Origin of the sequence: Archangium lansingense (genome assembly GCF_026626635.1) — a bacterium.
Taxonomy (GTDB): Bacteria; Myxococcota; Myxococcia; order Myxococcales; family Myxococcaceae; genus Archangium; species Archangium lansingense.
Genome location: NZ_JAPNKA010000001.1, coordinates 5,456,519 through 5,917,891, shown reverse-complemented (window position 1 = coordinate 5,917,891; position 461,373 = coordinate 5,456,519). Strand labels below are relative to the sequence as shown.

At 68.0% G+C, this 461,373-nt stretch carries 356 protein-coding genes, 3 tRNA genes, 5 pseudogenes and 1 riboswitch (2 of these 365 only partly in view); of the genes and pseudogenes, 179 read left to right on the top strand and 185 right to left on the bottom strand.

Going from position 1 to position 461,373, the window contains the following annotated elements; genetic code table 11:
• Together OV287_RS24250 and hppD (OV287_RS24245) are read left to right on the top strand one after the other, a co-directional pair.
• Positions 1–35,289 carry the 3' portion of a non-ribosomal peptide synthase/polyketide synthase gene (locus OV287_RS24250; protein ID WP_267536408.1) on the top strand. The gene continues 2,022 nt to the left of window position 1, outside the view, so only the last 35,289 of its 37,311 coding nucleotides appear in the window; the start codon falls outside the window, past its left edge; its stop codon occupies positions 35,287–35,289.
• A gap of 140 nt (positions 35,290–35,429) precedes the next feature.
• Positions 35,430–36,536 (top strand): 4-hydroxyphenylpyruvate dioxygenase, encoded by a 1,107-nt coding sequence (gene hppD, locus OV287_RS24245; protein ID WP_267536407.1) that lies wholly within the window; start codon positions 35,430–35,432, stop codon positions 36,534–36,536.
• A gap of 12 nt (positions 36,537–36,548) precedes the next feature.
• Here hppD (OV287_RS24245) and nadD read toward each other — a convergent pair whose 3' ends face one another.
• Genes nadD through OV287_RS24220 form a run of 5 tightly spaced genes read right to left on the bottom strand, consistent with a single transcriptional unit; the run spans position 36,549 to position 41,012 of the window.
• Positions 36,549–37,109 carry a nicotinate (nicotinamide) nucleotide adenylyltransferase gene (gene nadD / locus OV287_RS24240; protein WP_267536406.1) on the bottom strand — a complete coding sequence of 187 codons (561 nt, stop codon included), beginning with the start codon at positions 37,107–37,109 and terminating at the stop codon, positions 36,549–36,551.
• On the bottom strand, positions 37,106–37,765 hold the full coding sequence (locus tag OV287_RS24235) for a hypothetical protein (RefSeq protein WP_267536405.1): 660 nt from the start codon (positions 37,763–37,765) through the stop codon (positions 37,106–37,108). The genes nadD and OV287_RS24235 overlap by 4 nt, the downstream gene beginning before the upstream one ends.
• 20 nt (positions 37,766–37,785) lie before the next feature.
• On the bottom strand, positions 37,786–38,979 hold the full coding sequence (locus tag OV287_RS24230) for an exo-beta-N-acetylmuramidase NamZ family protein (protein ID WP_267536404.1): 1,194 nt from the start codon (positions 38,977–38,979) through the stop codon (positions 37,786–37,788).
• A gap of 17 nt (positions 38,980–38,996) precedes the next feature.
• A complete protein-coding gene (locus OV287_RS24225; RefSeq protein ID WP_267536403.1) occupies positions 38,997–40,253 on the bottom strand; it encodes an adenylate/guanylate cyclase domain-containing protein in 1,257 nt (418 codons plus the stop codon).
• A gap of 60 nt (positions 40,254–40,313) precedes the next feature.
• A complete protein-coding gene (locus OV287_RS24220; protein ID WP_267536402.1) occupies positions 40,314–41,012 on the bottom strand; it encodes a tetratricopeptide repeat protein in 699 nt (232 codons plus the stop codon).
• An 80-nt stretch (positions 41,013–41,092) separates the two neighbouring features.
• Between OV287_RS24220 and OV287_RS24215 the strand changes: the two genes are divergently transcribed.
• A complete protein-coding gene (locus tag OV287_RS24215; RefSeq protein ID WP_267542408.1) occupies positions 41,093–43,495 on the top strand; it encodes an endonuclease MutS2 in 2,403 nt (800 codons plus the stop codon).
• A 300-nt stretch (positions 43,496–43,795) separates the two neighbouring features.
• Here the strand turns inward: OV287_RS24215 and OV287_RS24210 are convergent, their stop codons facing one another.
• From OV287_RS24210 to OV287_RS24200, 3 genes are all read right to left on the bottom strand, one after another.
• Positions 43,796–49,087, bottom strand: a complete 5,292-nt coding sequence (locus tag OV287_RS24210; RefSeq protein ID WP_267536401.1) for a trifunctional serine/threonine-protein kinase/ATP-binding protein/sensor histidine kinase — start codon at positions 49,085–49,087, stop codon at positions 43,796–43,798.
• Between the two features lie 190 nt (positions 49,088–49,277).
• Positions 49,278–52,775, bottom strand: a complete 3,498-nt coding sequence (rnr, locus tag OV287_RS24205; RefSeq protein WP_267536400.1) for a ribonuclease R — start codon at positions 52,773–52,775, stop codon at positions 49,278–49,280.
• Positions 52,776–52,893: 118 nt separating this feature from the next.
• The gene (locus tag OV287_RS24200; RefSeq protein WP_267536399.1) at positions 52,894–54,333 is read right to left on the bottom strand and encodes a protease inhibitor I42 family protein; all 1,440 of its coding nucleotides are present in this window, start codon (positions 54,331–54,333) and stop codon (positions 52,894–52,896) included.
• A gap of 237 nt (positions 54,334–54,570) precedes the next feature.
• Here OV287_RS24200 and OV287_RS24195 point away from each other — a divergent pair, with 237 nt between their 5' ends.
• From OV287_RS24195 to OV287_RS24185, 3 genes are all read left to right on the top strand, one after another.
• Positions 54,571–55,797: a molybdopterin molybdotransferase MoeA gene (locus tag OV287_RS24195; protein WP_267536398.1), complete on the top strand. Its 1,227-nt coding sequence runs from the start codon at positions 54,571–54,573 to the stop codon at positions 55,795–55,797.
• Between the two features lie 67 nt (positions 55,798–55,864).
• Positions 55,865–56,542 carry a GTP cyclohydrolase II gene (ribA, locus tag OV287_RS24190; protein ID WP_267536397.1) on the top strand — a complete coding sequence of 226 codons (678 nt, stop codon included), beginning with the start codon at positions 55,865–55,867 and terminating at the stop codon, positions 56,540–56,542.
• Positions 56,535–57,410, top strand: coding sequence for an MBL fold metallo-hydrolase (locus OV287_RS24185; RefSeq protein WP_308809720.1), 876 nt, complete (start codon positions 56,535–56,537; stop codon positions 57,408–57,410). The genes ribA and OV287_RS24185 overlap by 8 nt, the downstream gene beginning before the upstream one ends.
• An 86-nt stretch (positions 57,411–57,496) precedes the next feature.
• Here OV287_RS24185 and lipB read toward each other — a convergent pair whose 3' ends face one another.
• The 4 genes from lipB to lipA form a co-directional block, all read right to left on the bottom strand.
• On the bottom strand, positions 57,497–58,582 hold the full coding sequence (lipB, locus tag OV287_RS24180; protein WP_267536396.1) for a lipoyl(octanoyl) transferase LipB: 1,086 nt from the start codon (positions 58,580–58,582) through the stop codon (positions 57,497–57,499).
• Positions 58,579–59,985 (bottom strand): ClpX C4-type zinc finger protein, encoded by a 1,407-nt coding sequence (locus OV287_RS24175; RefSeq protein WP_267536395.1) that lies wholly within the window; start codon positions 59,983–59,985, stop codon positions 58,579–58,581. Before OV287_RS24175 ends, lipB begins: the two co-directional genes overlap by 4 nt.
• Positions 59,986–60,072: 87 nt before the next feature.
• On the bottom strand, positions 60,073–61,341 hold the full coding sequence (locus OV287_RS24170) for a dihydrolipoamide acetyltransferase family protein (RefSeq protein WP_267536394.1): 1,269 nt from the start codon (positions 61,339–61,341) through the stop codon (positions 60,073–60,075).
• A gap of 40 nt (positions 61,342–61,381) precedes the next feature.
• The gene (lipA, locus tag OV287_RS24165) at positions 61,382–62,317 is read right to left on the bottom strand and encodes a lipoyl synthase (protein WP_267536393.1); all 936 of its coding nucleotides are present in this window, start codon (positions 62,315–62,317) and stop codon (positions 61,382–61,384) included.
• A 242-nt stretch (positions 62,318–62,559) separates the two neighbouring features.
• On the opposite strand from lipA, the gene OV287_RS24160 reads away from it, so the two are divergent.
• Positions 62,560–63,348 carry a DUF72 domain-containing protein gene (locus OV287_RS24160; protein WP_267536392.1) on the top strand — a complete coding sequence of 263 codons (789 nt, stop codon included), beginning with the start codon at positions 62,560–62,562 and terminating at the stop codon, positions 63,346–63,348.
• Positions 63,349–63,431: 83 nt separating this feature from the next.
• On the opposite strand, the gene lpdA is transcribed toward OV287_RS24160, so the two are convergent.
• On the bottom strand, positions 63,432–64,829 hold the full coding sequence (gene lpdA / locus OV287_RS24155; RefSeq protein ID WP_267536391.1) for a dihydrolipoyl dehydrogenase: 1,398 nt from the start codon (positions 64,827–64,829) through the stop codon (positions 63,432–63,434).
• A gap of 76 nt (positions 64,830–64,905) precedes the next feature.
• Here lpdA and OV287_RS24150 point away from each other — a divergent pair, with 76 nt between their 5' ends.
• The 4 genes from OV287_RS24150 (at position 64,906) to OV287_RS24135 (ending at position 69,586) form a co-directional block, all read left to right on the top strand.
• Positions 64,906–66,012: a hypothetical protein gene (locus OV287_RS24150; protein WP_267536390.1), complete on the top strand. Its 1,107-nt coding sequence runs from the start codon at positions 64,906–64,908 to the stop codon at positions 66,010–66,012.
• 25 nt (positions 66,013–66,037) lie between these two features.
• Positions 66,038–66,847 (top strand): hypothetical protein, encoded by an 810-nt coding sequence (locus OV287_RS24145; RefSeq protein WP_267536389.1) that lies wholly within the window; start codon positions 66,038–66,040, stop codon positions 66,845–66,847.
• 64 nt (positions 66,848–66,911) lie between these two features.
• Positions 66,912–67,640 (top strand): WD40/YVTN/BNR-like repeat-containing protein, encoded by a 729-nt coding sequence (locus tag OV287_RS24140; RefSeq protein WP_267536388.1) that lies wholly within the window; start codon positions 66,912–66,914, stop codon positions 67,638–67,640.
• A 53-nt stretch (positions 67,641–67,693) separates the two neighbouring features.
• Complete coding sequence (locus OV287_RS24135; RefSeq protein WP_267536387.1) at positions 67,694–69,586, top strand: ribonuclease R family protein; 1,893 nt, start codon at positions 67,694–67,696, stop codon at positions 69,584–69,586.
• Between the two features lie 195 nt (positions 69,587–69,781).
• Here OV287_RS24135 and OV287_RS24130 read toward each other — a convergent pair whose 3' ends face one another.
• From OV287_RS24130 to OV287_RS24115, 3 genes are all read right to left on the bottom strand, one after another.
• Entirely contained in the window at positions 69,782–71,359 is a 1,578-nt protein-coding gene (locus OV287_RS24130; protein ID WP_267536386.1) for a peptidoglycan DD-metalloendopeptidase family protein, read from the bottom strand.
• A gap of 43 nt (positions 71,360–71,402) precedes the next feature.
• A complete protein-coding gene (locus tag OV287_RS56220; protein WP_308809716.1) occupies positions 71,403–73,025 on the bottom strand; it encodes a hypothetical protein in 1,623 nt (540 codons plus the stop codon).
• Between the two features lie 213 nt (positions 73,026–73,238).
• Positions 73,239–75,380: an N-acetylmuramoyl-L-alanine amidase gene (locus OV287_RS24115; RefSeq protein WP_267536385.1), complete on the bottom strand. Its 2,142-nt coding sequence runs from the start codon at positions 75,378–75,380 to the stop codon at positions 73,239–73,241.
• 197 nt (positions 75,381–75,577) lie between these two features.
• Here OV287_RS24115 and OV287_RS24110 point away from each other — a divergent pair, with 197 nt between their 5' ends.
• Positions 75,578–78,658: a serine/threonine-protein kinase gene (locus OV287_RS24110; RefSeq protein WP_267536384.1), complete on the top strand. Its 3,081-nt coding sequence runs from the start codon at positions 75,578–75,580 to the stop codon at positions 78,656–78,658.
• Positions 78,655–79,539 (top strand): sigma factor-like helix-turn-helix DNA-binding protein, encoded by an 885-nt coding sequence (locus OV287_RS24105; RefSeq protein ID WP_267536383.1) that lies wholly within the window; start codon positions 78,655–78,657, stop codon positions 79,537–79,539. The genes OV287_RS24110 and OV287_RS24105 overlap by 4 nt, the downstream gene beginning before the upstream one ends.
• Here OV287_RS24105 and hisIE read toward each other — a convergent pair.
• From hisIE to hisG, 9 genes are all read right to left on the bottom strand, one after another.
• Positions 79,517–80,164 carry a bifunctional phosphoribosyl-AMP cyclohydrolase/phosphoribosyl-ATP diphosphatase HisIE gene (hisIE, locus tag OV287_RS24100; protein ID WP_267542405.1) on the bottom strand — a complete coding sequence of 216 codons (648 nt, stop codon included), beginning with the start codon at positions 80,162–80,164 and terminating at the stop codon, positions 79,517–79,519. The two genes, OV287_RS24105 and hisIE, sit on opposite strands and share 23 nt — an antisense overlap.
• Positions 80,164–80,937 carry a histidinol-phosphatase gene (gene hisN / locus OV287_RS24095; RefSeq protein ID WP_267536382.1) on the bottom strand — a complete coding sequence of 258 codons (774 nt, stop codon included), beginning with the start codon at positions 80,935–80,937 and terminating at the stop codon, positions 80,164–80,166. Before hisN ends, hisIE begins: the two co-directional genes overlap by 1 nt.
• Positions 80,938–81,696, bottom strand: a complete 759-nt coding sequence (gene hisF, locus OV287_RS24090) for an imidazole glycerol phosphate synthase subunit HisF (RefSeq protein WP_267536381.1) — start codon at positions 81,694–81,696, stop codon at positions 80,938–80,940.
• 1 nt (position 81,697) lies between these two features.
• On the bottom strand, positions 81,698–82,234 hold the full coding sequence (locus tag OV287_RS24085) for an imidazoleglycerol-phosphate dehydratase (RefSeq protein WP_267536380.1): 537 nt from the start codon (positions 82,232–82,234) through the stop codon (positions 81,698–81,700).
• Positions 82,231–82,944 carry a 1-(5-phosphoribosyl)-5-[(5-phosphoribosylamino)methylideneamino]imidazole-4-carboxamide isomerase gene (locus OV287_RS24080; RefSeq protein WP_267536379.1) on the bottom strand — a complete coding sequence of 238 codons (714 nt, stop codon included), beginning with the start codon at positions 82,942–82,944 and terminating at the stop codon, positions 82,231–82,233. The genes OV287_RS24085 and OV287_RS24080 overlap by 4 nt, the downstream gene beginning before the upstream one ends.
• Positions 82,941–83,534 carry an imidazole glycerol phosphate synthase subunit HisH gene (hisH, locus tag OV287_RS24075; protein WP_267536378.1) on the bottom strand — a complete coding sequence of 198 codons (594 nt, stop codon included), beginning with the start codon at positions 83,532–83,534 and terminating at the stop codon, positions 82,941–82,943. The genes OV287_RS24080 and hisH overlap by 4 nt, the downstream gene beginning before the upstream one ends.
• Positions 83,531–84,568 carry a pyridoxal phosphate-dependent aminotransferase gene (locus tag OV287_RS24070; protein ID WP_267536377.1) on the bottom strand — a complete coding sequence of 346 codons (1,038 nt, stop codon included), beginning with the start codon at positions 84,566–84,568 and terminating at the stop codon, positions 83,531–83,533. The genes hisH and OV287_RS24070 overlap by 4 nt, the downstream gene beginning before the upstream one ends.
• Positions 84,565–85,797 carry a histidinol dehydrogenase gene (hisD, locus tag OV287_RS24065; RefSeq protein ID WP_373371920.1) on the bottom strand — a complete coding sequence of 411 codons (1,233 nt, stop codon included), beginning with the start codon at positions 85,795–85,797 and terminating at the stop codon, positions 84,565–84,567. Before hisD ends, OV287_RS24070 begins: the two co-directional genes overlap by 4 nt.
• Positions 85,798–85,862: 65 nt before the next feature.
• Positions 85,863–86,717 (bottom strand): ATP phosphoribosyltransferase, encoded by an 855-nt coding sequence (hisG, locus tag OV287_RS24060; protein WP_267536375.1) that lies wholly within the window; start codon positions 86,715–86,717, stop codon positions 85,863–85,865.
• Between the two features lie 301 nt (positions 86,718–87,018).
• Here hisG and thiO point away from each other — a divergent pair, with 301 nt between their 5' ends.
• From thiO to moaA, 3 genes are all read left to right on the top strand, one after another.
• Positions 87,019–88,128 carry a glycine oxidase ThiO gene (gene thiO / locus OV287_RS24055; RefSeq protein WP_267536374.1) on the top strand — a complete coding sequence of 370 codons (1,110 nt, stop codon included), beginning with the start codon at positions 87,019–87,021 and terminating at the stop codon, positions 88,126–88,128.
• Between the two features lie 111 nt (positions 88,129–88,239).
• On the top strand, positions 88,240–89,571 hold the full coding sequence (locus OV287_RS24050) for an HD domain-containing phosphohydrolase (RefSeq protein ID WP_267536373.1): 1,332 nt from the start codon (positions 88,240–88,242) through the stop codon (positions 89,569–89,571).
• 58 nt (positions 89,572–89,629) lie between these two features.
• Positions 89,630–90,628 (top strand): GTP 3',8-cyclase MoaA, encoded by a 999-nt coding sequence (gene moaA / locus OV287_RS24045; RefSeq protein ID WP_267536372.1) that lies wholly within the window; start codon positions 89,630–89,632, stop codon positions 90,626–90,628.
• A 26-nt stretch (positions 90,629–90,654) separates the two neighbouring features.
• Here the strand turns inward: moaA and OV287_RS24040 are convergent, their stop codons facing one another.
• Both OV287_RS24040 and thiC read right to left on the bottom strand, forming a co-directional pair.
• The gene (locus OV287_RS24040; protein ID WP_267536371.1) at positions 90,655–91,047 is read right to left on the bottom strand and encodes a DUF4870 domain-containing protein; all 393 of its coding nucleotides are present in this window, start codon (positions 91,045–91,047) and stop codon (positions 90,655–90,657) included.
• Between the two features lie 114 nt (positions 91,048–91,161).
• On the bottom strand, positions 91,162–93,045 hold the full coding sequence (thiC, locus tag OV287_RS24035; RefSeq protein ID WP_308809713.1) for a phosphomethylpyrimidine synthase ThiC: 1,884 nt from the start codon (positions 93,043–93,045) through the stop codon (positions 91,162–91,164).
• 35 nt (positions 93,046–93,080) lie between these two features.
• A riboswitch (TPP riboswitch) is annotated at positions 93,081–93,189 on the bottom strand.
• A 233-nt stretch (positions 93,190–93,422) separates the two neighbouring features.
• Between thiC and OV287_RS24030 the strand changes: the two genes are divergently transcribed.
• The 4 genes from OV287_RS24030 to OV287_RS24015 all read left to right on the top strand — a co-directional run bounded on the left by OV287_RS24030 (position 93,423) and on the right by OV287_RS24015 (position 97,374).
• Positions 93,423–93,872, top strand: coding sequence for a CBS domain-containing protein (locus tag OV287_RS24030; protein WP_308809712.1), 450 nt, complete (start codon positions 93,423–93,425; stop codon positions 93,870–93,872).
• A 41-nt stretch (positions 93,873–93,913) separates the two neighbouring features.
• A complete protein-coding gene (locus OV287_RS24025) occupies positions 93,914–95,221 on the top strand; it encodes a universal stress protein (protein WP_267536370.1) in 1,308 nt (435 codons plus the stop codon).
• A gap of 125 nt (positions 95,222–95,346) precedes the next feature.
• Positions 95,347–95,868, top strand: a complete 522-nt coding sequence (locus OV287_RS24020; RefSeq protein ID WP_267536369.1) for an OsmC family protein — start codon at positions 95,347–95,349, stop codon at positions 95,866–95,868.
• An 84-nt stretch (positions 95,869–95,952) separates the two neighbouring features.
• Positions 95,953–97,374 (top strand): sigma-54-dependent transcriptional regulator, encoded by a 1,422-nt coding sequence (locus OV287_RS24015; protein ID WP_267536368.1) that lies wholly within the window; start codon positions 95,953–95,955, stop codon positions 97,372–97,374.
• A 3-nt stretch (positions 97,375–97,377) separates the two neighbouring features.
• On the opposite strand, the gene OV287_RS24010 is transcribed toward OV287_RS24015, so the two are convergent.
• The 3 genes from OV287_RS24010 to OV287_RS24000 are packed head-to-tail and all read right to left on the bottom strand — an operon-like array spanning position 97,378 to position 100,360.
• Positions 97,378–98,478, bottom strand: a complete 1,101-nt coding sequence (locus OV287_RS24010) for a sensor histidine kinase (RefSeq protein WP_267536367.1) — start codon at positions 98,476–98,478, stop codon at positions 97,378–97,380.
• The gene (locus OV287_RS24005) at positions 98,475–99,197 is read right to left on the bottom strand and encodes a response regulator (RefSeq protein WP_267536366.1); all 723 of its coding nucleotides are present in this window, start codon (positions 99,195–99,197) and stop codon (positions 98,475–98,477) included. The genes OV287_RS24010 and OV287_RS24005 overlap by 4 nt, the downstream gene beginning before the upstream one ends.
• Positions 99,198–99,205: 8 nt before the next feature.
• A complete protein-coding gene (locus tag OV287_RS24000) occupies positions 99,206–100,360 on the bottom strand; it encodes a protoglobin domain-containing protein (RefSeq protein WP_267536365.1) in 1,155 nt (384 codons plus the stop codon).
• A gap of 274 nt (positions 100,361–100,634) precedes the next feature.
• Between OV287_RS24000 and OV287_RS23995 the strand changes: the two genes are divergently transcribed.
• The 6 genes from OV287_RS23995 to OV287_RS23970 all read left to right on the top strand — a co-directional run bounded on the left by OV287_RS23995 (position 100,635) and on the right by OV287_RS23970 (position 106,949).
• Complete coding sequence (locus tag OV287_RS23995; RefSeq protein WP_267536364.1) at positions 100,635–101,090, top strand: MarR family winged helix-turn-helix transcriptional regulator; 456 nt, start codon at positions 100,635–100,637, stop codon at positions 101,088–101,090.
• Between the two features lie 151 nt (positions 101,091–101,241).
• Positions 101,242–102,315 (top strand): 4-hydroxyphenylpyruvate dioxygenase, encoded by a 1,074-nt coding sequence (gene hppD / locus OV287_RS23990; RefSeq protein ID WP_267536363.1) that lies wholly within the window; start codon positions 101,242–101,244, stop codon positions 102,313–102,315.
• Between the two features lie 32 nt (positions 102,316–102,347).
• Positions 102,348–103,661, top strand: a complete 1,314-nt coding sequence (hmgA, locus tag OV287_RS23985; RefSeq protein WP_267536362.1) for a homogentisate 1,2-dioxygenase — start codon at positions 102,348–102,350, stop codon at positions 103,659–103,661.
• Entirely contained in the window at positions 103,658–104,671 is a 1,014-nt protein-coding gene (locus OV287_RS23980) for a fumarylacetoacetate hydrolase family protein (RefSeq protein ID WP_267536361.1), read from the top strand. The genes hmgA and OV287_RS23980 overlap by 4 nt, the downstream gene beginning before the upstream one ends.
• Positions 104,668–105,033, top strand: coding sequence for a Rieske (2Fe-2S) protein (locus OV287_RS23975; RefSeq protein WP_267536360.1), 366 nt, complete (start codon positions 104,668–104,670; stop codon positions 105,031–105,033). Before OV287_RS23980 ends, OV287_RS23975 begins: the two co-directional genes overlap by 4 nt.
• An 80-nt stretch (positions 105,034–105,113) precedes the next feature.
• Complete coding sequence (locus OV287_RS23970; RefSeq protein ID WP_267536359.1) at positions 105,114–106,949, top strand: CocE/NonD family hydrolase; 1,836 nt, start codon at positions 105,114–105,116, stop codon at positions 106,947–106,949.
• 25 nt (positions 106,950–106,974) lie between these two features.
• On the opposite strand, the gene OV287_RS23965 is transcribed toward OV287_RS23970, so the two are convergent.
• The 4 genes from OV287_RS23965 to OV287_RS23950 all read right to left on the bottom strand — a co-directional run bounded on the left by OV287_RS23965 (position 106,975) and on the right by OV287_RS23950 (position 112,784).
• Positions 106,975–108,222 carry an imm11 family protein gene (locus OV287_RS23965; protein ID WP_267536358.1) on the bottom strand — a complete coding sequence of 416 codons (1,248 nt, stop codon included), beginning with the start codon at positions 108,220–108,222 and terminating at the stop codon, positions 106,975–106,977.
• 129 nt (positions 108,223–108,351) lie between these two features.
• Entirely contained in the window at positions 108,352–109,932 is a 1,581-nt protein-coding gene (locus tag OV287_RS23960; RefSeq protein WP_267536357.1) for a DUF1501 domain-containing protein, read from the bottom strand.
• 12 nt (positions 109,933–109,944) lie between these two features.
• Entirely contained in the window at positions 109,945–110,949 is a 1,005-nt protein-coding gene (locus tag OV287_RS23955; protein ID WP_267536356.1) for a hypothetical protein, read from the bottom strand.
• Positions 110,949–112,784 carry a DUF1549 domain-containing protein gene (locus tag OV287_RS23950; RefSeq protein ID WP_267536355.1) on the bottom strand — a complete coding sequence of 612 codons (1,836 nt, stop codon included), beginning with the start codon at positions 112,782–112,784 and terminating at the stop codon, positions 110,949–110,951. Before OV287_RS23950 ends, OV287_RS23955 begins: the two co-directional genes overlap by 1 nt.
• Before the next feature lie 90 nt (positions 112,785–112,874).
• Here OV287_RS23950 and OV287_RS23945 point away from each other — a divergent pair, with 90 nt between their 5' ends.
• The 6 genes from OV287_RS23945 (at position 112,875) to OV287_RS23920 (ending at position 117,819) form a co-directional block, all read left to right on the top strand.
• Entirely contained in the window at positions 112,875–113,543 is a 669-nt protein-coding gene (locus OV287_RS23945) for a TetR/AcrR family transcriptional regulator (RefSeq protein ID WP_267536354.1), read from the top strand.
• Entirely contained in the window at positions 113,540–114,301 is a 762-nt protein-coding gene (locus OV287_RS23940) for an SDR family NAD(P)-dependent oxidoreductase (protein ID WP_267536353.1), read from the top strand. The genes OV287_RS23945 and OV287_RS23940 overlap by 4 nt, the downstream gene beginning before the upstream one ends.
• 133 nt (positions 114,302–114,434) lie before the next feature.
• Positions 114,435–115,322, top strand: a complete 888-nt coding sequence (locus OV287_RS23935) for a pirin family protein (RefSeq protein ID WP_267536352.1) — start codon at positions 114,435–114,437, stop codon at positions 115,320–115,322.
• A gap of 99 nt (positions 115,323–115,421) precedes the next feature.
• The gene (locus tag OV287_RS23930; RefSeq protein ID WP_267536351.1) at positions 115,422–115,823 is read left to right on the top strand and encodes a DoxX family protein; all 402 of its coding nucleotides are present in this window, start codon (positions 115,422–115,424) and stop codon (positions 115,821–115,823) included.
• A 214-nt stretch (positions 115,824–116,037) separates the two neighbouring features.
• Complete coding sequence (locus tag OV287_RS23925) at positions 116,038–117,363, top strand: amidohydrolase family protein (protein ID WP_267536350.1); 1,326 nt, start codon at positions 116,038–116,040, stop codon at positions 117,361–117,363.
• Positions 117,364–117,459: 96 nt separating this feature from the next.
• Positions 117,460–117,819, top strand: coding sequence for a hypothetical protein (locus OV287_RS23920; protein WP_267536349.1), 360 nt, complete (start codon positions 117,460–117,462; stop codon positions 117,817–117,819).
• Positions 117,820–117,843: 24 nt separating this feature from the next.
• Here the strand turns inward: OV287_RS23920 and OV287_RS23915 are convergent, their stop codons facing one another.
• From OV287_RS23915 to OV287_RS23905, 3 genes are all read right to left on the bottom strand, one after another.
• The gene (locus OV287_RS23915) at positions 117,844–118,596 is read right to left on the bottom strand and encodes an endonuclease/exonuclease/phosphatase family protein (protein WP_267536348.1); all 753 of its coding nucleotides are present in this window, start codon (positions 118,594–118,596) and stop codon (positions 117,844–117,846) included.
• A 107-nt stretch (positions 118,597–118,703) separates the two neighbouring features.
• Positions 118,704–119,339, bottom strand: coding sequence for a PAQR family membrane homeostasis protein TrhA (trhA, locus tag OV287_RS23910; RefSeq protein ID WP_267536347.1), 636 nt, complete (start codon positions 119,337–119,339; stop codon positions 118,704–118,706).
• A gap of 17 nt (positions 119,340–119,356) precedes the next feature.
• A complete protein-coding gene (locus OV287_RS23905) occupies positions 119,357–120,172 on the bottom strand; it encodes a fatty acid desaturase (protein WP_267536346.1) in 816 nt (271 codons plus the stop codon).
• A gap of 83 nt (positions 120,173–120,255) precedes the next feature.
• Between OV287_RS23905 and OV287_RS23900 the strand changes: the two genes are divergently transcribed.
• The 7 genes from OV287_RS23900 (at position 120,256) to OV287_RS23870 (ending at position 127,337) form a co-directional block, all read left to right on the top strand.
• Entirely contained in the window at positions 120,256–120,894 is a 639-nt protein-coding gene (locus tag OV287_RS23900; RefSeq protein WP_267536345.1) for a TetR/AcrR family transcriptional regulator, read from the top strand.
• 233 nt (positions 120,895–121,127) lie between these two features.
• Positions 121,128–121,496: a DUF6184 family natural product biosynthesis lipoprotein gene (locus tag OV287_RS23895; protein WP_267536344.1), complete on the top strand. Its 369-nt coding sequence runs from the start codon at positions 121,128–121,130 to the stop codon at positions 121,494–121,496.
• A 24-nt stretch (positions 121,497–121,520) separates the two neighbouring features.
• Entirely contained in the window at positions 121,521–122,528 is a 1,008-nt protein-coding gene (locus OV287_RS23890) for a serine/threonine-protein kinase (protein ID WP_267536343.1), read from the top strand.
• 66 nt (positions 122,529–122,594) lie between these two features.
• Positions 122,595–123,935, top strand: a complete 1,341-nt coding sequence (locus OV287_RS23885) for a sigma 54-interacting transcriptional regulator (protein ID WP_267536342.1) — start codon at positions 122,595–122,597, stop codon at positions 123,933–123,935.
• A gap of 43 nt (positions 123,936–123,978) precedes the next feature.
• Complete coding sequence (locus OV287_RS23880) at positions 123,979–125,364, top strand: serine/threonine-protein kinase (RefSeq protein WP_267536341.1); 1,386 nt, start codon at positions 123,979–123,981, stop codon at positions 125,362–125,364.
• Positions 125,365–125,371: 7 nt separating this feature from the next.
• Positions 125,372–126,244 carry a PEGA domain-containing protein gene (locus OV287_RS23875; RefSeq protein ID WP_267536340.1) on the top strand — a complete coding sequence of 291 codons (873 nt, stop codon included), beginning with the start codon at positions 125,372–125,374 and terminating at the stop codon, positions 126,242–126,244.
• Position 126,245: 1 nt separating this feature from the next.
• Positions 126,246–127,337, top strand: coding sequence for a hypothetical protein (locus OV287_RS23870; protein WP_267536339.1), 1,092 nt, complete (start codon positions 126,246–126,248; stop codon positions 127,335–127,337).
• Positions 127,338–127,340: 3 nt separating this feature from the next.
• On the opposite strand, the gene OV287_RS23865 is transcribed toward OV287_RS23870, so the two are convergent.
• The gene (locus OV287_RS23865) at positions 127,341–128,327 is read right to left on the bottom strand and encodes a hypothetical protein (protein WP_267536338.1); all 987 of its coding nucleotides are present in this window, start codon (positions 128,325–128,327) and stop codon (positions 127,341–127,343) included.
• A 267-nt stretch (positions 128,328–128,594) separates the two neighbouring features.
• Between OV287_RS23865 and OV287_RS23860 the strand changes: the two genes are divergently transcribed.
• Together OV287_RS23860 and OV287_RS23855 are read left to right on the top strand one after the other, a co-directional pair.
• Positions 128,595–129,512, top strand: coding sequence for an alpha/beta hydrolase (locus tag OV287_RS23860; RefSeq protein WP_267536337.1), 918 nt, complete (start codon positions 128,595–128,597; stop codon positions 129,510–129,512).
• Positions 129,509–130,045, top strand: coding sequence for a hypothetical protein (locus OV287_RS23855; RefSeq protein ID WP_267536336.1), 537 nt, complete (start codon positions 129,509–129,511; stop codon positions 130,043–130,045). The genes OV287_RS23860 and OV287_RS23855 overlap by 4 nt, the downstream gene beginning before the upstream one ends.
• A gap of 86 nt (positions 130,046–130,131) precedes the next feature.
• On the opposite strand, the gene OV287_RS23850 is transcribed toward OV287_RS23855, so the two are convergent.
• From OV287_RS23850 to OV287_RS23840, 3 genes are all read right to left on the bottom strand, one after another.
• Positions 130,132–130,698 (bottom strand): imm11 family protein, encoded by a 567-nt coding sequence (locus OV287_RS23850; protein WP_267536335.1) that lies wholly within the window; start codon positions 130,696–130,698, stop codon positions 130,132–130,134.
• 9 nt (positions 130,699–130,707) lie between these two features.
• Positions 130,708–132,117 carry an AHH domain-containing protein gene (locus tag OV287_RS23845; protein WP_267536334.1) on the bottom strand — a complete coding sequence of 470 codons (1,410 nt, stop codon included), beginning with the start codon at positions 132,115–132,117 and terminating at the stop codon, positions 130,708–130,710.
• A 98-nt stretch (positions 132,118–132,215) separates the two neighbouring features.
• Positions 132,216–132,291 (bottom strand) — tRNA-Thr (locus OV287_RS23840).
• Positions 132,292–132,604: 313 nt separating this feature from the next.
• Here OV287_RS23840 and OV287_RS23835 point away from each other — a divergent pair.
• Positions 132,605–134,155 carry a Glu/Leu/Phe/Val family dehydrogenase gene (locus OV287_RS23835; protein WP_267536333.1) on the top strand — a complete coding sequence of 517 codons (1,551 nt, stop codon included), beginning with the start codon at positions 132,605–132,607 and terminating at the stop codon, positions 134,153–134,155.
• A gap of 79 nt (positions 134,156–134,234) precedes the next feature.
• Here the strand turns inward: OV287_RS23835 and OV287_RS23830 are convergent, their stop codons facing one another.
• Positions 134,235–134,600: a PilZ domain-containing protein gene (locus OV287_RS23830; protein ID WP_267536332.1), complete on the bottom strand. Its 366-nt coding sequence runs from the start codon at positions 134,598–134,600 to the stop codon at positions 134,235–134,237.
• A gap of 195 nt (positions 134,601–134,795) precedes the next feature.
• Between OV287_RS23830 and OV287_RS23825 the strand changes: the two genes are divergently transcribed.
• On the top strand, positions 134,796–135,458 hold the full coding sequence (locus tag OV287_RS23825) for a DUF6066 family protein (RefSeq protein ID WP_267536331.1): 663 nt from the start codon (positions 134,796–134,798) through the stop codon (positions 135,456–135,458).
• A 12-nt stretch (positions 135,459–135,470) separates the two neighbouring features.
• Here OV287_RS23825 and OV287_RS23820 read toward each other — a convergent pair whose 3' ends face one another.
• From OV287_RS23820 to OV287_RS23790, 7 genes are all read right to left on the bottom strand, one after another.
• On the bottom strand, positions 135,471–136,919 hold the full coding sequence (locus OV287_RS23820) for a trypsin-like peptidase domain-containing protein (RefSeq protein WP_267542402.1): 1,449 nt from the start codon (positions 136,917–136,919) through the stop codon (positions 135,471–135,473).
• A gap of 139 nt (positions 136,920–137,058) precedes the next feature.
• Positions 137,059–137,682, bottom strand: a complete 624-nt coding sequence (locus OV287_RS23815) for a nucleotide exchange factor GrpE (RefSeq protein WP_267536330.1) — start codon at positions 137,680–137,682, stop codon at positions 137,059–137,061.
• 50 nt (positions 137,683–137,732) lie between these two features.
• On the bottom strand, positions 137,733–137,978 hold the full coding sequence (locus OV287_RS23810) for an RNA polymerase sigma factor region1.1 domain-containing protein (RefSeq protein WP_267536329.1): 246 nt from the start codon (positions 137,976–137,978) through the stop codon (positions 137,733–137,735).
• 112 nt (positions 137,979–138,090) lie between these two features.
• Positions 138,091–140,193, bottom strand: coding sequence for an ATP-dependent zinc metalloprotease FtsH (ftsH, locus tag OV287_RS23805; protein ID WP_267536328.1), 2,103 nt, complete (start codon positions 140,191–140,193; stop codon positions 138,091–138,093).
• 207 nt (positions 140,194–140,400) lie between these two features.
• The gene (locus tag OV287_RS23800; RefSeq protein ID WP_267536327.1) at positions 140,401–141,345 is read right to left on the bottom strand and encodes an SdiA-regulated/phytase-like domain-containing protein; all 945 of its coding nucleotides are present in this window, start codon (positions 141,343–141,345) and stop codon (positions 140,401–140,403) included.
• Between the two features lies 1 nt (position 141,346).
• On the bottom strand, positions 141,347–141,754 hold the full coding sequence (locus tag OV287_RS23795; protein WP_267536326.1) for a (deoxy)nucleoside triphosphate pyrophosphohydrolase: 408 nt from the start codon (positions 141,752–141,754) through the stop codon (positions 141,347–141,349).
• Between the two features lie 67 nt (positions 141,755–141,821).
• Positions 141,822–142,970 carry a serine/threonine-protein kinase gene (locus tag OV287_RS23790; RefSeq protein WP_267536325.1) on the bottom strand — a complete coding sequence of 383 codons (1,149 nt, stop codon included), beginning with the start codon at positions 142,968–142,970 and terminating at the stop codon, positions 141,822–141,824.
• Positions 142,971–143,208: 238 nt separating this feature from the next.
• On the opposite strand from OV287_RS23790, the gene OV287_RS23785 reads away from it, so the two are divergent.
• From OV287_RS23785 to OV287_RS23775, 3 genes are all read left to right on the top strand, one after another.
• A complete protein-coding gene (locus tag OV287_RS23785) occupies positions 143,209–143,622 on the top strand; it encodes a helix-turn-helix transcriptional regulator (RefSeq protein ID WP_267536324.1) in 414 nt (137 codons plus the stop codon).
• A gap of 117 nt (positions 143,623–143,739) precedes the next feature.
• On the top strand, positions 143,740–144,225 hold the full coding sequence (locus OV287_RS23780) for a cytochrome c-type biogenesis protein (protein WP_267536323.1): 486 nt from the start codon (positions 143,740–143,742) through the stop codon (positions 144,223–144,225).
• On the top strand, positions 144,222–145,163 hold the full coding sequence (locus OV287_RS23775) for a tetratricopeptide repeat protein (RefSeq protein WP_267536322.1): 942 nt from the start codon (positions 144,222–144,224) through the stop codon (positions 145,161–145,163). Before OV287_RS23780 ends, OV287_RS23775 begins: the two co-directional genes overlap by 4 nt.
• A 23-nt stretch (positions 145,164–145,186) precedes the next feature.
• Here the strand turns inward: OV287_RS23775 and OV287_RS23770 are convergent, their stop codons facing one another.
• The gene (locus OV287_RS23770; RefSeq protein WP_267536321.1) at positions 145,187–146,344 is read right to left on the bottom strand and encodes an MBL fold metallo-hydrolase; all 1,158 of its coding nucleotides are present in this window, start codon (positions 146,342–146,344) and stop codon (positions 145,187–145,189) included.
• 46 nt (positions 146,345–146,390) lie between these two features.
• Between OV287_RS23770 and OV287_RS23765 the strand changes: the two genes are divergently transcribed.
• Entirely contained in the window at positions 146,391–146,930 is a 540-nt protein-coding gene (locus OV287_RS23765) for a TetR/AcrR family transcriptional regulator (RefSeq protein WP_267536320.1), read from the top strand.
• A gap of 21 nt (positions 146,931–146,951) precedes the next feature.
• Here the strand turns inward: OV287_RS23765 and OV287_RS23760 are convergent, their stop codons facing one another.
• The 3 genes from OV287_RS23760 to OV287_RS23750 form a co-directional block, all read right to left on the bottom strand.
• A complete protein-coding gene (locus tag OV287_RS23760; RefSeq protein WP_267536319.1) occupies positions 146,952–148,163 on the bottom strand; it encodes a GNAT family N-acetyltransferase in 1,212 nt (403 codons plus the stop codon).
• Between the two features lie 109 nt (positions 148,164–148,272).
• A complete protein-coding gene (locus tag OV287_RS23755) occupies positions 148,273–149,448 on the bottom strand; it encodes a DegT/DnrJ/EryC1/StrS family aminotransferase (RefSeq protein WP_267536318.1) in 1,176 nt (391 codons plus the stop codon).
• Positions 149,436–150,554, bottom strand: a complete 1,119-nt coding sequence (locus OV287_RS23750) for a GNAT family N-acetyltransferase (RefSeq protein WP_267536317.1) — start codon at positions 150,552–150,554, stop codon at positions 149,436–149,438. Before OV287_RS23750 ends, OV287_RS23755 begins: the two co-directional genes overlap by 13 nt.
• 226 nt (positions 150,555–150,780) lie before the next feature.
• Between OV287_RS23750 and OV287_RS23745 the strand changes: the two genes are divergently transcribed.
• Together OV287_RS23745 and OV287_RS23740 are read left to right on the top strand one after the other, a co-directional pair.
• Positions 150,781–152,196 carry an FAD-dependent oxidoreductase gene (locus OV287_RS23745; RefSeq protein WP_267536316.1) on the top strand — a complete coding sequence of 472 codons (1,416 nt, stop codon included), beginning with the start codon at positions 150,781–150,783 and terminating at the stop codon, positions 152,194–152,196.
• An 81-nt stretch (positions 152,197–152,277) separates the two neighbouring features.
• The gene (locus tag OV287_RS23740; RefSeq protein ID WP_267536315.1) at positions 152,278–153,693 is read left to right on the top strand and encodes an FAD-dependent oxidoreductase; all 1,416 of its coding nucleotides are present in this window, start codon (positions 152,278–152,280) and stop codon (positions 153,691–153,693) included.
• 18 nt (positions 153,694–153,711) lie between these two features.
• On the opposite strand, the gene OV287_RS23735 is transcribed toward OV287_RS23740, so the two are convergent.
• The 6 genes from OV287_RS23735 to OV287_RS23710 form a co-directional block, all read right to left on the bottom strand.
• The gene (locus OV287_RS23735) at positions 153,712–154,794 is read right to left on the bottom strand and encodes a gluconeogenesis factor YvcK family protein (protein ID WP_373371842.1); all 1,083 of its coding nucleotides are present in this window, start codon (positions 154,792–154,794) and stop codon (positions 153,712–153,714) included.
• Between the two features lie 90 nt (positions 154,795–154,884).
• Complete coding sequence (locus tag OV287_RS23730) at positions 154,885–156,267, bottom strand: sugar transferase (protein ID WP_267536314.1); 1,383 nt, start codon at positions 156,265–156,267, stop codon at positions 154,885–154,887.
• Positions 156,268–156,365: 98 nt separating this feature from the next.
• Positions 156,366–157,103, bottom strand: a complete 738-nt coding sequence (locus OV287_RS23725; protein ID WP_267536313.1) for a CpsD/CapB family tyrosine-protein kinase — start codon at positions 157,101–157,103, stop codon at positions 156,366–156,368.
• Positions 157,104–157,143: 40 nt separating this feature from the next.
• The gene (locus OV287_RS23720; RefSeq protein WP_267536312.1) at positions 157,144–158,565 is read right to left on the bottom strand and encodes a GumC family protein; all 1,422 of its coding nucleotides are present in this window, start codon (positions 158,563–158,565) and stop codon (positions 157,144–157,146) included.
• Between the two features lie 27 nt (positions 158,566–158,592).
• The gene (locus OV287_RS23715) at positions 158,593–159,741 is read right to left on the bottom strand and encodes a porin family protein (protein ID WP_267536311.1); all 1,149 of its coding nucleotides are present in this window, start codon (positions 159,739–159,741) and stop codon (positions 158,593–158,595) included.
• Between the two features lie 57 nt (positions 159,742–159,798).
• A complete protein-coding gene (locus OV287_RS23710; RefSeq protein WP_267536310.1) occupies positions 159,799–160,428 on the bottom strand; it encodes a polysaccharide biosynthesis/export family protein in 630 nt (209 codons plus the stop codon).
• Between the two features lie 359 nt (positions 160,429–160,787).
• On the opposite strand from OV287_RS23710, the gene OV287_RS23705 reads away from it, so the two are divergent.
• Complete coding sequence (locus OV287_RS23705; protein WP_267536309.1) at positions 160,788–160,991, top strand: hypothetical protein; 204 nt, start codon at positions 160,788–160,790, stop codon at positions 160,989–160,991.
• A gap of 157 nt (positions 160,992–161,148) precedes the next feature.
• Here the strand turns inward: OV287_RS23705 and OV287_RS23700 are convergent, their stop codons facing one another.
• Positions 161,149–161,367: a hypothetical protein gene (locus tag OV287_RS23700; protein ID WP_267536308.1), complete on the bottom strand. Its 219-nt coding sequence runs from the start codon at positions 161,365–161,367 to the stop codon at positions 161,149–161,151.
• Between the two features lie 244 nt (positions 161,368–161,611).
• Here OV287_RS23700 and OV287_RS23695 point away from each other — a divergent pair, with 244 nt between their 5' ends.
• The 3 genes from OV287_RS23695 to pip all read left to right on the top strand — a co-directional run bounded on the left by OV287_RS23695 (position 161,612) and on the right by pip (position 171,118).
• Complete coding sequence (locus OV287_RS23695) at positions 161,612–163,372, top strand: CARDB domain-containing protein (protein WP_267536307.1); 1,761 nt, start codon at positions 161,612–161,614, stop codon at positions 163,370–163,372.
• A complete protein-coding gene (locus OV287_RS23690; RefSeq protein WP_267536306.1) occupies positions 163,309–170,043 on the top strand; it encodes a CARDB domain-containing protein in 6,735 nt (2,244 codons plus the stop codon). The genes OV287_RS23695 and OV287_RS23690 overlap by 64 nt, the downstream gene beginning before the upstream one ends.
• A gap of 115 nt (positions 170,044–170,158) precedes the next feature.
• Positions 170,159–171,118 (top strand): prolyl aminopeptidase, encoded by a 960-nt coding sequence (gene pip / locus OV287_RS23685; RefSeq protein ID WP_267536305.1) that lies wholly within the window; start codon positions 170,159–170,161, stop codon positions 171,116–171,118.
• A gap of 149 nt (positions 171,119–171,267) precedes the next feature.
• Here the strand turns inward: pip and OV287_RS23680 are convergent, their stop codons facing one another.
• Together OV287_RS23680 and OV287_RS23675 are read right to left on the bottom strand one after the other, a co-directional pair.
• A complete protein-coding gene (locus tag OV287_RS23680; protein WP_267536304.1) occupies positions 171,268–171,708 on the bottom strand; it encodes a DUF6918 family protein in 441 nt (146 codons plus the stop codon).
• Positions 171,709–171,888: 180 nt separating this feature from the next.
• Positions 171,889–173,082, bottom strand: a complete 1,194-nt coding sequence (locus OV287_RS23675; RefSeq protein WP_267536303.1) for an MFS transporter — start codon at positions 173,080–173,082, stop codon at positions 171,889–171,891.
• Between the two features lie 139 nt (positions 173,083–173,221).
• On the opposite strand from OV287_RS23675, the gene gcvA reads away from it, so the two are divergent.
• The gene (gene gcvA / locus OV287_RS23670; protein ID WP_267536302.1) at positions 173,222–174,112 is read left to right on the top strand and encodes a transcriptional regulator GcvA; all 891 of its coding nucleotides are present in this window, start codon (positions 173,222–173,224) and stop codon (positions 174,110–174,112) included.
• A 101-nt stretch (positions 174,113–174,213) separates the two neighbouring features.
• Here gcvA and OV287_RS23665 read toward each other — a convergent pair whose 3' ends face one another.
• Together OV287_RS23665 and OV287_RS23660 are read right to left on the bottom strand one after the other, a co-directional pair.
• Positions 174,214–178,338: an MG2 domain-containing protein gene (locus tag OV287_RS23665; RefSeq protein ID WP_267536301.1), complete on the bottom strand. Its 4,125-nt coding sequence runs from the start codon at positions 178,336–178,338 to the stop codon at positions 174,214–174,216.
• A gap of 81 nt (positions 178,339–178,419) precedes the next feature.
• A complete protein-coding gene (locus tag OV287_RS23660) occupies positions 178,420–179,928 on the bottom strand; it encodes a PAS domain-containing sensor histidine kinase (RefSeq protein ID WP_267536300.1) in 1,509 nt (502 codons plus the stop codon).
• A gap of 363 nt (positions 179,929–180,291) precedes the next feature.
• Between OV287_RS23660 and OV287_RS23655 the strand changes: the two genes are divergently transcribed.
• Together OV287_RS23655 and OV287_RS23650 are read left to right on the top strand one after the other, a co-directional pair.
• A complete protein-coding gene (locus tag OV287_RS23655; protein ID WP_267536299.1) occupies positions 180,292–181,176 on the top strand; it encodes an RNA polymerase factor sigma-32 in 885 nt (294 codons plus the stop codon).
• Between the two features lie 106 nt (positions 181,177–181,282).
• Positions 181,283–181,990 (top strand): ATP-binding protein, encoded by a 708-nt coding sequence (locus OV287_RS23650; protein WP_267536298.1) that lies wholly within the window; start codon positions 181,283–181,285, stop codon positions 181,988–181,990.
• Between the two features lie 13 nt (positions 181,991–182,003).
• Here the strand turns inward: OV287_RS23650 and OV287_RS23645 are convergent, their stop codons facing one another.
• Positions 182,004–183,371: a hypothetical protein gene (locus OV287_RS23645; RefSeq protein WP_267536297.1), complete on the bottom strand. Its 1,368-nt coding sequence runs from the start codon at positions 183,369–183,371 to the stop codon at positions 182,004–182,006.
• A gap of 20 nt (positions 183,372–183,391) precedes the next feature.
• Complete coding sequence (locus OV287_RS23640; protein WP_267536296.1) at positions 183,392–184,264, bottom strand: J domain-containing protein; 873 nt, start codon at positions 184,262–184,264, stop codon at positions 183,392–183,394.
• Positions 184,265–184,775: 511 nt separating this feature from the next.
• Here OV287_RS23640 and OV287_RS23635 point away from each other — a divergent pair.
• Positions 184,776–187,133, top strand: coding sequence for an ATP-binding protein (locus tag OV287_RS23635; RefSeq protein WP_267536295.1), 2,358 nt, complete (start codon positions 184,776–184,778; stop codon positions 187,131–187,133).
• An 8-nt stretch (positions 187,134–187,141) separates the two neighbouring features.
• Here the strand turns inward: OV287_RS23635 and OV287_RS23630 are convergent, their stop codons facing one another.
• Entirely contained in the window at positions 187,142–188,176 is a 1,035-nt protein-coding gene (locus tag OV287_RS23630) for an aldo/keto reductase (RefSeq protein ID WP_267536294.1), read from the bottom strand.
• 132 nt (positions 188,177–188,308) lie between these two features.
• On the opposite strand from OV287_RS23630, the gene OV287_RS23625 reads away from it, so the two are divergent.
• Both OV287_RS23625 and OV287_RS23620 read left to right on the top strand, forming a co-directional pair.
• A complete protein-coding gene (locus tag OV287_RS23625) occupies positions 188,309–188,977 on the top strand; it encodes a spermidine synthase (protein WP_267536293.1) in 669 nt (222 codons plus the stop codon).
• A 144-nt stretch (positions 188,978–189,121) separates the two neighbouring features.
• Positions 189,122–189,325: a cold-shock protein gene (locus OV287_RS23620; RefSeq protein ID WP_267536292.1), complete on the top strand. Its 204-nt coding sequence runs from the start codon at positions 189,122–189,124 to the stop codon at positions 189,323–189,325.
• Between the two features lie 102 nt (positions 189,326–189,427).
• Here the strand turns inward: OV287_RS23620 and OV287_RS23615 are convergent, their stop codons facing one another.
• A complete protein-coding gene (locus OV287_RS23615; RefSeq protein ID WP_267536291.1) occupies positions 189,428–190,903 on the bottom strand; it encodes an amidase in 1,476 nt (491 codons plus the stop codon).
• A 22-nt stretch (positions 190,904–190,925) separates the two neighbouring features.
• On the opposite strand from OV287_RS23615, the gene OV287_RS23610 reads away from it, so the two are divergent.
• A complete protein-coding gene (locus OV287_RS23610) occupies positions 190,926–191,360 on the top strand; it encodes an EVE domain-containing protein (RefSeq protein WP_267542400.1) in 435 nt (144 codons plus the stop codon).
• Between the two features lie 159 nt (positions 191,361–191,519).
• Here OV287_RS23610 and OV287_RS23605 read toward each other — a convergent pair whose 3' ends face one another.
• From OV287_RS23605 to OV287_RS23585, 5 genes are all read right to left on the bottom strand, one after another.
• The gene (locus OV287_RS23605) at positions 191,520–192,128 is read right to left on the bottom strand and encodes a hypothetical protein (RefSeq protein WP_267536290.1); all 609 of its coding nucleotides are present in this window, start codon (positions 192,126–192,128) and stop codon (positions 191,520–191,522) included.
• A 39-nt stretch (positions 192,129–192,167) separates the two neighbouring features.
• Positions 192,168–193,631 (bottom strand): amino acid permease, encoded by a 1,464-nt coding sequence (locus tag OV287_RS23600; protein WP_267536289.1) that lies wholly within the window; start codon positions 193,629–193,631, stop codon positions 192,168–192,170.
• 86 nt (positions 193,632–193,717) lie between these two features.
• The gene (locus OV287_RS23595) at positions 193,718–194,317 is read right to left on the bottom strand and encodes a periplasmic heavy metal sensor (protein WP_267536288.1); all 600 of its coding nucleotides are present in this window, start codon (positions 194,315–194,317) and stop codon (positions 193,718–193,720) included.
• A gap of 37 nt (positions 194,318–194,354) precedes the next feature.
• On the bottom strand, positions 194,355–194,933 hold the full coding sequence (locus OV287_RS23590; protein WP_267536287.1) for a hypothetical protein: 579 nt from the start codon (positions 194,931–194,933) through the stop codon (positions 194,355–194,357).
• Positions 194,930–195,463 carry an RNA polymerase sigma factor gene (locus OV287_RS23585; protein ID WP_267536286.1) on the bottom strand — a complete coding sequence of 178 codons (534 nt, stop codon included), beginning with the start codon at positions 195,461–195,463 and terminating at the stop codon, positions 194,930–194,932. The genes OV287_RS23590 and OV287_RS23585 overlap by 4 nt, the downstream gene beginning before the upstream one ends.
• 130 nt (positions 195,464–195,593) lie before the next feature.
• Between OV287_RS23585 and OV287_RS23580 the strand changes: the two genes are divergently transcribed.
• On the top strand, positions 195,594–196,037 hold the full coding sequence (locus OV287_RS23580; RefSeq protein ID WP_267536285.1) for a GNAT family N-acetyltransferase: 444 nt from the start codon (positions 195,594–195,596) through the stop codon (positions 196,035–196,037).
• A gap of 1 nt (position 196,038) precedes the next feature.
• On the opposite strand, the gene OV287_RS23575 is transcribed toward OV287_RS23580, so the two are convergent.
• The 4 genes from OV287_RS23575 to OV287_RS23560 form a co-directional block, all read right to left on the bottom strand.
• Positions 196,039–196,626, bottom strand: a complete 588-nt coding sequence (locus tag OV287_RS23575) for a tetratricopeptide repeat protein (RefSeq protein ID WP_267536284.1) — start codon at positions 196,624–196,626, stop codon at positions 196,039–196,041.
• Between the two features lie 212 nt (positions 196,627–196,838).
• On the bottom strand, positions 196,839–197,651 hold the full coding sequence (locus OV287_RS23570) for an ActD protein (protein ID WP_267536283.1): 813 nt from the start codon (positions 197,649–197,651) through the stop codon (positions 196,839–196,841).
• Between the two features lies 1 nt (position 197,652).
• Positions 197,653–198,132: an RNA polymerase sigma factor gene (locus OV287_RS23565; protein ID WP_267536282.1), complete on the bottom strand. Its 480-nt coding sequence runs from the start codon at positions 198,130–198,132 to the stop codon at positions 197,653–197,655.
• A 126-nt stretch (positions 198,133–198,258) separates the two neighbouring features.
• Positions 198,259–199,053 (bottom strand): SDR family oxidoreductase, encoded by a 795-nt coding sequence (locus OV287_RS23560; protein ID WP_267536281.1) that lies wholly within the window; start codon positions 199,051–199,053, stop codon positions 198,259–198,261.
• A 180-nt stretch (positions 199,054–199,233) separates the two neighbouring features.
• Between OV287_RS23560 and OV287_RS23555 the strand changes: the two genes are divergently transcribed.
• Positions 199,234–200,577, top strand: a complete 1,344-nt coding sequence (locus OV287_RS23555) for a sensor histidine kinase (protein ID WP_308809699.1) — start codon at positions 199,234–199,236, stop codon at positions 200,575–200,577.
• 93 nt (positions 200,578–200,670) lie between these two features.
• On the opposite strand, the gene OV287_RS23550 is transcribed toward OV287_RS23555, so the two are convergent.
• Positions 200,671–201,129, bottom strand: coding sequence for an Imm26 family immunity protein (locus OV287_RS23550; protein WP_267536280.1), 459 nt, complete (start codon positions 201,127–201,129; stop codon positions 200,671–200,673).
• 536 nt (positions 201,130–201,665) lie between these two features.
• Here OV287_RS23550 and OV287_RS23545 point away from each other — a divergent pair.
• Both OV287_RS23545 and OV287_RS23540 read left to right on the top strand, forming a co-directional pair.
• On the top strand, positions 201,666–203,414 hold the full coding sequence (locus OV287_RS23545) for a DEAD/DEAH box helicase (RefSeq protein ID WP_267536279.1): 1,749 nt from the start codon (positions 201,666–201,668) through the stop codon (positions 203,412–203,414).
• 56 nt (positions 203,415–203,470) lie between these two features.
• Positions 203,471–205,441: a putative metal-binding motif-containing protein gene (locus OV287_RS23540; protein WP_267536278.1), complete on the top strand. Its 1,971-nt coding sequence runs from the start codon at positions 203,471–203,473 to the stop codon at positions 205,439–205,441.
• A 4-nt stretch (positions 205,442–205,445) separates the two neighbouring features.
• Here the strand turns inward: OV287_RS23540 and OV287_RS23535 are convergent, their stop codons facing one another.
• From OV287_RS23535 to OV287_RS23525, 3 genes are all read right to left on the bottom strand, one after another.
• Entirely contained in the window at positions 205,446–207,095 is a 1,650-nt protein-coding gene (locus tag OV287_RS23535; RefSeq protein WP_267536277.1) for a sigma-54-dependent transcriptional regulator, read from the bottom strand.
• Between the two features lie 71 nt (positions 207,096–207,166).
• Positions 207,167–208,102 (bottom strand): GGDEF domain-containing protein, encoded by a 936-nt coding sequence (locus OV287_RS23530; RefSeq protein WP_267536276.1) that lies wholly within the window; start codon positions 208,100–208,102, stop codon positions 207,167–207,169.
• 129 nt (positions 208,103–208,231) lie between these two features.
• The gene (locus tag OV287_RS23525) at positions 208,232–208,510 is read right to left on the bottom strand and encodes a glutaredoxin family protein (protein WP_267536275.1); all 279 of its coding nucleotides are present in this window, start codon (positions 208,508–208,510) and stop codon (positions 208,232–208,234) included.
• 21 nt (positions 208,511–208,531) lie between these two features.
• Here OV287_RS23525 and OV287_RS23520 point away from each other — a divergent pair, with 21 nt between their 5' ends.
• Complete coding sequence (locus OV287_RS23520; protein WP_267536274.1) at positions 208,532–209,704, top strand: DUF4388 domain-containing protein; 1,173 nt, start codon at positions 208,532–208,534, stop codon at positions 209,702–209,704.
• Here OV287_RS23520 and OV287_RS23515 read toward each other — a convergent pair.
• From OV287_RS23515 to OV287_RS23495, 5 genes are all read right to left on the bottom strand, one after another.
• Positions 209,691–210,059 carry an ATP-grasp domain-containing protein gene (locus OV287_RS23515; protein WP_267536273.1) on the bottom strand — a complete coding sequence of 123 codons (369 nt, stop codon included), beginning with the start codon at positions 210,057–210,059 and terminating at the stop codon, positions 209,691–209,693. The two genes, OV287_RS23520 and OV287_RS23515, sit on opposite strands and share 14 nt — an antisense overlap.
• Before the next feature lie 73 nt (positions 210,060–210,132).
• Positions 210,133–211,812, bottom strand: coding sequence for an RluA family pseudouridine synthase (locus OV287_RS23510; protein ID WP_267536272.1), 1,680 nt, complete (start codon positions 211,810–211,812; stop codon positions 210,133–210,135).
• A gap of 91 nt (positions 211,813–211,903) precedes the next feature.
• Positions 211,904–213,271: a thioredoxin family protein gene (locus OV287_RS23505; protein WP_267536271.1), complete on the bottom strand. Its 1,368-nt coding sequence runs from the start codon at positions 213,269–213,271 to the stop codon at positions 211,904–211,906.
• A gap of 57 nt (positions 213,272–213,328) precedes the next feature.
• The gene (locus OV287_RS23500) at positions 213,329–213,991 is read right to left on the bottom strand and encodes a hypothetical protein (protein ID WP_267536270.1); all 663 of its coding nucleotides are present in this window, start codon (positions 213,989–213,991) and stop codon (positions 213,329–213,331) included.
• A 144-nt stretch (positions 213,992–214,135) separates the two neighbouring features.
• Positions 214,136–215,578 carry a penicillin-binding transpeptidase domain-containing protein gene (locus OV287_RS23495; protein ID WP_267536269.1) on the bottom strand — a complete coding sequence of 481 codons (1,443 nt, stop codon included), beginning with the start codon at positions 215,576–215,578 and terminating at the stop codon, positions 214,136–214,138.
• A gap of 165 nt (positions 215,579–215,743) precedes the next feature.
• Between OV287_RS23495 and OV287_RS23490 the strand changes: the two genes are divergently transcribed.
• Together OV287_RS23490 and OV287_RS23485 are read left to right on the top strand one after the other, a co-directional pair.
• On the top strand, positions 215,744–216,508 hold the full coding sequence (locus OV287_RS23490) for an ABC transporter permease (protein WP_267536268.1): 765 nt from the start codon (positions 215,744–215,746) through the stop codon (positions 216,506–216,508).
• A complete protein-coding gene (locus tag OV287_RS23485) occupies positions 216,505–217,419 on the top strand; it encodes an ABC transporter ATP-binding protein (RefSeq protein ID WP_267536267.1) in 915 nt (304 codons plus the stop codon). The genes OV287_RS23490 and OV287_RS23485 overlap by 4 nt, the downstream gene beginning before the upstream one ends.
• Positions 217,420–217,521: 102 nt before the next feature.
• Here the strand turns inward: OV287_RS23485 and OV287_RS23480 are convergent, their stop codons facing one another.
• Positions 217,522–217,761, bottom strand: a complete 240-nt coding sequence (locus OV287_RS23480) for a sulfurtransferase TusA family protein (protein ID WP_267536266.1) — start codon at positions 217,759–217,761, stop codon at positions 217,522–217,524.
• 220 nt (positions 217,762–217,981) lie between these two features.
• Here OV287_RS23480 and OV287_RS23475 point away from each other — a divergent pair, with 220 nt between their 5' ends.
• Positions 217,982–219,952 carry a DsbA family protein gene (locus OV287_RS23475; RefSeq protein ID WP_267536265.1) on the top strand — a complete coding sequence of 657 codons (1,971 nt, stop codon included), beginning with the start codon at positions 217,982–217,984 and terminating at the stop codon, positions 219,950–219,952.
• Between the two features lie 137 nt (positions 219,953–220,089).
• Here the strand turns inward: OV287_RS23475 and OV287_RS23470 are convergent, their stop codons facing one another.
• Together OV287_RS23470 and OV287_RS23465 are read right to left on the bottom strand one after the other, a co-directional pair.
• Positions 220,090–220,476, bottom strand: coding sequence for a RidA family protein (locus OV287_RS23470; RefSeq protein WP_267536264.1), 387 nt, complete (start codon positions 220,474–220,476; stop codon positions 220,090–220,092).
• A gap of 196 nt (positions 220,477–220,672) precedes the next feature.
• Positions 220,673–222,883 (bottom strand): RelA/SpoT family protein, encoded by a 2,211-nt coding sequence (locus OV287_RS23465; protein ID WP_267536263.1) that lies wholly within the window; start codon positions 222,881–222,883, stop codon positions 220,673–220,675.
• Positions 222,884–223,003: 120 nt separating this feature from the next.
• Here OV287_RS23465 and OV287_RS56215 point away from each other — a divergent pair, with 120 nt between their 5' ends.
• Positions 223,004–224,095: an FHA domain-containing protein gene (locus OV287_RS56215; RefSeq protein WP_308809695.1), complete on the top strand. Its 1,092-nt coding sequence runs from the start codon at positions 223,004–223,006 to the stop codon at positions 224,093–224,095.
• A gap of 16 nt (positions 224,096–224,111) precedes the next feature.
• Here OV287_RS56215 and OV287_RS23450 read toward each other — a convergent pair whose 3' ends face one another.
• Complete coding sequence (locus tag OV287_RS23450) at positions 224,112–225,974, bottom strand: serine/threonine-protein kinase (protein ID WP_373371841.1); 1,863 nt, start codon at positions 225,972–225,974, stop codon at positions 224,112–224,114.
• 137 nt (positions 225,975–226,111) lie between these two features.
• Between OV287_RS23450 and OV287_RS23445 the strand changes: the two genes are divergently transcribed.
• Positions 226,112–226,870, top strand: coding sequence for a double zinc ribbon and FHA domain-containing protein (locus OV287_RS23445; RefSeq protein ID WP_267536261.1), 759 nt, complete (start codon positions 226,112–226,114; stop codon positions 226,868–226,870).
• A 64-nt stretch (positions 226,871–226,934) separates the two neighbouring features.
• Here OV287_RS23445 and OV287_RS23440 read toward each other — a convergent pair whose 3' ends face one another.
• Positions 226,935–227,297, bottom strand: a complete 363-nt coding sequence (locus OV287_RS23440; protein WP_043398472.1) for a TraR/DksA family transcriptional regulator — start codon at positions 227,295–227,297, stop codon at positions 226,935–226,937.
• 133 nt (positions 227,298–227,430) lie between these two features.
• On the opposite strand from OV287_RS23440, the gene OV287_RS23435 reads away from it, so the two are divergent.
• Positions 227,431–228,312: a DNA integrity scanning protein DisA nucleotide-binding domain protein gene (locus OV287_RS23435; protein ID WP_267536260.1), complete on the top strand. Its 882-nt coding sequence runs from the start codon at positions 227,431–227,433 to the stop codon at positions 228,310–228,312.
• Positions 228,313–228,447: 135 nt separating this feature from the next.
• Here OV287_RS23435 and OV287_RS23430 read toward each other — a convergent pair whose 3' ends face one another.
• Together OV287_RS23430 and OV287_RS23425 are read right to left on the bottom strand one after the other, a co-directional pair.
• Positions 228,448–228,879: an acyl-CoA thioesterase gene (locus OV287_RS23430; protein ID WP_267536259.1), complete on the bottom strand. Its 432-nt coding sequence runs from the start codon at positions 228,877–228,879 to the stop codon at positions 228,448–228,450.
• A gap of 20 nt (positions 228,880–228,899) precedes the next feature.
• On the bottom strand, positions 228,900–230,207 hold the full coding sequence (locus tag OV287_RS23425; RefSeq protein ID WP_267536258.1) for a hydroxyacid-oxoacid transhydrogenase: 1,308 nt from the start codon (positions 230,205–230,207) through the stop codon (positions 228,900–228,902).
• Between the two features lie 108 nt (positions 230,208–230,315).
• Here OV287_RS23425 and OV287_RS23420 point away from each other — a divergent pair, with 108 nt between their 5' ends.
• Positions 230,316–232,505, top strand: a complete 2,190-nt coding sequence (locus OV287_RS23420) for a fused MFS/spermidine synthase (RefSeq protein WP_267536257.1) — start codon at positions 230,316–230,318, stop codon at positions 232,503–232,505.
• A 5-nt stretch (positions 232,506–232,510) separates the two neighbouring features.
• Here the strand turns inward: OV287_RS23420 and OV287_RS23415 are convergent, their stop codons facing one another.
• From OV287_RS23415 to dnaK, 5 genes are all read right to left on the bottom strand, one after another.
• Entirely contained in the window at positions 232,511–233,080 is a 570-nt protein-coding gene (locus OV287_RS23415; protein ID WP_267536256.1) for a hypothetical protein, read from the bottom strand.
• A gap of 13 nt (positions 233,081–233,093) precedes the next feature.
• Complete coding sequence (locus OV287_RS23410; protein ID WP_267536255.1) at positions 233,094–235,397, bottom strand: vWA domain-containing protein; 2,304 nt, start codon at positions 235,395–235,397, stop codon at positions 233,094–233,096.
• A gap of 14 nt (positions 235,398–235,411) precedes the next feature.
• A complete protein-coding gene (locus OV287_RS23405) occupies positions 235,412–237,937 on the bottom strand; it encodes an AAA family ATPase (protein ID WP_373371919.1) in 2,526 nt (841 codons plus the stop codon).
• Between the two features lie 57 nt (positions 237,938–237,994).
• Positions 237,995–238,402, bottom strand: a complete 408-nt coding sequence (locus OV287_RS23400) for a thiol-disulfide oxidoreductase DCC family protein (protein WP_267536253.1) — start codon at positions 238,400–238,402, stop codon at positions 237,995–237,997.
• 137 nt (positions 238,403–238,539) lie between these two features.
• Positions 238,540–240,450, bottom strand: coding sequence for a molecular chaperone DnaK (gene dnaK, locus OV287_RS23395; RefSeq protein WP_267536252.1), 1,911 nt, complete (start codon positions 240,448–240,450; stop codon positions 238,540–238,542).
• 328 nt (positions 240,451–240,778) lie between these two features.
• On the opposite strand from dnaK, the gene OV287_RS23390 reads away from it, so the two are divergent.
• Positions 240,779–241,873 carry a diacylglycerol/lipid kinase family protein gene (locus OV287_RS23390; RefSeq protein ID WP_267536251.1) on the top strand — a complete coding sequence of 365 codons (1,095 nt, stop codon included), beginning with the start codon at positions 240,779–240,781 and terminating at the stop codon, positions 241,871–241,873.
• A 70-nt stretch (positions 241,874–241,943) separates the two neighbouring features.
• Here OV287_RS23390 and OV287_RS23385 read toward each other — a convergent pair whose 3' ends face one another.
• The 4 genes from OV287_RS23385 to greB all read right to left on the bottom strand — a co-directional run bounded on the left by OV287_RS23385 (position 241,944) and on the right by greB (position 245,291).
• On the bottom strand, positions 241,944–242,705 hold the full coding sequence (locus OV287_RS23385) for an SAM-dependent methyltransferase (protein WP_267536250.1): 762 nt from the start codon (positions 242,703–242,705) through the stop codon (positions 241,944–241,946).
• A 69-nt stretch (positions 242,706–242,774) separates the two neighbouring features.
• On the bottom strand, positions 242,775–243,098 hold the full coding sequence (locus tag OV287_RS23380; RefSeq protein ID WP_267536249.1) for an HP0495 family protein: 324 nt from the start codon (positions 243,096–243,098) through the stop codon (positions 242,775–242,777).
• A gap of 27 nt (positions 243,099–243,125) precedes the next feature.
• Positions 243,126–244,448: a PhoH family protein gene (locus OV287_RS23375; protein ID WP_267536248.1), complete on the bottom strand. Its 1,323-nt coding sequence runs from the start codon at positions 244,446–244,448 to the stop codon at positions 243,126–243,128.
• A gap of 270 nt (positions 244,449–244,718) precedes the next feature.
• The gene (greB, locus tag OV287_RS23370) at positions 244,719–245,291 is read right to left on the bottom strand and encodes a transcription elongation factor GreB (RefSeq protein WP_267536247.1); all 573 of its coding nucleotides are present in this window, start codon (positions 245,289–245,291) and stop codon (positions 244,719–244,721) included.
• Between the two features lie 181 nt (positions 245,292–245,472).
• Between greB and OV287_RS23365 the strand changes: the two genes are divergently transcribed.
• The 3 genes from OV287_RS23365 (at position 245,473) to OV287_RS23355 (ending at position 247,077) form a co-directional block, all read left to right on the top strand.
• Positions 245,473–245,545 (top strand) — tRNA-Lys (locus tag OV287_RS23365).
• Positions 245,546–245,550: 5 nt separating this feature from the next.
• Positions 245,551–245,623 (top strand) — tRNA-Glu (locus OV287_RS23360).
• A gap of 488 nt (positions 245,624–246,111) precedes the next feature.
• On the top strand, positions 246,112–247,077 hold the full coding sequence (locus OV287_RS23355; protein WP_267536246.1) for a hypothetical protein: 966 nt from the start codon (positions 246,112–246,114) through the stop codon (positions 247,075–247,077).
• A gap of 95 nt (positions 247,078–247,172) precedes the next feature.
• Here the strand turns inward: OV287_RS23355 and OV287_RS23350 are convergent, their stop codons facing one another.
• The 11 genes and pseudogenes from OV287_RS23350 to OV287_RS23305 all read right to left on the bottom strand — a co-directional run bounded on the left by OV287_RS23350 (position 247,173) and on the right by OV287_RS23305 (position 256,104).
• Complete coding sequence (locus OV287_RS23350) at positions 247,173–247,664, bottom strand: hypothetical protein (protein ID WP_267536245.1); 492 nt, start codon at positions 247,662–247,664, stop codon at positions 247,173–247,175.
• Positions 247,651–247,794, bottom strand: a complete 144-nt coding sequence (locus tag OV287_RS23345) for a hypothetical protein (RefSeq protein WP_267536244.1) — start codon at positions 247,792–247,794, stop codon at positions 247,651–247,653. The genes OV287_RS23350 and OV287_RS23345 overlap by 14 nt, the downstream gene beginning before the upstream one ends.
• Positions 247,795–247,936: 142 nt before the next feature.
• Positions 247,937–249,862, bottom strand: coding sequence for a prohead protease/major capsid protein fusion protein (locus OV287_RS23340; RefSeq protein WP_267536243.1), 1,926 nt, complete (start codon positions 249,860–249,862; stop codon positions 247,937–247,939).
• A 55-nt stretch (positions 249,863–249,917) separates the two neighbouring features.
• Positions 249,918–250,244, bottom strand: coding sequence for a hypothetical protein (locus tag OV287_RS23335; RefSeq protein WP_267536242.1), 327 nt, complete (start codon positions 250,242–250,244; stop codon positions 249,918–249,920).
• Between the two features lie 32 nt (positions 250,245–250,276).
• Positions 250,277–250,780 (bottom strand): hypothetical protein, encoded by a 504-nt coding sequence (locus OV287_RS23330; protein ID WP_267536241.1) that lies wholly within the window; start codon positions 250,778–250,780, stop codon positions 250,277–250,279.
• Positions 250,781–251,310: 530 nt separating this feature from the next.
• On the bottom strand, positions 251,311–252,972 hold the full coding sequence (locus tag OV287_RS23325; RefSeq protein WP_267536240.1) for a virulence-associated E family protein: 1,662 nt from the start codon (positions 252,970–252,972) through the stop codon (positions 251,311–251,313).
• Positions 252,973–253,089: 117 nt separating this feature from the next.
• Positions 253,090–253,614: pseudogene (locus OV287_RS56490) on the bottom strand (bifunctional DNA primase/polymerase); the annotation flags it as partial.
• The gene (locus OV287_RS23320; protein WP_267536239.1) at positions 253,611–253,922 is read right to left on the bottom strand and encodes a helix-turn-helix domain-containing protein; all 312 of its coding nucleotides are present in this window, start codon (positions 253,920–253,922) and stop codon (positions 253,611–253,613) included. The pseudogene OV287_RS56490 and the gene OV287_RS23320, both read right to left, overlap by 4 nt.
• Positions 253,919–254,170 carry a hypothetical protein gene (locus tag OV287_RS23315; protein WP_267536238.1) on the bottom strand — a complete coding sequence of 84 codons (252 nt, stop codon included), beginning with the start codon at positions 254,168–254,170 and terminating at the stop codon, positions 253,919–253,921. The genes OV287_RS23320 and OV287_RS23315 overlap by 4 nt, the downstream gene beginning before the upstream one ends.
• Before the next feature lie 60 nt (positions 254,171–254,230).
• A complete protein-coding gene (locus tag OV287_RS23310; RefSeq protein ID WP_267536237.1) occupies positions 254,231–254,827 on the bottom strand; it encodes a hypothetical protein in 597 nt (198 codons plus the stop codon).
• Between the two features lie 47 nt (positions 254,828–254,874).
• Positions 254,875–256,104, bottom strand: coding sequence for a site-specific integrase (locus OV287_RS23305; protein WP_267536236.1), 1,230 nt, complete (start codon positions 256,102–256,104; stop codon positions 254,875–254,877).
• Positions 256,105–256,727: 623 nt separating this feature from the next.
• Between OV287_RS23305 and OV287_RS23300 the strand changes: the two genes are divergently transcribed.
• The 22 genes from OV287_RS23300 (at position 256,728) to OV287_RS23195 (ending at position 276,767) form a co-directional block, all read left to right on the top strand.
• Positions 256,728–257,465, top strand: a complete 738-nt coding sequence (locus OV287_RS23300; protein ID WP_267536235.1) for a beta-ketoacyl synthase chain length factor — start codon at positions 256,728–256,730, stop codon at positions 257,463–257,465.
• Positions 257,458–258,237 (top strand): lysophospholipid acyltransferase family protein, encoded by a 780-nt coding sequence (locus OV287_RS23295; protein ID WP_267536234.1) that lies wholly within the window; start codon positions 257,458–257,460, stop codon positions 258,235–258,237. Before OV287_RS23300 ends, OV287_RS23295 begins: the two co-directional genes overlap by 8 nt.
• A complete protein-coding gene (locus OV287_RS23290) occupies positions 258,224–258,484 on the top strand; it encodes a phosphopantetheine-binding protein (protein ID WP_043398510.1) in 261 nt (86 codons plus the stop codon). Before OV287_RS23295 ends, OV287_RS23290 begins: the two co-directional genes overlap by 14 nt.
• Positions 258,485–258,512: 28 nt before the next feature.
• On the top strand, positions 258,513–258,770 hold the full coding sequence (locus OV287_RS23285) for an acyl carrier protein (protein ID WP_267536233.1): 258 nt from the start codon (positions 258,513–258,515) through the stop codon (positions 258,768–258,770).
• On the top strand, positions 258,767–259,318 hold the full coding sequence (locus tag OV287_RS23280; RefSeq protein ID WP_267536232.1) for a COG4648 family protein: 552 nt from the start codon (positions 258,767–258,769) through the stop codon (positions 259,316–259,318). Before OV287_RS23285 ends, OV287_RS23280 begins: the two co-directional genes overlap by 4 nt.
• The gene (locus tag OV287_RS23275) at positions 259,311–261,005 is read left to right on the top strand and encodes an ApeI family dehydratase (RefSeq protein ID WP_267536231.1); all 1,695 of its coding nucleotides are present in this window, start codon (positions 259,311–259,313) and stop codon (positions 261,003–261,005) included. Before OV287_RS23280 ends, OV287_RS23275 begins: the two co-directional genes overlap by 8 nt.
• The gene (locus tag OV287_RS23270; RefSeq protein WP_267536230.1) at positions 261,002–261,739 is read left to right on the top strand and encodes a glycosyltransferase family 2 protein; all 738 of its coding nucleotides are present in this window, start codon (positions 261,002–261,004) and stop codon (positions 261,737–261,739) included. The genes OV287_RS23275 and OV287_RS23270 overlap by 4 nt, the downstream gene beginning before the upstream one ends.
• Positions 261,736–262,686 (top strand): lysophospholipid acyltransferase family protein, encoded by a 951-nt coding sequence (locus OV287_RS23265; protein ID WP_267536229.1) that lies wholly within the window; start codon positions 261,736–261,738, stop codon positions 262,684–262,686. Before OV287_RS23270 ends, OV287_RS23265 begins: the two co-directional genes overlap by 4 nt.
• Positions 262,655–264,217: an HAL/PAL/TAL family ammonia-lyase gene (locus OV287_RS23260; protein WP_267536228.1), complete on the top strand. Its 1,563-nt coding sequence runs from the start codon at positions 262,655–262,657 to the stop codon at positions 264,215–264,217. The genes OV287_RS23265 and OV287_RS23260 overlap by 32 nt, the downstream gene beginning before the upstream one ends.
• The gene (locus OV287_RS23255) at positions 264,207–264,626 is read left to right on the top strand and encodes an acyl-CoA thioesterase (RefSeq protein WP_267536227.1); all 420 of its coding nucleotides are present in this window, start codon (positions 264,207–264,209) and stop codon (positions 264,624–264,626) included. Before OV287_RS23260 ends, OV287_RS23255 begins: the two co-directional genes overlap by 11 nt.
• Entirely contained in the window at positions 264,623–265,231 is a 609-nt protein-coding gene (locus OV287_RS23250) for a LolA family protein (protein WP_267536226.1), read from the top strand. Before OV287_RS23255 ends, OV287_RS23250 begins: the two co-directional genes overlap by 4 nt.
• Positions 265,221–267,515, top strand: coding sequence for an MMPL family transporter (locus OV287_RS23245; RefSeq protein WP_267536225.1), 2,295 nt, complete (start codon positions 265,221–265,223; stop codon positions 267,513–267,515). The genes OV287_RS23250 and OV287_RS23245 overlap by 11 nt, the downstream gene beginning before the upstream one ends.
• On the top strand, positions 267,512–268,741 hold the full coding sequence (locus OV287_RS23240) for an NAD(P)/FAD-dependent oxidoreductase (protein ID WP_267536224.1): 1,230 nt from the start codon (positions 267,512–267,514) through the stop codon (positions 268,739–268,741). Before OV287_RS23245 ends, OV287_RS23240 begins: the two co-directional genes overlap by 4 nt.
• On the top strand, positions 268,729–269,295 hold the full coding sequence (locus tag OV287_RS23235) for a DUF3261 domain-containing protein (protein WP_267536223.1): 567 nt from the start codon (positions 268,729–268,731) through the stop codon (positions 269,293–269,295). The genes OV287_RS23240 and OV287_RS23235 overlap by 13 nt, the downstream gene beginning before the upstream one ends.
• A 4-nt stretch (positions 269,296–269,299) precedes the next feature.
• A complete protein-coding gene (locus tag OV287_RS23230) occupies positions 269,300–270,481 on the top strand; it encodes a beta-ketoacyl-ACP synthase (protein ID WP_267536222.1) in 1,182 nt (393 codons plus the stop codon).
• The gene (locus OV287_RS23225) at positions 270,481–270,951 is read left to right on the top strand and encodes a hotdog family protein (RefSeq protein WP_267536221.1); all 471 of its coding nucleotides are present in this window, start codon (positions 270,481–270,483) and stop codon (positions 270,949–270,951) included. The genes OV287_RS23230 and OV287_RS23225 overlap by 1 nt, the downstream gene beginning before the upstream one ends.
• Complete coding sequence (fabG, locus tag OV287_RS23220; protein ID WP_267536220.1) at positions 270,951–271,682, top strand: 3-oxoacyl-ACP reductase FabG; 732 nt, start codon at positions 270,951–270,953, stop codon at positions 271,680–271,682. Before OV287_RS23225 ends, fabG begins: the two co-directional genes overlap by 1 nt.
• On the top strand, positions 271,679–272,917 hold the full coding sequence (locus tag OV287_RS23215; protein WP_267536219.1) for a beta-ketoacyl-ACP synthase: 1,239 nt from the start codon (positions 271,679–271,681) through the stop codon (positions 272,915–272,917). Before fabG ends, OV287_RS23215 begins: the two co-directional genes overlap by 4 nt.
• Before the next feature lie 12 nt (positions 272,918–272,929).
• Positions 272,930–273,367 carry an excinuclease ATPase subunit gene (locus tag OV287_RS23210; RefSeq protein ID WP_267536218.1) on the top strand — a complete coding sequence of 146 codons (438 nt, stop codon included), beginning with the start codon at positions 272,930–272,932 and terminating at the stop codon, positions 273,365–273,367.
• A 109-nt stretch (positions 273,368–273,476) separates the two neighbouring features.
• On the top strand, positions 273,477–274,166 hold the full coding sequence (locus OV287_RS23205; protein WP_267536217.1) for a hypothetical protein: 690 nt from the start codon (positions 273,477–273,479) through the stop codon (positions 274,164–274,166).
• A gap of 32 nt (positions 274,167–274,198) precedes the next feature.
• A complete protein-coding gene (locus tag OV287_RS23200) occupies positions 274,199–275,257 on the top strand; it encodes a hypothetical protein (RefSeq protein WP_267536216.1) in 1,059 nt (352 codons plus the stop codon).
• 274 nt (positions 275,258–275,531) lie between these two features.
• Positions 275,532–276,767, top strand: a complete 1,236-nt coding sequence (locus OV287_RS23195) for a hypothetical protein (protein WP_267536215.1) — start codon at positions 275,532–275,534, stop codon at positions 276,765–276,767.
• 33 nt (positions 276,768–276,800) lie between these two features.
• Here the strand turns inward: OV287_RS23195 and lspA are convergent, their stop codons facing one another.
• The 4 genes from lspA to OV287_RS23175 all read right to left on the bottom strand — a co-directional run bounded on the left by lspA (position 276,801) and on the right by OV287_RS23175 (position 282,095).
• The gene (lspA, locus tag OV287_RS23190; RefSeq protein ID WP_267536214.1) at positions 276,801–277,319 is read right to left on the bottom strand and encodes a signal peptidase II; all 519 of its coding nucleotides are present in this window, start codon (positions 277,317–277,319) and stop codon (positions 276,801–276,803) included.
• 105 nt (positions 277,320–277,424) lie between these two features.
• Complete coding sequence (locus tag OV287_RS23185) at positions 277,425–279,350, bottom strand: hypothetical protein (protein ID WP_267536213.1); 1,926 nt, start codon at positions 279,348–279,350, stop codon at positions 277,425–277,427.
• A gap of 160 nt (positions 279,351–279,510) precedes the next feature.
• Positions 279,511–280,236: a WD40 repeat domain-containing protein gene (locus OV287_RS23180; RefSeq protein WP_267536212.1), complete on the bottom strand. Its 726-nt coding sequence runs from the start codon at positions 280,234–280,236 to the stop codon at positions 279,511–279,513.
• Positions 280,237–280,397: 161 nt separating this feature from the next.
• Positions 280,398–282,095 (bottom strand): serine/threonine-protein kinase, encoded by a 1,698-nt coding sequence (locus OV287_RS23175; protein ID WP_267536211.1) that lies wholly within the window; start codon positions 282,093–282,095, stop codon positions 280,398–280,400.
• 233 nt (positions 282,096–282,328) lie between these two features.
• Between OV287_RS23175 and OV287_RS23170 the strand changes: the two genes are divergently transcribed.
• From OV287_RS23170 to OV287_RS23145, 6 genes are all read left to right on the top strand, one after another.
• The gene (locus OV287_RS23170) at positions 282,329–282,688 is read left to right on the top strand and encodes a hypothetical protein (RefSeq protein ID WP_267536210.1); all 360 of its coding nucleotides are present in this window, start codon (positions 282,329–282,331) and stop codon (positions 282,686–282,688) included.
• Positions 282,685–283,530, top strand: a complete 846-nt coding sequence (locus OV287_RS23165) for a hypothetical protein (protein ID WP_267536209.1) — start codon at positions 282,685–282,687, stop codon at positions 283,528–283,530. The genes OV287_RS23170 and OV287_RS23165 overlap by 4 nt, the downstream gene beginning before the upstream one ends.
• 328 nt (positions 283,531–283,858) lie before the next feature.
• Entirely contained in the window at positions 283,859–285,034 is a 1,176-nt protein-coding gene (locus OV287_RS23160) for a hypothetical protein (protein WP_267536208.1), read from the top strand.
• A 140-nt stretch (positions 285,035–285,174) separates the two neighbouring features.
• A complete protein-coding gene (locus OV287_RS23155; protein ID WP_267536207.1) occupies positions 285,175–285,996 on the top strand; it encodes a peptidoglycan-binding protein in 822 nt (273 codons plus the stop codon).
• A gap of 99 nt (positions 285,997–286,095) precedes the next feature.
• The gene (locus OV287_RS23150) at positions 286,096–286,572 is read left to right on the top strand and encodes a flavin reductase family protein (RefSeq protein ID WP_267536206.1); all 477 of its coding nucleotides are present in this window, start codon (positions 286,096–286,098) and stop codon (positions 286,570–286,572) included.
• 42 nt (positions 286,573–286,614) lie between these two features.
• Positions 286,615–287,199: a superoxide dismutase gene (locus tag OV287_RS23145; protein ID WP_267536205.1), complete on the top strand. Its 585-nt coding sequence runs from the start codon at positions 286,615–286,617 to the stop codon at positions 287,197–287,199.
• On the opposite strand, the gene OV287_RS23140 is transcribed toward OV287_RS23145, so the two are convergent.
• The 3 genes from OV287_RS23140 to OV287_RS23130 all read right to left on the bottom strand — a co-directional run bounded on the left by OV287_RS23140 (position 287,186) and on the right by OV287_RS23130 (position 291,591).
• Complete coding sequence (locus OV287_RS23140) at positions 287,186–287,797, bottom strand: hypothetical protein (RefSeq protein ID WP_267536204.1); 612 nt, start codon at positions 287,795–287,797, stop codon at positions 287,186–287,188. The genes OV287_RS23145 and OV287_RS23140 overlap by 14 nt on opposite strands.
• A 68-nt stretch (positions 287,798–287,865) precedes the next feature.
• Complete coding sequence (locus tag OV287_RS23135) at positions 287,866–288,441, bottom strand: DUF1801 domain-containing protein (protein ID WP_267536203.1); 576 nt, start codon at positions 288,439–288,441, stop codon at positions 287,866–287,868.
• A gap of 99 nt (positions 288,442–288,540) precedes the next feature.
• Entirely contained in the window at positions 288,541–291,591 is a 3,051-nt protein-coding gene (locus tag OV287_RS23130) for an NAD(P)-binding protein (RefSeq protein ID WP_267536202.1), read from the bottom strand.
• Between the two features lie 254 nt (positions 291,592–291,845).
• Between OV287_RS23130 and OV287_RS23125 the strand changes: the two genes are divergently transcribed.
• Entirely contained in the window at positions 291,846–292,565 is a 720-nt protein-coding gene (locus OV287_RS23125) for an alpha/beta fold hydrolase (RefSeq protein ID WP_267536201.1), read from the top strand.
• A gap of 6 nt (positions 292,566–292,571) precedes the next feature.
• Positions 292,572–292,775: pseudogene (locus tag OV287_RS56485) on the top strand (DUF6881 domain-containing protein); the annotation flags it as partial.
• Here the strand turns inward: OV287_RS56485 and OV287_RS23120 are convergent.
• Positions 292,709–294,136 (bottom strand): DUF418 domain-containing protein, encoded by a 1,428-nt coding sequence (locus OV287_RS23120; RefSeq protein WP_267536200.1) that lies wholly within the window; start codon positions 294,134–294,136, stop codon positions 292,709–292,711. The pseudogene OV287_RS56485 and the gene OV287_RS23120 sit on opposite strands and share 67 nt — an antisense overlap.
• A gap of 138 nt (positions 294,137–294,274) precedes the next feature.
• On the opposite strand from OV287_RS23120, the gene OV287_RS23115 reads away from it, so the two are divergent.
• On the top strand, positions 294,275–295,927 hold the full coding sequence (locus OV287_RS23115) for a carboxylesterase/lipase family protein (protein ID WP_267536199.1): 1,653 nt from the start codon (positions 294,275–294,277) through the stop codon (positions 295,925–295,927).
• A 12-nt stretch (positions 295,928–295,939) separates the two neighbouring features.
• Here the strand turns inward: OV287_RS23115 and OV287_RS23110 are convergent, their stop codons facing one another.
• The gene (locus OV287_RS23110; protein WP_267536198.1) at positions 295,940–297,604 is read right to left on the bottom strand and encodes an ArnT family glycosyltransferase; all 1,665 of its coding nucleotides are present in this window, start codon (positions 297,602–297,604) and stop codon (positions 295,940–295,942) included.
• A gap of 267 nt (positions 297,605–297,871) precedes the next feature.
• Entirely contained in the window at positions 297,872–298,690 is an 819-nt protein-coding gene (locus OV287_RS23105; protein ID WP_267536197.1) for an SDR family NAD(P)-dependent oxidoreductase, read from the bottom strand.
• 181 nt (positions 298,691–298,871) lie between these two features.
• Between OV287_RS23105 and OV287_RS23100 the strand changes: the two genes are divergently transcribed.
• Positions 298,872–301,817, top strand: coding sequence for a sensor histidine kinase (locus OV287_RS23100; RefSeq protein ID WP_267536196.1), 2,946 nt, complete (start codon positions 298,872–298,874; stop codon positions 301,815–301,817).
• Here the strand turns inward: OV287_RS23100 and OV287_RS23095 are convergent.
• The 5 genes from OV287_RS23095 to OV287_RS23075 all read right to left on the bottom strand — a co-directional run bounded on the left by OV287_RS23095 (position 301,765) and on the right by OV287_RS23075 (position 308,269).
• Positions 301,765–303,009: a GNAT family N-acetyltransferase gene (locus tag OV287_RS23095; protein ID WP_267536195.1), complete on the bottom strand. Its 1,245-nt coding sequence runs from the start codon at positions 303,007–303,009 to the stop codon at positions 301,765–301,767. The genes OV287_RS23100 and OV287_RS23095 overlap by 53 nt on opposite strands.
• The gene (locus OV287_RS23090; RefSeq protein ID WP_267536194.1) at positions 303,006–304,142 is read right to left on the bottom strand and encodes an aminotransferase class V-fold PLP-dependent enzyme; all 1,137 of its coding nucleotides are present in this window, start codon (positions 304,140–304,142) and stop codon (positions 303,006–303,008) included. Before OV287_RS23090 ends, OV287_RS23095 begins: the two co-directional genes overlap by 4 nt.
• Positions 304,130–305,275 (bottom strand): GNAT family N-acetyltransferase, encoded by a 1,146-nt coding sequence (locus OV287_RS23085; protein ID WP_267536193.1) that lies wholly within the window; start codon positions 305,273–305,275, stop codon positions 304,130–304,132. Before OV287_RS23085 ends, OV287_RS23090 begins: the two co-directional genes overlap by 13 nt.
• Before the next feature lie 20 nt (positions 305,276–305,295).
• A complete protein-coding gene (locus OV287_RS23080) occupies positions 305,296–306,144 on the bottom strand; it encodes a polysaccharide deacetylase family protein (protein WP_267536192.1) in 849 nt (282 codons plus the stop codon).
• A gap of 517 nt (positions 306,145–306,661) precedes the next feature.
• A complete protein-coding gene (locus OV287_RS23075; RefSeq protein WP_267536191.1) occupies positions 306,662–308,269 on the bottom strand; it encodes a phytoene desaturase family protein in 1,608 nt (535 codons plus the stop codon).
• A gap of 322 nt (positions 308,270–308,591) precedes the next feature.
• On the opposite strand from OV287_RS23075, the gene OV287_RS23070 reads away from it, so the two are divergent.
• The 4 genes from OV287_RS23070 (at position 308,592) to OV287_RS23055 (ending at position 315,749) form a co-directional block, all read left to right on the top strand.
• Entirely contained in the window at positions 308,592–310,004 is a 1,413-nt protein-coding gene (locus OV287_RS23070) for a hypothetical protein (RefSeq protein ID WP_267536190.1), read from the top strand.
• Between the two features lie 224 nt (positions 310,005–310,228).
• The gene (locus OV287_RS23065; RefSeq protein ID WP_267536189.1) at positions 310,229–313,690 is read left to right on the top strand and encodes a PAS domain S-box protein; all 3,462 of its coding nucleotides are present in this window, start codon (positions 310,229–310,231) and stop codon (positions 313,688–313,690) included.
• A 54-nt stretch (positions 313,691–313,744) separates the two neighbouring features.
• Positions 313,745–315,328 carry an outer membrane protein assembly factor BamB family protein gene (locus OV287_RS23060; RefSeq protein WP_267536188.1) on the top strand — a complete coding sequence of 528 codons (1,584 nt, stop codon included), beginning with the start codon at positions 313,745–313,747 and terminating at the stop codon, positions 315,326–315,328.
• A 46-nt stretch (positions 315,329–315,374) separates the two neighbouring features.
• Positions 315,375–315,749 (top strand): YccF domain-containing protein, encoded by a 375-nt coding sequence (locus OV287_RS23055; protein WP_267536187.1) that lies wholly within the window; start codon positions 315,375–315,377, stop codon positions 315,747–315,749.
• A 9-nt stretch (positions 315,750–315,758) separates the two neighbouring features.
• On the opposite strand, the gene OV287_RS23050 is transcribed toward OV287_RS23055, so the two are convergent.
• Positions 315,759–316,355 (bottom strand): hypothetical protein, encoded by a 597-nt coding sequence (locus OV287_RS23050; RefSeq protein ID WP_267536186.1) that lies wholly within the window; start codon positions 316,353–316,355, stop codon positions 315,759–315,761.
• A 69-nt stretch (positions 316,356–316,424) separates the two neighbouring features.
• Positions 316,425–317,468: an alpha/beta hydrolase gene (locus tag OV287_RS23045; protein ID WP_267536185.1), complete on the bottom strand. Its 1,044-nt coding sequence runs from the start codon at positions 317,466–317,468 to the stop codon at positions 316,425–316,427.
• 375 nt (positions 317,469–317,843) lie between these two features.
• Between OV287_RS23045 and OV287_RS23040 the strand changes: the two genes are divergently transcribed.
• From OV287_RS23040 to OV287_RS23030, 3 genes are all read left to right on the top strand, one after another.
• Positions 317,844–318,947 carry a M35 family metalloendopeptidase gene (locus OV287_RS23040; protein ID WP_267536184.1) on the top strand — a complete coding sequence of 368 codons (1,104 nt, stop codon included), beginning with the start codon at positions 317,844–317,846 and terminating at the stop codon, positions 318,945–318,947.
• A 96-nt stretch (positions 318,948–319,043) separates the two neighbouring features.
• A complete protein-coding gene (locus OV287_RS23035; protein WP_267536183.1) occupies positions 319,044–319,511 on the top strand; it encodes a MaoC family dehydratase in 468 nt (155 codons plus the stop codon).
• Between the two features lie 158 nt (positions 319,512–319,669).
• Positions 319,670–320,626: a 2-deoxy-5-keto-D-gluconate 6-phosphate aldolase domain-containing protein gene (locus tag OV287_RS23030; protein ID WP_267536182.1), complete on the top strand. Its 957-nt coding sequence runs from the start codon at positions 319,670–319,672 to the stop codon at positions 320,624–320,626.
• Here OV287_RS23030 and OV287_RS23025 read toward each other — a convergent pair.
• The 5 genes from OV287_RS23025 to OV287_RS23005 all read right to left on the bottom strand — a co-directional run bounded on the left by OV287_RS23025 (position 320,623) and on the right by OV287_RS23005 (position 326,077).
• The gene (locus tag OV287_RS23025) at positions 320,623–321,447 is read right to left on the bottom strand and encodes a GNAT family N-acetyltransferase (protein ID WP_267536181.1); all 825 of its coding nucleotides are present in this window, start codon (positions 321,445–321,447) and stop codon (positions 320,623–320,625) included. The two genes, OV287_RS23030 and OV287_RS23025, sit on opposite strands and share 4 nt — an antisense overlap.
• 139 nt (positions 321,448–321,586) lie before the next feature.
• Positions 321,587–321,748 (bottom strand): hypothetical protein, encoded by a 162-nt coding sequence (locus OV287_RS23020; protein WP_267536180.1) that lies wholly within the window; start codon positions 321,746–321,748, stop codon positions 321,587–321,589.
• Between the two features lie 319 nt (positions 321,749–322,067).
• On the bottom strand, positions 322,068–323,186 hold the full coding sequence (locus tag OV287_RS23015; protein ID WP_267536179.1) for a polysaccharide deacetylase family protein: 1,119 nt from the start codon (positions 323,184–323,186) through the stop codon (positions 322,068–322,070).
• A 360-nt stretch (positions 323,187–323,546) separates the two neighbouring features.
• Positions 323,547–323,849, bottom strand: coding sequence for a DMT family transporter (locus OV287_RS23010; RefSeq protein WP_267536178.1), 303 nt, complete (start codon positions 323,847–323,849; stop codon positions 323,547–323,549).
• 83 nt (positions 323,850–323,932) lie between these two features.
• Positions 323,933–326,077: a PAS domain-containing protein gene (locus OV287_RS23005; RefSeq protein WP_267536177.1), complete on the bottom strand. Its 2,145-nt coding sequence runs from the start codon at positions 326,075–326,077 to the stop codon at positions 323,933–323,935.
• Positions 326,078–326,352: 275 nt separating this feature from the next.
• Between OV287_RS23005 and OV287_RS23000 the strand changes: the two genes are divergently transcribed.
• The 5 genes from OV287_RS23000 to OV287_RS22985 all read left to right on the top strand — a co-directional run bounded on the left by OV287_RS23000 (position 326,353) and on the right by OV287_RS22985 (position 332,708).
• A complete protein-coding gene (locus OV287_RS23000) occupies positions 326,353–326,646 on the top strand; it encodes a hypothetical protein (RefSeq protein ID WP_267536176.1) in 294 nt (97 codons plus the stop codon).
• Positions 326,528–326,977, top strand: a complete 450-nt coding sequence (locus tag OV287_RS56480; RefSeq protein WP_373371840.1) for an ADP-ribosylglycohydrolase family protein — start codon at positions 326,528–326,530, stop codon at positions 326,975–326,977. The genes OV287_RS23000 and OV287_RS56480 overlap by 119 nt, the downstream gene beginning before the upstream one ends.
• Positions 326,978–327,101: 124 nt before the next feature.
• On the top strand, positions 327,102–331,526 hold the full coding sequence (locus OV287_RS22995; RefSeq protein WP_267536175.1) for a trifunctional serine/threonine-protein kinase/ATP-binding protein/sensor histidine kinase: 4,425 nt from the start codon (positions 327,102–327,104) through the stop codon (positions 331,524–331,526).
• Between the two features lie 195 nt (positions 331,527–331,721).
• Positions 331,722–332,144, top strand: coding sequence for a hypothetical protein (locus OV287_RS22990; protein WP_267536174.1), 423 nt, complete (start codon positions 331,722–331,724; stop codon positions 332,142–332,144).
• A gap of 108 nt (positions 332,145–332,252) precedes the next feature.
• Positions 332,253–332,708, top strand: a complete 456-nt coding sequence (locus OV287_RS22985; RefSeq protein ID WP_267536173.1) for a hypothetical protein — start codon at positions 332,253–332,255, stop codon at positions 332,706–332,708.
• 241 nt (positions 332,709–332,949) lie between these two features.
• Here the strand turns inward: OV287_RS22985 and OV287_RS22980 are convergent, their stop codons facing one another.
• Positions 332,950–333,813, bottom strand: a complete 864-nt coding sequence (locus tag OV287_RS22980) for a LysR family transcriptional regulator (protein ID WP_267536172.1) — start codon at positions 333,811–333,813, stop codon at positions 332,950–332,952.
• A 110-nt stretch (positions 333,814–333,923) separates the two neighbouring features.
• Here OV287_RS22980 and OV287_RS22975 point away from each other — a divergent pair, with 110 nt between their 5' ends.
• The 4 genes from OV287_RS22975 to OV287_RS22960 all read left to right on the top strand — a co-directional run bounded on the left by OV287_RS22975 (position 333,924) and on the right by OV287_RS22960 (position 337,569).
• A complete protein-coding gene (locus tag OV287_RS22975) occupies positions 333,924–334,571 on the top strand; it encodes an RNA 2'-phosphotransferase (RefSeq protein ID WP_267536171.1) in 648 nt (215 codons plus the stop codon).
• Between the two features lie 229 nt (positions 334,572–334,800).
• Entirely contained in the window at positions 334,801–335,475 is a 675-nt protein-coding gene (locus tag OV287_RS22970; protein WP_267536170.1) for an FKBP-type peptidyl-prolyl cis-trans isomerase N-terminal domain-containing protein, read from the top strand.
• Between the two features lie 17 nt (positions 335,476–335,492).
• A complete protein-coding gene (locus tag OV287_RS22965; protein WP_267536169.1) occupies positions 335,493–337,157 on the top strand; it encodes an esterase/lipase family protein in 1,665 nt (554 codons plus the stop codon).
• 241 nt (positions 337,158–337,398) lie between these two features.
• Positions 337,399–337,569, top strand: a complete 171-nt coding sequence (locus OV287_RS22960; protein ID WP_267536168.1) for a hypothetical protein — start codon at positions 337,399–337,401, stop codon at positions 337,567–337,569.
• Positions 337,570–337,642: 73 nt separating this feature from the next.
• On the opposite strand, the gene OV287_RS22955 is transcribed toward OV287_RS22960, so the two are convergent.
• The 4 genes from OV287_RS22955 to OV287_RS22940 form a co-directional block, all read right to left on the bottom strand.
• On the bottom strand, positions 337,643–338,509 hold the full coding sequence (locus tag OV287_RS22955; protein WP_267536167.1) for a GNAT family N-acetyltransferase: 867 nt from the start codon (positions 338,507–338,509) through the stop codon (positions 337,643–337,645).
• 126 nt (positions 338,510–338,635) lie between these two features.
• Positions 338,636–340,297: a serine/threonine protein kinase gene (locus tag OV287_RS22950; protein WP_267536166.1), complete on the bottom strand. Its 1,662-nt coding sequence runs from the start codon at positions 340,295–340,297 to the stop codon at positions 338,636–338,638.
• A gap of 209 nt (positions 340,298–340,506) precedes the next feature.
• Positions 340,507–341,676: an exonuclease/endonuclease/phosphatase family protein gene (locus OV287_RS22945; protein ID WP_267536165.1), complete on the bottom strand. Its 1,170-nt coding sequence runs from the start codon at positions 341,674–341,676 to the stop codon at positions 340,507–340,509.
• Complete coding sequence (locus tag OV287_RS22940) at positions 341,673–342,533, bottom strand: lipase secretion chaperone (protein WP_267536164.1); 861 nt, start codon at positions 342,531–342,533, stop codon at positions 341,673–341,675. Before OV287_RS22940 ends, OV287_RS22945 begins: the two co-directional genes overlap by 4 nt.
• Positions 342,534–343,094: 561 nt before the next feature.
• On the opposite strand from OV287_RS22940, the gene OV287_RS22935 reads away from it, so the two are divergent.
• The 3 genes from OV287_RS22935 (at position 343,095) to OV287_RS22925 (ending at position 346,151) form a co-directional block, all read left to right on the top strand.
• The gene (locus OV287_RS22935; protein ID WP_267536163.1) at positions 343,095–344,537 is read left to right on the top strand and encodes a hypothetical protein; all 1,443 of its coding nucleotides are present in this window, start codon (positions 343,095–343,097) and stop codon (positions 344,535–344,537) included.
• Between the two features lie 693 nt (positions 344,538–345,230).
• The gene (locus OV287_RS22930; RefSeq protein ID WP_267536162.1) at positions 345,231–345,707 is read left to right on the top strand and encodes a hypothetical protein; all 477 of its coding nucleotides are present in this window, start codon (positions 345,231–345,233) and stop codon (positions 345,705–345,707) included.
• A 48-nt stretch (positions 345,708–345,755) separates the two neighbouring features.
• The gene (locus OV287_RS22925) at positions 345,756–346,151 is read left to right on the top strand and encodes a hypothetical protein (protein WP_267536161.1); all 396 of its coding nucleotides are present in this window, start codon (positions 345,756–345,758) and stop codon (positions 346,149–346,151) included.
• Positions 346,152–346,162: 11 nt separating this feature from the next.
• Here the strand turns inward: OV287_RS22925 and OV287_RS22920 are convergent, their stop codons facing one another.
• A complete protein-coding gene (locus tag OV287_RS22920) occupies positions 346,163–346,312 on the bottom strand; it encodes a hypothetical protein (RefSeq protein ID WP_267536160.1) in 150 nt (49 codons plus the stop codon).
• Between the two features lie 172 nt (positions 346,313–346,484).
• Here OV287_RS22920 and OV287_RS22915 point away from each other — a divergent pair, with 172 nt between their 5' ends.
• The 5 genes from OV287_RS22915 (at position 346,485) to istB (ending at position 351,107) form a co-directional block, all read left to right on the top strand.
• Positions 346,485–346,616, top strand: a complete 132-nt coding sequence (locus OV287_RS22915; RefSeq protein ID WP_267536159.1) for a hypothetical protein — start codon at positions 346,485–346,487, stop codon at positions 346,614–346,616.
• 121 nt (positions 346,617–346,737) lie between these two features.
• Positions 346,738–347,685: a hypothetical protein gene (locus tag OV287_RS22910; protein WP_267536158.1), complete on the top strand. Its 948-nt coding sequence runs from the start codon at positions 346,738–346,740 to the stop codon at positions 347,683–347,685.
• 820 nt (positions 347,686–348,505) lie between these two features.
• Complete coding sequence (locus OV287_RS22905) at positions 348,506–348,835, top strand: hypothetical protein (RefSeq protein WP_267535216.1); 330 nt, start codon at positions 348,506–348,508, stop codon at positions 348,833–348,835.
• A gap of 9 nt (positions 348,836–348,844) precedes the next feature.
• Positions 348,845–350,359 (top strand): IS21 family transposase, encoded by a 1,515-nt coding sequence (gene istA, locus OV287_RS22900; protein WP_267535575.1) that lies wholly within the window; start codon positions 348,845–348,847, stop codon positions 350,357–350,359.
• Positions 350,340–351,107: an IS21-like element helper ATPase IstB gene (gene istB / locus OV287_RS22895; RefSeq protein WP_267533277.1), complete on the top strand. Its 768-nt coding sequence runs from the start codon at positions 350,340–350,342 to the stop codon at positions 351,105–351,107. The genes istA and istB overlap by 20 nt, the downstream gene beginning before the upstream one ends.
• Positions 351,108–351,650: 543 nt before the next feature.
• Here istB and OV287_RS22890 read toward each other — a convergent pair.
• Both OV287_RS22890 and OV287_RS22885 read right to left on the bottom strand, forming a co-directional pair.
• Entirely contained in the window at positions 351,651–352,448 is a 798-nt protein-coding gene (locus OV287_RS22890; RefSeq protein WP_267534913.1) for an IS5 family transposase, read from the bottom strand.
• A gap of 166 nt (positions 352,449–352,614) precedes the next feature.
• Entirely contained in the window at positions 352,615–353,907 is a 1,293-nt protein-coding gene (locus OV287_RS22885; protein WP_267536157.1) for a putative sensor domain DACNV-containing protein, read from the bottom strand.
• Between the two features lie 688 nt (positions 353,908–354,595).
• On the opposite strand from OV287_RS22885, the gene OV287_RS22880 reads away from it, so the two are divergent.
• The 3 genes from OV287_RS22880 to OV287_RS22870 are packed head-to-tail and all read left to right on the top strand — an operon-like array spanning position 354,596 to position 356,390.
• A complete protein-coding gene (locus OV287_RS22880; RefSeq protein WP_267536156.1) occupies positions 354,596–355,630 on the top strand; it encodes a hypothetical protein in 1,035 nt (344 codons plus the stop codon).
• Between the two features lie 3 nt (positions 355,631–355,633).
• A complete protein-coding gene (locus tag OV287_RS22875; protein ID WP_267536155.1) occupies positions 355,634–356,266 on the top strand; it encodes an ankyrin repeat domain-containing protein in 633 nt (210 codons plus the stop codon).
• Positions 356,160–356,390 (top strand): DUF5953 family protein, encoded by a 231-nt coding sequence (locus OV287_RS22870; protein WP_308809835.1) that lies wholly within the window; start codon positions 356,160–356,162, stop codon positions 356,388–356,390. The genes OV287_RS22875 and OV287_RS22870 overlap by 107 nt, the downstream gene beginning before the upstream one ends.
• Before the next feature lie 28 nt (positions 356,391–356,418).
• On the opposite strand, the gene OV287_RS22865 is transcribed toward OV287_RS22870, so the two are convergent.
• Positions 356,419–357,372, bottom strand: a complete 954-nt coding sequence (locus tag OV287_RS22865; protein ID WP_267536154.1) for a DUF2381 family protein — start codon at positions 357,370–357,372, stop codon at positions 356,419–356,421.
• 32 nt (positions 357,373–357,404) lie between these two features.
• The gene (locus OV287_RS22860) at positions 357,405–359,450 is read right to left on the bottom strand and encodes a serine/threonine protein kinase (RefSeq protein WP_267536153.1); all 2,046 of its coding nucleotides are present in this window, start codon (positions 359,448–359,450) and stop codon (positions 357,405–357,407) included.
• A gap of 74 nt (positions 359,451–359,524) precedes the next feature.
• On the opposite strand from OV287_RS22860, the gene OV287_RS22855 reads away from it, so the two are divergent.
• Entirely contained in the window at positions 359,525–360,715 is a 1,191-nt protein-coding gene (locus tag OV287_RS22855) for an ISAzo13 family transposase (protein WP_267542308.1), read from the top strand.
• Here OV287_RS22855 and OV287_RS22850 read toward each other — a convergent pair.
• On the bottom strand, positions 360,606–361,139 hold the full coding sequence (locus OV287_RS22850) for an IS5 family transposase (RefSeq protein ID WP_267536152.1): 534 nt from the start codon (positions 361,137–361,139) through the stop codon (positions 360,606–360,608). The two genes, OV287_RS22855 and OV287_RS22850, sit on opposite strands and share 110 nt — an antisense overlap.
• Positions 361,140–362,071: 932 nt before the next feature.
• On the opposite strand from OV287_RS22850, the gene OV287_RS22845 reads away from it, so the two are divergent.
• Positions 362,072–362,296: a helix-turn-helix domain-containing protein gene (locus OV287_RS22845; protein ID WP_267536151.1), complete on the top strand. Its 225-nt coding sequence runs from the start codon at positions 362,072–362,074 to the stop codon at positions 362,294–362,296.
• Positions 362,293–362,544, top strand: a pseudogene (locus OV287_RS22840) (tyrosine-type recombinase/integrase); the annotation flags it as partial. The gene OV287_RS22845 and the pseudogene OV287_RS22840, both read left to right, overlap by 4 nt.
• 25 nt (positions 362,545–362,569) lie before the next feature.
• On the opposite strand, the gene OV287_RS22835 reads toward OV287_RS22840, so the two are convergent.
• Positions 362,570–363,760 (bottom strand): ISAzo13 family transposase, encoded by a 1,191-nt coding sequence (locus OV287_RS22835; RefSeq protein WP_267542308.1) that lies wholly within the window; start codon positions 363,758–363,760, stop codon positions 362,570–362,572.
• A 159-nt stretch (positions 363,761–363,919) separates the two neighbouring features.
• Between OV287_RS22835 and OV287_RS22830 the strand changes: the two are divergent.
• Positions 363,920–364,891 (top strand): annotated as a pseudogene (locus tag OV287_RS22830) (tyrosine-type recombinase/integrase); the annotation flags it as partial.
• Positions 364,892–364,947: 56 nt separating this feature from the next.
• Here OV287_RS22830 and OV287_RS22825 read toward each other — a convergent pair.
• The 4 genes from OV287_RS22825 to OV287_RS22810 all read right to left on the bottom strand — a co-directional run bounded on the left by OV287_RS22825 (position 364,948) and on the right by OV287_RS22810 (position 368,656).
• Positions 364,948–366,213, bottom strand: a complete 1,266-nt coding sequence (locus OV287_RS22825) for a right-handed parallel beta-helix repeat-containing protein (protein WP_267536150.1) — start codon at positions 366,211–366,213, stop codon at positions 364,948–364,950.
• Positions 366,214–366,492: 279 nt separating this feature from the next.
• Entirely contained in the window at positions 366,493–367,599 is a 1,107-nt protein-coding gene (locus OV287_RS22820) for a TPM domain-containing protein (RefSeq protein WP_267536149.1), read from the bottom strand.
• A complete protein-coding gene (locus OV287_RS22815; RefSeq protein ID WP_267536148.1) occupies positions 367,596–368,222 on the bottom strand; it encodes a LemA family protein in 627 nt (208 codons plus the stop codon). The genes OV287_RS22820 and OV287_RS22815 overlap by 4 nt, the downstream gene beginning before the upstream one ends.
• The gene (locus OV287_RS22810) at positions 368,219–368,656 is read right to left on the bottom strand and encodes a TPM domain-containing protein (RefSeq protein WP_267536147.1); all 438 of its coding nucleotides are present in this window, start codon (positions 368,654–368,656) and stop codon (positions 368,219–368,221) included. Before OV287_RS22810 ends, OV287_RS22815 begins: the two co-directional genes overlap by 4 nt.
• A 112-nt stretch (positions 368,657–368,768) precedes the next feature.
• On the opposite strand from OV287_RS22810, the gene OV287_RS22805 reads away from it, so the two are divergent.
• Both OV287_RS22805 and OV287_RS22800 read left to right on the top strand, forming a co-directional pair.
• On the top strand, positions 368,769–370,127 hold the full coding sequence (locus tag OV287_RS22805; protein ID WP_267536146.1) for a TAXI family TRAP transporter solute-binding subunit: 1,359 nt from the start codon (positions 368,769–368,771) through the stop codon (positions 370,125–370,127).
• A 67-nt stretch (positions 370,128–370,194) separates the two neighbouring features.
• Entirely contained in the window at positions 370,195–370,917 is a 723-nt protein-coding gene (locus OV287_RS22800; protein ID WP_267542396.1) for a lysophospholipid acyltransferase family protein, read from the top strand.
• A gap of 110 nt (positions 370,918–371,027) precedes the next feature.
• On the opposite strand, the gene OV287_RS22795 is transcribed toward OV287_RS22800, so the two are convergent.
• The 3 genes from OV287_RS22795 to OV287_RS22785 are packed head-to-tail and all read right to left on the bottom strand — an operon-like array spanning position 371,028 to position 374,204.
• Positions 371,028–372,152, bottom strand: a complete 1,125-nt coding sequence (locus OV287_RS22795) for an NHL repeat-containing protein (protein ID WP_267536145.1) — start codon at positions 372,150–372,152, stop codon at positions 371,028–371,030.
• Positions 372,153–372,209: 57 nt separating this feature from the next.
• A complete protein-coding gene (locus OV287_RS22790; RefSeq protein WP_308809679.1) occupies positions 372,210–373,319 on the bottom strand; it encodes a bifunctional UDP-sugar hydrolase/5'-nucleotidase in 1,110 nt (369 codons plus the stop codon).
• A gap of 54 nt (positions 373,320–373,373) precedes the next feature.
• On the bottom strand, positions 373,374–374,204 hold the full coding sequence (locus tag OV287_RS22785; protein ID WP_267536144.1) for an SH3 domain-containing protein: 831 nt from the start codon (positions 374,202–374,204) through the stop codon (positions 373,374–373,376).
• 344 nt (positions 374,205–374,548) lie between these two features.
• On the opposite strand from OV287_RS22785, the gene OV287_RS22780 reads away from it, so the two are divergent.
• Positions 374,549–375,520: a DUF808 domain-containing protein gene (locus tag OV287_RS22780; RefSeq protein ID WP_267536143.1), complete on the top strand. Its 972-nt coding sequence runs from the start codon at positions 374,549–374,551 to the stop codon at positions 375,518–375,520.
• Between the two features lie 23 nt (positions 375,521–375,543).
• On the opposite strand, the gene OV287_RS22775 is transcribed toward OV287_RS22780, so the two are convergent.
• From OV287_RS22775 to OV287_RS22765, 3 genes are all read right to left on the bottom strand, one after another.
• Positions 375,544–376,689 (bottom strand): mannosyltransferase family protein, encoded by a 1,146-nt coding sequence (locus tag OV287_RS22775; protein ID WP_267536142.1) that lies wholly within the window; start codon positions 376,687–376,689, stop codon positions 375,544–375,546.
• 157 nt (positions 376,690–376,846) lie between these two features.
• Positions 376,847–377,794, bottom strand: a complete 948-nt coding sequence (locus OV287_RS22770; RefSeq protein ID WP_267536141.1) for a beta propeller repeat protein — start codon at positions 377,792–377,794, stop codon at positions 376,847–376,849.
• A 14-nt stretch (positions 377,795–377,808) separates the two neighbouring features.
• A complete protein-coding gene (locus OV287_RS22765) occupies positions 377,809–378,474 on the bottom strand; it encodes a hypothetical protein (RefSeq protein WP_267536140.1) in 666 nt (221 codons plus the stop codon).
• Positions 378,475–378,806: 332 nt separating this feature from the next.
• Between OV287_RS22765 and OV287_RS22760 the strand changes: the two genes are divergently transcribed.
• The 4 genes from OV287_RS22760 to OV287_RS22745 all read left to right on the top strand — a co-directional run bounded on the left by OV287_RS22760 (position 378,807) and on the right by OV287_RS22745 (position 386,350).
• On the top strand, positions 378,807–380,894 hold the full coding sequence (locus OV287_RS22760; RefSeq protein ID WP_267536139.1) for a mucoidy inhibitor MuiA family protein: 2,088 nt from the start codon (positions 378,807–378,809) through the stop codon (positions 380,892–380,894).
• A 10-nt stretch (positions 380,895–380,904) separates the two neighbouring features.
• Positions 380,905–382,470: a mucoidy inhibitor MuiA family protein gene (locus OV287_RS22755; protein WP_267536138.1), complete on the top strand. Its 1,566-nt coding sequence runs from the start codon at positions 380,905–380,907 to the stop codon at positions 382,468–382,470.
• A 67-nt stretch (positions 382,471–382,537) separates the two neighbouring features.
• The gene (locus OV287_RS22750) at positions 382,538–385,222 is read left to right on the top strand and encodes a PQQ-dependent sugar dehydrogenase (protein ID WP_267536137.1); all 2,685 of its coding nucleotides are present in this window, start codon (positions 382,538–382,540) and stop codon (positions 385,220–385,222) included.
• Positions 385,223–385,507: 285 nt separating this feature from the next.
• On the top strand, positions 385,508–386,350 hold the full coding sequence (locus tag OV287_RS22745) for a phytanoyl-CoA dioxygenase family protein (RefSeq protein ID WP_267536136.1): 843 nt from the start codon (positions 385,508–385,510) through the stop codon (positions 386,348–386,350).
• Between the two features lie 51 nt (positions 386,351–386,401).
• Here OV287_RS22745 and OV287_RS22740 read toward each other — a convergent pair whose 3' ends face one another.
• Positions 386,402–386,950 carry a DUF2378 family protein gene (locus OV287_RS22740; RefSeq protein WP_267536135.1) on the bottom strand — a complete coding sequence of 183 codons (549 nt, stop codon included), beginning with the start codon at positions 386,948–386,950 and terminating at the stop codon, positions 386,402–386,404.
• A gap of 339 nt (positions 386,951–387,289) precedes the next feature.
• Between OV287_RS22740 and OV287_RS22735 the strand changes: the two genes are divergently transcribed.
• Positions 387,290–387,895 (top strand): YybH family protein, encoded by a 606-nt coding sequence (locus OV287_RS22735; RefSeq protein ID WP_267536134.1) that lies wholly within the window; start codon positions 387,290–387,292, stop codon positions 387,893–387,895.
• Here the strand turns inward: OV287_RS22735 and OV287_RS22730 are convergent.
• The 3 genes from OV287_RS22730 to OV287_RS22720 all read right to left on the bottom strand — a co-directional run bounded on the left by OV287_RS22730 (position 387,874) and on the right by OV287_RS22720 (position 390,056).
• Entirely contained in the window at positions 387,874–388,143 is a 270-nt protein-coding gene (locus OV287_RS22730) for a hypothetical protein (protein WP_267536133.1), read from the bottom strand. The two genes, OV287_RS22735 and OV287_RS22730, sit on opposite strands and share 22 nt — an antisense overlap.
• Before the next feature lie 327 nt (positions 388,144–388,470).
• Positions 388,471–389,358 carry a TRAP transporter substrate-binding protein DctP gene (dctP, locus tag OV287_RS22725; protein ID WP_267536132.1) on the bottom strand — a complete coding sequence of 296 codons (888 nt, stop codon included), beginning with the start codon at positions 389,356–389,358 and terminating at the stop codon, positions 388,471–388,473.
• 386 nt (positions 389,359–389,744) lie between these two features.
• The gene (locus OV287_RS22720; RefSeq protein WP_267536131.1) at positions 389,745–390,056 is read right to left on the bottom strand and encodes a hypothetical protein; all 312 of its coding nucleotides are present in this window, start codon (positions 390,054–390,056) and stop codon (positions 389,745–389,747) included.
• 369 nt (positions 390,057–390,425) lie between these two features.
• Here OV287_RS22720 and OV287_RS22715 point away from each other — a divergent pair, with 369 nt between their 5' ends.
• The 3 genes from OV287_RS22715 (at position 390,426) to OV287_RS22705 (ending at position 392,660) form a co-directional block, all read left to right on the top strand.
• Positions 390,426–391,937: an ABC transporter substrate-binding protein gene (locus tag OV287_RS22715; RefSeq protein ID WP_267536130.1), complete on the top strand. Its 1,512-nt coding sequence runs from the start codon at positions 390,426–390,428 to the stop codon at positions 391,935–391,937.
• Positions 391,938–392,042: 105 nt separating this feature from the next.
• Positions 392,043–392,273 (top strand): hypothetical protein, encoded by a 231-nt coding sequence (locus tag OV287_RS22710; RefSeq protein WP_267536129.1) that lies wholly within the window; start codon positions 392,043–392,045, stop codon positions 392,271–392,273.
• Between the two features lie 213 nt (positions 392,274–392,486).
• Positions 392,487–392,660, top strand: a complete 174-nt coding sequence (locus tag OV287_RS22705) for a hypothetical protein (protein ID WP_267536128.1) — start codon at positions 392,487–392,489, stop codon at positions 392,658–392,660.
• A 12-nt stretch (positions 392,661–392,672) separates the two neighbouring features.
• On the opposite strand, the gene OV287_RS22700 is transcribed toward OV287_RS22705, so the two are convergent.
• A complete protein-coding gene (locus tag OV287_RS22700; protein WP_267536127.1) occupies positions 392,673–394,091 on the bottom strand; it encodes a serine hydrolase domain-containing protein in 1,419 nt (472 codons plus the stop codon).
• Positions 394,092–394,362: 271 nt separating this feature from the next.
• Between OV287_RS22700 and OV287_RS22695 the strand changes: the two genes are divergently transcribed.
• Entirely contained in the window at positions 394,363–399,663 is a 5,301-nt protein-coding gene (locus OV287_RS22695) for a trifunctional serine/threonine-protein kinase/ATP-binding protein/sensor histidine kinase (RefSeq protein ID WP_267536126.1), read from the top strand.
• An 896-nt stretch (positions 399,664–400,559) separates the two neighbouring features.
• Here the strand turns inward: OV287_RS22695 and OV287_RS22690 are convergent.
• Together OV287_RS22690 and OV287_RS22685 are read right to left on the bottom strand one after the other, a co-directional pair.
• The gene (locus OV287_RS22690) at positions 400,560–402,095 is read right to left on the bottom strand and encodes a P-loop ATPase, Sll1717 family (protein WP_267536125.1); all 1,536 of its coding nucleotides are present in this window, start codon (positions 402,093–402,095) and stop codon (positions 400,560–400,562) included.
• Between the two features lie 257 nt (positions 402,096–402,352).
• Positions 402,353–402,622 carry a hypothetical protein gene (locus OV287_RS22685; RefSeq protein ID WP_267536124.1) on the bottom strand — a complete coding sequence of 90 codons (270 nt, stop codon included), beginning with the start codon at positions 402,620–402,622 and terminating at the stop codon, positions 402,353–402,355.
• A gap of 214 nt (positions 402,623–402,836) precedes the next feature.
• On the opposite strand from OV287_RS22685, the gene OV287_RS22680 reads away from it, so the two are divergent.
• Entirely contained in the window at positions 402,837–404,345 is a 1,509-nt protein-coding gene (locus OV287_RS22680) for an FAD-dependent monooxygenase (RefSeq protein ID WP_267536123.1), read from the top strand.
• On the top strand, positions 404,263–404,946 hold the full coding sequence (locus OV287_RS22675) for a lipase maturation factor family protein (protein ID WP_267536122.1): 684 nt from the start codon (positions 404,263–404,265) through the stop codon (positions 404,944–404,946). Before OV287_RS22680 ends, OV287_RS22675 begins: the two co-directional genes overlap by 83 nt.
• On the opposite strand, the gene OV287_RS22670 is transcribed toward OV287_RS22675, so the two are convergent.
• The 5 genes from OV287_RS22670 to OV287_RS22655 form a co-directional block, all read right to left on the bottom strand.
• Positions 404,880–409,250, bottom strand: a complete 4,371-nt coding sequence (locus OV287_RS22670; protein WP_267536121.1) for an RCC1 domain-containing protein — start codon at positions 409,248–409,250, stop codon at positions 404,880–404,882. The genes OV287_RS22675 and OV287_RS22670 overlap by 67 nt on opposite strands.
• 68 nt (positions 409,251–409,318) lie before the next feature.
• Entirely contained in the window at positions 409,319–409,612 is a 294-nt protein-coding gene (locus OV287_RS56475; RefSeq protein ID WP_373371839.1) for a hypothetical protein, read from the bottom strand.
• A 9-nt stretch (positions 409,613–409,621) separates the two neighbouring features.
• A complete protein-coding gene (locus OV287_RS22665) occupies positions 409,622–410,197 on the bottom strand; it encodes a transposase (RefSeq protein WP_267542271.1) in 576 nt (191 codons plus the stop codon).
• Positions 410,100–410,537 carry a helix-turn-helix domain-containing protein gene (locus tag OV287_RS22660; RefSeq protein ID WP_267532196.1) on the bottom strand — a complete coding sequence of 146 codons (438 nt, stop codon included), beginning with the start codon at positions 410,535–410,537 and terminating at the stop codon, positions 410,100–410,102. The genes OV287_RS22665 and OV287_RS22660 overlap by 98 nt, the downstream gene beginning before the upstream one ends.
• A gap of 135 nt (positions 410,538–410,672) precedes the next feature.
• Positions 410,673–411,068: a GFA family protein gene (locus OV287_RS22655; protein WP_267536120.1), complete on the bottom strand. Its 396-nt coding sequence runs from the start codon at positions 411,066–411,068 to the stop codon at positions 410,673–410,675.
• A 239-nt stretch (positions 411,069–411,307) separates the two neighbouring features.
• On the opposite strand from OV287_RS22655, the gene OV287_RS22650 reads away from it, so the two are divergent.
• The 3 genes from OV287_RS22650 to OV287_RS22640 all read left to right on the top strand — a co-directional run bounded on the left by OV287_RS22650 (position 411,308) and on the right by OV287_RS22640 (position 414,019).
• Entirely contained in the window at positions 411,308–411,892 is a 585-nt protein-coding gene (locus OV287_RS22650; RefSeq protein ID WP_267536119.1) for a hypothetical protein, read from the top strand.
• A gap of 207 nt (positions 411,893–412,099) precedes the next feature.
• Positions 412,100–412,774: a helix-turn-helix domain-containing protein gene (locus tag OV287_RS22645; RefSeq protein ID WP_267536118.1), complete on the top strand. Its 675-nt coding sequence runs from the start codon at positions 412,100–412,102 to the stop codon at positions 412,772–412,774.
• Between the two features lie 51 nt (positions 412,775–412,825).
• On the top strand, positions 412,826–414,019 hold the full coding sequence (locus tag OV287_RS22640) for a hypothetical protein (RefSeq protein ID WP_267536117.1): 1,194 nt from the start codon (positions 412,826–412,828) through the stop codon (positions 414,017–414,019).
• Positions 414,020–414,116: 97 nt separating this feature from the next.
• On the opposite strand, the gene OV287_RS22635 is transcribed toward OV287_RS22640, so the two are convergent.
• Entirely contained in the window at positions 414,117–415,031 is a 915-nt protein-coding gene (locus OV287_RS22635; RefSeq protein ID WP_267536116.1) for an NmrA family NAD(P)-binding protein, read from the bottom strand.
• Positions 415,032–415,137: 106 nt separating this feature from the next.
• Here OV287_RS22635 and OV287_RS22630 point away from each other — a divergent pair, with 106 nt between their 5' ends.
• On the top strand, positions 415,138–415,689 hold the full coding sequence (locus tag OV287_RS22630) for a TetR/AcrR family transcriptional regulator (RefSeq protein WP_267536115.1): 552 nt from the start codon (positions 415,138–415,140) through the stop codon (positions 415,687–415,689).
• A gap of 528 nt (positions 415,690–416,217) precedes the next feature.
• Positions 416,218–416,421 carry a hypothetical protein gene (locus OV287_RS22625; RefSeq protein ID WP_267536114.1) on the top strand — a complete coding sequence of 68 codons (204 nt, stop codon included), beginning with the start codon at positions 416,218–416,220 and terminating at the stop codon, positions 416,419–416,421.
• 53 nt (positions 416,422–416,474) lie between these two features.
• Here the strand turns inward: OV287_RS22625 and cysI are convergent, their stop codons facing one another.
• From cysI to OV287_RS22585, 8 genes are read right to left on the bottom strand one after another with little or no spacing between them, the layout of a single operon-like run.
• The gene (gene cysI / locus OV287_RS22620) at positions 416,475–418,181 is read right to left on the bottom strand and encodes an assimilatory sulfite reductase (NADPH) hemoprotein subunit (RefSeq protein ID WP_267536113.1); all 1,707 of its coding nucleotides are present in this window, start codon (positions 418,179–418,181) and stop codon (positions 416,475–416,477) included.
• A 12-nt stretch (positions 418,182–418,193) separates the two neighbouring features.
• Positions 418,194–420,011: an assimilatory sulfite reductase (NADPH) flavoprotein subunit gene (locus tag OV287_RS22615; protein ID WP_267542394.1), complete on the bottom strand. Its 1,818-nt coding sequence runs from the start codon at positions 420,009–420,011 to the stop codon at positions 418,194–418,196.
• A gap of 8 nt (positions 420,012–420,019) precedes the next feature.
• Positions 420,020–421,678, bottom strand: coding sequence for a GTP-binding protein (locus tag OV287_RS22610; RefSeq protein WP_267536112.1), 1,659 nt, complete (start codon positions 421,676–421,678; stop codon positions 420,020–420,022).
• On the bottom strand, positions 421,679–422,596 hold the full coding sequence (gene cysD, locus OV287_RS22605; RefSeq protein ID WP_267536111.1) for a sulfate adenylyltransferase subunit CysD: 918 nt from the start codon (positions 422,594–422,596) through the stop codon (positions 421,679–421,681).
• On the bottom strand, positions 422,589–423,389 hold the full coding sequence (cobA, locus tag OV287_RS22600) for a uroporphyrinogen-III C-methyltransferase (protein ID WP_267536110.1): 801 nt from the start codon (positions 423,387–423,389) through the stop codon (positions 422,589–422,591). The genes cysD and cobA overlap by 8 nt, the downstream gene beginning before the upstream one ends.
• Positions 423,386–424,027 (bottom strand): precorrin-2 dehydrogenase/sirohydrochlorin ferrochelatase family protein, encoded by a 642-nt coding sequence (locus OV287_RS22595; RefSeq protein WP_267536109.1) that lies wholly within the window; start codon positions 424,025–424,027, stop codon positions 423,386–423,388. The genes cobA and OV287_RS22595 overlap by 4 nt, the downstream gene beginning before the upstream one ends.
• A complete protein-coding gene (locus OV287_RS22590; protein ID WP_267536108.1) occupies positions 424,024–424,146 on the bottom strand; it encodes a hypothetical protein in 123 nt (40 codons plus the stop codon). Before OV287_RS22590 ends, OV287_RS22595 begins: the two co-directional genes overlap by 4 nt.
• Positions 424,147–424,167: 21 nt before the next feature.
• Positions 424,168–424,905, bottom strand: coding sequence for a phosphoadenylyl-sulfate reductase (locus OV287_RS22585; RefSeq protein WP_267536107.1), 738 nt, complete (start codon positions 424,903–424,905; stop codon positions 424,168–424,170).
• Between the two features lie 280 nt (positions 424,906–425,185).
• Between OV287_RS22585 and OV287_RS22580 the strand changes: the two genes are divergently transcribed.
• Both OV287_RS22580 and OV287_RS22575 read left to right on the top strand, forming a co-directional pair.
• Complete coding sequence (locus OV287_RS22580) at positions 425,186–425,593, top strand: VOC family protein (protein WP_267536106.1); 408 nt, start codon at positions 425,186–425,188, stop codon at positions 425,591–425,593.
• A 15-nt stretch (positions 425,594–425,608) separates the two neighbouring features.
• The gene (locus tag OV287_RS22575; protein WP_267536105.1) at positions 425,609–426,415 is read left to right on the top strand and encodes an MOSC domain-containing protein; all 807 of its coding nucleotides are present in this window, start codon (positions 425,609–425,611) and stop codon (positions 426,413–426,415) included.
• On the opposite strand, the gene OV287_RS22570 is transcribed toward OV287_RS22575, so the two are convergent.
• Entirely contained in the window at positions 426,357–430,481 is a 4,125-nt protein-coding gene (locus tag OV287_RS22570) for a protein kinase domain-containing protein (RefSeq protein ID WP_267536104.1), read from the bottom strand. The two genes, OV287_RS22575 and OV287_RS22570, sit on opposite strands and share 59 nt — an antisense overlap.
• 205 nt (positions 430,482–430,686) lie before the next feature.
• Entirely contained in the window at positions 430,687–434,808 is a 4,122-nt protein-coding gene (locus OV287_RS22565) for a protein kinase domain-containing protein (protein WP_267536103.1), read from the bottom strand.
• A 334-nt stretch (positions 434,809–435,142) separates the two neighbouring features.
• On the opposite strand from OV287_RS22565, the gene OV287_RS22560 reads away from it, so the two are divergent.
• Positions 435,143–436,636 carry a hypothetical protein gene (locus tag OV287_RS22560; RefSeq protein WP_267536102.1) on the top strand — a complete coding sequence of 498 codons (1,494 nt, stop codon included), beginning with the start codon at positions 435,143–435,145 and terminating at the stop codon, positions 436,634–436,636.
• Positions 436,636–437,814, top strand: a complete 1,179-nt coding sequence (locus OV287_RS22555; RefSeq protein ID WP_267536101.1) for an ARPP-2 domain-containing protein — start codon at positions 436,636–436,638, stop codon at positions 437,812–437,814. The genes OV287_RS22560 and OV287_RS22555 overlap by 1 nt, the downstream gene beginning before the upstream one ends.
• A gap of 76 nt (positions 437,815–437,890) precedes the next feature.
• On the opposite strand, the gene OV287_RS22550 is transcribed toward OV287_RS22555, so the two are convergent.
• Entirely contained in the window at positions 437,891–438,553 is a 663-nt protein-coding gene (locus tag OV287_RS22550; RefSeq protein WP_267536100.1) for a hypothetical protein, read from the bottom strand.
• 154 nt (positions 438,554–438,707) lie between these two features.
• Here OV287_RS22550 and OV287_RS22545 point away from each other — a divergent pair, with 154 nt between their 5' ends.
• Positions 438,708–440,174, top strand: coding sequence for a PQQ-dependent sugar dehydrogenase (locus tag OV287_RS22545; protein ID WP_267536099.1), 1,467 nt, complete (start codon positions 438,708–438,710; stop codon positions 440,172–440,174).
• A gap of 149 nt (positions 440,175–440,323) precedes the next feature.
• A complete protein-coding gene (tal, locus tag OV287_RS22540) occupies positions 440,324–441,415 on the top strand; it encodes a transaldolase (protein WP_267536098.1) in 1,092 nt (363 codons plus the stop codon).
• A gap of 106 nt (positions 441,416–441,521) precedes the next feature.
• Here the strand turns inward: tal and OV287_RS22535 are convergent, their stop codons facing one another.
• Complete coding sequence (locus OV287_RS22535) at positions 441,522–443,450, bottom strand: lipoxygenase family protein (protein ID WP_267536097.1); 1,929 nt, start codon at positions 443,448–443,450, stop codon at positions 441,522–441,524.
• 440 nt (positions 443,451–443,890) lie between these two features.
• Here OV287_RS22535 and OV287_RS22530 point away from each other — a divergent pair, with 440 nt between their 5' ends.
• The 3 genes from OV287_RS22530 to OV287_RS22520 all read left to right on the top strand — a co-directional run bounded on the left by OV287_RS22530 (position 443,891) and on the right by OV287_RS22520 (position 446,097).
• On the top strand, positions 443,891–444,883 hold the full coding sequence (locus tag OV287_RS22530) for a DNA/RNA non-specific endonuclease (RefSeq protein WP_267536096.1): 993 nt from the start codon (positions 443,891–443,893) through the stop codon (positions 444,881–444,883).
• Positions 444,884–444,886: 3 nt separating this feature from the next.
• Positions 444,887–445,522 (top strand): hypothetical protein, encoded by a 636-nt coding sequence (locus OV287_RS22525; RefSeq protein ID WP_267536095.1) that lies wholly within the window; start codon positions 444,887–444,889, stop codon positions 445,520–445,522.
• Positions 445,523–445,608: 86 nt separating this feature from the next.
• Positions 445,609–446,097 (top strand): 2OG-Fe(II) oxygenase, encoded by a 489-nt coding sequence (locus OV287_RS22520; protein ID WP_267536094.1) that lies wholly within the window; start codon positions 445,609–445,611, stop codon positions 446,095–446,097.
• Between the two features lie 35 nt (positions 446,098–446,132).
• On the opposite strand, the gene OV287_RS22515 is transcribed toward OV287_RS22520, so the two are convergent.
• Entirely contained in the window at positions 446,133–446,876 is a 744-nt protein-coding gene (locus OV287_RS22515; RefSeq protein ID WP_267536093.1) for an SDR family NAD(P)-dependent oxidoreductase, read from the bottom strand.
• Between the two features lie 174 nt (positions 446,877–447,050).
• Positions 447,051–447,824, bottom strand: a complete 774-nt coding sequence (locus tag OV287_RS22510; RefSeq protein ID WP_267536092.1) for an endonuclease III domain-containing protein — start codon at positions 447,822–447,824, stop codon at positions 447,051–447,053.
• 490 nt (positions 447,825–448,314) lie between these two features.
• On the opposite strand from OV287_RS22510, the gene sitA5 reads away from it, so the two are divergent.
• The 9 genes and pseudogenes from sitA5 to OV287_RS22465 all read left to right on the top strand — a co-directional run bounded on the left by sitA5 (position 448,315) and on the right by OV287_RS22465 (position 458,240).
• Entirely contained in the window at positions 448,315–449,769 is a 1,455-nt protein-coding gene (sitA5, locus tag OV287_RS22505; RefSeq protein WP_267536091.1) for a SitA5 family polymorphic toxin, read from the top strand.
• The gene (locus OV287_RS22500) at positions 449,763–450,119 is read left to right on the top strand and encodes a DUF2019 domain-containing protein (RefSeq protein WP_267536090.1); all 357 of its coding nucleotides are present in this window, start codon (positions 449,763–449,765) and stop codon (positions 450,117–450,119) included. The genes sitA5 and OV287_RS22500 overlap by 7 nt, the downstream gene beginning before the upstream one ends.
• A gap of 122 nt (positions 450,120–450,241) precedes the next feature.
• Positions 450,242–452,094, top strand: a pseudogene (locus tag OV287_RS22495) (sensor histidine kinase).
• A complete protein-coding gene (locus OV287_RS22490) occupies positions 452,069–452,794 on the top strand; it encodes a response regulator transcription factor (RefSeq protein ID WP_267536089.1) in 726 nt (241 codons plus the stop codon). Before OV287_RS22495 ends, OV287_RS22490 begins: the two are co-directional and overlap by 26 nt.
• A gap of 78 nt (positions 452,795–452,872) precedes the next feature.
• Positions 452,873–453,628: an energy transducer TonB gene (locus OV287_RS22485; RefSeq protein WP_267536088.1), complete on the top strand. Its 756-nt coding sequence runs from the start codon at positions 452,873–452,875 to the stop codon at positions 453,626–453,628.
• A 131-nt stretch (positions 453,629–453,759) separates the two neighbouring features.
• Positions 453,760–454,527 carry a hypothetical protein gene (locus OV287_RS22480; RefSeq protein WP_267536087.1) on the top strand — a complete coding sequence of 256 codons (768 nt, stop codon included), beginning with the start codon at positions 453,760–453,762 and terminating at the stop codon, positions 454,525–454,527.
• A complete protein-coding gene (locus tag OV287_RS22475) occupies positions 454,509–455,189 on the top strand; it encodes a carboxypeptidase regulatory-like domain-containing protein (protein ID WP_267536086.1) in 681 nt (226 codons plus the stop codon). The genes OV287_RS22480 and OV287_RS22475 overlap by 19 nt, the downstream gene beginning before the upstream one ends.
• Positions 455,190–455,235: 46 nt before the next feature.
• Positions 455,236–457,431 carry an adenylate/guanylate cyclase domain-containing protein gene (locus tag OV287_RS22470; RefSeq protein ID WP_267536085.1) on the top strand — a complete coding sequence of 732 codons (2,196 nt, stop codon included), beginning with the start codon at positions 455,236–455,238 and terminating at the stop codon, positions 457,429–457,431.
• 116 nt (positions 457,432–457,547) lie between these two features.
• Positions 457,548–458,240, top strand: coding sequence for a MotA/TolQ/ExbB proton channel family protein (locus tag OV287_RS22465; protein WP_267536084.1), 693 nt, complete (start codon positions 457,548–457,550; stop codon positions 458,238–458,240).
• 28 nt (positions 458,241–458,268) lie between these two features.
• Here the strand turns inward: OV287_RS22465 and OV287_RS22460 are convergent, their stop codons facing one another.
• Entirely contained in the window at positions 458,269–458,748 is a 480-nt protein-coding gene (locus OV287_RS22460) for an Ig-like domain-containing protein (RefSeq protein WP_267536083.1), read from the bottom strand.
• A 392-nt stretch (positions 458,749–459,140) separates the two neighbouring features.
• On the opposite strand from OV287_RS22460, the gene modA reads away from it, so the two are divergent.
• The 3 genes in view from modA to OV287_RS22445 are tightly spaced (at most 4 nt apart) and all read left to right on the top strand, a layout consistent with a single transcriptional unit that may run on beyond the window.
• Positions 459,141–459,980, top strand: a complete 840-nt coding sequence (gene modA / locus OV287_RS22455; RefSeq protein WP_267536082.1) for a molybdate ABC transporter substrate-binding protein — start codon at positions 459,141–459,143, stop codon at positions 459,978–459,980.
• Between the two features lie 4 nt (positions 459,981–459,984).
• Positions 459,985–460,662, top strand: coding sequence for a molybdate ABC transporter permease subunit (gene modB / locus OV287_RS22450; RefSeq protein WP_267536081.1), 678 nt, complete (start codon positions 459,985–459,987; stop codon positions 460,660–460,662).
• A protein-coding gene (locus tag OV287_RS22445) for an ABC transporter ATP-binding protein (protein WP_267536080.1) crosses the window boundary here: on the top strand, positions 460,644–461,373 show its 5' portion. It continues 359 nt past the right edge of the window; 730 of the gene's 1,089 nt are visible here — the first part of the coding sequence; it begins with the start codon at positions 460,644–460,646; its stop codon lies off the right edge, out of view. Before modB ends, OV287_RS22445 begins: the two co-directional genes overlap by 19 nt.

Below are 461,373 nucleotides of genomic sequence, written 5' to 3'. Positions count from 1 at the left end.
CTCTGGTGCACCCAGGCCTATGCCATTGCCCAGGGTAACGGCTCTCCCGTCCACTCCTCGCTCTCCTTCGACCTCACTGTCACCAGCCTCGTGGCCCCGCTCGTGGTGGGCCGCACCGTTCTCCTCATCCCCGAGTCCCAGGGCGTCGAGGGCCTCGGTCAGGCCCTGCTGAGCGGCGACAACTTCAGCCTCGTCAAGCTCACCCCCAGCCACCTGCGCCTGCTCGAGCAGCAGATTCCCGCTGACAAGGCCGCTGGCCGCACCCGCTCCTTCGTCATCGGCGGCGAGGCCCTCACCGCCGACATGCTCGCCTTCTGGCGCAAGCATGCGCCGCTCACCCAGTTGGTGAACGAGTACGGCCCCACCGAGACGGTGGTGGGCTGCTGCGTGCATACCGTCTCCGCCCAGGACACGTCCGTGGGCGCCGTCTCCATTGGCCGCCCCATCGCCAATTCCCGCCTCTACATCCTCGATGCACATCTGCGGCCCGTGCCCACGGGCGTCGCGGGCGAGCTCTACATTGGTGGTGCCCAGGTGGGCCGCGGCTACCTCGCCCGCCCCGAGCTCACCGCCGAGCGCTTCATCCCGGATCCCTTCTCGCCCCAGCCCGGCGCCCGGCTCTACCGCACCGGCGACAGCGCGCGCTGGCTGGCCGATGGCACCATCGACTACCTGGGCCGGCTCGACTTCCAGGTGAAGGTGCGCGGCTACCGCATCGAACTGGGGGAGATCGAAGCCGCGCTGGCCCAGCACCCGGCGGTGCACCAGGTGGTGGTGGTGGCGCGCGAGGACCGCACCGGTGACAAGCGACTGGTGGCCTACGCGGTGCCTTCCTCCGGCCAGCAGCCGCCCTCCGCCTCCGAGCTGCGCGCATTCCTCGAGCAGCGGCTGCCCGGGTACATGGTGCCCTCCGCCTTCGTCCTCCTGGAGGCGCTGCCCCTCACCTCCAACGGCAAGGTGGACCGCAAGGCCCTGCCCGTTCCCGATGCGGCGCTCGCATCCGAGGCCGAGTACCTCGCTCCTCGCACCGAGACGGAGCAGCGGCTCGCCGCCCTGTGGAGCGAAGTGCTGCGCGTGGACCGCGTAGGCCTCCACGACAATTTCTTCCTGCTCGGCGGCCACTCGCTGCTGGCCACCCAGGTGGCCTCCCGCCTCCGCTCCACGTTCAGCGTGGAGTTGCCCCTGCGCACCCTCTTCGAGACGCCCACGCTCGAAGCGCTCGCCCGGGCCATCGACGCCTCCACCGGCGCCACACCCGGGCCCGTCCTGCCACCCCTGCGGCCCGTGTCGCGCCAGCAGTCCCTGCCCCTGTCCTTCGCCCAGCAGCGGCTGTGGTTCCTCGAGCAGCTCGTCCCCGACAGCGCGCTGTACAACATGCCCGCCCTGCTGCGGCTAGAGGGCGCGCTGGACACGGACGCTCTGGAGCGCGCGCTCACCGAGCTCGTCCGCCGTCACGAGGTGCTGCGCACCGCCTTCCCCGCCGAGTCCGGAGAGCCCCTCCAGGTCATCGCGCCGCCCGCCCCCGTGGCCCTCCAGCACGCCGACGTGAGCGCCCTGCCCGCCCCCGAGCGCGAGGCCCAGTGCCGCCGCGTCGCCATGGAGGAGGTCCGCCGGCCCTTCTCCCTCGCCCGGGGTCCGCTGCTGCGCGCCCTGCTCGTCAGGCTGGCCAGCACCGAGCACGCGCTCCTGCTCAACATGCACCACATCGTCTCCGACGGCTGGTCCATGAGCGTGCTGGCGCGTGAGGTGGCCACCCTCTACCAGTCCTTCAGCGAGGGAAAGCCGTCCCCCCTGCCCGAGCTGCCCGTCCAGTACGCCGACTACGCGGCCTGGCAGCGCAACTGGCTCCAGGGCGAGGCAATCGAGACGCAGCTCGCCTACTGGCGGCAGCAGCTCGCCCATGCGCCCCAGTTGCTGGAGCTGCCCACCGACAGGCCCCGTCCCGCCACGCAGTCCTATCGTGGCGCCACCTTCTCGCGGCTCCTGCCCCGCTCGCTCTCCCAGGCGCTCGAGGCGCTCTGCCAGCGTGAGGGGGTCACCTCCTTCATGGCCCTGCTGGCCAGCTTCCAGGCCCTGCTCGCGCGCTACTCCGGCCAGACGGACATCGTCATCGGCACCGACATCGCCGGCCGCACGCACGCCGACACCGAGAGCCTCATCGGCTTCTTCGTCAACCAGCTCGTCATGCGTGGGGACCTCTCTGGAGATCCCACCTTCCGCGAGCTGCTGGGCCGTGCACGCCAGGTGGCGCTCGGCGCCTACGCCCACCAGGACGTTCCCTTCGAGGAGCTGGTGCGCGTACTCAATCCCGAGCGCAGCCTCGCCCACGCCCCCATCTTCCAGGTGAAGCTCGTTCTGCAGAACGCGCCCGCCACCGAGCTGCGGCTGCCGGGGCTCACCTTCCGGGCCGAGCAGAACACCACGGGCGCCGCGAAGTTCGACCTCACACTCGCCGTCACCGAGACCCCCTCGGGCCTGCTGTGCATGTGCGACTACAGCAGCGATCTCTTCGACGCGGGCACCATGGCCCGCCTGCTGGAGCACCTCCAGGTGCTGCTGGAAGGGGCCACCGCCAACCCCGAGCTGCGCCTGTCCACCCTGCCCCTGCTCACCGAGGCCGAGCGGCGCCAGCTCCTCGTGGACTGGAACGACACCTCCGCCCGGTTCGAGGACACCTGCGCCCACCACCTCTTCGAGGCCCAGGCGCGGCGCACCCCGGACGCCATCGCCGTCCAGTCCGGTGAGCAGTCCCTCACCTACCGTGAGCTGGATGAGCGCGCCAACCAGCTCGCCTGGCACCTGCGCACTCTTGGAGTCGGCCCCGAGGTGCTCGTTGGCCTGTGCGCCGAGCGCTCCCCGGAGCTGGTGATCGGCATCCTCGGCATCCTCAAGGCCGGCGGCGCCTGGCTCCCGTTGGATCCGTCGTACCCCACCGATCGCCTCGCCTTCATGCTGGGCGACGCACGTCTTCCCGTCCTCCTCGCCCAGGAGCACCTGGCCGATGAGCTGCCCGTGCAGAGCGAGCTGCTCGTCCTGATCGACGCGGAGTGGGACCTCATCGCCACCCAGCCCGTGCATGCCCCCGACGTGCGCGTGCTGCCCGACAACCTCGCCTACGTCATCTACACCTCGGGCAGCACCGGCCGCCCCAAGGGCACCCTGCTGCGCCACCACGGCCTGTGCAACACCGCGCGCAAGACGATCGAGGACATGCGGCTGGCGCCCGGCGGCCGCGTGCTCCAGTTCGCCTCCATCGGCTTCGACGCCTCCGTCTGGGAGATTCTTCCCACCCTCATGGCGGGAGCCCAGCTCCACCTCGGCTCCCGCGAGGAGCTGATGCCCGGCGCGCCCCTGCATCAGCTCCTCCAGCAGCGCGCCATCACCGCCGCCACGCTCACCCCCTCGGTGCTCGCCCAGCTCGAGCCCCAGGGACTGCAAGCCCTCGAGACGATTACCTCCGCCGGTGAGGCCTGCACCTCCGAGCTCGTGGCGCGCTGGCAACCGGGCCGGCGCTTCATCAACGCCTACGGCCCCACCGAGACCACCATCTGCGCCACCCTCGAGACCGAGGTGGACGCGCGACGGATCTCCATCGGCCGCCCCTTCCACAACGTGCGGGCGTACGTGCTGGACGCCCACCTGCGACCGCTGCCCGTGGGTGTCCCGGGAGAGCTGTTCATCGGTGGCGCCGGCCTGGCCCGTGGCTACCTCGGCCGCCCGGAGCTCACCGCCGAGCGCTTCATCCCGGATCCCTTCTCCTCCGAGCCCGGAGAGCGCCTCTACCGCACCGGTGACAAGGTGCGCTGGCTGTCCGAGGGAACCCTCGAGTACCTGGGCCGCATCGACTTCCAGGTGAAGCTGCGCGGCTTCCGCATCGAGCTGGGTGAGGTGGAATCCGCCCTGCTGGCGCATACCTCCGTACGCGAGGCCCTCGCCCTGGTGCGCGAGGACGAGCCCGGGGACAAGCGCCTGGTGGCCTATGTCGTGGCCCACCCAGGTGAGACCGTCGATGCCGGTGCGCTGCGCTCCTTCCTCCAGCAGCGCCTGCCCGAGTTCATGCTGCCCTCGGCCTTCATGGTGCTCGAGGCGCTCCCCCTCACCTCCAGCGGCAAGGTGGACCGCAAGGCCCTGCCCATTCCCGATGGGGCGCTCACGGCCAGCGCCGAGTACGTCGCTCCGGGCACCGAGACGGAGCAGCGGCTCGCCGCCCTCTGGAGCGAGGTGCTGCGCGTGGAGCGCGTGGGCCTCCATGACAACTTCTTCGAGCTGGGCGGCCACTCCCTGCTGGCCACGCAGATTGCCTCGCGCATCCGCGCCGTCTTCGGCGTGGAGCTGCCCCTGCCCACCCTCTTCGAGGCGACCACGCTCGAGGCGCTCGCCCGGGCCATCGACGCCACCGCCCGCACCACGCCCGGGCCCGTCCTGCCGCCCCTGCGGCCCGTGTCGCGCGAGCAGCCCCTGCCGCTCTCCTTCGCCCAGCAGCGGCTGTGGTTCCTCGAACAGCTCGAGCCGGGGACGCCGCGCTACAACATGCCGGGGGCCGTGCGCCTGGAAGGGCCGCTCGACGTCCCCTTGCTGGAGCGCGTCTTCACGGAGACGCTCCAGCGCCACGAGTCCCTGCGCACCACGTTCCGCGTCGAGGCGGACACCCCTGTGCAGATCATCGCCCCCACGGCAGCGCTGCGCATGGCGGTGGTGGACCTGACGTCCCAGCCCTCCGAGCGGCGTCTGTCCGAGACCCGCCGGTTGATCAACGAGGAGGCCCAGCGCCCCTTCCAGTTGGAGCACGGTCCGCTGCTGCGAGCCACCCTGCTGAAGCTGGACGAGCAGGAGCACGTGCTGGTGCTCAACATGCACCACATCGTCTCCGACGGCTGGTCCATGGGTGTGCTCGTGCGCGAGGTGGGACAGCTCTACTCGGCCTTCGCCCGGGGTGAGCCCTCGCCGCTGCCCGCGCTGCCCGTGCAGTACGCCGACTACGCGGCGTGGTCCCGCGATTGGCTGCAAGGCGAGGAGCTGGAGCGACAGAGCGCCTGGTGGAAGCAGCAGCTCGCTGGCGCCCCCACCCTGCTGGAGCTGCCCACCGACAGGCGCCGCCCGCCCGTGCAGAGCTTCCGCGGCACCTGGCTCCCCGTCCGCATTCCCCGCGAGCTCTCCGATTCCCTCGCCCAACTGGCCCAGCGTGAGGGCGTCACTCCCTTCATGCTGGTGCTCGCCGTCTTCCAGGTGCTGCTGCACCGCCACTCCGGGCAGCAGGACATCGTCGTCGGCTCTCCCATCGCCGGCCGCCGCCTGGCCGAGCTCGAGGGACTCATCGGCTTCTTCGTCAACACGCTCGTGCTGCGCACCCGGATGGAGGGCAATCCCACCTTCCGTGAGCTGTTGCGGCGCGTGCGCGAGACGACCCTCGGCGCCTACGCCCACCAGGATCTACCCTTCGAAAAGCTGGTGGAAGAGCTCCAGCCCGAGCGCAACCTCAGCCACAACCCGCTCTTCCAGGTGTCCTTCTCGCTGGACAAGCTGCCGCTGAGCGACCTCGACAGCCCGGGGCTGAAGATGAGCCCCCTCGAGTCCGACACCGGCGTGTCCAAGTTCGACCTGGCGCTCACCCTCTCGGATACCTCCGAGGGACTGGTGGGCGGCCTCGCCTACAGCACGGACCTCTTCGACGCCTCCACCATTGCCCGCATGACCGAGCACCTGCGGATGCTGTTGGAGGGAGTGGTGGCCTCGCCCGAGGCGCGCCTCTCCGACCTGCCCCTGCTCTCAGAGGCCGAACGCCAGCAGGTCCTGGTGCAGTGGAACGACACCGCTGCCGACTTCCCCTCCCACTCCTGTGTCCACCACCTCTTCGAGCAGCAGGTCGCCCTGCGCCCCGACTCCATCGCCGTCGAGTTCGGTGACGCTCGCCTCTCCTACCGTCAGCTCGACGAGCGCTCCAACCAACTGGCCCACCTGCTGCGCTCCCACGGCGTTGGCCCTGACGTCCTCGTCGCCCTGTGCCTGGAGCGCTCCCTGGAGCTCATCGTCTCCCTGCTCGCCATTCTCAAGGCCGGTGGCGCCTACCTCCCCCTGGACGCCTCCTACCCCGCCCAGCGTCTGGCCTTCATGCTCGAGGACGCTCCTCCCCGCCTCCTGCTCACCTCTCGCGCTCTGCGTGCCCAACTCCCCGTCTCCGAGGGCCTCTCCTCCCTCTTCGTCGAGGAGCTGAGCCTCGAGGGCCTGCCCACCTCCACTCCTGCCTCCGGCGTCACCTCTCAAAACCTCGTCTACGTCGACTTCACCTCGGGCACCACCGGCCGTCCCAAGGGCGTCGCCATCGAGCACCGCTCCGTCCAGCGCCTCTTCCACGGCATCCACTACGCACACCTCGGCCCCGAGGAGACCTTCCTCCTCATCGCCCCCGTCTCCTTCGACGCCTCCACCCTCGAGCTGTGGGGCCCTCTCCTCTTTGGCGGCCGTCTCGTCGTCTTCCCTCCTCAGTCCCCCAGTGACTTGGAGCTGCTCAGCCAGACTCTCCTCAAGCACCAGGTGACGACTCTCCACCTCACCGCCGGCCTCTTCTCCCAGGTGGTTGAGCACAAGCCCGAGTGCCTGCGCGGCCTGCACCAACTGCTCACCGGTGGCGACGTCGTCTCCGCTCCTCACGTGCGCCGCGTCCTGGAGTCTCTCGGCATTCCCGTCACCGCCTGCTACGGCCCCACCGAGAGCACCCTCTTCACCTCCTGCTTCCGCATGTCCCGACCCGAGCAGGTGGGTAGCGCCGTCCCCATTGGTACCCCCATCGCCAACACCCAGGTGTACCTGCTGGACTCCTCCTTCCAGCCCGTTCCCGCTGGTGTCCCTGGCGAGCTCTTCATCGGCGGCGACGGCCTGGCCCGCGGCTACCTCTCTCGCCCGGACCTCACCGCTGAGCGCTTCCTCCCCAACCCCTTCGGCTCTCCCGGCACCCGCCTCTACCGCACCGGCGACCTCTCCCGCTGGCGCAACGACGGCGTCCTGGAGTTCCTCGGCCGCATCGACAACCAGGTGAAGGTGCGTGGCTTCCGCATCGAGCTGGCCGAGGTGGAGGCCGCCGTCCTGGCCCACTCCTCCGTGCGCGAGGCCATTGCCCTCGTCCGCGAGGACGTCCCCGGCGACAAGCGTCTGGTGGCCTACTTCGTCTCCCACCCAGAGCAGCCCCTCGACGCGGGCACGCTGCGCTCCTTCCTGCAGCAGCGCCTGCCCGACTTCATGGTGCCCTCCTCCTTCGTCTCTCTGGAGGCCCTGCCCCTCAACGCCAACGGCAAGGTCGACCGCAAGGCCCTCCCCGTACCCGATGGGACGCTCGCCTCCAGCACCGAGTACATCGCTCCTCGCAACGAGACGGAGCAGCGGCTCGCCGCCCTCTGGAGTGAGGTGCTGCGCGTGGAGCGCGTGGGCCTCCACGACAACTTCTTCGAGCTCGGCGGCCACTCACTGCTGGCGACCCAGCTCGTCTCCCGCACCCGCGCCGCGTTTGGCGTGGAGCTGCCCCTGCGCACCCTCTTCGAGGCCCCCACGCTCGAAGCGCTCGCCCGCGCCCTGGAGTCCTCCCTCCGCGCTACCCCGGCGCTCGTCCTGCCGCCCCTGCGAACCGTGTCGCGCGAGCAGACCCTGCCGCTCTCCTTCGCCCAGCAACGGCTGTGGTTCCTCGAGCTGCTCGAACCGGGCACCGCGCGCTACAACATGCCCGCGGCCGTGCGGCTGCAAGGGGCACTCGACGTCTCCCTGCTGGAGCGCGTCTTCACGGAGCTGGTCCGGCGCCACGAGCCCCTGCGCACCACGTTCCGCCTCGAGGCGGACTCGGCCGTGCAGCTCATCGCCCCCACTGCGGCGGTGCGCCTGGCGGTCATGGACCTGACCACCCTGCCGTCCGAGCAGCGCCAGGCCGAGACCCAGCGCCTGACCGATGAAGAAGCCCAGCGCCCCTTCCAGTTGGAGCACGGTCCGCTGCTGCGGGCCACGCTGCTGAAGCTCGACGAGCAGGAGCACGTGCTGGTGCTCAACATGCACCACATCGTCTCCGACGGCTGGTCCATGGGCGTGCTCGTGCGAGAGCTGGCGGCGATCTATCAGGCCCTCGCGGCGAACCAGCCCGTGCCGCTGCCCGAGCTGCCCGTGCAGTATGTCGATTACGCCGCCTGGCAGCGCCAATGGCTGCAAGGAGAGGAGCTCGAGAGGCAGCTCTCCTTCTGGCGGCAACAGCTCGCCGGTGCCGCACCCGCCCTGGAGCTGCCCACCGACAGGCCGCGCCCGCCCGAGCAGACCTTCCGCGGGGCCACGCTCGAGATGCCGCTCTCGCGGAAGCTGACCGCGGACCTCAAGAGCCTCTGCCAGCGCGAGGGGGTCACCCCCTTCATGCTGCTGCTGTCCGCCTTCCAGGTGGTGCTGCAGCGCCACTCGGGGCAGGAGGACTTCTGCATCGGCTCGCCGATCGCCGGCCGTGATCAGACGAAACTCGAAGGCCTCATCGGCGTCTTCGTCAACACCCTGGTGCTGCGCACACGCATGGAGGGCAACCCCTCCTTCCGCGAGCTGCTGCGGCGCGTGCGCGAGACGACCCTGGGCGCCTACGCCCACCAGCACCTGCCCTTCGAGAAGCTGGTGGACGAGCTCAAGCCCGCGCGCAGCCTGGGTCGCTCTCCGATCTTCCAGGTGCTGTTCGCTTTCCAGAACGTCCCCGTGACCGAGCTCGACGTGAAGGGACTCTCGCTGCGGCCACTGGCCATGAGCACGAACGTGTCCAAATTCGAGCTCGAGCTGGCCTTCAGCGAGACCCAGAGCGGCTTCCTGGGCAACTTCGTCTACAACACCGACCTCTTCGACGCTTCGACCATCAAGCGCCTGGGCGAGCACCTGCGGGTGCTGCTGGAGGGAGTGGTGGCCTCACCCGAGGCGCGCCTCTCCGAGCTGCCCCTGCTCTCAGAGGCCGAGCGCCAGCAGGTCCTGGTGCAGTGGAACGACACCGCAGCCGACTTCCCCTCCCACTCCTGCGTCCACCACCTCTTCGAGCAGCAGGTGGCCCTGCGCCCCGACTCCATCGCCGTCGAGTTCGGTGATGAGCGCCTCTCCTACCGTCAACTCGACGAGCGCTCCAACCAACTGGCCCACCTGCTGCGCTCCCACGGCGTTGGCCCTGACGTCCTCGTCGCCCTGTGCCTGGAGCGCTCCCTGGAGCTCATCGTCTCCCTGCTCGCCATCCTCAAGGCCGGTGGCGCCTACCTCCCTCTGGACGCCTCCTACCCCGCCCAGCGTCTGGCCTTCATGCTCGAGGACGCTCCTCCCCGCCTCCTGCTCACCTCTCGCGCTCTGCGTGCCCAACTCCCCGTCTCCGAGGGCCTCTCCTCCCTCTTCGTCGAGGAACTCAGTCTGGAGGGCCTGCCCACCACCTCTCCGGTTTCAGGCGTCACCTCTCAAAACCTCGTCTACGTCGACTTCACCTCGGGCACCACCGGCCGCCCCAAGGGCGTCGCCATTGAGCACCGCTCCGTCCAGCGCCTCTTCCACGGCATCCACTACGCACACCTCGGCCCCGAGGAGACCTTCCTCCTCATCGCCCCCGTCTCCTTCGACGCCTCCACCCTCGAGCTGTGGGGCCCTCTCCTCTTTGGCGGCCGTCTCGTCGTCTTCCCTCCTCAGTCCCCCAGTGACTTGGAGCTGCTCAGCCAGACTCTCCTCAAGCACCAGGTGACGACTCTCCACCTCACCGCCGGCCTCTTCTCCCAGGTGGTTGAGCACAAGCCCGAGTGCCTGCGCGGCCTGCACCAACTGCTCACCGGTGGCGACGTCGTCTCCGCTCCCCACGTGCGCCGTGTCCTGGAGTCTCTCGGCATTCCCGTCACCGCCTGCTACGGCCCCACCGAGAGCACCCTCTTCACCTCCTGCTTCCGCATGTCCCGGCCCGAGCAGGTGGGTAGCGCCGTCCCCATTGGTACCCCCATCGCCAACACCCAGGTGTACCTGCTGGACTCCTCCTTCCAGCCCGTCCCCTCAGGTGTCCCGGGCGAGCTCTTCATCGGCGGCGACGGCCTGGCCCGCGGCTACCTCTCTCGCCCGGACCTCACCGCTGAGCGCTTCCTCCCCAACCCCTTCGGCTCTCCCGGCACCCGCCTCTACCGCACCGGCGACCTCTCCCGCTGGCGCAACGACGGCGTCCTGGAGTTCCTCGGCCGCATCGACAACCAGGTGAAGGTGCGCGGCTTCCGCATCGAGCTGGCCGAGGTGGAGGCCGCTGTCCTGGCCCACTCCTCCGTGCGCGAGGCCATTGCCCTCGTCCGCGAGGACGTCCCCGGTGACAAGCGTCTGGTGGCCTACTTCGTCTCCCACCCGGAGCAGCCTCTCGACGCGGGCTCGCTGCGCTCCTTCCTCCAGCAGCGCCTGCCCGACTTCATGCTGCCCTCGGCCTTCGTCTCCCTGGAGGCCCTGCCCCTCAACGCCAACGGCAAGGTCGACCGCAAGTCCCTCCCCGTACCCGATGGCGCTACCGCCTCCGCCACCGAGTACGTCGCTCCTCGCAACGAGACGGAGCAGCTCCTGTGCGACATCTGGGCGCAGGTGCTCGGAGCGCGGCAGGTGGGCATCCACGACAACTTCTTCGAGCTGGGGGGTGACTCCATCATCAGCATCCAGCTCGTCGCGCGTGCACGCCGGGCCGGGCTCGTCCTCTCCACCCGGGACCTCTTCCAGCACCAGACGGTCGCACAGCTCGCCTTGGTGGTGAAGCCCGCCTCCGAGCCACTGGGCGAGCAGGGCCCCGTCATCGGCCCGGTGCCGCTCACCCCCGTCCAGCACCACCTGCTGCGGCACGATCCGGAGCACGCCCACTACTTCAACCAGTCCGTGCTCCTGGCCTCGCGCCAGCCCCTGGAGCCCTCCGTCCTGGAGAAGGCCCTCCAGTACCTGCTCTCCCACCACGATGCCCTCCGCTCGCGCTTCCGCCAGCACGAGGGCTCCTGGGTTCAGGAGAATGCCAGCCCCGAGGAGATGGCCTTCCACCTGCTCCAGGTGGACCTCTCCTCCACTCCCGCCTCCGAGCAGTCCAGGGCCCTCGAGGCCGAGGCCTCGCGACTCCAAGCCAGCTTCGTCCTCTCCCAGCCGCCCCTGGTGCGTGCCGCCCTCTTCCACCTCGGTGACGGCCAGCAGCGCCTGCTGCTCGTCCTCCACCACCTCGTCGTGGATACCGTCTCCTGGCGCCTGCTGCTGGAGGACCTCGAGTCCGCCTACCAGCAGTTGCAGCACGGACCCCAGGCGTCCCTGCCGGCGAAGACCACCTCCTTCCAGGCGTGGGCCCGCCGCCTGCAGGCCCACGCCCAGTCGCTGGAGCTCGCCGCCGAGGTGGCCCTCTGGTTGGACGAGGCCCGCCAGCACGTGGTGGCACTGCCCACCGACGCCTCCGGTCCCAACACCTACGCCTCGACGCGCTCCGTCTCCATCTCGCTCGACGCCGAGGAGACGAAGCTGCTGCTCCAGGAAGTACCTTCCGCCTGGCGCGCCCGCATCCAAGAGGTGCTGCTGACAGCCCTGGCGCAGACCCTCTCCGAGTGGACGGGCCAGTCCCGGGTGCTGGTCGACCTGGAAGGCCATGGCCGCGAGGAGCTCTTCGACGACGTGGACCTCTCGCGCACCGTCGGCTGGTTCACCGCGGTGACGCCCACGCTGCTGCCGCTGCCTTCCGGTGGCTCGGCCGGTGAGAGCCTGCGCGCCGTGCGCGACTCGCTGCGCCGCCTGCCCCACAATGGCCTCGGCTTCGGCCTGCTCGAGTCGTTCGGCCCACCCGAAGTGGCCCGGCGGCTCCAGGCCCTTCCCCCGGCCCAGGTCGCCTTCAACTACCTCGGCCAGCTCGACACCGCGGCGTCCGCCAGCCGCCTCTTCTCGCTGTCCTCCGAGCCCGCGGGCCAGGCCCTCTCGCCCTCGGGTACGCGCCAGCATCTGCTGGAGCTCAACGGCTCCGTCTTCCAGGGCCGCCTCCAGCTCGCCTTCGGCTACAGCACCCACCTCCACCACGCGGCCACCATCGAGTCGCTGGCCCAGCGCTTCCTCCACCATCTGCGCGCGCTCATCTCCCTGCGCACTTCCGAGGACGCCCGCCGCTTCTCTCCGGGGGACTTCCCGCTCGCGGCCCTCACCCAGCAGCAACTGGACACCGTGCTGCGGCAGGCCGGGCCGGACGCCGAGGACCTCTACCCGCTCTCCCCCACCCAGCAGGGCATGCTCTTCCACGCCCTGCTCGCCCCCGAGTCCTCCACCTACTTCGAGCAGCTCTCCTGGTCGGTCTCCTCCTCGATCGATCTGCCGGCCTTCCTGCGCGCCTGGAAGCTCTGCCTCCAGCGCCACACCATCCTGCGCTCCTCCTTCCACTGGGAGGGCCTCGAGACACCGCTCCAGGCGGTCCACTCCCAGGTGGAGCTGCCCTTCGAGCTGCGCGACTGGACCTACCTGCCCGCCTCCGAGCAGGAGGCCCGCTTCGAGCAACTGCTGCGCGCGGACAAGCAGCGCGGCATCGACCTGCGCCGCGCGCCGCTGGTGCGGCTGACGGCCATCCGGATGGCCAATGAGCGCCTGCGCTTCCTCTGGAGCCACCATCACCTGCTCCTGGATGGCTGGAGCCTCGGCCTGCTCATCGTCGAGGTCTTCTCCCTCTACGAAGCCCTGCGCGCGGGGCGCACGCTCCAGCTCGCCCCCCAGGTGCCCTACCGCGACTACATCGCCTGGCTGTCGCGCCGCGACGCCTCCGCCGATGAGGCCTGGTGGCGCTCCTACCTGGAAGGGTTCTCCGCGCCCACGTCCCTGCCCGCGGACACCCACGCCGCGCCCGGCCAGGGCCAGCCCCCCACACTCGAGCTGGACCTGAGCGCCGAAGCCACCGCCGCCCTGCAGGCCTTCGCCCGCCAGCACCAGCTCACCGTGAACACGCTCACGCTCGCGGCCTGGGCGTTCGTGCTCTCGCGCTACTCGGGCGAGCAGGACGTCGTCTTCGGCAGCACCGTGGCCGGCCGGCCTCCCGAGATGCCCGGCTCCGACACCCTGGTGGGCATCTTCATCAACACCCTGCCCACCCGCGTGCGCTTGTCTTCGGGCAGCTCGGCGTTGCTGCCCTGGCTCCAGGCGCTCCAGACCCAGCAGTCCGAGCAGCGCCAGTACGAGCACTCCCCGCTCGTCCAGGTCCAGTCCTTCAGCCAGATTCCCCGCGGCGTCCCGCTCTTCGACTCCCTGCTCGTCTTCGAAAACTATCCTCTCGACACCACGATGGCGGGCTCGGCCTCCTCGCTCCAGGTGAGAGACCTCCAGGGCTTCGAGCACACCAACTACCCGCTCACCCTCTCTGTCATCCCCGGCAACGCGCTGCGCCTGCGGGCCGTCTACCACACGCCCCGCTTCGAGCACGCGTCCATGCAGCGGCTGCTCGAGCATTGGCGCAATGCCCTACACGCCCTGCCCACCGCCTCGCGCGTGGGTGACATCGCTCTGCTCTCCGAGGCCGAGCGGCAGCAGGTGCTGGTGGAGTGGAACCAGGAGCGGACGGACTACCCGAGGGAGAAGTGTGTCCACACGCTCTTCGAGGAGCAGGTGGAGCACACGCCGGACGCGGTGGCCGTGGACTTCGACGGCGTGCGCCTCACCTACCGCGAGCTCAACCGCCGGGCCAACCAGCTCGCCCACCGGCTGCTGAAGCTGGGCGTGGAGCCGGGCGCCAGGGTTGGTCTGTGCGTGGAGCGCTCGGCTCACATGGTGGTGGGCATGGTGGCCACCCTCAAGGCCGGCGGTGCCTACGTTTCCCTGGATCCGTCCTACCCCAAGGAGCGTCTGGCCTTCATGGTGGAGGACTCCTCTCTGACTGTCCTGCTCACCCAGGAGTCACTCGCGGGCAGTCTGCCGGAGAGTGCCGCTCGGGTGGTGTGCCTGGATGCCGCGGGTGAGGGCCTCGACGCCGAGCCGGAGAGCAACCCGAGCAGCGGCGCTCAGGCCACCCATCCCATCTACGTCATCTACACCTCGGGCTCGACGGGCCGCCCCAAGGGCGTGTGCGTACCGCACCGGGGCGTGGTGCGCCTGGTGCGCAACACCAACTTCATCCACCTGACGGCCGAGGACCGGGTTGCGCAGGCGTCCAATGCCTCGTTCGACGCGGCGACGTTCGAGGTGTGGGGCGCGTTGCTCAACGGGGCAACGCTGGTGGGGATGTCGCGGGACGTGGTGCTCTCGCCCCAGAGCTACACCGCCTTCCTCAGGGATCAGGCCATCAGCGTGCTGTTCGTGACGACAGCCCTCTTCAACCAACTGGTGGCGGAGTCGGCGGACACCTTCCGCACGCTGCGGCAGGTGCACTTCGGTGGCGACGCGGCGGATGCGAGGGCAGTACGTGCGGCGCTGGCCGGTAGACCGCCGCAGAAGCTGGTGAACGCCTACGGCCCGACGGAGAGCACCACGTTCGCCACCTGGCACCTGGTGCAGGAGGTGGCAGAGGCAGCGGTGACGGTGCCCATCGGGCGGCCGCTGGCCAACACGGAGCTGTACGTGCTGGACGTGTGGATGCAGCCGGTGCCGGTGGGCGCGGCGGGCGAGCTGTACATCGGTGGCGACGGACTGGCGCTGGGCTACCTGGGCCGGCCAGAGCTGACGGCGGAGAAGTTCGTGCCCCATCCGTTCAGCACGGAGGAAGGCGCACGCCTGTACCGTACGGGCGACGTGGTGCGCTACCGGGCAAACGGGAGCGTGGAGTTCATCGGGCGGGCCGACTCTCAGGTAAAGGTGCGCGGCTTCCGCATCGAGCTGGGCGAAGTGGAGTCCGTGCTGGGTGGACACCCGGCTGTCCGTGAGTGCGTGGTGGTGGTGCGTGATGACGGCGCTGGCGGCAAGCGCCTGGTGGCGTACGTGGTGCCTGCCTCCCCCAGTGTCCCCACTTCCGAGGAGTTGCGGACCTGGCTGAAGCAGCAGATGCCCGAGTACATGGTGCCCTCCGCCTTCATGGTGCTGGAGAAGCTGCCGCTCACGCCCAACGGCAAGGTGGACCGGAAGGCCCTGCCCGCCCCAGAGGCCACTGTCTCCGAGGCCGGGTACGTCGCCCCGCGCACGCCCACCGAGGAGCAGCTCGCCACCATCTGGGCCGAGATCCTCTCCGTGCCTCGCGTCGGCGCCGAGGACGACTTCTTCGAGCTGGGTGGCCACTCCCTGCTGGCCACTCGCGTTCTCTCCCGCCTGCGCTCGGCCTTCCAGGTGGAGCTGCCCGTGCGCGCGCTCTTCGATGCGTCCACCCTCTCCGCGCTCGCCGCGAAGCTGGACGAGGCCCGCGCCAGCCAGAACCAGAGTGCGCTCCAGGTTCCCGTGCTGCGGCCTACTCCGCGCACCGGCGACCTTCCGCTGGCCTTCGCCCAGCAGCGCCTGTGGTTCCTCGATCAGCTCGAGCCCGGCAGCCCCGTCTACAACATCCCCGCGGCCCTGCGTCTCTCCGGCCAGCTCGACACCGGGGCGCTGCAGCGCGCCTTCCAGGAGCTCGTGCACCGTCACGAATCCCTGCGCACCACCTTCGCCTCGCGCGACGGCCAGCCCACTCAACTCATCGCGTCCTCCGTCTCCGTCACGCTCGAGGTGATGGATCTCCAGGATGTGCCCGCCGCCGAGAGGGAGAGCCGCGCCCAGCACCTCGCCCATCAAGAGGCGCAGCGCCCCTTCGACCTGGCCAACGGTCCGCTCCTGCGTGCCAGCCTGCTGCGCCTGGCCTCCGATGAGCACGTGCTGATGCTCGTGATGCACCACATCGTCTCGGACGGCTGGTCCATGGGCGTGCTCGTGCGCGAGATGGCCTCGCTCTACCTGGCCTTCGCCTCCGGCCAAGAGCCCAACCTGCCGCCGCTGCCCATCCAGTACGCCGACTACTCCGTCTGGCAGCGTTCCTGGCTCCAGGGCCAGGTGCTCGACTCTCAGCTCGGCTACTGGAAGCAGCAGCTCTCCGGGGCGTCGTCCGTCCTCGAGCTGCCCACCGACAAGCCGCGCCCTCCCGTGCAGACGTTCCGGGGTGACAGCGTGTCCGTGACCCTGCCCAAGGCACTCTCCGACTCCATCAAGGCGCTCTCCTCGCGGCTGGGCATCACCCCCTTCATGACGCTGCTGGCCGGCTTCCAGGTGCTGCTGCACCGCTACTCCGGACAGAGCGACCTCTCGGTGGGCTCGCCCATCGCTGGCCGCCGCGGCACCGAGCTCGAGGGCCTCATCGGCTTCTTCATCAACACGCTCGTCCTGCGCTCGCAACTGTCCGCGGACACCTCCTTCCACGAGCTGCTGCTCCAGGTGCGCGACACCACGCTCGGCGCCTACGAGCACCAGGACATTCCCTTCGAGAAGCTCGTCGAGGAGCTCTCGCCCCAGCGTGATCTCAGCCGCTCGCCCTTCTTCCAGGTGATGTTCGTCCTGCAGAACGCGCCGGTCGAGGCGCTGAACCTGCCGGGACTCACCCTGCGCCCGCTGGCTCAATCGATCAGTACGGCCAAGTTCGACTGGACGCTTTCACTCGCCGATTCGCCTGCGGGCTTCACCGGAATCCTCGAGTACAACACCGACCTCTTCGAGCGGGACACGGCAGCTCGCGCCGTGGAGCACCTGCGCCTCCTGCTCGATGCGGCCGTGGCCCACCCGGAGCAGAAGCTCTCCGCGCTGCCTCTGCTCTCCGAGGCCGAGCGGCAGCAGGTGTTGGTGGAGTGGAACGACACGCGCGTGGACTACCCGCGCGAGGCCAGCATCCACTCGCTCTTCGAGGCCCAGGCCGCCCGCACTCCGGACGCCGTCGCCGTGCAGTTCGAGGACTCGCACCTCACCTACCGCCAGCTCGACGCGCGCGCCAACCAGCTCGCCCACCACCTGCGCGACCTGGGCCTCACGCCCGGTACGCCCGTGGCCCTGTGCGTGGAGCGCTCGCTGGACATGGTGGTCTCCACCCTGGCCATCCTCAAGGCCGGCTGCGCCTACGTCCCGCTGGACCCCTCCTACCCCCGCGAGCGCCTGGAATTCATGATCCAGGACGTGCGCGCGCCCCTGCTCCTCACCCAGCGCCACCTTGCCGAGCGCCTGCCCTCGGGCCACGCGCGCCTCGTGCTGCTCGACTCCGACGCGCACCTCGTCTCCCAGCAGAGCGAGGCCTCCCCGGGCGTCACCGTGTCTTCCGACGCGCTCGCCTACGTCATGTACACCTCGGGCTCCACCGGCCTGCCCAAGGGCGTGTGCATCCCCCACAGGAGCGTGGTGCGCCTCGTCATGGGCTCGCGCTTCGCCGACTTCGGGCCCGGCGAGGTGATGTTGCAGCTGGCCCCCATCTCCTTCGACGCCGCCACCTTCGAGCTGTGGGGCAGCCTGCTGCACGGCGGCAAGCTCGTCGTCTTCTCTCCCCACACGCCTTCCTTCGAGGAGCTGGGCGCCGCCCTTCTCACCCACGGCATCACCACCCTGTGGCTCACCGCCGCGCTCTTCGACCAGATGGCCTCCACGCAACTGGGAGCCCTCTCGCGCGTGCGTCAGGTGCTCGCCGGTGGTGACGTGCTTTCCCCCGAGCGAGTGAAGGCCCGCCTCACCCAGGGTGGCCTGCTCATCAACGGCTACGGCCCGACGGAGAGCACTACCTTCGCCACCACCCACGCGCTCACCGCGGTGGAGCAGGTGGGCCACAGCGTCTCCATCGGCCGCCCCATCTCCAACACCCAGGTGTACGTGCTGGATGAGCGGCAGCAACCGGTCCCCCCGGGAATCCCCGGCGAGCTGTACATCGGCGGCGATGGCCTGGGCTGGGGCTACCTCAACCGCCCCGAGCTCACCGCCGAGAAGTTCGTCCCCAACCCCTTGGCCCTCGTGCCGGGTGAGCGCCTCTACCGCACGGGCGACAAGGTGCGCTGGCTGGCCAACGGCACCCTCGAGTTCCTCGGCCGCCTGGACTCCCAGGTGAAGCTGCGCGGCTTCCGCATCGAGCTGGGTGAGATCGAGTCCGTGCTCGACAAGCACCCGGGCGTTCGCCAGAGCGTCGTGGTGGCCCGCGAGGACAGGCCCGGCGACAAGCGCCTGGTGGCCTACGTCGTCGCCTCCACCGAGCAGGTCCCCGCCACCTCCGAGCTGCGCTCCTTCCTCAAGGAGCGGCTGCCCGAGTACATGGTGCCCTCGGCCTTCGTCGCGCTGGAGCAGATGCCCATCACCGCCAACGGCAAGGTGGACAGGAAGGCCCTGCCCGTTCCGGAGGCCACGGTCTCCGAGGCAGCGTACGTCGCCCCGCGCACACCCACCGAGGAGCAGCTCGCCGCCATCTGGGCCGAGGTCCTCTCCGTACCTCGCGTCGGCGCCGAGGATCACTTCTTCGAGCTGGGTGGTCACTCGCTGCTCGCCACCCAGGTGGTTTCCCGTCTGCGCTCGGCCTTCCAGGTGGAGCTGTCCTTGCGCGCGCTCTTCGAGGCCCCCACCCTCGCCGCGCTCGCCGCGAAACTGGACGAGGTCCGTGCTAGCCAGGGCCAGAGTGCGCTCCAGACGCCCGCGCTGCGGCCCGCTCTGAGCACCGGCGACATTCCGCTGTCCTTCGCCCAGCAGCGTCTGTGGTTCCTCGATCAGCTCGAGCCCGGTAGCTCCGTCTACAACATCCCCTACGCGCTCAGGCTCTCCGGCCAGCTCGACACCGGGGCTCTGCAGCGAGCCTTCCAGGAGCTCGTGCACCGCCACGAGTCCCTGCGCACCACCTTCGCCTCGCGCGACGGCCAGCCCATCCAACTCATCGCGCCCTCGCTTCCGATTCCGCTCGACGTCCTGGACCTGAGCAACGAGCCCGCCACCGAGCGGGAGAGCCGCGCCCAGCACCTCGCCCAGCAAGAGGCGCAGCGCCCGTTCGACCTGGCCAACGGTCCGCTCCTGCGCGCCAGCTTGCTGCGCCTGGCCTCCGACGAGCACGTGCTGATGCTGGTGATGCACCACATCGTCTCGGACGGCTGGTCCATGGGCGTGCTCGTGCGCGAGATGGCCTCGCTCTACCTGGCCTTCGCCTCTGGCCAGCAGCCCAACCTGCCGCCTCTGCCCATCCAGTACGCCGACTACTCCGTCTGGCAGCGCTCGTGGCTCCAGGGCGAGGTGCTCGACTCGCAGCTCGGCTACTGGAAGCAGCAGCTCTCCGGGGCGTCCTCTGCCCTCGAGCTGCCCACCGACAAGCCGCGTCCCCCCGTGCAGATGTTCCGGGGTGGCAACGTGCCCGTGACCCTGCCCAAGGCGCTCTCCGACTCCATCAAGGCGCTCTCCTCGCGGCTGGGCATCACCCCCTTCATGACGCTGCTGGCCGGCTTCCAGGTGCTGCTGCACCGCTACTCCGGACAGGGTGACATCTCCGTCGGCTCGCCCATCGCTGGCCGCCGCGGCACCGAGCTCGAGGGCCTCATCGGCTTCTTCGTCAACACGCTCGTCCTGCGCTCGCAATTGTCCGCGGACACCTCCTTCCACGAGCTGCTGCTCCAGGTGCGCGACACAACACTCGGCGCCTATGAGCACCAGGACATCCCCTTCGAGAAGCTCGTCGAAGAGATCTCACCCCAGCGCACCCGGGGCCGCTCTCCGCTCTTCCAGGTGATGTTCGCCCTGCAGAACGCCCCCATGGGCGCGCTCCGCCTGCCTGACCTGACCCTGCGCCCGGTGGAGCTCGAGGGCCGCACCTCCAAGTTCGACTGGACACTCTCGCTCGTCGATTCGCCCGAGGGCTTCACCGGAATCCTCGAGTACAACACCGACCTCTTCGAACGGGACACGGCGGCTCGCGCCATGGAGCATCTGCGCCTCCTACTCGATGCGGCCGTGGCCCAACCGGAGCAGAAGCTCTCCGCGCTGCCCCTGATCTCCGCGACCGAGCGCCACCAGCTCCTGGTGGAGTGGAACCAGACGCGGACGGACTACCCGAGGGAGAAGTGTGTCCACACGCTCTTCGAGGAGCAGGTGGAGCGCAGGCCGGACGCGGTGGCGGTGGACTTCGACGGCGTGCGCCTCACCTACCGCGAGCTCAATCGGCGGGCCAACCAGCTCGCACACCGGCTGATCAAGCTGGGCGTGGAGCCGGGCGCCAGGGTCGGTCTGTGCGTGGAGCGCTCGGCCGACATGGTCGTGGGCATGGTTGCCACCATCAAGGCCGGTGGCGCCTACGTCCCGCTGGACCCCTCCTACCCCAAGGAGCGTCTGTCCTTCATGGTGGAGGACTCCTCGCTTACGGTGCTGCTCACCCAGCAGTCGCTCTCGGACAGTCTGCCGCAGAGTGGCGCCCGGGTGTTGTGCCTGGATGCCGCGGGTGAGGGCCTCGACGCCGAGCCGGAGAGCAACCCGAGCAGCGGCGCTCAGGCCACTCATCCCATCTACGTCATCTACACCTCGGGCTCGACGGGTCGCCCCAAGGGCGTGTTGGTACTGCACCGGGGCGTGGTGCGACTGGTGCGCAACACCAACTACATCCACCTGACGGCAGAGGACCGGGTTGCGCAGACGTCGAATGCCTCGTTCGACGCGGCGACATTCGAGGTGTGGGGCGCGTTGCTCAACGGGGCAACGCTGGTGGGCATGTCGAGGGACGTGGTGCTCTCGCCCCAGAGGTGTGCCGCGTTCCTGCTGGAGCAGGCCATCAGCGTGCTGTTCGTGACGACAGCCCTCTTCAACCAACTGGTGGCGGAGTCGGCGGACACCTTCCGCACGCTGCGGCAGGTGCACTTCGGCGGCGAGGCGGCGGATGTGAGGGCGGTACGTGCGGCACTGGCCGGTAGACCGCCGCAGAAGCTGGTGAACGCCTACGGCCCGACGGAGAGCACCACGTACGCCACCTGGCACCTGGTGCAGGAGGTGGCGGAGGGCGCGGTGACGGTGCCCATCGGGCGGCCGCTGGCCAATACGGAGCTGTACGTGCTGGACGGTCGGATGCAGCCGGTGCCGGTGGGCGTGGCGGGCGAGCTGTACATCGGTGGCGACGGACTGGCACTGGGCTACCTGGGCCGGCCGGAGCTGACGGCGGAGAAGTTCGTTCCCCATCCGTTCAGCACCGAGGAAGGCGCACGCCTGTACCGCACGGGCGACGTGGTGCGCTACCGGGCGGACGGCAGCGTGGAGTTCATCGGGCGGGCGGACTCGCAGGTGAAGGTGCGCGGCTTCCGCATCGAGCTGGGCGAGGTGGAGTCCGTGCTGGCAGGACACCCGGATGTCCGTGAGTGCGTGGTGGTGGTGCGCGACGACGGCGCTGGCGGCAAGCGCCTGGTGGCGTACGTAGTGCCTGTTTCCCCCACTACCCCCACTACCCCCACTTCCCCTCTCCCCTCGGGAGAGGGACGGGGTGAGGGTGCCGAGCATCCCGGGTTGAAGCCCGAGGAGCTGCGGACCTGGCTGAAGCAGCGGATGCCCGAGTACATGGTGCCCTCCGCCTTCATGGTGCTGGAGAAGCTGCCGCTCACGCCCAACGGCAAGGTGGACAGGAAGGCCCTGCCCGCTCCGGAGGCCCCAGTCTCCCAGGCCGCATACGTCGCCCCGCGCACGCCCACCGAGGAGCAGCTCGCCGCCATCTGGGCCGAGGTCCTCTCCGTTCCTCGCGTCGGCGCCGAGGACGACTTCTTCGAGCTGGGTGGCCACTCGCTGCTTGCCACCCAGGTGGTTTCCCGCCTGCGCTCGGCCTTCCAGGTGGAGCTGCCCGTACGCGCTCTCTTCGAGGCCTCTACCCTCTCCGCGCTCGCCACGAAGCTGGACGAGGTCCGTGCCAACCAGGGCCAGAGTGCGCTCCAGGCGCCCACGCTGCGGCCCGCTCCGCGCACCGGTGACATCCCGCTGTCCTTCGCCCAGCAGCGCCTGTGGTTCCTCGACCAGCTCGAGCCCGGTAGCTCCGCCTACAACATCCCCTATGCGCTCAGGCTCTCCGGCCAGCTCGACACCGAGGCCCTGCGCCGCGCCTTCCAGGAGCTCGTGCACCGCCACGAGTCCCTGCGCACCACCTTCACCTCGCGCGACGGCCAGCCCGTCCAGCGGATCGTCCCGGAGCTCTCCCTTCCGATCGAAGTCCTGGACCTGAGCAACCTGCCCGCCTCGGAGCAGGAGGGCCAGACCCGGCAGCTGGCCGGTCAGGAGGCGCTGCGGCCCTTCGACCTGGCCAATGGTCCGCTCCTGCGCGCCAGCCTGCTGCGCCTGGCCTCCGACGAGCACGTGCTGATGCTCGTAATGCACCACATCGTCTCGGACGGCTGGTCCATGGGTGTGCTCGTGCGCGAGATGGCCTCGCTCTACCCGGCCTTCGCCTCCGGCCAGCATCCCAACCTGCCGCCTCTGCCCATCCAGTACGCCGACTACGCCGTCTGGCAGCGCTCCTGGCTCCAGGGCCAGGTGCTCGACTCTCAGCTCGGCTACTGGAAGCAGCAGCTCTCCGGAGCGTCGTCCGCCCTCGAGCTACCCACCGACAAGCCGCGTCCCCCCGTGCAGACGTTCCGGGGTGACAGCATGTCCGTGACGCTGCCCAAGGCGCTCTCCGAGTCCATCAAGTCCCTGTCCCTGCGCCTGGGCACCACCCCGTTCATGACGCTGCTGGCCGGCTTCCAGGTGCTGCTGCACCGCTACTCCGGACAGAGCGACCTCTCGGTGGGCTCGCCCATCGCCGGCCGCCGCGGCACCGAGGTCGAGGGTCTCATCGGCTTCTTCGTCAACACGCTCGTCCTGCGCTCGCGCATCTCGCCGGAAGCCACCTTCCACGACGTACTCCGCCAGGTGCGCGACACCACGCTCGGCGCCTACGAGCACCAGGACATCCCCTTCGAGAAGCTCGTCGAGGAGCTCTCGCCCCAGCGCACCCTGGGCCGCGCTCCGCTCTTCCAGGTGATGTTCGTCCTGCAGAACGCCCCCATGGGTGCGCTCCGTCTGCCTGACCTGACCCTGCGCCCGGTGGAGCTCGAGATCGCCACCTCCAAGTTCGACCTCACGCTCACGATGATCGAGGGCCCCGGTGGCCTCGGCGGCGCCGTCCTCTACAACACCGATCTGTTCGAGGCCGGCACGGTGGCTCGGATGATGCGCCACTACCAGACCGTCCTGGAGGCACTCACCACTCGTCCCGACACCGCCATCCTCGACCTGCCCCTCCTCACCGCCGAGGAGCGCCAGCAGGTGCTGGTGGAGTGGAACGACACGCGCGCGGACTACCCTCGCGAGGCCACGCTCCACTCGCTCGTGCAGGCCCAGGCGCACCGCATTCCCGACGCGCCCGCGCTCGTGTCCGAGTCCGGCACCCTCACCTACCGCCAGCTCACTGAGGCCGCCACGCGCCTCGCCCTGCACCTGCGCTCGCTCGGTGCGGGCCCGGACACCCGCGTCGCCATCTCCTTCGAGCGCTCCCCCGAGCTGCTCGTCTCCATCCTCGGGACGCTCGAGGCCGGCGCCGCCTGGGTGCCGCTCGATCCCGAGTACCCCGCCGAGCGTCTGGCCTTCATGCTCGAGGACAGCGGAGCCCAACTGCTCCTCACCCGCTCCGCCCTGCTCGAGGCGCTGCCCGCCACCCATCAGGCCCGGGCCGTCTGCCTGGACTCGTTGGAGACGCTGGAGTCGCTGCCCGCACCCGCTCCGGGCACCTCGCTGCCCCAGACCTCTGCCGACAGCCCCGCCTACGTCATCTACACCTCCGGCAGCACCGGCCGGCCCAAGGGTGTCCAGGTGGCCCACCGCGCCGCCGTCAACCACCTGTCCTGGCGCCAGCGGGAGTTCCCCATGGGAGCCCAGGACGCTTTCCTCCAGAAGGCTTCCTTCAGCTTCGACATCTCCGTCTGGGAGATGTTCGCCCCGCTGCTGGCCGGCGCACGCCTGGTGCTCGCGCGTCCCGGTGGCCAGAGGGATCCCGAGTACCTGGTGCAGGCCGTGGTGCGGCACGCCATCACCCACCTGCACTTCGGCCCCGCGCCCCTGACGGCCTTCCTGCAGACGCCCGGCGTCGAGCAGTGCCAGTCGCTGCGCTTCGTCTTCTGCGGCGGCGAGCCCCTCACCGCCGAGCTCCACTCGCGCTTCGTCTCCACGCTGAGGGCGCGGCTCGTCCACCAGTACGGGCCCACCGAGACGTGCATCGACAGCACCGCCTGGGTGAGCCCGGCCCACCCGGTGTCCACGCTCCCCATTGGCCGCCCCGTCGCGAACACCCAGGTGTACGTGCTGGACGAGCGGCGGCAGCCGCTGCCCCCGGGCCTTCCCGGCGAGCTGCACATCGGCGGCGACGGCCTGGCCCTGGGCTACCTCCACCGCCCGGAGCTCTCCGCCGAGAAGTTCATCCCGGATGCATTCAGTGGTGTCCCCGGCGCGCGTCTGTACCGCACGGGCGACAAGGTGCGCTGGCTCGCCGACGGCACGCTCGAGTTCCTCGGCCGCATCGACTTCCAGGTGAAGGTGCGTGGCTTCCGCATCGAGCTGGGAGAGGTGGAGTCCGTCCTGGCCCGACACCCCGCGGTGGGCCAGTGCCTCGTCCTCGCCCGCGAGGACAAGCCCGGCGACAAGCGCCTGGTGGCCTATGTCGTCGCCTCCGCCGAGCAGGCCCCCGCCACCTCCGAGCTGCGCTCCTTCCTCCAGGAGAGGCTGCCCGAGTACATGGTGCCCTCCGCCTTCATGGTGCTGGAGAAGCTGCCACTCACGCCCAACGGCAAGGTGGACAGGAGGGCGCTGCCTGCCCCGGAGGCCACGGTCTCCGAGGTCGGGTACGTCGCCCCGCGCACCGCCACCGAGGAGCAGCTCGCCGCCATCTGGGCCGAGGTCCTCTCCGTGCCTCGCGTCGGCGCCGAGGATCACTTCTTCGAGCTGGGCGGCCACTCACTGATGGCCACCCAGGTCGTCGCCCGCCTGCGCTCGGCCTTCCAGGTGGAGCTGCCCGTGCGCGCGCTCTTCGAGGCGCCCACCCTCTCCGCGCTCGCCCGCCGGCTCGATGAGGCCCAAGGCCAGGGCAGGACTGCGCGTCCGGTGCCCGCGCTGCGGCCCGGGTCCCGCCCGAAGAGCATCCCGCTGTCCTTCGCCCAGCAGCGGCTGTGGTTCCTGGATCAGCTCGAGCCCGGCAGCCCCGTCTACAACATGCCCGTGGCCGTCCGCTTCCAGGGCGCCCTGGACGTGTTGGCGCTGGAGCGGGCCTTCTCGGCGCTCATCGAGCGTCACGAGGTCCTGCGCACCACCTTCCAGCTCGAGGGCGAGGAGCCCATCCAGGTCATCTCCCCGACCGTGGCCGTGCCGCTGACCGTGGTGGACCTGGGCGCCCTGCCCGAGGACCAGCGCGAGCCCGAGCTGCGCCGTCTCGCGGGCGAAGAGGCCGTGCGCGCCTTCGACCTGGTGCGCGGCCCCCTGTTCCGCATCACGCTGCTGCGTCTGAACGCAGGGGATCACGTACTGCTGATGACGATGCACCACATCGTCTCCGACGGCTGGTCCACCGGCGTGCTCATCCGTGAGCTGGCCGCGCTCTACCAGGGCCTGACCTCGGGGCGGCCCGCCACCCTGCCCGCCCTGCCGGTGCAGTACGCCGACTACGCGACGTGGCAGCGCGGCTGGTTGCGGGACGAGGCGCTGGAGGCCCAGCTCGCATACTGGCGCCAGCAGCTCTCCGAGGCCCCCCGCGCCCTGGAGCTGTCCACCGACAAGCCGCGGCCCGCGGTCCTGGCGCATCGCGGTGCCCTGGAGAGCACGCGGATGCCCCGCGAGCTGGGCCTGGCCGTCACGGAGCTCGCCCGGAGCGAGGGCGCCACGCCCTTCATGGTGCTGCTGGCGGCGTGGCAGCTGCTGCTGGCGCGCTACTCGGGCCAGGACGACATCTCCATCGGCTCACCCATCGCTGGCCGTACCCAGGCGGAAACGGAGAGCCTCATCGGCTTCTTCGTCAACACCCTGGTGCTGCGCACCCGGCTCGACGGCAACCCCACCTTCCGCCAGTTGCTGGCCCACGTGCGGGAGACCGCCCTGGGTGCCTACGCCCACCAGGACGTGCCCTTCGAGAAGCTCGTCGAGGAGCTCCAGCCCGAGCGCGACCTGAGCCGCACGCCGCTCTTCCAGGTGATGTTCACCCTGCAGAACACGCCCCGGCAGGAGCTGTCCCTGCCCGGCCTCACCCTGCGCTCGCTCGACGCCACCCACCAGATCGCCAAGTTCGAGCTCTCGCTCACCTTCTCCGAGGCCCCGGACGGACTCGCCGCCCACCTCGAATACGACACCGACCTCTTCTCCAAGGCCACCGCCTCGCGCATCCTCGAGCACCTGCGCGTGCTGCTGGAGGGCATCATCGCCGGTCCGGACCAGCGTCTGTCCGAGCTGTCCCTGCTCTCCGGCGCCGAACGCCACCAGGTGCTGGAGGCCTGGAACGACACCGCCGTGCCTTCCGAGCAGGGCGTCTTCGTCCACCAGCGCTTCGAGGCCCAGGCACACCGCACGCCTGACGCCCCCGCGCTCGTCTTCGACTCCGGCCAGCTCACCTACGCCGAGCTCGACGCGCGCTCCACGCAGCTTGCCCACTACCTGCGCTCGTTGTGCGTCGGCCCCGAGGTGCGCGTCGCCGTGTGCATGGAGCGCTCGCCCGAGATGCTGGTGGCCCTGCTCGCCATCCTCAAGGCGGGTGCCACGTACGTCCCGCTCGATCCTTCCTACCCCTCGGAGCGCCTGGCCTTCATGCTCCAGGACTGCGGCGCCTCGTTGCTCCTCACCCAGGACGCCCTCGCCTCGCTGCTGCCCACCGGGCCCATCCTCGTGTGCCTCGACACCTGGTGGCAGGAGCCCATCGAGCCGCTGCCCGCCCCGCCCCTGGTCTCTGGCGTCCACGCCGACTCCCCGGCCTACGCCATCTACACCTCGGGCAGCACCGGCCAGCCCAAGGGCACGCTCATCACCCACCGCGCCCTGGCCAACCACATGGCCTGGCTGCTCTCCACGTTCGGCCTCACCTCCGAGCACCGGGTGCTGCTCAAGACGCCCCTCTCCTTCGACGCCTCCGTCTGGGAGTGCTGGGCTCCGCTGATGATGGGCGCGCCCCTGGTGCTCGCCCCGCCCGAGGCCCACCGCGATCCGGCCGCACTCGTCGAGTGCGTGCTGCGCCAGCGCGTCTCCGTGCTCCAGGTAGTGCCCTCGATGCTGCGCTTCCTGCTGGACGAGCCCGCCCTCTCGCGGGCCACGCACCTGCGCTGGCTGTTCTGCGGAGGTGAGGCGCTCGCCTCGGAGCTGGCGCCCCGGCTCGCGGAGGCATTGCCCGAGGTGCGGCTGGTCAACCTCTACGGCCCCACCGAGGTCACTATCGACGCCACCTTCGCCCAAGCCACGGCCGAGGCGTCCGGCCCCTCCATTCCCATTGGCCGCCCCGTGGCCAACACCCAGGTGTACGTGCTGGACGCGGCGCTGCAGCCGGTGCCTCCGGGAGTCCCAGGCGAGCTCTTCATCGCCAGTGCCCAGCTCGCGCGTGGCTACCTCGGCCGTCCGCACCTCACCGCCGAGCGCTTCCTGCCCAACCCCTTCAGCGCCACGCCGGGTGAGCGCATGTACCGCACCGGTGACCGGGTGCGCTGGCTGGCCAACGGCTCGCTGGAGTACCTGGGCCGCATCGACTTCCAGGTGAAGCTGCGCGGCCAGCGCATCGAGCTGGGGGAGATCGAGTCCGCCCTCAGCCGTCTGCCCGGTGTCCGTCAGGCGCTGGTCCTGGTGCGTGAGGACGTGCCGGGCAACCAGCGGCTGGTGGCCTACCTCACCGCGACGGAAGGCCACACGCTGGAGTCCGAGGCCCTGCGCTCCGGCCTCCAGAGGCTGCTGCCCGAGTACATGGTGCCCTCCGTCTTCATGGTGCTGGAGGCGCTGCCGCTCACGCCCAACGGCAAGGTGGACCGGAAGGCCCTGCCCGCCCCGGAGCACACCCTCTCCGAGGCCGGGTACATCGCCCCGCGCACCGCCACCGAGGAGCAGCTCGCCGCCATCTGGTCCGAGGTCCTCTCCGTGCCCCGCGTGGGCGCCGAGGACGACTTCTTCGAGCTGGGTGGCCACTCCCTGCTGGCCACCCGCGTCCTCTCCCGGCTGCGCTCGGCCTTCCAGGTGGAGCTGCCCGTGCGAGCCCTCTTCGAGGCGCCCACCCTCTCCGCGCTCGCCAGGAGGATCGACGAGGCCCGCGCCAGCCAGGGCCGGAGTGCGCTCCAGGTGCCCGCGCTGCTGCCTGCTCCGCGCACCGGTGACATCCCGCTGGCCTTCGCCCAGCAGCGGCTGTGGTTCCTCGACCAGCTCGAGCCCGGCAGCTCCGTCTACAACATCCCCTCGGCCTTGCGGCTCTCCGGCCAGCTCGACACCGAGGCCCTGCGCCGCGCCTTCGAGGCGCTCGTGCTCCGTCACGAGTCCCTGCGCACCACCTTCGCCTCTCGCGACGGCCAGCCCATCCAGCGGATTGCCCCGGAGCTCTCCATCTCGCTGGACGTGCAGGACCTGAGCGACGTGCCTGCTTCCGAGCGGGAGGCGCGGGCCCGTGACCTGGTCCAGAAGGAGACGTCGCGCCCCTTCGATCTCGCCAACGGTCCGCTCATTCGTACCGCCCTGCTGCGACTGGACGCCCACGACCACGTGCTGCTCGTCACCGTGCACCACATCGTGTCGGACGGTTGGTCCACGGGTGTGCTCGTGCGCGAGGTGGCCTCGCTCTACCGGGCCTTCGCTTCCGGCCAGCAGCCCAACCTACCGCCGCTGCCCATCCAGTACGCCGACTTCGCCCTCTGGCAGCGCTCGTGGCTGCAGGGCGAGGTGCTCGACACGCAGCTGGGTTACTGGAAGCGGCAACTGGGTGATGCGCCGACCCATCTGGAGCTGCCCACCGACAAGCCGCGTCCTCCCATGCAGACGTTCCGGGGTGACAGCGTGCCCGTGGCGCTGCCCAAGGCGCTCTCCGCGTCCATCAAGTCGCTCTCCACTCGCCTGGGCGTCACCCCCTTCATGACGCTGCTGGCCGGCTTCCAGGTGTTGCTCTCGCGCTACTCGCGTCAGGACGACATCTCCGTCGGCTCGCCCATCGCCGGCCGCCGCAGCACCGAGCTCGAGGGCCTCATCGGCTTCTTCATCAATACGCTCGTGCTGCGCTCGCGCTTCTCACCGGAGGCCTCCTTCCGCGAGCTGCTCCTCCAGGTGCGTGACACCACGCTCGGCGCCTACGAGCATCAGGACATTCCCTTCGAGAAGCTCGTCGAGCAGCTCAAGCCTCAGCGCGATCTCAGCCGCTCGCCCCTCTTCCAGGTGATGTTCATCCTGCAGAACACGCCCTCCGAGGCGCTGAACCTGCCGGGCCTCACCCTGAGCCCGGTGCAGCAGTCGAGCACCACGGCCAAGTTCGACTGGACGCTCGCGCTCACCGACACGCCCAACGGTTTCGCGGGAGGCCTCGAGTACAACACCGACCTCTTCGAGCGCGACACCGTGGTCCGCGCCGTGGAGCACCTGCGCATCCTGCTCGAGGCGGCCATCTCCAACCCGGAGACCCGCCTCTCCACGCTGCCCCTGCTCTCCGAGGCCGAGCAGCACAAGCTCCTGGTGGAGTGGAACGACCTCCCCCTCGACTACCCGCGCGAGGCCACCCTCCACGAGCTCTTCGAGGCCCAGGCCGCCAGGACTCCCGACGCCGAGGCCCTCATCGACGGCACGCGCTCGCTCACCTACGCCGAGCTCAATGCCCGCGCCAACCAGCTCGCTCACTCCCTGCGCGCTCTCGGAGTCACCGCCGAGACGCCCGTGGGCATCTGCTCCAAGCGCTCCGCTGATCTCGTCGTCGGTCTGCTCGGCATCCTCAAGGCTGGCGGCCTCTACGTCCCGCTCGACCCTGCCTACCCCCGCGAGCGTCTGGGCTTCATCATCGAGGACGCTCAGCTGCGCTTCCTCGTCGCACAGTCCTCCGTCATCGACAGCCTGCCTGAGCACTCCGCCCACGTGATGCTGCTCGACAAGGACTCCGAGTCCCTCTCTCGCTCCAGCACCAGCAACCCCGTCCGTGCGGCCTCCAGCTCCAACCTCGCCTACCTCATCTACACCTCCGGTAGCACCGGCCGCCCCAAGGGCGTCTCCATCGAGCACCGCAACGCCGTCTCCTTCCTCTCCTGGGCTCGCACTGTCTTCTCTCCGGAGCTCCTCTCCGGAATGCTTGCCTCCACCTCCATTGCCTTCGACTTGTCCGTCTTCGAGCTCTTCCTCCCCCTGAGCCTCGGCGGCACCGTCATCCTCGCTGGCAATGCTTTGGAGCTGCCCTCCCTGCCCGCTGCTCAGCGTGTCTCCCTCGTCAACACCGTCCCCTCCGCCATGGCGGAGCTGCTGCGCTCCGGCGGCCTCCCCTCCTCCGTCCGCGTGGTGAACCTCGCCGGTGAGCCCCTGGCCACCTCTCTCGTCCAGCAGCTCTACCGCCAGCCCGGCCTCTCCCTCGTCTACGACCTCTACGGGCCCTCCGAAACCACCACCTACTCCACCTTCACCCTGCGTCACTCCGACAAGCCCGCCACCATCGGCAGGCCCATCTCCGGCACCCAGGTCTACCTGCTCGACGAGCGGCTCCAGCCCGTGCCCACGGGCGTGCCCGGCGAGGTCTTCATCTCGGGCGCCGGTGTCTCCCGCGGCTACCTCGGCCGCCCGGAGCTCACCGCTGAGAAGTTCCTCCCCGACCCGTTCAGCACCACTCCGGGCGCTCGCATGTACCGCACCGGTGACCTCGCGAAGTACCGCGCCGACGGCAACCTCGAGTACCTCGGCCGCACCGACTTCCAGGTGAAGGTGCGCGGCTTCCGCATCGAGCTGGGTGAAATCGAAACCGTCCTCGACAAGCACTCGGGTGTCCGTCAGGTCGTCGTGGTGGCCCGCGAGGACAGGCCCGGCGACAAGCGCCTGGTGGCCTACCTCACGCCCTCGGGCGAGCAGGCTCCTACCGCCGCCGAGCTTCGCGCCCACCTCAAGCAGCACCTGCCCGAGCACATGGTGCCCTCCGCCTTCGTCGTGCTCGAGCAACTCCCCCTCACCCCCAACGGCAAGATCAACCGCAAGGCCCTGCCCGCTCCAGAGGCCAGCAGCGACTCCGCCACCGAGCACATCGCCCCGCGCACGCCTACCGAGGAGCTGCTCGCCTCCATCTGGTCCGAGGTGCTCTCCGTGCCCCGCGTGGGCGCCGAGGACAACTTCTTCGAGCTCGGCGGCCACTCGCTGCTGGCCACCCGTGTCCTCTCCCGCGTGCGCACCGCCTTCCAGGTGGAGCTGCCCGTGCGCGCCCTCTTCGAGGCGCCCACCCTCTCCGCGCTCGCGCTCGCGCTGGAGACTGCCCAGCGCACCCGGAGCGATCTGCAAGCCGTACCGCGGCGCCCCTCTACTCACGAGGGAGACCTCCCGCTCGCGTTCTCGCAGCAGCGGCTGTGGTTCCTCGACCAGCTCGAGCCCGGCAGCCCCGTCTACAACATCCCCGTGGCCCTGCGGCTCTCCGGCCAGCTCGACACCGAGGCCCTCCGCCAGGCCTTCCAGGAGCTCGTGCGCCGTCACGAGTCCCTGCGCACCACCTTCGCCTCTCGCGACGGCCAGCCCATCCAGCTCATCGCGCCCTCACTCCTGGTTCCGCTCGAGGTGATGGAGCTCCAGGACGTGCCCGCCTCCGAGCGCGAGGCCGTCGCCCAAAGACTGGCCCATCAGGAGGCCCAGCGCCCGTTCGATCTGGCCAACGGTCCGCTCCTGCGCGCCAGCCTGCTGCGTCTGGCCCCGGATGACCACGTACTGCTCGTCACCCTGCACCACATCATCTCCGATGGTTGGTCCATGGGCGTGCTCGTGCGTGAGGTGGCCGCGTTCTACGCCGCCTTCGCCTCCGGCCAGCAGCCGTCCCTGCCGCCGCTGCCCGTCCAGTACGCCGACTTCGCCCTCTGGCAGCGCTCGCGGTTGCAGGGCGAGGTGCTCGAGGCACAGCTCAACCACTGGAGGCAGCAGCTCTCCGGCGCTCCGGCACACCTGGAGCTGAGCACCGACAGGCCACGTCCTCCCATTCAGACGTTCCGGGGTGACAGCCTGCGCGTGGCCCTGCCCAAGGCGCTCTCCGAGTCCATCAAGGCCCTCTCCATGCGCCTGGGTGTCACTCCCTTCATGACGCTCCTGGCCGGCTTCCAGGTGCTGCTGCACCGCTACTCCGGACAGAGCGACATCTCGGTGGGCTCGCCCATCGCGGGGCGCCGTGGCACCGAGCTGGAGGGCCTCATCGGCTTCTTCATCAATACGCTCGTGCTGCGCTCGCGCTTCTCCGCGGACATGTCCTTCCGCGAGTTGCTGCTCCAGGTACGAGACACCACGCTCGGTGCCTACGAGCATCAGGACATTCCCTTCGAGAAGCTCGTCGAGGAGCTCCAGCCCCAGCGCGACCTCAGCCGCCCGCCTCTCTTCCAGGTGATGTTCATCCTGCAGAACACCCCCTCCGAGACGCTGAACCTCCCCGGCCTCTCCCTGCGCTCGATGCAGCAGTCGAGTGGTACCGCCAAGTTCGATTGGACGCTCGCGCTCAGCGACACCCCCGACGGCTTCATTGGAGGCTTCGAGTACAACACCGACCTCTTCGAGCAGGACACCATCGCTCGCGCCGTGGAGCACCTGCGCCTGCTGCTCGAGGCCGCCGTGGCCCACCCGGACACCCGGCTCTCCGAGCTGCCTCTGCTCTCCGAGGCCGAGCAGCACAAGCTCCTGGTGGAGTGGAACGACCTCCCCCTCGACTACCCGCGCGAGGCCACCCTCCACGAGCTCTTCGAGGCCCAGGCCGCCAGGACTCCCGACGCCGAGGCCCTCATCGACGGCACGCGCTCGCTCACCTACGCCGAGCTCAACGCCCGCGCCAACCAGCTCGCACACTCCCTGCGCGCTCTCGGTGTCACCGCCGAGACGCCTGTCGGCATCTGCTCCAGGCGCTCTGCGGACCTCGTCGTGGGCCTGCTCGGCATCCTCAAGGCCGGTGGTCTCTACGTCCCGCTCGACCCCGCCTACCCCCGCGAGCGCCTGGCCTTCATCATCGAGGACGCTCAGCTGCGCTTCCTCGTCGCACAGTCCGAGGTGACGGACAGCCTGCCTCCGCACTCCGCTCACGTCCTGCTGCTCGACAAGGACTCCGACGTCCTCGCTCGTGCCAGCACCAGCAACCCCGTCCGCGCTGCCTCCAGCGCCAACCTCGCCTACCTCATCTACACCTCCGGCAGCACCGGCCGCCCCAAGGGCGTCTCCATCGAGCACCGCAACGCCGTCTCCTTCCTCTCCTGGGCTCGCACTGTCTTCTCTCCGGAGCTCCTCTCCGGAATGCTTGCCTCCACCTCCATTGCCTTCGACTTGTCCGTCTTCGAGCTCTTCCTCCCCCTGAGCCTCGGCGGCACCGTCATCCTCGCTGGCAATGCCTTGGAGCTGCCCTCCCTGCCCGCTGCTCAGCGTGTCTCCCTCGTCAACACCGTCCCCTCCGCCATGGCGGAGTTGCTGCGCTCCGGCGGCCTCCCTTCTTCCGTCCGCGTGGTGAACCTCGCCGGTGAGCCCCTGGCCACCTCTCTCGTCCAGCAGCTCTACCGCCAGCCCGGCCTCTCCCTCGTCTACGACCTCTACGGGCCCTCGGAAACCACCACCTACTCCACCTTCACCCTGCGTCACTCCGACAAGCCCGCCACCATCGGCAGGCCCATCTCCGGCACCCAGGTCTACCTGCTCGACGAGCGGCTCCAGCCCGTGCCCACGGGCGTGCCCGGCGAGGTCTTCATCTCGGGCGCCGGTGTCTCCCGCGGCTACCTCGGCCGCCCGGAGCTCACCGCTGAGAAGTTCCTCCCCGACCCGTTCAGCACCACCCCGGGCGCTCGCATGTACCGCACCGGTGACCTCGCGAAGTACCGCGCCGATGGCAACCTCGAGTACCTCGGCCGCACCGACTTCCAGGTGAAGGTGCGCGGCTTCCGCATCGAGCTGGGTGAAATCGAAACCGTCCTCGACAAGCACTCGGGTGTCCGTCAGGTCGTCGTGGTGGCCCGCGAGGACCGGCCCGGCGACAAGCGCCTGGTGGCCTACCTCACGCCCTCGGGCGAGCAGGCTCCCACCGCCGCCGAGCTGCGCGCCCACCTCAAGCAGCACCTGCCCGAGCACATGGTGCCCTCCACCTTCGTCGTGCTCGAGCAACTCCCACTCACACCCAACGGCAAGATCAACCGCAAGGCCCTGCCCGCTCCGGAGGCCAGCGGCAACTCCACCACCGAGTACATCGCCCCGCGCACGCCCACCGAGGAGCTGCTCGCCCGCATCTGGTCCGAGATCCTCTCCGTGCCTCGCGTCGGCATCCGGGACAACTTCTTCCAGCTCGGCGGCCACTCGCTGCTGGCCACTCGCGTCACGTCGCGCCTGTACCAGGCCTTGGATCGACGCGTGAGCGTGCTCACGCTCTTCCAGAACCCGACCATCGAGCTCCTCGCCGAGGCGTTGCGCCAGCAGCAAGGCACCCCGGAAGCCCCGCGTGCGTTGCTGAGGCTGCAGGCCGGAGACTCCCAGCTGCGGCCCCTCTTCCTCGTCCACGCTGCGGGCGGCGGCGTGATGAGCTACACGGATCTCGTCGGCCAGCTCGGAACGGCCCGGCCCATCTATGCGCTGCGTGATCCCTCGCTGGAGGGCGTCGAGCCGATGCCCGCCTCGGTGGAAGTGATGGCGCGCCACTACGTCTCGCAGATCCGCGAGGTCCAGCCCCAGGGCCCCTACTATCTGGGAGGTTGGTCCTTCGGCGGCGTGCTGGCCTACGAGATGGCCCAGCAGCTCCAGGCCGCGGGAGAGAAGGTCGAGCTGCTCGCCCTGTTCGACACCCACGCGCCGGGTAAAAAGACCGAGCTGGATGAGCTGTCCCTCCTGTACGCCTTCTGCAACCTCATCGGACTGGCCTGGCAGCAGCTCCCGCTGGACTCCGCGCGGATGCTGCAGCTCAGCGGGCGCGAGCGGCTGGCCTACCTCCTGGAACAGGCGAGCACCGTCCTGGGCGGGTCCTTCATGGACCTCGACCAGGCCTGGCGGCTCTACGAGACCTACACGCGCCACATCCGGGCGCAGGTGAGCTACGAGCCCCGGCCCTACGCGGGGCCCGCCGTGCTCTTCAAGGCCCTCATCCAGCCCGAGCACACCGCCCCGGACGGCAAGCTCGGATGGAGCCAGTGGGTCACGGATGACCTCAAGGTCCTCGAGGTGCCCGGTGCGCACCACGACATGCTGAATGATCCCAACGCCGCCGGTCTGGCGGAACGGCTCATCCAGCTCATGCGAGCCCTGGAAGAACGGAACGCCGCGTAAGCCCACCTCCCAGGTTTACGAAGCTTAAGGGGATTCCCTTTTGTCACCAGGTGTGTAAAAGTGCAGCTCCAACACGCACGCGATGTTGACCACCGGGCAGTTGAACCGGATTTCGGCAACTTCGCGAAGGGGAGTTGCACGTGAACTTCGTCGGAATCGACCACCTCGAGATGTATGTGGGCAACGTGGAAGAGGCGGCGAAGCCGTTTTGTACGGGTCTTGGCTTCCGGGTAACGGGCCGGGCGGGTCCCGAGACGGGGCAGCAGGGCAGCCGCAGCCTCCTGCTCCAGCAGGGCCACATCCGGCTGGTGCTCACCCAGGCCCTGGAGACCGAGCACGAGGCCGCCGACTACGTCGAGACTCACGGGGACGGAATCAAGGACGTGGCGCTGCGCGTCACGGATGCAACGGCGGCTTTCCACGACGCGCTGCGGCGCGGTGGGCAGCCCGTGCGTGAGCCCCGTGTGTACGTGGGCCCCCATGGACGCCTGGTGCGGGCCACCGTGGCCTCGCCGGTGGGCGACGTGGTGCACTCCTTCATCCAGCGCGATGCCCCCGAGTCCGACTTCTGGCCCGGCCGCTTCCAGTCCGTGGTGTCCGGCGCTTCGGAGAACAAGCTGCTGGCGACGCTGGACCACGTGGCCCTGTGCCTGATGCCGGGCACGCTCCAGGCCACCGTGGACGCTTACAGCCGGCTGCTGGGGCTGCACCAGTGCCACGAGGAGAACGTGGAGACGCAGTACGGCGGCATGAACTCCAAGGTGGTGCAGGACGCCACTGGCCGCGTGTGCTTCCCCATGATGGTGCCCATGCCCGGCAAGCTGCCGGGGCAGATTGATCGCTTCCTGAGCAACCACCGCGGGCCGGGCGTGCAGCACCTGGCCTTCCTGTGCGACGACATCCTGGAGTCGGCGCAGGGGCTGCGCGAGCGCCAGTTCCCGCTGCTGGACAGCCCGGCCGGTTACTACGAGGCGATGACGGCGCGGGTGGGCCAGCTGGAGGAAGACATCGAGGTGCTGCGCGCGGGCAACGTGCTGGTGGACCGCGAGGGTGAGGGCTACCTGCTGCAGGTGTTCACGCGCTCGGTGCACGAGCGGCGCACGCTCTTCTTCGAGGTCATCCAGCGCAAGCAGGCGCGGGGCTTCGGCGCGGCCAACGTCCGCGCGCTCTACCAGTCGGTGGAGCAGGAGATGATGCGCAAGGAGAAGGAGGCCGCCCGCGCGGCACTCCTGCGCACTGGCTCCTGAGTCCGGAGGGGTTCACAACCCGTAGAGGTGGTGCTCGCGGGCGTAGTCGAGCACCACGCGTGGCACCAGGTCCGAGGGCAGCTCGCCTCGGGCCAGCCGCTCACGGATATCGGTGGAGGACACGACGGCCAACGGCGGCCCCACGGTGCCATCGGCCGGGTAGCCCGCGCGGTTGAGCACCACCACGCGCGCCATCCGCTGGATGCGGTCGAAGTCCTTCCAGTTCGGCAGATCCCTGATGATGTCCGAGCCGATGATCAGCGCGAAGCGGTGCTCCGGGTAGCGCGCCTGGAGGAACTCCAGCGTGTCCACCGTGCGCCCGTCCTTGCCTACCTCGCTCTCCACCCGCGAGGTCTTCAGCCAACCCGCGGCGTCCTGACACATCCGCTCGCACATGCGCGCGCGGTCCTCGAAGGGCGCCGTCGACTTGCGGAAGGGATGGACGAACGTGGGCATGAACCAGACCTCGTCCACGCCCTGGGTGGCGCGCACGTAGTGGGCTGCCAGCAGGTGGCCCACGTGTGGCGGGTTGAAGGAGCCTCCAAGGAGCGCAACCTGCAAAGGGGGCCTCACTTGACGGACAGCTTGGTGCGGCGATCCACCGCCAGCGTCTGGGGAGCCAGGACAACGTTCCCATCCAGCCGGAAGGCCGAGAAGCGCAGCTCCTTGTCCACGCGCTCCAGCAGGGCGCACGTCTGCTCCGCGGCCCCGGCCAGCCGACCCGGCGTGAGGAAGAAGCGCGGGCCAATCTGCACCAGCTTCGGCTCGGACTCCTTGCCGTGGATGAAGATCATCGCGTTGACCAGGTCGTCCCGGCTCAGATCGTTCTTGTCATAGGTGAGGCAGCACAGCGTGTCGCCCACCATGTCCAGCACCTTCCGGGGGATGCTGGGATCGCGGTACTGGATGGAGTCGCGCTCCGGAGTCCGCAGGAAGTGCTCGCGCACGAGCAGCGGATCCTCCTCGAGCTCCTTGAGGGCATCGTCCGGAATGGACAGCGAGCGCGGACGGGGCCTCTGCTCGGTGACGGCGAGCCATTTCGCCACGTCCTCGATGAAGTCCGCCCCCGAGTACTCGCGGCCTCCCCGGCTGCGCTCCCGCCGGTCGAGGATCCACTCGTCCAGATCGGAATAACGGCCACCGAGGAAGATGAAGCGCTGGGCGCCCTTGGCCCGCAACAGCTCGTAGGCCGCGTCGAAGGCGGCCAGGTCCCCATGGCTGTCGGACAAGATCCCGATGACGTCTTGGCTCACGATCCTCGAGCGTACAGCAGGTGACGCTCCCTCCGCTTGGCGAAGTCCCGGGCCTGGGTGTCGAAGCCCTCCATCAGACGATCCAGCGACCAGCCGGCCTCGATGCCCCGGCGGACCTGGTCCGTGCCGCAGAGCAGGTCGAAGGCCGGCACGTCGTCCACGAACTCGTAGGCGTCCTCCCGCCAGGCGAACTTGCCGCCCTGGCCCAGCTCGTAGAGGGCCTGGAAGATGGCCAGACCCGTACGCAGCGGAAGGAAGGCGTTACGGTCGGTGACGTGGATGAAGGCCCCACTGCAGGACTCACCCTTGTACTTGTCAAAGGTAGGAGTGAAGCCAACTGCACGGAAGGCAACACCGGGGAGCTTCTCGCGCTCCAGGCGGGCAATCAGCGCGTCGGTGTCCACCCAGGGGGCGCCGAACTGCTCGAAGGGACGGCAGGTGCCGCGACCCTCGGAGACGTTGGTGCCCTCTCCCTGGCACATGCCCGGGTAGACGAGCGCCGTGTCCGGCGTGGGCATGTTGGGCGAGGGCGAGATGAAAGGCAGCCCGGTGTCGGACCAGAAGTCCTCGCGACGCCAGCCCTCCATGGGCACCACCGTCAGCTCGCAGCCGAAGCCCTGCTCGTCATTGAAGAGGCGGGCCAGCTCGCCGGCCGTCATGCCGTGCCGGTTGGGGAGGGAGTACAGGCCCACGAAGGAGCGATAGCGCTCGCCCACCAGGTTGCCCTCGATGGTGACGCCGTTGAGGGGGTTGGGCCGATCCAGCACGTAGAAAGGCACCTTCGCCTTGCCAGCGGCCTTCATGGCCAGGGCCATGGTGTAGACGTACGTGTAGTAGCGGCTGCCCACGTCCTGGATGTCGAAGACGAGCGCGTCCAGGCCCTGCAACCACTCGAGGCGGGGCGAGAGCGACTCGAAGGTGGAGCCGTAGAGGCTGTGCACGGGGACGCCGGTGCGCCGGTCGCGTGCCGCATCCACGGCCACCATGTACTGGGCCTCGCCACGGATGCCGTGCTCGGGGCCGAAGAGGGCCGCCAACTTCACTCCGGGCGCCTGGGCCAGCAGATCCGCCAGGTGGCGGAAGCGCGAGTCCACACTGGTGGGATTGACGATGGCCCCCACCTTCTTGCCCTTCAGGGGCGCGAAGCCCTGCTCCACCCAGACATCCAGTCCCGTCTTCACCCTTCTCATGTCATCCCCCAAAACATTCAGTGTCCGAGCCGATCCAGGGCCTTCTTCGCCGCCTTGCGCGAGTCGCAACCGAAGAACAGCGCGCCCGGCTCCTCGCCAGGGCCCCCGTCCTCGGCCAGATCCTCCAGCTCGCCGCGCGCGGAGGCCACCTTCAGGTCGCCCAGCTCCTCCGCGGCGGTGACGCGCACGCGGCAGTCCGGATGCTCCAACAACTCGATGAGCCGGTCCTTCGAGTCACCATGGCCGGCCTTCACTCCGCTCCGGTAGTGGCCCACTGCCTGATTGGGCGCCTCCAGCGCCTCGGCGAGCTGCCCGTGGAGCCAGGCCTTCTCCCCCGGGGCCTTCTCCGCGTCGATGAGCTTGCGCGCCTCCACCGCCAGCTTGAGCTTCTCCTCTTTGGAGGAGGCGTCGGCCACATCATCGATGGCGTTCTCCGCGGCACTGTCCCGCAGCACAAAGCCCATGCCGAGTACCAGCGCCAGCACGCCACCGCCCACCATCAGCTTGCGCGAGGCGAGCGGGAAGCGCGGGGCGGCCTTCACCGACTGGATGATCGTGCGGGTGCGCTCCACGAGCTGCCCGCCGACGGAGGCCGCGCGGGAGCCCAGGGCGGCCGCGGTGGCAGCGAAGTCCGGACCCTGCGCAAGCGACGAGCCGGAGAAGCGCGAGAGGGCCAGGTTGCCGAAGGGCGGCTGCTCGTTGGAGACCGGCGACTCGGCCCCGGGCGACACGTGCACCACCGAGGGCACCTCCACGCGGTAGGGCGCGCGAGGCACGCGGAAGACGCGGATCTTCCCAGGGATGCCCTTGAGCTCGAAGGCACCCACCTCATGAGAGGGCACCTCCGCCTTGTTCATGGCCAGGTAGACGGCCTCGGTGAAGTAGACCTCTCCGGCCTCGGCAATGGACTCCACGCGCGAGGCGATGTTGACGGGCTCGCCGAAGACGTCGTTGGACTCCACCCGCACCTCGCCCACGTTGATGGCCACGCGCACGTCGAGCCGCTCGGCCTCCTGGGCGGAGCGGTTGTACTGCCAGAGCCGATCCTGGATGGCCATGCCACTGAGCACGGCCTGGGTAGGCGACTCGAAGGTGACGAGGAAGGCATCCCCAATGGACTTGATGATGCGTCCGCCGAAGGCCTTGAAGATCGGCGTGAGGAGATCGTGGTGCACCTTGAGAAGGCGCTGATTCTCCTCGAGGGTCTGCCGGCTCGTACGCTCGGTAAAGCCCTGGATGTCGGTGAAAGCGATGGCGAGGTTGGCGGTCTTCAAGGCGGGCGCAGTGTATGCAGCGACGCTTCTGGCGCAATCGAAGAGGGAAGGAAAGGTTCCCTACCGGCGCGACGGGCGCAGAGGACGCATCCTCTTGGGGGGAGCGGGCGGCTCCAGGCTCGCCCGCAGCTTCGCCGCCTGCTTTGCCCGGCCCGTGCGCTCGTAGAGGTCAGCCAGTCGACGAATGACCAGGGCGTTGGCTGGCTGCTCGCTCTGGAGGCGGAGCAGCTCCTTCTCGGCATCCTCCACCCTGCCCTGCTCCTCGAGCACCCGGACGAGCTGGAGGCGCACCTGCACCCACTCTGGGCGGGCGCGGGCGAGGAAGCGGTAGTGGAGCTCGGCCTTGAGCCAGTCGCCCAGGGAAGCCCAGAGGCCGGCGAGCCGGAAGCGGGCATCCTCGTAGGACGAACGATAGAAAACGGCCAATTCATAGGAGCGGGCCGCGCGCAGGGGCTGACCGCGCTCCTCCCACAACAATCCGCGCAGGAAATGGACCCGGGGGTTATCAGGAGCCACGGCGGCGGCCACGTCGAGATGGGTCTCGGCCTGGTCCAGGTTGCCGCCCAGCTTTATCAACAGCCGAGCCGCCTCCAACCGGGGGAGAGCCTCTGCGGGCCAGACGCGGACCACGGCCTGGACGGACTCCAGGGCCCCAGCGCTGTCACCCGAAGCCTCCCGGGCCAAAGCCGCTGTCAGGTCCCCGGGAGCCGATGCGTCCATGGCCGCCGCGAGCGTGCCCGCCACCACTAGCCAGAGCATGGCGGGCAGATAGCAGAGCGGAACTGGCTTTCAAAACCCTACCTTCTTCTTGACGGGCGCCCCGGCGGCGCATGAAACCCATGACCGTGCAGATTGCTCAGAGAACGCTCGAAGACCTTGGATTCGCGGATGTGCTCCGCGCATTGGCCCATCGCTGCCGCACCGAACCCGGAAGGGAGCGAGCGCTCGCCCGGCCGTTCCTCGACACCGAGGAGCAGGTGGCGGAGTCCCTCGAGCTGATCACCGAGGCCCGGCGGCTGGCCCAGGAGCAGTTCTCCCTGCCCCTCGGTGGGGTGACGGATCTGCGCGGAGCGCTGGAGCTGGCCTCGAAGGGCGGCCTGCTGGAGCCCCGGCAGCTCATCGCGTCGGCGCAGCTGCTGTTCGCCTTCGTGCGCACGCGTGAGGCGCTGGAGGAGCGGCAGCACGTGGTGCCCCGGCTGGCGGCCATCTCCCGGCGGCTGCCGATGCTGGAGCAGCTGGCGGTGCGCATCGACCGGAGCTTCGAGGCGGACGGGGAGATCTCCGACCGGGCGAGTCCGGAGCTGCGCGAGGCGAGAGACAGGGTGCGCGGGCTGCACCGGCGCATCAAGGGCTGGCTGGAGGAGAAGCTCCACGACGAGAGCTTCCTGCCGAAGCTGCGGGAGAACTACTACACCATCCGCAATGGGCGGTACGTGGTGCCGGTGGTGTCCAACTACCGGGGTGAGGTGCCGGGCATCGTCCACAACGCGAGCCAGACGGGGCAGACGCTGTTCGTGGAGCCCGAGGGGCTGGTGGGGATGGGCAACGACCTGGCCATTGCCCAGTCGGTGGTGACGGAGGAGGAGCGGCGGATCCTCCAGGAGCTGACGAACCTGCTCGGGCGCGAGTCAGCGAAGGTGCTCGAGGGAATCGCGGCGGTGGCGGAGCTGGACGAGGTGGAGGCGGCGGCGGTGCTGGCGGGAGACCTGAGGGCGCACGCGCCCGAGTTCTCCGGGGTGAACGAGCTGATGCTGTTGCGGCTGCGGCACCCAAGGCTGGTGCTGAGGGACACCGAGGTGGTGCCCAACGACGTGGAGATGAAGGGCGAGGCGCGGGCGATGGTGGTGTCGGGTCCGAACGCGGGCGGCAAGACGGTGACGCTGACGGCGGTGGGCCTGTGCGCGCTGATGCTGCGAGCGGGCCTGCCGATTCCGGCGGGCGAGGGCTCGCGGATGCCGCTCTACCGCACGGTGCACTCGACGGTGGGTGACGCGCAGGACCTGTCGCAGGGCTTGTCCACGTTCAGTGCGCACGTGGTGATGCTGCGAGACATCTCCCTGACGGTGGGGAAGAACTCGCTGGTGCTCATCGACGAGATCGCGGCGGACACGGATCCCCGCGAGGGCGCGGCGATCGCCATCGCGGTGCTGGAGGAGCTGCTGACCAAGGGAGCGGTGGTGCTGGTGACCACGCACTTGGAGGAGCTGAAGGCGCTGGCACACCTGGATCCGCGCTTCCTGAACGCGCGGGTGGGCTTCGACGCGAAGAAGATGGCGCCCACGTACAAGCTGCAGCTGGGAGCGGCGGGAGCGTCGTCGGCCATCGAGGTGGCGTCGCGGATGGGGCTGCCGGAACACATCTGTACGCGAGCGCGCGATCTGGCGATGAACGCGGGAGGAGCGCTGGCGAAGGCGCTGGCGGCGGCGGAGGAGGATCGGCGCAAGCTGCAGGACGAGCTGGACCGGGCGAAGGCGGCGGCGGAGGAGGCCGAGCGGCTGCGGGCGCAACTGGAAGAGCAGAAGCAGCAGTTCGAGCGGGAGCGCAAGGCACGGCTGATGCGCTTCAACGAGGAAGTAGCGGCGGCGAGCGACCAGGCGGCGACGGAGGTGCAGGAGCTGCTGAAGGTGCTGAGGGCGCAGTCGAACGAGAAGGCAGCGGCCGAGGCGAGAGCGCAACTCCTGCAGCGGGCGGAGGATGCCAACCAGCGGGCGAAGGCGGCGAGGGCGGAGCTGTTCCAGGTGGAGGCCCCGGCGCCGGCGGATCTGCGGGTGGGGGCGTGGGTGCGGCACTCGGGATTGAACAAGGACGTGGAGATCCTGGAGCTGCACGGGGAGCAGGCGCTGGTGGCGGCGGGCATCATGAAGATGCGGGTGTCGGTGTCGGAGCTGTCGGGCTCTCGGGTGGCGAAGCCGAAGGAGGCGAAGTTCCCGGAGCGCAACAAGCAGGTGCAGCAGCTTCAGAGGGCGAAGGCGGCGGCACCGGAGGCGGTGGAGGCGACGAACTACCGCTGCGACGTGCGAGGCATGAGGGCCGAGGACGCGCTGGCGGAGCTGGAGTCCTTCCTGGACCGGGGGATGAGGAGCGGCGAGGAATCAGCGCTGATCATCCACGGGCACGGGACGGGAGCGCTGAGGCAGGCGATCCGGGACTACCTGGCGGCCTCGCCGTACATCCGCATGTTCCGACCGGGAGAGAACCACGAGGGCGGAGACGGAGTCACGGTGGTGGCCCTGAGGGCCTGAGCCCCAACAACCCCTCTCCCCCCGGGAGAGGGACGGGGGGAGGGTACCTGTCCCCCGGGTTGCCCCCGTGCCAACCCCCTCTCCCTCTGGGAGAGGGCTGGGGTGAGGGATAGAGGCCCGAGACCCCTGCCCTACCGCTTCTTCGCCCGCGAGCCGCGAGCCGCGAGCCGTAGTGGAGGACTTCGCCCTACCCTTGGCAATAGAACATCGCGTGGACGCCTTTGATCATGAGGTAGCCCCGTGGTGGGTAGGTGGAAACAGCGAAGGCACGATCAGTTTCTCCAAGGCGCGCACCAGGCCTCAATCAAGAGTATCCGTGCCCGTGTCGAGCGGCAGCGCGAGGATGGCGGTGGCGCCTTTGCCGGGCCCATCGCTCTCCAGGCTGAGACTGCCTCCGAACGTCTTGGCCGCCAGCGCGCTGGAGTGCAAACCCAGCCCATGGCCGCCCTCGCGCGTGGTGAAGCCCTGGACGAAGATCCGCTCGAGATTCTCGGGAGCAATCCCAACACCGTTGTCCACCACCTGGATGCGAGCTGTGCGGCCCACGGCCTCGAGCCGCACAAGCACATGCCGCTGCCCTTCCGGCATGGGCTTCACGGCCTTCTTGGCATTGCTGATGAGGTTGATGAGGATCTGCAGCACCTTGTGTTTATCCAGGCGCACAGGCGGGAGCGCGGCGAGCTCTTGGATGACGGTGACGCCATGGCGCCGGAGCGCGGGCATGAGGATGCCCAAGGCATCCTGAACGAGCCCCGAGAGCTCACACTCCTCGGTGATGAGGGTGTTGTTGGCGTAGTTCTGTTGGATCTGAACGATGGCGCGGATGTGGTCGATGTGCATGCCCATCGCATCCATGCCTTCGCGCAGCGTCGCCTGCTCGCACAGCAGCTCATCGGAGAGCACGCCGAGATAATCCAGCAACTGGGTACCGCGCGGATCCCGAGTGAGGAAGTCCGCCAGCGAGTCCCGGTGTTCCGCGAGCAGCGTGGTGGACTGCTTCAACCGCCCCACGCGCGAAGAGTTCACCGTCTGGCGCAGAACCTGGTGGTTGATGACAGCACTGGTGAGGACGTTACCCACGTTGTGGAGGACGTTGGCGGCCACCTCGGCCATGCCCGCGGAGCGAGCCGTATCCACCAGCCGAGCCTGGGCCTGCTTGAGCTCCCGCGTGCGCTCCTCCACCCGCTTCTCGAGCTCATCGTTGGCGCAACACAGGGCGATCTTCGCGCGCTTGACGTCGGCGTACAGCCGCGCGTTCTCCACGGAGATGGCGGCCTGCGAGGCGAGGTGGCCAAGGAGGGAGAGACGGGCCGGAGTGAAGGCATCGGGGGCGGCGTCGTTCTCCAGGTACAGCACCCCGCGGAACTCCTCCTGACGCAACAACGGCAGGCAGAGCACGGACCGGGCGCGGCCATGCGCGAGCCAGGGATCGGCCGAGAACGGATGGGGTTGGGAGGCGTCGCCAATGAGCACGTGCTCCCGCGTCCGCTTGACGTAGGAGAGGAGGGACCAGGGCAGGTGCGTTCCGTCCGAGCAGGAGGTGGAGCTCTCGGGCGCGATGCCCGAGAGCGCCACGATCTGGAGCGAATCCCCCTGCGGCACCAGCAGGGCGCCGCGCTGGGCGCCGGCATTCTCAATGGCGACACTCAGCAGAGTGGTGGCCAGCCGCTCGAGAACGATCTCCCCGGAGATGGCCTGCTGGGCCTTCACCAGGGTGAGGGCATCGAGCTGAGTCGAGCCCGTGTCGGAGGCTTCGGAGCCTTCGGCGGACGCCAGGAGTGGCCACTCGGTGTCCAGGTGCTTGACCTTTCCGTGAGCGCCCCAGAGCACGTAGGCGTCCCGGGCCTTGCGGGCATAGGCCTCGGCGAGGGTAGGAACGTCGCGCTCCCGCCAGAAACGAGCGGCCAGCTCACAAACCAGGGCCGCGGTCTGGACGAAGCCGTGCTCGCGAGCGGACTGGAGAGCCCGCTCGTAGGCACGGAGGGCCTCCCCCTCCTGCCCTGTGAGACGGGCGAGCTCCGCCGAGACGAGCCGCTCGGGCGCGAGGAAAGTCGAAGGGCAGTGGTCCGCCCACTCCGCGAGCTGCCGCTGGTGCCCCCGGATGGCCTCGAGCGCCGCCCCCTGCTTCTCGGGCGGCATCCCCCCGTAGCAGGCGGCGAGGCTGAGCGCGCCGAAGAGGTGCAAGTCCAGGAGCGGGAGCTGGCCAATGGAGGCCCAGCTCAGCTCGGCGCCCTTGTTCACGGCCTCGAGCGCCTCCGAGTACGCGCCGCTCAGGAAGCGCGCCCGCGCCAGGGTGAGCCAGTACCAGCACACCGTGGTGCTCTGGTTGGAGGCCGCCCCAACCTCGAAGGACGCCTCGTCGAAACCCTCACCGTTCAGTGAGCCGAACGAAGGCGTGAGCCCGCGCAACTGCTGGACGTATGCCTGGGTGAAGAGGATGACGTCCCTCACGCCCAGGAAGCCCACCTTGCTCGCGAAATCCAGGCACGCAACCGACTCCTGGTAGACCTCCTCCAAGGGTTGACCCAGGGCAAGGCGGTTGGTGACACGATGGCTGCTGGCGAAGCACGCGCTCTGGATGTCACCGGACTGGAGTGCATGCTGAAAGGCCCCGCGACCCAGCTCCAACGCGACAGGGAGAGGCTGGGTCCAGCAGTTGACCAGCATCCGCGTGAGAAGCGCCTTGCCTCGCAGCTCGACCAGGTCGTAGCGCTCCACGAGCTCGCAGGCGAGCTCACACAGCGCCTGCCCCTCCCGGTACTTCTTGAAGGTGGTCCCCACCACCATCGCGTACCAGGAGTAGCCATGAACGGACGCGGGGGTGTGGCCGAGGGTCAAGCTGAGCGAGACCATGCGGCTGAGGTGGAGGATGAGGAGCTGGGGACTCGTGTAGTACGCCGGTGCGAACAGCGCGCTGAGGACGCTCATCAGCGCCTCCAGGTCCGGGGCGTCCACCATGGGGAGCTCGATGAAGCTCGAGATGGGACGCTCCCCCAACAGGGCCCAGACCTCCGCGTTGGCCTTCTCCACCTCCTCCCAGGTGGGGTGGAGCGGCATCGGCATGCCCATCCGTGCCAGGCACTCCAACAGGCAGACGGCGGCGGCCTGGACCTCGTTGGCCATGATGTACAGCTCACTCTTCAGCCGATGGACGGCCGCCAGCTCCGGGCGCGTACGTGCCCGTGGGAGGAGCTCCAGCACCAGGCGGCGGGCGTCAGCGATGTTGCCGCTCATGAACTCGCAGCGCGCCTGCTCCAGCCGGACCTTGAAGGCCAACTCGGAGTCCAGCCCCCAGGGGTCCTCGGAGAGGTGCTGAAAGGCCGCGGCGAAGTAGGCAGCGGCCGAGCGAAACGCAGTCGCGGTCCGAGCCCTCGCACCAGCGTCGGCGTTCAGACGCGCAGCGCGTCGACGATCCTCGGGCTCGCGGATCAGCTCCGCCCCAGCGTTGAGCTGGCTCACCACATCGAAGAGCTTCTCGTGCACCTGCTCCGCGGACAGGCTCGCCAGCAGCAACCGGCCAATGCGCAGGTGAATGGCCTTGCGCTCCTGTTCGGGGATGAGGACATGGGCCGCCTGCTGGATGCGGTCATGGAGGAAGCGGTACTGCTCCGGGCCGGCGCGCACCAGGAGTCCCTCCTGAAGCGCGGGCTCCAACCCCTGCTCCGCCGCGCCGGGCTCATAGTGCTCGGAGATGCGAGCCAGCATGGTCACGTCGAAGGTGTTGCCTACACAGGCCGCCAGGCGCAGCAGATGCTGAGTCTCCCGAGGAAGCTGGCGCAGCTTGCCCACCATGAACTCGACGACGTTGTCCGAGTAGCCCTTCTCCCGGACGCCTTCCGCATCCCAGCGCCACGTGCCCTGCGGCGTACGCACCAGCAGGCCGTCCTGGTGGAGCGTCCGCATGAACTGCAAGACGAAGAACGGGTTGCCCCCGGTCTTCTCCAGAACAAGCGCCGAGAGCGGCTGGATGAGCCCTTCGTCCGCTCCGGGTAGCGTATCGGCGACGAGCTGCTGAAGCTCCTCCATGCGAAGCGGCTCGAGCTGGAGCTCCGTGAGCTGAACACCTGCCTTACGAAGCTCCTCCAGCGAGTGCACCAGCGGGTGGGAGGGACTGACCTCGTTGTCGCGATAGGCCCCGATGAGCAGCACCGGTGGCGTCTCCGGATGGGTGAGCAGATGTTTGATGAGCTGGAGACTGGCCCCATCCGCCCACTGCAGGTCATCCAGAAAGAGAACCAGCGGGTGCTCTGAAGTAGCGAACACGCCAAGGAACTTGCGGAACACCCGGTTGAAGCGGTTCTGCGCCTCGACAGCGGGCAGCTCCAGCACCGCCGACTGCTTGCCGACGATGAGCTCGAGCTGGGGCACCACGTCTACCAGCAGCTGGCCCTCGCCCTCCCATGCCGCCTGGAGGCGCTCGCGCCACGCTGCCAGCTCCGCGTCGGTGCCCGAAAGCAACTGCTGCGTCAGTCCGCTGATGGCATGCGCCAGGGTGGCGTAGGGGATGTCCTGCTGGAACTGCTCGAACTTCCCGGTCAGGAAGAAGCTGCGCCGCCGCACCACCGGCTTGTGCAGCTCGTGCACCACCGAGGACTTGCCGATGCCAGAGTAGCCACGAACCAGGAGGAGCTCGGGCTGACCGCCCCGGGCCACCCGCTCGAAGCCCTGGAGCAAGGCCGCAGCATGAGGGGCACGCCCGTAGAGCCGCTGGGGGAGCTGGAAACGACTGGGGAAGTCATGCACCCCGAGCGGGAAGTCCTCGTGCGCACCCCGAAGAAGACCCTCCTGGCACCGCTCGAGGTCGGCCTTCAGGCCGTCGGCGCTCTGGTAGCGCTCCTCGGCGACCTTGGCCAACAGCTTCATCACGATGGCGGACAGGACGGGAGGCAGGCTCGGCACCCGCTCCAGCGGAGACGGGGGGACCAGGGCCAGATGAGCGTGGAACCACTCGAGCGCATCGCGCCCGTGGAAGGGACGGCTGCCCGTGAGCAACTCGTAGAGCATGACGCCCAGTGAGTAGAAGTCGGTGCGGTAATCCACCGGGCGATTCATCCGCCCGGTCTGCTCGGGGGACATATAGGCCAGGGTGCCTTCGAGCAGAGAGGCAGGGGCCGCGTCCACGTGCTCGACGAGGTGCAGGGAGGCCGTACCAAAGTCGAGGAGGCACGCCTCGCCCGTGGGCGTGAGGATGACGTTCGAGGGCTTGATGTCCTTATGGACGACGCCGCGGCGGTGCAGCTCCGCCAGGGTCGAGGCCAGGGAGATGGAGAGCTTCAGGACGCGGGCGGGCTCGAGCGGCGCACCGGTGAGCTCGGACAGGGGGGTGCCCTCCATCTCCTCCAGGAGAAGCACGGGGCGCTCGTGGACCCGCTCACACGCGTGGGGTCGGGTGACGCCCCCCACATCGCGGAGCCGCTGGAGGATGGCGAACTCTCGGTGGTAGCGCTCGCGCTCGCGAGGTCCCGGAGAGGAAGCCATGGGTGTCTTGAGGATGAGGGGCAAGCCGTCCGCGTCCCGCACCGCATGGAACAGCAGATTCGCCCCGGTGGCCTTGATCGCCCCTCGAAGTGTGTAGCCTCGAATGTGCAACATGCGTGGAAGAGCCCCCCCCGGGACCGGCCCCGAGAATCTGCTCGCGGTGGCGTGTCGCAAGGATACAGAACAGGGGCAGGGCGGAGGAACACCTCCCCCCTGGACAAGCGGGTAGCTGACACCGCGAGTGCCAGCGCAAGCGGTCCACGACACGCGAGGGCTGGGGCGGATCGTCCCCAGCCCCCCTGCTCTACCGCTTCTTCGCCTTGCGGGAGGAAGTGGCCTTCTTCGCGCCGCCCTTCGCCTTGGCCCCACCCGCGGGGCGGGCCTTCGACGCACCATGCGCCTTCGCGGCCGAGGCCTGCTTCTTCGTGGCAGGAGCCTTCTTCGCAGCCGGAGCCCGAGCCGGCTTCTTCGCGGCGGCCTTCTTCACGGCTGGCGCCTTCTTCGCAGCCGGAGCCTTCTTGGCGGCCGCGGCCTTCTTCACGGCTGGCGCCTTCTTCGCGGTCGCGGCCTTCTTCTTCGCCCCACCCGCCGCGGCCTTCTTCACGGCGGGAGGAGGAGCGGTCTTCTTCCGAGCCCCGGCGGCAGCCCGCTTCGCAGCCGCGGGCTTCTCCTCGGCGGCTTTCCCGGTCTCCACAGGCGCTTCGCGCGCGTCCAGGGCAGCCAGGGCGCGGATGCGATCGAAGCCCGCCGGAGACTTCGGGGTGAACCGATCCACGATCTCCACGGACTCGGTCTGCCGCTCCACGGTGGGAGGCGCCACCGGCGCGGCCTCTTCCGGTGCTGCCGGAGCCTGAGCCGCGGCGGCCTCCTCGGCCTCCCGTTTCCGAAGCGCCTCCGCCTCTGCCATGGACATCTCGACCCGCTCGGGAGGACGGCCCCACCGCTCTTCCCGGGCCCGCTCGCGCGCGGCACGGGCTTCCTTCTTGCGCTCCTGCCGAGTCAGTTCCTTCTGTGCCTGCCGCTCCTCCCTGCCGACCTCCTGGATGGCCGACACGGCCCTGCCGGCGACCTCCAGGGCCTCGAACTCGATGCGCCGCAGGGCCAGGTTCACGTTGACGAGCCGCACCCGGGCCTTCTGCCCAACGCGCACGCGGAAGCCGCCCGGCAGCGTGAAGGAGTGCAGGTTCTTGTCGAAGCGGGTGCCAAGCCCGAGCGAGTCGGCGCGGACGAGCCCCTCGACATGCACCTCGTCGAGCTCCACGAAGAAGCCGAACTCGACGAGGCCGGCGACGGTGGCGACGAACTCCTCGCCCAGCCGGTCCTTCATCATCAGGGCCGCGTAGAAGGAGACGACCTCGCGCTCCACCTGCATGGCGGCGCGCTCGCGCTCGGAGCTCTGGGAGGCCATGTCCTCCAGCCGCTGCTCCTCGCGCTCGAGCTGGGCGGGAGCGCGCGCCTGTCCGCGCCGGGACCAGTGCGCCTTGAGGAGCCGGTGCACGAGCAGGTCCGGGTAGCGGCGGATGGGCGAGGTGAAGTGGAGGTAGTACTCGGCGGCCAGTCCGTAGTGGCCGATGTCGGAGGCCGTGTAGACGGCCTGCATCATCGAGCGCAGCAGGAGTTGGTTGAGGGCGCGCTCCTCGGGGTGACCCTGAAGCTGTGCCATGAAGGCATTGAGCTGCTTCGGGGTGATCTCCTCGGCCTGGAGACGGAAGCCATAGGCCTGGGCGAGCTGGGCGAAGACGGCCAGTTTCTCCTCATCGGGCTCACCGTGGTAGCGGTAGACGCTGGGCAGGCCCAGGTCGGCGAAGAACTTCGCCACCGCCTCGTTGGCGGCGAGCATGCACTCCTCGATGAGACGGTGGCTGTCCTTGCGCTCGCGGCGCTCCATGCGCGAGGGCATGCCGTCCTCGCCCATCACCACCTTGTGCTCGGGCAGGTTGAAGTCGATGGCGCCGCGCTCCTTGCGCATGCGCATCAACACCCGGGCCAGCTCCATGAGCCGCTCGAAGTGGGGCTTGAAGGCGTTGCGGTGGGGGACGTCCTTGCCGTCCAGCACATCCTGCACCTCGTTGTAGGTGCAGCGAGCCTGGCTGCGCATGACGCCCGGGTAGATCTCACTGGAGACGAGCCGTCCGCTCCTGTCGAGCACCATGTCGGCCACCATGCACAGCCGGTCCTCGTCGGGACGCAGCGAGCAGATGCCGTTGCTGAGCCGCTCGGGGAGCATGGGCAGCACGCGATCCGGCAGGTAGACGGACGTAGCGCGGCGCAGGGCCTCGGCATCCAGCGCGGTGCCCTCGCGCACGTAGTGCGTCACATCGGCGATGGCCACCACGAGCCGCCAACCCTCGGAGTGGGGCTCGACGTAGACGGCGTCGTCGAAGTCGCGGGCATCCTCGCCGTCGATGGTGACGAGCGGCAGCTGACGCAGGTCGCGGCGCTCCTCGCCCCGAGCCTCCTCCTCGCTCACCACCGGGCGGATGCGGTCCGCCTCGTCCATGACCTCGGGAGGGAACTCGTCGGAGAAGCCCTGCGAATAGGCGATGGAGAGCACCTCGTTGCTCGGGTCCCCGGGCTTGCCGATGGAACCGGCGACCTCGCCATAGAGGCCCTCACCCGGCTCCAGCAGCTCCGCGCCGATGCCGAGCCGCACCTTCACCACGTCCCCGTCTCGCGCCATCTGGGTGGGCGGGACGCGGATGTGGCCCTGCGTCTGGAGGTTCTTGTCGTAGGGGATGACCAGGGCCTCGCGCTTGCCGTGCGCCATGTAGGTGCCGACGGCGAGCTGCCGAGTGCGGCCGACCACCTGCAGCAGACGGCCCTCCATGCGTCCGGGACGGCCCCAGGCCTCCACGAGCACGCGGTCGTTGTCGAGCGCCCGCGCGGCCTCCTGCGGCGGAAGGAAGATGTTGTCCCCCTCCCCCGAGCTGGGGTGGACGAAGCCGTAGCCATCGCGGTGCACGTGGAGGATGCCCTCCACGGTGGAGGACTCCTGCCCCTCGCCCCGCTCACGCCCTCCCCAGCCACCGCGGCCTCGCGGCTCGAAACGCTCCTCGCGCTCGAAGCGCCCTCCCCGTCCCGGGCGACGCTCCTGCTCGGAACGGCCGCGCTGGTTGGGCCCGCCGCGCTCATCCCGAGCGAAGCGATTCCGGGGCTCGAAACGGCCCGCCTGCTCGATACGTCCGCCACCGGGCCGCTCCTGTCGGCCGTAGCCACCCTGGGGACCGGAACCCCGCTGCTCGGAACGACCGCGCTGGCCGGGCCCGCCACGCTCATCCCGGGCGAAGCGGTTCCGGGGCTCGAAACGGCCCGCCTGCTCCGACGGACCACGCGAGGGAGGTCCGCCGCGCTCGTCCCGGGCGAAGCGGTTCTGGGGCTCCATGCGACCCTCGCGCACGAAGCGGCCTCGCGGCTCGGGCCGCTCCTCCTTCGAGAAACGACCCCGGGGGGCAAAGCGCGCATCGGGCTCGGGGCGCGGTTCCTCGCGCGGACCACCGGGCCGCTGCTCGTCCCCGCGACCGCGCCTGCCACCGGGCCCCTGCTCCTCGCGCCCACGCCGGAGCTGAGGAGGGTACGCCCGGCCCTCTCCATCGCTCCCCGTCGAGGGTGGCCGCCCGGTCTGCAAGCGGAAGCGCTTGCCCTCTTTGAGAAGCTCGCCGCTGCGGACCATGTCGCGCAGGGTGCGCTTGAGCTGGGTCTGCTGCCCGGGATGCAGGTGGGTGAGCTTCAACAGCTCCTGGATGCCGAGCGGGTGCTTGGACTCCGCCAGGTGGCGCTTCACGTCGCGAGGAAGGTCGGTCACGAGAGGTCCCGAATCAGGGAGCCCAGCGGGCCCTGAAAAAAGTAAGCCCGGCAGGTCCCACTTGGGACCCCCGGGCGGAAGGATGAGGAGGCGTGGACTCGCGGTGTCAGATGGGCCCTCAGGGCTTGACGTTCACCGTGAGCTTGAACGACCGCTCCACCTGGCCAGGGTTGAAGGCCTTGGCGAGGAAGAACTCGACCTCGGAAGTACCGGGGTTGCGAGGGGTGAAGAAGAACTCGCGGGTGGCGGCGCCGTCCGAGGCGGGCTCGAAGTTGGCCTCCCGCAGGCCCACGCGCTTGGCCGCCGTGGGCTCGATGGCCCAGGTGAAACCCGCCTGCTCCGGGAGCCGCAAGGTGAAGGCGTGGTTGAGCTTCACGTCGATGTTGGCCGGCTGCTCGCCCTCCACATGGACGGACTCCAGACCCTCGCGGGAGATGGGCCGGGCCTCCGAGGGGCGCGGCTCCACGTTCTCCACGTCGATGCGGCCACCCCAGCCGGAGGACTTGTCCACCACGCCGGTGACGGCGAGGGTGTGGCCCAGGAACTTGCGCAGTCCCTTGGCGCCCTTGCCCTCGAGGATGTAGGAGACCTGCTGCCGGGTGCCGCCGTTGGACACCACCAGCACGAACTCGTCGCCCGTCATCTCCAGGTTGCCACGCAGCGCGGCAAAGCCCTTCATGCCCGCGCCCATACCGGCCGATACCACCTGGGATACCTCGCCGGGGGACAGGTAGCGCAGCCGGACCTCGGCCTCCACCGGCTCCGGCGTGGGCTCCTCCACCTCGGGCTTCTTGGCGGAGAACTTCCGCACGTCCACCGTGCCGCCGTAGTTGGTGGTCTTCTTGATGAGTCCGCTGACGGAGACCTTGTGGTCCATGTAGGCCGGCAGCACCTCTTGATCCGGCCCCTGGAGGATGAAGGTCAGCTCGCGCTTGTCGCGGCCCACCACCACCAGGTTGGGCAGCCCGTCGATCACCGTCAGGCGGCCCTTGAGGCTGCCCTCGCCCACCACGCCACGGCCCGTGCCGGCGGTGAGCAGCTGCTCCAGGTCGCGCTTGTTGAGCGGCTCGGCCATGGGCGGCAGCTTGGTGGCGCGGGGACGGGGCTTCTCGGCCGCCGGCGGCGCCACCGGAACCTCCCGGCCCTTGCCCTTGGGAGCGGGCTCCTTGGCCTTGGGCGCAGGGGCTTCCTTCCCCTTGGGGGCGGGAGCCGGAGGGGCCTCCTTCACCTTGGGCGCTGGCTCCTTCTCCTTGGCCTTGGGCGCGGCGACTTCCTTCACCTTGGCGGCCGTCTTCGCGGCAATCTTGGTAGCCGCCGTGGCGACCTCCTTCACCTTGGTGGCGGCCTTCGCGGCGGCATTCTTCGCGGCGGCGGGTGCAGCCTTCTTCTCCGCTGGAGCCTTCTCCTGCTTCGCGCTACCGGCGGCCTTCTTCGTCACCAACTTCGCGGCAGCCTTGGCCACGCTCTTGGAGGCGCTCTTGAGCACACCCGGCTTCGTCGACTTGACCTTCTTCGCAGCGGGAGTCGCCTTCTTGGCCCCGGACCTGGGCTTGGCCATCGACGCTGTCTCCTTGAATTCCCGTGTCTTTTCAACGGGTTGGCGCACCGGAATCTGCCCGGACGCGGGCCATGCGATCACCAGCGCTTGTAACGATGATCAGTGGGACTGTCAAACAAAGTCTTGAATTTCCTAGGGACTTTGATCCCAAAAACAGCCAGTCGCTACACGTCTGTTTCGCCAGACCCGGGGTCGAGCCGATCTACCCTGGGAGATCATCCTGAGGACGCCCGACCCATGAAGGAAGATACCCCGCTGCTGCCCGTGGAGGATGCCCGTGCCCGCACGCTTGCCCTGGTCTCCCCGCTGCCCCCCGAGTGGGTCCGGCTGGAGGAGGCGCTCGGGCGCGCCCTGGCCGAGGACGTGCGTGCCCAGCGGACCCTGCCGCCCTGGGACAACTCGGCCATGGATGGCTTCGCGGTGCGCAGCGCCGATCTGTCGGCCCCCCTGCCCGTCCGCCTCCAGGTGAAGGAGACGATCTACGCCGGCCAGACGCCCCGCCAGGAGGTCCAACCGGGCACGTGTGCGCGGATCATGACAGGAGCCCCCCTGCCGTCGGGAGCGGACGCGGTGGTGATGCGCGAGCGGACGCGGCTGGCACCCGGAGGGGACACGGTGGAGATCCTCGAGGCGGTGGGGCCGGGCCACTTCGTCCGCCCCCGAGGCGAGGATGCACGAGAGGGCGAGGTGCTGCTGCCCCGGGGCACGCCGCTGGGGATTCCGGAGCTGGGGCTGCTGGTGGGCCAGGGGATGCTGACGGCGCCGGTGCCGCGCCGGCCGCGGGTGGCCATCCTCTCTACCGGCGATGAGCTGTGCCGCGCGGACGCGCCCGCCGAGGGCCGCATCGTGGACGCCAACGCCCCGGCACTCTCCCTGGCCGTGCTGCGAGCGGGCGGAGTGCCCTCGGTGCTCGGCATCGCGCGGGACACGCTGGAGGACGTGTACCAGCACCTCGTGGCCGCCGGGGGATTTGACCTGGTGCTGACGAGCGCGGGCATGTCCGTGGGCGAGCACGACTTCGTGCGCGAGGCGATGGGGAAGCTGGGGGTGGAGCAGGACTTCTGGCGCGTGGCCATCAAGCCGGGCAAGCCGCTGGCGGTGGGCCGCAAGGGAAGCACCGTCTACATCGGGCTGCCGGGCAACCCCACCTCCTCGCTCGTCACCTTCGAGCTGTTCGTCCGCCCGGCGCTGCGCCGCATGCTGGGACACTCGGACGTGGAGCCGCCACGCGTGTCCGGCAGGCTGACGGGCGAGCTGAAGAAGCCCGAGGGGCTCGCCCACTATGTCCGGGTGACGGCTACCTGGCAGGAGGGCGAGCTGTGGGCGCGGCCCCTGTCCACCCAGACGTCGGGGGCACTGCGCTCCGCGGCCTCGGCCACCCACCTGCTTCACTTCCCGCGCTCGTCCAGTAGGCTAGCTACTGGTGACAAGGTGGAACTGCTACCTCTGTCCTGGGGGGCATGAGGAACGAACTGCCTGGGTTTGCATCCAACCTTGTGCCTCCAAGTGTTGTGCGGGAGAAAGGGTCATCATGTCCGAGTCGCGTACACCTCAGGTTCTTCCGACCCGCAAGAGCACTTCCCTGCTGGAGAAGTTCTCGGAAGCGGATGTGCCCACTGGACGAGGCGTGCTGCGCACGGTCGTCTTCCGCGAGAAGCGCAACGGGCGGGAGCACGTGGCGCTGGTGGTGGGCGAGGTGCAGGGGTTGGAGGGCGTGCCGGTCCGGGTGCACTCCGAGTGTCTGACCAGCGAGGTGTTCGGCAGCCTGAAGTGCGACTGCCGGGAGCAGCTGGACCGGGCGCTGGACTTCGTCACCCAGAATGGGTGCGGGGTGGTGCTCTACCTGCGCCAGGAGGGCCGGGGCATCGGCCTGGGCAACAAGATCAAGGCCTACGCCCTGCAGGCCGAGGGGCTGGACACCTACGAGGCCAACCGGAAGCTCGGCTTCCCGGACGATCTGCGCAGCTACGACATCGCCGCGGAGATGTTGAGGCTGCTGGGGGTGCGGTCCGTGGACCTCATCACCAACAATCCGCTGAAAATTGCAGGCCTGGTGGAAGAGGGAATTCCCGTACGACGACGCATTCCCTCGCGTACGGAGCATAATCCGCATAACGTCGGCTACCTGAGGACGAAGCGCGAGCGGACGGGGCACCTGATTGAGCTCTTCGCCGAGGACGACGACGACACGGAAGCGAAGGTTGGCTGAGAACGAACGAGAGGGAACGCCCGCCGAGGCGCGCGTCCCGTTCCATGTGCGTTTCTGGGGAGTGCGCGGCTCGATCCCTGTACCGGGGCCGAAGACGCAGCGCTATGGGGGCAATACGCCTTGCGTCGAGATGCGATGCGGGGATGAGCTGCTCATCTTCGACCTGGGTACGGGCGTGCGCGAGCTGGGGTGGGAGCTGTTGGCGGCGGGGGGACCCACGCGTGCCTCCATCTTCCTCTCGCACTACCACTACGATCACCTGCAGGGGCTGCCGTTCTTCACGCCCATCTTCATCCCGAGGTTCGCCTTCACGGTGTACGGCGCGCCGCGAGGCAGCCACTCGGTGAAGGAGGTGCTGTCGGGACAGATGGTGCAGCCCTATTTCCCGGTGACGGCCGAGGACACCTTCAAGGCGCAGATGGCCTACAAGAACCTGGAAGCGGGCCAGCAGATAGAGCTGGGCCCGGCGAGGATCCTCACGATGGACCTGAACCATCCGGGAGGCAATCTGGGCTACCGGGTGGAGTGCGACGGCAGGTCGGTGGTGTACGCGACGGACGTGGAGCACGGCTGCGAGAAGGACAAGGACCTCGTGGAGTTCGCGAGGGACGCGGACATGCTCATCATCGACGCGATGTACACCGAGGATGAGTACCGGGGCCGCAAGGGCTCGGCGAAGATCGGCTGGGGTCACTCGACGTGGGAGTCGGCCGTGGAGACGGCCAACGCGTCGAACGTGAAGCAGCTGGTGCTCTTCCACCACGAGACCACGCGCGACGACGCGGCGATGGACAGGTTCGTCGAGGAGGTGCGTAAGCACCGGCCGGAGACGATCGCCGCCGTGGAGCAGGAGATCCTGAAGCTGTAGTTCAGGCTGTAGTCCCCTGCCCCTCCTCCCCTCGCCCCACTACTCCCTCTCCCTCTGGGAGAGGGTCGGGGTGAGGGTTTACGGAGTCACTCCGCGAGCACCCGGATGGCGCGCTGGACGCCCTCGCGGAGGCCGCGGAACGGGAGCCGGGCGAGCGCCGTAGGAACATCCACCCACTCATAAGCATCGTGCTCGTCACCGAGCCGCACCTCGAACTCCGCGGTGCACCGGGCCGCGAAGCCGTTCTCCTCGACGAGCCGTGGAGGCACCACGCTGCCGACAGCGAAGGCGTGGCGGTACTCCAGATCGACCACATCGGTGCGCAGCCCGGTCTCCTCGAACAGCTCGCGGGCGGCGGCGTCGCGGGGCTGCTCTCCCGGCTCCAAGCGGCCGGTGACGATCTGCCAGAAGCCACCGCGCTCGGGGCGCCGGCGCAGCAGCAGCACCCGGGCATCAGCTCCCTTCCCCCGCACCAGCGTGACGCTCACGGTGCGCGTGGGTGGCGCAGGCTCGACACGCTGGAGCTCGAAGACATCGGCGAAGTGCCGGGCGATCTTCTCCTCGACCTCGGCCATGGGCACGGAGCGGCCGAGCTCCTTCTGCAGCGAGGTGACACCGGCCTCGCGGATGCCGCAGGGGACGATGAGGTTGAAGTGCGGCAGGTGCGTGTTGATGTTGAGCGCGAAGCCGTGACTGGTGAGCCAGCGAGCGAGGTGGACGCCGATGGCGCCGATCTTCCGCGCATCAGGCGAGTCCTCCTGGCCGATCCACACTCCGGGCCACTTGGGGATGGTGCCCGAGGTGACGCCGTACTCGGCGAGGGTGCGGATGACGCACTGCTCGACATCGCGCACATAGCGGCGCACGTCCTGACGGCCCTCGGGGAGCAGGAAGATGGGGTAGCCCACGAGCTGGCCGGGCCCGTGGTAGGTGACATCGCCACCGCGATCCGTCTCGAAGGTCTCCACACCTTCAGCGGCGAGGCTCTCGTCACTGGCGACGATGTTGAAGCGCTTGGCAGCGCGGCCGAGGGTGAGCACAGGCGGGTGCTCGAGCAGCAACAGCACGTCTCCGCAGAGGCCCTGGCGGCGGGTCTCGCCGAAGAGCTTCATGAGTTGGAGACCATCCTCGTATTCAACCCGGCCGAGCCGGTACACCGTCAGCGTCTTCACGACGATCCCTTCCGCCGGCCACGGCGGGCCGGCTTCGCCTTCCCCTTCTTCTTCACCTCCAGGCGCCAGGAGCCGGGAGGCACCCGGGCCAGGAGGGCTTGCAGCTCATGCCCGGAGCGCGGCGAGCGGGCGGCCTCAGTGGCGAGGGCGGTGAGCACCTCGTCGGAGAGCCGGTAGTCCTCGCGCGATGCAAGCTGGCGCCGAGCGATCTCGACCAGGTCCTCGACGCTCGGAGCGCTAAACGCGACGAGCATCTGCACCTGCTCCAACAGGACGACGGGCAGCGTGCCCCGCACGGCCTCGGAGAGCGCGGCGGTGCTGGGGATGGGCACACGGCCGGAGTCCGAGACGAGCACAAGCCCCGAAGCCACCAGACCGCCCCGGGCCGTCATCAGCACCGTGCACGCAGGGTGACGGACGAGGAAGGTACTCAGAGCGGCTTGCTCGGCGGGAGGGAGGCGGTCCACGTCCTCCACGAGGAGCACGGAGTCCACCGGAGCGCGGTCGAGCGAATCGGGAGTCACGATCACTCCCCTTCCCTGCTCCACGAAGCCCCGCATCCACGTGCTCTTTCCGGCGCCCTCGGGCCCGAGCAGCAGCACGCGGCGAACACCCGCCTCCAGGCCGCGCTCGAGAGCCTCGCGGGCAAGTGCCTGCCCCACCAGCTCAACAGACACGGGCCGAGGAGGTGCGGAGGCCGAACCACGCGAGGCCGGAGCCACGGCCGCCACGCCTCCGAGCAGCGCACCCGACTCCCCGATACACGCCGAGCAGATGAACGCACCCGAGGGACCGGCAACGAGCGCGCCCACCTCGGAGCGAGGCCGGCAGCAGAAGGAGCACCAGGCGTCGAGGGACGGATCAGCCCGAGTGGGCCCCCGCTCGATGAAAGCCCCTTCTCCCTCCGCAGCAACCCCCTCTCCCTTTGGGAGAGGGCCGGGGTGAGGGTCTTCCTTCCGAGCCTCCGTGACCGGAGGAGCCTTCTCCTCCTTGCCGGGGACCGGCACACCGAGCACAGCGGAGCGCATCACCTCGACGGCGAGGGCCACGGGACGTGTCCGGCGATCCATGGACAGCTCGGCCTCGCGCAGGGCCTCCTGGAGGGAAGAGCTGGTGTCCTCCTCGAGGACGAACACCCCGGGCTCGGGCGCTTCATCGGGCTCGGGGGCGGAGGGAGGCGGCGGCGGTTCCTCCCGCTCCAGCAGGCGGAGCTCCTCCTCCACCTCCTTGCGGGAGGGATCCAACCGGAGGATGTAGCGCAGGAGCTGCTCGGCGCGGGGCTTGTTGCCCGAGCGCCGGCAGAGGTCGACGGCGAGCCGGAGCAGCTCGATGGCGCGGGGCTTGTCACCACCGAGCTCCGCGGCCTGGGCCGCGCGGATGACGTCGCGAACGTTCTCGGCCATGGGGAAGCGTAACCTCCTCGAAGGACGGGAGCGCGGTTGCGCGAGCGCTCCCGGCGAGGCACGCGCCCCCGGCAGACGGCCCGGCCGTCAGGCCATGGCCAGGAACAGCATGTCCGGGTGCTCCAGGTACTTGATGACCTCGTACACGAAGTCAGCGGCGACCTGACCATCGATGACGCGGTGATCGGCGGAGATAGAGACGTTCATCATCTCGCGCACGACGATCTGACCGTTGTTGTCCACCACGGGACGCTTGCGCATGCGGTGGATGCCCATGATGGCCACCTCGGGGTGGTTGATGATGGGCGTTGCGAAGATGCCGCCGGTCTGGCCGAGCGAGGTGATGGTGAAGGAGCCCCCGGTGAGCTCGTCCATCTTCAGCTTGCGATCCCTCGCGGCGGTGCTGAGGCGAACGACCTCCTCGGCCATCTCGCGCAGGGAGAGACGGTCCGCGTTCTTGATGACGGGAACGGTGAGCCCCTCGCCGGTGGCCACGGCGATGCCGATGTTGAACTCGCCGCGCACGACGAGCTCCTGGGCGGCCTCGTCCATGTTGGCGTTGAGGTGCGGGTACTTCTTCATCGCGGCGATCGTGGCCTTGATGATGAAGGGCAGGAAGGACAGCTTTGCCTTCTCGCCAGCGGCGGCCAGGGTGTCGTTGAGGCGCTTGCGCAGAGCGACGAGCTCAGTGCAGTCCACCTCCTCGACGAAGCCGAAGTGAGGCGCGGTGAACTTCGAGCGCACCATCTTCTCGGCGATCTTCTTGCGCAGGCCACGCAGGGGGATGCGCTCGTCACCGCGGCCCGGGGCCACGGAGGGCGCGGCCGGACGGGCCTGAGCGGGAGCGGCGGCGGGAGCCACCTCATTGCGGGCGGAGTGACCACCCTCGAGGGCCGCCACCACGTCCGCCTTCATCACGCGACCCTGCGGACCGGAGCCGGAGATCTCCGCGAGGTTCAGCCCGTGCTCAGCGGCCATGCGGCGAGTGAGCGGAGTGGCGAGCACCTTGGAGGCGGCCTGCGGACCCGTGGCCTGAGCAGCCGTGGCCGCAGGAGCGGCAGCAGCACCATGAGCGGCGGGAGCCCCGTGACCCGAGGCCTGAACCGGAGCGGCGCCCTCGATCTCCATCGTGACCAGGATCTGATGGACCTTGGCCATGTCGCCTTCGTTGCCGTGCGTCTGCACGACACGGCCGGCCTTGGGGCTGGGCACGGTCACGGTGGCCTTGTCCGTCATCACCTCGGCGAGCGTCTGGTCCTGCTTGACGACGTCGCCGGGCTTGACGTGCCACTTGACCAGCTCGCCCTCCTGCACGCCTTCGCCAAGATCGGGCAGCTTGAACTCGAAGATCGCCATTCGCGGGGGTCCGTTTCGGAGTGAGGGTGTTGAGAAAGCGTCAGGTGTTGCCGGCGAGACCCAGGCGCTCACGCTCCATGAGGCCCTTCATGAAGAACTCGGCGGCGCGGTAGCTGGAGCGCACGAGCGGTCCGGAGGCGACGTAGAGGAAGCCGTAGGACTCGGCGAGCGTCTTGTAGTCCGCGAACTGCTGCGGGGTGACGAAGCGCTCCACCCGCAGGTGGTACTGGGAAGGCTGGAGGTACTGGCCCAACGTGAGCACGTCCACGCCCACGGCGCGCAGGTCCTTGAAGGTCTGCTCCAGCTCGGCGTCCGTCTCGCCCAGACCGACCATGATAGAGGTCTTGGTGTAGAGCTTCTCCGGACGCTGCTTGAGGTACTCGAGCACCTTGAGGGACTGGCGGTAGGTGGCGCGGCGATCACGCACGGTGGGCGTGAGGCGCTCCACCGTCTCCACGTTGTGGGCCACCACATGCGGGCGGGCCTCGGCCACGGTGGCCAGGTCGCGCTCCACACCCTTGAAGTCGGGGATGAGCACCTCGACGATCGTCTTGGGCGAGTGCTGGCGCAGCTCGCGGATGGCCGAGGCGAAGTGGCTGGCGCCTCCATCCGGCCGGTCATCGCGGTTGACGGAGGTGACCACGATGTACTCGAGGTCCATCTCCTTGACGGCCTGGGCCAGATGGATGGGCTCCATCGGATCCAACGGAGGGGGCGCGCCCACCTTCACGTGGCAGAAGCGGCAGGCGCGGGTGCACACCTCTCCCATGAGCATCACCGTGGCGGTGCCACCGCCCCAGCACTCGGCGATGTTGGGGCAACGGGCCTCCTCGCACACCGTGGACAGCTTCGTGCGACGCACGATGGATTTGACCCGCTCGTACCCATCACCGCTCGGGAGACGCACCTTCAACCACTCCGGCTTGCGGGTGGATTCAGATACCTGCGGCAGGGGGAAACGATCAGGAGTTGCCATGGGTCGCGGGCCTTCTACGGTTGGGGCGAAAGCAGGGTCAAGGGGGAAGCCTTGACGCGAGGCGTTAGCTTCCTCGAAGTCTCGCATGTTGTAACGACTCAATCGGGAGCGGGCAGTAAAGGGGCGAAAGAAGAGGCTCGGCCTGCTCGCGAAGGCCGTAAGCGCAGCTTGCTCGAAGGATGAGCGGACGACTCACCAGGCGGCAGTCCGCCTGGGACAGCGGGAGTGCCCATGCTTGAGGCATGAGGGCCATCCACCTGGGGACGAGCGGCTACGTCTACAAGCACTGGAAGGGACTCTTCTACCCAGCCGGGCTGCCAACCCGTCGCTGGCTCCCCTACTACGCGCAGGTCTTCGCCACGGTGGAGCTCAACGCCCCCTTCTACCGGCTGCCCACGGCGGACGCGGTGGACGGCTGGCGGGAGCAGACCCCGAAGGGCTTCCGGTTCGCGTGCAAAGGCAGCCGTTTCCTCACGCACATGAAGCGTCTAACGGACGTGGGCGAGGGCCTGGAGCGCTACTTCAGCGTCATCCTGCGCCTGGGACCCAAGCTGGGCCCGGTGCTGTGGCAGCTACCGCCGCACATGAAGAAACCGGATCCAGAACGGCTGGATCGCTTCCTGGCCGCACTGCCTCGAGGCCTCCAGTACGTCGTCGAGTTCCGCGACGCGGCCTGGTACCACGAGGAGGTGCTAGAGGTGCTGGAGCGCCGGGGATCAGCCGTGTGCGAACACGACCTGGTGCCGGTGCCACCACCGCGACTCACGGGAGGCTTCCGTTACGTGCGCTTCCACGGGGCGGGCTCGCGCTACGCGGGGCGCTATGGCCGCGAGGCGCTGTGGCCGGTGGCATGCGACCTCGACAAGTGGAGACGCAAGGGGCGAACGGCCTGGGTCTACTTCAACAACGATCTCCATGGGCACGCGCTGCTGGACGCGTTCGATCTATCGGAGCTGCTGGGCCACGTGCCAGTGCACCCACCACCGGACATGCGAAGGCCGTCCGAGACAGAAGAGTCTCGAACGGCCTGAGAACAACCCAACGCCCTACTGTGTATGCCCCCTCTCCCTCTGGGAGAGGGCTGGGGTGAGGGTCTACCCGGAAGCCCGGAGACTCAGATGTGGATCGGGTGACCCAGCGTGGCCTCGGCGCCTTCCTTGATGATCTCGGAGAGCGTCGGGTGGGCGTGCATGGTGTGAGCGAGCTCCTCGGTGGTGATCTCCAGGCGCATGGCGACGCAGGCCTCGGCGAGGAGCTCGGTGGCGTGGGGGCCCACGAGGTGGACGCCGAGCACCTCGTCATACTTCTTGTCGGAGACGACCTTGATCATGCCGAAGGCCTCGTTGGAGATGGAGGCCTTGGTGACGGCGGAGAACGGGAAGATGGCGGCCTTGACGTCGTAGCCGCGCTCCTTGGCCTTCTTCTCGGTGAGACCGACCGAGGCCACCTCGGGGTAGCAGTAGGTGGCGGACGGGGTGAGGTCGTAGTTGATGGGCGCGGGGTTCTTGCCGGCGATGTGCTCGACGGCGAGGACGCACTCGGCGCTGGCCACGTGGGCGAGCATCGGCGTGGGGATCACGTCACCGATCGCGTACACGTTCGGCTCGGTGGTGCGCATCATGTTGTCCGTCTTGATGAAGCCACGGTCGGGCTTGATGGACGTGAGCTGGAGCCCGATGTCCTCGCTGACGGGGGCGCGGCCCACGGCGGACAGGACGTACTCGGCCTCGATGGTGCGCGTCTCGTTGCCCACGGTCATGGTGAGCTTCGCACCGGTGGCGGTGGTCTCGACCTTCTCCACCTTGGCGCCGGTGTGCAGATCGATCTTCCGGCGCTTGAAGTGCTTCTCCAGCTCCTTCGAGCAGTCGATGTCCTCGATGGGGAGCAGGTTGGGCATGTACTCCACGATGGAGACCTGGCTGCCCATGTGGTTGAAGACGGAGGCGAACTCGCAGCCCACCGCGCCCGCGCCGATGACGATCAGGCTCTTGGGGATGCGGTCGAGCTCCAGGATGGAGTCGCTGTTGAGGACGCGCTTGTGGTCCACCGGAACATTGGGCAGCGACTTGGGCACCGAGCCCGTGGCGATGATGATGTTCTTGGTGTCCAGCGTCTGCTTGGAACCACCCTCGAGGGCGACCTCGACCTTGCCCTTGCCGGCAATGCGGCCGTGGCCCTTGATGACGGTGATCTTGTTCTTCTTCATCAGGTAGTCGATGCCGTTGGCACCCTTGGTGACCACCTTCTGCTTGTGCTCCTGGACCTTGGCCCAGTTGACCACCGGAGCCGGAACCTCGATACCGAAGTCCGCCGCCTCACGGATGTGGTGCAGGAGGGCCGCGGACCACAGGAGCGACTTGGTGGGGATGCAGCCGCGATGGAGGCAGGTGCCACCCAGGCGCTTGTCCTTCTCGATAATGGCCGTCTTCAGCCCCAGCTGCGCGGCCCGGATCGCACCGACATACCCGCCGGGGCCCGAACCGATGATCACCACGTCGAAAGTCTCAGCCACAAACGCCTCCGGAGTGGATGTACCCGAGCGGCGCTGATAACCACCCATCCCGGCCGGAATCAAGGAGTTTGCAATCGTGCGACGCTTCCCGCTCCGAACCCTGCTGCTGATGACCCTGGCCCTGGCGGCCTTCGTGCGCCTGTATTTCGTGACCCATTCGTCCGGGCGCCGGGTCGAGCGCCCCACGCCAGCACCGGCCCCCGCGAGCGACCAGGCCTGCCGCACTCTGGAGCGAACCCTGGAAGGAGCGGTGCGAGCCCCCGAGAACCCCGCCGCTCTCACGAGGGCCCGGCAACAGCTCGGTGCCTGCCCCGAGCTCCCAGTGCGCGCCTGTGAGGTCGGTCCGGCCCTGGATGCCCGCGCCCAGCTCGAGGCGGGAGCGGCACCCCTGCGGGAGCTGCTGGAAGCACTGTGTCAACGCTGCCCGGCCGGGGCCAACCCGTGTGCGAGCCATGTCACACGCGCGGTGATGGGACGAGGCACGGGGGGAACGGGGCGCCCGGCGGACCCCGCCGACCTGCGCTGGTACCTGGAGCACGCCGGACCGGGGACTCCGGACGCCTGTGCCGAGGTGGTGCGCTCATTGCTGGCCCCCGCGGCGCTGACCCGGGACACCCTCACGGACGTCCAGAAGGAGACCCTTGGGCAGCTCGCGCCGACGTGCGCGCGTGCGGGCCAGCTCCCGACGAACGTGCTGCATGCGGCCGTGGTGCGAGGCGGCGTGCCGGCCTTGACGCAGCTCGTTCAGGAGAAGCCGGCTGGGGAGAGCGCCGTGCTGAAATCGGACCGCACCGTGGGTGCCCAGAACGGAGAGAAGGCCTTCGACGGGCAGGAGACCACGAGCGTGGCGCTCACGGCGACGCCCCAGGCGCAGCGCTGGGAGAAGGACGGCGCACTGAGCGCGGTATTCGAGCCGCCCGTGCGCAAGCTCTCGGCCCTGCGGGTCCGCGGCACGGGTCCGGGCACGTTGCGCGCGGTCGTGCGCACCCTGGAGGGCCTGGGGAGGAACGATCCGGACACGAAGACAAGCTTCGTGGATCCGGTGGCGTGCCGCTTCAAGGGCACCGGCCAGTGGGAGACCTGCACGCTGCCGGTGCCGCTGCTGGACGTGGAGGCGCTCAGTGTGTTTCCGGACAAAGGCAAGCTCACGTTGAATGAAGTGGAGGCACGCGGAACGCGGTGAGCGGTGCGGCATCGAAGGGGCCGCTATGCGAATCCATCTGATCGCCGTGCTCCTGATGACCACTCCGGCCCTGGCCCAGAGCCCGCTGAAGGCGCTCGTCGCCGAATACGAGACGGGACCGGCCTACATCTTCCAGAACGACGGGCGCTACGGCCCGACCGGCACGGACTACGAGGCCGACGACATCAACCAGAAGGACAATCTGTACCGCAGCCAACGGATCGCGCTCGAGGCACGGCTGGGCGAGCGGCACGGCATCATCCTGCTGTACGCACCGTTCGACATCACCACGCGGGCGACGCTCGCGAAGGACATCGACTTCCGGGGTACTGTGTTCCCCACGGGCATGGTGGTGGACAGCCGCTATCTCTTCGATGGGTACCGGGCCAGCTATCTGTACCGGCTCGTCAACGGCGAGCGCTTCAGCTGGGACATCGGGGCGAGCGTGCAGATCCGCAACGCGCTGGTGAACTTCAGCGCGGTGGACGGTACGCGCTACGCGAAGGAGAGCGACATCGGCGTGGTGGGAGCGCTGAAGACGCGGCTGCGCTACGAGCTGCCGTCGCGGGTATGGGCGGGGCTGGAGGCGGACGCGCTGTCCACCTTCGGGCTGCTGGGGAACACGACGGGAGGCATCTACGACGTGGCGCTGACGCTGGGCGTGCCGCTGAACTCGAACGGAGACGTGAACGCCTACGCGCGGCTGCGGCTGCTCGGGGGTGGCGCGGACGTGAAACAGCGAAACATCTACAACTGGGGCAACTTCGGCTTCGCGGTCCTGGGATTGCAGGCAGACCTGGTATCGCTGGCCGGACGCGGGCTCCCCAAGCCGTAGCCGTGGAATCCCCTCTCCCCCTGGGAGAGGGCTAGGGTGAGGGTCTTCCCATCCAGGAGACCCCATGCTCTCTCTGTGCATCTGCGCGCTGCTCGCCGCCGCTCCCCCGCCGCCCGTGGAACTGAAAGCCGGCGCAGCCGAGCCCGGTGACGAGGTCATCTTGCACGTCTCCGGGCTCGCGGCTCCCGCACACGAGAAGGCGGGCCTCTACCTCTTCGGCAAGCTCTCCGTGCCCTCGCACCCACTGCGCGCCCTGCTGCTGCGCAGCACAGACGGTGGAGCTCACTGGACCGAGGTCCTGCCCGACGTGGAGCACAGCGAGGTGCTCTTCGTGGAGTTCGAGGGCTGCCAGGGCCGCGCGCTGGTGGGGTGGAGCACGGAAGGCCCGGGGGAGCTCAAGCTGCTCGCGAGCTCGGACTGTGGGGCGACGTGGAAACGCCGGAGCACGCTGCCCAAGGCGGTCTGGTCCGAGTGGCCGGAACAGATGGAGTGGACGGACGGCCAGCGGGGCACGGTGTGGCTATCGGACGCAAACGAAGAGAACGCCCCGGTCCGAGCGATCACCACTCGTGACGGAGGCAAGACCTGGAGTACGCCGAAGCAGCCGCCCCGCCAGCCCCCCTCGGCGACGGCGAGCGAGTCCCTAGGCCCCACCGGGGTGCGTTGGAAGGTGTCTTCGGACGAACAAGGCACGAAGGTGGAACGACAGGAACCCGAGGGCGCCACCCAGGTGCGAGCCCTGCTGCCGGTCGCCTGGCGGCGTGAGGGGAACAAGCTCGTCCCCGCGCGTTGAGCCGCGGATGGTGCCCCTTCCCGTTGCTGGCAGGGATAGCATGCAGGCGTCCCATGGAAACGACTGCTCCCTCGCGCACCGTCACTGGCCGCATCGACGTCCACCCTCGTGGTTTCGGTTTCCTCGTCGTTCACCCCTCCGGCTCCGACGAGGTGCTCTCCGCGTTCATCCCGCCACCCGAGCTGAACCCGTACCTCGCTGACGACGTTGTCTCCGCGACGGTGACGGCCTCGGCCGATGGCCGTTGGAGCGCGAGCGGACTGTCCCTCCTGAAGCGTCCGCGCCAGGAGGTCTACGGCGAGGTGGTGCTGCGCAAGGGAGCGGTCCACCTGCGCATCGACCGGGACGTGGCCAATGGCGATTGGCCGCTGGAGACAGCGGGCGTCGAGGTGCAGCCCAATGACGCGGTAGTGGCGCGCATCGCCGAGGGCAAGGCCTGGCTGCTGCGCAAGCTGGAGCCGGGCGCGGACCGCTCGTTGGAGCGCATCATCGTACGCCACGGGCTGCGCCGCGACTTCGATGCGGAGGTCCTCGCCGAGGTGCAGCATGTGCTCGCCATGCCCCATGCGCTCGGGGGGCGGCGCGACCTGCGCCAGGTGCCCACCGTCACCGTGGACGCCCCGTCGACGCGAGTCATCGACGATGCCATCTCGGTGCTGCCCGCGGGCGACGGAGCCCTGCGCCTGTTCGTCTCCATCGCGGATCCCGCCGAGTTCGTCACCGAGGGCTCGGCATTGGATCGCACGGCGCGCGAGCGAGCCACCAGCGTGTACCTCGCCGGTGCCATGCTGCCTATGCTCCCCGAGGAGCTGTCGGCGAACTGGCTCAGCCTGGTGCCCGGCGAGGATCGGCTGTGCCTCACGGTGGAGCTGCGCATCGACCCAGAGGGGCGCGTCACCGCGGCAGATGTCTACGAGAGCCTCATCCGCTCGTGGGCGAAGCTCAGCTACACCGAGGTGGCGGACTACCTCGACAAGGGCGAGGTGTCCGAACCGATGGCGGCGGTGCGCGAGGCCATGCCTTGGTTCCGCGCGGCGGCGGCGCGGCTGGCGGTGTCTCGCGCCGGACGCGGCGGCATCGAGATGTCGCGCGACGAGGCCCGCTTCACCTTCGACGAGGAGACGGGCGAGGTCTCCGGCATCGAGGCCGTGCGGCCCACGACGGCACATACCCTCGTGGAGCGCTTCATGGTCGCCGCCAACGAAGCCATCGCCGGCTGGCTCATCGATCGCGGTGTCCCCTCGCTCTTCCGTGTCCAGGATGAGCCGGAGCCGCAACAAGTAGCGGATCTGGCCGCCTTCGCGCAGCACTCGGGCTTCGCCGCGGGCTTTGGCCGCAGACTCACCCCACTGGCGCTCTCCGCGTTTGATCGGCAGATCGCCGACTGTACCGCGGAACCCGCGCTGCGCTCGGTGCTACGACGCTCGCTGGGCCCCTCGCGCTACACAGTGGTCCCGGCCATGCACTTCGGTCTCGCGGCGCGCGCCTACCTCCACTTCACCTCGCCCATCCGGCGCTACGCGGACCTCTCCGTCCACCGCGCCCTCAAGCAGTACCTGCGGGGCCGGCGTGACTTCGTGCACGAGGACCCCTCCGTCGAGCAGCTCGCGGTGCACCTCAACGAGCGCTCCCGCACCGCCAGCCGCGCCGAGAAGGATCGCCACCGGGTGCTGGAGGCGCGGGTGATGGCCGGCCACGTGGGCCGGGAGTTCACGGGCCGGATTACCCGGGTGCGCCCCTCCGGTCTGCTTATCCAGCTCGACGGCATGCTGGTGGAGGCCTCCCTCCCCGCGGATGCGCTGCCCAACGGCCCTTACCAGCCCGACCCTCGTGAGACGTCCCTCGTGAGCGCCTCGCGCACCTTCACCATCGGCATGCCGCTGCGCGTGCGCGTGGCCTCCACCGACGAGCAGCACGGCCGCGTCGAGCTCGCGCTCGTCGAGTGAGCCTCTACGTTTCAGGGCCCGAGGGTGATCATGCTCGGCGAGCGCATCGAGCCCCTCCCCGCACGCCCCGCTGTGCGAGGCGCGCCAGGAGGGGAACCATAGCCCCCCACTCGAGTGGACGTCCGAGTGGGGTTGAGCACGGAGACGGATACCCTCACCCCGTCCCTCTCCCGAGGGGAGAGGGGAGATTGTCCGCTACTTCATGCGCACGGTGACGGTGTTGGTGGCGGTGTTGAGCGTGAGGAAGCCCTTCTGGAACTCGCTCTCGCGCCCGCCCGTGACGGCGTACTCGTCCTTCACCGGGTAGCCCAGCGCTCCCGTCTCCCAGCCCAGCGACTCCCACTTCGCACGGATGGGGCCATGCACCTCGTGCGCTCCCGTCGTCGACGTCCAGTAGATGCTGCCGTTCTGGAAGTGGTTGAAGCGCCCCACCCCGTCCGGCGTCTTCGTCTCGTCCGTCAGCGGGTAGCCCAGCAGCCCCGCCTCACGTCCCAGCGCAATCCACTTGGCGTTGATGTCTCCAATCACCTCGTGCGCGCCCGTCGCAGGCGTGAAGTAGATGCTGCCTCGCTCGAAGTGGTTGTAGCGGCCCACCCCGTCCGGCGTCGCCTGCTCATCCGTCGTCGGGTAGCCCAGGTAGCTCTTCTCCCACCCCAGCTGCTCCCACTTCGCCCGAATGAGGCCACGCACCTCGTGCGCTCCCGTCGCCTGCGTCCAATAGATGCTTCCGTTCTGGAAGTGGTTGTAGCGGCCCGCTCCGTCCGGCGTCTTCGTCTCCCCCGTCGTCGGGTAGCCCAGCTCGCTCCGCTCCCAGCCCAGTTGCTCCCACTTCGCGCGGATGTCCCCGTGGATCTCCCAGGCCCCCGTCGCCTCCGTCCAGTAGATGCTGCCCCGCTCGAAGTGGTTGTAGCGGCCTACTCCATCCGGCGTCGTCAGCTCGTCGGTGATGGGGTAGCCCAGGACGCTCACCTCCCAGCCCAGCTGCTCCCACTTGATGCGGATCTGCCCCATCACCACGTGCGCGCCCAGCGTCGGCGTCCAGTAGATGCTGCCTCGCTCGAAGTGGTTGAAGCGTCCCACCCCGTCCGGCGTGGACAGCTCACCAGCCTGGCACTTGCCCAGCAGCACGGGGCCGTTCACCGCGTCATACTTCGCCTTGATGTCCCCCACGATCACACAAGTGGTGCAGTTGTTGCTGGTGATGCTCCTGGAGCCGTAGCTGCCGGGATAGGGCGCGAGCGACACGCCGTTGAGGATGATGTCCTGGCCCACGCCGTTGAGCAGCTGCTCGTAGTGGACGTGCGCTCCGCTGCTCGCGCCGGTGCTCCCCGTCACGCCGATTTGCTGGCCCTGCGCCACCTGGATGCCGCTCGGCACCGAGAAGGCGGACAGGTGGAAGTAGTACGTCGTCCACCCGCCGCCGTGGTCGATCTTGATGTAGTTGCCCGCGCCGCCGGACTCGAAGTGGCGCGTGGCGTAACCCGCCGCCGAGGCGAGCTGAGGCTGGCCGTTGGTGCCCCCTCCATTCTTCACGAAGTCGAGCGCGCGCCGCACCTCGGCGCTGTGGTGGCTGTACGTCCAGGACTGCCCGCAGGGGAAGGGGGCCTGGAAGTTGGGCCGCGCCAAGGCATTGGTGAGGGTCGCCTCCTGCGTGGGCGCCTCCTGCGTGTCCGCATTCGGGGACTCGGAACCGCAGCCGGTGCCGCTCAGCAGAAACGCCAGTGACAGACCTGACAGCCACGTACGGGGATTCAGCAAGCCTTCTACTTTCATGGGGATTTCCATCCTGCGTTGGGGGGCACTGTCCGGGGGATTGCTACTTCATGCGCACGGTGACGGTGTTGGTGGCGGTGTTGAGCGTGAGGAAGCCCTTCTGGAACTCGCTCTCGCGCCCGCCGGTGACGGCGTACTCGTCCTTCACCGGATAGCCCAGCGCTCCCGTCTCCCAGCCCAGCGACTCCCACTTCGCGCGGATGGGGCCGTGCACCTCGTGCGCTCCCGTCGTCGCCGTCCAGTAGATGCTGCCGTTCTGGAAGTGGTTGAAGCGCCCCACCCCGTCTGGCGTCTTCGTCTCGTCCGTCAGCGGGTAACCCAGCAGTCCCGCCTCACGTCCCAGCGCAATCCACTTGGTGTTGATGTCTCCAATCACCTCGTGCGCGCCCGTCGCCGGCGTGAAGTAGATGCTGCCTCGCTCGAAGTGGTTGTAGCGACCCACCCCGTCCGGCGTCGCCTGCTCATCCGTCGTCGGGTAGCCCAGGTAGCTCTTCTCCCATCCCAGCTGCTCCCACTTCGCCCGGATGAGGCCACGCACCTCGTGCGCTCCCGTCGCCTGCGTCCAGTAGATGCTTCCGTTCTGGAAGTGGTTGTAGCGGCCCGCTCCGTCCGGCGTCTTCGTCTCCCCCGTCGTCGGGTAGCCCAGCTCGCTCCGCTCCCAGCCCAGTTGCTCCCACTTCGCGCGGATGTCCCCGTGGATCTCCCAGGCCCCCGTCGCCTCCATCCAGTAGATGCTGCCCCGCTCGAAGTGGTTGTAGCGGCCTACTCCATCCGGCGTCGTCAGCTCGTCGGTGAGCGGGTAGCCCAGGGCGCCGCGCTCCCAGTCCAGCTGCTCCCACTTGATGCGGATCTGCCCCATCACCACGTGGGCGCCCAGCGTCGGCGTCCAGTAGATGCTGCCGCGCTCGAAGTGGTTGAAGCGCCCCACCCCGTCCGGCGTCGACAGCTCACCGGCCTGACACGCGCCCAGCAGCACGGGCCCGTTCACCGCGTCGTACTTCGCCTTGATGTCCCCCATGATCACGCAACTGGAGCCCCAGTTGTAATCGGTCCGGTAGCGGGCGAAGACCGCCGACACGAGCGACGAACCACCCACGGTGGTCCTTCCGCATTGCATGGCATACGCGCCCACCCAGGGGGTGTACGTGTAGAGCGCGGCGGTGGCCTTGGTGGCGGGCGTCACCGTGCAGGGATCCAGCGTCTGCTTGGTGAGACCGACCTTCCACCCGCTGACCGTGGGCCTGCCCGCGTCCAGATCCCTCAAGTAATTCCGGATCTTCGCGGCACCACACTCGATCTGGTTTCCAAAGCCCGCGTAGTTCGAGCTGCAGCCACCACTGTCCGGGCAGCCGCAGCCGGTGGCCTTGGCCAGGTTGTTCGAGTTACCGCTCTGGATGAGGCCTGACTCGATCTGGATGCGCGCCAGCATGTAGAGCGGGCTGATGCCATGTGCGCGCGAGCGCTCGACGATGAGCGTGGCGGCCGTCTTGTTGCCCCACACGGGATCCCTGTACCCGGCCAGATAGGAGCCCTTCTGCTGAAGGAACCCCTGCACCTGCGCGGGAGTAATCCAGCCCCACCCAGTCAGGTCTGCATCCTCCATCAGCCGGTGCATGTCGTGAGTCCCAGCCAGATCGAGCAGGACCTCGCCGGTCAGCTCATCCACGGGACGGGGTTCTTCATCGGGGACACCGCAATGAACTGCGGTCAGGGCACACAACAGCATCCAAAGGCGTGACAAGCGCATGCGTCTTCTCGGGGGGTAAAGGAGGGGGAAACCGACGGAGGTGTGACCATGCGGCGGGAGGCGGATGGGACCTCTCCCGCCGCATGCGGACTTCGATGGCCCGATGCGGACTTCAGATGTCCGCCGGGCCTGCTACTTCATGCGCACGGTGACGGTGTTGGTGGCGGTGTTGAGCGTGAGGAAGCCCTTCTGGAACTCGCTCTCGCGCCCGCCCGTGACGGCGTACTCGTCCTTCACCGGGTAGCCCAGCGCTCCCGTCTCCCAGCCCAGCGACTCCCACTTCGCACGGATGGGGCCATGCACCTCGTGCGCTCCCGTCGTCGACGTCCAGTAGATGCTGCCGTTCTGGAAGTGGTTGAAGCGCCCCACCCCGTCCGGCGTCTTCGTCTCGTCCGTCAGCGGGTAACCCAGCAGTCCCGCCTCACGGCCCAGCGCCACCCACTTGGCGTTGATGTCTCCAATCACCTCGTGCGCGCCCGTCGCAGGCGTGAAGTAGATGCTGCCTCGCTCGAAGTGGTTGTAGCGGCCCACCCCGTCCGGCGTCGCCTGCTCATCCGTCGTCGGGTAGCCCAGGTAGCTCTTCTCCCACCCCATCTGCTCCCACTTCGCCCGGATGAGACCTCTCACCTCGTGCGCTCCCGTCGCCTGCGTCCAGTAGATGCTTCCGTTCTGGAAGTGGTTGTAGCGGCCCGCTCCGTCCGGCGTCTTCAGCTCTCCACTCGCCGGGTAGCCCAGCTCGCTCCGCTCCCAGCCCAGCTGCTTCCACTTCTCGCGGATGTCTCCGTGGATCTCCCAGGCCCCCGTCGCCTCCGTCCAGTAGATGCTGCCGCGCTCGAAGTGGTTGTAGCGGCCCACCCCGTCCGGCGTCGTCAGCTCATCGGTGAGCGGGTAGCCCAGGGCGCCGCGCTCCCAGTCCAGCTGCTCCCACTTGATGCGGATCTGCCCCATCACCACGTGGGCGCCCAGCGTCGGCGTCCAGTAGATGCTGCCGCGCTCGAAGTGGTTGAAGCGCCCCACCCCGTCCGGCGTCGACAGCTCACCGGCCTGGCACTTGCCCAGCAGCACGGGGCCGTTCACCGCGTCATACTTCGCCTTGATGTCCCCCATGATCACGCACGCCGTGCCGCAGTGCGCGTTGGCGCGATTGAGGTAGTCCGTCCAGGGCCAGTTGGCACCGGGGTCCGTGCGGTTGTACGGCTGCAGCTGGCCGTGCCCCACGATGTGGTAACGGTCGCGGGGAATCCCGTGGTCACGCGTCATGTCGCACAGCAGCCGGGCCGAGGCGTCGATCTGTCCCACCGGCCAGTTCACCGTCGACGCATACCCGCCGTGCTCGATGCCGATGGTGAAGTCGTTGGAGCTTCTCCCGTTCAGCCCGCACTCCACCCCGCTGTTGTTGCTGCACTGGTAGGTGGCACCGATATGCCAGGCCCGGCTCCCGTCGCGCACCAGCTGGCTGATCTCCCCGCCGTCCTCACGCACCACGTAGTGCGCGCTCACCCCCGAGCTGGTGTTCGTCAGCCAGCTCCAGCACCCCGAGTAGCTGCTCTCACAGGTGTGGATGACCACCATCTTCACACCCATGGGCCGGGCGTTGAAGTTGGGCGAGGGCCGCCACACGGCCGGAGCGTAGTCCGGACCCGCGAGCGCCTGGGCCTGCTGACCCAGCTCCTCCACGACCAGGCCCTGTCCACTCGCGGCCCACTCCTTCGAGAGCGTCCCCAGCCCCAGGCGAGCCACCCGGAAGACCTCGTTGTGGACGAAGCTGCGGCGGCCCTCCTCGTTCTCGATGCCGGACACCTCGGCAACTGCCGGCGCCCACTTGTCCGCCTTCGTCCGGTCCACCTGAAGCGCATCCGCGCGGCGCGACAGCAGCGCCGCCGCCGCCCGGACGTTGGAACGCGCGTCCTTCTTGACCTGCTCCACCGTGACGCCAGCCAGCTTCGCGCCCTCCTTGAGCTGCGCCCCCGAGAGAGCCATCAGCCCGTGGACCGTCGGGCGTCCCTCGAACTCCTCGGCCCCCTCCACCATCTGGTAGCGCGTCTGGACGAACGAGATGGACTTGAGGAGCGCGGGCGGCACGTTGAACTCCTGGCCCGCCTCGCGGAAGAGCGCATCGAGGGAGTCGTCCTCGCGTGCGGAGGCCTCCGTCGGCACCTTCACATCCGCCTCCACGGTGGGGACCGCGGAGGGCTGCTGCTGCTCGTTCGTGCCGCACGCCTGGGCCAAGGCCAGCGAGGCGGCGAGCACGACGATTCCTGGCTTGTTCTTCATTGATTCCTCCGGACTTCGTCACTCGCGAGTGATGGGCGGCTCCTTTCCCTCGCGGACGGCGGGGGCGGGGGGAGCCCAATAGGAGGAGATGGCGAGCCAGTCGGCGTCCAAAGAATCGACCGTGAAACCTTCAAGGGAATGCCCGGACCGCCACAGTGTGAGGAATTTCAAGGGGTTCGGGTTATCCTGTGTGCAGGATGGAGTGCCCGAACGAGACAACGCTGAGCAGTTTCCTCGCGGGATTTCTTTCCGACGAGCGCCGGGCAGAGGTCCTGGAGCACATCCTGCGTTGTCCCGAGTGCGAGCGTGTCCTGGCGGCGGGACGGAGCTCGGGGCCATCCGGCCCGGCCCTGGAGGAGGAAGCGCCGCTCGCGCGCAACAGCACCATCGGGCGCTATGTGGTGCTCGCATGGCTGGGCCAGGGGGCCATGGGCGTCGTGTACGCCGCGTATGACCCCGAGCTGGACCGGCAGATTGCCCTCAAGCTGTTGCGAGCACGCAGCCAGGAGGCCCACGAGCTGCGGCAGCGGCTGCTGCGGGAGGCTCAGTCACTCGCCCGCCTCTCGCACGCGAACGTGGTCGCCATCTATGACGTGGGCACGTGCGAGGAGGGCGTCTTCCTCGCGCTGGAGCTGGTGGAGGGGGCCACGCTGGCCGGGTGGCTCGAGCAGCCCCACTCCTGGCAGGAGGTGCTCCACGTCTTCCAGGAGGCGGGCCACGGACTGGCGGCCGCACATGCCGCGGGACTGGTCCACCGGGACGTCAAGCCCACCAACATCCTGGTCGGGAACGATGGCCGGGCTCGCATCACGGACTTTGGCCTGGCTGGGCCCCCCAATCGGGACAACACGGCAGTCCCCCCAACCGCGGATGGCACGGCGACGGGAGACCTCTCGACCGACCCGTTGACCCGCTCCGGTGCCCTGGTGGGAACCCCGGCCTACATGGCACCCGAAACGCTACGGGGTCAGCGCGCCGATGCCCTCAGCGACCAGTTCAGCTTCTGTGTGGCCCTCTACGAGGCTCTCTTCGGCGTGCGCCCCTTCACGGGCAACAACCCGGAGGATCGGCTCCGCGCCATGCGGGAAGAACGAGTACAGCCCCCGTCCACCCGGGGCACGGTTCCCGCGAAGGTGCGACGCGCCATCCTCAAGGGCCTGCGCTACCGCCCAGCGGACCGTCACGCGTCGATGGAGGAACTGCTGTCCGCCCTCCAGCCCCGCTCGCGGCGCGTATTGCCCTGGCTCGCGGCGGCGCTCGCCGTCCCTCTCCTCTTCGTTCTGGTGAACGGCACCCTCACCCGGCGGCGCGAGGTGCACTGCCAGCGCGAGGTGGATCGGCTCGCTGAGGCGTGGAGCCCCGAGCACCACCAGCGCGTCAAGGAAGCCCTCCTCGGCACGGGCAAACCGTACGCGGCGGCTGTCTGGGAGAAGGTCTCCACGGCGCTCGATGCCCACGTCACCCAGTGGCGCACGCTGCGGATGGAGACCTGTCTCGCGGCCGAGGCCGGGGAGAATCCCTCCGCCTGGCAGACGACCACCTGTCTCGACACCCGGCTGTGGCAGCTCTCGGCCACCGTGGAGGTGCTCGAGAGAGCGGATGAGCAAATCCTGGAGAAGGCGTCCCAGATGGTGGGGGCAATCGAGGGGCTGACGGTATGCAGGGACGCACCCGCGCTCTCCACCCGTCCCCAGCCGCCCGATGCTCTCCGCCCGCGAGTGGATGCGGTCCGGCGCCGGCTCGCGGAGGTTCGCGTCCAGACCGAGGCGGGAAGACATCCCGAGGCGCTCGCCACCACCTCCGCGCTGCTCGAGGAAGTCCGGACGCTCGACTTCCAGCCGCTGGAGGCCGAGGTGCTCCTCGAGCATGGACAGCTCCACGGGCTCACCGGCAAGCATCAGGAAGCCGAGGAGATCCTCTACCGTGCGCTCTGGGCGGCGGAGGCGAGTCGGGATGACGAGGTGGTCGTGAGGACCTGGAGCCTGCTGGTCTGGCTCATTGGGGATCAGCTCGCGCGTGCCGATGAGGTGGATCGCCTCACGAGGCATGCCCGGGCGGCGCTGGAGCGGCTGGGAAGCGAGCGCGCTCCGACCATCACCACCGAACTGCACCTGCGGCTGGGCAGCATGCTGGTGGTGCAGGGACGATTGGAGGACGCGGAGCGGGAGCTCACGAAGGGCCTGGAGCTCGCCCGAAAGCTCCAGGGGCCCGAGAGCCTGCTCGCGGCCCGCTTCCTGTCTCCGATGGGGCGCATCCGTTCGCAACAGATCCGCAATGTGGAAGCCCTGGAGCTGTTCCGCGAGGCACAACAGATCCGCGAGCGCCTGCTGGGGCAGGAGCATCCCGGCCTCGCGGTGTACCTGAGCAACACGGCCGTGGCGTTGATCAACCTGGGACGCCGCGAGGAGGCAATCGAAGCCTGGCGGCGGTCGCTCCGGCTCCAGGAGGTGGCCCACACGCCCGATCATCCGAGCCTCGCTGGTCCGCTCAACAACCTGGGCGTCGCCCTGAGGAAGGAAGGAAAGCTGGAGGAGGCCCGCGGGTACCTGGACCGGGCGCTCGCCATCATGGAGCGGAGCAAGGGCAAGGACCACCCCGATACCATGCTCGTGCTCTGCGCCCTGGGCCAGTGGGCAATGGATGCCCAGCAACCCGAGGAGGCGCTGAAGTGGTTCGAGCGAGCACTGAAGAGCGTCCAGGGCGCACTCGGCCCCGAGACGCCGCGAGCCGCCCTGCCCCTGGCCTACCGGGGGCTGCTCCATCTGCGAGCCAACCGCCTCCGCGAAGCCCGGAGTGATCTGCTGCGCTCCCTCGAGCTGTCCGAACAGGTGCGGGGGAAGAAGGGCGCTTCGGGAAGCTCCACGCTCCGGGTCCTGGCCGAGGTGGAGCTCGCCAGCCGCAATCCGAAGCTGGCGCTCGAGTACTGCCAGAAGGCGCTGGCGCTCGATGAGGCGGCCCAGGGGCCAGCCGCGCCCGATGTCGCGCTCGACTTCATCTGCCAGGCGGAGGTTCTGCTGACGTCGAGAGAACCCCAGCGAGCCATCCCTCTGATCGAGAAAGCGCGGGAGATCCATCGACAGGCGCCGAGGGACCGGAGCGATGCAGCGTGGGCCACGTTCATGTTGGCCCGGGCTCTCGCCGAGCAGAACCCCTCTGAGCCCGAGCGCGCCAACGCCCTGGCCGCAGAGGCCAGGGTGGAGCTGGAAACGTTGGGAGCACGCGGCCACCGGAAGCTGAAGGCGGTCTCCGACTGGCAGCGGCAGCGAGGAACACCATGAGCTACGAACAGGATGAGACGTGTCTCTCGGCGTTCCTGCCGCATGCACAGCGCATCCGTCTGGGGCAGGTGGACGGCCTGGAAACCTCGCTGCGCAAACACCTGGACGCGGGGCAGGCGGCATGGCCATCCGTCGTGCTCGCTCCCGAGCGATTCATCCCGTATCTAGCGCTCCAGGTTCCGGAAGAGGACGCGGCTCGATGGCTCCATCAATTGCACGGTGCGGACCTCTATCTGGCGCGAGCCTGTCTGGATGGAGCACCCGAGGCACTCCGCACCTTCGATCAACAAGTGCTGCGCAAGGTCCCCGCCCGGCTGGGCCCTGGCGCGGCGGCGCAGACGGACGAGATCCTCCAGATGCTGCGCGAGCGGCTGCTCGTGGGCCGGGGTGACGAGGGACAGCCCAAGCTCGCGTTCTACGCTGGCCGTGGCCCCCTGCTGGCCTGGGTGCGCATCGCCGCCGAGCGCATCCTGATTGCGCTGCACAAACGCGAGGGACACCAGGAGCGATTCGAGGAGCTGCCCGAGGAGACGCTGAGCCGGTTCTTGTGCCCGGAGGATCCGGAGCGCCTCCTGACCACGGAGGATGCGCGCCAGGCCCTGACGGACGCGCTACGGCGGGCCACCGCGGCGCTCGCCGAGCAAGAGCGCAGCCTGCTGCGACTGCACCACGTTCATGGCTTCACCATGGACCGGCTCGCCAAGATGTTCGGCGAGCCGCGCTCCAGCGTCGCGTACCGGGTTGCCCGCGCACGCGAGCGTCTGCTCCGACTCATCCGAGCAGAGCTCACGTGCAGACTGGGCCTGGGAGAGTCGGAGCTGGAGAGCTTCCTGGGGCTGATCCGCAGCCAGTGGGACGTCAGCCTCCAGCGCTGGATGTAGCTTTCGCGGCGGGAGGGGGTGTCCGTCCCGCCCGGCGTGCGAGCACCGCCTTCACATCATCCAACGTGATGCCCAGCGGCCGCACCGCGACCAGCACATGGTAGAGCACGTCCGCGGCCTCCTCCGTCGCGCGCTCCTTGTCCCCATCCGCGCACGCCGTCACCAGCTCAGCACCCTCCTCGCCAATCTTCTTCAGGCGCAGGTTGCGGTCGTCCAGGAGTCGCCGCGTGTAGCTCGGCTTCTCCCCCGGCGCTGGAGCCTTCGCCGCCCGCTGGGTAATGGTCCGGTCCAGCTCGACGAGCGCATCCACCGGCTCGGCGCCGAAGCAGGTCTCCGCCCCGGTGTGACACGCCGGGCCCGCCTTCACCACCCGGGCCAGCACCGCGTCCCCGTCGCAGTCCGCCGTCAGGGACACCACCCGCTGCACGTTCCCGCTCGTGCCGCCCTTGTGCCACAGGCCCCGCGTGCGCGAGCGGTAGTACATCTCGCCCGTCTCCAGCGTCTTCTCCAACGCCTCGCGGTCCGCGTGCGCCACCATCAGCAGGTCGCCCGAGTGCGCGTCCTGCGTCACCACCGTCACCAGCCCGTTGCCCTTGGTGAAGTCCAGCTTCGAGAGATCCAGCATCATGCCCTCTTGGCGCCCAGCAGCTCGCGCACCTGCTCCGCGAGCGCCGCGTTCGTCGCGATCCCGTTGCCACCGAACGAGGTCCGCGTCCCCGTCCAGTCCGTGAAGACTCCGCCGGCCTCCTCGATGATGGGCTGCAGCGCCGCCGCGTCCCAGGGCGACAGGAACTCGTCCACCATCACCTCCGCCCGACCCGTGGCCACCAGCAGGTAGCCGTAGCAGTCACCCCACGTGCGGTCCATGGACGCCTTCGCCGCCAGGGCCCGCCACTTCGCCCCGCGATCCGGGTGCGCCAGGAAGCGCTCGTCGGTGGACAGCACCACCGCCCGAGACAGGTCTGCCTCCGCCGACACCCGCGTCCGCTTCCCGTTCCACCAGCACCCCTGCCCCGGCGCCGCCACCAGCATCTCCCCTACGGGTGGGAAGTACGCCGCGCCCGCGAGAATCCGCTCGCCCTCCGCCACCGCCACCAGCGTGCCCCACAACGGCACGCCCCGGATGAACGTCTTCGTCCCGTCGATAGGGTCGAGGATCCACCGGCGCTTCGCTCCGGCCCGCGTCTCGCCGAACTCCTCTCCGAGGATGCCGTCCTCGGGGAAGCGGGACTCGATCCACTCGCGAGCCGTCTTCTCGGCGGTCCGGTCCGCCACCGTCACCGGCGTGCCGTCCCCCTTGGTATCCACCGTGACGCCCTGGCGGAAGAAGCCCAGGGCCACGTCTCCCGACCTGCGCGCCACTTCCTCTGCCGCCTGCATCAACGCCTGCGCATCCATTCAGAGGCTCCTGATCCCAAGGCCGCTCTTCTGGAGCAGCGACTTGATCGCCCCAACCGTGGTGACGCCGTCGTGGAGGATTCCCGCGACGAGCGCCGCCTCCGCCTTGCCCTCCTGCAGCGCGGCCCGGACATGCTCCGCGTTGCCCGCACCACCCGAGGCGATGACCGGAACGTCCACCTGCTCGGCAACCGTCCGCGTCAGCTCCAGGTCATACCCCGAACGGGCCCCATCCCGGTCGATGCTCGTGAGCAGGATTTCACCTGCTCCACGTTTCACGCACTCGCGTGCCCAGGCCACCGCGTCCAACTCCGTGGCCTTCTTGCCGCCGTGCGTGTACACGCGCCACCGGTCGCCGTCGCGCTTGGCGTCGATGCTCGCCACCACGCACTGGGCACCGAAGCGCTCGGCGCACTCGGTGAGCACCTCGGGGCGGGCCACCGCCGCTGAGTTGAGGCTCACCTTGTCCGCGCCGGCCCGCAGCGCCCGGCCCACGTCGTCCGCGGTGCGCACGCCGCCACCCACCGTCAGGGGGATGAACAACCGCTCCGCCGTGCGGTGCACCAGGTCCCACAAGGTGCCGCGCTCCTCGTTGCTCGCGGAGATGTCGAGGAACGTCACCTCGTCGGCACCCGCCTCCTCGTAGCGCATGGCCAGCTCGACGGGGTCGCCCACGTCCCGGAGGCCCTCGAACTGGACGCCCTTCACCACGCGTCCACCCTTCACATCCAGACAGACGATCAGCCGCCGCGTGAGCATCTCACTTCACCTCCAGGGCGACCGAGCCCTTCGTGCTGAACACCACTCCCGAGTCCACCATCGCGTCGCGCAGCGCCATGCCGAGCGCCTTGAAGGCGGCCTCCGTCACGTGGTGGCTGTCCTTGCCGCGGAGGATCCGCAGGTGCAGCGTCACCTTGGCGTGCTCGCAGAACGAGCGCATCACGTGCTCGTACAGCTTGTTGCGCAGCGGCCCGCGGTAATAGAAGCGCCCGGCCACGTCGATGCAGGCCTGCACCAGCGCGTCGTCCATGGGGATGGTGCGCTCGCCGTAGCGGGCCGCCGTGGCGGGAATCACCTTCTGCACCGCGGTGCCCAGGGTGATGGCCACGTCCTCCATGAGGTGGTGCCGCAGGTCGCCACGAGCGTGCAGCGTCAGGTCCAGGCCCGCGTAGCGCGCGAAGGTGGACAGCATGTGATCGAAGAAGGGCAGGCCCGTGTCCACCTTGGCGATGCCCTTGCCCAGGGAGATCTCCACCGTGACCTTCGTCTCCTTCGTCTCTCGAACGATGGTGGTCATGCGAACTCCCGCGCCACCTCGGTGGCGTCCAGCGTGCCCGTGTACAGCGCCATGCCAATGACGGCCCCGAAGGCCCCCACGCGCCCGAGGGCCCGCAGATCCTCCACCGTCGTCACGCCGCCCGAGGCGAACAGCGGATGACGGCTCGACCGGGCCACCTCCTCCATCAGCGGCAGGTCCACCCCCTCCATCTGCCCCTCCTTGTGCACCGCCGTCACCAGCAGGCCACCCAGAGGCAGCGGCTCCAGCGTCTTCAGCACATTGGCGATGTCCAGGGAGCTGCCCGCAGTCCAGCCGCGCGTCACCACCTCGCGGCCCTTCACGTCCGCGGCCACCACCACCCGGCCCGGATAGCGCTCGGCCACCTCGCGCAGCCACTCCGCGTCCTCGATGGCCTTCGTGCCCACCACCACGTAGGAGGCGCCCAGTGCCAGCACCGACTCCACCTTGGCCGTGCTCCGCACCCCGCCGCCCACCGAGAAGGTAAGGCCCGGCTCATGGGCCAGCAGCTTCCCGATGGGGCCCTCATTGGAGCCCTTGCCCAGCGCGGCGTCGAGGTCCACCACGTGGAAGGTCTTGAAGCCGTACGATCGCCAGCGCTTGAGCGCATCCAGCGGATCCTTCACGCGCACCCGCTCGTCGGCGTAGGAGCCGCCCACGAGCTGCACGCAGGCCCCTTCGCGCAGGTCAATGGCAGGAATGGCAATCACGTGCGCACCTCCTCGAGGAAGGCCTGCACGAAGCGCACGCCCGCCACCGAGCTCTTCTCCGGGTGGAACTGCACGCCGAGCACCTTCCCGCGCCGCACCGCCGCGGGGAAGCGGTCCTCCTCGTGCGTCGTCCAGCCCACCACCACGCCAGGCTCCTCAGCGCGGCAGACGAAGCTGTGCGCGTAGTAGACAGTGCCGAGCTTCGCGCTCCTCAGCGCGGTGTCCTCCTCCACCGAGTTCCACCCGATGTGGGGCACACGCCGAGAGCGCAGCTTCGTCACCCGGCCCCGGAAGAGGCTCAGGCCCTCGCCGCCGCCCTCCTCACTGGAGTCGAACATGAGCTGCATGCCCAGGCAGATGCCGAGGCACGGCAGCCCGGCCTCCACCGCGCGCCGCATCTGCTCGCGTCCTGGAGCCAGCCGTGCCGCCGCCGCGCCGAAGGCACCCACCCCCGGCAGCACCAGCACGTCCGTGTCGAGTGCCCGAATCGGGTCCTCCTGCACGCGCACCTCCACGTCCGGGGCCGGGGCGAGCGCCTTGGCCAGCGAGTGCAGGTTGCCCGCTCCGTAGTCGAATAGCGTCACTCTCACCGCAGCGCCTCCCGCAGCGCACCGAGCGCCGCCTCGATCTGAGTCCACGGGGCGCAGCCGATGCGGAGCGCGTCCCCGATGCCCTTCAGTCCCTGGAATGCACGAACGTTCACGTCCCGCTGCCGCATCCGCTCCGCCAGCGCGGGCGCGCCGGGCAGAGGCACCATCACGAAGTTGGCCTCGGACGGCAGCGTCTTCAGCCCCAGCATCTCCAGCTCGGCCACCAGCCGGGCGCGGATGGCCAGCGCCTCCTCCGCCCGGGCCTTCATCCACGGCACGTCCTCGGACAGCGCCGCGGCGGCGATGCGCTCGGACAGGCCCGTCACCTTGTAGGGCCCACGAGCCTTCTCCACCTCGGCGATCAGCGTGGGGTTGCCCACCGCGTAGCCCACTCGCAGGCCCGCCAGTCCGAAGGCCTTGGACAGCGTGCGAGTCACCAGCACGTTGGGCCGCGAGGCCAGGTCCAGGTGGCTCTCCCGGGCGAACTCGGCGTAGGCCTCGTCGAGCAGGACGATGCCGGGCGCGTTGTCCACCAGCCGCTCCAGCGCGGCCCGCGAGGCCACCGTGCCCGTGGGGTTGTTGGGCGAGCACACGTAGATGAGCTTCGCCCCCGTGGCGAGCAGCCCGTCCACGTCGATGTCGAAGTCCGGCTTGAGCGGCACTGGCGCGTAGCGCAGGCCGTTCACCTTCGCGAAGTAGGACATCATCACGAAGGTCGGGTCCGGGAAGGCAATGAGCTCACCGGGCTCCAAGAAGGCGCGCAGGGTGCTGTCGATGACGTCGTCTGAGCCGCACCCGGTCGTGACGCGCGAAGGCTCCACGCCCGTGTAGCGCGCCACGGCCTGCTTGAGTTCCGGCGCATAGCCCACGGGGTAGCGGCTCACCTGCGAAGCCACCGTCTCACGCAGGACGCGCTCGGCAGCCGGGGGCATGCCGAAGAGGTTGGTGTTGTCGCTCAAGTCCACGCTGCACTTCACCTTGGAGGGCGAGTACAGCGGGATGTCCCGGTAGGAGGCGCGCGAGGGCAGGCTCATGACTTCCTCCAGCCGCGAGCGGCCTCGGCGTGAGCGAAGAGGCCCTCGCTGTCGGCCAGCAGGCCCACGTCGTCAGCGAGCCGGGCCGCTGCATCGCGCGTGACGCGCTGGTACGTGGTCCACCGATAGAAATCGAGCACACTCAGCCCCGAGTACGCCCGGGCCAGGCCCGCGGTGGGCAACACGTGGTTGGCACCCGTCATGTAGTCGCCATAGGCCACCGAGGCGTACTGACCCACGAACACCGTGCCCGCGTTGCGAGCCTTGGGCAGCTCCTCCAGCGGAGACGTGGTGGCGATGAGCAGGTGCTCGGGAGCGAAGTCCGCCACGAAGGGCCAGGCCTCCTCCAGCGAGTCCACGCTCAGCACCGCGCCGCGCTCGCTCAGGGCCCTGGTGACAATCTCCTGACGCTTCGCCCGAGCCGCCGCCCGCTCCACCGCCGCGGCCACCGCCTGCGCCAACACATCCCCCACCGCCACCGTCACGCAGCAGGCATCCGGGTCGTGCTCGGCCTGGGCCAGCATCTCCCGCGCCACCGCCTCCGGGTCCGCCGAGCTGTCCGCCACCACGAGGATCTCACTCGGCCCCGCCGGCGCGTCGATGGCCACCGCGTCCACCACTTGCAGCTTGGCCGCGGCCACGTAGGCATTGCCGGGACCGACGATGCGGTCCACCCGCGGCACGCTCTCGGTACCGTAGGCCAGAGCCGCCACGGCCCCTGCCCCACCGAGGGCAAAGACGCGATCCGCACCCGCCAGCGCCGCCGCCGCCAGCACCCCCTCCGAGAGCTTCCCATCCGGACCCGGGGGCGAGCAGACGATGACCTCCCCCACCCCGGCCACCTTCGCGGGCACCACGCCCATCAGCACACTGCTCGGGTACACGGCGCGGCCACCCGGCGCGTACACACCCACGCGTCCGAGGGGATCCGGTCGGCGCCCCACGATGATGCCCGGCTCCGTCTCCACCTCGGTGGCCTGGGGCTTCTGGGCCGCGTGCGCCTTGGCGATATTGCGCGACGCTCGGGTCAGCGCGTCCTTCAGCTTCGGCTCCAGCGAGGCCAGCGCCGCCTCGCACACAGAGCGCGGCACCTCCAGGGACTGGAGCTCCGCGCGGTCGAACTCGCGAGCCATCTCGCGGAGCGCCTTGTCCCCATCCCGGCGCACGCGGGCGATGATGTCCGCGGTGCGCTGCGCGACGCGGGCATCCGACGTGCCCGTGCGGTCCATCAACCGGCGGCGGGCCTCGGGGGACAGCGCCTTGAGGCGCCCCCGGTACTTGAGCAGGGAGGGGTTCACGGCATCAGCCTCTCGATGCGGGTGACGAGGATGCCCTCGCAGCCCAGGTTCTTCAGGGCGGCGATAGTGCGGTAGATGCTCTTGGCGGGCACCACGGCGTGCACGGCCACGAAGTCACCGCCCTGCACATCCACCACGGTGGGGCCGTTGAGGCCCGGCAGCACCTCGCGCACGCTCGGCAGCACGCTGCGCGGCACGTTGGCCATCAGGTAGCGCTTGCCCCGAGCCGCCAGCACCGAGCTCAGCGCCTGACGCAACTCCTCCAGCTTCGCAGCCGCCTCGGGCGTGTGGTCCTTGCGGGCAATCAGCCGCGCGCTCGACTGGACAATGGTCCCCACCTCACGCAACCCATTCATCTTCAGCGTCGAGCCCGTGGAGGTCAGGTCCACGATGATGTCCGCGATGCCCAGGTGCGGGGCGATCTCCGTCGCGCCCGACACCGGCACCACCGTCACCTTCTGCCCGCGCTTCGTGAAGAACTCCTGCGTCAGCCGCGTGAAGGACGACGCCACCCGCACCCCGTCCTGGATGTCCTCGAGCTTCTGAATGCCGCTCTCCTCGCGGGCGGCCACCACCAGCCGGCACCGGCCGAACTCCAGGTCCATCAGCAGGTCCAGGTCGCGGCCGGACTCGCACACCAGATCCCACCCCGTGACGCCCGCGGCGGCAGCCCCATCGGCGACGAACTCGGGGATGTCCTGGGCGCGGACGAAGATGGCCTCGAACTCGCCACCGAGCGACGCGGTGAGGGCTCGTTCTCCTCGGACCTTCACTTCCAGCCCGGCGTCGTTGAACAGCTCGCGAACCTCGTCGGAGAGGCGGCCTTTGTTGGGCAGAGCGATCTTCAGCATCGTGAGTACCTGAGGGGCAGGAGGACGAGCGCGGAAACGAAAAAAGCCCGTCCTGGGTGGGACGGGCTTCCGTTCACTGCGGCGGGTGCTTCGGGGGGCGTCTCTACGCGGTCACCCAAGCATGCGCACGGCGAGCGGTCCCGTCGGGGGGCCGATGATGATGCGCATGGTGATGGTGGTTGGACGCGAAACGCACGGGATCATTAGGTAGCGGAAACATCCCGTGCCGTCAACCCGGCCTTCTCACAAAGCGCGAAAACCCCGCTTGCAAACCCCACTCGGAGCAAGCACAAGCGGCGCGATGCGTGACGCCAACGTGATCATCGTGGGTGGCGGGGTGATGGGCTGTGGCATCGCCCTGAGGCTGCGCCAGGCCGGAGCGCGGGTGACGGTTCTGGAGCGCTCCATTCCGGGAGCCGAGGCCTCCAGCGCGGCCGGTGGAATCCTCGCGCCCCAGATGGAGTCCGAGGGCCCCGGGCCCTTCCTCGAGCTGTGCCTGCGCAGCCGGGCCCTGTACCCGGACTTCGCCGCGGAGCTGCACGCCCTCACGGGCGTCAACGTGGACTACCTGCCCAGCGGACTGCTGCACCTGGCCTTCGACGAGGCAGGAGCCCAGCGGCTGAAGGCCACGGTGGACTGGCAGCGCGCCTTGGATCTGCGTGCGGAGCTGCTCGGCCCCGCCGAGGTGCATGCCCTGGAGCCCCAGCTGTCCCCGCAGGTGGTGGCCGCCGCCCGGTTCCCAGATGATCATCAAGTGGACAACCGGCTGCTCACGCGGGCCCTCACCATGGCCGCCGCCCGGGTGGGCGCCACCTTCCGCACTGGCTACGTGCGCGGCGTGGTGGAGGAGCACGGCCGCGTGGTGGGCGTGGACCTGGATGGGGAGACCCTGCGCGCGGATGCCGTGGTCATCGCCGCCGGCTCCTGGTCTGGCCTGGTGCAGGGGGTGTCGGTGGATCCCCGCGTGGTGCGCCCGGCCCGAGGGCAGATGGTGCAGTTGCAGACCCGACTGCCGCTCTTTTCCCACGTCCTCTTCTCCGACAAGGGCTACGTCATCCCCCGAGCCGATGGCCGGGTGATCGCCGGCAGCACCCTCGAGTTCGCAGGCTTCGAGAAGAACGTCACGGCCGAGGGTCTGCACCGGATACTCGCCTTGGCCATGGAGCTGTGCCCCGCGCTGGCCTCGGCCCCGGTGCAGGAGACCTGGGCGGGGCTCCGTCCCTATACGGAAGATCACCTACCCATCCTGGGTGCCGGACCCCTGCCCGGCCTCTTCCTGGCCACGGGTCACTTCCGCAACGGAATCCTCCTGGCCCCCATCACGGCCCGGCTCATGGCCCAAGCCGTCCTCGGAGAGTCCACCTCGGTGGACCTCGCACCGTTCCGTTTCGATCGCTTCCCCCGCCGCTGAGCCGCCAGGGAGACATTCCACCCCCTGGAGAACCCGGCCGAGCAGCCGGGAGCGTCGAAAAACCGCGTCGGGTTGGCCTTCCGCGGCCCGATCCTCCTAGAATCGACCCCCGTGGAAGCCATCCCTCCCGTACCTCCCCGGATCCTGATCGTCGACGACGACGATTCCGTGCGCGACGTCATCTCCGTCCTCCTCAGGGAGGAGGGATACAACTGCGTGGTGGCCAGTGGCGCCGAGATGGCCCTGGACATCGCCAGCCAGGAAGAGACGCCGCTGGTCATCAGCGACATGAAGATGCCGGGCAAGGATGGCCTGTGGCTGCTCGAGCAGCTGCGCGAGCGCTATCCGGACACCTCCGTCATCATGCTCACCGGCTACGGCGACACCGAGTCCGCGGTGGACTGCCTGCGCCGCGGCGCTGTCGACTACCTCCTCAAGCCACCCAAGCTCACGGATCTCATCCGTGCCATTGAGCGGGCGCTCGCCAAGCGCCGCATCGAGCTGGCACGCAAGCGCTACCAGAAGAAGCTGGAGCGCAAGGTGCGTGACAGGACCACCGAGCTGCGCAACGCGCTCCGCGACATCGCCCACACCTACCAGTCCACCCTGCTGGCCCTGGTGGCGGCGCTGGACGCCCGCGAGCACGAGACGTCGGACCACTCGCAGCGCGTGGTGCGCTACACCAGCGCCGTCGCCGAGCGCATGGGCATCAAGGGCCAGGAGCTGGAAGAGATCGGCCGCGGCGCCCTGCTGCACGACATCGGCAAGATTGGCGTGCCGGACGCCGTGCTGCTCAAGCCGGGCAAGTTGACGCCGGAAGAGTGGCAGGAGATGCGCAAGCATCCGGACATCGGCTTCCAGATGATCCAGAACATCCCCTTCCTGGCCACGCCGGCGCAGATCGTGCTCTCGCACCAGGAGCGCTGGGATGGTCAGGGCTACCCGCGCAACCTCCGGGGCCAGGAGATCCACATCGGCGCGCGCATCTTCGCCGTGGCGGACACCCTGGACGCGATGACCAGCGATCGGCCCTACCGCAAGGGCACCACCTTTGCCAACGCGATTGCGGAGATCACCCGCTGCGCCGGGACGCAGTTCGATCGCGAAGTGGTCCGAGCCTTCCTCGACATCGGTGAGCAGGCGCTCATCAAGATCAAGGAGGACATGCAGCTGCGGAAGCTGACGCTGGTGCAGGCAGAGGCTCAGGCCCAGGAAGCCGAGGCCACCCTGGCCCGGCTCACCGATGACATGGACGACTTCGACCAGAGCATCCCCGGCCCTGGGACTCCCAGTACGAGCCCGGCGCCTCGCGCCCCCACCAGCCCCGCGCCCACCACTCCTCCCACCCCGGCGGTGGGGGCCTCGGCCACGGCCAACCGCCCCGAGCAGCCCGTGGTCCTGTCGGTCCTGGCCGGGGGGCGCCAGGGTAATTCACGCGACTGAGGCTCAGAATGAGGGGATGCGAGACGGCGGCCCGTCGGTTAATAGTCGAGACCCTCTCATGACCGCCCCCCTCCCATCCAGGGATCCCCTGACACCGCCGTTGCTGGACGCTCAGGGGAGGACCATGACGTACCTGCGCCTGTCCGTGACGGACCGGTGCAACTTCCGCTGCACGTACTGCTCGCCGGCCAGCTGGGGGGGTAAGAAGGACCTGCTGACGCCCGAGGAGTTCGAGCGCATCGTCTCCGTCTTCGCCCGCATGGGCATCCGCCGGGTGCGGCTCACTGGGGGCGAGCCCCTCATCCGCCCGGACATCCTCGAGGTGGCCCAGCGCATCGCTGCGGTTCCCGGGGTGGAGTGGCTGGCCATCACCACCAATGCCAGCCACCTGGAGCGGCTGGCGGTGCCCCTGCGCGAGGCGGGCGTCACCCAGCTCAACATCAGCCTGGACACCCTGTCCGAGGACACCTTCCGGCGCATCTCCAAGCAGGGAGACTTCGCCTCCACGCTGCGCGGCATCGACGCGGCCGCGGCGGCGGGTTACGCCTCGCTGAAGCTCAACACCGTCGCCATGAGCGGGGTGAACGACACCGAGGTGGCGGCGCTCATCGCCTACGCCCACGCCCGGGGCCTCACCCCGCGCTTCATCGAGTTGATGCCCTTCGGCCAGGGCACCCCGGTCCCCACCGCGGAGTTGGTGAAGCGGCTCCAGGACACCGGGCTCAGCCTGGTCCCCGACGAAGCACAGCGCGGCCCCGCTGCGGGCCCGGCTCAGTACTGGCGCGCGCCCGGGGGACTGGTGGGCTTCATCTCTCCCCTCACCCAGAACTTCTGCGGCGGCTGCAACCGCGTGCGCGTGGCCTCCAATGGAGACCTGCGCAGCTGCCTCGGTGGGCGCGCCCAGGCGCCGTTGCACACGCTCATCCGCGGTGGAGCCACGGACTCGGAGCTGGCGCTGGCCATCCGCCAGGCCCTGGGCGAAAAGCCGGAGGGGCACCGCTTCACCGAGCCCGGTACCCGCACCGCCCTGCTGTCCATGATGGGCATCGGCGGCTGAGCCGCCCGCGCGCCCCTACCGCCAGCTCACGTCACCAGCCGGAGGATGGCCGGGTAGCGGTACACCTCTCCGTTATACGCCTTCAGACCGGCGACGATCGCCATCACCGCGCTGTAGATGGCGAGCACGATGCCCAGGGCGATTCCCACGCCGACGCAGGCGGTGACCAGGGAGACGGCGTAGCCGATCAGCATGGTGATCTGGAAGTTGAGGGACTCCTTCGCGTGGGCGTCCACCCAGGCCGACGCCTGCCCCTTGGTGCCCCGGACGACGAGAGGCCCCACGAAGCCGATGAACGGCAGCGCGATGATGTAGGGCGCCAGGGTCAGCACGTGAGCGAGCATGGCCCACTGCCTCTCCTCTGTCGTGGGAACAGGGGAACCGGTGATGTAGGAGCCCATCTGCTGCTGCGTATCCATGACCACTCCTTGTGCTGGCGGGGATCATCCTCCGCCAACCCGAGGGAAAAGTCACGAAACAGCGACCTGCCAGGTCACCCAGAATGACCCGGCAGGTCATGAGCCCGGAGCAGGTCAGCGGTAGATCTGCCCGCCGGTCTTTTTGAACTCCTCGCTCTTCTCGGCCATGCCGGACTCCAGGGCCGTCTGCTCCCCCACCCCGACCTTCTCCGCGTAGTCGCGCACGTCCTGGGTGATCTTCATCGAGCAGAACTGCGGGCCGCACATGGAGCAGAAGTGGGCCACCTTGGCCCCCTCGGCAGGCAGGGTCTCGTCGTGGAAGGCGCGAGCACGCTCGGGGTCCAACGAGAGGTTGAACTGATCCTCCCAGCGGAACTCGAAGCGGGCCTTGGACAGGGCGTTGTCGCGGATCTGCGCACCCGGGTGCCCCTTGGCGAGGTCCGCCGCATGGGCGGCGATCTTGTAGGTGATGACGCCCTCCTTCACGTCATCCCGGTCAGGCAGGCCCAGGTGCTCCTTGGGCGTGACGTAGCAGAGCATCGCCGTGCCGAACCAGCCGATCATCGCCGCACCGATACCGCTGGTGAAGTGGTCGTACCCCGGGGCGATGTCCATGGTGAGGGGCCCCAGCGTGTAGAAGGGCGCCTCGTGGCACACCGCGAGCTGCTTCGTCATGTTCTCGTGGATGAGGTGCATGGGCACATGGCCCGGGCCCTCGATCATCACCTGCACGTCGTGCTTCCAGGCGAACTTCGTGAGCTCACCGAGCGTCTCCAGCTCGCCGAACTGCGCCGCGTCGTTGGCGTCCGCGATGGAGCCCGGCCGCAGCCCATCACCCAGGCTGAAGCTGACGTCGTACGCCTTGAGGATCTCGCAGATCTCCTCGAAGTGCGTGTAGAGGAAGTTCTCCTTGTGGTGGGTCAGGCACCACTTGGCCAGGATGGAGCCGCCGCGACTGACGATGCCCGTCACCCTCTTCGCGGTATGAGGGATGTAGCGCAGCAGCACGCCCGCGTGGATGGTGAAGTAGTCCACGCCCTGCTCACACTGCTCGATGAGCGTGTCGCGGTAGATCTCCCAGGTGAGCTCCTCGGCCTTGCCCCCCACCTTCTCCAGCGCCTGGTAGATGGGCACCGTGCCGATGGGCACCGGGGCGTTGCGGAGGATCCACTCGCGCGTCTCGTGGATGTTGCGGCCGGTGGACAGGTCCATCACCGTGTCCGCGCCCCAACGGATGGACCACACCATCTTCTCCACCTCCTCCTCGATGGAGGAAGTGACGGCCGAGTTGCCGATGTTGGCGTTGATCTTCACCAGGAAGTTGCGGCCGATGATCATCGGCTCCGACTCTGGGTGGTTGATGTTGGCCGGAATGATGGCCCGGCCGCGCGCCACCTCGTCCCGTACGAACTCAGGGGTGATCTCCCGCGGGATGGCCGCGCCCCAGGAGTGGCCCGGGTGCTGCCGGGACAGCTCGGCGGCCACGGCCTCGCGCTTGAGGTTCTCGCGAAGGGCCACGTACTCCATCTCGGGGGTGATGATGCCCTTGCGGGCGTAGTGCATCTGGGTGACGTTGGCCCCCGACTTCGCCACCAGCGGCTTGCGGCGATGGCCAAAGCGCAGCCCGGCCAGGCGCGGATCCGCCTCGCGGGAGCGGCCATACTCGGAGGTGATGCCCGCCAGTTCCTCCACGTCCCCACGGCGGTGGATCCACTCGGAGCGCACCGCGGGCAGCCCCGCCCGCAGATCGATAGAGGCGTTGGGGTCCGTATACGGGCCGCTCGAGTCGTAAACGAAGATGGAGGGGTTGGGCGTCACCTTCGCGTCCGGCCCATGACCATGCCGGGTAGGCGTCTGGCTGATCTCCCGCATGGGCACGCGGACGTCCGGGTGCAGCACGCCGGGCACGTACACCTTGCGCGAGGCCGGCAGGGGCCCGCGGGAAATCCCCTCCAGCACCTTCCCATCTACCTTGAGGCTCTTCGAAGCTCCGCTCACGTCTCTCTCCTCAATACACGGAGGACAGGCGAGGCGTAGAGCGCCCGCCGCTTCCCTCCGCCGGTACTAACCGGTTCAGGTTCAGAGGGTTGGCCGCAGCACGGCCGTCTCAGCCCCTAATCGGGGGCACCCCTAGCGACAGGGCGAGGGTCTAGCTCACCGGAGGACCGGGTATCAACCGCCTGGAGGGCCTCCTGTCCGCCAGCCAGCGAACAGACGGGACCGCAGCATCTGCGGACAGTCACACGCAGAGCGAAAACGTTGCGCCGGACAAGCCAGCCGTGGGCAGCCAACGTGGCGGGCCCTTAGGGGGACACGCCCTGGAACCGATCCTGCAATAGCTTCTTTCAAGACCCACGATTCCTCAGGACAGGGCCATGCACATGCACATGCAGAGCGTTGGAGAGCTGATGACCCGCAGCGATCTGGTCACCATCACCGAGACCCAGAATCTGGCCAAAGCGGAGGAGCTGCTCCGCCTGCACCGCATCCGCCACCTGCCCGTGGTACGAGATGGCAAGCTCGTCGGGCTCGTCACCCATCGTGACCTGCTGAAGGCCGCGGCCCAGTGCGGCGGGGCGGATCCGGCCCAGCAGGCGCTGTGGGCCTCGGACATGATGGTTCGCGACGTGAAGACAGTGCGCGCGGACACGCCCTCCCGCGAGGCGTTGAAGCTGATGCTGGAAAACAAGTTCGGCTGCCTGCCCGTGGTGAGGGCGGATGGGACGCTCATCGGCATCCTCACCGAGGCGGACATGGTCCGCTACGCCCAGCACCTCATCGAGGACATGGACCGCCGCAGCCTCGCGGCCGAGTACGAAGCATGAGCCGGGCGACACAGGCCTGAGAAGGGCCAGAGGGGAGCACCATGTCGATCGTCTTCGGAACGGATTTCTCGGAGCGGGCGATGGCCGCGGCCCGGACGGCAGCGGTGCTCGCCCGGCGGACTGGCGAGGTGCTTCACCTGGTGCATGTCACCGAGTACGGCAGCACTGGCCGCACCTCCACGACCGATGAGGCCCTGCGCCGCGAGCTGAGCTCCCGTCTGGAGGCCCTGGCCGCCGAGCTGCGCACCGAGGACACCCGGGTGGAGTTCCACCTGCGGGAGGGACCCCCAGACGAGGTCCTTGTCGAGCACGCAGCCCTCGTTCACGCCTCGCTCATCATCGTGTCCCACCACGGGCAGCGGGCGCCGCGCTGGCGCATCGGCAACGTGGCGGAGCGGGTGGTGCAGTCGGCCCGGTGCCCCGTCCTGGTCGTCCGCGCCGCGGACCCTCTGACAGCCTGGACTCGCGGGGAGCGCAGCCTGCGCGTCCTGCTGGGACTGGACTTCTCTCCGCCCTCCGAGGCCGCGGTGGCCTGGGTGCGCAAGCTGCGGACGCTCGGCAACTGCGAGGTGGTGGCCGCCCATCACTACTGGGGCGCGGATGCCCACGTGCGCTACGGCGTCCCCCTCTCTCCCGAGTCCGATGTGACGCCCGAGGTGGAGGAGGCGCTGCGGCGCGACCTGACGGCCCGCCTGGGAGACATGCCCGGCAACGGAGCGGTCTGGGTGCATCTGGATCCCAGCATGAGCCGGCCCGCCGAGTCGCTGGTGGCGCTGGCGCGCAAGGAAGAAGCGGACCTCATCGTGGTGGGCACCCACCAGCGCACCGGGGCAAGTAAGTGGTGGTACGGCTCGGTGTCACAGCGCATCATCCACGAGGCTCCCGTCTCCGTGCTGTGCGTGCCAGCCAGCGCGGTGTCCGCGATCACCATCCCCGAGGTGCGCCGCGTGCTGGCCCCGACGGATCTCTCCGAGGTGGGCATCAGCGCCGTTCGCCACGCCTATTCAATCGTTCCGGCGGGTGGCACCGTCTACCTGCTGCATGTGCTGGAGCCGGTGGGGGGGCCTGTCACCTCCCCGGTCCACACGCCCCAACAGGAGCGCATAGCCGAGGTGCTGCGTGGGCTCATCCCCCCCGAGGCAGCCGTCCGCGGCGTCTCCACGCGGGTGGAGGTGGTGAATGGCCGGAGGGTGTCCGAGGCCATCAACCAGGCGGCCGAGCGCTTTAGCTGTGACGTCGTCTGCCTGGCCACCCATGGACGCTCGGGGCTGAGCAAAGCGCTGGTTGGCTCGGTGGCCCAGGAGGTGCTTCAGAACAGCACCAAGCCGGTGTTGCTCGTTCGGCCCTAGTGAGCAGGCGGGCGCCCGGGCTCCCGCCCCGACGCTCGGGAAAGAGCGTTCCCCGCCGGGCCCGGGTTCCTCCGGCACGCACCTTGAAAGTCTCATTCCGAGGGAACGACACTCGGAGGTGAGATGTGACCTACGTTGCCATCAGCGAGTTCGAGACACGGCTCCAATGGCAGAGCGGCTGTGGCGCGCTGCTCTCCGGAGATCGGGCCTCAGCCATTCCGCTGGGAGAGCAGCTCACCGGCCTGGAGGGGCAATGGAACCCCGAGACGCTGCTGGTTGGCGCCGTGGAAGGGCGAACCCTGTTGGCCTTCCTGGAGCAAGCGCGTGCCCTGGGTGTGGAGGTACTTTTCTACCAAAGCTCTGCCGTGGCCCGACGGGTGGATGGTCCGGATGGGCTTCCCCACTACACGGATCTGATCGTCCGCCCCCATGTGGCTGTCCGAAATGAACAGGATGCGGCAGCCGCGCGGCACATCTTCGAGGCGCTCCCAGAGCGCTGCTTTCCCAGCTCCATGCTGAGGCTCACCCCCCGCATCGAGCCCATCATCGACACCTGGGATGAGCAACACACGGCGGCGCTCGAGGAGGATTGCCGTCATCCGCAGACCTGGAGGTGGCGGGAAGGGGGGCGAGCAGGCCTGTTATGAACCTTGACGAGGCGTGCGGGGCATGGTTGCTCACCGTTCAGGAATCCGCCCCTCGGGGGGCGCTTGCTTGTTACGGTCCACACCATGTCCACGCAACGCATCCTGGTCGTCGACGACGAGGTCAATGCCCGCCGCGCCATCGCCACCATCCTCGGTGAGGAGGGCTATGAGGTGGCTGAGGCCTCCAACGGAGAAGAGGGGCTCGCCCGCCTGGCAGACTTCTCGCCCGCCGCCGTGCTGACGGATGTGCGCATGCCGAAGATGGACGGGCTCACCTTCCTGAATAAGGCTCGGGAGCAAGGCTCGGACGCCACGTTCATCGTGATGACGGCCTTCGCCAGCGTGGAGACGGCGGTGGAGGCCATGCGCGCTGGCGCCGAGAACTACCTGGTCAAGCCGTTGGACGCCAACGCCGTGCTGGTGGTGTTGGGCAAGGCGCTGGAGAAACGGGCCCTGAAGCGCGAGGCGGAGAGCCTGCGCGAGCAAGTGCGTCAGCGCACGCGCTTCCACAACATCATCGGCGAGGCGCCCCAACTCCAGGCCATCTACGACGTGGTGAGGCGGGCGGCGTCCACCCGCGCCACGGTGCTCATCCTCGGCGAGTCCGGCACGGGCAAGGAGCTGATCGCCCAGGCCATCCACCAGGAGTCGCCGCGGCGCGACAAGCCCTTCGTCAAGGTGCACTGCGCCGCGCTCTCCGAGAGCCTCCTGGAGAGCGAGCTGTTCGGCCACGAGAAGGGCGCCTTCACCGGCGCGGTGGCCCGCAAGGAGGGCCGCTTCGAGCTGGCCGACGGCGGCACCCTTTTCCTGGATGAGATTGGGGAGATCTCCCCGGGGGTGCAGGTGAAGCTGCTGCGCGTGCTGCAACAGCGCGAGTTCGAGCGCGTGGGCGGCACCCAGACGCTGAAGGTGGACGTGCGCATCGTCGCGGCCACGCACCGAGACCTGGTGGCAGAGGTGAAGGCGGGCAGGTTCCGCGAGGACCTGTACTACCGGCTGAACGTGGTGGCGGTGACGTTGCCGCCCATGCGCGAGCGCAAGAGCGACATCCCCGCGCTGGTGAGCCACTTCCTGGAGAAGTACAGCGAGGCCTATGGGAAGGACGTACGGGGGCTGGCGCCGGGCACGCTGCAGGCGCTGCTGTCGTACGACTGGCCGGGCAACATTCGCGAGCTGGAGAACGCCATGGAGCGCGCGGTGGTCCTGGCCGCGGGCAATGAGCTCACCACGGACGACCTGCCGCCTGTACTGCGGGGCCCTCGGCCCACCGGCTCCTCCCCTTCCTCGTTGATTCCGGGCGCCACGCTGGCGCAGATCGAGCGCGAGGCCATCCTCCGCACACTGGAGATGGTGCAGGGCTCCACCTCGCGGGCCGCGGAGATCCTCGGCATCAGCGTGCGCAAGGTGCAGTACCGCCTCAAGGAATACGGCACCACCGCGGATGGCAAGCCCGCGCCGGCCAGCCAAGAGGAGGAGGACCCGGAGAAGGAGGCCGCCTCCGAGTAGCGCTCAGCGAGCCAGCGGCAGGCGCAGGAAGAAGCGCGCGCCGCCCTCGGGCGAGCTGCCAACCTCCAGCGAGCCACCGTGCTGCGTCACGATGGCGTGGACGATGGACAGGCCCAGGCCGGACCCCTGGGCCTTGGTGGTGAAGAAGGGCTCGAAGAGCCGGTCGCGGATCTCCATCGGGACGCCCGAGCCCGAGTCGTCCACGATGATCAACGCCATGTCTCCCTCGCGGCTCGCGGCGACGCGGACGAGCCCTTCGGCCGGCGTGGCCTCCAGCGCGTTGATGGCCAGGTTGATGAGCACCTGACGCAACCGCTCCTCTTCTCCCATGACGGGTGGCATCGACTCGCCCCCGTCGCCCTCCAGCATCAGCCGCACCCGGCGCGACTCTGCCTGGCCGCCCAGCAGATCCACCACGCGCCGCAGCAGCAGCTTCACCTCCACCGACTCCGGGCGGAACTCGCGCGGCCGTGCGAACTGGAGGAAGTCCTCGAGGATGTGATCCAACCGGCGGATCTCATCGCGCACCAGCAGCAATGGATCCAGCAGGTGGGGCTGCTGCTCCTCGGCGAGCCGGCGGATCCGCCGCTCCAGCACCGACAGCTGCAGGGCCGCCGCGTTGAGCGGATTGCGAATCTCATGCGAGAGCCCCGCCGTCATGGTGCCCACGGCGGCGAGCTTCTCCGTCACCTGGGCCCGGCGCGCCAGCTCTCGCTTCTCCTCCTGCAGGCGAACCTGGCGCATGGCCTGCTCCAACGTGAGGAGCAGCTCATTGGGCGCGCAGGGCTTCATCAGGTAGGCACAGGCCCCCGCGCGCACCGCCGACACGGCCGTCTCCAACGTGGCGAAACCGGTGAGGAGCACGACTTCGGACTCGGGCACCTTCTCCTTCAGCTCCCGGGCGAGCGCCGTCCCCTCCCCGTCCGGCAGCCTCAGGTCCACCAGGGCCACGTCAAAGCCTTCCCGAGCCCGCTCGCGAGCCTCGCGGCAGCTGCTGGCCCCGTACACCTGGTAGCCCGCATCACCGAGCAGCTCCTGGAGGTTGTCGAGGAAGGCCGCGTTGTCGTCGACGACGAGCACGCGGGGACGGTTGGAGAGGCTCATGACGTCCTCCGCGCGCGCGAAGCGTGGGCGCGCTCCAGCTCATTCAGCAACGCGGCCGGATCGAAAGGTTTCGAGAAGACGCCCGCATGCTCCGGCATGGCCTCGGGCAGGAGGACCTCCGGGTAGGCCGTCATCACGAACACTGGCAGCTCTGGGAAGCGAGCCCGCAGCCGGCGCAGCGCCTCCCCATCCGGGCCCCCCGGCAGCCGCAGATCCACCAGCGCCGCGAAGGGACGCACCGCGGCGAGCTGGTCGGCATCCAACACCGAGCTCGCGGTGATGCACGAGAAACCCCGCGCGCGTAGCACCTCGGTGAGGTTGTCACTGAGGGCCAGATCATCCTCGACGAGCGCCACCAATCCGTCCCGGCGGGCCTCGGACAGCAGCGACACGAGTGCGGGGATGGGCACGGGCTTGGGCAACACCGCGAGCAGCCCCTCTCGCCGGGCCGTCTCCAGGTCGTCCTCGCCGGGATAGGCGGTGATGACCACGGCGGCGAGCCCAGGATCCACCTGGCGGATCCGATGCACCGCCGAGGCCCCGCTCATGCCGGGCATCTTCATGTCGGTGAGGAGCACATCGAAGAGCTGAGCGCGCGCCAGCTCCAAGGCATGGGCGCCCTCCGTCACCACGGTGGCCTCGTCTCCCCCGTCCCGGAGGATTTCCGCGAGGTTCTCCGCGAAGGCCTCGTTGTCATCCAGCAGCAGGTATTTCCTCATTCCGTCGCCTACCTGGAGGAAGGGTGGGAAGGAAGCCTGAGGACGAAACGCGCGCCCCGGCCCTCACGTGGAGCGTAGGAGATAGAGCCACCGTGGCGCTCCAGAATGCGCTTCACGAGCGGCAGGCCCAGGCCGATGCCCCGCGCTTTGGTGGTCATCAACGGCTCGAAGATCCGCCGCCGGATGGTGTCACTGACGCCCGGACCCGAGTCCTCCAGGACCAGCTCCACTGCATCCGGGCCCGTCGAGGCAGTCAGCATCACTGTGCCCGTCTCTCCGACGGCCTGCACGGCGTTCTCCAGCAGATTCACGAAGACCTGGCGCATCTGCCCGGGGTCTCCCTGGAGCGTGGGAAGCGCCTCCAGCCCCTCGGCGCGGATGGACACGCCCGCAGGCGTATGCACCGAGGTGAGCGCGTCCTTCCACACCTCGTCCAGCCGCAGGGGCTCGTGCTTGAGCGGCCGGTCGCGAATCATGTCCAGCAGATCCGTGACGATCCGGTTGGCCAGCGCCACCTGCTCGCCAATGCGGCCCAGGTGCTTGGTGGCCCGCTCGTCGCTGGCCATCGGCCGGCCCTTGAGGATGAAGAGCGACGTCTCGATGACCCCCAGGGGATTGCGCAGCTCGTGCCCGATGGAGCCGACGAGCTGGCCGAAGGTGGCCAGCCGCTCATTGCGCGCCTGCTGGGCGAGCAGATCCTCCCGGTAGGTGTGCAGCATGATGGCCAGCTCGAGATCGAGGATCTTCCCGAGCGCCACCCGCGCGGCGCGCAGCTGCTCCATCTGGCAGTTGTAGCGCTCGTCGATGAGGCGGTTGAACTCCTGCCGCAGGACGTTCATCGCGCCGAACATGTAGTGCTGGGGTAACGCGATGCGCACGTGCATGCGGCCGATGCGGCAGCGCAGGAGGTAGTAGTCCTCGTCCCAGGGCCCGCGCAGCAACTGCTCCATCCAGGCCCGCAGTGTCACCTTGAGGTGACCCACCTGGCTCTCACCCGCCAGGGCGCTGCGCGCTCCTTCGTGCTCCAGAATGCGGTCGTAGAAGACCTCTGCGATGGCCGGGAACTCCTCCCGGGCCACCTCATGCAGGGAACGGAGCGACTGCTCGTCCTCTGCCCCGAAGCCTACGTAACGTTTCAACTCCTCGAACAAGGTCTCGGCCATTCGTAGGTGAAGGTTCTACCGCGCCCGAAAGCCGGAAACACCGGTGGATGCAACCGTCTCCTCCATAGAAATCAACCTGGCTGGGCTCGGGCTTGCTTTTCCACCGGGCAACCGCCCTGATTGCCCCAGCTCTCGGGCACTTACGAGGCAAGAAGCACGCCAGGGACGACCCTCAGGAGCGGACCGTGGGGCGCGCAAGTCCTGCGGATTGGCAGACTGGCGCGCAGCTTTTGCACGCGTGAAGTGAGGGTTCGGGGTGTAATACCGTGCGACTGTGGCACGCTCCCATCTCAAGCTCGACGAGTTCCTGCCGTACAGGCTCTCCCTCGCCTCCAACGCGGTGAGCCAGGTCATCGCACGGGCCTATGAGGAGCACTTTGGCCTCAAGATGCACGAGTGGCGTGTCGTCACCGTGCTGGCGCAGAACGGCGAGCTCACTCAACAAGAGATCGTCGGCCGCACGAAAATGGACAAAGTGACGGTGAGCCGAGCCGCCCAGGTGCTCGAGCGGCGCAAGTTCCTGCGCCGCGTGACGAACGCCGATGATGGCCGCTCCCTCCGCCTCTCGCTCACGGCCGAGGGGCAGAAACTCTACGCCCGCGTCGTCCCTGCCGCCCTCGAGCTGGAGGCAGAGGTTCTCAAGGGCCTCAGCGAGCGGGAGATCACCGAGCTCAAGGACGTGCTCCGCCGCCTGGAGACGGCCGCCGAGCGCGTCCTCACCCGTCGCTGACGCGACACTGACGCAGCGCATCCAGGGTATTCGCAGTGCGTCCAGGTCATTCGCAGCTCAACAAGCGCCTGCACGCTGGCTTGCATATTTAGTTTCAGATGTTACTGTTTCAGATGTTACTATCTGGTGGGCTCAACGGAGGTCATGGGTGATGAGCAGCGCGGCGGAGAACATCCTCGGGTTGAATGGTTTCGAGTTCGTCGAGTTCACCTCGCCGGATCCCAGCAAGATGATCGACTTGATCGAGCGGCTGGGCTTCACGGCCTACGCGACGCACCCGACGAAGGACGTCATCCGCTACAAGCAGGGGGGCATCAATCTCCTGGTGAACCGTGAGCCAGCCAGCCAGGCGGCCGAGTTCCGGAAGCTGCATGGCCCCTCGGCCAACGGCATGGCGTTCCGGGTGGCGGACGCGAAGAAGGCCTACGAGCTGGCGATCGAGCGTGGCGCGCGTCCGGCGGACCCGATGTCGGGCACCCTGGGCGCTGGCAGCTATGTCCTCCAGGGCATCGGTGGCAGCCTGCTCTATCTCGTGGACCGCTACGGGGAGAAGGGCTCGCTCTATGACGGCTGGCGCCAGATTCCCGGTGCGAAGGAGGCCGAGGCGAAGAACAGCGTTGGCCTCGACATCCTCGACCACCTCACGCACAACGTCCGCCGCGGCGAGATGCGCACCTGGTCGAGCTTCTACAACCGCGTGTTCGGCTTCACCGAGCAGAAGTACTTCGACATCAAGGGCCAGGCGACCGGCCTGTTCTCGCAGGCGATGATCGCCCCGGACCGCGCCATCCGCATCCCGCTCAACGAGAGCCAGGACGAGAAGTCGCAGATCGAGGAGTTCATCCGCGAGTACAACGGCGAGGGCATCCAGCACCTCGCGCTGTCCACCCACGACGTCTACACGACGGTGGAGAAGCTGCGCGAGCGCGGCGTCATCTTCCAGGACACCATCGAGACGTACTACGAGCTGGTGGACAAGCGGGTGCCGGGCCACGGGGAGGACCTGGCGCGGATGAAGCACAACCGCATCCTGATCGACGGCAGCAAGGCCGAGGGCTTCCTGCTGCAGATCTTCACCGAGAACCTCTTCGGCCCCATCTTCTTCGAGATCATCCAGCGCAAGGGCAACGAAGGGTTCGGCAACGGAAACTTCCAGGCGCTGTTCGAGTCCATCGAGCTCGATCAGATCCGCCGCGGCGTCATCAAGGTGGCGACCAGGACGTAGGCATCTGGTAGAGGGAACCGCGGGGAGGGAATATGGCGATCGACGGATACATGTCGGGCTTCGGTAACGAGTTCGCGACCGAGGCCGTTGCGGGAGCGCTTCCGGAGGGTCAGAACTCTCCCCAGCGCGTTCCTTACGGACTTTATGCTGAGCAGCTCTCGGGTACGGCGTTCACCGCGCCACGGCGCGAGAACCGCCGGAGCTGGCTCTACCGGCTCCGCCCCAGCTCGAGCCATGGGTCGTTCCGTCCGCTGCCGGAGGGCCAGCTGCGGAGCGGACCCTTCACCGAGACACCCACCACGCCCAACCGCCTGCGCTGGAATCCGCTCCCTCGCCCGACCCAGCCAACCGACTTCATCGAGGGTCTGGTCACGTTCGGTGGGAATGGCTCGCCCTCGCAAGGCATGGGCGTGGGGATTCACCAGTACGTCGCCAACCGGTCGATGACCGACACCGTCTTCTATAACGCTGACGGTGAGCTGCTGATCGTCCCGCAGGCGGGGCGGCTGCGGCTCGTCACGGAGATGGGCGTGCTGGGGCTCTCCCCGGGCGAGATCGGTGTCGTGCCGCGCGGCGTGCGCTTCCGCGCCGAGCTGCCCGACGGGGCGGCATCCGGGTACATCTGTGAGAACTACGGCGCGCTGTTCCGGATCCCCGATCTGGGGCCCATCGGCGCGAACGGGCTCGCGAACCCGCGCGACTTCCTTACCCCGGTCGCCGCCTACGAGGACGTGGATCGCCCGACGCGCGTCGTGCAGAAGTTCCAGGGCCGCCTCTGGGCCGCTGAGCTCGACCACTCGCCGCTCGACGTGGTGGCCTGGCACGGTAACCTGGTGCCGTACAAGTACGACCTGTCGCGCTTCAACACGATCGGCACGGTGAGCTTCGATCACCCGGATCCGTCGATCTTCACGGTGATCACCTCGCCGAGCGACAGCCCCGGGGTCGCCAACTGCGACTTCGTCATCTTCCCGCCACGGTGGATGGTCGCCGAGAACACCTTCCGCCCGCCGTGGTTCCACCGCAACATCATGAGCGAGTTCATGGGGCTCGTGCACGGTGCATACGACGCGAAGGCCGAGGGCTTCACGCCGGGCGGCGCGTCCCTGCACAACTGCATGAGCGGCCACGGCCCCGACCGTGAGACCTACGAGCGCGCGGTGGCCGTGAACCTCGCGCCGCACAAGATCGCCGACACGCTCGCGTTCATGTTCGAGACCCGCTGGGTGATCGCTCCGACGCGCTTCGCGATGGAGACGCCCGCCTTGCAGCGCGACTACGACGCCTGCTGGTCCAACTTTCCGAAGGCTCGCCTGCCCGGAACGGGCTCGGAGACGAAGCGGTGAAGCTCGCCTCACTGAAATCAGGACGTGACGGCCGCCTGGTCGTCGTCTCGGACGACCTGGCCTGGTGCGCCGATGCCACGGCCATCGCACCGACGCTGCAACGTGCGCTCGACGAGTGGGAGCGCTGCGAAGGACCGCTTCGAGCCCTCGCCGCGGCCCTGAATCGTGGCGGCGCGCCGAAGAAAGCGTTCTCCGAGGCAGAGTGTGCCTCGCCGCTGCCCCGCGCCTACCAGTGGGCGGATGGCTCGGCGTACGTGAACCACGTTGCGCTCGTGCGCAAGGCGCGCAAGGCGGAGATGCCCGAGAGCTTCTGGACCGACCCGCTCATGTACCAGGGCGGCTCGGATGGCTTCCTCGGCCCGCGTGAGCCCATCCCGCTCGCGGACGAGAGCTGGGGCTGTGACCTCGAGGGCGAGGTCGCGGTCATCACCGGAGACGTGCGGCAGGGCGCGACCCGTGAGGAAGCGCTCGAGGCGATCCGGCTCGTCATGCTGGTCAACGACGTATCGCTGCGGAACCTCATCCCGGCGGAGCTGGCCAAGGGCTTCGGGTTCTTCCAATCCAAGCCGGCCTCCTCGTTCTCGCCCGTGGCCATCACGCCTGATGCGCTCGGCAGCGCGTGGCGCGAGGGCAAGTTGCACGGGGCGCTGCGCGTGTCGCTGAACGGAGAGCCCTTCGGGCGTGCGGACGCGAGCGTCGACATGACGTTCGACTTCGGCACCCTGGTGGCACACGCCGCGAAGACGCGTGACCTCTGCGCGGGCTCCATCATCGGCTCGGGCACCGTGTCGAACCGCGATGCGGATGGCGGTCCCGGGAAGCCCATCCGGGACGGCGGGCTCGGCTACTCCTGTATCGCCGAGGTACGGACCGTGGAGACGCTCCTGGCGGGGGCGCCCAAGACGCCGTTCCTCCGCCACGGGGACCGCGTGCGCATCGAGATGCAGGACGAGTCGGGACGCTCTCTCTTCGGAGCAATCGAGCAGACCGTCGCGGTTCCGCGTCGATGAGCACGGGCCGTACGCGCGTCTTCGAGACTCCTGCTGGCGTCGCGCTTTGTACGCTCGACGCCCTCGCGGCTCCCGGAGCGCGCAACTTCGTCCTGCAGATTGACGAGGCCTTCTTCCACGGCTTCCTGGTGCGTACGGGCGAGCAGGTCCGGGGCTACGTGGACCGCTGCCCGCATCAGGGACTGCCGCTCGCGCAGAAGCTCGATGGCTATCTGACGCCCGACGGCCAGCTGATCGCCTGTTCCTGGCATGGAGCGCTCTTCCGATTGGACGATGGGGTGTGCGTCGGAGGCCCGTGTTCCGGCCAGCGGCTGACCCCCTGGCCCGTCACGGTCGAGCACGGTGTGGTGAAGACGGCCTGAGGACGAGCAGGCCGGCGTGTCGGCGCCACCATGGCAGCCGGAGAACGCCGCTCCATGAGGTTTGTGGATATCCTCAGCGGATGTTGAGTGTTCGCTCATTCTGGGGCCAGCTGTTCGTCATTCTCCTGGGGTGCTGCACGGTGGGCTGTGGCCTGGTGCGCAACGCCATCCAGGAAGACCGGCGGAGTTCCAACTCGCTCCCGGACTTCACCCATCGGCCGGGCACCTGGCGAACAGAGGCAGTGCGCATGCGGGATGGTGTGGAGCTGTCCACGCGAATCCTCCTGCCGGAGGGCGTGGAGCGCGCTCCCGTGGTGCTCATCCGCAACCCCTACGATCTGGGGCCCTTCATCGAGCTGAGTTGTGACCTGTTCGTCCGCTACGGCCTGGGCTGCGTGCTGCAGGACGTGCGAGGACGGATGGCCAGTGGCGGCGAGTGGTGGCCCCTGGTGAACGAGGTCGCCGATGGCGAGGACACCCTGCGGTGGCTCGCGCGGCAGCCCTTCGTCGACGGCAACATCGCGCTCTATGGTGTGTCGTACCTCGGAGGCACGGCGCTCGCCGCCGTGGCGGGCGAGCTGCCGGTCGAAGTGAAGACGGTGGCCGTTTCCGTCTTCGGCACGAACCTCCAGGAGGTGGTCTCCGAGCGGGGGCTGTTTCCGCATGAGTTGCTGACAGCCTGGGCGGCCTTCATGCCATCCCGTCGCGGGAACAGAGCTCCGGGGGAGGCCTACCGGAAGATGCTCGAGCACCGCCCGCACTACGAGGCGGATGTCGCCGCCTTCGGCGCGCCGCTTCCCTTCTACCGGGAGTGGTTGAAGGCGTTGGAGCCCGGTGGCGGGCTGTGGCAGCGGCCGGAGACCGTGGCCTTGCGGCGGCTGCCGGAACGGCTCGGGGTTCCTCCGATGATCCTCATCGGTGGCTTCGATGATCCCTTCCTGCCGGCGACTCTCCATACCTGGGAGTCACTCGCCTCGCGCGAGCGGAGCATGCTGGTGCTGGGGCCATGGAACCATCTGGGCATGCAGAGCGGGGCATTGAAAAACCCCGGCATCAAGGACGACATGAACCAGTGGGCGTTCCTCATCCCGTGGCTGCGCCATGCGCTCCAAGGCGTACCCCTGCCGTATGAGGCGGGCCGCGTGGTCGTCGCCGGTCATGGAGATAACGGTGCCCGAGTCCTGCCCGCATGGCCTCCCGCGACCCGGGAGCAGGTGCTCTTCCTGGACACAGCACCGGCCGAGGGGGCGCCTGGGGCGTGTGCTTCATCTTCTTTGAGCGGCCAGTCACCGGTCATGCCCGTCTCGCTGTCCTACCGCTATGACCCCGCTGAGCCCTGGAGGAGCGAGGGCGGGGGCCGCGGGCTGGCCTTCGCCATATTGGGTCGCCAGGGAACCCCGCCAGGCCCGGTGGTTCAGACGTGGCCCTGTGCGCGACAGGACGTGCTGCGCTTCGTTGGAACACCGGCGGAGTCCGAAATGCGAATCGCCGGCCGTGCGCGGCTGCGTCTTCGCGTGCGATCGAGCGCGGAGGACACCGCCTTCGTCGCCAAGCTCGTCGACGTGGACGAGAAGGGGCGCGCGCTGCATGTCACCGACGGAGCTGCGACCCTGCGGCTACCCTTGGAGGACACGCCAGCGCCCATTCCGTACGCACCCGGCAGCGAGCGCGAGGTGGAGATCGACTTCCGTCCCACCGCCTGGGTGCTGACGAAGGGACACCGGCTTGGGCTCTGGGTGTCCTCGTCGAACTACCCCATGCTGTCGGCGCACCTGAACACCGCACGCCCCTGGTACGAGGAGACGACGCCCGTGGTGGCCGCGCAGACGATTGAGCTCGGAGGAACGGAGGGGGCCTCGAGGCTCCTCCTTCCGGTGGAGCCTCAGGCCGAGGCGCCTACCGCTTCCGTGCACTGAATGGCGTGACAACGAGGGGTTGTCGCTACACCACCGGAGGCCGAGAGGCTCGGGACAGGTGCTCCTCGCCACTCTCCGTGAAGCGCCGAGCCAGCTCGGCCCCTCCCTCCGCGCCGTGAGCCTTCACGTACGCCAGCTCCGAGGGAAGCAGCGCCTTGACGGTAACGAGCCGTACCTCGCCGTGCGGTACGGAGAACTGCTTCGGCAGCGAGCGCGACTCCATGCCCAGCAGTACGCCCACCCTGCCCTCCCCGGTGACGAGCGACTCGGGCAGGCCCTTCCCTGACACCTCCAGGGAGAGGAGGCCCGCCTTCGCCCCTTCTCTCACGTGCTCATGCTCAGCGACTTCATGAGCCACGCGCTCCAGCAGCGGCAAGGGCCAGCTCTTCGACACATCCGTCACGCTCTCATCCACCTCGAGGGCGAGCTCCAAGCCGAAACCCAGAGAGGGCTCCAGGCGCTCGATGAATGAATCCGAAAGCCCGTGCGTGACAAGCATGGTGCGCCCGGCCTCGCGACGGATGACGCGCCAGCGCTGCCGCAGGGCTGGCCAGGAGCCACCCACGGCAATCGGGATGATGATGTCTTCGTCCAGCGTCCCCAATGTGCTCCAGGCGACGTCGCGAAACGCGTCCATCTGCTGGCGCTGCTCAACCAACGTACGGTTCAGCTCTCGCGCCTCCTGGGAGGCGGGGCTCGGTTCGGTGACCTCCTTGAACATCATGCCCGTGGCGCCCAGACGCTCCAGTGCCGACTTGATGTCCTCGGAGACAATGAGCGCATCCCATCCCCAGGTGCGAAACACCTGCGCGTCTCCAACCCTGGACGTGTCAATGCGCATGCCGGAGACGGAGAAATACGTGCCGACCTTCTCCGGGAGCCCATCCTCGGGCCGCCAGAAGCTCACTTCCTCGGAAGCCTGATCGTCGATGCACTTCACCAGGCGGGTCGCGTTGAGGATGAAGTACTCCTCTCGCTGGCCTTCGACGTCCACGGGCACGAGCTGGACATCCTGCGGGGCCAGCTCGGTGAAGATCGCGGCGACCCGGGAGTGAACGACGGGCGTACCGAAAGCCGCGCGAGAGAAGTCCAACGGGTTACCGCTGCGCTCGACCGGGATGGTGATTCGACCCTGGGTGGCGGACGCTGACCGGCCTGCTGTGAAGCGCCAGGGGTCCTCCAGCCGCTGGCGTTGGCTGTCGAGGAGAGAGCCCAACTCCCAGCATCCTGGGAGGTCGACATTGGCCGTCAGTTCGAAAAACCGCTTGGGCATGGTGCGTGTCCTGGTGTGCAGCGCCTTCTCTATCAACCGGCGGAGCGTAGTCCCCTCTTCGGGAACAAGCTCCGCCAAATTGCGCGACCTGCCTCAGCAATCAAGGGTCTTGCGCAGAAGAAACCTCCTCTACGCCTTCCGGAGCCCCACGACCTCTCCGTAGCCACCGGGGATGAAGAAGTCGTGCGTGCCCATGCCCATGATCCGCAGCGCGGTGGTCACGGCGTCCGCGGCCCTCGGCACGCGCTTCGAGGGCTGGCCGTTCTCCTCGATGATGTCCACCGGAACGCCGAGCCCACGCGGGGTGTACGAGCCCACCTGCCGATTCGCCGCCACGTTTCCACCCGCGAAGCAGACCGAGGTGTACGGGTGGTGGTCATCCGGCAGGGTGTAGGTGTTATCACTTCTGCGCGAGGCCCAGCTGCGCCCGAACTCGCTCATCACCAGCACGAGCGTGTCATCGAGCAGCGTCTTGCCCGGCTTGCCGGGAGCAGGCGTGACCTTGAGCTCGCCCATGAAGCGTGCGACGCAGTCCATCAGTCCGCGGCCGTGCGCGCAGCTGAAGCTGTGACCGAAGCCGTTGTGCGTGTCGAAGTCGAGCTGCAGAGAGACGTGCACGGAGGTGCAGAGGTCCGACTTGAGCAGGCGCAGCGCGAGATCCATCCGAGGGTCGAGCCCGGTGAGGTGGAAGTTCGCGAGGCCGAACGTGTACGTGAACGACTGGTTCGAGAGATAGCTCGACAGGTACCCTGGACGGTTCGCCGTCAGCGTGTCGATGCCCTTGGTGCCCTGCAGCACGGACACGACATCCGTTGCGAGTACACGCGAGACCGACGACAGCGAGCCATGCAGGCCCTCGAGGTAGCTGTCCACCTTCGCCGTCGAGCGGCCCATCCTCTGCTGAGCGCGCGAGAGCGAGAAGCGCTCCACCGTGGTCGTCTTCAGTGTGCCACCGGTGGGTTGACCGCTCCCGTCCAGTTCGGGCCCCTCGGCGCGAGCATCGAGCCCCGTCCACCATGGATTGTCCGAGGGCTTCGCGGAGAGCTGCGGCTTGAGCGCTTCGATCGACGGAACGCGCACGGGCGAAGCGTGTGAAGGAAGCCCCATCCCGAGCGGCGTACCGCGTTCACCGGCGACAACCACGAACGGCAGCGGTCTGCTCTCGCGGTACTTCTCGAACAGGTGATTCGCGATCACCGAATGAACAGCGGGCGCCCGGAAGTCCGCACCGGCGACACCGCACATCGAGGCGATGAACGCACTCGCGTGGTCGTTGGTGCCCTGGTCGATGCCGTGCAGCACGCTCATCTGCTCGTGCAGTGCGAAGTGCGAGTAGCCGTACATGAGCGGGCTGAAGCTGCCGCGCTCGGCGGGGTTGAGGGGGTTCCACGACTGCCAGGTGCGGAGCGGCTTGTAGGGTCCGTTCGCGGGCGCGAGGTTCACCACCTTGCTCGCGTCGAAGAAGACGGGCTCGCCGCTGTAGGTGGAGGGCGCAGGCACACTGAGCGGAATGTCCGCGTCGTCCATCGGGGTGAAGTAGTACGCCGGCCGGTAGCCGCCCGGGATGTAGAGCACCACGAGCCGTGAGGGGACATCGATGTCCGTGGCGTGCGCGGCGCGCGAGCCGAGAAGCCCCGCGCGTTCGAGGAGCGCGAACTGCCCCGCTCCGAGAGCCCACTTGAGCAGCGTGCGACGAGAAGTGGTCGTCATGGTGTCCTCGGCTCAGTAGGTGATCCACAGCGGGTGACGGATGAGCGTCGCACAGACGCCGATCCAGGCAAGGCGCGTGCTCTGCGCTTCGAGCGGCATATAGACCTGTTCGTACAACTCCTTCGCTTCCGCGTCCGAAGGCGGCTGTCCGAGCATGCGCAGGTAGAGCGCGCGCAGGTTCTTCTGCACCGCGTCCGGGTTTTTCGAGGAGGTGTCGGCGAGCGTCACGTAGCGCAACACCGCCGTGTTGCTCTTCTTGTCCACTGCGCGCACACACCAGGCCTGCGACATCTGAACCAACGTCTGCCCGGCGGAGGGACCGAAGCCCACGTCCCGCTTGCGGTACAGGAGCGAGTTGCCACCACCGAGCGCATCGAACCGCTCGACGCTGCGCGAGTCGGAGACGTACTCGCCCGAGATGCCGGGCGCCCAATCACCGGGCCACACAAAGAGCTTGCCGCCATTCACCACGTACGCCTTGTTGCGCCAATTGGGATCGCTCGTGCTGACGAAGTCCTCGAGCGTGAGTCCGAGCTGATCCATCAAGGTCACGACCATCTCCTCGGCGGTGAGCCGGCGGACGTTGAACTCTTCCGGATCCGAGGTCTCCAGCCGCGCGGGTGGAGGAGGCAGATCGCGAATCCAGGCCTTCACCTGCTCGATGGTCAGCGTGACGTGGCCGTTGGCGATGAGCTCGCCGTAGGGCTGACCCGGCGGCATCTGGGGGTAGCTTCCCGGGGCGTTTCCCTCGAGCATCTGTATCAGCATGCTGTTCTCGGGATCCCCGGGCTTTACGTACCGCTCGTCGTACACGAGCCCGTTCTCGAACGCGGTGAGCGAGGCGAAGAACGGCTTGTTGCCGGTGATGTGGCAGCCCTCGCAGGCGGGTGCGAGCCCGAGCCGGATCTCATCGTTCCTACCCGTAGGTGCGCAATCGTCATTCTTGGGACAGGCGGCAACGGTGAGCGCGAGTGCGGCCAGCGCAGCGGCTCTCAGTATCGAACGCAGCGTGCTCATCACAGGCCCCTCCGCAGTTCGGGCTGTTCGAAGAGATAACGGATGAAGGAACGGAGCTTGCGGTCGCGTGCGACGAACTCCTTCGCGAGCTTGTCGATGAAGTGCTTCTCGGAGGCCGGGTTCAACTCACGGCCGATGAACATCGCGTAGAGCTTGCGCGCGGCGCAGCGATCGAACTCGCCGGAGCGGACGAGGATCTTCCCGAACCCGAGCGGACCCATCGTGCCGTCGCCGTGCTGACCGAGCAGCGTGTACGTATCGGGCATCGTGTCGAGCAGCACCGCTTCCGGATTGGCCGTGAGCTGCTCGGGGGTGACCGGTGTCAACACGGTGTTGGGAAGGAACGCGTTCCTCCACCGATAGCCCGGCGATGAGCCGTTGTGCGGATACTGCCCGGACAGCCAGTCCTTCGTGATGCGGTTACGGCCCACGCCCGGCATGAAGGGCCACGGGACGTAGTAGCTCGGGAACGGACTGAAATCCCACCGCTTGAACGAGATCGCCGCGGGATCGAGCGTCTTGTGGCAGTGCAGGCACGTTCCACCCGTGGCGGGATCGGTGTCGTACGGAGGGAAGTGCACGTCCGCGGGAGGAGGCGAGAAGCTCTGACAGGCGAAGATCTCGAGGAAGCGCGCAGCTCGGACGCGCTCGCGCGGGAACGAGGACATCGCGCCGATCATGGTGAGCACCCCGGCGGTGGGAAGACCCTTCGGCACCTCGATCGTGGTGCGGGGATCGAAGTTGTACGTGCGATCCAGACTGCCGGAGGGAGCCCGGTTGCCGGTGAGCGCGAGGTGGTAGGGCTCCAAGTCTTCGACCACGAACTCGCGCCATGCCTGCGGATCATTCGGCGCCGGGTGCAGCGGGTCGCGGGGGGCGGTGTCCGCGTCTGGGCGCCACCACGTCGTATTCGCATCCACCGCGTTGCTGCCCATCTGCCGGCCGAAGCGCACGTACAGCGCGCGCAGCCAGTTGGTTCCGACCGAGTAGTTGCCGATGACGAGATCCGAGAGCGGCCGGTCATGCCACGCGAGGTGCGCGAACAGGCGCGCGGGTTCCTCGTACGGATGGCGTCGTTGAACGCCGAGGTCGTGGTTGCTCTTGTTATTCAGACCGACGAGGGGTGAGCACCACACCAGGTTCGGTCCGCAACCGCACCCGGCGGGCAGCATGGGATCGTAGTAGCCACCGCTCGCGATGCCGCAGTCGAGCATCTGCCCCTTGGAGTCGGGGACCTGGGTGACGTTGGAGCCGGCCTTGCCGAGCACCTGGACCGTCGTCCCCGGCGCCCACCAGGGCTCGACCGAGTTCACCTCGGGCACGGCGGGATTGCCGGCTGCATCTTGATCACTGCACTGTTTGGCCGGGTCCTTCGACCCGAACTCGTTCACGTGGTAGTACGCGCCCGGGTGCAGGCTGTTGGCCGCGCACTTGAAGAGGTGGCCTGACATGTCACCCTGGTACGCGTCGCCGGCAGCGCCGGTGGTGTACGCGCCCACCGCGATCCACTCGTGCCCGAAGCGAAGCATCCGCTCGTAGAACTTCGGCGAGGCGAGCGCCTCATCGAGCGCCGACCGCAGGAGCGTTTCTCGCGCTTCAGGCGTGGCCGCAGCCGCCATCGCTTCGTACTGCTCGAGGGTCGGTGTGGTCCCGGTGAGCCCGAGCACGACGCGTCTCAACAACCGCGTGTCGCTCATCCGGTCATTCGGAGGCTCCACCACCGGAGGGTTTTCAGGACTGCATTGCTGGGCGTGTGCGTCGATCCCTACGAGTCCAGAGATCGCGAGCATCACGGACAGCATGGCCGCGCTCTTCGAGTGCAGATGCCAGTGCATCCGCAAGACGCTACTGAGTGCCCTGTTTCAATGCAAAGGACTTACGACTCTTGCCAATGCGACCGATCGGTCATATGACTGACCGGTCACATGCCAACGAGCACCTTCTTCCGACTCCCCGACGAGCGCAGGGACCGCCTCGTGAACGAGGCCATCGTCGAGTTCTCCGACCGGAGCTACACCGAGGCCTCGCTCTCGCAGATCGCGCGCCGCGCGAGCATCCCGAAGGGCAGCGTCTACCAGTACTTCGAGGACAAGCTGGACCTGTACCGCTGGCTCCTCACCGAGGAAGCCCCGCGCCGCAAGCGCGAGTTCATTGGCGCCGCGCCCCCGGAGGGCGACTTCTGGGATCGCCTCGAGACGTTCATCGAGCGCGGCATGGCATTCCTCGTCGAGCACCCTCGCCTCGCCCGGCTCTCCGCGGCCGCCGCCGCTCCGACCGCGGTGGTGGAGGTCCGCGGCCTCTACAAGGCCATCTGCGAGGCCGGCATCGTGGAGCTGCGCGCCGTTCTGGAGGAAGGCACCCGCGCCGGTGCCCTCGAAGCCCCGGACCTGGACATCGCCACCCGCTTTGTCGCCACCGTCATTGGTCCCGGCCTGACGGACGTCATCCTCCAGGAGCTCGGCGCCGAGCTCCACGAGGTCCTCGCCTCGGACGCTCTCCGCAAACGACTGAACCTCAAGCGCCGGCGGGCCCTCGCCCGTCAGGCCATCCTCTTCATCCGCAACGGACTGGGCTCGGAAAGGAAATCACGATGATTCGCTATGACTTCACCGGACGCGTCGCATTCATCATCGGAGGCACCTCGGGAATCGGCCTCGCCACGGCGAGAGCCTTCGCCCGGGCAGGCGCCCATGTCGCGCTCGCCGCCCGGGGCGAAGAGGCGGGACGCGAAGCCCGCGCGACCCTGGAAGCGGAAGGCGCCCGCGTCGTCTTCTTCTCCACCGACGTGCGCGACGAAGCCTCCGTGGCGAGAGCCGTGGAAGGCACCGTGAAGCACTTCGGCCGGCTCGACTTCGCGGTCAACAGTGCGGGCGCCGGTGACATGGCCCCGCTGGAGAACACGAACCAGGACGTCTGGGACGACGTCATGGCCGTCAACGCCCGGGGCGTCTGGCTGGCCATGCGCCATGAAATCCCGGCGATGCTCGCCACGGACGGAGGCGCCATCGTCAACATCAGCTCCATCTTCGGCCTCGCCGGACGGGCGGCGAATCACGCCTACGTTGCCTCGAAGCACGCGGTGGTCGGAATGACGCGGTCCGTGGCGCTCGAGTACGCGACGCGCGGCATCCGCGTGAATGCCCTCTGCGCCGGCGTGACCGGAACTCCCAGCATGCGCAAGGCGGAGGCGTTCATGCCCGACATCGTCCGGGGGCTCGTCTCCGAGCACCCGATGGAGCGGATGGCCACGGAAGAGGAGGTTGCCAGCTCCGTGCTCTGGCTGTGCTCCGATGGTGCGGGCTACGTCACCGGCACGCCGCTGGCCGTCGACGGCGGCTTCCTCGCCGCATAGCCGAGCAGCGCTGGCCGCCGGCACACCCGCGAAGACGTCGGTGCCCCCATCGTCCTGGTGGGCTGGACGACTGGTCAATTCTTTTGGACTAGATGCCATGGAACGTCCAATGCGGCCTCTGCATTTTCGGACCATGGCAAACACCTCGAATCGCTATTCCAGCACCCATCAACAGCAAGTGGTGGAGCGCCGCCTGGAGCGAGTCATCGACCTTCCCGCTCCGATGCCGGGGCAGTTCGGGCCCGCGCACACGGTGGTGCCGGTCATCTCGCAGGAGGACTACGCCCTCTCCGATCCGTTCATCCTGTTCATGGACGACCGGCTCGACGGCAAGCCGATTGGAGGGCCGCATCCGCACGCAGGCTTCGAGACAGTGACCCTGGTTTTGAAGGGCGGGATGGTCCACGACGGCGGCAGGCTGGGCGAACGCGACGCGCAGTGGATGACGGCTGGGAGCGGGGTCGTCCATGGCGAAGGCCTGGAGAACGCCGCGGGCCAGGCCCGCATCCTCCAGCTCTGGCTGACGCTGCCCAAGGCGCAGCGCTGGGCTCCCGCCAGCTTCCAGGACATCCCCTACTCGGGGCTCCCGGTCCGGCGCGAAGCGGGGGTGGAAATCCGGCTGTACAGCGGCAGTTCGGGAGGGGTGCGGTCGGAGACGAAGAACTACGTGCCGGTCACCCTCGCCGAGTTCCTGCTCGAGCCGGGCGCGTCCATCGAGCAGGACCTGCCTGGCTCGTACAACGGCTTCTTCTACGCGCTAGAGGGTGAGCTCGCGGTGGGCCCGGATGAGCGGGTACTGCGACCCGGACAGGTGGGCTGGCTGGATCGCCCGGAGAGCGCTGGGGACAGCTCCATCCGCATCACTGGAACCACTCGGGCGCGAGCCTTGCTGTACGCCGGTCAGCCCCAGGGAGAGCCGCTTGTCAGCTATGGACCATTCATCGGAGACACGCAGGCCGACATCCTGAGGGTGATGGGCGAGTATCGTTCCGGCCGCTACGGTCCCCCGCCACGGCGTTAAAAGGCCCGTGCAGGTCTTGCCTGTCGTCCATGTCGCACGAGCCGCGCATATCTGATGAGGTCAGCTCAGCGCGTGTCGTGCCCTACTCAAGGAGAAACCATGGGATTCCTGAAGCCGCATGCTGAACGCATCTATGCCCTGCTCCGAATCATGACCGGATTCATGTTCATGTTTCACGGGATGCAGAAACTCTTCGGCCTGTTCGGCGGAGTGCCTCCTGGGGCGCCCCCCTTCATCGTCTACGGCGCCGGAGGAATCGAGTTCGTGGGCGGCGTGCTCGTCTTGATCGGGCTGTTCGCCGCACCCGCGGCCTTCATCTCGAGCGGCACCATGGCGGTCGCCTACTTCATGGGGCACGTGATCCCCAACCAGGGCAACATCCTCCCCATCGTGAACAAGGGCGAGCTCGCCGCGCTCTACTGCTTCGTCTTCCTCTACATCTCCGCGCACGGCTCGGGCATCTGGAGTGTCGACGCCGCGCGCCAAGGCTCGAAGAGCTAGGCCGGATGCCGCATTGATGACCTCGCCGCCCGGCGCACAACCCGGGTGGCATCTGTCAGCCCCCTCCGCGCCAACCCGCCCCCTCAGCAGCTGGCGCGGAGCAGTTCCCTGGGGCCGACGCCGACGACCTGGGCGCGCCTCACCAAGAATGGACCTCGTCCCACCGAAGTGTCTGACACCTTCGCTGGACCGATTTCCTGCATGATGCGGTGTCATGAACCTGTTCGTCAGGGTGTTGCCGTTGCTCCTCCTGGCCGCGAGCGCGGCGGCTCAGCATGCTCCGCAGAGCGCTCCGAAGAAGCCGCTAGTCGTCCGCGCGGCCCGACTGCTCGATGTGCACAGCGGCGCATTCATCAAGAACCCGGTCATCGTGATCGAGAACGAGCGGATCTCGGCGGTGGGGCCCGGGCTGCCGGTGCCTGAAGGGGCCGAGGTACTCGATCTCGGCGGAGCCACCGTTCTGCCGGGGCTGATCGACGCCCATACACACCTGCTGGCGCGGATGCCGGAGACACCCGAGGGCTACGCAGTGGATCTGATCACCAAGTCCCAGGCCTTCCGAGCCCTGGAGGGCGCGGCGAATGCCAGGGCCACGCTGCGCGCCGGATTCACCACCGTCCGGGATGTCGAGAGCGAGGGAGCCTTCTACGCGGACGTCGCGCTGCGAGACGCCATCCGCCAAGGGCTGGTCGAAGGCCCCAGGATGCTGGTGTCCACCCGGGGAATTGCCGCGGTGGGAAGCTATTACCCGTTCGGCCTCTCACCCGACCTGAAGGACCGTCCCACCGGCGCGCAAACCATCAGTGGCGTCGAGGAGGCGCGCCGCGCGGCGCGGGAGCAGCTCGGCCATGGCGCGGATCTCCTCAAGATCTACGCGGACTGGAAGAATCCCACGCTCACCGTCGAGGAGATGCGAGCCATCATCGAGGAGGCGCACAAGGCCCGGCGCAAGATTGCCGCGCACGCCGTGTCGAGCCAAGGCATCCGCAATGCCCTGGAGGCCGGCGCGGACTCCATCGAGCACGGCCACGAGGCGGACCGCGCGGCACTGGAGCTGATCAAGAAGAAGGGAGCCGTCCTCGTCCCCACGCTCGGTTACTTCGAGGTGGCCGTGGCGGAGGCCCCCAACGAGCAGGCGAAGCAGGCCTACGACAAGAGGCTTCAGTCCATTCGCAAGGTGGTGGCGCTCGCCCACGAGCTCGGCGTGAAGATCGCCAGCGGCTTCGACGCGAACTCGGCACGCAACCAGGGGCGCAACGCCTGGGAAGTGGTGGCGCTCCACCGCGCGGGGCTGCCGCCCATCGAAGCCATCCGGGCGGCCACTTCGCGGGCCGCGGAGCTGCTCGGGCTCCAGGAGCACGTCGGCACGCTGGCGCCCGGCAAGTACGCGGACCTGATCGCCCTCTCCGGGGACCCGCTGGCGGACGTGACGGAGCTGCTGCGCGTGCGATTCGTGATGAAGGGAGGACTCGTGGTTCGCAACGAGCTCACCTCCACCCCAGGGGACTCCGCGCAGGCGCCGTTCCCCCCAGGCCCGTAGAGCCTGAACCCTGCTGCTTCTTCGTGCGAGCGGATGGGGCGCTCTATACTCGCCTGCACAGAAGCAGGGCTCAGCAAAAGCGAATCGCGGAGGTGAATGGTGTCATGTGTCTTCTGTGAGGTGGGCATCTGCGTCGATCCAACGCACCAGCCCCGACCCACATACCTGACCAAGCCGCACCGGCCTGGGCTGAAGACACTGCCGTCGTCCGAAGACTACCGCCAGATCCGACGGGAGCGGATAGAAGCCCGCCAGCGCGAGTCGCGCCAGGACATCATCTGGCGGCGTCGGACAGAGGAGTATCAGGTCGATAACGAGGGGGTCTTCGAAGGCTCCTACGCACGGGGAAACGGGAAGCTGGTGCTCGTCCGAGGAAGCACGGTCGCTCAGGTGCGCTGGGAGAAAGAACAGGGCGAGCGGTACTGGCAGAAGGTGCCGTACCAGGCTCCCACTTGAGACTGAACGCCTGAGCCCGCCCACTCAGTAGCTGATACGCGCTGGAACCGCCCAGTGCGGAGCGGAATAGAGCGCGTTGAGATAACCGATCTGCACCGCTGTCACGCCAGCCAGCGTGCGAAGATCCACCACCGGATTGGCTCCGACTGTGTTGGCCGCGAGCAGATGATCGTAGCCGTCCGCGAGCCCATCGAAGGCCGCGAAACGGTGGGCTGGAAGCGCATTGTTGTTCATGTCCGCCCCGATGATGACCAGGTTGCCGCCCGCCACGTCATTGGCGAGCGTATTGCAACCATCGAACAACTGGATGCCTCGGGCGTTCTGGTGAATCAGCGGCGCGTGCCAGTTGTAGATGACACAGGCATTGCCGTTATGCGTGAACGTCACTCGCAGCGGGGGGCGGTAGGTGAAGCCCTGCATGCCGGCATTAAAGGCACTGTTGGGGATGACGTAGGCTCCATCCGTGGTGTAGTCGACCAAGGCGGCGGCCACTGCACCGACGGTCGCGTTCCGGGTCACCACCGCATAGGAGCGCCGCTGGCTCGGATCCGGGTAGAAGTTGTTCCCGGTGGGAGTCTGCCGCGTCACATTCTCGGTGAACGGGCCTGACACCGTGTAACCACCGAGGGCGTTCAGGGGGTTGTAGAAGGCATTGGCCCCGTTGTTGTGGGTCTCCTGAAGCACCGTGACGTCGATATTCAGCGAGTTGATGGCGGTGGCGAGGTTCGCCGTGCTCCCACCAAAGGCGTTCCAAGTCAGGACCCGAATGTTCGGCATAGCGACTGGCTGCTGAAGCTACCTCAAGGGGATAGCGATGCCAGTTCACGCACTGCGCGGGAACAGCTTCCCCTTCCGGAAGCGGACCTGAGCCGCGGGAGGGGCTTTCAGGCGGGAGCGGAGCGGACCAGCAAGAGCACCGCGGCGAAGTGGAGCACCGCGCCCACGATGGTCAGCGCGTGGAACACCTCGTGGTAGCCGAACACCTCGGGCTGAAGCTTCGGCCGCTTCGAGGCGTACGCGACCGCGCCCACCGTGTAGGCCACCCCACCCAAGAGGATGAGCGCCAGCTCCGTCATGCCGAGCGAGCGGCGCACCTCGTTGAAGTAGGGCACCAGCGTCCAGCCCACCCCAACGGCGAGCGCCGCCGTGAGGGCCTTTGGCGCATTGACCCAGAACAGCGACTTCAGCACCCCCAACAGCGCCCCGCTCCAGACGGCGAGCAGCAGGTTGTTGCCGGCCGCCTCTGGCAGGCCGATGAGCGCAACGGGCGTGTAGGTGCCCGCGATGAGGACGAAGATGGAGGCGTGGTCCATCCGCCGCATCCATGCCCTCGCCGGTACGGACCAGTTCACCCGATGGTACGTCGCGCTCACCGTGAACAGGGTGACGAGGCTGACGGCAAACAGCGCGGCCGCCGTGGCGGACCGCTCGCTGGGCGCCATGGAGATGAGGACGAGCCCAGCCCCCAGAGCCACGGCGGCCGCGAACTGGTGCAGCACGCCCCGCATGCGGGGCTTCACGACGACCCCCACGGAGCTCACGACCGCACCTCGACCTCGTGGGGCTCCGCCATCACCGTCACGGCTACGCCCACCGCCCCGCGCTGCGCGCGCGGGATGAGGTAGGCGCGGTTGATGGTGGCCAGGCCCAGCTTCTCGAGCACCACGCATACGCCGTAGCCCAGATCAACCTCGTGGCGGTGGTACGAGAAGGACGCCGAGCCGGGGTAGGCGTGGTGGTTGTTCTGGAAGCCCTCGCCGAAGATGAGCCAGGCGGCAAGGTGGTTGTTGCGCGAGTTGTCGGACGTCTCGAAGTTGCGCGGGCCCACCGCGTGGCCGAGCGAGTTCACGAGGCCGCCCTGCACGGGGTGGCTCATCATCCCGAAGAAGTAGGACGCCCCCAGCAGCCAGCCCACGCTGAGCGCCAGCCCGAGCCCCACCAGTCCGTGCACCACGTAGGGCAGGTACCAGCGATTCGTGCGGTTGAGCACGTTGAGTGGGAAGTCGAGATCCCTCGCGTACCGGGTGTACGCCGGGTCATTCTTCAGCAGCCCCACGATGACTCGCTTGTAGCTGCGCAGCTGCTCCAGGGCGATGCCGAGGAGGCCCACGTTGACCGGCGAGTGGGGATCCAGGGGCGTGTCGGAGTGCTCATGGTGCAGGCGATGCATGACCACCCACGCCTTCGGGTCCAGACCCGTCAACCAGTTGCCCCCGTGGATGACCCACCTGCGCAAGACCGGATGCATGCGCACCGCCTTGTGCGCCAGGCCTCGATGGTAACCCACTGTAATCGTGAAGATGTTCAGCAGGTACGCGATGGCGAAGACAGCGAAGCAAGCGGCGAGGTACACGGGGACTCCCTCTCTCTCACGGCGGGTTACCGCTGAGTAACTTTCGATTCGGTAACCTACCCAAACGTAGGTTCGAGGTCAACGTGGCCAAGAAACAACGCCTCTCGGGTGCGGAGCGCCGAGTGCAGCTGATGGAGGTGGGGCGGTCGGTCTTCGCCTCGAACGGTTACGAGGCGGCCTCCATCGAGGAGATCGCCCAGAAGGCGGGGGTGTCCAAGCCCATCGTCTACGAGCACTTCGGCGCGAAGGAGGGCCTGTACGCGGCCATCGTGGACCGGGAGATGGACAACCTGGTGGCGCGTGTGTCGGAGAGCATCGCGCAGGGAACCCCGCGCGGGCGCTTCGAGGCCGCGGTGATGGCCTTCATGACGTATGTGAAGGAGGAGCCGGCGGGCTTCGCCGTGCTCACGCGCGACTCGCCCAACGACGAGGCCCGGCGCGGGCTGACGCGTGTCATCGACGATCTGGCCCAGCGCGTGGGCGACATCTTCCAGAGCGAGTTCGAGCACGCGGGCTACAATCCGAAGGTCGCGCCCATCTACGCCAACGCGCTCGTCGGGATGGTCACCCAGGTGGGGCAGTGGTGGGCGGCCGAGGGCCGCGCCTTCTCCATCGACCACGTGGCGCGCCAGGTGGCCGCGCTCGGCTGGATGGGGCTGAGGCACCTGCCGAAGGACCCAGTCTCGCCCGTCACGCGGAATGGACCGAAGCGGCGGGGCTGAGGCCACTCCAAACCACCGGTGTCGCCGCTCCAGATTCGACTCTCACGCCAAGCAGGCCCGGGAGCGCGCAGGTGTTGGCTGCGGCCTACAGATCCAGCGCCCCCCTGTTGTCTCGAGCCTACAACCCCCATACCGCCACCTCGTCGTTTCGCGGGTTTGGCATTGGCCCGCCCCTTGCTCATGGGGAGCACGTCGTCGTGCCCACCTCTCACCCTGCTTCGCGAGTCACCCCTATGCGCAACGCTTCCTCCCTCTCCCTGCTGTCCCTGCTGTTTCTTCTCCCCGCGTGTGGCCCGACCTCGCGCACGGATGCACAAGGCCAGGCCACCCGAGCGACCTGCGACTACTACGCGGGGTGTGAGGAAATCGGCTCCGGGGAGGGCAAGGAGTTCGAGGACCGGATGGAGTGTGAGGTGAAGGCCCGCGATTTCTTCCAGGCCACGTGGACGGCGGATAACTGCCCTGCCATCAATGAGACAGGGTTCGAGAAGTGCCTGGAGCGCATCCGCACCACCTCGTGCACGAGCGGGACGGACTTCTTCAACACCGCGTTCTTCGTCTGTGGCGCAGGCTCGATCTGCCAGGACGACGTCCAGGACTGAGCGCTCGCCCGCTATACTGACGCAATGACGCAGGGAGGAGAGGCAGGCACGGTGGGCCGCTACCGGCTGGTGTCCCGCCTGGCGCGCGGAGGGATGGCGGAGGTGTTCCTCGGCGTCCTGCCCGGGCCCGAGGGCTTCGAAAAGCCGGTGGTCGTCAAACGATTGCTGCCAGAGCTGGCCGGACAGGAGGCCTACCGGCAGATGTTCGCTCAGGAGGCGCGGCTGATGGCCACCTTCGGCCATGCGCACGTTGTCTCCGTGCTGGACTTCGGGCTGGAGGCGGGCGCGCCATACCTGGTGCTGGAGTACGTGGAGGGAGTGGACCTGGCCCGGGCGCTCGCCGCGCGAGGACCACTGGCGCCCGCGCTCGTGCGGCACCTGGGCCTGTGTCTGCTGCGCGCGCTCGAGCACGTGCACGGCCTGCGCGACACCCGGGGCGAGTGGCTGGGGCTCGTCCACCGAGATGTGAGCCCCGCGAACGTGCTGCTGGGGCACACCGGAGACGTGAAGCTGGGGGACTTCGGCATCGCCAAGGGGCTGCGCACGCCCTCGCGCACTGGGCCCGGCAGCACGCGCGGCACGCTGCGCTACATGTCCCCCGAGCAGCTCCGCGGCGGCCCCCTGGATGCGAGAGCCGATCTCTTCTCGCTCGGGGTGCTCCTCTACGAGGCCGTGGTGGGCCGCAGCCCCTTCGCCGCCGCCACGGATGCACAGCTGCTGCTCGCCGTGCGGGACGCGCGCCTGGAGCCCGCCGAGCACCTGCTGCAACGGGCCGGGCCAGCCCTGGCGGGCGTCCTCCAGCGCGCTCTGCTCCCCCACCCCGCCGAGCGCTTCACCTCCGCGGGAGACATGGCGCGCGCCTTGTTGGACGTGGACACCGGCTCCGAAGCGGAGCAGCCCTGGCACGTGGCCAGCCTGGTGTCGGAGACGCTCGCCGCTGGGAGTACCCAGGGGGCCTCCGGGCCTGGGAAGAAAGCCGCGAGCCCGTTCTCCGCCGCCCTGCTCGAAGGCCGGGGTGACGAGGAAGCGTGACGCCGGCGTCCCCGTGCCTCCTCGCCGCGTGCCCTCCCCGGACGGAAGGTGCTATGCACGGCGGACATGTCAGGGCGTACCGAGCTTATCCCCGCGCAGGAACCGGCCAGTGGGCTCTCCGTCCGGAGGGTGAATCTCGAGGTGTCGGCCGGCCCGGACGCGGGCACCACGGTGAGCAGCTCCGCTGAGAAGCTCACCGTCGGCTCCGCCCCAGGCAATGATCTGGTGCTCACCGACACCACCGTGTCGCGCTTCCACGCCGAGCTGGTGCGCGAGCGCATCGGTTACCGGGTGAAGGACCTGGGCAGCACCAACGGCACGAAGGTGGACCACGTGCGCGTGCAGGACGCCTATGTGGCGGACGGCTCCACGCTGACCTTCGGTGGCACCACGGTGCGCTTCTCCCTGGTGGCCACGCGGGATGTGCTGCCCCTGCACCCCGAGCCCCGCTTCGGCAAGCTGGTGGGCGAGAGCGCGGTGATGAGGGCCCTGTTCGCCCAACTGGCACGCCTGGCCGCCACGGACGCCACGGTGCTCGTCGAGGGCGAGAGCGGCACCGGCAAGGAGCTGGTGGCCGAGGCGCTCCACCAGGCCAGCCCGCGGGCCTCGGGCCCCTTCGTGGTGGTGGACTGCGGCTCCATCCCCGCCGAGCTGGTGGAGAGCGAGCTGTTCGGTCACGAGAAGGGCGCATTCACCGGCGCCACCCAAGAGCGCCGGGGCGCCTTCGAGGCCGCCAGCGGAGGCACCCTCTTCCTGGACGAGCTGGGCGAGCTGCCCCTGGCCGTGCAGCCCAAGCTGCTGCGCGCGCTGGAGCGCCGGCAGGTCAAGCGCGTGGGCGCGGATGGGTACCGAAGCGTGGACGTGCGCTTCGTGGCCGCCACGCACCGTGACCTGCGCGAGGCAGTCAACCGCGGGCAGTTCCGCGAGGACCTGTACTTCCGCCTCGCCGTGGGCATGGTGCGTGTGCCGCCGCTGCGCGCGCACCTGGAGGATCTGCCGCACCTGCTGGAGCACCTGTGGACGGAGACGTTCCGTTCGCTCGGCCTGCCGCCCCGGCCCTTCACCGCCCCCAGCCCCGAAACGCTGCACCAGCTCTCTACCCTGCCCTGGCGCGGCAACGTGCGCGAGCTGCGCAACTTCGTCGAGCGCAGTGTGGCCCTCTCCGGCGCGCTGGATGCCTCGTTCCTCCAGGCGGCCAGCACCCCGGCGGCGTCAGCCGGAGCCCCCACCGTGCGTGTGGAGCTGCCCTACAAGGAGGCCAAGGAGGCCTGGCTCGCCCACTTCGAGGAGACGTACCTGCGCCAGCGCCTGGCGGCCTCGGGTGGCAATGTGAGCCAGATGGCGCGCGAGGCCGAGGTGGACCGGGCTCACGTCATCAAGCTGCTACGCAAGCACGCGGTGCGCTGACGTCCATGACCACCCCTGCCCTCGTGCTATGACACCAGCCCCCATGCCGCGCTGCCCGACGTGCCAGAGCGAGTACGCGGAGGACGTCTCGTACTGCCCCCGTGACGGCGCGGCGCTGCTGCCCGCCGTGCTGGAGGGCCGCTACCGGTTGCTGTCCCCGCTCGGCGCGGGAGGCATGGGCGTGGTGTACCTCGCCGAGCACCTGGGCCTGCGCAAGAGCGTGGCGGTGAAGCTGCTGCGCGGCGAGCTGTCGAGAGATCCCACCTTCGCCCGCCGCTTCGAGCAGGAGGCCATCGCCGCCAGCCAGATCGGCCACGAGCACATCGTCAACGTGACGGACCTGGGCCGCACCCCCACCGGTGAGCTCTTCTACGTCATGGAGTTGCTGGAAGGAGAGAGCCTCGGTGCGCTGCTGCTGCGCGAGCGCTTCCTCCCACTGTGGCGCGCAGTGCCGATCCTGATGCAGGTGTGCCGGGCGCTCGAGGCGGCGCACACGCGCGGCATCGTCCACCGGGACGTGAAGCCGCAGAACGTGATGCTCCTGCAGCGCCAGGGGCAGGCGGACTTCGTCAAGGTGGTGGACTTCGGCATCTCCAAGGTGATGCAGGGACAGCCGGGTAGCGCTCTCACCGAGGCGGGCGCCATCCTCGGCACCGCCAACTACATGGCCCCGGAGCAGGCGGCGGGTGGGACGGTGGATGCCCGGGCGGATGTGTACTCGGTGGGTGTGCTCACCTACGAGGTCTGCACCGGCTCGCTCCCCTTCCGCGGGGACAACACCTTCGCCACGATGTTGCAGCACCTGGAGGCCACCGCAGATCCCCCCAGCCGGCACCGCCCGGACCTCGGACTGCCTCCGGAGCTGGACGCGCTGGTGCTGAGCGCGCTCGCCAAGGACCCGGCCGCTCGCCCCACCCTGGAGACGTTTCGCGCCGGGCTGGAGGCGCTCGTCCCGGGACGTGTGCCCCTCCAGCTCACGCCGGCCATGGCCACCGGCCGCGTACCTAAGCTCCCAGCCGCCGCACCACCCGCTCCACTTGCCGTGGCCGAGCCCCTCGAGCCCACCGTGGTGGCCACCCAGAGCCTGGAGTCGGTCCACCGTGGCAGGCGCGGCGGGCTCCTCGTGGGAGGCATGGGCGCGCTGCTGCTCCTCGGCGGCGCGGGACTGTGGGCGGTCACCTCGGGCGGCCCGGCCGTAGAGCCTCCCACCGTCTCCGCGCCGGTGGCGGCCCCCTCGCCGGTTCCAGCCCTGGAGTCTCCGAAGGAGGCCGCTCCCCAGCCGGCCCCAGCCCCTGTCCCCGAAGAGCTCGAGCGCCCGCCCGAGGACGAGCAGCTAGACGTCACGCAGAAGAAGCCCCCTCCGCGACGCGTGCGGCCCGACAAGCCCCGGACCGGCAAGGTCCAGGACCTCAAGCCCAACCCCTTCTGAACCAACGATGACCACCCGCCACCGCCGCATGTCCTTCCCGGCGCTCCTCGTCGCGCTGCTGCTCGCCCTGGGAGGTACGGAGGCGAGCGCCGCCGAGCCCGGTGCCGCCCGCACCATCGCCCGCCGGCATTTCGAGCGCGGAACGACCCTCTACCGGGAGGGCCGCTACGCCGAAGCCGCCGCCGCCTTCGAGGCCGCCTACCAGACGCTCGCCAACGGCGTGGTGCTCTACAACCTGGGCCAGTGCTACGAGAAGCTCGGCGATCTCCAGCGGGCCATCGGCTACTACCGCGACTACCTGCGCATGGTGCCCAGCGCGGAGGATCGACCGCTCGTCGAGTCACTCATCGCCCGGCTGGAGAAGCGCTTCGAAGAGGAGCGCCGCCCCCAGGTCACCGTCTCCAGCGAGCCCGCGGGGGCGCGCGTCCAGGTGGATGGCCAGGCGCGCGGGGTGACGCCTTGGGGCGACAAGCTGGAGGTGGGCCCGCACCTGCTCGAGGTGACACACGAGGGCTACCAGCCGCTGCGGCGCGACGTGGAGCTGCGGCCCGGCGAGCCTCTCGAGCTCCAGTTGATGCTCACGCCCCTGGCGAAGAGCGGCGTGGCGAGCGAGGTCCAGCCAGGACAATCCAGGAGGCGCGTCTGGACGTGGGTGGCGGCGGGCGCGGCGGGGGTGGCGACGGCGGGGGCAGTGACACTCGGGCTGCTGGCGCGCTCCGACTCGCGGGAGCTGCTGGCACGACCGCACGAGCGCGCCGAGGCGCAGCGGCTGCACGACTCGTCCCTGAGCCGGGCGCGGGCCTCCAACATTCTCACCGGCACCGCGGGCGTGGCTCTGCTGGCGGGCACGGCCCTGTTCTTCATCGAGGGGAGCTTCTGACGTGCGCGCATGGCTGACAGTGATGATGATGGCCCTGGCGGGCTGCAGCGTGCAGGTGACGGGCGCGCCGTGTCAGGACGACCTGCAGTGCCCGAGTGCCCAGCGCTGCACCCCCGAGGGGAGCTGCGTGGCGGGTGCCCGCTCCGAGGAGCACCTGCTCGAGTCCTGCCGCACGGCGATGGAGACGCTCGCCCGGCGCGCGGACCAGTGCTACGGCGGGATGACACCAGAGAGCTACCAGCGACTGGCGGACACGGAGTCGGTGTGCGCCTCGGTGGTGGCGAGCGTCCAGACGGGCCGGCAGACCTTCGTCCCGGAGCGGTTCGGCGCCTGCGTCCGCCAGTTGCGCGACCTGCCCTGCGGCGCGATGACGCTCGACGACTTCAGCCAGGGCAACCTGCTGGCGCGTTGCGAGGCCCTGGAGCCCCAGGCGACGGAAGGCAACCCGTGTGGCAGCAACCTGGACTGCCAGGGCGGCTGGTGCGACACGAGCACCGGCTGCACGGGCGTGTGCAAGCGCTACGTGCCCGCGGGGAAAGGGTGTGACGGCAGCGTCCCGTGCCAGCCCGGCTCCACCTGCTCGCTCAACGTGTGCCGCGCGCATGCGAACCTGGGCGAGTCCTGCGCCTGGGGAGTCCGCTGCGCGCCGGAGGCCAACGCCGCGTGCGTGGACAACGCGTGCGTCGCGCGCAAGGCATCCGGCGTGTGCAAGAGCGCCGACGAGTGCGAGCCCGGCCAGGCCTGCGTGAAGCTCAACGTGGCCGCGGGATCGGACGCCCCGCGCGAGTGCCGCCCGGCCCGGGGCCTGGACGAGCCCTGCACTCCCGGGGCCTTTGAGTGTGGCGGCCTGCTCTACTGCGAGGCCGCCACGGCGCGCTGCCGTCCCTGGAGGGAGCACGGACAGACCTGTTACGACCCGGATGGCACGAAGGAGCTGGCCCTCTGCCTCGGAGGCCGGTGCGCCTTCGGGGCCTTCCTCCAGCTCGTGTGCCAGCAGTACGTAGCCCCCGGAGAGGCCTGCTTGATGGACGGGGACTGCGGCCCCACGGGAGCCTGCCGCAACAAGGTCTGCATCACGACCTGGTGCCGGTGAGCCTCAGCGCGTGGAGTAGGACGCGCCGACGAAGGCGCAGCCCTCGGACTCGACGCCCCACTTCGTCTGCGAGGGCGTGCTGCCGTCCAGGAAGGTGGAGCGGAACTTCGTGTCCCAGCACTCGTTCATCGTGACGGGGCTGGCGAGATCGCCCCCGGAGGCGCGCACGTCCGCGCGGCCCGCGCCCGTGGACGTCCAGCGGCTCTTGATGCTCCAGCGCTCCAGGGCAATCTTGGACAGATCGAACCAGTGGATGTTGGAGTCGACGGCGAACTCGAAGGAGCCCTCGCCCTCGGGCACCTGGCTGTAGCGGTAGGCGGCCGAGTTGGGCGCGGCGTCGTCGTTGACGAACTCCTTCAGGTCCACGTCCACGGTGACAGCGGCCGTGGGGTTGGGACGAGCGTAGTGGAAGCTGACCCGTCCCTTCTTGCTGTCCTGGTGCGGGAGGCGAGCGACCTTGTCGTAGTCGATGTCGAAGCGGCCCTCGCCGTAGCCCTTGATGGCCTTGCCGTCGTCATCCACCGCCACCGTGTGCGAACCGGTGATGACGGCGGCGTACTCACTGTCGGCGGTGCCCTTGGGCTTGGCCTCCAGGGTGTACTTGAAGGCGTTGGGGGCGGTGCGCACGGCCGTCAGCTTCCAGGTGGTGCGCTCCCATTCGTTGGTGTGCGGACCCCACACAGCGGTGGTGCCGTCGTCGGAGGTCGGCTCGAAACCCGCCACGAAGTTGAGCGAGCCAAGCGTCCACAGGGTGGCGCCGTTGACGACGAGCACCGTGCCGCCGGTCACGAGCCAGGTGCCGGACAGGTCGCCATAGGACTGCTGCCGCACGGTGGCGACACCGTCGTCAATGCGCTGCGAGGTCGTCGAGGGCACGTCCAGCTTCGCCATCTCCTGGGAGGGAATGCCGTCCTTGAAGGACACCGTCTCGATCTGGGGGCCGCACGCGGCGAGGGAGAGGGAAGCCAGGGCGCCGATCATCTTCTTCATGAGAGTTTCCTCGTGTTTGGGGGTCTCGCGCTCCCCATGAGCAAGGGGCGGACCAACGCCAAACCCGCGAAACGACGAGGCGGCGGTGCGGGGGTTGTAGGCTCGAGACAACAGGGGGCGCCAGGCCTGTAGGCCGCGGCCAACACCCTCTCCTGCCAGCAGCACCTGCTCCTCGCACGACCGAAGAACGTCGAGTTCGCTGCGTGAGCAGATCGCTAGAAGTTCTCCAACAAATGGACTACTGCCGCGAATTGAGGAGCTCACGTCATGAAGACGAGATGGTTGTTGCCCGCGGCATTGGTTCTGGCCCTCACGGGATGCGGTGGTTTTTTCAGTAGCTCGGAAGGCAAGGTCACGTACGCGGAGGTGCCCAGCCCAAGTGAGCCCGGTGGGGTGCATCCGCTGACACTCGACATCGCGGTGCCAGAGGGGCCGGGGCCCTTTCCCGCGATCGTCTTCATCCACGGTGGCGGATGGGTCATCGGAGATTTGAACGACGGGTATTTAGAAGAACGAGTCCAAGAAGCGAGCCAGCGGGGCTTCGTCGGGGTGACCATCAACTACCGACTCGCGAACATTGACGATGGACACGGCAAGGCCCTCCATCCCTGGCCGGCGCAGCTGGAGGACGTGCGTTGTGCGCTCCGGTGGCTCGCCGCGAATGCCGCCACGTACAAAGTGGATACGACCCGGGTGGGTGTGATTGGAGGATCCGCCGGCGGGCACCTCGCGATGATGTCAGCGTACGCCCGAAACGACGCACGCTTCGAGCCAACCTATTGCCCCTACAGCGAGAACCTCGAGGTGAAGGCCGTGCTATCCATGTGCGGCGCCGGTGACCCCGCCTCCGTCTATGAGACGACGGAGTGGTGGATCAAACCCTACATCACCCGGTTCCTCGCGCTACCGGACGGAACGAAGGTGAGAGATGCGCCCGAGGTCTTCGCCGACGTCAGCAACCTCACCTACATGGGCAGCGGGCCCAAGGTGCCGCTGCTGATCCTCCAGGGAACCGCGGACACCATGGTTGTCCCCGAAGTGCAGCGAGCCTTCGCGGCATCGGCGCAGGTGCTCGGGCAGGAAGTCCACGTCCAGTACCTCGAAGGCGCTGGCCACGACATTGATGCCACCCACCGGGCCGAGTCGGACGAGCTCATCTGGAAGTGGTTCGAGGAGCGGCTATGACGATGCGCCACTTGATCTGCATGCTCGTGCTGCTGGGGGCGCCGCAGGCACTGGCCCAGTCGGGCGAAGCGGAGACCCACGCTCCAGTTGAGAACACCTTCGAGCTTCGGCTGGGGCTCGGCGTCCGGCCGCTCATCGGATTCAGCGGAGTGAGCGCCATCAGGACGCACACGCTTCGGGACGGAGGGTGGGTGACCGCGGATATCGTCCCCACCTATCGTCTGTCGCGACTCTTCGCTGCTGAGCTCGGCCTGTCGGCGATGGTACCCGTGCAGGACGCGTGGGGGTTTCCGGACTTCCGACTCGCGGTGACACCCGCCGTCCGACTCGACGCCGGACCCATCTACACGCGAGTCGGGGTGCCTCTGATGTTCGGCGAGGGATTCCGGCCGAGCCTCCAGGCGGCGGTGGGCGCGACGCTCTTCGACCGCGTCTACGTGGGAGTCGTCGGGGAGTTCATCCCCAGGGACCTCCTGGCAATGGTGGGGCTCGAACTGGGCGTCCGCTTTGGCGGCCCGAAGCTCGGGCGCTGACCTCCCACACCAGAACACCAAGACGGTGAGCGACTTCACCATCCTGCTGCGCTGGAGGGTGCTCCTCGGGCGCAGCTCAGATCCCATCAGACCTCCTCGAACTTCACCCCGGTAATGCCCGCGCGCTCCAAAGCTTCCTTGAGGTCCCCGGAGATGAGGAGAGGGCCTGACCACCCCCGAGCGCGGAACACCCTGGCACCGCCCACTCTCGACGGATCGATGCGCATGTCACGCACGGAGGCGTACTGCCCGACTTTGTGAGGCAGCCCATCCTCGTGCGTCCAGAGCCGGATCCGGGAAGCCCGCTCATCGATACAGGGGATGAGCCGCGTGGCCACGAGGATGAGGTACTGGTCCGGCTGGCCTTCAATGTCCACGGGGAGGAGCTGCACGTCGTCAGGGGCGAGCTCCGTGAAAATGTTGGCTGCCCTGACATGGACGACGGGGACGCTCAGGCCCGCGAGACTGAAATCGAGCGCTCTACCCGCATGCTCGATGGGAACCTTCAATCGCCCCTCGATGCGCACGGGTTCGCCACTCCTGAATACCCAGGGGTCGTCCACCTCACGCCCCTGTCTGTCGGTCGGATTGTCCAGGTGCCAACGACCCGGAACGTAAACATCGTCGTACAACTCGAAGAAGCGCTGAGACATGCCGGATATCTAGCGCGACACACCTCGGGTAACGAGCTGGTTGAGTTCCGTGCCCGGCGTGGCGATTTCCTTGGCCAGCACGCCGAGCGCCTTCGTCAGCGCAGCCCGGCACTCCGTGGCACCACGGCAGCCCTGCATCGCCTGGTCCAGTTCTCGGAACACAATGCGATGATACCGCTCAGGATGAGGCCCCTTGTGGCCCTCGATGGGCACCGTGTTCTCCACGTCCTTCATCCTCATGCCGGCCTTGTCGAAGATCTTCTTGAGCCGTGGTGTCCAGGGTCCGCCACGCGCGGTGGAAACCTCGTTCTCAATGGTGGCGATGTGGTGCACGTCCGGCTTCTTCTTCGGCGGGTCCGCGCGAGTCAGAGAGCCCCTCGCTGCCATGCTCAAGACGTTGGCGGGCAGGACGACACTGAAGGTGCCCTCGGCCACGGCGGCATTCACCTTGTCCGCTTCCTGCACTGCCGTCAGCACGTCTCGGATGCCGGCATGGGACTCGAGCGCACCGGCCGCTTTCGCGAAGCCCGGTAGCGTCGGGGCCTTGGACACGAGCGCCACCGTATCCCCCACCGCCGCCGTACCCAGCAGGAGCAGAATCCGCACGCTGTTGGGCCCGATGACCTTGCCGAATCGGTCTCCCGCCTCGCGCAGTTCCGCGAACGTGCTGGCCTCCGCCGCCTCTTCCCAAAGCTGAAAGTAGGCCCGCACCAGGTCGAAGAGCTCCCAACCCAGGTAGCCCCACATGAGCAGAGCGAGCGCAGCGGCGACGCCCTTCGAAACGGGCTCGGGTGCCGCAATCAAAGCCATGTATCCAACGAGGGTGAGGCTCAGCGTCATCCACAGCTGCGTCGTGGAGAACATGGAGCGCAGTTCCGCGTCGCGGGCCTCCAGCGCCGCATTCACGGAGAGCGCCAGGGCGAGGTCGCGCTTGTCCTCGCCGTCCAGGCCCGGCCCGTCCTTGAACAACCCGAGGCAGTCGCCCGGCGTACCTTGCCGCTCGCAGAAGCTTCCGTAGGACCGCGCGAGGGGCGTGCGCCACTCCTCGCCTGTGAGCGGAACCGAGGCCAGCGCCAGCTTCCGGTGGAGATAGAGCGGGAAGTGAGAGCCGGCCACCCGCAGCGGCATGTTCAGCACCAGGACGGTGAGGGCTTCGTTGAGCTCGAAGTCGCTCACCCGCACTGCCCCGAATCGGGTGGGCAGGGAGAGGCGAACCAGCTCGTCCGCGACCTCGCTCTCCGCCTCCTCGATAGCCGCGGATGATCGCGCGGCCTCATGGAAAGGGGGTGTCCGCGGGCTTCCCCGAGGCACGCTCGTGACACACGCGGCGTGGAGGAAGAGGACAATGAGGGCCCAAGCCCTCAACCAGGGGCGCGGCTGCGTGCCTGACGGGCGTGAGCCAGCAAGACGGGTGGACACGCCTACCTCCGGGAGTTGGAGACTGGCAGGTCCGTGTCGGCATTACCCGACAGGAAAAACAAAAAGGGCCGGCCACTTACGTGACCGACCCTTTTCTTTGGAGCCGACACCCAGATTTGAACTGGGGACCTACTGATTACGAATCAGTTGCTCTACCGACTGAGCTATGTCGGCACAACGACGGCGCTTTTTGGCGTCACCGAATGTGGGCGGCGAAGTAACACGCGGTTCCTACCAGGGCAAGCACTTCTTTCATCCCCCACCCACGCCCCCCGCCCTTCCCCCGCCCACTTCTGCGCCCAGCCCCGGAGAGCTTCCAGGCGAGCACCCGGCGTGAATGACACGCCGCGTTGGCTAACTACCCGAAACAACTAAAAGTTTGGATTCCAACAAGGCCTCCGAGCGGTTGACCTCAAGGGGGGGCCTATGCGCATAAGGGCCCCGCCTTTACTCAACAATCGCCTTTCCCCAAGGAGCGATTTTTCACATGGCCAGCGAAGAGAATTTCATGCGCGCCCCGGCCCCGACGCCCAAGCGCACCGTCTACACGGAGGCGATGGAGATCTTCCATCGCGCCGCCGACCTCATTGGTCTGGACAAGCGCGTCCGGCTCGAGCTCGAGGAGCCCGACTACGAGCACATCTTCTACGTCACCGCGAAGCTGAAGGACCGCCTCGTGCCGCTCACCCCCGAGCAGGCGCGTGACTTCGCCAGCCTCTCCGTCACCCAGGTGCGCAACCCCGACGGTCTCGAGCGCCTGGCCGACGGGAAGATCATCCTCAACGGCCGCGCCCTGCTGGGCTCGGACGTCAACATCAGCCGCGGCCACCTGCGCCTGCCGGACGGCAACGTCTACCAGCTCGTCCCCGGCGAGTCGCAGCGCTTCAAGGCCTACCGCGTCCAGCACAACCAGGCCCGCGGCCCCTACAAGGGCGGCATCCGCTATCACCGCGAGGTCTCCCTGGATCTCTTCAAGGCGCTCGCCGCCGAGATGACCTGGAAGACCGCCATCTCCGAGGTCCCGTTCGGCGGTGGCAAGGGTGGCATCCAGATCGATCCGCGCTCGTACGGCCGCGAGGAGCTGGAGAACATCACCCTGCGCTTCATGTACAGGCTCAAGAGCCTGATCGGCCCCAACATCGACATCCCCGCACCCGACGTGGGGACCAATGGGGACATCATGGCGCTCATGTACCGCCAGTACTCGGACGGCGAGCGCGAGCGGCACAACCTGCGCGGCATCGTCACCGGCAAGGACGTGCGCATCGGCGGTTCCGAGGGCCGTGCGGCCGCCACCGGTCAGGGCGTGGCCTTCTGCATCGAGGACTACTACGCCGAGAAGGGCGAGACCCTCAAGGGCAAGACCTTCATCCTCCAGGGCTTCGGCAACGTGGGCAGCCACGGCGCCGCCATCCTCCAGAAGATGGGCGCCCGCCTGCTCGCGGTGAACGACGCCGACGGCACCATCTTCAACGGTGACGGCATCGACGTGCCCGCCCTGCTGGCCCACGTCAATGATCCCAAGAACCTGCGCAGGAGCGTGCTCGGGTTCCCCGGCGCCCAGAAGATCGAGAAGAAGGACTTCTGGGAGATCCAGGCGGAGATCTGCATCCCCGCGGCCCTGGGCGGAGAGATCACCGCCGACGTGGCCGAGCGCCTCAAGGTGAAGCTGATCGCCGAGGGCGCCAACGGCCCCACCACCCCCGAGGCCGATCGCGTCCTGCAGAAGCGCGGCATCGACATGATCCCCGACATCATCGCCAACGCCGGCGGCGTGACGGTGAGCTACTACGAGTGGATCCAGAACAAGCGCATGGAGCGCTGGAGCGAGGCCGAGGTCAACCAGCGCCTCGAGCACGCGATGAAGCGCAACTACCGCATCATCCGCGACATCTCCCGCAACCAGGCCCGCCGCTCGGACACGCACGACAGCCGTCCGTTCGCCATCGGCAAGGAAGTGGATCCCCGCTGCGCCGCGATGATCCTCGCGCTCAAGCGCATCGAGGCCCACTACCTCCTCGAGGGCTTCTCTCAGTAAGCCCCTCCCCCTGAAGCACGAAGGGCACGGCTGCTCCTGGCGGCCGTGCCCTTTCGCTTTTCCACCCCCCGGCGGCTCGTCAGTGCATCACGCGCTCACGCGCCACCAGCAGCAGCGGCTGATCCTCCTGCACCTCGTAGGCGACGATCCGCAGGCCCACCCCGCGGCTGTTGCCCTCGCGCCCGTCCTTGCGCCCGTACGCCAGCGCCACCTGGTAGCGCACCTCGCACAGGCACGTCATCTCCGTGCCGTCCTCCCCCGCGAACGTCACCTTCACCCGCTCGCCCAGCGACAGATGCTCCCGCGTCTCCACGAACAGGCCCTGGGCGCTGATGTTGCGGCCGATGCCCCGGCTCAGCCCCCCCTCCGTCGAGAGGTAGATGGTGAAAACCTTGTCGAAACGCAGGTGGGTACGTCGCTCTCGGACCTGGGCCTGTGGTGCCAACCGATGACTCCGGGTAGGTGGAAGGTGCCACAGAAACTACATGGTGAGGACATGTAGTCAAAATCTCCACCATCCCATACCGCCACATACCAGCACGTACCGCCACGTACCCATCTCCTGGGTGCCCGGAAGCACCGCGGGGTGGCACCATCGCCCTCCCCTCTTCTTTTCCCTTTTTCTTGGAGTAGCTCCCTCGTGACACGACTCTTCCTGGCCGTCCTGCTCCTGCTGCCCACGCTCGCCCTGGCGGACGTGGATGCGCGCTTCGCCCAGCTGAGGGATCAGGCCGAAGCCCTGGGCAGCCTCTCGACGTTCCTGGACAAGTACATTGGCGAGTGCGCTGGCGTGTTCGTCAGCCCCACGTGCCGCAAAGACGCCGAGGCGTTCCGTGGAAAGTACGGCGGTCGCAAGCTCTACATGATCGTCGGCGAGGACGCGGCGACCATGCTCAGCCCCGGCCCGTACCAGCCCGGCAGCGGCAACTACACCATCCAGGTCATTCCGTACTTCCCGGGCAGCTCCTACGCCCTCACCCAGGGCACGCCCACCCAGACGGACTCGGCGGGTAACCCGCTGCTGCCCCTCATCCGCATCTCCGGCACCACGCCCGAGGGCTGGGCCGCCCCCGACTTCCTGCGCCTCTTCTCCGGCCGGCAGATCCGCGCGCAGATCGTCTTCACGCCGCAGGGGGTGTGGACGCTGCCGCGCAAGCGGGGCGGGAAGATGCAGGGCGTGGCGGCGCGCGTGGAGGCCATCCTCCTCACCCACTCGCGCACCGGCGAGCCGCTCGGCCTGTGGTTCGCCGAGGCACCCGCAGCCAGCGGCGGCGAGAAGGGCAAGAAGGGCAAGAAGAAGTAGGCGCCGGGCGGCTCAGGGCTCCAGCGCGACGTACTGCTGCAGGTCCCCGCGCTGCACGCGCAGGAGCACCGAGGCGCCCGCGCCCTTGTTCAGCGCCCCCCTCACCGCCGCGATGTCCTTCACCTTGCGGCGGTTGACCTCCGTCACCACGTCTCCCGTCCGCAGCCCCGCGTTCGCCGCCGCGCTGCGCGGCACCACCCCCGACACCAGCACCCCCGCGTAGGGCTCCAAGCCCATGGGCGCGGCCACCTCGGGGGTGATGTCCCGCAGCACCAGGCCGAGCTCGCTCAGGTTGCCCGGACTGGCCAATGCCGCCGACGCCTCCTCCGCCGGACGGGCGGTGAGCTTCACCAGCACATCCTGAGAGGTACCGTCGCGCACCAGCGTCAACTTCGCCTCGGAGCCCGGCGCCAGCATCGCCACCTTGCGCAGCAGCTGCTGGAACGAGTCCACCGGCTTCCCGTTCACCCCCACCACCTGATCTCCAGGACGGATGCCCGCCTGCGCCGCCGGGCTGGTGGGGAACACCTTCTTCACCACCGCGGCGCGCGTGCCCACCTGCGGCTGCTCGACGATCTCCACACCCAGCCAGCCCTTCTGGAGCTGGCCGTTCTTGCGCAGGTTGGGCAGCAGATCCTTCACCAGGTTGATGGGCACCGCGAAGCCGATGCCCTGCCCCTCGGTGATGATGGCCGTGTTCACGCCCACCACCTCGCCGCGCATGTTGAAGAGCGGCCCGCCCGAGTTGCCCGGGTTGATGAGCGCGTCCGTCTGGATGAAGTCGTCGAAGGGGCCTACGCCGATCACCCGCTCCTTGGCGGAGATCATCCCGTGGGACACCGAGTGGTCCAGTCCGAAGGGGTTACCGATGGCCACCACCCAGTCCCCCACCTCCATCCGATCCGAGTCCCCCAGGTACACCGCCGGCAACCCTCCCACGCCCTTGCCCAGCAGCCGCAGCAGCGCCACGTCCGTGGACGCGTCGCGGCCCACCACCTCGGCGTAGAACTCGCGCCCGTCCGACAGGCGCACGATGATCTCGCTCGCCGCCTCGTTCTCGCGCGCCACCACGTGGTTGTTCGTCACCACCAGCCCGTCCGGGGTGAGGATGAAGCCCGAGCCGCTTGCCGAGCGCGCCGTGCCTCGCAGCGGGTGGACCGCCCCCATGACGTTGATGTTCACCACCCCCGACTCCACCGCCCGGATCAGCGGCGCCAGCGAGGTGGGCGGCACAAAGCCCGGCAGCATCGGCTCGCTGGAGGCCCACTCTCTCCACAGCCCCATCGGACCGCTGTTCACCCGGGTGGAGTCCTCTGCCCAGGCCGCATGCTCCCGCGCCCGTGCCTCGAGCCACGGCGCGAGCGGTCCCTGCTGTGCTCCCGCCTGGGAGGCAAGCACCAGTGAGAGCACAGCGAGGAGGGGAAAGAGGGAGACCAACCGGGGGTTCACGACACGGGCCATGGCGATGGGATCGAACAACCACTCCCTCCGCCTATTTCCCAGGAGTGCCTGGGTCCGTGTTCAGGGTACGGAGGGGCGAGGGGGGTAGACCCTCACCCTACCCCTCTCCCAGAGGGAGAGGGAACCTCCACGGTGAGGCTCAGGCCTGGGCCGGGGCGATGTACTTCGCTACCTTCACCCGGGCCGGACGGATGATCCGCTCCTTCAGCCGGTAGCCCGCCCGGGCCTCGGCCACCACCTTCTGGTCGTCGTCCGGGTTGGTGGTGATCTCCATGTCCGTGGCCTCGGCCGTGTTGGGATCATACGGCAGGCCCACCACCTGGATGCGCTCGATGCCCGTCTGCTGCAGCTTCGACAGCAGCCCGTCGCGGATCATCTTCACGCCCTGCGCCAAGGGCGACGAGGCGTCTGCCCCGCTCATCGAGAGCGAGCGATCCAGCTCATCCACCGCCTCCAGCAGCGTGGTGGCCACATTGCCGCGCTCTACGTCCATCATCCGCTCCCGCTCGCGGGTGAGGCGCTGCTTGAACTCCTCGCGGTCCCTCTCCAGCTCCTGGTAGGCACGGGCGAGCTGATCCACGCGACGCCGGGCCGCAGTCAGCTCTGCCTCCAACCGCTGCTTCTCCGCATCCACCTCAGGCGCGGCCTCCTGGGCCGGCGGCTGCTGCTGCTCGGAGGACGACGCCTCGGGCGCGGCCGCGGCGGCGGCCTCCTGAGCCTGCGTGTCCTGGGACGGACCGTCTGTCCGGGGATTGCCGTTCATGCGGCGAACGTAACCAGCCCCGGGTGTGTGTCAACGTACGGACGGCGGGATTAGTGCTCGGCGGGCGCGGAGGGCTGATCCGACATGAAGCCGTGATCCACCTGGCCCGTCACCTCGTCGATGATCTCCACCTGGGCTGCACGGAGCGAGTAGTACAGCAACCACCGCTCGGCCGCCGTGAGGGTCCCCGCGGGCAGGGCCTTCTCTATCTCCTGCACCGTGAGACGGCCCTCTCTCAGTCCCTTGGCGAAGAGTGCCTTACGCGCCGTATAGCTCTTACCGATTCGATTCTCCACGGCCTCTCCCTCCTTCCCGGCCAACATAATTTCGCCCTCTCGACACCGCAGAACATGCAGCACGAAAGGGCGAAGGCAAGGCCAGGGAGCAGGCGGGCGGGCGCCCGGAGTCTCAGGCGTCTGGGAGCTTCCCGTTGGAGTGCTGGGCTCCGGGCGGAGGCGTCTCATCGCCACCCACCGGGTGTGCAGAGATAACCTGACGGGCCTCCGGATGCAGCAGGCCCCGTTCCGCGGTGGCCTTGGGCCCGAGCAGGCGGCGGATCTCCTCCTCCTCCACCACCTCGGTGGCGAGCAGGCGGGCGGCCAGCGCCTCCACCTTGTCGCGGTGGGTGGTGAGCACGTTCCGGGCCCGCTCGAGCGCCTCGGTCACCATCTTGCGGATCTCATCATCCACCATCCGTGCCGTCTGCTCCGAGTAGGAGCGGATCTCCGGCCCCCCGGCTGAGCGAAGGAAGGCCTGCGGCTCGCCGCCCAGGGCCACCGGCCCCAGTGAGCTCATGCCGTAGTCGCGCACCATCAGCTTGGCGATCTCCGTCGCCTGCTTCAGGTCGTTGGAGGCTCCGGTGGAGACCTCGCCGATGAAAATCTCCTCGGCGGCGCGCCCGCCCATCATCGAGGCCATCTTGTCGCGCAGCTCGTCGAAGGACATGAGGTAGCGGTCCTCGAGCGGCAGGGACATGGTGTAGCCCAGCGCGGCGAGACCGCGGGGGATGATGGACACCTTCGTCACCCGCTCCGCGTTGGGCAGCATCCACCCCACCACCGCGTGGCCGGCCTCGTGGTGCGCGACAATCTCCTTCTCGCGCTCGTTCATCCGGCGGTTCTTCTTCTCCAGGCCGGCCACCACACGCTCGATGGCCTCCTCGAAGTCAGCCCGCATGACGGCGTCGCGGTTGCGGCGCGCGGCGAGCAGGGCCGCCTCGTTCACCACGTTGGCCAGATCGGCGCCCGCGAAGCCCGGGGTGCGCGAGGCGATGGACTTGAGGTCCACGTCCGGTCCCAGCTTCACGCCCCGGGAGTGAATCTCCAGCACCCGCTCGCGGCCACGCTTGTCCGGTCGATCCACCAGCACCTGCCGGTCGAAGCGGCCCGGGCGCATCAGCGCGCTGTCGAGAATCTCCGGGCGGTTGGTGGCCGCCAGGATGATGAGGCCGGCACGGCTGTCGAAGCCGTCCATCTCCGCCAGGAGCTGGTTGAGCGTCTGCTCGCGCTCGTCATGGCCACCGGCGACGCCCGCGTTGCGGCTCTTGCCGATAGCGTCCAGCTCGTCGATGAAGATGATGCACGGGGCCTTCGCGGTGGCCTGGGCGAACAGGTCGCGCACTCGGGCGGCTCCCACGCCGACGAACATCTCCACGAACTCGGAGCCGGAGAGGCTGAAGAAGGGCACTCCCGCCTCACCCGCGACGGCGCGGGCCAGCAGCGTCTTGCCCGTTCCCGGCGGGCCCACCAGCAGCACACCCTTGGGGATGCGGCCACCCAGCCGGCGGAACTTCTCCGGCGTCTTGAGGAACTCGACGATCTCCTTCAGCTCTTCGACCGCCTCGTCCACGCCAGCCACGTCATTGAAGCCCACGCCGGTGTCGGCCTCGGCCTGCACCTTGGCGCGCGTCTTGCCGAAACTCATGACGCTCTGCGGACCCTGGCCGATGCCTCCGGCCATCCGCCGCATCATGAAGCTCCAGAAGAGGAAGGCGAGGCCCAGGGGCACCAGCCAGATCCACAGCACATCACTGAAGTTGTTCTGGGGCACGGCCTCGTACTGGAAGCTGTCCTTGCTTCCCTGCTGCTGGGCGAGCTCCGCCTGGGCGCGCTTTTGCTCCAGCAGGGGCACGAGCTCATCGTCCCCTGGAATGCGGTAGGCCAGCCACGGCAGCTCGCTGAGCTCGGGGCGCAGGCGCTCTCCCCCACCGGTGGCATTGTCGGAGGCGGCGGGCTTGTCGGTGCCCTTGAGGTATCCCCGCACCCACTCGGGAGACACCTGCACCTTGGAGAACTTGTCCTCCTGAAGGGCGGCACGGAACTCGCCGTAGGTCTTCCTTTGCACTCCAGCGTCCTGGAAAACGTTCTTGAACAGCATGAAGCCCAGGACAAGCAGAAGGATGTAGCCCAGCGGTGAGCCGAACCGGAACCCCTTGGCGGGAGGCGGCTGAGGCTTTTCCTGTTTCTTTCCGCGAGGGCTCATCCCCGGCGGCATGGTGTTCTGAGGCTTCATCGTCGACGCACTCCCCCTCCCCCATGACACGTACCCCTGGTGGTACGCGGTACGACCAATCTGCGGGCAAAAGATGTTCACACCTGCCCGCCGGTCAACCCGGCATGCCCAACACAGCCAGGCAATGGTGGTAACGCCGGAACAGCGCTCGTCCATCCGGGCAGGCGCAATGCCCAGCAGCGAACACGTGCCCTCCAGAGATGCCGCTCAGCGACAGTCGACCTGGTACACGAACTGGCCGGCGAACTCGGAGCCCAACACGAAGGAGCGGCCACCGGGCAACCAGGTGATGGCCTCGGACTGGGCCTGGCTGGGACCGGGCACCTCCGCGACCTGTCCTCGGACAAGCTCCTCCAGCCGCGAAGCCCCGGGGGCCCGCACCTCCCACACGCGCGTGTACGTACGCAGCAGCAGGCGCTGGCCGGACGGGTGGAGTGCCGCCGAGGTGGTGCGATAATCGACCCCCTCGGGCGCGTTCAGCGTGCCCAGGTGCGTGGCCTTCGTCACCGAGCCTGGCGCCAGCCCGTCCAGCGCGAACACCTCGCCCAGCGAGTCGCGCTCCTTGGTGATAACCGCCAGCCGGCCCGTTCGGGGCTCGAGGATGAGCGACTCGGCGTCATGAGGCCTGTCCGGGTAGGTGAAGGCCAACGTCTCCACGGCAACGGTGGCGTCGGCCACCTCCGGCTCAGGGAAGCGGAAGAGCCGCACCTGCTGCCGGCGCTCGAAGTTGTCGCCGATGTCGGCCAGATAAAGGCACGCGTCCGACCCGCCCGGCGCACAGGGACCCAGGGCGATGTCCTCCAGATCCATCCTCGCCGCGTCCTTCGGCTCGAGCCCGGTGAGCGTCACCGTGGCGAGCACCTTGCCGGAGGCCTCGAGGGCAAACACGCGAAAGGTGTTGCCGGAGTCATTGTGGGCCCAGAACACCCCTTCATGACGGGTGCTGGCGGCCAGGCCGGACAGCTCCGCCAGCTCCAGGGGCACCTGGCCAATCTTCCGGGGCTCCCCGTAGAGCAGGCAGCCGGGCAACCCCTCGGCCGGAGGGTAGCGCGGATCAGCAGCCGCGGTGGAGGCATCGGGGCTGGAGGGCTTCTTCGTCGTGCAGGCCCCCAGCAACACCGCCGCGAGCACCAGGGCGGAACGACGACGCACGTCAGGGTTCCAGACCCAGCAGCTTGGCCAGCGTCTTCGCGTCCGCGTCGGGGAACTGGTACTTCGACATCTCCTCCAGCGTCACCCAGCGGTGATCGTGCACGCGCAGGTGCTGGATGGCGGACTCGGGGCTGGTGAGCCGACAACGGTAGACGCGGAAGTCGATGTCGTAGGTGGGATAGTCGTGGTGGGTGTGGAGGGCCTGCTCCAGCACCTCCACCTCCACGCCCATCTCCTCGCGGATCTCCCGCGCGAGGGCCTGCTCGTCCTTCTCCCCCTCCTCCACCCGGCCTCCAGGGAACTCCCACAGCAGCGGCAACGTCGCCTTGGGCGGACGCTGGGTGATGAGGTAGCGCCCCTCGGCGTTCTGTAGCATCGCGCCGACGACGCGGATGTGACGGCGAGCCATTTCCGGACTCCTTCTCACGGAAGAGGAAGGGGGCGGACTAACACGGCCCGGGGCCCCAGGCCAAGCCTCAGGACGCCTTTCCAGGCCCCCCGCGGCGGCCCCGAGCCGCCCCCCCCCTGCCCCGCTTCGGGGTGCCCGAGGGCTGCTCCAGATCCTCCAGGGAGACCTTTGCCAGGAAGGACACCTCTGCCGCCATCTCGGCCCGCCCGTAGCGCACCCCCGAGCTCCACAGGTGATCTCGAAGCGCCTGGGCCAGCTCCGCCCCGGTGGCATAACGGTCCTCCTTCTGGGGTGCGAGCGCCCGTTGGACGATGGGTCGCAGCCCCTCTGACAGCGAGCGCGACGCCACCTGCACATGCTGGGCACTGAGCTGGCGCATCCGCTTCATCAGCGCGCCGGTGCGCGAGGCACTCAGCGCCTCGAGGCCCGGCACTCGGCCGTCCCCGCGCGCCCGCAACTGGCGGCTGAGCACCTCCGCCTCATGGCGGGCAACGGCATCCAGCAGGTGCTGGCCGGTGAGCAGCTGCAGGAGCACCAGTCCCAGAGAGAACAGATCCGAGCGCCCATCCAGCTTGTCCAGCATGGCGCGCTCGGGGGAGCTGTAGGCCAGGTTGCCCATGTCGCTGTCACCCTCGGTGGAGATGCGCCCCTCGAGCCGAGACCACGCTGCCCCGAAGTCCGTCAGCTTCACCTCGCCATGCCGGCCCAGGAGGATGCCCCGCGGGGTCACATCCCGGTGGACGATGCCCAGGTGCCGGCCCGTGTCGTCCAGAAGGGCGTGCGCGTAGTGCAAACCATCCGCGACCTCAGAGGTCACATAGCAGGCGAAGGCCTCGGAGAAGGAGCGGCCCGCACGAAAAACCAGACGCATCAGGTCACCCAGCATCTCGCCCTCGACGTACTCCACCAACAGCAGCGGCGCGTCCGGCGTGCCGCCGAGCAGCTGCACCGAGACGATATTGGGGTGGCGCAGCTGGCCTCCCAGGCGCGCCTCCTCCACCAGACGCTGGTAGTCCTCCTGCCGCACCACGCGGTTGAGCCGCTTGAGAACGGTGAGGCCTCCGGCGCCGTCGTGGTAACGCTGACGCGTCAGCAGCAACTCTCCGTGATGGCCCTGGCCCAACGAGCGCACCAGCTCGTAACTCACCATCCCCGAATCGAACACCACCGGGTGGGTCTCTCGAGTGGGGGTTTCAGGGGTCGTCCGGATCGACATGTGCAGCACTCCTTGGGGGTATCCGCGGGATGACTCGAAAGGTAAACACGCGTCCCTCGAAGCTCCAAGAACGATGACAGGGAGGTACCGGGGCGGACGTTCAACCTACGACCTCGAAAGTCGTGTCTACCTCACACATGACTCTTGAAGTCACCACTTTTCCGGTTATCTTAGAAGTCACGTGGGCCCGGATGCTCCGGGCCCCGCGCCTTCTACTTCTTTCTCAGGAACGCACGGCATGGCACTCCCACGAGGACTGGCTGGGACCATCGGGACCGCGGCCCGGGCGGCTCGAGTCCGAGCCAATCTCACCCAGGAGGACGTCGCCGAACGGGTGGGGCTCGCCACGGAGGTATATGGCCGCTTGGAACGCGGAGGGATGCTGCCCAGCGTCCCCACCCTGAAGAAACTGTGTGAGGTCCTGCGCATCCCCTCGGACGTGCTGCTGGGACTGACACCCGCCCAGGAAAACTTCTGGACCAAGGAGACGCCCGCCCGGCCTGTCGAGGAACCCGGGGAGATCCGCCGTCTGGTCCGTACCGTGAAAAGGCTGGAGCCGGCGGAGTTCCGCCTGCTGAGCCTGATGGCCACGGGACTCATACGCCTGCGGATGATGCGGCAGAGCCGCTCCAAGCCCCCCCCCTCCCAATGACCCCTCGTACCCAGGCGGCGGGCGGCCAGGCGGAGGGTCTGCCCTCCTGCCCTCGGGTTTCCCTGGGCAACACCCGGTCAGGGGCGCTAGGTAGGTGAGCCGGATTCCGGCCACCCCATGACCGCTGCCCTCCTCACGCTCACCCTCTTTCTCGCCTCGGGCCAGTTCGCGCCCCAACAGGCCGGAAGTGAACCCCTCGCGCCGGCCCTCGAGGCCCGCGTGCAAACGCTCGGCAAGGAGCTGCGCTGCGCCGTGTGCCAGGGCCTCTCCGTCGCGGACAGCCCCTCCTCCATGGCCCGTGCCCAGCTCGACAAGATTCGCGAGCTGGTGGCCGAGGGGAAGTCGGACCAGGAGGTCCGCGACTACTTCGTGGCCCGCTACGGCGAGTGGGTGCTGCTGCAACCCAAGGCCGAGGGCGTGAACCTGCTCGTGTGGCTGGGCCCGGTGGCCCTGCTGCTGGGCGGAGCCTTCGTCATCTTCCGGCAGGTCCGGCGTGAGCCCGCGCCGTCCGCTCCGGCGGCCTCCACGCCCGCGGCGCCCCCTGCCTCCACCGAATCCGAGGACCCGTACCTCGCGGCCGTGCGCCGGGAGCTGGATCAATGAACCCGACCACCACCAACTGGACGCCCGGCCTCATCGTGCTCGCGGTGGGCTTCATCGCCGCCGCGTTGTTCCTCCTCACCCAGCGCCGCAAGGACGGAGCGCCCGCGCCGGAGTCGAAGGATGGCGCGCTCGAGGACCTGGAGCGGCGCTACCAGTCACTCATCGAGCAGCTCAAGGAGCTGGCGGCGGACAAGCATGCCCTGGAGCCGGAGCGCTACGAGTCGGAGCGCAAGCGGCTGGAGCAGGAGGCAGTGGCGGCGCTGCGCGCCAAGGACGAGCACCTGAAGAAGCGTGAGGCCTCCCAGAACACCCCGAGCGCGAGGCAGGAGGCGCCGGTGTCCAAGGGCCTCCTCTCTCCGCAGCTCAAGGGCGCGCTGTGGGGCGGAGGCATCGTGCTGTTCTTCGCCACGCTGAGCTACACGCTGGTGTCCGAGCAGCGCACCCGGGGCGAGGACGACGCCGCCACGGGCCGTGTGCCTCCAGGTATGGGCGCCAACGCGCAGCAGATGCAGCCGCAGGATGATCCGGAGCTGACCCGGGCCATGGAGCGCCTGAAGAACAACCCGGCGGATCTGGATGCCGCGGCGCTGCTGAGCCACGAGCTCATCCGGCGGCAGATGTTCGAGGAGGCGGATCGCGTCACGACGCGGGCGCTGGCGTTGGACCCGTTCAGCGTGGAGCTGCGGGTGCACCTGGGTGTGCTGAAGGCCGTGCGCGGGGACGAGGCGGGCGCGGAGCAGGATCTGATGAAGCTGGTGGACACGTACCCGGACGCGCAGGAGGCGCTGCTTTTCCTGGGCGCCATCGCGATGCGGCAGGGCGACAAGGCCAAGGCGCTGGAGCTGTTCGAGCGCTTCGCCGTGGAGGTGCCTTCCGAGATGCACCCGCCGCCGCTGCTCGCCGCCATCCAGCAGCTGCGCGGCGAGCTGGGCCGGTAGGTCGTCGAACCCCTACGAGGGTGTCAGTCGAGCTGGGTAGAGACGATGGGGTGCTGCGCCGCGGTGTCCCAGGGCAGGCTCGGCCACCAGCGCTCCAGCGGCGACGGGGCACCCGGCTCGATGCTCTGGCCAGGCTTGGGGACAATGACCGTGTCATTCCCCTGCGCAGCCGCCGCGAGCACGCGCTCAATGGGCTCGGTCCAGCCGTGGGCGGCGAGCGTGAAAAGCCCCCAATGCACCGGCAGGAGGACGCGGCCCTGGAGCATCCGGTGGGCGAGCACCGCCTGCTCGGGTCCAATGTGCCAGTCGGGCCAGGCGCTGTGGTACTGGCCCACCTCGATCATCGTCACGTCGAAGGGCCCCAGGCGCGCGCCAATGTCCTTCATCGCCGGGAACAGCCCGGTGTCCCCCGAGTAGTACGCGCGGTGCTCGGGGCCGTGGATCGCGAAGCCGGCCCACAGCGTCGCGTCCTTGTCGAGAGCGGTCCGTCCCGAAGCGTGGCGCGCCGGAGTCACGGTGATGTCGAGCCCGCGGACCCGCGTGTGCTCCCACCAGTCGAGCTCGACGATGCGCGCCTCGGGCACGCCCCACGCGGCCAGGTGCGCACCGACGCCGAGCGGCACCACGAAGGTGGTGTTCCAGTTCTTCATCGCCGAGACGGTGGGATGATCCAGATGATCGTAGTGGTCGTGCGAGATGACGACCGCGTCGATGGGCGGCAGCTCCGAGAGCGCAATGGGCGGGGAGTACCAGCGCTTGGGGCCTACCCAGCTCAGCGGCGAGGCGCGATCGCTCCAGACGGGGTCGGTGAGGACGCGGTGCCCGTCGATCTCGATCAGCGTTGTGGAGTGCCCGAGCCACGTGACGCGCAGACCCGTGGCCGGCGGAGTCTCGAACTGGCGGCGGTCGCCAGGCACGGAGGGAGGCGGCTCGGCGGGGCCCACGTCGGGGCTCGCCTTGAACATGGCCGATATCGAGCCCCACCAGTCATTCCAGAGTGGCTGCGGGTTCTCGAAGTGCCCGTCCTTCCACTGTGGCGAGCGCTCCATCCGCGTGCGTCGCGCACCGTCGGCACGAGCGCCCAGGGCAGTCCACGCGTCGGCGGCGATGGCGACCAGGACAACCACCAGCAGCACCCCCGTCCCGAGCGCCGCGCGCGCCAATCTGCTGCGAATCCTCATGGTGATACAAGTTGACGAATTAGATAAATATTGTCAACTTGATCGCATGTCGGATGAGAAGAGCCAGGAGCGTGACGCGCTACGCCGGGCGGCGATCCTCCGGGCCGCGCGGGAGTGCTTCCTCCAGTTCGGCTACGCGAAGACCTCGCTCGATGACATCGCCAGGCGAGCGAACATCTCGCGACCGCTCATCTATCGGAAGTTCAAGAACAAGGACGACATCTTCACCGCGGTCATCGAGGAGCTCTTCGAGGAGCGCTACCCCCGGGCCGAGCAGGTGCTGGCCTCGCCCGGCACCCGGCGAGACAAGCTGCTGCGCGTGTACGAGATCCTCTTGCTCGAGCCGTGGGACGAGCTGATGGGCGCGCCCATGGCAGCCGATTTCTACGAGGTCTGCTCGCGGCTCTTCCCCCAGGTGGAGGCCAGGCACGTCCGGCAGCAGCTCAAGCTCACGCAGGCGCTCCTGGAGAGCAAGGAGCTCTCCGAGGTCTTCATGCTCGCGGTCGATGGGCTCCAGGCCGACCTGCCGGCGACGCGTGTCCTGCGCCGCCGCCTGCAACTGCTCGCCGAGCGCTTCGTGCCTTGAGCGCTGGCGCCCGTCAGGTGCCTACCCGCGCACCGCGGAGAGCTTGCGCCGGAAGCGACGCACGCGCTCGACCATGTCCTGGGGCAGCACGCGCTTGGCCACCTCGCGCACCTGCCGCATCGTCTCCTCACGCCTCACCAGCCACTCCCCTCCCCCACCGGGCGAGAGCACGCGCACGGACACGGTGCGCCGCTGCTGCGTGGTCCAGTCGGACTTGTAGGACTCGGTGCCCCGCAGGAAATCGTACTCGGTGAGCCCGGCCTCGATGGCGTCGCGGAAGGTCTCCCCCACCAGCACCAGGCCCACGCTGCGGTTGCGCCACGCCGGGTCATAGCCGGACTGGAAGTAGACGAACTTGTCCTGATGGAGGATGCCGTACACCGAGGCCACCGCCCGACCTCCCACCTTCATCGTGTACAGGCGCAGCCTCCCCCGCTCGGCGAGCAGCTGCGTGGCGTCACGGTGGAAGGACTCGACACCCCGGCCACGGATTCCCTGCGAGCCTCCGTCCAACTCCCACCGAGCCGTGTGCAGGCGGAAGAAGTCCGTCAGCGGTCCGGCCAGCTCGCCCGGCGCCTCCGTCTTCTCGATGCGGTAGCCCTCCTGCTTCTCCAGCCACTTCTTGCGGCGCAGGAAGTTGTCCCGCCGGCTCGTGCGCTTCAGGAAGTCATCGAAGGACTCGCCCTTCGACAACGTCTCGTACGGGCACACGTACCGCGTGGACATCCGCAGATCCGCCCGGTACTTCTCGAACGTCTCCCGCAGCACCCGCACCGTCACCGTGTCCTCGCGCAGGTCCGTCAGGTCCAGCACGTCCCACTGATCCCTCAGTTCCCAGAGGGCTTCGGCGAAGATGCGCGCGACCTCCTCCTCACGGCCACGTCGGGCGATCACGTCCAGGTAGTCGCTGCCTACGTGGGTCTCGCCCAGGAACGCCAGCCGCCGCACCGGCATCCCGAGCACCCACTGGTGCTCGACGCCCAGTGGCAGCAGGCCCACCAGCGCCCCCGACCGGTCCTTCGCCCGCAACACGAAGGGCTTACGGTCCGCGCCGATACGCCGACACCACGGGTACAGCCACTCCCACGCGTTGAATGGGCCCGCGCGACTCTCGTCGAGCAGGTCGCTCCAGGCGCCTCGCAGGCCCGCCAGGTTGGACAGTCCCCAGACAGTGTCCACCTCCAGCCACCGCGCGGGGCTCGGAGTGGGCGACAGTTCCGCTTCGTGGATCACGGTGTTGACCTCATGGCTCGAAATACCCTCACCCCGACCCTCTCCCGGGGGGAGAGGGAGGGAGGTTTGAGAGGGGCGTTGGAGAGGCGTATTGCTCGCGGCGGGGACCTCAGCCCGCGTGCTTGCGGGTTCGGCGGTCCACCGTCAGCGCGCCTCGTACCGCCATCGCCACCTCCGCCATCACCTCCGGCGTGAGATCCTGGTGGCACGGGATCTCCACGATGCTCCGCCGAAGCTGCATCACCTCGGGGAAGGCGGACGCGTCGCACGAGGGGTGCATGTGCCGCCAGAAGTCGATGGCCTCGATTCCCCGCGCGTGCAACCGCGCCAGCACCTCCGCCTTGTCCTCCACCACCAGCGGGTAGAAGAGTGGGCTCACTCCCGCAGGCAACTGGTTGAACAGCGGCGCCGATACGTCCCTCAGTCGTCCCAGCAGGAAGAAGTAGTTGCGCCTCCGCCGCTCGACGATGGCCTCCATGTCTTGCGCTTGGGCGATTCGCTTCGCGAACGGGCTCATCCCCAAGTCCACGTGCCGCCGATCGAAGTGCTGTGTCCCCGTGGCCACGCGCTCGATGTCCGCGGCCTTCACCGCCCCCTTGCCGAGGCTCCGGATGAAGCGGCGCACCCCACGTCCGAAGCTACCCCCACGCAGCTCCAGGTTCTGCAGCAGCGAGGAGAGCGTGTGGCTCAGCGTGGACGTGAAGGGCGGCGTGGGCGGCTCGGGCAGGCTGTATTGCCTTGGGCCATTGACGACGAGCGCCCCACCGTGCGGCAGCGGCAGCGTCTTGTAGAGGCAGAAGATGCCGATGTCTCCCGTCGTCCCCAGCGGCACCGAGCCGTCCGAGCTCAGCAGCGACAGCGCGCAGTCCTCGATGAGCGGCAGGCCGTGCTTGTCCGCCACCCGGCGCATCTCCTCGGCCGGGCTGGGAAAGCCCGCGTAGTGGATGAGGTAGAGCGCCTTCGTCTTCGGCCCGATGCGACGCTCCACGTCCTCCACGTCCACATCCCAGCGGCTTCCCACCCGGTAGAAGCGCGGCGTGGCCCCCGCATCCGCCACCGCCTCTACCTCCACCCCGTGGTGGTAGGACGGCATCAACACCTCGCCCTTGTCCAACCCCAGCATCTTCACCGTCAGCCAGACGGCGTTGCGGGCGAAGTAGAACCAGCGGACGTTGGGCGCGCTGAAGGGCATGAAGCCGCTCGGCTCACCGCGGCCCAGCAACATGCCCGGCCACAACGTCGGCAGGGCGGGAACGAACAACCGGGTATTCTTCACCGCTTCCATCTCGCCACCACCTCCCTGGCCACCGGGGCCCAGCGGAACTTCGCCGCGCACATCGCGCGGCCCAATGCCGTGTCGTTGAAGACGTAGAGCCAGGTGTGGCGGCGCACCTTGTCCGTCCAGTCGCGCTTCCACACCATGTCCGGCCCCAGGAAGTCGAACTCGCGCAGGCCCCGCGACATGCAGTCGCGCAGCACGTCCTCCATCAGGAGCTGGCCCGGGCTGCAGTCCCCCAGCGACTCGTCGTAGCCGGGCTTGAGCAGGAAGTAGCGCCCGCCGTACTCCAGCGCGTACTGGAAGGCCACCGCGCGCCCGTCCAGCCGCATGTAATAGAGCGCCAGCCGGCCCGCGTACCCCGCCGTGCGCGCCAGCTCCGAGTAGAAGCCCCGCGTCCGCACGTCCTGCGCCATCGCCGTCCCGCGCCGGCCCTTCCAGCCGCTCGCCTCCAGGCCGAAGCCCTCCTCCAGCTTCGCCTCCAGCTCCAGCCCGCCCTCCACCCTCTCCACCGTGACGCGGCCCTTCTCCTCCAGCTTGCGGCGCCGACGGCGGCAGTTGGCCTTGAACTTGGACTGCAGCGTCTGCTGGTACGCCTCCCACGAGCCCGGCAGCGGAATGTAGGGCGACTGCAGCGACTCCCACGTCCCCACCGACAGCCCCGCCGCCTTCGCCGCCTCGTACAGCGACCAGCCGGCACCGCCCTCGGGTACGTCCGTGAGCAGCAGCACGTCCCAGCTCCGGTCCGCGCGCAAGTACGAGAGAAACGCCTCCACGGCCACCTTGGGCTCGCGCGCCAGCACGTCAAAACGGCACGAGTGGGCGTTGGCCGTAGCGGAGAGCTGCCGCACCGGCACCCCATACATCGAGGCCCGCCCGGCCATCAGCGGCAGGGCCGCGCTGAGCCGGCCCGCTTCGTCGCGCAGTGTCAGCACGCGCAACCGCGACTCCGGGGCGAAGTTGTCCACCCATACCCGGATGAACTCGTGACGACAGAAGGGCTCGTCGGCCGTGGACTCCACGAGCGCGTTCCACTCCTGCTCGAGCGCCATGAAGGCGGCCCTATCCGACACCTCGATGACGCCTGGCGCGGGGGAGAGCTGTCTGGCTTCCATGTGAATGTGTCCGGCTCCTGACGGCGCGAGGCTCCCAGAGCCCGCGTGCGCCGGAAGGTGGTAACGGACGCGCCTGCCCACAACCCACACGCGGCATTTCCTCGGGCTCCCGGACACGAGCAGGCAGGGTGAGAGCGGGTGGTCCGGGCAGGCGAGCTGTCCGGTGTTCGACGTTCGTCCGGGCCGTCGCCTACGCTCGGGTCTCCATCCGCAACACTGAGGTCCCATGAGCACTCCGCCCCTCCCTCCCGCTGCGCTCGTCGGCCGACACGCCATCGTCTGCGGTGGCAGCATCTCCGGGCTGGTCACCGCGAGCGTGCTGTCCCACCACTTCGAGCGAGTGACCCTGGTGGAGCGCGACCATTCCGACGACGCGCCACGGCCGCGCAAGGGCGTCCCTCAGTCGACGCAGCTCCATGGCATGCACCTGCGGGGCATGAACATCCTCGGTAACGTCTTCCCCGGCCTCCAGGAGGAACTGCTCGCCGCCGGAGGAAGAGTCTTGGACATGACCGAGTCCCAGGCATGGTGCTCGGCCGGCGCCTGGTACCCGCGGATCCGCAGCGGGCTCGGCGTCGGCATCCAGAGCCGGCCGCTGCTGGAGTGGGTGATCCGCCAGCGCGTCCAGGGCCTGCCCAACGTGCGTGTCCTCGATGGCCGCGAGGTGACGGGCTTCCAGACGAGCGCGGACAGGGCCCGCGTCAGCGGCGTGCACCTGCGTGCCCCGGGTGGAGGCCAGGAGGAGACGCTCGAGGGCGAGCTGGTGGTGGACGCCAGCGGCCGCGGCTCGCGCACGCCCCAGTGGCTGGAGGCCCTGGGCTACCCCCGCGTGGAGGAGACACGCATCCACGTCGACGTGCGCTACGCCACCCGCCTCTACCAGAAGCCCGAGGGCTTCGAGCCAGGATGGGAGAGCATGGCCCTCTCACCCAAGCTGCCCGAGCAGCGAAGGCTGGGCGTGCTCCAACTCATCGAGGGGGGCCGCTGGCTGGTGACACTGGCAGGCTGGCTCGGTCAAGGCCTCGCGACGGAGGATGACGCGGGCTTCCTCGAGTTCGCCCGGGGTCTGACCCAGCCGCATCTCCACGAAGCCATCAAGAACGCCGAGCCGCTCGGGCCCATCCACCACTACCGCTTCTCGCACAACCAGCGGCGTCACTACGAGCGCATGCCCCGCTTCCCCGAAGGGCTGGCCGTGGTGGGGGATGCGTCCTGCTCCTTCAACCCCATCTACGGCCAGGGCATGACGGTGGGCGCGATGCAGGCCGAGGCGCTCGGAGAGTGCCTGCGCCAGGGCCTGGGCGGCGTGTCCCAGCGCTACCGCCAGCGGGTGGGCAAGTTGCTCCAGGTGCCCTGGTCCATGGCAACGAGCGGAGATCTCCGCTTCCCCGAGGTGGAGGGCAAGCGTCCGCCCGCGTTCGGCCTGACAAACTGGTACGGCGACCGCCTCCAGCGGCTCACGCTCCATGACGAGCAGGCAAGGCAGACGTTCTTCCGGGTGGTCCACATGCTCGAATCACCCGCGGTGCTGTTCTCTCCGCGGATGGTGTTCAAGGTGCTCACCGCCCGGCTCGACACCGCCCCCCAGCATCCCGCGCCGGAGCCGCTCGCCGCCAGGAAGCCCCAGTCCCAGGTGGCTTGACCGAGCGAGCAGTCAGGTGTTCGACGTTGAGGCGAGTTGTCGCCTACGCTTCAGGCCCTCATCCGCGGCACCGAGGTCCCCATGAGCACTTCGACATCCCTGCCCGCCACGTCCGCCGGAAAGCACGCCATCGTCTACGGAGGCAGCACCACCGGCCTGATCGCCGCGGGCGTGCTGTCTCGCCACTTCGAGCGTGTCACCCTGGTGGAGCGTGACCGCTTCGAGGACAGTCCCCAGCCCCGTAAGGGCGTCCCCCAGACGTCACACGTCCACGGCCTGCTCACGCGCGGCATGAATGTGCTGTGCGACGTCTTCCCCGGCTTCCAGGAGGATTTGAAGGCTGCCGGCTCCCACTTCATGGACATGACCGGGGACCATGCCTGGTTCATGGGGGGCCTCTGGCGCCCGCGCATCAAGTGCGGCCTCATCTTCTACGCGCAGAGCCGGCCGCTGCTGGAGTGGGTGATCCGCCAGCGCCTCCAGGCCCTACCCAACGTGCGCATCCTCGATGGCCGCGAGGTGACGGGCTTCCAGATGAGCGCGGACAAGGCCCGCGTTACCGGCGTCCAACTGCGTGCCCCAGGTGGAGAACAGGAGGAAACGCTCGAGGGCGAGCTGGTGGTGGACGCGAGCGGCCGAGGCTCGCGCACGCCCCAGTGGCTGGAGGCCCTGGGCTATCCCCGCGTGGAGGAGACGCACATCCACGTCGACGTCGTCTACGCGAGCCGACTCTTCCGGGCACCGCCGGGCTTCACCGCGGACTGGACGATGATGAGCATCGCGCCCGAGTTCCCCAGAGAAAAGCGACTGGCGGTGATCGAGAGAATCGAGAATGGCCATCTGCTCGTCTCACTCGGTGGCTGGCTGGGCACGCAACCGCCCATGGATGATGCCGGCTACGTCGAATTCACTCGGGGCCTGATCCAGCCACATATCCACGAGGTCCTCGAGAAGGCCGAGCCGCTCGGGCCCATCCACGTCTTCCGCTTCTCGCACAACCAGCGGCGCCACTACGATCGCATGGCGCGCTTCCCGGAAGGGCTCGCTCCCGCGGGGGATGCGTTCTGCTCCTTCAACCCCATCTACGGCCAGGGCATGACCACGGGCGCGTTGCAGGCGCATACGCTGGGTGAGTGCCTGCGCCAGGGCCTGGGCGGTGTGTCCCAACGCTACCGCCAGCAGGTGGGCCAGTTGCTGACGGTGCCCTGGAGCATGGCGACCAACGGAGACCTGCGCCTCCCCGAGGTAGAGGGCAAGCGTCCGCCCGCGTTCGGCCTGACGAACTGGTACGGCGACCGCTTCCAGCACCTCGCGAGCTACGACGAGGAGGCGCTGCGCACGTTCTCGCGGGTGATGCACATGCTCGAATCGCCCGCGGCCCTCTTCTCCCCGCGAATGATCCTGAAGGTCCTCACCTCCAGGCCCTCGGCCGCCGATCTGAAGCGCAAGCCGGAGTCCCCCTTCGCTCCCGCCGCCGCCAAGGGACAGGCGGCCTGAGCAGGCCGCTTCCCCTCGCTACAACCCGGTGCGCGCCATCTTCAGCAGGCAGCGCGCCACCTTCCGGCTGTCGTGCCGGATGCGCGGGCTCTCCTTGAGGAGGTCCGCCTCCACCGGTACGACGCCCGCGCTGATGAGGGCGCGACGATCCACCCGGACGGGGAACTGGCCCTTGAGGGCATAGCGCCGGGCGGCCTCCTCGGACAGCTGGGCGCCGTTGATCAGCACCGCGTCCAGCACCGGGCCCACGTGGTCGATGACGGCGCGCACGTGGTCCAAGCAGTCCATGCCGTCCGTCTCCCCCGGCTGCGTCATCAGGTTGGCCACCATCACCTTCAGCGCCCGCGACTCGCACAGCGCCTGGGCCACCCCGTCCACCAGCAGGTTCGGCATCACGCTCGAGTACAGCGAGCCCGGCCCGATGGCGATGAGGTCCGCGGTGCGGATGGCCTCGATCAGCCCATCCACCGGAGGCGGCGAGCGCGGGCTGAGCAGCACCTTGCGGATACGGCCATGGGCACGGCTGATGTTGCGCTCGCCCACCACCTCGGTGCAGTCCTCCATCTGCGCCACCAGCTGCACCGGCGAGGTGGTGCTCGGCAGCACCCGGCCCTTCACCCCCAGCAACTCTCCGGAGACACGCACCGCCTCCAGGAAGTCGCCCTTGAGCTCGGCGAACGCGGCGATCAGCAGGTTGCCCACCGCGTGGCCCGCCAGCCCTCGCTTCCCGGCGAAGCGGTACTGAAACACCTCGCTCAAGGGGCTGGTGCCCTTGCCACCCGCCAGGGCCACCAGGCAGTTGCGCACATCCCCGGGAGGCAACGTTCCGCGCGTGCGTCGCAGCCGGCCGGAGCTCCCTCCGTCATCGCTCATCGCCACCACGGCGGTGATGTCCAGCCCTGGATCCCCCAGCTTCGGATCCGCGCGCCGAGCCAGACCGCGCAGCACCATGGGAAGCCCTGTCCCGCCACCCATGGCGACGATCCGCGTCGGCCGGACGTCGAGCGCCTGCATCAGCTCGTTCCGGTTGGCCGTCCGGCGCCCCTTGCGCGCATCCCTCTCCCAGGCCTCGTCGAGAGGCAAGTCCGACGACTCGAGCATGTCCCATCCCCTCCAACGCCCACCCTCTACAACCCACCGCCGGGCCCCCGGCGATGTCACTCCACCCGAGCCGCTCCGGCCCGTACTGCCCTACCGCGCTCCCCGCGCCAGCAAGACGTGCCGCACGGTATGGAAGATGATGCCCATATCCAGGAACAGGGAGCCGTTCTTCACGTAGTACAGGTCGAACTCCAGCTTGTTGCGCGCGTCCTCCACCGAGGCCCCGTAGGGGTAGCGGATCTGCGCCCACCCGGTGAGGCCGGGCTTCACCGCCTCGCGCAGTCCATAGAAGGGAATCTCCTTCTTGAGCTGCTCGACGAAGATGGGGCGCTCTGGCCGCGGCCCCACGAAGCTCATGTCCCCCATCAACACGTTGAACACCTGGGGAATCTCGTCGATGCGCGTCTTGCGGATGAAGCGGCCCACCCGGGTGACGCGATCATCATTGGCCCGGGCCCACACCGCCCCGTCCTTCTCCGCGTCGGTGCGCATGCTGCGGAACTTCCACAGCCAATACGTCGTGCCGTTGAGCCCCACGCGCTCCTGCCGGTAGAAGAGCGGCCCCTTCGAGTCCAGCTTGATGGCCACCGCCACCAGCAGCACGAAGGGCGCGGCGCACAGGAGCAGCGCGGAAGCCACGAGGATGTCGAAGACACGCTTGGCCCACCGCCGGCCACGCGACACCGTCAGCTCGTCCGCGAAAACAAAGTCGCTGGTGCGCAGGTGCGCCACCGGAATCCGGCGCAGCACGCGCTCGCAGAAGCCAGCGGCCTCATACACCCGGCGCCCGGCCAGACGGCAGCGCAGGAGCGCCTCCATCCAGTTTGCCCCGCGCATGTCATCCGCCGCCTGCACCACGTACTCGGCCCCGAGCCGCGCGGCCGTCACATCCACCGGCTCGGCCTCGCGGCCAGCCACCGGCACGCGAGGGTCCACCAGCGCCACCACCTGGAAGCTGTCCTCACCGCCCTGCTCGATGGCGTTGGCCACCGCGTGCGCCTTGAGACCATCCCCCACGATGAGCACCCGGCTGGGGACACCCACCACCGCGCGCAGAGAAGAGCGCACCAGCAGCGTCCCCACCAAGGCCCCCACGGCCCCGCCCAGCAGCGCCCCTGGTGGCAGCCGCACCGGCAGCACCGCCGGCACCGCCAGCATCAACAACCCCACGACCGCCGTCGTCACCCCCGCGGCCTTGAGGAGCCGAGACCCTCGGCCCCGGTCCTCCGCCGCCACCCTCAGGTCGTACAGATCCATCAGGTACAGCGAGAACTGGAACGTGGGAACGAACGTGGCCCCCAGCAGCAGCAACCCCGGCATCGTCTGGGCCCACGGCAGATGGGTGTCCGCCGGCGCCAGCACCCTGGCGCAAGCCACCTCCCCCAGCAGACACGCCAGAGCAATGGCGGCGCCCTCGATGATGAAGAGCGTCAGCTTCCTGGATGAAAAGTAATGATGAAAAACCCGAAGCACGTATCTCCCTCCGACCGCCTCGCCCGTCCCTCCCTTGCCACTTCACGACACCCGGCCACGCCCCTCCTCCCGCGCGGCCGGGTGGCCTCGTCCGCCCGCTACTTCCGGACGTAGTTCTTCAGGTACGGGGTGTCGCTCATCTCCGCCCCGTTCAACACGCAACCCAGGATGGGCGCCCCACCCAGCTGATCCACGGCCTGGTTGACGGCCCGGGCCGGGGTGACGTTGGCGCGCACCACCATGAGCAGACCGTCCGTCTGGTGCCCCAGGATCGCCGAGTCCGCGAAGGGCAGCGTGGGCGGCAGGTCCACGTAGACCTCGTCGAAATGCTCGCGCACCACCTTGAGGAACTGCTTCATCTTCGCGCTGGCCAGGGCCTGGGTGGGCTCCTCGGGCGTGGCGCCCGCGGTGATGACGGCCATGCGCGTGGCGTGGAAGCGACGCACCAGGTCCCTCACCTCGCACTCCCCGCTCAGCAGCTCCGCCAGGCCCGGCCTGCCCTTGATGCCGAGCACGTCCGCCACCTGGCCGCGGCGCAGGTCCGCGTCGATGAGGAGGATGCGCCGGTCCATGTTCGCCCGGGCCGCCACCAGGGCCAGGTTCACCGTGGTGACCGTCTTGCCCTCGCCGGGCATGGCCGAGGTGATGCCCACCATCTTGAGGGGACGCAGCTCGCGCATCCGCTCCAGGCGGTAGTAGAGGCTGCGGTACTGCTCCGCCGCACCCGACGCCGGTGCCGTCAGCGACACCACCCGCTTGTCCACCGCGTTGGGCGAGCCCGCCGCGTCATCCACCCGGGGAAGGAAATTCCCCGCCCGTTCCATTTGCTGCTCCATTCCATTCCTCCCGGATTCCGCGTTGTTCACCCGAAGTCTCCTAGTTGAGTGGCGAGTCCGACGAAGACGGCGTCACCACTCCATTGCGGCCTCCCGTGGCGGGCATCAGCACCCGCTTCTCCGCCTTGCCCTGCATGTTCGGGACCACCGCGAGCACAGGGAGAGGCAGGCGCTCACGCAGCTCCTGGGTGTCGCGGATGCTGTCGTCGCGCATCTCCATCACCACGCCGGTGAGCACGCCCACGCCCAGGGCGAGCAGGAAGCAGATGAGCAGTCCGCTCAACCGATCCGGCTTCGCCGGGGCCACCGGCACACCGGCCGGCGAGATGGCGCTGAAGAGGCTCTCCGCGCTCTTGGCCTCGAGCTCCTGGGCCAGCTCCGCCTCCACCCGGCGGGACACCACGCTCTGGTACTTGGTGCGGGCAATCTCGTAGTCCCGGTTCAGCACGCCCAGCGCATGGGCCCACTGCGGGGTGCGATCCAGCCGCGCCTGATAGCTCTTGGCCTCCTGGTGCAGCGACTCGATCTCCTTCTGGATGGTGGTGATGAGGTCGGCCACGCGGGCGCGCTCCTGACGCTCGGCCCACTGGCGGCCCTCGGCGTCCTTGCGGCGCTCACGCATGGTGTTGAGCTCCGCGGCCAGGCGCTTCACCTCGGGGTGATCCGACGTCCACGTGGAGCGGGCGGCCACCAGCCCCTGGGTGAGGGAGTGCTCGGCGGTCTCCAACCGGCCGGCCTCGCTGTCCGCGGCGTTGCGGGCCCGCGCCAGATCGGAGCGCCGGGCCTCGGCCACGCGCAGCTCCTCGGACTTCGTCTGCAGCAGCGCGCCCACGCGCTCCAGCCCGCGCATGTTCATCTCCAGCTGCTCGGGCAGCTCGCCCTGGTGGTCCACCTTGAACTGGGCGATCTTCTTCTCCCAGTCGGTGACGCTCTTGGAGAGCGCGACCACCTCGTCCTCGAAGAGCTTCGTGGCGCGCGCCGCCTGTTCCTGGCGCGACTTCTGCGCCTGCTCGGCGAAGAGCTGTGGCAGCCGGTTGGCCACCTGCGCCGCCACGTTCGGATCCCCGTTCGCGTACGTCAGCTCGAAGGCGCTCTCCCCCTCCACGCGCACGGTGATGTCCTTGCGCATGCGGTTGACGGCGGCCTCCATTCCCTTGTCGGAGACAATGTCCGGATAGAGGTTCATCTCCTCGATGGCCTTCTGCAGCACCGGCCTCGCCATCAACTCCTGGCGGACGGTGAGCAGCCGCTGCTCCACCAGCTCACTGACGGTGCGCTGCACCATCTCCTCTCCGGGGCGCTGATGCTGCACGCGCACCACCGCCGTCGCCTCGTACACGCTCGGCTGGCTCAACACGATGGCGGCTCCCACCGCGAAAACTCCCAGCACGATGGCCCCGACCAGCACCTTCCGGCGCCACAATGCCTTGAGCACCTGGTCTGCCGTCATCCCACGCTCCATGTGCGCTCCTCCTCCTCGCTCCACGTGTCACCAAGCCTTCATGTGCAGCCGGATCGCTGCCACGTTCCGGGCCAGATTCACTCCAGCCGCCGCTTCGTCGACGCCCACCTGGGCGATGCGATCCACGGTCGTCTGCATCGATAGATACCGGTTGATCTTGAACTCGAGCCCCGCGCCCAGCGCGTAGCCCTGGGCCACCCGCGCGTTCTCATCCCAGGTGAAGGCCCCCTCCCCTGGCGCGCGTCCGTTGCGGAAGAAGCTGGCCACCCCGTAGACGGACACCCGGCCATTGAAGTGCCGGTTGAGCACCAGGCCCGCGAAGTCCGCCCACAGCGCGTTGGTGAAGCCACTCGCTCCCACCAGGTCATGCCCCGCCACAAAGCCCATGTCGAAGGGCCCCGCCTCGTGCAGCAGCTCCAGCCGCATCCGAGGAACCACGCCCCCGGTCCCCTCCGGCCCCATGAAGGACACCGGACCGCCGCGAGCCGTCAGGGTCGTCTGCCGCGACAGCCGGTAGCGCAGCGCGCCGGAGACACCGTGCGCCTGCTCGAAGCTGTCGCCAAAGATGAAGCCCTGGTAGCGGTACTCCAGTCCCAGCGACAGCCTGCGCGTGGTGCGCAGCCAGAGCTCCGCGAACGGGTTGTGCACGAAGCCCGGCTCCCGCCCCACCTCCAACACCCTCACGCCCTCGAACGCATAGCCGACGCCCAGGTCCACCGTCCGGCTCAGCCGCCCCGTCACGTACACCCGCGACTGACCGTAGAGGACAGGCTGGTTCGAGCGCGCCACGCTCTCACGCGGCAGCGAGGCAGGGTCCGTCACCCGATAGACGCCGCCGGACACCTCCACCCGCAGGCGGCGCGACAGCAGCTTGCGCACCGTCAACCCGCCGCGGTGATCCAACGTCACCCGGCCGGTGCCGTGCCGCATCAGCACATCCGCCGCGTAGAAGCTCTCCAGCGTCAGCGTCGGATCCTTCAGGTCCAGCCCGACCCGCGGCGTGACCTTGGTCATGAACTGACCGCCCGTCGCGCCGGCGTCATTGAGCCGGAAGTCATCGTCGTAACGCTCCTCGAGCGTCACCCGGGCCCGAGGCTCCACGACCGTGCCCGCGAGCGCGGCCGGAGAGGTCCCCACGACCGCCGCCGCCAACCATCTCTTCCAGGAAACCCTCACGGCACCCTCCATCCCCACGCTCCGACCCAGAACCACGCCCTCCGGTGCCCCACCGTGCTACGGCACGATGATGGTGTCGCCCGGCCGCAGGATGAGCGGCTCGTACTTCTCCGGCTCCTCCACCAGCTCGCGGTAGCTCACGGAGATGTAGTCGCTCCCCGTGGTGCCCGAGCCACCCGTGCCCGAGCCCTCCGCCGTGGCGGCCTGCGTCGCCCCCGAGCGGCGCAGGACGACGATGGCGTCGCGATCCGCGAAGTCCGTGAAGCCGCCTGCCAGGGCAATGGCCTGGAGGATGGACACCCGGCCACGCAGCGGGTAGGCGCCGGGGTGCGCCACCTCTCCGGTGATGAAGACGCGGCTGCTGTTCACCTCGCGGACGATCACCGTGACCCGGGGCTCCTGCACGTACGGCTTGAGGGCCTCGCGGAGCTCATCGGCCAGCTCATTGGGCGTGCGGCCCTCGGCCCTCACCTCGCCCACCATGGGCAGGGAGATGAAACCATCGGGCCTCACCGGCAGCGTGCGAGAGAGATCCGCATCACGCCACACCGCCACATCCAGGACGTCCTCACGACCGATGCGGTACGGCTGGTCCGAATTGTCCACCCGCGCCGTGGTCCGGTGGGCGCACCCCGACAGGAGGAGCAATCCCAGCACCACCCACCACCTCGCGCTCGTCTTTCCCATCGCTCGCCTCTCCCCAACGCCCCGGGCCTCCAGAAAGGACAGGGGCCACATGTTCGCGGGAGGCATAAGCAGCGGGTGTGCCAAAGGACTCAGGCAAGCAAAGTCCCCGGATCGTCATGGGTTACGCTCTACACCCCAGCGGAAGCCGGTGGGATGTCCGGGAAAAAATTCCGGCATCGGCCCATGGGGCGTGCGCGGCTCACTCTCCCTTTCTCCCTCACTGTGGGAACTGCATTTCCCACGCTGTCCCAGCTCTTTTCCCACTTCCTCGCAGCAAAGCGTGGCACGCCGCTTGAAATCATCTCCCGAGAAACCCAGGCCCAGACAGGGCCAGGGTGAGTGAGGAGCGGACGGCGGCTATGAGCAAGGCGGCGGCGGGTGCGGTGATCGCGATGTTCACGGTGGGCGCGGGAATGATGACGCTGCTCGGCTCGGTGCTGGGCTCCTACGCGGAGGCGGCCACGCTGGCGCTGGTGGGCGTGGGCCTGTTCGCGGGCAGCTCCGTGCTGGGCGGCGGTAGCAAGGTGACGGTGCCCTCGGCAGGCATCGCCAAGGAGGCCTGAAAAAGCTACGGGCGCCGGAGGGACCAGGCTTGGAGGCCCGCTCCGGTGGGGAAGAACAGTGCCCACCTGTCGAGGTGGTTACGCAAGGTGGGCACGTTCATGGAGCAGGCTCGCCCGGCATCCTGGCCGAGCGAGCCCTGGCGGGCCCAGCGGCCGCTCAGTCGATCTCGATCGGGCAGATATTCTTCACGCAGCAGTTCCAACAGGTGGTGTGGGAACCACCCGCCAGCTCACATGCGGAAACGCACCGGGCCATCTCCTCGGTGATCTGGGTGCCCTCGCTTCCCGGAGTGATGAGGTTGGAGGCATTGGCCGACGCGCCCCCAAGGCCCAGACCGAGCAGAAACACGCTTGCAACGAGCAGGTTCTTCTTCATCTCTTACTCCTCCAGTGAAGTGCGCCCCGACTCGGGGCGTGAGCCAGCATAGCCCGCGGAGATAGAAGAAAAGGCCTTTCCTGCTCGGGCCAGACCTCGTCACGCTCTCGTGGCACTGCATTTCTACGTATCCACTGTTTTCGGGTTTTGCTATCCTCTACCCTCGACGCATACGGGGCGGAGCCTGTCGCGGTCCACCGCGCCCGGAAGCGAAACGCTCACGCCGAAAGCAGAGGGGGTAGACATGAGAAGGCCAGACGCGCGGAAGGGAGCCACGCGCTGTCTCGTGCTGGGAGTGCTGGCGCTGGCAGGTTGCGGCCGGGGGGACGCAACCGCTGACGCAGCAACCCCGCGGAGCAGCGCCGCGGCCCTGGATTCCGGACGGGATCTGGTGGTGAAGGAGCTACGGGGCCCGGCCAGCGTATGGCCCGGGCAGAGCTTCACGGCCACCGTCAAGGTGTGCAACCAGGGCACCGACACGAGCTACAGCAGACCGCTCGTGGAGCTGTTCCTGTCGACGGATGCCGAGCTGACCATGCCGGCGCCGAACGTTCCGCCGAACGAGGTGGCGGACCAGGCGCTCATCGGCTCCGTGGAGATGTCCGAGCTGTACCCGGGACAGTGCGAGACCCGAAGCGTGTATGCGCATGCCAACCTGCCGCTCTCGGCACAGGGCGACGGCGCGTACTACCTGGCGGCCGCCGTCGACACCACCCATGTCGAGCAAGAGGTGCACGAGGACAACAACATCCTCGTGAGCGGGCTGATGGGCGTGGGCCACCGGGCCGACCTCGTGGTGACCTCGGTGAAGGCGCCGGCCAGCGTGCGGAATGGACCTGGCTTCCAGGCCACGGTGGAGGTGTGTAACCAGGGCACCTCCCCCACCAGCGGCGGCTCCTACTACCCGTACTACGACAGGTCCCGGGTGGAGCTGTTCCTGTCCATGGATGCCGAGCTGACGCTGCCGGAGCCGGGCAGTCCGTCCCCGAGCATCCCGACGGATCAGGTGTCCATCGGTTACGTGGAGGTGGACAACCTGTACCCGGGCGGTTGCATGAAGAAGACCGTGTACGCCTCCAGCGCCCTGCCGCCCGCGGCCCAGGGCGACGGTGCGTACTACCTGGTGGCAGCCGTCGACACGAACCGGCTGGAGCAGGAGCTGCGTGAGGACAACAACGTCCTCGTGAGCGGGCTGATGGGCGTGGGCGATCGGCCGGACCTCGTGGTGACGGAGGTGCGTGGCCCCGCCAGCGTGTGGCCTGGTCAGAGCTTCCTCGCCACGGTGAAGGTGTGCAACCAGGGCACCCATCCGACCCAGGGCGGCTATTACTCCGGCGCACGGCTGGACCTGTTCCTGTCGGAAGATGCGACGATCTCGATGCCGGCCCCCGGACAGCCGGTGGACCCGATGCCCATCGCGTCCGTGAACCTGACCCAGCCGCTGTACCCGGGGCAGTGCATGACGCAGAGCGTGCCCGCACACGCCATGCTGCCACCGGAGGATCCGAGCGACAGTGCGCACTACCTGGCGGCCGCCATCGACACCAACCATGTGGAACAGGAGCTGCGTGAGGACAACAACGTCCTCGTGGGTGACCTGATGGGCGTGGGCTACCGGCCGGACCTCGTGGTGACGGAGGTGAGTGCCCCCGCCAATGTGTGGTCTGGCCAGAGCTTCCAGGCCACGGTGAAGGTGTGCAACCAGGGCACGGGCACTACCTTCAGCTCCTACCCCGGAGCGCGCCTCGAGCTGCTCCTGACGACGAATTCCGAGGTGACGCTGCCGGACCCGTACATGCCGTCGCCCTACCCGCCGGTGGATCAGGTGACCATCGCGGAACTGCAGCTCGAAAGGCTGTACCCGGGCAGCTGCGTGACGAAGACCCTGCCCGCGTACGCCCACCTGCCGTACACGGCCAGGGCGACGGTGCGTACTACCTGGTGGCCGCCATCGACACCACCCATGTGGAGCCGGAGCTGCGCGAGGACAACAACGTCCTCGTGAAGGGCCTGATGGGCGTGGGCAACCGCGCCGATCTCGTGGTGACGGAGGTGAGCGCTCCAAGCAGCCTGGAATACGGACAGGGCTTCACGGCCTCCGTGAAGGTGTGCAACCAGGGCACCAGCCCGGCTGGCGGCTACTACTACCCGTACACCACGTCGCGCCTCGAGCTGTTCCTGTCGATGGACGCCGAAGTGACGCTGCCGGACCCGTCCCAGCCCTACTACAGCCTGCCGGCGGACCAGCGGTCCCTGGGGTACCTGGAGCTGTACGAGACCCTGTATCCCGCTCAGTGCGTGACGAAGAGCCTGTATGCCAACGCTGACCTGCCGCCCGCGGCAATGGGGATGTACGGCGCGTACTACCTGGCGGCCGCCATCGACAGCCAGCAGAGCGAGCAGGAGCTGCGCGAGGACAACAACGTCTTCGTGAAGGGCCTGGTGGGCGTGGGCAACCGCTCCGACCTCGTGGTGACCGAGCTGAAGGCCCCGTCCAGCATGCGGCACGGACAGTCCTTCACGGCCTCGGTGAAGGTGTGCAACCAGGGCACCACTTCCACCGGCGGCTACTACAGCACGCCGCGCCTCGAGCTGTTCCTGTCGATGGACTCCGAGGTGACGCTGTCGGACCCGTCCATGCCCTACTCGGGCCCGCCGGCGGACCAGATGCCCATCGGGTCCCTGGATCTGTATCAGACCCTGCAGCCAGGGCAGTGCGTGACGAAGAGCGTGCAGGGCAACGCCAGCGTGCCGCCCGCGACGATGGAGATGGATGGCGCGTACTATCTGGCGGCCGCTATCGACACCACCCATGCAGAGCCGGAGCTGCGCGAGGACAACAACGTCTTCGTGAGCGGCCTGGTGGGCGTGGGCTACCGGCCCGACCTCGTGGTCACGGCGCTGAGCGCGCCGGCCAGCCTATGGAACGGACAGGGCTTCACGGCCTCGGTGAAGGTGTGCAACCAGGGCCACTCCACCTCTAGCGGCTCCTACAGCAGGTCGCGCCTCGAGCTGTTCCTGTCGACGGACGCCGAGGTGACGCTGCCAGACCCGTACATGCCCTACCCGGGCCCCCAGATGGACCAGATGTCCATCGGGTACGTGGAGCTGGACCCGCTGTCTGAAGGCAGTTGCGTGACGAAGAGCGTGTACGCCAACGCTGACCTGCCGCCCGCGGCGATGGGGGAGAATGGCGCGTACTACCTGGCGGCCGCTGTCGACACGACCCACGTCGAGCAGGAGCTGCGCGAGGACAACAACGTCTTCGTGAGCGGCCTGGTGGGCGTGGGCAACCGCTCCGACCTCGTGGTGACGGAGGTGAGCGCTCCGACCAACGCCAACTCCGGACAGTCCTTCACGGCCTCGGTGAAGGTGTGCAACCAGGGCACCAACCCCGTCAGCGGCACGCCGCGCCTCGAGCTGTTCCTGTCGGCGGATGCCGAGCTGACGCTGCCGGATCCGTACAATCCCTACCCGGGCCCGCAGATGGAGCAGACGTCCATCGGCTACGTGGAGCTGTACGAGCCCCTGTATCCCGCGCAGTGCGTGACGAAGAGCGTGCCCGCCTCCGCCAACCCGCCACCAACCCCGCAGGACCAGGGCCCGTATTACCTGGTGGCCGCCATCGACACGAACCACGCCGAGCAGGAGCTGCGTGAGGACAACAACGTCCACGTGAAGGGCCTGATGGGCGTGGGCTACCACTCCGATCTCGTGGTGAGCGAGGTGAGTGGCCCGGCCAGCATCGGACCTGGCCAGAGCTTCACGGCCTCGGTGAAGGTGTGCAACCAGGGCACCGACTCCACCAGCGGCTCCCCCTCCGCGGTGCGGCTGGAGCTGTTCCTGTCCACGGACACGGAGCTGACGCTGCCGGACCCGTACTCGCCCTGGCCGAGCACGCCGCTGGATCAGATCTCCATCGGGTACGTGGAGCTGAACCAGCATCTCTACGCGGGGCAGTGCCTGACGCAGAGTGTGCCCGGCTACGCCTCGCTGCCGCCACAGGCGCAGGAGGATGGCGCGTACTACCTGGTGGCCGCTGTCGACACGAACAATGCCGAGCAGGAGCTGCGCGAGGACAACAACGTCCGCGTGGGCGGCCTGGTGGGCGTGGGCAACCGCTCCGACCTCGTGGTGACGGAGGTGAGTGCCCCGAAGAGCGTGGAGCCCGGCCAGAGCTTCACGGCCTCGGTGAAGGTGTGCAACCAGGGAACTGGACCCACCAACAGCGGCTCCTCCTACGGGCCGCTGCTGGAGCTGTTCCTGTCCATGGATGCCGAGCTGACGCTGCCGGATCCGAACACGCCCTCACCCTCTCCCATGGATCAGATCTTCATCGGGTCCGTGGAGCTGAACCAGTCCTTGAATCCGGGGCAATGCGTGACGAAGAGCGTGTCCGCCAACGCCTCGCTGCCGCCACAGGCGCAGGGAGATGGCAGCTACTACCTGGTGGCCGCTGTCGACCCGCACCACTCCGAGCAGGAGCTGCGTGAGGACAACAACGTCCATGTGAGTGGCCTGATGGGCGTGGGCTACCGCTCCGACCTCGTGGTGACCGCGGTGAGCGCTCCGCTCAATGTCTGGAATGGCCAGAACTTCACGGCCTCCGTGAAGGTGTGCAACCAGGGCACGTCCCCCACCAGCAGCGGCTCCTACTACGGACCGCAGGTGGAGCTGTTCCTGTCCACGGATGCGGAGCTGACGCTGCCGGACCCGTACTCGCCCTGGCCGAGCACGCCGATGGATCAGATCTCCATCGGGCAGGTGGAGCTGAACCAGTCCTTGAATCCGGGACAGTGCGTGACGAAGAGCGTGCCCGCCTACGCCTCGCTGCCGCCACAGGCTCAGGGCGATGGCGCCTACTACCTGGTGGCCGTCGTCGACTCCGACCACTTCGAACAGGAGCTGCGTGAGGACAACAACGTCTACGTGAGCGGGCTGATGGGGGTGGGCTACCGGCCCGACCTCGTCGTGACCCAGGTGAACGCGCCGGCCAACCTCGGGCCTGGGCAGAACTTCACGGCCTCCGTGAAGGTGTGCAACCAGGGCACCGAGCCCAGCAGCAGCTCTCCCTATGACACGCGGCTGGAGCTGTTCCTGTCCATGGATGCCGAGGTGACGCTGCCGGATCCGTCCATGCCCTCCCCGTTCCCGCTGGTGGACCAGCAGTCCATTGGGTACGTGGAGCTGAGCCAGCGACTGTATCCGGGGCAGTGCGTGGCGCAGAGCGTGCCTGCCTACGCCTCGCTGCCGCCGCAGGCCCAGGGCGATGGCACGTACTACCTGGCGGCCGCCATCGACACGACTCATGCCGAGCAGGAGCTGCGTGAGGACAACAATGTCCACGTGAGCGGCCCGGTGGGCGTGGGCTACCGCGCCGACCTCGTCGTGACCCAGGTGAACGCGCCGGCCAGTGTCGAGCCCGGCCAGAGCTTCACGGCCTCCGTGAAGGTGTGCAACCAGGGCACCGAGCCCAACAACTCTCACTATGACACGCGGGTGGAGCTGTTCCTGTCCACGGATGCGGAGCTGACCCAGCCGAACCCGCCCATGCCGCCCTCGGGCCCGGTGGTGGACCAGCAGTCCATCGGGTACGTGGAGCTGAGCCAGCGGCTGTATCCGGGGCAGTGCGTGACGCAGAGCGTGCCCGCCAACGCCTGGCCGCCTCCGGACTTCATGGGGGATGGCGCGCTCTACCTGGCCGCCATGGTCGACACGACCCATGCCGAGCAGGAGCTGCGCGAGGACAACAATCTCCACGTGAGCGGCCTGATGGGGGTGGGCTACCGGCCCGACCTCGTGGTGACCCAGGTGGACGCGCCAGCCAACCTCGAGCCCGGCCAGAGCTTCACGGCCTCGGTGAAGGTGTGCAACCAGGGCACCGCCCCCACTCAGAACTACTCCTACTGGTCGGAGGTGGAGCTCTTCCTGTCCACGGATGATGAGCTGACGCTGCCAGACCCGAGCAATCCGCCCACGAGCCCGTCGACGGACCAGCATTCCATCGGGAACGTGCAGCTGGAGAAGAGCTTGTTCCCCGGGCAGTGCGTGACGAAGAGCGTGCTCGCCAACGCCTGGCCGCCTCCGGACTTCATGGGGGATGGCGCGCTCTACCTGGCCGCCATGGTCGACATGAACCATGCCGAGCAGGAGCTGCGTGAGGACAACAACGTCCACGTGAGCGGCCTGATGGGCGTGGGACACCGGCCCGACCTCGTGGTGACCGGAGTCAGCGCTCCGGCCAACATGCAGGATGGCCAGGGCTTCACGGCCTCGGTGAAGGTGTGCAACCAGGGCACCGAGCCCACCAACTCCTATGGGGCTGCGGTGGAGCTGTTCCTGTCGATGAATGCCGAGCTGACGCTGCCCGCTCCCGGCCAGCCCCCGCCTCCGGGAACGATGGATCAGGTGTCCATCGGTATCGACAACCTGGACGAGCCCCTGCATCCGGGGCAGTGCGTGACGAAGGACATGCCCGCCAGTGCCTACCAGCCGCCCGCGGCCCAGGGCGATGGCGCCTACTACCTGGTGGCCGTCGTTGACGCCCACCACTCCGAGCAGGAGCTGCGTGAGGACAACAACGTCCACGTGAGCGGCCTGGTGGGCGTGGGCTACCGGCCCGACCTCGTGGTGACCGGAGTCAGCGCTCCGGCCAACATGCACGATGGCCAGGGCTTCACGGCCTCGGTGAAGGTGTGCAACCAGGGCACCGCCCCCACCAACTCCTACGGGGCAGCGGTGGAGCTCTTCCTGTCGATGGATACCGAGCTGACGCTGCCCTCTCCGGGCCAGCCTCCGCCTCCGGGAACGATGGATCAGGTGTCCATCGGTATCGACAACCTGGACGAGCCCCTGCATCCGGGGCAGTGCGTGACGAAGGACATGCCCGCCAGTGCCTACCGGCCGCCCGCGGCCCAGGGCGATGGCGCCTACTACCTGGTGGCCGTCGTTGACGCCCACCACTCCGAGCAGGAGCTGCGTGAGGACAACAACGTCTACGTGAAGGGCCTGGTGGGCGTGGGTTACCGACCCGACCTCGTGGTGACCGGAGTGAGTGCTCCGGCCAACCTGGAGGATGGCCAGAGCTTCACGGCCTCGGTGAAGGTGTGCAACCAGGGCACCGTCCCCACCAACTCCTATGGCACGAGGGTAGAGCTGTTCCTGTCGATGGATACCGAGCTGACGCTGCCCGCTCCCGGCCAGCCTCCGCCTCCGGGAACGCAGATGGATCAGGCGCCCATCGGCGGCCTGGACCTGGACCAGCCTCTACAGCCGAACAGTTGCGTGACGACGAGTGTCCTGGCCCATGCCTACCGGCCGCCCGCGGCCCAGGGTGCTGGCGCGTACTACCTGGTGGCGGCCATCGACACCAACCACTCCGAGCAGGAGCTGCGCGAGGACAACAACGTCTACGTGAGCGGCCTGATGGGCGTGGGCTACGGGCCGGACCTCGTGGTGTCCGAGGTGAGCGCGCCGACCAACGTGGAAGGTGGCCAGAACTTCACGGCCTCGGTGAAGGTGTGCAACCAGGGCACCTCCACCACCAACTCCTATGGGACGGCGGTGGAGCTGTTCCTGTCCATGGATACCGAGCTGACGCTGCCCTCTCCGGGCCAGCCGCCCCCGCCTCCGGGCATGACACAGGACCAGCAGTCCATCGGAGGCGTGAACCTGACCCAGAACCTGCAGCCTGGGCAATGCGTGACGGTCAGCGTGCCAGCCTACGCCTCGCCGCCACCCGCGGCTCAGGGCGATGGTGCGTACTACCTCGTGGCCGCCATCGACCCGTACCAGTCTGAACAGGAGCTGCGCGAGGACAACAACGTCCACGTGAAGGGCCTGATGGGCGTGGGCTATCGGCCGGACCTCGTGGTGACGGAGGTGACGGCTCCTGCGAGCGTGATGGACGGACAGCCCTTCACGGCCTCGGTGAAGGTCTGCAACCAGGGCACCACCCCCACCCAGAGCTACTCTTATGGAGCGGCGCTGGAACTGTTCCTATCCATGGATACTGAGCTGACGCTGCCCTCTCCGGGCCAGCCGCCCCCGCCTCCGGGGATGCTGATGGAGCAGGCGCCCATCGGGTACGTGAACCTGGACCAGCCCGTGCAGCCGGGCAGTTGCGTGACGAAGGATGTGTCCGCCAACGCCTACCGGCCGCCCGCGGCGCAGGGCGATGGCGCGTACTACCTCGTGGCCGCCATCGACACGAACCATGCCGAGCAGGAGCTGCGCGAGGACAACAACGTCCACGTGAGCGGCCTGATGGGCGTGGGCTACATGGCCGATCTCGTGGTGACCGAGGTGACGAGCCCGGCCAGCATGCAGAGCTGGCAGAGCTACACGGCCACGGTGAAGGTGTGCAACCAGGGGACGGTGGCCTCCCAGGGCACGGCCTGGCTGCAGGTGCTGCTCTCGACGGACGACCAGCTCACGATGCCCGCTCCTGGCAATCCGATGTTCGACCAGACGACGATTGGCAGCATCGACGTGGAGCCGCTGCAGCCGGGCAGCTGCGTCACGAAGGACGTCTCCGTCTACGCCTCCCCGCCTCCTGGGTCCCAGGTCCAAGGGACGTACTACCTGGGCACCCTGATCGACATGGAGCGCTGGGTGCAGGAGCTGCGTGAGGACAACAACATCCGGACGGAGCGCATCGTCGAGCTCACGCCGTAGCCTCAAGATGGTGACCGGTACGCGAGGAGGACTGCCTCGCGTACCGGTCGGAAGCAGAGCCGGAGCCAGTGAAGACCGGAGTGCACTGAGCCCTCGTCTGCTAGGGTGCGCGCCCATGGCATCCACCCCTCTCCGCACCTTCTACCCACCCATCGAGCCCTACAACACCGGCCGTCTCCGCGTGTCGCCCATCCACGAGATCTACTTCGAGGAGAGCGGCAACCCGAAGGGTAAGCCGGTGGTGTTCGTCCACGGTGGGCCGGGCAGCGGCACGGATCCCAAACAGCGGCGCTTCTTCGATCCGGCGGCGTACCGCATCGTCCTGTTCGACCAGCGGGGCTGCGGCAAGAGCACGCCCTTCGCGAGCGTGGAGGAGAACACCACCTGGCACCTGGTGGAGGACATGGAGACGCTGCGCCGCCACCTGGGCATCGAGCAGTGGCTCGTCTTCGGTGGCTCGTGGGGCAGCACGCTCTCGCTCGCGTACGCGCAGAAGCACCCGGAGCGCGTCTCGGAGCTGGTGCTGAGAGGCATCTTCCTGCTGCGCCAGCAGGAGATCCGCTGGTTCTACCAGCACGGCGCGCACACCATCTTCCCGGATGCGTGGGAGGACTACCTCGCGCCCATCCCTCCCGAGGAGCGGGGGGATCTGGTCCAGGCCTATCACAAGCGACTGATGGGCGATGACCCCAAGGTGCGCCAGGAGGCGGCACGGGCCTGGAGCATCTGGGAGGGCCGCACCAGCTACCTCGCCCCCAACGCGAACTACATCGCGCACCTGGGCGAGGACGAGTTCTCCCTCGCCTTCGCACGCATCGAGTGCCACTACTTCATCAATCGCGCCTGGCTGAGCAGCGACACCCAGCTCCTGGACGACGTGCCCCGCATCCGCCACATCCCGGCCGTGATCGTCCAGGGCCGCTATGACATGTGCTGCCCCATGGACAGTGCCTGGGCGCTGCACAAGGCATGGCCGGAGGCGGAGCTGAAGATCATCCCGGACGCCGGGCACGCGGCGTACGAGCTGGGCACCACGGACGCGCTCATCGAGGCCACGGACCGGTTCCGCAAGTAGCAGGGGGCGCTACGGCTGCAGGTAGAGCGGCCACCTCGGGCGGCGACAACGGCGTGTGCCGGCCGGGCCTCATCGATTAGCCGAGACCCCTGGCGCTCCGAGGACGTCCCACCGGGTGTCTCCGAGACCCGGTGGGGTCCACACACTTCTCAGCCCCCGTGCTTCTCGATGAGCTTGCCGATGCGGGGGATGGCAGCCTCGACGTTCTTCTTCGCGGTGCCGCGGAGCTTCTCGTAGGTGCCCTTGACGAGGCCGCTCTGCGCGTTGCGGACCTTCCCATCGGTGATGGAGAGCAGGGCATCCGCGGCGCGCCCCGCGTTCGTCGAGATGTGGGCCCCGACCGGCTTCCCGCCCGTCTTGGCCTCCTGGTAGAGGGGATCAAGCGCCTTGGCGAAGTCGGGGAGGAGATCCACGACGGCGTGCCGGATGAAGCCGGGCTTGATGTTCTTGACCGCGCTATAGCCCGCCTTGATGGCGAGCCCCGAGATGCCGCCCTTGTCGGCGACCTCGGCGTCGATGAGCGCGCAGCAGTCGTCGACGACCGCCGCCTTCTTGTTCTCGTTGGTCAACGTCTCGGTGAGTGACGCCATCGAATCGTGCCTTTCGTTCACTGGACGGAGCGCGCCCGAAGGCCGCGGAATCCTATCCGGTCCGCCCGGGCGCATAGCACATCCCGCGCATGGGAGGGCCCTCGCTGCTCGGGCCGCTCCATCAGGTAAACACCCTTGGGGGCCGAATCAAGGAGCGGCCCCACAGGTGTCCGGGTCCTGTCACGTGCGAGGTCTGCCAGCACCCGTGGACAAGAGCGCGAACCCGAGCGGCAGCAAGGCGGCTCCCGCCAGCACCGGGGCGGCCCCCCAGGGACCGAGCAGTCCCCCCGCGAGTGCGCTTCCCCCAGCCACCCCCAGCGACCAGCACGCGCTGTAGAAGGAGAACCCCTCCGCGTGCCGCAGAGGGGGCACCGCCTGCTGCAGCAGGAAGGTCAACGTACCGGTCAGGGGCGCGAGGAAGAGTCCAGCGGCGACGAGCCACACCGCCAGCCCCTGCACGGAGGCCATCCACCCGAGTGGGAGCAACGACAGCCCCCATGCCAGCAGCAGGCCCCGCGCGCGCCAGGTGCCATCCAGACGGCCGGGAGCCATCGGCAGCACCGCATGGGCGAGCCCTCCGGCGACGCTCGCGGCCGAGAGCAGCGCGGCCAGGGCCCCCCAGAGCGAGGCGCTGGAGCCAAGCTCCTCGAGGCGCGAGGGAAAGGCGGCCTCCATCGCGCCCCAGCTCAGCCCGAGGATGGCCACCATGCCTAGCACCCGTGGAGCCCCGGGCGTCCGCCACACCGGCGTGGTGGGCATGGGGGTGGCCGGTGGGGAGAAGCGCTCGGGGAGCCCCAGGCACAGCACACTCGCCACGAGTGCACTCGCGCCCATCAACCCCAGCGCCACCAGGGGCGAGCCCGAGATGGATGTCACGCCCACCAGCAGCGGGCCCACCACCCACTGCAGCTCCACCAGCACCGCATCGAGCGCGAAGGCCGCCTCGTGACGTCCAGCGGGAGCCACCGAGGAGAGCAACGCGCGGAAGCCTCCTTGAAGGCCGGAGGGCATCACGCCGAGCAACAGCGCGAGGATCAGCAGCACCGGAGCGGGCGCTCGCACCAGGGCCGCCACCGCGAGCCCCAGGACGAGCACGGCCTGCCAGAGGAGCCCGCGCCGGAGTCCCGCGTTGAGGCCGGTGCGATCCAACAGCCGACCTCGCGAGGGCGCCACGAGGGCAGAGCCCACGGCCTGGGCACTGGCCATCCATGCACCGAGCGTGAAGGAGTCACTCGCCCAGCGTCCGGCGAGCAGCAGGGTGAAGGCCGTCATCGTTCCGGGCAGCCGGGCGAAGAACGCCGCCAGCACCCAGCGCCGCCAGACGGGGTCGCGCCAGAGGTCCCGGGCGGGAGCCAGTCGCATCGTCGCGGCCATGGGAAGGTACCTCCTCGCTCGAAATCACGCCGCGGAATGGGGCGGACGAGCGGGGAAAGGATGCTCGCGGCCCCCTGGAGCGACAATCGATTAAGGTGCCCGGGTACGGTGAGTTTTTCTCACAACCCCCTCGTGAGTCATGACGCCTCCCCTTCCCCCGCTCAATGCCCTCCGTGCCTTCGAGGCCGCCGCGCGCCATCGTCATCTGGGACGCGCCGCGCGTGAGTTGGGTGTCACCCATGGCGCTGTGAGCCGACAGGTGCACCACCTCGAGGAACACCTGGGTTGCCGGCTCTTCACTCGCACCGGGCGGGGCTTGGAGCTCACCGAGCGGGGACGGGAGCTGGCCGAGCGCGCCACGCGCATCTTCGCGGAGCTTGCTCTGGCGGTGGATCGCGTCTCCGCCAACCCCACGCCGGCCACGCTCGTGGTGGGTGCACCGCGCGCCTTCGCCACGCGGTGGCTCGCGCCCCGGCTCGGGGGCTTCTGCGAGACGCACCCGTGGATTGAGCTCCGGCTGGATGGCTCGCGTGACGAAGCCGAGCTGGGACGCGGGGAGGCGGACGTGAGCATCCGTTTCGGCGAGGGCCCCTGGCCGGGCGTCGTCGTGGATCCACTCGGTGAGGAGCGGCTCTTCCCGGTGTGCGCGCCCTCGCTGCTCCACGGCCCGAGGCCACTGCGGAGCGTGGAGGATCTGCCGAGGCACACGCTGCTGCACTACGCCGACACACCGGACTGGCCGAACTGGCTCGCGGCGGTGGGCGCCCTGGGAGTCGACGTGACACGAGGGCCGCGCTTCAGCGAGATGACCGCATTGCTCTCAGCCGCTGAAGCCGGCCAGGGCCTCGCCATCGCGCGCACCTCGCTGGTGCAGCATGAGTTGCAGAGCGGCCGGCTGGTCCGGCCCTTCCCAGGGGAAGCGGTGGATGGGAGGGCCTATGTGCTCCTCACCACGGCGCGCGCCCAACGCCAACCCAAGGTGAGCGCCTTCCGGGCCTGGCTGCTCCGAACCGCGAACCCGTCGAGCTAGTGGAGTGTCCACGAAGTTCGCGGACACAGTCGTGTTGCGCATGATCCCTCTCCCAGAGGGAGAGGGGACATCCACCGCGCCTGCGGACTATGTCCAGACACTCACTGCTTCGGAGCGATGGACACCTTGAGGCCGTCGCGCCAGATCTTGTGATTGTCCGCGTAGTAGAGATACGCGCGGCTGGCCGGGCCCGTATAGGTGCCCGGCACCGCCGCGATCAGCGACAGGGGCACCTCCAGCTTCTTCCGCGGCTCCATGCCCCGCCAGTAGAGGACGACGTCGCGACCGATGACCTCGTAGGCGTCCACCGTGTGCTTCTTCACCAGCTCCTTGAGCTGGTCATGCCGGACCTCGAGACCGCCCGGCACACCGAAGATCGCCACCGTGGTGGACAGCTTCTCGTCGCTCCGGTTCGTCACCCAGACGCGTGCCTCGGTCGGCTCACCCTCGGTCAGGGCGTTCTTCGCCAGCGTCACCTCCAGGTCCACCCGGGTGTCCGGCGAGCTGGCCGGCACGAGGGCGTTGTAGGTGACCTCGATCGAGTAGGGCAGCTCCGAGCCACCTTCCATCCGCAGCTCGATCTTCCGCTCGCCCGCGGTGAGCAGCTCGGACACGTCCGGCAGCTTGAGCGCCTCCTGCGTCTTGCCATCGAACTTCACGGCGTTGCCCACGGGCTTGCCATCGACGTAGACGCGGACCGAGCCTGCAGCCCGCTTCGCCGAGCGCGCCTGGTCGTAGGCAACGATGGCACGCAGCGCGAGCACCGTGCTCTGGGTCGAGCCGTAGCGGCCTCCCTCGCACGAGTCCGCCAGGAACCGCATCGAGCGCTCCACGTTGCTCACATGGGCGGGCTCCCTCAGCCAGGCCAGCACCGCCAGCGCGGTGGTCTCGATCTGGAGCGTCTCGCCCGAACTGCCGACGATCGACTGGGTGCCGCCCTCCACCACCCCTGTCTTCCCCTGCTTCGCGGCGAGCCGCTCCATGAGCTTGCGGGCCTCATTCCCCTCCCCCACGAGCGCCATCACATTCGCGGCGAGTGCGAGCACATAGCTGTTCTGGCTCTTGATGGCGGCCGCCTTCAGCGCGCCCACCTCCTTGGCCAGCTCACGGGCCGCCTCCGCCGGCTTGTCCGCGCTCTCCAGCAGGGCCCAGAGGATGTAGGCATTGGAGGTGTCGGAATCCTCGATCCACGTGTGGAGCGCGCGCCGCTTCCGCTCGAAACCTCCCTTGCCATCGCGCTGCTTGAGCAGCCAGGCCCGCGTGCGCTCGAGCATGGCGGCGTCCACGTCCCGCACCTGCTTCATGTCGCTGAAGTGCATCAACCCGAACGCGGTGAGAGCCTCGTGGCCCGGATTCTCACCGAACCACTCGTAGCCCTTCTCCGAGCACTCGAAGCCCACCAGCCGCTTGTAGCCCTTCTCCAGCTTCTCGCGCGCCGACGCCACCAGCTCGGGGCTCACCCCGCTGTGCGTCTGGAAGTACTGCTGCGCCATCGTCATCGGATAGGTGGTCGAGCTCGTCTGCTCGAAGCAGCCGGAGGGCTCCTGGATGAGCCGCGCAAGCGACTCGGTCATGTTCGCCAGGGGCGAGGGGTACACCGCGATGGAGGTCTTCACGCTGCCGCGCACATGGTTGGCGGGCAGCGTCACCGAGTGCACCACCGGCTGCCGTGACGACAGCAGCCCGCCGAACGAGATGCGGAGGGGGAAGCCATTGGGCTTGATGCTCAGCGTGCGCTTCACCGTATCCACGTAGTTGCCCGCGGTCGCAGTGAGCGTCACGTCCACGGGCCTGGACTGGGCACCGACCTTCAGCTCCAGGATGCGCCGGGCCCGCTCGTTCGCGGCCAGGTTCATCACGCCCAGGGAGGACGCCTTCACGTCACCGCTCAGGCCGACCTGCACCCCCGCTCCCTGGAGCGCCGTGGACGTGCCATTCACCAGCGCCAGCGGCACTTGAATCACATCCCCGGACGTCACCTCGAGCGGCAGCTTGGGCTCGAGATAGAAGGGCTGCACCGACTCGATCGTGGCCACCGCCGAGCCGAGCGCGCCATCATCCCCCACGGCCCCCGCGAACGCCTTGAAGCTGGTGACCGAGTCGTTCAGGCCAAAGGAGACGCGGACCTCGCCCGTCTTCGCATCGGTGCGCACGCCCGCGTTCCAGAAGAGCGTCTCCGAGAAGTCCATGCGATCCCCCGGCTTGCGCCCGGGCCGCACCGTGTGGGCGTACTCGCGGAAATAGACCATGGGCTGGGAGTACAGGGGCATCCCCGCCACGTCCTCTTCCGCTGCCATCTCCCTGTCCGCGACGATCGCCTTTTGCCGCGAGGCCTCCTTCTTGGCCTTGCGCTCCGCCTCCACCATGCCCTTGGGCGCCACGGGTTTGGCGGCAACGGCCCTGGGGGCGGGTTGAACGGGGGGAGGTCCGGGCGGCGCGGCCTTGGCGACCGGCCTTGCCTGGGGAACCTGCGCGGCCTGGGGCACTGGGGCGGGCATGGGAGGCGGCGCCCCAGCCATCTCGGGGATGGCGGCCCCTTCGTCGAACACCTCTTCCGGGGGAGGCATCGGCACCCGGACGGCGAGCGCGCGCCGGGCTAGATCGCCATGCTGGGCCACGAACTGCTCGGCGTTCGCCAGCGCGAACCGCCGCCAGCCCTGGGTGCCCAGCAGCAGGTCCACCGCCAGCTTCGCCTTGGGGTTCTTCTCGTCGAAGTACACCTGGGCGTCGGCCAGCTCCTTCACCTCGGGCTCGAGCAGCACCATCACCGGCAACTGGGGCGCCTGATCCCGCTTCTCGATGAGCTCCAGCACCGCGTCATCCGTGACGGTGAGCATCACCAGCGCCGAGACCGGCTGGCCCCCGCGCGTCGTCCGGGCGGTGAGCTCCACCTGGTCCCCCGGCACGTAGCGCGGCTTGTTCGCCTTCACCTCGATGGACAGGGCCTTCGCGGGCTGGCGGAACACCAGCCGCTCCGCGAGCGGACGGCCGTCTGCGTCCCACAGGGTGGCGATGAGCACTCCGTCCGCGTCCTTCGGGTCGAGGATGACCTTCTCGTTCGGGTCCACCAGCGACGAGGCCAGCTCCACCTCACGCTGGCTCAGGGTCACCTTCGCCTGCTTCACCCCCGACAGCCCCACGGTGAGCACCACGGGCCGACCGGCGGGGATGACGTCCTCGCTCGCACGCAGGACGGCACCCCGGGCCTTCACCTCGGGCAGCGGGAAGGGCTTGCGGATGCCCGAGGGCTCGTCGATGCGCAGCGCGTACTTCACGCCGGCCTTCGGGGTCAGCTCGAAGCGGCCCCGGCCCTCGTGCTCCGAGCGCACCTGCGCCACCACCGCGCCCGTGGCCAGATCGATCACCACGCCGGACAGGTCCGCGGGCTTTTGCGCGGGCGTCAGCGCCTGGAAATAGACGCGCGATGGCAGACCCGCCACCAGGTCGCCACCCTCTGGATACAGGGTGAGATCCAGGGTCTGCAGCAGGATGGGGATCGTCTTGGCCGCCGTCTCGACTACCCCGCCGTCCTCGATGGCGAAGGCGAGAGAACCCTCGCCCCGCTCAATCCGGCCAGGCAGCTTGAAGCTGACGGTGCACAACCCTCGCGCGTCGACCACGCCCGGCACCTGCGCCACGGTGACGCCATCCACGAGGGCGGTGGCGGTGACCCGGGCACCCGAGGGAACGCCGCCCTCGGCACGCTTCACATCAAGCGTGGCGGTGACCGTGTCCCCCGGTCCGTAACCATCGCGGAGGAACTCGATCTGCGACTTGAGCCGGGGAGCGCGGTAGGCACGCACGTCGAACTTGCGCTCAGCGGGGGCCTCGCCCGTCCAGGGATAGGAGACGCTGAGCGTGTACTCGCCCCCGGCCATGTCCTCCGGGACGGTCCAGGAGTAGCCCCAGACCGAGTTCTCACTCACCACCCTCGCGGAGGTGACGACGTCCCCCTTGGGACCCCGGATCTCCACGTTGGCATGCGCCTGGTTCGCGAGGGGAGTATGGCCGCGGGCCTCGAGCATGAGACCCCGCGCCAGCACCTGCTCACCGGGCCGGTAGAGGGGCTTGTCGGTGCTGATGAAGGTCAGAGCGCGGCCGGACCCGCCGAGTGAAGCAGTGTCCGCCCGGGCAGCCAATACCTGCTGCGGCTGGAAGCTCATGGAAATGGCGAGGCCGACAGTGGCGAGGGCGAGGAGGGCGCGTGGGACAACGTGTTCGATCATGGGATTCCCTGGAACAGAGAATAGGGTCACCAGGGAACGAATGTGTGCGTCGAAAGTTCTGCCCAGGAGCAAGCCGGTGCTCTAGGCCACCGAGTGATGCTCGTGATCCGCGGGGCGCGAGTCCTTCGCCGCGTGCTCGTGCGCCACGGGCAGCAGGACGCGGAAGGTGCTGCCCTGCCCCACCACACTCTCCACGGAGAGCGCTCCTCCGAGCCCGCGGATGATGTCGTGACTGATGGACAGGCCCAGGCCCGTCCCTTCTCCCACCGGCTTGGTGGTGAAGAAGGGCTCGAAGATGCGCTCGAGGTTCTCCACGGGAATCCCGCAGCCGTTGTCCCGCACCTCCACCACCGCCTGCGAGGTGCCCTGCATGCACGTCACCAGCCGGATCTCCCCACCCGACCTGGGCAGGGCCTGCGCCGCGTTGATCAGCAGGTTGGTGAAGACCTGCGCGAGCTGCACGGAGTTGCCCAGCACCTGGGGTAGCTCCCCGTAATCGCGCACCAGCCGCCCCCGGCTGCGCAGCCGGCCCCAGGCCAGGTGCACCGAGTTCTCCAGCACCTCGTGCAGATCCAACGGGTGCGTGGTCATCGTATCGCCCCGAGAGAGCGCCCGGAGGCTCTCGACGATGAGCCGCATGCGCTCGGTCCCCTCGCGGGCCTCGTTGATCGCCTCCATCAGCTCGTGCGCGTCCTCCTCCGGCAGCCCCAGCCTGCGCAGCTCCGTGCCGATGAAGCCGAGGTTGCCGGAGACAAAGGCCAGCGGGTTGTTGATCTCATGCGCAACCCCCGCGGCGAGCATCCCGATGGAGGCCATCCGCTCGTTGAGCCGCAGGCGCAGCTCGTTCTCGCGCTGCGCGGTGATGTCCCGCACCGTGACGGCCATGCAGTCGCCCACCGCGCACAGCTGGCGGCGGAACCAGCGGCGTCCCTTGCCGGGCTCGAGCTGATCCACCTCGTCGTCATGGGTCCGGCCGGTGCTCCACACCTGCTCGCACAGGTGGCGCGGAGCGATGAAGACCGCATGCGGGAAGTCGGAGAGCGGACGCCCCTCCGCCGCACGCGCCTCACAGCCCAGCAGGGACTCCGCATGGGTATTGAGGCGCAGCACCCGCAAGTGCTCCGGCTCGCCCCGGAGGATGAAGAACGCATCGAAGCTGTTGCTGGCCGCCGCCCGAAAGAGCGCCTCACTCTGGCGCTGGGCCGCCTCGCCCCGCCGGTGGTGTGACAAGTCCCTCGCAATCCCGAACAGCCCCACCACCTGCCCATCCGGCCGGCGGATGACCCCCTTGGTGGAGAGCCACTCGCGCCGCACCCCCGCCATCTGCTCGCTCATCTCCGCATGGAGGGTGCGCCCGGCCAGCAGCGTCTGCCGATCGAACTCCAGGGTGTTCTGCGCCTCCTCCGCCGACATCAGGTCGCTGTCCGTGCGGCCGATGATCTCCTCCACCGGCTTGCCCAGGTAGTGCGCCCCCACGCTGTTGATGAAGGTGTAGCGCCCCTGAAGATCCTTGGTGAAGACCGCGTCCGGCATCTCCTCGACGATGGACAGGAAGAGCTCGCGGTAGGGCAGCTCTGGAGGGCTCTTCATGATGATGAAATATCCACAACTGGCCCGTGCGAGCAGTTGGCCCCCTGTCCTTTGCGGGCTCCAGACGTCCGGCAGCGCACGCTCGGCCCGTGCCAGCCTCCGGCGCTCGTCCGCTGCCGGACAGCCCCCCCTACCTCGGGACAGGAGGTGGGCTTCCGTGCGTCCAGGTAGGGCCCGAAAAAACCTCCAATCCAGGCCCTGTAAAAACGACAGCATTCCGCCCTAGTCACGATGGGCTCGTGATGCAAGTACCCGCTTTCACTGAGGAACGTTGCCCGGGGGCTGCTGGCATCCCCGTTGCTTTTGGCAATGGGCACGAAGTCGCAACGCACCGCTCAACGTCCTCCATCCCCCGAGAGACCCATGCTCGCCACCTCCTCCCTCTCCTCCACTGAGACCCTCACCACGTACCTCTCGGACATCAGCCAGTACCCGTTGCTCACCGTGCAGCAGGAGCAGACGCTGGCCCGCAACTTCCGTCAGGGCGATCTCTCCGCGGGTCACCGCCTGGTGACGAGCAACCTGCGGTTCGTGATGAAGGTGGCCTACGAGTACCGCTCCTACGGCATCAAGATGTCCGACCTCATCCAGGAGGGGAACATCGGCCTGATGAAGGCGGTGCAGAAGTTCGATCCGGACAAGGGCATCCGCCTCATCTCCTACGCGGTGTGGTGGATCCGCGCGTACATCCAGAACTACATCCTGAAGAACTGGTCGCTGGTGAAGCTGGGCACCACGCAGGCGCAGCGCCGGCTGTTCTTCAGCCTGGCCCGCACGCGGCGTGAGCTGGAGAAGCTCGGCTCGGGCGACGGCAACATCGTCGACGCCGAGGAGATTGCCCGGAAGCTGAACGTGAAGGCCTCCGAGGTGCGCGAGATGGAGCAGCGCATGGGCGGCCGGGACTTGTCGCTGGACGCGCCGGTGGGTGAGGAGGGTGACGCCACGCACCTGGACTTCGTGGAGTCGGAGTCGGCCTCGCAGGTGGACGAGGTGGCGGACCGGCAGCAGGCGCAGCTCACCCGCGAGCGCATCCGCCAGGCGCTGCAGCGGCTGGATCCGCGCGAGCGCTTCATCATCGAGCATCGGGTGATGGGCGACGCGGAGATGACGCTGAGCGAGCTGGGCGAGCACTTCGGCTTCTCGCGCGAGCGCGCCCGCCAGCTGGAGATCCGCGCCAAGGACAAGCTCAAGGCGGAGCTGGCCTCGCTGATGGCCGAGGTGGGCCAGGACGAGGCGGCCGCCCGCTAATCCCTTCAGGTCCTCGGGGGGCCCTCCAACACGCGCGTAAGCACCGACAGGGAGCGCTCGTCCACCGTGGCTCCTCTGTTGCTAGCGCGCCGGGCAGGGGTTATGCGTGAGGGAACATCCCAATCCCCACAACATGACCTCCCATCCCATCAAGGTGCTGTGGATCCATGAGTCCATCCGCCGCCGTCCCGGGCTGTTTGTTGAGCTAGCCGAGGGTCAAGCCGGTCAGGCGCGGGGACTGATCGAACACGCACTCACTCGACTCTCGTCCCCCAGGTTCGGGAATGAGGCGAGCCGGGTCGAGCTCCGGGTGTGGCCAGGCCCGCCCGGCCCGGCCTTCGAGCTCCAGGATGATGGACGTGGATGGCCGCTGGACGTCATCTCCGTCGCCGGAGCGCCGATGAGCCGGATCGACCGGGTGATGACCGAATTCCACCTGGAGCCGGACGAGACGTATCGGGCCGTCCGGCAGCCGGAGCCGGAGCCGGAGCCCCAGGTCTGGGGGCCCTTTGGCGGAGTGGGAGTCATCCTCAATGCCCTCTGCAGCCGGGTGACCATTCAGACGGCACGGGATGGCGTCCGGGTTGCGGCGCGATACTCACGCGGAGGGATCATCGCGCCCGTGCATCCCTCCTCCCATGGGCCGTCACGAGGCACGCGCGTGATCTTCGAGTTCGATCCGCTGCTCTTCGATGCCGCGACGCAGGCGCATGTCTCCTCGAAGGAAGTCCTGGAGGAGCTCGTCTCGCGTCACCCCTCCGCCACGGTGGAATGGGTGCCGGACTACCCCTTGGGCGCCTACCCTCCCTGGTAGCTTCGAGGCGCCTCTAGCGAAGGTCGGCCGGCAGCGCTGGCGAGGACAGCAGTTCGAGGAACACGCCCCAGCGTCGCTCGTGCGACGCGCCCGGGCCCGCCTTCCGCTCCACGTACTGCTTCACCATGTCACGCCCCAGGTTGTAGTTGATGACGTACGAGCGATTGTGGTCGATGAAGGCCATCCGCTGGGTGGCGCGCTCGGGGGACAGCAGCCCGTAGCGCACGAGCCAGTCGCGCGCCGCCTCCCGGCTCATGGTGCCGTCGAGATACCGGCGCGCGGCCTCGTTGACCACGTAGGACAGCTTCTCGATCAGCTCCTCCATCCGCACGTAGTCGGCGGCGCGCTTCGGGTCGAGCCCCGCGAGCGGGAAGAGGACGTCGCGCAGGTACGCCTCCGCATCGGGGAAGGCCAGCTCGATGCCATAGTTGGCGCTGCCCTCGGCGATGAGCGACATGGGCGAGAAGAGCGGGTACACCGAGAACTCCACCCAGCCGCGCTCGCGCACCAGGTGCTGCTCCAGCAGCGCGTTGTAGACGTGGTGGCCGGGGTAGCCCTCGTGCGCAGCGAGGTCGATGGCGCGCTGGATGAAGATGGGCAGATCCGTGTTGATTTGAATCACGCTCTTCGCGTTGCCCTTGAACCAGTTGTAACCGCCCCAGGGCTTGTCGTTGACGTACTCCAGGGAGAACGCCTCGTGGGCGGGCAGCGGCACGTGCTTCAGCGTGCGGCGGCGCGACTCCTCGGTGGCGGCGCGGAAGACGGCGTCCAGCTTCTCCCTGGGAATGACGAAGTCCTTCCGGAAGTGCTCCAGACGCTCGGACAGTGGACCCTGGCCGGGCACGAGCCGCTCCAGCTCGGCGAGCACCGCTTCGAACTCCGCCTCGGTGTGCCCCGGGTCTCGCGCGGCATAGAGAGCCTGGCTCTCCTCGTCGAACTTCAGCGTCTCTCCCGACAGCATCCGCACACGCGCGCCGAGGGCCGAGAGCTGGGTCAGCAGGAAGCGGCGGCGCATCGCGACGAGCGCATCCTCGGGCACCGGCACCGCTTCCACCTGCTTCACCAGCGTGGCGGTGCGCTCGCCAATCACCGGCAGGGGCAGCTTCGCGGCCTCGGCCTCCTTCGCCCAGGCTTCGGGCCCGTAGTACGCGTCCACGTACTGGGCGTCATGCTGGCCCACGGCGAGGACCAGCTTCACGTACTGCTCGGCGGAGGAGTCCAGGGAGGAAGGTGTCTTCATCGGCAACCCGGTGGAGGGCTGGGAGGTGGGCGTCGCACCACGCGTGGCGCATGCAAGGAGCACGGAGGTGAGGACCAGAACGGACACACGTCGGAAGGTCGTCAGCATGGAGTAGCGCCGGTTGTAGACGAACGGCCCCATCCGTTCCAGCGGCCCTGATTCTAATGCCCCGGGCCGCTGCGCTGGCGTAGCTCGCTCCATGCCTGGTTGAGCCGGCGCGTCTCCTCCGCCGCGAGCGCCTGGAGCTTGGACCCCAGCTGCGCCACCTTGTCCGGGTGGTACTGGGTGATGAGGGCGAGGTAGGCCCGCTTCACCTCGGCCAGCGGCGTGCCCGGAGCCACGCCGAGCACTTCCCAGGGGCTGCTAGGAGGGGCGGTCCGAGCCGCCACGGGCTCTTCGTCGTTTTCCGGAGCCTCGTCCTCTTGAGTCTCCGACGCAGGGGGCTCCTCCTCCCGAATCGGAGACACCCCGAGCTCCTCCGCACACGGTGAGCACAGCAACAATTCGCGCACCCCAGGGCTGCCGCTCTTTGCTTCGCGTTGCCTGGCACTTGGCTCCAGCAGCGTGTAATCGCCGAAGCATTCGCCACACACCATCCGCCGGCAGTGCTCGCAGCGCGCGGCGCAGTCCGCCTGCTCGAGCGGCGCTCCGCAGGTGAAACAATCCTCGGGGAGCGGAGCCTCCTCGCCACAAGCCGCGCAGAACGCCCAGGAGGGCTCGAGCTTCGCCTCACACCCCACGCACACGGGCGCATCCGTCTCATCGGAAGGTTGCCAACGCTGCGCCGAGGCACACCAGGGACAGTACGGCATGAGCCACGCCACCCTCCCCTGGCATTTGCGCGAGTGGCAATCGAAGTCGAGCGCGTAGCCCTCGGCGGTGTCTCCGGCTTCGTTGTCCTCCTCGAAGGACGCTCCGCAATCCCAGCAGAAGTTGAACGCGGCGTGCGAAGGCGCTCCACACGCGTCACACGCGGGGTTGCCGTGCTCGGCCTCCCACTCCATCCCGATGCCACAGTCGGGACAGCACTGCATCCACCGCACTGCCCGAGCATGCTTGCAGGCCGCCTGCGCCGCTCGCCTGCGCCGGCCTGGCGGCTCGGGGAAGGACGGCGTCTCACCGCGGGCCGCGAACGACTCCCACAGACAACTGCCACAGACCTGCGAGTGCAGGCAGTCCTGGCACACTTCATCGCGACAGAGGCCGCAGCTGCCCACGAGGCGGCGGCCCCCAAGCCCCCGGCGGGCGGGCGGCAGCTCCTCCAAACAGCATGGGCATGCAGACATGCGCTCCCCAGTAGATTGGAACCCGCTTGCGAACAGCTCGAGGGAGCAGCCTACCCCGTCCCGAGGAGTCTGCACGAACCTGTCCGACAGTCGGACAGCTCGCCCGGGTGACCCGGGAAGGCAAGCGCGACGTCTACGTGTCGGCGGAAGGTTTCAGTGTCTTCATCCGAGGCGGTGACAACGTGCCGTTGTACCAGGAAGCCAGGGCCAGAGGGTATAAAGTAACCAAAGAGGGGCTCATCGATCTCCGAGGACAACCATGCGCTTGCCGCTGGACAGAAGCGCCGCTACGCCTGTGTCACTGCTGCGGCTCATCTGGCGGTCCTATCTCACGAGTGCGCTCATCCCAGTCTTCTTGATCGAACTGGCGCTCATTGCCGCCTACCTCATCACCAACAGCGTCATTCGCGATCAGAACATCACCACCCTGCAACGTCTGGCGACCGAGCAACTCCAACATATTGCTCAGCAGCAAGCCGAGCACATCGGCTCACAACTTGCCTCTGTGGCCTATAATACAGAGCTGCTCCGCTACCATGCCGAGCAGGCCTTCGTGACGCCGTTCATCCCTGATACCCAGGAGCGCTCACGCTATGCCCTCTCCCAGGATGGCACGCTCTATACGACACATGAGCTCCCCGGCCGGGCTGGTCTCGTTTATTCCAGGCTCACCCGCATCGGTGAGCCCGAGCGCATCAAGGCGTTGCAGTTTTCTCAACTCGATCCGCTGCTCAAGAGCCTCGTGGAGACTCACCCGCTGGTCACCCAGGTCTATGTCCTCACCGCGGATCACATGGACCGGTTCTACCCCTATAGAGAGTATAAGGAAGTCCTCGAGTGGGTCGGTGCGGACTATAACCCCTCTACCTACAGCTACTATTTCGAGGCAGACGCGGCTCACAATCCTGAGCGAAAGGTTGTCTGGACGGACGTGTACGTCGACACAGCCGGCCACGGGTGGCTGACTTCGGCCGCCGCCCCGCTCTACCCAGGGCGTGGTGACCGCATGGAGGGGGTGGTAGGGCTGGACATCAGCGTCGACCGCATCACCCAGCAAGTGCTCCAGCTGGACCTGCCTTGGAATGGTTATGGGATGCTGGTGGGGAGGCGCGGCACCATCCTCGCGCTGCCCGCCCAAGGGGAACGAGACTGGGGATTGAAAGACCTCACCCAATACGCCTACCAGGAGCCCATCCGGAACGACATCTTCAGGCCAGACACCTTCAATCTGTTCAAGCGCGAGGACGGCCACGCACTCGGCCAGCACATGGTCTCCGCGCACCATGGGCTGCAGACCGTGACACTGATGGGGCGCAACAAACAGGTGGCCTGGTCCACCGTGAAGGGGACTGACTGGAAGCTCCTGGTCGTCGTGGACGAGGCAGACATCTTCGCGGAAGCCTATGCACTCAACAGGCGCATCGTCCGTGTGGGCTTGGGCATGATCGCCGGTCTGATTCTCTTCTATGTGCTCTTCTTCGTGTGGCTTTACAGAAAGGTGCGCCGGATGAGCACCTTGCTCGCTGAACCGCTGCTGGACCTGGAGAGCATGATGCAGCGGATCGGCCAAGGCGAGTACGCGCAGCCACGGCCAACCTATTCCATCACCGAGCTGCAACGCACCGGTGAGGGGTTGTTCCAGATGGGGCAATCCTTGGGGCAGAGCAACGCGTCCTTGCATCAGGCCCGCACGGACCTGGAGCAGCTCAACATGGAGCTGGAGGAGCGCATCCAACACCGCACCCGTGAGCTGGAAATGGCCAATGCAGCCCTCAACCAGGAGAACACGGCCAAGCAGGCCCTCATCAAGGAACTGCAGCGCACGCAGAACCAGCTCATCCAGTCAGAGAAGCTGGCCTCCCTGGCTCAGCTCGCCTCGGGCATCGCGCACGAGCTCAAGAACCCGCTCAACTTCATCAACAACATGTCCGAGGCCAATATTGAGCTTGCTCAGGAACTGGAGCGAACGCTACAGGAGCGGCCCCAGGTTTCCCTGAGCGAGGTCCGCGACCTCATCACGGATCTCAAGCAGAACGCGACTGTTGTCCACCATCATGGTGTGCGGGCGGACCATATCATCCGGAGCATGATGGAGCATGCCCAGGGCCGATCCGGGGCGCTCGAGCCAACGGACGTGGAAGCGCTCGTGGAGCAGTACTTGAAGCTGACCTACGCTGGGGAGCGTGTTCGCAATCCGGGGCTTGAAGTGACGTTCGTACGGGAGTTTGACCCCGCGGTGGGGAAGATACAGGCGAGGCCTCAGGAACTGGGCCGCGTGCTCCAGAACCTGATCCAAAATGCCATCGATGCCGTGTCATTGAAGCAGCGCGGATCCACCAACGACTACGTGCCCACCATTACCCTGCGCACTTGTCGCGAGGGCGGCAACATCATCCTTCAGGTGGAGGACAACGGGCCCGGCATCCCGAAGGACATCCAAGGCCGCATCTTCGAGCCGTTCTTCACCACAAAACCACCAGGAGGTGGCAACACCGGGCTGGGCCTGTCGCTGAGCTACGACATCGTCAAGCTACACGGGGGAAGCCTGACGGTGGAGAGCGAAGTGGGCAGATACACCCGGTTCACCGTGAGCCTTCCCGCTGGCGACAGGCCCTGAAGCAGGCATCAAGAATTCAGGAAGGTATTGCTCTCGCTGAACCGCTGATGGTGCCAGTAGGGGTAGGCGGGAGGCGTGGCGCTCGCCGCGTCGAGCTTCGCCACCTGCTTCGGGGTGAGGTTCCAGCCGATCGCGCCCAGGTTCTGGCGCAGTTGCTCCTCATTGCGTGCGCCGATGATGACGTTGGCGACCGTCGGCCGTTGCAGCAGCCAGTTGATGGCCACCTGCGGCACTGTCTTTCCGGTCTCCGCCGCCACCTCGTCGAGCGCATCCACGACCCGGTAGAGGTACTCCTCGGGAATCTGGGGGCCGCCCGCGGCCGTCTGGGAGTTCTGGAGCCGGGTGCCCTCGGGCAGGGGCTGGCCGCGGCGGATCTTGCCCGTCAACCGGCCCCAACCCAGCGGGCTCCAAGCGAGCGCGCTGACCTTCTGGTCGAGCCCCAGGGGCATCAGCTCCCACTCGTAGTCGCGCCCGACGAGCGAGTAGTACGCCTGGTGGGCCACGTAGCGCGCGAGGTTGTGGCGCTCCGACACGCCCAGCGACTTCATGAGGTGCCAACCCGGGAAGTTCGAGCAACCGAGGTAGCGGACCTTCCCGGCGCGCACGAGGTCGTCGAGCGTGTTGAGTGTCTCCTCGACGGGGGTGACGGGATCGAAGCCGTGGAGTTGGAAGAGGTCGATGTAGTCAGTGCCCAGGCGGCGCAGGCTCCCCTCGACCGCGCGGAGCAGGTGGTGGCGCGACGAGCCCACGTCGTTGGGACCGGGGCCCGCGCGGAGGGTGGCCTTGGTGGAGAGGATCACCCGCTCACGGCGCCCCTTGATCGCCTGGCCGAGGATCTCCTCGGCCATTCCGCCCGAGTACACGTCGGCCGTGTCGAACATGTTCAGCCCGCAGTCGAGGGAGATGTCGACGAGCCGGGTGGCCTCCTTCACGTCGCTGCTGCCAAAGCCCTTGAAGAACTCGTTGCTGCCTCCGAACGTCCCCGTGCCGAGACTGAGGACGGGAACCTTGAAGCCCGATGCGCCGAGTTGTCTGAATTCCATGGAGTCGACCTGCTTGTTGGGGCCCCGCGTTCGTACGGAGCGGCCCCCAGGCTAACCCAAGCGAACGGGGAAGGACTGTGACCCGGCTTCTGGAGTGCACGCGCCCCGCGCGGAGCGTAAGGTAGCGGGGCGATGAAGCCGTGGAAGGTGATTGATCGGGCGCCCGCTCCGGGCGGTGGCGAGCTGGTGCTGCACCAACGTGACGAGGAGTTCGCCATCCGGGTGAACGGCCGCGAGCTCATGTCCAGCCGCCAGCATGGATCCGAAGAGAAGATGGCCGAGGTGGCCTGCGAGGGCCTCGGCGGCAAGCGGCCTCGGGTCCTCGTGGGAGGCCTGGGGCTGGGCTACACGGTCCGGGCCACGCTGGAACGGCTGCCTCCGAATGCCGAGGTGGTGGTCTCGGAGCTGGTGCCCGCGGTCGTCGCGTGGAACCAGGGCGTGCTGGGACCCCTGGCCGGACGGCCGCTGGATGATCCCCGAGTGAAGGTGGAAACACGCGACGTGGGAGAGCTGCTCCGCCAGGCGGAGGGGCACTATGACGCGGTGCTCCTGGACGTGGACAACGGCCCCGAGGCGCTCACGCAGGAGGAGAACCGCTGGCTCTATGGCGAACGGGGCCTGGCCTCCATCCGGCGCGCACTCAAGCCCCGAGGCGTAGTGGTGGTGTGGTCCGCCTCGCCAGACAGGGCCTTCGCCACCCGGCTCAAGCGGGCGGGGTTCGCCACCGAGGTGGTGGAGACTCCCGCGCGCGGCAAGGGCGGCGGACCCCTTCATACCCTCTTCGTCGGGCGCTCCGGGTGAACACACCCCAGGCATTTCCCGTGAAGAAATGAAAGGGGGGACTTCCTTTGTGGCGCCAAAGGTGCCACATAGGGGCTTCCGAATCGCACAGAGCGGCGGAATTCCGGCGCATTCGACCGCGTCGGACGAGAAAGAAGACAAGTAATGGCGACTGGTACTGTGAAGTGGTTCAACGACGCGAAGGGCTTCGGTTTCATCATGCAGGAGGGCGGTGGCGAGGACCTGTTCTGCCACCACACCGCCATCCAGTCCGAGGGCTTCCGCACCCTGGCCGAGGGCCAGCGCGTTGAGTTCGACATCGCCCGCGGCCCCAAGGGCCTGCAGGCGCAGAACGTGCGCCCCATCTGATGGGGACCTGAGCCACTTCGCCGAGCGATAGAGGCTCAATCCAGGGCCTGCCTCCCAACCATGGGGGCAGGCCCTTGGTGTTTCTAGAGGTGCCTCTGGAGGTCAGGGCTTCCGACCCGCCCACGGGCGAGCCTGCTCCAGCTGCGAGGCCAGACGGAACAGGGTGGCCTCGTCCCCGAAACGGGCGGCGAACTGCACACCCACGGGGAGTCCGGCGGCGTTCCAGTAGAGCGGCACCGACATGGCCGGCTGCCCCGTCTGGTTGAAGAGCTGCGTGTTGGGGGTCTTCTCCAGGCTGTTGCCGGCGAGCTCATCGAGCAGCTTGAGGAACGCGGGCTTCAGCGGGAGCTTGCGCAGCACGGAGAGCGCGGCGAGCTCGGCGGGCTTGAGTGCCAGCTCACCGATGCGAATCGGCGGATACGCGAGCGTCGCATCGAGGAAGAGATCGTACCGTTCGTGGAAGGCCGCCATCATCCGGCCAGCGCGGTGCATGGCGTTGCGCGCCCGCTGCAGATCGGCCGCGGTGAGGATGTTGCCGAGCTGCGCGAGCGCCCAGGTGCTCGGCTCGACGTCGGTGGCGTCCACGGGCTTGCCCCTCTGCTGGCCAATCTCCTCGAGCTGCACCGACGTGTTGGCCGCGACGTTCACCAGGTACGAGCGCACCAGCTCCTCGCGATCGAATCGGGGGGCGTCATCGACGAGCTCGTGACCCAGCTCCTGGCAGAGCTTCACCGCGTCCTGGACGGCCGCCTTGCAGTCCGGGTGCACGTGCTTGCCGTAGAGCGAACCGGTGGAGAAGGCGATGCGCAGGCGGCCAGGAGCAGTGCCCACCTCCTGGAGGAAGGGCCGGGCAGGCGCCGGTGCCGCATAGGGCGCGCCCAGGTCCGCGCCCTGGGTCGCATCGAGCATCGCAGCGCTGTCCCGCACGCTGCGGGTGAGCACGTGCTGCTGGACGAAACCACCCCACCCCTCCCCCACATCCGGGCCCAGTGGATTGCGGGCACGGGTGGGCTTGAGCCCGAAGAGGCCGCAGGCGGACGCGGGGATGCGGATGGAGCCACCTCCATCGCCGCCGTGGGCCATGGGCACCACCCGGGCCGCTACGCACGCCGCCGAGCCTCCGCTGGAGCCTCCCGTCGAGTGCTCCGGGTTCCAGGGGTTGCGCGTCGGCCCGTTCAGCGCCGGCTCGGTGGTTCCGAGGATGCCCAGCTCGGGCGTGGCCGTCTTGGCCACGATGACGACGCCCGCGCGGCGGAAGCGCGCCATGAGCTCCGCGTCGTGGTCCGGGATGAAGCCCACCAGCGCCCGGCACCCGCCCACGAAGGGCTCGCCCGCCAGATAGCCGTCCAGGTCCTTCACCAGGAAGGGCACCCCGGTGAAGGGTCCCTCGGGGAGCGAGCCCGCAGCGGCCTTACGCGCCTGCTCGTACATCTTGTGGACTACGGCGTTGAGCTTCGGGTTGACGGCTTCGATTCGCGAGATGGTCTCCTCCACCAGCTCGGTGGGGTGAAGCTCCTTCTTGCGGACCAGCTCGGCGAGAGCGGTAGCGTCGAGCGCGTCGTATCCCTGGATGGCCATGAGCCTGCTATCTAGCACCGCCATGGCGAAACCCCAGTATTGGCTGATCAAGAGCGAGCCCTCCGTCTACGCCTACGCCCGGCTGGAGACGGACGGCAGGACGGAGTGGACGGGCGTGCGCAGCTTCGAGGCTCGCAACAACATCCGGGCCATGAAGCCCGGGGATTTGTGCCTCTACTACCACTCGAACGAGGGCAAGGCCGTGGTGGCCGTGGCCCGCGTGCTCACCGAGCCAGGGCCGGATCCCACCGCGCCCGGTGAGGACTGGGCCTCTGTCGAAGTGGGCCCCTTGGTGGTCTTGAACGAGCCGGTGACGCTCGCCACCGTCAAGGCTTCCCGCGAGCTGAAGGAGTTTCCGCTCATCACCCGGAGCCGCCTCAGCGTGGCCTCGGTGACCCCCGAGCACTTCAAGCTCATCCTCGAGATGAGTGGCACGAAGCTGCCCAAGGCTCGCTGAGGGGAACCCGAGGGTGGCTGCACGGGTTCAACCCGGGAGACGGCTACCCTCACCCCGTCCCTCTCCCGAGGGGAGAGGGGAAATTGGCTTGGGTTGATTGGCTTGGGTTGATTGGCTTGGGTTGATTGGCTTGGGTTGATTGGCGTAGGGAGTTGGGGTTCAGGCGTTGGCCGAGTGCAGCTTCTGCTGGAGCAGGTTCGCTCGGTTGCGCGCGGAGAGGAGCTGCTGCCTCAGGGACTCGGCATCGCGCGATACGTCCACGAAGTCCTGCGCCTCCGCGTCGCTCGCCAACTTCCCCGCCCCCTCCGCTACCTCCGTCATCCGCTCGTTCACCGCCTGCAGCGAGGCGATGACATCCTCCGTCTTCATCGCCTGCCCCTGCTGCGTCATCCCCGCCACCTCGTGCATCTGCGAGCTCAACGAGGCCGCCTGCTGCCCCAGCTCGCCGAAGCGCTCCATCAGTGCCTGGTACACCTTCGTGCGCTCCTGCAGCTCCAGCGCCCGCTCGTTCACCTCGGCCGCCAGCGTCTGCTGCCGATCCCTCCACCCGTTGAGCACCCCCAGCAGCGTGCGCATGTGCGCCACCATCCGCTCGTCGCAGTCCGCCACCTGGGTGAGCAGCTTGCCCATCTTCTCCAGGTTCTTCTGCGAGCGCATCGTGCCCGTGCGCACCTCCTCCGCCAGCGACTCGAACCTGCGCAGCTCCTCCTCGATGGAGGCCGCGGCATTGACCAGCTCAGAGGACTCGGATTGCTGCCGCTTGCTCATACGTGTGTCACTCCAGAAAGAGGGACCTCGGGCCGCGTCCTAGCAGATCTCACTTCCCGGAACCCGCCCGGACTGGTGCGGAGCCAGCAACGTCACCTTCGGCCCCACGAAGGTATGCCGCTGGGATGCCGCCCAGTAGACAATCAGCAGCGCCAGCGCTCCCGCGAAGGTGTACCCGGCCAGCTCGTTGGGCGGGAGGATGAAGAGCACCATCACCACCGCGCACCAGGTGAGCGCTACCCCGTTCACCAGCGTCGAGAAGCGTCCCAGGTCCCAAGGCCCCCGGTGCGACCAGGCCCCGCTGCGCCGTGCCCGCATCCCCACCCAGATGGGCACCGCGTACGAGGCGTAGAGCGCCAGCGTGCTGAGCGCCACCATGGCCGCGTAGGCCCCACTCCAGATGGCCACCCCGAAGGCCGCCGCCACCGACACCCAGATGGCCACGTGCGGGCTGCGAAAGCTCGGGGACACGCTCGCCAGGTGCGTCGAGCCCGGCAGCCCCCCATCCCGCGCAAACGCGAAGAGCATGCGCGAGTTGGACGTCACCGAGGACAGCCCGCAGAACCACATGGCCCCGATCGCAATCCACACCAGCGCTCCGCCCAGCGCCGGCCCGAGCGACTCGCGCAGCACGTACAGGAACGGGTTGGGCGCGGCAGCCGCGGCGGGAAGGTTCCCAATCGCCAGCGTCACCCCCACCAGCAGCGCGTAGCCCACCACCGCGCTCACCGCCACCGACAGGAAGATGCCCCAGGGCGCATTGCGCGTGGGGTCCACCGTTTCCTCCGACACGTGAGCGCTGGCGTCATAGCCGGTGAACGTCCACTGCGCCTGCAGCAGGCCAATGAGGAAGCCGTACGTGTAGATGTTGCTCTCCGAGGAGAAGCGCGTGAGGAGAAAGGCGGCATCCTGCCGGGGCGCGAACGCCACCAGCGCGCCAATCATCACCGCCACGCCCGCCACGTGGTACCAGGCCGACAGGTTGTTGAGCAGCGCCACCGCGCGCACGCCCACATGGTTGAGCACGGCGTGCGACAACAGGATGGCCGCGTAGACCGGCAGCACGTAGCCCCGCTCCCGCGGCCACCCGAGCATGTCCACCAGGAACTCCGCCAGCCCGTAGTCAATGCCCGCGGTGATGGCGAACTGGCCGATGGTGTTGAGCCATGCCGTGAAGAAGCCCACCCGCGGGCCTCCCAGCATCGCGGACCAGTGGTACAGCGCCCCCGCCGTGGGGAACGAGGAGGCGAGCTGCGCGAGGCTCGCCGCCACCGTCAGCGTCATCACCGCCACCAACGGCCACCCCACCGCCATGACGAAAGGCCCGCCAAAGCGCAGGCCATGGCCATAGAGCGTCACCGCTCCGGTGAGAATGGAGATGATGGAGAAGGAGACGGCGAAGTTGGAGAAGCCGCCCATGTCGCGCAACAACTGCTGCGCGTACCCCAAGCGCTGGAGCTGGGCCGCATCCGCGTCCAACTGATGCTTCTTGTCGGCGTCCATGCCCGGCACCATGAACACTCGGCCGGGAGATGGAAGGGGACGGCGGTACGGAGTGTGGCCTCTTCGGCACTCCGAGGAGGCAACCGCTACGGCTTGCGCTCCTCGCGCGGCTGCCCGGGAGCCGCGGGAGCGCCCGGAGCCCCGCGCACGTCATCGACGCGCCGCTGGATGCGGATCCGATGCGGACCCACCCCCATGCCCATGGGGCCCATCTCCGCCTCCAGCTTCTGCCAGTAGTCGGGGCCCAGCGTCTTCTTGATGGCCACCATCAAGCCCACCCGGTTCTGGCGCACCGCCGTCTCCGCACGGCCCACCTTCTCCACCAGGTCCTTCACGGTTCCCTCGTTCGGAGTCGGCTGACGCAGTTCCTTCTCCAACGCGAGCTGAGCCCGCTTGAGGTCCGCCTCCAGGCCGATCAGCGCGTCATTGGATTCGAAGCTCAGGTCCTGCACCTTCTGCACGAGGTTCTGCGGCAGGCCGATCTTCGCCGCCACGTCCGCCGGAATCCCGAAGGACGGCGGCGCCAGCGGAGGCTCGGGAGGCATCGGAGGGGCAGGCGGCGCGGGCGGCATCGGCGCCGCCGCACCCGGCCCGTACACCCGGACGCGTACGTCCTCCTGCTTCTCCTGCGCCAGGGCGGGCACCGCGGTGAGGACCACGAGGGCACACAGCAGCTTCTTCATCATGGTTCTGCTCCTTTCACTTCAGCGTCTTCACTTCGACTCAGCGGGACTGCGACACGTGGAAGGCCGCGAGGGCCGTCTGGAAGGGCTCCGAGTCCAGCGCCGTGACGTCCGGCGGGCGCACCCAGGCGGCGAGCACCCCAAAGGGCTGGTACGTCTCGTCCTCGACACTCGGGTTGGTGCGCGTGTAGCCGTACACCTCGTCGAACAACACCTCGACGGAGACGACCTCGCTCCCCTGCCCCACCCGCTCCTCCCCCACGGGCTCCCCGGCTCGCAGGGACCCCTCGATGGGACCCCCTACCCCCTGCTCGGTCTCGAACGGCACCGGCGTCCGCACTCGGGGCGCGACGAGCAGCACCAGAGCCACCACGGCAGCCGTGGCGGTGGCACTGGCCATCATCCGGCGGCGGTGCTGGCGACGGCGAACCTCGCCAAGGATGGCCTCGCGCGAAACGTGGGCCGGGGCCGGCGGGTCCGGCAGGCGCAGCGAGGTGGCGGACGCGTGGAGTCCGGCGAGCGCTCGGCACGAGGCGCACGTCTCCAGGTGGGCCTGGAAGCCGGGAGGCCTGGGCAGGCGCTCGTCCACGAGGGCCGCTGCGAAGTCCTGGCAGCTCATGGGGTGTCTCCTTGCAGCGCGTCAGCGGCCTTGAGCTTCTGCAGCGCCCGGTAGAGGTGAATGCGAACGGTGCCTCGACCGATGTTCATCGCATCGGCAATGGCATCGAGGTCGAGCCCCTCCAGGTAGTGGAGGGAGAAGGCCGTGGCCTGCTGGGCCGGGAGCGTCCGCAGGGCCCGGCCAAAGGCGCGCCAGCGCTCGGCACCAGCGAAGCGCTCCTCGGGTGAGGGCACAGGGGCGGGACCCAGGTCCAGCACCTCGCGCACGAGGTTCCAGACCCGGCGCCGACGCAGGTGGCCCATGGTGCGTGAGACGAGGATGCGCCGAAGCCAGGCGGGGCCTGCTTTCGGGTCCCTCAGCGTGTGGCGCTTCTCGTAGGCATCGGCCAGGGCGGACTGCACCAGGTCCTTCGCCTCCTCCCCGTCCCAGACGAGCCGGCGCGCCAGCCGCAGGAGGGCCGCCTGCTCCCCCTCCACGAGCGCATCGAAGTCGAGAGGGGTTCCCCTCGCTTCCATCGGCGTCTCGTCCATGACGGCGGTGCCCCTCAAGGGTGGACCTCGTTGCCCGGTTTCCACGAAGCAGGACGCACGAGGCGCTCAGACGGCATACCGCTGAATTTTCCCCCTATTTTCCAGCCCCTCCGGGAGAATCCCCCGCGCCATGGCCCCGTACGAGCTCCGACCGATTCCCGCCGCTGAGACGCGCTACCTCCGCCACGTCGTGCTGCGCCCCCACCAGCGCCCCGAGGAGCTCATCTACCCGGGCGACGACGCTCCAGACACCGTCCACTTCGGGCTGTACGTGGAGGACGAGCAGCACGGGGTGGCCTCGCTCTACCGGGAGCCCCGGCCGGGCACCAAATCCACCACCGAGTGGCGCCTGAGGGGGATGGCGGTGCTCGCCTCGAACCAGGGGAGGGGCTACGGCGCGGCCCTGCTCCAGGCCTGCATCGATCACGCGGCGCGTCAGGGCGGCACCCGACTGTGGTGCAACGCGCGCACGACGGCGTCCGGCTTCTACAAGCGGCTGGGCTTCGCCGCGGAGGGGGCCGAGTTCGAGCTGCCTGGCATCGGCCCGCACTACCTCATGTGGCGCCCGCTCTGAGTCAGCCCGCGGTGGAGCGCAGCAGCCGGCCCGCGAGCTGGGTGTACTGATCGCGCTTCTCGGTGTCCCCGAGGTGCGCCCAGACGTCCGCCAGGGCCTTGGCCGCATCCGTCAGCGCCGGGTACAGCTCCAGCGCCATCTCCAGCACGTGGCGCGCATGCCGGTAGCGCGCCTTGCCCGTCAGCCCGATGCCCCGGGTGCGGTGCTTGCCCGACTCCGTCAGCAGCGCCTCGCCCAGGTTGGCGATCTCCACCGCCGTCGCCTCGCGCCAGGGCAGCTCGGTGTTGAGCTGCAGGGCCTCGTCCAGCAGGCCTCTCGCCGCCTCCGGCTCGTCCAGCTCGAGCTGGCAGATGGCCGCGTTGCGGTAGTGCTCGGCCGTCTCGGGATCCATGTCGATGGCGCGCTCGAAGCACTTCAGCGCCTCGCGCGGACGTCCCAGACTCGTGAACGAGGATCCCTTGGCACTCAGCGCCAACACGTGGTTGGGATCCTGGGACAGGACGCGGTCGAACACCTGGATCGCGGCCTCATGGTTGCCCGACATCGAGAGGCTGACGCCCTCGTTGAATGCCGCCAACAGCGTGGACATATAGCCCCTTCTCGCCGGCCCGCATGCCGGCCCCTGTTCCCGGGTCCTTCAGTGTACCGCCGGGAACAGAAGCGTGACAGGCCAGGGGGCGCGCCGAAAACCCCGAATCGAGAGGCAACTCTTCAGGTGTGGTCCGGTCCACGCAGCCATCCGGGCCCCCGGCTTCTCCGGGCCGAAAGCGCAGCTTCTGCAACGGCCTGCCGCGCGGTGAGTCAGGCTCTGGGCGCCTTGTTCAGCGTGAGCGAGGCCTGTGAGAGCGATGGTGGCAGGGGCAGCGGCTCCTGGCGGGCCCGCTCGGGCTCGCGGGCCAGTTGGCGAGCCGACTCCATCAGCACGTCCAAGTCGAAGGGCTCGTCGCTGGTGACGAAGAAGAAGCGCTCGAAGGCGGGTGCATCGTCCAGCTCGTAGGCGCTCGGCAGCGACACCGTGCCACTCTTCAACTCGAGCGGGCCGGTGAGCGCCTCCGGAGCGTGGAGCGTGACGGAGCCTCGCCCGTCCACGGACAGCACCGCGCCATAGCGCCGGCCCCCGGACACGTAGCTGAGCTGCAACACGTCCCCCTGGCGCGCCTGGGCCGAGTCCACGAGCAGCTCGGGCTCTCCTCTCGTCTGGCGGTGGATGACCAGCTTCGGCTCCAGGCCCTTGGTGCGCGTCGTCTCCAGCAACGCCACCTGCTGGGGCCGGGGCTCCACGGGCAGCTCGCGCTGGGAGAAGAGCACCAGCAGCGCGAATCCCGCGGCCACGGGCACTCCCAGTGCGACGGCAGGCAGCCACCGGCGCGAGGGGGTGGAGGCGGACAACGAGCGAGAGGCCTCCACCACGCGGCGGCGGCGCTCGACTTCCGCGCCGACCTGGGACGGAGGGAGCTTCGCCAACGTGGCCCCATCATCAGACTCCAGCTTCGCAAGACGCTCGAGTCCACCGGGCTCCGCGGCCAGCCGCGCGCGGGCGGCGGCCAACTCCTCGGGGGGCAGCTCTCCCAGGGCGATGCGCTCCAACAACCAATCGGGCGTGCGTTGGGACATGTCAGGCGGCCTCCAGTTCCTGCAGGTGGGCGCGCAACGTGCGCAGGCGCTTGCGGACACCGGAGACGGAGAGGCCTACCTCCCGAGCCACCTCCTCGTACGTCATCCCGTCCACCAGGTGCAGCACGGCGATGGTGCGCGTGGACACCAGCTCTCGGCCGAAGAGCCTGTCCAGCACCGCCGCTGCCCCCGTGCGAGCCTCCATGTCCTCCAGCGAGGCGATCCGCACCAGCAGCTCCTCATCCGAGTCCGCCGGGCGTCGGCGCTCCGAGCGCAGCCGGTTGAGGCACACATTCGTCGCCATGCGGTGCAGCAGGCTGGAGGGCGCCGTCTGCTTCAACGCCTCCTGGTGGTCGAGGAGCTGGACGAAGACGTCATGCATGGCATCCACCGCCCGCTCCTCGTCGCGCAGGAGGAAGCGGCAACGCCGGAGCACCATCGGTCCATACCGGCGGTAGCAGGCTTCCACATCGATGGCCAACGTCGTCCCTCCATCCCTTGCGCGCACCTCAACACCGGAGCGGGCGCGAACTGTTACCGCGCGCCGCGTCATCTGGGAGCAACGGGTGGAGCGGCGCCGTAAGTAGCCGGAATCGCGCCCGTCAGTTCAGGACCCAGCGTCCAAAATGGCCGAGAAACCCGCGACAAAATCCGGGTAGCGAGGCCGCCAGCCCAGGGCTTTCAGCCGGGCATTGGAGATGGCCCGGTCACCCCGTAGAGATTCGTGCAGTGAAGCCAGAGGCACCGAGGGTGGAAGCGGCAGCCCCAGCCGGGCGCAGAGCCACTCGGTCGTCTCCGTCTGGGTCGCTGATCGATCATCCGCCACGCAGTACGTCGCCCCCGGCTCGCCCCGCGCCAGCACCACCCGGATGGCCTCCACCAGGTCGTCCACGTGTACCCGGGAGATGCGGCCTCCACCTTCCTGGGGGATGCGATGCGTACCGGCGAAGATGCGCTCGAGCACGCTCCGGCCAGGGCCGTAGATGCCCGCGATGCGCAGGATGATTCCGCCGAGCGCGCGGTACTTCGCCTCCGCCTCGAAGCGGAATCGGGCCCTCGGGGAGGTGGAGTCCACCGGCGTGTCCTCGTCCACGTGTCCTCGCGCGCCGCCGTAGACCCCCGTGGAGGAGAGGTAGACGAGGCGAGCAGGACCGGCGCGCGCCAGGGTCTCGGACAGGGGGGTATCCAGGTTGGCCTCCGGTGGGATGGAGACCACCACATGGGCTCCCTTCGATGACGTCAGGGCCTCCGCCAGCGAGAGGACCTGGATGCCCTCGCGGGACAGTTCCTCGCGGCGCTGCTCGTCGCGCGTCACCGCCAGCACGGAGCGTCCCCGCCGAGCCTCCTCGCGCGCCAGCCGCGTCAACGTATAGCCACATCCCAACAGGTAGAGAGGAACCATGTTCGTGCAACGCCCTGGTGGTAGACGTCTACCATTGATGTAGCATAAAAACCCACCTCACTGGTAGACGTCTACCAGTGAAGTCCGCTTGGGCCCGTCTATCGCCCGTTCGGGCATGTGTCCTAAAGCGGATGCCCGTGGGAGTGCATCCCAGGCGTCGTCGCGAGGGAACACCGCAACGTGGCAGCGTTCACGGTGATGCTCGCTGAGAACACCGCGCTCCAGGCCCAGCTCCGAGTCAAGCGGCGGATCTTCTTCGTATCCGCGGGTGCGATCCTGGCGATCCCCCTCCTCCGGCTCCTCCTCTCCGGCACCGTCAACCCCATGTTGGCGCTCGTGCAGGTTCTCTGGGGCCTGAGCTACGTGCTGCTCGGAGTGTGCGTGGGCGCAGGAGTGCTGGCCCCCTGGGTCTCGGGAACCGTGGCCGCGCTGCTGTGCATCCCCGCGGTGACAACCATCATCCACTTCACCGGCGGACCCGCGAGCCCCTTCCTGGTGACACTCGTCTGCGTACCCCTCCTCTTCGCCCTGTTCGCCCCGGACTCCGAGCTGCCGACGCTGGTCTCGCTCGGGGCGATGCTGGGCGCGGTGGTGGTGTTGAACGTCCTGGCCGGAGTCCCTCCGCGCACCTTCCTGCCCCAGGTCCTCGCCTTTGGCTGCATCGGGGCGTTCGGCCTCTACGGCGGGCGCACCTATCGGCGCCTCCGGGAGGCGGAGAAGGTAGCGCAGGAGGAGCGGCTGAGAGCGCTGGAGCAACTGGCCGAGAGCGAGCACCTCCGGATGCGCGCCGAGCGCGAGCGCGCCGAGGTGGAGCGGCTGGTACTGGTGGGACAGCTCGCCTCGGGCGTGGCCCATGAGGTGAACAATCCGCTGGCCTTCGTGAAGTCCAACCTGCACTACCTCGAGCGGGAGCTTTTCGAGGAGGACGGGCCTCCGGACAATGCGGAGCTGCGCGAGCTGCTGAATGAGACGCGGCAAGGCGTGCTGCGCATCCAGCAGATCGTCACGGACCTGAGGCGCTTCGCCCGGGAAGACCCCACGACCACCGAGCAGGGCTCGCCGGCCGAGGCCATCGAGGAGGCCCGGCGGCTGACGTCGGTCCGCCTACACAGCCTGGGGGAGATGGTGGTGGACGTCCCGCCAGAGCTGCCCGCGGTGCGCCTGGGGCAACGGCACCTGGTGCAGGTGCTGATGAACCTGCTGCTGAACGCGGCGGATGCGGTGGAGGAGGCGATGCCCCCGCGCCGAGCACGCATCGGGGTGCGGGCCCGGCGGGTAGAAGGCGGAGTGCGACTGGAGGTGGAGGACAACGGCGCGGGAATCGCTCCCGCAGTGCTGCCGCGGCTCTTCGAGCCCTTCTTCACCACCAAGCCACCCGGCAAAGGCACCGGGCTGGGACTGGCGCTCTGCCACGAGTACGTCGCTCGCGCTGGAGGGACGCTCGCCGCGGAGAACCGGCCCGAGGGCGGCGCTCGCATCGTGCTCATGCTGAAGGAAGTGCGCGGGGCCGCGTCGGCGGCTTGAACGCCCGTCCGGTACCCTGGCGGGCAGCAACCTCACTGCGACAGACCGGGCACACGGCGGGAGGCCCATGGCCTGCGAAGTGAGCTCGTCGCGCTAGCGCAGCCGCACCTTCAGGTGCTCCTCAGCGGCATTGGGCCGCCCCATGAAGGTATCGAGCAGGCGCTCCTCGATAGAATCCTGTTCCCACACAGCCGCCCGCTCGAGGCCCACACATTCCTGGGGCTCGGCGGCTCTCCTATTGCCAGCCGTGTCAAAGATCGTGCAGCGACGGAAGTCTCCCACGTCCTGCATGAACCGGACGAGCGGCTGACACAGGTGCTCCTCGAGCGCTCTCCACCCAATGAACTCCCACGAATCCAGGGCCAGATGGCGGACAGCCGTCTTGAAGAGCATGGGGCTCGCGCCGATCGTATCCAGCTCAGAATCCGGACTCATTGTCCTGTGTTGATAGAAGGCGGCATACGGTGATTCGAGTAGCCTTCCGTAGCCGAAAGAGCCATCCGCGAGGGCGATTCTGACAAAAGACCCTGGCTTGTGTTTTTGTTTTCGCACTCCTCAATCCCCCGTCCAGGGTGGCTTTGATGGTCAAGCAGACCAGGACAACGCTGCCCCCTGCGGCCAGCACCGCGCCACCAGCCACGAGGGCTTCTCCTGTCGCGGCAACAGTTCCTGTGTCCGCCACGGCCGTGGCCCCTTGGGGTACGAGCCGGAGCACTGCGCGTGGAATGCCATTCCCCAAGCTCTCGCCCGCAACTCCCTGGAGCTGTCGCGGCGGAGACTGGGCAATTGGCGCCACGGGCAGCCCCAACCTGAGCATGTCCTGGCCAGTGCCGGGATGAACGCCTCGGATCGTGCCGCTACATCCCACAAGACACACGGAAAACAGCAGCGACACCCAGCGTGACATGAGAAGCCTCTTGGTCCTGGCCCTCCTTCGCGGGACCTCGCCTCGAAGCTACAGGGAGCCAAAGGACACCGTCGAGGCTCATACCGGCAAGCTCATCGCGCTGAGCCCCCGTCCAGCCCCAGCGGATAGTGACCTCGCTCCGACAACTCGGACACGGAGCGAGAGACCTTCGGCAACAGGGATGGTACAAGCCCGCCCCATCGTGAGCACCCCCACCGAGAACATTCCGACTTTCGAACAACTGGGCCTCGGGCCCGCCCTCGTGGAGGCTCTCAGCGGCCTTGGCTACGAGGAACCCACCCCCATCCAGCGCGCCGCCCTGCCCCCGCTGCTCGCGGGCAAGGATCTGCTCGGCATCGCCGCCACCGGCACCGGAAAGACGGCCGCCTTCTCCCTGCCCCTGCTCCAGAACCTCACGCCCGGCAAGCTCGATCCTTACTCCACCTCCGCGCTCGTGCTCGTCCCCACCCGTGAGCTCGCCATGCAGGTGGCCGAGGCCATCCACCGCTACGGCCAGAAGCTCGGCGTCACCGTCCTCCCTCTCTACGGCGGCCAGCCCATCGGCCAGCAGCTGCGCGTGCTCAAGCGCGGTGTGGACGTCATCGTCGCCACCCCCGGCCGCGCGTTGGATCACCTCAAGCGTCAGTCGCTCCTGCTCGACTCCGTGCGTACCGTCGTGCTCGACGAGGCCGACGAGATGCTGGACATGGGCTTCGCCGAGGACCTGGAGGCCATCCTCGAAGCCACCCCGGAGGAGCACCAGACGGCCCTCTTCTCCGCCACCCTGCCCCCGCGCATCGCCTCCATCGCCGAGCGCCACCTGCAGGCCCCCGTCCACGTGCGCATCGCCAAGGAGAAGGTCGCCCCCGGCACCGGGCCCCGCGTGCGCCAGACTGCCTACATCGTCCCACGTGCCTTCAAGGCCGCCACCCTCGGGCGCGTGCTGGACGTCGAGGCTCCCACCGCCGCCATCGTCTTCTGCCGCACCCGCACCGAGGTGGACGAGCTCACCGTGTCCCTCAACGGCCGCGGCTGGCGCGCCCAGGCCCTCCACGGCGGTATGGACCAGGCCCAGCGCGACCGCGTCCTCAAGCAGTTCAAGACGCACGCGGTGGAGCTGCTGATCGCCACCGATGTGGCCGCGCGCGGACTGGACATCGAGAAGCTGTCCCACGTCGTCAACTACGACGTGCCCAACGCCCCCGAGGCATACGTCCACCGCATCGGCCGCACGGGCCGCGCCGGGCGCGAGGGCGTGGCCATCACCCTCGCCGAGCCGCGCGAGCACCGGCTGCTGCGCAACATCGAGAAGCTCACCGGCCAGCGGATTGAAGTGGCCACCGTGCCCACCGTGGCGGACCTGCGCGCCCGCAGGCTCGAGCTGGTGCGCGCCTCCCTGCGCGAGGCCCTCGTGGCCGGCGAGCTCGACTCCTACCGCACCGTGGTGGAGAACCTCGCCTCCGAGTTCGACCTGGTGGATGTGGCCGCCGCCGCCGTGAAGCTCATCCACGACGCGCAGGTGGAGGGCCATGATGAGGCCGAGGAGGATATCCCCGCGATGCCCCAGCCCTCGGAGCGGCCCCCCAAGCCGGGCAAGAACGCCCGGGCCGCGGCACGCGCCGGGGTCGGCGAGCGGCCAGGTCCCAAGGCGCCCCGAGGTGACAAGCGGCGCGCGGGTCCCTCGCAGGACTTTGACATGGCGCGGCTGTTCATCGGCGTAGGCCGTCACGCGGGCGTCCGGCCCGCGGACCTGGTGGGGGCCATTGCCGGCGAGGCGGGCGTGGAGGGACGGCGCATCGGCGCCATCGAGATCGGGGACAACTACTCCCTCGTCGAGGTGCCCGAGCCCCTCGCCGATCAGATCGTCGCCGCCCTGCGTCAAGCCACCCTTCGCGGCAAGAAGGTCCAGGTCCGCCGCGACCGGGCCTGAGGCCTGGGCCAGCCCTCCGCCCACGAGAGGCCGGATTGACTCTATAATCAGGCCTCATGCATCGATCTGTACCGCTCCTCCTCCTCCTCGTCACGGGATGCAGGCCCCGGGCGCCCGAAGCCGCCGTGCGGGTGGAGGTCTCCTACAGCTTCAAGGCCGGGTGCATCACCGTCCATGCACGGGATGCGGAAGACCCGGCGCTGGAAGCCAGCCAACGGCTCGAGGTGCTCGCACGCGGGCCTTCGACCGTGGTGCTCGCCGTCTTCCGGCAGGAGAACTGGAGCCACACCCTGGAGCTCACCACCACGGCCCAGGAGCAGTCCTGCGAAGGGCCCGAGGTCGCCCGTGACGTGCACACGGTGACGCTCCAGCAGAAGGGGGACATCGAGCGGTTCGCCGTCACGCTGGAAGCGCCGGACACGGATGAGGATGGCTACATCGCCCTGGCCGGCGGCGGGACGGACTGCGACGACGGTGATGGCAGCATCCGGCCCGGCGGCGGCGAGGTGTGCGACAACCGCGACAACGACTGCGACGGGAGCACCGACCAGGGCGAGGGACTGGGCACGCCCTGGTACCCCGACCGGGACGGAGACGGCTTTGGCGACCGCGCGGCGGCGCCGCAGATGAGCTGCACCCGGCCCGTGGCGCAGGGCATCACCAACTTTGCCGAGAACGCCATGGACTGCATGGACTCGAACCCCGAGGTCATGCCCCGCTCCAGCGCCACCGAGACCCGCTGTGACGAGGTCGATGACGACTGTGACGGCTCGCCCGACGATGGCTTCACCCTCAAGGGCACCGCGTGCACCAACGTCTGTGCCGGCGGAAAGTACATCTGCAACGCCAGCCATGACGGCCTCGCATGCGACGCGCCCGCGCCCACCGCCTACTACCCGGACCAGGACGGAGATGGTGCGGGCGACGAGAGTGCCACCCCCGTCCAGGTGTGCCCCGGTGCGACGCCTCCCGCGGCGACCGTCGTCAACAAGGACGACTGCGATGACCAGGACGCGCACAACCGGCGCGGCCGGGCCGAGGTCTGTGACGATCGGGACAATACCTGTGACTCGCAGCGGGACGAGGGCGGTGTCTGCGCTGGCAAGGGATGGAAGGTGCTCACGGACGCCGCCCTGACCGTCACCCGGCAGTGGAAGACCGTGGCGCTCGGCCCGGGCGGACTGCCGGTGTGGATGGCGGGAGACAACGGGGTGCTCGCGGTGCGGACCTCGGCGGGTCAGCCCTTCAAGAGCCTCGATGGGAGCTGCGGCGCCTACAACTGGCGCGCCGCCTGGGTGCGGCCCAGTGATGGGCACGTGTTCCTGTCCGGTGACGGCGGGCGCCTGGCCGAGCATGACGGCACCACCTGCCTCAACCAGACCACCGTCCCTACTTCGACCAACAACCTCATGGGCCTCCAGGGCTTCACCTCGGGAGGGACGACCCAGCTCTTCACGGTGGACCACCTGGGACGCTTGTACGCGTGGACGCCGGGCAGCGCGCCGCAAGAGCACTACAACGAGACGCCCCCCACCTACCAAGGCCTCCACGGCCTCTCTCCCACGCAGCTGCTCGCCGTCGGTGACAAGAACGGCGACGGCGCGGCGCCACATATCGCCGGCTATCCCGGCTCGGGAGGGCTGGCGGCGGTAACGGCGCATACCCTGGCGGGCGTGCCCGCTGGCTACATCGGCTCGCTGCGCGCCGTCTGGATGGCCAGCACGAGCCTCGCCGCTGCGGTGGGGGACGGCGGCCTGGTGATGACCTGGGGCGGGGGCACCGGCTGGACGCGCGTGGCCCCGCCCGCGGACAACACCACGGCCCCCTTCTCCAGCGTGGTGGTGCTGGACCCCTCCTCCCTCTACGTCACCGATACCGGTGCCAGCGGTGCCATCCGCCGACGGAGCACGGGAGGATGGGTCACCGCGACCACGGTGGACAGGCCCCTGAGGGATCTCGCCCTCAGTGCACCGGGCGACATCTGGGCCGTGGGCGACGGCGGCCGCGTGGTGCACTTCCCAGAGTAGCGGCTCAGAACTCGGCCGCGGCCCTCGGGTCCACGATGCCGCATTCCTTGATCTTGTAGAGCAGCGCCTTGTAGCTGATGCGCAGCTTGCTCGCCGCACGTCGCTTGTTCCACGCCGTGCGCTGCAGCATCGCCAGGATCGCCTCCCGCTCCGCCAGCATCGCCGCCCTCTTGCCGATGTCCTTCAGCGACATCTCCCCTTCCGGCACCGTCGGCGGCGGAGGCGGTGGCTGCGGCACGTCGAACGGATTCGCGTACCTCGGCGTCGGCACCACCTGGTTCACTGGCACCTCCGCCGAGGGCGCACTCCCCCGCGCCGGCATCTCCAGCACATGCACCGCCCCGCCCGGGCCTGCCGCCGTCACCGTACCCGCAGGCACCGGCGTCCTCACCACCGTCGGCGCCGGAGGATCCACGTCTCCGTCTCCCCCGTACGACGTCGGCAGCGACGGCGCGCTCGCCGGCGCACGGCCTCCCGATCGCAGCTCGTCCAGCACCAGCGTCGGATCCTTCAGCACGCACAGCCGGCGCACCATGTTCTCCAGCTCGCGCACGTTGCCCGGCCACTCGTACTCGGTGAAGGCCCTCAGCACCTCGGGCGGCAACTCCGCCACCCCGCTCATGTACTGGCGTCCGTACTTCTTCAGGAAGTGGTCCGTCAGCGGCACCACGTCCTCCGGGCGCTCGCGCAGCGCCGGCAGCCGGATGGCCACCACGTTCAAGCGGTAGAAGAGATCCTCGCGGAAGTTGCCCAGCTCAATCTCCCGCTCCAGGTCCCGGTTCGTCGCCACCACCACGCGGCTGTCCACCCGGACGCTCTTCTTGCCGCCCACCCGGAAGAACTCCTCGTCCTGCAACACCTGCAGCAGCTTGGCCTGCAGCCGGATCGCCATCTCGCCGATCTCGTCCAGGAAGATGGTGCCCTGGTCCGCCAGCTCGAACTTGCCCGGCTTCTCCGCCGTCGCTCCGGTGAAGGCGCCCCGCTCGTGGCCAAAGAGCTCACTCTCCAGCAGCTCGCCCGGCAGCGCCGCGCAGTTCACCTTGATGAACGGCCGGTTGCGCCGGTTGCTGCGCGCGTGGACCTCGCGGGCAATGACCTCCTTGCCCGTACCGGACTCGCCCAGCAGCAGCACCGGCACGTCCGTGTCCGCGATGCGCTCCACCAATGCGCGCACCTTGCGCATGGCCGGCGAGTGCGAGATGAGCACCCGCTCCCCGCCCGCCTCCTCCCGGGACGCCCCTGCACCCGCAGCCTGAGCACCCGCCGCCGCCTGGCGCGCCGGCATGCGGCTGGCCCCGAGGGCGCGGCCCATCGCGTCCTCCAGCTCGTCATTGCTGAAGGGCTTGGAGAGGTAGTCGCTGGCGCCCATCTTCATGGCGCGCATCGCGTCCTCCGCGCCCGAGAGCGCCGAGAGGACGATGACGGGCACGCCCCCGCCCGAGGCCCGGTAGCGACGCAGCACCTCCAGGCCGCTCATCTCCGGCATCATCACGTCCAGCAGCACCACGTCGAACGAGCCACCGGAGAGCATCTCCAGTGCCTGGGAGCCACTCGACGCGCAGCGCACCTGGTACCCCGAGCTGCTCAGCAGCTCGGCGAGGAACGTCCGCACCTGCTCCTCGTCGTCCACCACCAGCACCGCGATCCGATCCATCCCCTCGCCTCCCCTCACCCTGTCCATCTCGATTCACTCCGTGGGACACCCGCTTCCGGGTCCATCCCTCGTCAGACCGTCAGTCCCATTCCGGTGCTTCGGCGCTCCTCACGAGCCCTGCGCAGCGACTGCAGCGCGCTGTTCAGCAGCTGCACCGGAGAACCCACCACGTCCGGGTAACTCACCGCTCCCAAGGCCAGCGAGGGGCGCAGCACCCTGCCCTCTACCTGCAGCCGCGCCAGGGCGAAGCGCTCGCCCACGCGCGCCATCACATCCGGCACGCCCTCCGTAGGAGTCCCCGGCAGCAGCACGGCGAACTCGTCCTCGCCCACCCGGGCCACCACGTCCGCCTCGCGAACCGTCTGGCCGAACACCACCGCGCAGTAGACGAGCAGGCGCTCGGCCAGGCCCCTGCCGGACTCCTTGCGCAGAGCGCGGAAGTCGTCGAGCGCCCCCGCCACCACCGAGAAGCTGCCCCCGAAGCGCTCGATGCGCCGCGTCTCCAGGGCGATGAGCTCCAGCAAGAAGGTGCGGTTGTAGAGGCTGGTGAGCGGATCATGAATGGCCGCCGAGCCGGCGTCCTCGGGCAGCATGGCCCGGCGCACGGACGCCTTGAGGCGCAGCTGGGCGCGCAGGCGCAGCACCAGCTCCTCGCCCGAGCCCGTGCGCGGCACCATGTCCACGCACAGCCCCTTCTCCAGGCAATGGCGGGAGGTGGCCGTGTCCCCGGAGTCCACCAGGTACAGCATGGGCACCGCGCCCCGGCCCATCTGCCGCAGCCGTCGCGCCACCGACACCGCCGCGTAGTCCGGGGGCTGCGCCGCCAGCACCACCGCGTCCGGGCGGATGGCCTCGAACAGCGGCCCCGCCGCGTCGAAACGCGTCACCGGCACCACCCGGAAGCCCGCCTCGCCCAGCACCACTCGCGTGTGCTCCAAGTCTCCCGCCCTCGGCTCCACCACCAACACCGTCAGTGGTTGCTCTGCCCTTTTGTGCTTGCTCCTCAACGCCACCGTCTCCCCCGTCCGGCCAGAACCTTTTTCCTCATCGTTCCTCCGGCGTTCTCCCCAGGTTTACAGCCCTACCCACCACCACCCCTCCGCATCCCCCTGTTTTTCCTGGGGATGAGAAGGGACTTACTCCTCATGGTCCCCGGAATGAGCAACGGGCGTGCCACGTGTTGCCCGGAGGAGGCACGCCTCGACCTCGGCCTCGTCCAGGCGGAGCTTGAAGGTGTCCCGGCCGTCGATGATGACCACGGGGATGTCGTAGCGGTACGCGGCGAAGATGTCCGGGTTGGCCCGGATGTCCTCTTCCACCAGATCAAAGGGGATGCGCTCGCGCACTCGCTCCAGCACTTCCTTGGCCTGGTCGCAGAGGCAACAGTTCGGTTTCGAGTAGAGTCGGACAATCATTCGGCAGAAGGATGTGACGTCATGCGCGGCCTGTCAGGTGACTTCTCGACGATGCCGTTGAAGGATCTCGTCGCGTACCTCGGCAGCCGGAGGGCCACCGGGACGCTGCGGGTCATGCGGGCGGGCGTGCGCAAGCTGATCCTCCTGCGCACCGGACAGGTGATCAGCGCCAGCTCCAACCAGCCGCGCGAGTTCCTCGGCCAGTTCCTCATCAACATGGGGCACCTGAGCGAGGAGCAGTTCAGCAAGGCGTACGCCACCCAGCGCGAGACGCGGGTGCCGCTGGGGAAGATCCTGGTGATGACGGGACTGGCGGCCGAGCAGACGGTGCGCGCCACCCTCACCCTGAAGTTCCGCGAGACGCTGCTGGACATGTTCCGCTGGGAGGAAGGCGAGTTCTCCTTCGACGCGGGCGCGGTGGCGGCGATGGAGGGCGTGGACGCGCGGGTGGACCTGACGGACGTGCACCGCGAGGGCGAGTTCCGCGAGACGGCGTGGCTGTCCATCCGGGCGGCGTTCCCCTCGGGGAACCTGTACCTGACGGTGGATGAGGGCCGGCTGCCAGAGCCGCCCAAGCCGGGCACCTTGGATGCGAAGCTGGTGAAGCGCATTCGCGAGGGTCTGACGATCGACGAGATGGCCAAGGTGCTGCATGCCTCGGACTTCCTGGTGTACCAACGCCTGTACGCACTCTATCGGCTGGAAGCAGTGAAGGTATCAGCCACGCCGCCGCCGGGGCGTCAGCGGCCCCCGCCGTCCGATGACGAGGACGAGGCACAGGTGGTGGACGTGGATGTAATCGGCGCCGAGTCCCCAACGAGCGAGGTCATCCAGGCCGCGCAGTCCTTCCTGGAGAACGGCAACTTCCGGGACGGAGAGACACTGGCGCGCCGTGCGCACGAGATGGATCCCACGCCTGAGACGGAGGCACTGCTGCGCTCGGCGGAGGCGGCGCTGGTGGGGGCGCTGCGGCGGGAGATGCTGGACAAGCCGCAGGTGCCCTCGCTGCTGGTGTCAGCGGGGCAGCTCAAGACGCTGCAGCTCGGCACACCCGAGCGCTACCTGCTGTCGCGCATCGACGGCAAGCGAGACCTGGGCAGCATCATCGCCATGTCGCCGCTGAAGGAGCTGGAGGCACTGAAGTACTTCCGTGCCTTCGTGGACTCCGGGCTGGTGAAGCTCATGCCGCGGTGAGCTTGTCGCGCAGACAATCCGCCAGCTCGGAGCGGAGCTGCTCCGGGAAGCCGGACAGGCCCGGGGTGTCATTGGCCTCGAGCAGCACGTACTCCCCCTCCTGAGTCTCCAGGAAGTCGAGCGCGAGGATGTCGGCTCCCAGGTGGCGCATGGCGGTCCGCGTGTGCTCGGCCAGGAGCGGAGGGGAATCGATGACGTGGTGCTTGCGCGTCTGGACGTTGGCCTTCCAACCGGCACCCTCGCGGGCCATGGCCCAGAGCCGATCGCCGATGGCCATGCAGCGCACGTCGCGCCGGTAGTCGATATAGGGCTCGATGACGGCGTAGTCGTTGGTGGCGGGAGGCTCCGAACGCACTCGGGAGCAACTGGTCCGATGGTCGGACCAGTTCGCCTGGCACGCGCCCGGAAGGTGCCCGGTGCTCGGGGCGTCAGAACGGTGCCGGGCGCTCGAAGGAGACGAGCTGGCCCGTCTCCGGATGCTGGAAGGAGAGCGACTCCGCGTGCAGGTGCAGGCGGACGTCCTCGTGTCCGTAGAGGCGGTCCCCGACGATGGGAGCGCCGAGCCCGAGCGGATGCGCCGCATGGACGCGCAGTTGGTGGGTCCTGCCCGTGAGGGGGAAGAACGCCACCCGGGTACGCTGTCCGCGGCGTTCGAGCACCCGCCACCGCGTCACCGCCGGCTTGCCGTGCACGGGATCGTGGATCTGCCGAGGCCGGTCGTCGAGGTCGACGCGCATGGGGAAGTCGATGGTGCCCTCCTCGCCCTGGACGACGCCCTCGATCCAGGCCACGTAGCGCTTGTGGATCTCCCTCTGGATGAACTGCCGCTGCAGGGCCGCGTGCGTGCGCGAGTCGAGCGCCGCGATGAGCAGGCCCGAGGTGTCCAGGTCGAGCCGATGCACGAGCAGCGGGCCCGTCGCGTGCGGATAGCGGGCGCGCAGCCGGGCGAGTACCGAGTCCGTCACCGAGGTGTCCTTCCCGGGCACTGAGAGCAGACCGCTCGGCTTTTCGACCACCACGACCCAGGCGTCCTCGAAGACGACGGACAGCTCCTGGGCCACGACGGCCGGTGGCGAGAAGGCCCTCGGAGACTCGACCTGGAGACCCTCCAGCATGAACGGAAGGAGGGGCGCGCACTTGTCCTTGCAGGCGGCATAGAACGCACCGGCGGCGCGTCCCCCTGCGGATGGCGGAGCACCCCACCAGAACTCGGCGAGGGCCAGCGGTTGCAGGCCGTGCGTGAAGGCATGGGCGAGGAGCTTCGGGGCCGCACAGTCAGCGGCACCCGAGGGCGGCTCTCCGCGGGAGTACAGGGCCCGGAGCGGACGGCGCTCGCCCCGAGCATTGGGCACCTCATAGGTGTCGTGGAGCCGCTTCATGAGCACGCGGCAGACGATCCACCGCAGGCGCTCGAGGGCCCGGAGGCGCCGCTCCAGCCGCGCCCGCTTGGGCTCGATGGCCCGGCACTCCTCCTCCTGGGCCGCTTCCATCCGGCGCCGCTCCGCCTTGTCACCGCGGCTCTCCTGGTCGAGCGCATGAAGGGCCTCGCGCTTCCCCGCGTCCGTGAGTGCACCGGAGGCCTCCAGCTCAGCCCGCCGCACGTGGCGCAGCCGCTTCCGCTCCTCGTGCCGGGTGCGCAGCTCCGCGCGTTCCGCGGCGTGACGAGCCTCCAGCGCTTCATGGGCGGCCCGAATGTCGACGAGTTCTGGCGAGGTCCGCATCGCCTCGGCACGGGCGAGCAACGCCTTCACCACGGCCTCGCCCGCGGGCTCCACGCGCTCCCGCGTCTCGCGGTCGAAGAGGGGCGGGACGAAACCTGGAACCTCCCATCGCCCGGCGAGCATGCCGGAGAAGGACCGGAGGAAGCCGATGCGTCCGTCGGGCGTCCGCACGACGAGCACGCCGAACATCTTGCCGCCCTCGGGGCCATCCAGCATCGCGGCAGGAATCCCGGGAGCGACGAAGCCCGCCCGGAACTCCGCCTGCAACACCGCCGCGGCCCGGCGCGCCAGGGCATGGGGACCGAGCTCGTCGAAGGGGCTCGGGAAGGCCCCCGCGATGTCGCCAGGGACAGGCTGCGGCTCGAAAGGTGTGACCCACGTCTCCACGGCTCTCCCGTAGCACGAAGCGTGAAGATGTGGAGAGCGGCTGCTCGGTGCTTGAGCGGCGGAGCACCCGCCATGCCTGGAGGCGGCTCAGTCAGCGTGCCGAACCCGCCTCCGCACCGTCGAACGCCTTCAGCTTCTTCTCCAGCCACACGAGCTGCCGGCGGGAGCTCATATCGGCCGCCGTACGGCCCTCGGCAATGGCCTTCCTGAGGCACTCCTCCGCGCCAGAGCGGTCTCCACGCGCGAGGAGGATGTCCGAGCGCAGATTCAGAACCCGCATCCGCGCGGCACCTCGCGCGAGCGCCAGCGCCCGATCGTTCGCCTTCAGCGCCTCCTCCAGGCGGCCCGCCTGCAAGTAGAGCATTGCCAGCCGGGTCGGAGGGTTGTCGTCGCTCGGCAGCGCCTTCTCGCTCTCCTCGAGCGCGGGCACGGCCTGCTCCGGGCGGCCGAGGGACAACGCCGCCATCACCCGGTGACCGTCGAAGACGGTCTTCTCCTGCGGCGTTCGCTCCCGACCCGCGCTTCGTTCCAAGAAGACGAGCCACTCCTCGGCAAGGGCGGTGGCTCCGGCTTCATCGCCGTTCATCTGGCGAGCCTCGACCAGACTTTCATAGAGGCTGGACCGGAGGTCGGGCTCCACTGCTTCCGGGGGCAATCGGAGCGTCCTCTCGGCGGCGAGAACGAGCTGGCCCCGGAGCGCGGCACTGTCTCCCTCGGGAAGATCCAGGGAGCATGCGACCCCCACGGCGGCGACCTTGGTCTGATCCTCGGCGGCCTGGAGTTGGGGAAGCTCCTCGAGGGCGGTGCGGGTACACGACTCACTCTCCCCGGCCGCACCGAGCGAATTCAGCAGAGTGGTGACGGCCCTGGCTCGGGCCGGCCAACCCGCCGGAGCCTTCTTCAGCGCCTCCCGGTAGGCGAGCACCGCCTCGGCGTGGTTCCCCGCGGCGGAGTGGGAATCCGCGAGCACAAGGGCCTTGTCGGCGGCCTCGAGCTGGCCCTGAGAGGCCCGCAGGCCGTGCTCGAGCAGGCTCACGAACTGCTCGACCGAGGCTCCGCCCACCGTGCGCGCCAGAACGGTCTCTCCGCCAGGGTCGATCACGAGCACCGTGGGCCAGGTGTCGATCGGGAAGCGCTGGAGGAACGCGGCGTTGGCGGGGTCATCCGTGTCGATGGCCAGCCAGACGTAGCGCGCGGCGAACGGTGCCACCGAGGGATGGGGCAGCACGTTGGCCTGTATCGACAGGCAGGCATGACACCAGGGGGCCCAGACCTTGATCAGGAGCGGCAGGTGGCGGGTCCTCGCCTCGCGCAGTGCCGCCGCGTAGTCATTCTCGATGAACTCCGGCATCGACCCGGGCGCGGAGGGAGTGCCTCGGGCACCCGGATCCGTCCGGGCCGTCGCACAGCCCACGGTGAGAGCGGACAGCAGCAGCAACAGAATCCAGGCGTGACGCATAGGGTCTCCTCCGGCGCGGACCAGACACCGCCCGCGCACAGAAGTTCCCGTCTCGGTTCAGTGCTCCACGTCGTTGAGTTCGTTGTAGGGCTCGCCAGGAGCGATGCGGTAGCCATCGGCTGCCACGCGCTCCACCGTGGCGATGGACCAACAGTCTGGCGTGGAGTCGTCGTCGATGTTGGCCGCCGCCGCGCCGATGAACACGCCCTGGCTGGACCCTCCGTCCGGCAGGGTGACTCCCAGACCCGCACGAGTTCCATCCGGCAGCGTCGCGGGCGTGAGCGGGCAGTCCGTCTGCACGAAGGTCTCGAAGGTGCCCCGGAACTTCGGCACTTGCGGATCCGCGGCCACGATCTGGTAGGCCGCCGACCTCGACCCGCCCACCGAGGACCGTGGAGTCTTGCGCTCCTCGAACTTCAACACGCGTCCTCGAGGGGCCGCGAAATAGGTGTAGCGATTCCCCAGCTCCGGCTCGAACCCGATCGGGTTCATGTCCTCCGAGAAGACGTCCTTCTCCAGGAGGAAGGCCCACTCGTTGGTGTACAGGGCCTTGAGATTCGCCTTTGCCTCGTGGATGGGGGCGCAGCAACGAGACTTGGGCAACAGGTCGCGCACCAGCCGCATCCCCACCACCCCCGAGACGGCGATGAAGGCCACCACCCCGGTGGACAACAACAGCCACTGGACAGCGCTTGGAGACTGCTGAGACCTGGGCTCCACGTGGTGCTCCCCCCCTCTGCGTACGAGTCGGCGCGAACCCCGTGAAGGGCTCGCGATGCCAGACACCGTCGCCGGTTCCCGGTGAGCGGTGAGCGGGGACGACCCTCACCCCTGCCCTCTCCTAGAGGGAGAGGGAGCACAGGCTCAGGGGCGCGTCATCGCCGCCTTGCTGTCCGGTGCGGCTGGGGCTCCGACCACCTCTTGGGTGGACAGCGCCTCGTCCACGGACTCCTCCTCCGCGGGGGCCTCGTCTTGAGGCTCGGTGGCCTCGTCCTTCGCGGGAGCCTCGAGCGCTCCCGGAGGCAGGCGAGCCAGGCCCAGACGCATGGCCTCGCGGCCGAGCCACGTGGCGCGGATGTGCCAGATGGGCTCGTTGACGATGACCGCCGCCACCGCCACCTTCGGGTTGTCCTTGGGCGCGAAGCCCACGAACCACGAGTAGTCGCGGAAGGGGTTGCGGTCCGCCAGCGTGCCCGTCTTGCCCACCGCGCCCGGCACACGCATGCCGCGTTCGCGGAAGATCCGGCGCGCGGTGCCCTTCGTCACCGTGGCCTCCATCAGGGTCGCCAGATCGCGCGCCACCTCGGGAGACAGGACCTGCTCGGGGGGCTGAGGCTGTGCATCCGCGCCGGGCTCGAAGAGGACGGGGTCCCGCCACACGCCCCCGTTGGCCGCCACGGCCGCCAGCAGCGCGCCATGCAGCGGCGAGAGGTACACGTCCCCGAAGCCCGCGCCCGTCTGGGCGAAGCGGAACTCGTCCTCCTCCGGCACGGCGGCGAGCGACACGTCCGTAGGCACCGGGAAGGACAGCTCCCGGTTGAAGTGGAAGCGAGCCGCCGCGTGCTTCAGCGCCTTGGGCGACAGGTAGCGCTGCGTCAGCTTGGCGAAGATGACGTTGGCGCTCTTGCCCATGGCCTCGGCCAGCGAGTGGCACTGGCCGTCCCGCGCGCTGTCCTGCAGCAGCTTCTCGGAGAGCCGGCGCTTGCCGCCGTGGAAGCATGTCTCCTCCATGGGCGTAACGCCCGCCTCCAGCAGCGCCGCGCCGGTGACAATCTTGAAGATGCTGGCCGCGGGGAACACCGCGCGCGTGGCCAGTCCGCGCAGCCCCGGCTGGGCCTGCGAGTGCTCGGCCATGGCCAGCACACGGCCCGTGGAGGGCTCCAGCACCACCACCGCCCCATAGGGCACCCGGTACTGGCCGAGGATGCCGGTGAGCTGCGACTGGAGAACCGGATCAATGGTCAGTGGCACCTCGCCCTTGGGTCCCGGCACCACCAACCGCCCCTGGGCGTCCTTCTTCGCGCGGGCGAGCACGTCCTGCTTCGCCGGCAGCGGGCGCATGCGGGTAATGGGCGGATCCTGCTCACGAGAGGGCACCGGCGCAGGCGGGACGAGTCCCAGCATCACCCCGGCGTCGGAGCCATCCGAGACCTCGGCCACGCCCGCGTCCGCCAGCCCGGCATCCGAGAGAGCGGCCTCAGCCACCGGTTCCTTCTCGGCCTCCAGCGGGCTGACATCGTCCGCACCAACGAGCAAGAGGAACAGGGGGACGAGCAGCGTGGCGGGGAGGACCCGGGAGAGCGTCATGCGGAACCGTCGCGCGAGGGGGGTGGAGGGGGGAGGGGCATGGTACCCGCCTTCATCGAGACGTCCATTCCATCGCAGGCGTTCCCCTGGAGGGCGAGAATCCTGGCGAGCCCTCTTTGGTCCCGGTAGGGTCCACCTGCCTTGAACGTATTGAATGAGACTGCAGTGATCTGGAGTGCCGAGTGTCGGCGCACGCTGCGCAGTTCCCGCGTGCTGGCGCTGCTCGGGCTCTACTGCCTTTTCTCTCTGCTGGTCTTCGTGGCGGTGGCCGCCTTCCGGACCTTCCTCCAGCAGATGAGCCAGTCCGGCATGATCATCCCGAGTGGGGAGATGCCGGTCTCGGTCCTGGGAGTCTTCTACCTCAGCCTCTTCTTCCTGCCGCTCTACGTGGCGCTGATGGGGTTTGATTCGGTGAGCGGCGAGGTGGGCCCGCGCTCCATCCGCTACCTCACCGTCCGGGCCCGCCGCTCGTCGGTGCTGCTGGGCAAGTTCCTCGCACAGACCACGGTGCTCCTGGGGCTCGTGTTCGTGCTCGACCTGGGCCTGTGCGTGTACGCCTGGGTGACCACGCCGGGCTTCGGCCTCGCGGCCTTCGGCACCAACGTGCTCCGCTTCTGGTTGGCCTCCACGGTCTTCTCCCTGGCCTTCCTGGCGCTCACCTCGCTCTGCTCTAGCGTCACGACCAGCCCCGCGGTGAGCCTCATCCTCAACTTCAGCGTCCTGCTGCTCTCCTTCCTGCTCTGGACGACGGCCCTCTTCGACGAGGGCCACCCGCTGCGCAACATCCGCTACCTCTCGCCCTTGAGGTACTCCACCCGGCTGCTCTACCCGGACGCGGCGGCGGTCGTGGGAAGCGTCGCGGCCTATGCCGTCTTCACGCTGCTGTTCCTCGGCGGCGCCTTCTTCATCCTGCGCGAGAGGGACCTGTGAGCGAGCGGGCCATCGAGATTGTCGGAGTCACCCGGCGCTTCGGCGCCAAGGTGGCGGTGGATGGGGTGAGCCTCTCCATCAACCGGGGCGAGGTGTACGGCCTCATCGGCCCCAACGGCGCCGGGAAGACGACCACCTTCTCCATGATGTGCGGCTACCTGCGCCCCTCCGGAGGCACGGTGCGGGTGATGGGGGTGAACCCCTTCGAGGATGGGGCCCTCAAGGGGAAGATCGGCGTGCTGCCCCAGGACGCGATGCTGCCCGGCGGCTGGAAGGTGGGGCCGCTGCTCACATACTGGGCGCGGTTGAGCGGCCTGAGCACGCCCGAGCAGGAGGCGCGCACGTCGCTCGAGCGGGTGGGCCTGATGGAGGCCTGGGATGTGGAGACGCACGCGCTGTCGCACGGAATGGCCAAGCGCGCGGCCCTAGCACAAGCCCTGATGGGCAAGCCGCCGCTGGTGCTGCTCGACGAGCCCACCGCCGGATTGGATCCGCGCATCGCCAACCAGGTGCGCCAGGTCATCCGCGAGCTGAAGGATCAGCAGACCACCGTGGTGGTCTCCAGCCACAACCTCCAGGAGCTGGAGCAGCTCTGTGACGCGGCGGCCATCCTCGACCGGGGCAAGCTGGCCCAGGCCGGCACCATGGCCGAGCTCACCAGCCAGGGCGCCGAGTTCCGCGTCCAGGTGGCCCGAGGCACCGTCATCCTCCCGGAGCTCCAGTCCCTCCCCGGCGTCATCTCGGCGCGAATGGAGGGTGAGACACTCCTCCACGTTCGCTTCGACGGCCAGGCCCATCAGCCCGAGGAGGTCATCAGCCGCGTCGTGGGCCACCTGCTGCAGACAGGGGTCCTCATCCTGGGTGTCTCGCGGGGCCGTCGGCTGGAGGAGCGGGTGCTGCAACTCACGTAGAGCGGGCAGGCTCCCCGGGCGAAAAAGAAATCCCCGGAAAATCCCGGGTGAAACTCCGGGGCGGTTCGTGTCACCAGCGTCCGGATGGTAACCCGCCCCCTCTCACGCCCCTCCGCCCGCCTTGCGGACCCAGGCCACCCAGGCCGTGCCGCGCTGCTCCAGGCCGAGCAGGGCATTGCCCGTGGCCTCGCACCACGCGGGCAGGTCTGCCTGGACGCCCGGATCGGTGGCCACGAGCTCCACGAGGGACCCGGGCGCCAGCCGGCGCACCGCCTTGGCGATCTCCAGGATGGGAACCGGGCAGTAAGTCCCCGAGGCATCCACGCGTACGTCCGGCTGCATGAGTCCAGTGTAGGCCCGGAGCGAGCGACTCGCCGGAGGAATTTTCGCCAAAAACCGTTGTGTTTTCGGGGCCCTGGGTGGCGTCTTCACCCAGTCAGAGCACGCCTGCCCGCCTTGCGTGCTCGGAACGGGCTCTGTTATCTACCCGCGCCCTGCTGACTTGATCAAAGCCCGGGACCGTAGTCGGACCTGACGACGTACTTAGGAGCAGAACAGACTCATGAAACCCAATGTGATCGTGGCCCTTCTGGTGGGCCTGGTGCTGGGATTCGTTGGTGGCCGCGCCATCACCGGCGGCACCACGAAGGATTCCGCCGCAGCCAACAAGCCCGCGGCTGCCGCCAACGCCGCCCGTCCGAATGCCCGGCAGGTGGACCCCACCGTCTTCAAGGTTCCCATCGACGGCTCGCCCGTGAAGGGCAACGCCGACGCGCTCGTCACGCTCGTCGAGTTCTCCGACTACCAGTGCCCCTTCTGCTCCCGCGCCGATGCGACGGTGAAGCAGCTCCAGAAGGACTACGGCAGCAAGCTGCGCGTGGTCATGAAGCAGAACCCGCTCTCCTTCCACCCCCGCGCGAAGCCCGCCGCTCTGGGCGCCCTGGCCGCCGGTGAGCAGGGCAAGTACTGGGAGTACCACGAGAAGCTCTTCGCCAACGCGAAGGCCCTCGAGGACTCCAACCTGGAGAGCTACGCCCAGGAGCTCGGCCTGGACATCTCCCGCTGGAAGGCGAGCATGGCCAAGCCGGAGCTGACCGCCCTCATCGACCGCGACCAGGCCCTGGCCGGCAAGCTCGGCGCCAGCGGCACCCCGGCCTTCTTCATCAACGGCCGCTTCCTCTCCGGCGCCCAGCCCATCGACAACTTCAAGGGCCTGATCGACGAGGAGCTCGGCAAGGCCGAGGCCCTGACGCGCTCGGGCACCCCTGCCAGCCAGGTGTACGCCGCCATCATCGCCAAGGGCGTGGAGTCGGCTCCCCGCAACAACCCGCGCGAGCAGCAGGCCCCGGCGCAGGCCTACCGCAAGGTGGACGCGCCCGCCGACGCCCCCGCCTTCGGCCCCAAGGACGCCAAGGTCACCATCGTCGAGTGGTCCGACTTCGAGTGCCCCTTCTGCAGCCGCGTCGGCCCGACGCTCAAGCAGATCAAGGAGACGTACCCCAAGGACGTGCGCGTGTTGTTCCGTCACCAGCCGCTGTCCTTCCACCCGAACGCCAAGGGCGCCGCCGAGGCCTCCCTGGCCGCCCATGAGCAGGGCAAGTTCTGGGAGTACCACGACAAGCTGTTCGCCAATCAGCGCGCCCTGGATCGCGCCTCGCTCGAGAAGTACGCCCAGGAGCTGGGCCTGAACATGGGCCAGTTCAAGGCCGCGCTCGACTCCGGCAAGTTCCGCGCGAAGGTGGAGGCGGACTCCGCTGCCGGCACCGCGGCGGGCGCCAATGGCACCCCGACGTTCTTCGTCAACGGCCGTGAGTTCGTGGGCGCCCAGCCCTTCGACAACTTCAAGAAGATCATCGAGGAGGAGAAGGCGCGCGCCGAGAAGCTGCTGGCCTCCGGCACCAAGCAGGCGGACCTGTACGCCAAGCTCATCGAGGAGGGCGTGAAGTCCAATGGCTCCGCTCCCCAGGCTCAGGCCCCGGCCGAGGCCCCCGTGCAGAACATCGAGGTGGGCAATGCCCCCGCGCGTGGTCCGAAGAACGCCCCGATCACCATCGTGGCCTACTCTGACTTCGAGTGCCCCTTCTGCAGCCGCGTGCTGCCCACGCTCAAGCAGATCGAGGACGAGTACAAGGGCAAGGTCCGCGTGGCCTTCAAGAACCAGCCCCTGGCCTTCCACGCGAACGCCAAGCCGGCCGCCGCCGCCGCCCTCGCCGCCCATGAGCAGGGCAAGTTCTGGGAGTACCACGACAAGCTGTTCGCCAATCAGCGCTCCCTGGATCGCGCCTCGCTCGAGAAGTACGCCCAGGAGCTGGGCCTGAACATGGGCCAGTTCAAGGCCGCGCTCGACTCCGGCAAGTACGATGCCCAGGTCGCCGCGGACATGAGCGAGGCCACCCGCGTGGGCGTCAACGGCACCCCCACCTTCTTCATCAATGGCCGCTCGGTCGTCGGTGCGCAGCCTCCCGACGCCTTCAAGCGCATCATCGACGAGGAGCTGAAGAAGAAGGGCTCGGTCGCGGCGGACCAGAAGTAGTCCCCGCCGCCTCCCACGAGGCGAGTGAATGAAAAAGGCCGTCGGACCGAAGTGGGTCCGGCGGCCTTTCTCTTTGCGGGAGCTCCCTCTCCCTCTGGGCGAGGGTCGGGGTGAGGGTCTCCTCTCCCCGCTCGCGCTCAGGACACGGCGATGGCGTCGATCTCCACCTTGGAGCCGCGGGGCAGCGCGGCCACCTGCACGGTGGCGCGAGCCGGGGGCGCCCCGGTGAAGTAGCGGCCGTAGACCTCGTTCACCTTGGTGAAGTCGCCCAGGTCGGTGAGGAAGATGGTGCAGCGCACCACGTGGGAGAAGTCCAGGCCGGAGGCCTTCAGCACCGCGCCCAGGTTCTTCATCACCTGCTCGGCCTGATCAACGACGTCCCCCTCCACCATCTGCATCGTCTTGGGATCCAGGGGAATCTGCCCGGACAGGAAGGTCATCTTCCCCGCGTCCACCTGCACGGCCTGCGAGTAGGGGCCAATCGCCTTGGGCGCGTCGTCGGAGTGCACAATCTTGCGAGCCATGAGTTCACCTCGGAAACGAGGCGGCCAGGAGCGGCCGCGCGTCCGCGGCGGCTCTAGCATCTGCACGGCGGCCGGCCAACCCCTCGCAGGCCCGGGACGCGAGGTGATGCTCAGGGCAAAACCCTCACCCCGACCCTCTCCCAGAGGGAGAGGGAGGAAGGAGGGAGAGGAGTGACGAGAGCCCCCGGTCCGGCTCTCAGATGCGCTCGACGGAGTAGACGCCCGGCAGCCGCTCGATGGTGCGCATCAGATCGGTGAGCTGCTTGAGGTCCGAGATGGTGACCTCGAAGGTGTTCACCGCCCGGTCATCCCCCGTGGCCCGGCAGTTGGCCTGGGAGATGTTGACGCCCTTCTTCGAGAATGTGTTGGAGATGTCCGCCAGCAGGCCCGTCCGGTCCGCCGTCAGCACGCGCAGGGTGACGGGGCGCTTGAAGTCGCCACGCACGTCCCATGACACGTCCACGCGGCGCTCGGGATCCGTTGCCAGCGCCTTGTCGCAGCCCACCGTGTGCACTGTCACGCCCCGGCCCCGGGTAATAAAGCCTGCGATGGGATCGCCTGGAACCGGGTTGCAACAGCGGCCGAAGCGCACCAGCACGTCGTCGACGCCGCCGATCTGCACTCCGCTGCTGTTCTGCTTCCCCACCAGCTTCTTGGCGAAGTCGGTGACTCTCGACAGCCCCGGCAACATGCTGCTGCTCTGCGCCTGGGACTCCGCCTGCGCGCCCTTGCCCTCTCCCGAGCCGGCCGCCAGCTTCTCCGGCGGCACCACGCGGGAAATCACCTGGTTGGGCACCACCTTGCCGTAGCCCAGGGCTACCAGCAGATCGTCCTCCACCCGGAAGCCGAGCTCCTCGCAAGTCTTCTTCAGCGCGCCGCTCTTGAGCAGCTTGTTGAAGTTGAGCTGGAAGCGCTTCAGCTCCCGCTCCAGCAGCTCGCGGCCCAGCTGCAGGCTCTTCTCGCGCTGCTGCTGCTTGATGAAGGCGCGGATGCGCTGCTGCGCCCGGCTCGTCTTGACGAAGGTGAGCCAGTCCTTGGACGGGTGCGCCTGAGGGCTGGTGAGCACCTCCACCGTGTCCCCGTTCTTCAGCTTGTAGCGCAGCGGGACGATCTTCCCGTTCACCTTGGCGCCCACGCACCGCCCACCCACGTCCGAGTGGATGGCGTAGGCGAAGTCCACCGGCGTGGCCCCACGCGGCAGGCTCTTCACGTCCCCCTTGGGGGTGAAGACGAAGACCTCGTCGGTGAAGAGGTCCACCTTCACCGTCTCCAGGAACTCCTTGGGGTCCTTGAGGTCCTGCTGCCACTCCATGAGCTGGCGCAGCCAGGCGAACTTCTCGTCGTCCTTGCTGACGGAGACCGCCTTGCCCTCCTTGTACGCCCAGTGCGCCGCGATGCCCTCCTCGGCCACCTTGTGCATGTCCGGGGTGCGGATCTGCACCTCGATGCGCTCGCCCAGCGGCCCCACCACCGTCGTGTGCAACGACTGGTACATGTTGGGCTTGGGGATGGCGATGAAGTCCTTGAAGCGCCCCGGCACCGGCTTCCAGAGCTGGTGCACCAGGCCCAGCGCCTCGTAGCAGCTGGGCACCGCGGGCATGATGATGCGGAAGGCGATGATGTCGTGGATCTGCTCGAACTCGATCCCCTGCGACTTCATCTTCTTGTAGATGCTGTAGACGTGCTTGAAGCGGCCACTCACGTCGCCCTTCAGGCCCCGCTCCTCCAGCTTCGTCTGGATGAGGGTGCTCACGTCCTCGATGTACTTCTCCCGCTCCTTCTTGCGCTTGTTGAGCTTGTCCTGCAGCGCAACGAAGTCCTGGGGCTTCACGTAGCGGAAGGACAGATCCTCCAGCTCCGTCTTGATCCAGCTGATGCCCAGGCGGTTGGCCAGCGGCGCGTAGATGTCCAGGGTCTCCTGGGCAATACGGCGCTGCTTCTCCTCGGCCATGTGGTCCAGCGTCCGCATGTTGTGAGTGCGGTCCGCCAGCTTCACCAGGATGACGCGGATGTCCTGCGCCATCGCGATGATCATCTTCCGGAAGTTCTCGGCCTGCTTCTCCTCCTGGGAGAGCGTGGCCGAGGCTGAGAACTTGGACAGCTTGGTCACCCCATCCACCAGCTGGGCGACCTCTGGGCCGAACAGCTCCGTGAGCTCTTCGGCGGTGGCGAGCGTGTCCTCGATGGTGTCGTGGAGCAGGCCCGTGACGATGGAGGCTTCATCCAACTTCAGCTCCGCCAGGAGGCCAGCGACCTCGAGCGGGTGGATGAGGTAAGGCTCTCCCGACTTGCGTAGTTGGCCCTGGTGTACCTTGGCCGAGTAGACGTACGCCTTCTTGATGATGTCCAGATCGGGGTCCGGATGATAGGAGGCAACCCGCTGGAGGATGTCGTTGAGGCGAATCATCGAATCGTCAGCAATGCTAACTGCCGCCCTCAGAGGGGGCAATGTCACAACCTCGGGATTTGCTCGGGACTCACTTTCGTTGACCCCGCGTTCCGGCCACTTCTAGAGTCCGCTCTGCCCATGTCACAGCTCCTGCTGTCCGCCCTTGCCGTGGTCTGCCCGAACTGTGACGGCTATAACCCCCCTCGCGCGGAGGTCTGCGCGAGCTGCGGCACCTCACTGAGCGAGGCGCCGGCCACGGCGAAGCCGCCACCTTCCAGGACCACGCCCGCCTCCTCGGCGGGCAAGCCCACCCCTGGTATCTCCCGGACCCCTCCAGGGGCCGCCCGTCCGCCCGAGTCCCCGCCCGGTCTCCGTCCGGCCTCCTCGCGGACCCCTGCCCCCGTGGCCTCGGCCGGTGGCATCCCCCTGGCCACCCGCGCCGCGCCCGGAGTGGCCGCACCCCGCTCCCCCGTAGTGCCGCTCACGCGCCCCGCCGCCCCCGCGACCCCCGCTGCAGCCCCAGCCGCCGGGGTACCCAAACCGGCCGCCGCACCTGCCTCCGGAGCCCGCCCTGCTCCCGCCGCCTCCCGCTTCGGGCTGGCCGTCGTCGCCGGCACGACCCGCGGTCAGCGCTTCAAGCTGCCCGTCACCGGCTGCACCGTGGGCCGCACCCGAGGGGCCATCCTCTTCGCGGACGACACCTTCGTCTCCGCCCAGCACGCCACCTTCCTCATCAAGGATAACGTGCTGCATGTGCGTGATGAGTCCAGCGCCTCGGGTATCTACGTCACCATCCCCGGTGCGGAGACGATCCCGCCCATGACCTTCTTCGTCGCCGGCCAGCGCCTCTTCCGCTTCCTCGGCAAGCTCGAGGCCCCGCCGCCCCTCGCCGGGCGCCCGACCGTCTACGGCGCCCCCGTTCCTCCCGGGCAGGGAGTCTACGGCGTGGAGGAGGTGCTGGTGGGAGGCCGCAGCGGCCGCACGGTGGTCACGTCCACACCCCTATTGACCATCGGACAGGCCAACTGCGACTTCAGCTATCCCCAGGAGGAAGGGATGGCTGGCCGGCACTGTGAGCTGAGCTTCACCTCTGCTGGCGCCCAGCTTCGCGACCTCTCTGGAGGTCTCGGGACGTATGTGCGGGTGGCGTCCTCGGTGGAGCGGCCCCTGCGCCCTGGCGATCGCGTGCGCCTGGGCCAGCACATCATCCAAGTGGAGCTGATGGGCTGAGGAGCGCGCCGCGGAGCTACCTGCTCCCGGCGGCGGAGGCCAGCAACGGCTCCTTGAGCAGGAGGGTGGCGCGAGCGTGAGAGTCCGGCAGGTCGCGCAGGTGGCGCGTCCACCAGCCGCGCGCCTCGTCATGGCTGTCGAGCGCCCAGTACACCTCGCCCAGAATCAGCGACAGCTCCGGCGACGGATCGAGCGAGAAGGCCGCAAGGTACTCGGTGGCAGCCGCCCCGAGGTCACCGCGCTTGTAGGCGGCGTACCCGGTCTGCTGCCGACGCTGAGCCTCGCGCGGGTTGCGCTTGTCCGCGGGGACATTCTGCTCGTACGCCGGCTCGCTGGGAGTGGACGGCGGGTAGGCCCTGGACTCCTGGCCCGGGATGGGCGCGTTCTTCGGCGGAACGAAGGGCTGCTCCAGGGACTGGTTGCGCCAGTTCGTGTACATCCACCAGGCGACGAAGCCGATCGTCACCAGCGCCAGGGTGAGGACGAAGGCCTTGAGGAAACCGAAGCCGCCGCCCGTATCGGGAATGGTGGCGACGATGGCCTCGGTCTTGTCGTTGATCAGGGCCTGGTTGACGGTGGGCGCGGGAGCCCGCTCGATCTGCAAGCGATCGGTCGTGGCCCGCTCGAGCGGGGGACGCTCGGCCGAGGAACGCACGGGGGCAACTGGCACGGGGTGGGAACGCTCGCGCTCTGGCGGAAGCCGACTCGGAGGGGCCAGTTGCGTGCGCTCCGGCGCGGCGCGAGCCACGGCGGCAGCACCGGGCGGCACCCGCTCGGCACGTACGGTAGCCTCGGACTCACCACCCCAACCCGGGTCGGTGACCTCGGTGCTCATTCCGCTGGGAGGCGGCGTGGCCCTGCGCGGCAACGGCGCGAGCACTCCCTGGGCAGGCCCCGTGCGCCGGACAGCTGGCGAGGCACTGGAGCGGCGCTCGCGCTCCTTCTCCACGGCGATCAGCTCGGCCTTGAAGGCCTCGGCGTCCTGCGGACGGTCATCCGGGCTCTTGGAGAGGGCCCGCATGATGAGCCGCTCCATGGCCGGCGAGACGCGGATGTCCGGACGCTTGCGGGACGGAGGAAGGGGCTCCTCGGTGAGGTGCTTGGTGGCGTAGCCCACCGCCGAGTCGGACTCGAAGGGCAGCCGGCCGGTGAGGAGCTGGTAGAGGATGACGCCCACGGCGTACAGGTCCGAGCGGTGGTCCAGCGTGGCGCCACGGGCCTGCTCGGGAGACATGTACTCGGGGGTGCCGCAGACGAAGCCGGTGCGCGTGAGGGCGGGCCCGTCGCCGTCCGCGTCCTGGATCTTCGCGATGCCGAAGTCTAGCACCTTCACGAAGTCCGGCTCATTGCGGCGCTGCTCCACCATGATGTTCTCGGGCTTGAGATCCCGGTGGATGACGCCGGCGTTGTGCGCGTCGTAGAGGGCGGAGAGCACCTGGCTGACGAGGCGGACGATGCGCGGCTCGGGGAGCGGACCGTCTTTGCTGAGCACGGTGTGCAGGTCCTGCCCCGGGACGAACTCCATCGCGATGAAGAGGGCCCCGTCCTCGGCGATGCCGAAGTCGAGGATGCTGATGGAGTTGGCGTGGTTGAGGCGGCTGGCGGCCTTGGCCTCGCGCTTGAAGCGGGCCACGGTGCGGTCATCGCCCAGCAGCGTGTGGCGCAGCACCTTGAGCACCACCAGCTTGTCCAGGGCCACCTGGCGGGCTCGGTACACCTTGCCCATACCGCCCTCTCCGATGAGGGCTTCCACCTGGTACTTCTGGGCGATGGTAAGGCCGATGTACTCGTCCGCCTCACCGCGCGCGAGGGGGGCGTCGCAAGAGGAGCAGTACTTGGAAACGTCACCGGCGTCGGCGCCGCAGCTGGGGCAATGCAAGGGGGGCTTCCCGGAATTCAGGGGTCGGGTGTTGGCCCCCGAACTTCCCACGAGCGTCGGGTCGCCCGCAAGGTGGACGGGCAATGTTCAGCGCCCGAGCCAGCCCGGGCCGGGCTTGATATGTACCTCCGCCTGCCATGGCCTCCTACTGCCCCCGTTGCGACGCCGAGAACCCCGACTCCGCCTCCACCTGTCACGCCTGTGGCTCGCCCATGCGCTCCGGCACGATGGTGATGGCCGCGCCGAAGCTGGCGGCCAGGCCCCAGGTCGCCCTCCGGGTGGTGCGGGCGGACGGCGGCCCCGAGTCGGTGGTGCGAATGACGGGGGACACCCTGACCTGCGGCCCCCAGGGGGACCTGGTCTTGACGGATGACCCCTTCATCATGCCCGAGCAGGCCCGGTTCTTCTTCTCGGGCGGGCGGCTGGCGGTGGAGGACGTGGGGGGCGCCAATGGCGTCTTCGTCCGCCTGCGCCAGGAGCGCGAGCTGCCGGTGGGCGGGGAGCTGCGCCTGGGGCGGCAGCGGCTGGTGCTCGAGCCCATCCCCGCCGCGGCGGTGGGTCCGGGCGGCGCCCACATCTGGGGCTCGGTGGACCCGGGCTACCGGCTACGGCTGGTGCAGATTCTGGAGGGGGGGCTGCGCGGGGCGGCCTTTCCGCTCAAGGAAGGCGACAACCAGCTGGGGCGCGAGCAGGGCGACATCAGCTTCCCCACCGACGGCTTCGTCTCGGGGCGTCACGCGCTGCTGAGTGTGAAGCAGGACCGCCTGCGGGTGCGCGACGTGGGGTCATCCAACGGCACCTTCATCCGGCTCACCGGTCCCGTCTTCGTGGACAACGGGGACCACTTCCTCATCGGCCGCCAGCTGCTCCGGGTGGAGATCCAACTGGCGGCCTGACGAGAAGCAGGAGAGCTCTTACGCGGGCCCGTGCGCGGGGGAGCTCCCCTGCCCTCCTACAGCCTCAGCCGTAGGACTTCTCCTTCTTCTCCTGCTCCTCCTTGCAGCGGATGCACAGCGTGGTCACAGGCCGCGCCTCCAACCGCTTGGGGGAGATCTCCTCCTCGCACCGCTCGCAAATGCCGAAGGTGCCATCCTCGATGCGGCCCAGGGCTCGCTCGATCTTCTGCAGCAGGAACTTCTCCCGGTCGCGCAGGCGGAACACCATCGACTGAGCGTACTCAGAGGAGGCCTGGTCGATCTCATCGGGGAGATCATCGGTATCGAAGCTGGCCTCCTCCACCAGCGTCTTCTTGGCGCTCTCCAGCAGGCTCGTCTTGCTGTCCTCGAGCATCTTCTTGTAACGCTTGAGATCTTTCTGGTTCACAGCCTTAGGCTCCCGTACTGCGGGGAAATGGGCCCATACCCCGTAAAAAAGGGCCGGAAAGCTTTATTCACCTGCGGTCTGGTGTCAAGGAGACCTGGACCACCCTTAGAAACAGGCGGCGAGGTCGTACCCAATGAGCGATGCCTCGAAATTCGACCGGGAGTTCCTGCGAGCCGCCCTCTCGCTCGCTGGGAAAGGGGACGTGGACCACTTTCTCTACATCAGCGACGTGCCCATCGCACCCGAGGACCTGCGCCGGCAGCTCGCGAAGCGCAAGCTCGTCTACGCAGTGACCTCTCCGCGGATAGCGGAGGAATTGTTGGGCAGTAAACAGAGGGCGCTGGTGATTCCCGCCTACGACTACTCACGCACCGAGCGGGTGAAGGTAGCGCTCGTGTCGGCGCTCTCCCAGGGGGCCTTCAAGGAGGGGGACCTGGTCCTGTGCATGACAGGCAAGCTGGGTCGTCCGCCGGACACCCTGATGCAGATGCGCATCGGCGGCTCGCTGGACGATCGGCTGACGATCGAGGGCGTGAAGCTGGGAGACGAGTTCAACTCGCAGGTGGTGGACGCGCTCATCCAGCTGGCGCTGCAGGTGGGCCAGGAGGGCTTCGAGGGTCACCCCATCGGGACGATCATCACGATTGGGGACCACACCAGCGTGATGGAGAAGAGCCGGCAGATGACGATCAACCCGTTCCAGGGTTTGTCGGAGGCCGAGCGAAATGTGCTGGATCCGAAGATCCGAGAGGCCATCAAGAACTTCTCGGTGCTGGACGGCTCATTCGTCATCCGGGAGGACGGGGTGGTGCTGGCGGCGGGGCGCTACCTGTCGGCCTCGGACGAGATGGTGAAGATCCCGCTGGGGCTGGGGGCGAGGCACGCGGCGGCGGCGAGCATCACGTCGACGACGAAGTGCATCGCGCTGGTGGTGAGCCAGACGTCGGGAGCGGTGAGGCTCTTCAAGGGCGGCAACATCGTGCTGGAGCTGCACCAGACCGCGCGCCGCACGTAAAGCCGCCAAACGCATCTCTCCACCCCCTCCCCTCTCCACCCCTTCCCCTCTCCGCACCATCCCCTCTCCCTCCGGGAGAGGGACGGGGTGAGGGTATCCAGCTCCCGGGTTGTACCCCACCGAGCCTCCGGACCCTCAGGCCGCGGAGATCCGCGCGAGCGCCTCACGCAGGCGCTCGGGAATGGCCACGGCCTTGCGCGACTGACGCTCCACGAAGACGTGCACGAAGTACCCGTGGGCGGCGGCCTGCTCCTCGCCCTCCTTGAAGATGCCGATGCCGTAGGTCACGGAGCGGTTCCCGAGCTTGTCCACGCGCAGGCCCGCGCGCAGACGGTCGGGATACGCGAGTGGGGCGCGGTAGGTGCACCGGGACTCCACGACGAGGCCGATGACGGGACTGTTGACGATGTCCAGGCCGCCCTCGTGGATGAGGTAATGGTTCGCGACGGTGTCGAAGTAGCTGTAGTACGTGACGTTGTTGATGTGACCGTAGACGTCGTTGTCCATCCAGCGAGTGGTGATGGGCAGGAAGTAGCGGTAGCGGTCGGAGGTCTCGACGTCGGACATGGCGATTGCCCCTGCTTCGGTTACCAGTAACGCAGCGCCTGGCGGAACAGGTCGGTGAGGATGGGCCGGGTCATCTCGCGAGGCGCGTTCTGCAACAGGCGCTGCTGCGGGTAGGCACCCTCCGTGAGGGCAGCCACATCGGCCTCGGTGTAGCCGACACCGCCAAGGCCATTGGGAATGCCCACGGCACGCATGATCTGGATGAGCTTTCCTGCGAGCACCTCGCCCGCGTCACCGGGCGTAGCGCCACGCACGTCCGCACCGAGCCACTGAGCGGCTTCCAGGTGGCGCTCGGGGCTCACCTCGGCGGTGTAGCGGAACACAGCAGGGGCATTCACGATGACGGCCATGCCGTGCGGCACCAGGGGCTCTCCTTCCGGGTAACCGGAGGGCTGGAAGTCGCGCACCAGCCCGGCCACGGCGTAGGCCATGCCGTGCGGCGCGTGCACCCCGGCATTCCCGAAGGCGATGCCAGCGAGCGTAGAGGCCCACATCAGCTGCTCGCGGGCCTCGTGGTCCTCCGCGTCCGCGACTCCGCGCTCCAGGTACAGGCCCATCAGACGCAGCGCCTCGCGGCAGCCGAGATCGCTCCACGGGTTGGCGCCCTGGCTCATGGGCCGCAGGCTCGGCCGAGGAGGTGCGGGACGGCGCACATACGGCCGCGCGGTATAGGACTCCAGCGCGTGGGACAGCACGTCCAGCCCGCTGGCGGCGACCACCTCAGCGGGAAGGGTCGCGGTGCAGTCCGGATCGATGAGCGCCTCGGTGGGCCGCAGCGCCGGCGAGGCGATACCCGTCTTCGCCGCCATCGAGAGCAGATCGAAGATGGTGATACCGGTGACCTCGCTGCCCGTGCCTGAAGTGGTGGGACAGGCGATGTGCGGCTTGAGCGGGCCGGGCACCGGGCGCCCCTCGCCTACCGGCGCGTTGACGTAGGCCAGGAAGTCCGCCGGGTACGTGGCGTAGAGGTTGGCCGCCTTGCACGTGTCGATGACCGAGCCGCCGCCCAGGGAGATGTAGCCATCCGGGCGAGCCTCCGAGGCGAAGCGCGCCGCCTCCAGGAACGAGCGGTCCGTGGGCTCGACGTGCACGTCGGTGTAGGCGGCGACCTCCAGCCCGGCGGCGCTCAAGGACTGGCGCACCTTCTGGAAGTGCGGCAGCCGGGCCAGACGCTCGTCCGAGAACAGGGCCACGCGCTTCATTCCGAGCGCCCTGGCACGGTCGCCCACCTCGGCCAGACAGCCGCGGCCGAAGGTGATGCGTGAGGTATCCACGGTGAAGGCGGTGTCGCAGCCCTCTCCAACGGGGTGATAGTGGCAGCAGCCCATCGCGTCCTCCTGAGCGGTCGCATTGGAGCACCTGGGACGCCCCGTCGCACCCTGAATCAGACAACCTGGGCTGTCCCAGAAGTGCAGGTGCTATCGTCCCTGCTCCCCATGTCCACGCGCCCCTATGCCGTCACCCTCTTCCTTGGCGCATTCCTGCTCTTCGGTGTGCAGCCACTGGCGGGAAAGTACGCGCTCCCCTGGTTTGGCGGCACGCCCTCGGTCTGGACAACCTGCATGCTCTTCTTCCAGACGATGCTCCTGGGCGGTTACGCCTACGCATATGCCAGCGGACGCTGGCTGGCGCCGCGGCGGCAGGCGCAGGTGCACCTGGGGCTGCTCGGCGTGACGATGGTGGTGCTGACCGGGCGCATGCTGCTCAACGGCTCGCCCGTGGCACCCGGGCCCGAGTGGCGCCCCACGGCGGATGACCTCTCCACCGCGCGGCTGCTGTCCCTGCTCGCGGCCACCCTGGGCTTGCCCTTCTTCACACTGTCCACCACCGCGCCGCTGCTGCAGAGCTGGTTCAGCCGGGTGCGGCCAGGCGTTTCGCCCTACCGGCTCTACGCACTCTCCAACGCTGGCTCGCTGCTGGCCCTGCTGGCCTACCCCTTCCTGGTCGAGCCCTGGCTAGGACGCGGCGTCCAGGCGTGGGGATGGGGCCTGGGCTTCCTCCTCTTCGCCGGAAGCTGCGCGCTGTGCGCCCGGGGCGTGCTGCGCCTCGCGGACGAACCAGTACAGGCTCAACGAGAGGAAGAGGCCCGGGAGCGTCCACCGGGCATAGGGCGCACCCTGGCCTGGCTGGGGCTGAGCGGATGTGCCTCGGTGCTGCTGCTGGCGACGACGAATCAGCTCTCGCAGGACGTGTCGGCCGGCCCCTTCGTCTGGGTGCTGCCGCTGGCCCTGTACCTCCTCACCTTCATCCTCGCCTTCGAGCGCGAGGCGCTCTACTCGCGGCCCCTCACCGCGCTGCTCCTGCTGCTGGCGGCGGGCGGAGTGACGGCCCTCCACTACCGGGGCTCGGAGAGCGCACTGTCCCTCCAGCTTCTCGTGCACTCGGCGGCCCTCTTCTCCGGGGCCCTGCTCTGCAATGGAGAGCTGTACCGGCTACGGCCTGCGCCACGCCACCTGGGTGCCTTCTACCTCTGGGGGTCCGTGGGTGGCGCGCTCGGCGGAGTCCTCGTCCAACTGGTGGCCCCGCGCCTGTTGAGCTCCTACCTGGAGTACCCACTCGCGCTCGGCTCCTGCTGTCTCCTGGCCGCGCTCGTCCTGTTGCGCCGCGCCCCCCAGGAGACGCTCCCACGGACCGCGCTCCGAGCCATTCCGGCGCTGTTGCTCGTCCTGGTGACCGGCGCACTGGGCCAGGCGGTGATGAAGCCGGGCCACGTGCTCGGGTCATGGCGCGGCTTCTTCGGCGTGGTGCAGCTGTGGGAGTCGGATCGAGGCACCGAGGACCACGTGTTCATCCTCCGGCACGGCATCGTCATGCACGGCTACCAATACGCCCAGCCGGGGCGGACGATGACGCCCACGGCCTATTACACGCCCAAGGCGGGGCTCGGACTGGCACTCACCGAGCAGCGGCAGCGCAAGGAGCGCGCGGGCTTGCCCCCATCGCTGCGCGTGGGAGTGCTGGGACTGGGGGTGGGAGCGACGGCCGCGCTGGGACGCGCCGGGGACACCCTTCGCTTCTATGAGATCAACCCCCAGGTCATCGCTCTGGCGCAGGGGGCGGGAGGTTACTTCTCCTTCTTGCGCGACACGCCGGCACGGGCCGAGGTGGTGGAGGGGGATGCGCGCATCCTGCTCGAGCAGGAGCTGGAACGTGGCCAGGGCCAGGGCTTCGACGTGCTCGCGGTGGATGTCTTCAGCTCGGATGCCATCCCGGTCCACTTGCTCACCGAGGAGGCCATGGAGCTCTACCGGCGGCACCTGGCGCCCGGGGGAGTGCTGGCGCTGCACATCAGCAACCTCCACCTGGACCTGGCCCCCATCGTCCTGGCACATGCGTGGACGTCCGGCTGGCACGCCACTCAGGTGAAGACGGCCATGAGCGGAGACACGCTCACCGCCCTCTGGATGGTGCTCAGTCCGGACGCGAGCTTCTTCCAGGGAGACGCCTTCCTGAACAGTGAAGCGTGGGTGCGCCGGATGGCCCTCGCGGCGCCTCCACGAGTGCGGTGGACGGACGAACGCAGCAGCGTGCTGCTGGCCCTCCGGAGTCTGGGTTGGAGCCATCAGGACATCATCGAGGAGCCGACCAAGGCCCACGCACCGGTAGCGGCTCCCGCCGGGCCCTGAGCGCTTCAGGGCTTCACGGTCTCTCCACGCTCCTCGCGGTAGATGTCCGCGAGCGCGTGGGCCCGTTCCACCTCATCCCGGGCAGCATCCACGGCGAGCACCTTCTCGAAGCGCTCCACCTGCTCCTGGAGGGCCGTGGAGACGAGCCCACCCACTGCGAGCCGAGCGGAGGCACTCTCGCGCTCCACGCGGAGCTCGGCCACGCGGCTGCCGAGGTCCGCGGCGGCCTCCAACAGCAGCTTGCCATCCTGCTCGGCGCGGTTGAGCGACTCGCGCGTGGTGTTCAGCAGGGACTCGGCCTGCAAGCGATCGCGCTCGAGCGTCGCGGAGATCTTCGCATCCCCCTGCTCGTCCGCCTGGGCACGCCGTTTCGCGAGCTCCTCCAGACGCTTGACGTAGCGAGCCTCGGAGCGGGCCAGATCGCCCCGGAGCGCCAGCAGCGTGGCGGCGGACTTGCGGATCTCAGCGCCCTGTCGCTCCAGGTCCTCGATGAGCTGATCGAAAGCCGCGAGCGGATCCTTGGGCCGCTCGGGCTTCTTGGGCGTCTTCTTCTTGCGCAACCAGTCGAAGAGCATGACCGGCGACAGCCTACTCGAATGGGCGGCAGAGGAGGCGGACACGTGCGAGGCGCTCGTGCACCTCTGAACCTCCCGTGGCGAGCGCGGCGAGGTAGCGAGCAGGGGGGAGCTGATACACCCCGAGCAGGTGCTGCAGGAGGAGGATGCCCTCGGTGGGGCGGCGCTCGGCGGGGGCGAGTGCGGAGGCCTCCACGATGGCGTCGAGGATGTCGGCCACGCGAGCGAACACCTCGGGGCCGGGGCTCTCCGCCGCCTTCTGACGGGAGAGCCGCTCCACCTCTGGGAAGAGCGCGTCGAACGAGGCCTCGGAGGCCACGGGGGTGGACGGGAGCGTGCGTCCGGCGGCGAGCGCCTCCAACGCCTGGAGGTGGGGCGCGAGCGCCTCGATGGCCTCCGGGGTAACGGGCACGTCGCGAGGCAGGAGGGTGCGCCAGGGGCTGTCGAACTCGGTGCGCGCCCACTGGATCTCCTGGTCGGAAAGGTGGTGGTAGAAGGCGCGGCCGCCGCGGGCGCGCTGCTCCAGGACGAGCGACTTGAGGTCCGGGTTCTCCTCGCCGAGCGAGATGAAGCTGAGCGAGATGTCCAGCGCGTCCATGGGGGCCCGAGTGCGGCGGATGAGCTCCAGGTCGACGCGATCCTCGCCGTCGGTGATGAGCACCACCGTGGCGCGGGCAAGGTATGGATCCCTCCCCTGCGCGGCGCGAATGGACTCGAAGGCGGACATGAGCGCGAGGGAGATGTCCGTCTGGCCCTCGGCGGGCGAGTCGCGGAAGAGCTTCTCGATCTGCCGGGTGGCCTCGCGAGCCGTGTCCACGCGAGCCAGCTCGGTGGGGGTGTCGTTGAAAAAGGAGAAGTAGAGCGGATCGAAGGGCTGGTTCTTGCGGGCCTTGACCCGGAGGTTGTTGAGCTCGGCGATGATGATGGCATCGCGGAAGCGGGCACGAGCGCCGTGCATGGAGCCCGAGGCATCACACACATACACGCGCACGGCGGTGCGCTTCATCTTCTTGGGCCGGGGGGGCGGCTCGTCCTCCAGGTAGGCGCGCACCGTCTGGCTGTGGGCGGCCAGGTCGTACAGGACCAACCGCGGGTCCGAGACGACGAAGTTGTGCACCTCGTGGAGGCCACCCGTGCGCTCGAACGTCATGTTCTGGGTGGGGTACGGCACCCGCCGCGGCACGGGCCGCACCTTGCGGGTGTTCAGCTCGACGATCTCCTCGGTGAGGGCGTCCTCCACGTCGAAGTAGCGGCCGCAGCCCGCCGCCAGCTCGAACGCGGAGAGCTGCTCGGGCTTGAGCGAGAAGGCCAGGTCCGCGAGCAGGTCGTCCGCGGTAGAGGCCTTGGGTGGCTCGCGCAGGCCATTGGGGCCCTCGTGGGCGGGGGGCTTCTCGCCGAACCAGCGCGTCAGGTCATCCCGCTCGGAGGACTCCAGCATGGCCCGCATGGGCTGCTGGGCAGGCAGCAGCGGCTCGAGCGCCGCCCGGGCCGTTTCCGCCAGTTGGGCATCATTGGCTTCCAGCGCGCGCTCGTAGAGCCCCCGGAGCGATTGCCACGCCATCTGGGGATCCCGCTGCGCGGTGCGCCGCACCTCCTGCACCAGCGCATCCAGAGAACGCGCCGCCGGCTGCTCCCGGACACGATCGCGCGCCTGGGACACCTCGCTGCGCAGGGCCACGCCCCGGTCGCGGTCGTGGTCCATGCCGATGCGCAGGAGGATCTCATGGGCCATGTCCAGGTCGCGCCGCTTCTGGACCAGGTCATCCACGTTGGAGCGAGCCCGCTGCGCGAGGAACTCGGCCACGGCCATGCGGGCCGTGCTTGGGGCCACGCGGTCGTTCCAGAGCGGACCGGGCCGCGCGAAGATCTCGAAAGAGCCCTCCTCCTTCGGCGGAGGCGTGGGGGACATGAAGAGATCCGCCACCCGCAGGACCCTCGCGAGCCGGACGAAGCCTCGCTCCAGTGCCGTGCGCGCGCCTGGAGGCGTCCGGCCCGCCCGGAGCATCTTCTCCACCGCGTCGAGCGTCCGCTCGAACTCCTCCAGGGACTCCTGGGCTCGGGTCTTCAAGCCCGTGGCCAGGTCGCCCACCCTGCCCTTGCGCACGCCGAGCTCGAGCAGCAGCCGCGCGTCCGCGAGGGTGTGCACCCCGACCCGCTCCAGCGAGCGATCGAGCGCCGTCAGGGTGGGCATGGACAGGTCCACCTCGGACGGAGCCGTGAGACCGAGCCACCAACCCCGCAATCCCTCGGGCTGGGACGCGGCGCCCTGGAGCGCGTCCAACCGGAGCCGCAGGCGTGAGAGCCGCGAGCTGAGCACGCGTCAGCACCCCCTCACAGCGAGGCCCGCTGCTCCAGCAGTTCCTTGCTGAAGCGGGTGAAGTCGTCGTCGATACCGCGCAGCACGTTCTCCAGCTTGCGCGCGCTCTCGCCCAGCTCGCCGGGGATGGCGATCAGCACCCCGAGCACGCCCTTGATGCGCACCAGCTCGCCCTCCTTGAGCGCGAGCAGCGGGAAGCGGCTCTTCACCAGCCGATCGAAGATCTGATCCGCCTGATTGCGGCGCTGGGCGGAGCGCGGGGCCGGCAGATCCGTGAGGAGCTGGGTGAGCCAGCTGCGCAGGTACTTGAGGCGCGTCTGCACGAAGGCCAGCTCCACCCGGGCCACCGCATCGCGGATCTCGTGGGAGAGGAAGGACGCCGCGGAGGAGTGCTGCGCGAAGGCGAGCTGCCCATCCAGCCCGAGCAGCGCGGCGAGCTCGCCATCCCGGAGCTGCGTGGAGAAATCGCCTCGGTAGAAGTTGTAGGCCTCGCCGCTGACGGCGGCATGGGGGGCCGGCGGAGGACTCGCCACCTCGCGGCCGATGCCCCGCGCGTACTCGCGCAGCCGCGTCTCGATGATCTCCTTGCATTCGGCCAACACGGGCTCGGGGGCCAGGCCCTCGCGCCGCAGGTTCTCCGCCACCGTCTGTACCGTGCGCGAGAACTGGTCGATGCGCTCGAAGGGCGTGGTGGACAGCACATCCCGCGCGTAGGCGGAACCGAGCGGCTGCAACAGCTCCTGCTTGAGGCCGTGCTGCGCGGCGTCCAGCTTGCTCAGGGCCTGTTCGAGCTGGGAGAGCCGACGCGAATCCGCCGAGAGCGCATCGAGCGGATCCCTCCGGCCACGCGTGCCCGAGAAGGCGCTCGTCGCACGCTGACGGAGGGCGGCCACGGCCCGGCGGCGCGCCTCGGCCTCGGCGGCCCGCAACCGCGCCACCACGCTCGAGTTGCCCTCGGCGAGGAGTGCCAGGAGCTCGCTCACCCGGCCCATCTCATCGGAGACGTTGTCCGTGAGGCTGACGAGCGTCTCCAGCGCCACCGACTCGTCGAAGGCGAGGCTCTCGGCGTTGAGCGCCATCAACTCGAGCGCCTGCAGGAGGAAGCGGGACACCGAGTCGCACAGGGCCGGCAGCCGCTGGCGCAGCTCCGGCACCTGGCGGCACAGCTCCACCGTCTCCGAGAGCGCGGTGAACATGGCCATCCCCGCCCGAGCCTCGGGGCCCTCGACGGGACCGCGAGCCATCCGCTGCTCCACCACCGAGAGCAGCCCGCGCGCGGCCCCCAGCAGAGCCACCCGGTTGTCCGGGTGACGAGGCCCCGGGACGAGCTTGGCGCGCACGCGCTGCGCCGTGGTGGTAACGATGCCAGGCTGGAAGTTGCGCGCGAGCGCCTCCACCGCCTTGCTCTCATCCGGCGCGCCGAGCGAGGCCGCTTCGCGATCCACTCCCGTTCCGAGCTCGGCGCGCACCTTGGTCAGCGCGGCGTCGAAGGCCTTCTGCTCGATGCGGACAATCTCCAGCTGCGCACGCTCGCGCGGATCCACCGCCGCCTTGAGGAGCGCTTCGACCTCCTCCGCCTGGGGCCCGCCGAGCAGGAAGAACCAGCGCAGGGCGTCCAGGTCCTCCACGGTGGCCTCGAGCGGCCGGTCCGGACGGCGGTAGAGCTGATCCCTCACCACCGCGGCCTTGAGGGCCCACAGCGCCTTCACCACCGAGCGCTGGGAGAAGTACTTGGTGGGAACGTAGTCGGGCAGCTTGGACACCTGAGCCGTGAGCGCACGCTCCAGCTCATCGGTGAGCATCTCGATGGCCTCGAGCAGGTGGCTGGCCACCGTCACCTGCTCCACGGCCGCCTGGAGCACATCCAGCTGCTGCAGGGTGAGGGAGGCGCGCAGGTCCGGCCGGATGCCATGGGCGAAGCGGTGCAGCATGGCCGCGCGGCTGGGGCGCCGGGCAAAGGACTTGGGTACGAAAGAGATGAAGCTGAGCCGGTCCGCGAAGGCCAGCAGCAGCTCCGGCGAGCGCGCCAGCACCTCGGAGAGGTAGCGGTTGCTCGTCATGATGGCGCACTCGATGCGACCGCTCGTCACCCGGCGCCCGTGCTTGAGCTCGCGCTCGTGCAGGACGTTGAGGATGGAGCGCAGCAGCATGTCGCGCCCGTCGAAGACCTCGTCGAGGAAGGCGTGGGTGGCGCCCAGCATGCCGTCCTCGGTGATGAACTCGGTGCGGCCCGTCTCGGTGAGCACCTTGAAGTCCACCGGACCAATGAGGTCCGTCTGCACGGTGGACTCGGCGATCTGCTTGGCGAAGAGCGAGGGCTGCCCCGTCTTCTCGTCGAGGATGCGGCCGAGCACCGCCGAGGCGATGGCGCTCTTGGCCGTTCCTGGGGGGCCGACGACGAGCACGTGCTCCCGGCACAGCAGCGCCAGTTCAATCTGGGTGAAGAGCGTCTCACGCTCGAGGTAGGCCTCGCGCAGCTCCTGGAAGAAGTGGCGGAAGGCCTGCGCGGCCTGGGGATGGACGGGCGTGGGCGGGTGGATCACGGGGCGCCCATCGTAGCCCTCCCCGCCGCCTCATTTGAAGGGCTCGGCGGGCCGCTACTTGAAATGCACGGCACACGCTCCGTCCGGGCAGGAGCGACCTGCGATGCGGAAGCGGTAACGGGCAATGAGGCCGTAGAGCCAGTCCGCCACCTGCCGCAGCCCCGGCACGTAGTAGAGGAAGAGCAGCTTGCCCAGCGGCCTGCGCCCCAGCGCCTGCACCACGGCCTCGGCCCCCTCGAAGATCCGCCCGTCCGCCTGGACGAGCTGAATCCCCTTCTCGCACCGCTCGAGCGGGATGCCAGGGTACGCGGCCAGCACCCCCTCCTCCCGGAACGAGCGCAGCTGCGTGCCGTGACCTCTCAACAGCCGCTGGAACTGCTTCGCGGCCCCGATGCACAAGCGGCAGTGCCCGTCGTACAGGATGACGTCATGCCCCGGGGGCGTCGTCGTCAGCGCCATCATGGCTCTCCTCCCGCCTGGCCCATGCGAGGGGCCTCGCGCTCATTCATATCGGTTGGAGTCCGGAGCGCGCGAATAAAACAGAAGGGCCGGATACTCCCACGGGAGCACCGGCCCTTCCAGGGTTCAACAGGCTCGGACTACGACTGGCGGAACTCGGCGTCCACCACGTCGTCCTTCGGCTTGGCCGAGCTGCCCGGAGCCGCACCCGCGTCGGCACCCGGAGGAGGAGCGCCCTCGCCCGGAGCGCCGCCCGTGGCCTTGTACATCTCCTCGGCCACCTTGTAGCTGGCCTGCTGCAGGCGATCCAACGCCGCCTTGATGGCGTCCTTGTCCTGGCCCTCGCGCACCTCGTTGAGCGCCTTGACGGCCGACTCGAGCGTCGACACGGCGTCCGGAGACAGCTTCTCGCGGTTCTCCTTGATCATCTTCTCCGCGGCGTACGCCTGGGCCTCGGCCTGGTTCTTCACCTCCACCAGCTCGCGGCGGGCCTTGTCGGCGGCCTCGTTCTCCTTGGCCGCGTTGACCATCTTCTCCACTTCATCCTTCGCCAGACCGGACGAGTGGCTGATGGTGACCTTCTGCTCCTTGCTCGTCGCCTTGTCCTTGGCGCTGACGTTGAGGATGCCGTTGGCGTCGATGTCCAGCGTCACCTCGATCTGCGGCACGCCGCGCGGCGCCGCGGGAATCCCCGTCAGGTGGAAGCGGCCGAGGCTCCGGTTGTCACCGGCCATCTCGCGCTCGCCCTGCAGGATGTGGATCTCCACCTGCGTCTGGCCATCCGCCGCCGTGGAGAACGTCTCCGACTTGCGGGTAGGAATGGTGGTGTTGCGCTCGATGAGCTTGGTCATCACACCGCCCAGCGTCTCCACGCCCAGCGACAGCGGGGTGACGTCCAGCAGCAGGATGTCCTTCACCTCGCCCGCGAGCACGCCGGCCTGCACGGCCGCGCCCACCGCCACCACCTCGTCCGGGTTCACCGAGCGGTTCGGCTCCTTGCCGAACAGCCGCTTCACCGCCTCCTGCACCTTCGGGATGCGCGTGGAACCACCCACGAGCACGACCTCGTTGAGGTCCTTGAGGTCCACGCCCGAGTCCTTCAGGCACTTGCGGCACGGCTCCAGCGAGCGCTCGACGAGCGTGTCGATCATCGCCTCGAACTTGGCCCGCGTCAGGCGCACGTTGAGGTGCTTGGGACCGGAGGCGTCCGCCGTGAGGAACGGCAGGTTGATCTCCGTCTCCATCGTGCTGGACAGCTCGATCTTCGCCTTCTCCGCCGCCTCCTTCAGGCGCTGCAGGACCATCTTGTCCTTGGAGACGTCGATGCCGTTGTCCTTCTTGAACTCGGCGATCAGCCAGTCCATGAGCGTGTGGTCGATGTTGTCGCCGCCCAGGTGGGTGTCACCGTTGGTCGCGAGCACCTCGACCACGTTCTCGCCCACCTCCAGGATGGAGATGTCGAACGTGCCGCCGCCGAAGTCGTAGACGGCGATCTTCTCGTCCTTCTTCTTGTCCAGGCCGTACGCCAGCGCCGCCGCCGTCGGCTCGTTCACGATGCGCCGCACGGTGAGGCCGGCGATCTCACCGGCGTCCTTGGTCGCCTGGCGCTGGGCGTCGTTGAAGTACGCCGGAACGGTGATGACCGCCTCGGTCACCTTCTCGCCCAGGTAGTTCTCGGCAGCGCGCTTGAGCTTGAGCAGCACCTGCGCGGAGATCTCCGGCGCGCTGTACTGCTTGCCATCGATCTCCACGCGCGCGTCGCCGTGCGGGCCGCGCACCACCTTATAGGGGACGAGCTTCGCCTCCTCGGTGGTCTCCTCGTACCGCCGGCCCATGAAGCGCTTGATGGAGTAGATCGTGCGCTCCGGGTTGGTGATGGCCTGACGCTTGGCCACCTGCCCTACCAGCCGCTCCCCATCCTTCGCGAACGCGACGACCGAGGGCGTGGTGCGGGCGCCTTCCTCATTGGTGAGAACCTTGGGCTCGCGACCCTCCATGATCGCCACCACGCTGTTGGTGGTGCCCAGGTCGATGCCGATAATCTTGCCCACGGTGTGTAACCTCCCGAATTGACTGCGGAAAAGTACCGCGAAAGCTTCGAGTACCCCCGATGTGTGACCAACGTAACCACCCACCCCGGGGTGTCAAACCGCGTCAAGCCGCGTCACGTTCGCGCCACCGGCCTGCCACGGTGCGTAACGCGCTCTCCACCTCCGCCACCCGCGCGTGGCAACCAGCCGGGCATCCGATCAGTACCTAACGTGCCAACCCCTCGGAAATATTGAGGTAGGACACAAATAACGCCTCGCGTCAGCGATTGGCTGGGAATGTGCAGTCGGGAGGACCGAAGCCCCTCTACCCCCCTTTGGAGGCAGCCTCATGCTGGTACAGCCACTTCGGTCCGTGGATCCGCGCCAGAATCCGTCCGTCGCCGGTGCCCCCGAGCACAAGATCGCGGTACTGCTCAACGCCAATGCGCGCAGGGTGGACGCACAGCTGGTGAAGTCCCTGTCACACGTGGTGCCGGAGCAGGATCTCTTCCTGTCGCGCTCGGAGTTGGACTGCCGGCGCATCGTCCAGACGGTGCTGGAGCGCAACTACCCGATGGTGTTCACGGGTGGCGGTGACGGCACGTTCCAGGGCTTCGCGAGCGAGGTGTTCCGCCAGCTGGAGCCGCGGGGCCGCTTCGCCGGCAAGCGCGCACCGCGCTTTGGCGTGTTGAAGCTGGGCACGGGGAACGGCCTGGCCACGTACGTGAATGCCGGCAACGGCGCGGATGGCATCCTGCAAGACGTGGTGCGAGCGCGCGCGGGCGAGGTGCCGGGCCACCGGCGGATGGATCTGCTGCTGGCGGATGGCCAGCGCACGACGTTCGCGGGCCTGGGCGTGGATGGGAAGCTGCTCAACGACTACCTCTGGGTGAAGGACAACCTCGGCCGCGGCGGACTGCTCAAGAAGGTACTGACGGGTGTTGGCGGCTACTTCTCGGCGGTGGCCCTCAAGACGGTGCCGCACTACCTGTCCAACCCGACCTGGGTGGAGTGCGAGATCATCAACGGCCAGGCCGGTGACGCGTACCGGGTGGGGCCGGACGGCAACCCGGTGGGCGCGCCCATCGCCCCGGGACAGCGGATCTTCCAGGGCCCGCTGATGATGGCGGCGGCGGCGACGATGCCCTTCTACGGGTACGGCTTCCGGATGTTCCCGTTCGCGGGCGAGCGCCGGGGGATGATGCATCTGCGCCTGGGCCAGCTGAACGCCACGAGCGTGCTGGCGAACCTGCCGAAGCTGTGGGCGGGCCGCTGGTTCCCCGAGGGCATCCACGACTTCTACACCCAGGACGTCCACATCCGTTTCGCCAGGCCGATGCCCTTCCAGGTGGGTGGAGACGCGGCGGGCTACCGCGAGGACGTGAAGCTGAGCGTGGCGCCCGAGTCGGTGGAGCTGCTGGACTTCCACGGCGCGGTGCACTGAGCGCCCTGCCCTCCCTCTCCCCCTGGGGAGGGGGCTGGGATGAGGGTCTGCCTACCCGGCCAGGCTACAGCTACCCGCGATCGCGCGTGGCCGGAGGCTTCTCCCCGGGCTCGCGACGGCGGCCCACGGCGAACGCGTAGCTCGAGGTGGCCTTGCCGTTGTTCTCGCGGTGCAGGGCCATCTCCTCGCGCAGCCAGACCGACTGCTCAGCGGAGGCCTTGGCGAGGAGGGGCTCCAGCTCCCGGTAGAAGGCATCCAGCTCGGCGTCCTGGAGGGACTCGACGGACTCAGGCTCGAAGCCGGCCAGAGCCAGGTGCTGGAGCAGCTCGCGAGGCAGCAGGAGCGGAGCACCCAGGCGACGCTCCCAGAACTCGAGCACGGCCCGAGGCGTCACCCGTCCCACCCGGACCGGGTAGGTAATCCCCAACCGGCCCTGGTGGGCCAGCAGAGGCCGCAAGGTGCCGAACGCATCGGGCAGCGCCATGAACATCCGGCCCTGACAGAGGATGGCGTCGAACTCGCCCTCGCGGAAGACGGGCTTGCGCAGGTCCACGCGGCGCACATCCACCCGGCCGTCCAGCCCGAGTGAGCGCACCCTGTCTCGCATGTGGATGAGCATCGTCTCATCCGCGTCCGCGGCCACCACCGAGCAGCCGAACTCCTGGGCAAGCACCACGCTGGCCGGGCCGGAAGGACCGCAGCCGAGCTCCAGCACACGCCCTCCCTCTTCCAACTGCGCCACTTTCGCGAAGCGTCGGGTCGCCACCTCGGAACTGAAGGGGCGCCGAGCATCACCAGGGAAGTAGAGCGGGAAGGACTCAGCCGGGCTCATGAGAAGCCCCTTCTACACCGCTAGCCCGCAATCGCCAATTCCCCCCGCACGCCCGGACGGGGGCCGCCCTCAGAGGTAGTAGACGACCCGCTGCTCCTGCCTCAGCCGGGCGTAGATGGAGCGGCGGTGCTCCTCGGACAGCAGGTACACCGACACGCTCACCGACACGTACGTGCCCTTGCTGCTGGGCTGCTCCCGGATGGAGTCCGGGGAGATCTCCGAGCCCATGAGCGACCGGAAGAGGTCGCGCACGTACTCGACGAACCCCGTCGGCTCCTGCCGCCCCATGACCTTGAAGGTGTAGACGGTGGGGTACTCGATGAGCGGCTTCTGCTCCTGGCCGTCACCCTCTGTGCCCTGGGTGGAACCCGCTGCCTGTCCGTCTCCCTTCATGACTGCTTCCTCGTACGGCGCAGGGGGCTAGAGGAGGTTGGCCGCGAGCTCGGCCAGAGCGCTGCGCTCGCCCTTGGCCATGGTGATGTGACCCGCGATCTTCTCATTCTTGAACCGGTTGACCACATGGACGAGTCCGTTGTTGGTCGCGTCCACGTAGGGGTTGTCTATCTGGAACGGGTCCCCGGTGAGAATGATTTTCGTGTTGTCGCCCACGCGGGTGATGATCGTCTTCACCTCGTGGGGCGTGAGGTTCTGCGCCTCGTCGATGATGATGTACTGGTTGGGGATGGAGCGCCCGCGGATGTAGGTGAGCGCCTCGATCTCCATCAGCCCCAGGTCAATGAGCTCGTGGTAGCCCCGGCCGGCCTTCTTGTCGGCGCGGCTGAGGTTCATCAGGAACTCCACGTTGTCGAAGATGGGCTGCATCCAGGGGTTCATCTTCTCTTCCAGGCTGCCCGGCAGGTACCCGATGTCCCGGCCGAGCGGGAAGACGGGCCGGCTGACGAGCAGCTTCTGGTACACGCCCTCCTCCGTCACCTTGTGGAGCCCCGCGGCGATGGCCAGCAGCGTCTTGCCCGTACCCGCCTTGCCCACGATGGTGACGAGCTTGATCTCGTCATTCATGACGAGGTCGAGGGCGAAGCTCTGCTCCATGTTGCGCGGGCGGATGCCCCAGATGCCCTCGGACTTCATGCCGCGCAGCAGCGGCACCACCCGGCCCCGGGACGCGTTGAAGCGACCCATGGCGGTGTGGGACGGGTTCGTCTCGTCCTTGAGGAGGATGAACTGGTGCGGCGAGAGCGAGTCCTGTCCGGAGATCTCCACCTCGGCGCCGGGCTTGTACATCTGGTCCACCATCTCCCGGGGGACCAGGCGCTCGGTGAAGCCCGTGTACAGCTCGGTGATCTCCACCCGCTCGGCGTCGTAGTCCTCGGCGATGAGGCCCAGCGCGTCCGCGCGGATGCGCAGGTTGGTATCCTTGGTGATGAAGACGGCCGGCGACTGCGGCTCGCGCTCCATCAAGTCGATGGCCACCGAGAGGATCCGGTTATCCATCAGGTTGCTGTCCGCCATGGAGAGCGGCAGATCCCGGTCCGTGAAGCACACGCGCAGCACGCCCCCATGCGGCAGGCGCACGCCGTCCTTCAACGAGCCCTCCTCCCGGAAGGAGTCCAGGTAGCGCGCCACCAGACGCGCGTTCCGCCCCAGCTCGGAGAGATCGCGCTTGAACTGATCGATCTCCTCGATGACGTAGATGGGGATGATGACGTTGTGTTCCTTGAAGCTGTAGATGGAGCGGGGGTCGTGGAGAAGGACGTTGGTGTCGAGGATGAAGTTCTTTCGCATCGTGTGGAGCGCGACCTCGAGATGGGGTGCGACCGCTAGGACCGACCGTGCGACGGGACTCCGACTGACGGACCGCTTCTGCGCCTGACTGCCAACCGAATATTAGGCTAAGCCTCCCACGCGGGAAGCCGCCCAGGCCATTTGAGGGCCTACTTCAGGTGTAACGCACACGCTAACAAGGTGGTTCCCACGGCGCCCGTGGACCCCGGCTCACTGGACGCCCGCCCCTCCTGCTCCTTCCAGGCGTCCAACTGTTGCCGAGCCAACACCTCACAGGTAGCGGATCTGCACGATGATGTATTCGATTTCCCCACGCGGGCGGATCACCTCGACGGTGTCCCCGACCTTCTTGCGCAGCAGGGCCCGGGCAATGGGGGACTCCACGCTGATGCGGCCGCCCGCGGTGTCGATCTCGTCCGAGCCGACGATCTGATAGGTCACCCGGGCCTCGTCCTCGTCCTCCAGCGTCACGGTGGCGCCGAAGAAGACCCGGCCAGTATCCGGCTGCTCGGAGGGGGTGACGATGGTGGCGGTGTCCAGGCGCTTCTGGAGGAAGCGGATGCGCCGGTCGATCTCCCTCAGGCGCTTCTTGCCGTAGATGTACTCGGCGTTCTCCGAGCGGTCCCCCTGGGCGGCGGCGGCGGACACCTCGGCGGTGACCTTGGGCCGCTCCTCGTTGAGCAGGCGCAGCAGCTCCTTGTGCATGCGCTCGGCCCCAGAGCGGGTGAGGTAGCGCCGGTGACCGGAAGAGGACTTCTCTTCCTCTTCTTCCTCCCCACCCTCCAGCTGCAGCTCGTCGTTCTCCTCGGGGGCTTCCTCGGAATTCCGGACGTCTCGGGACATGAACCCTGTATAGCGTCTCTGGGGAGCGGAGGGAGGCGCGGGGAGGGCCGGGGCCAGGTGGCTGTCAGGTGACGGGGGGAACGATCGCCAGTAGAAGTCGGGAACGAGTACTGGTAGAGAGCGCCCGGAGGTTGGCCGGGGGGGTTGCGGAATCCGGCAGCCGAGCAAAAAAGAATAGTGCGAGTCGCTAGCTCAGCTGGTAGAGCACCGGCCTTTTAAGCCGAGGGTCGGGGGTTCGATCCCCCCGCGACTCACAGAGGTCCCCGTCGTCTAGAGGCCCAGGACGCTGGCCTTTCAAGCCGGTAACACGGGTTCGAATCCCGTCGGGGACACTCGCAGTAGCAGTAGTTTCGCGGACTTAGGTGCGCACAGCCGTGCAGACAGGTGCGGCTGTGCGCACCGCCGTGGCGCCAAGTTGGCGCCAAACAGCGCCATCACTCGCCCTTCACCCGCTCGATTCGCTCCATCACAGCTACCCGGCACCAGTCGGCTTGTGACACGCCTTCCGCTTCCGCGAGGACGGCCACGGTCTCCTCATCTCCCGGGGAAGGCTGAAGGTGATCCGGTCACCCTCCCCCGGCGCGGCCTTCTTGGGTTCGGCGGATGGTGGCCGTCCACGCCGTTCACGCTGGTAGCACCGGGGGCACAACCCGCGGGCTCCACCGGGCCGCAGCTCGTCTCCACACACCCTGCAGGTACTCATCGGCGCAGAGTACGCCGGTGTGGCCACTAAACAACTTGCAGCAGCCCGTATACATTCCGCTGCGAAGTGTTTAGGTTTCTCCTCCGCGCTGCTCCCACCCGCTGCACTGGAGAAACCATGTCTCGACCTACCCTGATGCGCGCCCTTGCGGCGCTCGTGCTGTCCCTCACCGCGTGCGGCCCGTCCCGGGTGGAGCTGTCCCCGCGTCCTCTGGACGTGATCCACACCGCGGCTCTCTCCTGCCCGCCCGCCCCGGCGCCGGTCTGCCCGGCCGCGCCGGTCCTCGAGTGCCCGCCCCCGCCCGTGTGCCCGCCCCCGCCAGAGCCCCCGGCCCCGGTGGAGCTGAGCTTCAGCGCGACGGCGATTGAACCGCTGAGGGCTGAGCTCCAGGTCGAGTGGCACCTGCGCGGATGCACTCCCTCCGAGGTCGAGATCCTGGGCGAAGCGGGTCAGGTCGTGAGCATCTACCACCGCGAACCCGTCCCCGTCGTGAACGTGAGTCGCCCGGGTGCTCCCATGATCGAGCGCCTGGGGCTCTGGGTGCGCGTGACCTGCGACGATGGGCGCGCCCACGTCGCGGGCCCGTTCATCGTGACGGACGTGCTCCGCGCCTCGCAGGTCGTCACGCTGCAGTTGGAGTCAGGGCGCACCGTCGAACATCTGACGGCGCTTCCGAACGGCGGATTGGTCGTGATGACTGGGCTTGTCGCGGCGAACGATCCGACCGTGACCTTGAACCAGTTCTGTGCGTTCAAACCCGACGGGACAGTTTTTCCCCGTTGTGAGGGGATGCGCCAGCACGTGACGGGCGAGCCCCGAGCGGATCACCCCTGGATTGAGGGGACGCGAGTGGTGGCCGCTCCCGTGCCGGGAGCGTTGCGCGCCTGGATCGACTACGAAACGGGGGCGGTGCGCTCCAGCCACATCGATCACACCCCGCTCCCCCCGGAGGCCACCATCGTCCCCGTGCGGCCGGCCGCGCTTCAGCGCTGGGAAGGCACGTGGGCCCCGGCCGTTGGTGACCCGGGCCGCGCGTGGGTGGAGCGCGCGGGAGTCGTGGCGCTCGTGAGCCTCGGAGGGTGAAGAGCACGCCGCATCCAGCGCGTTGAACGAGGGGCCCTACTTCGGTGGGGCCCTTCGTCGTTTCAGCTACGGGAGCCAGCTCGCCGGAAGCCGGTTTAGACGCCGCGGGGGACTACCACAGACACGAAGGCGTCCGTTGGTGTGCCGCTCAGGTTGAACACGCGAACCGTGATCGACGTGCCATCAACCCCCCACGCGTAGGTCGGGACTCGCGGCGCGCTATCGTTCACGGTGACGACCACGGGGACGGTGTTGTCGGCCGCCACGGGCTCGGTCAGCGTCACCACGTACACACCCGTGCCTGTCCGCGAAATGCTCCCGTTGTAGTTCTGGCTTCCGTTCGCGTCTGCGTCGTGCCCTCCCCACACGTAGGCCGCGAGGCGCCCATACATTGCGTTCAGCGCCGCGAGGAGCTGGGTGTTGTCCGCCTTGACGAGCGGCGTGTGCGCCTCCACGACGTTGCAGATTTCCTCCTGGACGGCGTTCAACCAGTCGGAGCCGATGACGGTGGCCTCCTGCAGCGGGGGAGTCAGGCTCCCCGGCACGTGCAGTCCGTCCACGTTCCCCGCGGCATCAGTGCGATGCATCGCCTGCCTCGCTGGGCTTCGTGGTGGAGCTGTCGACCTGGCTCGGCTTCGTGGCCGGGGCCGGGCGAGAGCCATCCAGGCGGGAGCCAGAGCGCGCGCGGCCGGCGCGGAGCTTCGGAGTCTCTTCCATGCGGTTCTCCTTCGAGTGAATGCGGCGCCCCCACACCAGCGACCGTGTGCGGGCTGTATCCGGTGAGGCACGCGAACTGCTCTTCTGAGAGCCCACGCGCCACCAGCAAGCGCGCCAGCCGCCCGGTGTTGACGGCCACCGGCTAGGGCGCCTTGACGCGGACGACGCCGCGCCAGTCCAGGGCCTTCGCACCGGCCACGTGCCTGACCTTCATGCGGTGCGCGTCGCGGTTGAACTCGCTCTCTTCCTCGATCACGGGGCCACTCGCGTTCTCCTCGAGGAGCGCCAGCGTGATCGTGTCGATTTGGCTGGAGTCGGCCGCGATGAAGAAGGCTCCGACCGAAAGCCTGGGCTCGATGACCGGGATCAGCTTGCCGATCCAGTCCGGCCGGTCCGCCTCGGTGTCCGAGGTCTTCGTGCGCGTGGTGGACGCCAGAAGGGCGTCCAGCGTCGTCTCGTCCTCCGGGCAGCAGATGATGAAGCGGGGCGCGAGCGCCAGAAATCCGCCCCCAATTGCGGTCTGCCGCCTGAGAGCGGTGCGGGCCAGCCCGAGGCCCGCCGCGTTCAGCGTGCCCGTGACGGTGTTCCCGTGATCCGCGTGCCAGAGGGTCACTCCGTCCTGCATAGTGGGACCGTTGCCGCTGTTCTCCTTGAACAGCGAGTAGACGAGATCGGCCTCCTTGCGCCGGGCCGCCTGCCCCAGGGCGGGCTGTACACGGATGAAGGCATTCAGCCGGTCCGAAACCAGCAGCTCCCAGGAAAGGGCCAGCGCCTTGCCATACTTCAAAACGCGAAAGCTGGCGGCGTCCTCGGAAAGGGATCCATACTTGTATTCCCCGAGTTCCGCGATTTGCTCCAAGTCCGGCGCGGAACCGAGGATCGGGCGCATCTGCTCGCGGAAGTCCGGCACCGTGTCGGTGCCCACCCAGATCCGGTGGGACGCGGGCTCCTGCTCGTATCCCGTCCGCACGCTGGCACCGATCGCACCCGTCAAGATGAGCGGGAAGTCGCTGATGGTCATGGCGCGCTTGATGGTCTCGCTCGGGGACAGGTTCCCCACGCGCTTGCCCGCGCGAGACAGAGCCGTGCGCGCCAGTTCCACCGAGGGCATGTGCCGGAGATCGGCCGCCGCCGGGTGAGGCTTGTCGAGCTTGATTCCGGCGCGGATGACGAGCGCATCCACCGCCGCCGCGCGGAAGTCGTCGTGCCCGCCACGCTGGCCGGGAACGTCATAGCCGCGCTCTGGGGCGCCGCTCGGCCACGGGGAGATGCCGTCCGTCTCGCTGCGCTCGGCCAACTTCTCGAGGATGATGGTGCGCGCACGGTCCAGGGGGATGCCCTTGCGGATGAGCTCCAGCCCGAGATCCGGCATGTTGTTGCGCTGGCAGAGCCGCGTGATCGTCTCGGCACGCTCGCGCTCCACGGCGCGGATCTCCTCGGGAGTCTGCTGGTTCTGCTCGGTCGGATTCTTCGGGTCGTTCTCGGGGTCCATGTTCCGTGTCCTGTTCTGCGGCGCGGGGCCGCGCTCTGCACTTCTCACCTTGGCGTCATCGTCGAAGCCCATCGGCACCAAGCTGATTTCCGCCGGGGTCCAACGGACTGCGCGCTTGATTGGGATTCCGTCGGTGCCGGCCGGTAGCTGCTTCCACTCCTGCACGGAGTAGCCGACGCTCAGGTGCTGGAGGATGCCGTTCCTCACGTCCTCCCGAATGGGCTTCACATCCGCCCGATCGGAGAACCGCACGACGGCGCGGCCCTCTCCGTCCACGATCCACGCCCGCTCGACTACGCCGATGACCCCACGGATGGTGTATCCGTTGTGGTCCGCCAGGCACGGGGCCCCGTTGTTCAGCCGCGACAGATTCACGGCCTTTTCGGACACCTCCAATTCCTCCCAGTAGTTGTCATCGTACCAGGGGGACCGAAGTCCACGGGCGCCGGTCGTCCACGTCACCTCAACGGTGCCCGTCTTCTCATCGAAGGTGCTTGGCACGAACGCGCCCCGTTGAGTGAGCGGCGGCGCGTCTCGCCTTTCCACGGCGGGGGCTGCGTTGTTCTCGTTCGCCATGCCCAAACGTGTCTCATGGCGCCCGCTGTCAAGTCATCGTTGCCCGTGACAGCGATTAAACGGGGTCAATGATTCGCAGCAACTGCCGCCAGCCCCGGGGTGTCCCAGGGTCAATCTCTAGCGCCTGGAGCACCAGGGCGCGAACGCTGCTGGCGTCCGCCGCTGCACTCCGCGACGCGCGCGCGGCCTTAACCTCGTGCTCCAGACGCTTGGCCTTTTCCCAGAGACCCCCGGGGAGCTGTTCCGCGGCACGGCGGATCAAGGCGTTCCGGAGGTCATGCCGCTCGGACGGCTGCGCGCGGCGCCCCAGCTCCGTCAGGACTTCGCGCGCAAGGTCCGGGGTCATCGTGCCGGTGACGCCCGAGACACGAACCCGGGCCATGATATCGCCGAGCCTGCTCATGGAGCCCCCGGCTAGTTCATTCTCGCCCGCGCGGGAGCCGGCCCCATGACGATCTCGACAGCTAGGTGCGCGAACTCGCGGACCTTCTGCCGGGCCTCATCCGGGGGAGTGCCGCGCCTGAGCAGCGCTTCGACACGCTTGCGGATGCTGTCGATCATGGTCCGCCGCTGCTCCTCCGAGAGCGAGAGATACTCGCCCGCGATGATCCGCGCGTTCACCTCCAGGGCGCCGAGCTCCGCCAGCTCCAGGCCCAACGCGAGCGCATCCACGTGGGGGGTGGTATCCCCGTGGAGGTCGGCAACGATCTGCAGCGTCCAGGCGAAAGCCAGCAAGTCCAGCGCTTCCGTCGGCTCCTGGGCCAGCTCGGAGAGAGCGCACTGGAACCGCTCCAGGACAGTCGGCCACTGCTCCGGGGTGATGCCGTACCCTTCCGCGGCCAGCCGTGCGGCAGCGTCCTGAAATGCCTTGGTGATGATCTGCTGTCTCTCGGCGATCTCTTCCTCACTACGCTGCATGATGTGTGTCCCCTTCGTTTGTGAATGAGTCATAGCCAGAAACGAATATTGGTCAACCTTGACCAAGAGATTGCACAGCGGGCGGCCTGGCTACCCGGGAGGTGGTGTAAACGCCTGGAACTGTCTGGGTTTCCAGGAGCGTTCCAGCGTGTTCCAGGCGGTTTTCGGCAGGCGTTCCGCGCAGTTACGCGGTCGATGTGTCTGACATTCCTGCCGTGACCATACGTGGATATACCTAATCCTTCCCGGGCCTATGCTGGAAGCGCGTTCTTCCGCACCCGTGAGTCTCCGGCCCCTCAGAGGACCCGACGCACGTGGGGGGTATGCCTACACGCAAGCGTTGACCCCTTCCGACCTTCCTTCCTACCTACCTCGTTCCAACACTTTTTAGCGGGATCGGCATACACCCAACCGCCCCCGCCTTATTCCGTCAACGATTAGCTACCATCCGTGCTCTCACTCTCCCTCACATAGTTACGACTTAGGTAGGAAGGTAGGAAGGTAGGAAGGGCGAGAGCGATTACACGGGGTTAGGCGCTTCCTACCTCTTCCCTCCTCCAGTATTTCGCCTTTCGCCCATCGTGCCAGCCGTCCACCCTGACGAACCCGAGCCGCTTGAGCACGGACGCCGCGCGCATTTCGGCTGCGCGATCCATGCGGCTGGTGTCCAGGTTGACGGCCAGCCGCAACACATTGGCGGTCGTCACCTTACCCGGGGCTTCCGGCCCGGACAGGTACGCACCGATCAGCTCTTCCCAGGGATCAACCTGACGCCGCGCTTCCTGCTCGGCTTGCGTCGCTTCGGCCGGCATTTCCCACCACGACTCCCCGGCGTTCACCTTCGACACGGCTTCCGCGAAGAGCTGGTCACGGTTGGCATTGATGTAATCAATATCAACGCGAGTGCAGCGGATCGGCCAGAAGCGCCGCCCGCCGGTATCATCACGGGCCCAGTCGTCGCGATTCGTCGTGCCGACGAACACGCCCCGGCGCGGCCAGTCGCGGGAAGTGCGCTCGTAGGGGGCGCGAAAGCGGTCGGAGCGGCACGTCAGCACGCGCTTAACGGCTGCCACTTCGGCGCGGGAAAAGCTGTCCATTTCGGCCACTTCAACAATCAGCTTCCCTTGGAGGGCAAGGAAGAAGTCCTTAGACGTGGGGCTCTCGCTCGCTTCCGCGAACAGGTGCTCGCCAGCGATGGCGCGGGCGCTCGTGCTCTTCCGGATGCCCTGCGAGCCCTCCAACACGAGCATGTGATCGACCTTGCAACCAGGCTGCAGCACCCGAGCCGCCATGGACTTCCAGAAATTGGCGCTGGCAGCTCGGGTGTAGTCGGTATCAGGCGCGCCGTAGACGGCAGCGAGGAAGCCGGCGATCCGCGGAGTGCCGTCCCACGTCAGGCGCTCCAGGTGCTCGCGCACGACGTCGCGGGCTCGGCTGCGCGCGTAGGTCTGCACACCGTGGTTGACGATCTGCGGCGTCACCTTGGACAGCCCAAGGTCGCGCTGCAGGTGGAGCGCGAGCGCCAGATCGTCGGCGTCGCTCCACTCGCCGCGCGGCCCCCGGAGCCGTTGAGAGAACACCTCGAAGAACACCGAGTGTTTCTCGTGCTCCAGGGCGCGCACGACGTTGTCCATGTTCGGCACGGGTGCGCCGCTCGGGGACAGCTCGAACCCGTAGACGGTCCACGTGGTCTGCTCTGCGCTCGGCTCGGCGCGTTTCTCGAGCGCGGCCCGGACGCGAGGAAGCGCAAGCGCCAGCGCCCCCAGGCCCGTTGCGGCGATCAGCTCGTTCTGGATGCGCTCGCGGTGCGCTGGTTCGGTGCTCGTGCGCACCAGTTCGCGGCACGCCTGGATCATCATGTCCATGGAGCGCTCGCGCTCGGGCTCCGTTGCCGGGCTCTCTTCGACGTCCGCGCGCCAGTCGTGAATCAGCTTCCGAGCACGCTCGACGACATCCAGGGTCCGGCGGCTCCCGTACTCCCCGCGAGCGTACTTCTTACCGTTGCCGAGGGCCTTCGCGCGGAGCTCGTCCGGTTCCCAGGGCGGAACACAGGTCTCGTTCCACTCCTCAAGGAGCGGCCACGCTTCTTCATCGGTCAACGCGTGGTCCCTTGTGAGAATCATCCCGGCTTGCACGGTGTGGAGCCCGCCAGCCTGTCCGGTGATGGCGGGCCCGTGGCGCTCAAGCGCCACGCGGGCGGCGTCCAGGACGACGGGCGAGGCTGGGGGGAAGTACCCGCGGGCGGACTCGTCCGGGCGAGTGGCAGCTGGCGTGCCGCGTCCGAGCCGCTCGAGTAGCCAGGAGGGGGCTTCGGCGGGCTCAGTCTCCCACGGAGCGAGGCCCCTCTCCCACTGGTAGCCCCCGGAAGCCGATCGCGAGGGTGCGGCTACAATTTGGCCACCATCTCCTTTCACATCAAGTCCGGGTCCCAATCTGCCGTTGCTCACCGGGAAGCTGGGCATCCGGAACAGGTAGTGCGAACCCCCGCTCCCCGTGCGGGCCTGAGTGGTCCGTGGAAGCGGTCCATGCTCAGCCAGGAGTGCCGCCAGGGTGGCGTCACCGCCGTTGCGCGGGTCGACATCGAGAACCCAGAAGCCGGAGGCGGCGCCAGTGGCGATGCCGACGTTTGCGTCAGGCCACTGATTCCACCAACTGGCGATTTGACTGGGCTCGTTCGTGGCTTCGTTTGTCCAATCGTTCAGCCGGGGATGTTTGCCCTTGCTCGTAGGCGGACAACTCTGACCGAGTTGGCATGTGCACGAGCCGTCAGAGCGCACGTTGTGGAGCGGCACCACGCGCCAGCCGCGCCGGGCGTAGAGGAGGGCGTTGTTCACCGGGTCACCCCCGGCGCGGAACGGCGAGCCGGGCGCGGCTTCCACTCCGCGCGCTGCCGCTGGGTCAGCTCGTCGAGCTCCGCCTTGAACGACCTCGGCGCGCGGCGCTTCGGCGCGGCTTCCGAGACGGGACACGGTGCCGACTCGCTCGCCACGAGCGCGGCCTCGACGGACTCCGCGGTGATGACGGTCCGGCGGCCGTACTTCGGCCCCCGCGTGAGCGTCCCATCAGCGAGCAACTCGAACACCCGACGGCGAGAGCACCGGAGCCGGGCGGCTGATTCGTCGACATCCAGCAGCGAGTTCACGGGCGCGCTCCGGAATCGGGGGCCTGGCCTTGCTGCTCCGCCAGGGCGGCCCGAACGAGCGCCACGGACCCGGGGTAGACGCCGAGCCCGGCCAGGGCCCGCGCGAGCGCGCCACGGCTCAGGCCGATGCGCCTGCGGGCCTCGTTCTCGCCGAGCCGCGCCACCATGGCGCGCAGCGCGCTCCGGAGGTCGTCAGAAAGGGGGGCGGACCCGCGGCGCCGCTCGGCGCCTGTTGTCTGAGTTTCCATGCACCATGAAGTCGCACGGGTCAGCCGATCCGGCCCACCGCCCGAAATCAGATCGTCAGCTCATTTCGGGCGACGTATCGCCTTCGACCAGCGCTTTCGGCGCTCGTCGAACTCGCTGGCGTCTACGCATCCCGCACCGCGACCGAGCGCGATCTCGGTGATCGCGAGGTCACGCGGCGTCCCGGCCCGGCCGACAGCGCTTGCGAAGTAGGCGGACAGGTAGCGGTTGTCGGCCGCCCGCTCGTCGCCCGACGCGCGCTCCCCCCTACCCCGCTTCGCCGCCAGGGGCTGGGAGCGTGAAGCACGGACCCCCTCGCTGAACGCTTCGGCGGCCCGCTCCAAGTCCGCGAGCCGCGCCCAGTGGGCGCCGTCGGGCAGCCCGAGTTCGGCTTGGGAGACGGTTTCGTAAAGGCTGCGCGGTCGCAATACGTGCTGCTCCTCGCGCTCGATCCCCCGAAGGCTCCGCAGCACCGCGCGCAACTTCTTCAGCTCGAGTTCCGTCTGCTCTCCGTGCTCGCGCCGCGCCTGCTCACGCTGCGCCAGCGCATCTGGCCCGGCGGCTTCACGCGCTGCTCGAGAAGCACGGCTCATAGCCTCGGGGGTCAGGGGCGATCCTGCGCGCGCAGCCTGCTCTGAAAGCCAGCGTATGGCGTTCATCCGCGACGCCCACGGAGCGACGCTGTCCTGCGCCTTCCGACGCGCTCTCACTTCGCCCCCCACTTCTTCGCCGGGAGCTTCGGGTCGTCCTCGTTGGCGAGCTGCAGCGGCAGGACGACCATCGGCGGAATGTGGGCGCCGAGGTAGTGCCGGCGGGTCGTAGTGGTGGACGTGTGCCCGGCCACCTGGCTGAGCAGTTCCAGCGGCACGCCGCCCGCCCTCGCGGTGACGACGCGCCCCGAGGTCCCTAGCGTGACAAAAGAATGCCTGAGGTTCTCTAACGCGAACCCGGCCAGCTCGGGGTGATGCTCAACGACGCGAGCCACCGCGCGCCCCGTGGCCACGCGGTCGGGCGCCTTGCCCATGTCCTGCAACCGCTGAGCGGCAGCCAGAGCTTGAGCGTCGACGCTTACGACGTGCTCCCCTCCCCGTTTGTGGGGGAAAACGAGCGTGCCGGCGATCTCGCCCTCGTTCTCGAGTACACGGATCGTGCCCTTCCCTTCAGCCAAGCGCTCGATCTCGGTCCCATGCATCCCGCACTTCGCGCGGAGCACGAACACATCCCGGACGGATTGCAGGCTCACCAGGCACCGGGGGGCCTCTTCGGGTGCGTTCCCGCCAGGCTTCGCGTAGGAGTAGTTCCGGAGCGCTGAGTAGAACGCCTGGATCTTCTCCTCGGTGAACGCGCGCGCGGCCACCGGGCGCGGTGTTGCAGCGGGCACCGCCAGGTCCAGGGTCGGATCATCCTTCCGGCCCAGCTTGCCCTTCTCCCGCGCCCACGCGGTGAACGCCTTCAAGGTGACGATCCGCTTGTGCTGCGCGGTCGGCCACCCGTCCAGGATGCGGCGCAGCTCGCCGAGCGTGACCGTGCGTAGTTCCCGCCTGCCGAGCGCCTCGGCCCACGCCAGAAGGTACGGTTGCAGGGTGTGGCGGACGTGGCCCTCAGAGAGTTCGCCGCGCGCCACCTTCGCCCGCGCATCCGCCGAGAATGCCGCCAGCGTCGGCGGGTCGAGCCGCAGCCCGCCAGCGTCGGCGGTGCGCTCCCTGCGCTGCTGCTTCCTCGTGCGGTAGGCGAGCGGGTCACGCTCGAAAAGCGCCAGCTCGGCGAGCGCATCCCGCTCGGTGCGTACGTCGAGCGTGATCTTCTTCCGGGCACCGCTACCGATCCGGCGCTCGAGCACGAACACTTCCCGCCCGCGCGAGAGCCGCACGAGCCCGCCCGCCCAGCGGCGTAGCTGGCGCTGTGATGGGTACTGCGGGGGAGCAGCTTCGGACATGGGAGCCTCACTAGTGGGTGGCGCCAAGCTGGCGCCAAGCGCCACCATACACCCTCGCCACTCACTCTAGAAGTCACTCCCCTTTCAAGCCGGTAACACGGGTTCGAATCCCGTCGGGGACACATATAAGCAGAGGAAAAACGCGGGGTTGGACGGGTCAACCGTCCAGCCCCGTCCGTTTTCGTCCACCCGAGTTGCGTTAGAAGTACGTTAGGCCGGAGCGGTGCAGGCGGTCGGATGGGGGCTCACAGATAAGCGCCCCTGCCCTGCCCCATCTACGCGGCGCTTGCGCTGCTCGGCCGAGCCAGGGATCTGACGGCCGGGAAGTCACCCTGGCCGGCACTCCACATGCCCGAGCTGCGGCTGCCGTGCGCCGCTCCCCTCCATCAGACCCGAGCCGCAGCAGCCGCGCCGCTAGAGCCCTCCAACGCGCCCCAGGTTCGCACCTCACCGCTCCACCTGCCGGGGTGCAACCTCGCACTCTGGCGCCTGTGCTGTGCCCGAGCATGGGCCGCCCGCATGAACTGGTGCTGAAATGCCTGCAACGCAAGAAATTGTCTCCTTCTGAATACTTTGGTAATGGTGGCGGGCGGGGGTTGGGGGGAGGGGGGGGAACGCCCGTCATGACAATGGCTTTTTCTATCAACCGCTGGGTCGCGTGGGCTCCTGGCCTCACCGAGCAAGACGCCTGGACGAGGTGGTTCTCGGAGCCCCATTCCCTTCCGGCCGAGGGCACCCCTCCTCTGTCCGAGATGTCGGCGATGATGCGCCGCCGGGTGGAGCGCCTGGGCCGGTTCGCGCTGCAGGCAGCGTACGAATGCCAGGGGGATTCCCCGAGCGTCCCCGTCATCTTCGCCTCGCGCTTCGGAGACATCAGCCGCTCGGTGGACCTGTTGCGCCAGTTGGCGCACTCCGTCCCGCTCTCGCCCACGTCCTTCAGCCTGTCGGTGCACAACGCGATTGGCGCGCTCTACTCCATCGCCCGGGGGGACACCTCCGCCTATACCGCCATCGCGGCGGGCGAGGAGACGGTCGAGGCAGCCTTCACCGAAGCGAGCGCTCTGCTCGCGGATGGGGCCAGGGACGTGCTGGTGGTGCTCTACGACGAGCCGCTCCCCGAGCCCCTGGGGCACGCCTCCGGACAGATGGACTTCCCGCGCGCGTGGGCCTGTTGGCTGCGCTCCGGGGACGAGGCTCCGGGCTACAGCCTGACCTGTCACCCCGCCGAGGACACGCGGGATGCCCCTTCCTCGGATGGGCTGCCGGAGGATCTCACCGTGCTGCGATTCCTGGTCTCCAGCGGGGCCCGGCTCGACCACAAGGTCGGCACTCGATGCTGGCGGTGGCAGCGCCATGCTTGAGACGCTCGAGCGCGGGTGGCGCATCCTGGCGACCGGTATCTCCTTCACCACCTTCGGGCTGGGAGGGCTCGGGCTGCGGCTGCTCTACTTCCCGCTGTTGCAACTCCTCGTCCGGGACCAGGCGAGGCAGACGCGGCTGGCGCGCCTCGCGGTGCACCACTCCTTCAGGTTCTTCATCGAGTGGATGCGCGTCCTCGGGGTGCTGCGCTACCGCATCGAGGGCGTGGAGAAGCTGGCCCGGCCCGGCCTGCTCATCCTCGCCAACCACCCGACGCTGATCGACGTCGTCTTCCTCATCTCCCTGGTGCCCAACGCGGATTGCGTGGTGAAGGCGAGCCTGGCGCACAACCCCTTCACCGGCGGGCCGGTCCGGGCGACCGGCTATCTGTGCAACAACTCCGGCCCCGCGCTCATCCAAGACTGCATCGCCTCCGTGAAGGCGGGCAACAACCTGATCATCTTCCCGGAGGGCACCCGAACCCGGGTCAACGGCCCGATGCAACTGCAGCGCGGCGCCGCCAACATCGCGGTGCGCGGCCCGTGCGACATCACCCCGGTCACCATCCGGTGTGAACCGCTCGGTCTCTCCAAGGGGACGCCGTGGTGGAGGGTGCCGCCGAAACGGATGAACTTCACCATCCAGGTACACGACGACATCCCCGTTGCGCCACAGCTTGGAGAAGCCGGCGGCGAGGCGCGAGCGGCCCGGCAACTCACAGCGCAGCTGCACGACTATTTCTCCAGGGAAGGGCAGGGCCATGCTGCAGCTTGAACAGGAAATCAAGAAACTGGTCATCGAGACGCTTCACCTCGAGGACATCACTCCTGACGACATCGATCCGGCTGCGCCGCTGTTCGTCGAGGGACTCGGGCTCGACTCGATCGACGCCCTCGAGCTGGGCTTGGCGCTGCAGAAGTCCTATGGCGTGTCCCTCGCGAACGACTCGAAGGAAAACCGCCGCCATTTCGCCAGCGTGAGGGCACTCGCGGATTTCGTGAGCGCCCATCGCAAGGCCTGAACTCATCAGAAAAGGATTGGGAGTCACCATGACCAAGCATCAATTGTTCGAGCGGCTGAGCGCGATCCTGCAGGAGACCTTCGACATCGAGCCGGCACGGATCACCCCCGAGGCCCGGCTCCATGACGATCTGGACATCGACAGCATCGATGCGATCGATCTGCTCGTGCAGCTCAAGCCGGTGGCCGGCAAGCGCGTGCCTCCAGAGGTCTTCAAGTCGGTGCGTACGCTGCAGGACGTGGTCGATGTCCTGCACGGGCTCCTCGACGAGTCCGCCGCGGCGTGAAGTTCCTTCGTCCGGCCCTGCTCGGCCTGCTGAGCCTCGCGTACCCGCCCCTGGTCTACCTGGGACTGGGCCACTTCGAGCCTCGCTGGATGGCCCTGCCGCTGGCGGGAATGGCCGTGGTGCGCGCGGTGGCGACGCGCGAGCGTGTCTGGCTGGCCGCGGCCGTGGGCGCCCTCGCGCTCGCGGCCTCCAGCATGCTGGGCAACCATGCCCTGCCGTTGAAGCTCTACCCGGTCCTGGTGAACACGGTCCTGCTCGCCGTCTTCGCCACCAGCCTCGCCTATCCCCCCAGCGTCATCGAGCGCCTGGCACGCCTGCGCGAGCCCGAGCTCCCCGCTTCGGGGGTGACCTACACCCGCCGGGTGACGCAGGTGTGGTGCGGGTTCTTCGTGCTCAACGGAGGCATCGCGCTCTTCACGGCGATTGGGGCCAGTGATGAGACCTGGGCGCTGTACAACGGGCTCATCTCGTACGTGCTGATGGGCGTGCTCTTCGCCGTGGAGTGGGTGGTGAGGCAACAGGTGAGGGCAAGGCACGTCCATGGCTGAGCTCATCGGGCTCGAGCAGCTCATGAGCCGGGGGCGACTCCCCGGGCATCCGGTCGCCTTCCGCGAGGGCGAGGCCTTGGGCTTCGCGTCCCTCGTAGTGCGGGCAGCGGGCTGGCGTGCGGCCTTCGAGCGCCACGGTGGCCGGCGCCAGGCGCTCTACTTCGACGACACCTTCGAGTTCTCCGCCGCCCTGCTCGGCGCGTGGCATGCCGGCGTGTGCGTCTACCTCCCCGCCGACGCCCAGCCCGCGACGCTGGCGAGGCTGCGCGACGAGGTGGATGGCTTCGCCGGGAAGATTCCAGCGGAGTACGCACCGCTGTCGCCCGGCGAGGGGCGCGAGGGGGGATGGACGCCGCTCTCCCCGGAGGCACGAGCCCTGGTGGTCTACACCTCGGGCTCCAGCGGCGAGCCCACCGCCATCCCCAAGCGCCTCCGCCAGCTGACGCGCGAGGTGGCGACGCTGGCGGCCCTGTTCGAGGAGCGGCTCGGCGAGGCCCGCGTCGTCTCCACCGTCTCGCACCAGCACATCTACGGACTGCTCTTCCGGGTGCTCTGGCCGCTGTCGGCGGGCCGGCCCTTCGCGGCCCACGGCCTCACCTACCCCGAGGACATCGTGGCCGCGCTGCGACAGGGCCCCGCCGGGCTGATCGCCAGTCCCGCCCACCTCAAGCGCCTGCCGGACATGCTGGACTGGGCCCAGGTCCGCGGGAACCTGCGCGCGCTGTTCTCCTCGGGAGGCCCGCTGCCCCTCGAGGCGTTACAGGCCTGTCGCGCGCTTCTGGGCCAGGCGCCCGTCGAGGTCTACGGCAGCTCGGAGACCGGCGGCATCGCCTGGAGGCAGCGCACCGGGGACGACGCGCTCGCCTGGCGCGTGATGCCCGGCGTCGAGGTGGGCACCCGGGAGGAGATGCTGACCGTCCGCTCGCCGCACCTGGACCTGCCCGAGGGGGACTGGCTGCGGACCGAGGATCGCGTGCGGCTGCTGCCGGAGGGCTTCGAGCTGCTCGGGAGGGGCGATCGCCTCCTGAAGCTCGAGGAGAAGCGCGTGTCGCTGAGCGCCCTGGAGCGGACGCTGCTCGAGGGTGGGCTGCTGCGCGAGGCCCGGGTGCTGCCGCTCGAGGACGGCCACCGGCTGGCGGTGGTGGCGGTGCCCTCGGAGGCCGGCTGGAAGCTGCATGGGGAGGAAGGCAAGCGTGCCCTGAACCAGGCGCTCAGGCAGCAGCTCACTTCGCGCTTCGAGCCCAGTGCCTTCCCGCGCCGGTTCCGATATCTGGAGGCCATGCCAGTCAACAGCCAGGGAAAGTCCACCGAAGCGTCACTGGCCGCCCTCTTCGATCCCCGCCGGCCCCGGGCGCGAGTGCTCGAGCAGTCCGCCGACCGCGCCCTGCTGACCCTCGAGGCCTCGGCGGACTCGCCGTATTTCGAGGGCCACTTCCCCGGCACCCCCATCCTGCCCGGCGTCACCCAGGTGCACTGGGCCATCCACTTCGGCCGCGAGCTCTTCACGCTTCCCCCCGACTTCCTGCGGTTGGCGGCGTTGAAGTTCCAACGGGTCATCCAGCCCGGCACGAGTCTCACACTGGAGCTCACCTGGAAGAAGGAGCGCGGAAGCCTCGATTTCAAGCTCACTTCCGACACCGGTGTCCATGCCAGCGGTCGAATCGTCTTCGGCGGAGCCAATGTATGAAGGTCTGCGCGGTGATTCCGGTCTACAACCACGGCGAGGCGGTGGGCGCGGTGGTGGGCGGTGTGAGGGCTCAGGGCCTGCCCTGCGTGCTGGTCGACGACGGGAGTGAGCCGGGCTGCGCGGCGGTGCTGGTCGCGCTGGCCGAGGGAGATCGCTCCGGCATCGAGCTCGTCCGGCTCCCCGAGAACCAGGGGAAGGGCGGCGCGATGATGGCCGGCCTGCGCGCGGCGAAGGAGCGGGGCTTCAGCCATGCGCTGCAGATCGACGCCGACGGCCAGCACGACACCTCCGACATCCCCCGCTTCCTGCACCTGGCGGAGCAGAGTCCCGAGAAGCTCATCTGCGGCACCCCGGTCTATGACGCATCGGTGCCCAAGGGCCGCCTCTATGGCCGCTACGCCACCCACATCTGGGTGTGGATCAACACGCTGTCCTTCACCATCCGTGACTCCATGTGCGGCTTCCGCGTCTACCCGCTGGAGCCCACCGTCCAGCTCCTCGACACGGTGAAGCTGGGCAAGCGGATGGATTTCGACGTGGAGGTCCTGGTGCGGCTGTTCTGGCGCGGGATGGGCATCGTCAACAACCCCACCCCTGTCCGCTACCCGAGTGACGGCATCTCCCACTTCGATGTCCTCTGGGACAACGTGCGGATCTCCCGCATGCATGCCCGGCTCTTCCTCGGAATGCTGGTGCGCCTGCCGCTGCTCCTGTGGAGGAAGGTGACAGCGTGAGAACCCGGCATTGGGCCGAGATGGGCGAGAGCACCTTCGTCGCCGGAATCTGGCTGCTCTATTGGATTCACCGGCTGCTGGGGCGCTGGCCGTTCCGCCTCTGTCTCTATCCGGTGGTCACGGCGCACTGGCTGGCCCGGCCACTGGTGCGCCAGGCCTCCTTGCAGTACCTGGAGAGGATGGAGGCCACCACCGGGGCGCTCGGCAGGCGGCCCGGCTGGCGGGACAGCCTGCGCCACGTCGCGCTCTTCGCCGAGACGATGCTCGACAAGCTCCTGGCCGTCAGTGGCCGCTACCGCTTCGAGCAAGTGCGCACCGAGGGACGCGAGTCCTTCTACGAGGCGGCCAAGGCTGGCAAGGGTGGCGTCATCATCACCGCCCACATGGGCTGTCTCGAGCTGTGCCGCGCCATGGCCGAACGGCGTGGTGAAGTGAAGCTCAACCTGCTGGTGCACACCCGGCACGCCGAGCAGTTCAACCGCCTGCTCAAGCGGCTCAACCCGGACAGCGACCTGCGCCTGATGGAGGTCAGCGAGCTGGGCCCGGCCACCGCCGTCGCGTTGAACGAGCGCGTGGCCGCGGGCGAGTTCGTGGTCATCGCGGGAGACCGGGTCCCGGTGAATTCCAACCAGACGGTGAGCGTCGGGTTCCTCGGCCACCCCGCCCCCTTTCCCGTGGGCCCCTACGTGCTGGCGGCCCTGTTGAAGTGCCCGCTCTATCTGCTGGGCTGCATCCACGAGGGCCCCGGCTACACCATCCGCTTCGAGTGTCTGGCCGAGCGCGTCGAGCTTCCTCGCGGCAGGCGCGAGGCGGCGCTGAGCGGCTACGCCCAGCACTATGCCGAGCGGCTGACCGCGCTGCTGAAGCGCTCGCCCTTCGACTGGTTCAACTTCTTCCCCTTCTGGGACCAAGCCCATGTCTCTGTCTCTGCAAAGCCTCGAGCCTGAGCGCTCGGTGTACTTCGATGGAAGCCGGCTCACCCTCGAGGACGTGTGTGCGCTCTCGCGGCGTGAATGCAGTGCCGAGCTGAGTACCTCCCCTGAGTTCCTGCGCCGGATCTCCCGGGGCGCGGAGTTCCTCGACCGGCTGCTGGCCGAGGACGGGGTCATCTACGGCGTGACCACCGGCTACGGCGACTCGTGCACCGTCACGATTCCGCCCAGGCTCGTGCCGGAGCTGCCGCATCACCTCTACACGTACCACGGCTGCGGGGCGGGCCGGTTCCTCACGCCCGAGGAGACGCGCGCCGTGCTGGCGACGCGGCTGGCCTCGCTCGCCCAGGGCGTCTCCGGCGTGGGCATGGCACTGCTGAGGCAGCTCGAGCTGCTGCTCAGGCACGACATCCTGCCGCTGATTCCGGCCGAGGGCTCGGTGGGTGCCAGTGGGGACCTCACCCCGCTCTCCTACGTGGCGGCGGTGCTCTGCGGCGAGCGCGAGGTCTGGTACCGCGGGGCCCGGCGGCCGGCGGCGGAGGTCCTGGCCCAGCTCGGCATCAAGCCCCTGCGGCTGCGCCCCAAGGAGGGGCTGGCCATCATGAACGGCACGGCAGTGATGACCGCCCTGGCCTGTCTGGCGTGGGAGCGCGCCGAGTACCTGTGCCAACTGGCCACGCGCATCACCGCCTTCAACGTGCTGGCCAGCGCCGGCAACGCCCACCACTTCGACGAGGCGCTGTTCGCGGTGAAGCCTCACGCGGGCCCCCAGCGCGTGGCGGCCCGCCTGCGCGTGGATCTCACCGCGGACCGGCCCAGCCGCAACGAGAAGCGGCTGCAGGACCGCTACTCGCTGCGCTGCGCGCCGCACGTGATTGGCGTCCTGGAGGACGCGCTGCCCTTCTTCCGCACGCAGATCGAGAACGAGCTGAACAGCGCCAACGACAACCCCATCATCGACCCGGATGGGGAGCGCGTGCTCCACGGTGGCCACTTCTACGGCGGGCACATCGCCTTCGCCATGGACAGCCTGAAGAACGCCGTGGCCAACGTGGCCGACCTGCTCGACCGCCAGCTCGCGCTGCTGGTCGACTCCCGCTTCAACCACGGGCTGCCGCCCAATCTCTCCGGTGCCACCGGGGAGCGCGCGGCGATCAACCATGGCCTCAAGGCGGTGCAGATCAGCGTCTCCGCCTGGACCGCCGAGGCCCTCAAGCAGACCCTGCCGGCCTCCATCTTCTCCCGCTCCACCGAGTGCCACAACCAGGACAAGGTGAGCATGGGCACCATCGCCGCACGAGACTGCCTGCGTGTGCTGGAGCTCTCCGAGCAGGTGGTGGCCGCCATGCTCATCGCCACCAGGCAGGGCGTGGCGCTGCGCCAGCGCGTGGACGGCGAGCTGAGCCTCGGCCCCGCGCTCTCGGCCATGCAGGCGGACCTGGGGAAGCGTATCCCCCTGGTGGAGGAGGACCGCGCCCTGGACCGTGAGCTCCAGGGGCTCCTGACGGCGATCCGTGCCCGCGAGTGGAGGCTCTATGAAGCCTGATCTCAGCCATGAGATCGAGCTGTCCCCCGCCTTCCATGACCTCGACCCGATGGACATCGTCTGGCACGGCAACTACGCGAAATACCTCGAGCTGGCCCGCTGCGCGCTGCTGTCGAAGTTCGACTATGACTACCCGCAGATGAAGGCGTCGGGCTTCATGTGGCCCATCGTGGACATGCGGCTGAAGTACGTGCGGCCCGCGCGCTACGGGCAGAAGCTGCGGATCCGCGCCGAAATCACCGAATGGGAGAACCGCCTGAGGATCGACTACCGCATCCGTGACGCGGACACCGGCCACAAGGTGAACCAGGCCCACACCATCCAGGTCGCCGTCTCGGTGGAAACCCGGGAGATGCAGTTCGTCTGCCCCCGCGTGCTGTGGGAGCGGCTGGGGGTGATGCCCGGATGAAGCGCCTGCTCGCCCTCGCCTGCGTGCTGCTGTGCACCACCGCCAGCGCCTCCGAGCTGCTGACGGGCGTCCGCTCGCGCCTGGCGGACCCTCCGATCCTCCGGGGGCAGTTCGAACAGAAGAAGACGGTGGCCGGCTTCAAGAAGCCGCTGCTCTCCCGTGGCGAGTTCCTCCTGTCGAGGGGGAAGGGACTGCTCTGGGATACCCGCGCGCCCTTCGCCTCGACCCTGACGTTGACCCGCAAGTCGCTGAGCGCGGAGCAGAAGACGGGCGGCGCCGCCTACCACCTGGACGCGAGCCGCGAGCCGGCGCTGGCCGCCATGAACGAGTTCCTCTTCGCGCTCCTCTCCGGGGATGTGGGCTCGCTCTCCACGCGCTTCCGGGTCGAGGGCGAGCTGGTGGGCGCGGACGGCTGGCGGCTGACGCTCACGCCGACGGACGCGGGACTCGCACGCGTCTTCCGCGGCATCCGCCTGGAAGGCGACCGGTTCGTGCGGCAGGTGCAACTGGAGGAGACCAGCGGGGACTCGAGCCTCATCCAGTTCACGCAGCTGGCGCAAACTCCCCCGCCCAGTGCCACGGAGACGGAGCGCCTTGGGAAATAGGCTGGCCATCGTCTGGGCCCTGCTCGTACTCGCCGTGGGCGTGCACCAGATCCGGTTCTGGCGCTCGGCGCGGCTGGAGACCGACATCCTGGCGCTGCTACCCGAGGATGAGCAGGCACCCGAAGTGGGCGCCGCCACCCGGAAGCTCGCGGATGAGTCGGGCCGGCAGTTGGTGCTGCTGGTGGGCGCTCCGGATTGGGAATCCGCCCAGCGCGCGGCGGAGGCCGCCACGGAGGTGCTCTCCAAAGCCGGTGCGCCGCTGGAGCCCGCCCGCGTGGACGCCACCGCCCTGGACGCCGCGGTGGAGTTCTACCGCCCGTACCGGGACCGGTTGCTGACACCGGCCCAGCGCGCATGGCTGGCCCGCGCGACGTCGGAGGAGCTGGGCGGCACGGCGCTGATGAAGCTGTACCAGCCTGCGGGCCCCAGGCTGACCAACTGGAGCGACGACCCGCTGGGCCTGTGGCCCGACTGGTGGGCGGCCCGCGCCGCCGAGAACGAGGCGAGGCCGCGTGACGGACGGCTCTGGCTCTCCGGCGAGGGCCGCGAGTGGGTGCTGCTGACCTGGCAGAGCCAGGTGTCGGCGTTCGCCCTGGGTGACGACGCGAAGGTCACGGCCGCCGTGGAGCGCGCCCGGGCCGCGGTGGGCGCCATTCCCGGGGGCCGGTTGGTGGCCGCGGGGGTGCCGCTGTACGCGGAGGCCGCCGCCTCTCAGGCCAGCAGGGAGATCTCCACCATCGGCCTCGGCTCCCTCGTGGCCGTGCTGCTGCTGGTCTGGCTCACCTTCCGCTCGCTGCGCCCCATCGTGCTGGTGGGGGTGTCCCTGATGATCGGCTGCGCCGTGGCGCTGAGCGTCACCGCCCTGCTCTTCGACCGGGTCCACCTCCTCACCCTGGTGTTCGGCGCGAGCCTCGTCGGTGTCGCGGAGGACTACGGCTTCCACTACTTCGCCGCCCGCCAGGGCAAGCCCGCCGCCGAGCGCGGCCGGGTGATGCGCTTCCTCCTGCCCGGCATGCTCCTGGCGCTCCTCACCAGCGTGTTGGCCTACCTGGCGCTGGGACTGACGCCCTTTCCAGGCCTTCGCCAGATGGCGGTGTTCGCCGCCGCGGGTCTGGTGGGCGCGTTCCTCACCGTGCTCTGCTGGTTCCCCACGTTCGATCTCGGAGACCTGCCGGTGACCGCGTTCGCCGAGCGTGTCTCCGCCTCCCTGTCGCGCTGGCCACGCATCACCTCCGAGAAACGGTGGTGGCCGGCGATGGCGGGGCTCCTGGTGGTGAGCGCGGGAGGGCTGTGGCGGTTGGAGACGCGCGATGACATCCGCCAGCTGCAAGGGGCACCCGCGAACCTGCTCGAGGACCAGCGCGAGCTGGGAAGACTGCTGGGCCTGCCCAGCCCGGCCCAGCTCTTCCTCGTCGAGGGTGAGGACGAAGAGCAGGTCCTCCAACGTGAGGTGTCGCTGAAGCAGCGGCTGGACGCGCTGGTGGCGGACGGGGTCCTGACCGGCTACCGCGCCGTCTCGGACTGGCTGCCGCCCGCCGCGCAGCAGCGCGCGGATGCGGAGCTGAGTGCCCGCGCGGAGCAACAGGCCGTGGCCGCCGTCGCCGCCGCCACGGGAGAGGAGCCCTCGCGCGCACGGTTCGTGAATGACATCCTCACCCCCGCGCGGTTTCTCTCCAGTCCCGCCGCGCCGGCCATCCGGCAGCAGTGGCTGGGCCCGTTGGGAAAGAATCAGTACAGCGTCCTGATGCTGCGGGGCATCGCCGGCCCGTCGGTCCTCTCCCGGCTGGCGGAGGCCGCGCGTGGGCTGGAGGGCGTGCGCTGGGTGGACAAGACGGAGGAGATCTCCCGGCTGCTGGGCCGCTACCGGCGAATCATGGGCGGGCTCATCGTGGCGGGCTATCTGGCGGTGCTGGTGACGCTGGTCGCCCGCTTCAAGCGCGAGGCCTGGCGGGCCTGGGTTCCCTCGGTGCTGGGAACCCTCCTCACGCTCGCCTTCTTCGGCTGGACCGGAGAGCCGCTGCAACTGTTCACGGTGCTGGGCCTGCTGCTCCTGCTGGGAATGGGCGTGGACTATGGCATCTTCCTGTTGGAGCACCCGGGCGACGGCTCCGCGTGGCTGGCGGTGGCCCTGGCCGGCGTGAGCACTCTCCTCTCTTTCGGGCTCCTGGGGCTATCGGCCACGCCGGCCCTGCGCACCTTCGGTCTCGCCATGCTCGTGGGCGAGGTGACCATCTGGATTCTAACCCCTTGTTTCAGAATGCCTCCGGGCAAGGACATCACGTGAAAAGCGAGAAGACAGAGATCCTCATCATTGGCGCGGGCCCCGCGGGCTCGGTGGCGGCGGGACTTCTGCGCAAGCAGGGCCGCGAGGTGCTTGTCCTGGAACGCGAGCAGTTCCCTCGCTTCTCCATCGGAGAGAGCCTGCTGCCGCAGAGCATGGAGTACATCGAGGCGGCGGGGATGCTGCGCGACGTCGTCGAGGCGGGCTTCCAGTACAAGAACGGCGCGGCCTTCGTGCGTGGCGACAAGTTCACGGACTTCGACTTCCGGGAGAAGTTCTCCCCGGGTTGGGGCACCACATACCAGGTGCAGCGCGCCCACTTCGATGAGGTGCTGGCGAAGGCCGCCGAGCGGATGGGGGCCACCGTGCGCTACCGCCACGAGGTCCTGTCCGTCGACGTCGACGGGGAGCAGCCCCAGGTGACCGCCCGCTCGCCCGAGGGCGAGACGTACCGTGTCCAGGCCCGCTTCCTCCTGGATGCCAGCGGCTTCGGCCGGGTCCTTCCGAAGCTCCTGAAGCTGGAGACGCCCTCCAACTTCCCGATGCGTGGCGCCCTCTTCACCCACGTCGAGGACCGGGTCGCTCCGGGCGGCTTCGACCGGAACAAGATCCGGATCACCGTGCATCCCGAGCACGTGCACGTGTGGTACTGGACCATCCCCTTCTCCAACGGCCGCTGCTCCCTGGGCGTGGTGGCGAAGCGCGAGTTCCTCGAGCAGTACCAGGGAACGGACACCGAGCGCCTCAAGGCGATCGTCGCGGAGGACCCCTCGCTCTCCTCCCTGTTGAAGGACGCGGTCTGGGACACGCCGGCGCGGAGGATCGTCGGCTACGCCTCCAACGTGAAGTCGCTGTGGGGCAGGAACTTCGCGCTCCTGGGGAATGCTGGCGAGTTCCTCGACCCGGTGTTCTCCTCGGGCGTGACCATCGCCTTCAAGTCGGCGAGCCTGGCATCGGACTGCCTCGCTCGCACCTTCGCTGGCGCGCCGGTGGATTGGGAGCGCGACTACGCGGTACCGCTCAAGGCCGGCGTGGATACGTTCCGCACCTTTGTCGAGTCCTGGTACGCCGGAGGCTTCCAGCAGGTCCTCTTCCACCCGAACGCCTCCCCGGAGGTCCGCCGGATGATCTCCGCGATCCTCGCGGGCTATGCCTGGGACAAGAACAACCCCTACGTGGCCGACAGCAAGCGCCGGCTCGGGGTGCTCGAGACCCTGTGCGCCACCTGATTTCCACCGCCGCCCTGCTCCATCTCGCCGCATGCGCCACGACGCCCACCCGGCCCGCGGCGCCCGCGGTGTCTCTGCCCGTGCTCGAGCTCTCTCCGGCCGCGTTCGGTGAAGCCGTGAGCCTGGCACAGAACCTGAGCTTCGCTCACGACGCCGACCCGGAAGGCCCCCGCTCCCTCGAGGCCCTGCTGGAGATCGACACCTCGGCGCTGCGTCTGGCTGGATTCATGCTCGGCCGGCGCGTGTTCACGATGCAGTGGGATGGCACCGTGCTCGCGGAGCAGCGGGACCCGCACGTGCCCGCTCAGCTCCAGTCGCGCCAGGTCCTCCGGGACGTCCAGCTGGTCTACTGGCCAGCCGAGGCGCTCCGCTCCGCCCTCCCGCCAGGCTGGACCCTGGAGGAGAGCCCTGGCCGTCGCGCCCTGCTCGAGGCCGGCAGGGAATGGGTGACGGTGCAATACGATGGCGAGCCGCGCCATGTGGGGCGCGCGGAGTTGCTCAACCACGCGGAGCACTACCGGCTGACCATCGAGTCCCGCCCGGCCGATGAATGACCCCATGAATCCACCCGTCTTCCTCAATCAACTGGGCCTCGTCTGTGCCATGGGCCGCGGCAAGCAGGAGGTGACCGCGGCCCTCTTCGGCGACGCGCCGACGGGCGTGGCCCCCAGCGATGGCTTCGCCGCGAAGACACTGCACGTGGGGCTCGTCACGTCACCGCTCGCGGAGACAGGGGTGCTCCCCGCGCCCCTGCGCAGCCGGAACAACGCGCTGCTGCTCACTGCGCTGGCGGAGCTCCGTCCCGCCGTCGATGCGGCCATCGCCCGCTACGGGCGGGAGCGCGTGGCCATCGTCCTCGGCACCAGCACCTCGGGCATCGGCGAGAGCGAGACCGCCATCGCCAGGTACCTGACCACGGGCCAGATGCCTCCGGAATTCCACATACGGCAGCAGGAGCTGGGCTCGCCGGCCCTGGCGCTGAACCACGTGCTGGGCGTGACCGGCCCGTCCTTCGTCATCTCCACGGCCTGCTCCTCCAGCGCCAAGGCCCTGGCCAGCGCCGCGCGCCTGCTACGGGCGGGAATGGCCGATGCGGTGGTGACGGGCGGCGCCGACGCCCTGTGCCGCTTCACCGTGGCCGGCTTCTCCGCGCTCGACTCGGTGAGCGAGGCGCGCTGCAACCCCATGAGCGTGAACCGCCGCGGCATCAACATCGGCGAGGGCGCGGCCCTGTTCGTGATGACGCGCGAGCCGGGGCCCGTGCGGCTCGCGGGCTGGGGCGAGTCCTCGGACGCCCACCACATCTCCGCGCCGGAGCCCGGGGGCCGGGGAGCGCTGGCCGCCATGCGGGCCGCGCTGGAGCGCGCGGGCCTCGCTCCCTCCGAGCTCGATTACGTCAACCTGCACGGAACCGCGACCCCCCAGAACGACGCCATGGAGAGCCACGCGGTGCATGCGCTGCTCGGCGGGGACATTCCGGCCAGCTCGACCAAGCCGCTCACCGGCCACACGCTGGGGGCCGCGGGCGCCCTCGAGGCGGCGATCTGCTGGCTCACCCTGACCGGCAACCCCCAGGGCCGCCTGCCTCCCCACTGGTGGGATGGGGAGGCGGATCCCTCGCTCCCCGCCCTCTCCCTGGTGAAACGCGGCTACACGCTGGGGCGCCCGCTCCGCTATGTTCTGAGCAACTCCTTCGCCTTTGGCGGAAGCAACGCCGTCCTCATCCTGGGAAGCGCCTGATGTCCACGGTCACCGACTACACCATCGCCGAGCTGGTCCCCCACACCGGCCGCATGAGCCTGCTCGACCGGGCCCTCGAGGGCGACGAGGAGAGCCTGGTGGCCGAGGTGACCATCCGCGAGGACTGTCTCTTCTTCGAGAATGGCGGCGTGGGAGGATGGGTGGGCGTCGAGCTCATGGCCCAGGCGATCGCCGCCTGGGCCGGCTGGCACGCGCGGCAACGCGGCGAGACGCCGAAGAATGGGTTCCTGCTCGGCACCCGCAGTTACGACTGCGGCCGGCCCGCCTTCAAGGCGGGAGAGCGGCTGCGCATCGAGGTCCGCCGGCAGTTCTGGGCGGAGAACGGTCTGGGCCAGTTCGACTGTCGCATCGCGATGGATGGCGAGACGGTGGCCACGGCCGCGCTGACGGTGTTCGAACCACCGGATGGAAGCGAAGCATCGAGGCTGGAGACCGAGGGTGGAGACTGATGAGTGAGCAAACGGTGCTGGTGACGGGCTCGAGCCGGGGCATTGGCCGCGCCATCGCGCTGCGCCTGGCGCGCGACGGCTTCGACGTCGTGCTGCACTGCCGCAGCCAGCTCGAGCAGGCGGAGGCCGTGGCCGGGCAGATTCGCGAGCTGGGGCGCAAGGTCCGCGTGCTCCAGTTCGACGTGTCCGACCGCGCCGCGACGCAGCAGGCGCTGCTCGCCGATGTGGAGGCGCACGGCTGCTACTACGGCGTGGTGTGCAACGCGGGGGTCGCCCGGGACAACACCTTCCCGTCCATGCCCGCGGAGGACTGGGACGCGGTCATCCATACCAACCTCGATGCCTTCTACAACGTGCTCAACCCGCTCACCATGCCCCTGGTGCGGCGGCGCAAGCCGGGGCGCATCGTCACCCTGTCCTCGGTCTCCGGCCTCATCGGCAACCGGGGGCAGGTGAACTACAGCGCGGCGAAGGCCGGCATCATCGGCGCGACCAAGGCCCTGGCGGTGGAGCTGGCCAAGCGCGACATCACGGTGAACTGCGTGGCCCCCGGGCTCATCGACACGGAGATGGTGGACCCCCACGTGCTCGAGCACGCGCTCAAGCTCATCCCCGCCCAGCGCATGGGGACCCCCGAGGAGGTGGCGGCCGTGGTCAGCTTCCTCATGAAAGAGGAGGCCAGCTACATCACGCGGCAGGTCATCTCGGTGAACGGGGGGATGTTCGGATGAGGAGGGTCGTCGTTACCGGCATCGGCGCCATCAGCCCCCTGGGCCACGACTGGAAGTCGGTGGAGGCGAGGCTGAGGTCGCTCCGCAACGCCGTGCAGGTGATGGAGGAGTGGAAGCAGTACCAGGGCCTGAACACGTGGCTCGGCGCGCCCGCCGCTCCCTTCGAGCTGCCCGCGCAGCTCTACTCCCGCAAGAACACGCGCAGCATGGGACGGGTGGCGCTGATGGCCACGCGCGCCAGTGAGTTCGCGCTCGCGGACGCGGGACTCCTGGGAGAGCCGCTGGTGAAGAGCGGCCGGCTGGGCATCTCCTACGGCTCCTCCGCGGGGACGCCTTCCAGCCTGGGGGACTTCGGCCAGATGGTGACGGAGAAGACCACCGAGGGCATCAACGCCACGACGTACCTGCGGATGATGTCCCACACGGCCGCGGTGAACATCGGCGTCTTCTTTGGCATCACGGGACGCATCATCACCACCTCCAGCGCGTGCACCTCGGGCAGCCAGGGCATCGGCTATGCCTACGAGGCCATCAAGCTGGGACGGCAGGTGGCCATGCTCGCGGGGGGCGCCGAGGAGCTCGACGCCACCGGAGCGGCCGTGTTCGACACCTTGTTCGCCACGAGCACGAAGCACAACGACACGCCGGAGCAGAGCCCCCGGCCCTTCCACTCGCAGCGGGATGGCCTGGTGCTGGGAGAAGGCGCCTGCACCCTGGTGCTGGAGGAGTTGGAGCACGCCCGGGCGCGAGGCGCGAAGATCCACGCCGAGCTCATCGGCTATGGGACCAACAGCGACGGCCGGCACGTCACCCAGCCCAGCTCGGACACCATGGCCCAGGCCATGCGGCTGGCGCTGGAGGACGCGGCGATTCCCCCCTCGGAGATCGCCTACGTGAACGCCCACGGCACGGCCACGGAGCATGGAGACCTCGCGGAGAGCGCGGCCACGCACTCTGTCTTCGGAGAGGGCATCGCCATCTCGTCGCTGAAGAGCTACATGGGCCACACGCTGGGGGCCTGCGGCGCGCTGGAGGCATGGATGACCCTCGAGATGATGCGCTCGGGCTGGTTCGCCCCGACACTGCACCTCGCCCCCGGGCAGGTGGATCCCCGCTGCGCTCCTCTGGACTACCTCATGGGAGAAGGTCGCAACATCCAGACCGACACCGTGATGAGCAACAACTTCGCTTTTGGCGGCATCAACACCTCGTTGATCTTCCGCCGATGGGCCTGATGGAGGAACACGATGAAGAAGACGCTGCACCTGTCGCTGCTCGCGCTCACCCTCTCCAGCCCCGCCCTGGCACGCGACACCGTGCTCCACCTGCCGCTCGCCGACGTGCTGGAGATGCCCGAGGCGAAGGGGAAGCTTGATGGCTCGGTGAAGTTCTACCTGGCGGGGCAGAAGACGCCGAAGGTGCTCGACACCCTGAAGAGTGACGTCAGCAACAAGAAGACCAACAGCGTGGGGAAGACGGACGAGTTCGGCTGCAAGTGGGCCGCCCTCTCTGCGCTGATCGCCCTGCAGGAGTCGGCGAAGAAGTCCGGCGCCAACGCCGTGGTCGACATCGTCAGCTACTACAAGAAGAGCGAGTACAAGAACGCCACCGCGTATGAGTGCCACGCGGGCGCGTTCGTCGTTGGCGTCTCCCTCAAGGGGACATACGCGAAGGTCGCCCGGTAACCCCGGGCCCGAGGGCGGCTCCCTGGAGCAGTGGCCTGGCCCGGTGCAGACATGGTCCACTCGCGGCGTGCGCTCCTTCGAGACTCGTGTTCGTGAAAGGATGGTGGCCATGAAGGTGCCCCTGCTCTGGTCGTGCCTGCTCGTCGCCGGCACCGCTGCCGCGCAGGGTGACCCATCCAGCGTCTCCGACGGCACTTCCCCATCTCCTGCGAGCCACGCCGGCCCCCCGTTCCGCTTTGGCGTTCAGCTCGGTGGAGGCGGCTTCTTCTTCCCGGAGGGGGCGCTGGCGGGTGGGCTCGCCCTTCGCCCTGGTGTTCAGCTCGGCCGGCTGGGCCTGGTCGCGGAGATTGGCCAGCTCGGGGGCTTTCTCCGGGATATCGAAGACCCGGCCGCGTCACGTGTCTCGGCGCTCGGCATGAGTCACGTCACGCTGATGGCCGAGCTCGACCTCACCGAACGCGCCTTCGTCGCCGGAGGCGTTGTCCTGGGGCTGGGCATCATGCTTCAGACGAAGCATGGAGTCACCGGGGCCGGGGCGGTGCACTCGCAGAGCATGAACATGGCCGGCGAAGGGTTGGTGAACTTCGCCTCCGGAGCGAACGTTCGCGGAGGCTGGCGGTTCGGAGACGGTCCCCATCGGCTGGTGGTCGGGGTCGACCTGAAGCTCCTGGGGGCGGATGGACATGTGGCCACGACAACCATCTCGTCCACGCGAGAGATCCTCGACGCGCGCGATGTGCGGCAGGCCATCTGGACACTCGTCCCCATGGTCTTCATTGGCTGGGAGTTCAAGCAATGACGGCGCGAGTCGCGAAGGGACAGGGGAAACCCATGCGTGAGCTCCATGAACGAAACAGGACACTGGCGCTCATGGTCATGCTCGGCGTGCTCGTGACGGGAGGCTGCGCTCCACCGGGGCCGCGAGAGACCACGGGCGAGACCGGGAGCCAACAACCCGCGCAGCCTCCGAGCGGGCCGGGTGGGAGCGACTACCCGCATGCGGACATGCGAGTGAGCTCGGGCGGCGAGGGCGTCTACGGCTGGTACGTGTTCGAGCCCATCCACCCGCAGCCGGCATCGGCGCCGCTCGCCATCATCCTGCACGGGTACGCGGAGTACTCGGGCTACGACATGATGTACGAGCTCATCCGGCACACGGTCCGAAAGGGCAATGTGGTCATCTATCCACGATGGCAGACCGGGTTGGCGTTTCCGTGCGCGGGCGCGTTCGACATCGAGCCTTGCATGACGTCCGCGCGCGTGGGAATTCAGAGCGGGCTCGAGTTCCTGAACGGGCCTGGGCGCGTACGGCCGCAGCTCGAGAGGACGAGCTACTTCGGCTTCTCGTTCGGCGGAATCCTCACGGCGAATCTCGCCAACCGCCATGCGTCCATCGGATTGCCCACGCCGCGGGCGATCTTCCTCGAGGATCCGCACGACGGAGGGACTGATGGCGAGGGCGGATTGGACGAGACCCTGGACGGCATTCCCGCGTCGGTCAAACTGCAGTGCCACTCGAGCGAGGAAGGGATCATCTCCGAGAAGGGCAAGGCCCACTCGAGTTGCAACGCGGTGTTCCCGAAGCTCGGGCACATCCCCGACGAGAACAAGGATCTCGTGATGATCCGCACCGACCGCCATGGCACTCCTCCGCTGTCGAGCAGGCATGGCGTGTCCGCGGGGGGCCCCGGCTATGGCGGCCGGGCAGATGCCTACGACTGGAACTTCGTCTGGAAGGTCTGGGACGCGTTGAGGAGCTGCGCCTACGACGGGACTGACTGTCAGTACGCGCTCGGTGACACGCCGGAGCACAGCTCACTCGGGGTCTGGAGCGACGGTCGGCCCGTCATCCCCCTCGTCATCCAGGACGCCGCCCCCCTCCGTCCGTAGTCCTTGCGTAAGCCTCCGGTCCAGCCCATGGTGTCGGCCATCAAGAAGCATGGCACGGTGGCCGCGTGATGGACGGCGCGTCGACAAGCCGCCCACCTCCACCTGCGACGCGTCTCCAGAAGGCTTCCACGCCGAAAAAGGCACACGCATGCAATGGGTAGCGCGTGTTCGCGTCATCCTTATGCACCGCAGTTCCACGCCTTGACCCCGGGTGACGCGGCGCTCCAAAGTGGGCTCCGCGCTGTCGACCCGTGGCCGAGTGAGAGGAGATAGCGTGGGAAGCTACTTAGCAGTCCTGGCCGCCGTGCCGTACTTTGGGAGCCGCCCCCTGGTGGCCTCCTCCACCACCGTTCTGCTCGTGGCCTTCGGCGCATTCGAGGCGGGCGCGGGTGGTCGAGGCGCCCCGCCCTATTCCACGCTCCTGGCGACGGTGTTGATTGGAACCGTCTTTGCAGTCTGGTCGGCGCAGCGTTTCGTGTGGGGCCACGTCGAAGCGGTGTGGCCGCGCGTGGGCCCGTGGAGCTGGCGCGCTGCCGTCGCGACAGCCACGGTGTCCGGGATGGTTTTCGCGGGCTACCGGGTGGGGGCTTTCGCCTCCTCGGCCGAGCGTCCCGCCTCGGCGCTCCTCCTCGGGGGCGTGGTGGTGGGCGCGATGGGCGCGCTGACGCTCGTGTTCGCGCAGGTGCACACGCGGATTCGCCAGGGACTGGAAGCCATCCCTGGCGCGGATGAGCTGGGCGTCCTCATGGTGCTGGAGGCGGGAGAGCTGCTCTTCGCCATCGGTGGGATTGCGCTGTGCGCCTTCGCGCCAACGGCCGCGATCATCGCCGTGCTGCCGATCACCGGGCTGGTCACCGGTGCCTATTTCATCCTCCGAGCGCGGGAGGAGTCGGAGCGTATCGCGTGCCCTGCCTGTGCCACGTCAACGCATCGCGTGGCGCTGCGTTGTCCAGGCTGTGGTGCGCTGCGCGACCCGAGTGCACTCGATGTGATTGGCCGCACCACGCGCACACCGGTCGCGGACACGCAGGCCCACGTCTTTGCGCTGCTCGCCCGCTGTCGCTGCCGCGCCTGCGCCGAGCCACTCGAAACGGGCGGGCCTGATGCGTGCTGTGCGCGGTGCGGCGCCAAGGCCTTCCCCGCGCCAGACGACATCCGGATGTTCCTCCGGGCGGCGGATCGCGCGCTGCTGCGGATTCTGCCCCTGCTTGCGCTCATCGGCGCGGTGCCGGTCATCGGGCTGGTGGCAGGGCTTTGCGTGCTGCGTCTCTCCAGCGCCAGCGCGGTGGCTGCGCACGGGCGATGGAAGCACCGGCTCGTGGCGCGCGTCGTTCGCGTCAGCCTGCTGCTGGCATTCTCACTGTTGCAGCTGGTTCCCTTCTTGGGCGCCGCCGTGGTGCCGCTCATCGCCGTTGCGTCTCACCTGTCGAATCGAAGGCCGCTCCAGCGCGCGGCAGCGTCGGCAGCCAGCGCAGCACCGGCAGAATCGGTTCCTCCTGCCCCCGCGTAGAAGTCGTTGGGAAACGGGTGAGGACAGCCATCTTCACCCCTGGCCAAGGTCCCCCTGTCGTTCTCCAGGGATGTTCGCTCGCCGCCCGGCCAGGATCAGCAGCCCAGCGCCGAGCATGAGGGCCACATCCGCCACGTTGAAGATGCCCGTGCGCAGGGAGCCGATGCCGAGGTTCATGAAGTCCACGACGCGTCCATCGTTCACCAGACGGTCGAACCAGTTGCTCAGTCCACCTCCAACGATCAGGGCGAGCGCCACGGACTGGAGAGGCTCGAGCCTGCGGCTCATCACGAGGTAGGCCAGCGTACCGAGGAGGAACGCGCCCACTGCCGCGATGAACAGCCAGAATCGCACGGCGTGCGGAAGGTTGCCGCCGAGGCTCAGGAAAGCGCCGGGATTCTCGGCGAAGGAGAGCCGCAGGAGCCCGCCCAGGAAGACCTGGGTGGACTCGTCGCGGAGCTGAGAGATGGCCAGTTGCTTGGTGGCCTGATCGCACCCCACCGTCCCCGCGAGGACCAGCGACACGAGCGTGAGTCGATACCGACGGGCCAATGGATTCATCCCCCGAGGATGCCAGACTTGCCCTACCCCCTCCAGGTGTGGGCTCGAGTCATCGTTCGCCTCTGAGCCCTCAGGGGTTTCCGGCATCCGTGCCGCTTAGGGGATACCCGGGCACTGATAGGCGGTCCCACCCTGACCAGGCTCTCCGTTGTCCGCGCGCGTGCCCGACATGCCGGGAACAAAGTTGATGCCGCCGTCGAGAGCGACCGTCGACGAGCCGGAGCAATAGATTCCAACGGAGGGTCCACCACCACCGCCTCCGCCAGGACCACCGGTTCCTCCGTCACCACCTTGCCCGCCCGGGCCACCCTGGCCTCCGTTCTCGGTTCCACCGGCGAAGCCAGGACCTCCCAGGCCTCCCGCTCCGCCCTTTCCGCCCAGACCGCCCGCACCTCCCGGACCGCCCTTGCCGCCAGTACCGGTCTGAAGCGTCAACGCGGTGGCCTGGACACGAGCGTTTGCCAGGAGCAGCGCAATGGAAGCGCCACCGCCACGACCGCCGGTGCCACCTCCTCCGCCACAACCTCCACTTCCGCCCGAGCCGCCTCCGCCGCCGGAAGACGAGAACCCGCAGTAAGTGGTGGTGTTGCTCTTGATCAGGTAGGCCCCGCCTCCGCCTCCACCTCCACCTCCACCTCCGTTGCCGCCGGTCGAGCCAGTGCCGCCGGTCCCTGCCGTCCAGACGCCACCGACGACGGAACCCGTTCCGTTTCCTGGCGCCCCGCGCCCGACGTCGGCTCCGGGTGCACCGTCGCGGCCCTTTTCGCCGGCCTCCGCCATTCCCTGCGGACACGAACCACACCTGTTCAAGGTGTTGTCACAGCCAGTGAAGCGGGCGCCGCCGATGCCGCCGGAGCCAGCGTTGTTGGCGCCAGCCGTACCCGGAATGCCAGCCCCCGGCGGAGTTCCGTAGTGAGTGCCGCCAGTGCCTCCAGCGCCGCCCGCACTGGCACAGCTCGAACCGGTGGAGCCCGCCCCCGATCCTGGGGCGGCATTGTTGGCGACGCCGCCACCGGCTCCAGCCAGACCGACTGCACCCTCGCCGCCGGCAGAGCCCCCCGAGCTGTCGCTGCCGTTACCGGCGCGGAGAAACACGTGGCGAAGCGAGAGCTCCTGCGTGTTGTGCACCGTCATGGCCACCGACGGCTTGCCGTCTCCGGCGGCGTTTCCGGCGTTCACGGCGATGCGCTCGAGGGTGAATGCGCCGCCGGTGGCGGTCACGCGGATGCCGTCCGCGCCGACCTGGAGAACGGGCCTGTCCGTCGCATTACGCGAGCTGAAGTCCGCGGAGTAACCGCCGTACAGCGACACCGGTGAGGTCCAGTCCATGCCCGACGCGCCGGCGTTGTAGGTCCCATTGCCGATGTAGATCGTCTTATGCGTAGTGGACCGTGCGAGGTTGAACGCGACCGAGAGCGACGCTACCGGCTGCGACCTGGTGCCCGGCCAGCCGTCATTCCCGCCGCTCGCGGAGACGAAGATGCCGCCGTCGAGCTGCCCGTCGATCCCGTCACAGTTCCGATCGTCGAACGCATCATCTGGCAGATCGACCGCCGGGCACTGCTGGCAGGTGTGGTTGCTTCCGCAGATGGAGCCGATGTCGCAGCTGCGGCAGTGGATGATCGTCCCGCAGCCGTCGTCGAGCGAACCGCAGGCTTCCGAGCACGATCTCGTCGGCGTGCACTCGCCGGGACCTCCATCGTCGGTGCCTCCACCATCGGTGCCTCCACCGTCGGTTCCTCCGCCGCCGTCGGTACCTCCACCGTCAGTACCCCCACCGCCGTCGGTTCCTCCACCGTCGGTTCCCCCGCCGCCGTCGGTACCTCCACCGTCGGTGCCATCGATCGGCGTACCGGGCGGGCGGCAGTAGTCGTCGGGGTAGCAGACGTACGGAGTCCCGTCCGCGGTGCGCTGAGAGCAGCCCCCCCCGGGCTCACACATGAACCAGACCTCCTCGGGAAGTCCCGCGCAGCCGAAACCGACGATGACCGCACACACCAGACCTGAAAGCCGAAACTTCATTTTTCGCTCCGCGTCCAACGCCAGCAGTCAAGGCCGGCGAACGGCCGCAGTGGTTTCGTGGAACTAAACCGGCATCTCGGTTGCCGAGAATATTCCGAGAAGTGGCCCGAGTATACGTGGTTACCCGTACAGCATCGACGACTCGGGCCACTTGCACCCGTCAGAAGCCAGTGAGCACGAAGATCGAGCGCATCCCATTGACGCAGTAGGCGATCGCCGTTCCATCTGGCGACACGTCCACGTCCTTGAGCGCCCTGCCCGACTTCACCATCTGTCGCACCGGCTCCGCCCCATCCTGAAGCGTGAGGATCTCGAGCCCCTCATCGGAGATCACCGCGAGCCGCTTGCCGTCGGGGAACCAGTCCGCCCCGGTGAGGTAGTTGTCGGTGTCGAGCACCGTGGTCGTGGCACCGGTCGCGAGCTCCCGGACACGGAGCGAGTGGGTCGAGTAGTCGTGATAGAGCATCTTCTTCCCGTCCGGGGAGAAGCGCAGCGCATAGACGTTGTCGTCGGTGGGAAGCTCCTGCTCGGAGCTGTCCGCGAGCGCGAACAACACGGGATCGAACGCGTCGAAGAGCAGGTACTTGCCGTCTGGCGACACGTCCACGGAGGACACGAACCCGAACGGCTCGTGGACCAGGCGCGGGGTGCCACCCGTAGCCGCCACCGCATTCACGCCATCATCCGTGGCGAAGTAGATCTCTCCGCTGGTGGGATGCCACGCGCTCTCGCAGAAGGTGGTGCACCCCGTGGCGAGCACCTGGAGGTTCTTGCCATCACGATCCACCACTGCCAGCGAGTCTTCGTTACTCTGGGAGTAATCGAACGAGAGCCGCTGCCCATCGGGGGAGAAGCGCGGAGACCCAGCGGTGACGCCCGCCGGCATCTCGAGCACCTGGGTCTGAGGACCCTCGGTAGGCTTCGGTTCGGGCTCGGGGTCCGAACCACAAGCGGCCAGCGAGAGAACAAAGGCGAGGTGGCGGTAACGCAGGTGAAGGCTCCTTTCGAGTGGACCATCATCCTACGTCATCGGAAGGACGCGCCCGCTCACCCCTGCTGGCCGCGGCCGCCGCCAGCAGCACTCCCAGTCGTCACCAACCTCTTGTCCGTCAGCTCCACAACGGCCGTGGGCTCTTCCTCGCCCATGGCTTGCGTGGGGCCCTCGGTGGCGGGCTCCTCGTTGCGCGGGGCCTCCGAATGCGCCTTGTGCACCAGGGCTTCATGGATCAGCCGGGCCAAGGCTTGCTGTCCATGAGGATAGGGCGCGTGCGCTCCTGTCAGCCCACATAGCTGCTCGCGCAGCCGCTTCCCTCTCGGAGTACGAGCATCCGTCCGCCACTGGAGCAGGTCCATGATGGCGGCATCCAGTTCCGGGGGCACGTCCGGACGGAAGGCCGAGGGCGGCAGGAGTGACAAAGGAGCGGTGGGCTTCAGCCGCTCGGAGATGTCTTCCCCCTTGAAGAGGGGCTTGCCCGTGAGGGCCTCGTGCAGCGTGGCGCCGAGCGCGAAGAGATCCGCGCGCCCATCGAAGGACTCGCCCCGGGCCTGCTCTGGCGCCATGTAGCCCAACTTGCCGCGCACCCGGTCCGCCTGGGTGAGGCGAACATGGATGGCTGCCCGCGCCACCCCGAAATCCCCCAGCTTCACCTCGCCAATGCGCGACAGAAGGATGTTCGGAGGATTCACGTCCCGGTGGACGAGCCGCAGCAGCACACCATTGCTCGAGGTGCGCCGATGCACATAGTCGAGCGCCTCGCCCAGCTCGGCCCCGATGTACGCCACCACTTCCGGCGGCAGGGGCCCATGGCTCTTGAGCAGCTCACGCAGGGACACGCCCTCGATGTGCTCCATCGCCATGAAGTAGGTGTCCGCGAAGCGGCCCACGTCCAGCACCTGGATGATGTTGGGATGGTTGAGGAGCGAGCCCAGCTCCGCCTCGCGGCGGAAGAGCGTGACGAAGTCCTCATCCCCGGCGTAGGCCGGGAGGATGCGCTTGATGGCCACCACCTTCTCGAAACCGCCCTCCGGGCTGTAGGTGGCGCGGAACACCTCGGCCATGCCCCCCACGCCCAGCCGCTCGTGGAGGAAGTACTTGCCCAGCAGCTCCTTGGCCCGGATGGCGTGCAGGGCCTCCTCGGCCTTACGCGCAATGTGACCGGCCACCATCGCCGCCATGCCGCCCGTGATGAAGTAGTAGACGGCGCGCTGCACCATGAGGGGCGGCGAGAACATCACCGGTACGGGCGGCGGCAGGCGCGGCAGGGCCACGAAGAAGTAGAGCAGAAGCATCTCGGCGGCCACGAGACATCCCGCGAAGAGGGCGTGGCGCTTGGAGCGCAGCGCCGCGAGCACGATGAGCGTGCTCCAGAGGACGGCCGCGGGATTGGAGAGCGCCTGCTCCGCATCCGCGAAGATGATGTCGTAGGCGAAGAGCCAGACTCCGGCACCGGTCTCCAGGCAGAGGTTGAACCAGCAGATGGCGGGGTGAAACCACCCCCGCCGCAGCACCCAGGAGATCCACCCGTAGTACAGGGCGTAGACCGCGCAGCTGCTGATGATGGTGAGAGCCCGGGGCCATCCGAGCTGCGGGCTCAGGCCCACCGCGCACAGCAGAAAGAAGGAGGCCACCCCACTGTTGAACCAGGTCACGGAGGCTTCTCGGGCGGCGACGTCCGACCGGAGGTGCTCGGCGAGCAGTTGGGTGCCGACCGGAGCCAAGGTGTCTGAACGATGGGGCTGAGGCATACGCAGCCACCATTCTCCGGGAGCCGGGACGGCAAGGCGAGTCCGTGTTACAGCCCCCACACCCCATCCGCCCTGATGGGTGACCTTCCTCTCACTGACCCGCGCGCAGCGGGGCTCTTACCTGCGGCAGTGGCTCATGGTATGGGCACCCGCCCCCTACAATCGGACGGTGGACTCTATCGCGGGACGGAACCCAGATGAGACTGGCCTCAGTCACGCAAAAGACCATGGCGGTGAGCCTCGCCCTCATCCTCGTTTCCTGCGGTACGACGCGCTATCCGCTCGCCGGACCGGCTGGCTCCGAGGATTTGGCCAGGTACGCGCTCATCATCAAGCCACGAGCGGATGGGCAGATGCTCCACGAATGGGTCCCACTCGAGAGCTTCGACGTGGCAGAGTTCCAGCTCACGAATTCCCCCAACTTCCAGGCGATAGAGCCAGCCATCAACTGGCTCAAGCAACACCGTACGGAACTCCTCGTAGGTACCGTCATTGTCATCGCGGGTGTCGCCTTCACGGTCGTAGCCGTTGGCTCAGCAGGTGGGGCACTTGTCCTGACACCGCTCGTGATGTTCGCAGAGGTTCGCAGGTGAAGATCTACGAGACACTTGCAGGCGCTGCGAGGTTTGCCGGATTGCGTTGGCAGGCAGCGATGGCACAAGGCAGCGAGGACGAAAAGCGACTCTGGAGCTACGTGGGCGAAAGCAGGAATTTCGTGCACGTGACCGGGCAGATCTACCGCTTCGAAGATTATCTCGAAGCGCTGGAGCCTGGAGAGCCCTCCAAGGCAAGCCCAGCCTTGAACGCTGACAGCGGTGACCTCTCACAGCCAGCAATCGATCTGCTCCTGAAGGTCCTTCGCGAAGTGCCTGAACCCGAGCAGAAGCAGCACGTACGCGTTCTCATCGCCCTTCTCGACTTCATTGCTGACACTGGCCAGACCGGAGATGCCGAGGATTTCTTCATCAACCATCATCAGTATGCGCCAATAGCCATAGCGCAGTTCACCAGCCAAGAGGAGGCGGAGGAATGGCTGAAAGGCGTCGCGGAACCACCGAGCCCAGCACACATCCTCATTGGCGATGAGTACTACCAATTCTGGTATGTGCGCGAGGACAACACCCGCGACATGTATCGTGATTACGTCATCGAGCCGGTCATCAAGGCCCTCACCACGAACGGAATCCCACTGGGAGGCCCCTCATTCCCCACGCGAGCTCACGCGGAGCAATGGCTGGAGAACCACCCCGATCCCCTCGAAACATTCATCGTCATCGCCGGGGAAGACTACCTGGCGGTGCACCACAAGAGGCTGAAGCGCCACACGCTCCACCATGTGGCGTCTGCCTTGAAGGATTGGGAAGAGCACAAGAGGGTGGTTGCGCTCGAGGAGACCAGAGAAGCCGGAGCCCAGCCAACGAAGGAGGACGAGTAGCACACCGGCTTCGTACGCTTGGTACGCCCCTACCCTCGTCAAAGCGTCGTCCCCGTGCGCCCTTCCAAGCCGGAAGGGTCCCAGTCTCCGCAGCTTCCCGCGCCTCGTGTCCGCCATGGCACCGCCTCCGTCTGCGCCCCTCTTCTATACCGCCGGAGGATTTGGCCGCGAACGGTACGCACAGGTACTTCAGGAGACCGGGACAATGGCGCGATGCAGCCATGAGCCCTCTCCCCCCTCCTGCCGTTCGGACTGGAGAAGCAGGCGCATCCATGGTGATTCTCTCCGTGAAGAGCTGGGCCTCCAGCTCCGGGAGGGATGAACACACATGCGACGTTGGACTTTGGGTGGGGTGTGCGTCGGGCTGCTGGTCGCCTCGGGGAGCGCGCTCGCGGCGCCAGCGGATGTCTTCGACCGTGAACGGCTGGCGAAATACGCCAGGGACAATCCGGGGAAGATCTTCGATGACCCGCGCATCTCCTGCTACCTGCGCGAGCTCCTGTCGAAGGATGAATACGATTCGCTGAAGGAGAAGATGAGCTCTATCTCCGCGGAGGGGCCCGATGCGAAGGGGGCCTTCACCTTCGAGGGAAACGTCCGCGGGCTGCCAGACCGAGGCATCGTGATGCTCGAGCCGGGAGGCCACCTCTGGGTGGCGCTCACTGGAGGAGATGAGGCGGAATACTTCACGAACGAGCCCGGCTCCCTCCAGAAGCCACCGCCCGCCATCGAGGCGTGGCGGGTGCGCTTCGAGGACATGCCTCTCACCTCGGTCTCGGCGAAGCGCAAGACGCGTCCAGAGGAGATTGCACAGCGGTGCAGTGCGCAGAAGCTGGCGGCGGAGATAGAGCGCTTCGACCAGTTGGAGTCCGGAAACGTGTGCAAGGAAGGCCTCCGTTTCCACCCGTTCCTGGCTGCTGCCGTGAAGGGGGGTGCCCCCGAGGGCCGCGCGTACTTCTTCTCCGATCCAGTGCCCTGCCCTGCGAGCGGTGAGTGCAAATCGCGCAAGAAGGCCTACCTCGTGGAGAACGATGGCGTGGAGCTGTCTGAGGACGACCTCAAGAAGAACGGCTTCGTCTGTGCCCAGTATCGGAGTGCCAAGGGGAAGAAGACTGTCGGCTGGCTGCCCGAGAGTGCCCTGGAGCGCAAGCCGCTCGAGCTCCCCGTAGGGGGCGCGTCACTCGGGAAGAAACCGGAGGAGTGGGTGGGCACCTGGGACCAGGCGAACCCGTCCTCGAGCTCCTCCGTCACCATCCGCGCGAAGGGCCCGCAGAGCATCCAGGTGAATGGCGAGGCCACCAGCGGGGCCAACACCGGGGACTTCGAATCGACGATCACCGTCTCCGGCCCCACCGTCGAGTACGTGGAGAACCCCGGGGCGAAAGAGGACGATCGGGGCTGCGTGGTGCGGATGCGCCTGCTCAACAACGCGCTCTACGTCAACAGCGAGGGTATCTGCGGCGGCATGGGCGTGGGCTTCTCCGGCCTACACTACCGAAAGTAGGGACCAGGTTCAGCACTCTCGCTCGGAGGGGAGCCGGGCTCCCCTCCTTCCGCCGGCAGGGAGCGGACGCCTGTCTGGGAGTTGTAAGCCTTCACAAAGCCGCTGGGACCGCCGCACCTTGAATCAGAAGGAGGTTCCCCATGCCAACTCCTACCGAGATCGATACGACGTTCCTTCAACTCACCTCCCTGGGCCAGCCCCTCGTACTGCATAAGGGCTCGCATGGCCCGTTGGTCATCGAGCTGCAGCGCAGGCTGATAGCAGCCGGCTTCAACCCCGGCCCGACGGATGGCTTCTTCGGCTTGCAGACTGAGGACGCGGTGCAGTCCTTCCAACAGGACCGAGGGATGAGTGTGGACGGCATCGTGGACTCCGACACCTGGCGAGAGCTTGGCGTCCATTTCCGATCTCCAGAGGGGGAGGCGCCCGAAGGGCCGGAGCTCTCCTTGGAGCAGTTGCGAACCGTGATGCCCAACTGCTCGGAGATGCGGGCCACGGAGTTGCTGCCGCACCTCAACAAGGCAATGACCGAGGCAGATATCACGACTCCCCAGCGCCAGGCGGCCTTCCTCGCCCAACTCGCCTTCGTGACTGGCCAGCTCAACCTCCTCGAGGAACCGGACTCAGGCGAGCAGTACGAGGGTCGAGAAGACCTGGGCAATGTGCAGCCTGGAGACGGCTCACGCTACAAGGGCCGCGGCCCCCTCCTGCTCACCGGCCGGGCCAACTACCGCGCAGCCGGCAAGGCGCTGGGCCTCGACCTGGAGAACAACCCCGATCTCGCCGCGAACCCCGAGGTGGGTTTCCGTGTAGCAGGCTGGTACTGGACCAGCCGTGACCTCAACACCGTGGCGGACAACGGGGACTTCGAGGAAGTCACCCGCCGCTTCATCGGGCGCGATACCGTCCTGCCAAGGCACATGGTCTTCTATCGGCGCGCGCTGGCCATGCTCGCCCACTAGACGCCTGCGGCGAGCCGTCACGGTGTTGTCGCATTAGCAATCTGCCAACATATTGGCCAAGCTGCTGACATATGGTCCGCGTTCAGGTACAGCGGAGGCATGAGTCAGAGCACTCCAGAAGGCGTGAGCGCCCCCGACTTCCGGGAGGCGCTGGCGCGATGGGCGAGCGGTGTAGCGGTCGTCTCGGTCCGTGACGAACAAGGCCTCGCGGCGACGACCGTGAGCTCCTTCAACTCGCTCTCGTTGACACCACCGCTCGTGGTGGTTGCCCTCTCGGAAAGCTCTCGTACCCTGAAGCGGGTGCAAGCGTCCGGTCGCTTCAGCGTGAGCATTCTCGCCTCTGCCCAACGAGACATCGCCGTGCGGTGCTCGAAGGGAGAGGCGGAGGACGCCGCATTCGACGATGACGCCTTCGCCCGAGACTGCCTGGCGGGTCTCTCGTGCACCTTGCGCGACCTGCACCGCTATGGAGACCATCTGCTGCTCATCGGACAGGTGGTCAACGTTCGCCGCGGAGAGGAGCGAGAACCCCTCCTATACTGGAACCGCGCGTATCGAGCCGTCACGGCCCTGTAGAAGCACCTTCCCATCACCGCCTACAACGAAAGGACGTACCTCATGCCGTTTACCCTCCCCGAGCTACCCTACAAGAAGGATGCCCTCGCCCCTCACATCAGCGCGGAGACGCTCGAGTACCACCACGGCAAGCACCACGCAGCGTACGTGACGAACCTGAACAAGCTGCTCGAGGGCAAGCCCGAGGCGAGCCGGTCGCTCGAGGAGGTCATCCTCAACAGTGAGGGAGGTGTCTTCAACAACGCCGCCCAGGTGTGGAACCACACGTTCTACTGGAATTGCATGAAGCCGAACGGGGGTGGACGCCCGACCGGTGATCTCGCGGATGCCATCACGCGCGACTTCGGTTCGTTCGAGCGCTTCCGCGAGGAGTTCGCAACCGCCGCCGCGACGCAGTTCGGCTCGGGGTGGGCCTGGCTCGTGCTCGAGAAGGGCAAGCTCGCGGTGACCAAGACGGGCAACGCGGATCTGCCGCTCAAGCACGGCCAGAAGGCCCTGCTGACCATCGACGTGTGGGAGCACGCGTATTACATCGACTTCCGCAACGCTCGCCCGAAGTACATCGACACGTTCCTCGAGAAGCTCGTGAACTGGGACTTCGTCCTCGAGAACCTCAAGGGGCGCTAGGTCGGTTGGCTGCACGGAGCGCCGCACACAGCTCCGCGCGCACCAGCGCGTCCCACTCGGCACCAGGGAGTGCAAGGGTTGCCGAGAGGAGTCCCGTCATGGCCTCGCGCTCGAAACGCCGCGGGGCCAGCGCCGCGCTCCACATCCAGTGCACCAGTTCCACCACGTTGCGTGCGGCGGCGTGGTGACCGAACTCGAGTGCGTACCAGTCCCGATTGCTCTGGCGCACCTGCTCACGGTGCGCCCGACAAGGGCATTGCACCCAGGACTCCACCGCGACCAGGGTTTCGGAGAGCAGCCTCGTGCCGTCCTCCACGGGGACGAAGCGGTCGCCCTGATTCGAGGCGCCCGGGGTGCCCGACTGGTACGCCTGAAGCGCACGGCGGGCAAGCGCAGCCATGGCCTTCAGCACCGGCCCCTTGCCCGCGTGCTGGAGGACGCGCTTCCAGTAGCGCCGCGCCTCCTGGGAATGCCACGGCACCGGCAGGCTGGAGGGCGCCGCATCACCCAGTTCCGCGCGCGCCCTCGTATCCCCCAGCAGGGCGAGCACATAGCGGGCATCGGCAAGCGCGAGCGACGAGAGGACTCTGGGTGACATGAGCTTTCGTGAATCCTGTTCCCAGCCTGGTAGCCGCTGACTGCTGTCCAACGCTTCGATATGGACGTCTACGCGCGCTTCCTCGCCGCGGGCTTCTTCGCCGCGGGCTTCTTCCCCGCTGCCGGCTTCTTCGCCGCTGCCGACTTCTTTGCCGCAGGTTTACTCTTTGCAGCGCCCGGCGCCTTCTTGTCCGGCGGCCGGATCACGGACTCGTAGTGCGCGATGAACGCTTTGGCGGGCACACGGCGGATGGCCTCGCCAACCACGTCGAGCGCGACGCCCTCCAGCTTCTTGAAGCGCACACACGACTTGCCCATGTCGAGCTTCTTGCCCGTCTTCGCCCACGCGTCGCGGAACCACTGCTCCTGCGCCGGCTGGCCGTAGACCCCCATCAGGTAGACGGCCATGTGGTTCTTCTGCGAGGCCAGCGCAGCGAACGGCAGCGGCTGCTTGGGATCGCAGTGGTAACCCGCGGGGAACACCTTGTGCGGGACGTAGTAGCCGATCATCCCGTACTGAATGCCCTCCTCGTAGTCCTTATCGAGGTTCTTGAGGATGACGTTGCGCACGGCCGAGATCGCCGCACGGCGATCCTCCGGAAGCGAGGCGAGGTACTGATCGACAGTGGTGGCTTTGCTCTGCATGGCCACGAGTCTAGCCGACGAGGAACAGAGGCACAGCACGGAGAGCGAGGCGGTACTCAAAGGCGCCCGCGCTGGTCCTCTGCCCGACTGACCACTCCCCTATCCGACGTTCGACAGGGCACGACCCCTCTCGGAGACGGAGGGCGCATCCCCATCGGCGCGGAAGATCTCGCGCCCCGACTCCATGACGAAATCGAAGTCGACCCAGGTGGCCGCGAGGGCCTCCTGCCCCCCAGGCTCGAGGCCGAGATCAGCCGAGAAGGGATGGCTGGCATGATCGCCCCAGCGCACCTGGAACGTGCCAGGGAGCGGACCATACCCCCGTAGGGTCCGCACGGACGCCTTCGCCTCGATGATGGCCTGGTAGCAAGCACGGTCCGTGTGCTGAACGTCGCGGAACTGCTTCAAGAACGCGATCGTCACCTCATCCGCGGTGACTCGCCGCGCCATCGACGAAGCCCACGCACCCGATGGATCGAGCGGACGCATGGCCTCCCCGAGCACCTCGGCAACGGAGCGCAGCGGGCCCGGGGCCGCATTGCTCCGTGTCACCTCGAGAATGCGAGCTCGGGTACCACACGTCTCGGGTGTATTCCGCGCGAGCACCTCCCCCACCACCGAGAGGTAATCCAGCGCGTGTCCCGAGCGGCGTGCCTCCACATCCACCACGCTCTTGGGGAAGCCGTAGATCTCGCGCCCGGCGGCCGCAGCGGCTCCAGTCGAGACGAAGACGTGTGGCAGGAACCAGACCAGCCGCTCGGGGATCAGCCTCCCCTTCCCTGGGCGCATGGCCCAGGCCGGCACCCAGAAGGCAACGTCGGTCTCGGGCATGTAGCCCAGGCGGCGGTGCTCTGGATCTCCGGAAAACGCGCGCCCCGCGAAGGCAGCGGCGAGCACGACGAAGGGGGCCGCGGGCACGTAGCGAACGTGCCCACGTGCAGGATTGTTCAAGTACCGATCGAGCAACGCGCTCAGGGCCCCCTGCCGGGCCCGCAGGACGAGCGCGGTCATCGAGACTTCTTCCATCATATAGGGCGCGCGGAGCGCCATCTCACCGGGGCGGTCGACATAGCGCGGCAGCTCCACCCTGGGCTCGGCGCGCCGCCGGGGAACCTCACCGACGATGGAGACTGGCGCACCAAGCGCCCTCGCTGCCATCAGGCCGGACATCGTGGCCGCCTCGATGCAGCCGAGATCGTAGCCAGTACGGGTCCAGTCGCCCGCCAGGACGAGCCCCTCGAACCCAGCCTCATCGGGGGCAATGCGGTGCTTCTGCGAGCCTGGGAGTGACAGCACATAGCGGTCCGAGGGCTCCGCGTTGACGCGCAGGTATTGGGCGTGCAGGCGCTCGGGCCCGGTGCGCCCTTCCGGATCGAACAACCCATCCCACCGCAGACGCCCGCGCGAGTCCGCGCCGCCCGGCCAGATGTGCGGCAGGTGCTCCTCGAGGAAGCCGCGCGCGAATCCCTCCAGCGCCGCGCGGTCATCGGCTCGCGGATCTCTGACGGAGACCGGATCGTCGCCATCCCCGAGCTGGCCGCAGGCGTAGAGGATCCCCCGCACACCGTCGCGCGCCTTCCACCCCTCGCTCGGGAGGAGATGCGACATATCCGCCCAGGTCTCGAGCGGCACCTGATAGGCGGTGGTGACGGGTGCACTCGCATTCGAGGCGAGCTGCTCGATGGGCGTGGTCACCCAGAGCTGCATCGATACCGTCCGGACCGTCTTGACGTGCTCGACCATGCGCTGCCACCTCGGGCTCGCCGCGATGAGCTCCGAGGCGACGAAGGGAAGCGCCCCGAGGGAGATCCCAAGCACGACATGGTGGAAGTCCTCGCCCAGGTGCAGCGTGCGTTGCTCGACGTGGGGCCAGTCGCTCCAGAAGGAAGCGAGCTTCGCGCCGTGGCGAGCGAGCGCCTCGCCCTCGACGAGCTGGTCGTAGAGGGGCTGTTCGGGCCAGCACGGCAGTCCCCCGACGTCGATGAGCGGGTGATACTCGCCGGTTTTGGGGGTCGCCTGCCTGCCGATGACGACCCGCTCGACGCGCCGCTGGTCGTCGGAGAGCTCGAGACTCCCCACACGGTGGAAGAACTCGAAACGGACGCCGCGCCGACGCAGCACCTCGTACAAGGGCGCGATGACGGTCTCGCCCATGCCAGCGCGCATCTTGTAGAAGATGGCGCCGCGGTAGCTCGTGAACATGCGGATCATTCCGAGCAGGGCGAGCCCCGCCCCAGCACCGGCACCGTCGCAGAAGGCGAGGTGGTAGAAGGCGCGCACCAGCCCGCTCGACACCGTCATCTCGGAGGCGCCGTGCTTGCGTAGCCAGTCGCTGAAGTCGAGCTCATCAAGTGCCTCGAAGTCATCGGCGGACCCGAAGACATCGTCGCGCAGGATGCCAATCAAGGAGACAGCGCTGTACTCGAGGACAATCCAGAGGCGCCGGAGGTTGGCATCTGTCTCGAGGTCGCGCCGCGCCAGGGACCGGAGTCGGTCGAGCAGGGACCGGACATTGTCGGCGAGGGCGCGCGCCGCCCTCCCCACGAGCAGGGACGCCTGGAGCGTCAGCACGTGCTTGAGCAAGCCACGGAGCTGCCCGGCCACGTCGTCGACGGCGGGCAGGCCTCCTCGCCACTGGGTCCACCAGTCCATCGCATAACGGAGCACCTGCAAGGTGGCGCCGCGAAGGGACTCCGCGGGACTCGGCAGCGGGCGTCCGTCGCCGGGCCACTCGTCGGTCTCGGGGAAGTTGACGCTCCAGTGTTCCCAGCCTCGCGGCGTCTGCTCCCCGACGACGATGGCGCCGTGCTTGATGAAGGCGTCGCGCAACGTTCGAATCGCGGCGCCAGGTGGACGGCCGAGCTCCTCGTAGCAGCGGCGCAGCAGCGTGAAAGCGTTCTCGTAATACCCGAGCCAGACGTGCAGGCCGTGCTCTTCAATACGTCCGTGCGCGTCCCGGTTGCGCACGCTCGCCCCCTTCCCGCCAAGCAGCCACCCGTCCTGGTAGACGGTGATCTCATAGCGCTCGCGGAGCGCCGCTGTGTCGGTCAGGGCGAAGGCGGCTGAGAGAGAGGCCATACCTCCGCCGAGGATGGCAATCTTCTCGCGACGGGGTTTCGAGTGAGGGAATGGTGAGGATTGAATGGGCATAGGGTGGAGGGGAGGCCAGAATGGCGGTGTGATATCTATCGCCCGTCCCACCCGTATGCCTGCTTGCAGTCCGAGAAAGGGTCACCGTCACTCGCAGGTCGCGAGGAGCTCGGCGCCGTTCTCCTCGCACCAGCGCTGGTAGGTCTCGAGCCGATCGCGCGAGGTCACCTGGGTGGTTCGGGTCGTGCGGTTGGTGTATGCCGCTCGCCATGCCTCCTCCTCCCTCCAGGATTGGCGAAACTCCACGGCTGGCGATGAGCCGCTCACCGGGCGCGGGTCCCCTCTTCGTCTATGTGCACGGGCTTGGCTGTGCCGGAAGCCGGGACTGGCCGCCCGTCGCGCACAGCACGGCACTCCAGGGACACGCAAGCCTCTGGGTGGACCTCGTGGGTTTCGGCCAGAGCGAGCGACCAGCGGACTTCAGCTACGAACTGCGCGAGCAGGCAGAGCTTCTGGCGGCGCAGCTCCGCGCAGAGCCAGGCCCGCTCGTCCTGGTGGGACACAGCATGGGGGGTACGCTGGCCGTGCTGCTCGCCGAGTGCCTCCAGCGAGCCGGCCACCCGCTCCATGCGCTCGTGCTCGCCGAGCCGAACCTACGACCCGAGGATGCCACCGGCAGCGCGCGGGCCGCCGCCACCCCAGTGGAGGAGTTCCTCCGCGGCTGGGACGGATGGATTCGCCAGTCCTCCTCAGCCTGGTACCAGGAGAACCTCCGGCAGGCGGATCCCCTCGCCTTCCACCGGAGCGCCGTGTCGCTCGTCCATCACGGGGCGAACATGCTGGCGCGCTTCGTCGCCCTTCCCCTCGAGCGCAAGGGCTACATCCTCGGTGGGCGCAGCGACGCGGACACTCACGAGACGGCACGCCAGGTAGCGGCATCCGGGATTCCCGTCGTCACGGTGCCAGGCTCAGGGCACGGGTTCAGCGAGGACGACCCCGAGGGTTTCGGCCGCGCCATCCTCCAGTTCCTCTGAGGCGTCATGACATACATCAAGGTCTACTGGCACCACACCTCTCCGGACGACCCCGTCCTGCTCTACAGCGAGCTCGACGCGGAGCGCTGGGAGGTTCGCAAGGTTGAGATCTTCCGTGACGGACGCGAGGAGTTCGCGTGCGACTACGTGTCGACTGGCTCGACGCGCTTGGGAGAAGCTCCGGTTCCCCCGCTCGAGGAGATCGCCGCCGACTCGGAGTTCGAGCCCTCGGAGATCTCGAAAGAAGAATTCGAGGAGGTGTGGAGCCGGCTGGAGTTGTAACCCTCACGGAGCAGGGGCTGGCGCTGGCCATAGGTCAGGCAGCGCCACACCCACTCAGCGGGACCGAAGCGGAAGCGCGCCAACCATAGGTGGCTCAGCCAGACCTGGACGCAGAAGAGCGAGGACATGAGCAGCAGGCACTCGGCGGGGCCCTGCTTGCCAATGAGGTTGAACCCGTAGCCGTAATAGATGAACTGGCTGATGAGGGTCTGGCACAGGTAGTTCGTCAGCGCCATCTGCCCCGCGGGCGCCAGCACGCCGAGGATTCGCTGCCAGCGGGGCCGTTGGAAGAGGAGTGCGAAGCCGGCCGCGTAGCATGCGGCGGTGCCGATGATGCCCACCTCCGACACCGCGGGCTGGACGATCTCCCATACCTGCCTCCAGCTACTGCCGGAAGGGGCCGAGCGCGCCAGGTTGCCGAAGAGCAGTCCGGCGCCATTGCCCACCACGCTCGTCCCCAGCCCCCAGGCGAGGAGCTTGCGGAAGAAGGGTTGATGGCGCTCCACGTCGTGGAAGAGCCGCCGCCGCCCGGCCAGCAGTCCGAGCAAGAAGCGGCCGAGGACCACCAGCATCCACGACACCGTCGTCGTCCGGGTGAAGACCTTCAGCAGGAACTCGATGTTGGCGCGTGCGGTGGTGAGGTAGGAGCCGCTCGAGAAGGCCTCCAGGGTCTGGCGTCTGATCGCCGCCACGCGCGCCATATTCTCCTGGTTCGCCGCGGCGACAATCTCACGGGAACTCGCCAACAGCGGCGTGAGCTTCACGACGGCGGCAACGGCAATGGGCGCCAGGAACATGAGCAGCAAACTCCAGACGAGCAGTCTCCGGTCGGGGAGCTTGCGCATCAGCAGGAGCACGAAGCCCATCAGCGCATAGGTGGTGAGGATGTCTCCGTACCAGAGCGCGAAGCGGTGGATGAGACCGATGCTCAGGAGCACGCCCAACCGCCGGACATACACCGGAACGATGGACCGGCCGCGCTCCTCCGCTCGAATCAGCTGGATGGAGAAGCCCAGCCCGAAGAGGAGCGAGAAGAGGAACATGGCCTTGCCGGCCACCAGCTCCTCGAAGAGGAAGGCGGCCACCGCATCCACTCGCGTGGATTCCAGGGCCCGAGCGCTGGCGCGGGGCAGGAGTCCGCGTCCACTCAGGTGCATGTAGGCGTTCGAGACGAAGACGCCACCCAGGGCGAAGCCGCGCAGAACATCGAGGAGGACCACCCGCTCTCCGGCCTCTACGGGACGAGACTCGGTGCTCGCATGCGGTGCCGGTGAAGAGATGCTGGGCATGGCGGGAGCAGACGAGTCCTGCGGTCCAGGCGTCAAGCACCCAGGAGTGGCGGTCTGACGCTCGCCTTGCGCGTCCGCCTGCATAGGGGGCAAGGAAGCGGACCTTCTGGTATGGCAGCCCGCCAGGAGGAACAGTCGATGCGATCTGGAAGCAACCTCGCAGTGTGCCGTCCGTCCCCCCTCATCGGCCTGCTCGCGCTGGCCCTGGTGAGTGGCTGTGCCCACCAGCAGCTCGTGACCGAGAACAAGGGCCGCGAGCTGAAGAACGAAGGCCCGGTCATCGCGGACACGGTGAATGGGCAGGTGCGTGGTGTCCTCTCCGAGGGCCTCCGCGTATTCAGGGGAATCCCGTACGGCGGTCCCACATCGGGCAAGAACCGCTTCATGCCGCCGGTGAAGCCCGAGTCGTGGAGCGGCGTTCGCGATGCGCTCGAGTTCGGGCCTCGCTGTGCCCAGCGCAGTGCCATCGGCTCCGGGGTCTCGGCTGACATCAAGGCAGCGCTCGTCACGCCCGATACCAAGGCCACGAGCGAGGACTGCCTGGTCGTCAATGTCTGGACTCCCGGCGTGGGGGATGGCGGAAAGCGGCCGGTCATGGTCTGGCTGCACGGCGGAGGCTTCGTGGAGGGCTCCGGGTCGGCTGCCCTCTATGACGGAACCTCGCTGGCCCGGCGCGGGGATGTCGTGGTGGTCACGCTCAACCACCGGCTTGGGGCGCTCGGCTACCTCTACACGGGCGCTGGCGCCAACGCTCCGTCGGGCAATGCAGGCATGCTCGACATTGTCGCGGCACTCGAGTGGGTGCGCGACAACATCGCCTCCTTCGGCGGGGACCCTGGCAACGTCACCATCTTCGGTGAGTCGGGCGGAGGCATGAAGGTGACGCTCCTGCTCGCCATGCCCGCGGCGCAGGGGCTGTTCCACAAGGCCATCAGCCAGAGTGGAGCTCTCGTGCGTGCGCTGCAGCCGGAGCAGGCGGCCGCCCAGGCTGGCGAGCTGATGACCGAGCTCGGGCTGGCGGCTGGAGACCTCGAGGCATTGCAGAACCTCCCCGTGGACAAGGTGCTCGACGCCCAGGGCGCCGTCCTGAAGAAGAACCGGGGTGGCTTTACCTTCAACTCGCCCTTCACCCCCGTGGCGGATGGGCGCGCCCTACCCGGCAACCCGTTCGATCCCGTGGCCCCCGCCGTCTCCGCGGGAGTGCCCCTGATGATCGGCACCAACCAGGACGAGATGACGCTGTTCCTCTACGGGCAGCTGGGAATAATGACGGACGGTATGGCGCGCATGGGCCTGGAGCGGCTGGTGGGCGACGCGAAGGACCGGGTCTTCGATCACTATCGCGGCCGCATGCCGGACGCTCCGGCGAAGGACGTGCTCCTCACTGCGGGCAGCGATCTGTTCCGGGCGCCGTCCCTGCTGGCCGCTGAGCGCAAGGTGGCCCAGTCGGGTGCCCCCGTCTACGTGTACCTGTTCACCTGGGAGACGCCGGTCCTCAAGGGCCAGCTCAAGGCCACCCACGCGCTGGACCTTCCCTTCGTGTTCGACAACGCCGACCTGGTTCCCAGCTTCACTGGAAAGGACCCCGAGCGCTTCAAGCTGGCGGAGCAGATGAGCTCGGCGTGGATTGCCTTTGCTCGCACCGGCAACCCGAACCACGCCGGCCTTCCCACGTGGCCGGCCTACACCACCGAGCAGCGCCCCACCCTGATCTTCAACCTCCCGTCCCGGCTCGAGAATGATCCAGGGCACGAGGAGCGTCTGCTCTGGCAGAGCATCATCACGAAGTAGGCGGGAAGACGCTCACCGGCCAACGCGGAACGCTTGGGCCTTGGAGTTGTAGGAATCCAAGAGCGGCTCATACCGGATGCCGAAGCTCACGGTATGGGCCCCTTCCTCCAGCGACGGAAGCTGGAAGGAGGCCTTGAATTCCCGTTGGCCGCCCGGCGGGATGACGGCGTCTTCTGGGAAGACGTCCAGCACCCCTCGATGAACCTCTCGGCCGTCCTTCCGGATCACATAGAACAGCGCAGGTGCCTGCGGAAACCCTGCCCTCGCGAAGCGAAGCGCCGTGTTCCTCGGGTTTGAGACCGTGATGGGAACAGTCACGGAGTCTCCGCTCTTCACGGCTGGAGGAAACGCAGCCTCCACGGGGATGTCGTAATAGGACGAGAACCCAGGCGCGATGAAGTAATGGACTGTCTTGTCCATGCGCGTCCGCAGCTCCTTGCTTCCGGCGAAGGGGTAGTCCTGGACGAGCACCACTTCCCTCCCCTGCAGACTGTCCTCTTGATTCCACAGCTCGTACTGTGACCGGCGCCGCTCGCCGCTCTGCAACGCGATGCCCATGTGCCCCGAGTAGAAGGCATAGAGCGAGGATTCACGGAAGTTGTCGCCGAAGAGGACTGGCCTGTCACCGGCAACCCCTTGGATGTCTTCCGCCCAGAGCCTCCGGCCATGGTAGTAGTCCACATTGAGGTGGTTCACCGGGAAGATGCGGAACATCAAATACAGCCGGAGCACCAGGACGGCGAAGGCGAGAGGCAGCACCAGGAATTGAAAGAGGCTCTTCCGCTGCTCCGCCTCATAGAACCGCGAGGCGAGCAGCAGCAGCGGGAAGAGGGCAATGGACGTCCAGTGGAAGTGGACGAACGCCTTCAAGGCCGTGAACAGGAAGAAGCCGAAGGTGCCAATGCAGATGAGCTGCAAGGCCCTCTCGAAACGATCCCGCGTCCGATAGACGAACGGAACGAAGATCAGCCCAGGCCCGATCGCCGGAAGCTGCTGGCTGAGGTACTCGAGCAGGTACCGGGTGGTGAACGAGGTGGTGCGGCCCTGCAGGTGGAACTGGAAGGTCGGGAACTGGTGCGCGTACTGCCACCCCAGGTGCGGGAGGAACAGCACCAGGGCCAGCACCATCGACAGCCAGAACCTCGGTGAGCGCAGGAGCCGGAGGTTGGAGAGGAGCGTGAACCCAACCACCAGGACGCCGTGGTACTTCGAGTACAGCATCAAGGCGGTGGAGCAGCCGATCAACAGGACCGCGGGTAGATCCTCCTTCTCCAGGAACCTCTTGTAGCCGATGAGGAACAGCACGAAGAAGAAGAGGAGCGGTCCATCCGGGAAGATGATGAACGCCAGGTAGTTCAGCAGCGGTAGGGACAGCACCATCCCGTAGATGAGCAGGTCCCTTCTCGGCTCCCCTCGAGGCACCAGCCTGAACAGCAGCAGCACGCTCAGGGCATTCAGAATCACATTCACCAGCCGCACGCCCAATTCGTTGGGGAAGAGCGCGTAGCCGATTCGCACCATCAGCGCGATGAAGGGGGGATGGTCGTAATAGCCCCACTCCAGAGACCGGGAGTAAAACCAGTAGTACGCCTCATCGCTGGTCAGCTCCGTGAAAGCGGCCTGCACGAGATTCAGCACCAGCCAGAAGATGAAGAAGTGCAGGGGCCTGATTTTCATCGGGAGTGGGTCTCAGGGTAAGGCCGGAGGCTCGCGGGTGATACCCCTGCCCCGCCTACGCGGCAACAAGAGGATGAACGGTTCCTGGCGCACCCTGCCCCACCTGCCGACACACCCGTACGGTCAGATTGCAGCAGCTCGCGTGTCAGTTCCGCGCGGTATTTGCGTCAACCACTGGCCGCGCAGGGGCGCAAGTAACAGCGCCTCAGGCAATCTCGAGGGCCCGGTGCTCCGTCTCTCCGACGGGTGCATCGGGCCCTCGGCCGTTCAGCCCACCTTGGCGCGGGTGAGGCCCAGCGTGTCCGCGTAGCTGTGGATCCCCCGGATGTGATTGCCACCATCGGCGGCGATGGTCTCACCGGTGACCCACGACGAGAGATCGCTGCACAGGAAGGACACCACCTTCGCCACGTCGTCCGGCTCGCCGCACACCTTGCCGAGCGGCGTACGGGCGAGGAACTCCTTCTGCATGGCCTCCGTCATCAGACCGGCGCCCTCGGAGAGGGGCGTGCGGATGAAACCCGGCGCGACGATGTTGACCCGGATGCCGTACCGCCCCAACTCCGAGGCCGCGACCTTCGTGAGGTTCGCGAGCCCCGCCTTGGAAGCGCAGTAGTGGGCGAGCCCATCCGTCACGTCCGTCTGGTTCAGCGAGGAGATGTTGACGATGGAGCCGGGCTGCTTCGCCTCCACGAGCGCCCGCCCCAGGGCCTTGGTGAAGAGGAAGGGCCCCTTCAGGTTGATGGCCAGGACCTGATCAAAGTCCTCCTCCGGCATGTCGATGATCGGGGCGAGCGTGGCCGTACCGGCGTTGTTCACCAGGATGCCCGGCAGACCGAACTCCCGAGTGGCCGTCTCAATCGCCCGGGACACGTCCGCGGCCCGGACCACATCTCCCGCGAAGGGCACGGCCCGCGCGCGCCCCTCCATCTTCCGGTTAAGCTCCTCGGCGGCGGCCTCCACCTTCTCCCGCGTCCGGCCGAAGAGAAGCACATTGGCTCCGTCCCTCATGAGACGCGCAGCAATCCCCAACCCGATTCCCTGCCCCGCTCCCGTTACAATGGCACTGCTTGATACGAGCTGCATCCTGGCTCCTTTTCTGCGTCAGGTGGCGCGGACGCTACACTCCCGGTGTGGGGTAGCAAGTCCACGATAGAGAGTCGAGCGGCACACGCTCACTGTCCATGAGGTGTTCGAGTCTGGACCCAATTTGCTTCGAGGAAGGCAGATGCACCCTGCTCCAGGCGACAGTCAGGGCCTCAGTCCCATGACGACGTCGCCGCATAGCGATTCTCTCCATCGGCTCGAGAAGGTGCTCGCGCGGCTCGTTCCGGCCGTGAGTGTGCTCTCCGTGATGGTTGCGTCGATAGATCTGCTCGGCTGGGCGCTGGGCAGCAGTCTCCTCGTCCGGCTCATTCCCCTGCCGGGCATGGGCATCATGATGCCGAACAACGCCATCGGCTTCATCATGAGTGGGACCGCGCTCTGGCTGCTCCAAGAGGAAACAGCGGACCGGCGGCGGCGCAGGCCAGGCCAGGCCCTGGCGCTCATGACCCTGCTGTTGGGAGCACTGCACCTCTCCGAGCACCTCTTCGAGGTCGACTTCGGAATCGACCTCCTCTTCTTCAGCGAGACCGTCAAGCGCCTGGCCCCAGAGTTCCCGGGACGGCCCTCGTCCATGAGCGCGCTGAGCTTCTGTCTCATCGGGCTGGCGCTCCTGCTGCTGCATGTCAGGACCCGCAGGGGATGGTTCCCCGCCCGGCTCCTGAGCATGGCCGTCACGCTCCTCTCCTCGCGGGCCCTCTTGGCGTACGTCTTCATGGAGGAGAGTCTGTTCGAGTCCCAGCAGCTCGCCTCCAACCTGCCCCCCTTCACGCCCAGGACGTTTCACACAGCGCTCCTCTTCCTGCTGTTGTCGCTCGGCATCCTGTTCGTTCATCGCGAGCACGGGCTGACAGGAGTGCTCCTCCGGGACGACCTGGGAGGCGTCCTGGCCCGCCGGCTTCTCCCAGCGGCCATCCTCACGCCCCTGCTGGTGGGCGGAGTCTGGCTCATGGGTGTCAGGCTGGGGCTCTACGGGAACACCTTCGGCGTCTCGGTCTTCGCGCTCACCACGATGGTGACCTTCCTGGTCGTGGTGGTGCGGAATGCGAACGTCCTTTCCCAAATGCAAGCGCAGCACCGGGCCATGGAGCAGTCACTCCGTTTCTCGGAGGCTCGCTTCGCCGGAATCGTCTCCAACGCGGCCGATGCCATCATCTCGATCGACGAGGAGCAGAAGATCACCCTCTTCAACGCGGGCGCGGAACGCATCTTCGGCTACTCCGCGAGCGAGGCCCTGGGCCGTCCCCTGGACCAGCTCCTCCCCGAGCAGTTCCAGGCCCGCCACAAGCAACACATCCAGGCACTCGCGGCCGGCGATAACACGTCCCGTCCGATGGGAGATCGTCAGTCCATCTTCGGCCGGCGCAAGAGTGGTGAGGAGTTCCCCGCGGAGGCCACCATCTCGAAGCTGGAGGTGGACGGGACGAAGCTCCTCACCGTCACCCTGCGCGACATCACCGCGCGAAAGCAGGCCGAGGAGGAGATCCGCAACAGCGAGGTGCGCTTCCGAACCGCCTTCGAGGATGCCCCGATCGGTATGGCCCTGGTCGGCCTGGACGGCCAGTTCCTGAACGTGAACGGCTCACTGTGCGAGAGCCTCGGCTACTCGCGGAAGGAGCTCCTCTCCAAGACCTTCCAGGACATCACCCACCACGATGACCTGGAATTGGACCTGGCGAACGTGCGCCGGCTGCTCCAGGGAGAGATCGGCTCGTACCAGATGGAGAAGCGCTACTTCCACAAGAAGGGCCAGCTCGTGACCAGCCTGTTGACGGTCTCGATGGTGCGCGACTCCCGGGGCGGGCCGCTCTACTTCATCTCGCAAATCCAGGACATCTCCGAGCGCAAGCAGCTCGAGCAGGCGTGGCGCTTCCTGGCCGAGGCGGGTCCACGGCTCGCAGCCTCGCTCGATCCCCGGACCACGGTCGCCGCCATCATGGGATTGGCCGTTCCAGCCCTGGCGGACTGGTGCGTGCTCAATTTCATCGATGACGACGGGCAGATGCATTGGGTGGAGAGCATGGCGGCCTCCCCCGAGAAATCGCGGGTCCTGCGAGAGATGCTCGCCGCCTATCCCTATGACCCGTCCCGCCAGGGCTACATCGTCGCCGACGTTCTCCGGACGGGACAGTCGACACTCCTGCCGGAGCTCCCTGACGCACTGTTAGAGGCGTCGGCGGAGGATGCGCGCCACCTGGAGCTACTCCACCGCCTCAATCCCCGCTCGGCCATCATCATGCCTCTCGTCGCCCACGGGCGCACCCTGGGGACGATCGTCCTCACGACCTCCGAATCAGGACGCCACTACAGTGCCCGAGACCTCGCCCTGGCCGAGGAGCTGGCCAGCCGCGCCGCACTCGCCATCGACAATGCCCGCCTCCACGAGAAGTCCGAACAGGCGACACGCACTCGCGACGAGGTGCTCCGAATCGTCGCCCACGACCTCCGCACCCCCCTGCACGTCATCTCCCTGAGCACCGGGGTGCTGCTCAAGTGCCCGCCCGAGAAGAGAGCCACCGACACGAAGCCGCTCGAAGCCATCCGGAAGGCAGTCGACCGGGCAACCCGGCTCATCCAGGACCTGCTGGACGTCGCCCGGATGGAGGCTGGCCGCCTGTCGGTGGACCGCGAACTGGAACAGACCGCGCCACTCGTCAAGGAGGCCGCCGAGCTGCATCGTACGCTCGCGGAGGAGAAGTCCATCCAGCTCACGGCCACTGTCCCGGAAGACGCTCCTCCCGTCTTCGCCGACCGCGACCGGGTGCTCCAGATCCTCTCGAACCTGCTCGGCAACGCGCTCAAATTCACGCCCGCGGGTGGGCAGATCACACTCCGAGCCGAGCCGGCAGAGAGCATGATGCGGTTCTCGGTGAGCGACACGGGCTCTGGGATACCCGCGGACGACCTGCCCTACCTCTTCGAGCCCTTCTGGCAGGCACACGCGGGGAGGAAGCAAGGGACCGGCCTGGGACTCGCCATCGCGAAGGGGCTCGTGGATGCCCATGGCGGGCAAATCTGGGTCGAGAGCAGCCCTGGCGTGGGAAGCACTTTCTTCTTCACCCTCCCCATCGCAAGTCCGGCCGAACAACAGCCCACACATCACGCGTGAGCTGCACTCCGCGGGGATATTTCTCTCCGACCCGGGTGCGAACCTCTCGGAACACGCCTCGAGCTGTCTGCTCCAGTGCCTGGGCTCGCATCACCCAGTCTCCGAGGCTCATCGGCCGGGCGATGCGCAGCCGCACCGTCGTCCGCAACTGCCTCGCCCAGTCCGACTTGTAGGCCTCGACGCCGCGTAGGAAGTCGTACTCGGAGAAGCCCTCGGCCAGCGCATCTCGGAACGTCTCTCCCACGAGCACGAGCCCCACGCTTCGTGACTTCCACTCGGGATCGTATCCCGCGTTGTAGTAGCTGAAGGTGCGCCCGTGCCGCAGGGCGTAGACCGACGCCACCGCCCTGCCCCCCACCGACAAGAGGTAGATGCGCACCTTCCCCGCCGCCGACAGCAGCGGCACCACCGCCTGATGGAAGGCCTGGACGTCTGGCGCACAGAGCCCGCTGCGCGCTCCCCAGCGCAGCTCGTGCAGCCGGAAGAACTCCGGCAGCGCGCGGGCCAGTTCCTCGGGCTTCTCCGCCCTCGTGAGGGAGAATCCCGCCTGGCGTTCGAGCCACTTGCGGCGGCGCACGAAGTTGTCGGCCCGGGCCGTTCGAGCGAGGAAGGTGTCGAAGCGCTCGCCCGCCTCGAAAACCTCATACGGGCAGCGGTTGCGTCCAGTGCGCTCCAGGTTCCACCCGCGAGCCCGGCAACTCGCCTCCAGGAGCGCCACTGTGGGGGAAGTCTCCTCCACGTCGGACAGCTCCAGGATGTCCCATTCGTGCTGCACCCTCTCGAGTGCATCCGCCAGGACGTCCGCAAGCGCCGCCTCGTCCCCGGGCCGGAGAAGCGCATCGAGGTAGTCACTACCCACGCCCTCGTCCCCCAGCCACCGCAGCCACTTCAGACGGACGCCTCCCCACCGCCGCTCCTCCAGGGAGAGCGGCAGTACACCAGCAAGTACGCCCGACTCATCCCGTACCGTGAGGAGGAAGAGCCGTCGCCGCCCGCCGAGCTGGAGGTGCCAACCGAAGAGCCACTCCCAGGTGTTGAAGACGCTCATCCGGCCGCGCTCGCTCAGGCTCCGCCACTCGTCGCGCAGCGCCAGGAAACCTCGCGTCTCGCGCACCACGTCCACCGTCCAGCGACACGGGCCGGGCGAGGCACTCGGCGAGGCTTCCCGCTGCATCCAGGCCTTGCTGTTCATGCCTCCAGCGCCTCCCTCGCCACGCGCGCCACCCGCTCCAACTCCTCGGGGCCGAGGTCCTGATGGCAGGGCAGCTCCACCACCCTCTGGCGGAGCGCCTCCACCTCGGGAAACTGTCCGCGCGGCACCGAGGGATGGCCAACCCTCCAGAAGTCGACCGCCTGGATGCCTCGCGACCACAACAGGTGTAGGGCGTGGTCCTTGTCATCCACCTCGAGCGCGTAGAAGAGCGGGCACACCCCTGGTGGCAGAGAGGACCAGGTCGCCTGCTCGGGTCTGCCAATCCGCTCGTGGAGCAGGAGCCAGTTGGCACGGCGGCGGCGCACCACCTGCTCCACATCCGTGAAACCGAGCAGCCGGGTCGCGATGGGGCTCATCCCAAGCTGGACCACCGCCGGGTCGAACTCCTGGGTTCCCACCGGTACGTCCTCGTGCCGGGCCTGCTCACGGACCCGATGGGTGACGGCCTTCGCCATGGTGCGTACCCACTTGCCCATGCTGGGGAAACGGCGCTCGGACGCCACCAGCATGGAACCCGCCATGTGTGAGAGTGCCGGCAGGGATGGAGGCGCTGCTAGCGGTGCGAGCCCAGCCGCAGCGGCCGTCCGCATGAGTAAGCCTCCCCCGTGAGGTACGGGGAGCGTCTTGTAGAAGCAGAAGATGGCGGCGTCGCCCTGGCTCCCCAACGGGCGCGCTCCGTCGCGGGAGAAGAGCGACAGCGCACAGTCCTCGATGAGGAAGGCGCCGTACTCGCGGGCAATCTCCGCCAGCGCGTCGAGGGGCTGGGGGAAGCCGGCATAATGAATGACATAGATGGCACGGGTGCGGGGCCCCACACACGCACGGACGTGCTCCACATCCAACCGGCCCGCCCGATCCACGCGCGCGAACCTGAGCCGCGCTCCCGCGTGGAGCAAGGCGGAGATCTCCACGCCATGGTGGTACGCCGGGATGATGACCTCCCCTCCTTCGAGCCCCAGCATCCTGGCCGCCCGCCACACCGCGTTGCGGCCGAGATAGGTCAGCTCGAGCCCGAACCTGTTGAAGGGAAAGGAAGCCGCGACGCCCAGACGCGGCAGCAGCTGCGCCGGGCCGAGCTCCGGCAACGACGAAATAGCCATCAACGCTTCCATCCACTCACCTCCCGGAGCCAACGCATCGCCGCCGGTCCCTGCTGGAAACGCGCCGCGTGCAGCAGCCGCCCCTTGAGCGTGGACCGGAGGATGAAAAGCCAGACATGGCGGCGCACCTGCTGCGTCCAGTTGAGCTTCCAGGTCATCCTCGGTCCCAGGAAGTCGAACTCCGCCGTGCCTCGGTGCGCGAGGTCTTCCAGCACATCCTCGACGAGGAGCTGGCCCGGCGAGCACTCGGAGAAGCCCTCGTCGTAGCCGGGCTTGAGCAGGTAGTAGCGGCCCCCGTACTCCAGCCCGAAGTGGAAGGCCACGGGACGGCCACCCGCCCGCAGGGTGTAGAGGGCGAGCCAGCCCCCCGACGCGGCGAGCCGGGCCAGCTCCGTGTAGAAGGCGAGTGTCTCCGGACGGCACACGATGGCCGTTCCCTTCTCCCCCTTCCACCCGCCCCCCTCCAGCGCGAAGCCCTCTTCGAGCGCGCGGTGCAACACCCCCTCGCCTTCCACGCGATCGAGCACGAGCGGACCGTGCTGTGCGAGCTTCTTGCGGCGCCGTCGGAGGTTCGCGCGAAACTTCGTATCGAGCGTCTCCTCGAGCGCGTCACGGGAGAGCACCGGGAGCCACGGGGATTCGAGCGAGGGCCAGCGCGCCACCCGGAAGCCCTCCTCCTCGGCGGCCCCACCGAGCGTCGCATCCAGCACCCCACCTGCTTCAATATCCTTGAGCAGGAGCACCTCCCAGGGCTCCTCCCGGAGGTGCTTCCAGACGCCGCGGACGGCCTCCTCCGGACGAGCCGCGTCGAGCGCCCATGTCACCCGCTGCGAATGCTCGTTGGAAGGCGACTGCCATAGCCGAACGGGCACTCCCGCCAGCCGCCCGCGCCGCTCGAGCAGTGGAGCGAAGGCAAGGGGCCGGTCACCCTCGCGTGCGCAGAAGACCCGGAGCATGGAGCCCGGGGCGAAGCTCTCCATCCACAGCCGAGTCCAACCACTGAGCGCAAAGGGCCCCACCCCCGGAGAGCCTCGCGCGAGCGCGTCCCACTCGGACGAGAGCCCGGCCATGGTCCCCAGCCCTACCCGCTGCTCGACAGTGACACCGAGCCCGGGCACTTCGTCCCACCGGACCACCTGCTCCATTGCCCCCTCCCCTCGGCCGCTCACGGTGTCAGCCTCCACACCAGCTCGAAGGCCAGCTCCGACACCGGCACGGGCGCCCCGATGCGCGGCAGCTTGAGCAGCCCGCTCTCCCGCGTACACAGTCCCGACCGGGTGGTGACCGCTGCCTGGAAGTAGCGGCTCACGAGCGCCGTCACCTCAGGGCTCGTCGCGCCGTTAGGATAAGAGAAGAGCCTCGGGCGCACGCCCAGCTTCTTCTCGAGCATGTCGCGGCTGGCTCGCAGCTCCCGATCCACCTCCGCAAGCGGCAGCCGCGTAAGGATGGGATGGCTGCGCGTATGAGCACCCAGCTCGAAACCCTGGCTCGCCAGCTCCCGCACCTCGTCCCAGGAGAGGAAGCGGTTCTCGTCGTTCACCGGCACCGGGAACCGCGCCCGCAGCCGCTCCACGATGTCGAGCATGCTCGCGTGCGGCAGATCCTTGAGGTACTCGACGCACGCACTCGTCAGGACTCGCGGGCTCAACCCGAGCGACCCCATCCGGATGATGGCCAGGTCTCCACTCGCATGACACACCTGCTCGGGCGGGTGGCGGGAAAAGATTTCCTCTAGCTCATACCCCCACATCCAACCGTCGGTACCAATCAGCCCAGTGGTGATGAAGATGGTGGCTGGAATTCCGTGGCGCGCGAGGATGGGCGCAACGAGGTACAGGTTGTTGCGATAACCATCATCGAAGGTCAGTGCCACGGCCCTGCGGGGCAGCCTCGTCTGGCCTTCGAGCCCCGCGACAAGCTCAGACAGGTGTACGGGCTGGTACTCGCGTGCGAGAAAGGTGACATGCCGCTCGAACTCGTGGACATCCAACACCGGCTCGCCCCAGACCCCCACCGGCCGCCGTTGGACCTTGTGATAAAAAAGAATGGCCGCCTCGCCCTCCCCGAGCCGCAAGGAGGCGGGGTGAAGGCCCGCGTAGTACGTGAGCGCCTTCACGCCCTTCTTCACCCAGTACATCCAGTCCTGCCGCGTGAGACCACGCGCGCGTGACACGACCCGCTCCAGGTCGATCCGGTTCCTCGACCGCTCGAGGTCGACTCGATTCCTTGGCCGCTCCGGGGAGGACGGAGTCTGTCGGTCCCCCGGAACGAACGTATTGGCATCCTTCATAGGTCCCCCCTCCCAGCCCAAGTGCAATCACGGGGCCGAGCCAAATTCCCTCGAAGTGCTGGAAGACGCTCCCCACACTGGGCAAAGCATTCCCAAACATCGTCCCGACGAGGCCCGCCATCAGCGATTGGGAAAGCACGCCTGGGAAGATCCTCTACCGAGAGACCTGACTGGCGACAGAGCGCCCGTCCTCCAGTCGCACTCAGGGGTGTGATGGACGCGAGGGCGATTCCCCAGTGTCCTAGAAGGGCGGAGCCTCCGCCTCGGAGTGCCACGTCTGCCCCTCGCCCAGGTGGTGGCGGAGCCTGCCGCGCCGCTCGGTGAAGCGCTCGGCGGCACGTGCGGCAAGCCGCCCGGAGAGCAGCACCGGGGAGATGCCCATCGAGAGCACCCCCTGGCCAGCCAGGAAGAGGCCCTCTACAGGCGTCCGCGTGCGGAAGCGGAAGCGCCCGGCCTGCAGCGGCGTCATCGCGGGCCCGTAGGTGCCGCCATGTGGCGCGCGCAGGGAGTCAATCCAAGTGAGCGGAGTGGCCACCTCGCGCACGACGATGTCCCCGACGAGGCCCGGGAAGCGCGCCTCCACCTCGCGCAACATCCGATCCGCCAGTTGCTCCTTGAGCGCGTGGTAGTCCGCTCCCCGCGCACTCACTGGCAGGGAGGCCCACCGCTCGAACATCGCTTCGGGGACGAAGGTCATCACCTCCAGCGTCGAGCACCCAGGAGGCGCCAGAGAGCCCGTCGTGTCCTTGAGTGAGTTGGAGGAGAGGAAGAGGAACAGCTCGGGCGGCAGCTCACCTCGGCTCAACGGCTCGAACAGGCCGTCGAGGTCCACGGACGGATAGCTCCAGAGGTTCGCGGCGCTCATTCCGTGCTGGCGCAGGTCGCGGCGCAGACCCAGGTAGACGACAACCATTCCCAGCGAAGGCTCGGTGCGGGCCACGCGCGCGCGGAGCCTCGCGGGCAGGTGCTCGGGCTCAACGAGGTGGCCCAGCGTCACTGTGGGATCCACGTCGGACACGACAACGTCCGCCACCAGGGGCTCGCCGTCCTCCAGTTCCACGCCGGTCACGCACCCTCGCGAGACGAGGATGCGACGCGCCGCCACATGGGTGCGGAACGTGACGCCATGTCCCCGGGCCGCGTCCACCAGAGCCCCGAGCAAGGCACCTCCGCCTCCCTTGGGAAAGAACGCCCCGTCGGAGTAGTCCGCGATGACGCCGAGCGCGGCCATCGCAGACGCGCGGCCCGGTGGCAGGCCCCAGTCGCCACACATAGCGGACAGCGCCGCTCGGGCTCTCTCGTCCTTCAGGTGATGCTGGAGGAAGTCCCCCCACGTCTTGCGGCTCCAGTGCCACAGCCTGGGCAGGAGCCGCAGGGGCGCCAGGTCCGAGGCGTGGAGCCGCCCTCGATGAGGCAGCGTTCCCAGCGCCATCAACTCCCGCATACCCGCCACGGTCTCGAAGACAGCGGCGAGCCCCGCCTCCTCCGTGGGAAAGAGCGCCCGGAGCCGGTCGTGGAAGCGATCGAGCCCCGCGCAGTTGCGCACCTCGAAGCCCGGGAAGCGGTAGATGTCGAAGCCATCGGGTTCGAGCTCGCTGAAGAGGGCCGAGGGATCGATCCCCAGCTCCGCAAGCTGCTCGTACATGGGCTGTCCCGGACGGCATTGGCCGACGTAATTGATGCCGACGTCGAAGGTAAAGCCCTGGCGCTCGAAAGGCGCGAGGCTCCCGCCGAGCTGGTGCCCCTGCTCCACGGCCGTGACGTCGAAGCCGAAGCGTGCCAGAAAGCCCGCCGCCGCGAGGCCTCCCGCGCCGGTGCCTATCACCACCGCCCTGCGTGTCGCGTCCATCGTCTGCTCCCTCGTCCCGACCCTCCAAAGCTGGGGGCGTCGGGCAGGTGCGGAAACAGAGGGAGCGTGGTGAGGAGCCCTCGTTCCCTGGCATGACGGGGCCAGCGCGGACACCTCCAGGAGGATGTTCACTGAAGGGCGCTCTCGCTCCTGCTCCCCACCCCCATCAGGCATCACCGTCACTGGGTGAACGCGGTGCTCCTCCCGACAGACAGGGGAGGCACTGGCTCACAGCATGTGCACGGTTGCGCTGTGCCAAAGAGCAAGGTCCCGGCATGACGGAGGGGGATGCACCATGAGAAACGGAAGCTGGAGCGGAAGGATGCTGCCGCTGTTGTTCGCGGTGGGACTCGTGGCGTGCGGTGGGCTGGCGCACGAGGAGCCCGAGGCGCTCGCACGAATCGAGCAGTCCCACGAGCAGGGACAGCTCACCGGCGCCATCCGGTGGGCCCGGCAGATCACCAGCGACCCAGTCATCATCGGTGAGTTCCCTTCGGAGAAGTTCGGGACGCTCGTCAAGGATGGGGAGGAGCACCTCCTGGTCCTGTACACCTTCACCGGGAACATCGACCTGGGTGGCAAGATCGTGAGGGCACCGGGCGGCCCTACCAGCACCGCGATCGCGCTCGCGCGCTATGAGCAGAAGAAGGGGCGCCTGGAGTGGCTGAAGGTCTTCGGCGCTGGCCCCGGCGTGGATGGCGGTGTCTTCGCCCGGCGGATCGCCGTGGACTCTCAGCGCAACATTCTCCTCGTAGCTGGAGCCCTGGAGGTGGACTTCGGAGATGGCCCCGTCACGGAAGGAGAGTACCTGTTGAAGTTCGACCGTCACGGGCGACTGCTATGGAGGCGCTCGTTCGAGGCCAACCCCGGCAACCTCTCCGTGTTCGACCTCGTGACGGACTCTCACGACAACATCGTCATGATGGGCACGTTGCTCGGAACGGTGGACTTTGGGAGCGGACCCATCTCCTCGAAGCCGGATCCCGAGGCAGGCTTCTTCGGTCCGAGTCCCTTCGTCGCGAAGTTCTCCCCCAAGGGCGAGAGCAGCTGGGCCTACGCCCACTCGACGGGCTTTGGCCAAGGACTGGGCTCTACCGTGGACAGCCAGGACCACATCCTGCTGTGCGGAAGCATCAGCGCCGCCATGGGAAGCCTTCCCTTCGTCCTCCGGCTCTCTCCGGACGGACACGTGCGCTGGGAGCGGCGCCTCTCCATCTCCGGCGGCGGCGGCCAGGCAAGCGATGTCGCGGCTCACGGCAACCGGATCGTCCTGACCGGCACCTTCACCGGCACCTTCACCTTCGGGGGACGGACCGTCACCTCGGAGGGAGCTCCCTCGGATGAGGCCTTCCTCGTGGCCTACACCCGCGAGGGCGAGGAGCGCTGGGCGCGGGGCTTCGGTTCCTCAGGGGAACGCATCGCCATGGACCAGAAGGACGGAGTGATCGTCACCGGCACCTACCGGGACGGGGACGACCTCGGGCTGGGGCCACTTCCTGGCAAGGAGCAGTTCAGCACCAACTTGTTTGTCGCCAAATACGACCGCATCACCGGCGAGCCCCGCTGGACGCGTGGCTTCCCCGCGGGTCTCGCGGAGCCTTCTTCCCTCGTGGCGACGAAGGACGGCCGTTCCGTCGTGCTCGGCAGCTTCAGGTCGGGCTCGTTGCTCGTCGGGGATGACGAGTGGGCCCAGAAGAGCCCTAACGATCTCTTCTTGATCGGCCTCGATAGATAGGCAGGGCCGAGCCCCCCCACTCACCCAGCCGGGAGCGCACCGGCCGCAGGGCCTCCTGGAAGGCCTCCGACACACAAGCGAGCGCCTGGGAACCTTTATCGCCCCGCGCTCCGTACGCTGGCCTCCAGCTTGCTCGTGTCCTCCCCAATGCACGCTGAACGCATCACATTGAAATACGAGCGAGCGGGTGGATTTCTAATTCGAAGAGGAGGGAGGTCTGTGCGATGTCCGAGCTTGGCGGCCACGCCCCCGACTTCCGGGCCTTGTTTGAGTCGGCCTCGGAGCCCTTCCTCGTCCTCGCCCCCGATCCACCGCGCTTCACGATCCTCGCGGTGAGCGATGCCTACCTTCGCGCGACCAGGACACGCCGTCAGGACATCATCGGCCGCGGACTGTTCGAGGTCTTTCCGGATTCATGGAACCTTCGAAGCTCGCTCGAGCATGTGCTCCGCGACCGTGCACCGGACGCCATGGCGGTGCAGAAGCACACCATCCCCCGGGAGGAAGGCGGGTTCGAGGAAAGAGTCTGGAGCCCGCTGAACACACCGGTTCTGGATGCGCACGGCGAAGTCGCCTGCATCATCCATCGGGTCGAGGACGTGACGAGGCTGCTGCAAGAGGCCAATCGCCAGCTCCGCGAGGCGAATGAGGAGCTCGCGCGGCAGCGGGCTCGGGCCGAAGCCTCCGAGGCGCGCATCAGCGGAATCCTCGAGAGCCTCACCGACGCGTTCCTCTCCCTGGACACGGAGTGGCGCTTCACCTACGCGAACGAGGACGCGCAGCGAGTCCTCTCCTCCCTGGGCGCAGAGGGCTCCCTGCTGGGCAGGTCCCTCTGGGAGGTGGTGCCGGAGGTGAGGGGCTCGCGCTTCGAGCACGAGTACCGCCGTGCCATGCAGGAGCAGCGAGCCGTCCACTTCGAGGAGTTCTTTCCGCCCGCCGAGACCTGGTTCGAGGTCCACGCCTATCCCTCGCCGAACGGAATCTCCATCTTCTTCCGAGACGTGACCGCGAGGCGACGGACAGAAGCGCGGCTGCGGATCCTCGAATCGGTCGTGACCACCGCGAGCGACTCCGTTGTCATCACCGAGGCGGGCCCCTTGGATGAACCCGGGCCCAGGATTGTCTACGTCAACGAGGGATTCACCCGGATGACGGGGTATCGGTCGGAGGAGGTTCTCGGCCGGACGCCGCGCATGCTGCAAGGGCCGGGCACGGATCGCACGGCAACCGCCCGGCTCCGCTCGGCGCTCGAGCGCTCCGAGCCCATCCAGCTCGAGCTGCTCAACTACAAGAAGGATGGCACCCCCTTCTGGGTGGAGCTCAGCGTCGTCCCCGTGCTGGACGAGCAGGGGCACCTGGCACACTGGACCGCGGTGATGCGCGATACCACCGAGCGCAGGCGTGCCGAGGAGTCCGCGCTTCGCCTCGCCCGTGAAGAGGCCGCGCGCACCCTGGCTGAGGAGGCGGAGAGAAAAATCACCGCGATTCTGGAGAGCATCACGGACGCATTCTTCGCCTTGGATGCGCAGGGCCGGTTCACCTACGTCAACCGGCGGGCGGAGGAGTACCTCGGGCGCAGCCGCGAAGAGTTGCTCGGCAAGGTCATCTGGGACGTGCTCCCGGAGACGAGGGATTCGCCATTCGGCCAAGCGTACCTCCGAGCCATGAAGGAGCAGAAGAAGGTTGAGATCGAGGCCTTCTCCACGGTTCGTCACAGGTGGTTCCAGGCCCACCTGTATCCCACGGAGCATTCGCTCTCGGTGTATTTCCATGACGTGACCGAGCGCAGGCAGATGCGCGAAGTGCTGCGCGAGAGCGAGCTCCGCTACAGGGCAATCTTCGACAACAGCATGGATGGAGTCCTCCTGACGGCACCGGATGAGCACATCGCCATGGCGAACCGGGCCTCCTCCGAGCTGTTCGGCTACACCGAGGAGGAGCTGCGACAGCTGACCTGTCATGACGTGGTCGATCCTTCCGACCCGCGGCTTCAGCCCGCGATCGATGAGCGGCTCCGCACTGGGCGATTCCGCGGTGAAATCACGATGAAGCGCAAGGACGGTTCGGGCTTCCCAGTAGAGATCTCCTCCTTCATCTTCCGCGATGACCACGGCGCGGACTGGACGAGCATGTTCATGCGCGACATCTCCGAGCGCAAGGCGCGAGAAGAGGAGCGGGAGCAGCTCCTTGCGCAGCTCGACGAGGAGCGGCGCTGGCTTCGGGCGGTGCTCGAGACGGTGCCGCTCGGCGTGGTCCTGATCGGGCCGGAGGGGCACGTCTCCTTCAATTCCCGGGCCGACGAGATCTTCGGCATCACGCCCTCGCCCGAGGGAGGCACCGCTCAATATGCGAACCGCATCTTCTATCCTGACGGGACGCCCATACCGCACGAGCAACTCGCCTCTTCTCGCGTGCTTCGCACCGGTGAGACCGTCATTGGCGCGGAGTTCCTCATCGCCCACTCGGACGGCGCACGCCTCCCCGTCCTCGGGAGCGCAGCCCCCATCCGCAATTCCGAGGGACGGATCATCGGCGCGATTGGCGTGCTTCAGGACGTGAGCGAACGGATGAAGGCGCAGGAGGCCCTCCGGACGCGAGAACGTCTGCTGAACGGCATCATCGAGATTCTACCGGTCGGGCTCCGGATCGCAGACACCACCGGGCGCATCGTCCGCATCAACCCCGCTGCCTTGCGTATCTGGGGAGTGGCCAGCGCACACCTGCTGGACGTGAGCAAATACAAGGGCTGGCACGCCGGCACAGGCAAGCCCCTCGCCGCGGAGGATTGGCCCCTCGCCCGCGCACTGACGAAGGGAGAGACGTGCATCGGAGAGCTGATCCGAATCCAGTTCCCCGATGGAACCCAAAAAGTCCTGATGAAGTCCGCGCTGCCACTCCATGACGAGCACGGCGAGCCCGCGGGTGCGATCGCCGTCGATGCGGACGTGACGAACTTGAAGGAAACGGAGGAGGCACTTCGCCGCGCGGTGCAGTCACGCGAGGATCTCCTGGGAATCGTTGCCCACGACCTCCGAAACCCACTGAATGGCATCCTCCTCCAACTTCAACTCCTGCGCTGTCGGGGCCAACGACTCGAGCATCGGGAACAACGAGCACTCGATGCGGTCCAGCGCAATGCGATGCGGATGAATCGGCTCATCCAGGAGCTGCTCGATGTCGCGCGGATGGAGGCTGGGGCGCTCTCCATCCAACGTGCTCGCATCTCCACGAAGAGACTCCTGGTCGAGGTGCTCGAGTCCCAGTTGACCCTCGCCTCGGCGGAGTCCGTGGACCTCCAGCTCGACGTGCAGGACGATCTACCGGAGCTGTGGGGCGACCGGGATCGGCTTGCCCAGGTGTTGGAGAACCTCATTGGCAATGCGGTCAAATTCACCCGGCGAGGAGGACGCATCCGGGTCGGCGCCGCGGCCAGGGGCGGTGAGGTCCTGTTCTGGGTCGCCGACAACGGTCCCGGAATTCCAGTCGAACACTTTCCCCACCTCTTCGACCGGTTCTGGCAGGCAAGCCGGACTGACAGGCGAGGAGCAGGGCTCGGGCTCGCCATCGTCAAAGGCATTGTCGACTCACACGGCGGACGCATCTGGGCCGAGAGCAAAGTCGGCGTCGGAACGACGTTCTACTTCACGGTACCGGCGGCTCACGTAGCCGAGACCTTGAGCGTGTAGAAAGAGCAGGCTCGAGAAACTGGGGTACACTCGCACCGTCCGGTGCTCCCGCCCATGAAGCTGCCCCGAAGACGACGGATGCGGCGCACGGCGATCCTCGCCGCGCTCGGGGCCTGTCTGACCGTCTCCGCTCCCCTCGCCCAGGCGGATTCCACCTCGCACCGAGTCTTCGAGCCCCGGACGGAAGCGATCGCGCTCGACCACAGCGTCACGTTCGCGGGCGCGGTGCTCGACACGCCCCCCGCCCATCTGGCCCAGGTCTTCCCCGAGCGCTACTCGGACATCCCCGGGGTCTTCACTTTCCGCGGGGGTCCCACCCGCACAGGTGGTTCCTGGGGCATCTGTCCGCTGCGCGAGCGCAAGCTGGAGATCGCCTGGATCGCCACCACCGGACGCAGTCCCCCGCCCTGGGGCGGTGGTGCCGGTTGGACGGGACAGCCCGCCATCGTCCAGTGGCCCGCCGTCATCCGTCACTCCATGAGCCGGCTCGGCCCCCGACGTTTCGAGGACGGCTTCGTCGAGGTCATCCAGGGCTCGCTCGACGGCTCCGTGTACTTCCTGGACCTGCACACCGGTCGCCCCACCCGGCGCCCCCTCGCCACCGGCAATCCCATCAAGGGCAGCGTCTCGCTGGATCCACGCGGCTATCCCCTGCTCTTCGTCGGCCAGGGCATCCCGGACAACAAGCCCATCGGCCTGCGCGTCTACAACCTCATCTCGCACCAGCAGGTGTTCTTCCTTCCGGGAAGGGACGCGGCCTCGCCTCGCAAGGGCTGGGGCGCCTTCGACAGCTCGGGCCTGCTCAACCGCGCCACCGACAGCTACGTCGTGGGCGGGGAGAATGGTCTCTTCTACGTCCTGCGCCTCAATACCGACTTCGACTCCATCGACCTCACGCTGAAGGTCCGTCCCGAGGTGCTGCGCTACCGCTACGCGCCTCCCGGCCGCAAGCACCTCGGCATCGAGAACTCCTTCTCCGTGGTGGGCAACCTGGCCCTCTTTGCTGACAACGGCGGCACCCTGCAGGCGTTGGATCTCCGAACCTTCAAGCCGGTGTGGGCCTTCGCCGCGGGTGATGACACCGACGCCAGCCTCGCGGTGGAGCTCGAGGGCGAGCGCCCCGTCCTCTACACCGGCACCGAGGTGGACAAGACCGGACCGAGGGGCAACGCGTGGCTGCGGAAGTTGGATGCCCTCACCGGCAAGGTCCTCTGGGAGCGCGCCTATCCGTGCCAGGGAGCTCGCACGCCCAAGAAGATAGATGCGGGTGCCTTCGCCACCCCCTTGGTCGGCACGGGAGATGTCTCCCACCTGGTCGTCTACACCCTCTCACGCTGCCCAAACTTCACCGGCGGTCTGATGGTGGCGCTCGACAAGGCCTCGGGCGCGGAGGTCTGGCGCCGGCCCATGTCCCACTTCGCCTGGTCCTCGCCCACCGCCTGCCGCGACGAGCAGGGCCATACCTTCATCCTCCAAGGCGACATCAGCGGCGAGGTGTCGCTGCTCGACGCGCGCACCGGCGACGCACTGGACTCCGTCAAGCTCAAGGGAGGTATCGAGGCCTCCCCCGCCGTGTTCGACGGCATGGCCGTACTGGCCACGCGCGGCGAGTGGATTTATGGCCTGCGCCTGCGCTGACACACAGGTGTCTTCAGTCAGCGCATCCCCGCGTTAAGCTCCCCCCATGCGCTTTCTCTTGAACATCCTGTGGATCCTCCTCGGCGGCTGGGTCATCTGGCTCGAGTACATGATCGGTGGCCTGCTGCTGTGCCTCACCGTCGTTGGCATCCCCTTCGGGGTGCAGTGCTTCAAGATGGCTGGGCTGGGCCTGCTGCCGTTCGGCAAGGACATCGTCGACGCGCCGGGCGCCAGCCCCATTGGCTGCATCCTCAACGTCTTCTGGATCGTCGTCGCGGGGATCTGGATCTTCCTGAGCCACCTCGGGCTCGCGCTGGGGCTCGCCGTGACGATCATCGGCATCCCCTTCGCCATCCAGCACGTGAAGCTCGCGATGCTCGCGCTCGCGCCCTTCGGGAAGCTGGTGCGCGAGGCGCCTTGAGCGCTGGCTTCAGAAGGCCACGCCAAAGGCCAGGCGGGGCGTGGGGATGACCTGCACCCGAAGCGCCCCGTCTCCTTCCGCCTCGAGGTCGGGAATCGAGCGGTACTGGGCGGAGAAGCCCGCCGCGAGCGTGAACCGGTTGAACAGCACCAGGGTCCAGCCAACGGTGCCGCCGAGCCCCAGCCCCAGGGCCCTGCGCCGCACGTGATTCTGCGAGCGGATCTGGTGGATCACGCTGAACTCGGGCCCGAAGTAGATGCCGCTCGGAGCGTTGCCGAGCACGAAGAGCCGGATGCCGAGCGTTCCCGCCAGCGACAGGGTCCAGGCCTCCGGCGTGCGGCCATAGGCGAACTCCGGCGCCGCGTAGAGCGAGAAGCCCTTGCCAAAGGCCCGCTCGTACTCAACCCCGAGCTGCGAGTTCTGGAGCGCCAGCGGGTTGATGGTGAAGGTGTTGCGAGCGCCCAGCTCCTCCACGGGAGGAGGCTTCGGCTTGCCCAGCTTCGAGAACCAGTCTTGGACCTGGGAGATGACGTCGTCTTGCGCCAACGCCATCCGCGGGAAGAGGACACACAGCGAGAGGAGGAGGACCAGCGCGGCGCGGGGCATGGAGGGCTCGTGAGGGGGGAAGTTCCCACCATCTTCGAGCACCGCTGGTGACGTCTCAAGCACGGAGCGTCAAGGGCGCGCATCCCGCTCCCGCTCGAGGAGCCACGAGGCGATGGCCTTCTCACAGGCCTCATGGCGATCGAGAAAGGCGAAGTGGCCGCTATCGAGCTCGACATAGGTGGCGAGGCGGCCCGCACGGTTCGCCACCTCACGCATCAGGCGCGCGGGCATCATGGAGTCGTGCTTTCCCTCGACGAGGAGCACGGGGACGCGAGGCGGTGGCACCTTCGACGAAGCCCCGGAGATCAGCAGGAGTCCCCGGAGCTCCAGCCCAGGATGCGCGGCGCGGCCCACGAGCACGCTCGCGCCCACCCCGCCATTGGAAAGCCCACCGAGGTACACCCTCCGGACTCCGCGCCGCGCGAGCCAGGCAAAGGTACGTTCGAGGGTCTCCTCGCCCTGGCGCGACCACCAGTCTCCCGCCGGGCCCACCGAGGGACAGACAGTGAGTGCGGAGATCGCTCGGACCGCGCGCGCCATCTGCCAGCAGTACACGGCGAAGTTGCCGGCATAGCCGTGGAGGAACACGACGGCGGTCTCGGGAGAAGTGTTGCCCTCGGGAGGAATGACGACGGCATCAAAGGAGCCGGGTGACTGGAGCCCGAGCCACGTCGCAACAGCAGGAGTGGCGCTCAGTCCCTCGGCGTCCCGGAGCCGGGCGAAGGCCGACTCGAGGGCCGGGACGAAGTCGCGCGCATCCGAACGAGGCAGGCGGCCAGAGAGCATGAGCGCGTGGGCCGCGAACAGGGTGCCATCTCGCTCATCGACGAGCCGGTTCGCGAGCCTCCATCCCTCGTCCGGCAGCCGCAGGGTGTGCAGGCCGCTCCCATCCGCGAAGAGGAGCCGCGTGCTCGCGACGAGCAACAGGAGGCCAAGCCCCACCCGGGTCAGGCCACGCCACCTCCGCCTGCGCTTCGTGAGCAGCCCGGCCGAGGCGACAACGACCCCCATGACATATCCCCAGCCTGACGGGGTCGCGCCCATGTAGAGGGCCGCCACGACCAGGAAGGCAGCGGCGGGGGCGGTGATGAGGCCAAGGATGAACGCGAACATGACCCCAGTGTGGAGCGCGCCCCGCCGTCGGAGGACTCCACCCCACCGAGCGGCTCCAGGAAGAGCGCGGCCGGTCGCGCTGCGCACCTGGGAGGCACAATGCCCCATTCGGTGACTCCATTGAGATCACCTCTGTCCGGTGATGGGACACCCGTGGGCTCTCCGCAAAACCCTTGGGCTTCCTGGGAAATCGTCACGAGCACGTAACGTCCCTTTACGTTCCGGCCCCGTAGACGGTGGAGCCCCGATGCTCCATCCCGGCGGCGTCGCCGCGCCAACCTCTTGTTCTCACAAATGGAGAAGCCCTGGCCCGAGCCTTGCTCATAGGACGAAGCGACGGACTGCGTCACCCCCTAGCAAAGGAAGCCCCCTCATATGAGCAAGAACCTTCGTGGCAATTTCAAGTGGATGGCTGTCGTAGGTGCGTCCCTTCTCGGCGCCTGCGGCGTGCCGGGGGACGAGACCACCGCGAGCGGCGATGAGCTGGCCCAGGGTGCGCAGGAGCTCGCCGCCCGTGACGTGTCGGTGCGGCTGTCCACGGCGAAGGCCACCTTCGGCGCCAGCGAGAAGGCCTCGGTGACGGTCACCCTCACCAACGACTCGCGCCACGCGGTGAAGCTGCTCAAGTGGTACACGCCCGCCGAGGGCCTGGAGGAGTCGCTGCTCCAGGTGAAGCTCAACGGAGGGGACGTGGAGTTCACCGGCCCGCACTACAAGCGCCAGGCTGCCTCCGAGAAGGACTTCCTCACCCTGGCCCCCGGCGAGAGTCTGAGCCGCACGGTGGAGCTCGGCGAGGTGTATGACCTGTCGCGCACCGGCAGCTACACCCTCCGCTTCGAGGTCGCGACGGAGAAGCTCCACGGCAACAGCGCCAAGGCCGGGCTGCTCAAGTCCAATGACGTGAACGTGTGGATCGAGGGCCGCGCCGCCGCCGCCAAGCCCTCGGACGACCCCACGTCGATCGGCGCCGTCACGTTCAGCGGCCGCTGCTCCACCACGCAGCAGACCACCATCCTGGATGCGCTCAATGCGGCCAGCGCCATGGCGAACGACTCGGCGTCCTACCTCAACGGCACGCCCTCGGGCACGCCGCGCTACACCACCTGGTTCGGCGCCTTCTCGAGCAGCGGCTGGACCACCGCGAAGACCCACTTCGCCGCCATCAAGGATGCCTTCGACACCAAGCCGCTCACCGTCGACTGCAGCTGCAAGAAGAGCTACTACGCCTACGTCTACCCGAACCAGCCGTACAAGATTTACGTGTGCAGCGCGTTCTGGTCCGCGCCGATGACGGGCACCGACTCCAAGGGCGGCACCCTCATCCACGAGATGAGCCACTTCACCGCGGTGGCCGGCACGGATGACCACGTCTACGGGCAGAGCGGCGCCAAGAGCCTGGCGATCTCCAACCCCACCAACGCGCTCGACAACGCGGACAACCACGAGTACTTCGCCGAGAACACGCCGTTCCTGCAGTAGGCACGAGATGTTGAGCTGAAGTGAGACGGGAGCGGCGACGCTCCCGTTTTTCATTTGGACGCATGGAGGCCGCCCCGCTCGTGATAAGGGCGGCTCATGCCCAACACGACGATCATCGACGGTATGGACGGACTCCGGTCCCTGGCCGGACAGAAGCTCGGTGTCTCCGAATGGAAGGAGCTGGCGTACGAGGACATCGTGCGCTTCGCGGAGGCCACCGGGGACTTCCAGTGGATCCACGTGGACCGCGAGCGGTGCAAGCGGGAGTCGCCCTTCGGCGTGCCCATCGCGCATGGCTACTTCAGCGTCTCGCGCATCGCCGGGCTGTTCTTCGAGATCGTCGACATCCGGGGCTTCGGCCTGGTGCTCAACTACGGCCTCAACAAGGTCCGCTTTCCCGCGCCCCTCAAGGTCGGAGCCCGCTACCGGCTGAGCCTGGAGCTGAAGGAGCTCAAGGACATTCCCAAGGGCGTCGAGGCCCTGATGCTCGCGACCATCGAGATCGAAGGCGAGTCCAAGCCGGCGTGCGCCGCGGAGGCGGTCTACCGGTTCATGCAGGGTTGAGCTGCGGCGGGTCCGAGCCGGGAGACAACGGGTGGCCTGCTCGCGTGCCACGCGGGCCGCCCTTCCTCTCGTGCCGGGCTTGCCCCGGGCTGCCAGCCCGCGGGGCCCAACCTCACTTTTGGTGGAAAGCGCCTCATCCCGCAGAACGGGCCTCCACCATGTCGACCCTCTATCCCCCTCCTCTCTCTCGCCTGTACCTGCTCGCCTTCGACGAGCGGCATTCCTTCGAGCACTCGCTCCTCGGGCTGGCAGGTCCCCCAACGACCGACGAGGCGGAGGTCATCCGCCGGATGAAGACGCTCATCTATACCGGCTTCCAGCTGGCCCTCCGCCAAGGGGGCCGGCGCGATGGCAACGGCGTCCTGGTGGACGAGCAATACGGCACCCACGTGGCGGCCCATGCCCTCGAGGACGGCCCGCTGCTGGCCCTGTCCGTAGAGAAGAACGGGCAGGACGAGTTCGACTTCGAATACGGACAGGACTTCGGCGCGCACGTGGAGACGTTCGACCCGGCCTTCACCAAGGTGCAGGTGCACTACAACCCCGAGGGGAACGCTGAGCTGAACGCCCGGCAGATCGAGCGGCTCGCCCGCCTCACCGACTGGTTGCAGGCGCGGGGGCGCCGCTTCCTCCTCGAGCTGCGGGTGCCACCCACCCAGGCGCAGTTCGACGCCGTCGGAGGAGACCGGGAGCGCTACGACGCCGAGCTCCGGCCCTCGCTGGTGGTGCGTGCGATGAGTGAGCTGCAGGCCGGTGGCGTGGAACCGGACGTGTGGAAGATCGAAGGCCTGGACCAGCCCACGGACTGCGCGAACGTAGTCAGACAGGCCCGCACGGAAGGGCGGGAGCACGTGTCATGTATCGTGCTGGACCACCACGCGGGCTGGAAACGGCTGGAGCGTTGGTTGCGCGTGGCCGGTGCGACTCCGGGCTTCATCGGCTTCTCGATCGGCCAGACGATCTGGCGGAACCCCCTCCGGGCCCTGCAGGATGGACGAATCACCGCGGCCGATGCGGCCCAACGGATCTCCGAGAACTACCAGCGTGCGCTCATCACCTGGGACAAGGCGGCGCTGTGCTCCCCGATTCAGCAGGTGGAGGCCTCGCCGTCCTAAAGCCCATACTCCATCTCCAGCTGGGTGAGCGCCTGCCGCCGCAGACCCATGGCGGCGAAGAAGTCAGCCCCCAGCTGCTCGGGAACGATGGCGGGAACCCTCCACCGGCGGCCCGGCAGCTGGGCGGCGATCGCCCGTACGAGCCGGCTCCCCTCGCCCTGCCGACGCTTCTCCCCGGCCACCACCAAGGAGCGAAGCAGCACATCCTGGGGCCCTGCCTCGAGGATCACGGCCACAGCCTCGCCGAGACGAAAGGCACGCGTGGGCGCTGTGAGCCCGGCCAAGGTCTCCGGCGCAAGCTGCCAGGGAAGCCCAGGCTCGCCATCCCGTAGCATCGCCGCCAAGGCGGTGGAGAGGGGAATCTCTTCTACTGGGGCGGAGTGCTCCGGCGGTGTTCCCTCCCAGCCCACGAGCCGGCGACGAACCTGGAAGCCCGTGCGCTCGTAGAGCGCCACTGCCGGGGCGTTGCTCTCGATGACCTCCAACAGCACCGAGCGGTCTCCCCGGGCCCGCGCCTCGTCGAGCAGCCGCCGCACCAGTTCCCGGCCCACCCCAGTGCGCCGCAAACCGGGCACGATGGCCATGGCCGCCACTCGGCTCGTACGCCCCCGACGGGCCACGAGCGCCAGTGCCTCCACCTGCCCCTCCCGTACCACCACGAGACTATCGGCGAGGTGCACGTGCTCGGTGCGCACCCGCTGCTCGAAGGCGCGGACCTCGCCGGAGATGGGGACCACGTACCCGGCGAAACAGGCCGCGAAGCCCTCGGCGAGCCTGTCGAGCGGAAGGGAGAGCGCGGAGGAGATCTCGGGAGCGGCCATGCCCGCCATCATAAATCCCCGGCAATTGTTCCGGAGGAGGAACGTAGGGCAGCTGACCAACGCGGATCGCCACGGGAGCGCGCCAGTGGTGGTCATCAACGAGACCGCCGCGCGCCTCTACTGGCCGGGGCAGGATCCACTACCTGCCACCGGGACAGGTACCGGCACCGCTCGCGATGATGATGACGCGCATGCTGCCGTAGAGCCTCGTCGTGCGCACGCCAGGGGACACCGCTCCGTTCGCCACGAGCGTGCCGCGGGAGATCTGGGCGGTGGACTCGATGCAGCCGGTGACGAACATCCGGCATCCCCAGGTACAAGGAGTGCCCCCCTGGCCGCTCCGCGGGCAGAGGCGTGCGTAACTCGGCCACCCAAGAAGAGAAAAAAGACGGCGGAAGAGAATCGCGTGGCCGTGGTGTTGAAGAGGGCGAAGTGGCCGTGATCCGAAGGCTGCTGCACACGGTGTACACGTGCAGAGCATCGACGTGGCACCAGGGCCGCAAGGCCCATGGGCCGTCGATTCGAATCAACTTTGAAGGTGCATGCACCATCGCAAGCACGGGACTTCCACGAGGGGGGCGGAGACGCCCCCCTTCGTCTTTTTCAGCTCCAGGCCTTCCCTACTCCGAGCGGCAATCCACCCAGTTCACCCCCGAGCCGCGCGTCTCGCGCCAGATGCGAGGCAGGGCGCTGGTGGCCTTCGGGTGGATGTCATGGAAGAGGATGATGCCGTGCCGCCACAGCAGCATCAGCGACAGCACACGCCCGGCGGCCTTCGCGCCCGAGTTGCTCGAGTGCCAGTCCTGCGAGTCGACGTTCCACAGCATGTTCTTCATTCCGCCGCGCTCCAGCGCCTGGAGGATGTCCGGGTTGCGCTGGCCGTACGGCGGGCGGAACAGCGTCAGCTTCGTCTGGCCCTCCGGCAGGGTCTCCGCGAGCCTGGCGTGGAAGGACTCCATGCCCGCCACCGCGCCGGTCCAGGTGGCGTGGGAGCGGTGCTCCTGGCCGTGTGAAGCGACGCACATGCCAGCGTAGAGCTCCCGAAGCTGCTCCACCGAGGTCGCCTTGCGCCGGGTCTCGTAGTTGTTGCCGAGCAGGAAGAAGGCCGCGTGAATCCCCTCGGCGCGCAGCTGCGTGGTGAGTGTGTCCGTACCGCCGCCCTTGGGGGTGGGACCGTCATCGAAGGTCAGCAGGAAGCTCCGGTCCGGCATCTCCAGGCCGAACTGCTCGGAGGGCGACAAGGGGAGAATCTCGCTCGTCACCTTGGGGAAGAGCCCCGCCAGCCGGAGCAGCTCGGAGACGTAGCCCTGGTGGAAGGGCTTCTGCTCGGCGTACCAGGGAGCCAACTCGGCCGGCAGCTTCGCGAGGCCTGCCCGCGAGGTGGTGACCAGCGCCTCCCAGTCCTTGGGCACCGAGCCCTCGCAGAAGAGAGCCCCGGTGGCACACGTCTCCCGGGCCTTCGCGAAGTTGGCCACCAGCACCTGCCGCATCCGCTCCTTCCACTTCGCCAGCGACGCCGCATCGCCCGTGGCGTCATTGCGTGCATCGGCATCCGCTAGCGCCTCGGTGAACACGGCGAGCTCCGCGCGAGAGGCCACATCGAAGGACTGGGGAGTCGCCATGGGCCAGGGCCAGTGGGCGCGCTCGGTGAGCGACACCTTCAAGCCCGCCGAGTGAGCGGAGGGGGCGAATAGGACGGAACAAAGGAGCGCGGACAGGAGGCGAAGCGGGCGGTACATGAAATCCTCTCTCAGGTAACGGAGGTAAAGAGCACGCTACGTGCCAGCCACCGGACAGAGGAAGCCCCCCCGAAAACGTGGCCGGGCGGCCACATGGCGCGTCACGGCAACCACGGAGCCCGTACTTCCAGAGCCCGTCCGAACCCAGCACGAGCGTTCCCGGCCCGCGCACCTCGAGGGTGAAACCCACCGGCATGGCCTCACCACTGACGACGCCCTCCTCGTACTCGAAGAGCGCGGCGCGGTCTTCCCTGCCCTCGACGAGCACTTCACCCTGGAGTTCTCGCACGGCTCCAGGCTACCAGCACCTCACGCTCGCTGCTCAGGCGACCACCGCATGGCCAGGTTCAAAGGTGGACCTCAGGCCCCGCGCAGCAACGCAACCCCCACGAGGATGAGCACGACCGCCAGGATGCGGGTAACCGAGAAGCTCTCGTGGAAGAACGCGACGCTGAAGACGAGCGTCAGGGCCGCTTCCAGTCCAAGCACTGCGATGTACATGACGCCCAGCTCGCCCCGGCGCATCGCGACGGCCAGGACGACGGCACCGATCACGAACAGGGCCAGGAAGGCCAGGGTCGGGAGCAGGCGGGAAACCCCCTCCGAGAGCTTCATGAAAATCCCCCCGCCCGCGAAGCAGACGGACGAGAAGAACAGCAGCACCAGTTCTTTCCAGGACACCATGCCCCCCCACTCTCCGTTGCCGCAGCCGAAGAAGAAAGGGGTTCCTGGCGGTCTGAAGGCCCTCAGCTCACAGGGAGGAGCAGGGAGAAGGTCGTCCCACGGCCGGGCTCGCTTTGCACCCCCAGCTCGCCGCCCATCTTCTGGATGATGGACTGGCTGATGGACAGACCGAGCCCCGTCCCCGCGCCAGCGGGTTTGGTGGTGAAGAACGGCTCGAAGATGCGGGGCAGCACCTCGGGAGGAATTCCGTGGCCAGTGTCCGAGATGTCGACACGCACCCGCTCCCCGTCCATCGCCGTGCTCACACGGAGAACATGGCGCTCCGGGCCTCCGGACCGCATGGCCTGGGCCGCGTTGATGATCAGGTTGAGGAAGACCTGGCTGAGCCGCCCCTCACTGGCGGACACAAGCGGCAACGAGGCCGCGTAGTGTCGCTCCAGCCGAGCCGTGTGCTTCAGCTCGTTGTGAGCCATGCGCAGCACGACATCCAGGCACGAGTGGATGTCCACGGCAGTCAGCTCCTCGCCCGCCGTATGCGAGAAGAACCGCATGTCGCGCACGATGTCTCGGATGCGCCGCCCCCCAACCAGGCACTCGGCGAGCACGTCCTTCACCTCGGCGATCGTCTCTCCCAAGCGCGGCGGCAAGCCCGGCACCGCCGCCAGCTCCCGCTCCAGCTCGTCCCGCCACTCCTGGAGGTAAGCGAGGTTGGAGAGCACATAGGAGGTGGGGTTGTTGATCTCATGGGCGATGCCCGCCGCCAGCGCTCCCATGGCGGCAAGCCGATCGTTCTGGATGCTCTGCTGCTCGAGCCGCCGCTTCGCGGTGAGATCCTCGCCGACGATGAGCAGGCACCGCGTGGCTCCCGTCACCTGGAGCGATGCGGCGATGCCGAGCGCCACCCGCCCCCCGTCCGCCGAGCGCAGCCCCTGGTCCTCTAAACGCACCGTGCCGCGCACACACAGGTCCTTCAGTGTCTGGCGCAGCGGCTCACGCTCGTCCTCGGGGGCAAGCGACTCGAAGGAGGTACCGAGCAACTGTTCACGGGAGAGACCCAGCAACCGCTCCGCCACCGGGTTCACCTTCAGCACGCGCCCGTCCTCATCGAGCACGAAGACGGCCTCCCGGGAGTGCTCCATGAGATGGAGGGTGCGCTCGTGAGCCTCGCGAACCTGTTCCTCCAAGTGGGCGGCGTGCCGCTCGATGAGCGCCTTGGCCTCCTGCATCGTGGCTTCCTGACGGCGGCGCTCGCTGATATCGGCGTAGATGCCGACCACCCCCTTCACCGTCCCATCCGGATCCTTCAGCGGCACCTTGCTCGTCAGGACCCAGGACAGCTCTCCATCAAGCCGATCGATGGGCTCCTCGAAGGAGAGCTTGGGGATGCCGGACTCCATCACCTCCCGATCGTCCCGGCGGTAGGCCTCGGCACGCATGCTCGACAACACGGGCAGCTCGAAGTCCGTCCTGCCGATGAGCTCCTCCGGTGTGGACATGCCCATGTCGCGGGCGAACTGGGGGTTGCAGCCCAGGTAGACGCTGTTGCGATCCTTCCAGAACACCGAGTGGGGAATGTGGGTGAGCAGGCTGGTGAGCAGCTCCTGTTGATCCAACAACTGGCGCTCGATGCGCTGGCGCTCGCGCATCTCCGCCTGCAGGAACGAATTGAGGGAGCGCATCCGCTCCTGGGCCTGCTCCAGCTCGGTATTGCGCGCCTTGAGTTGCCGCAGTTGGGTGCGCACGCGCAGCATCTGCTCGAGCTGGCGCTTGAGCCCCATCAGACAGCGGCGCTGGGATTCACTCAATCCACGGGGGCGCCGGTCAATGACGCAGAGCGTGCCAATCGGAAAGCCGTCTTCCGTCTGGATGGGCGCTCCCGCGTAGAAGCGAATGAACGGCTCGCCCTGAACGAGCGGATTGGTGGAGAAGCGCTCATCCGCAATGGCGTCCTCGACGAGGAAAACGCCCTCTCTCTCAATGGCATGGGTGCAGAAGGAGATGACCCGCTCCGTCTCGCGCACCCCATGGAGCCCCACGTTGGCCTTGAACCACTGTCGATCCCGGTCCACCAGGCTGATCAGCGCGATGGGCGTGCCGCACGACTCCGCGGCGAGCCGGACGATGTCGTCATAGTCAGGCTCGGGCGGCGTATCGAGGATGCCGGCGCGTTCGAGGGCCTGCAGGCGCCGCACTTCGTCTCGCTTCAAGAGAGGAGCTGGAGTGTGCATAGGGCGTGGATCGAACCGTCACACATTTCCAAGGCACACGCGTGAGGCATGTAGGTCCCAGCCCCCAAAGCGCGCAACGGACCTGGACAACCAGCAACCGCATCACAACACGAATTGCCCACTATCTTTCACTCCCCCGGAACTCGCGCTCCCAGGAGGCCGCTGCGATGAGCACCCGGAGTGGCTGGGATAGCGGCTGGCCCATGGATCGTGTACAATAGACACTTAGCTCTCGAAGTACACGAGGATGCGCCATGCTGAACACAGGAACGCCTGCCGATCATTGCGCTCGCCTGGAGCGCGCCCGCCTGTCGCTGGACGGGCTGTCCGTGGGGGATGCCTTCGGGGAGCGCTTCTTCGTGCCGCCCACCACCGCCGCGTCGATGGTGGAACAACGAACCACGCCCTTAGGGCCGTGGAACTACACCGATGACACGGAGATGGCGCTTCCATCCGGAAGGACAGGCGTGGGCCATCGCTATCGCCGTGGCGGCGGCCTGGGCGTACCGGTGGAGGGAGACGCATTCACCCGCCTCGCAGCTTCTTGAGGCCGTGCTGGAACACACCCCGCCAGGTGCCACGCGGCGAGGGCTGCAAAAGGCCCGGACGTTGCCACTCGAGACCGCTCCCGCACTGGCCGCCAGGGAGCTGGGCAGCGGGGAGCGGGTCATCTCGGAGGACACAGTGCCCTATTCCGTATGGTGCGCGGCCCGCCACCTGGACAACTACGCGGAGGCTCTCTGGAGCACCGTCTCTGGATACGGGGACCGCGATACCACCTGTGCCATCGTGGGAGGCATCGTCGCCTTGAGCGCGGGGCGAGCGTCCATTCCCCCAGCATGGCTGGAGGCCAGAGAGCCCCTCCCGAGAAGGTTCTAAACTCCACTGGCTGTTCTGAATCCCAAGAATATCAGTGAACTGATGGGAATTGGAGGATGAGTCCCCAGGTACTTGGGCCTGGGAAGTGGCATGCTCTCCTTTGCATCATCCCGCCCATCCCTTTATGCGCGACACCCCTGGCGCTGACGCGCCCAGCCGCTTCCTCCTCCCCCAGCGCCTCTACGGACGAGACACGCACGTCGCCACGTTGCTGCAAGGCTTCGAGCGAGTCGCCCAGGGAAGCCGCCCGGAGCTCATCCTGGTCCGCGGCTATTCCGGCATTGGGAAGTCCTCGGTGGTGCACGCGCTGGAAGAGCCCGTGGTGCGGCGGAGCGGATTCTTCCTGAGCGGGAAGTCGGATCAGTTCCTGCGGGATATTCCCTATGCCACCCTGGCAGAGGCCCTGGGCGGCCTGGTGCAGCAGCTCCTGGCAGGCTCGGGCAAGCAGCTCGCCCCGTGGCGCGAGCGGCTGCGCGAGGCCTGGGGCGAGCAGGGCCAGGTCCTCGTGGACGTCGTCCCCCAGCTCGAGCGCGTGGTGGGCCGGCAGCCGGCCGTCCCGGAGCTGCCACCCAGCGAGTCCCAGCACCGCTTCTACCGGCTGTTTCAGAAGTTCCTCGGCGTATTCGCCACACGCGAGCACCCGCTCGCGGTGTTCCTGGATGACCTGCATTGGGCCGACCTGGCCAGCCTCAGGCTCCTCCAACACCTGCTCACCCACCCGGACACGCCGCCGTTGCTGTTGCTTGGCGCCTACCGAGACAACGAGGTGAGCCCCTCTCACCCTCTCTCGCTGACGCTGACGGAGCTCCGCAAGGCGGGAGTGCGAATGACGGATATCCGGCTCGAGCCGCTGAGCCGCGAGCACATCCGGCAGCTCGTCGCGGATTCGCTCCCGGGAGCGGGCGAGGGCACGGTGGGGCCCCTGTCGGCCCTGGCCCACGAGAAGACCGGTGGTAACCCGTTCTTCCTCACCCAGTTCATGTTGACGCTGCACCATGACGGCCTGCTGACTCGGACGCCCGAGGGCGGATGGCGGTGGGATGCGGCGGGAGTCCGGGCAAAGGACTACTCCGACAACGTCGCCGACTTCATGGTGAGCCGGCTGCGCCAGTTTCCCGTCCGGACGCAGCACCTGCTGCAGCTCGCCGCGTGCGTGGGCAGTGCCTTCCCGCGCGAGCTGCTGATTGTCCTCTCCGGCACTGCGCCGGGCGAGGTGGAAGCGGGCCTCGAGGAGGCGCTCCAGGAGGGCTTGCTGGTGCGCGCCGGCCTGGAGCATTGCCGGTTCCTGCACGATCGCATCCAGCAGGCGGCCCATGACCTCATCCCCGCGCAGGAGCGGAAGGCCGTCCACCTGCGCATCGGCCGTCTGCTGCTGGCGGGCCAATCCCCGGAGGAGGTCCACGAGAAGATCTTCGATGTGGTGGGGCAGCTCAACGCAGGGGTGGATCTGATCAGCGACGAGGGGGAGCGCCATCGTGTTGCTCGGCTGAACGCCGAGGCGGGCTGGAAGGCCCGGTCCTCGACCGCGTTCCGCTCGGCCGCGAACTTCTTCGCACTGGCCTTCTCGCTCATTCCAGGCGAGCCCTGGGAGACGGACCCGGAGCTGGCGTTCAAGCTCCAACTGGATCGGGCGCACAGTGAGTTCATGAGCGGCAACGCCGCCGAGGCGCGCCGGCTGGTAGAGGAGCTCCGGCCCCGGGCGCGGGCCCGCGTGGACATGGCGGCGGTCTATCGCCTGGAGAGCGACCTGCTCCTCGCCGCCAATGAGATCCAGGGTGCCAAGTCCTGTCTGCTGGAGGCCCTGGCCCAGCTGGGCATGCCACTCCCGCCCCACCCTTCCCGGAAAGAGGTGGTGGCCGCCAACGAGGAAGTCTGGACCCTGTTGGGAGACCGCCCCATCGAGCAGCTCGTCGAGCTGCCTCTCATGACCGACCCGGACATCAAGGCGGTGATGAATGTGCTCGCCGCCCTGTTCACGCCGGCCATCTTCACCGACGAGAACCTGCTCATCCTCCACCTGTGTCGGATGGTCTCCCTGAGCCTCCGGCACGGCAATACCGAGGCCTCCGTCCACGGGTACGGCTGGTATGGCCTGGTGCTGGGAGCCACCTTCAAGCGGTACCGGGAAGGCCATGCCTTCGGTGTGCTCGCGAGCGAGCTGGTCGATCGCCACGGCTTCTCCAGCGCGCGGGGGCGGGCGCTCTACGCCCTGGAGATGAACAGCTACTGGCTCCGGCCCATCTCCTTCTCGCTGGAGATCGTCCGCGACGCCTTCTACCAGGCACTGCAGGGCGGGGACTTCCAGATCGCCTGCTACTGCAGCAACCACATCGTCACGGACCGCCTCGTCCTGGGCCACCCCCTGGAGGAGGTGTACGAAGAGAGCGTCGCGCGCCTCGACTTCGTGCGCCAGACCGGTTTCCAGGCCGCGCAGGACGTCATCATCCACTCCCAGCGCTACGTGCAACAGCTGCGCGGGCTGTCGCGCGCGTTCAACACGATGAGTGGCGACGGCTTCGACGAAGGGGCCTTCGAGGCCAGCCTGACCGTCCAGCACATGAGCACCATGCGGTGCTGGTACTGGCTGCTCAAGCTGCAGTCGCGCTTCATGTGTGGCGACTATGCGCACGCGCTGGAAGCGGGAGACCAGGCCGCCGAGCTCATCTGGAGCTCACTCGGCCACATCCAGCTCCTCAACTTCCACCTCTACCGGGCGCTGACCCTGGCGGCCTGTTACTCGGCGGTGGCACCCCAGGAGCAACGGCACTACCTCGAGGCCATGTGGTACCACCAGCAGCAGCTGGCGGAATGGGCGGACCATTGTCCTGAGAACTTCCGTGCCCCCGAGCGAATGGTCTCCGCGGAGCTCTCCCGCCTCACCGGCGGCATGGAGGAGGCGCTGCGCGCCTATGAGGAGGCCATCCACGCTGCTCGCGCGCACGGCTTCATCCAGAATGTCGGCCTCGCCAACGAGCTGGCCGCGAAGTTCTGGCGCGAGCGTCAGATCCACACCCTCTCCGAAATCTATGCCCGGCAGGCCCGGGAGGCCTATCTGAAGTGGGGCGCATTCGGGAAGGTCCGGCAACTGGAGACCCTGTGGCCCCAGCTCGTCCCCCTCACCGCCCAGCCAGCTCCCCGCGCCGAGTCGGGGGCCACCTGGCAGCTCGACACACTCGCCGCGGTGAGAGCCCAGCAGGCCATCTCCGGAGAGCTGGACCCTGAACGGCTGGCGGCGGAGCTGGTGCGCGTGGCCACCGCGAACGCGGGAGCCCAACGTGGTGCCTTGATGCTCGCCGAAGACGGCAAGCTCACGGTTGCGGCGCTCTCGGGTAGCAGGGAGGAGGAGCTGCCTTGGAGCCTGTTCTCCTATGTGCAGCGCACCGGCGAGCCCGTGCTCATCGATGACACCGCGCTGCCGCACCTCTTCTCGCCCGAGGCCGGCATCGAGCTCGAGCGCGGCCGGCTCCGGTCGGTGCTCTGCATGCCGCTGGTGCGCCAGGAGAAGCTCCAGGGGGTGCTGTACCTGGGCAACATCCTGTCCCCCCACTCCTTCGCCCCGGCGTGCCTGTCGCTGCTCGGACAGCTGGCCGCACAAGCCACCATCTCTCTCGAGAACGCGCGGCGGCATGCTGAGCTCCAGCGCACCGAAGCCGCCCTGCGCCTCGCGAACGACGCGCTCACGCAACGTCTGGAGGAACAGGCGTGGGAGCTCAAGCAGGCCCAGCGCCGGCTGGCGGACGCGGCGCGCGAGGTGGGCACGGCCGAGGTCGCCGCCAGCGTGTTCCACAACATGGGCAACGTCCTCACCAGCGCCGTTCTCAACGCCCATATGCTGCGTGAGAAGGTGGGAGCCTCCCGCATGGTCCGGCTCAAGCAACTCCTGGGCCTGCTCGAGGACTATCAGGGCGATCTGGTGGGCTTCCTGACGCGGGATCCTCGCGGCCCCCAGCTCGCGGGCTACCTCACCAGCCTGGCGGATGAGCTGCTGCGCGAGCACACGTCGATGAAGGAGAGCGCGGGGAAGCTGAAGCAGCACCTCGATCACATGCGCGCCATCCTTCAGGTCCAGCAGGCGTATGCCCGGAACACGCTCCTGCCCGAGGAGTGCGATCTCTCCCAGCTGGTCGAGGATGCCCTGAGCATCCAACTGCCCGCGCTCCAGCGTTACGGCATCACCGTCAACCGGGAGCTTCGCGCGCAGCCCAAGGCGCGGCTGGACAAGCACAGGGTGCTGCAGATCCTCATCAACCTCATCACCAACGCCCGCAACGCCATGAGCGAGCTGCCCGAGGCGCAGCGGCTGATGCACGTCCGGCTCGATGCGGAGGGGGGAACGGCGCGCATCCAGGTGGTGGACAGCGGCAAGGGGATCGCCGCGGAGCACCGCGAGCGGCTGTTCACGCAAGGCTTCACCACGCGCGAGGATGGGCAGGGGCTGGGGCTCTACTCGAGCGCGCTGGCGGCGAGGTCGATGGGAGGGCGGCTCACGCTGGAAAGCGAAGGGCCGGGCAAGGGGGCCACGGCCACCCTGGAGCTCCCGCTCGCGTAGTGGAGGGCCCGGGCAAGCAACTTTTTCCCATCCGGTGCGAGAATGAGGCAACGCATCGATTTTCGAGTCAACCGGAGCCCGCCATGACCTCCATCAATTCGAGGAGGCCGCACCGGCCATTTCCAGGCTTCCCATCGACAACGGCGGGACTACACCTCCATACTCCCCAGTGCCAACATCACCCCTGAGGTCCGAATGAGCGATGGAACCGACATTGAGCAACTCGCTGCTCCCCCGCCGATCTCCGCCGCGCTGCGCGCGCAGATCCTCGCGGACCCGAACGTGGCGAAGATCGCCGCAGAGCTCGAGATGAGCCTCGACGAGTTCGTCAACACCGTCGGGTACTACATGAACAACCCGGGCGTGGAGCCCGCGTTCCTCGTCGTCAGCGACGAGAACCTCAGGAAGATGGGGGTCGAGCCGCCCAGCGCCGAGGCCATCGAGGCCAACGTGCGCGCCAGCGTCGAGGCCATCAAGGCCGGTCAGGCCCCGAGCGGTTTCGAGGATGCGCGCAAGAAGGGCGTGGATCTGGGTGCTCAGGGCGGCGAGGCCGTAAAAACCCAGGGCGCTGGCCTCGACGACGCGGTGAAAAAGGGCCGAACCACGCTAAAGCCCTGATTTCACAGGGCTTTCAAAAAAAGCTTCACCCACAGGCAACTCCAACCCGCTACCTCCGATAATCCCTTCAACGCAGCACTTTTTCAGCCCCACACAAGAGAGTTCGCCATGGGATTTATCAAGAGCATTGGGAAGGCGTTCAAGTCGATCGGTAACTTCGCCAAGAAGGCGGTTGGCTTCGCGGACAAGCTTCTCAACGGTCCCCTCGGGAAGATCGCCTCGTTCATCCCGGGCGTTGGTCCCTTCATCGCCGGCGCCGGGAAGATCGTCGGCATGGCGAACGGCGTCCTCAACGGTGGCGGCCTCAAGGGCATCATCGGCGGCCTCGTCGGCAACCTGGGCGGCGGTCTGCTCGGCAAGGCCGGTTCGCTCCTGAGCAAGACGGGCCTCGGCTCCATCATCGGCCTGGGCTCGCAGGCCAACAGCTCGGGCGGCGTCCTGGACCTGGTCAAGGGCCTGATGAGCTCCCGCAAGGGCGACCAGACTCCTGCCGCGCAGGGCGACAAGTACAACCTCGGCCAGTTCGCGGCGTTCAAGCTCGCCAACCTGCTCAAGGCCGCCTGATCGATCTGCTTCCGCTTCACTCCACGGGGTGCACGCTCAACGGCGTGCACCCCGTTTTCTTTTCTGCCCCTCGCCTCGTGCGCTCGTCGTCTCGCTGCTGGCGGACGTTCCGGGCTTGCCCATGTCACACGCGGCAGGCAGCCTCGTCTTGCCCTCGGAAGTCATCCCTTGACGAGGACAACGAGCCAGACCACCGCCCTGCAGCTCCCGGAAGACCGCCTCCATGTTGTTGTGAGGAGCTTCAGCGCTGCTCGCGACGCAGGGTCTCCACCACCTCCTCGACCAGCGGGGTACCCCGCCCGCGGCGCATCAGAATCCGGTAGGTGGTGGAGGGCAGTCCGCGAACCGCCAGCCGCGTCAGTTCCGGGGTGGGCACCAAGGCGTTGACGAGCCCCACTCCCACCTCGAGCGCGGCCAGCCGGCAGACAGCCTCCCATCCGGTCACCTCCACGGCCACCCGGAGCGGCAGGCCATGCGCTGCCGCTAGCTCCTCGAGGGTGGTGCGCAGCACGCGGCCCGGCGGAGGGAGCAGCAGCGGGTGGGCAAGCAGGGCGCGCGCGTCTACCTCCTGGCTTGCTCGCGAGAGCGGATGGGCGCGAGGAACCACCGCGAGCAGCGGGGTGGTGAGGAGCGGGAGAGAACGCAGGCCGGGGGTAGTGCCCGCGGGACCAGCGGCCACGGCCAGGTGGGCCGTTCCGCGCTCCACCGCGGCAGCCGCCGCCGGCCCATCGAGCACGAGGAAGGAGAGCACCCCGGGCCGGGCACGCGCGAGCGCCGCCAGCCGCCCGGAGACGACGTGCACGAGTGCCCCCTCCCCACACGCAAGCACCACCCGCTGCATCGCCCGCCCCCCGTGCAGCTCTGCCCGAAGTGACTGCTCGCGCTCCAGCACGTCACGCGCCCAGGCGAGCACCCTCCCCCCCTCCGCCGTCATCTGCAGCGTGCGCCCTCGACGCTCGTAGAGAGTCACCTCCAACTCCCGCGCCACCGCCTGCAACCGCGAGTGCATGGCGGGCTGCGACAACCCGACCGTCCTCCCGGAGCGGGTGAGGTTGCAGCCAGCCTCGGCGAAAGCCACCAGGGCACGCAGTCCATCGAGTTCCATGATGAGCAACTATCCATCTCATGGATACCTCGTGAGAAGCTCCGATTTCACCTCGGAGCCCCCGCGGGGCTACCTTCTCGGGTGAACGCTGATTCCGAGAGAACCCGACCATGTCTCCCCATCACCGCGCATCTCCTGACTCACCGGCCCTCGTCGCGAGGTCCAAGAAACTCTCATGGCTGCTGCGCCACGGCGCGCGGGAGTCCGGACTGTCCATGGACGAGGCCGGGTTTGCCTCCGTGGCAGACGTGCTGCGCCTCACCGGGCTGTCACTGACCCAGCTCGAGTCCGTGGTGCTCCACAACACCAAGGCCCGCTTCGAGCTGAGGGGCGAGTGGGTGCGGGCCGTGCAAGGACACTCGCCCGAGGGGACTCCCGTCACCCTGGAGGGGCTGGAGCGCAGTTGGGAGGAAGTGCTCGAAGACGCGCTGCTCTACCATGGCACCTCGGTGGGTGCCGCGCGGGCCATCCTCGACAGCGAGGGGGTGCACGCAGCCTCGCGCAGCCACGTGCACCTGGCGCCCGCGGTGGATGCCACGGTCGGCAAGCGGGCCGGGGTGGACGTGCTGCTGGTGGTCTGTCCCGTCCGGCTGCGCGAGGCCGGCCTGCGAGTCTTTCGGGCCCCCAACGGTGTGCTGCTCGCACGCGCTGTCCCCCGCCATGCTGTCACAGACGTGGTGACAGCCACGGCCGCCGGCAAGCAGGTGCTCGGGGAGCTGCTGCGCCGCATCTCTGGGGCGGTCAGCCCTCGCCATTGAAGCTCAAAGTATTACCTGACGCGTCTATTCCCTCCGCCTGACGCATTCACTCCCACCCCTGACGCGTCAGGTGCCCCTCGCGTGCCGCCACTTCCTGGGCGGCGCCGAGGGAGAACCTCACCCGGAGGACTCCCCGGACGCTGGCACGGGGATTGATTCAGCGTGAGTTCGCCGCTGCCTCAAGACGTGCTGTTGCCCCAACCTCCATCACCCCAGGGAGTCCGACCCCATGAAGCACCTCATGTTCATCCTCCTTTTCACCGCGGCGACTGCGCACGCTGCTGCGCCCGCAACCGACAAGGAGCGAGACAGCTACTCCATCGGCCAGGACCTCGCGAGCTCGGTCAAGCAGCTCGAAGTGGACGTAGACATCAACGCGCTGGTCCAGGGCTTGCGCGACAGCCTGGAGGGGAAGGCTCCGCAAATGAGCGCAGCGGACCTCACCAGGTCTCGGGACCGGGTCCAGAACTCGATGCTCCAGAACCGCAAGACGAAGCGCGACGCGGACGCGGCGAAGTTCGGCAAGGCGGGCCAGGACTTCCTCGCGAAGAACAAGGCCACGACGGGCGTGGTCACCACCGCCAGCGGTCTCCAGTACCAGGTGCTGACCCCCGCCACGGGCGCGAAGCCCGGCCCCATGAGCCGAGTGGTCTTCGACTACAAGGCCACCGTGGTCGGCGGCGCGGAGTTCGACAGCTCCGCCTCCCGTGGCAAGCCCGCCACCCTGGGCGTCAGCGACGGCATCAAGGGCTGGACGGAGGCCTTCCAGCTCATGCCCGTGGGCAGCACGTACCGCTTCGCCGTGCCGCCGCAGCTGGCCTACGGCGCCCAGGGAATCCCCGGCAAGGTCCCGCCGAACGCAACTGTCCTCTACGAGATCACCCTGCGCGAAATCGCGAAGTGAGCGGCCGGAGACCTTCCATGACCTTCCTCCAGAACAGATACGTGGGGCTGGCCGCGATGCTGCTGTTGATGGGCACGACGGCTGCCGCGCAGACACTCGACTGCCAGACGTACCAAGAGCGGATACCCGCCGCGGGGCTCACCCCCAATCCGAAGGCGGTGGCGATGGTGCCGCTCGACAAGCAGAAGGCGGGCTACGTCCGGGTGGGCGGCGGGTGCGAGGTGTCCCGCTTCGGCTTCGAGTCCGTGCACGCCGCGGTGATGGTCCAGAACGCACCGGACAGGGAGTTCGGCTGGCGGTGCAAGGGCGCGGATCCGGCGTTCGTCTCCAATCCGGCCTGGGCTCGCGCGTCCGTCACCTACTGCCGGGCCTCTGATGCGAGCGGCGCCACGCTGCCGCTGCAATGCACGACGCTCACCAAGAGGACGGGCCTCCTGCGCAACCCCACCGTCGAGGTGACGCTCACGCCGGCCCTCGTCTCCGACGGCTACGTCGTGGTCTCCGGCGGCTGTGACACCTCGCACTTCGGCAACGGCTCCGTGCACGCGGAGAACGTGGTCATCTCCCGGCCCACGCCCGGAGGCCAGGGCTGGTACTGCCAGGCAGCGGATCCGCCGAACCACGGGCAGGACGCCACGGTCGAGGCATCGCTCGTCGCTTGCCGCGTGGGCCCCACGGCGGTGACCCCGAAGCCCAACCTCCAGTGCACCGTGACGCAGGGCACCCAGGGCACGGGGGCCTATCCGAAGTCCATCGCCAAGGGGGCGTCCAAGGCGCTGGGCGGCGGCTGCGAGCTGTCCTATGCCGGCAATGGCTCCGCCCACGCGGAGTTCATGGTGCAGCAGGGGCCCCAGGCCGACGGGAGCTGGGCCTGTCTCGCCGCGGATCCGCCACTCATCTCCAACCCCGGCACCGCGAAGGCCAGCACGGTGAGTTGCAACCTCACCACCAGCACCCTGCCGCCGCCGGTGACCGCGCCGACGACGCGCAAGAACCCGATCATCATCGTCGGGGGAACCCTGGCGACGGAGATCATCTACTGGGTCCTGGAGGGACGGCTCCGGGCGGACGGCTACTACGTCGAGTTCTTCGAGCTGCCCGGAGGCGGGTTGATCGACATCCGCGAGGGCGCGCAGGCGCTCAAGAACCGGATAGCGGAGGTGCTGCTGAAGACGGGCGCGGAGAAGGTCAACCTCATCGGCCACAGCCAGGGAGGCATCACGTCCCGGACCTACGTCCATGATTACGGCTGGCGCGTCGTCGATAACCTCATCAGCCTGGGCACACCCCACAAGGGCACCCACGCCGACCCCCTGCTGGCCGCGCTGCTGGTCGGGTGCACGGGCCAACCCACGGACAAGCCCATCTGCACCCAGCTGCGCGCTGGCGCCTTCCTGGACGAGATCAACAAGCGGGCTTCCGACGACGGCATTGCCTACACGAACATCAACAGCGTGAAGCCGCTCGACGTGTTCACGGACGGGCTCACCAACGGCCGCATGGACAACTGCGACCGCACCAATGCGCAGGGCCAGACCCTGAGGTGCAACATCACGGTGCAGGAGGACTGCCCGGGCAACCTCGTCGAGCACATCGGGCTCGCGTCGAACGGCGTCGTCTACAGCGGCATCCGGCAGGCCTTGAACAACCAACCGGTCAAGCTCGATTGCTCGGCGCTCTGAGAGGATATGGCCATGAATGACAAGAAATGGTTGCTCCGGCTGTGCCTCGCCCTCCTGACGCTCTCTGGCGCCGCATCCGCGGCCACCCCGACCTACCAGACTCAGACCATCGAAGGCTGGACGGTGAACATCGACACCCGCCTACCGGCGATGAACAAGGCCGCGACGGACAAGGCCGTCGTGCTCCTGACGGGACAGTTGAAGGAGCAACACGGCTGCCGTCCCGGAGCAGCGGTGGAAGGTGACGCCGGAGATCAACGGCACCTTCCGGCTGACGAATCAGGCGCAGGGCGAGACCCTCTCGCTGGACATCATCAACGACGGCAAGGCCAACAACGCCCCCATCCTCGCCAAGAAGGCGCTCGTCTCGGGGCAGTTGTGGAAGGTGTCCCCTGTGAGCCCCTGTCCCTAGCCGTTGGGACTTGAAGAGAAGGGCCGCATCCCGCCGGTCTGTGCGCGACACGGACCGGCGGGCACGCCGCTCATCAGGTCCGTGCCATCACCGGAAACCGATGAGGCCCGGGTGGTAGCGTCAGGTTGCGCACGAAGAGATGCGCCTCCAGGTCCTCGCCAACGACGCCCGCCTGAGGCCACCAGCGCTCGGGCGTGAAGCCGAAGTGGACCGCGGTGATCGGCTGGTCAATCAATCGTGGGATGTGCGCACGCAGATCGAAGGACTCGAGCGCGAAGATGTCGTCGACATACAACGTGCCGTCCTCCACCCCGGCGAGCACCCAGGCCTTGTCGCTCAGCTGGCGAAGCGGCCGTGAGAAGGCATTCGCCGCATACCAGCTCGCGATCCTCGCGGAGCTACGCGCACCAAAGCGCTCAGTCACTGCAAGCCCCTTGTCGGACAACGAGACCAGACCCGCGCGGACGTGGGCCTCGGCCAGCTCGAGCACCGGCGCGGCCTCGCCTCCTGGCGCCGCATGGAGCTCGGTGCCGAACAGCGCCTGCTCCCGAGGCGTAAACCCGAAGCGCGGATAGAAGTCACGCACCTTCTCGTTGGCGAACAGCAGCACGGGCGCTCCGCCGCAATACGCGAGCGCCGCCTCCATCACCACCCGTGACAGCCCCTGGCCACGGTGGGAGGGCACGCAGCCAACCGCTCCGAGCTGGTAGCCGATGACCTCGCGGCCCTCGACACACAGCCGCATCCGCGTCACCGATGCATTGGCCACCACCCTCCCCTCTTCGAGCACGGCGAAGGCGCGATAGTCGTCGTTCCATTCACCCCACGCGCACCAGCGCCGGAAGTCCACGGTGCGGAAGACCTGGGGCACGTAGTCACAGAAGGCGGCTTGCAGTACGCGGTCGCGGTGGTCGATTTCCACGGCGGTGGGGATCGTCATGAATGGATTCTCCCACGTGTTGACGACGCGCACACCGGAATCTGCCGCCCGTTGCGTCCTCCACATCAGGAGGGAATGCCTGAGGGGACTGTCCGGACGCCGGGCGTGCCTGGTCGGCCCCCGTGTTCAGAGATTGATTTCATAGGGCTTGCAGTACAGACGTACCCGGTTGCGCTCCGCCGAGGGGACCTTCGCCCACTGCGCGCGGGCATTGGCGAGGTCTCTCTGGCGGCAATGGGCCCGGGTGAGGAGCGAGTACGAGCCCCCGGTAATCTTCGTCCGCTGGCTGCGGCGGGCGAGCCGGAGCGCCTCCGTGGCATCGCCCGCGGCAAGGGCTTGCTCCGCCTCCTGCAGGTCCTTGCGCACCACCTCGGGCACCTCTTCGGACGAGCCCTGGCGCGCGCGGGCCATCGCGGCGGGCCGCGACTCAACAGGAGGAGTCTCGACGGAGGCAGTCTCCTGTACCGGGGTGACCGGCGCTGACTCCTCCTGTCTGGCTTCTGGAGGAGTCTCGGTTGAAGACCCGGCAATGGGAGGCGACAGTGGAGTCGACGGATTCGGGAGAGGCTCCGCCTTCGTCGTGTGCTCCGGTGCACTGACAGTCGGGGTGGAGGCGGACCGCGGACGCAACCCCCACCCGATGGCCGCGGCGCCCAGGAGCAACACCACCGCCGCCCCCAAGACCACTGGCACCTTCGACTTCGGCGGAGCCTCGGGGCGCAGCGATGCCGGGAGAGATGGAACCTCCACCTGGGCTGGCTCGGACTCGGGCGGCGTCTTGGGGCGCAACGACACCGTGCGCGCGGGTGCCTCCGCCTGGGGTGTCTCGGGAGCAGAGCGGACACCCGCTGACGTAGGCGCCACCTGCGGAGGGACCGCTGGACGCAGCTGTTGCTTCGGCTTGGGGAGTGTCTGGAGCGGAGTCCCTGTCAGCTCGGCGATGAACGACGCGACGTCCGGGAAACGCTCCTGCGGCTTCTTCGCGAGCGCCCGGTCCACCGCCGCGGCCACCGCGGCAGGTACGTCCGGACAGAGCGAGCCCAACGGCTCGGCAGGCTCATTCACGATGCGGTAGATGAGCTCCGCCACGGAATCCGAGTAGAAGGGCGGCCGGCCGGTCAGCATCTCGTAGACGATGCCCCCGAGGGCGAACAGGTCCGAGCGGGCATCCACCTCGCTGTTGCGTCCCATCGCCTGCTCGGGCGCCATGTACCGCGGTGTGCCAATCAGCACGCTCTGATCGACCTGGAGGGTCTGCGCGGTGACGAGCTTCGAAATACCGAAGTCGAGCAGCTTCACCTGCTGGCCCACCACGCCCCCGGACTCCGTGGGGACGAGGAACACGTTGCCCGGCTTCAGATCCCGGTGGACCACGCCCGCCTGATGGGCCGTGTGGAGGGCCGAGCCGATCTGCCGCGCGATGAAGAGCGCCTCCTGAAGCGGAAGGGGGCCTTGTCGGATCCGTCGCGAGAGGCTGCTGCCGCGCAGGTACTCCATCACCAGGTAGGGGGTACCGTCCTCCATGCTGTGGAAGTCGAGCACCTCGACGATGTTCGGGTGACCGAGCCGAGAGGTGACCTCCGCTTCACGATGGAAGCGCGCGTACAGCTCGGGCCGCACGTCCTCTCCGACGTGGAGTACCTTCACCGCCACCTGCTTGCCGGGGAGCCGAAGGTGCTGGGCCAGGAAGACCGCCCCCATGCCTCCCTTCCCCAGTTCCGAGATGAGCTCGTAGGTGTCTCGCAGGATGGTGCCAACACGAACGGGAGCCGAAGCTGGATGAGTCATAGGCCTCGCCCTTCTCCCATCAAGGTCTGACGCTGTCTCCATGATCTCAAGCGCCTGCCTGATCCCATACTCCAAGAATCTGAAACCAGGGGCTGCCGGGCGCAGATCGGCTCCTGCTTGCGTCGAGGGCCATGACAGTCCGTCCTCACCGCTCGGCCACGCTCAAGGACGCCTACATCCAGCCGCACTGCACCTCGTTCCAGGCGAGGTCAGCAGTCCGGCGTGACCTTCAACCAGCGGCCGTAGTGGTCGGAGTGGGTGTAATAGGGCCACTTCCGCTGACCTGAATCGAGCGTCATCCAGACAGGGGCCCAGCCGCTGTACTGGATATTGCCGAAGGGGCAGGTGCCGAAGTGGCCGGGCTTGCCGAGCAGCACGGCATCCAGGTCTCCCGTGGCACCGGAGGCCATGCCATTCGGACCGGTGTCGACGGCGGTGCCAACCCAGTTGGACTTGAAGCCAACGGTCTCCTGGCTGCTCATGACGGCATCCATGTAGCGATAGTCCGCCGGCTCGAAGAAGGCCCCGCTGGCGGAGGCTTGCTCCAGCAGTTGATGGCCCCTGGAAGGCCTGGTGACCGCGTCGAAGTCGGCGTTGAGGTCGCCGCCGAGGATGACAAGCGCGGGTGGGTAGCTGGCCCGATTGATGGTGACCGCCTCCTCGATGAAGCCCAGCGACTGCTTCATGTTGGAGATGCGCGAGTTGTCGGAGGGGGTGTCCCCTTCGAGGTGGCCGTTGGTCCCGTAGGTCAGGTGGGTGTTGAAGACGTAGTAGTACCCCCCCTCCTTCGAGAAGATCGCCCCCCAGACGCCCTTCTCCTTGTGCACGTCGGGACCGTTGCTGGTGGTGAAGGCACGAAAGCCAAGCTCCTTCATCAACCGGGTGCCCCGCTTGTAAAACATCACCAGCCCGCTGCAGTCGTTCTCGATGGCGCCGAGGGAGTCATCGCAATACTGCCCGGTGGGGGTCAGCATGCTGTAGCCGCGTGCGACCAGATCGGACCTGGGACCATCTCCGATGATGTCGTCATAGTCCCAGGCTTCCTGGAACAGGAGGATGTCGGCGCACCGAGTCACCTCGCCGAGGCTCTGCTCCATCTCGTCGCCGAAGTCGGTGACGAACGGGACGTTGTGAAAGATGTTGTAGGACACGATGCTGAGCGCACCGGAGTCGTCGCAGGTCTCGTTGAGCTGCCAGGACGGGGTGGCAGAAGGATTGAAGTATTCGTTCGGGCCGACCTCGTCGAACCAGACCTTGGGACGGTTCGAGTAGTAGGCATCGAGCTCGTTCTTGGGCCCATCCTGGGATGAGCAGGCGAGGGTCAGGCCTGAAACGAGGGAGAGCACGGCCCAGCCGGTCTGGAGTTTGCGATTTTTCATTGCAGGTCGTACTTCTCGAACAGTCGCTGATCGACTGCGAGCATTCGTTGGCGCAGTTGCTCTGGGCTCGACTCGCTGGCCAGTTGCTTCAGCAGCAAGTCCCGCTCTTGGTTGAAAGCCTTCAGGCGCTCGCTCCGGGTCTGCTGTTCCTGGTGGTAATCCAGGTAGCGCCGGGCGTACTCGGGGCCGGTGTAGCGCTCGAGCACTTCTCTTCGCTGCTCCGGTCCGAGCACATCCGCCGCCTCTCGGATGCGCAGTTCGTGCCTCGCCAGCTCCACCGGCTCCATGACGGACATGAGCCGCACGCCGTGCTCGTGCTCGATCCGCTGGAGCGCGTCCTGATAGGCGGCAAGCTTCTGCTCGAGCGGCATGCGGGAATCCCCGGCGAGCTCACCCACCCGCTGGGGCAGATCGAGGAGGTCGTCGGACAAGCCGAAGAGACGTCGATCCAATGCGGCACCGGCAATGTCCCGGCGCGCTTCCCGGAACCGCTCGTGGACGGCGAGGAATTCAGCATCAGAGTGGGACCGCGGGTTGCTCGTCACCAGCCTGTCGAACTCCGCGTCGATCCGTGCCAGCATGCTCCAGAAGGCCACGGAGGTGACCTCCTCGGGAAGGGCGAAGCGCTCCTGGAGGTAGGCGAAGAGAAGGCCGCGGCACTCGTCGGCCCCGCGCTGCGGGCTCCCGCAGTACCTGTCGCGGAGGCTCTCCAGGATGCGACCCGGAGCCATTCCGAAGTCGCCTCTCGCGGCGGCACGTTCATAGGCCTGGACCAGCGTCTGGGAGGGCTGAGCCACCAGGAACCGGGCCTCGGGCTCTCGAGGCTGGGCAGCAGCACCCGTTGACGCTCCGGCCACGCCAGGGGCGCGCCCGTTCCCCGGTGGAGTGGTGGCGGCGCTTGCGGTAGAGCGGGTTGTGCTCACCTCGCCAGCAGACTGGACGGGACTCGCGAGGTTCCACCAGACGGCAAGGCCCAGAAACACCAGGCACAGCAAAAATCCCGAGGCTCTCGTGAGGCCGCGCATGACGAGCCGTATCTTGTCACAGCGCGCCCCTCGCCCACATGAGCCTCTGCGTCATCAGGCTCACCAGCCAGGCGAACCAGCGCTCGTGACCTGGGGCAGGCGGCGAATCGGGTGCGAACCCCTAACTCCAGTACCTTGCTGTGAGCAATCGCCACGCGAAGCCCAGTTCCAGCGGCCGTCCCATCAACCGCTGGGCCTCGGACTCCAGGAACCTCTCCGATGCAGGTCACTCTCGTCGGGTTGGGACTCGCGCCGCTGTCCGGCCAGCCAGGCGCCTCCATCTCCTGGCGAACGCTGGCCTCCATCCCTCAGCCAGCGGCGGTTGTGCTCCGCGTGCACAGGATTTCCTGCGCGAGAGCCGCGAGGCTTTCGCTCTCGAGGAGGGGGGAAGACATGAGACGCAGAAATGGGAGCGGGTCTGTCCTGCCGCTGCTACTGGCGGCGGGATTGGCCGCGTGTGGCGGGACGGTGGGGGATGAACCGGTGTCGGAGGCGCCCGCAGAGGTGGCCCAGGCGGCGGGCGAGTCCGGGAGGCCTACCGGCGCGCTGCGCTGGGCCCATCTGCTCACCGGGCCCGATGACAACAGCGGGACCCTCGTCCGGGACAGGGATGGCGGCTTCCTCGCCATGGTGAACTTCGTCGGCAGCATCGACCTCGGCGAGGGCCCCGTCCTGGCTCCGGGGGGCTCGTCCAGCGCCGCGGTGGCGCTCGCGCGCTACGACGTCCAGGGACGCTTGCGGTGGGTGAAGGTCCTCGGTGCCCCGCCGGACTTGCCGGGCCGTGCCTTCGGCTTCCGCCATGCGGTGGACAGGCACCGCAACATCATTCTCTTCCTCGACGCGGATAACGTGGACTTCGGGGAGGGAGTGCTGCTCTCCGGCCTGATCCTCGTGAAGCTCGACCCCAAGGGGCGCCATCTCTGGTCACGCGGCTTCTCCACCGAGCCGGGCTCCCTCAACGTGAACCGCATCGTGACGGACCGGGACGACAACATCGCCCTGGCCGGGGTGATGTCGGGCACGGTGGACTTCGGGCGAGGCCCCCTCTCCACCCGGGAGTTCCCCGTGGGAATCCCCATCCTCAGTGCCTTCCTCACCAAGTACTCCCCCTCGGGCGAGAACCTGTGGACGTTCCTCGACGTGGAGAACCAGAGCGACGGCCTGGGCGCCGCCGTGGATAGCCAGGGCAACTTCCTGCTGTGTGGCTCGGTCATCACCGACGTCCAGACGGAGCCCTTCGTCCTCATGCTCTCGCCGGGGGGCGCCGTGCGCTGGGTGCGGCGGTTGGAGGGGGCGCTCGGGTTCGCCCGGAGCGTGGCCACGCATGGCAACCGGGTGGTGGTGGTGGGCACCTTCGCCTTCACCTTCACCTTCGCGGGGCGAGCGCACACCGCGAGCCTCAATGGCGACATCCTCCAGGATGCCTTCGTCGCCGCCTTCACCCGGGACGGGGAGGAGCGCTGGGCGTGGAACTTCGGCTTCAGCGTCGAGGACGTCGCCATGGATGAGCGGGACGGCGTGGTGGTGGTGGGCAGCTACGAGGCGGGCAGTGGAGACCTCGGGGTGCTGGGGCCCTTGCCTGGCAACCCGGCGACGCTGGCCAACGTTTACGTCGCGAAGTTCAACCGGGTGACGGGGGCGCCGCTCTGGTCGCGAGGCTTCACCGCGAGCGGTCCCGATAGGGGCTCGCCCGGACTCGAGAGCGCCTCCGTCGCGGTGACGAAGGAGGGCCGCGCCGCCGTGCTGGGCCAGTTCTCCGGCACGCTCACGGTGGGCGCCGAAACCCTCGAGGCCGAGGGACCCTCGGATCTCTTCCTGCTCGGCCTGGAGCGCTGAGCCGGTCCGGGGGGCCGGGGAGGACCATTTCCCCGGTCCAACCCGGCTCCACCGGTTATCCTGTTGGAGTTCCGGTAGTCCCCCAAGGCGAGCCGCGCATCCTCGTTGGGAGTAGGCTCGGCTCAGAGCGGCGGGTAACTTTTAGTGGAGGCGGCGGGAATCGAAGCCGCTAAGGGCGGATCCGCCTTCCCGCGGGACCAGAGGCCCCCCCGTTTCCCTCTGAAAATGGAGCGCCCATCCGTCCGGGCGAGTCCATGCGCGTCCGTTCGTTTTGGTCCCCTTGGACCCCTCGCCGGGCGATAAATGCGAGCCCTTCGCTCCCCGTTCTGGCTTCTGGCGCTGATGCCGTAGCCTTCTAATGCCGTGCCCTGATGGCCTCTACCGGACCCGAGCTTCGGCTGCCATGCCCTGGTGGCCTCCACCGGCCCGAGCTTCGCGTGCCGCGCCCTAGTTGTCTCCCCACTGCCCGAGCTTCGCCTATCGCGCACTAGTGGCCTCCATGAGCCCGAGCGCCGTTGACTCGGGTTGAGGCGTCGCCCGAAACTTTCAATCTCGACAAACCGGACAGTACCGGGAAGCACTCTGCCTCCTTCGGACTCGTCCACTCAGCCGAGGTTGAACGGGAGTGCAGGCAGGCAACGCAGCGAAGCACGGAGGGACAAGGCAATGCACCCTGCAGGTCTAACGCGATTGATGGCGCTGCTAACGGCGGTGGCGGTGGGAAGCATCGGATGCGCCCACACGCAAGAGCCCGAGCGCAAGATGTACCTGATCGCCGAGGACGCAAGCAGCATCGACTTTCAAGAAGATGCACGCGGGATCGGCGGAGCTGGGGCTGAAGCTTACTGCAACGAGCTACAAAAGCAGTGCTACACCAAGTGCATGAGGCGCAAGCCTGAGATCCCATCCATCGAGAAACACTCTGGCAAGCACAAAGAGCACTGCACCACGAAGTGTCTCAACGAATTCATGGATTGCGTCAAGAAAATGGAGGAACTGGAGAGACAGGAAGCACAAAGCAAGGAGCTTCAATTCCCAAGCATGAGAGAAGCGCTCGACTGGCTCAAAGTGCACACCCCCGAGGCGCCCCCCGGAACCCATGTAGTCGTGGCCGGAGTAGGCTTTGTTATTGCGATAATCGGCGGCGCGCTCTTTCTTGTTCCCACCTAAGCCAAACATTGCCTTCAAAAACATAAACGCGAAAGGCTCGGCGCTACCATGCCCTACATTCCAGACTTCGACACGGACGCAATCCTCATCGCTCTTAACGCCATCAGCCAGAAGCATCCGGAGGGGTCCCCGGAACGGGACGTAATCGAACTCGCGCAGATCGCATTGGTCTACCCTCGCCACATCCGGAAAGAGGGTGACTTCCGCAGGTTCTACAAAGAATTCTTTGATCCCTCATTCAAGCTCAAGGTCTCCCATGAGTTCGTAACGCGGGAGGATGCAGACAAATGGCTTGCCAGCGGAAACGCGAAGGACGCCGAGCGCGTCAGAATCGCCGGCAAGGGTTTCATGGTCGTTCAACTGCCAGGAAGGTTGACGTTTATGAGCGCACCTCTTGAAGACGAAGAGGTGGAGGAAGACGAATCAGGGGAGGATTCCGAGTAGGCGATTCACGCTTACGGGAACGTCACCTTGCCGATTGCAGCCGTGCGCCCCTCGGCGTCCCATAGCCTGAGGGTGTACGTGCCTTGGGCCTGATTCTCCGTCACTTCAAATTCCACCACCACCCGGCCCCCCTTGCCCCCGGAATACGCAGTGACGGCCACCGTGCTCTCCTCTTGGTAGGAGCGCTGAAGACGGGGACGCCGCTCTCCCTCTCGCTGATACTGGGCGCCATCCTCACGGCCGCCGGGGCCTCGGGGCTGTGAAACTGGGGCAAGAAACTGACCGCCGCAGCCAAGGCGTCCGCCCGACCCGTGACGCGCTGAGTCTCGCCAGTTGCTGAAGCACAAAGTGTCCGGCCTCCAATCTTGCCTGGAGGCCGGGCCCTATTGGATGATTGGGGGCACGAGGAACATCGGGCAGGTGCGCAACAACCGCCCGCGCAACGTCCGGATCGCCGATGACTGACGCTCAATCTGATGCAGGCTCACACAGATTTCTCAGGTTTAAGTCAACGGGACGCGACGCGACGCATGCTCGACAACTGGCTCTTGATCTCGCGAACTTCTACATCAAGCAAAAGTGGTCGATGAAGCGATGGAAAAACCATCCAAAGTTCCAGGTTCATTGGGAGACGAAGGCTGGAGGGTTGGCTCCCGGCGGCGGCCCACTGATGAAGAAAGTAGTGTCGGAGCCCTTCAATCAGAGTGTTATTGAACGCGCGGTCAAAACCAAAGGATCCGCGTTCGCGGAAGCCCTTCATCTCCCCGAACCTCGTACGGAATGGCTCGATGGTTCGGTTCCCATCTTTATGGGGTTCCACTACACCGACGGAACTGGAGACTCCGTTAAGATACAGATTGATGCAGGCTTGGGTGATAAATTCCCGCTAATGCCGGTTCTCGACAGAGAAGGGGTTGCCGAAGTCTCATTTCAGACCAGCCTGCTCCGAAGTATCGCAGAACTCCGAAAGCGGATTGTTGACACAAGTGTCATGGGCGGAAGCGACCAGTGGTCGCTCTTTACGTCTTTTCGCATGTTGATGGCAGAGTCGGTGTCGCTAATTGACAACACGCTCCACCAACTCTACTTCAAAGCTCAGTACGACCCTTTGCCATCCTGGCGATTTAATGTGTCGGCCCTTGGGCCGCGACATGGCGTTCGCGTAATGGACAAATTGAAGTGGGTTTATTCCATAACGGGCGTTCCGCTCGATGCTCGCGACCAAGTGACTGCCTTCACGCACGTAAAGACAGTCATGAATCACTTTGCTCACATGGACCCTCCTTGTATGTGCTTTACAATGGAGGAGGCCGCCGACTGGCTGAACAAGGTGCGAATGGTGGCCGAGCTGAACTGGAGAATACGACAGGCTGTCGGGGGTCCACCTTCACTGTCTTTGATTGAGCTGCTGCTGCAGCCGGAAGTTGAATTTGTTCCAATTTATCCCAACGCCAAGCGGATTCCCCCCCCCACTGTAGGTTATGCGTCCGTTAGCGAGGCGACCCTTATTGCCAAATCGCGAGACCGCACATGAGGTAGATGTCAACACTGAGTCACTTGTGAGCACCTGGGTGCGTGCACCGGACCATGTGGAACACCGATTCCGGGGCAAGTGGAACACTGATTCCGGAGCATGTGGAACACCCATTCCGGCCATGTGGAACACCGATTCCGGGCAAATGGAACGCACCCGGGAAGTAGGCAACGGGATGGGCGACACAGTGGAGCGTTGACGGTGCTGGACGAGCCGCCGCCTCTGACCTCCCCTCCAGATTTGGTCCAAATTTGGTCCGACGAGAACCGATTTGGTCCCCAAAGGCGAGCCGAGCCTCCTCGTTGGGAGCAGGCTCGGCCCAGAGCGGCGGGCAACCTCTACCGGAGGCGGCGGGAATCGAACCCGCGCCGGGCGGTGCGAAAACCCCAGCAGGATCGCGCCCTTACTGTTGATGGTCACCAGGAAGCGCAGGTTCCTGGTCATGGGTCGCCGGGAGTTGCCTGACTTCAAGACCACTCCCTGAGATGGGTGTGGCCGAGAAGTTGAGGGGGGGAGAGTGCGCCGGTGGAATCCACGGTCGCGCGCGTCCTGAAAAGACGGAAGGCCCACCAGTAGCGGCTGGAGGGCCCTCCTTGGAGGCGCGCCCTGGTGTGCGAGAGGGGCGAGCCGGTGAGGAAGAGGTAGCGCACTCCGGGGCGCGGCGCCAGAAGCCGGCGCGCGCAGGAGTGTCGTGGAGGCGCTGCGCTTCGTGGTGTGCGGCCGGCCCGAGTGTCGGCAGGTGTTCTTCCTCTGCTCTGCGTGCGACCGTGGCCAGCGCTACTGCGGGCCGCCGTGCAGTCGAAGGGCGCGGGCGGAGTCAATGCGCGCGGCTGGTGCGCGCTACCAGCGCACCCGGGACGGACGGCACGCACATGCCGCGCGGCAGGCGGCCTGGCGGGAGCGGCGGCGAGAGAAAGTGACGCATCAGTCTCCCGCTGCCGTGGCGCGGACAGCCAGTGTGCCCGTCGCGCCGGCCCCGGCCGCCACGCAGGTGGCCGCGGAGCCGAGCGCAGCGAGGCCACTGCCGCATGCACCGCCGCCCTCCATCCCCGCCTGCACCTCGTGCGGGCGTCAGAGTCCCTTCCTGCGCCACACCACGCTTGCGCGCACCCACGTGGGCCGGCGCTTCAGGGCTGCCCGTCCGCCGTGAGGTGGGCCCATGATTTCCCCCGAACTCGCCGCCCGCATCCGCCGACTGCACTTCGCCGAGCACTGGAAGGTGGGCACCATCTGCTCCGAGCTGAGCGTGCACCACGACACCGTCCGGCGCGCCCTGACGCTCGAGCGCGTCAGCGGCACGGGGGTGAAGTCCGTCAGGCCCACGCTGCTGGATGCCTACAAGGGCTTCATCCAAGCCACCCTGGAGGCCCACCCACGCCTCACCGCCATGCGCCTCTTCCACATGGTGAAGGCGCGCGGCTACGTGGGTGGCCCGCTCCAGGTGCGCCGCTACGTGCGCACGGTGCGTCCCACCTCTCGCGCCGAGGCCTTCCTGCGCCGCAGCACGCTTGCGGGCGAGGAGGCCCAGGTGGATTGGGGACACTTCGGCACGCTGTCCGTGGGCAACACGCGCCGCCCTCTGTGCTGCTTCGTCATGGTGCTGGGCCACAGCCGCGCCCTCTACGCGCGCTTCTTCCTCGACATGACGCTGGAGAGCTTCCTCAGGGGCCACGTGCTGGCCTTCCAGGCGCTGGGGGGCGTGCCGCGCGCGCTGCTGTACGACAACTTGAAGTCCGTGGTGCTCGAGCGCGCCGGCGACGCCATCCGCTTCCACCCGCGCCTGCTGGAATTGGCCGGCCACTACCACTTCGCACCCAAGCCCTGCGCCCCCTACCGCGGCAACGAGAAGGGCAAGGTGGAGCGCACCATCCGCTACCTGCGCGACTCCTTCTTCGCCGCGCGCACCTTTAGCGGCGTGGATGACCTCAACTCTCAAGCGGCGCGGTGGGCGGCCGAGGTGGCCCACGCGCGCCAATTGCCCGGCGACGTCACCGGGCGCACCGTCGCCACGGCCCTCGAGGAGGAACGCCCGCGGCTGCTGCCCCTGCCCGCACACCCGTTTCCCACGGACGTGGTGCGCCCCGTCGCCTCCGGCAAGACGCCCTACGTGCGCTTCGACTCCAACGACTACTCCATTCCACACACCCTGGTGAAGAAGCCCCTCACCCTGGTGGCCTCCGAGACACGCGTACGCGTACTGGACGGCTCCGAGGAGGTGGCCTCCCACCCGCGCTGCTTCGAGAAGGGCCGCACCCTGGAGCAGCCCGGCCACCTCGCCGCCCTCGCCGACGCCAAGGCCCGCGCGCACGAGCTGCGCGGCCGAGACTTGCTGCGCGCCTCCTGCCAGCAGGCGGAGGGCTTCCTCGCGGCCCTCGCCCAGCGCGACCTCTCGCTGTCACACCACACTGCTCAATTGCTGAAGTTACTTACGCTCCACGGCGCACGCGCCCTGGATGAGGCCCTCGCCGAGGCCCTGCGCAAGGGGGCGGTGAGCGCCCCCGCCGTGGCCCACCTCCTGGACCAGCGCGCTCGCCGCCAGCGTCAGCCTCCACCACTCACCGTGGTGCTGCCGGATGACCCGCGCATCGCCGCCTCCCGCACCCGCCCCCACTCCCTCGCCGACTACGACCGCCTCCTCGACAAGGACTCCGCCGATGACGACTCCACTCGCTGACCGCCTGGCCTCCCTCGGACTGCACGCCACCTCCCAGGGCCTCGCGGACCTCATCGCCCGCGCCACGAAGGCCAGATGGGGCGCTACCGAGTTGCTGGAGCACCTGGCCGACGAGGAGCAGAAGGAACGCGGCCGCAGAAGTCTCGAGCGGCGCCTGTCTCGCAGCCGCCTTGGCCGCTTCAAGCCCATGGCGGACTACGACTGGGGATGGCCCAAGAAGATTGACCGCGAGGCCGTCGAGTCCGCCTTGCGCCTGGATTTCCTGGAGCGCGCGCGCAACGTCGTCATTGTCGCCCCTCAGGGACTGGGCAAGACGATGATCGCGCAGAACATCGCCCACCAGGCCGTCCTCAAGGGGCACTCCGCTCTCTTCGTCACCGCCTCCCAGTTGCTGCTCGACCTGGGCGCCCAGGACACCAGCCGCGCACTGGACCGCCGCCTGCGCCACTACACCAGCCGCACCAGCCTGCTCGTCATCGACGAGATGGGCTACCTCGCCTACGACGCGCGCAACGCGGACCTCCTCTTTCAAGTCGTGGCGCGCAGGTATGAACAACGCTCATTGGTGATGACCACGAATCTGGCGTTTTCGGACTGGCCGACCATTTTTCCCAACGCCGCGTGCGCCACCGCGCTGATTGACCGCGTCATCCACCACGCGGACGTCCTCGCTATCGAAGGCGAGAGCTACCGCCGCCGCGAGGCCGAGGAGGCCGCGACGACCAGGAGGGCGAAGTCCAAGCGCTGAGCCTCACCTCGGACCGGGATGCCGGACCCCCGGCACACCTCCAGCGTCCCAGTCCAAATTTCCGCGTTTCCTCGTGAACGCCAACACCTTACCTCGTAACCGCCCGGATTGCTTGGGAGTCGATATCCCGCCGCGTCCCATCCCGTCCCGTCCTGTTGAGGCCCGTTCCGCAGGCTCACGCGACATAGACGCAACATGGCGGGAGCTGCCCACCTCCCGCCGTTAGGCCCTCCAGGGCAGTGTGGCTCACTGCTGCTGGGGCCGTCCTGGACGTGCAGCTCGCTCCCGCTGGCGGAGTCCTGTGCCGGGGCTGCTGCGCGGCTCTATCAGCGACGAGGGCTCAACCGGAACGAGTCAGGGGCGCCAGCCGAGGCGGGAACGGCCCGGATGCTCGGCACTGCTCCAGCTACGGGCAAGCCAACAAAGGTCCAGAGGCACTTCTCTCACTGGAGGACGAGCAGTGCGAGGCCGCCGAGCCGAGAACGCAAGACGTTGTAGCTCATAGCTGGTTCAGATCTCTAAGAGGGTGTTGAACAGGGGCGGTCAGGCAAGCCGGCGTAGCATGAGCTTTATCATGCCCAGGTGGATGAAAGCTTCGGAAGACTCCTCCTTGCGCTCGTAGTCCTTGGACAGACGTCTCTCGCGATTGAGCCAGCCGAAGGTGCGCTCGCCAATCCAGCGCTTGGCCTGCACGACGAAGCCTCTGTCCTTGTCCGAGCGTTTCACCACCTCGAGGTTGATGCCACTCTCCTTGGCCACCTTCTCCACCTGTTCCCCCTGGTAGGCTCCGTCTGCCCACGTCTTCTGGAGCATGGGGTACTCCTGCGCAGCCATGGGGAGCACGGCTTGGACCGCATCCCTGTCCTGCACATCCGCCGTCGATATCCACGCCACCAGCACCAGGCCCAACGTGTCCACAAGCAGGTGGCGCTTGCGCCCCTTTACCTTCTTGCCTGCGTCGTAGCCCTTCGTTTCCGCCTCTTCCGTTGTCTTCACGCTCTGGCTGTCGAGGATGCTCGCGGTGGGTTGTGCCTTTCGGCCGGCCTTCTTGCGCACCTTGACTCTCAGCGCGTCGTGTATCCGTTTGAGGGTTCCGTTCTTCTTCCACAGGTCGAAGTAGTGGTAGACGAGCTGCCAGTCCGGCAGGTCGTGCGGCATGTAGCGCCACTGCGCCCCCGTGTGGGTGATGTAGAGGATGGCGTTCACCACCTCCCGACGCGGATGCAGCACCTCCTGGGGTCCGCACTCGCTGGCCCGGACAAAGGGCTCCACCAACGCCCACTGCTCGTCGTTGAGGTCGGTGGGGTACGGCTTCCTGGCGGGCATGGGAAGGTCGCTCATGCCTCTTGAGGTAAGGACGCCTCCCCGAGGGCACAACTTGCCCGGTCATATCCACGACCCTACCTTTCTGGACGGTAACCAGGAGGTGGTGCGGCAGCGGACGTGGCGGCAGCGGCAGAGCAGGAGTCGTCCACCAGCGTGGTGGTCGGTACGGGTGCGTGCGGCATCAGGCGCATGCACTTCGTGCCCCGACCGCGAACAGTGGGCCATTGTTCGGAGCGATCAGTCCGCCCAGTTCAACAGCCTCTAAGAGCCGGAGATTCCAGAGGAGGATGGTCTCTTTCTCCTCGGAAGGCCGAATCAGGCAGCGAAGTGGCCCGTCATGCGAGACAAGAAAGACCAAGCCCCCGGGATTAGCGAAGGCAAACGACGCGGCGGCCCGATGGCGTGACCCATGTTGATCGATGTCGTAGACATCACCCGGCGTGCCTTGAAGATTTTGTGCGACATGCACCGTGGGCGTGACCGCCTTGGTTGGCACCGCGTAACCAGCGCCGATGACCTTGAGGTCGGGACCCAGGAGCAGGGCATTGTCCAGTGCTGTCAACTGGCCAATGTTCGCGATGAGCGAGTCCAGGGCCTCCTTCGCCGTTCTCGCCTCTTCATCGGCGGCACTTGCTTCTGGCTTGAAGGCCAGATCGAGCGCACGCGTTTTTGCTGTCGTGGCTCGCCGGAGGAGTTCACTGAGCAGCGATTGATGGTGAGAGAGGGGATAGACGGGTTTCTTCGCCGTGGAGGGCTCCTTCGCGAGGATGGCGATGAGCCCGCCATGGCGGGTCGAGACCATGGTGTTGATGAGATCGAAGAGCAGAGACGAGACGTCGGAATTCGGAAACGGGAAGAAGGAGGCCTTGGTCAGAGTCCGGACGAGGTTCTGACAAACCGTTTCAAGCGTCTTCCTGACGAGCCCATCGGTGTGGAGAATCTCCCACAAAGAAAACTTCTGCTTCGGGGAGAGCCGTTTCCCGCGTTCGTAGCGGAAGACCTCCTCACCCGCGCGGTGTAAGACGATGAAGCCGGGTTCTGGCGCGGAGAACACCCATACGTTTCCGCCGTCCGTGGATTTGCTCCGCCGCGCCAGTCCCAGGATATGAAGTTGATCGTTATGCGGGCCCACGATGATGGCTGTTCGCTCCACATCGGCGGCGAGAGTGAGCTTCACCAGGGCATCGGCGGTGAGCAGGATGGGATGGAATGGAATGACCGTCCAGGCAAGGGCCGGTTCCTGTGGACTGTGGAAGTCCGCCTGCTCCCGGGTTCGTTCCAGGCCTTGGACTCCGTCCTCGTGGTAGACGATGCGAGCGAGCGCGGGATGGCCTTCTTCTCTCGCCAGACTGGCGAAGAAGAGGGTGTCGATGAGGTGGCCGAAGTGGCGACCCTCCGGAGGAGGGGGGCCCCTGTACTCCTGCCACCAGTCTAGCAGCGCATCACGCGGGTACTTCAAAGTGGGATCGCTCATGGTCGACCCCCATTTTACGCGGGGTCGGGAAAGATTGCTCGGAACCAGCCCCTGGTTGAACCGCTCAGAGGGCGTTGAGCAGGAGCGAGCAGGCAGGCTACTTCCGTGGGGTCTTCGCAAGCGTCGTGTGCCTGCTCGTCCGCTGGGCAGGCACTGACTCGCGTGGTTGGTCGCACTAGCTCAACACCCTTAGCTGCTACGAGGTTTCAACCGGAGCAATGACAGGGACGCTAGTTGAGGCGCGAGCGGCCTGGATGCCCAGTATCCCCCCGGCTACGGGCAAGCGGTCGCCTGTCCCTGCACTATCCGTGAGAGCGCGCTTGGCTGGCACCGTTACCGCCTTGGATCCCTCCACAGCCCCGAATGCGGCTGACGTGTGCCCTTCCCTCCACCAAGCCCCGAGCCCCAGCAGCCGCGCCGCTGGAGTCTCCTAGCGCGGTCCAGGTGCGCGCCTCACGGTTTCACCGGCCATGGTCGGGGCGTGCAACCTGGCGCCCTAGAGCCTGCACCGCCCCCGAGCATGGGCTGCCTGCTGTGTTCGCGCTCGCCCTGGTCCGAGTTGCGGCTGCGGCACCCTGGCCCCTTTCGTGCCCCCGGCGCGCTCGTCCGTAGTGTCGGGGCGCCCTGTCATACTCCGAGCAGCCCCGCCAGGACCCGCTAGGTCCTAGCCCGAATGGAGGACCTTCCCATGCGTTTCCGAGCCTGCCTTGTACTTCTGCTCTTGGCCTCAGCCTGCGCGAGCGCGCCCGCCCCGCAGTCGATGCCACGGCCCCATGCCTTCGCGTCGACTCCCACCCCGGGCCCGCGCATCCGGCTCGTTTCCTCGCCGATGGAGCCGACACCGGAACGGTCGTGGATTGGAAAGCCGGACCTGGACAAGGCCAGGGCACTGCTGTCTCGGGCACGCCAAGACATCGAGCCGCATCAATGGGAGCAGTTGAACCGCAAACTCACCGCAGCGGAACGGGCCTTCGAGCGCTTCTCGCGCGCCGCGAAAGCGAGCGGGCACGCCGCCGAGGTGGTGAGGGGGGCGGAGGGCGTCGCGCAGGCGGGACGCGCCAGGACGCTGGCTGAATTCCTTCCCCGGGTGGGCCCGTTGCTCATGGGCCTCGTCCTGCTCTACCCCTTCAGCACCGCCGGGCCGGAGATCGACCGTCGTCCGGAGTGGGTCGACGCTCAGCGGGAGTACGAGGCGCGGCTGCTGGACGTAGCGGAGGAGTCACGGCGGCTCATGGAGGAATTTGAGCGTCAGGAAGCAGAGGAGGTCGTGCCGGACTTTGATTCGGCCCCGCTTATGGCCGTCAGGGAACCCAAGACTTGGCGGAACACGGTAAATCCAGCGACGGGTAAGGTCTACACCAGCGTCGAGGAGTATGACCGTGTTCCTCGTTACCCTGATCAAACATGCAAGAACAGTACGCTCGACACGCTCCGTGAGGAGAAGCTAGAACTCTACAAGAAAATCCCTCCTCTCGATCCAAGGCGGCCCAGGTCGTCGAACGATAGATGGGATCCGGTGACACCGTGCTCCAAGATCCGGCTGCGTCTTGCTGCCATGCAGAAAGTTCTTGATAAACGAGAGGAGGTTCGAAAGAAATGCTTTGGTGGAAAATCTGATCCTGGCCACGATGAAGCAATGGGAGGCGTCGAACGAGGCATCATCAAACTGAAGAAACTCGAAGCGACGAATTGCGCCCCGGGCCATCCAATGGCGGATAAGTGAGTCATGTCGAAGGAACTCTTCGCAGCGATCAAACAGCACGATGCAGCTCGGGTCAAAACACTCCTGGCGGGGGGAGCTGATCCGAACGAGCCACAGTCAGACGAGCGGGGGCTGCGTCCTCTACAAGAGGCTATCTTCGCACTTTGCGATGGAGGCGAGGTCGACGTGCTCCAAGTGCTCATCGAGCACGGCGCGGACGTCAACGCTTGGGACGCCAATCGGGACCTGACGCCCTTGTTGACGGCCGTCTGCGAGCAAGAGGTGGAAGCCCTCGAAGTGCTCGTAAGGGCGGGGGCCGACCCCAACGTGCGCAGCGGCGAAGGCGACACGCCACTGCGGATAAGCGCGGAGGTGGGTAGCCTTGCCATGGCTGCTCTGCTCCTGTACGCGGGAGCCGCCCGGACCATCAACGACTGGGGCGGACTGTCCGGGCTCACCGCTCTCGGGCATGCGGCACTTCGACTGGACCTACCCATGATCAAGCTACTGCTCGCCGCAGGCGCTGACCCGAGGGCCCCGGACGAGGACGATCGACCCGCCCACTACCTTCTGCCGCCGCGCGCTGAATCCGATTCCCAGACGTGGGACGCCGCGTTCGAGCTGCTCGGAGGAGCGAAGGACCGCATGCCGTTGTAGAACGGAGGTCGCGCGCCTCGGGCTCACGGGCACGCCGCTCGACCTGGACAACCCCGCGCACTTGGACCCGCTCAAACGGGCCTACGAGCGCTTCCCGGAGATTGGCGGGCGCGCAGCCCCTTGAGACTCGGCACGGCTCCCGGTTGCCGCGCTCAGGGCCCCTTCGCTTTCCCCTCGGGGAAGGTGACGTTCTCAAGGGTGAAGGTGCGCGGCCCCTGTGCTTCCCATAGCTTGAGGGTGCAGGGGCAGCCGAGCTGCGCGCGCGCCCCCTCGATGCCCACCACGACGGCACCGGCACCAGTCGCGGGGATTGGCGCCAGTGGCCAACGGGCAAGCTCCACCTGCTCCCCCGCCGAGTCCACCAGCGCCGCCCCCGCGAGCGTCCAGGGCTCGGCGCCGGGGTTCAAGAGGCGCAGCCGCACAGCCACGCTTGCCGGGTGGGTCTCGCCCGTGAGCGTGTAGCTGTAGCTCCAGGCTTCATCCAGCCCGAGCGCGTTGGCTGGGTGCTCCCTCAGATACGGGCCAATCCGCTTGAACGCCACGACCCCGGCCCCCTCCAGCCACGCGGCCCCCATGAGCCCACCCGGCTCCTCACGCTCGGCCAGAAGCCGCGCTTTGTCCTCCTGGCACTGGCGCGCTTCGGCCTGTGCTTCGTCACGCTCTTTCTTGAGCACGTCGGGCGGGCGCGGCTGCCGGAACACATACACCCGGCGCGTCCCCTTTGCCGCATGGCCCACGAGCCAGAAGCTCGCGCTCGCCGGTGCCGCGCCATCCGCGAAGCGCACCGTCACCTTTACCCGCTCCCCTGGCAGATAATCCCCCTTGGGCATGACGTGGAGGCTCAGCCCCTCTTGCCCAAGTGCCCAATCCGCGAGGCGGCCTCCTGGCTGAAACTCCACCGCCCCCACAGCGACACGGGAATCAAAGACGAAGGTCGTCGTCTCGTCCGCGCTCGCGCACACGTCGGGAGCCACCTCCGGGGAGCCTGCGGCCAAGTCAAAACGCGCCGTCGCTGCGCAGCGGGGGACGGGGAGCGGTTCTGCGGCTTGCGCAGCACCAGCGAGCAGGGCGGCCAGCAAGACGGCACCGGGAGAGGGGGGCAGCACGGAAACTCAACCTCCAAAGGGCAAGGTAATAATCAGGGCTGCCCGACAGGCACTTCGAGAAGAACGCGCGTGGGTGTCTTGGCGTTGCCGGGCGTGCTTCCGGGAGTGAGGCAGACACCCAATCCAGGGGGACAATCAAACAATTTGCCGTGCTCGTCCATGTAGCCCGTGACGATGTCCAGGCCAGCAACCAAACACACGGGGAGAGTCCCCTCGCCCGGAACCTTTGCTTCAGTGAAGGTGCCGAAAAGGCGGTCGTCGCCGAGCTTCCACGCGCCAAGAAGCAAGGTCCCGTCTGGAAAATCCCCCATGCGACCGAATCCAACGCCACCGACCTTTCCCACGAAGAGGGTAGCGGGGCCATCCTTCACCCTGGCAGCCTCTCCGGGCTCGGCCTTGTACCCTTTGACCGTGGCGTAATGGCCGCGGCCATTGACGACGTTGAACCGCTCGTGGGTCTTCCGCCAATCCTGGGGGCAGGAAATCGTGGGGGGCTCGGTGCGCACCTGGGAAGCGGGCGCGGTGCATCCCCCATCGAGCAGCGCACAAACCGCGACGGCTGCGGGCTTCACCAGCAAGCGGAACCCTGCACCTTGCGTCTGCGTTTTCGTCGTTTCGTTCTTGGGCGTCTGAGCGGACGTGCGAAGCATGGCGTTAGCGGTAGACGCGGGAAGGTGAGCCCCAACGGGTGTCGCGTCTCCTCCGGGGAGAGATTCCAGCGCCTTTGCATCGGGCGCCACTTCACGACCGCGCACGCCTGCATCGGTTGCGCTGGTGGCCGGGGACGTAGATGGTAGCGGCAGTTCCGCCCCTGCCTCGCTGGTGCGCCCCGTAGAGCCAGGCCCCCCCAGGTTCGCGCCCACGGACAGGGCAACGACGGCCATCAGCAGCACGGCACCAGCGAGCCCCAGGCGCCACGCGGCGCGACGGGGGTGGGGAGCGGCGGCGGCGGGCTCGAGTTCGCGAGCTGGCGGCACCGAGGCGCTCGGAACGGGCGGCTCGTGCCCCCCAGCGGGCGCGGCCACGCCCGGAGCGTCCACCTTGGGGAACTCGTCCGGGTGTGCGGCTGCTGGTGGGACCCGTGGAGCTGCCATCTCCTCGGGCAGGAAGAACACCCGGTCCCTTTTCGGCAGGGGACGCCCGCGCCGGGGGCGTTGCTTCCTCAGCCTTAGAAAGGCGCGCCGCTGCTCGCTCGCCTCTTGCCGTTCCGGGTCCTCGGCCGTGGTTGTGAGCTGCGGATCGTCCGGGTCCCCGAGCGGCACATCCCAGGTGGCGTCGCTCTCAGCGGTGGATAGGGACTCATTCAAAGCCGCGCACAGCGTCGCCACCACCGGGAAACGCGCCTCCGGTCGCGCAGCAAGCATCCTCATGCACAGCAGCGAGGCTGCCAGCGGCACGCGCGGATTGACAACGTGAGGCGCATCCGGCCTGTGCGTCAAAATGCGCTCGCGCAGTCCATTCAGTCCACCTTCATCCGTGCGCTCGCCAAAGGGCAGCTCATCCGTTAGCAGCCAGTAATAGGCCACGCCCAACGCCCACATCTCGTCGGCGGGCCCGTACTCGTATTGACCCGTGCCGTCTGGGTTGGCGTGCTGGAAGCGTATCTGCTCGGGGGAGCGGTATTCCTCTGTCCCGGGCGGGAGCTGCGAGCCGGTGACGGTCGGGGCACTGGCAAGAGAACCAATTCCGAAATCAATCAAGATCGGCTTCTCGCTCCCTTCCCGAATGAGGATGTTCTCCGGCTTCACGTCCCGGTGAAACACGCCCGCCGCGTGTACCTCCCCGAGCGTCACCGCCACTTCCAGAACGATGCGCGTCGCCTTCCGCGCCGATGGATTCTGGCTGTAGGCAAACGCAAAGAGCGTGTCGCCCGGCACGAATTCCATCACGATATAGGGATGGCCGATAGCCGGGTCGGGCCAGAAGTCCGACCCCACGTAACGGACGACACCGGGATTCTCCAGGTGAATGAGAATGCCTATCTCCCGCTTGGGGGCTGTCGCAAAATAAGTGTAATGAAAGTGATAATGAGCCCACCAGGCAGGCAGCCATGGGGCTGGTCGCTGCGTAAGAGGCATTTCGTGGGCATGTTGTATGCGTGAAAGTAGATCTCGAAGCCTTGCGCGCCAAGTTCAAGGCCCTGGCCCCCATCATGGACGAGAGGGTCAGCCGCCTGTGGGCTGCGGCTGAAGTGGAAAGCCTTGGACGCGGAGGAACCGCAGCGCTCCAGCGGGCAACGGGGATCAGTGGTCGTCGCATCTGGAAGGGCAAGAAAGAGCTGGCGGAGCTTCGGCGGCAACCGCCTTCAAGGGCTTCAACGTCGCGAGTGCGTCGGCCAGGAGGAGGAAGAAGGCGCCTGAGCGCAAAGGACGCGAGGTTGCTGGGTGACCTCCAGGCGCTGCTCGAGCCGGTGACGCGCGGCGAACCGCAATCGCCGCTTCAATGGACGACGAAGAGCGTGAGGCACCTTGCGTCGGAGTTGAGAGAGCGAGGGCATGAGGTGAGTAGCGACACCGTCGCGCGGATGCTGCACGAAGCGGGGTATAGCTTGCAGGCTCCGCGTAAGGAGGAAGAGGGAGGCAGCCATCCAGATAGGAATGCACAGTTTCGTTACATCGCTCGACAAGCGAAGGCCTTTCAGCGGCGCCGACAACCAGTGGTGTCCGTCGACTCGAAGAAGAAGGAGTTGATTGGAAACTTCAAGACCCCGGGTCGGGAGTGGCAGCTCCAAGGCCAAGCGCCCAGAGTCAACGCCTACGATTTTCCGGATATGGCTGAGGGCAAAGCGATTCCCTATGGAGTGTATGACTTGGCCCGTGACGAGGGCTGGGTCAACGTTGGGACGGACCATGACACTCCTGAGTTCGCAGTCCAGTCGCTTCGGCGTTGGTGGCTCACGATGGGCAGGCATGCATATCCTCATGCAAGAGAGCTTCTGGTGGTAGCGGATGCTGGGGGTTCGAACTCGGCACGGTCGCGGGTATGGAAGAAGTGCCTGCAAGAATTTGCAGATGCCACGGGGTTGAAGGTCTCCGTCAGCCATTACCCTCCGGGCACGAGCAAATGGAACAAGATCGAGCATCGACTCTTTGCCCAGATCACGCTCAACTGGCGAGGCCGACCGCTAACGAGCTATCAAGTTGTCATCAATCTCATCGGCAGCACCACGACACGCACGGGACTGTGTGTTCGGGCTGCCCTGGATACGAGGGAGTACCCCCTTGGCGTTCGCGTCAGCGCAGCGGACTTTGGGCAACTGAACATCCGAAAGAAGCGGTTTCACGGGGAATGGAACTACTCGCTCTCTCCGAGACGGCAAGCGAGCGCTCAGCTGGTGAAATAATTACACTTATTTTGCGACAGCCCCTTACCTTCTTGCCTGCGTCGTAGCCCTTCGTTTCCGCCTCTTCCGTTGTCTTCACGCTCTGGCTGTCGAGGATGCTCGCGGTGGGTTGTGCCTTTCGGCCGGCCTTCTTGCGCACCTTGACTCTCAGCGCGTCGTGTATCCGTTTGAGGGTTCCGTTCTTCTTCCACAGGTCGAAGTAGTGGTAGACGAGCTGCCAGTCCGGCAGGTCGTGCGGCATGTAGCGCCACTGCGCCCCCGTGTGGGTGATGTAGAGGATGGCGTTCACCACCTCCCGACGCGGATGCAGCACCTCCTGGGGTCCGCACTCGCTGGCCCGGACAAAGGGCTCCACCAACGCCCACTGCTCGTCGTTGAGGTCGGTGGGGTACGGCTTCCTGGCGGGCATGGGAAGGTCGCTCATGCCTCTTGAGGTAAGGACGCCTCCCCGAGGGCACAACTTGCCCGGTCATATCCACGACCCTACCTTTCTGGACGGTAACCAGGAGGTGGTGCGGCAGCGGACGTGGCGGCAGCGGCAGAGCAGGAGTCGTCCACCAGCGTGGTGGTCGGTACGGGTGCGTGCGGCATCAGGCGCATGCACTTCGTGCCCCGACCGCGAACAGTGGGCCATTGTTCGGAGCGATCAGTCCGCCCAGTTCAACAGCCTCTGAGTGGTGGCGTTGATGGGCCCGGTGGTGGCTCTGAGTGGTGGCGTTGGTGGGCCCGGTGGTGGCCACGCTGTCGCTACCCGTCTCCCTTGCCTGCCCGTCTGGATGCGCGCTGTGCTTTTGGCACGTCCATACGGGCCGGACAGGAGGCCACGTCGACGCGGGCCTCGTGGCGAGCATCCAGGCAGGCTGGACGGCCATTCGCCGCGCCTCGTGGGGTGCGCTGGCTGTGTCGATGCGGGCCGTGCTCCATTCGCTCGCCTGTGCGGCCCTTGGTTGCCCGGCTGCACTCTTGCCGATCACCCCTCGCGCTTTGTTCGTGGCCTGGACACGCGGCTTTGCGCTGTGTCACTGCTGGCCTGGGTAGTTCTTGGGCTGTTGGGCGTGTCGTTCAGGGCGGGCAGGTGATGAACAAGATCAAATCCCTGGAGGGGAATCCCTCCGTGTTTGGCGCATTCGTGCGCCGTTGTTGGCTGACAGGTGAGGACGCCGGGAAAAACGCCGGTAGTCGCTCCATGCGGCGCCTGTGGTCACTCCAGGCCGCGCCTGTGGTCACTTGCCTGGGGGCCAGCGCTGGGGACCGGCGGGAAGCTCACGCGTCCATGCACCAGCGGCGCGGCATTCTCTGGAGTGCGGCCCCTTCTCCAACCCGGAGAGCAACGCCAGTGCAGGACGGGAGCCAGCCATGAGCACGCCCCCCGTTTCTGCGGACGCCGCGCCCGCGTTTCTCACGGTGGAGGAAGCCGCCGAAATACTGCGCGTGAACAGGAAAACTCTCTACGAAGCGATCCGGCTTGAGCAGGTTCCCGGTGTCGCTCGCATCGGGAAAACCCTCCGCATCCGCCGCGCTGCCCTGCTAGAGTGGACAGTCGGTAAGGGCCGTGATTCTGCGCTCGGGAGTCGGAAATGAGCGTCAGATTGCGGAAGTGGCAGAACAAGGCAGGGAAGGTTGAGGAGGCTTGGCAAGTGGACTTCATGTTCCACCACCCGGACGGACGGCGACAGCGAGTCGTGAAGTTCTCGCCTGTGCAGACGCGCCGGGGTGCCGAGCAGTACGAGCGCGAATTGCGCGCCTCCCTCCTCAATGGAACCTTCGGAAAGGAGAACAACAACGGGGAGCGCCCTATGCCGTTGGCGGAGTTTGCCCCGCGCTTCCTTAGGGGCTGTCGCAAAATAAGTGTAATTATTTCACCAGCTGAGCGCTCGCTTGCCGTCTCGGAGAGAGCGAGTAGTTCCATTCCCCGTGAAACCGCTTCTTTCGGATGTTCAGTTGCCCAAAGTCCGCTGCGCTGACGCGAACGCCAAGGGGGTACTCCCTCGTATCCAGGGCAGCCCGAACACACAGTCCCGTGCGTGTCGTGGTGCTGCCGATGAGATTGATGACAACTTGATAGCTCGTTAGCGGTCGGCCTCGCCAGTTGAGCGTGATCTGGGCAAAGAGTCGATGCTCGATCTTGTTCCATTTGCTCGTGCCCGGAGGGTAATGGCTGACGGAGACCTTCAACCCCGTGGCATCTGCAAATTCTTGCAGGCACTTCTTCCATACCCGCGACCGTGCCGAGTTCGAACCCCCAGCATCCGCTACCACCAGAAGCTCTCTTGCATGAGGATATGCATGCCTGCCCATCGTGAGCCACCAACGCCGAAGCGACTGGACTGCGAACTCAGGAGTGTCATGGTCCGTCCCAACGTTGACCCAGCCCTCGTCACGGGCCAAGTCATACACTCCATAGGGAATCGCTTTGCCCTCAGCCATATCCGGAAAATCGTAGGCGTTGACTCTGGGCGCTTGGCCTTGGAGCTGCCACTCCCGACCCGGGGTCTTGAAGTTTCCAATCAACTCCTTCTTCTTCGAGTCGACGGACACCACTGGTTGTCGGCGCCGCTGAAAGGCCTTCGCTTGTCGAGCGATGTAACGAAACTGTGCATTCCTATCTGGATGGCTGCCTCCCTCTTCCTCCTTACGCGGAGCCTGCAAGCTATACCCCGCTTCGTGCAGCATCCGCGCGACGGTGTCGCTACTCACCTCATGCCCTCGCTCTCTCAACTCCGACGCAAGGTGCCTCACGCTCTTCGTCGTCCATTGAAGCGGCGATTGCGGTTCGCCGCGCGTCACCGGCTCGAGCAGCGCCTGGAGGTCACCCAGCAACCTCGCGTCCTTTGCGCTCAGGCGCCTTCTTCCTCCTCCTGGCCGACGCACTCGCGACGTTGAAGCCCTTGAAGGCGGTTGCCGCCGAAGCTCCGCCAGCTCTTTCTTGCCCTTCCAGATGCGACGACCACTGATCCCCGTTGCCCGCTGGAGCGCTGCGGTTCCTCCGCGTCCAAGGCTTTCCACTTCAGCCGCAGCCCACAGGCGGCTGACCCTCTCGTCCATGATGGGGGCCAGGGCCTTGAACTTGGCGCGCAAGGCTTCGAGATCTACTTTCACGCATACAACATGCCCACGAAATGCCTCTTACGCAGCGACCAGCCCCATGGCTGCCTGCCTGGTGGGCTCATTATCACTTTCATTACACTTATTTTGCGACAGCCCCTTACCTACAGCGAGAACAACAACAAACACTCCAGCGTCGTCAGCAAGAGCCAAATCCTAGAGGCTCACATCCTGCCGTTTTTCGGTGAAATGGCGCTGGCTGCTATTGGCCCGGCTGAGATTGAGGATTTCAAGGCTGTCATGCGCAAGAAGAAGTCGGCAGCGCGCGCCCGGAAGGAGGCCCCCACGCAGGCAGCCATCCGCAAGCGCAGCGGCGAGGAGCCGAAGCCTCTGAGCCTCAAAACCATCAACAACGTGTTGACAGTGCTGAGCAAGCTGCTGGCGGTCGCGGAAGAGCAGCGGGTCATCGAGCAGGCTCCGCGCGTGAGGCTCTTCGCGAAGCTGCCGAAGCCGCCCTTTGATTTCCTCACCTTCGAGGAGGCAGAGCGCCTGCTCGACGCCGCCGAGCCGGAATGGCGAGCGCTGCTCCTGGTGGCGCTCAAGGCGGGGCTGCGGCAAGGGGAGCTGATCGGGCTCCAGTGGGGCGACGTGGACTTCCAGCGAGGCAAGCTGCACGTCCGCCGTACCATCTGGCGCGGTGTCTCGGGCTTGCCCAAGGGCGGACGCGAGAGGACGGTGGAACTGCCCGGCTCGGCAGTGGACGCGCTCAAGGGACACCGGCACCTGCGCGGCCCTTACGTGTTCTGCCAGGAGGACGGCCAGCCGCTTACTGACGGGCTGCTCAAGCTGCCGCTGCGCCGGGCCCTCCAGCGGGCGGGCATCACGCGCGAGCAGGGCCGCATCGGCTGGCACGACCTGCGGCACACCTACGGCAGCCACCTCGCCATGAGGGGGATACCGCTGACGGTCATCAAGGAGCTAATGGGCCACGCGACCATCGACATGACGGAGCGCTACGCCCACCTGAGCCCGGACACGCGCAGAGAGGCGGTCGGGGTTCTCGACCGGCCCTCTGCGCCCGCGTGCGACATACGTGCAACACGGATGGAGGAAGCTGCCAACCACCCGTAAGCACGGCGTAAAAAAGTGGAGGCGGCGGGAATCGAACCCGCCGCCTGGTGCGGGACTCACTCCAGCACGGTGGACCCCTCGTCCACCCCGAGCACCTGCCGCCACACCCCGAGCTTCTCCGGGGATGAGAGGGTGAGCTGCTCGCCAGGGAAGTCCTCGCCATCGGCCTTCAGGATGCCACCGCGAGCGTAGTGGTTCTCCTGCATCAGGAGCCCCTGGCGGAAAGGCTCAGCCCCAAGGCGCAGGAGAAGCGGTTGCCCACCCCCTCGCAGGAGGTTGTTCCTAACCTCGAGTCCAGTGACGCCCCTGCCATCTGCGGCCAACATCAGCCCGTAGCTGGCCGTACCCTCGATGGTGTTTCCCACCACCTTAACGCTCCTGGCCCCCGCGATGCGGATGCCCTGCCCATTGCCCGCCGGAACGTTGCGGATGTCCTGGATGTGATTGCCCTCTACTTGGATGTTCTCGGGCGGAGTGTTGCCATCGAGGATGGACACGCCGCGGCCGGCTCGCGAGATGGAGTTGCCATGCACCTGGATGTCGCGGGCGGACGCGTGGATGACCACAGCCTCCCCTGCCGAGGAGCCGGGCTCACGAATGGCCGTGTTGGGAAATCCGGAGAGGACATTGTCACGCACGGTGACTCGAAGGCACTGCTTGATGTCCACCCCGTTCTCGCCTTCGTCGTGCAGCGTGTTGCCCTCGATGAGTACCCCCTCAGCGGGGCCCTCACCCGCCTGGCATTGAATGGAGTCCCCCGAGTTGTGATGGATGTCATTGCCCCGGATGACGATGCTCCGTGCCGGACCCACCACCGCCACGCCATGGGAGTCATCTCCCGGCTTGATGAAGTGATGGAGGGCATTGTTCTGGATCGTGATGTCCTGCGCTCCCTCCACACACACGCCCGCGCCAGAGGTCCCGCCATGCAGCTCACTCCCGGAGAGGATGGACTGGCTGGCGTTGGCATCGAAGAGGACGGCGAACATTCGCGCTCCCCCGACGTCGATGTGCAGGTTCTCCAGGTTCCAGCGCCCCTGCACGCGGATCACCGCGCCGCGCACCCTGTCCTTCGGGACAAGGGTGGGCCTCGGAGAGCCCTCCCCGCGCAGGGTGATGGGAGCGACACCCGAGCCCCGTGACTCGAGGACGAGCTCCTCCGGATAGACCCCTGGGAGTACCCGGATGATCTCTCCCGGACTCGCGAGTGCCGCCGCCCGGCCGATGGTGCGCAACGGGGCCTCGCGTGTGCCCGCCCCACCATCCGAGCCCTTCGGACTCACGTACCAACTGCGGCCCATGGGCTCAGGCGGCTGGGGCACTGTCGGCGCAGGCTCCTCTGGAGCCGGCTGCTCCACTTGAGGGGACGGCGCATCGGAGGGTTTGCCATTCCCCGGAAGCTCCGGCTCACAGGCGAGCAGGAGCAGACAGGTGAACACTCCGCACGCGCCCTTGAAGCGTCCTTCGCTCCTCGCTTCTCGCGTCACCCGCTGCCCCCGCGCTCAGACCCCCATCGAAGCGCCGAAGGTCGTCACGAGGGACGCCAGCATCAAGGGGTCAATCCTAGGGAAAGGTGCGCACCTCCACACTGGGCGGGGTTGCTACCAGGAGGAGCTGGCCCCGCCCCCGCCGAAGCTGCCCCCTCCCCCACCCCAGGAGCTCCCCGAGCTGGAGCCGCTCGAGCTGGAACCGCCTGAAGAAGACGACGAGCCCCACGAGGAGGATGAGGACGAGCTGTAGGTGGAACTGCTGTTGAGGAAGAAGAACAAGATCTCGATCAAGATCCTGAAGACCGGGGGATAGGTGACGAACAGCAGCCCGACGGCCAGGAGGGAGAAGGACTTCCCAGCATCGAAGAGCATCTTCAACACGTTCGTGGAGTGGTAGTCCGAGAGGGACACCAGGCACCCCGCCGTGGCACTCAGCCCCAGGACGAAGGCGACCCGGAGGGACTGGTACTGGGCCCCGAGGGTGACCACGAAGAACATCGCTGCGAACACCACATAGGCCAGCGGGAAGTGGAACGTGGGAATCCGGCCCGAGTTCACCAGGAGCACAGTGATGGCCGGAGGAACGAGGAGGAGCGCACCGATGCACCCGGCCAGCCGCCAGCTGCCGAGCCGCTCCCGCCAGAGTCCGACACAGCAGCCGAGCAGGATGCCCCCGACGATCCCCATCCCTATCTGCCCCAGCATGATGTTGTTCACCTGCGCTGGGCTCAACGGCTTCGATGCGGAGAGTGCCGGCACGCCCTCGGCGCTCGGCAGGCGCTCATGCACTCCCTGGATGACGCCCAGCACGGCCCCTCGGTAGTCATCCTGACGCAGCAACGGGCCCTGAGCGTCGAGGATGCGTCTCACGGCGTCGTCTGGCAGGTACTCCTCCATCCCATAGCCCACCTCCAGGCGCGCACGTCGGTCGTCCACCGCGAGCACGAAGAGGAGCCCGTCGTCCTGGCCGGCACGCCCCCCCTTCCACGCCTCGGCGGCCCGCATCGCATAGTCCTCGATGGGCTCGCCCCCAGTGGTGCCGATGAGGAGCACCGCCATCTGCGCGCCCGTTTCGTCGCGCAGGCGCACCAACTCGCTGGCCACGGCCTCCGTGTCCGAGGAAGACAGCAGCCCCCGCTCATCCACCACGGGCCGGTCGATGACCGGAACGCCGCCGAGGAGCGCCGGCAACAACAGCACCAGGGCCCAGGTCTTCACCACGAAGTCACCTCGGAGGACAAAGGAACGGAGGTGGGCAGTCCGGAGAGCCGGACCACCCAGACCTGCGGGAAGGAGGACGCGGAGGCGTTGTACCCGGCGGATACCAGGTCGTAACGCCGCTGTTCCACGCTCACCCGGTTCTCCGCGCCGGAGATCTGCGCGTCGCGCTCTGGGCCGGGCGTGGCGGTGGCATAGCGCGCTTGCTCCCGCGCTCGCCGCTCCACCACATTGCGCACCTGCGCACGCTGGCGCGTCACCTCCTGCAGCGTCGTATTGAGGCTGTTGCGCACGGAGAGGCCACTCAGCCCGAGCACCACCGCCACGCCAGCGGCAACCCACGCCCCCTTGCGCAGGCGCTCGCGCCGGGCCTGTCGCGCCCGCTCCGCCTCGAGCCGAGCCTGCTCCTGCTCCCGGCGGCGTTGCTCCAGCACCTCCATCGCCCGGTCGATGTACTCGGCGGGGATGTCCAGCTCCTGCCCGATGCGCTTGACGTCCTCGGTGGTGAGCGTCTCCGGCGCCGAGTCCTTCTGCATCAGCCGGGTGGCGGTATGGATGAGGTCATCCACGTCATCGTAGGCAACCTGCCCCTGAGGGGGACGGCTCCGGGTCGCGTCACTCATGACACGCTCACCACGTTCGGCAGCTCGTTGCCCCGGGTGTCCTCACCGGGAACGGCGGTGCGAAGCAGGTCGCCAATGCGCTCAACAGCCGCTTCCAACGCCGTCACGGCCGAGCCCTCGCGGAAGCCCCTGGCGAGCGCGTCCACCACCTCCTGCCAGAAGCCAGGCTGGGCGGCGCCATGGACTCCCTGTCCCGCGTAGACAGCGGCCTTGCGGTCGGACAACGCGACATAGAGGATCACCCCGGTGTCCTCGGCCGTGCGACGCAAGCCGAGCTGCTCGAAGAGCTGTGCGGCACGGGCCAGCGGCTCCCCTCCGGGGCATTTCCGCTCGAGGTGAACGAGCACCTCCCCCCGGTGTCCCTCCTCGGCGCGGCGGATGGCCGCCACCAGGCGAGACTCCTCCTCCTTGCTCAGCTTCCACTTCGGGCGCATCCACGACCAGTCCATGGCGGGGAGGATATGCCATCCGCCCGGGGTGGAGGAACGTGCCCCCCCTGCCTGCTCGACGGGGATTCTCCGGGGATGTCTATACTCCGCGCCCATCATGAAGAAGGACTCCATCAAGGAACAGCTCCAGCGCACGACGCGGCGTGACCTGTGGCTCACGGTGGCCCCCGCGGCCCTCCTCGTCGGACTCGCGTTCGCCGTCACGTTCTACTTCGTCAAGCCCGCGCCACCGATGAAGCTCGTCCTCGCGACACCACAGGACGAGGGAGGCTTCCGGTACTTCGCCCGGCGCTACCAGGAGAGACTCGCGCGGCACGGCGTCACGGTGGAGATCCGGCAGACGAAGGGGTCGGTCACCAGCGTCGGGCTCCTCTCCGGGGACACGGCGGAGGCGGACGTCGCGTTCGTGCAGAGCGGCACGGCCGGCGGAGAGGACGCCGCACGCATCGTCTCGCTCGGCAGCCTCTCGTACGTGCCGCTGTGGGTCTTCTACCGGGGCGAGCCGATCGACGATGTCCTCGGGCTGAAGGGCAAGCGCATCGCGGTGGGAGGCCCCGAGAGCGGAACGCGCGCGCTCGCTCAAACACTCTTGTCGGTCAACGGCGTGGACAAGTCCCCGACGGAGCTCCTGCCGCTGGAGCGCGACGCGGCCATCGAGCAGCTCAAGGCGGGCAGCGTCGACGCGGTGTTCCTCGTCTCCCCCGCGGAATCGCCGGCCATCCAGAAGCTCGCCGCCGCTCCCGGTGTGCGGCTCCTCAGCTTCGCTCGCGGTGAGGCCTACGCCCGCCGCTACCCGTACCTGTCGAAGCTCGTGCTGCCGCGCGGAGTGTTCAACCTCGCCGCGGACATCCCGGATCACGACGTAGTGCTGCTCGCGCCCACCGCGAACCTCATCGCGCGCGACACGCTGCATCCGGCGCTCGCCTATCTGCTCATGCGCACCGCGAGTGAGCTCCACGGCAGCGCCGGACTGCTCGACCGGTCGGGCGAATTCCCGGCGCCGCTCGAGACCGGCTTCCCGCTCAGTGACGAGGCCCGCCGCTACTACCAGGCCGGGGTCCCGCTCCTGCAACGCTACCTTCCGTTCTGGGCCGCGAACCTGGTGGACCGGCTCTGGGTGATGCTGGTGCCCATCATCGCCGTGTTGGTCCCCCTGGGGCGGGCCGTGCCCGCGGTGTATCTGTGGCGGGTGCGCTCGCGCATCTTCCGCTGGTATGCGCGCCTGAAGGAGATCGAGCTCCAGCTCGAGGAGAACCCCGGGAAGGAGATGCTCGAGGACATGATGAAGCGGCTCGAGGAGGCCGAGCGCGCGGTGAACCGGATCCCCGTGCCACTCGCCTACGCCGAGAACCTCTACTTCTTCCGCGAGCACATCGACGTCGTCCGCCGGCGGCTCCTCCGGCGTCTCTCGGGGGCTCCCGAGCTCCACGAGGCCGTGACCCGGGTGGCCAGCTGAACCTCGCGCAGGGAGTGGACGAGGGGCCCCCGCACATGCGATGCCCCTCCTCCCACCGCCCTGCGCCATGAAATACGTCGTCACCGCCTGGTTCTGGCTCGTCTTCCTCGTCACCGCCCCGGTGCTCTTCCTGCTCGGGCTGGTGCTGTTCCTCGTCGCGTACCCAGTGGATCCGGACCGGCGGTGGCTGCACACGCTGGTCTGCCGCTGGTGCTTCGGGTTGTGGCTGCACGCATCCCCGGGGTGGCGCACGCGCGTGGAGGGGCGGGAGTTGCTGCCGTCCGGCGCTTGCGTGCTGGTGGCCAACCACCAGTCCGCCGCGGACATCCTCGCCGCCATGGGCCTGTTCCACCCCTACAAGTTCGTGGCCAAGTCGTCCCTGTTCTCCCTCCCCCTCGTGGGGTGGATGATGAGCCTGCTGGGCTACGTGCCGGTGACCCGCGGCAGCACCACCTCCATGGACCAGATGCTCGAGTCCTGCCGGTACTGGCTGCGCAGGGGCATGCCGGTGCTCATCTTCCCCGAGGGCACCTATTCGCAAGAGGGACTGCTGCGCTTCAAACGGGGAGCCTTCCAGCTCGCGCTGGAGGAGCACGTGCCCGTGGTGCCGGTGGTCATCGAGGGAACCCCCCAGCTCCTCGAGGGGGATGGCATCTGGATGAGCCCGCGCGCCTCCATCCGCGTGCGCGTGTTGCCGCCGATGTCTCCCGAGTTGTTCGCACCGGACCCGGTGGCACTCGCCGATCAGGTGCGGACGCTGTACGTGGATACGCTCGCCGCGACGGGTTGACCGGCACGAAGGCCCGCCTCATCCGCTTCAAGGAAGTGAGCAATGGGGAGCAATACCCCCTCTCCCGGGGGGAGAGGGGAAATGTCCTTCGCGGACCTACCTGAAAGGGATTAGCGGCAGTCCGCGCGCCGCAGGGAGACGCCGGCCTCGGTGCGGTGCTGGTAGACGACTCCTCCCTCGTCGAGGACCGCGAAGTCCCGGAAGGTCTCCTCGGGCATGGTGTTGAGCGGCAGGTCCGCCTGGCCCAGCACCTTCCCATCGAGCGGATCCAGGCAGAAGAGCCGCACGCCGGGCTCGGATGCCGGGCTGGCCTTGCCCGTGGGCAGCTCACCGGCCACCCCCAGGTAGATGACACCGGAGCGATCCGAGTCGAGCAGCGTGATGTACATCAACGGAAACTGCAGCCGGTACTCGCGGGTGTAGCGCTGCTGGTTCGTCTGGCGATCGACGGCGTTGACCAGGAGGCGGCCTCCTCGTGAGTCGATGATGTTGGCGAGGATGTAGGAGCGGCCATCCCGAGTGGGGCGGCCGGGAATCTCCGAACGCGTGGTGTCGGCCGTGCCCGAGAGGTCTCCGATGCGGATCAACGCGCCGTGCTCGCGCTCGACGTACACCGAGTCCCCATCCACGAAGGTGCCGGTGATGCCACCCGTCTCGGGGATGCCCGCTCCCTGAAGTGGCAGCTCACCCCGGAGCGTCCCCGTCTCGGGGTCGATGATGGCCACGGACTTGTCCCGCAGCCGATCCATCACCAACAAGGTGCCGTCCTTCGCCACGGTGACGTCCTGCGGCGTCTGCTGGGTGAGCGGCGTGGTCCCGAGCACCTTGCCGTCCTGGCCAATGCGGACGAGCCGGCCATTGAGCTGATCCAGCACCACGACATCTCCGAGCGGCGTCACCGTCAGGGACATGGGCGCCTCGGGGTTGGCCTCCTGGGGACGATCGCGTCCCAGCTGCGAGGGCCCGCTGCCCCAGCCCAGCTCCGCGATCACTCCCTGGGCCCTGTTGGAAGGAGCGGCCTGAGAAGCCCCCGGCTCCGCCCTCCCCTGCTGACGAGAGCCGGCTGGAGCCCCAGCCGGAGCGGTGTCTCCCTGAGCCGATGCCGCCGACCCGTCCGTTGGCGAGGCAGAGCCCGAACCGTCCTTGTTGCCAGAGCGTGCCACCACGAGCGCGAGGCCAAGCGCGAGGACAACGAGACCCAGGATGATGCCAACACCGCGCTTGCGCGCCTCCATGACCGCTTCCTTTCCTGCGAATACCGGGTGATGCAGCGAGCCACGAAGGGGCTCCTCTCAATGCGACACAGAGCCCGGGGGCTCGATCCGCTCCACCCGCGCCTTCAGCTCCGGGTCATCCGCCACCTCTGGCCCGAGCGCAATGAACGAGAGCAGTTGGGTACGGCTCCCCGCCTCCGGCCGCTCCCGAGCTTGCTCCGCCATTCGCTGGCGCCGGGACAGAAATCCGGCCAGCGCCTCCTCGAGCGACTTCCGGGTGGCCTCGTCCTTCGCCGCGGCCAGGCGCTCCCGGGCCCGCTGGATGTTCTCGTCCAGGAGCTTCAGTCCCTCCCGAGCCCGTGCCAGCTCAGCGAGATCAACGAACGGTCCCGCCCCCGCGGGGGTGAGCTCCAGGCGGCCCAACTGCCTGCCGCGCTCGCCAGATTGCACCAGGGTGGCATGACCGTGGCGCTGCGCCGTCCCCGGAAGGCGGCCCTCGTGTGATTGCAGGACGAGATCCACCGCATCCCCCGCCTCCCGGGAGAGCGTCTGGGAGGACGCCAACGGCATCGCGGCCAGCACCACCACCACGTCCACCTTGTCCTTCTCGCGCAGGCGGCGGGCCTCAGCCAGGAGCGCGGGCCCGGGAGGTCGGCCGATCATTCCCGGCTGCGCCTCTCCCTCGGGCGAGAGCCCCACCACGCCGAAGGTCGTCTGCCCCACCCGCACCACCGTGGAGGCAGCGAAGAGCGGCTTGCCCTTCGCATCCACCAGGTTGGCCGACAACAACTTCATCTTCGACTTCCGGGTGGCCTGCTTCAGGAAGTCCGTGCCGAGCACCAGGTCTCGCGCCCCCACGGCCATGGCCACGGTACCCAACGCATCCATCTGCTCCAGCAACAGCTCCGCGCGAGCCCGAGCGCTCGGCTCCCCTCCCGATTGGAGCGTCTTGAACAGCGCGTTGCCGGAGTCCAGCACCAGCACCGGCACACCCTTCGCGCGCTCTTGAGAGAGGACCGTCTTGCGCCGAGCCAGGCCCCCCGCCGGGTTCTGCCCGCAGCCGCAGTGGGCGATCTCTCCGCCGTTGTCTCCGGTGAAGAGAATCACCGCCTTCCGGGGCTCGGCTCCAGCCATCAGGGGGTTCAGCAACAACACCAGCAGGGCGAGCAGGCCCGGTCGCACGCGCATCACATCCTCAAGAGACAGTCAGTCCCAACCGCCACCTCCCCAACAGCGGAGGGATTAGAAGTGACGAATGGCGTGGTAGGTGGTGGTGGCGGTGCGGAGGTTGTAGACGCAACCGGCCGCGCAGCCCTTGCACTCGTAGGCCCACATGCTGCCCCAGCCATCACCCGACTCGTAGAGGAAGGTGTGGCCGGCGCCGTCGACGTTGTAGACGAGCGCATCCGCCTTCAGCAGGGCGTCGCGGGAGATGGTCGTCCACTGGCTGGTGTCGGAGTTGAAGCTGATGGTGCTGTAGGGGTGCGAGTCGACGGCCACGTTGCTGTTCGTGCTGGGCACCACCCAGGCCTTGGCAAGGAAGCCGGAGCAGTCCGCGCCGTACGAGCCGCTGTGCGTGCAGCTCGGGCAGTTACCCGAGCACGAGCCCACCGCGGAGCCCGGATTCCAGCCGCCGTGGCCCCACCAGTAGGAGAAGCCCATCGCGCCCTTCGCGATGTTGATGGAATCGTCGCGCGTGGTGGTGGAGGTGGTCACCAGGTTGAGGTAGCTGCCCGAGGCCCAGCCCGTCACGCCGCTGTAGGTGACCTTGTACCAACCGCTGGTGGGGCAACCCCCGCCCGCCTCCTTGGCAATGGAACCGGACGGCATCGTCAGGAGGATGCTGTACGTCGTCCCGGCCCCGCTGCGCAGGTTCAGGTTCGCGGTCGTCTGGAGGTTGGAGCCCGCGGTGACGCACGTGGTGATCGCGTTGGCGCTGCTGCCAATGCTCTCGTCCACGCCCTTCAGCTCGATGCTCTCCACGGACGACTGGCCGCCGCCACAGCCCGCCGCCAACACCGCCACGACCGCCAACCACTTCAAGGAATGACCGCTCATGCTCGGGTTGCTCATTCGGACCTCCGTCCAGGGGGGACTGCGGGAAAGCAGGCGCGTCCCACGGCCCTTCACCGCCGGAAGGCATGGGAGGGACTGCGAGTAAAACAGGAAAGCGATGATTACAGGGAATACTAGCTTATTTCATCTTCTTTTTCGTGCGGGCTCGGCCCGGCACAGACGCAGCGCGTCGACCCCGCCAGAGGCGATCCTGACTTCGACATCCGCATCGACGCCGGAGCGCGGACGTGGAAAGCGATTCACGGACAGTGCCCCGAGGAGATGAAGCGGCGGCTGAGCATCTTCTCCCCAAAAGGCCCCGGATCTCCTTATTCTGCGCTCCAACTTTAAGGAGCCCACACTTGGCCGGATCCAGCCTGCTCGCCCTGATCGACGACATCGCCACCATCCTCGACGACGTGTCGGTGATGACCAAGGTGGCCGCGAAGAAGACCGCGGGCGTGCTGGGCGATGACCTTGCGCTCAATGCCGAGCAGGTCTCCGGCGTCAACGCCGACCGGGAGCTGCCCGTGGTCTGGGCCGTGGCCAAGGGCTCGGCGGTCAACAAGGCCATCCTGGTGCCCGCGGCGCTGGCCATCAGCGCCCTGGTGCCCTGGGCGGTGACGCCGCTGCTGATGATCGGCGGCCTGTACCTCTGCTACGAGGGCGTCGAGAAGCTGGCGCACAAGTTCTTGCACAGCAAGGCCGAGGACGACGCGCACCACGCCGAGCTCACCCAGGCTCTGGCCGATCCAACCGTCGACCTGGTGGCGCTCGAGAAGGACAAGATCAAGGGCGCGGTACGCACCGACTTCATCCTCTCGGCGGAGATCATCGTGATCTCGCTCGGCGTCATCGCCACCGCGCCGTTCATGACGCAGGTGATGGCGCTGGTCGGCGTGAGCTTGCTCATGACCGTAGGCGTCTACGGACTGGTGGCGGGCATCGTGAAGCTGGACGACGCGGGACTCTTCCTCTCCCGGCGGACGGGTAACGGCGGCTGGGCGAAATTCCAGCGCGGCCTGGGCTGGGGCCTCCTGAAGGGGGCGCCGTACCTCATGAAGGGCCTGTCAGTCGCCGGCACCGCGGCCATGTTCCTGGTCGGCGGCGGCATCATCGCGCACGGCATCGCCCCGCTGCACCATGCGACCGAGGACCTGGCCCACCGCGCGGGTGAGGTGCCCGGAGTCGGCGGCCTGCTGAATGCACTCACGTCCCCGCTGGCCAACGCCGTGGTGGGCATCGTGGCCGGTGCGTTGGCGCTCCTCGCGGTGCTCGCGGCCCAGCGCGTGCTGAGCCGTGGCAAGGCCGGAGCCTCGAAGACGAACGGATGAGGCGCTCCGGCCGCCGGCCCGGGTCAGTTGATGGGATAGGAGTGGACGAAGAGGAAGACGAGCATGCCCTGGAAGAGGGCAAAGCCGAGCACCACGGGTCCGCGCAACGCGGGCTGGCGGCTGAGCCAGGCACCCAGCGGCAGGAAGGCGGGCCAAACCGCGGCGCTGTAGCGACCCAGGCCCACCAGTCCCACCGTCCACAACACCAGCATGAGGGGAATGGCGAAGGCGGCCAGCGTCCACCAGCGCCGGTGCCGCGCGAGCAGCAAGGCGCCAGCGCCCGGAATGAAGGAAGCCGCCACGTAGACACTGACCTCGGGGGCCCAGTTCCCTCGCAGCCAGTGCCCCAGCCCCGCCCAGGCGCCGTCCCACCCTGACGCGCGCACCTTCCACCAGAGCTGGGGATCTCCGAACGTCCGCCACAGGTAGAGGAAGTAGAGCGAGGTCAGCAGCAGGGGCAGCAGCAGCGCGAGCAGGTCCCGGTGCCAGAGCGCGCGCACACCGCCGCCTCGCGAGCGCAGCTGCTGGAAGAACAAGGACAGGCCCGCGACGAGTGACAGATGGCGCGACAGCCCGGCCACGCCCAGGGTGAGCCCGGCGCTCCAATGCCGTCCGCGCAGACTCAGCGCCACCGCGAGTGCGGTGAGGAACACCATCCAGGACTCGGGGTAGCCCGCGGAGTGGAAGAAGGCGAAGGGATAGGCCGTGAAGAGCAACAACGCGGTGCGCGCCGCGTCCTCGCCCTCGAGCTCCCGGAAGAGCCGGTGGAGCACCACGAGTGCCAGCAGTCCGGCGATGTTCGCCACCACCACCAGCGACACCTCGGTGCTCAGGCCCGTGACGTCCCGCACGAGCCGTCCGAGCAGGGGCAGGAGCGGAAAGAAGTTGGTGGCCTGGGGACGGGTGTAGCCCTGCTGGGCGATCTCCGAGTACCAGCCGCAGTCCCACCGGCAGAACGCCTCCAGGCCCACGGGCCCGACACTCCGGTACGGTGGACGGTGGAGCCGGTCATCCAGCACGAGCGACACGCGCGCGATCAGCAGGAGCGCCAGACGGCTGAACAGGAAGAGTCCGACGGGAAAGGCAACCTGGGCGCCCAGGGCGCGGAGCCGGGACCAGGCGGTCGCGGGGGGCGGAGGCTCTCCGGTGACGGGAACATCGGTGGACATACGGCGGCGACCAGCTCCGAAAGGTGCGAGGAGGAACGAATACCCCACTCTCGCACCGTTCAATGCGCCTCGTCAGCCAAGGGATGAACCGCATCCCGCCGAAGAACGAGAAACTCCGGCTCGGGCCCAACCCCCATGGGCCCGAGCCGCGAGCACCTCAAGGAGACGCTGGCTTCGTCCTCCGCACGACGGCCCCATCCGAACCGACCGCCCAGATGTCCGATTCGCTCGAGCCCCAGACTGCCTCGAGGTCGGGCGCATCCAGGTCCCAGCGCAACTCCTCGATCCAGGCGCTTCCATTGAAGTGCCAGACCACTCCCCCATTCGCTACCAGCCAGAGCTTCCCGCCACCGCCCCAGAGGCCGTTCCAATTAGAGGGGACGTCATCCGAGGGGAACGACGGCAACTGCTTCCAGCCACTCGCATTCTTGAAGAGCAGGGCCGGCTCCAGGGCATACATGTCACAGAGCACCCAGAGCTCGTCGGGTCCGCTCCCCCACCCGTCCACGCAGTCCGGCTCCGAGCCCACCTCCGGGTTCACGACGCTCCAGCTCGCCCCCGTCCAGTGCAGCAAATCGCCGTCGAGCGACGCCCCTATCAGCCAGACATCTCCAGAGCCACTGCCCCACAGGCGTGAGTTCGCGCCAGACCCGGTAGGGAGAGGGCGCTCACTCCAGGTCTTCCCGTCGAAGTGCATGGGACTGTTCAAGTAGCGGGTGCCACCGGAGCCCGGAACAATCCAGACATCGCTCGGGCCACTGGCCCACACGTCGACGAACGGGTTGTCCACTCCGACGTTCACCCGGGACCACCGGACTCCGTCCCAGTGCAGCACGGTGCCGCGCTCGCCCACGGCCCACGCGTCCTTTGGCCCCACGGTCCACACCGCGTGCAGGTCCACGCTCATGCCCGAATCCACTACGGACCATTGCGTGCCATCCCAGTGGATGAGGGTCCCCAGCCGGCCCACCGCCCAGACATCATTCGAGCCGCTGCCGTGAATGGACTCGAGCGTCTGCGTCGTCTTGCTGTCGGCGCGTACCCATTCGCTCTCGCGCGCCCCTCCACACCCGGCGAGCACTCCGCAGGTGGCCAGGAGGGCCATGAACAGGGCTCGCCTCACAGGTCCTCCCGCCCGGTGAGGGCCGCCGGCTTGCCAGGGAGGAACTCCACGTGCGTCCCGCTGAAGGCAATGAGCGGGATGCCCGCGCCGAGCAACGCCGCACCGCCCCCGATCGCGGCCCACGGCAGGAGTTTATCACCCGCCAGTGACGGGCTCCCGATGGAGGGCACTCCTCCGGAACCCATGCCCTCGACGAGAAGGACGATCGCGCCCAACGCCAGGGCGGAGGCCCCCAGCGCGGTCGACGTCCACCCGAGGAACCTCAGCGCGGAGTTGCCCGGCTTCACACGCAGGGTGATGTCCTCCCCACGGCCCAGCAGCGAGAAGCGCTGGGAGGCGGGGATTCCACTCCCCGCGATGAAGAAGTCCGAGCGCGGCATCGGAATGAGCGTGTCGCAGGGGGCGAAGCACTCGCGCTCGTACTCGACGATTCCGACCGCCGCGGCGCCCCTCGACGTCGCAACGGTCCCCACCCCCTCTCCAGTGATACGGAACAGCTCGACCTCCGAAGACTCCGTCTCGATGTGCAGGCGGACCTGCTCCGTCCGCCCCTCGATACCGCCCCAGCCCTGTCCCGCGGTGCGCAACAACTCGAGCCTCGGCGCGTCCGCCTGCGCGAGCGACGTCGAAGCGGCGAGACTCAGGGCAATCATCCAACTCATGGCACTTCCTCCCAGGTGAGAGGCCAGACGAGTCCCGTGAGCGGCGGTCGTGTTGCCGCGCCGCCACCCCGGGAGGTCTGGCCGTCGTGTCGTGTGACGCCCTCTTGAATGGGAGGACCCCTGGGTTTTTTTGAACCGATTTATTTTTTCTCGGGCGCCGTGATGGAGCGCTCGGGGCGTCCAATCATCGTTTCATCACGGTTACCTCATTCTTCCATCCGCCCTCGGAAAGGGGGTTCTCCGCACGGGGTGGGAAGCGTTACACCTTCTGCATGTCTGTCATTGGATTGTCGGCACTGACCGCTCTCTGGCTCGCGGCCGTGGAGGCCCCCGTGACTTCGGTCACGGTCTACAGTGATGGGGCGCGTGTAGTGCGCACCGCCCGGGTGAACGTCTCCGGCTCCCAGGCCGTGGAGTTCCCCCCACTTCATAGCGCCGTCGACACCTCGAGCCTCCGGGTAGAAGCCCAGGGCGCCGAGGTGACCCGCGTGGAGTGGCGCACTTCAACTCCCGAGGCCCTGCCCACCGCCGAGGCCCGCCAGCTCGTCGCCGAGCTGGAGCGCTTCGAGGAGCAGCTCACGCAGATCCGCACCGAGCGCTCCGCGTACCTCACGCAGCTCGACTCGCTCAAGCAGGCGCGACCCGATCCCTCGGCCAACGAGGCACCCAAGCTGGACGCCTCGGGTTGGAAGGCCTCCACCGACTTCGTGGAGGCGGCCACCGCCCGCGCCCAGACGAAGGTGCGCGAGCTGACCTGGCGCGAGGAGACGCTCATCCGCGACAGGGCGCAGCGGCGCGAGGAGGCGCGGCAGACGGTCGGCGCGTCCCTGCGCGAACGGTTGCAGGTGGTCGCCACGGTCTCGGGCCAGGGCGCCGCCACGCTCACGCTCACCTACTTCGCCCAGGGCGCGCGCTGGTATCCCGCCTACGAGCTGCGGCTCGAGCCCGAGTCCAACCGCGTGGAGGTGGCCTTCGCCGGCCGCGTCAGCCAGGAGACGGGCGAGGACTGGGAGGATGCGGCGCTCACACTCAGCACCGCCCTGCCCTCCTCCTTCACGCCCGCGCCCCAGCTCGCCACCTGGAAGATTGGCCAGCGCGAGCGCTTCATCCCCACGCCCGCGCCCGTCCCCGACTCCTGGCGCGGCCCCCCCGCCCCTACTCCTCCGCCTCCCCTGGCGCCGGGCGAGGACACCCGACTACGCGAGCGGCTCTCTACCTTGCTGGGCCAGCCCCCCGCTCCCGTGGCCCAGACGCCTCCCCTCGCCCAGCAGTCCCAGCAGTCCCCACGTCCGTCGTCACCCGGGAAAAGCACCATCGTCGGGACCGTCGTGGACGCGGAGACCAAGAGACCCTTGATGGACGTGGTGGTGACGGTGACCTCGCCCAGCCTCCAGGGCGAGCAGGTTGTGGTGACGGATGCCCGGGGTCAGTACCGCATCCCCGAGCTCCCCCCGGGCATCTATGCGATGCGCTTCGACAGGGAGGCGTTCAGGCCCTTCTCTCGCTCGGAGATTCAGCTGCGCCTCGAGCGCACCATCCGCGTGAACGTGGAAATGCTGCCCGACAGCCTCAGTGAGGCGATCGCAGTCACAGCGAGGCCTCCCACCATCGACGTGGGCTCCAGCAGCACGGGCATCCACATCGAGTCGGGCTACGTCGTCGACTCGCTGGGAGCGGGCAGCCCTGGGAGAGGAACGCCCATGTTCCCCGAGCTGCCCCCGGTGAACGTCCCAGTGGGGCTCGAGCCACCGGCGGGCTGGCGGAGGCCCTCGTTGGATTCACGGCTGCCGGCCTCGCTCGCGGGAGGCCAGGCGCTGAGCTTCCCCGCGCAACGCCGCGAAACGGTGCGCAGTGGCCAGGGCGAGCGGCGCGTGCCCCTCTTCACCGAGACCTGGCCCGTGCAGGTGGAGCGCGAGCTGTTTCCCGCTCTCACCGCCAATGCCTTCCTCGTGGCCCAGCTGCGCAGTCCGTCCAAGCAGGTGCTGCCCGGGGGCGAGGCCCAGCTCTTCGTGGGCGCGGACCCCTCGGGCCAGGCCCAGCTCAAGCTCGTGTCTCCGGGAGAGCCCTTTACCCTGCCGCTGGGCATCGACCCGGCGGTGCGCCCGGTGCGCAACGTGCGGCTCGTCACCTCCGAGAAGGGCTTCATCAGCAAGGACGACGTCACCGAGTACGCCGTCACGCTCGAGGTGGCCAACCCCTACCCCTTCCCGCTGTCCGTGCGCCTGCATGACCAGTGGCCCCTGCGGTACGACAAGAATGTGGAGGTGAAGCTCGTCAGTACCGAGCCCTTCGCCGAGCAGGACGCCGACAAGGGGACGCTGGAGTGGCGGCTGTCCATTCCGCCCTCGAGCAAGCGCGAGGTGACCTTCCGCTACACCGTGAGTCACCCCAAGAACTGGCGTCTGCAGCAGAGACAATAAAGGAGCCACCATGAACGCCCTGCCCTTGATGATGTTGGCGCTCGCCGCCCCCGCGAAGGTGTCCTCCGTCGTCGTCTATCCGGACCGAGCCGCGGTGACGCGCGTGGAGACCGTACAATGCTCCGGCCGCGGACTCGCCGTCTTCGACTCGCTGCCCCCCGCGGCCGACCCCGCCTCCTTCCGCGCCCGCTCCGACACCGCCACCGTGGAGAGCCTCGTGGCCTCGGAGCAGGCCGTGAAGGGCCCCTTCAGCGCCGAGCTCCAGACACTGCGGGACAAGCGCGAAGCCCTGGAGCACGAGCTGTCCGGGCTCAAGGACACCCTCGCACGGGCCCAGGCGCGCAACGCGCTGGGAGAGCAGCTCGACGCGGTGGCGGTGACACGGGTGACGCGCGAGTTCGCCGAGCCCCGGCCGGACACCCGCGCGTGGACGCAGGCCTTCGACACCGCGCTGGACGTGCGGCTGCGCGCTCAGGCGGACCTGCGCTCGGCCTCCGCCCGCACGCACGAGGTCCAGCGGGAGCTGGAGGCACTCCGAGCCCGCGAGAACTTCCTGTCCCAGTCGGCGGCGCGGATGGAGCGGCGGGTGGAGGTGCGGCTGGCCTGCGGCGCCGCTGGCCAGGCCCGGGTGGAGCTGGACTACACCGTGGGGGGCGCAGGGTGGACGCCCTCCTACGAGGCGCGCTCCGACGAGGCTTCGGGCCAGGTGGAGCTGTCCACCTACGCCACCGTGCGGCAGACCACGGGCGAGGACTGGACGGGGGTGCGCCTGGCGCTCTCCACCGCCCGGCCTCCGGCCAATGCCTCACCGCCCACGATGCAGCCGCTGCGGTTGTCGGCCTTGGAACAGGGCCGCGAGCGCAAGGTGCTGGTGCGCCGCGACGAGTACCAGCAGCATGCCGAGGCCGGTGCCGCGGAGCCCGTGCAGCAAGAGGGCGCACTGCTCGCGGCCTCGCAGGGCCTGTCCGTGCAGCTGCAGGTGCCCGAGCTCGCGCAGGTGAGAGGCGATGGGGGAGACGTGCGGCTGCGCGTGGCACGTACGAAGCTGCGGGCCACCTTCCTCTGGCGCGCCGTGCCCAAGCTGCGCCCCGTGGTGTTCCGCGTGGCTCGACTCGTCAACAGCGCGCCCTTCGCGCTGCTGCCAGGGAGCGTGGACCTCTTCAGCGCCTCGGGCTACATCGGCCGGCAGAACGTGGAGCACGTGCCCCAGGGCGGGCCCTTCCAGCTCACCTTCGGCCTCGAGGAGTCGCTGCGCGTGGAGCGTGTGGTGGTGGAGGAGATTGCCCACGACAAGGGCTTGTTCGACGGCAAGCGCCGCTTCCGCTACACCTACCGGCTCGACCTGGCCAACTTCCGTCCTGGCCCCGAGGTGGTGGAGGTGACCGAGCAGCTGCCCGTCTCCGAGCTCGAGGACGTGAAGGTGGAAGTGGAGTCGAAGACGACCGCGGGCCACGAGCTCAACACAACGGATGGCTTCCTCACCTGGAAGGTGAAGCTCGCACCCGCCGAGCAGCGCTCCGTGGACGTGGCCTTCCACGTGGACGTTCCCTCCAGCTACGACATGGGCGGCCTGTAGCCTCTGGGACGAGAGCGTGAGGGCGAACTCACGTAGTGAGTGGGATCCGCACTGTTAGTGTCATGGCATGCGCTCATCTCGTGCAGGCCTCGCTCTCCTCTCGCTCCTGGCTTCTCCAGCTCTGGCGACCGTTCCCAATGGCTTCCAGGAAACGGCCTACAGCTCCTCGTCGCTGACTTACGCCACCGGGTTGGCGTGGGCGCCCGATGGCTCGGGGCGGCTCTTCATCCTCAACAAGCATGGCACCGTGCGCATCGCGACGATGCGCGATGGGGAGCTCGTCACCCAGAACAACACGCTGGTGACGACGGTGTTCGCGACGGAGTCCGTGCACACCAACAGCGAGTGCGGCCTCATCGGCATGGCGTTCGATCCGAACTACGCCGTCAACCGCTACGTCTACCTGTTCGTGACCGCCACCGCCTCCAAGCAGCAGATTGTCCGGTACACGGATGCCAATGGCGTGGGCACGGCGCGCACGGTGCTCATCGACAACCTGCCCACCGCGGGAAACAACCATGACGGCGGAGCCGTGGGCTTTGGTCTGGACGGGAAGCTGTACTGGGCCATTGGCGACCTGGGCAACGACTCAGGGGTGGACGCGGATCTCACCTCACTGGCCTCCAAGGTGGGCCGCGCCAATCCGGATGGAACCCCTGCCAACGACAACCCCTTCAATGACGGGGTGGGCCCGAACAACGAGTACATCTGGGCGCGCGGCTTCCGCAACCCGCTCACCTTCACCTTCCAGCCGGGCACGGGGAGGCTGTGGGTGAACTCAGTGGGGACGGACTACGAGCAGGTCTTCGTCGTCGGCGAGAGAGACCACGCGGGCTACAACGACTACGAGAACAACCAGCCAGCGGGTTACATCACCCCGGCCATCAAGTACCGCACCAACAATACGGATACGCGCAATCTCACCACCTCGGGGGGCGCCGTGCGCAGCGGGGGCATCGTCACCTTCACCACCACGGAAACCCACGGCTTCCGCAAGGGCGAGGCGATCACCGTGGCCGGTGTGACGGACACGAGCTTCAACGGAACCGTGTACGTGGCCAGCACTCCGAGCGCCGACAAGTGGACGGCGGTGCAGGCGGGGCCGGATGCGAACAGTGGTGGAGGCACGGCGAAGACGCAGCACCTGGGGGGCTCCATCACCGGGGGCGTCTTCTACGACTCCACGCTCTTCCCATCCGAGTACCGAGGCAACTTCCTCTTCGGGGACTACAACTCCCACCGGCTGGTGCGTGCCACGCTGGCCGCGGATGGAACGGTGGCCACGGTGGACTCGTGGGGCACGGACTTCTACCAGGCCGTGGACATGGATGTGGGGCCGGACGGCGCGCTGTACGTGGTGGGGGTCACGTCGAACAGGATCACCCGGGTCAAGCCCGAGGCGCCCGGACAGAAGCTCATCGTCTCGGCGCTGAACCACGCGGTCGTCGAGAGCGGAAGGATCGTCTTCACCGTCCGCCTGGCGGAGGCTCCTACCGCGGATGTCACGGTCAACGTGCAGCGGGCCTCGGGCGATGAGGACCTGACCCTCTCGAGCGGTGCCCAGCTCCGCTTCACAGCAGCCAACTGGAACCAGCTCCAGACGGTCACGATCGACGCCGCCGAGGACGCGGACATCAACCCGGATACCGCGCTCTTCACCGTGTCCGCGGCAGGGCTCGACACGGAGACGGTCCGGGTGACCTCCATCGACAACAACGGGGCACGGCTCGTGCTCTCCACCGTGGAGTTGACGCTGGACGAGGGCGGGAGCGGCACCTTCACGGTGGCGCTGTCCAAGCGGCCCACGAGCAATGTCTCCGTCACGGTGGCACGGACCTCGGGCGACACGGATGTCTCTGTCAGTGGAGGCGCAACCCGGACCTTCACCCCGTCCAACTGGAGCACGCCCCAAACCGTCACCGTGGCAGCCGCCGAGGACGCGGACAACCTGAGGGACACAGCGACGATCACCGTGGCAGCAGTGGGCTCGGACGCACGCACCCTGTCCGTCACCGTGCAGGACAATGAGCCGTTGGAGCCAACCATCACCTCTACGCCCATCACCCGGGCAGTCGTGGGAGCGCCATACCGCTACGACGTGGTGGCGGAGGGGCGACCCGCGCCGACGTTCTCGCTGACGAGCAGCATTCAGGGGCCGATCATCGCTGAGAGCACGGGCTGGCTCACCTGGACGCCCCAGGAAGTGGGCACGGTGGACATGTCGGTGTACGCGAGCAACGGCGTGAGCCCGGACGCGGTGCAGTCCTTCCAGGTCACCGTGAAGGCGGACGAGCCGCCACAGGCGGTGCTGACACGGCCCGCGCCGGGCGAGGTCGTCTCCGGAACGATGGCGGAGTTCTACGGGGACTGCGTGGACGACTTGGGCTGCACGAGAGCGGAGTTCTACGTGGATGGAGTGCTGGAGAGCACGGACGCGCAGGACTCCGGGCACTACCACTATGGCGGCGAGCACAACCGGTGGGACACGACCTCGCTGAAGGAAGGGGTGCATCAGGTCCGCATGGTCGTCTACGACACGACGGGGCGGAGTGCCTCGGCGGGGACGTGGGTGTGCGTGGGGACTGGCCCGTGCGCCGCTCCCGAGCCGATGGATGGCGGGACGGGGCCGGTGGATGGCGGATCGAACCCCGGGACGGAGGTTCCCGAAGGCGGGTGTGGCTGTGGGGCGGGGCCGGGCGGCGCGTTGGCGTGGCTCGGGCTGGTGCTGTTCCTGAGACGGAGACGGGCGTAGGTCGCTTGTTCCTTCTGGCGTGAGGGCGCAGCGGCCAGCTCGCCCCTCTACGCCGTGCGCCGGCGCCGCAGCTCGGCCAGCACCTGGCGCAGCCGACCCGCCGTCCACTCGAGCTCCTCGCGTGGCAGGCCCGCCCCGAGCGCCACCAGTCCGCCCTGCGTCTGGTTCTACCGAATCTCACGCAGCCACCTACCCATGCAAACGTAGGGGGAGCAACGGCAACGCACGGAGGGGTGACTTACACGCAGCGGGTCCTTTGATACGGTCCGCCTCATGGGAGTGGACATGGATCGAGCTAGAGACTTCGCGCGACAGGGTTTCCTCGTGCTGCCCGGATTCGTCTCAACGGCAGCCTGCGACGCCTTGAAGGCCCGGGCGGAAGAGCTGGTAGCCGGCTTCCGGCCGGAGACTGTCTCCGTCTTCTCCACGCGCGACCAGACCCGGACCTCGGACGAGTACTTCCTCGCCTCGGGGGATGAGCTCCGCTTCTTCTTCGAGGAGGACGCCTTCCGGCCCGATGGCTCGCTGCGCCAGGACAAGGCGCTGTCCCTCAACAAGATTGGCCACGCCCTGCACGACCTCGACCCCCTCTTCGACAGGTTCTCCCGCACGCCCGAGCTGGCAGGGCTGGCCTCGGAGCTGGGCCTGAAGCAGCCGTTGCTGCTCCAGTCGATGTACATCTTCAAGCAGCCTCACATCGGGGGTGAGGTCAACTGCCACCAGGATGCGACGTTCCTGTACACGGAGCCGTCCACCTGCCTGGGCTTCTGGTTCGCGCTGGAGGACGCCACGCTGGAGAATGGCTGTCTTTGGGCGCTGCCCGGCGGGCACACGCTGGGATTGAAGAAGCGCTTCGTGCGCGCCGAGGGGGGCGGCACGGCGTTCCAGGTGCTGGACTCCACTCCCCTGCCCAACGAGGGAATGGTGCCTCTGGAGGTGAAGAAGGGCACGCTGGTCGTGCTCCACGGGCTGCTGCCCCATAAGAGCGGCGCCAACACCTCGTCCAAGAGCCGCCACGCCTACTCTGTCCACCTCATCGATGGCACCGCCCACTACCCCAAGGACAACTGGCTGCAACGCGCGCCCACCCTGCCGCTCCGGGGCTTCGGCCCTGTCTCGAACGGATGAACAGGTGGGCGGTGAGCCACTCGGCGAACGAGCCCTTGGCGCGCCACCTGCTCAGAAGGAGATGGCGTAGGTGCACTGGTGGCCGTCGAACCCCGCAATCTCCACCCGGGGGTTCGCCGTGCCAGAGGTCCTCAGCGTGGCGGACACCGTGCCCGCGATGAAGTGGGGCGAGATTCCCACTTCGTTGACCCAGAGCCGGAACCGGCCTGGGCCCAGTTCCTCCAACTTCGACTGCATGTAGTTGTTGGCGTACTGGAACGTCTGCGACATCCGCCCCAGTGCGCGCTTCGGGCCAAGCAGCTTCAGGACGCCCACGATGGCGGGGCCCATCAGCGTCTCGCTGAACGAGTCCACCATCCGCTCACCCAGCTCGAACCAGGCCCGCTCCTCGGGCACGCCCGAGTAGAGGTCCTCCACCACCAGGCGCATCGTGCGCAGCCACACCTCACGCGGGTAGCTCGGCTTCAACTTCGCGTCCAGATCGATGCCCTCCTCCTTCACTCGCGCCTTCAGCCGCGGGCTGAGGCGTCCCTTCAGCGCGCGGGAAAACATGGCCTCGACGGTGACGTCGTAGACGAGAGGTTCTCGGGGCGTCGGCACGGAGCGGAGACTCCTGGGTACAGACGGGCGAGCGAAGGCCGCTATCACCGAACAGTGTCGCGCCGATGAAGTGCCAGGGGCGACATCACGGTCAGCGGCAGCTCGAAATTCAAAGGCGGGTTCCTGGATGGCTATACCTGCTCGATGACAGTCGTGGGCAGGCTCTCGCCTCATCCCTGAAGACGTCGCCGTCCAACGGCAAGCTCGTGCCGAAGGTTCCGGGCCAGTGCGCCTGCTCCCCTTCACTGCACGATAATTTTAAGTTTGCAATAATTTTATTACATTGCGGTACGAATGTCACCCAGCTTGCTAGAGTTCCAGGTGTTGCACCCTCGCTGCATGACGCAACGAGGGCCAGACCCGGGCAAGTCCATGAACGCCAAGAAGCTCTCCATCCCGCTCCTGACCCTCCTCTGCTGCGTGGCCATGCCCCCCCTCGCCGGGGCGACCCCAACCAAACCGGCCCAGCGACAGAAGACCCAGACCAGTCCGAGCACGCAGAGCCTGCTGACCACCACCGACGAGCAGGCCATCCGCCAGGCGGTCGAGGACTACGCGAACGGGTTCATCGTGGAGGACCTGCAGATGCTGCTGGATCTCTGGGACACGACGGACCCCGATGACCTGTCCTACATCGCCACGGAGATCGACGTGCCCATGGACGATCTCACCACCTTGAGCACGTACTACCAGAGCATGCTCTCGAGCATCAGCATCATCAGTGGGAATGTCACCAACCTGCGCATCTTCCCCAAGGGCACGGACGCGGCCTACGTCTACTGCAACTACACCTGGGTCTACTCGTACAAGCCGGTGAACTCGACGAGCCCGGTGTTGACGCAGCCCACGCGCGCCACCTTCCTGCTGAAGAAGCGCAACGGGCAGTGGCTCTATCAGCACTTCCACGAGTCCATCCGGTTCCATTACGTGCCGCCCAGCCCCTGAGCCAGGGCCAGGAGGGCGTCCCGGGCACCACCGGCAGGTGGAGGAGCCCCGACGCCTTCGACATCTGCCAGCCGGTGGGCGCATGCATCGTGCGGGTGACGGTCAACGGCGAGCCGCTGGATGACAGCGGACAGGCCATCGCCCCCACCACGAGTGCTTGCCTCGAGCGGCTGCGCGGTGACGAGCGGGATGCCCTCACGGACGACAACGGTGAGTGTCAACGGAGTTGTCGCGAGAAGCTGACTCAACCCGCTACCCTCGACATTGCACTCATTCGGACGCGCTCTCCGGGGTCTCGTCGCTTCAGCGGGTGAATTCTTCTCTCCGAATGAGCCCATCCATCGACGGCACTTCGAGCAGTCGCAGAACGTCACCGGCGTGAGCTCGAGGGTGATGCCTTGCCGCACTGCCGCACTGCGGCACATGCACATCCGCCGGTCTTCATCATGCGTCGCCGTATAGCAACACCGCGGGTGTGACTGAAGGAGTGGCGCGCAACCTCCCGCGGGCGAAGACGTCGCAGCCGAACGTCCTCCTGAGCAGCTCGGCCCGCTGCACTCGCGATGGCATGACCGCTACTTCGCGAGGCCTTCGAGCTTCGTGACGAGACTCGGCGAGAACGTGTCCTGAGCGAGGCGCTGGCGCGTCTGCTTGAACACTTTGTCCCACTTCGCCTTCTCAGCGGCCGTGAGGGTGATCACGGTCATGCGCGACTTTATGCGCCCGTAGGAGGCGTCATCCTCGCTGCGAACTCTCTTCGTGAGCGCGGCCGCGGAGATCTTCCCCGTGTCGGTGAGGATCGATCGGAGATCCGCTGGGAGCGCATCGAGGCGCTTCGACGAGACGACGATCGCGCCGATGGCCAGGGCGCTCGTGTCGTCGACGATGTGGTCGAACTTCGACGCCCACTGGTGCTGCTCGGCCTCGAGCGCGGGGACGTTCATGATGTTGATCGCGCCCTTGTCGAGGTTCGGGGACACCTCGGGCACGTTCAGCGCCACCGGCGAGACGCCGCCGATCACCTTGAACAGGGCCGGCTGGATGGCATCGTCGCGACGCGTATAGGGCTTCTTGCCCTTGATATTGTCGGGAGACCGGACCGCGAAGCCCTTCGACATGAGATGAACCGAGCCGACGTCGCACCAGCCGAGGACTCTGAAGCCGGCGTCCGCGAAGGCCTTGTCGAAATCGGCCGCCATCGCGTCGCGCGCCTTGTCGAGCTTCTCCCAGGTCGTGAACAGGCCGGGCATCTGGAGCGCCAGGACAGGCGGATGAATCTTGCTGAGGCCGGCGGCCGTCACCACCACCCCGTCGAGCTGGCCGGCCTTCATCTTGTCGACCATCGCCCCCTCGTCCCCACCGTTGTAGAAGAACTGCAGCTCGAGATTGCCGCCGCTCTTCTCTCTCACGGCCTTCTCCCACACCGAGAAGACCTGGCCCCATGGGCTCGACTTCGGAGCCATCGTTCCTATCCTGATGACCTCCCCTGCGTCCGCCTGCCCTGCAATGCCCACTCCGGAGAGGAGCGTTAGAACACCCAGGAGCTTGATTGCCGTTCTACGCAACATCATTTTGAAGCTCCTCCCGATCCGAGTTGAAGCGCTCGCGGGGTTTGAAGATGAAAGATGTGAAGGGATGGGTTGCACGGGCCATGCCGGGGCGGGACCTCGAGCAACTCCGTGAAAGGATGAGCCTCGGGCTCGGAACCGGAGGGATGCGCCCGTGCTGACGTGTCGGTTGACGCGTCAGCCCTGGACGTTGACAGGTCACCGGGGCAAGCCCATCACTGCTTGAGCCTGCTTCTCGCACGGGCTCCGTTCACACTCAGCGGTAATGCCCGTATGGCTTATCACGTGACATCATTCTCACCGGACGAAACGATATGAAGAAAATCGAATGGCTTGCTCTTGCTGCTGTTGCCGCCGGCATCCTGTCCCTGGCCTCGGTGCCACAAAATGCGCCCCCAAGCAGGTGAGGAGGGGGCGAGCGCGGCACCTGAGGCAGCGGTCAGCAAGGAGCCGAAGAAGAAGCGGATGCCGCGAGTGGACCAGGCGAAGCTGCTGCGCAAGACGTTCGCATTGGATGTCTTCACCTGTGCTTGGTGTGCAGGCAGGCGCCAAGTGTTGGCGTACCTGACGGCACCCAACGCCGTGCTCGCCATTCTGGAGCACCTGTCCCTGCCCACTCGGCCTGGGGGCCACCTGGGCCAGCGTGTGCCCAATGGCGCTGCACCTCGTCTCCTCCGGCCCAGCGCACTGCCCTCGTTGCTCCCGTCAGCATCCCTCCTCTACCCCTCGGCTCCTGCCCTCTCCCTCCACACCGCCCCCATCCCGCCTATACGCAGTCACCAGGAGGATGGCGCCAGGCTTACGGAGGCCGTTGCCGGGCTCACCCACCGACAAGCGCGTTTGCTTTCACAGCCCTCGAGGGAAAGTTGAAATCGAAGCGCTCCCGGAAATGTCAGACCAACCCGGTATGAATCTCCTTGCGCGGCGCCATTCAGGGCGTCGCCGAAAGGGTTGCACTCACAATGCATAATTCATTGATTACCCTCGGGCTTCTGGTCGGCATGACAGGGGTCGGCTGCGCGGGTCTCGACGAGGCCGAGGCGGTGGACTCCTCCGTGTCGGCGGACACGGCCTCTCAGGTCACCCAAGGTCTGATCACCCATGTCACCGGCACCAGCCCGGTGACCTTCGTCGCCACGTCGGGCAACGAGACGAAGCCAAACGACCAGTCCGCCACGTCGGTGGTGGCATACATGCGGGACTCAACGACCGGGGCGTTCACGGCCTATCCGGGCACGGGCTCTGCGGACGGCACCATCTCCGTGCCGAACGTCCCTTCCGGCCGCATCTACCTGAAGCTGGGCTCGCGCTACCTGGTGAGCACCGGCCGCGCGTTCGATCTGGGCTCCACGGAGTGGGGCCGCGATGGCACCTTCGCCTCGCTGCCTACCCCCGTGACGGTGTCCGCCACCAGCCTGTCTCCCTGGCAGCCGGGGGACTTCCTGGACATGTATTCGTTGAACCCGGGCGCGTTCGGCTACATCGACGGCAGCGCCACGGGGCTCCCCCTGGCGGGCGCCACGTCGCTCTCCGGGCTGAGCTTCGATTACGCCAACATGCTCAACCCGGTGCTGCTCGACAGCGGCCTCGGGGATGTGTTCTCGCTGGCGCAGATGCGGTTGCAGACGAGCGCGAATGGAGTGCCCTACCACGCGATGCACAAGGTGCTCGACACGAGCATGGCGCAGGTGGAGGGCCAGCCCGTCACCGTCAGCGGCACCTTCACCCAGCCCGTCGCGACAGGCACCTTCGCGGTGGACTGGAGACGCTCGGCCTTCGAGGCCATGCGCACCCAGGTGAACCCGGGCGCGGTCAGCACGTACAACGAGATCTGGATGTCCGCCCGGCCGGCCGCGCTGAGCTCGGCGCTCGCGTCCATCAGCGGGCCGCCACTGCTCGTGACGCTCAATCCTGACGCGCAGCGGACCGACATCGTCACGGGGAGCATGACCTACAACAACCCGCTCCCGGCGACGTGGCAGAAGGTGGCGCTCGCCGCCGCGGGCTTCACGAAGAGCTACGCGCTGGGAACCGCGACGCCCTACACCATGAGCGTGGACATCCGCGTGGATCAAGAGGCGAGCGCGTTCACCGCCGCGCCCGTGCAGCCCCTCGTCGGGCCGGTGCAGGCGCCCCAGGTGAACACGCGCGGCGCGTTCCAGAACCTCACGGGCGTGGGGACCGACGCCTCGCTGCGCTGGTCGAAGCCGCTGGTCGGCACGGCCACGAACTACGTGGTGAACATCTACCGGCTAGGCGCGAGCAACGGTTCCACCACCGCGACGCGCGTGGCGGTGCTGCACACGGATCTCCAGAGCGTGTACCTGCCCCCGGACGTGCTGCAGGCGGGCCAGACGTACTTCGCGGAGATCCAGAGCTGGTACCAGCCCGGCTCGGACCTCGCGACGAGCCCGTACAAGCGCTCGCTGCCTCGAGGCCGCGCCAGCGTGCTCACCGGCATGTTCAGCCCGTAGTCGCTGAAGTCCTGGGAAGGAAGGGAGCCCACTCCCTCTCTTCCTCACAAGCCGCATCGCTTCAGCGAGGCTCTGCGCGCCCCCTCCGTCATGGCCCGGGTGGTGATGGAACGCGCCTGTGACGCGGCGTGGGTCGATGCGGCGTTCCATGAGCACCGAGGCCGGCAGTTTGAGCGCGAGTTGCTGTTCTCCGATGTCGTTGACCGCATGAGCCTGGTAGTGGCGTACCTGACGGCACCCAACGCCGTGCGCGCCATTCTGGAGCACCTGTCCCTGCCCACGCGGCCTGCTCAGCTGGCTGCAGCGCAGGGGCCACCTCAGCACGCGTGGTGTTGAGTCTCGGGCAGTCACGCTGCCCCACGCCCACTCCCCTGCGTCCTCCCCCTGGGGGCCACCTGGGTCAGCGTGTCCCCAATGCGGCTGCACCTCCTCTCCACCGGCCCGGCGCACTTCCCTCGTTGCTCCCGTCAGCAGCCCTCCTCGACCCCTCGGCTCCGCCCTCTCCCTCCACACGGCCCCCTTCCCGCCTATGCGCAGCTGCGTCTGGTCATGGGCGAGCTGCAGGTCGCCGACGTGCGCGCCCAGGTCATGCTCTCGCTTCGCACCGACTTCGAGAACTACACCACCTTCACGCCCGTGCCCCACCACGAGAAGTCCGTCCAGGCCATGCTCGACCAGGTCATCGCCTGGGGTGGGGCGTTGAAGCCGTTGCGCGAGAAGTGACGCGGCCGTCCGTCATTCCCACGCGTATTCCAGGTCGAGAATCTTCCCCGCCGGCTCCATGCGGAAGGTCCACTTCAGCGAGACATCCGTGCCGTACACCGCGCGATAGACGCGCTTGCGCTTGTCGCCGTCCTGCTGGTCCTCGAGCAGCATCAATCGGCGCAGCGGCGGCAGGAGCGCGTTGCCCGGGGTTCCGAATCCCTGGAGGATGGGCAGCAGCTCCTGCTGGGCGCTCGGCGCGAAGGCGGCGGCGTCGAGCGTGCCGTTGAACAGGCCTTCCATGGCTCCGCGGTGCACCGCCATCAGGGCCGGCTCCGCGTCCGGGATGCCCGGTGCATCCAGCTCCGGCAGCGGCGGCAGGTAGTGGCTCGCGACGACGGGCGCCAGCATGGGTAGCAGTCCCATCGCGTTCGCCAGGACGATGACCGTCAGCTTCTTCTCCGGAACGCGCAGCACGTCCCCCAACGCACCGCCCCCGGAATGCCCGAACGTCTTCAATCCCCGCAGCGTGCCGTGGGTGAAGGCCACGCCGAAGTCACCCTCGCGGCCGTCGTTCAGCTTGAAGGCCGTGGCGGCCTCACGCTGTGATTCGGGGCTCAGCAGCGTGCCCTGGTCCATGGCCACGGCCCAACGGGCGAGATCCTTCACACAGGAGAACACTCCGCCCGCGGAATAGGTGTGGGGCGGGTAGAGGAACCAGGAGCGACGCTGCGCGCCGTCCACGTAACGGTAGGTGGTGGCCCGGCGCGGGATGACATCGGCGATGCGTATCAGCCCCTGCTGCCGCGCGTGCTCGTAGCGCGTGCACGTGAATCCGAGCGGCTCGAAAAGGCGGCTGCGCAGCAGCTCCTCGAAGCCCTGACCCGTCACCTTCTCCAGGACATGGGTGAGCACGACGAAGTCCGTGAGTCCATACGCGCTGCGCTCACCAGGCGTGTACTCCAGGGGCCCCTTCCGGGCGGCTTCGTACCGCTCGGCGACCGAGGCGTTGCTGTTCGTCTGCTCTTCGGAGCCTTCCTTCAGGCCCGAGGTCACGCCCGACGTGTGGGCGGCGAGGTGCCGCACGGTGATGCCCTTCCACGTCTCGGGTGCGTCGGGCAGGTACTTCGAGAGCGGCTCGTCCAGGCCAAGCTTCCCCTCCTGCACCAGCAGCATCACCAGCGTGCCGGTGAAGACCTTCGTGGCGGAGGCGAGTTGGAACGCGGTGTCCGCTTCACTCTTCGCCCCGTCTTCCAGGTCCGCGAGGCCGTACGTGGAGAGCTTCTCGAGGTGTCCGTCGCGGACGACGGCCACGGCCGCGCCGGGGACATGGTTCTTCTCCAGGACGGTCTGGACATAGGTGTCGGTGGAGCGCGCGGCCTGGGGGGTCGCGCAGCCCGCGGAGAACACGAGGGCGGGCAGGAATAGGAGGGCCTGGGTGCTTGAGCGCATGCGGCCCCGGCTAGCAGTTGAAGGCAGGTCTGTCGACTCTGGAGCACCTGTCCCTGCCCACTCGGCCCCTCCACGACCCCTGCCCTCTCCCTCAACTCGGCCCCCTTCCCGCCTATACGCCGATCGTGCTCATGGAAGTATCCAGCGAGTATACCTATCTCGACCGTTCCCCGGGCGTTGAGTACCTGAGTACGAGAGCAGCCTGCTGACGCTCTACAATGAGAAGTACTCCCGCCGGAACGTTCACTGACCGCCCCCTGGCCGCCCCCCTATGCTCAACATCCCTGGATACACTCTTCGAGGGGCCATTCAGGCCACTGACACCAACATGCTGTTTCATGCGGTGCGCGATGCCGACGGCCTACCGCTCATTCTCAAAACCCCGCTGGCCTCCTCCCCAGGCCCTCGCGAACGGGAGCGCTACCGCCGCGAATTCGGGATCCTCCAGCGAATCCAGGACGTACGGGGAGTCCCGCGCGTTCATGCGTGCGAGCAACTCCAGGACCGGCCGGTGCTGCTGCTGGAGGAAATCGAGGGCATCCCGCTGTCCCAGCTCACCGGCAGGCCGCTCGGGGTGCCTCGCGTTCTGGAGCTGGGCATCGCCCTGGCGTCGATCGTCGCGGAGCTCCACCAGCGCGGCATCGTTCACAAGGACATCAAGCCTTCCAACATCATCGTCATGCCCTCGGGTGAGACGCGGCTGATCGACTTCGGCACCGCCAGCCTCCAGCTCATCGAGCATGTGGATGCGCTGCACGGCTCGTTGCTCGAAGGGACGCTGCAGTACATGTCTCCGGAGCAGACCGGGCGCATGAACCGCTCGGTGGACCACCGCACCGACCTCTACTCGCTGGGCATCACCCTCTACGAGTTGCTGACGGGCAGCCGCCCCTTCCATGGGCGGGATGCACTCGAATGGATTCATGCCCACATGGCGCAGGCACCGCAGCCGCCCATCGAGCGGGTGAAGGAACTGCCCCCAGTGCTGTCCGCCATCGTGCTCAAGCTGCTGGCGAAGGTGGCGGAGGAGCGCTACCAGAGCGCCGAGGGGTTGCGGGCGGATCTCGAGCGGTGCCGGGAGTCACTGCTGCGGGGAGCGCCGGAAGACTTCGTGCCCGGCATGCAGGATCTGCCCACGCGCTTCCAGCTCCCGCAGCGGCTCTACGGGCGCGACACGCAGGCGACCATGCTGCTCCAGAGCTTCGAGCGGGTGATCCGGGATGGCCGGCCGGAGCTCATCCTGGTGTGCGGCTACTCGGGCATCGGCAAGTCCTCGGTGGTGCACGAGCTGCACAAGCCGGTGGTGCGGCAGCATGGCTTCTTCCTCAGTGGCAAGTTCGATCAATTCCACCAGGACATCCCCTACTCCACCCTGGCGCAGGCCATTCGAGGGCTGACGCAACAGTTGCTCTCGGGCACGGACGAGGAGCTGGCGCGCTGGCGCAAGCACCTGAACGAGGCGTGGGAAGGCCAGGGCCAGGTGCTCGTGGACGTAGTGCCTCAGCTGGAGCTCGTCGTGGGCCAGCAGCCCCCCGCTCCGCCGCTACCGCACGCCGACGCGCACGCCCGCTTCAACCAGGTCTTCCGCAGGTTCCTCGGCGTGTTCGCCACCGTCGAGCACCCGCTCGTGGTGTTCCTCGATGATCTCCAGTGGGCGGACCAGGCCAGCCTCCAACTGCTGCAGCACCTGCTCACCCACCCGGAGACGCCGCCGGTGCTCTGGATCGGCGCCTACCGCGACAACGAGGTGAGCCCCTCGCACCCGCTGGCGATGGCGCTGGCGGAGCTGTACAAGGCCGGCGCTCGGATGACGGAACACCAGCTGGAGCCGCTGAGCCTCGAGGAGGTGCAGCGGCTCATCGCGGACACGCTCCCCGGAGCGGACGAGGGAGTTGTCGCTCCGCTGGCGACGCTGGCCCGGGAGAAGACGGGCGGCAACCCCTTCTTCCTCCTGCAGTTCCTGCTGACGCTCAACCAGGATGGCCTGCTCACGCGCACCCCCCAGGGCTCGTGGCGCTGGGATGTCGAGGGTGTCCGCGCGAAGGGCTACTCCGACAACGTCGTCGACTTCATGGTGGGCAAGCTGCGCCAACTCCCCACCGAGACGCAGCACCTGCTGCGGCTGGCGGCGTGCGTTGGCAACCGCTTCTCCCTGCGGCTGCTGGTCCTCACCTCACTCCTGGAAGAAGTGTCCGAGGTGGAGCGGGGCTTGGAGCCCGCTCTCAAAGAAGGCCTGATCACCCGCACCGGCGCCGAGCAGTACCGCTTCCTCCACGACCGCATCCAACAGGCGGGGTACTCCCTCATCCCCGTGGAGGAGCGAAAGGCCGTCCACCTGCGCATCGGCCGCCTGCTCCTGGCGGGACTGCCTCCCGAGGAGCTCGAGCAGAGGCTCTTCGACGTGGTGAGCCAGCTCAACGCCGGGGTGGAGCTGATCCTCAATTCGACGGAGCGTCACCGTGTGGCGCTCCTGAACGCCGAGGCGGGCAAGCGGGCTCAGGCCTCGACCGCGTTCCGCGCGGCCGCGGCCTACCTGGCCACGGCGTTCCAGCTCCTCCCTGGCAATCCCTTGGAGACGGCCCACTCGCTCGCCTTCCAGCTCCGGCTGGATCAGGCGTCCTGCGAGTTCATGAGTGGCCATGCCACCGAGGCGCGCCAGCTGGTGGAGGAGTTGCGGCCCTGGGCACGTACCCAGACGGAGGTGGTGGCCATCTACCGCCTGAAGAACGATCTCCACATCGCCGCGAGTGAAATCCAGCCCGCCCTCGACAGCCTCTTGGAGGGCCTTGCGCTGCTGGGCATGCCCATGCCGGCCCACCCCACCTGGGAGGACGTGGTGGCCGCCAATGACGAGGTGTGGCAGCTGCTGGGAGATCGTCCCATCGAGAGCCTCGTCGAGCTGCCCCGGATGACGGAGCCGGACATGGAGGCGGCCATGAACCTGCTGGCCGCCCTGTATATCCCCTCGCTCCTCACGGACCGCAACCTGCTCATCCTGCACCTCTGCCGGCTCGTCTCTCTCAGCCTCCGCCACGGCAATACGGCCGCGTCCATTTCGGGCTATTCCTCGTATGGGGTGGTGCTGGGGCCCGCCTTCAAGCGGTACCGGGAGGGGCACGCCTTCGGCCAGCTCGCCTGCGAGTTCGTCGAGCGCCACGACCTGACCGTCCTCCGCGGCGCGGCGCTCTACAGCATGGAGATGCTCTGCTGCTTCACGCGGCCGCTCTCCATCGCCCTGGACTTCATTCGCCGCGCCTTCCATCACGCGCTCAAGGCCAGTGACTTCCAGACCGCTGGCTATTGCTGCAACCACATCGTCACCAATCGCCTGGCCCTGGGGCATGATCTCGAGGAGATCCATCAGGAGTCCGTGGCGCGCCTGGACTTCGCGCGCAAGGCCGGCTTCCTGGACGTGCGGGACGTCGTCCACTTCACCCAGCGCTACGTGCAGCAGCTGCGGGGCCTCACGCCCGTGTTCGGCTCGCTGAGCGGAGACGACTTCTCCGAGGAGTCGTTCGAGGCCACGCTGACGACCGCGCGCATGAGCATCACACGGTGCTGGTACTGGATCATCCAGATGCAGGCTCGCTACCTGAGCGGCGCGTACGCGGAGGCACGAGAGGCGGGCGCGAAGGCCGCCGAGCTGAGCTGGTCCTCGACGGGCCACATCCAGTTGCTGGACTTCCACCTCTTCCACGCGCTGACCCTGGCCGCCTGCTTCGCCACGCTGGCGCCCGAGGAGCAAGGCCCGGTGCTCGAGCTCATCCAGCAGGACCACCAGCAACTCTTGGAGTGGGTGGGCTCTTGCCCCGAGACCTTCCGCGCCCCCGAGCGACTGGCCTTCGCGGAGCTGGCGCGCGTCATGGGCCGGGATGCCGAGGCGTTCCGCGCCTACGAGGAGGCACTCCAGGCGGCGCGCGAGCACGGCTTCATCCAGTATGTCGCCCTCGCCAGCGAGCTCGCGGCCCGCTTCTGGTTCGACCGTCGGATGCCCACCATCGGGGATACCTACGCGCGCAAGGCCCAGGAGGCGTGGCTGCGCTGGGGAGCTCGCGGGAAGGCCCGGCACCTGGAGGGCGAGTGGCCGCACCTGATCACTCCGACGCGCGGAGAAGAGACCGCCACGGACACGGACTCGGCGCAGATCGACGCGCTCACCGTGGTGAAGGCCCAGCAGGCCATCTCCGGGGAGATCGTCCTCGAGCGCCTGGCGGACACGCTGCTGCGCATCGCCATCGAGAACGCTGGAGCGCAACGCGGCGCCCTGCTGCTACCGCGCGGCGAGAAGCTCTCGGTGGTGGCCGTGTCGGGTAGCGCACCAGAGGACTCCACCACCGACTCGGCCAAGGACGCCGTGCCATGGACCGTCGTCTCCTACGTCCGGCGGACGCGGGAGAGCGTGCTCATCGGCGATGCATCCCAGCCCCACCCCTTCTCGGAGGATGAGTGGCTCCAGCGGGGCAGAATCCGCTCGGTGCTCTGCATGCCCTTGCTGCGCCAGGAGGAGTTCCGCGGGGTGCTCTACCTGGAGAACAGCCTGGCCACCAACGCCTTCACCCCGGCGCGCAGCATACTGCTGGGGCACATCGCCTCGCAGGCCGCCATCTCCATCGAGAACGCGCAGCTGTACACGGACGTCCAGCGCGCCGAGACCGCCCTGCGCCGCGCCAATGACGAGCTGGAGAAGCGCGTGGAGGAGCGCTCGCAGCAGCTCAGGGACGTCAACAACCAGCTCGTTCAGTCCGCCCGGCGCGCCGGCATGGCGGAGATCGCCACCAACGTGCTGCACAACGTGGGCAACGTCCTCAACAGCGTCTACACCTCCTCCCAGCTCGCCAGGGCTCTGGTGGCGCGCATGCGCCTGGAGCATGTGGGCCGCGTGGCCGCCCTCCTCCAGGAGCACCAGACGGATGTCGGCACCTTCCTCTCCCAGGACGAGCGCGGGCGCAATCTGCTGCCCTTCTTGAGCAAGCTGGGTCAGAACCTGCTCGACGAGCGCCAGGAGCTCTCCGAGCTGCTCGAAGACGTTGGCCGCTACACCGAGCACATCGGGGACATCGTCAAGGTGCAGCAGGACTATGCCCGCCCACCCCGGCTACACGAACCCGTGTCGTTGGCGGAGCTGGTGGAGGACGCGCTGCGCATCAACTCGGCCGGGCTCTCCCGCCACCAGGTGAAGGTGGTGCGCCAACTGGACTCCCTGCCCGCCGTGCTCACCGACAAGCACAAGACGCTGATGATCCTGGTCAACCTGGTCAGCAACGCCAAGTACGCCATGGATGAAATGCCTCCGGCCGAGCGCATTCTCACCGTGAAGCTGGCGCGGACCAGCGCCGAGTCTCTGCACATCGCGGTGCGCGACAACGGCATGGGCATCGCACCGGAGATGCGCACCCGCATCTTCCAATACGGCTTCACCACCCGCCCGGGAGGGCATGGCTTCGGCCTGCACTCCAGTGCCCTCGCGGCCCAGGAACTGGGTGGCTCCCTGATGGTCCACAGCAAAGGAATGGGACACGGAGCCACCTTCACGCTGGAGCTCCCCTATCTCCCTGCCCAGGAGGCCGCATGACCCACCGCACCGGGGCTGCTTTCGAGGCACGCCTGGCACTGTGCTGCAGGGAATGCGCCTGGTACGCCTGCAGTGCGTATTCCGGCCAAGGTGAGCACTCGTTCCAGCCCACTCGGCCTGCTCAGCTGGCTGCAGCGCAGGGGCCACCTGGGCCAGCGTGTCCCCAATGCGGCTGCACCTCGTCTCCTCCGGCCCGGCGCACTTCCCTCGTTGCTCCCTTCAGCATCCCTCCTCTACCCCTCGGCTCCTGCCCTCTCCCTCCACTCGGCCCCCTTCCCGCCTATGCGCAATGCGGGTGTTCGACTTCAAGGTCCTCCAGGACCTGGGCGTGCCGCTGGCGAAGTGAGTCAGGGCCCCCCAAAAACGAATCCCCCACGGAGCCATGGGCCCTGTGAGGGACTTGTTTGCGCCCGGGCACGCCTCGCGGCCCGGTTTAATGAGGGGTGAAGGAGCCCAGAGCTACTGCCCCTGGAGCTTCCAAATCGACCCTTGGCCATCAATTCCTTCGAATGTCCGCGGGCCAGGAGAAGACACGATCGGTGGAGCGAGGCATGCCGCCGCTTCCACACGAATAGCCCCACACGAGCAACGGCCAGACTGTGAGGTGGCCGAATGCGACACGCTGCATCATGCCCATGACTACCTCCTTTAAACTGCCCACGAACAATGGTTTCGAGCTCCAAACTGCCCACGAACAATGGTTTCGAGGCTGGCCTCGTCCGTCGAGCGGCCAACCCCGTACACAGGCCTCTTTTTTTGTCTGAGTAAAGACGGCTGGAGTGGCGTTTCTTGGAAATGCCCGGGAGTACCAGGGACATGTCTGCTCGCTGAACAAGCTACCGGACGTCTCACGGGAACGGCCGCCTGCCATGCGGGCGCCATTCCCTGGAGCGCGGTCAACTCCTCCGGGGCGCGGGCTTGATCTGCAGGAGATGACTGCGGAAGACCGGATGCACGTCCCACCGCGCGGCCCGGGCCTCGTTGACGTGGGCCGGGTCCGTCAGCTCCGGCCTGTCCGCGAAGGTCAGGTGCCGGTAGCCCCGGGGCTGGTTCGGATCATCGACCCGCGCATTGATGAAGCCCGTCTCGAAGAGGAGCGCGAGGAGCTGCTCCGCTGCGTCGTGCGAGTCGGGCCGCAATGACTTTCCACGGACCTGGATGGAGAAGCGGGACGGGAGCTTCGCGAGATGCTGACGGAGCTCGTCATACCTGAGCTCGAAGGAGAGCGTGCAGAAGGACTCCGCGATGCCAGAGAATTGGGGACAGGTCTTCCCCACCTCGGTCGCGAGATCATCGAGCCGTGTCTTCGAGAAGCGCGGCAGCGCACGCGCGACGTCCGAGCTCGTGATTCGCGCCTGCTGTCCGGCTCCCGGCGGCGTCTCCGCGAGACGGGCCTTGGCCGTCTGCAGGAGGAAGGAGACGAACTGGATCAGATCCCGCGCGCGCTCCCGGGAGTTGGTCACCAGGAAGGACCTCCAGCCGCGTGTGTGGCCTGGACCAGCCCCGGGGATCTGGACCTCACTGCCCTCGAAGAAGAGAGACCAGGGGTCTCGCACCGGCGCCTTGGAGGCCTTCTCCGCGGCCTTGAAGATCCGGCGCTGCACGATGGAGTCGAGCAGCGCCTCCGACCCCCTCAGGTGCAGGACGCAGCCGTGGAAGTGGTCGAGCGTCTCCCGGTTGCCCACCGGGTCTCGCAGCCGCGTCCACACCTCGGAGCGCAGCGTCGCGACGACCTTGATCTGGGGGACCCTGCTGGCCAGGTCCCGCAGCGCGTGCAGCATCCCCCAGATGCGGTTGAGCTCCTTCGGCTCATCGGGCGACGCTACCTGGTCGGTGTCGTCGAAGAGGAGGAGCATGACCGACGAGCTTGCCTCCATGTGGCCGGTGATGGAGCCCAGCAGCGAGGCATCCGACGTTCCACCGGCCAGATCCCTGGCGAGCTGGGCGAAGTCGATGTTGGTGGCGGGTCTGGCAACCGCGGACAGCAGCTTGACCCCACGCTCGATGAAGTCTTCTTCGATGAGCCCCTCCTTCAACGCCTCATCCCGCAACTTCTTGTCGGAGTTGCGGAGCAGCCCTCCCAGCTGGGTACCGATATGCACGGCCACGGCCCTGACCAGGCACCGGAAGAGCGTGCGCTCGATGGTGGAGAGATCGTAGTGGCCCTGCAGCGGCCGGAGATCCAGGTCGCTCGGCGTCAGGAACAGGGCGGGGAGCTTCTGGGCGCGCGTGGCCTCGTAGAAGCGGTGGAGCATGGCGCTCTTGCCGATGCCCTTCGCGCCAACCAGGATGCGTGGGTTCCCCTCCGGCAGATTGAGCACCTCCGCCATCTGCCCCGTCGGGATGAACACCTCCTTCAGGATGCGCTTCTCACCTTCGGCCGTGCCAGAGAAGAAGTAGGGGGCCAGGACGTCGAGCGGCGTTTGAGGCATGGCAAGCTCCCCCCTGCTGACTGTATGTCAGGCGTGGTTCTCCCAGATCCGGCCTCTTTGTAAAGCGCCCCCCCAGCCGAGGGCTCAAAACCACACGCCAGGACACGAAGGGACTGAGAGGGAAATGCGAGACTGCTGACGCTGCAACGCGGCACTGATGCTCATGACACGCGGCCGGCGCAGCTCGCCCCGGCGCAGGGGCCTGCGCAGATGCTCACCGAGCCCGCTCCAGGTAACTGGAGCGGGCCGTGTTGTCACTAGCAGGACTCTTCCGAATACACCTGGCGGTACGATGTGCGCAGGCCTTCCCGCGTAGGCGTATTCCCGCACCAGCAGTGTTCGACGCCGACCTCGGTGGTGTAGGTCGCGTCGCTGTAGTACACGACGATGTATTGGGTAATGCAAATGAGCCGGTCCTCCCGAGTCGCGAGGCTTGGCTGCTCAGTCTCCAATCCGTCCTCCTCGACTCCGCCGCAACCTGCGAGGAGCCCAGCAGCGAGTGCGCCTGCGACGACGTATGCCTTCATGCTTTCTCCGAACGCGCGTTTGGCTTTAGCGCTTTTCTAATTTAGCTCGAATGGTGTCGTCGCGGGAATCGATCTCGCGTCTTTCGCAGTGGCCGGAGCGACTCGGGCGGGAGCAGACTCACCGGCCAGCTGATGGGTCACACCATCAGCCAGCGCTCCGAGTTGCCTGCATACAAGCAGGTTTCCGGCGCGGAAACAATCGAGCCCGTGACGGATGCCGGTCGAAGGCCGGGCCGGCGTAGACCGCGCGGCCATGACCATGACCCAGCATGCAGTGGTGATCGTCGGAGGCGGACCGACGGGGATGATGTTGGCGGCCGAGCTCGCGTTGGCGAAGGTCGACGTCGCGATCGTCGAGCGGCGCGAGACCCAGGACCTCGACGGCTCGCGCTCACGCGGCCTGCACGCACGCACCATCGAGGTTCTCGATCAGCGTGGAGTCGTGGATCGGTTCCTATCGCAGGGGCAGGTGGCGCAGGTCGCGGGGTTCGCGTGGATCCCGCTGAGCATCAGCGACTTTCCCACCCGGCATCCCTACGGGCTCGGCCTCGGGCAGAAGGAGTTCGAGCGCATCCTGGCCGGCTGGGTCAACGAGGTGGGAGTGCACATCTACCGCGGACGGGAAGTGACCGGGTTCGCACAGGACGACAGCGGCGTCGACATCACGCTCTCTGACGGTCCGTCGCTCCGGGCCGAATATCTCGTCGGATGCGACGGCGGACGCAGCGTGATCCGGAAAGCAGCCGGCATCGAGTTCGCCGGATGGGATCCGACCGTGAGCTGTCTGATCGCCGAGGCCCAGATGGCCCAGGAGCCGAATTGGGGGATGCGCCGCGATGCCATCGGCGTCCATGCCTTCGCCAGGTTGGCGGAGGGCCGGGTGGGGGTGATGGTGACCGAGCGGCAGATCGGCCCCCGCGGCGAACCGACGCTCCGCGAGCTCAGCGACGCGCTCGTCGCCGTCTACGGGACCGACTACGGGATCCACAACCCCAACTGGATCTCCCGGTTCACCGACCTGACTCGGCAGGCCGCGGCCTACCGCGACCGACGCGTTCTGCTGGCCGGCGATTCCGCACACGTTCACTTCCCCGTGGGCGGGCAGGGCCTCAACATCGGCGTGCAGGACGCGGTGAACCTGGGGTGGAAGCTGGCCCAGGTGGTCAAGCGAACCTCGCCCGACAGTCTCCTCGATTCGTACCAGCTCGAGCGCCACCCGGTCGCGGCACGCGTGCTGCGCAACACGATGGCGTCCATCGCGCTTCTTCGATCAGACGACCGCGTCGAGGCGTTGCGAGAAACCGTCGCCGAGCTGCTCCAGATGGACGAACCCCGCAAGCGAGTCGCCGGAATGATGTCGGGTCTGGATATCCGCTACGACCTCGGCGAGGGACACCCGCTGCTCGGACGCCGCATGCCGGATCTCGACCTCGTCACCGCAAACGGCCCACGGCGCGTCTTCACGCTGCTGCACGAGGCCCGGCCCATTCTGCTCAACCTCGGTGAGCCCGGCGGCTTCGAGCTCGCTCCCTGGGCAAATCGGGTGAGCATCGTCGACGCTCAATACGGTGGCCCCTGGGAACTTCCTGTCCTCGGGGCGGTCACCGCGCCCGCCGCCGTGTTGATTCGGCCCGACGGCCATGTGGCCTGGGTGGGAGACCGAACCCAGCTCGGGCTCACGGACGCGCTCACCCAATGGTTCGGGCCGCCTGCCGCGGCGTAGCTTCCTCGCCGCGTTCCTCGGCCCGGCTTGGAGCGCGGTGCCCTCCCCTATCCTCTGGCTCTTCCGGTGGCTGCTGTTCCGCGTGGAGTTCGGGGCCGGGCTCATCAAGACGCGGGGTGATCCCTGCTGGCGTGAGCTCACCTGCCTCTACTACCACCATGAGACACAGCCGATGCCGAACCCGCTCTCCTGGTACTTTCACCGCCTGCCCGGGCCGCTGCACCGGCTCGAGGTTCTCGGCAGTCACTTCGCCCAGCTCGTCGCGCCGCTCATGCTCTTCTTCCCGCAGCCGATCGCCTCCTTCGCGGGGCTGGTGATCGTCATCACCCAGGCCTGGCTCGTGCTGAGCGGCAACTTCTCGTGGCTCAACTTCGTGACCCTCGTGCTCGCCGCCTCGGCATTCGACGATGCCGCACTCGCACGCGTTGTACCCCTCGAGGGAGCCAGCACGACGGTGGTGGCCTGGCACGAGGGTCTCGTCATCGCATTCCAGGGGACACCGCGGACAAGCGGCCCGCGGTGTCCCCAAGCCCACTACGGGAGCGTCACGGTGACTGGCGTCGAGCGCCAGCCCAGGGTGCCCTGGGCGAGCTGGCCGTAGAGGTTGCCGCCCCAGCTGGCCGTGGTGCCACTGCTCCGTCGGGCCAGCGAGAAGTCTCCACCCGCGGAGACGGCCGTCATGCCGAACAGCTCATTGCTCACCAGGACGGGCGAGTTGGCATTGGTATTGGAACCATCGCCGAGCTGGCCGTGGGAGTTGCTGCCCCAGGTGTAGACGTAGCTGTACGCCGTCATCATCACGACGTGGGCGCGTCCCGCGGCGAGGCTGTCGGCGTTGTAGCCCTCATACGCCTTCACCGGGACGGAGCTGGAGAGGAAGGTGCCATTCCCGAGCTGGCCGGAGCCGTTGAGGCCCCAGCCCCACACCGTGTAGGTCGTCGCGGCCACAGCGAACCCGTCTCCCGCGGCGATGCGGAGGGCGGGCGGCAGGTCCAGCACCTCCACCGGCACCGTGGTGGAAAGGGTGAGGCCATTTCCGAGCTGCCCGTGGGTGTTGTCGCCCCAGGTCCACACGGTGCCATCGCTCGTCAAGGCCATGGAGAAGAAGTCGCCCGCGGAGATGGCGGTGACGTCCGTGAGACCGGGCACCTGGGCCGGGGTGTGGCGCGAGGTGGTGGTGCCATCCCCGAGCTGCCCGTGGGTGTTGTCGCCCCAGGCCCACACGGTGCCGTCCGAGGCGAGCGCCAGGGTGTGCTCGCGCCCCGCGGAGACGTGGGTGATGGGAGTGCTCAGTCCCGCCACCTGCCCCGGGGTGGCGCGCGAGGGCGTGGAGGAGGAGGAGCCGAGCTGGCCGAAGGCGTTCCTGCCCCAGCTCCAGACGCTGCCGTCATCCTTCAGCGCGAGGGAGAAGGAGTCACCCGCGGACACCTCGATGACGTCCGAGACGCCCGTCACCGTCTGGGGGGTGGCGCTGTCAGCGGAGGTCCCCAGCCCCAGCTGGCCGAAGAGGTTGCGACCCCAGGACAGGACGGTGCCGCTCGAGGTCACGGCCAGCGCATGGCTCGTCCCAGCCTCCCACGCCGACGCGGTGTCGAGCAGGGAGGTGTTCGTCAGAACCAGGCGCGGGCCGGACGCGGGGTCACCGAGCTGGCCGAACTCGTTGCTTCCCCAGGTGAGCAGCGAGCCCGTGCCGAGCAGGGCGGCGCTGAAGGAGGTGCCGGCGGCGAGGGCCACCACACCGGAGGCGCCCGTCACGGCCACCGCGTTGCGGCGCAGGAGGATGGTGCCATCTCCGAGCTGTCCGTAGGAGTTGTATCCCCAGGCCTGGAGGGTGCCGTTGGAGAGCCGGACCAGCGAGTGCTCCGGGCCCGCCGCCACCTCCACCGCGCTCGTCACTCCCGATACCTGCACCGGAGTGGAGCGGGCAAGGGAGGTGCCGTCACCGAGCTGGCCCAGGATGTTCTGACCCCAGGCCCACACGGTGCCGTCCGCGCGCACGGCCAGCGAGTGGGTGGCCCCCGCGGCGATGGACTTCACGCCCGTCAGCGATGACACCTGGACCGGGGTGGAGCGGCCCGTGGTGGTGCCATCTCCGAGCTGACCGGAGCTGTTGCTGCCCCAGGCCCACACGGTGCCATTCCTCTTGAGCGCCAGGACATGGCCGCCACCCGTCGAGAGCGCGACGACGCCCGTGAGGCCCGGCACCTGGAGCGCCGCGCTCCGGTGCGTGGTGGTGCCATCTCCGAGCTGACCGGAGCTGTTGTCACCCCAGGCCCACACGGTGCCGTCCTCCTTGAGCGCCAGGGAGACATGGCCACCCGCCGCCAGGGAGTGGATGCCCGACAGGCCCACCACCGACACCGGGGTGTTGCGCTGCGTGGTGGAGCCCTCGCCGAGCTGGCCGAAGGCGTTGTATCCCCAGGCTTTGAGGGTGCCATTGCAGAGCAGGGCCAGCGAGTGGGAGGAACCGGCCGCGGTGGCCTGGACACACGTGAGGCCCGGCACCGCGCCAGACGCGGTGCGCAGTGTGGTGCCGCCCGTTCCGAGCTGGCCGTTGGCGTTGCCTCCCCAGGAGCGCAACGTCCGATCGTCCCGGACGAACAGCGTGTGGGAGCCACCCGTGGCGAGGCGGAGAACGGGGGGGCTGGGAATGAAATGGACTCCCGTCACCTCGACCGGCTTGTGCGAGATGACGGAGACCCCCTGACCGAGCTGGCCCTGGTAGTTGCTGCCCCAGGCCCAGACGGTGCCATCCGTGGTCAGTGCCAGGGAATGAAGGCCGCCCAGTTCGATGGCCGTCACGCCGGTGAGCGCCTGCACCTGCACCGGCAGGGAGCGCTGCGTGGTGGTGCCGTCGCCGAGTTGGCCATCGAGGTTGCGGCCCCAGGCCCAGACGGTGCCATCGCTCTTCAGCGCCATCGATTCGTAGAATCGAGCGGAGACCGCCGTCATCCCGGTGAGGCCCACTACTTGCGCGGGGGTAGTGGAGTGAGAGGCCGAAGTGCCGGTGCCAAGAGTGCCTACGTGGTTGCCACCCCATGCCCAGACGGTGCCGTCACTCTTGAGTGCCAACGCGTGGGAACTGCCCGCTTCGATGGCCGTCACACCCGTGAGGCCCGTCACCTGCACCGGGCTGGAGCGGCTCGTGGTGGTGCCATCACCGAGCTGTCCGTATGGGTTGTTGCCCCAGCCCCAGACGGTGCCGCCACTCTTGAGCGCCAGGGAGAAGTCTTCACCCGCTTCGATGGCCGTCACGCCCGTGAGGCCCGTCACCTGCACCGGGCTGGAGCGGTTCGTGGTGGTGCCATCACCGAGCTGGCTGTATTGGTTGTTGCCCCAGGCCCAGACGGTACCGTCGCTCTTGAGTGCCAGGGAGGAGTTTCCATCCGCGGAGATGGCCGTCACGCCCGTGAGGCCTGTCACCTGCACCGGGCTGGAGGAGTTCGTCGTGGTACCATCGCCGAGCTGGCCGTTGAAATTGTTGCCCCAGGCCCAGACGGTACCGTCGCTCTTGAGCGCCAACGCGTGGTAGGCGCCCGCTGCGATGGCCGTCACATTCGTGAGGCCCGTCACCTGCACCGGCTCATTGCGCAACATAAAGGAGGAGCCGATGCCGAGCTGGCCCAGCTCGTTGGCACCCGTGGCCCAGACCGTGCCATCGCCCTTCAACATCAGGGAGAAGCTGTACCCCGCGGAAATGGCCGTCGGGCCGAGGATCCCCCGCATCGGCACCGCGTTGAGGTAGGAGATCTTCTCCCCGACTCCCAGCGCCCCGAATCCGTTGGTTCCCCAGGTCAGGAGGGAGCCATCGGAGTGCAGGGCGAGGTTGTGGAGAGCGCCCGCGACCACGTCGACGATGCCCGTGAGACCGGACACGGGCACCGCGGTGAGGTGCTGCCTGGCATCGCTGACACCGAGCTGGCCGGCGGTGTTGTTGCCCCAGGTCCACACGGTGCCGTCACTCTTGAGCGCCACCGAGTGCTCGCGGCCCGCGGAGAGGACCATCACGCCGGTGAGGTCCTGCACCTGGACCGGAGTGAGGCGGTTCGTGGTGGTGCCGTCGCCGAGCTGGCCGGAGGTGTTGCTACCCCAGGCCCACACGGTGCCGTCACTCTTGAGCGCCAGCGAATGTCCGGCACTCGCGGCGATGGACGCCACGCCCGTGAGGCCCGTCACCTGCACCGGGGTGGTGCGGCTCGTGGTGGTGCCGTCGCCGAGCTGGCCGTCGGAGTTGTACCCCCAGCTCCAGACGGTGCCGTCGCTCTTGAGCGCCAGCGAGTGCTGGCGCCCCCCGGCAATGGCTGTCACCCCCGTGAGCGCCGTGAGCTGCACCGGAGTGAAACGGTTCGTTGTGGTTCCGTCGCCGAGCTCGCCGATGGCGTTGTGCCCCCAGGCCCAGACGGTGCCATCACCCTTGAGTGCCAGCGAATATCCGCTGCCCGCGGAGATGGCCGTCACGCCCGTGAGACCCTGTGCCTGCACTGGCGACAAGGAGGAGGTGCTGGTGCCATCGCCGAGCTGGCCTGAAGCGTTGTTTCCCCAGCCCCAAACGGTGCCGTCGGACTTCAATGCCACGGTATGCGCTTCGCCCGCCGCGACGTCCACCACGTTTGAAATGGCGGTCACCGACACGGGGGTGTTGCGCTGGGTTGTCGTCCCATCGCCGAGCTGGCCGGAGGTGTTGCGCCCCCAGGCCCAGAGCGTCCCCTCCGCGGTGAGATACAGCGAGTGGTATTCCTTCGCGCTCAGCCGGGTCCGCGGGGAGAGAATGGCGGCACGCGCCGTCCTCGGCGACGTCTCGTCACCTCCCTGGGTGGTCTCACGGCCCTCGCACCCCGCCGCCAGCATCGCGCCCATGAGCGCCATCAGCAGCAGGGCATTCCTCGAACGACTTCCGCGTTGCATTGATTTTCCCTCTGGAACTCCGCGCGCCACACCGTGGGCGCGCGAAAGAGGGGCGCAACAAACCCCATTCAGAGGAGCTCGAGCAAGGGGTGGGCGCTACGTTGCCCCGCTCGCGCTTTCGTAGTGCCGCTCGTTCGCGACCGGCGGGCGTCCGCCCGAAGAGACCGTAAGCCCTCGAGGGCCCCCCAACCCCCTCGCGGGCTCAGCCTGAGCCCCGCCTCCATCAGCTTCGGAAGCGGATGCTGCTCCAGGCCAGGGCAGACGTGCAGCGCCACATTGCTGGACGGGCACACCTCCAGCGGGATCTGGTGCTCTGCCAGGTACTCGACGAGGTTCGGTGTGACTGCTAAGCGGTCCGCCATAGATGTTGTTCACTTTTTCCGCAGGCGGTTTCGGTAGCTCATGAAGCCGCTGCGGACAGCGGCGAGCAGTTCAGCGAGCGTGGGGTAGCTCCGACGGGGCATTTCGTAGGACTTCACCACGCCGAAGACGGGCTCCACCTCGTTGAGTTCCGGCGAGTACACCGGGAGAAAGAAGAGGCGCACGCCGCGCTTGCGCAGTTGCCTACGGCGTTGGCGGATGAAGCGGCTGGTGTGGATGTTGACGTTGTCCAGGACAACGGTGCATGGCCGCTTCCCCGTGGGTAGCAACAGTAGGAAGTCGAAGACATCCGCACTGGTGAGGGAGCGGCCCTTCACGGTGAAACGTAGGGCTCGCTGGCCGTCGCGAATGCCGTAGGCGGCCAGGGCGTTGGCGCGCCTGCCCTTGGTGGCCTCATAGGCAATGAGCTTGCGACTGCCTCGGAGCGTCCAGCTGTAGCCCGTCGGCTGCGTGGGTGCGAAGCCGCACTCATCGAGGAAGAAGAGGTCTAGCCTCCGGGCGCGGGCTTTTTTTGAGCGTGGTGAGCTTGCGGCGCGCCCGCTCCACCGCCTCGGGCTGCTGTAGATGCTCCAGGCTCGACTTGGTGCGGCGCCAGCCAGCGCCCAGTTCCGCCAGGTAGCGCTCCGTCTGCCGGGCACTCATTTGAATGCCCACCCCAGCCAATGCCTCAGCCAACTGGGATGATGTCCAGGTACGTGGCTCCGAGAGGAACTTCTCGAGCATGCCCACTACCATGGCGTGTCGCTCAACATCCGGCACTGGCCCCGGTAGCTTGCGCTCCAACGCATCCAGGCCCTCGTGGCTCCAGGCCTTGAGCACACGGCGCACAGTAGCCGCATGCACTCCCAGGTACTCCGCAATCCGTGGGGGCGACCAGCCCGAGGCGGACAGAAGAATCATCTCCACGCGGTCGCGCTCCCACGGAGTGGCCCAGGACGAGCGGCCCCGCTCTCGGAGCCGCTCCCTATCCTCTGGGCTCACATCTGCACGCAGCATCGCAGATGTGTACAACATCTATGGCGGACCGCTTAGCAGTTGAATTCAGCGGGTGAATTCTTCTCTCCGAATGAGCCCATCGTCGGGCACTTCGTAATAGTCACCCTGACTGCCCAGGTAGATGTGCGCCTTCGGCGTCAGGCCGGTCGGGGCGTCGAGTGTCCCTGCGCAGATCGACATCTTCGGCGCGCCCTCCTCGTCCCAGAACAAGCTCGACCCGCACTCACCACAGAAGCCCCTCCGCACCGTTGCGGACGCCGCGTACCACCTCAGCCCGCGCTGTTCAGTCAATTCGAACCCGGGCCGGTCGACGGCGGTGTAGGCGCCGACGTGCCCGTGCCATCGACGGCACTTCGAGCAGTGGCAGAACGTCACCGGCGTGAGTTCGAGGGTGATGCCGTACCGCACTGCGCCACATGCACATCCGCCGGTCTTCATCATGCGTCGCCGTATAGCAACACCGCGGGTGTGACTGAAGCACAGGCGAAATCTCGGCCCATGAGATTCGCTCTCGCTTGACCATGCTTGCGGCAGTCACGGTGTTCTTTTCTTTATCCACAGAATCACAAACATACAGCGCTTGATTTGATTGACATGATTCAACCACTTGCGCCACTAATCGTGGTGGCGGCGCATTCGTCGCCATGACTGTCCACCCAGAACCCCACCTCGCTCCCTAAATGAAACGAATCTTCCTCGCCGCATCACTCGCGCTGCTCCCCTTGGCGTTTGCCTGCCAGCCGGAACTCGATGCCTCCAGTGAGCAGGAGCCTTGTGCCACCTGCGAGCTCGGGGCGGCAATGCCAGAGGCGACGGCGGTCCCGTCCACCGCTCAGAGCCCGGATGAGGCCCTCTCCGACGCCAACCGCAACGCGCTGTCCTCGGGAGACCTGAGTGTCATTGGTTTGACCGGGGTGCCCTTCGCCAGCATGGAGGCGGTTGAAACCGTGCGGTATGAAGACACCTGGTACGTCCACGTGGAGACGGCCTACTACGTCACCTTTTGGGCCGATCGCGCCCGCACCAGCCCCATCAATCTGGGCGCCGCCATCCAGCTGAACTACCTCTCCACGTACTACAACTACATGTACAACACCTCGATGAAGTCCAACCTCAGCACCAACCTCCAGCCTGGCAGTCACAGCTATTACATTGGAAGTGGCACCTATGAATGCGACTACAATGCGAATGGCACTCCTGATCATCGTTGCGATGAGACCTACCTGTCCCTCAGGACCGGCGTCGGCTATGATGCGAGCTATTGAGCGCTAACGACTCATGAAGCGATGGGGTACCCCGAGGACCTTCTCGGGGGCCCCAGACCCCAGCAATCGCTTCCATGAATCGGGCAGGTTAGCTCGAGCAGTTCGAGCGGCGGGTGGGCTGGAAGTTGGACCCGCGTGAGCCTTGTGCTCCAATCCGCGCGTCGGCCGCCAGCACGGGGCCCGGGAACGACGTCTCACGAGGCCGCGATGCCAGCGTCCCACATCTCCAAGCAGGCGACGCGCCAACGGTTCGCTGCCACCGACCGGCTGGCGCGACACCGCCATGACACCGGCTATATCGCTGTCGTCGTCTCGGGTGGTTATGTCGAGGCGGGCGATGCGGGCCGCTTCCACCTGCGCGCCGGCCATGCCGTTGTCCACCACTGCTTCGAGGCGCATGCGGACCAGTTCGGCGCCGGGGGAGCGGTGGTGCTGAACCTGCCCTTGCCTGGCGCCGCGTCCATCCCGCCCGCGGTGCTGCTCGAGGAGCTCGACGCTGTCGTCCGGACCGCCGAGCGCGATCCACTGGCGGCGGCCAGGCTCGTGATCGCCTCTCGCTCGAGGCCCGCACCGGCGCAGGCGGACTGGCCCGACCTCCTGGCCGCGGCCCTGCGCGATGACCCGCTGCTGCTCCTGGCCGAGTGGGCCGAGGCAAGCGGCATGGCGCCAGAGACCCTGTCGCGGGGCTTCAAGCGCGCCTATGGCGTGTCGCCCAAGGCCTACCGGGCGCAGGTGCGGGCGCTCACGGCGTGGCGGAGGATTCCCAGCTCTCCGCTACCGCTGGCGCAGCTTGCCGCGGAGCTGGGCTTCGCCGACCAGGCGCACATGACCCGCGATGTCCACGCGCTGTGCGGCCGGACTCCGACGGCGCTGCGGCGCTGAGCGTCAAGTGGATTCAAGAATGGCTGGCCGATGGCCGCTACACCCTCGGCCATGAACCGACGTGACTGCCTGCTGACCCTCGCTGCCCTGCCGATCGCCGCCGCCGCCACCCTCTCCCCGAGAGGGGCGCGAGCCGGTGTCCCGTCCACTCCACGCACCCGCTGGCTCGTCTCCGCCTCCGAGGGACTGGATGCCCTGTGCTTCCTCGGCCCCCTGTCGGGTGACCCCTTCTACGCCCGTTACTACTCCGACGAGCTGGCCCAGATCGTGCCAAAGCTCGGAGCCGACATCATCGGCACCCTCCAGCAGCTCAAGGCCTCTGCGGGGAGCCGGAACGTGATGCTCGGGCCCTTTCTCTCCGTGGTGTTCTCCGCGGGATCCACTGCGACACTCGCCCAGGTACGCAAGGCGCTCGACGAGGCCGAGCAGCTCCTGTTCCCCGGCTTTCGCGCCAGCGCCTATTGGAACGAGAAGTCCTGGGCCTGGATGATCGACAGCCGGCCGGCGCTCCAGCGTGTGCTCGCGGCGTTGGCCGCGGCGGACTTCCCGGCCTTGCGGCAGAAGGTCATCGGCGACCGGGCCGAGCGGCGGATCGCGGCACTCCGCCAGCGGCTCGCGGGCATCGATGTCATCGCCGAGCAGGAGCGGCTGCTCGGCCGCCGCCTCGAGCCGGCGATCACCATCGAGCTGCTGCACTTCTCCAAGCCTCATGGCATCAAGGTCATCGGCCAGCGCTTCCTCACCCACCTGGACTACGCCGACGAGGTCGTCATCCGCAACGCGGCGCACGAGATGCTGCACCCGCCGTTCGACGTCGAGAGCCCGCCCATCCGCGCCGCGCTCTCCGTGCTCGAGCGAGACCCGCTGCTCGCACGCATCGTCACCGAGCACAACCCGAGCTTCGGCTACACGACACTCGAGGGCCTGTTCAACGAGGACACCGCCGAGGCGCTGGATCAGCTCGTCAGCGAGCGGCTCGGCGTCGCAAAGCCCGCGGGCGAGCGCTGGCGCAAGCATGATGATGGCATGCACGTGCTGGCGGCCGGGCTCTACGGCCTGCTCAAGGCCGAGGGCTATGACAAGACCGGCGGGGTCATCCAGGACTGGCTGGGCCGGGCAGCGAAGGACGGGCGATTGGCGCCAGCCTCGCTGCACGCGGCAGCGGCCAGCGTGCTCAAGCTGCCGAAGGAGCGGCTGTGGACGCCACCCGCCCAGGGCGTTCAGACGAAATCGCCACCGCAGTGACCCTGGTCAGCATCCCTCCTCGACCCCTCGGCTCCTGCCCTCTCCCTCCACACGGCCCCCTTCCCGCCTATACGCACGCGCGCTGCCGGGCGGACGGTCAGGTCTTCTGGCGACGCTGGCGCAACCAGGTCTCGAAGCTCATGGGCGACAGGCCGTAGGCGCGCGCGAGCTCCGGTCGTGCCAGCACCGGGGCGACATTCATGTATGTCAGGCCTCGAGCCATCACGGGGTGCAGCCCGGCCGCGATGGCCTCGTCGACCGTGGCGGACCAGGCGGTGTACTCCCGGCCGTCGACGCGGGAGAGCACCTCGGCGATCTGCGGAGGCGTGAGCACGTCCCCCGCGAGCTGCAGCGTCACGCCGTGGAACGTCTCGGGATGCAGGAGGGCCGCCGCGGCTGCCTTACCGATGTCCTCCGGTGCAATCAGCGGGATGGGGCGGTCCGCCTCCAGGACGGTGACCCACCTGCGCCCGTCGACGAAGCTGGAGGGGTCCAGCATGGGGTGGTCCATGAAGGTGGCGGGGAGGATGAGGGTCCAGTGCGTGAAGCCCGCGCCACGCACGAGCTCACAGGTGGCGAGCTTGTTCTCCCAGTACACCTCATGCGCCTTCCATCGCCCCTCCGACCAGCCCTCGATGTGGCGGTGGTCCCCGACGCCGGACGTCGCGGTGTGCACGAAGGTCTCGACGCCCTCGGCGAGCGCGGCCTCGACGAGGTTCCTGCCCTGCTGGCGCTCCTGGCTGTGGTCGACGCCCGTCGCCGAGATGATGGGGGATTGCATCGAGAAGACCGCCCGGGCCCCGGCGCAGGCGGCGCGCAACGACGCCGGATGGTCCAGGTCCCCGACGACCACCTCCGCGCCCGCCGCCGCGAGCGCTCGGGCATTCGGCGCCTCCGGATTGCGCACCAGCACGCGCACCGCCGGGTGGCCTTCGGCCAGCAGCGCCCGGGCCGTGGCGCCACCCTGGCGCCCCGTGGCGGAGGTGACGAGAACCGTCTGCTTGCTGCTCATGGGGCAGCTCCTCTTGTAAGTGGGGGACCCCACCGTTTATTGTCGGGGTCAAATACGGAGGGGGCCCCCGTTTGTCAAGGAAGGTGGCCATGAGGAGAGGAGCGCCGTGGAGTCGGTGAAGCCCTTGCGAGCGGATGGACGACGCAATCGGGAGCGGATTGTCGCGGCGGCGGCGGAGCTGGTCGCCAGGGATGGCGCGCAGGTGTCGCTCGAGGAGGTTGCCCGGAAGGCGGGGGTGGGCTCGGCGACGTTGCACCGGCACTTCTCGTCGCGGCAGGCGCTGTTGGAGGCGGTCTTCCGTGACGGCGTCGCGCAGCTCTGCGCACGGGCCGCCGCGCAGCCGGGCAGGAGTCCCGCTGCCGAGCTGGCGGCCTGGCTGGAGGAGGTGACTGTCTATACCGCGACCCACCGCGGGCTCGCCGCCGCGCTGCTGGCCGGCCCGGAGGGGCTCTCCCCCGAGAAGCTCTGCTGCACCGACATGTTGCGCGAGGTGTTGGACGTCCTGGTGGTCCGGGCGTCATCGGCGGGCGCGATTCACGCCAGCGCCACGACGGAGGACCTGATGAAGCTGGCGAACGCGATTGCCGTCGCCAACGAAGACGACGCACCCACGGCGCGCCGGGTGCTGCGCCTCGCGCTCCTCGGCATCCGTCCGTGAAGGACGCCGAGCAGGGCGGCGCGAGCCATCCGCAGGCCTGCTAGACGACGAAAAACCGGGACTTCGGCGGCAGGTATCGGGCCTCCCGGTTCAACACGAAGCGCACCAGTTCTTGGTGACTGCTCCAACTCGTCCAACAATCGGACAAGTCATTGGTGCACAGCCCAGGCGCCTATACGCTATCGGCTTCAGGCTTATCTGCCGGCTTCAGCAGTACCGAGGAGCGCAAAGACATCCACGGCCTGAAGGTCTGGTACCTGGCCAACTACATCTGGTCGTTGGAATGCCGCCGCTTCGCCGTCGACCCGGTGGATGGGGCGGCCCGCTGCTGAGCCAATGGGGTTGTCGCGAGAAGCCGGTGGAAATCATCGCATTCTTGGAAAACGACTCTCCTCCTCTCATCAGGGCCGCTGCACGCCCCTGGCTCCGCCCGATTCGCAACGGACACACTATTGAAATGCCGTTGCTGATGCATTGACGTTTCCTTCGGGAATGAAGGATCCTCTGGACCTCAACTGGAGGAACGCAATGCTGCGAGACATGTTGCTCAAGAGCCTGGGGTTCGTTGCGGTCATCGCGCTGGTGGGATGTGGCGGCCCTGTGGACGAGGCCACGGAGTCCCACCTGACCAGCCAGGAGCAGGAACTGCTGCCCATGTGCAAGGTGGATGAGCCCAAGCCCTGTCCGGATGGGTACTACTGTGACGGCAAGACGTGCCGTCCGAACCTCTGAGCTGAACCTACGGAGAGGAGGCGGCGGGAATCGAACCCTCCGCCCAGAGGCGCTCACGCCCTGGCGGCGGGGACGGGACGCTCGACAGCCGGAGGCGGAGCAACCACTCCCGTGCGCACGGTGAAGTCACCGAATCCTTCTCCGGGCTGGCGGTCGCGGGCGAACGCGGCGAACAACGGCTCGAGCGCGGCCAGGATACCGGCCTCGTCGACGTTCTCGCGGTACAGGCGGTTGAGCCGCTGCCCCCGCTGGTCTCCACCTAGGAACAGGTTGTAGCGCCCAGGCCCCTTCCCCACGAGGGCAATCTCCGCGAGGTATGGCCGCGCGCAGCCATTCGGGCAGCCGGTGATGCGCAGCAGGATGTTCTCCTTCTCCAGCCCGTGGGCCGCCAGCCGCTCCTCCAACAGCCCCGCCACTCGCGGCATGTAGCGCTCGGCCTCCGCCATGGCCAGGGCGCACGTCGGCAGCGCCACGCAGGCCAGCGCGTTGCGCCTCAGCGGGCTCGCGCTCCGGAAGCTGGTGAGACCATGAGACTCCACCAGGGACTCGATGGCCGGCCGCTCCTCCGGCGGGATGCCCGCGATGATCAGGTTCTGGTTCGGCGTGAGCCGGAAGTCCCCCTTGTGCACCCGGGCGATCTCCCGCAGGCCCGTCAGGAACCGCTGGCCCTCGGTGTCCGCCACCCGGCCGCTGTCGATGTGCAGCGTCAGGTTCCAGCGTCCATCGTGGCCCTGGATCCACCCGAAGCGGTCCCCGTTGTGCTCGAACGCGAACGGCCGCGCTGGCTCCAGCGGATAGCCCAGCCGCTGCTGCAGCTCGGCGACAAACCAGGCGATGCCGCGATCCTCAATGGTGTACTTCAGGCGCGCGTGCTTGCGGTTGGTGCGGTCGCCGTAGTCGCGCTGCACCTTCACCACGTTCTCCGCGACTTCCAGCATCTGCTCGGGGCGGATGAAGCCGATGACGTCCGCGAGCCGCGGGAACGTCGCCGCCTCACCGTGCGTGGCGCCCATGCCTCCGCCCACCAGCACGTTGAAGCCAACCAGCTCCCCGCCCTCGATGATCGCGATGAAGCCCAGGTCCTGCGAGAAGACGTCTACGTCGTTGAGCGGCGGAACCGTGATGCCCGCCTTGAACTTCCGCGGCAGGTAGGTGGGGCCGTAGATGGGCTCCTCCTCGCCGCCGGCCACCTTCTCCTTGTCCAGCCAGATCTCGTAGTAGGCCCGCGTCTTCGGCAGCAGGTGCTCGGAGAGGCGGATGGACCACTGGTACACGACCTCGTGCGCCCGCGAGTCCACTGGGTTGGGGTTGCACATCACGTTGCGGTTGACGTCACCGCACGCGGCAATGCTGTCGAGCAGCACCGCCTCCATCCCCTTCATGGTGCTCTTCATGTCTCCCTTGAGCACCCCATGGAGCTGGAAGGCCTGACGCGTGGTCACCCGCAGCGTCCCGTTGGCGTACGTGCGCGCCAGCTCGTCCAGGGCAAGCCACTGCTTCGGCGTGCACACCCCGCCCGGCAGGCGGGTGCGGATCATGAAGCTGTAGGCCGGCTCCAGCTTCTGCTGCCGGCGCTCCTCGCGGATATCCCGGTCGTCTTGCTGGTAGCTGCCGTGGAACTTGATGAGCTGGGTGTCGGCCGGAGCAATGGCGCCGGTGAGCGGATCCGCGAGGCTCTCGGCCAGAGTGCCTCGCAGGTTCCGGCTGCGCGCCTTGATGTGCTCCACCTCGGAGAGGGCCGGGGTCGGATTCTTGCTCATGGTACTCCTCACTCAGTAGACGTCGCGCAGGTAGCGCTGCTGCTCGCGCAGGGATTCGAGGTGGGCCTTCGCGTCCTCGCGGCTCTTGCCGCCGTGGGTCGCGATGATGTCGATCAGGGCGTCATCCACGTCCGGGGCCATGCGCTTGGCATCGCCGCAGACGTACAGGAAGGCGCCGCCCTCCAGCCACGCGTAGACCTCACTCCCCTTCTCGCGCAGGCGGTTCTGCACGTAGACCTTCTGGCCCTGGTCCCGGGAGAAGGCGAGGTCGATCCGGTGCAGCGAGCCCTGCTTGACCGCCTCCTGCCACTCCACCTGGTAGAGGAACTGGGTGCGGAAGTGCTGCTCGCCGAAGAAGAGCCAGTTACGGCCGCTCGCCCCCGTCTCGGCACGCTCCTGCACGAAGGCGCGGAACGGCGCCACGCCCGTGCCGGGGCCGATCATGATGATGTCGCGGCTCGGATCCTTGGGAAGCCGGAACCGCTCGTTGGCCTCGATGAAGACGTCCACCGTGTCCTGCCCAGCCTCGCGCGTCGACAGGTAGTTCGAGGCGGCCCCCACGTGGCGCGAGCCAAAGGCCTCGTAGTCCACCACGCCCAGCGTGAGGTGAACCTCCTCCCCTACCCGCTTCTGGCTGGAGGCAATCGAGTAGAGCCGAGGCGTCAGGCGCCGCAGCGCGCCCACCAGCGCCTCTGCGCTCCACGTCCCGGGATGCTGGCGCAGCAGATCGATGACCTGGTGGCTGGCGAGCAGCGCGCGCAGGGCTTCGCCCCCTTCCGGCGTGAGCAGGCGCTGCAGCTCCGTGTTGCTGCTGGAGCGGGCGGCATGGCTCGCCAGGAACGGACGGCTCAGCCGGGTGATCTCCAGCTCCTCCGTCAGCCAACGCTTCAACGGCAGCGTGCGCCCCTCGCGGGACACGTCGGTGTCGCCATCGAGCCGCAGTTCGGAGAGCACCGCCGCGACCAACTCCGGCGGATTCCGGGGCACCACGCCGAGCGCATCGCCCGGCTCGTAGGTCAGGCCCGAGCCCTCCAGCGACAGTTCCAGGTGGCGGACGTCCTTGAGGGCCCCGCGCCCGGTGATGCGCTGGTTGCTCAGCACCTGGGACGGATAGGGATTCTCCCGGCTGAAGGTGGGTGGCACCTGCACGCTGCGCAGCGGCGTGATGGTCGCCAGCGAGGGCGCGGGCGCGAGCTCCTTCTTCGCGTGCTCCAGGGCCTGTCCCAGCCACGGCCCGGCCACCGGCTCGAAGTCCACGTCGCACTCGGCACGCGCGAACAGCCGCGTGGCCCCGAGCTCGGCGAAGCGCTCGTCGAGGACGCGGCCGATCTCACAGAACTTGGGGTAGCTCGAATCACCCAGTCCCAGCACCGCGAACCGGAGCTGGTTGAGCGCCGGAGCGCGCTTGCTCCGCACGAACTCGAAGAAGCCGCGTGCGTCGTCGGGGGGATCTCCATCCCCCTGGGTGCTGATCACCACGTACAGGAGCCGCTCGTTCTTCAGCTCGCGCACGGGGTACTCGCTGGCGCGGAAGCTGCGCACGGCGAGCCCGGCGGCCTCGGCCCGCTGCTTCAGGCGCTCGGCCAGCAGCCGGCTGTTCCCCGTCTGGGTGCCATAAACGAGGGTCAGCGTGCCCTGGGGAGCAGCCTGCACCGCCGCCGCTGGCGGAGCAGCCGGGAGCGTCCCCGGGAGCTGCCGGGCCGCAAGCCCAGCGAAGTAGCCGCTCAGCCACGTGAGCGACGAACCATCGAGCCCCTCGAGCAGTCGCTGCAGCAGCGCGCTCTTCTCCTCGCCCAGCGGTGTAGCCAGGGCGGGGACGGAGGCATTCATGGAAGAGGTCACGACCGGGTCTCCTGCGCGTCCAGGATCTGCTTCACCTGACGCTCCAGCTCGTGGGAGGGATCCAGCTCCAGCCAGGGGACGCCGGCGCCGCGGAGCTGGTCACGCAGCCCCAGCCGCGCCTGCGGAACGGGGGTGTAGAGGATGGCGAGCAGCCCCGCCTCGGCCAGCGCGAGAGCGTTCTCCGCGTCGCCACGAACGGTGACCACGTGCCTGCCCAAGTCGAACAGAGCCCGCTCCAGGCGCGGCGCCAGCGTCTGAACCTCCGGGGTGCCCGTCAGGAGGATGACCGCGCCCGACTGCCCCAGGCGCTCACGACGCTCCTCGGCGGAGATGAGCGAGCGGGCCTGCTGATCGCCCTCCTCGCCCGCCGCCCCGAGGATCATCCCCGCCGCGACCGTATCGTTGGTGAGCGGGTCGACGACGATGAAGGCGCCCGTCTTCCGGTTCTCCTGGTACGGGTCGCAGATGAGCGGCCGCTTGCAGACGAGGCGAACCTTGCCGATGTCGTTGAGCGACAGGGACTCGGCGGGCACCTCGGAGAGCGCCTCCAGGTCCTTGCGCCAGAGCACCTGCTCGACGTGGGCCGGGACGTACTTCGAGGTGTGCTTCACGAGGTAGCGGCGCGAGGTATCCAGACGCTCCTCGCCAAACCACACCAGCATGGCCTCCAGGTACTGGAGCGCCACCGGAGCCTTCTCCACATGCGCGATGAGATCTCCCCGGCTGACATCCACCTCATCGGCCAGGCGCAGAGTCACCGAGGACGGCGCGCTGGCCTCCCCAAGGCTGCCTTCGAAAGTGTCGATGGCGGCGATGTGCGTGCGCCGCTTCGAGGGGAAGACGACGACCTCGTCCCCCACGCGCACGGTGCCGGAGGCGATCTGCCCCGCGAACCCGCGGTAATCCAGGTTCGGCCGCAGCACGTACTGCACGGGGAAGCGGAAGGGCGCGCCATCCAGCCGGCGCTGGTGCGGCAGCGACTCCAGCCACCCGAGCAGCGTCTCACCGTCGTGCCAGGGAGTGCGGGCGCTCGGCAGGGTGATGTTGTCACCCGCGCGTGCGCTGATGGGGAAGTAGCGCACCTGCTCGAAGCCGAGCGTGGAGGCGAACGCGTTGAACTCCGTCGACAGTCGCTCGAAGACGGCGGGGTCGAAGTCCAGCAGGTCCATCTTGTTGATGGACACCGCGAGGTAGGGAATCCCCAGCAACGAGGCGATGTACGCATGGCGCCGCGTCTGCGCGAGGATACCCAGGCGCGCGTCCACCAGGATGACCGCCGCGTCGGCCGTGGAGGCCCCGGTGGCCATGTTGCGCGTGTACTGCAGGTGTCCCGGCGTATCGGCGACGATCACCTTGCGCCGGCGCGTGGAGAAATAGCGGTACGCCACGTCGATGGTGATGCCCTGCTCGCGCTCGGCACGCAGCCCGTCCGTGAAGAGCGAGAAGTCGATCTCCTCGCCCGCACTGGCGCGCTTCACCGCCGCCACCTGGTCCTCGAACAGACCATTGCACTCGTACAGGAGCCGGCCGATCAGCGTGGACTTTCCATCGTCCACCGAGCCCACCACCACCAGGCGCAGCAGCTCCTTCTCGTAGTGCTCGGCGAGGAAGCGCTGGAGGTCACCCTTGTCTTGCAGCTGCAGTGCGGCGGTCATTTAGAAGTACCCCTCGCGCTTCTTGAGCTCCATCGAGCCTTCTTCGTCGTGGTCAATGAGCCGGCCCTGACGCTCGGACACGCGGGCCTCCATCATCTCGGTGATGATCTCCTCGACATTGCTGGCCGAGGACTCGATCGCTCCACTCAGCGGGTAGCAGCCCAGCGTGCGGAAGCGCACCCGCTTCATCGTGGGACGCTCGCCCTCGCGCAGCCGCATCCGCTCGTCGTCCACCATGATCCACTGGCCCTTGCGGTCCACCACCGGGCGCTCGGCCGCGAAGTACAGCGGGACAACGGGGATGCGCTCCTTGAGGACGTAGTGCCACACATCCAGCTCGGTCCAGTTGGAGAGCGGGAAGACGCGCATGCTCTCCCCCGCGTCGATGCGGCCGTTGTAGAGGTTCCACAGCTCGGGCCGCTGCTTGCGCGGCTCCCACTGACCGTGACGATCACGGAAGGAGTAGACACGCTCCTTGGCGCGGGACTTCTCCTCGTCGCGCCGGGCTCCACCGAAGGCCGCGTCGAAGCCGTTCTGCGCGAGCGCCTCGAGCAGCGACTGCGTCTTCATGGCGTGCGTGTACTTCTGGCTGCCATGGTCGAAGGGGTTGATGCCCTCGGCGATCGCCTTCTTGTTCTGGTGCACCAGCAGCTTCAGCCCGTGTTTCGCCGTGAAGCTGTCGCGGAACGCGTACATCTCCCGGAACTTCCAGGTGGTGTCCACGTGCAGCAGGGGGAACGGCAGGGGCGCCGGGTGGAAGGCCTTGCGCGCCAGGTGCAGCAGCACCTGCGAGTCCTTGCCAATGCTGTAGAGCATCACCGGGTTGGCGAACTCGGCCGCCGTCTCGCGGATGATGTGGATGCTCTCCGCCTCGAGCACCGCCAGGTGCGAGAGCCGTGCGGACAGGGTTTCACTCATGACCAGCCTCCGCCTTCAAGAACTGCTCGCGCTCGGACACCAGGGGCCGCGACTCAACCAGCGAGCGGAGCTGGGAGCGCAGGGAGACGACTTCGCCCACCACCAACATAGCGGGCGATCCGACAGAGGATTCACGGGCCCTTGCCGCGATGCCCGCCAGCGGAGCCTCGAGCACCCGCTGGTGCTCCCAGGTCCCCGCCTCGACGATGGCCGTAGGAGTATTCGGAGAGCGTCCCGCCGCGATGAGCGCCAGCGTCGCCTCCTCCAGCCTGCTGCCCGTCATGAACAGCACAAGGGTCTCCGCCCGGGCCAGGTGCGCCCAGTCCGGCGCCTTGCCGACCCGATGCGCGGTGGCGAACGTCACCGAGCCCGACATGCCCCGGTGGGTGATGGGAATCCCCGCAGCCGCGGGAGCCGCCACGCCGCTGGAGACGCCCGGCACCACCTCGTAGGCGATGCCCGCCTCTTCCAGCGCGAGTGCCTCCTCACCACCCCGGCCAAAGACGAAGGGGTCTCCCCCCTTGAGTCGCACCACCGAGCGACCGAGCCGCGCCTGGGAGATGAGCAGCGCGTTGATCTCCTCCTGGCGCACCGACTCTCCCCCACCCTCCTTGCCAACGAACAGCAATCGGGCCCGAGGCCGAGCGTGCTTCAACACCTCGGGGTGGATGAGCCGGTCGTAGACCACCGCGTCCGCGCCCGCGAGCAGTTGGGCCGCTCGGAGCGTGAGCAGACCGGGATCTCCAGGACCCGCGCCCACCAGGTACACCTTGCCGTTGACCTGCTTACTCATTGCTTCTCTCCAAAAGTCTCCAGCGCGGCACGCACCCTCACCCAGGCGGCCTTGCGCTCACCCCTCGTCAGCAGCTCCCCGGCCTCGCCCTCCACCAGCTGCTTCAGCAACCGCATCCGCTCGGCGCCGGCGGGCAGCCGCTTGCGGAGCCATCCACTGAGCCGAGCGAGCTGCACGTGCCCGGGCTCCACCTGCTCCAGGAACTGCTTGCGCAGGCGCCGGGCCAGCGAAGGGGCCTGCCCGGAGGTGGAGACCGCCACCACGATGGGGCCGCGCCTGCCCACCGAGGGCAGCGTGAAGTCGCACAGCTCCGGTATGTCCGCCGCGTTCACCCAGATGCCGAGGCCGCGCGCCTCGTCCGCCACGGCCTCGCTCACCTGCCGGTCATCCGTGGCCACGAACACGACGTGGTGCCCGCGCACGTCCCCGGGCACATAGGGCCGCTCGGTCAGCTCCAACCGGCCCTCCTCCGCGAGACGGCGAATCACCTCGCTGACCCTGGGGGCCACCACGTGCAGCACCGCGCCCGCATCGACGAGCTGCTGGCTCCGCTCGTCGGCAATGTTCCCGGCCCCGATCAGGAGGACTCGCTTGCCTCGCAGCCGGAGGCAGACAGGGAAGTCCACGTGCGTGCTCACGACGAGGCCACCTGACTCTTGCGCAGCAGGAGGAACCGCTGCCAGGAGGAGCCCACGATGATGGCCTCCACCCGGGCGGTCAGGAACAGGGTGAGCTCCGCTGGAGTGAAGGAAGGCATGACCTCTCCTCGGGCGTGAGGCTAGCGGCGGACATGCAGCCCGCACTCCCGGTGCTCGGGGGACTCCCACCACCAGCGGCCGGCGCGCTCGTCCTCGTAGGGCTTCACCGCGCGCGTGCAGGGCGCGCACCCGATGGAGGGGTAGCCCCTATCGTGCAGCGCGTTGTAGGGCACACCATTGGCCTTGATGTACGCCCACACTTCCTTGGTGTTCCACCGCACCAGCGGGTTCACCTTGATGAGCCCGTGATCGGTATCGGCCACGATCGCCTGGACCTCCGTGCGAGTGATGGACTGCTCCCGGCGCAGCCCCGTCACCCAGGCCTCCCGGCCCGCCAGCGCGCGCTGCAGCGGCTCCACCTTGCGGATGCCGCAGCACTCCTTGCGCGCCTCGATGCTCTGCTTGAACGAGAAGTACCCCTTGGTGGACTCCAGGGACTCGACCCGGGCGCGCTCCGGGAAGTACGTCTCGATCTCCACGCCGTAGCGGCGGCGCACCACGTCCATCACCTCGTACGTCTCCGGCGGCAGCCGGCCCGTATCCAGCGTGAACAGGCGCACGCTCGGCGCATGCGTGCGGGCGAGGTCGATCAACACCATGTCCTCCGCCCCGAAGCTGGAGGCGATCGCCGCGCGCGCACCGAACCGCTTCTCGACCCAGGCGAGCACCTCCTCGGCGGGAGCCTCGAGCAGCTCCGCCGTCGTGGCACGCAGCTCTTCCTGCGACAGAGCGAGGGACAGGGATGTGGACTGAGACATGGCGGTTCCCTGAACGAAAAAGAGCCCGTCACCTCTCGCGAGGGCGGGCCGCACCAGCGGGGAAAAAGGTCAGTGGGCGCAGCACCTCCCGAGCGTTCAGGAGGTGGAGCGTCATCGTGCGGCTACTAGTAACGCCGATGAGTTCCATCCGTCAAGGTGGACACAACGCCAATATGGCGGATGCCCATCTGGGGTCCGGTGCACAGAGGATTTCACGACGCATTGACCCAGAGAAGACGACTGGATAGAAGCCCCGGCTCCACACAACCTTGGAGGTCAGATGATCCGCCGTGTCACCCACGTCACCATCTATGTGAAGAACGACGACGAGGCGCTCGCCTTCTTCACGGGCAAGCTCGGCTTCCAGAAGAAGATGGACAGCTCGATGGGTCCGGGTGGCCCCCGGTGGATTACGGTCTCGCCGCCAGGCCAGTCCGACTTCGAGCTCACGCTCCTCAACCCGGCTACCTGGCTCAAGGGCGAGGAGGCGAGCCTCGCCTCGGGGCAGATCGGCCAGCAGCCGATGATCATCCTCGACAGCGACGACATCGACGGGGACTACCGCACGCTCAAGGCCGCGGGCGTCACCATCGACCTGGGCGTCCGGGACCTGCCCTGGGGCCGGGATCTCATCTTCCGCGACCTCTACGGCAACCGTTACAACCTGGTGCAGTCCAAGCCGGGATAGGGCAGAAGAAGCCTCGTGCCGACCCTGACCTCCATCACCATCTATCCCCTCAAGTCGAGCGCGGGGCTGCCGTTGACCCGCGCCACCGTGGAGCCGATGGGGCTCCAGCATGATCGCCGGTGGATGGCGGTCCGCCCGGATGGCTCCTTCATGACCGGACGCGAGCTGCCCGCCCTGGTGCGGGTGCGGGCCGAGCCCGGTCCCTCGGGCCTCCACCTGTCCGCCCCAGGCATGCCCGGGCTCGAGGTGCCCCTGCCACCTGCCGGAGCGCCCCGCCTCGACGTCACCGTCTGGGACGACACCTGCTCGGCCGCCCGCGCCCACGCCGATGCGAACCGGTGGCTCTCCGAGTACCTCGGCCAGCCCACGCTGCTCGTGTACGTGGACGAGCGGATGCAGCGGCCGGTGGATCCGAAGTACGCCGCCCCAGAGGATCGCGTCGGCTTCGCCGATGGCTTCCCCCTGCTGCTCATCTCCGAGGCCTCGCTGGCGGACCTCAACCAGCGCCTGGCCCAGCCCGTGCCGATGAGCCGCTTCCGTCCCAACCTCGTGGTGAATGGCTGCGATGCCTTCGCCGAGGCCGGGTGGAAGCGGCTGCGCATCGGCACCGTGGAGCTGGCCGGGGTCAAGCCGTGCGCCCGCTGCGTCTTCACCACGGTGGACCCAGAGACGGCCCGCGCCGATCCCCAGCAGGAGCCCCTGCGCACGCTGGCCACCTACCGGCGCATGGGACCCAAGAAGGGAGTGATGTTCGGCCAGAACGTCATCGTGCGACGCCCGGGGGAGATTCGCGTGGGGGATGCGGTGGAGATCCTGGAGTAGGCCGGAGCGGGGTGAGCAGGGCCCGGGCCTCCTGGAGCTCCGGCACATCGAGGTCCGGAGCGAACCGGCCACACAGGCGCTCCAGCCTGCGCCGTGCCGCCTCCGGGTGTCCCGTGTCCCGGAGCTGGCGCGCCAGGGCCACTAGCGCACGCAGCTCGAAGAGGTGGGCCCGCTGCCGGTGGGCGACGGCCGCGGCCCGGAGCAGACTGTGCCTCGCGTCCTCCTCGTTCCCGGCCACTCGGAGCAGTTCTCCCTGGAGCCGGTACAGCTCGGACTCGAACAGACGCGCTCTCGTCTCCTCCACAAGCCTCAGCGCCTCTCGCACCTTGGCCAGCCCTTCCTCCACCTGCCCCAACAGCAGGGACACATCCGAGAGAAGATAAAGGTAGTAGGGCATCAGTACCCTGGCGCCCAGCTCCCGCATCATTCCAATACCAGCCCGCATTGCTTCGAGCCCTTCCCGTGTCCGCCCGAGCCTGCACAGCGCCCACCCCTGAAGCCCCTTGGCGAAGGCCAGCAGGTGTTGGAACAACCTTCCGGTGGCAACAGCCGCGCCTTCCTCGGCCCACTCCAGGGTGCACGGCACCTCGCCGCGAAGCTGGCAAGCCGCGGACAGATAGACCAGCGCCGTCCCCCGGGTGGTGGGGCCCGGACCCCGGACCACCTCGATCAGCTTGTGACTGAAGCGCTGGGACACCCCAGGCCGGGCCTGCACCAGGTGGGCGAAACAGGGAATCGCCAGATCATCCACCCACTCATCGGCCGACATGTCATCGATGATGACCAGTGACCCATCGGGGTGGGGGTCCACGAGCCGCAACGCCTGTTCGCCGTACTCCAGTGCCCTGTCGAGCGCTCCTTCGTAGAAACAGAGGCTCGCCAGCATCCGGTAGCCTTGAGCCACCAGCCTCGGGTGCCGCCACTGCCGGCCCAGTGCCAGGAGCTGCCCGGCCAGCTCGTACGCCTTCTCGAACCTCGCTCCCTCGATGAAGTAGGCACCCAGCCCCATACACAGCAGATTGAGTTCTGGAAGTGCCTCCCCCGCCAGAGGGAGCAGTTCCAGCGCGCGCTCATAGGTCCGCGCCACCTCGGGTGAACCGTAACCCTGTGTGCTCATCAACAGGACACCGAGGCCACTCAGCAGGCGCATCTCGTCCTCGACCCGCTTCGCCCCCTCCGGGAAGCTCGGTACCAGCGTCAGTGCCTGCTTCAAATGGGAGCACGCCTCCAGACTGGCGGAGCGCAGGAGGGCGAGCTTCGCGGCAAGCTCCCAATGGTGCATGGCCAGCGCATACTCCCCTGCTTCCGTGTAGTGATGCGCGAGCACCTCGGGACGCGTCTCCACCACGTCCGGGAACCCCTCCACCAGGGCCTGGGCCACGCGCCGGTGGTGCTGCCGCCGCAGGCCACGCGGGAGTGACTGATAGGCCGCCTCCTGGATGAGGGCGTGGCGGAACTGGTACTCATCCGCGCCGGGCTCCTCCCCCTTGCGTTGCAGCAGCCCCGCCGAGACGAGCCCCAGGAGGTCCTCCCGCAGCGTGGCCTCGACCCGGGCCAGGAGCCGCACGAGCAGGGGACGAATGAAGTCGCGCCCGATCACGGCGCAGAGCTGTGCCAGTGTCTTCTGCCGGGGAGGGAGCGCATCCAGCCGGGCCAGCAGCAGCTCGTGCAGCGTGACGGGGATGGTGGACAGGTTGCCCGTGAAGGATCGCTCGAGCACCATGCGCGTCATCTCCTCCACGAAGAGCGGGATGCCATCCGTCTTCGCCACGAGCTGCTGGATCGTCTCCTCGGGCAGGCTCGTGCCCCGAGCGGCCTCCCGCACCAGGGCCGCCGCGGACTCCGCCGTCAGCCGGTCGAGCACGAGCGGATGGAAACCCGGCCGTAGCGGCCAGGCTGGCTGGAACCCGGGGCGGGCCGTGAGAGCCAGCAGGAGCCCCGCCGTCGCGACGTCCCCTCCCAGGAGGCCGAGCAGCTCCAACGTGGAGGGGTCGGCCCAGTGCAGATCCTCGATGACGAGCAGCACCGGCCGCTCCTCGGCCATCCGCAGGAACAGGAGCTTCAGGGCCTCGAGCACCTTCCGCTTGCGCTCCTTCTGGTGCTCCAGCGCGGCCAGCAGGGCGGAAGGCGCGGTGGCATCGGGCGAGGCGAGCAGCGCGGCGATCTGCCGTCCGTGCTCCGGAGGCACACCGAGCCCTTCCAACCGCGCATCCACCGCGCGCGCCCCGGGCTGCGAGAGCCCCTCCGGTCCGAGCCGGAAGAAGCGCCGCAGCAGTTCGAAGACCGGATGGAAGGCGCTATTGCGGAAGGGCTCCCAGCACTGGCCGAGCAGGAGGTGGCTCGACTCCGGAGCCACCCGCTCGCGCAGTTCCTGGATGAGGCGGGACTTGCCAATACCGGCCTCGCCGCTGAGCAGGACACACGCCCATTGCCCCCGCCGCGCCCGCTCCCAGAGGCCCATCAACCGCTCCAGCTCGTGCTCCCGCCCCACCAGCGGTGTGAGCCCCCCGGCCACGAGCGTCCGTTCGAAGCGGGAGACCGCCCTCCTCTCGCGCACCACCCGGTACACCTCCGCCGGGTGGGTGCCGGGGGGCTCGGTCTCGAAGGCTCCCCGCACGAGCTTCCACGTGGTACCGCTGAGCACCACCCCACCGGGCCCGGCGCTCCGCGCCAATGCAGCCGCCACCCCTGGAGCTTCACCCTGGAGGGTGGGCATCCGCCCCAGCCCCTCCGAGGCGAGCGCATCGAACACCACCGCATCCGTATGGATGCCCACCGCCACCGCGAGTCCGGGATGGGACAGCCATGGTCCTTGTGTGGGGCGCTCCCGTGTCAGGTGGAGCCCCGCGCGCACCGCCCGCTCCGAGTCATCCTCCCGGGCCGTGGGGTAGCCGAAGCAGGCCAGCACCTCGTCACCCACGGACAGCGCGATGGCGCCGTCGTACCGCTGGAAGACCTCCGCACACCACCGTTGGAAGGCCGCCTGGAGCTCGCTGAGGTCCTCGGGATCGAGCCGCTCCCGGCCGTCGGAGGAAACCACGAGCCCGCAGGACACCAGGGTGACCTGCCGGCGCTGAGGGGCCACGAGTGCCGGGGTCTCACGCCAGGGCCCGAGCGCTTCCTCCAGCCGGCTCAGCCGCTCCCGCAGCTCGGACGCGCTGCCCAGACGCCGTCCGGGCACCTTGGCCAGCAGCTCGGCCACGAGCCGCTCCACCTCCCCGGGTAATTCCGGGACGCGCTCGAGCACGGATGGTACCGGCTCGGGAGACGTCACCCGCTCGCGCAACTCCTGGAGCGAGATGAACGGATAGGGCAGCTCGCCGGTGAGCAGTTCGTACAGCATGACGCCCGCCGCCCAGAGATCAGTCCGCGCATCCTGCCCCTCGCCCCGCCACTGCTCCGGTGCCATGTACGCGGGCGTTCCGGCCGTGGGCAGATGGGGAACGAGCGGGGACTCACCCGACATCAGGTGCGCCAGGCCGAAATCGAGCAGCTTCACCCTGCCCTCGCGGGTGATGAGCACGTTGCTCGGCTTGAGGTCGCGGTGGACGATGTGGTGCGCATGGGCATGCGCCAGACCCGAGGCCACGGCGCCCAGGATCTCCAGTGCCCGCCGCAGCCCCGGCCTCTCCCGCCGCAGCAGGGAGGCCAGGGACTCGCCCTCGAGGAGTTCCATCACCAGGAAGGGAACCCAGGGCTCCCAGGGCGCACCGCCCCACTCGGCGACATCGAAGAGCCGGACGATGTTCTCATGATCGAGCCGCGCGATGGCCCGGGCCTCCTCCCACAGCGGCGAGCCCGGCAGTTGCCCGCCTCGCGCGCTCCGGGGCAGCAGGAACTTGAGGGCCACCTCGCGCGCCAGCTCGCAGTCCCGGGCACGGAAGACCTGTCCCATCGCGCCCCCGCCCAGCTCCTCGAGAATCTCGAACCGGTTCCCTTCCCTCCCCCCCATCCGGGTCCCGGGCAGCGGAACGCGAAGTGGCGCCTCCACCCGGGCCACCTCGGACAGGAAGGAGTCCTCGAAGTCCTCATTCTCCTCCGGGACAAGCTCACCGGGTGGGAGCACGGTCCCTTGCTCCCCCTCCTGGCGTTCTACCTCGTGCATCGCTCGTCCCCCGGGCCCAGGCCAGAGCTCTCTTCATGGGTAACCCCGATACCAGGACTTGGAATCAGCGACCTCGAGACAATCGAGTGCCCGCTCCCAGGGAAGGCTGAAAGAATCATGCGCTGTCACAAGGACAGTCCTGTCACCGGGCGGTTGAGCCAGAACGTCATCGTGCGGCGCCCGGGGGAGATCCGCGTGGGCGACGCGGTGGAGATCCTGGAGTAGGCCGGAGCGAGGTGAGCAGAGCGCGAGCCTCCTGGAACTCCGGCACCTCGAGGTCTGGAGCGAAGCGGCCGCACAGTCGCTCCAGCCTGAGCCGTGCCGCATCCGGGTGTCCTGTGTCCCGGAGCTGGCGCGCCAGGGCCACTCGCGCACGCAGCTCGAAGAGGTAGGCCCGCTGCCGGTGGGCGACGACCACGGCCCGGAGCAGGCTGTGCCTCGCGTCCTCCTCCTTTCCGGCCACTCGGAGCAGTTCTCCCTGGAGACGATACAACTCGGCCTCGAACAGGCGCGCCCCCGTCTCCTCCACGAAGCCCAACGCCTCGCCCACCACGGCCAGCCATTCCTCTACCTGCCCCATCAGCAAGGACAGGTCCGCGAGCAGATACAGGGAGTAGAGAAGATAGCCCTTGGCGCCCAACTCCTGGAGCAGTCCGATGCCGCTCCGCAGCAATTCGTGCCCCTCCCGCCTCCGTCCCACCCTGGCCAGTGCCCAACCCTGGACCGCCTGAGCCCATGACATCATGACCTGGAACAAGCGGCCGCCGGAGGCCGCCGAGCCCACCTTGGCCCACCGCGGTGTGAACGACTCGGCCCACCGCAGAGCGCACGACGCGTCGCCCCGGAGCTGACAGATCATGGCCAGACTGAGTGATGCGTACCCCCGAGTGGCGGAATGGACCGGAGCATCGACCAATTCGAGCAGCCCGTCGCTGAAGCGCCGGAGCTCCCCTTGCCGCAGTTGCAACAGGTGGACGAAACAAGGAATCGCCAGGTCGTTCACCGACTCAGGGTTCCAGATGCTCTCGATAAGTGAGCCTCGAACATCGAGCTGGGGGGCCGAGAGCTGGACCGCCTGCTCACGGCACGCCAGTGCTCTTTCGAGTTCTCCTTCGTACAGGTAGAGGCTCGCGAGCATCCGGTAGCCCTTGGCGATCACCTGTGGGTGCATCCGCTGCCGGCCCAGCGCCAGGATCTGCCCGGCCAGCTCACGCACCTCCTCGAATCTCGCTCCCCAGAAGAAGTAGATGCTCGATTCCATCCACAGCAGCTCGAGCGTGGGAAGCGCATCCCCTCTCTGCCGGAACAGCTCCAGCGCTCGGGCATAGGTCTGCTCCATGTCGGGAGAGCCGTACTCCTGACGTTTCATCAGCAGATAGCCAAGGTCTGTCAGCAGGCGCATCTCCTCTTCAGCGCGCCCCGCTCCGTCCGGGAGACTCCGCAACAGCGAGAGCGCCTGCTTCAAATGGGAGATCGCCTCCAGACCGGCGGAGCGCAGGATGGCGAGTCTCGCGGCACGTTCCCAAGAGCGGACGGCTGGCTCGGCCTCCCCGGCTTCCGTGTAGTGGTGGGCGAGCACCTCGGGCCGCGCCTCCACTATGTCCTGGAATCCCTCCACCAGAGCCTGGGCAACGCGCCGGTGGTGCTGCCGTCGCAGGCTCCGCGGGAGCGACTGATAGGCGGCCTCCTGGATGAGTGCGTGACGGAACTGGTACTCGGACTCGCCGGGCTCCTCCCGCCGCCATTCCAACAAACCCGCCGAGACGAGCCCCTGAAGGTCTTCTCGCAGCAAGGCCTCGTCCCGGGCCATGAGGTGGGAGATCAGCGAATGACTGAAGCCGCGCCCCACCACGGCGCCAAGCTGTGCCAGCGCCTTCTGCTTCGGAGGGAGCGCATCCAGCCGGGACAACAGCAGCTCGTGCAGAGTGATGGGAATGGTGGACAGGGGTGCCGGAAGAGACCGCTCGAGCACCATGCGTGTCATCTCCTCCACGAAGAGCGGGATGCCGTCTGTCTTCGCCACGAGTTGCTGGACCGTCTCCTCCGGCAGGCTCGTGCCACGATCGACCTCCCGCACCAGGACCGCCGCGGACTCCGCCGGCAGCCGGTCGAGCCCGAGCCGGTGGAAGCCAGGGGATGGCGGCCATGGGGGATGGAACTCAGGGCGGGCACTGAGGACGACGAGGAGCCTCGCCTTGGAGGTGTCGTCGCGCAGCAGACCGAGCAGCTCCAGCGTGGAGGGGTCTGCCCAATGCAGATCCTCGATGACGAGCAATACCGGCCGCTCCTCCGCCATCCGCAAGAACAGGAGCCGCAACGCATCGAGCACCTGTCTCTTGCGCTCCTTCTGCCGCTCCATGGCGGCCAGCAAGGCGGAGGAATCACTCTCATCGGGCGAGGCGAGGAGCACGGAGAGCTCCGTCGCGCGCTCCGGAAGTGGACCGAGCCGTCGCAGCAGCCCGATGATGGGATGGAAGGCGCTGTTGCGGAATGACTCCCAGCACTGGCAGAGCAGGAGGTGACTCGACTCTGGAGGCACCCGCTCGCGCAGCTCCTGGATGAGGCGGGACTTGCCGATACCCGCCTCACCGCTGAGCAGAACACACGCCCCTTGCCCCTGACCCACCCGCGCCCAGAGGCTGTACAAACGCGCCAGTTCGTGCTCCCGTCCCACCAGCGGTGAGACACCTCTCGCCGCGAGCGCCCGCTCGAAGCGGGACACCGCCTGCCTCTCACGCAGCACGCGGTACGCCGCTCCCGGATGGGGGCCGAGAGGCTCGGTTTCGAAAGCCCCACGCACGAGCTTCCACGTGGTAGCGCCCAGCACCACCGCACCGGGCCCGGCCTGTCGAGCCAACGTGGCGGCCATTCGTGGAGCCTCGCCCTGGAGCGTGGGCATCCGCCCCAGTCCCTCCAACGGGAGCGCATCGAACACCACCGTGTCCGTATGGATGCCCACCTCCACGGCGAGTCCGGAGCAAGCCGGAGCTCCTACCGCCGCCGAGCATTCCCGTATCAGGTGGAGCCCCGCGCGCACCGCCCGCTCCGAGTCATCCTCCCGGACCGTGGGGCAGCCGAAGCAGGCCAGCACCTCGTCACCCACGGACAGCGCGATGGCGCCGTCGTACCGCTGGAAGACCTCCGCACACCACCGTTGGAAGGCCGCCTGGAGCTCGCTGATGTCCTCGGGATCGCTCCACTCCCTGGCCTCGGAGGGAACCACGAGCCCGCAGGACACCAGGGTGACCTGCCGGCGCTGAGGCGCCACGAGCTTCGGGGTCTCGCGCCAGGGCCCGAGCGCTTCCTCCAACCGGATCAGCCGCTCCCGCAGCTCGGACGCGCTGCCCAGACGCCGCTCGGGCGCCTTGGCCAGCAGCTCGGCCACGAGCCGCTCCACCTCCCCGGGCAATTCCGGGACGCGCTCGCGCACGGAAGGCACCGGCTCGGGAGACGTCACCCGCTCGCGCAACTCCTGGAGCGAGGCGAACGGATAGGGCAGCTCGCCGGTCAGCAGCTCGTACAGCATGACGCCCACCGCCCAGAGGTCGGTCCGCGCGTCCTGCTCCTCGCCCCGCCACTGCTCCGGTGCCATGTACGCGGGCGTTCCGGCCGTGGGGAGATGGGGGACGAGCGGGGATTCGCCCGACATGAGGTGCGCCAGACCGAAGTCGAGCAGCTTCACCCCTCCCTCGCGGGTGATGAGCACGTTGCTCGGCTTGAGATCGCGGTGGACGATGCTGTGCGCATGGGCATGCGCCAGGCCCGCGGCCACGGCGCCCAGGAGCTCCAGTGCCCGCCGCAGCCCCGGCCTCTCCCGCCGCAGCAGGGAGGACAGGGACTCACCCTCGAGGAGCTCCATCACCAGAAAGGGAACGCTGGGTTCCCAACGAGCACCCCTCCACTCGGAGACGTCGAAGAGGCGGACAATGTTCTCGTGATCGAGCCGCGCGGTGGCCCGGGCCTCCTCCCACAGCGGCGAGCCCGGCAATGGCCCGCCCCTCGCGCTCCGGGCCAGCAGGAACTTGAGGGCCACCTCGCGCTGCAGCTCGCAGTCCCGGGCGCGGAAGACCTGTCCCATCGCGCCACCGCCCAGCTCCTCGAGAATCTCGAACCGCTTCCCTTCCCTCCCGCCCATCCGGGTCCCGAGTAGCGGAACCCGGAGCGGCGCATCCACCCGGGCCACCTCGGACAGGAAGGAGTCCTCGAAGTCCTCGGGCTCCTCGGAGGCGGAGTCACCCTGCGGGGGCACTGTCCCCTGCTCTCCCTCCCGGGTGTATCCCTCGTGCATCGCATGTCTCCCGAGGTCTCGCCAGAGTCCTCGCCAGAGTCCTCTCCATGGGTAACCCCGACGCCAGGACCTGAAATCAGTGACCTGCGAGCAGTGGAGTGCCTGCTCCCCGAGAGGGCTACGTGTGGCTCGGGGCCGCAGTGACGTCCCTGCTCTTCAGCCTGGTCAGGAACCCGCGCGCCGTCCGTCGTGCTAGGGTGAAGGGGCCGCTCGCGGGACTGTGATGCGACTTCCGAACCGAGCCTTTGGAGCTTGACTAGCTGGTCGTGTCCTCCTTCCCCGAGCGGCTCCTTCTTTCCGCCCAGGCCACCGAGGCTCACGGGAGGTGGACGCGATGGACGTGGCGTTGGCGCGCGCCGAGCAGGTCGCACGCGAGGACCTGGTGATGTTCGTGAACGCGTGCTTCTCCTGCACGGGGCAGCGCGAGTTCTACAACGACGCGCGCGGGCAGGCGGTCTCCATCGAGTTCCTGCACGCCTACATCCTGGGCAACTACCGCCGCCTCTATGCGCGGACGCTGGCCGCGGGCATCAACCACTTCAACCAGGCGCAGATCATCCTCAACCTGCTGGCCACCGGGAAGCAGACGCTGGCCGAGGACAAGCGTGAGGAGGGAGCTCTCATCGCCGCAGCGCTCCGGTCGTTGCCACCGCAGCGGGCCTTCCGGGTGCTGGAGGTGCTGCGTGAGCGGCGCATCAACAACCGCCGGGCGCGCGCCATCGTCCAGGAGTACCTGGAGGGACGGCCGGACCTGGGCTTCGATGCAGTCAAGTACCGCGCCAAGCTGCGGGCCGCGGTGGCGCACGGGCACCTGAAGCTCGGGGGCGAGCTGAACCCCTTCCTCTTCCACGGCTGGCGCAAGCGTGTGTACACGACGCCGCTGCTGGAGAAGTTCCGCCAGGCCCACTACGACCAGTCCGCCCTCTTCGAGCTGCCCTTCACCGTCGCCGAGGGGCTGGCAGTGAAGCACGGCATCCCCCGTGACGTGTTCCTCACGCGCATCGAGCCGCGTCTCACCGCCGCCGAGCGGCTGCGCCTGCAAGGGGCGGCGGCACGCGAGGATGGGGTGACGCTCGCGATGGACCTGGGACGCGCGCCGCTCACGAAGCTGGCGCTCTACGTGCTCTCCCTCAAGGCGGAGGTGCGACGGGAGCGGCGAGCCGAGCTGCATGCCGCGATGGAGCAGTCCGCGGCACGCACGCTGCGCCGGGCCTTTGTGCCCCTGGGCCGCGTGGCTGCCGTGCTGGACAACAGCTTCTCCGCCTCCGGCTCCAGCGAGAAGCGCCGCCGTCCGCTGGGAGTGGCGCTCGCCGCGCACTACCTGCTGTCCGCCTCGGCCCGCGAGTACCGCGCCTTCTGGACGAACCCCGTCGAGGATCCGCTCCTCATGGGCGCGCGGGGGCAGACCGATCTGTCCACCCCTCTGCTCGATGCCCTGGACTGGATGCCGCACGTGGTCGTCGTCGTGTCCGACGGCTACGACAATGATCCGCCCAACGCCGTGGCCGAGGTGACCCGCGTGTTCCGCACGAAGCTGGACCCGGCGCGCCGCACGTCCATCGTCCACGTGAATCCCGTGTTCGCCTCGGAGCTCTACGCCCCTCGGAGCATCGGCACCCATGTGCCTACGGTGGGCGTGCGGGACGCGGAGGACCTGCCCACGGTGCTTGGGTTCGCGCGCTTCGCGGAGGGCGCGGCCCCGCTGTCGGAGCTCGAGGACTATCTCGCTGCGCGCGTGCGGCGGCTGCTGGAGCGCGGACAGCGGAGCCAAACACCCGCGGAGCCCCTGGAGGCCGCTGGAGAGCCCGCCGCCCAGGAGGAGGAGTGATGGCCCCCACGGAGACGAAGCACATCCTGCCCATGGGCCTGAGGCTGGCACCCTCGCAGGTGTGGGGCAGCATCCGTCTGGTACCGGTGCTGCGGGACGACGTGCGGGGAGACCTGCGCTTCGCTCGGAGGACGTACGATGACGATCTCACCGTCGTCTCGCTGAAGGGCGGGCTGATGGAGCCCGGGCTCAAGTATGTCTCCTACGTGCCGCACGGCCTGGTGATGGCGTGGGACGACCGGAGCCGGAGCGCATCCGCGGCCTTCGGGACGCAGCTCCACAAGCCCGAGGGCAAGGCACTGAAGGTGGGCCCCTTCACGGTCCGGGTGATGCACCGCATGGTGCACCGGGAGGACAAGAACCGGCTGCGGCTGCTGCCACTGCACCTGGCGATGGAGGGATTCCTCGCCCTGCACTTCGGCGGACCGGAGGTGGCGTGGTCCGAGTACTCGCAGGAGGCCCTGTCCCGGGGGTTGGATCCCCGCAGCGAGTGGTCCGTGCGGGGCTGGGCGAGCACCGCCTTCGACGAAGCCCTGCGCATCTTCGAGATCCACGAGCAGCAGGTGGGCGTGCTCATCTTCCATGCCGATCTGCTGCTGTCCGCCTTCATCGTCTCGCACCCCGAGGACTACCGGGCGCTGCACCGGGCGCTGGTGGAGGACTTCTATGGAGACCTGCTGCTCCAATACGGCTTCCTGGGCGATGTGCCTCCCATGGGGCTGTCCATCGACGAGCGGCGGGTCTCCTCACTCGGAGACCTGCGGGCCGCCGTCGCGCAGATGAGGAAGGACTGGGACAGCTTCCAGGGCTTCATGGCCGGAGGCCTCTTCGGCGCGGAGGTCTCGGCGAGCACCGTCTACGAGGCGGGGCCGTTCCAGCTCCAGCGCTTCGTCACCGGATTGGTGCCCTCCGAGGAGAACCATATCGGCGAGGTCATCGTGCGCGGAGACGGAACGCTCGAGTACCTCAAGACGTACCGCCTGTCGGCGGCGCAGACGCGGCGGGCCTACCTGCTCAAGCAGCTCGCGCTCGCGGAGTGGAACCTGGAGCGCACGGCGGGGAATCTGAAGACCACCCGGAACGACCTGGTGGTGCGGCTGAGCAACGCGGGCTTCGGCTACCTGCTCAAGGAGTCCGTGCTCGAAGCGGCCCTACGGCGGCAGCAGGGCCGGCGATAGAGCCCGCAACAGCAACGCCCGGAAGCCTCATGGCCCCGGGCGTCTTCATGTCAGCGGATTTCCTGGCGCGGTCTGGCTACGCCTTGGGTGCTTCCTGCTGAGCCTGCTGCTGCTCCGGCTTCCTGGGGGAGACCAGCGAGTCGATCTTCCGCGTCAGCCGATCCAGCTCCCGGTTGATGGCCTCCACCTGCGACTGGCTCGCCACGCCGCCCACCACCTTCACCATCCGGCCCTGCAGCCCGGTCAGGCGCTGACGCACCTCGCCGCCCACCCACGTCGCCTTCTTCTCCAGCTCCTTCACCGCCGGGCGCTCGCGCAGCTCGTTCACGTTCAGCCGCTGCAGCACCTCGCGGCTGGACTCACGGCCGCGCGTCACCAGCGTCTGCAGCGCCTTCTGCGCCTCCGTCTCGAGCTGGCCGATCTGCTTCTGCGCCTGCTCCAGCCGGCCCTTCACGAAGGACGCCACCTGGCCCGCGGCCTCGGTCACCGCCGTCTCGGCCTTCGCAGCCTCGGCCTTCACCGCCTCGGCCACCTTCTCGACCACCGGCGTCTCAGCCTGCACCGCCTCGGCCTGTACCGCCTCGGCAACCACCGTCTCGGCCTTCACCTCGGCCTGCTTCTCGGCCACCGGCGCGGCAGCTTCCTGAGCCACAACCTCAGCCTGAACCTGCTCCGTCGTCGTCTGGGCCGCAGTCTCCTTGGCGGCCCCCTCGGTCTTCGCCGTCTTGTTCTTCGCCATGTGCGTTGTCTCCTCGACTGCGACTGATGGGCGAACAGATAACGCATCGCGTCAACGGCGTCAATAGCGTTTGACGCAACGCAACAACCACCTTGTACCCAAGGGTGGGGCAGGCAGACAGACGAGCGCAATCTCGCCGTACAGTAAGTGACCTATGTTCAACACATTCCGAGCCCCCCTGACGTGCGGCCTGCTCGTGTTCGCCCCCCTCGCGTGGGCCCAATCGTCCCCCCAGCCTTCCCGGCGCGACGTCGCCGACGTCTACGCCTCGCTCTGCGCGAACTGCCACGGCCCCAAGCTGGAGGGCGCGCTGGGGCCGAGCCTGGTCGACGACACCTGGAAGTCCGGAGCTGACGACGAGAGCATTGCGCGGAGCATCCGCGAGGGGCAGCTCCCGGCGGGAATGCCCGCGTTCTCGGCCGCGCTGTCCCCCCAGGACATCCGCGCGCTCGTCATCTACATCCGCGAGCAGGGCGCGGAGCGGCGGAGCAAGGGCACCGCGTTCGCGAAGCCCGCGGCCGACAAGGCCGTGCGGAGCGAGCTGCACGCCTTCAAGCTCGAGACGGTCACCGAGGGACTCGACACCCCATGGTCCGTGGCGTTCCTGCCCGACGGGCGCATGCTCGTCACGGAGAAAGAGGGACGGTTGCGCGTGGTGGAGAAGGGCCGCCTGCTGCCCGAGCCCATCCGCGGCACGCCGGCCGTCTGGTCCAAGGGCCAGGGCGGTCTGCTCGATGTCGCCGTGCACCCCGACTACGCGAAGAATGGGTGGATCTACCTCTCCTATAGCGACCCGGGCGCGAATGGCTCCGCCATGACGGCGATCGTCCGCGGCAAGCTGCGCGAGGGCCGGTTCGTGGAGCAGCAGACGCTCTTCCGTGCGCCCCCCGGGCTGTACCGCAACGCGGGCGTGCACTTCGGCTCCCGCTTCGTCTTCGACGGCAAGGGACACCTGTTCTTCTCCATCGGCGAGCGGGGCCACAAGGAGGACGCGCAGGATCTGTCACGGCCCAACGGCAAGGTGCACCGCATCCACGAGGACGGGAGCATTCCGAAGGACAATCCGTTCGTCGGCCGCAAGGGCGCCCTGCCGAGCATTTGGAGCTACGGCAACCGCAACCCGCAGGGCCTCGCGCAGCACCCGGTGACTGGAGAACTCTGGGAGACGGAGCACGGCCCCCGAGGCGGCGACGAGCTGAACCGCATCGAGCCGGGCCGCAACTACGGCTGGCCGGTCATCACCTACGGCATGAACTACGACGGCACACCGATGACCGACCGCACCGCGCAGGAAGGAATGGAACAACCCGTGCTGCACTGGACACCCTCCATCGCCGTGTGCGCGGCCGACTTCTATACGGGCAGCCACTTCCCCCAGTGGAAGAACGACCTGTTCGTGGGTGCGCTCGCACAGCAGGAGGTGCGGCGCCTGAGGATTGAGGGTGGCAAGGTGGTGCACCAAGAGGTGCTGTTCAAGGATGTCGGCCGAGTGCGCGATGTCGTGAGCAGTCCCGATGGCTACCTCTACGTGGCCTTCAACGGACCCGATCGCATCGCGCGGCTCGTGCCTGCCCCCGTCGTGGAACCCGCCTCCGGCAAGGCCCCGAGCGCGAAGCCCTGAGCCTCATCCTCCATGCACCTCCCGCCGTGAGCCGTTGATCGCCCGCGGGGTAGAGAGGCGGGCTCGGGACTGCGCATCCGCTCCCGGGTGTGCACCTTCATCCGGAGAGGGGCGCGAGCTGCCGCGCCTCCGGCAAGGAGGCCAGGGCCATGATGGCGACCCAGGCATTGCACGACGCCGGCCAGAGCCTCTGGCTGGACACCATCACCCGCGAGATGCTCGAGGACGGCCGGTTGGAGCACTACATCCGCGACCTGTCCGTCACCGGGCTCACCTCCAACCCCACCATCTTTGACCAGGCCCTGCGCCGTGGGCATGCGTATGACGCCTCCATCCTCGCCTGGCAGTCGCACGGGCTGGATGATCTCTTCTTCCAGCTCGCCCTGGAGGACCTCTCCCGGGCGGCGGCGCTCTTCCAGCCCATCCACCAGCGCACCGGGGGCAGGGACGGCTGGGTGTCCCTGGAGGTGTCACCGCTGCTCGCCTGGCTGCCGGAGCCCACCATCCACCAAGCCAGTTCCCTGCACGAGCAGGCGGGGCTGCCCAACCTGTTCATCAAGATTCCCGGCACGCCTCCGGGCCTGAAGGCCATCGAGGAGTCCATCTTCGCGGGCGTACCCATCAACGTGACGCTCCTCTTCTCGATGGAGCAGTACCTGGCGGCCGCGGATGCGTACCTGAAGGGCCTCGAGCGGCGGCTGGAGGAGGGACTCTCGCCCGAGGTGCATTCGGTGGCCTCCCTCTTCGTCAGCCGCTGGGACAAGGCGGTAGAGGGGCAAGTCCCGGAGCCGCTGCGCAACCGGCTGGGCATCGCGGTGGCCGAGCGCACCTACCGGGCCTACAACGAGCTGCGCGAGAGCGCCCGCGTCCGCCGGCTGGTGTCCGAGGGTGCTCCAGTGCAGACGCTGCTGTGGGCGAGCACCGGCACCAAGGACCCCTCGGCCCGGGACACCCACTACGTGGAAGCGCTCGCCGCCCCGGACACCATCAACACCATGCCGGAAGGCACGCTGCTGGCCTTCGCCGACCATGGCCAGGTGGGGCCGCTGCTGACGCATGATGAGTGGGAGAGCGACTCGGTGCTGGAGGAGTTCAAGATGGCCGGCGTGGAGCTCGATGGGCTGGCCGCGCAGCTCCAACGAGAGGGGGCGGATTCCTTCGTGAAGTCCTGGAACAGCCTGCTGGCGTGCCTCTCCGAGAGGCTCGAGGGACTGAAGGGGGAACGGCCCGGCGCTCACTGATGCTCCAGGAGCGCCAGGGTGACGCAGGCACCTTCATCAGCGCGTTGACTGACCACCGTGACGCGCCGGGGAAGGAAGCCACCTCCGGAATGGGATGGCGCTCGGCTCAGATGTTGATGCTCTGCGGGATGGCCGAAGGCACGAGGTAGGGATAGGGCTCGTAGCGCGAGGTGTTGCGCTGCTGGATGGTGTCACCGATGCGCGCGAGTTCCTCCTGGAATTGCTTGAGCGCCGCATGCACGCGCAGGTCCTTGAACCACAGCAAGGGGTAGTCGCCCAGCTTGGTGTGGTGGAGCGAACCCAGGAGGGTGAGGAAATCAAGCTGCTGGGCGGCCATGTCGAGCGGAGGGAAGAAATCCAGGCCCGGGTTGAGCGAGGCATCGGCGCGCGAGGAAGGCGCGGCGCGGTAGGCAGCGCCCGGGGCCAGCGGTACGAACGTCATCACCCCCGCCTGAGCGAAGTTCACCGCCGCATGCTGCGCGCTGCCGGTGAACAGGAGCATGGTGATGGCCTGGACGAGGTAGGCCACGGTGGTGAGTTTGCCGGCCACGCCGTCCTCGCCGAAGCCCTTCACCCGGCCGCCCTCCTGGGAGACGAGCTCAGCGCTCCAGGCCTGGAGGGCCGCATCCGCCTGCACGGCCGCGTCCGAGTCGTAGTAGATGCCCACGTAGGCGCGCACCCACTTCTCGATGGCGCCCCATACCAGCAGCGCGTCGTCGCGGTAGGGGTAATCCAGCGAGGGGTCCATCACGCCCCGGCGCTCCAGCTCGCGCGGCAGCATGCCCTGGGTGAAGTCGAAGTCCGGATCATTCAGGAGCGAGGTGACGGTGACGGCGCGACTGGCTTGGATGGTGCCACCCAGCAGCATGTCCACATCCCCGCCCGGGGCGATGAGACTGGCCTGGGCCTCGTTGTTGATGAACAACGTGCCCTCGAAGTGAGGCCGCAGCAGAACGCTCACCGGGTGGTCGTCCGGCAAACGCCGGTGGGTGGCGATCACGAAGGGCTCCACGAGCAGGTGCGTATGTCCCAGGTGGGAAATCATCTCATGGTAGGTGACGTCCGCCGTGGACACGGCCGTCTTGGCCTGCAGCCAGGCCTCTCCATCGGCGGGCGTGTAGAGCGGATGGCCGCTCGAATCCTGTCCGCAGCGGATGCCCAGAGGACGCAGCTGACGGGGGCCGGAGCCGCGCGGCAGGCCGAAGAGAGCCCGAGGCGCGAACATGTACTTGGGGCCGTCAGGGAAGTTGCCGTTGATGACCCCCGCCAGCGCCTTGTAGTCCGCCAGGTACAGCCGCCCCTCGCTCAGCGCCTGCTGGACAGTGTCCCCCGTTCCCAGCACGGCGCTCAGCTGCGCGTCGTTCAGGCCGAGCGTGTCCTCGGACGCGCGGGCCCGGCGCACCACGAGCGGGTTGAAACCCGCCACGCGCATCCACGCGAAGGTGGCGTCCTGCTCGAAGCTCCGGGCCGCGGTGGGCAGAGGCAGGGTGGTGAAGAGGTTGAAGTAGTCCTGCATGGAGCCCGGCCGGCCCGTGGGCTTGTCGCGGATGGCGCCCACCACTGACTTCAGGATGTCCATGAGCCCACCCAGTTCCTGCTTGAAGGAGCGCTCGGCGAGCAACGCGCACTGCCCGGCGAGCTTCGCGGCCTCTCCGAGCTGGGCGAGCTCTCCGAAGAGCCCCTTCTCCTCCGCCCCCGGCTGGGGAAGCTTGTCCATGTGGGTGAGATCCAACGTGCCCAGGCCCAGGTGCGTCAGGTCCACGGACATCTCATCTGGCGCGGGGGCGGGAGCGGGCGTGGAGGGGTTGGACTGGGCCTGCTTGCGCTGGGCCTCCTCGCGCTTCCACTTGAGCGTGTTGTGGGCGATGCGGAGGATCTGCCAGACAGACTGCCCGTACCACACGAGGGTTGGCTTCTGGCTGGAGGGGACGCTCTGGGCCATCGCCAGTGGGGCGACATACGTATAGTTGTACTGATACTCGGAGGCGGACAGGTCACTGCTCGGCGGCGTCGAGACGGCTTCGGCGGACGACATGACGGCTCCAGGGAAGAGGGCGGATAGCACGAGCGAACAAGCTCGAGCCGGCAGCATCATCGCGTATGGATGCGTCAGTGCACCAGCCCACCCGGGCAGTCCTCGCCCCCATGCCCTCCGTGGACGCAAGCCATTGCCAACGTGCGAGCGCTCTCTGAACAAGTGTTGAGTCAAGGCGAGCAGGCACGGCAGGTGATGCCCACCTGCAGCCGAGCGGGTGCGGAGTATCCGGTGGGAGAGAGGCCCTGACTATTGGTCAAATGTCTTGGGATTAATCGCCTTCTGAACAAACACAACGCGCGTACGTGGACGGCATCGCGTATAAGAAAGAGAACATCTGTCCCGTCCGCAAGAAAGCACTGGAAGTTCGCCTCCTCTTCACTCCAGGATTCAGCCGGCTAACCTGTCCTCTCCCGTAGCCACATACCCAGGAGAGGAGCATGTCTCTCAATCCTTATCGCCTCGGCGTCCTCGCATATGTCGCATGGCTGCTGATGGCCTGCGTCTCACAGCGACCCTCGCTCCGGCAGGAGGCTCCCCTGGGAGCCCCACCGGAGGAGGAGGACCTGGACCAGGCAGCAGACTACGATGATGAGTTCATCATCGAGAAACGCCGGGCGCAGTTCACGAAGTTCGGGCGAGCCGAGGCAGGTTTCACCCAGGAGCAGGAGCGGCGAATCGAAGCGAACTGCCCCTTCGGCCTGCCTCGAGCCCTGAAGGCCTGGGAGCACGGGCCCACGAGGTATGTTCTTCGTGAGGGCTATGTCCTCCAGCACAGTGGAGGCGACAAGGTTCCCCTCTGGGTCTGCGAGGGGGTGGAGCGGGCCCAGCTGGAGGGGAACGTGCCGCGGCCCGGTCAGGGGGCTTTCAAGCCGGATCCGGAGCTGCCCAAAGGCGAGCGTGCAGAGCTCGCTGACTACAGAGGCTCCGGCTACAGCCGCGGGCACATGGCTCCCGCCGGCAACCAGACCGTGAACCTGCAACGCAAGACGGAGACCTTCTATCTCTCGAACATGGTCCCCCAGCTGCAGGTGCACAACGGGCAGATCTGGGCCGCACTCGAGGACCTGACTCGTAAGTGGGCACTCGCCCGGGGCAAGGCCTACATCATCACTGGACCGATGTTCTACGATCCCGCGGAGGAGGATCCCAGCACGGCAGATGGCTTCATCGACGTGTTCCGGATCGGCGCGAACGCGCTGCCGGTCCCCACCCACCTCTTCAAAATCGTCGTCGCCCAGAATGCCAGCGGGCAGTGGGAGGCCATTGCCTTCGTTCAGGAGCACAGGGGCTACGAGAAGCCCTGGGATTTGTCCCAGACCATCCAATCCATCGACTGGATTGAGGAGCGCGTGGGGTTCGATTTCATGCCCGACCTCGAGGAAGAACAGGCGCAGGCGCTCGAGGCCTCCCCGTCGACCCTGTGGCAGTGAGCGATGCCAACCATCCACAATCATCGAGGTGCCTTCCGCCCCCTGCTGGGCGGGACGGCGGTGGTGAATCCCCAGGTCAAGCACCCGGGCACGCTGGGGTTCGTGGCGGTGGACGAGAGCGATCCGACCCAGCAATTCATCGTCAGCAGTTATCACGTGCTCGTGCGGCTGATGGGGCAGCCCGGTGTCGAAGGCGAGCCCATCTTCCAGCCCTCCAGTCAGGGTCCGAGTTCCGAGGTTGCCTTCGTGGAGCTGTCACGGGCGGACCCGGGATTGGATTGTGCGGTGGCCAGGGTCGCCAACAACATCCGGACGAGCCGGCACATCCTGGGGCTTGGACTGCCCGGAACGCCGCAGCTGGCGCAGGTGGGAATGCGGGTGGTCAAGTCCGGGCTCTCTACGGGAGTCACCGAGGGAGTGGTGACGAAGGTCAGCGGCGACCTCGTGCGGCTGGAGCCACCCGAGGGCTTTCCCGAGGACTATGAGCTCTCGGACGTGGCGGACTCAGGCTCCCTCTGGCTGGAGCTCGAGACGCGGGCCCCCGTGGCGCTCCATGTCCGCGGCAACCCCGATGGGTTGGAGTGGGCCGAGGGCATCGCCATCCACCAGGTCCTCGGTGCACTGAGACTCCGCATGTGAAGCGGGCTCCGGCGGATGGTGACCTCTATCTCTCGAGCCGTGGCGTTTGCGCCGGTCCCCCCGCGAACGACATGACGGCTCCAGGCATGACGCCCACGACGTACCGCGCCGGCGGTGCGAACATGGAGATCCGTTTCGCCATCGGCGGGAACACAGCCATGGGTATCGAGGTCCAATACCCGGAGGAGCACGAGGGTTTCCTCGAGCGCTGCCATGCCGCGGGCCAGCTCAGGCCGACGCCCCTGCTGCTGCAATACGGCGCGGACGACTACAACTGCCTGCACCAGGACCTCTACGGTGAGCAGGTCTTCCCGCTCCAGGTCGCCATTCTCCTGTCCGAGCCCGCCCGCGACTTCACGGGCGGCGAGTTCGTGATGACGGAGCAGCGTCCACGGATGCAGTCTCGACCGATGGTCCTGCCACTGAGCCAGGGCGACGCAGTGGTCTTCGCAGTCCATCACCGCCCGGTCCAAGGCACGCGCGGGGTGTACCGGGTCAACCTCCGGCACGGGGTCAGCCGCGTGCGCTCGGGACAGCGCCACACGGTGGGCATCATCTTCCACGATGCAGCGTGATGGCGTTCGGCTCCCCCCCAGAAGCCGTCACGGGCTCACGACATGATGAGGCCGCCCGTGGCGCCAAGCGACTGACCGGTGACCCAGTTGCTGCTCTCCGATGCGAGGAAGGCGACGATGTCCGCGATGTCCTCGGGCTGGCCCGGGCGCCGCAGGGGGGTGGCCTGGATCACCGCGTTGCGAGCCTCGTCTGAGCCGAACGCCGACATCTCCGTCTCCACCATGCCTGCGAAGATGGTATTGACGGTGATGCCCCGTGGTCCGAGCTCCGCCGCGAGGGTGCGCGTGAGCGCCTCGACGGCTCCCTTGCTCGCCGCGTACACGCCGAGCGCTGGAAAGGGAGAGCGGGTGCAGGCCGAGGTGATGTTGATGATCCGGCCACCCTGGCCCAGGCGCCGTGCCGCCTGCTGGCTGGCGGTCACCACGCCCCAGAGGTTGACGTCCATGATGCGCTGGAAGTGCGCCCGATCGATGCTGTCGAGTGGACGCACCTCGAGGATGCCCGCGTTGTTGACCAGGATGTCCAGGCGGCCGAAGCGCGCGTCCGTGCGCTCGAAGAGCTGCCGTACCTGAGACTCGTCGGCCACGTCCGCGCGCTCGACGAGTACCTCACCTCCGGCGCGCTGGATGTCGGCGGCAACCCGATGGGCTGCGTCCTCGTTGCGGGTGTAGTTGATGACAACCTTCGCCCCTTGCGACGCCAGCTTCCGAGCGATACCCGCACCAATACCGCGCGAGGCTCCCGTGACGATGGCGACCTTTCCTTCGAGTCCGTTCATGTGTGCACTCCGGTGGGGGGGGTCCACAGCATGCCCGGTGGGGTCCGGATGGACAATCACGCTACCGGAGTCCGTCTTTCCCAGCGAATCCGACAAGCTCCCGAGCGTCAGGGCTCACGGGAAGGTCACGTTGCCGAGGGTGAGTGGCCAGGCAGTTCCCATCCATAGCGCAAGTCATGGGCGGGGGTTTTCTTCTTCAGTATCCCCAACGGGATTCGACCCCTGCTGGGACGCGAGCCGGGCCTGGCCCGTGGGGCACAGATCGAGCACCACGCACCGCTGGCACGCGGGCTCCCGGAAGAAGCAGCACCGCTGCCCGTGCAGCATCAGCGCCTCGTGGTTGTCGTAGACGCGCTGCGCGTCCCAGTCGGGCGGGAGCTGTTCCTCCAACAGCCGGTGGGCCGGCCCCACCGCAGTGCTCTCCGGGATGAGCCCCAGCCGCACCGCGACCCGGTGGTGGTGGCTGTCCACCGGTAGCGCGGGCTTCCTCAACCGGCTGAACAGCAGCGTCGCGGCGCTCGACTTAGGCCCCACTCCGGGCAACTGCTCAAGCCAGTCCCGCGCCTCGCGCACCGGCAGCTCCCCGAGAAAATCCAGCGACAGGTCCCCTCCCCTCCGCTCGGTGATGCGGCGCAGCACCTGCTGGATGCGCGGCGCCTTCTGCTCCGGCCAGGTCACCTCGGCGATAGCCTCCTGGACCTCCACACAGGGCGCGTCCCGCACCGCCTCCCAAGTGGGAAAGCGCGCGCGGAGCTGGCGAAATGCCGCGCCGGTGGAGGCATTGCGCGTGCGGTGGCTCAGCAGCGCGGAGACCAGCTCGCTGAGCGGATCCTGGGCGCGGAACCAGGGGATGGGACAGCCGTACTCGGCGCACAGGCGCTCGTGCGCCCGCAGAGCTTTCGCGCTCAGTCCGGCCGGGGCCTCGGGAAACAACGGGAGAGATGGCATGGGCGGGTCCGACTTCTGGAGTCACCCTTCCAACCTTCGCATCCCCTCCCCTCCTGGCGATCGTCTCCCACCGGGATGGCGGCCAGGCCACCGAGCGCCCGAGGGTCCGCGCGATGACTGACCCACCTCGCGCTCGTGTACGCATGGTGCGTGCGGCCCTCGGGCTCCCATGCTGCGCCGGCTCCTCCCCACCTTCTTCGCCCTCGGATGCAGCCTCCTCGCCCCACCTGGGGGCTGGTGAGCCTCCAGCGCATCTTCGCCCAGGAGCGCGAGTGCGTATTCCGGTCATGCGATCACTCGTTCCGGGCGAGGGCTTCTTCCTCCAGTTCCGCGGCCACCAGTTCCTGCCCCGCCTCACCCGCTCGGCCCCCGGCTACTACCGCGAGCTCGGTAACACCAGACCCGGCGGCTTGACGCGGCCGTCAGTCACTTCCTGTAATCGGCCGGCCTTGGCTTCCAACTCGGGCGACTCACCCGGAGGGGTGCAGCAATGTCCAACCGCACCTTCAGTTCGCGCCCCGTCGGCAAACGGCGCCCTTTGCTCGCAGGCGCGCTCGCCATGGCGGCACTGATGCTGCTTACCGCGTGCGCAACGGGCTCACCCTCGGGCGGAGGGATGACGGCCTACGGTTACAGCCTACCCACTTCCGAGGACTCCCCCGAGGCGTGGACGCTGGAGGCAGAAGCCGAAGAAGAAGACACTGGCGGGGGCGAAGCCATCTTTTCCAACCTGCCCACGGACTTTCGACCGGTGAGGGTCAGTGACCCCGAGCTCAAGGCTGCCCTGACAACGTTCTGGCTTCACGTTCCGCTGCGGATATCCACCGCCTGCCCCCCGTTGTACGTCGGCCGGAAGCTGGCGTTAACGTCCGTGCCTGTGAGTGGCGAAGCGTGGCGATCAGACATGGCCCAGGCCTATGGGAAATTTTGCGAGCAACGTGGAACTCCTGGCGACTGCCTGACGTTGTTCGATGATGGGCCCCATCTGCAAGACAACGATAAGCGCAGCATTGCACTTGCCCTGGCAGTGAGGCCCGCCCTGGAGGGCGTGGATGCGGAAGTGCGGGCCATGCGCAACCCTACGCGGGTACTCGCTACTCTCAGCTTCACGATTACAGCCTACATGGCGCTGTTGCTCGCGCCTGAGCCCGTCACGAAGGGTGTCGCGCTCGCATTCTCCGTGCTCATGTGGGGCTATCTCGGATGGGAGTTCTTCGATCTGCTGCGCGCCTATGCGCAGCTTTACCAAGATGCGCCGCAAGCTTCCAGCTTTGAGGAGTTGCGGGAGGTGGGTGACAGGTTCGGCAGAGTCATCGGTCCCAATAGCGTGCGAATTCTCGTCATGGTGGCGACGGCGACGTTAGGTGAAACGGCGGCGCTCGTGTCAAAAGGGCCAAAGCTGCCGGGCTTTGGGCAAGCCTCGCGCACAATCGAGACCAACACCGGGCTTCGCCTGATGGATGCAGCAACCGGTGCCGAGAGAGCCTTTGTTTCCGTGAACGAGGGCACGATCCGTATCGTCCTGCCAGTCAATGCCGTGTCCATGACTTCCCGGAATGGAGGCGGGCGGTCTGCACTAAAGCCCGAGGAGAGTACGAAAGGCGGCAGACTTCTCCCTGGTGGGCACCGTGCATTCAACTCGTTCAGAGCCTTCAAGCGTCACATGGGCAAGGCTGGCGATGGGCAGGAGTGGCATCACCTTGTCGAGAAACACAAGTTCAATCTCAAGCGCTTCGGTGCCGAGGCTCTTCACAATACCGAGAACGTGATTCCGCTGGAAAAGAGCCTGCATGAGAGAGTAAGCGCGTTCTACTCCTCAAAGAATTTCGACATTACCGGTTCATATGGCCTGACGGTGCGAGAGTGGATCAGAGCGCAGAGCTACGAAGCACAGCGCTCGTTCGGGCTGCTTGTCATCAGGAAGCTCAGGGGTGGAGAGTGGTAAGGGATCTGAAAAAACTTGTAGAGGAATTTGCGGAGAATGTGGCCGCACAAACAGAAGCAATAAAGAGAGGAGACGCCAAGTCCGGAAACAAGCACGCCAATCGTTACATCTCCGCGCTCAAGAAATTGCGCTCGGAAGGCGATGCCGGACGCGGTGCGCTCACCGTCCTGCTACATCACCCTCGCCCGGATGTTCGGGTCAAGGCCGCGGCGTTTCTGCTTCGCTACCGGACAGCGGAAGCCATGGCAGTGCTAAAGGCAGCCGCCAGCGGAGACGGATTGGCGGCGATTGGTGCGATCATGACCTTGAAACATTGGGAGGAAGGCACATGGGCCTTGGATCCTGAATAGGCGGGGCTTTTCCCACCCTCCCCTCCCCACGGCGGCCAGGCCACCGAGCGCCCGCAGGTCCGCACGATGACTGACCCACCTCGCGCTCGTGCACGTATAATGCGTGCGGCCCTCGGGCCCCCATGCTGCGCCGGCTCCTCCCTACCCTCGTCGCCCTCGGATGCGGCCTCCTCGCCCTCACCTGGGGGCTGGTGAGCCTCCAGCGCATCTTCGCCCAGGAGCGCGAGGACGCCCACGCGCAGCTCCGCTCCCGCCGCATCGCGCTCGAGGAATACGCCAACCAGGCCCTGCGGCACATGCTCGGTAAACAGCTCGAGGGCAGCCTCGCCGCCGTCCACGCCGCCATGGGAGATCCGCTCACCCCGGGCGAGGGCTTCTTCCTCCAGTTCCGCGGCCACCAGTTCCTGCCCCGCCTCACCCGCTCGGCCCCCGGCTCGCGCGCCATCGCCCGACGCCACTACCGCGAGCTCGCCAAGGCCATCGCCGAGGGGACCCCGGTTGAGCCCTGGCGTGAGCGGCTCGTCCGCCTTCGCGCGGTGGAGGCGGCGCTCGACAATGGCCGCCCCGCCCGCGCCCATGCGCTCGCCGAGGACCTGCTGCGCTACCACGCGGAGAACCCCCTCCCGCCCGAGCAGGAGCTCCCCTTCGTCCTCCTCATGTTGGAGCGACTCCAGCGCGGCGAGGCCACCCCACCGCTCGTCCGCGCGCTGCTGCGCGAGGGGCTCCCCGAGGACTTCGGCGGCATCGAGCGCTCCGCGGGCCTGCAGAGAGATCTCCTGCGCGAGCGCTGGCGCTTCACCCAGCCCGACTTCAACTTCCTGCTCGTCCATGCCATCCAGGTGAGCACCGCGCTCGGCGAGCCCTCCGAGGACTTCCTGGCACGTGCCCGCGAGGCCGGAGCCGGCATGCTGGTACTGCCCGAGGGCCTCCCCGGTCCCACCCTCATCGGCGAGCGCTGGTATGTGGAGCCGAAGGGGGAGGAGCTGGTGCGCGGCATCGCCGTGGACCTCGACGCGCTCCTGCGTGACCTGGCCCGGGACATGCGCCAGCGCGGCCACTTCGGCCTGAACGGCCAGGTCCGGCTGAGGGAACCCAACGCCGTGCTGCCCTTGGAGTCCCTGCAACTGGAGGTGTCCGTCCCCCAGTGGACCGCCGCCGAGAACGCCATCGAGCAGCGCTACGGGTTGAAGACGCTGCTGGTGGCCACCTGCGGCGCGCTCGCGATGGCCATCGTGGTGATGGCGGTGGTGGCCCAGCACGGCCGCTACCGTACGTCGAGCTCAAGAGCGACTTCGTGGCCACCGTCTCCCACGAGCTGCGCACCCCCCTGGCCTCCATCCGCCTGCTGGCCGAGACGATGGAGCGCAAGCTCTCCAAGCTCCCCGAGATGCGCGACTACCCCGAGCGCATCATCCAGGCCGCCGACGGGCTGCACTTCCTCGTCGAGAACATCCTGTCCTTCAACCGCATCGACAAGGGCCGCTGGCAGCTCAAGCCCGCCCGCATCAAGCTGGATGAGCTGATCGGCATGCTCCGCTCGGACCTGGTGGGCAACACCGCCGTCCCCGTCCAGCTCACCGCCGACGTGGGGGATGTGGAGCTCGAGGTAGACCCCTCCCTGATGCGCCTGCTGTTCATCAACCTCGCCCGCAACTCCTGCGCCTATAACCGCCGCAACCCCGTGGAGCTCACCATCCGCGCCTACCCTCATCAGGGCCATGGCTGCGTGGTGCTCTTCAGCGACAACGGCATCGGCATCCCCGAGGCCGAGTGGGAGAACGTCTTCCGCGACTTCTACCGGCTGGGCTCCCAGGGCTCCGAGGTCCACGGCAGTGGCATCGGACTCGCGCTGTGCCGGAAGATCATGGCCCTCCACGGGGGCCGCATCTCCATCGATAATTCCAGCCCCCAGGGCACCACCTTCTCCCTGCTCTTCCACGAACCCCGCCATGAACGCCCCGAGCAGCCCTCCTAACGCCCGCCCCTCCATCCTCGTCGTCGAGGACGACGCGAACCTGAGGATTGGCCTGCGCGACAACCTCCAGGACGAGGGGTACGAGGTGACCGTGGCCTCGCACACCCAGGAGGCCGAGCCGCTGCTGCGCTCGCGCACCTACGACTTGCTCGTCCTCGACGTCATGCTCCCGGGCGAGGATGGCTACTCCTTCTGCCGGCGGCTGCGCGCCAGCGGCGTCCAGTCCATGGTGCTGATGCTCACCGCGCGCTCGCTCGAGGACGACATCGTCCGCGGCTTCGACGCCGGCGCGCAGGACTACCTCACCAAGCCCTACCGGCTGCGCGAGCTGCTCGCCCGGGTGGGGGCGCTGGTGCGGCGGGCCGGTGGCGCGCCGCCGTCCGTCATGTCCTTCGGCGGCTTCTCGCTGGACCTGGGCAAGCGCACCCTCTCGCGGATCGATGGGAGCGTCATCGACCTCACGCGCACGGAGTTCGATCTGCTCGCCTTCCTGCTCAAGCACCGCGACCGGGCCCTGCCCCGGGGGGAGATCCTCGACGCCGTGTGGGGCCGAGACGTCATCGTGGACCCGCGCACCGTGGACAACTTCGTCTCCAACCTGAAGAAGAAACTCGGCTGGACGAGTGCCTCCTCCTTCACCATTCACACCATCCGGGGGGTGGGGTACCGCATGGAGCTGGAGTCCATGACAAAACCATGACGAAGAGATGGCCGACCCAAGGCCACCGACCCTCCCTGACTCCGTAAGTTGATCAGTGTCAGCCAGGAGGGAGTCCAAGTGTTCCAGTCGGTCATCAATCAGCCAGGATTGAGCGCGGGTCGGTTCGGGACGGGGATGTGGGTGTCCTTGATGGTGCATGCGGGTGTGTTCGCCGGAGCCCTGGGTCTGTCGGGCAGAGCGGTGGAGCAGATCCAGAAGGAGCCCACCGAGATCACGATGATCCGTGGCATCCCACAGCCGCCCAAGGGAAACCCGATTCCGCCCAAGGTCACCCCGGCCACGCCCGCCAAGCCCAGAAAGCCCAAGACCGAGCTGGTCCAGCCCAGGAACATCCCGCCCCCGCCTCCGGAGACCCAGCCGGCCGTTGAGACTCCGCCCCCGGAGGACACCGAGCCCGAGACCAATGACCTGCCCTACGTCCCCGGCAGCCATCCCGATGGCGTCGAGACGGGCGGTGTCGCTGGCGCCACGTACATCGCCAACGCAATGCTGGGCAACGGCAACGTCCAGGGGACCGGTGAGGAGGTGCTCCCGTTCGGCGCCGGCATGACTCCCCCGCAGATCGTCTCCACCGGCGTGCCGCTGCAGTACACCCTCGAGGCGGCCCGGGCCCGCGTCAGTGGCGTCGTCATCGCCAAGTGCACCATCACCCGCGAGGGCAACGTCGAGAAGTGCCGCATCATCAAGGGACTGCCCTACATGGACGAAGCGGTGCTCGAGTCCCTGACGAGCCGCCACTACCGCCCGGTGACGTACCAGGGCAGGGCCGTCAGCGTGACCTACAACTTCCAGGTGAGCCTCAAAATGCCGTAGGGAGTTGCCCGCTGTGCTCGCGCAGGCACCGGCTCGTCGGATATGCCTGCCTCCCGGACGCCATCCCGGCCCCCGTTGGTGCGGAGGGCTCGGGACCACCTCCGCGTGGTGCGCGTCCCTCGGGAGGGCAGATGAGCGCAGTCCGGTGTTTCGTGTTGCTGGGGGTCCTCACCCTGGCCGTGCTTCCCACGCCGGCCGAGGCCGGGCGGCGGCCCTTCATCTGGGTGTACGACACGGAGATCGTCCCCAAGGGGGATGTAGAGCTCGAGCAGTGGTTGTGGGCGAAGTCCCGGGCGCCGGGCGTGCCGGGACGGACCTCCAACTATTGGGTGTGGTGGGGCCCCGTCTTTGGCCTCACCCAGCGGATGGAGCTGGCCCTTCCCTTCCAGGTGGTGGCCACCCGGGATCGCACCCAGCTCGAGTCCTTCGACGCGGATCTGCGCCTGCGCCTCAACCCCCGGGGGGATGACGCCCCCTGGCAGGGCCTGCTGCGCGTGGCCTACCACCACACCATCCATACGCAGCAGCCCCCCCGCCTGGACGCCAACCTGGTGCAGTCCTTCGAGACGGAGGGCGGCCTGCGCCTGGTGCTCGACCTGGGCGCGCAGGTGGGCCTGCCGGCGCTGCGAGGACAGGAGGGCCCGGTACGGCTGCTCGGTACCTACGCGGCGGGCGTCTCCTACCCCATCGTCGAGGACGAGCTGCGCGCCTCGCTCGAGGCCTTCGGGGAGCTTCCCCTCCAGGGGATTGAGGGCGGGCAGCACCACTTCGTGGGCGCCGACCTGGCCTGGACGTTCGGCCGGACGTGGGTCACGCTCGGGGTCCTGGTGGGGCTCACTCCCCTCTCCCCGGAGACGCCCCAGTTCATGCCGAGGCTGATATGGGCCGTGGTGCTCTGATCCTCCTGCTGTCCCTCGCCGCCCCGCTCGCCGCCGCGCAGCAGGGCACCCTCCGCGGCGAGGTCCGCGTCACCGTCCAGGGCCCCGATGGGCGCCCCGTGCCCAAGGCGGATCGCTCCGGCGTGGTGGTGTACCTCACCGGCTACACCGAGCCGCCTCCCGCGAGCGAGGTCAACATGGCCCAGCGCAACAAGGCCTTCCAGCCGTCGGTGATGGCGGTGGTGGCCGGACAGAAGGTGCGCTTCTCCAACAACGACGTGGTGGTGCACAACGTCTTCTCCCGCTCGCGCGCCGGGAAGTTCGACGCCGGCAAGAACCGTCCGGGCGAGGACTACACGGAGACGTTCAAGAAGACGGGCATCATCGATGTGTACTGCGACATCCACGAGCAGATGGTGGCCACGCTGGTGGTGGTGCCCAACCGGGCCGTCGCCGTCACCGGGCCGGATGGGCGCTTCGTCCTCACGGGTGTGCCCGCCGGCACCCATCCCCTCTTCGCGGTGCACCGGCGGGATGAACGCAGCGACGTGTCGCGCACCGAGGTCACCGTGAAGCCCGGCCAGGAGACAACGGTGACACTGGAGCTGACCGAGTCGAAGCCCGACGACAAGCACCTGGACAAGCATGGCCGCCAGTACACCCCCCGCTCCGATGCCTACTGAGTCACCGGCGTCGCGGGAAGCTGGTCCCCGTGCCGGAGGCCTGGGGTTGCACTCGCTCTCCGCGCGGCTCGTGGCGGCCTTCATGCTGCTGTCGGTGGTGGCGCTCACCGTGGCACTGGTTGTCACCTGGCGAGCGGTGGAGACCGCCGCCGAGGAGAAGATCCGCGGCGACCTGGCCCGCACGCAGCAAGCCTTCCAACGGCTCTCCCTGGCCACCCAGGACCGCATCCGCGCTGTCGCCGACGCACATGCGCGCGACCGCACGTTCATGGACGCGGCCCTCACCGTCAACTCCGACGACAGCATCGCCGGACTCGACGACGGAGATGCCGAGCTCGAGGGCATCCAGAGCGCGCATGACGTCATCATCTCCGCGAACACCGAGGTCTTCGGATGGATCGACAGAAAAGCGAGCATCTGGGCCCTCTTCAACGTGCGCAAGCGGCTGGTCTTCACCCACGGCGATGATGAACAGGTGGGCAACGCCGTGGATGGCGTGCCCCTACTGAACCGGGCGCTGCACCAGGACTCCGCCTCCGAACGTGGGGGTTTTGTCTCCGAGCTCTGGTCTCCCGCCTACCTGCGCAGCCTGCCCTTCACCTTCGTGCCCGAAAAATGCACCGATAGGAGCGAGAACGAGAAGCCGTGCATCCGCGAGGACGATCTGTTGCTCGTACACGCACACCTGGTCACCACATCCGGTGGAGAGAACTCGCTGGAACAGTCTGTCCGCCGACCCATTGGCGTGGTGCTGACGGGCCGTTGGGTGAAGGAGCTGCTGTGGGAGAACACCCAGGAGCAAGCGTCCTCTGGAGCCACCCGCCAGGGCAACCGGGCACGCTTCGCCCTGCTCGCCAAGGACGGCACGCTGGCCACCTTCAGCGATGTACCCGAACAGGTGCGCAAGAGGCTCGTCGAGTCCGGCTCCAGCGCCATCACTTCCCGCCAGGCCCCCATCGACGATGGCGCTCACATCCCCCGCGAGGATGTCTCCCAGGACGAGCACAAAAAGAACACCGGCCGGGCCTTCGAATTACTCACTGACGATGGCCTCTATCTCGTCCGCGAGGCCGTCTTCGAGGACGTGCAGGGGACGGAAATCGGCCGGGTGTTCGTCATGCAGAACCTCGACGCGGAGATCGAGCCCATCCGCGCGGGCATCCGCAAGTGGATGCTGCCCACCGCAGTGGGCGTGGTGCTGCTGGCCTTCGTGCTCGCCGTGCTGCTGGCGCGCCGTCTCTCCGCGCCCCTGGTGCAGTTGGAGGCCGCCGCCCGGCAGGTGCGTCTGGGCTCGTTGGACGTCGAGGTCCCTGTCCGTGGCACCGACGAGGTGGGCCGGCTCACCGATGCCTTCAACGAGATGGTCGCCGGCCTCCGCCAGCGGGATCAGATCCACGGCCTATTCAAGCGCTACCTGAACCCCCAGGTGGTGGACGAGCTCATCCGCAACCCGGAGAAGGCCGCTCCCGGCGGCGAGCGCCGCGAGCTCACCGTGCTCTTCAGCGATCTGGTGGGCTTCACCTCCATGAGCGAGGAGATGAGCCCCGAGGCGCTCGTGGAAGTGCTCAACGGCTACTTCGAGCGCGCCACCGAGGTGCTCGGTCAGCACGGCGCCACGCTCGACAAGTTCATCGGCGACGCCATCATGTGCTTCTGGAACGCCCCCCTGCCCCAGGAGGACCATGCCGCACGGGCCTGCCTCACGGCGCTGCGGCTGGTGGCGGTGGTGGACACGCTGGCCCCGGAGCTGGAGGCGCGAGGGGTGGCCCGATTGCACTGCCGCATCGGCATCAACACCGGCCCTGGCGTGGTGGGCAACATCGGCTCGCGCGCGGCCCAGGACTACACCGTCATCGGCGACACGGTGAACCTCGCCTCCCGCCTGGAGGGCGCGGCCAAGGTGTACGGCACCCGCATCCTCGCCTCCGAGGAGACGGTGGTGGCTGCCCGCGGCACCGTGCTCGCCCGCGAGCTGGATCTGCTGCGCGTGAAGGGGCGCCAGCTTCCCGTGCGCGTCTACGAGTTGGTGGACGTGGCCGGAGCAACACCCCCCGCGCACCTGTCCCGATTCGCCAAGGGGCTCGCCCTCTACCGCGCTCGCCGCTTCGTCGAGGCCCGCGAAGCTTTCCTCTCCTCACCGGAGGATCCACCCTCGCGCATCTTCGCCGCACGCTGCGAGACCTTGAGCGCTCAGCCTCCTCCCGAGGACTGGGACGGTGTGTTCTCCCTCGAGACGAAGTAGGCCTTCATGACGAGGCCATGACGCAGAAATGGCCTTCCCAAGGCCAACGGCTCGCTCCAACTCCATACATTGAGTGGTGTCAACCAACCCCGCTCGAGGAGGAGCGCTCTCCCACCATGACGACTCATGCCGCCAATTTCACGCTTACTGGCATCTGGGAATCCACCGGTCCTTTCGCCCGTGGCATCATCTTCGCCCTGGCCATCATGTCCGTCGCGTCGTTGGTGGTCATGGCGGAGCGCATCATCGTCTTCCGAAAGAGCCGCAAGGACTCGCGCAACTTCGCGGCCAAGATGGGCGCCATCCTGGCCAAGGGCGATTTGCAGCAGGCCGCCAACACCAACATGGGCAAGGACATCGGCCACCTGGGCCGTGTGATCGGCTCCGGCCTGACGGCGTACCGGATCAGCCCTTCCGACAAGGATGTGGCGGTCGAGTCGGTTGCGCGCGCCCTGGAGCGTCAGGCGCAGCGTGAAGTGCAGAGCCTCAAGCGCGGCCTGGGCGTGCTGGCGACAGTGGGCTCCACGGCCCCGTTCGTGGGTCTGCTGGGCACCACGATGGGTATCGTGAATGCCTTCCAACTCATGGCGAACGCGGGCTCCGGTGGTCTGGGCACCATCTCCTCCGGTATCGCCGAGGCGCTCATCACCACGGCCTTCGGTCTGCTGGTGGCCATCCCGGCGGTCATGGCCTACAACTTCCTGTCGGGCTGGGTGGACGCTCGCTCGGTGGACATCTCCGAGTCCTCCAACGAGTTCCTGGACGTGGTCGCGCGCAACCTGGGTGGTCCGCGCACCCCTCCGGCCTGACGAGCACCTCATTGGGTGCCTGCCAGCTTCAGCGCAACCGCAGCATGGCGGAGAAAACGCGCCCACCCCACCCCAGCCCCTCATCACTCTGCTTCGAGGAGAGTCCCGGGTTCTCGTCCACGCCCACCCCAGGCACGGGCGGGTGCACCTCGGCGGGCTTGGGGGGCGCGGGGCTCACGCTCACCGTGACGAACACGGTGCGCAGGTTGCCCGTGTAATCCACGGCACGGATGTAGAGCTCATGGCCACCCACCGGCACGGACGCCGTCTCCGCGCTCCCGCGGTAGGTCATGGACCCCAGGTCCAGGGTCAGCGGCGTCCAGGCACCAGAGGTGGTGCCGAGCTGGTACTCCACGCTGCGCACCCCCGAGCCCGTGGGCCCATCGTCTGCCTGGACCGCGATCTCCAGGTGGCCGGTGATGGAGGCGCCCGTGAGGGGCTGGAGCACCGTGACGGCCGGTGCCGACGAGTACAGGCCCAGCGCGGCGGCCAGGACGTGGGCCCCCACGAGGCAGACGACTCCCCCCGAGGGAGCCCAGGTGGTCCAGAGTGACTGTCCGTAACTCCGATTCTGTTGCGTGCTCAGTGCCATCGCCACCGACCCAAAGCCAGAACCGTGCCGAGACCTGGACAGTCTTCCCTCCCCCCGAGGCCACTCGCCCCCGCCATCCCTTTCTTTCGGGAAAACAGCGGGTTGGCGGATCTCTCCGGGCTGGAGGCACCTTTCCTGGAGAGCCGCTCGCGGCCCGCCCCTGGCGGAAGGACGGAAGTTCTTTCAGCCCTTGCAAAGGGGCCGGAGAAAAAACTCCACGGCCCGTGTCACCGGGCCGACACCCTCCGCGACAGGAAGGGACCTCTTCTCACCGCACCGCCTACATGGGCCCCGTTAAGCTGCAAACAATGAACGTCATCATGAAGGGGGCGCTGGCCGCGGGCGCCTTGATCATCATCGCAGCGGGGCTGCGGGCAGGCCTGCGCGAGAACGAGGGCACCGCCACCGCCAGCGCCCCTCCCGCCACCCGCTCCGAGCAGAAGCGGACGCTGACCATCGCCGCGGCCTCGGACTTGAAGTTCGCGCTGGACGAGCTGTTGGAGGAGTTCCGGGCGAAGCAGCCCGGCACGGAGGTCCAGGTCACCTACGGCTCGTCGGGCAATTTCCTCGCGCAGCTCAGCAACGGCGCCCCCTTCGATGTCTTCCTCTCCGCGGACGTGGCCTATCCGCGCAAGCTGGCCGAGCAGGGCCTGGTCGCCGACGAGGTCTTCCTCTACGCCGTGGGCCGCATCGTGGTGTGGGTACCAAAGGGCTCGCCGCTGCACGTGGAGCAGCGGGGAATGGAGGCGCTGCGAGAGCCGGCCGCCAGGCGCATCGCCATCGCCAACCCCCAGCACGCCCCCTACGGCCGAGCGGCCGAGGCCGCCATGAAGAGCCTGGGGGTCTACGACGCCCTCAAGGACAAGCTGGTGCTCGGGGAGAACATCGCGCAGACCGCGCAGTTCGTGCAGAGCGGCGCCGCGGATGCGGGCGTCATCGCCCTGGCGCTCGCGCTCGCCCCGGCCATGAAGGAGCGGGGCAGCTATTGGGAAGTGCCACTCGAGGCGTACCCGCGCATGGAGCAGGGCGGTGCCATCTTGAAGAAGGCGAAGGATCCAGAGCTGGCCCGGCAGTTCCGCGACTACCTGCTCGGGACCGAGGGCAACGCGCTGCTGAAGCGCTATGGCTTCTCCCTGGTGAAGGAGTAAGGCGTTGGATCAGGCCGCCATCCTCTTGAGCCTCCGGCTGGCCGCGTGGACGACGCTCCTCCTCCTGGTTCTGGGACTCCCCCTCGCCTGGTGGTTGGCCACCTCGCGCTGGCGGTGGAAGTTCCTCGTGGAGGCCGTCGTCTCCTTGCCGCTGGTGCTACCCCCTACGGTGCTGGGCTTCTACCTGCTGCTCGCGCTCGGCCCTCGCGGCCCCCTGGGCAGTGCCTTCGAGTCACTCTTCGGCAGCACCCTCCCCTTCAGCTTCACCGGCCTGCTGGTGGCCTCGGTGCTCTACAGCCTGCCCTTCAGCGTCCAGCCCTTCACCGCCGCCCTGGCGGGCGTGGATCGCCGCCTCCTCGAGGCCTCGTGGTGCCTGGGCGTCTCGCGCTTCCAGACGTTCCTGCGCGTCGTGCTGCCCCTGTCCGCTACCGGCATCCTCTCCGGCATGGTGCTCACGTTCGCGCATACGTTGGGTGAGTTCGGCGTGGTGCTCATGGTGGGTGGCAACCTGGAAGGCCGCACGCGCACGGCCTCCATCTCCATCTACGACGCGGTGCAGGCGCTGGACTACGCATCGGCAAGCCGCACGGCGTTGGTGCTGCTCGTCTTCTCTTTCCTCGTGCTGGCCCTCACGTACGGGCTGCAGCGCAGGGTGTGGGCACCATGGCCAACACGCTCGTAGTCGACCTCGAGAAGCGCTTCCTCGGCGGGCCCACCGTCCGGGCCAGCCTGGAGCTGCCCGCCACGCCCGGCCGGGTCGCAGTGCTGTTTGGCCCCTCAGGCGCGGGCAAGACGACGGTGCTGCGGTGTCTGGCGGGGCTCGACAGGCCCGAGCGCGGCCACATCCTCTTCCACGGCGACCCCTGGTGCGACACCACGACCCGGCTTTTCCTGCCGCCTCAGCAGAGGCGCGTGGGACTCCTCTTCCAGGACTACGCCCTCTTTCCGCACCTCACCGCGGAGCAGAACGTCCAGTACGGCCTCGGAGATCTGCCCGCTCCGGAGCGGCGCGAGCGCTCACGCTCCCTCTTCGCGCTGCTGCACCTGGAGGGGCTGGAGGGACGCAGGCCGCGCGAGCTCTCCGGCGGACAGCAGCAGCGGGTGGCGCTGGCCCGGGCGCTCGCCATCCGCCCGCGCCTGCTGCTGCTGGACGAGCCCCTGTCCGCGTTGGATGCCCCCTCGCGCGAGCAGCTCCGGGGCGAGCTCCGGCGGCTGCTCCGAGAGCTGGGGGTGCCCACCGTGGTGGTGACCCACGACAGGCTGGAGGCGCTCGCGCTGGGGGACGACCTGGTGGCCATGGAAGGAGGCCGGGTGTGCCAGGTGGGGCCGGTGGCGGACGTGTTCAACCACCCCTCGGAGCTCGCGGTGGCGCGGATGACGGGCATCGAGACGG

Bases quoted from the DNA above. Each gene is read 5' to 3' on its own strand.
- OV287_RS23580 (WP_267536285.1), top strand. From the start codon at position 195,594: ATGGCCCCGTACGAGCTCCGACCGATTCCCGCCGCTGAGACGCGCTAC.
- OV287_RS23660 (WP_267536300.1), bottom strand. From the start codon at position 179,928: ATGAAGAGCCCTCCAGAGCTGCCCTACCGCGAGCTCTTCCTGTCCATC.
- OV287_RS24025 (WP_267536370.1), top strand. From the start codon at position 93,914: ATGTCGATCGTCTTCGGAACGGATTTCTCGGAGCGGGCGATGGCCGCG.
- OV287_RS23570 (WP_267536283.1), bottom strand. From the start codon at position 197,651: ATGTCCCAACGCACGCCCGATTGGTTGTTGGAGCGCATCGCCCTGGGA.
- OV287_RS22890 (WP_267534913.1), bottom strand. From the start codon at position 352,448: ATGAGCGACCTTCCCATGCCCGCCAGGAAGCCGTACCCCACCGACCTC.
- greB (WP_267536247.1), bottom strand. From the start codon at position 245,291: ATGTCCCGAGACGTCCGGAATTCCGAGGAAGCCCCCGAGGAGAACGAC.
- OV287_RS22790 (WP_308809679.1), bottom strand. From the start codon at position 373,319: ATGCGCGTGCGACCGGGCCTGCTCGCCCTGCTGGTGTTGTTGCTGAAC.
- OV287_RS23545 (WP_267536279.1), top strand. From the start codon at position 201,666: ATGGTACAAGCCCGCCCCATCGTGAGCACCCCCACCGAGAACATTCCG.
- OV287_RS23505 (WP_267536271.1), bottom strand. From the start codon at position 213,271: ATGCGTCACGCCTGGATTCTGTTGCTGCTGCTGTCCGCTCTCACCGTG.
- OV287_RS23355 (WP_267536246.1), top strand. From the start codon at position 246,112: ATGTCTCGACCTACCCTGATGCGCGCCCTTGCGGCGCTCGTGCTGTCC.
- OV287_RS24135 (WP_267536387.1), top strand. From the start codon at position 67,694: ATGGAAACGACTGCTCCCTCGCGCACCGTCACTGGCCGCATCGACGTC.
- OV287_RS23575 (WP_267536284.1), bottom strand. From the start codon at position 196,626: ATGTCCACGCTGTTGGCGGCATTCAACGAGGGCGTCAGCCTCTCGATG.
- OV287_RS22795 (WP_267536145.1), bottom strand. From the start codon at position 372,152: ATGGAGGCGCGCAAGCGCGGTGTTGGCATCATCCTGGGTCTCGTTGTC.
- OV287_RS23520 (WP_267536274.1), top strand. From the start codon at position 208,532: ATGCGCGGCCTGTCAGGTGACTTCTCGACGATGCCGTTGAAGGATCTC.
- OV287_RS22585 (WP_267536107.1), bottom strand. From the start codon at position 424,905: ATGTCTCAGTCCACATCCCTGTCCCTCGCTCTGTCGCAGGAAGAGCTG.
- ftsH (WP_267536328.1), bottom strand. From the start codon at position 140,193: ATGAAGCCTCAGAACACCATGCCGCCGGGGATGAGCCCTCGCGGAAAG.
- OV287_RS23305 (WP_267536236.1), bottom strand. From the start codon at position 256,104: ATGTCCGAAGCTGCTCCCCCGCAGTACCCATCACAGCGCCAGCTACGC.
- OV287_RS23940 (WP_267536353.1), top strand. From the start codon at position 113,540: ATGATTCGCTATGACTTCACCGGACGCGTCGCATTCATCATCGGAGGC.
- OV287_RS23820 (WP_267542402.1), bottom strand. From the start codon at position 136,919: ATGGCCCGTGTCGTGAACCCCCGGTTGGTCTCCCTCTTTCCCCTCCTC.
- cysD (WP_267536111.1), bottom strand. From the start codon at position 422,596: ATGAGTGAAACCCTGTCCGCACGGCTCTCGCACCTGGCGGTGCTCGAG.
- OV287_RS23385 (WP_267536250.1), bottom strand. From the start codon at position 242,705: ATGAGCCCGGCTGAGTCCTTCCCGCTCTACTTCCCTGGTGATGCTCGG.
- OV287_RS23930 (WP_267536351.1), top strand. From the start codon at position 115,422: ATGGGATTCCTGAAGCCGCATGCTGAACGCATCTATGCCCTGCTCCGA.
- OV287_RS22705 (WP_267536128.1), top strand. From the start codon at position 392,487: ATGGGCGAGCTGCAGGTCGCCGACGTGCGCGCCCAGGTCATGCTCTCG.
- OV287_RS23185 (WP_267536213.1), bottom strand. From the start codon at position 279,350: ATGAAGTTTCGGCTTTCAGGTCTGGTGTGTGCGGTCATCGTCGGTTTC.
- OV287_RS23695 (WP_267536307.1), top strand. From the start codon at position 161,612: ATGAGAAGGCCAGACGCGCGGAAGGGAGCCACGCGCTGTCTCGTGCTG.
- OV287_RS22490 (WP_267536089.1), top strand. From the start codon at position 452,069: ATGAACGCCCCGAGCAGCCCTCCTAACGCCCGCCCCTCCATCCTCGTC.
- OV287_RS22555 (WP_267536101.1), top strand. From the start codon at position 436,636: ATGGCCCCCACGGAGACGAAGCACATCCTGCCCATGGGCCTGAGGCTG.
- OV287_RS24170 (WP_267536394.1), bottom strand. From the start codon at position 61,341: ATGGCGATCTTCGAGTTCAAGCTGCCCGATCTTGGCGAAGGCGTGCAG.
- OV287_RS23140 (WP_267536204.1), bottom strand. From the start codon at position 287,797: ATGTCACCCAGAGTCCTCTCGTCGCTCGCGCTTGCCGATGCCCGCTAT.
- OV287_RS22805 (WP_267536146.1), top strand. From the start codon at position 368,769: ATGAAGAAGGACTCCATCAAGGAACAGCTCCAGCGCACGACGCGGCGT.
- OV287_RS23855 (WP_267536336.1), top strand. From the start codon at position 129,509: ATGACGATGCGCCACTTGATCTGCATGCTCGTGCTGCTGGGGGCGCCG.
- OV287_RS22465 (WP_267536084.1), top strand. From the start codon at position 457,548: ATGACGACTCATGCCGCCAATTTCACGCTTACTGGCATCTGGGAATCC.
- OV287_RS23970 (WP_267536359.1), top strand. From the start codon at position 105,114: ATGTTGAGTGTTCGCTCATTCTGGGGCCAGCTGTTCGTCATTCTCCTG.
- hisD (WP_373371920.1), bottom strand. From the start codon at position 85,797: ATGGACCGCACGGGCACGTCGGATGCCCGCGTCGCGCAGCGCACCGCG.
- OV287_RS23645 (WP_267536297.1), bottom strand. From the start codon at position 183,371: ATGGGGCCGTTCGTCTACAACCGGCGCTACTCCATGCTGACGACCTTC.
- OV287_RS22750 (WP_267536137.1), top strand. From the start codon at position 382,538: ATGCGCTCATCTCGTGCAGGCCTCGCTCTCCTCTCGCTCCTGGCTTCT.
- OV287_RS24030 (WP_308809712.1), top strand. From the start codon at position 93,423: ATGCACATGCACATGCAGAGCGTTGGAGAGCTGATGACCCGCAGCGAT.
- OV287_RS23770 (WP_267536321.1), bottom strand. From the start codon at position 146,344: ATGAGGATTCGCAGCAGATTGGCGCGCGCGGCGCTCGGGACGGGGGTG.
- OV287_RS23615 (WP_267536291.1), bottom strand. From the start codon at position 190,903: ATGGCCATCCAGGGATACGACGCGCTCGACGCTACCGCTCTCGCCGAG.
- OV287_RS22635 (WP_267536116.1), bottom strand. From the start codon at position 415,031: ATGAGCAGCAAGCAGACGGTTCTCGTCACCTCCGCCACGGGGCGCCAG.
- OV287_RS22520 (WP_267536094.1), top strand. From the start codon at position 445,609: ATGACGCCCACGACGTACCGCGCCGGCGGTGCGAACATGGAGATCCGT.
- OV287_RS56480 (WP_373371840.1), top strand. From the start codon at position 326,528: ATGACACGGAGATGGCGCTTCCATCCGGAAGGACAGGCGTGGGCCATC.
- OV287_RS23755 (WP_267536318.1), bottom strand. From the start codon at position 149,448: ATGGAAGCGGTGAAGAATACCCGGTTGTTCGTTCCCGCCCTGCCGACG.
- OV287_RS23110 (WP_267536198.1), bottom strand. From the start codon at position 297,604: ATGAAAATCAGGCCCCTGCACTTCTTCATCTTCTGGCTGGTGCTGAAT.
- thiO (WP_267536374.1), top strand. From the start codon at position 87,019: ATGCGTGACGCCAACGTGATCATCGTGGGTGGCGGGGTGATGGGCTGT.
- OV287_RS23935 (WP_267536352.1), top strand. From the start codon at position 114,435: ATGGCAAACACCTCGAATCGCTATTCCAGCACCCATCAACAGCAAGTG.
- OV287_RS22930 (WP_267536162.1), top strand. From the start codon at position 345,231: ATGGCGCTGCTAACGGCGGTGGCGGTGGGAAGCATCGGATGCGCCCAC.
- OV287_RS22775 (WP_267536142.1), bottom strand. From the start codon at position 376,689: ATGTCCACCGATGTTCCCGTCACCGGAGAGCCTCCGCCCCCCGCGACC.
- OV287_RS24130 (WP_267536386.1), bottom strand. From the start codon at position 71,359: ATGAAAGTAGAAGGCTTGCTGAATCCCCGTACGTGGCTGTCAGGTCTG.
- OV287_RS23135 (WP_267536203.1), bottom strand. From the start codon at position 288,441: ATGCAGAGCAAAGCCACCACTGTCGATCAGTACCTCGCCTCGCTTCCG.
- OV287_RS22970 (WP_267536170.1), top strand. From the start codon at position 334,801: ATGAAGCACCTCATGTTCATCCTCCTTTTCACCGCGGCGACTGCGCAC.
- OV287_RS23965 (WP_267536358.1), bottom strand. From the start codon at position 108,222: ATGCCCAAGCGGTTTTTCGAACTGACGGCCAATGTCGACCTCCCAGGA.
- OV287_RS23330 (WP_267536241.1), bottom strand. From the start codon at position 250,780: ATGCAGCGTAGTGAGGAAGAGATCGCCGAGAGACAGCAGATCATCACC.
- OV287_RS23955 (WP_267536356.1), bottom strand. From the start codon at position 110,949: ATGAGCACGCTGCGTTCGATACTGAGAGCCGCTGCGCTGGCCGCACTC.
- OV287_RS22860 (WP_267536153.1), bottom strand. From the start codon at position 359,450: ATGCCTCTTACGCAGCGACCAGCCCCATGGCTGCCTGCCTGGTGGGCT.
- OV287_RS23145 (WP_267536205.1), top strand. From the start codon at position 286,615: ATGCCGTTTACCCTCCCCGAGCTACCCTACAAGAAGGATGCCCTCGCC.
- OV287_RS24115 (WP_267536385.1), bottom strand. From the start codon at position 75,380: ATGAAGAACAAGCCAGGAATCGTCGTGCTCGCCGCCTCGCTGGCCTTG.
- OV287_RS23425 (WP_267536258.1), bottom strand. From the start codon at position 230,207: ATGGGCTGCTGCCACTATCACCCCGTTGGAGAGGGCTGCGACACCGCC.
- OV287_RS23720 (WP_267536312.1), bottom strand. From the start codon at position 158,565: ATGGAGCGTGGGATGACGGCAGACCAGGTGCTCAAGGCATTGTGGCGC.
- OV287_RS22525 (WP_267536095.1), top strand. From the start codon at position 444,887: ATGCCAACCATCCACAATCATCGAGGTGCCTTCCGCCCCCTGCTGGGC.
- OV287_RS22945 (WP_267536165.1), bottom strand. From the start codon at position 341,676: ATGAAAAATCGCAAACTCCAGACCGGCTGGGCCGTGCTCTCCCTCGTT.
- OV287_RS23590 (WP_267536287.1), bottom strand. From the start codon at position 194,933: ATGAGCTGCCAGGACTTCGCAGCGGCCCTCGTGGACGAGCGCCTGCCC.
- OV287_RS22925 (WP_267536161.1), top strand. From the start codon at position 345,756: ATGCCCTACATTCCAGACTTCGACACGGACGCAATCCTCATCGCTCTT.
- OV287_RS23315 (WP_267536238.1), bottom strand. From the start codon at position 254,170: ATGGAAACTCAGACAACAGGCGCCGAGCGGCGCCGCGGGTCCGCCCCC.
- modA (WP_267536082.1), top strand. From the start codon at position 459,141: ATGAACGTCATCATGAAGGGGGCGCTGGCCGCGGGCGCCTTGATCATC.
- OV287_RS23605 (WP_267536290.1), bottom strand. From the start codon at position 192,128: ATGAGCAAGCGGCAGCAATCCGAGTCCTCTGAGCTGGTCAATGCCGCG.
- OV287_RS22640 (WP_267536117.1), top strand. From the start codon at position 412,826: ATGAACCGACGTGACTGCCTGCTGACCCTCGCTGCCCTGCCGATCGCC.
- OV287_RS23035 (WP_267536183.1), top strand. From the start codon at position 319,044: ATGCCCAACACGACGATCATCGACGGTATGGACGGACTCCGGTCCCTG.
- OV287_RS23430 (WP_267536259.1), bottom strand. From the start codon at position 228,879: ATGTCCGACGTCGAGACCTCCGACCGCTACCGCTACTTCCTGCCCATC.
- OV287_RS23890 (WP_267536343.1), top strand. From the start codon at position 121,521: ATGACGCAGGGAGGAGAGGCAGGCACGGTGGGCCGCTACCGGCTGGTG.
- OV287_RS23020 (WP_267536180.1), bottom strand. From the start codon at position 321,748: ATGTTCGTCACCGGCTGCATCGAGTCCACCGCCCAGATCTCCCGCGGC.
- OV287_RS23740 (WP_267536315.1), top strand. From the start codon at position 152,278: ATGAGCACTTCGACATCCCTGCCCGCCACGTCCGCCGGAAAGCACGCC.
- hisIE (WP_267542405.1), bottom strand. From the start codon at position 80,164: ATGCTGGATCTCTCGAAGCTGGACTTCACCAAGGGCAACGGGCTGGTG.
- OV287_RS22810 (WP_267536147.1), bottom strand. From the start codon at position 368,656: ATGCGCCCGAAGTGGAAGCTGAGCAAGGAGGAGGAGTCTCGCCTGGTG.
- OV287_RS22715 (WP_267536130.1), top strand. From the start codon at position 390,426: ATGCATAATTCATTGATTACCCTCGGGCTTCTGGTCGGCATGACAGGG.
- OV287_RS22985 (WP_267536173.1), top strand. From the start codon at position 332,253: ATGGGATTTATCAAGAGCATTGGGAAGGCGTTCAAGTCGATCGGTAAC.
- OV287_RS22965 (WP_267536169.1), top strand. From the start codon at position 335,493: ATGACCTTCCTCCAGAACAGATACGTGGGGCTGGCCGCGATGCTGCTG.
- OV287_RS22580 (WP_267536106.1), top strand. From the start codon at position 425,186: ATGATCCGCCGTGTCACCCACGTCACCATCTATGTGAAGAACGACGAC.
- OV287_RS24195 (WP_267536398.1), top strand. From the start codon at position 54,571: ATGAAGGAAGATACCCCGCTGCTGCCCGTGGAGGATGCCCGTGCCCGC.
- OV287_RS22815 (WP_267536148.1), bottom strand. From the start codon at position 368,222: ATGAGTGACGCGACCCGGAGCCGTCCCCCTCAGGGGCAGGTTGCCTAC.
- OV287_RS23015 (WP_267536179.1), bottom strand. From the start codon at position 323,186: ATGTACCGCCCGCTTCGCCTCCTGTCCGCGCTCCTTTGTTCCGTCCTA.
- OV287_RS22655 (WP_267536120.1), bottom strand. From the start codon at position 411,068: ATGATGAAGACCGGCGGATGTGCATGTGGCGCAGTGCGGTACGGCATC.
- OV287_RS23625 (WP_267536293.1), top strand. From the start codon at position 188,309: ATGAAGCCGTGGAAGGTGATTGATCGGGCGCCCGCTCCGGGCGGTGGC.
- OV287_RS22855 (WP_267542308.1), top strand. From the start codon at position 359,525: ATGGACGAGAGGGTCAGCCGCCTGTGGGCTGCGGCTGAAGTGGAAAGC.
- OV287_RS22565 (WP_267536103.1), bottom strand. From the start codon at position 434,808: ATGCACGAGGGATACACCCGGGAGGGAGAGCAGGGGACAGTGCCCCCG.
- OV287_RS23070 (WP_267536190.1), top strand. From the start codon at position 308,592: ATGCTGCCGCTGTTGTTCGCGGTGGGACTCGTGGCGTGCGGTGGGCTG.
- OV287_RS23865 (WP_267536338.1), bottom strand. From the start codon at position 128,327: ATGAAGAAGATGATCGGCGCCCTGGCTTCCCTCTCCCTCGCCGCGTGC.
- OV287_RS23390 (WP_267536251.1), top strand. From the start codon at position 240,779: ATGCTGGTACAGCCACTTCGGTCCGTGGATCCGCGCCAGAATCCGTCC.
- OV287_RS22720 (WP_267536131.1), bottom strand. From the start codon at position 390,056: ATGGCGAGCACGGCGTTGGGTGCCGTCAGGTACGCCAACACTTGGCGC.
- OV287_RS22680 (WP_267536123.1), top strand. From the start codon at position 402,837: ATGCCGGTCGAAGGCCGGGCCGGCGTAGACCGCGCGGCCATGACCATG.
- hisG (WP_267536375.1), bottom strand. From the start codon at position 86,717: ATGCTGAAGATCGCTCTGCCCAACAAAGGCCGCCTCTCCGACGAGGTT.
- hisN (WP_267536382.1), bottom strand. From the start codon at position 80,937: ATGGATGCGCAGGCGTTGATGCAGGCGGCAGAGGAAGTGGCGCGCAGG.
- OV287_RS23560 (WP_267536281.1), bottom strand. From the start codon at position 199,053: ATGGTTCCTCTCTACCTGTTGGGATGTGGCTATACGTTGACGCGGCTG.
- ribA (WP_267536397.1), top strand. From the start codon at position 55,865: ATGTCCGAGTCGCGTACACCTCAGGTTCTTCCGACCCGCAAGAGCACT.
- OV287_RS22675 (WP_267536122.1), top strand. From the start codon at position 404,263: ATGTGGCCTGGGTGGGAGACCGAACCCAGCTCGGGCTCACGGACGCGC.
- OV287_RS23725 (WP_267536313.1), bottom strand. From the start codon at position 157,103: ATGGAGCAGCAAATGGAACGGGCGGGGAATTTCCTTCCCCGGGTGGAT.
- istA (WP_267535575.1), top strand. From the start codon at position 348,845: ATGATTTCCCCCGAACTCGCCGCCCGCATCCGCCGACTGCACTTCGCC.
- OV287_RS22885 (WP_267536157.1), bottom strand. From the start codon at position 353,907: ATGAGCGATCCCACTTTGAAGTACCCGCGTGATGCGCTGCTAGACTGG.
- cobA (WP_267536110.1), bottom strand. From the start codon at position 423,389: ATGAGTAAGCAGGTCAACGGCAAGGTGTACCTGGTGGGCGCGGGTCCT.
- OV287_RS22835 (WP_267542308.1), bottom strand. From the start codon at position 363,760: ATGGACGAGAGGGTCAGCCGCCTGTGGGCTGCGGCTGAAGTGGAAAGC.
- OV287_RS24040 (WP_267536371.1), bottom strand. From the start codon at position 91,047: ATGGATACGCAGCAGCAGATGGGCTCCTACATCACCGGTTCCCCTGTT.
- OV287_RS23745 (WP_267536316.1), top strand. From the start codon at position 150,781: ATGAGCACTCCGCCCCTCCCTCCCGCTGCGCTCGTCGGCCGACACGCC.
- OV287_RS23340 (WP_267536243.1), bottom strand. From the start codon at position 249,862: ATGGCGAACGAGAACAACGCAGCCCCCGCCGTGGAAAGGCGAGACGCG.
- OV287_RS23475 (WP_267536265.1), top strand. From the start codon at position 217,982: ATGAAACCCAATGTGATCGTGGCCCTTCTGGTGGGCCTGGTGCTGGGA.
- OV287_RS23775 (WP_267536322.1), top strand. From the start codon at position 144,222: ATGAACCCGACCACCACCAACTGGACGCCCGGCCTCATCGTGCTCGCG.
- OV287_RS22875 (WP_267536155.1), top strand. From the start codon at position 355,634: ATGTCGAAGGAACTCTTCGCAGCGATCAAACAGCACGATGCAGCTCGG.
- OV287_RS23095 (WP_267536195.1), bottom strand. From the start codon at position 303,009: ATGAACAGCAAGGCCTGGATGCAGCGGGAAGCCTCGCCGAGTGCCTCG.
- OV287_RS23060 (WP_267536188.1), top strand. From the start codon at position 313,745: ATGAAGCTGCCCCGAAGACGACGGATGCGGCGCACGGCGATCCTCGCC.
- OV287_RS24085 (WP_267536380.1), bottom strand. From the start codon at position 82,234: ATGACCACCATCGTTCGAGAGACGAAGGAGACGAAGGTCACGGTGGAG.
- istB (WP_267533277.1), top strand. From the start codon at position 350,340: ATGACGACTCCACTCGCTGACCGCCTGGCCTCCCTCGGACTGCACGCC.
- OV287_RS23230 (WP_267536222.1), top strand. From the start codon at position 269,300: ATGAATCCACCCGTCTTCCTCAATCAACTGGGCCTCGTCTGTGCCATG.
- OV287_RS23595 (WP_267536288.1), bottom strand. From the start codon at position 194,317: ATGATGAAGAAGCTGCTGTGTGCCCTCGTGGTCCTCACCGCGGTGCCC.
- tal (WP_267536098.1), top strand. From the start codon at position 440,324: ATGATGGCGACCCAGGCATTGCACGACGCCGGCCAGAGCCTCTGGCTG.
- OV287_RS23610 (WP_267542400.1), top strand. From the start codon at position 190,926: ATGGCGAAACCCCAGTATTGGCTGATCAAGAGCGAGCCCTCCGTCTAC.
- OV287_RS23115 (WP_267536199.1), top strand. From the start codon at position 294,275: ATGCGATCTGGAAGCAACCTCGCAGTGTGCCGTCCGTCCCCCCTCATC.
- OV287_RS22765 (WP_267536140.1), bottom strand. From the start codon at position 378,474: ATGAGTTGGATGATTGCCCTGAGTCTCGCCGCTTCGACGTCGCTCGCG.
- OV287_RS23765 (WP_267536320.1), top strand. From the start codon at position 146,391: ATGTCGGATGAGAAGAGCCAGGAGCGTGACGCGCTACGCCGGGCGGCG.
- OV287_RS23075 (WP_267536191.1), bottom strand. From the start codon at position 308,269: ATGGACGCGACACGCAGGGCGGTGGTGATAGGCACCGGCGCGGGAGGC.
- OV287_RS22615 (WP_267542394.1), bottom strand. From the start codon at position 420,011: ATGAATGCCTCCGTCCCCGCCCTGGCTACACCGCTGGGCGAGGAGAAG.
- OV287_RS23285 (WP_267536233.1), top strand. From the start codon at position 258,513: ATGACCAAGCATCAATTGTTCGAGCGGCTGAGCGCGATCCTGCAGGAG.
- OV287_RS24000 (WP_267536365.1), bottom strand. From the start codon at position 100,360: ATGGCCGAGACCTTGTTCGAGGAGTTGAAACGTTACGTAGGCTTCGGG.
- OV287_RS22700 (WP_267536127.1), bottom strand. From the start codon at position 394,091: ATGCGCTCAAGCACCCAGGCCCTCCTATTCCTGCCCGCCCTCGTGTTC.
- OV287_RS23205 (WP_267536217.1), top strand. From the start codon at position 273,477: ATGAAGGTGCCCCTGCTCTGGTCGTGCCTGCTCGTCGCCGGCACCGCT.
- OV287_RS24200 (WP_267536399.1), bottom strand. From the start codon at position 54,333: ATGGCCAAGCCCAGGTCCGGGGCCAAGAAGGCGACTCCCGCTGCGAAG.
- OV287_RS23160 (WP_267536208.1), top strand. From the start codon at position 283,859: ATGCGACGTTGGACTTTGGGTGGGGTGTGCGTCGGGCTGCTGGTCGCC.
- OV287_RS23950 (WP_267536355.1), bottom strand. From the start codon at position 112,784: ATGCACTGGCATCTGCACTCGAAGAGCGCGGCCATGCTGTCCGTGATG.
- moaA (WP_267536372.1), top strand. From the start codon at position 89,630: ATGACCGCCCCCCTCCCATCCAGGGATCCCCTGACACCGCCGTTGCTG.
- OV287_RS23945 (WP_267536354.1), top strand. From the start codon at position 112,875: ATGCCAACGAGCACCTTCTTCCGACTCCCCGACGAGCGCAGGGACCGC.
- OV287_RS22735 (WP_267536134.1), top strand. From the start codon at position 387,290: ATGACGCAACGAGGGCCAGACCCGGGCAAGTCCATGAACGCCAAGAAG.
- OV287_RS23925 (WP_267536350.1), top strand. From the start codon at position 116,038: ATGAACCTGTTCGTCAGGGTGTTGCCGTTGCTCCTCCTGGCCGCGAGC.
- OV287_RS23065 (WP_267536189.1), top strand. From the start codon at position 310,229: ATGTCCGAGCTTGGCGGCCACGCCCCCGACTTCCGGGCCTTGTTTGAG.
- OV287_RS23130 (WP_267536202.1), bottom strand. From the start codon at position 291,591: ATGCCCATTCAATCCTCACCATTCCCTCACTCGAAACCCCGTCGCGAG.
- OV287_RS23750 (WP_267536317.1), bottom strand. From the start codon at position 150,554: ATGGAAGCCAGACAGCTCTCCCCCGCGCCAGGCGTCATCGAGGTGTCG.
- OV287_RS22950 (WP_267536166.1), bottom strand. From the start codon at position 340,297: ATGACTCATCCAGCTTCGGCTCCCGTTCGTGTTGGCACCATCCTGCGA.
- OV287_RS22560 (WP_267536102.1), top strand. From the start codon at position 435,143: ATGGACGTGGCGTTGGCGCGCGCCGAGCAGGTCGCACGCGAGGACCTG.
- OV287_RS22685 (WP_267536124.1), bottom strand. From the start codon at position 402,622: ATGAAGGCATACGTCGTCGCAGGCGCACTCGCTGCTGGGCTCCTCGCA.
- OV287_RS23735 (WP_373371842.1), bottom strand. From the start codon at position 154,794: ATGCTCGAGTCGTCGGACTTGCCTCTCGACGAGGCCTGGGAGAGGGAT.
- OV287_RS23270 (WP_267536230.1), top strand. From the start codon at position 261,002: ATGAAGGTCTGCGCGGTGATTCCGGTCTACAACCACGGCGAGGCGGTG.
- OV287_RS23040 (WP_267536184.1), top strand. From the start codon at position 317,844: ATGAGCAAGAACCTTCGTGGCAATTTCAAGTGGATGGCTGTCGTAGGT.
- dctP (WP_267536132.1), bottom strand. From the start codon at position 389,358: ATGGCTCCGAAGTCGAGCCCATGGGGCCAGGTCTTCTCGGTGTGGGAG.
- sitA5 (WP_267536091.1), top strand. From the start codon at position 448,315: ATGTCCAACCGCACCTTCAGTTCGCGCCCCGTCGGCAAACGGCGCCCT.
- OV287_RS24110 (WP_267536384.1), top strand. From the start codon at position 75,578: ATGGAGTGCCCGAACGAGACAACGCTGAGCAGTTTCCTCGCGGGATTT.
- OV287_RS22995 (WP_267536175.1), top strand. From the start codon at position 327,102: ATGCGCGACACCCCTGGCGCTGACGCGCCCAGCCGCTTCCTCCTCCCC.
- OV287_RS23435 (WP_267536260.1), top strand. From the start codon at position 227,431: ATGAGCGATGCCTCGAAATTCGACCGGGAGTTCCTGCGAGCCGCCCTC.
- lipA (WP_267536393.1), bottom strand. From the start codon at position 62,317: ATGGCAACTCCTGATCGTTTCCCCCTGCCGCAGGTATCTGAATCCACC.
- OV287_RS24215 (WP_267542408.1), top strand. From the start codon at position 41,093: ATGACCGTGCAGATTGCTCAGAGAACGCTCGAAGACCTTGGATTCGCG.
- OV287_RS23680 (WP_267536304.1), bottom strand. From the start codon at position 171,708: ATGGCGTCACTCACCGAGACGTTGACCAACGAGAACAAGAAGGCGGCG.
- OV287_RS23915 (WP_267536348.1), bottom strand. From the start codon at position 118,596: ATGCCGAACATTCGGGTCCTGACTTGGAACGCCTTTGGTGGGAGCACG.
- OV287_RS22625 (WP_267536114.1), top strand. From the start codon at position 416,218: ATGCTGCGAGACATGTTGCTCAAGAGCCTGGGGTTCGTTGCGGTCATC.
- OV287_RS22990 (WP_267536174.1), top strand. From the start codon at position 331,722: ATGAGCGATGGAACCGACATTGAGCAACTCGCTGCTCCCCCGCCGATC.
- OV287_RS24160 (WP_267536392.1), top strand. From the start codon at position 62,560: ATGAGGGCCATCCACCTGGGGACGAGCGGCTACGTCTACAAGCACTGG.
- OV287_RS23275 (WP_267536231.1), top strand. From the start codon at position 259,311: ATGGCTGAGCTCATCGGGCTCGAGCAGCTCATGAGCCGGGGGCGACTC.
- OV287_RS23600 (WP_267536289.1), bottom strand. From the start codon at position 193,631: ATGGACGCCGACAAGAAGCATCAGTTGGACGCGGATGCGGCCCAGCTC.
- OV287_RS23895 (WP_267536344.1), top strand. From the start codon at position 121,128: ATGCGCAACGCTTCCTCCCTCTCCCTGCTGTCCCTGCTGTTTCTTCTC.
- OV287_RS23155 (WP_267536207.1), top strand. From the start codon at position 285,175: ATGCCAACTCCTACCGAGATCGATACGACGTTCCTTCAACTCACCTCC.
- OV287_RS23090 (WP_267536194.1), bottom strand. From the start codon at position 304,142: ATGGAAGCGTTGATGGCTATTTCGTCGTTGCCGGAGCTCGGCCCGGCG.
- hisF (WP_267536381.1), bottom strand. From the start codon at position 81,696: ATGCTCACGCGGCGGCTGATCGTCTGTCTGGATGTGAAGGGTGGACGC.
- OV287_RS23030 (WP_267536182.1), top strand. From the start codon at position 319,670: ATGTCGACCCTCTATCCCCCTCCTCTCTCTCGCCTGTACCTGCTCGCC.
- OV287_RS22475 (WP_267536086.1), top strand. From the start codon at position 454,509: ATGGGCCGTGGTGCTCTGATCCTCCTGCTGTCCCTCGCCGCCCCGCTC.
- OV287_RS23620 (WP_267536292.1), top strand. From the start codon at position 189,122: ATGGCGACTGGTACTGTGAAGTGGTTCAACGACGCGAAGGGCTTCGGT.
- OV287_RS23860 (WP_267536337.1), top strand. From the start codon at position 128,595: ATGAAGACGAGATGGTTGTTGCCCGCGGCATTGGTTCTGGCCCTCACG.
- OV287_RS24070 (WP_267536377.1), bottom strand. From the start codon at position 84,568: ATGAGCCTGCCCTCGCGCGCCTCCTACCGGGACATCCCGCTGTACTCG.
- OV287_RS23255 (WP_267536227.1), top strand. From the start codon at position 264,207: ATGAAGCCTGATCTCAGCCATGAGATCGAGCTGTCCCCCGCCTTCCAT.
- OV287_RS22850 (WP_267536152.1), bottom strand. From the start codon at position 361,139: ATGAGCGACCTTCCCATGCCCGCCAGGAAGCCGTACCCCACCGACCTC.
- OV287_RS23260 (WP_267536228.1), top strand. From the start codon at position 262,655: ATGTCTCTGTCTCTGCAAAGCCTCGAGCCTGAGCGCTCGGTGTACTTC.
- OV287_RS24005 (WP_267536366.1), bottom strand. From the start codon at position 99,197: ATGAGGAAATACCTGCTGCTGGATGACAACGAGGCCTTCGCGGAGAAC.
- OV287_RS23125 (WP_267536201.1), top strand. From the start codon at position 291,846: ATGAGCCGCTCACCGGGCGCGGGTCCCCTCTTCGTCTATGTGCACGGG.
- OV287_RS22980 (WP_267536172.1), bottom strand. From the start codon at position 333,813: ATGGAACTCGATGGACTGCGTGCCCTGGTGGCTTTCGCCGAGGCTGGC.
- OV287_RS23210 (WP_267536218.1), top strand. From the start codon at position 272,930: ATGAAGAAGACGCTGCACCTGTCGCTGCTCGCGCTCACCCTCTCCAGC.
- OV287_RS23790 (WP_267536325.1), bottom strand. From the start codon at position 142,970: ATGTCGATCCGGACGACCCCTGAAACCCCCACTCGAGAGACCCACCCG.
- OV287_RS22800 (WP_267542396.1), top strand. From the start codon at position 370,195: ATGAAATACGTCGTCACCGCCTGGTTCTGGCTCGTCTTCCTCGTCACC.
- pip (WP_267536305.1), top strand. From the start codon at position 170,159: ATGGCATCCACCCCTCTCCGCACCTTCTACCCACCCATCGAGCCCTAC.
- OV287_RS23100 (WP_267536196.1), top strand. From the start codon at position 298,872: ATGACGACGTCGCCGCATAGCGATTCTCTCCATCGGCTCGAGAAGGTG.
- OV287_RS23085 (WP_267536193.1), bottom strand. From the start codon at position 305,275: ATGGAGCAGGTGGTCCGGTGGGACGAAGTGCCCGGGCTCGGTGTCACT.
- OV287_RS56215 (WP_308809695.1), top strand. From the start codon at position 223,004: ATGTCACAGCTCCTGCTGTCCGCCCTTGCCGTGGTCTGCCCGAACTGT.
- OV287_RS23655 (WP_267536299.1), top strand. From the start codon at position 180,292: ATGCTCGCCACCTCCTCCCTCTCCTCCACTGAGACCCTCACCACGTAC.
- OV287_RS23885 (WP_267536342.1), top strand. From the start codon at position 122,595: ATGTCAGGGCGTACCGAGCTTATCCCCGCGCAGGAACCGGCCAGTGGG.
- OV287_RS23780 (WP_267536323.1), top strand. From the start codon at position 143,740: ATGACCGCTGCCCTCCTCACGCTCACCCTCTTTCTCGCCTCGGGCCAG.
- OV287_RS23055 (WP_267536187.1), top strand. From the start codon at position 315,375: ATGCGCTTTCTCTTGAACATCCTGTGGATCCTCCTCGGCGGCTGGGTC.
- OV287_RS23465 (WP_267536263.1), bottom strand. From the start codon at position 222,883: ATGATTCGCCTCAACGACATCCTCCAGCGGGTTGCCTCCTATCATCCG.
- OV287_RS23045 (WP_267536185.1), bottom strand. From the start codon at position 317,468: ATGTTCGCGTTCATCCTTGGCCTCATCACCGCCCCCGCCGCTGCCTTC.
- OV287_RS24145 (WP_267536389.1), top strand. From the start codon at position 66,038: ATGCGAATCCATCTGATCGCCGTGCTCCTGATGACCACTCCGGCCCTG.
- OV287_RS23290 (WP_043398510.1), top strand. From the start codon at position 258,224: ATGCTGCAGCTTGAACAGGAAATCAAGAAACTGGTCATCGAGACGCTT.
- OV287_RS23850 (WP_267536335.1), bottom strand. From the start codon at position 130,698: ATGTCTCAGCGCTTCTTCGAGTTGTACGACGATGTTTACGTTCCGGGT.
- OV287_RS23665 (WP_267536301.1), bottom strand. From the start codon at position 178,338: ATGATCGAACACGTTGTCCCACGCGCCCTCCTCGCCCTCGCCACTGTC.
- OV287_RS23310 (WP_267536237.1), bottom strand. From the start codon at position 254,827: ATGAACGCCATACGCTGGCTTTCAGAGCAGGCTGCGCGCGCAGGATCG.
- OV287_RS23705 (WP_267536309.1), top strand. From the start codon at position 160,788: ATGAGCAAGGCGGCGGCGGGTGCGGTGATCGCGATGTTCACGGTGGGC.
- OV287_RS22845 (WP_267536151.1), top strand. From the start codon at position 362,072: ATGAGCACGCCCCCCGTTTCTGCGGACGCCGCGCCCGCGTTTCTCACG.
- OV287_RS23880 (WP_267536341.1), top strand. From the start codon at position 123,979: ATGCCGCGCTGCCCGACGTGCCAGAGCGAGTACGCGGAGGACGTCTCG.
- OV287_RS23445 (WP_267536261.1), top strand. From the start codon at position 226,112: ATGGCCTCCTACTGCCCCCGTTGCGACGCCGAGAACCCCGACTCCGCC.
- OV287_RS22770 (WP_267536141.1), bottom strand. From the start codon at position 377,794: ATGGCCCTCCTGGCCACCTGCGGAGTGCTCGCCGGGTGTGGAGGGGCG.
- OV287_RS23415 (WP_267536256.1), bottom strand. From the start codon at position 233,080: ATGCTCTTCGACTGGTTGCGCAAGAAGAAGACGCCCAAGAAGCCCGAG.
- OV287_RS23000 (WP_267536176.1), top strand. From the start codon at position 326,353: ATGCTGAACACAGGAACGCCTGCCGATCATTGCGCTCGCCTGGAGCGC.
- OV287_RS24230 (WP_267536404.1), bottom strand. From the start codon at position 38,979: ATGAGAAGGGTGAAGACGGGACTGGATGTCTGGGTGGAGCAGGGCTTC.
- OV287_RS23960 (WP_267536357.1), bottom strand. From the start codon at position 109,932: ATGACGACCACTTCTCGTCGCACGCTGCTCAAGTGGGCTCTCGGAGCG.
- OV287_RS23630 (WP_267536294.1), bottom strand. From the start codon at position 188,176: ATGGAATTCAGACAACTCGGCGCATCGGGCTTCAAGGTTCCCGTCCTC.
- OV287_RS22745 (WP_267536136.1), top strand. From the start codon at position 385,508: ATGGATCGAGCTAGAGACTTCGCGCGACAGGGTTTCCTCGTGCTGCCC.
- OV287_RS22670 (WP_267536121.1), bottom strand. From the start codon at position 409,250: ATGCAACGCGGAAGTCGTTCGAGGAATGCCCTGCTGCTGATGGCGCTC.
- fabG (WP_267536220.1), top strand. From the start codon at position 270,951: ATGAGTGAGCAAACGGTGCTGGTGACGGGCTCGAGCCGGGGCATTGGC.
- OV287_RS23700 (WP_267536308.1), bottom strand. From the start codon at position 161,367: ATGAAGAAGAACCTGCTCGTTGCAAGCGTGTTTCTGCTCGGTCTGGGC.
- OV287_RS24010 (WP_267536367.1), bottom strand. From the start codon at position 98,478: ATGAGCCTCTCCAACCGTCCCCGCGTGCTCGTCGTCGACGACAACGCG.
- OV287_RS23875 (WP_267536340.1), top strand. From the start codon at position 125,372: ATGACCACCCGCCACCGCCGCATGTCCTTCCCGGCGCTCCTCGTCGCG.
- OV287_RS23350 (WP_267536245.1), bottom strand. From the start codon at position 247,664: ATGCATCGCACTGATGCCGCGGGGAACGTGGACGGACTGCACGTGCCG.
- OV287_RS22955 (WP_267536167.1), bottom strand. From the start codon at position 338,509: ATGACGATCCCCACCGCCGTGGAAATCGACCACCGCGACCGCGTACTG.
- OV287_RS56475 (WP_373371839.1), bottom strand. From the start codon at position 409,612: ATGGCGGACCGCTTAGCAGTCACACCGAACCTCGTCGAGTACCTGGCA.
- gcvA (WP_267536302.1), top strand. From the start codon at position 173,222: ATGACGCCTCCCCTTCCCCCGCTCAATGCCCTCCGTGCCTTCGAGGCC.
- OV287_RS22510 (WP_267536092.1), bottom strand. From the start codon at position 447,824: ATGCCATCTCTCCCGTTGTTTCCCGAGGCCCCGGCCGGACTGAGCGCG.
- OV287_RS23050 (WP_267536186.1), bottom strand. From the start codon at position 316,355: ATGCCCCGCGCCGCGCTGGTCCTCCTCCTCTCGCTGTGTGTCCTCTTC.
- OV287_RS22695 (WP_267536126.1), top strand. From the start codon at position 394,363: ATGCTCAACATCCCTGGATACACTCTTCGAGGGGCCATTCAGGCCACT.
- OV287_RS23525 (WP_267536275.1), bottom strand. From the start codon at position 208,510: ATGATTGTCCGACTCTACTCGAAACCGAACTGTTGCCTCTGCGACCAG.
- OV287_RS22530 (WP_267536096.1), top strand. From the start codon at position 443,891: ATGTCTCTCAATCCTTATCGCCTCGGCGTCCTCGCATATGTCGCATGG.
- OV287_RS22550 (WP_267536100.1), bottom strand. From the start codon at position 438,553: ATGGCGAAGAACAAGACGGCGAAGACCGAGGGGGCCGCCAAGGAGACT.
- OV287_RS23375 (WP_267536248.1), bottom strand. From the start codon at position 244,448: ATGCGAAAGAACTTCATCCTCGACACCAACGTCCTTCTCCACGACCCC.
- OV287_RS23175 (WP_267536211.1), bottom strand. From the start codon at position 282,095: ATGCCTCAGCCCCATCGTTCAGACACCTTGGCTCCGGTCGGCACCCAA.
- OV287_RS23150 (WP_267536206.1), top strand. From the start codon at position 286,096: ATGAGTCAGAGCACTCCAGAAGGCGTGAGCGCCCCCGACTTCCGGGAG.
- OV287_RS22710 (WP_267536129.1), top strand. From the start codon at position 392,043: ATGGAACGCGCCTGTGACGCGGCGTGGGTCGATGCGGCGTTCCATGAG.
- OV287_RS23640 (WP_267536296.1), bottom strand. From the start codon at position 184,264: ATGCAGTGCTGTCCCGACTGTGGCATCGGGATGGAGTGGGAGGCCGAG.
- OV287_RS22880 (WP_267536156.1), top strand. From the start codon at position 354,596: ATGCGTTTCCGAGCCTGCCTTGTACTTCTGCTCTTGGCCTCAGCCTGC.
- OV287_RS22690 (WP_267536125.1), bottom strand. From the start codon at position 402,095: ATGCCTCAAACGCCGCTCGACGTCCTGGCCCCCTACTTCTTCTCTGGC.
- OV287_RS22755 (WP_267536138.1), top strand. From the start codon at position 380,905: ATGAACGCCCTGCCCTTGATGATGTTGGCGCTCGCCGCCCCCGCGAAG.
- OV287_RS22935 (WP_267536163.1), top strand. From the start codon at position 343,095: ATGAGACGCAGAAATGGGAGCGGGTCTGTCCTGCCGCTGCTACTGGCG.
- OV287_RS22515 (WP_267536093.1), bottom strand. From the start codon at position 446,876: ATGAACGGACTCGAAGGAAAGGTCGCCATCGTCACGGGAGCCTCGCGC.
- OV287_RS24105 (WP_267536383.1), top strand. From the start codon at position 78,655: ATGAGCTACGAACAGGATGAGACGTGTCTCTCGGCGTTCCTGCCGCAT.
- OV287_RS23535 (WP_267536277.1), bottom strand. From the start codon at position 207,095: ATGGATCGGATCGCGGTGCTGGTGGTGGACGACGAGGAGCAGGTGCGG.
- OV287_RS23295 (WP_267536234.1), top strand. From the start codon at position 257,458: ATGCTTGAGACGCTCGAGCGCGGGTGGCGCATCCTGGCGACCGGTATC.
- OV287_RS23420 (WP_267536257.1), top strand. From the start codon at position 230,316: ATGTCCACGCGCCCCTATGCCGTCACCCTCTTCCTTGGCGCATTCCTG.
- hppD (WP_267536363.1), top strand. From the start codon at position 101,242: ATGAGCAGCGCGGCGGAGAACATCCTCGGGTTGAATGGTTTCGAGTTC.
- OV287_RS23345 (WP_267536244.1), bottom strand. From the start codon at position 247,794: ATGGAAGAGACTCCGAAGCTCCGCGCCGGCCGCGCGCGCTCTGGCTCC.
- OV287_RS23335 (WP_267536242.1), bottom strand. From the start codon at position 250,244: ATGGCCCGGGTTCGTGTCTCGGGCGTCACCGGCACGATGACCCCGGAC.
- OV287_RS23225 (WP_267536221.1), top strand. From the start codon at position 270,481: ATGTCCACGGTCACCGACTACACCATCGCCGAGCTGGTCCCCCACACC.
- cysI (WP_267536113.1), bottom strand. From the start codon at position 418,181: ATGAGCAAGAATCCGACCCCGGCCCTCTCCGAGGTGGAGCACATCAAG.
- OV287_RS23975 (WP_267536360.1), top strand. From the start codon at position 104,668: ATGAGCACGGGCCGTACGCGCGTCTTCGAGACTCCTGCTGGCGTCGCG.
- OV287_RS23250 (WP_267536226.1), top strand. From the start codon at position 264,623: ATGAAGCGCCTGCTCGCCCTCGCCTGCGTGCTGCTGTGCACCACCGCC.
- OV287_RS22975 (WP_267536171.1), top strand. From the start codon at position 333,924: ATGTCTCCCCATCACCGCGCATCTCCTGACTCACCGGCCCTCGTCGCG.
- OV287_RS23795 (WP_267536326.1), bottom strand. From the start codon at position 141,754: ATGGCTCGCCGTCACATCCGCGTCGTCGGCGCGATGCTACAGAACGCC.
- OV287_RS23675 (WP_267536303.1), bottom strand. From the start codon at position 173,082: ATGGCCGCGACGATGCGACTGGCTCCCGCCCGGGACCTCTGGCGCGAC.
- OV287_RS22650 (WP_267536119.1), top strand. From the start codon at position 411,308: ATGAAACGAATCTTCCTCGCCGCATCACTCGCGCTGCTCCCCTTGGCG.
- OV287_RS23495 (WP_267536269.1), bottom strand. From the start codon at position 215,578: ATGACGCTCTCCCGGGTCCTCCCCGCCACGCTGCTCGTCCCCCTGTTC.
- OV287_RS22905 (WP_267535216.1), top strand. From the start codon at position 348,506: ATGCGCGCGGCTGGTGCGCGCTACCAGCGCACCCGGGACGGACGGCAC.
- OV287_RS23710 (WP_267536310.1), bottom strand. From the start codon at position 160,428: ATGGGAAAGACGAGCGCGAGGTGGTGGGTGGTGCTGGGATTGCTCCTC.
- OV287_RS23835 (WP_267536333.1), top strand. From the start codon at position 132,605: ATGGCCAGCGAAGAGAATTTCATGCGCGCCCCGGCCCCGACGCCCAAG.
- OV287_RS22785 (WP_267536144.1), bottom strand. From the start codon at position 374,204: ATGAGCAACCCGAGCATGAGCGGTCATTCCTTGAAGTGGTTGGCGGTC.
- OV287_RS23025 (WP_267536181.1), bottom strand. From the start codon at position 321,447: ATGGCCGCTCCCGAGATCTCCTCCGCGCTCTCCCTTCCGCTCGACAGG.
- OV287_RS22480 (WP_267536087.1), top strand. From the start codon at position 453,760: ATGAGCGCAGTCCGGTGTTTCGTGTTGCTGGGGGTCCTCACCCTGGCC.
- OV287_RS24220 (WP_267536402.1), bottom strand. From the start codon at position 41,012: ATGCTCTGGCTAGTGGTGGCGGGCACGCTCGCGGCGGCCATGGACGCA.
- OV287_RS22590 (WP_267536108.1), bottom strand. From the start codon at position 424,146: ATGCCTTCCTTCACTCCAGCGGAGCTCACCCTGTTCCTGACCGCCCGG.
- OV287_RS23815 (WP_267536330.1), bottom strand. From the start codon at position 137,682: ATGAACGGCAATCCCCGGACAGACGGTCCGTCCCAGGACACGCAGGCT.
- OV287_RS22535 (WP_267536097.1), bottom strand. From the start codon at position 443,450: ATGTCGTCCGCCGAAGCCGTCTCGACGCCGCCGAGCAGTGACCTGTCC.
- OV287_RS23540 (WP_267536278.1), top strand. From the start codon at position 203,471: ATGCATCGATCTGTACCGCTCCTCCTCCTCCTCGTCACGGGATGCAGG.
- OV287_RS23470 (WP_267536264.1), bottom strand. From the start codon at position 220,476: ATGGCTCGCAAGATTGTGCACTCCGACGACGCGCCCAAGGCGATTGGC.
- OV287_RS24140 (WP_267536388.1), top strand. From the start codon at position 66,912: ATGCTCTCTCTGTGCATCTGCGCGCTGCTCGCCGCCGCTCCCCCGCCG.
- OV287_RS23380 (WP_267536249.1), bottom strand. From the start codon at position 243,098: ATGAAGGGAGACGGACAGGCAGCGGGTTCCACCCAGGGCACAGAGGGT.
- OV287_RS23105 (WP_267536197.1), bottom strand. From the start codon at position 298,690: ATGCAGCTCGTATCAAGCAGTGCCATTGTAACGGGAGCGGGGCAGGGA.
- OV287_RS23635 (WP_267536295.1), top strand. From the start codon at position 184,776: ATGCGCTTGCCGCTGGACAGAAGCGCCGCTACGCCTGTGTCACTGCTG.
- OV287_RS22645 (WP_267536118.1), top strand. From the start codon at position 412,100: ATGCCAGCGTCCCACATCTCCAAGCAGGCGACGCGCCAACGGTTCGCT.
- OV287_RS22610 (WP_267536112.1), bottom strand. From the start codon at position 421,678: ATGACCGCCGCACTGCAGCTGCAAGACAAGGGTGACCTCCAGCGCTTC.
- OV287_RS22910 (WP_267536158.1), top strand. From the start codon at position 346,738: ATGAAGCGATGGAAAAACCATCCAAAGTTCCAGGTTCATTGGGAGACG.
- OV287_RS22545 (WP_267536099.1), top strand. From the start codon at position 438,708: ATGTTCAACACATTCCGAGCCCCCCTGACGTGCGGCCTGCTCGTGTTC.
- OV287_RS24175 (WP_267536395.1), bottom strand. From the start codon at position 59,985: ATGGCCGAGAACGTTCGCGACGTCATCCGCGCGGCCCAGGCCGCGGAG.
- OV287_RS23400 (WP_267536253.1), bottom strand. From the start codon at position 238,402: ATGATGGCGCTGACGACGACGCCCCCGGGGCATGACGTCATCCTGTAC.
- OV287_RS24210 (WP_267536401.1), bottom strand. From the start codon at position 49,087: ATGTTGCACATTCGAGGCTACACACTTCGAGGGGCGATCAAGGCCACC.
- OV287_RS23480 (WP_267536266.1), bottom strand. From the start codon at position 217,761: ATGCAGCCGGACGTACGCGTGGATGCCTCGGGGACTTACTGCCCGGTT.
- OV287_RS24015 (WP_267536368.1), top strand. From the start codon at position 95,953: ATGTCCACGCAACGCATCCTGGTCGTCGACGACGAGGTCAATGCCCGC.
- OV287_RS23180 (WP_267536212.1), bottom strand. From the start codon at position 280,236: ATGCCGGCGGGCGTCACCGCTGGGTCTCCGCGCTTCTCCCCCGATGGG.
- OV287_RS23920 (WP_267536349.1), top strand. From the start codon at position 117,460: ATGGTGTCATGTGTCTTCTGTGAGGTGGGCATCTGCGTCGATCCAACG.
- hmgA (WP_267536362.1), top strand. From the start codon at position 102,348: ATGGCGATCGACGGATACATGTCGGGCTTCGGTAACGAGTTCGCGACC.
- OV287_RS23300 (WP_267536235.1), top strand. From the start codon at position 256,728: ATGACAATGGCTTTTTCTATCAACCGCTGGGTCGCGTGGGCTCCTGGC.
- OV287_RS23785 (WP_267536324.1), top strand. From the start codon at position 143,209: ATGGCACTCCCACGAGGACTGGCTGGGACCATCGGGACCGCGGCCCGG.
- OV287_RS23120 (WP_267536200.1), bottom strand. From the start codon at position 294,136: ATGCCCAGCATCTCTTCACCGGCACCGCATGCGAGCACCGAGTCTCGT.
- OV287_RS23200 (WP_267536216.1), top strand. From the start codon at position 274,199: ATGCGTGAGCTCCATGAACGAAACAGGACACTGGCGCTCATGGTCATG.
- OV287_RS23585 (WP_267536286.1), bottom strand. From the start codon at position 195,463: ATGGACGAGACGCCGATGGAAGCGAGGGGAACCCCTCTCGACTTCGAT.
- OV287_RS23215 (WP_267536219.1), top strand. From the start codon at position 271,679: ATGAGGAGGGTCGTCGTTACCGGCATCGGCGCCATCAGCCCCCTGGGC.